The sequence below is a fragment of the Roseovarius sp. MBR-6 genome (genome assembly GCF_040547525.1).
Classification (GTDB): domain Bacteria; phylum Pseudomonadota; class Alphaproteobacteria; order Rhodobacterales; family Rhodobacteraceae; genus Roseovarius.
This window is the reverse complement of sequence record NZ_JBEPPW010000002.1, coordinates 56,529-443,749: the sequence shown is the minus strand read 5'-3', so window position 1 is coordinate 443,749 and position 387,221 is coordinate 56,529. Positions and strand designations below refer to the sequence as shown.

Genomic DNA, 387,221 nt, shown 5'->3' with positions numbered 1-387,221 from the left:
CGTCCATACTCCCCTTATTTTACTGCCCCATCCGGCAAAGGCCGACCTCTTCGGGGCTTATCCGGAAACACTTCGGAATAGAGTGTCACACAACAATGGCTGCGATTACCGCCAGCCCCGCCGCCTCGGTCGCGGTGACATAGCCGCCGAAAATACCGCCAAGGATAATCACCGGCAGGGTGAAGGCGGGCAGCGCGTCGATGAAGGTCTCGCGCAGGCGGGGGATGTTGAACGCCTCTTCCGTGGGCAGGTTGTAGCGGCGGGCAAAGATATAGGCCACGAACATCAGTCCCGCAGCCCCCAGAAGCCCCGGCACCACGCCCGCGACGAAAAGCTGCTCGACCGAGGTATTGGCCGACGCGGCATAAAGGATCATCGGGATCGACGGCGGAATGATGATCGCCAATGAGGCCGAGGACGAGGTGACCGCCGCCGACAATTCCTTGGAATAGCCGCGTTTCTTCATCTGCGGAATGAGGATTGACCCCATGGCGGCGACATCTGCCACCGCCGAGCCCGAAATTTCGGCGAAAAACAGCGACACGCCGATATTGACCATGGCAAGGCCACCGCGCACGAAACCGATGATCGCCGAGACGAAATTGATCAGCCGGTCGGTGATGCCGCCCGCGTTCATGATCGCCCCCGCCAGCACGAACATCGGAATGGCGATGAGCGAGAACTTGGTCGCGCCACCATACATGTCGAGCGCGATGGTCACGAGGCTGCCCGCCCCTTCGGTCACCAGCAGGCCCAGCACGCCCGCGAGGGCGAGGGCGATGGCAATCGGCACATTGATGCAGATCATCGCCACGAGGGCCGCGAAAATCGCCAGCATCAGCATCACGCGCGCTCCTTGTTCTTGGCCAGTTCGGTCTCGACCTCTTCCTCGATCTCGGCATGTTCCAGCGACACCCCGCGCGCGGTCTTGGACCAGTAATCGGGCAGGCTGAGCAATTGGCAGATGATGAAGAGGATGGCCCCGATGGGGATCACCGATTGGGTGAATTGCACCGGCACCCATGTCAGAGAGGTGAGCGTGTCACCCGCCAGCACCTCCAGGACCTGAAACCCGGCCCGCGCCATCAACAGGAAAAACAGCAGCACCAGCGCCTCGCCCACCAGAACCGCGATCATCCTGAACCGTTTGGGGATGGCCAAAAGCACCGAGTCGAACCCGATATGCCGCCGGTGCAGCGCCGCAAGCGCCGAGCCGTAATAGGTGATCCACGCCAGCATGATCGCGGCCACCTCGTCATACCACGAAAAGCTTTGCCCCATCAGGCGGGCGATCACGGCAATGATCACGATGGCCGTGAGGCCGACCATCAAAAGCACCGTGATCCACTCCAGTAGCGTGCTTGCGATCCGGTTCGTTCGGTGAAGAAGAGCGTTCATTCGGGCCAGTCTTGCGCTGCATGGCTCCCCCCTGGCACGCGCGTGCCGGGAGAAGTCCATCTTTGGGGACAGGTAAACATCCGGCGACCCCGCTTAGGGCCACCGGATCGGCATTCAGCTTGCGTTGCCCAGACCTAGCACCGTGTCGATCAGTTCCTGCCCGCCCTCGACCTCGGCGGCGAAGGCGTCATAGACCGGCTTGGACGCGGCGATGAAGGCGTCCTTGTCGGCCTCGTTCACCTCGACCCCGGCGGCCTTGATCACCTCGAGCAGGTCGGTCTCCATCTGCGCCGCCGTCTCGTAGGTAAAGGTCTGCGTGTCAGCAGCGCAGTCCGACAGCACGGCCTTCACATCGTCCGGCTGTCCGTCAAACGCTCTCTTGGAGGTCAGGATATACGCCGGCGTATAGACATGCCCGGTGATCGAGAGATATTTCTGAACCTCCTGGAACTTGGCCGAGGCGATCTGGGCATAGGGGTTCTCCTGCCCGTCGATGACCCCTGTCTGGAGCGCGGTGAACACGTCCGAGAAGGACATCGGCGTCGGGTTGGCCCCGTATTGCTGGAACATCTTCACCCGCCATTCCCCATTGGGCGTGCGCAGCTTGATCCCCTTGAGATCCTCGGGCGTGTTGATCGGCCGTGTGTTGTTGGTGATGTGGCGAAAGCCGTTCTCGGCCAGCCCGACGATGTGATAGCCGTTGTCCTGCGCGGCGCTCTGGAAGGTGTCCATCATCGCGTCCTGCACCCGGCGCATATGGTCACGATCCTTGATGATATAGGGCATCTCGAAGATACCGAACACGGCATCAACCGAGGACATCACCGATGAAGGCAGCGCAAAATCCACCTGCCCCAGCTTGAGCTTCTGCAACAGTTCCTTGTCAGTGCCCAGCTGCGACGAACCGAAGGTCTGCACCTCGACCTTGCCGCCGGATTTCTCGGCCACGCAGGCGGCGAAATGGTTGGCCGTCGCCTCGAAAAGCGAGCCCGGCGCCCCGACATGGCCGAATTTCAGCGTTGTATCGGCGGCGGTCGCGGGCAGGGCCGCGAAACTTGCCACCACGGTTGCAATCAGTGTCTTTTTCATTGTCTTCCTCCCTTGGTTTCGTTTTGCCACACGGCTCCCCCCGGTGCGGCGGTCGTTCTGCGTCCGGTCAGGCGGCGGCGCGGGCGCTGTCGAATTTCCGGCCCAGCACCGCCATCGCCGCCTGAACGCCGCCCGCGCGATGCGGCACGCCTGCATCGCGCAGGCCCATTTCCACACCGGCCAGCGTGCCGATGAGCATCAGATCGTTGAAATCGCCCAGATGGCCGATCCGGAACACCCGGTCCGCCACTTTCGACAGGCCATTGCCAAGCGACATGTCGTAGTTGCGCAAGGTGACGGAGCGGAAATTGTCGGCGGAATGCCCCTCGGGCATCATCACGGCCGTCAGCACAGGCGAGCGATCCGAGGGCTTGTTGCACAGCACCTCCAGCCCCCATGCCTCGACCGCCGCGCGCGCCGCAGCGCCGTGCCGCTTGTGACGGGCAAAGACGGCATCAAGCCCCTCTTCCTCCAGCATGTCGATGGCCGCGTTGAGCCCGTAAAGCAGGTTGGTCGCGGGCGTGTAGGGGAAATAGCCGGTGTCATTCGGCCCGGCCATTTCCGCCCAGCTCCAGTAGGAGCGTTTGAGCGCGGCGTTTTCCGACGCCTTCATCGCCTTGTCGCTGACCGCGTTGAACGACAGGCCCGGCGGCAGCATCAGCCCCTTTTGCGAGCCGGAGACGGTCACATCCACGCCCCACTCGTCATGGCGATAGTCGATCGAGGCCAGCGAGGAAATCGTATCGACCATCAGAAGCGCCGGGTGGCCCGCCGCATCCATCGCGCGGCGCACGGCGGCCACGTCGGTGACAGAGCCGGTCGAGGTCTCGTTGTGCACGACGCAGACGGCCTTGATCTCGTGGCTGCGGTCCTCGCGCAACCGTGTCTCGATGGCACCTGCATCGGCCCCGCTGCGCCAGTCGCCGTCGATGAAGACCGGGTTCAGCCCCAGTTTTCCCGCCAGCTTTTGCCACAGCATCGCAAAATGCCCGGTTTCATACATCAGCACCGTGTCGCCGGGCGAGAGCGTGTTGACCAGCGCCGCCTCCCACGCACCGGTGCCCGAGGACGGGTAGATCACCACGCGCGCCTCTGTCCTGAAAATGCGCTTCATCCCCTCCAGCGCCTTGCGCCCGACATCGGCGAAGGCGGGGCCGCGATGATCCATCGTCGGATAATCCATCGCCCGCAGGATACGGTCGGGCACGTTGGACGGCCCCGGAATTTGCAGAAAGTGACGGCCAGCAGGCATAGGTTTTCCCCCCGAAAAATCACGGCGCTGTCGCGCAACGCAACCGGACATGGCAGGCCCGGACGAGCGTTAATTTTGTTGAATTGAATTCTGAATTCAATATTCTGTCAAGACACTATCTCAAGTCATCACCGGATCGGGGGATCATGCTGGACAGCGCCATTCAGGACCGCCTCCGCCGCGAGGTGCGCGGCGAAACGCATTTCGATGCCTTTTCGCGCGGCCGCTATGCCACCGACGCCTCGATCTATCAGATCATGCCCGCAGGCGTGATCGTGCCGCGCGCGGCCAGCGATATCGCCGCCGCCATTGACGCCGCACGCGAGGGCGGGTTGCCGCTGACGATGCGCGGCGGCGGCACCTCGCAATGTGGGCAGACGGTGAATTCGGGGCTGATCGTCGATTGCTCGAAATACCTTACCCGGATTCTGGAACTCGATGTGGCGGGGCGTCGCGCGGTGGTGGAACCGGGGATCGTTCTGGATGATCTGAACCGCGCGCTCAGGCCGCATGGCCTTTGGTTTCCGGTTGATGTCTCCACCGCCTCGCGCGCGACCATAGGCGGCATGGTGGGCAACAATTCCTGCGGTTCGCGCTCGCTGCGCTATGGCACGACGCGCGATAATGTGGAGCGGATCGAGGGGTTTCTCGCTGACGGAACCCCCTTCGATTTCGGCCCCGGATCGGGCAACCGCGTGCCCGAGGCGCTCTTGCGCCAGATGCTCGATCTGGGCGCGCGCGAGGCCGAAGAAATCGCCGCGCGCTTCCCGAAAGTGCAGCGCCGGGTGGGCGGCTACAATATCGATGCGCTGGTGCCCGGTGCGGCCCCCATCAACCTTGCCCATCTGCTGATCGGCTCCGAGGGCACGCTGGCCACGTCAACTGCCATCGAGATCAGGCTTTCGCCCCTGCCATCGAAAACCCGCGTCCTTGGCGTCTGCCATTTCCCCACGTTCCGCGCCGCGATGGAGGCGGCGAAACCGCTGGTGGCGCTTGGGCCGACGTCCGTGGAGTTGGTCGACTCGACGATGATCGACCTTGCCCGCGCGATACCCATCTATGCCAAGACGCTGGAGCAATTCGTGCGCGGCGCGCCTGCCGCGATGCTGCTGGTGGAATTCGCCGACAGCCCGCCCGAGAACGCCGAGAACATGGCGCACCTCAACGATACCATGGCGGATCTCGGCTATGGTTTCGGGCGCGGCGGCACCCATGAGGGCGGCGTGGTCGAGGTCTGGGATATGGCCCTTGCCGCCGAGATTGGCGAGTTGCGCAAGGCGGGCCTCAACATCATGATGTCGATGAAGGAGGCGGGCAAGCCCGTGTCCTTTGTCGAGGATTGTGCCGTGCCGCTTGATCATCTGGCGGATTACACCGACCGGCTGACAGAGGTATTCCATCGCCACGGCACCACCGGCACATGGTATGCCCATGCCTCCGAGGGCTGTTTGCATGTGCGCCCGGTCCTCAACCTCAAGCTGGAGCAGGACGTGCGCAAGATGCGCGAGATTGCCGAGGCGGCCTTTGCCATGGTGCGCGAATATAAAGGGTCGCATTCCGGCGAGCATGGCGACGGCATCGTGCGCTCGGAATTTCACGGCGCGATGTTCGGGCCGCGCATCCTGCGCGCGTTTGAAGAGGTCAAGGCGGCCTTCGATCCCGACGCCCGCCTCAACCCCGGCAAGATCGTCCATGCGCCGAAAATGGATGACCGGACACTGATGCGCTATCCGCCGGGCTATGATTTCGCGGACCTGAAGACCGGGCATGACTGGTCGGAGTGGACCGGCGCGGGCGGCGGGTTTCAGGGCGCGGTGGAGATGTGCAACAACAACGGTGCCTGCCGCAAGCTGGCGGGCGGCGCGATGTGCCCCAGCTACCGCGTGACCCGCGACGAGCGCGACGTGACGCGGGGCCGGGCCAACACGCTGCGGCTGGCGCTATCGGGGCGCTTGGGCAAGGATGCGCTTTTCTCCGACGAGATGGCCGAGACGATGAAGCTGTGTGTCGGCTGCAAGGCGTGCAAGCGCGAATGCCCGACCGGCGTGGACATGGCGAAGATGAAGACCGAGGTGCTTTATCAGCGCGGGCAAAAGCTGGGCTTCGGCCTGCGCGCGCGGCTGATTGCCGAGATGCCGCGCTATGCGCGCGTGGCCGTGGCGCTGCGTTGGCTCTTCGTGCTGCGCAACCGGGTGCCGATGCTTGCGGCGCTGAGCGAGCGGCTGACCGGGCTGGCCGCCGCGCGCTCCCTGCCTCTGTTTCGGGGGGATTTCTTCAAGGATGCGGAGATCAAGCGCGCCCGGTCCACGGCCAAGGCGGGCAAGGTCATTCTCTTCACCGACACGTTCAACCGCTGGATGGAGCCGGAGATCCCCCGCGCCGCACTGCGCGTGCTGGTGCGCGCGGGTTACGAGGTGATCGCCGCCCATGCCCCCGGTCGCCCGCTTTGTTGTGGCCGCACCTATCTGGCGGCGGGGATGATCGGGCAGGCCCGCGCCGAGGCGCAGCGCACGCTTGACGCCCTCCTGCCGCATGTCCGCGCGGGCGTGCCGGTGGTGGGACTGGAGCCGTCGTGCCTCCTGACGCTGCGCGACGAGTTTCTCACGCTTTTGCCGGGCGAGGACGCCCGGCTACTGTCCCAAAACGCCTATCTCTTCGAGGAATTCGTCACCCGCGAGGCACAGGCCGGGCGGCTGGATCTGCCGCTGGCCGATCTGGGCCAGACCGCCCATGTCCACGGCCATTGCCATCAGAAGGCGGCAGGGGTGATGGGCGATATGGGCGCGGCGCTGGCGTTGATCCCCGGCCTTGACCCCAAGACCATCGAGAGCAGTTGTTGCGGCATGGCGGGGGCCTTTGGCTATCAGGCGGAAACCATGGACGTATCGCTGAAAATGGGCGAATTGTCGCTTCTGCCCGCCGTGCGCGCCGCCGCGCCCGATGATATCGTGATCGCCAACGGCACCTCCTGCCGGCACCAGATCGCCGATGGCACCGGGCGGCGCGCCAATCATATCGCGGAAATCTTCGACCGGGCGTCGGAAATTCTGTAAGGGAGGGCCGCAACGATGGATAACCACGGCCCGGAGGCCCCGATGACCGCCCTCAAACCCGATCCGATCGGCCGCACGGCACTGGCCGTCGAGATCACCAACCGCCTGCGCCAGATGATCCTCGAGGGCCAGTTGCGTCCCGGTGAGAAAATCAACGAAAAGGCGCTGACCGAGCAGTTCGGCGTCTCGCGCACGCCGCTGCGCGAGGCGCTCAAGGTGCTGGCCGCCGAGGGGCTTCTGGACCTGATCCCGCATCGTGGCGCCGTCATCACCCGCCAAAGCGAAGCCGAACTGGCCGAGGTCTTTCGTGTGCTTGCCGCGCTCGAGGGGCTGGCGGGCGAACTGGCCGCCGAAAATGCGGATGACGCCGCTCTGAGCGCGATTTCCGCGCTCACGCGCGATCTGCGCGCGACCTATGACAAGGCCGACCGCCCGACCTATTTCCGGATCAATCAGGCGATCCACAAGGCGGTCCTTTCGGCGGCGGGCAATGACACGCTTTTGCGCGCGCATGAGTTGCTTGCCTTCCGCGTTCAGCGCGCTCGCTATCAGGCCAACCTGACACCGGAGCGCTGGCGCGCCGCCGTTGAGGAACACGAGGACATCGCGGCCGCGCTGCTGGCGCGTAACGCCGAGCGCGCGGGTCGGCTGATGAAGCAGCATCTGCTGCGGAAATTCGACGCCATCCGCGCCAAGGGCTGACAGGCAAGAGCTGTCCGCGACCGTATCGCATCTTTCCGCACGGCGGGATGTGTCGTAGACCGCGCCACATGGCCAGGATACACCCCGCATGAAACACAGCCCCGTCCCCCTGTCGCGCGATCTCGTGCTGATCGGCGGGGGCCATGCGCATGCGCTCGTGCTGCGGATGTGGGGCATGGACCCGCTGCCCGGCGCGCGGCTGACGGTGATCGACCCCAACCCGGTTGCCCCCTATACCGGCATGTTGCCGGGGTTGGTGGCGGGGCATTACCGGCGCGAGGAACTGGAGATTGATCTGGTGCGGCTGGCGCGGTTTGCCGGCGCGCGGCTGATTGTCGGAGCGGTCACAGGGATTGATGCGATCACGGGCCGGGTGACGGTCGCGGGGCGCGGCGAGATCGGCTATGACGTGGCCTCGGTCGATGTGGGGATCCACTCGGGGATGCCACGGGTGCCGGGGTTTTCCGAGCATGGGATTGCCGCCAAGCCGCTTGGCCCCTTTGCCGGGGCGTGGGAGGCGTTTCTGGGCCGGGTGGCCCAAGGGGCCGCCCCGCAGGCGGCGGTGATCGGCGGCGGCATTGCCGGGATCGAACTTGCGATGGCGATGGCCTTTCGGTTGACGGGTGTCACGGGGCAGGCAGAGGTCACGCTTCTTGAACGGGAGGCGGTGATTGCGCCGGATGCACCGGTGATCCGACCGCGCCTGATGCGCGCCTGTGCGGCGGCGGGGGTGCGGATCGTGACGGGCGTCGCGGTGTCGGAGGTGACGGCCACGGGCGTGGCCCTCGGCGATGGCCAGGTGATTGCGGCAGGGTTTGTCGCGGGGGCGGCAGGGGCGCGCGCCCATGGCTGGCTGGCCGGGACGGGATTGCCGGTCACGGCGGACGGGTTCTTGCGCGTGGGTGCCGATTTGCGGGTCGAGGGGCAGGAGGCGCTCTTTGCCGCGGGCGATTGCGCGCATCTGACCCATGCGCCGCGCCCCAAGGCCGGGGTTTACGCGGTGCGCGCCGCCCCGGTGTTGCGCGACAATCTGCGCGCGGTGCTGAGCGGCGGCAGGATGCGGGCGTTTCATCCGCAGCGCGATTATCTCAAGCTCATCTCATTGGGGGAAAAGTCCGCCTTGGCCGAGAAGATGGGCCTGGCCTTTGGCGGGCCTTTGCTCTGGCGACTGAAGGATCGGATCGACCGCAAGTTCATGGCGCAATTCAGGGAAATGCCCGCTATGGCCTCTGTCGAGGGGCCGCGCGTGCGGGCCTTGGGCGGTATGGGACCCGAGCCGCTTTGCGGCGGGTGCGGGGCCAAGGTGGCACCGGGCGTATTGGCAACGGTGCTCGCAGCAGAGCCGCCCGACACGCGCCCCGACGTGCTGACCGGGCCGGGCGACGATGCGGCGGTCATCACGGTGGGGGGCGTGCGACAGGTGCTGACCACGGATCACCTGCGCGGCTTTACCGAGGATCCCGGCGTGATGGCCCGGATCGCCGCGCTGCACGCGCTTGGCGATATCTGGGCGATGGGGGCCAAGCCGCAGGTGGCGCTTGTGTCCGTCACGTTGCCGCGCATGTCCGAGGCGTTGCAGGCGCGCAGCATGACCGAAATCATGGCGCAGGCGGGGGACGCCCTGCGCGCGGCGGGGGCCGGGATCGTGGGCGGGCATTCCACCATGGGCGCAGAGGCAAGCATCGGCTTCACGCTGACCGGACTTCTGGAGCGCGACGCTGTCACGATGGCGGGCGCACGGCCCGGTGACGCGCTGATCCTGACGCGGCCCATCGGGTCCGGCGTGCTTCTGGCCGCCGAAATGCGCGGTCAGGCATCCGGGCGCGATATCGCGGCCCTGCTCGGGATCCTGCAGGTGCCGCAGGGGGATGCGGCGGAGATTCTGGCCGGCGCGCGGGCGATGACGGATGTGACCGGCTTTGGCCTTGCCGGGCACCTGATGGCGATCTGCCGCGCCTCTGGCGTCGGGGCCGAGGTCGATCTGGCGGCGGTGCCGGTCTATCCGGGGGCCCTGGCGCTGGCGGAGGCGGGCGTGCGGTCCACCATCTGGGCGGCGAACATGGCCGCCGCACCCGTCGAGGGTGGCACAGGCGCGGCACGCGATCTGTTGCACGATCCGCAGACGGCAGGCGGGCTGCTTGCCGCAGTCGAGGCCGCAGAAGCGGATGCGATCCTTGCGCAACTGCACAAGGCCGGTCACGACGCCGCGCGCATCGGCCACGTCACGGCAGGGTCTGTCGCTATTTCATGCCGCCCCTGAGGCAGGGCACGGATCACCCGCCCCGGATCAATTCGTCCTCGTCATCCTGTGCCGACAGCCCGAGCGCATCGAGCCCGTTTTCAAGATGGTCCGACAGGTGCGGCGTGCCGATGAGGTAATCGGCGCAAGGCGTCGTCGCCTCCTCATAGGCGGTGCGCTTGGCCTCTTCGATCTCTTCGGCCTCGAAGCTGCCGCGCCCGATCCACATGACGGCGACAAGGCTGGCCTGTTCCTCTTCGGTCAAGCGGTCGATGAAGGCGCGCAACTCCCCCTCGGCGCGGTCAAGCTCTCGCGCCATAAGGACGACATGCGCAATCTTGTGAACGGTGATATCAAGCATGGCGGGCCTCCCTTGGCGCATGGTGCCACAGCTTTGACCGCGCGCCGAGACCCTTTCCTTGATCTCACGCAAATAATCGGTAATAGGCCCAATCCGGCAGGAAACGCGAGAGCCGGAAGACATAGGAAAAGAGGCGCGGGAAGCTGCGCTGAAAGGCATTCTCGTCGCACATCAGTTCGAACATGTGCTGCGCGGCCTGCTCAGGCGTCATCAGGAAGGGCATCGCAAAGGCGTTCTTGTCGGTGAGCCGCGTCTTGATGAAGCCGGGATTGGCCAGTTGCACGCGCACGCCCGTGCGCCACAGATCGGCGCGCAGGCTCTCGGCAAGGCTCATCACCCCGGCCTTGGACGCGGCATAGCCCATCGCCCCCGGCAGCCCGCGGAACCCGGCAAGCGAGCCGGTCAGCACGATATGGCCTGCGTCGCGCGCCACCATGGCAGGCAGCACCGCGCCGATCACCCGCGCGGCCCCGGTGAAATTCACATCCGCCATGGCGACGAACTGCTCGGCGTCCAGCCCCTGCGCGGGCATCGGCCAGTAAACCCCGGCGAGGAACACCACCCCGTCGATCTGTCCAAGGCTGGTCGCCGCCTGCGATACGGCGGCGCTGTCCTGCACATCGACGGGCAGCCCCTGCGCACGTCCCGGCAGGGCGGCGGCCACCTCGGCACAGCGCGCGGCGTTGCGCCCCGAGACGATCACCTCGGCCCCGGCGGCGCTGATACGCTCTGCCAGCGCCGCGCCCAGCCCCTCGGTCGCGCCCACCAGCCAGTAGCGCTTGCCGCCCCAGCCGCTCATGGCTCCACCCGGCGCATGGTGGCGACAAGCTCGGCCACCTTGATCCCGAACTTGCGGAACTGGCTGCGGTTGACGATCACACCGCCGGGGGTCAGATACATCCAGTCGGTGACCGAGAGCACATGCCCCCCCGCCTCGCGCGGCAGGCGGATCCGGTAATCGAGCCGCGCAGCCGCCCCGGATTGCTGGCCGGTGCCGAGGCCCACCAGATCCTCGGCCTCGGCGCGGATCGAGCCGTCATTGCCAAGCGTCAACTGCCATTCACGGTCCTGCTTGCGCCCGCTGTCATAGCGGAAATGCTCGCGCATCACGCCACGATTGCCCTGCCATTCGGCCTCGAAATCCGCATCGAACCGCGAGGCGACCCGGCCAAGCGGGCCATAGATCACGCCTTCACACTTGATCGGGCCGCGCAGGTGTTCGCGCAGGTCGAGCCGGGGTCCGGCCCCGGCATAATCCTCGGGGCGTTGCGCGGCGAACCCGGCGAGGCGCGCGCGCAGCAGCACAAGCCCCAGCATCACCAGCGCACCAAAGAGCATCCACAGGACAGCCTCCATCTTCATCGCCTCCTTTCATCCAGATCCATGCGCGCCAAAAGTGCGACCGCACCAAGTTTGAGCAGGCAGGGCACCCCGCCATAGAGCATCGCCAGCAATCGCAAGGCCGCCTCGTCATTCTGTGTGCCGGCCCGAAACCCGCCCGCCTCGAGCGTGGGCAGCACCGCCACTGCTGCCAGCGCCAGCGTGAATTTCGACACGAAGGCCCAGAGGCTGAACCCTTCGGCCGCGCCGGGGGCCACCTCGGCCATGCGCCGCGCGAAAAGCGCGGGCAAAAGCGTCATGTCCGCCCCCGTCGCCGCCCCCGAGATCACGCAGATGAGCGCAAAGGCCAGCGTGTCCCCCTCCCCGAGCGTCACCGCCCAGCCAAACGCCGCGATGGACAGGAGCATGGCGGCAAGCAGCATCCGCTTCGCGCCATAGCGCTCGGCCAGCGCGCCCCAGAGCGGGGCAGCCAGCGCCGCGCAGAGGAAGAAGAGGAGCAGATAGGCCCCCTCCCACCCCGGCGCGTCAAGGCGGCTCTCGACGAAGAAGAGAAACAGCGTCGAGGTGATCGCCACGGGCGCGGCATTCACGAGCGCGATCAGCAACAGCCTGCGCGCCAGGGCGTCGCGCAAGACCGGCCCAAAGCCCGTGGCAGCAACGCGCACGCCCTGCCACTCGCCCGCCATGGCGAGCCAGGCGACAAGGGCCAGCGCCGCAAAGGCAACCGCAAAGCCCACATAACCGCCAAGCGCCAGCGGGGCGACCGCCGCCGCACAGATGCCCAGAAGCGCGCCGGTCTCCCGCCAGCGGGCAAGGCGCAGATACCCCGCCTCGGGCAGGCGATCCGCCGCCGCGACGCCTTCGGCGTAAAAGCAGATGGTCAGGAAACTGAAGGCGGTGAACACGACCGACAGCATCAGCGCGAACCACCAGAGCGGCGCAATCGGCGGGGTGACGGCGAACAGTCCCAGCATCCCCCCCGCGATAAGAACCACCGCCACGCTGACGGCCATCCCGCGCACCGCGCTCAGCCGCGCGGCAAGCCAGCCAAGGGCCGGATCCTGCACCACGTCGATGAGGCGCAGCACGAAAAGCGCCGTGCCCAGCGCCGCGAGCGACACACCATGCGCATCGGCATACACCTTGGGCGCGTGGATATAGAGCGGCAAGCCCGCCGCTGCGAGCATCGCGGCAAAAAGCGCCCAGGACGGCAGGCGCGGGGCCGTCGTCGCGCCAAGGGCAATGGTGCTCATCGGCTGGCCTCATCCTTGGGCGGCGCGGGGCGCGAGCGAAACCGCGCGCCCTTCCACCAGAGCCGCAGCGCCTGCCAATGAATGAGCGCCAGCACCCGGCGCGATCCGAACGGGCGGCGCAGCGCCGCCCCCAGTATCCCCCGCAGGCGCAAGGGTGCTACCGGCCCGGTCAGCGTCGCCACCACCCCGCCATTGCCCGCCGTCAGGTCGATCCAGATGCCGATGCGGTCCGCGCGCAGATCAAAGCGAAACTCATACTGCCCCTCCACCGGCTGAAACGGCGAGACGTGAAAGCATTTTCGCGCGTGGAGCCGGTCCGTGGCGGTGATCGGCGCGTGATCGTCTCGGTGGCACAGATAGGAATGACGGTCGCCATAGGTATTGGTCACTTCGGCGATGATCACGGGCACCGCGCCTGCCTCATCGCGGCAGATCCAGAACGAGACCGGGTTGAACACATGGCCCAGCACGCGCGGCTGCGCCAGCAACTCGATCCGTGCGGGCGCGGGCAGGCCATGGGCGGCCAGCACCTCGCGCACCCAGAGCGCGCCCCTCCCCTTACCCGGTTCGCCGCCGTGATCCCTGTCATGCAGCGATATGAGCCCGGCACGGTTGCGCCCGAAGAGACGCAGGCCGCGCGGTGCCGCGGCCTCAGCGTCGAGCAGCAGGTAATCCACGCCGTAGCGAAAGGCGTTCTCGACCGCGCCCTTGCGCCCGTGCCAGGTCTGACCGGCGATATGGGCCACCTCGTTCATTCGGCGGCCACAGACCGCGTGTCGCGCGCAAGGATCGCGTCGGCCACCTCAAGCCCGCTCCACAGGCCGTCCTCGTGAAACCCGTGCCGCAGCCACGCGCCGCAAAACCACGTGCGCCGCCGCCCGTTGCCCGCGCGCACGCGCTCCTGCGCCGCCATCGCCGCCAGATCGTAGACCGGGTGGCGGAGCGTGACCTGGTCGTAGATCAGTTCCTCGCGGATCGGGCGGGTGGTGTTAAGGGTCACGAAATGCGGATCGCTTTCCGGGATCGGCTGAAGGCTGTTCATCCAGTAGGTGAGGTCGATCTGGCCCGCGCGCTTGACGCGCGCCTCGGTGTAGTTCCACGACGACCAGACGGCGCGGCGGCGCGGCATGAGCGAGGCATCGGCGTGGAGCGTGATGTCATTGGGCTGATAGGCGATGGCCCCCAGATCGGCGCGCTCGGTCTCGTCGGCGTCCGACAGCATCCTCAGGCTGTCATCGGAATGGGCGGCGAGGATCACCTCGTCGAAACGCTCCCACGCGCCACCCTCGGCGCGCACCTCTACCGCGTCAGCGCGGCGGAGGATGCCCGCGACCGGTGCGCCGAGGCGAAACGCCACGCCCGCGCGGCGCATCGACGCCTCAAGCCGCGCGACATGGGCGCGCGAGCCGCCCTCCACGGTGAACCACTGATGCTGCTCGTCATAGCCAAGAAGCCCGTGATTCTTGAAGAACTGCACCAGCGCGCGCGCCGGGAAATCGAGGATCCTCTCCACCGGCGTGGACCAGATCGCCCCGGAGAACGGCGCGAGGTAATAGTCGCGAAACCAGCGGCCAAGGCGCATCTTCCGGATCAATCCGCCGATGCTCAGCCCCGCCTCCTCCGACGCGGCAAGGGCACCTGCGTTGAAGCGGAAGATATCGCGCAGCATCAACAAGTGCCGGGGGTCGAGCGCGCGCGCGGGTTGCGCAAAGTAAGAGCGTGCGCCTTGCAGGCCATACTCGAACGCGCCATCCCGGAACGATGCGCCGAAACTCATGTTGCTGGGCACCACCGGCACGCCGAGCCGCTCGAACATCGCGGTCAGATTGGGATAGGTGGCGTAGTTGAACACGATGAACCCGGTATCGACCGGCTGATCGCCGCGCTTGCCCGCCATCACCGTGCGCGCATGCCCGCCAAGACGCGGCTCGGCCTCGAAAAGCGTGACATGATGACGCCCGGCCAACCGTTCGGCGGCGCCCATGCCGCTGATACCGGCACCGATCACGGCAATCTTTCTGGGGGTCATGGGCGGGAACCTGCTGATGTTGTTGTTGCGATCATTACGCGGAAGGTGCGTTTGCGGATTAGAATGATCACCCCTGCGCGCAAAGTGATCCGGGGGCATTTTGTCCACGTAACAGGATTATGTTGATGAATGCCACATCGGCGCAAGCCGCACCTGTGCCCTCGCTCGCCACGGCGGCGCGTGTTAAGCCTCGGTGCATGAAGAAGAGAGTGACGGAAACCGACGTGGCATCGACGGACGCGAACAACCAGAACGAGGATTGGGTGGCGTGCATGGCCCTCATACGCGACGCGGGTGACGAGGCGGCCTTTGCCCGCCTGTTTTCGCATTTCGCGCCGCGCGTGAAAGGGTTCCTGATGCGCTCTGGGGCCGATGCTGCGCTGGCCGAGGAAGTGGCGCAAGACGTGATGGCGACGCTCTGGCGCAAGGCGCACCTGTTCGATCCCGCGCGCGCCTCGGTGGCGACGTGGATCTTCACCATTGCACGCAACCGCCGCATCGACGTGCTGCGCCGCGCCAGGCGTCCCGAGCCCGAAGACCTGTCCTGGGGGCCCGAACCCGAGCCCGATCAGGCCGATGTGCTGGCCCTGCAACAGGAAAGCGAACAGCTTGGCCGTGCGCTGGCCACCCTGCCCGAGAAACAGCGCGTGCTGATCGAAAAGGCCTATTTCAGCGATCTCAGCCATTCCGAGATTGCCGAACAGACCGGCCTGCCGCTCGGCACGATCAAATCCCGAATCAGACTGGCGCTCGACAGGCTGCGCCACGCAATGAAGTGAAGTCCCCATGACCCAGATCAAGCATCACCTTACCGACGCGCTCCTGATGGCCTATTCCGCCGGGTCCCTCCCCGAGGCGTTCAGCCTGACCGTGGCCACGCATATTTCCATGTGCGACGAATGTCGCGCGCGGCTAGGGGCCTTTGACACCGTTGGTGGTTCGCTGCTGGAGGAAGTGGCGACCCCGATGGCCGAGGACAGCCTTGCCGCTACCATGGCGCGTATCCGGGCGGGTGCCGGGACGGAGCGCGAGCGCCCCGCGCCGAGAAAGTCCGGCCTGCTGCCCGCGCCGCTGCGCGATTACGTGGGCGGCGATCTCCAATCGGTGCGCTGGCGACCCATCGGCATGGGCGTCAAACAGGCGATCCTGCCCACGGCGAAAGACGCCACCGCGCGGCTTCTCTACATTCCCGCCGGGGCTGCGGTGCCCGATCACGGCCACCGGGGCACCGAACTGACGCTGGTGCTTCGGGGCGCGTTCGTTGACGAGACCGCGCGCTTTGGCCCCGGCGATATCGAGGTGGCGAATGAAGCGATGGATCACATGCCGGTGGCCGATATCGGGGACGATTGCATCTGCCTTGCGGCGACCGATGCGCCGCTGCGGTTCCGCGCGCTGATGCCGCGGCTTGCACAACCTTTCCTGCGGATTTGAGGGGCGGGCACGCCCGTCTGGTCATGACCGGCGGCACTGCGAGATTGTTGTCGGCGTTCTGAAGCGCGACCGGAAACCGCGCCATGCGATCATGTCCATGGCACAACCGATTGACCCGGAGACAGTCGGCGGTCTCAACCGGTCGGCGCAGCCAAGACGGTGCCATCGTAGTTGGCATGTCATGAAAGCCTGTTAGTCTATCCAAGGCGCAGCGGTTTCGTCTGCTTCATGATCGGGGGTGCCGGATGGCGGAATTGCGGGCTGACGGGGCGGTGATCCACCCCGATTGCGAGATCACCGATTGCGAGTTTGGCGCCTTCACCGAGATCGGGCGCGGCAGCCGTCTCGCGCATGTGGCGATGGGGGATTATTCCTATTGCGACCGGGTCTGTGACCTGGCCAATGCCGAGATCGGCAAATTCGCCAATATCGCCAGTTTCGTGCGCGTGGGGGCGACGGATCATCCACTTGACCGCGCTTCGCTGCATCATTTCCTCTACCGCTCGGCGAGTTACTGGGAGGATGCGCCAGACGATACCGACTGGTTCGCTCGACGGCGCACCCGCGTGGCGCGGATCGGGCATGACACCTGGATCGGGCACAACGCGCAGGTCAAACCCGAGGTGACGGTGGGCCATGGCGCGGTGATCGCGGCGGGGTCGGTGGTGACGCACGACGTGGCCCCTTACATGATCGTGGCAGGCGTGCCCGCGCGACCCTTGCGCGCGCGGCTGTCCCCCGATCTGGCGGAACGGATGATGGCGCTGGCATGGTGGGACTGGGATCATGCGCGGCTGCGTGCGAGCCTTGACGACTTCCGCGCGCTGTCGGCGGCCGAGTTCATCGAGAAACATGCATGAAAAAGGGACGGCCCGAAGGCCGCCCCGGCTGATTCTAAAAACACACTTGTAATTGGGACTGGCAATGCCCGTCTGATAGGCCGGTTCTGTAACGGGCAGGTGACGCGGCCGTGATTATTCCGCGTCGAGGGTGAAGGTGATCCGCTCTCCGGCGAACCACGCGCGACCGTATTCGACCGGCACGCCATCCCCATCCACGTTGATCGTCGTGGTGCGCAGGATCGGCGCGCCGGGAGCGATCTGAAGGTGGCGCGCCTGACTTTGTGTGGCGAGTTTCGCAGTCAGGCGGGTCGAGGCGCGGGTATAGTCCGGCAGGCCGCACTCGACGAGGGCAGCGGTGATCGAGCGGTGCCGCCTCAGCGCCTCGGGCAGGCTGGGAAAACGATCAGCCGGAAAGAGACTCTGGAAGAGCGAGAGCGGCATCCCGTCGGCCAGCGAAAGCCCGTCACAGACATGAACCGGCGCGCCGGGGGAAAGGTGCAGCGCCTCGGCCTCGGTCGGTGCGACGCTGCGGGTCTCGATAGCTAGGATTTCGCGGGCGGGCGCACGACCGGCTGCGCGCAGGTTCTGGTGAAAGCGCACGCGCTTGCCCAAGGGGTAATCGGTCGGACGATGCGCGACAAAGGCCCCGGCCCCGCGCCGCGTATGGATCGTCCCTGCCTCGGCCAGCGCCCCGAGCGCGCGGCGCACGGTGTGGCGGTTGACGGCAAAGCGCGCGGCAAGCGCAGCCTCGGTCGGCAGTTTGTCGCCGGGGCGATAGCGCCCGGCGGCGATGTCGCCGCGCAGGCTGTCGTGAATGGTGCGCCAGAGCGGATCGGGGGTCATGTCACAGAAGTTTCACCTTGGGATGGCTTGTCGGACAGGATCGGGTCGGGTATTGATTTGTCTAGTTGTATAGTAACTCCGACAAATCGACAAGGTGTCTACGTGACCAAAAACCTGGACCGGGCCGGATGGATGGGATTGCTGGCGCGCGCGCGGGCCGGGGATGTCGCGCGGCTGGTGGCGGGTATCGGCGACCTGCCCGATCACCACTGGCTGCGCCCGCCCGAAACCGGCACCGTGATGATGCGCGGCCGCACCGGGGCCACGGGCGCACCGTTCAACCTTGGAGAAATGACAGTAACGCGCTGTGCGTTGCAGTTGGGGTGCGGCACGACAGGACACGGCCATGTGCAGGGGCGCGACAAGGGGCATGCGCGCGACGCCGCACTGGTCGATGCGCTGATGCAGGGCGCGCGTGCCGAAGATGTCCGCGCCGGGGTGCTTGCCCCGCTGGCCGAGGCCGAGGCGGCACGACGTGCCGCGCGCGCCCGCAAGGCGGCGGCGACGAAGGTGGAATTCTTCACCATGGTGCGGGGAGAGGATTGATGCAGGCAGCGGCACTGTCAGGCGGGTTTTCCGACCCCTCGACCGATGGGGCGCGGGCCTTCCGCGCGGTGATGCAGGCGATGGCGCGGCCCGGTCGCATCGAGCGCCTGGCGGGTGCCGCACCGCCCGCGCCGATGTCCGTGGCGGCGGGGGTGGTGGCGCTCACGCTGTGCGATCCCGATACGCCGGTCTGTCTGGCGGGGGCGCTCGACTGCGCCGCCGTGCGCGGCTGGCTCGCGTTCCATACCGGTGCGCCGGTGGTCGGGCGGCAGGCGGCGGTCTTTGCCTTTGGCGAGTGGCAGGCGCTGATGCCGCTCGACGGCTATGCCATGGGCACGTCGGAATACCCCGACCGCTCGGCCACCCTCATCGTCGAGCTGGCGCGGCTGGAGGCGGCGGGCGCACAGCTTTCCGGGCCGGGGATCGACGGGGTGTCGGCGCTGTCCCTGCCCGAGGTTGCGGCATTTCAGGCGAATGCAGCGCGCTTTCCTCTGGGGCTCGATTTCATCTTTTGTTGTGGCGAGCGGCTGGCCGCGCTGCCGCGCAGCACGCGCGTGGAGGCAGGCTGATGTATGTTGCGGTCAAGGGCGGTGAGCGGGCCATCGAGGCGGCGCATGACTGGCTGGCCGAAGAGCGGCGCGGTGCGCAAGACGTGCCCGAGCTGAGCGTGGCGCAGATCCGCGAGCAGATGGCGCTGGCGGTCAACCGGGTGATGGCCGAGGGCTCGCTTTATGATCCGGACCTGGCGGCGCTGGCGATCAAGCAGGCGCGCGGCGATCTGATCGAGGCGGTGTTTCTGATCCGGGCCTATCGCACCACGCTGCCGCGCTTCGGTGCGTCCCGACCGGTGGACACGGGCGCGATGCGCTGCGAGCGGCGCATTTCGGCAACCTTCAAGGATGCGCCGGGCGGGCAGGTGCTTGGCCCCACGTTTGACTACACGCACCGGCTGCTGGATTTCGCGCTGGCCGCCGAGGGCACGGAACCGCTGCCTGCGCCCGAGGCCCCGGCGCGGGCGGGCGATGTGCAGCATGTGGCGGGATTTCTCGGGCGCGAGGGGCTTATCCAGGGCGAGCCGCCCGTCGAGGATGTGCCGCCCGACCTGACCCGACAACCCATGGACCTGCCCGCCAACCGAGCTCTGCGCTTGCAGGCGCTGGCGCGGGGCGACGAGGGGTTCCTCCTGGGTCTCGCCTATTCGACGCAGCGCGGCTATGCGCGCAGCCACGCCTTTGTGGCTGAGTTGCGCATCGGCGCGGTGGCGGTCGAGATGGAGATCCCCGAGCTTGGCTTCGCCATCGAGCTGGGTGAGGTGGTGCTGACCGAATGCGAGACCGTCAACCAGTTCACCGGCTCGAAATCCGAGCCGCCGCAATTCACCCGTGGATATGGCCTTGTCTTCGGGCAGACCGAGCGCAAGGCGATTGCCATGGCGCTGGTGGATCGCGCGCTACGCTGGAAAGAGCTTGGCGAAGAGGATGAGGGCGCGCCCGCGCAGGACGAGGAATTCGTGCTGATGCATTGCGACAATATCCAGGCCACCGGGTTTCTCGAACATATCAAGCTGCCGCATTACGTCGATTTCCAGAGCGAGCTTGAATTGATCCGCAAACTGCGCCGCGAGGCCGGTGACGGACGGGAGGCAGAATGAGTATTTGTGGAAGGATGAAGCCGGGGGCGGTGGTTGTTTTTGACATCGGCAACGTGCTGATCCGCTGGGATCCAAGGGCGGCGTTTCGTCATGCAGTCGGCAGCGACGCCGAAATCGACGCGCTGTTCGACGCGGTGGGGTTTTACGACTGGAATTATGCCAATGACCGGGGGCGCGCCCGTATGGATGCGGTGGCCGCGATTGCCGCGCGCTGGCCGCAACATGCCGGGGTGATGGCGGGCTATTTCGACCGGTTTGGCGAGACCATCCGCACACCTATCAACGGGACATGGGAAATCATCGCGGCACTGCGCGCGCGGGGGGTGCGCCTCTGGGCACTGACGAATTTCTCGGCCGATACATGGCCCGAGGCGCTGCGGCTGCATCCTCAGCTCGGCGCGGTATTCGAGGGGATCGTGGTGTCGGGCCATGAGGGCATGGTGAAGCCCGAGCGGGCGATTTTCGATCTTCTGTGCGCGCGGGCGGGCGTGAGGCCGGAGGCGTGTTTTTTTACCGATGACAGTGCGGAGAACGTGGCGGGGGCGCGGGCGGCGGGCTGGCAGGCGCATCTCTTCGATGGGCCGGACGGGTTGCGCGCGGCATTGCGCGAAAGGGGATTGCTGTGAGCGACTACAATTTCGCCTATCTCGACGAGCAGACCAAGCGGATGATCCGGCGCGCGATCCTCAAGGCGCTGGCGATCCCCGGCTATCAGGTTCCGTTCGCCAGCCGCGAGATGCCGATGCCCTATGGCTGGGGCACGGGTGGCGTGCAGGTGACGGCGGCGTGCCTCACCCCCGAGGACCGGCTCAAGGTGATCGACCAGGGGGCGGATGACACCACGAATGCGGTTTCCATCCGCAAGTTCTTCGAGCGCACGGCAGGCGTGGCCGTGACCGAGGAGACGGCGCGCGCGAGCCTTATCCAGACCCGCCATCGCATCCCCGAGGCGCCGCTCACCGAGGATCAGGTCCTGGTCTACCAGGTGCCGATCCCTGAGCCGCTGCGATTTCTGGAACCGCGCGAGACCGAGACGCGCAAGATGCACAGCCTCGAAGAATACGGCCTCATGCATGTCAAGCTTTACGAGGATATCAGCCGCCACGGCGCGATCTCGACAGCCTACGCCTATCCGGTGAAGGTCGAGGGGCGCTATGTGATGGATCCGTCGCCGATTCCGAAATTCGACAATCCCAAACTCTCGGACTGCCCGGCGATTCAGCTTTTCGGGGCCGGGCGCGAGCAGCGGATCTATGCGCTGCCGCCTTATACGAAAGTTGTCAGCCTCGATTTCGAGGATCATCCGTTCGAGGCGAGCAAAGCAGATGCGCCCTGCGCGCTCTGCGCGTCCGAGACGAGCTATCTCGACGAGGTGATCGTCGATGATGCCGGCGGGCGGATGTTTGTCTGTTCCGACACCGATCATTGCCGGGCGCGGCGTGCGGCGGGGCATATCGGGGCCGAGGGTGCGCCCTTTGAGGAGGCTGGCGCATGACCCCGCTCTTGCAGGTGCGCGAGGTGGCGAAGTTCTACGGGTCCCGCCGGGGCTGCGAGGGGGTGAGTTTCGATCTCTGGCCCGGGGAGGTGATGGGGATCGTGGGCGAGAGCGGATCGGGCAAATCGACGCTGCTGGCGTGTCTCTCGGGGCAGATGGAACCGGACCGGGGCGCGGTGATCTATGACACGCGCGACCGCGGACCGGTGGACACGCGCGCGATGTCGGAGCCCGAGCGGCGGATGCTGATGCGCACCGACTGGGCGCTGGTGCATCAGAACCCGCGCGACGGGCTGCGCATGGGGGTCTCGGCGGGGGGCAATGTGGGCGAGCGGCTGATGGCCGTGGGGGCGCGGCATTATGGCGATATCCGCGAACGGGCGATCGACTGGATGGGCCGGGTCGAGATTTCCGCCGACCGGGTCGATGACCGCCCCACGGCCTTTTCCGGCGGGATGCAGCAGCGGCTTCAGATCGCGCGCAATCTTGTGACCGGTCCGCGCCTTGTGTTCATGGACGAGCCGACCGGCGGCCTTGATGTCAGCGTGCAGGCGCGGCTTCTCGATCTCTTGCGCGGGCTGGTGCGCGAGATGGGGCTTTCGGCCGTCATCGTCACCCATGACCTGGCAGTGGTGCGGCTTCTGGCGGACCGGCTCATGGTGATGAAGGATGGCCGCGTGATCGAGGCCGGGCTGACCGATCAGGTGCTCGACGATCCGCAGCACGGGTATACGCAGCTTCTCGTCAGTTCGGTCTTGCAGGTATAAGCATGGTGGCATTGACAAAAGGAGAGCACCGATGATCACTGCCTATGCGCGCGAGGGCGAGGGGCTACGCGCTCTTGACAATGGCGATGCGACCGCGCCGATCTGGATCGACCTTTATCAGCCCGATGCGGACGAGCTTGCGCTTGTCTCCGGGCGCAGCGGGGTTGACCTGCCGACGCGCGCCGATCAGGAGGAGATCGAGCAATCCTCGCGGCTCTATCTCGAAGACGGGGTGCCGGTGATGACGGCGCTTTTGCCGTCGCAGGCGGGCAGCGAGGCGATGCAGGTGGGGCCGGTTACCTTCGTGCTGCGGCCCGCGCAGTTGATCACCATCCGCCACCATGCGCCGCGCCCGTTCACGACCTTCCCCGGTCGCGCCGACAAGGCCTCGCTCGGCTGTGCCAGTGCCGAGGCGGTGCTGGTGGGGCTCTTGGAAGAGATCATCGACCGGCTGGCGGATATCACCGAACAGACCGGGCGCGAGATCGACACCATCTCGCGCCGCCTGTTCGGAGCCAAGAAGCTGAGCACCGAGGATCACCGTGCGGCGCTCCGTGAAATCGGGGCAACTGATACCCGCGTGATGCAGCTCCGAGAGAGCCTGATGACGCTGGAGCGCTTGCTGGGCTTTCTCGCACCGGTCTTTGACAAGCTGCGCTCGGGCAAGGTGCTGCGGGCGATGCTCAAGACCCATTACCGCGACGCGCACACGATCGCGGAACACGCAAGCTATCTGCAACAGAAGACGGCACTTTTGCTCGATGCCACGCTGGGGATGATCAATATCGAGCAGAACGCGATCATCAAGATTTTCTCGGTCGTGGCGGTAGCGTTCCTGCCGCCGACGCTGGTGGCGTCGAGTTATGGCATGAACTTTGTCCATATGCCCGAACTGGAATGGACCCTCGGCTATCCGATGGCTTTGGGGCTGATGGTGCTCTCGGCGGCGGTGCCCTTGTGGTTTTTCCGCAGGCGTGGATGGCTCTGAAAGGAAACGGGATGATTGCGGTCGAGGCGGCAGACAAGAGTTTCACGCTGCACAATCAGGGCGGCGCGGTCATCAAAGTGATGGCGGGCGCGCATCTGCGGGTGGAGCCTGGTGAATGCGTGGCGCTGACCGGAGCCTCGGGCGCTGGCAAATCGACGCTGATACGGATGATCTACGGAAATTACCGCGCGAATGCCGGGCGGATCATGGTGGGCGCGGTCGATGTGGCGCAGGCGGCCCCGCGCGAGATCATCGCGCTGCGCCGCGAGGTTCTGGGATATGTGAGCCAGTTCCTGCGTGTGGTGCCGCGTGTGCCGACACTGGAGGTGGTGGCCGAACCGCTGCTTGTTCTGGGCGTGGCGCGGGCCGAGGCGCTGGACCGCGCAGAGGCGTTGCTTGTGCGGCTCAACATCCCCGCGCGCCTCTGGTCACTGAGCCCCACGACCTTTTCGGGTGGCGAGCAACAGCGGGTGAACATCGCGCGCGGCTTTGCCCATGACTACCCGGCGCTGCTGCTCGACGAACCGACGGCGAGCCTCGATGCGGAAAACCGTGAGGCGGTCATGTGCCTGATCGAGGAGGCCAAGGCGCGCGGCGCGGCGATCCTCGGGATATTCCACGACGAGGGGGCGCGGGCGCGGGTCTGCGACCGCGAAGTGGATGTGTCGGGCTTCGCGGCCGGTGCGGCGGCATGACCCGTGGCCGGTTCATCGCCGTGGTCGGGCACTCGGGCGTGGGCAAGGACACGCTGATGCGCGCCATGGCCGAGGCGCGGCCCGCCCTGCGGCGGGTGCGCCGGGTGATCACGCGCCCCGCCGACCCGGATGGCGAGGGGCACGAGGCCGTGAGCGAACCGGAATTCGACGCGCGGCTCAGGGATGGCGGTTTTGCGCTGCACTGGCGGGCGCACGGGCTGCAGTATGGCGTGCCGGTCGGGGTCTGCATGGACCTGGCGCAGGGGCGTGACCTTCTGGTCAACCTCTCGCGCACGGTGCTGGCCGAGGCGCAGGCGCGATTTCAGCCCTTCCTTGTCCTGCATCTGACCGCAGATCCGGGTGTTCTGGCGGCGCGGCATGCGGGGCGCGGGCGCGAGACGGACGAAGATATCGCCGAGCGCCTCGGCGGCGCGGCGCAAGAGCTGCCCGAGGGGGTGGGGCCGGTGGTGACGCTCGACGCCGGCGCGCCGGTCGAGAGGCTGGCCCGCGCCGCGCTCAAGGCGCTTCATGCGGTCAGGGTGTGACGGTGGATCAGGTGAAACCGCCCCTCCCGATCCTCGCCCATGAGCGACAGCGCATCGATCACGAAGGGGCGCAGCAGGAGCGGTGTGAGGATGGGCGCAAGCGTGGCCTGCACGACATCGAGCATGTCGGGCGGCAGGGTGCCGGTGAGAGTGATGTGAAAGCGGAAGGCGTCCATGACATAAGGATAGCCCCAGTCGCGCAGGTTGGCCTCAAGGTCCGGCGAGAGCCCCTTGCCGCGACGGCGCGCAAACTCAGCCTCGGGCAGGGGCGCGCGGTATGGCTCGAACGCGCGCACCGTGTCGGCGGCGAGCGTGTTGAGCGCGCGGTCATCCCCCACGGGCCGCAACGCGAGGAACCGGCCAAGCCGCGCAAGTTCGAGCGTATCGAGCGCGACCGGGGCGCGGCCCGCGCAAAAGGTGCCGAGCGCCTCGGCGAGGGCCTCTTCGCTCTGGCCGGGGGCGAGGCGAAAGGGCGGCTTCATCGTCGCGTGCAGCCCGTATTTGCGCGGTGTGGCGGTGATCTCGGCCAGCGGCAGGTCCATCGCGGGATGGGCGCAAGGCGCACCGTGCACCGGGTCCCAGCCCAGCCAGGACGCGCCGAACGCGGCGAGCGGCCCCGGCGCGGGTGTGAAATAAATGGCGTAGCGGGTGAAGGGCATCGGGCATTTCTCCACGATCGCGGAAAGGCATGAGAGCGACATGACAGAAGAGACCATTCTCGCCAATGCGGAAATCGTCCTGCCCGGTGAGGTGCGGCGCGGATCGGTCGTGCTGCGCGAGGGGCGCATCGCCGATCTGGCCGATGGCGCAGGCGTGCCGAACGGGGCGATGGATTGCGCGGGCGATCTGGTCATGCCGGGTCTGGTCGAGCTTCATACCGACAATCTGGAGCGTCATATCCAGCCGCGCCCCTCGGTCCACTGGCCCCATGATGCGGCGATCCTTGCCCATGACGCAGAGCTTGCGAGCGTCGGGATCACGACGGTCTTTGACGCGATGCGCGTGGGGTCGGTGCCGTCGGGCATCGGCAAATATGCCGAATACGCGCGCCGGCTGGCGAGCGAGCTTCTGGCGCTGCGCGCCGCCGACGCGCTCCGGATCAGCCATTTCCTGCACCTGCGCGCCGAGGTCTGTTCCGAGACGCTCGAGGCCGAGATGGCCGCCTTTGGCCCCGAGGACCGTGTGGGTCTTGTCAGCCTGATGGACCACACGCCGGGACAGCGGCAGTTCCGCGACATTTCCAAGCTCGAGACCTATGTGAAGGGCAAGCACGGCCTTGACGATGCGCAGTTTGCAGCCCATGTGGCGCACCTTCAGGCGCTGCGCGAAGCGCATGGCGAGCGGCACGAGGCGGCGGCGGTGGCGCAGGCACGCCGCTATGGCGCGGTGCTGGCCAGCCATGACGACACCACCGCCGAACAGGTGGCGGTCTCGCATCGGTATGGCGTCGGTATCGCGGAGTTCCCGACGACGGTGGAGGCCGCGCGCGCCTGTCACGCGGCGGGGATCAAGGTGATCATGGGTGCCCCGAACCTGATCCGGGGCGGGTCGCATTCCGGGAATGTGGCGGCGGGGGAATTGGCCGATCTTGGTCTCCTGCACATTCTGTCATCCGATTACGTGCCCTCGGCGCTCCTGTTTGCGGCGGTGCGGCTGGGACGGCACTGGGGCGACATGGCGCGCGGCATCGCCACCGTGACCGAAGCCCCGGCGCGCGCCGTGGGGCTCTCGGACCGGGGCAGCATCGCGCCGGGCGCGCGCGCGGACGTGATCCGCGTGACGCTCCGGGGCGAGACCCCGGCGGTGCGCGGGGTCTGGTCGCAGGGGCGGCGGGTGGCCTGAGCGGGGGCTTTGACAAGGCCACGGCCGGGGCGCATAACCGGCGGCGAACCAGACCCGGAGGCCCCATGACCACGCCGCTTTTCGATCTTGCCGCCCCGCCGCTCGTCCCCGTCGAGGGGGATGCGCGGGGCTATCCGGTGCGCCGCATCTTCTGCGTCGGGCGCAACTATGCTGCCCATGCCGCCGAGATGGGCAACGAGGTGGACCGAGAGGCACCGTTCTATTTCACCAAGACGCCCCATGCGCTTTGCCTCAGCGGCGCAAACATCCCCTATCCGCTCGAGACGCGCGACTGTCATCACGAGATGGAATTCGTCGTGGCCCTCGGTGCGCCTGCCTTTCGGGTGACCGAGGCCGAGGCCATGGCGGCGGTCTGGGGCTATGGCTGCGGCATCGACCTCACGCGGCGCGATCTTCAGGGGCAGGCCAAGGACAAGCGGCGGCCATGGGATCTGGGCAAGGATTTCGAGGATTCGGCGATCATCGGCGCGCTGACCCCCAAGGCGGCCTTTGGCGACATCGGCGAACAGATGATCCGCCTTGACGTGGATGGCCGCGTGGCGCAGGAGGCGCGGCTGTCGGATATGGTCTGGTCGGTGCCCGAGATCATCGTGCATCTTTCACGCTTCTATCATCTGGGGGCGGGCGATCTGATCTATACCGGCACGCCTGCGGGTGTGGGACCGGTGGCACCCGGAAATGTGCTGCGGGGCGAGATCGACGGGCTTGCGCCGCTCACCATCACCATCGGCGCTGCGGAATAACGCAAGACGACCGCGCGCGATCCATCGGCGCGTGACCACGATCCACGGTGTCTTTCGGACACCCACCTCAAGAGAGCGGGTGCCACGGGAGCACCCGGTCTCTGTTAATGGCCCTTTAACCTCTTTGTGCCACGCTTGCCGACAGGAAAGATGCGGAGAGGCGGCATGGCGGGTCTGACGACACTCGATTTCGCGATCCTTGCGGGGACAGCCCTGGTCCTTTCGCTTTTGGTTGTGTGGCTTTCGGGGTTTCTCGTAGCGCGGCCCTCGCCCGTCCCCGGAACCGATACCATGCGTCACTTTCTGTTCCGCGATGGCGCGCTGATCGACACGGATGTGTCGGATTTCGTGATGCCTGACGCCGCTGAGCCACAGGAAAGCGACTGGTCCCGATTCCGCCGCTGGCTCGCCCCCCGCTTTTCCCTGCCCGAAACGGTCGGGGAAGACATGACCCTGACCGCGGATAGCGCGCGCCTCAAGCTCACCCCGCAACGCGCAACGCTCCGTGTGACGCTCGCCGACACCAACATTTGCGCCGCCGCGCGCCAGGACCTCCTCGCGCGGCTGGCAGCGGATGATTGTCACCGCAGCGCACTCCGGACGGCACCACTGCCGGTCTGGCTGCGCGATCCCTCGGGCCGGGTTTTGTGGCAGAACAGGGCCGCAGAGATCATCCCCGAACCGGATCTGAACCGCCTTCTTGCCACGACGCAACCGGGCCGCGTGGCGCTCGATGACCCGCCGCGCTGGTATGACATCTCCTGTGTGCAGCATGAACAGGGGCAGATCATCTATGCCAACGACGTCACCGCCAGCGTGCGTGCCGAACAATCGCAGCGTGAATTCGTTCAGACCCTCGCCAGGACCTTCGCCGATTTGCCGACCGGACTTGCCACCTTCGACCGAAGCCGCGCGCTCGCGATGTTCAACCCGGCGCTTACGGACCTGACCGGCCTCGATCCCGTATTTCTCAGCAACCGCCCCGAGATCTTCGATTTCTTCGACAGGCTGCGCGACCGGCAGGTCATGCCGGAACCTCGGAGCTATGCCACCTGGCGAGCGCAGATCACGGCGATGATCCATGCCGCCGATGTCGGCCAGTATCAGGAGGTCTGGAGCCTTGTGAACGGGCGCACCTACCGCGTCACCGGGCGGCCCCATCCGAACGGGGCGGTGGCCTTCCTGTTTGCCGACATCTCCGACGAGGTCGCCAGCACCCGCGATCAGCGCGCCGCGCTCGATCTGCGTCAGGCCGCGCTCGATCGCGTCGACGAGGGGATCGCCGTGCTCGACCGGGACGGCGCGCTGCTCTTTTGCAACCGGCGCTTCGCCCTTCTCCTGCGCCTCATGCCAGAGGCGCGCGCGGGCCTTGCCCTGCCCGATTTGCTCGCCGCCTGCCGCACCCGATTTCCGCGCCCCGCGCTCTGGGACGGGATCGAGGCCAGATTGCGCAACGATGCCATCACCGCCTTCGGCGAAACCGCGGCACTCGAGCGTGGCGCAGTCCTTGCCGTGGGGCTCTCGCCGCTGGGTCACGGGCAAGCCATGCTCTCGCTCCGCCACCTGCGGGCGCAAAGCGACGCGACCGCGCTCAGCGCCTGAGCCCGCATCCGGCTTGCAGGCACCGGCGGGGCGTGTAGTCTCGCGCCATGACCAGCCGAACCCTCTATCTTGCCAGCCCCGCCGAAACCTGCGCGCTGGCCCAGCGCCTCGCGCCCCGCCTTGGCCCCGGCGATGTCCTGCTGCTGTCGGGCGGTGTCGGCGCGGGGAAAACCCATTTTGCCCGCTGCCTGATCCAGAGCCTCTTGCCCTCCCCCGAGGATGTGCCCTCGCCCACCTATACGCTGGTCCAGACCTATCCCGGACCCCATGCCGGGATCTGGCACGCCGATCTCTACCGGCTCACCCAACCGGGTGAGCTGGTCGAGCTTGGCCTGACCGAAGCATTCGAAACGGACATCTGTCTTGTCGAATGGCCTGACCGCCTTGGCGATCTTGCGCCCGGGAGCGCGCTCTTGCTCGACCTTGCCCCCGGGGACGCCGACGAAGCCCGCCGCCTCACCCTGCGCTGGTCCGATCCGCGCTGGACCTCCCGCCTCGAAGGGATTGCCGATGCCTGAGCGCAGTGTCGAAATCACCGCCTTTCTCACCTCCGTCGGCTGGGCTGCGGCCGAGGCGCGTCCCCTTGCCGGCGACGCCTCGAATCGACGCTACCTTCGCCTCACCGCCCCCGGCGGCGCATGCGCGGTGCTGATGGATGCGCCCCGCTATCGCGGCGAGGACGTGCGCCCGTTCCTGCACATCGCGCGGCATCTTTCGGGCCTTGGCCTCTCCGCCCCCACGATCCTTGCCGAGGACGTGCAGGCCGGCCTTCTGCTGCTCGAAGATCTCGGCGACGCGCTCTTCGCCCGCCTGCTCGAACAGACCCCCGGGATGGAGGCCCCGCTCTACGAGGCCGCCACCGATCTTCTCGTGGCCCTGCACCGCCATGCCCCGCCCGCCGGTCTTGCCAGTTACACGCCCGCGCTCATGGCCGAGCTCGCCTGCCTCGCGCTCGACTGGTATCGCCCCGGCGCAACCGGCACAACAGGCATCAGAAGAGATCAATTTTACGCCGAAACAGAGACTGTTTTGGCCAAGCTCCCCGCGCTCGACACGGTGCTGATCCAGCGCGATTATCACGCCGAAAACCTGCTCTGGTTGCCCGAGCGTGACGGCATCGCCCGCGTCGGTCTGCTCGATTTTCAGGACGCGATGCGTGGCCATCCGGCCTATGACCTCGTCTCGGTGTTGCAAGACGCCCGCCGCGACGTGAGCCGCCCCTTGGCCGAGGCGATGATCGCCCGCTACATCGCCGGAACCGCGCAGGACACCGAGAGCTTCTCCACCGCCTATGCCTGCCTCGGTGCCCAGCGCAACCTGCGGATACTCGGCGTTTTCGCCCGGCTTTGTCTGCGCGACGGCAAGGCGCATTATGTCGATCTCATTCCCCGGGTGTGGGCACATCTTGCCCAGGACCTGCGCCATCCCGCGCTTGCGCCCGTCGCTGCTCTGGTCGCGTCGGAATTGCCGGTCCCAACGCCCGAAATCCTTGCCCGCCTCAAATCCCGGTGCGCGGCATGACCCTGCCGGTGATGCTCTTCGCCGCCGGGTTCGGCACCCGCATGGGCGCGCTCACCGCCACCCGCCCCAAACCGCTGGTCGAGGTGGCAGGCCGCGCCCTTATCGTCCATGCGCTCGATCTGGTGGACGCTTATGCCCCACCGCGCACCTTGGTCAATCTCCACTACCTGCCCGAGCAGATCCGCGCCCATCTCGCCGGACGCGACCTGCTCTTTTCGCACGAGACCCCCGAAATCCTTGAAACCGGCGGCGGTCTGCGCGCTGCGCTGCCACTCCTCGGCCCCGGCCCGGTCGTGACCATGAACACCGATGCGATCTGGCGCGGCCCGAACCCGCTCACCTTCCTCGCGCCGCTCTGGGATCCTGCGCGCATGGACGCGCTCCTTCTCTGCATTCCGCCCCAAAACGCCATCGGCCACAGCGGCGCGGGCGATTTCACGATGGCGGAGGATGGTATGCTTTCGCGCGGGCCGGGTCTTGTCTATTCCGGCGTCCAGATCATCGCGCCCGATCCGCTCCATACCGTCCCCGAGACGCGGTTTTCGCTTAATCGCGTCTGGGACCGGATCGCTGAAAATGGCCGTCTCTTCGGCGTCGGCTATCCCGGTCGTTGGTGCGATGTGGGCCGCCCCGAGGGACTCGCGCTGGCCGAAATGATGTTGGATTTGGGCAATGTTCGAGACTGAGTCGACCCCTCACGTCTTCGCGCTCGCCCCTGGCGTCGATTTCCCGCGCGCGCTCATCTACGGGCTGCGCGCACGGCTGCGAGATGCCCCGCCCGAGGCGCTGGCCCGCGTTCAGATCATCGTCAACACCCGCCGCATGGCCCGCCGCCTGCGCGAGATCTTCGACGAGGGGCCGCCCTGCCTCTTGCCGCGCATCGGCCTTGTCACCGATCTCGGCGAAAGATGGGATCTGGCGCATCTCCCGCCCCCCGCCCCGCGTCTGCGGCGACGGCTGGAACTGGTGCAACTCGTGACTGCGCTCATCGACCACCAGCCTGATCTCGCCCCCCGCAGCGCCGCATTCGATCTCGCCGACAGCCTTGCCACGCTGATGGACGAGATGCATGGCGAAGGTGTTGCACCCCAAGCCATCGACGCGCTCGACATCACCGACCAATCCGGCCATTGGGCGCGGATAAAATCGTTTTTGGGCATTGTCAGACCCTATTTTGATGCCTCTGCCACCGCGCCCGACCCCGAGACACGGCAGCGGATGGTGATCGAGCGGCTCATCGAACGCTGGCGGAGCGCCCCGCCGCAACACCCGGTGATCGTTGCGGGATCCACCGGCTCGCGCGGAACGACACAGCTTCTGATGCAGGCAGTGGCGCGGCTGCCGCAAGGGGCCGTTGTCCTGCCCGGTTTCGATTTCGACGCGCCCGCCGCCGTCTGGGAGGCGCTCGCGGATCCCGACACCTCCGAGGATCACCCGCAATTCCGCTTTGCGCGCTTCGCCAGGGGTGCGGGTATCGCCCCGACCGCGATCCGCCGCTGGGCCGACGCGGCGCCGCCAAATGCCGCGCGCAACCGCCTCTTGTCGCTGGCGCTCCGCCCTGCCCCGGTCACCGATCAATGGTTGCGCGACGGCCCCGCGCTCTCGGATATTCCCGCCGCGATGGAGGGCGTCACCCTGATCGAGGCGCAAAGCACCCGTCAAGAGGCGCTCGCCATCGCAATGCGCCTCCGCGAGGCCGCCGAGACGGGCACGACTGCGGCTCTGATCACGCCGGACAGGACGCTTGGGCGTCAGGTTGCCGCCGCGCTCGACCGTTGGCGCATCCGCCCCGATGACAGCGCCGGTCAGCCCCTGCACCTTTCGCCACCCGGTCGCCTTCTGCGTCATGTCGCCGAGATATTCGCCAACCGGCTCAGCGCCGAGGCGCTTCTGACCCTGCTCAAGCACCCCCTCACCCATCAGGGCGACGGGCGCGGCCCGCATCACCACCTCACCGCGCGGCTGGAATTGCACCTGCGCCGCCACGGCCCGCCTTACCCCGATGCCGAGAGCCTGCGCGCCTGGGGCGAGACCCGGACCGAGCCGCTTGCCGCCGACTGGGTGCGGTGGCTCTGCACCTGTTTCACCGGGCGCAACACTCCGGGCGACCGCCCGCTGGTCGAGCGCGTGACCGAGCATCTCCTGCTCGCCGAACATATCGCGCGCGGCTGCCGGGCCGAAGGCAGTGGCACGCTTTGGGAGCGCGAGGCAGGCGAAGAGGCCCGCGCCGCGATGGACGAGCTCATCGCCGAGGCACCTTCTGGTGGCCCGATTTCGGCAGTCGACTATGCGCATCTCTTCCACGCCCTCCTGCGACAGCGCGAGGTGCGCGACCCGCTCGAGCCGCATCCCCAAATCCGCATCTGGGGCACGCTCGAAGCGCGCGTTCAAGGCTGCGACCTGCTCATTCTGGGCGGTCTCAACGAGGGCACCTGGCCCGAAAGCGCCGCGCCGGACCCCTGGCTCAATCGCGCATTGCGCACACAGGCAGGACTTTTGCTGCCCGAGCGGCGTATCGGCCTTCAGGCGCACGATTTTCAGCAGGCCATCGCAGCGCGCGAAGTCTGGCTCACGCGCTCCGTGCGCTCTTCGGATGCGCAAACCGTCGTCTCCCGCTGGCTCAACCGGCTTCAGAATCTGCTGGCCGGTCTGCCGGATCAGGCTGGAACAGAGACGCTTTCAACCATGCGCGCCCGGGGTCAGGCCTGGCTTGCCCGCGCCGCCCAACTCGAGGAATCGGGTGCGGTGCCCCGCGCTCCACGGCCCGCGCCCTGTCCACCCGTAGCACTACGGCCCGACCGTCTCTCGGTCACGGAGATCAAGAGGCTGGTCCGAGATCCTTATGCGATCTATGCAAAACATGTTCTTGGCCTCAAGCCTCTCAATCCTTTGATGAGATTACCCGACGCGATGATGCGCGGAACCGTGCTCCATACCATCCTGGAGCGGTTCATCTCCGAGACGCGCAACGATCCTGTGCGCCTGAGCGCCGAGGCTCTTTTGCAGGTAACAAAGACTGTTCTGGCTGAAATGGTGCCTTGGGGAGAGGCGCGGGCGCTCTGGCTCGCGCGTATCGAACGGGTGGCGGAGTGGTTTGTCGAAGGTGAGACCGCGCGCCGCCGCGACGCGCGGCCCGCTGCTGTCGAAAGGCGCGGCACGCTCGCTTTGCAAACCCCGCTCTTTACCCTGACCGCCACAGCCGACCGCATCGACCTTGATCCGCACGGGCGCGCGCTGATCTACGACTACAAGACCGGCGCGCCGCCCTCCAAAAAGGAGCAGACTCATTTCGACAAGCAACTCCTGCTCGAGGCGGCCATAGCCGAGCGCGGCGGCTTTGACGACCTCGGCCCCCTGCCCGTGCTGCGCGCCGCCTATATCGGGATGGGAAGCACCCCCGGCATCGTCGAGGCACCGCTCGATGAGATACAAACCGCTCAGACCATCGCCGAACTGACCGAGCTGATCGCTGCCTATATGGAGCGGGACAAGGGCTACGTCTCCCGCCGCGCCCCGCGCAACGAAAAGGAGAGTGGCGATTTCGATCAGCTTGCACGCTTCGGCGAATGGGACATCACCGATCCTCCCAAACCCGAGTGGGTCGGCCCATGACCGACGCTGCCACCCTCGCCCAACTCGCCGCCGCGCGTCCCGATCAGTCCACGTGGTTATCGGCCAATGCCGGCTCGGGCAAGACGCGTGTGCTCACCGACCGGGTGGCGCGGCTTCTGCTCGACGGGGTCAGCCCGCAGCATATCCTCTGCCTCACCTATACCAAGGCCGCCGCCAGCGAGATGCAAAACCGGCTTTTCGCGCGTCTCGGCGATTGGGCGATGAAGCCGGATGAAGCCCTGACCGACGCTCTGCGCAAGCTCGGCCATCAGGGAACGGCGGATGCCAGCGACCTGCGCCGTGCTCGGCGTCTCTTTGCACAGTCGATCGAGACGCCGGGCGGGCTCCGGATCCAGACGATCCACTCTTTCTGCGCCAGCCTCTTGCGCCGTTTTCCGCTCGAGGCGGGTGTCACGCCGCAATTTACCGAGATGGATGACCAGACCGCGCGCCTGCTGCGCGCCGAAATCGTGGAGGAGATCGCCGCCGGACCCGACGCTGCGCTATTTTACGATGTCGCCAGGCACTATTCCGGCGAGACTCTCGATAAATTCACCCTTGAGATCCTCCGCCATCAGGTCGGCTTTGCCCAGATCAAGGACCCCGCCGCGCTCTGTGCGTTGTTCGGCCAGCCCCCGGATCTGAGCCGCGAAAGCCTCGCGGCGCAGGTTTTTCTCGGGTCCGAGCGCGCCTTGCTCGAGCAGCTTTTGCCGGGCCTGCGCGCAGGCTCTTCCAACGATGTGAAGGCGGCGGACAAGCTTGCGCGCATTGCCACGTTCGATTTCACCGCCTTGCCGATACTTGAGGATGTATTCCTGACCGGCAAGGCCGCAAAATCACCTTTTTCCGCGAAGATCGGATCGTTTCCGACCAAGGCAACGCAACAGTCCTTCGCCGCGATCATGCCGCAGATCGAGCAATGGATGGCCCGCGTCGAGACCGCCCGTGACACCCGTCTCGCGCTGCTCGCCATCGAGCGCAGCACCGCGCTGCACGCCTTTGGCGCGGTTTTCATCAGAGACTATTCCCGCGCAAAACAGCGTCGCGGCCTGCTCGATTTCGATGATCTGATCCTGCGTGCCCGCGACCTGCTGACCGATCCCGCCGTCGCCGCCTGGGTGCTTTACCGGCTCGATGGCGGCATCGACCATATCCTTGTGGACGAGGCACAGGATACCAGCCCCGCGCAATGGCAGGTCATCGAGCGTCTGGCGCAGGAATTCACCAGCGGGCAGGGCGCGCGCGGCGACACGCGGCGCACGATCTTTGTCGTGGGCGACGGCAAGCAGTCGATCTATTCCTTCCAAGGGGCCGACCCGCGAGAGTTCGACCGGATGCAGCGCGATTTCGCCGCGCGCCTTGCGGAGACCGATACCCCGCTTCAGAGCCGCGTTCTTGCCCACTCCTTTCGCTCCGCCCCGGCGATCCTCGCTACCGTCGATGCCACCTTTGACGGTGCCGAAGAAAGCGGCTTTCTGCCGGATCAGAGCCACATCGCGTTTTTCGACTCCCTCCCCGGACGGGTCGATCTCTGGCCGGTCGTGCCCAAGCCCGACAAAGAGGACCCCCCGCCCTGGCACCTGCCCGTCGATATCCGGCACGAGAGCGACCCGGCAGTGATCCTCGCAGGTCATATCGCCGCGCATATCCGCGCGCTGATCAACGGGCGTGCGCCGCTGCCGGTGCGCGACGCTCCGGGTTCCTTTCGCCCCATCACGGCAGGCGATGTGCTCATCCTGGTGCGCCGCCGCTCCGCGCTGTTTCATGAGATCATCCGCGCCTGCAAGGCCGAGGGCCTGCCCATCGCCGGGGCCGACCGGCTCAAGGTCGGCGGCGAACTTGCCGTGCGCGACATCGCCGCGCTGCTCTCGTTTCTGGCGACGCCCGAAGATGACCTGTCGCTCGCCACGGCGCTGCGCTCGCCACTCTTCGGCTGGTCCGAGAATGACCTTTTCACCCTTGCCCAGGGCCGTGGCCCCCGGACCCTCTGGGAGGTGCTGCGCGAGCGCGACGAGCACCCCGAAACCCGCGCGATCCTTGACGATATGCGCCGTCAGGTCGATTTCCTCCGCCCGTTCGAGCTGATCGAGCGCCTGCTGACGCGCCACGACGGCCGCCGCCGCCTGCTCGCGCGTCTCGGTGCCGAGGCCGAAGACGGGATCGACGCGCTGCTCACTCAGGCGCTTGCCTATGAACAACGCACCGTGGACAGCCTGACCGGCTTTCTCGTCTGGATGGAAACCGACGATCTCGAAATCAAGCGCCAGATGGACAGCGCCGGGAATCGCATCCGTGTCATGACCGTGCACGGGGCCAAGGGGCTTGAATCCCCGGTGGTGATCCTGCCTGAAACCGGTGCCTGGAAACCGCCCGACGCGCCCGAGATCGTCGCACATGACGGGATTCCGCTCTGGCGCGGCAAGACCGACCTCATGCCGCCGCCCATCTCCAGCGCCGTGGCGGCAGGCCGCGCCGCGCAGATGGCCGAACGCGACAGACTGCTTTACGTCGCCATGACGCGGGCAGAGACGTGGCTCATCGTCGCCGCCGCCGGTGATCCGGGAAGGGATGGGCTTGCCTGGCACGATCGGGTGCGGCGCGGAATGGAGGCGGTCGGCGCAACGGAGCAGATGCTGCCTACTGGCCCCGGATTGAGGGTTCAAACCGGTGTTTGGGCTGAAACGGTGTCTGAAGTTACGCAACGCGACTTGCCATCACAACCGCCCCTTGCACCGCTCTTTCAGACCCACGCGCCCTCTCTCGACCCGCCCAAGCCCCGGAGCCCCTCCGATCTTGGAGGGGTCAAGGCGCTGCCGGGTGAGCGCGGCCTTGACGAGACCGCTGCCAAGCGGCGCGGGCGTCAGATCCACCTCCTGCTGGAGCTTTTGCCGGACCTGCCGCGCGCCGATTGGCCCGAGCAGGCCGCGCTGATCTTTGCATCGGGTCCCGACGCAGCCGGACCCGAGGAAACAACCCTCCTGCTGGCCGAGGCACAAAGGGTGCTCGACAAACCCGCCCTCGAACCGCTGTTCGGCGCAGACGCCCTCGCCGAGGTGCCGATTACCGCGCCTTGGGGCGAAAATCGGCTGCACGGTGTCATCGACCGGCTGGTCGTCGCCCCCGACCATATCCTCGCGGTCGATTTCAAGACCAATGCCGAGGTGCCCGAAAGCCCGGAGGACACGCCGGAGGCGCTTTTGCGCCAGATGGGGGCCTATGCCCATGCGCTCGCCCTCGTCTATCCCGGCCGTCGCATCGAAACGGCCCTCCTCTGGACGCGCACGGCCACGCTCATGCGCCTGCCACACGCTCTTGTGAGCCCGGCGCTTGCCCGCGCCACCGGTCCTTGACGCTGACGCCCGCGCTCCATAGGTTCGCGGCAAGTGTCCGATCATAGGAGAGAGCCAATGGCCACCGTCGCCGTAACCGATGCCACCTTCGATGCCGAGGTGAAGAATTCCGACATACCCGTCGTGGTGGATTTCTGGGCCGAGTGGTGTGGGCCCTGCAAACAGATCGGTCCCGCCCTTGAGGAACTGTCGACCGAGCTTGCGGGCCGCGTCAAGGTCGTCAAGGTCGATGTCGATTCCAACCCCAATTCCGCCGTTGCCATGGGCGTGCGCGGTATCCCCGCGCTCTTCATCTTCAAGGATGGCGAGGTGGTTTCCAACCGCGCCGGCGCCGCCCCCAAGGCCGCGCTGCAAAGCTGGATCGAAGACAGCATCTGAGCCACCGCTTAACGCATGTCAGGGGTCGCGCATGTCGCGGCCCCTTTTCTTTTGTCTGCCAATCGGCATGATCGCGCCATGACCCTGACCAATTCCGATATCGCAGACCTGACCGCCCTGCGGCATGAGCTGCACCGCCACCCCGAGATTTCGGGCGAGGAGGCCATGACCGCGCAGCGCATCGAGGTGGCGCTTGCCCCGCTTGCGCCCGATAGTCTCGTCACCGGGCTTGGTGGGCACGGGCTTGCCGCTGTCTTTGACGGATCCGCCCCTGGCCCCACTGTGCTTTTCCGTTGTGAGCTTGACGCGCTGCCCATCGAAGAGCAAAGCGCGCTGCCGCACCGCTCCACCGTTCCCGGCAAGGGCCATCTCTGCGGTCATGACGGACATATGGCGATCCTCATGGGCCTTGCCCGCATGCTGTCGCGCCAGCGTCCCGCGCGGGGCCGGGCCGTCCTCCTTTTTCAGCCCGCCGAGGAGACCGGCGCCGGTGCTGCATCAGTCCTTGCCGATCCGAAATTCGAGACCATTTCACCCGATTACGCGTTTTCCTTGCATAATATGCCCGGCTTGCCATTGGGCCATGTCGGCCTTGCGCCCGGTCCGGTCAACTGCGCCTCGCGTGGCATGGCCATGATACTGACCGGGAAATCCGCCCATGCCTCCGAGCCGGAAAACGGTGCCTCCCCGATGGCCGCCTTGTCCCGTCTCATGCCGGCGCTGACCGCGCTCAGCCATGGCACGACCGCGCGCCCGGATTATACCCTCGCCACAGTGACCCATGCCCAAATGGGCGCGCCCGCCTTCGGCATCGCACCGGGCGAGGCCAGGCTTTACGTCACCCTGCGCACGCTCACCGATGACCGCATGGCCGCGCTATGTGAGGCCGCCGAAACGCTCCTGGAGGAAACGGCACAGGCCCACAACCTCGGTGTCACGCACAGCTATCAAGACATCTTCGCCCATTGTGAGAACCACCCGGATGCGACCCTGATCCTGCGGAATGCGCTCGATGCGCTGGCCATATCCCACGACACGCGCGGCCTGCCCATGCGCGCGTCAGAGGATTTCGGGCGCTTTGGCCATGCCGCCTGCGCCGCCATGCTGTTTCTCGGCGCGGGCGAGGATCACGCCGCGCTGCACAATCCCGATTACGACTTTCCCGACGACCTCATTCCCATCGGCAGCCGCATTTTCGCGCAGATCGCGCGCGACCTTCTGGGTTGACCGCGCCCTTGCACCCCGCGCGCACCCCTTCCATATAGGCCAAGGCAAAACGGAGACCCCCATGAGCGATTTTCCCGGCTGGCACGGCACCACCATCATCGGCGTCAGGCGCGGCGGTGAGGTGGTGATCGCGGGCGATGGTCAGGTGAGCCTTGGCCAGACCGTGATCAAGGGCACGGCCCGCAAGGTGCGCCGCCTCAGCCCCGGCGGTCATCCGGTTGTCGCGGGCTTTGCCGGCTCGACGGCGGACGCCTTCACCCTGCTCGAGCGGCTCGAGGCCAAGCTCGAAGCGACGCCGGGGCAGTTGCAGCGCGCCTGCGTCGATCTGGCCAAGGACTGGCGCACCGACAAATACCTGCAAAAACTCGAGGCGATGCTGATCGTCACCGACGGCGCGCAGCTTTACGTCATCACCGGCGCGGGCGATGTTCTGGAACCCGAACATGACATCGCCGCCATCGGATCGGGCGGCAATTTCGCCCTCGCCGCCGCGCGTGGCCTTGCGGAGAACCCAACCCTCACCGCCGAAGACATCGCCCGCCGCGCCATGGCCATCGCCGCCGATATCTGCGTCTACACAAATGGCAACCTGACGGTCGAGCGTATTCAACCCTGACCGGAGATCTTGGCCTCCATATAGGCGCGCAACACGGCGTTCATCCGCGTCTGATAGCCTTTGCCTTGGCTGCGGAAAAACTCGACAATATCGGGATCGAGGCGCAGCGAGATGAGCTTCTTTGGCATCGGCTCAACCAGACGCGCCTTGGACCAGTCAACTTCGAACTCTTGTTCCCCCTCATAAGGCGGGGAGTTCTTCAAGGCCTCCCAGTCCGTTTCGCCCTTAAGCTCGCGGGCCTCCTCCAGTGTGTAACGTCTGATATCGCTCTTGCTCATCCTTTCGTGCCCTTCTCGCCGTGATCAGGCGGACAGTATCGCCTCGCATTGTAAAGACGATGGCAATCAGCGTGTTCGCCAATGGCCCGATGGCGATGAAGCGGTCCTCTACGTCGCTTTTTGCAGTTAAAATCATAGGGTTTGCCAAAAGGACTTGTATGGCATCGGCAAAGTCGATCCCGTGCTTCCTTTTCGTCGCCACTCGCTTGGCTTCGTCCCATTCGAAATTCATGTCCGGCTCCGTTTGCGAGAATATTACCACTGCCTGCCATGATAGCCTTCTCGCCTCGCCGGTATCAGATGAAGAATTTCACATGAAAGATACACTTTGTAGCTACAATTTTCAACCCCTTCAAATCCCCCCCCACACTGCGTATCTCTGCCGCAAACCGGTAAAGGATTCCTCAATGACCGACCTGACCCCGCGCGAGATCGTCTCGGAGCTTGACCGCTACATCATCGGCCAGAAGGACGCCAAGCGCGCGGTCGCCGTCGCCCTGCGCAACCGCTGGCGGCGCAAGCAACTGCCCGAGGGCCTGCGCGATGAGGTTTATCCCAAGAACATCCTGATGATCGGCCCCACCGGCGTCGGCAAGACCGAGATCTCCCGCCGCCTCGCCAAGCTTGCCCGCGCCCCCTTCCTCAAGGTCGAAGCGACCAAGTTCACCGAGGTGGGCTATGTCGGCCGCGACGTCGAGCAGATCATCCGCGATCTCGTCGATACCGCCATCGCGCAGACCCGCGAGCACATGCGCGAGGACGTCAAGGCCCGCGCCCACAAGGCCGCCGAGGATCGTGTCATCGCCGCCATCGCCGGAGAGGACGCCCGCGACGGCACGCGCGAGATGTTCCGCAAGAAGCTCCGCGCCGGAGAGCTTGACGCAACCGTGATCGAGGTCTCGCTGGCCGATACCTCCAACCCCCTCGGAATGATGGACATTCCCGGCCAGCCCGGCGGCCAGATGGGCGCGCTCAACCTCGGCGACATCTTCGGCAAGGCGTTCGGTCAGCGCCGCACCACCAAGCGCCTCACCGTCGCCGAGAGCTATGACCTGCTGATCAGCGAGGAGGCTGACAAGCTGCTCGACGACGAAACCGTGACCCGCACCGCCGTTGAGGCGGTCGAACAGAACGGCATCGTCTTTCTCGACGAGATTGACAAGGTCTGCGCCCGCGCCGAGACGCGCGGCGGCGACGTCAGCCGCGAGGGCGTGCAGCGCGACCTCTTGCCGCTGATCGAGGGCACCACCGTTTCCACCAAGCACGGCCCCGTGCGCACCGATCACATCCTCTTCATCGCGTCCGGTGCCTTCCACATCGCCAAACCCTCGGACCTCCTGCCCGAACTGCAAGGCCGCCTGCCCATCCGGGTGGAGTTGCGCGCCCTCACCGAGGCCGATTTCGTCCGCATCCTGACCGAGACCGACAACGCCCTCACCCTGCAATACACCGCGCTGATGGGCACCGAGGAGGTCACGGTCAGCTTCACCGAGGACGGCATCGCCGCGCTCGCCCATATCGCGGCGGAGGTCAACCGGTCGGTCGAGAACATCGGCGCGCGGCGGCTTTATACGGTGATGGAACGGGTGTTCGAGGAACTCAGCTTCACCGCCCCCGACCGCTCGGGCGAGAGCGTGGTGGTGGATGCGGCGTTTGTGGAGAAGAATTTGGGCGAGTTGATGCGGTCGGCGGATTTGTCGAGGTATGTTTTGTAGAGGGGGGAAGCTGCACACAGGTGCCAAGTATTCTTCCCCGATGGTACACTTCTGCGCCCCCTAAAGCCGATGCTCATGTTGTATTAGTGAGCAAAGAACGGTCATCGTCCGCTTGCTGACGAAGCGCAAAGCCGCTATTCCTTTAAGAAGTTTAAAAGAGACGTGCACATGAGCATCGCGATCTATTGTGACGAATCTTGCCATCTAGAGCATGATGAAAGCACAGCCATGGGCTTGGGCTCAATTTGGACGAACCGCAGTTCTGTTCGCCTACTTTCAGCACAACTTCGTGATATCAAGCGGAGACATAACGCGAACGGGGAATTGAAATGGACCAAAGTGTCGACCTCTCGGATTGATTTCTATCAAGAGGTTGTTGATTGGTTTTTTGACAATGACGCCATCCATTTTCGGGCGCTGATCGTGCCAGACAAAAGACTTTTGGATCACGACACTTTCAATGCTGGAAGTCATGATGCATTTTATTACAAGATGTTTTTCTCCCTGCTTAATAAGATTATTTCACCTGTCGAACAGAACGAGATTTACATTGACATCAAGGATACAAGGAGCAAATTTAAGGTTCAGAAACTTAAAGAGGTCCTGTGCAATGATCGTTATGACTTCACGGGTGAAAGGATCTCCAAGATTCAGCACGCTCGGTCGCACGAGCTGGAGCTTATGCAGCTCACTGACTTGTTTTTGGGAGCGCTTGTTTATGCTCAACGTGGGCTAGATTCAAGCCTTGCAAAGATGGCTATCTGCAAACGCATTGAAGCCAAGCTTAAACGGTCTTTGCTAGTTTCAACACCTCTGAGCAACCAGAAGTTCAACATTTTCGTCTGGCGTCCGAGGGTGAACTGATGCCTTTGCCGCCAATGATAGACACCGATGGAAACTGGGAAGACGTTGTTAGTAGACTCGATTCGGAGTTTACTAAAGTTTTTCGATGCAATCCGCGCAGACAGTTCGAAGGAAAGCCTATTGTTTACAACTCATCGATCAAGGACGGTGACATAGAGGAGGGCGTTTGGCACGTGATATCCAAAGGCAACCCGAGGCTATTTGATCCTGAGCGTGCGCGCCGCCTATCGTGGATCCAATCCATGTTGGAAGGAACGGCTCAAAGTCTTAGCCGTTGGCGCTATGTCGAGGGCGACGGTACGGTGAAAATCTACCTTTGGCTTGAATTCGAAAGATACGTGGTCATTCTCGCCGAAAAAAAGCATGTCGTCGTTCTAGTTACAGCCTTCTATGTCTCACAGGCTTGGACCATCAGAGACTTGGACAAAAAACGGAGCAAAGGTTACGTATTTTAATGCAAAAGCCGCCCAACCATGAGATTAAGCGGCTTTCGAGCTCCTTCTGCCATGGGCAGATGAACAACCTATAGATAGATGATTAAGTGGATTTGTCAAGGGCGAATCGAATTCTGGCAAACAAAACTGCTTTAAAGTCAAGTGTTTTCTATATGGTGTGGCACTCTACTCGATCAATGCTAGCGCTGGTGCTGGCGTGTCGCATGCCGAGCACCCGTGTTAGATTGGATAACGCTCCCCACCCCCCCGTCATTCCCCCAAAGGCAGGACTCTCCCCCACGCAGCACCCACCCCAGGAGATCCCCGCTTTCGCGGGGATGACGGTGTGTTTGTGGCGGCGTCCCGCCCCCGCCGACCGCGCCGTTACCCCGCGCCTCGCCGGTAGCCCGCCCCGCGCGGCATCCGGCACCGGCGCGATATCGACACGCTACCGGCAGGAAACCGGCGCGATCCCGGCCGGGGGTTTGCCGTGGTGACAGGGTCCTGATCCCCCGGGTCCGGGCGGGTGGGTGGAAACCGCTTTTCTCTCCCCCGGTTTCGCGCGACTTAAGGACATGTCGATTCTCGCCTTTCTCCGGGACAATGCGCGCTGGCTGACGGTCGGTGTCTTGCTCACGTTTCTGTCGAGTTTCGGGCAGACCTATTTCATCTCGGTCTTTGCCGGGGAAATCCGGGCGGGGTTCGGGCTCAGTCACGGGGAATGGGGCGGAATATACACGCTTGGCACCACCGCCTCGGCGCTGCTGATGGTCTGGGCCGGGGGGTTGACCGATCTCTTCCGTGTGCGCGTGCTGGCCCCCATCGTTCTGGTCGGCATGGTGCTGGCCTGTCTGGCGATGGCGCTCAACCCGGTGTGGTGGCTCCTGCCGGTGATCGTCTTCGCGCTGCGCTTTGCCGGGCAGGGGATGATGAGCCACCTTGCCGTCGTCGCCATGGCGCGCTGGTTCGTCGCCACCCGCGGCAAGGCCCTGTCGGTGGCGACGCTGGGCAATGCGATCGGAGAATCGTTGCTGCCCATCGTGTTCGTGGCGCTGCTGGTCACGTATGACTGGCGGACGCTGTGGGTTGTGGCGGGGGTCGCGGCCTTCATCGGCATCCCGCTGCTTCTTTTGCTCCTCCGAAAGGAACGCACGCCGCAAAGCTGGGCACAGACAAGCCAGTCGCTCGGGATGCGCGGGCGGCACTGGACGCGCGGGGAAACGCTGCGGCATTTCCTGTTCTGGTTCATGGTGCCCGCATTGCTGGGGCCGTCCGCCTTCAACACCGCGTTTTTCTTTCACCAGGTCCATATCGCCGAGGTGAAGGCCGTGGCGCATCTGGACCTCGTCGCCATGTTCCCGCTCTACACGCTGGTCGGCATCGGCGCGATGGTGCTGGCCGGGTTCCTGATCGACCGGCTTGGCACGTCGCGGGTGCTGCCGTTCATCCAGCTTCCGATGATCGGGGCCTTCCTTGTGTTTTCGGTCTCGGACGGGCCCCTTCTGCTGCTCGCCGGCTTTGTCCTGCTGGCGCTCACCACCGGGGCCAACAGCGTGGTGCCCAATGCCTTCTGGGCCGAGTTCTATGGCAGCGCCAATATGGGCTCGATCAAGGCGATGGCGGCGGCGATCATGGTGCTCGGCTCGGCCATCGGTCCCGGGATTACCGGGCTCGCGATTGATCTCGGGATCGGGATCGAGACGCAATTTGTGATGATCGCAGCCTATTTCGCCTTTTCGAGCCTGATGATGACAATCGGCGTGCTCCGCGCCCGACCAGAGCTATCGCTGCCGCTTTAGATAGACGTAATAGGCCCCGCCCCCGCCATGCCGCAGATGCGCCTCGGTTATCTGGAGCACGAGTGGCCCGAGCGGTGCCATGCGCAACCAATGCGGCACATTATGGCGCAACACGCCCTGGCGCACGGGGATCGGGCCACCATCGTCGCGGTGCTTGCCCTTTCCTGTGACGACCAGAACCAGCCTCCGGCCCTGACCATGCGCGCGCAGGATGAAGCCGGTAAGCGCGCCATGTGCCTGATCCAGCGTCATGCCGTGCAGGTCGATCTTGACCTCGGGCGTCAGCTTGCCGCGCCGCAACCGCTCGAACGCCTTGCGATCCATCGCGACGGGTGGGGTTTTGCTTCGGTCGGTGAGACCGGGCAGCATATCGAGACCGGGCGCGCCGGGGCGCGCGACCGGCCCAGGACGGAACGGCGCGATTGGTTGCGACGCCGGGTCCTCGCGTGGCGCGGGTTTGGAGAGGAGCGGCATCGCGGGCCGCTGCGGCTTGAGTGGCACGGTGCGGCGCGCGACCTCCTGCCAGAGCGCCTCTTCCTCGGGGCGCAGGTGGCGCTTGCGGGTCACTGGCCGGTCTCCATCAGCATCGCGTAGGCGCGCTGGATCGGCATGAGAACGACCATGCGCCCCGGATCACGCAAGCGCCCCGCCGCGCGCCCGGCATCCGCGCCGGTGCCGAAAAAGATATCCGCCCTCTGCGGCCCCTTGATCGCCGAGCCGGTATCCTGCGCCACCATCAACCGGCGGATCGGCCCGTGCCCCTCCTTTTCGATCCAGACCGGCGCTCCGAGCGGCACATGGGCCGGATCAACCGCGATCGTGCGCCCTGCCGTCACCGAACGGTTCATCGCACCAAGCGGGCCGCGGTCCGGCGGGACCTGGTCCACGCGCCGGAAAAACACATAGGATGGGTTGTGATGGAGCAACGCTTCGCCGGCCTCCGGGTTACGCCGCACCCAGTTCTTGATCACCTCGGCCGAGACCTGATGCGCCTCGTAGACACCAAGGCGCACCAGTTCGCTGCCAATGGAGCGATAGGGATGGCCGTTCGCGCCGCCATACCCGACGCGGATCACCCCGCCATCCGGCAGCCGGATGCGGCCTGACCCCTGAATCTGGAGGAAAAACAGCTCGACCGGGTCATCGACCCAGGCGATTTCCAATCCGCGGCCCGACATCACATCGCCGGACAGGATCTCGCGCCGTGACAGCCAAGGGCTGACCTCGCGCGCTTCGGGCGGCATCCGGTAGACCGGGTAGCGGTAGCGCCCGCCGGGTTGCAGCGCGCCGCGCAGCTCCGGCTCGAAATATCCCGTGAAAAGCGCCGGGCTTCCGTCCGAAATCATCACCGGACGAAAGAACAGTTCGAAAAACGTCCGTGCGTCCGGTCCGGTCTGCGCGAGGGCGCAAAGCGATTGCCAGTCCGGATCCTTCATATCGGCACAGGTTTCGTTGAAAACCGTGAGCGCGCGCGCGTGGTCATCCTCCGCCCAACCGCGCAGGTCGGAAAAATCCAGGATCTCGTGTCGAAACTCAGACGCGCCCGCCATGGCCGACCATAGCGTCAAAATCAGGGGAAACGCGTGCCGCGCTCCGGTCATTCGCCCGTGGCAACAAGCCGCCAGTTCGGATCGTCCGCACCCATGATGCGCTCATAAGTCCACAGATCCTTCTGCCTCTTGCTGCGCCCGGGTTCGCCTTCGACAATCTCGCCATTGGCATCGCGCACCACCGAAACAAGCTCGGCGACATAACGCACGTCAATCTCTGCACGGCGGCTTGCCGGATCGAACCTTGCGTCATTGAGCGCAAGGTCACGAATGCCGATGAATTCCGACTCGATCTTCAGCCCCTGCTGCTCACGCGAATCGACGACCTGGGCAAAGGCCTCATAGACCTCGGGCGACAGAAACGGCGTCACCTCGTCGAGCGTGCCACGCTCGAAAGCCATGAGGATCATCTCATAGGCCCCCCGCGCACCCTGAAGGAAATCGGTCACGCCGAAATCCTGTTCGATCCGCTTCATCTCTGCGAGCGCGGCAGCAGCGTCTGAATCCTCGGGCACATGATCGGTGATGTCGTGATCGGGACCGCCCTCGATCACCTCGAAGCCGCGACGCTCCACCGGCTTTTCAAGCGGACGCGTGGCGGGTTTTCGCTCAAAACCTTCCCGCGTGCCGAGAACTCTCTTGAGCCGGACAATCAGGAAAATGGCGATACCGGCGAGAACCAGTAATTGCAGGATCGGCGAATTCATGAGCACCTCGTGTCGTGCGGGGCATGGCAGGCTCTGTCACTTGCCCCTATGTAGGGGAGGGACGTGGCCAAGTCCACCACAAGCCACGCAAATCCAAGGAGGCCGTCCATGTGGCTCTTGCTGGCATTCATCGCCGTGCCGCTGATCGAGATCGCACTCTTCATTCAGGTTGGCGGGGTTATCGGCCTTTGGCCGACTTTGGCCATCGTGATCCTGACTGCCCTTGCGGGCACAGCTCTTTTGCGGCGACAGGGATTTCAGGAAATGAACCGGCTGCGCGCGGCCCTTGGCGGCGATGGCGATCCGTCGGAGCCGCTGGTTCACGGGGCAATGATCCTCTTCGCAGGTGCGCTCTTGCTCACGCCGGGATTTTTTACCGACGCCGTCGGCTTTGCCCTGCTGCTGCCGCCGGTGCGCGCCTGGCTGTTCGCGCAAATCCGCAGACGCATCGTGGTGCATGACATGAACCGGCCCAGGCCCCGGCCCGATATCATCGAGGGCGAGTATGAAGCCGTCGAGCCGGACAGAAATGACCCCTCGGGCTGGACCAGGCATTGAGGCGCGGCCGCTCCCCTGCTAAGCAATCGCGGACTTCATTTCGATCAGGAGAGCCAGATGGCCGAACACGAGAACGGAGCCGCGCCGGAAACCGCCGGAGCCACAGAACAGCAGCCGCAACCGCAACTCAAGATGCAGATTCTCACGCAATTCGTGCGCGATCTGTCATTCGAGAACGTGCTTGCCCAACGCGGCACCGGCGGCGAGGTGCAACCCGACGTGCAGGTGACCGTCAATCTTGACGCCAAGAAGCGGGCCGTCGAGCATCAATACGAGGTCGCCTGCAAACTCAATATCACCTCGCGCAACAAGGGGAGCGAAGATGCGCTCTTCGTGTTCGAGATGGACTATGTCGGCGTTTTCCACATCGAAGGCGTGCCCGACGATCAGCTTCACCCGTTCCTGTTGATCGAGTGTCCGCGCCAGATCTTCCCCTTCATGCGCCGCGTCGTGAGCGATGTGACGCGTGACGGTGGCTTTCCACCTCTCAACCTCGACAATATCGATTTCGTGCAGCTTTACCGCCATGAGATCGCGCGCCGTCAGGCCGCGGCCCCCGCGGCCCAGGCCTGATCACCGCGACCAGAGCGCCGCGTCGCCCATCCGCGCCACAAAGGCGTCATGGGCGGCGCGTTCCTCGGCGGTGAGGCGCGGCGCGAGCGGGCGCGGTCTTGGACCGGGGCGCCAGTCCGTGTGGGGCTTGCCGCCCGATGAGGTGGCGGCCATCGGCCGTGCCGCCAGCGCGAAATCCGGCTGCCGCCCGCCAATCAGTTCAAGATAGACCTCGGCCAGGATCTGTGAATCGAGCAGCGCCCCGTGCAGCGTGCGCCCGGAATTGTCGATGGCAAAGCGGCGGCACAGGGCATCGAGCGAGGCAGGCGCGCCGGGAAACTTTTGCCGCGCCATGCTCAACGTGTCGATAGCCCGCTCGAGTGGCAGACCGGACAGGCCCGCCCATCCAAGTTCTGCATTGAGAAATTTCATGTCGAAGGCGGCATTGTGGATCACCAGCCTGGCATCGCCGACGAAATCCAGAAACGCCTGTCCCACCGATGCAAACAGCGGCTTGTCCCGCAGCGTCACCTCGCCCTCGCGCGGAGCGCGCGACACCGTCAGCAAATCGGGCCCGATTCCGTGCACGCCAAAGGCATCCTCGGGCATGTCGCGCGCCGGATTGACATATTGGTGAAAGGTGCGCCCGGTCGGCATGTGGTTGTAAAGCTCAAGCGCGCCGATCTCGACGATCCGATGACCTTCGGACGGCTCGAACCCGGTGGTTTCCGTATCCAGAACGATTTCACGCATGGGCGATCCGCCTCCTGATATCCGCCATCACCGTCCGCACCTGAGCGCGCGCATGGTCCGGCGTGTCGGTTTCGATCACGTAATCCGCACGGGCGCGTTTTTCGCTATCGGGCATCTGTCGGGCCAGAATGGTCTCGAATTCCGCGTCGCTCATCGTGCCGCGCGCCAGAACGCGGGCGCGCTGCGTCTCGGGCGGGGCGCTCACCACCACAACGGCGTCAAACCCGGTCGCACCCGTCTCAAAAAGCAGCGGGATATCAAGAACGGTCACATCCGCCGTTTGAGCCGCGAGGAACGCGGCCCGGTCCTCGGCCACCAGCGGATGAACGATGGCCTCGATCCGCCTGAGCGCCGCCGGATCGCGCGCGATGATCTCCTTGAGACGGGCGCGCTGCACCTCTCCGCGCTCGACTGCACCGGGAAAAGCGCGCGCCATGGGGGCCACCGCCGCGCCGCCGCGGGAATAGAGACGATGCACCGCCGCATCCGCATCCCAAAGCGCACACCCTTCTTCGACGAATAACTGCGCCGTCGTCGATTTTCCCATCCCGATGGATCCGGTCAATCCCAACCGAAATGTCATCTGAGCGCCGCTGCCCGCGTCGCCGCATCAACCTCGGGCCGCGCGCCGAACCAGCGCTCGAACCCCGGCACGGCCTGATGCAGAAGCATCCCCAGTCCATCGACCGTGACGCACCCCATTGCTTCGGCCACCTCCAGCAGCCGGGTCTTGAGCGGGGCATAAACCAGGTCCGTCACCAGGGCACCCTTTTGCAGCCCGTCCAGCGGCACACGCAGCGCCGGTTTGCCCACCATGCCGAGTGATGTGGTGTTCACCACCGTCGCGGCATGTTCGAGCATATTGCCTGCCTGCACCCAATCCACCACCCGCAGCTTGCGCCCGAATTCCTGTTGCAACGCCTCGGCCCGGAGCCTTGTGCGGTTGGAGATCAGGATTTCTGGTGCCCCGGCATCACGCAGCGCGACCACGACCGCGCGTGCGGCTCCGCCAGCCCCCAGCACGGCTGCGGGTCCTGCGGTCACATCCCAGCCGGGCGCGCCCTGCCTGAGGTTTTCGATAAATCCATATCCATCGGTGTTGTCTGCGTGGATCGTCCCATCACGAAAGCTGAGCGTGTTCGCAGCGCCGATGATCGTCGCGCGATCACTGACATGATCAGCCAGCCTCAGAACGCGCTCCTTGTAGGGCACGGTGACGTTCACACCCACGAACCCAAGCTTGGGAAGGCTCCGCAACGCCTCTTCGAGATCGGTCTCGGCGACCTCCATCGGAATGTAGAAACCTCGTATTCCAAGACTCTTCAGCCAATGTCCATGAACTTGCGGGGAGCGCGAATGGGAAATCGGCGATCCGATCACACCGGCCAGCGGAATTGCGTCATGGCTCATTGCGGCAAATCTCCTCGCAGCGTCAGGAAGGCCAGCACATCGAGCAATGGCAGGCCCAATACCGTGAAATAATCGCCTTCGATGCGGGAAAACAAGCGCACTCCTTCAGATTCGAGTTTGTAGGCGCCGACACACCCGGCAATGTCGGGCCAGTTCCGGGCAAGATAATCGTCCAGCCACGCATCGCTGAACGCTCGAACCGTCAGGCGCACCCGCCCGACATGCCGCCAGATCGGCACACCGTCCTGGCAAATCACGACCGCCGACAAGAGATCGTGTGTTCGTCCACGGAGTCTCTGGAGTTGTGCCCGAGCCTCCTCGATGGTGGCGGGCTTTGACAGGATTTCACCCCCAAGATCAAGCACCTGATCGCAGCCGAGCACAAGCTGCGTCCTCTCTTTGAGGCTGACCTTGGTCGCCTTCATTTCTGCCAGCGCATCCGCGATATCGCGCGGTGACATATTCTCGGACAACAAAGCATCCCGCAGACTTGATTCGTCGATCCGGGCGGGACTCACCGTGATGGACAGGCCCGCATTTTCCAGAAGAGTCCGCCTTATGGGTGATGCTGAGGCCAGAACAAGTGGGTGAGCCATGTGGATAACTCCATAACAAGTTTCTTGAACCGGGCGAGATCAAGGCCGCGCCGCATCGCCCTCCCGGACTTCGCCGGGTTCCACGGCGCAACATCTTGGTTTTTCCCCGTGTGGACAAGGATGAAACTTGACTGCGCATAAACCTGACGATGGTGATTTATCAACAGGGTAAAAGATGATCTGAGGATCATTATTATATTTAAGTATCTGATTTTTAACACTCGTTTTACGATCCTTGCTCTTATACCGACATCGGGCAGTATTATTCACTGATTTATCCATATGTGGACGATATCGGGCAAAACCGCGTAATCCACAGATCGGGCCTGCCCTACATCATCATCATATTTTCTATATTTCTTTATTATTTTAAGGAAACACGGGTCCTCCCATAATGGTTGACGCGTTCAAACGAGACGCCTAAGAGTGGGTCAGGTGCCGTCCGGTGCCCTGTGTCCCCTTGATCAATCCGTTATAGCCCTTTGCACGGGCTGAACCTCTTGAGGTCTCTCATGTCCGAAGACTGCGTCTACCTGTCCGATCTCAAGGCGCTTACCGCCAAGGATCTCCTGTCCATCGCCGAGGAACTTGAGATCGAAAACGCCTCGACCATGCGCAAGGGCGAGATGATGTTTTCCATCCTCAAGGAACGGGCCGAGGATGGCTGGCTTGTCTTTGGTGACGGTGTTCTGGAGGTCCTTCAGGACGGGTTCGGGTTTCTGCGGTCGATCGAGGCGAATTACCTGCCCGGCCCGGACGATATCTATGTCTCACCAGAGATGATCCGGCAGTATTCCTTGCGGACGGGCGACACGATCAAGGGCGAGATGCGTCAGCCGGACGATACCGAGCGGTATTTTGCCCTGACCTCGGTCACGGAGATCAATTTTGAGGAGCCTGAGCGCGCTCGTCACAAGATCGCCTTCGAGAACCTGACGCCGCTCTATCCCGATGAGAGGCTCAAGATGGAGGTCGAAGACCCGACCATCAAGGACCGCTCGGCACGGGTGATCGACCTTGTTGCGCCCATCGGCAAGGGCCAGCGGTCTTTGATCGTGGCCCCGCCGCGCACAGGTAAAACGGTTCTTCTGCAAAACATCGCACATAGTATCGAAGTGAACCACCCGGAGTGTTTTCTTATCGTTCTTCTGATCGACGAGCGCCCGGAAGAGGTCACCGACATGAAGCGGTCGGTGAAGGGAGAGGTGATCAGCTCGACCTTCGACGAGCCTGCAACGCGCCATGTCGCCGTATCCGAAATGGTGATCGAGAAGGCCAAACGCCTTGTCGAGCACAAGCGTGATGTGGTGATTCTTCTGGATTCGATTACCCGCCTCGGCCGTGCGTTCAACACCGTTGTTCCGTCGTCGGGCAAGGTGCTGACGGGTGGCGTCGATGCCAATGCGCTTCAGCGTCCCAAGCGGTTTTTCGGCGCCGCGCGCAATATCGAAGAGGGCGGTTCGCTCACGATCATCGCCACGGCGCTCATCGATACCGGAAGCCGTATGGACGAAGTCATCTTCGAAGAGTTCAAGGGCACGGGCAATTCGGAAGTCGTTCTTGATCGCAAGATCGCGGATAAGCGCGTGTTCCCTGCCATCGACATTCTGAAATCCGGGACGCGCAAGGAAGACCTGCTCATCGACAAGCTTGATCTGCAAAAGACCTTTGTGCTTCGGCGTATCCTCAACCCGATGGGAACGACCGACGCTGTCGAGTTCCTCTTGTCCAAGCTCAAGCAAACCAAGTCCAACTCCGAATTCTTCGATTCGATGAACACCTGATCCAGGCGGTTTCGATGGAGACGATCTTTGCGTTGTCGACCGCCCCCGGCAAGGCGGGCGTTGCTGTTATCCGTGTCTCCGGTCCAGAGGCTGCGACGGTCTGTCAGGCACTGTGCGGGGCCCTTCCCGTAGCGAGGCGCGCGGAACTCAGGGTCTTGCGGGATCGCTCGGGGGATCGGATCGACGACGCTCTTGTGGTGTTCTTCCCGGACGGGGCAAGTTTTACAGGTGAGCCCGTTGTCGAGTTCCAGACGCATGGCAGCCCCGCCGTTGTTGCGGCGATCCTGCGTGAACTGAGCTGCTTTTCCGCGCTTCGTCCGGCAGTGCCGGGTGAATTCACGCGTCGTGCTCTTCAAAATGGTCGCCTGGACCTTACGCAGGTTGAGGCCCTGGCCGATCTTCTGGAGGCCGAGACGGAGGCCCAGAGGCGTCAGGCGTTACGGGGTTTCACGGGCGAGCTTGCCCGGGAGTGCGAGATTTGGCGCAGATCGCTTCTGCGGGCCGCTGCACTTCTCGAGGTCACGATAGATTTTGCTGATGAGGAGGTGCCGGTTGACGTCGCACCCGAGGTCAGGTCCTTGTTATCGGACGTGACCCAGCGCCTTGATCATCAGATCAAGGGTGTTTGCGTTGCGGAACGCGTCCGCTCCGGCTTTGAGGTGGCTATTGTAGGCGCGCCCAATGTCGGAAAATCGACGCTGCTCAACCGGTTGGCGGGCCGGGAGGCGGCAATTACGTCGGAATTCGCCGGAACGACGCGTGATGTGATCGAGGTTCGGATGGACCTGGGCGGGCTACCGGTGACGGTGCTGGACACGGCGGGGCTTCGAGAAACGACTGATGCGGTCGAGTCCATCGGCATCGGTCGTGCCCGCGAGAGGGCAACAGCGGCTGATGTGCGGGTTTTCCTTGTTGAGGGCATGGAACGCTTTGACGATCTTGCGCAGCACGGTGATATATATCTTGGCGCAAAGGTGGATCGGAGCGGTGGTCCCAACGGTATATCCGGGCTGACGGGGGAGGGTGTCGACGCCCTCATCGCCCAGCTGACCGACATTTTGCAGAGCCGTGTCTTGTCAGTTGGTATGGCCACGCGCGTGCGTCATGGGGCCGCCATGCGTCAGGCCATCGAGGCGCTCGGGCGTGCGCAAGGTCACCTTGATCTTGGCGAGTCGTCGACAGATCTTGCTGCTGCGGATGTCCATACCGCTATTCGCGCTCTCGATTCTCTGGTAGGACGCATCGACGTAGAGGCTGTCCTGGGTGAAATATTCGCCAGCTTCTGCCTTGGCAAGTGAGGGATGTTTCACGTGAAACAATTCGACGTTGTGGTGATCGGCGGTGGCCACGCGGGCGCGGATGCGGCGCATGGCTCTGCGCGAATGGGTGCGATGACGGCGCTCGTTACGCTTGCCCGTGGGGCCATTGGTGTCATGTCCTGCAATCCGGCGATTGGCGGCCTTGGCAAGGGCCACCTTGTGCGCGAGATCGACGCGATGGATGGCGTCATGGCGCGTGTTGCCGACCGGGCCGGGATTCAGTTCCGGCTTCTCAACCGCCGCAAGGGTCCGGCCGTTCAAGGCCCGCGCGCGCAAGCAGATCGCAAGATATACCGCGAAACGATGCAGGCGGAGCTTGATTCGACGCCCAATCTGACCATCATCGAAGGCGAGGCCGCCGATTTCATGATGGCTGGCGATAGCGTTCAGGGGGTCATCCTCGCGGACGGGACCGAGCTCTCCGCGCGCGCGGTGATCTTGACGACCGGAACGTTCCTGCGCGGCGTCATTCATATCGGGGACGTTTCCCGTCCCGGTGGGCGCATGGGTGATCCGCCAAGTATCCGCCTTGCGCAGAGGATCGACAGCTTCGGCTTGCCGCTTGGTCGCCTCAAAACCGGGACGCCACCGCGCCTTGACGGGAAGAGCATAAATTGGGAGGGGCTGGAAAGTCAGCCACCGGACGACGATCCGGTCATGTTCTCTTTCATGTCCCGCGTTCCGTTTGCGCGGCAGGTTTCCTGCGGCATCACGCACACCAATCAGCGAACGCATGACATCATCCGGGACAACCTCTCGCGGTCCGCGATGTATGGCGGCCAAATAGAGGGGGTCGGCCCCCGTTATTGTCCGTCCATAGAGGACAAGATCGTGCGATTTGCCGAAAAGACGTCTCATCAGATTTTCCTGGAACCTGAGAGCCTGTCGGATTCGGTGATCTATCCGAACGGCATTTCAACCTCCTTGCCGCTGGACGTGCAAGAGAACTACGTGCGCTCGATCTCCGGGCTGGAAAGTGCGGTCATCCTTCAACCGGGTTACGCGATCGAGTATGACTATGTCGATCCGCGCGCGCTCGATAGCGGTCTTGCGGTGAGGAGTGTTCCGGGCCTTTTTCTGGCGGGCCAGATCAATGGCACAACCGGATATGAAGAGGCTGCCGCCCAAGGGCTGGTTGCGGGCCTCAATGCGGCGCGCTTCGCGCAGGAAAAGGCATCTATCCACTTCAGCCGCACCGAGAGCTACATCGGGGTGATGATAGACGACCTTACCACCCGAGGCGTCTCCGAGCCTTATCGCATGTTCACCTCGCGGGCGGAGTTCCGGCTTTCGCTTCGGGCCGATAATGCCGATCAACGGCTTACACCGATGGGACTGTCCGCAGGCTGCATCGGCGAGGCCCGCCAGCGCGCATTCGAGGATAAGATGGAGCGCCTCCACGCGGGCCGCACTCTGCTGGAAAAGGAAACCTATACCCCGCGCGATCTTGGGCGCGCCGGTATCGAGGTCAATCTGGACGGCGCTCGGCGCAGCGGCATGGAGGTGCTCTCGTTTCCCATGGTTGAGGTTGCCGATCTTGTTCGGGTCAATCCGGCCTTTGCGGATATCGACGCCGACACGACGGCACAACTCAAACGGGATGCGACCTACGTCAATTACATTGCGCGTCAGGCGCGCGACGTGGAAATGTTGCGCCGGGATGAAGCTGTGGCGATTCCGCAGACCTTTGATTATGATGCCATCGACGGATTGTCCAACGAACTGAAGGCGAAACTTACGGCTGTCCGCCCGGACACCCTCGCACAGGCGTCTCGGATCGAGGGGATGACCCCTGCCGCCTTGTCGCTTGTCCTTATAAAGCTGCGACAGCCCGCGCGGTCGCGCAGCGCATGATGTCCGGGAATGTTTCACGTGAAACAGCGGAGCGGCTCGACATTTACAGCGCGCTCCTCGAAAAATGGAATCCGCGCATAAACCTTGTCTCGCGGGCCTCCCTGGCCGAGCACCGAACCCGCCATTTTGACGATTCGGCACAACTTTATGATCTTGCGGCGCATCCCGTCGGGCATTGGGCCGATCTCGGGAGCGGTGGCGGCTTTCCTGGTCTCATCATCGCGATTCTCGGGCAGGGAGGGGGATCGCCGTCTCGCGTCACCCTTGTTGAATCCGATGCCCGCAAAGCGACCTTTCTCAACACCGTGATACGCGAAACCGGCGTCAACGCGACAGTGATAACCGGGAGGATAGAGACGATCCCGCCACTTGATGCCGATGTCCTCTCGGCGCGTGCCCTGGCAGACCTGAGCACACTTCTTGGTTTTGCGTCTCGCCACATGCGCGCGAATGGTGCCGCGCTCTTTCCCAAGGGTGTGAGCTGGCAGCAAGAACTCGCTGCGGCGCAAACGGCGTGGCAATTCTCTCACCGGGTTGTTAAAAGCAAGACTGAAACCGGCCCTGTTATCCTGCATGTCAGAGGTATTTCCCGTGTCTGATCCACTCCGTCTCACCGGTCCACGAATCATCGCGGTCGCCAATCAGAAAGGCGGCGTGGGCAAGACCACGACGACGATCAACCTGGGGGCCGCGCTCGCCGAAAGTGGTTCGCGCGTTCTCATTGTCGATCTCGATCCGCAGGGAAATGCATCGACCGGTCTCGGTGTCGCGGCAGACTCCCGCACCTACACCACCTATGATTTCCTCCTCGACGAAGCCCCGTTCGTCGATATCGTGCAACAGACCGCGCATGAGGGGCTTTTGATCATTCCGGCAACGGTCGATCTCTCCTCGGCCGATATCGAGCTTCTTGCCAACGAAAAGCGAAGCTTTCTTCTCCATGACGCGCTGCGTCAGCCCGCGATGGACGGGCTTTTGCTCGATTACATTCTGATCGACTGCCCGCCGTCGCTCAACCTCCTGACGGTCAACGCGATGGTTGCGTCTCATTCCGTGCTGATCCCGCTCCAGAGCGAGTTTTTCGCGCTCGAAGGCCTGTCGCAGCTCATGCTTACCATTCGGGAAGTGCGTCAGTCCGCCAATCCTGATTTGCGGATCGAGGGCGTGTTGCTGACCATGGTGGATGCACGCAACAACCTGTCGGCCCAAGTTGAGAACGACGCGCGTGAGAACCTGGGCGATCTTGTGTTCCAGACCCGAATCCCGCGTAATGTGCGGGTAAGCGAGGCACCATCCTATGCTTTGCCGGTGCTGAACTACGATCCCGCGTCAAAGGGGGCGCAGGCCTATCGTGAGCTTGCCCGCGAAATCGTGCAGAAACACGCGCGGGTTGCCGCATGAACAGGGAGTCGGGGTTATGACAATGAAAACCAAGCAGGGACGAGGTCTTGGGCGCGGTCTGTCGGCGTTGATGGCTGATGTGAAAGACAGTGCGCCCACGCCCGACGCAGAGCGCCGTGCGCCCGACATGATGGTGCCGGTGGAAAAGGTCCATCCGAACCCCGACCAGCCGCGCCGCCATTTCGATGCCGGGGCGCTGGAGGATCTGGCCCGTTCGATCACCGAAAAGGGCATCATTCAGCCCCTCATAGTCCGAATCAGCCCGCGCGAGGCGGGATGCTACGAGATCGTCGCCGGTGAGCGCCGTTGGCGGGCCGCACAGATGGCGCAACTGCATGAAGTTCCGGTGCTTGTCCGCGACTTCACGGATACGGAGGTGCTGGAGGTTGCCATAATCGAGAATATCCAGCGCGCCGATCTCAACCCCGTCGAAGAGGCCGCCGGATATAGCCAGCTGATGACGAAATTCGGTCACACCCAGGAAAAACTGGCCGAAGTGCTGGGCAAGAGCCGCAGCCACATCGCCAACGCCGTGCGTCTGCTGAACCTGCCGGACGAGGTGCAGGGCTATCTCAGGGATGGCCGTCTCTCTGCTGGTCACGCGCGCGCCCTTATCACAGCACCTGACGCCGTGGCGCTGGCACGCGGCGTTATTCAGAAAGGGCTATCGGTGCGTCAGACCGAGAAGCTGGCCAAGGTGGTGCCGGGGGAAAAGGCAGGCAAGAGGGAACCGGGCTCAAAGGGAAAAATGGAGAAGGACGCCGATACAAAGGCCCTTGAATCCGATCTTTCCGCCGCGCTCTCGATGAGCGTCAGCATAGACCATCAGCCGGGCAACGAGCACGGCGCGCTGACCATCCGCTATCAATCGCTTGACGATCTCGACCGGTTGATGGCGCTTCTCAGCGCCTGAGTCAGGGCATCAGGTCAAAGATAACGGAATTCAGCACCGCACGCCCGGCCTCTGTGGCGCAAAGCCGGTCGTTCTCGACCCGGACCATGCCGATCTCGGTCAGATGCCTCAAGGCGTCCGCATCAAGCGGGGTGCCTGACAGACGTTCGAATCGGGCCATGTCGATCCCTTCGGAGAGGCGCAAACCCATCAAAAGGAACTCCGTCGCCTGCTCCTGTGCGGGGAGGCTCTCACGCAGCGACTCCCCGGATCCGCGCTCGACGTGCGCAAGCCATTCCCCCGGCATCCGGCTCGCCTCGGTCGCGTGGCGCACCCCGTCAATCGTCATCCGCCCATGCGCGCCGGGGCCGATCCCCGCATAATCGCCATAGCGCCAATAAATCAGGTTGTGCCGCGATTCCGCGCCCGGTTTTGCATGGTTAGAGACCTCATAAGCGTGAAGGCCCGCTGCTTCGCAGATCTCTTGCGTTGCATGATACATATCTGCGGCCAGGCCCTCTTCGGGCAATCCATGAAGCTTGCCCGCAGCGAACCGATCACCAAAGGCAGTGCCGCCCTCTATGGTCAATTGATACAAGGAAAGGTGGTCAATCGCCAGATCGAGCGCGCGACCGAGTTCCGCCTGCCAGTCCCCGAGCGTCTGATCCTGTCGCGCATAAATCAGGTCAAAACTTGTTCTTTGAAAGTATTTCTGAGCGATCTCATACGCTTGAACCGCCTCTGCCGCCGAATGAAGTCGTCCGAGCCGCTTCAGGTCAGTATCATTGAGGGCCTGAACGCCAAGAGAGACACGGTTCACGCCAGCCTCTGCATACCCGGCGAAGCGCGTCGCCTCTACCGAGGTCGGATTGGCCTCAAGGGTGATCTCCAGATCGTTTGCCGACGGCCACGCCGCGCGGGCCGTTGCGATGATCGCGGCGACGGTTTCGGGCGGCATGAGGCTTGGGGTGCCTCCACCAAAGAAGATCGAGTTGAGCACACGATGTGGCACCAATTCAGCCTGACGCGCGATTTCACGCAGGAAGGCCGCGCGCCAGCGACCGTGATCCACCGAGGCCGAGACGTGACTGTTGAAGTCGCAATAGGGACACTTTGCCTGGCAGAACGGCCAATGCACATAAAGCCCAAAGCCGCCGTCCTGCCAGTCCTCAGCCAAAGCAACCTGCAACGAATTTGCGGAAGGCCTCGGCGCGGTGGCTGATCCGGTTCTTTTCCCAGCGGTTCATTTCGGCAAAGGTCACATCATGGCCGTCGGGCTGAAAAATCGGATCGTAGCCATGACCCTCGGTGCCGCGCATGGGCCAAACCACCCACCCCTCAACGGTCCCCTCGAACACCTCATCATGTCCATCGGGCCAGGCGAGCACCAAAGTGCAGCAAAACCGCGCAGTCCAGGGCTGTCGCGCCTTGCGTGCCACAAGCATGTCATGGACCCTTGTCATCGCCATGGCAAAGTCACGACCAGTCTCTGTTTCGGCCCAATCCGCCGTATAGACTCCCGGCGCACCGTCAAGCGCGTCGATCACGATACCGGAATCGTCGGCGAGGGCAGGCAGGCCCGTGGCCTGCGCGGCCGCGTGGGCCTTGATCCTGGCGTTTCCGACAAAACTCGTCTCGGTCTCTTGCGGCTCGGGGAGGTTTCGGTCCGCCGCGCCGGTCACCCGCACGCCGTAGGGCTGAAGAAGATGCGCGATTTCTTCGAGCTTGCCGGCGTTATGGGTTGCCACCAGAAGCGTATCGCCCGTAAATTTACGCACCGACTGCCTCGCGCTGTTTGGTGACAAGGTCGCCCACACCCTTTTCGGCGAGATCGAGCAGGGCGTTCATCTGATCCCGGCTATAGGTCGCGCCCTCGGCGCTCATCTGCACCTCGATAAGCCGACCGGTCCCGGTCATGATGAAATTACCGTCAACGCCTGCCGCGCTGTCTTCCGGATAATCCAGATCAAGCACCGGCTGACCCGCGTAAATCCCGCAGGAGATCGCGGCCACCGGATCCACCATCGGATCGCTGATCACATCCCCCGCCTTCATGAGCTTGCCCACGGCCAGCCGAAGCGCCACCCAGCCTCCGGTGATCGAGGCGCAGCGTGTGCCGCCATCGGCCTGAATCACGTCGCAATCAACGGTTATCTGCCGCTCGCCAAGCGCGACCCGGTCCACCCCTGCGCGCAGGGCGCGGCCGATCAGGCGCTGAATCTCCACCGTGCGCCCGCCCTGCTTGCCCATAGCGGCCTCGCGCCGCATCCGGCTGTTCGTCGAGCGGGGTAGCATCCCGTATTCGGCTGTCACCCAGCCAAGCCCGCTGCCTTTGACGAATGGCGGCACGCGATCTTCTATCGTCGCCGTGCAGAGCACATGGGTATCGCCCATCTTGATCAGGCAAGAGCCTTCGGCGTGTTTCAGAACCCCGGTTTCGATTGAAACCGCCCGCATCTCGCTTAAATCTCTACCCGAAGGCCGCATCTCTGTCCCCTTGTGCTGACAGGGCGGGGATATATGGGGGCGGGCCCCGATGGCAAGCCCGATTGACCTTTGGCCAAAGGCGTCTTTAATGCTCGATTGACCAAGAGGCCCGTGTGAATGTCTGACGCCAGCACGATTCTAGATCAGCTCAACGACCGCTCGCGCGAGGTGTTTCGCCGCGTGGTCGAGGGATATCTCGCCACCGGCGGACCGGTCGGGTCGCGCACGCTCACCCGAGACTTCAGCGAAAACATCAGTGCCGCGACGATTCGCAACGTGATGCAGGATCTCGAATATCTCGGCCTGCTCGGTAGCCCGCATGTCAGTGCCGGGCGGGTGCCGACGCAGAACGGCCTCAGGATGTTTGTCGATGGCCTGCTCGAGGTGGGCGGTCTCGAGGATACCGACCGGGCGCTTATAGATGCGACCGTTGCCAGCAATTCCACCGATGTGACCGGCTTGCTCGATCGCATCGGGTCCGCCCTGTCGGGCGTGACCCAGAGCGCCTCGCTTGTTCTTGCGCCCAAGCATGAGGCACCGATCAAACATATCGAATTCGTGAGCCTGGGCCATGATCGCGCGCTTGTGGTGCTGGTCTTCGCCGATGGCCATGTCGAGAACCGGCTTTTTACCCCGCCTCCGGGCCAGACCCCCAGCTCCATGCGGGAGGCGGCGAATTTTCTGAATTCTCTGGTCGAGGGGCGGACCCTATCAGACATGCAGCTCCGTATTGCACAGGAGATCGCCGCGCGCCGTCAGGAGATCGACCAGCTTGCCCATGCCCTTGTCGAAAGCGGGCTTGCCGTCTGGCAGGACGAGGGCGACCGGCACGAGCGGTTGATCGTGCGGGGCCGCGCGAACCTTCTCGATAGTGGCGTGGACGAGGCCGACCTTGAGCGCATACGCATCCTCTTCGACGACCTTGAGCGCAAGCGCGACATTGCCGAATTTCTCGAGCGCGCCGATGAGGGTGACGGTGTGCGCATTTTTATTGGCTCGGAGAACAAACTTTTCTCACTTTCGGGTTCCTCTTTGGTGGTCTCTCCATATATGAACGCAGACCGTAAGATCATTGGCGCGGTGGGCGTAATCGGCCCCACGCGCCTCAACTATGGGCGCATCGTGCCGATTGTGGATTACACGGCGCAGCTTGTGGGCAGGCTGATCTCCGACCGGAGTGAGAGGTGAAAGATGGCAGAACCGAAAGAAGACAGCTTTCTTGACGATATCGAGGAGGCTGCCGCCGAGGAGCAGGCGCTTGGCGAGGCCGATGCAGGCGATGGGATGTCCGAGGTGGAGGCGCTGCGCGCCGAGCGCGACGCATTTCAGGATCGTTTCATGCGCGCTCTTGCCGATGCGGAGAATGCGCGCAAGCGTTCGGAAAAGGATCGCCGCGAGGCAGAGCAATATGGCGGGTCACGGCTTGCCCGCGACATGCTGCCTGTTCATGACAGCCTCAAGCGCGCGCTTGAAACCATCACCGACGACCAACGCGCGGCGTCTGCCGCGTTGGTCGAGGGGATCGAATTGACGCTGCGCGAGCTCGGGAACGTTTTTTCCAAGCACGGCATCACCGTGATCGACCCGCAGCCGGGCGACCGTTTCGATCCGCGCCATCATGAGGCGATGTTCGAGGCCCCTGTTCCGGGCACCTCTGCGGGTGAGATCATCCAGGTTTCGGCGCAAGGCTTCATGCTGCATGACCGAATCCTGCGGCCTGCGCAGGTGGGCGTGTCGTCCAATCGTGGATAGGGCGACCAGGCGGGGCTATCGGGCCCCGTCCAGCATCGCCTTCAATTCGTAGATGAGGTCGAGTGCCGCGCGCGGGCTGAGCGTGTCGGGCATCACCTCCGCCAGCCGCTGTTCAATCCCCGATTCGGGGCGCGTGACGGGCGGAGGGGCTGCCGCGGCAAAGAGCGGCAGGTCGTCGATCAGCGCCTTGCGCGCGGCGCCCCCCTCACGTTCGCCCTTCTCGAGCGCTTCGAGCACCACGCGGGCGCGGGCAACCACCGCTTCGGGCAACCCCGCCAGCCGCGCCACCTGAACGCCATAGCTGCGATCCGCCGCGCCGCGCCGGACCTCGTGCAGAAAGATCACCTCGCCATCATGCTCCTTGACGCTCACCGTGGCATTGGCCACACGGTCCAGCCGGTCGCTCAGCCCTGTCAGCTCGTGGTAATGGGTGGCAAAAAGCGCGCGGCAGCCGTTCACGTCATGGAGATGCTCCAGTGTCGCCCACGCGATTGAAAGGCCGTCATAGGTCGCCGTGCCGCGCCCGATTTCGTCAAGGATGACCAGCGCGCGCGCATCCGCCTGATTGAGGATCGCCGCCGTCTCGACCATTTCCACCATGAAGGTCGAGCGTCCGCGCGCAAGGTCGTCCGAGGCCCCGACACGGCTGAAAAGCTGGCTGACCAGGCCGATATGGGCTGACAGCGCGGGCACATGGCTTCCCATCTGGGCCAGAAGCGCAATCAGCGCGTTCTGGCGCAGAAAGGTGGACTTGCCGGCCATGTTCGGCCCGGTCAGAAGCCAGATATCGCTCTCATTGCCAAGATCGCAGTCATTGGCGATGAAAGGCGCGCCCCCTTGCGCGCGCAGGCTGCGTTCCACGACCGGATGGCGTCCGCCCTCGATCCTCAGCGCGCGGCTTTCGTCCACTTTCGGCGCGCACCAATTTTCGGCCACCGACAGATCGGCAAGCGCTGTTACAAGGTCGACCTCGGCCAGCCCGCGCGCCGCCTGTGAAATCTCTGCCGATTTATCCAGAACAGCCGCTTTCAGGCCGTCATAGAGCCGCTTTTCAATCTCGATCGCGCGCCCGCCTGCGTTGAGGATCCGGCTTTCCATCTCGGTCAGGCGCGGCGTGGTGAAGCGAAGCTGATTGGCCGTGGTCTGCCGATGCCTGAAGCTCTCGCTCAGCGGCGGCGCGAGCATCCGCTCGGCGTGGGTCGCGGTGACTTCGATGAAGTAACCCAGCACGTTGTTGTGCTTGATCTTGAGCGAGGCGATTCCGGTTTCCTCGATATATTCGCCCTGCATCGCCGCGATGACGCCGCGCCCCTCGTCGCGCAATTGCCGCGCCTCGTCGAGATCGGCGTCAAAGCCGGGCGCGATAAAGCCGCCATCCCGCACCAGAAGCGGCGGCTCCGCCACCAGCGCCCGATCGAGCAGATCGCAGAGGGGGTCATGCCCGCGCAACCCCTCTGCCGCATCGCGCAAAAGGTCCGGAAGGTCCAGACCCTCCATCCGTGCCGCAATCTCGGACGCCTGTCGAAGCCCGCTGCGGAGCGCTGCCAGGTCACGCGGCCCGCCCCGATCCAGAGCCAGCCGCGACAGCGCACGATCAAGGTCCGGCACGCGCCGCAACCGCTCGCGCAGGTCGCTCCGTAATCGAGACTGTTCCGCCGCAAAATCAACGGCTGCGAGCCGCGTCTGCACCACCTCGAGCACAAGGCTCGGGCTCGAAAGCCGTCGCTCCAGAAGGCGCCCGCCTCCCGCTGTCATCGTCCGGTCGATGGTTGCCAGAAGCGAGCCCGCGCGCCGCCCGTCAAGCGCGTGGGTCAGTTCCAGATTGCGCCGCGTCGCCGCGTCGATCTGCATCACACGACTTGCCTGCTCGCGCACCGGTGCCTGCAAGAGCGGCAGTTTGCCCTTCTGCGTGATCGTGAGCCATTCAACGATGGCCCCCATCGCGGCCAGTTCGGGGCGGGTGAAGGCACCGAAAGCCTCAAGCGTGCTGACCCGGAAGAGCGCGCAAAGCCGCTGCTCGGCGCCCGTGCTGTCAAAGGCCGCTGCGCCAAGCGCGGTGATCGACGCCCCGATTTCAGTGACTGTATCGGCCAAACCAGCCTCATCTGCCTCGGATACCACCACCTCGCGTGGCATCAGGCGCGCCAGCTCCGGTCCCAGCCGGGCAGGGGAAAGCGCCATGACGTGAAAGGCCCCCGTGGAAATGTCCACCCAGGCCAGAGCACCCTCGCCCCGCACCTGCCCAAACCCTGCCAGATAGTTGTGCCGCCGTGCGTCAAGCAGGCTTTCCTCGGTCAGGGTTCCCGGTGTCACGAGGCGGACAACCTCGCGCCGCACCACGGATTTCGAGCCGCGCTTCTTTGCCTCTGCCGGGTCTTCCATCTGTTCGCAGACGGCGACGCGGAACCCTTTGCGGATCAGCGTCAGAAGATAGCCTTCGGCGGCATGAACGGGCACCCCGCACATGGCGATATCATCGCCGAGATGCTTGCCCCGCTTTGTCAGCGCGATATCGAGCGCCTCGGCCGCCGCCACCGCGTCCGCGAAGAACAACTCGTAGAAATCGCCCATCCGGTAGAACAGGAGCGCATCGGGATAGTCTGCCTTGATCTCCAGATATTGCGCCATCATCGGCGTGATGGTCGGTCCGGTCTCGCTCAATGTTGCTCCCCCATTTTTCTGGCGCGGACCTTACGCACCGCTCCGTTCCGGCGAAAGCCCCCTCACGCCTTTCGGTTGAGGCGGGGCGCGTCCGTCGCTATGCAGGTTCAGCCCCTGTTTGTGAAAGACCGCCCCATGACAAACCCCAAATACACCCGCGAAGAGGCGCTTGCCTTTCATCTCGAGCCGATGCCCGGCAAGTTCGAGATCCAGGCCACTGTTCCGATGAACACGCAGCGCGACCTCAGTCTTGCCTATTCCCCCGGTGTGGCGGTCCCCTGCGAGGAGATCGCGGCCAACCCGGAGCTGGCCTATGACTATACCAACAAGGGCAATCTTGTCGCGGTCATCTCCAACGGCACCGCCGTTCTTGGCCTTGGCAATCTTGGTGCGCTGGGCAGTAAACCGGTGATGGAGGGCAAGGCGGTTCTCTTCAAGCGGTTCGCGGATGTGAATTCCATCGACATCGAGCTTGATACCGAGGACTCGGATGAATTCATCAACGCCGTGCGCCTCATGGGGCCAACCTTTGGCGGCATCAATCTTGAGGATATCAAGGCACCGGAATGTTTCATCATCGAGCAGCGGCTCAAGGAGGTGATGGATATTCCCGTGTTCCACGATGATCAGCACGGCACGGCGGTGATCTGCGCGGCGGGCCTCATCAATGCGCTGCACCTCTCGGGCAAGAAGATCGAGGAGGTGCGCATCGTGCTCAACGGCGCGGGGGCGGCGGGGATCGCCTGTCTGGAGTTGCTGAAATCCATGGGCGCGCGGCATGACAATTGCCTGATGTGCGACACCAAGGGCGTGATTTACCAAGGCCGCACCGAGGGCATGAACCAGTGGAAATCCGCTCATGCCGCCGCCACAGACCTGCGCAGGCTGGAAGAGGCGATGAAGGGGGCGGACGTGTTCCTCGGCGTTTCCGTCAAGGGGGCTGTGACGCCCGAGATGGTCGCCTCCATGGCCGATAACCCGGTCATCTTCGCCATGGCAAACCCCGATCCCGAGATCACCCCCGAAGAGGCCCACGCCGTGCGCCCCGATGCGATCGTGGCCACCGGGCGCTCGGATTATCCCAACCAGGTCAACAACGTGCTGGGCTTTCCCTATCTCTTTCGCGGCGCGCTCGACGTGCATGCGCGCGCGATCAACGACGAGATGAAGATCGCCTGTGCCGAGGCGCTGGCGCGGCTCGCGCGCGAGGACGTGCCTGACGAAGTGGCAATGGCCTATGGCCGCAAACTGAGCTTTGGCCGCGACTACATCATCCCCACGCCCTTTGATCCGCGCCTCATCCATACCATTCCGCCTGCCGTGGCGCGCGCGGGCATGGCGACGGGGGCCGCCCGCCGTCCCATCGTCGACATGGAGAGCTACGAGCAGTCGCTCAAGTCGCGCATGGATCCGACGGCGAGCATCCTGCGCGGCATCAACGCCCGCGCCCGACGCGCTCAGGCGCGGATGATCTTTGCCGAGGGCGATGATGTGCGTGTGCTGCGCGCGGCCGTGCAATATCAGCGCTCCGGGCTGGGCAAGGCCCTTGTCGTCGGGCGCGACGAGGATGTGAAGGCGAAGCTTGACGCCGCAGGCATGGGCGATGCCGTGCGCGAGCTGGAGGTGGTCAACGCCGCCAAGACCGACCGGCTCGAGGACTACAAGGCGTTTCTTTACGCCCGGTTGCAACGCAAGGGATTTGACCGCCATGACATCCATCGCCTCGCCGCGCGTGACCGGCATGTGTTTGCCGCGCTCATGCTGGCGCACGGCCACGGCGACGGGCTGGTGACCGGGGCCACCCGAAAATCCGCCCATGTGCTCAACCTCATCAACCACGTTTTCGATGCCGATGCCGAGCATGGCGCAGCCGGTGTTACGGCGGTCTTGCACAAGGGGCGGATCGTGTTGATCGCCGACACGCTGGTCCATGAGTGGCCCGACGAGGAGGATCTGGCCACCATCGCGATGCGCGGCGCGGATGTGGCGCGCCATCTGGGGTTGGAGCCGCGTGTCGCCTTTGTCAGCTTCTCGACATTCGGCTATCCCAAATCCGAGCGGGCCGAGAAAATGCACCGTGCGCCAAAGGTTCTGGAACGGCGCGGCGTCGATTTCGAGTTCGAGGGCGACATGACCGTAGATGTGGCCCTCAACCCCGCTGCGCAGGCCGGTTATCCGTTCCAGCGCCTCTCGGGTCCCGCCAATATCCTTGTCGTGCCCGCCCGCCATTCCGCCTCGATCTCGGTCAAGCTGATGCAGGAGATGGCAGGCGCGACCGTCATAGGCCCGATCCTGACCGGGGTTGATGCCTCGATCCAGATCTGTTCGTCGAACTTCACCGCCAGCGATATCCTCAACATGGCGATCCTCGCCGCCTGCAAGGTCGGCTGACCGATGCATCCGTGGCGGCGTCGAAGATGAGTATTTCCGGAACAGTGAAGCCGGGGCGCGTCTGGTGCCTGGGGTCGATCAACGCGGACCATATCTATCGCCTGCCTCGGCTGCCCACACCGGGCGAGACCTTGCCTGCCACCGGCTATCGGCGGATGCTGGGCGGGAAGGGCGCGAACCAGTCCATCGCGGCCGCCCGCGCCGGGGCCGAGGTGCGCCATCTGGGTGCTGTTGGCCGGGACGGCGCGTGGATGCTGGCGGCGCTGGCCGATTGCGGGGTCGATGTAAGCAATGTCGTCCGGATGGACGGATCTTCGGGGCATGCGCTCGTGATGGTCGATGATGCGGGAGAGAATGCCATCGTGCTTCACCCCGGCAGCAATCGTGCGCTGGATCTGCCAGCGGTCGCGGCGGCGCTTTCGGGACTGGTGCCGGGTGATTGGCTGCTCTTGCAGAACGAAACCAACCTTTCGGCAGAAGCCGCCCGCCTGGCGCGGGATGCGGGCGCGCAGGTCGCTTATTCCGCCGCGCCGTTCGAGGTCGAGGCCGTGAGAGGCGTTTTGCCGTATGTCACGTTGCTTATCCTCAATGCCGTCGAGGCGGCGCAGCTGGAGGCCGCGCTCGGACCGGTGGAGGCCCCGTATGTTCTGGTGACAAAAGGGGCCGAAGGCGCGGTCTGGTCTGACCGGAAAAGCGGCGAAACGGTCTCTGTTCCGGCGCACGCCGTCCCTGTTCGGGATACAACGGGTGCCGGGGACTGTTTCTCGGGATACGTGGTGGCCATGCTCGCCACGGGCAGTTCGGTCGATACCGCGCTCCGCCTCGCCAGTGCCGCCGCCGCGCTTCAGGTCACGCGCGATGGCGCATCAGAGGCGATCCCGGCCTTGCCCGAGGTTCTGGCCTTTCTCGCTCAAGAGTGACCGGCAAAAGGCGCAGCCTTGCCCCAAAGCGCCTTCACTCGCGCATCGCGTCCGCACGCTTCGCGGTAGAGTTTGTAGGCGGTCGCCTTTGGGCGCGGCCCGAAGCGCGTCAGCACGATATCGCGACTTTTGTAGTAATCCTGATGATAGGAGTCAGCGGGCCAGAAAGCACCGAGAGGCAGGACCGGCGTGACGATGCCCTTGCCAAGATCCTGCGCCGCCTTCGTGATGGCCGCCTCGGCGAGTGTCTTTTCCGGTTGATCAGAGACGAATATGGCCGTTCTGTAGCTCTCTCCTCGATCACAGAATTGGCCACCTGCGTCGGTCGGATCGACCGACCGCAGGAACATGTCCAGAAGAGCCTCGCGTGTGACCGTGCCCGGATCGAAGGTGATCCGCACCGCCTCGAGATGCCCGGTGCCGCCGCGTGTCACCTGCTTGTAGGTTGGATTGGTTGCCGTGCCACCGGTGAACCCCGATTCGGCCTCGATGACGCCGCGCACCTTTTCGAAATCGGCCTCGACGCACCAGAAACACCCCCCCGCGACCACCAGGGTCGCGCGCTCCGCCGCCTCGGCGGCTCTGCCCTGAAGGCAGAGCGCGGCCGCGATCAAAAGCGCCAGCATCGCTGCTTTTACGTCCCGAAGTCTGATGACCATGACCTAGCCCTCCTTGTTGGGACCAGCATGCGGCGAGAGTCCCTCACACCCAAGCGACAAATCCGTGACTTCACGCCCTGTTGAGTGCGGTTTCAACCTTGGTCCCGCGCTGTGCGGTGAGCGCGCAAAACCTGCTTTCAGGCGCACATCCTGCCGGGGTGAACATGCCCGCGCGCTTGCGCATGCGCGCCATGCGCGCTAACTCGCCCATGACAGAACGGGGTGACGGATATGAGCGATCTGCGCGAGACCTATCTGAAAGCGATTGCCGGGGCGGGTGACGAGGCCACGCTCGAGGCGCTGCGCGTGCAGGCGCTTGGCAAGAAGGGCGAGATCAGCCTTGCCATGCGGGAACTGGGCCGGATGACACCAGAGGAACGGCAGGAGGCGGGACCGCGCCTCAACGCCCTCAAGGACGAGATCAACTCGGCGCTGGCGGCGAAAAAGCAGGCCTTGGCCGATGCGGGGCTGGATGAGCGGTTGCGGGGCGAATGGCTCGATGTGACGCTGCCCGCACGGCCGCGCAGGCAGGGCACGATCCATCCGGTGTCTCAGGTGACCGAAGAGGTCACGGCGATCTTTGCCGATATGGGTTTTGCCGTGGCCGAAGGCCCGCAGATCGAAAGTGACTGGTATAATTTCGACGCGCTGAACATTCCCGGCCACCATCCGGCGCGCGCCGAGATGGACACGTTTTACACGCATCGCGCCGACGGCGACGACCGCCCGCCACATGTGCTGCGCACCCACACGAGCCCGGTGCAGATCCGCACCATGCAGGCCGAGGGCGCGCCGATCCGGGTGATCGCGCCGGGGCGCGTCTATCGCGCGGATTACGACCAGACCCACACACCGATGTTCCATCAGGTCGAGGGGCTGGCGATTGACCGCGATATTTCCATGGCCAACCTGAAATGGGTTCTGGAGGAGTTCGTGAAGGCGTTCTTCGAGGTGGACGCCGTCGACCTGCGCTTTCGCGCCTCGCATTTTCCGTTCACCGAACCCTCGGCAGAGGTGGATATCCGGTGTTCCTGGGAAGGCGGCACGCTCAAGGTGGGCGAGGGCGACGACTGGCTGGAAATTCTCGGGAGCGGCATGGTGCATCCCAAGGTTCTGGAAGCGGGAAATATCAATCCCAATGAGTGGCAGGGCTTTGCCTTCGGCATGGGGATCGACCGCATCGCGATGCTGAAATACGGCATCCCCGATCTGCGGGCGTTTTTCGATTCGGACCTGCGCTGGCTGCGGCATTACGGCTTTGCGGCGCTGGACGTTCCGACGTTGCATGGTGGGTTGAGCAGGTAAACCCGGCATCCGAAGGGTGCGCGCTACCCTTCCTGCGGACCATCGACGCGGGCCGACGGACCGGCTAGGGTGACGCCAAAGGAGCCATGCCATGCCGTTGATCCAGCTTGTCTATGCCTCGCGGCCCTTCGGGTTCGATGAGGCCACGCTCTCGGCGATCCTGATGGATGCCCGCCGCGCCAATGCGCGCGACGACATCACCGGGGCGCTGATCGTGCGGCATGATCTTTTCCTGCAACTTCTGGAAGGGCCGCGTGACAAGGTTGCGGCGGCCTATCAGCGGATCCGCCGCGACGACCGGCATGTCGAGGTGACGCGGTTGGTGGAGCGGGCCATCGAGGCGCGCATGTTTCCCGGATGGGCGATGCGCGACGATCCGGCGCAAAGCTGGGTCTGGAGCATCGAGGCGGTCAATGACGGGGCTATCGAGCGAACCGATCAGGCCGAGGTGCTCGGGTTCTTTCAGCGCCTCGCGGATCAGGGTGTGGTGCCGCCGCGCGGGGCGTGAGGCACCCGCTCAGGGCTTTGGCCGGTCATCCCAGTCATTCGACAGGATGCGCCGCGCGTCGCCCTCGGGATCGTCATACTGGTTCGAGCGCACCGTGTAGACAAAGGCCACAAGGCCCACGCCCCCGAGGATCAGGGAAATCGGGATCAGATAGGCGAGAATGTTCATCGGCTACCTCAGTCGCAGGGCATTGAGGGATACCGTAATCGAACTGAGCGACATCGCCAAGGCGGCGATCAGCGGCGAGCAGAGACCCGCCACCGCCAGCGGCACGGCGACGATGTTGTAGACCGTGGCGATGCGGAAATTCTCGCGGATGCGTCGGGTGGCGGATTTGGCGGTTTCGCAGGCCGCACCGATGGGCGTGAGATCATTGCCCAGAAGCACGATGTCCGACGCCACCCGCGCGGCATCCAGCGCCGAGGCGGGCGAGATCGAGACATGGGCGGCGGCCAATGCGGCGGTATCGTTGAGGCCGTCACCCACCATCAGCACATGCGCGCCCTTGTCCGTCAGGGTGGCCACGCGCGCGGCCTTGTCGGCGGGCAGCGCCTCGGCCAGCCACTCGGCGATTCCCAGCCGTTCGGCCAGCGCCTTGACCGCGGGCGTGGTGTCGCCCGACATGAGGATAACGCGCTTGCCCTGTTTCACCAGCGTTGTCACGGCCTCCTCCGCGCCGGGGCGCAGGGCATCGGCAAAGGTAAAGGCCACCGGCGGGGCCTTGCCCATCTTGAGATAGGTCGCGGTCTCGGCGCGGGGTGTCGCACTCACCCAGCTTGCCCGGCCAAGGCGGACCTCTTGCCCGTCGATCATGCCTTTGGTGCCGTATCCCGGCACCTCGGTGATATCCGTGACTTGCGTCGCCGCAAGCCCTGCGTCGCGCGCCGCGCGGGTGATCGCCTGCGCCAGCGGATGCGCCGATGCCTGCGACAGTGCCAGCGCCAGTTCCAGGGCGTCGCGCGGCAGTGACGCGCCATTGGTCAGGCGCGGCGTGCCGGTGGTGAGGGTGCCGGTCTTGTCGAATACCACCGTATCCACCTGCGCCAGCCGTTCCAGCGCGGTCTCGTGCTTGATCAGCATTCCGCGCCGAAAAAGCCGCCCCGAGGCCGCCGTCGTGACGGCAGGCACGGCAAGGCCAAGCGCGCAGGGGCAGGTGATGATGAGCACGGCTGCGGCGATGTTGAGCGCGGTGCGCAGGTCCCATGTATAGAGATACCAGCCGACAAAGCTCAGCCCCGAGAGGATATGCACGCCGGGCGCATAGAGCTTGGCGGCCTTGTCGGCCAGCGAGGTATAGCGCGAGCGACCCGATTCCGCGATGGCCACCAGATCGGCCATGCGATGGAGCGAGGTCTCGGCCCCCACCGCCGTGGCGCGGATGGTGAGCGGCCCGGTGAGGTTCACCTCGCCCGCGCTCACCGCCTGTCCCTCACCCGCAAAAACCGGCAGCGTCTCGCCGGTCAGGAGAGAGCGGTCAAGCTCGGACGTGCCGCTGACGATCTCGCCGTCCACCGGCATCCGACCGCCCGGGCGCACGAGGATCAGATCGCCCACGGCGAGGTCCGCGATTCCCACCACCTCTTCCACACCGTCCCTCAGCCGTGTCGCCCGCGGCACCTCGAGCGCGGTCAGTTCCTCGGCGGCGGAGCGGGCAATGGCGCGGGTGCGGTGATCGAGATAGCGCCCCGCAAGCAGGAAAAACGTAAGCGCGATGGCCGCATCGAAATAGGCGTGTTCGCCGGAAAGCGAGGTTTCCCAAAGCGAGGTGACCACCGCCAGCAGAATGGCCAGCGTGATCGGCACATCCATGTTGAGCCGACCGTGCCGCAGCGCGGACCAGGCATTGCGAAAGAACGGCACCCCGGAAAAGGCGATCGCCGGGAGCGCGATGGCGGCGGAAATCCAGTGAAACAGGTCGCGCGTCGCGGCCTCGGCTCCGGACCAGACCGAGACCGACAAGAGCATGACATTCATGCTGGCAAAGCCCGCCACTGCCAGCCGCATCAGAAGCTCGCGGCCCGCGCGGTCGGTTGCCGTGGCGCTCAACGTGCCCGCATCGAGCTCATGCGCCTCATAGCCCAGCCCCTCGACCAGCGCGCGCATCTCCTCGGCGGTCACCTCGGGCGCGGCGTCGATGCTGGCGCGCTTGAGCGTCAGGTTGACGCGCGCCGAACGCACCTGCGGATGCGCATCAAGCGCGCTCTCGATCTTCGAGATGCAGGCCCCGCAATGGATCGTCGGCAGCGACAGGGCAATCCGCGCATCGGGCAGAGCGCGCGCCGCCAGCGTCTCGGCTGCGGGCGCGGCGGCGCAGGCGGGGCAGGCCGACGGGGTGGGGCGCAGCGTAGCTGTCATGGTCTATTCCGTCACCAGAACGACGCGCTGTTGAAACGCGGTGCCGTCCGGCGCCTCGGCCACCATGCGGATATTCCAGTTGCCGGGGGCAAGCGTGACCGGGGCGACATAGCCGCGCCCGTCAAAGTGGAACTCGGGCCGCTGATCCTCGGCCACATGGGTGGCACGGCCCACCGTTGCGTCAAGGGACGCCACGCGCACCGGCTGCCCCTCGGCATCGGAGATTGTCAGTCGCAGCACGCCGCCGCCATGGGTCGCGCGGACCTCCCAGCCAAGCGCCTCCTGCGCCGCCTTGCGCTCGTTGAACTCCTGGCTGGCGACGTAGGAATTTTTCACCTCGAGCCCCGGAAAGGTGCTGACCGCCGAATACGCAAGAACAAGGTTCACCGCGATGATCGTCCCGAATGCGCCCGCGAAGATCAGGAAAACATGCCGCCCGGTCAATTGCCGCTCTGCCATCACTCTCCCTTTCCGTTGAACACCGTGTCGCGTGAGGCGCGTGTGCCGCTCTCGCCATCCTCGAGCCAGATGCGCACCTCGCTGCGTGCATCGCGCGCCGGGGCCGATCCCGGCGGCGCGGCAAGATACAGCCGTTGCAGGCGCATCTCGTCGGCGGGAACGCTGACCACATTGCCCTCCACCCCTTCCAGCGACAGGGTGATCGCCGGATCGCCCTTGACGCTCAGAACGAATTCGCGCTCCTCGTGCTGCATGTTGCGGATACGCACCTCGTAGGTGTTGCGGATCGTGCCGTCCGAAAGCGTCACGTAAAGCGGGTTGCGCACTGCCGCCACCGTCAGGTCGATATCCGACCGGATGAAGAGCGCAAAGATCAGGCCGATGCCGACCGCCGACCAGAGCACGGTATAAAGGATCGTGCGCGGGCGCAGGATATGCTGCCAGACGGGTTTGGGCGCCTTGCCCTCGCGTTCGCGCAGCTCGTCGGTCAGCGCCATGTAGTCGATCAGGCCGCGCGGTTTGCCGATCTTTGCCATGATATCGTCGCAGGCGTCGATGCACAGCGCACAGGTGATGCACTCCATCTGCTGCCCATCCCGAATGTCGATGCCCATGGGGCAGACATTGACGCAGGCCATGCAGTCGATGCAGTCGCCCATCTCTGCCCCGGCGCGCACCTCGTCGGAGTTCTTGCGCGGCTCGCCCCGCCAGCTCCGGTAGCCGACGGTGAGGCTGTCCTCGTCCAGCATCGCTGCCTGAATGCGCGGCCAGGGACAGGCATAGATGCAGATCTGCTCGCGCGCGAAGCCGCCAAAAAAGAAGGTCGTGCCGGTCAGAACGGCGATGGTGGTATAGGCGACAGGATGCGCGTTGAGCGCGAAGAGATCGCGCATGAGCGTCGGCGCATCGGTAAAGTAGAACACCCAGGCCCCGCCCGTGGCCACGGCGATCAGAAGCCACGTGATCCACTTGGTGATCCTGAGCCGAAACTTGCGAAAATCCCATTTCTTCTGGCGATGAAGCCGCAAGCGTGCGTTGCGGTCGCCCTCGATCCACCGCTCGACAAGGATGAACAGATCCGTCCAGACGGTCTGAGGGCAGGCATAGCCGCACCAGACCCGGCCCAGTGCCGACGTGAAGAGAAACAGCCCCAGGCCCGCCATCACCAGCAGACCGGCCACGAAATAGAATTCGTGCGGCCAGATCTCGATCCAGAAGAAAAAGAATCGACGGCTTGCCAGGTCAAGCAGCACCGCCTGATCCGGCAGGCTCTCGCCCCGGTCCCAGCGAATCCAGGGGGTGATGTAGTAGATGCCCAGCGTGATCGCCATGATCACCCATTTCAGGTTGCGGAACGGCCCCGAGACGCGGCGCGGAAAGATCGGCTCCTGCGCGGCATAAAGGGATTGCGGGGCATTGGGCTGGGTCTCGGACACTGGATCACTCCGATAAGATCGGTTTCAGGTTCGTCTTTTCGCAGACGACTTCGGCCATTGCTTTGACCTGCGTCAATCTTGTGGGAATTTCTGCGCGGGGGAAGCGTGGCGCGTTGCCGCGCGGGGGATAACGACACCGGCCCTTCCTGGAAACGCGCGAACAGGACGGAAGGACCGGTGCCTTGCCCCGGTCCCACCCGAAGGCGGGGCCGGGGGGGTCAGAGGCGGGGCTACTCGCCGCCGCCAAGCTGGTGGACATAGACCGCGACGGCGCGCAGCTGCGCCTCGCTCAGATCGGCCCCGCCCATTGCGGGCATGATGCCGAAGCGCGAATAGGTGACCGTCTCGCGGAGCGTGTCGTAATCCCCGCCATAGAGCCAGATCGCATCGGCCAGATTGGGCGCGCCCTGGGTGATGTCGCCCTCACCCGCCTCGCCGTGACAGGCGGCGCAATTGTCGAGAAAGATCGTCTCGCCCGCTGCGGCGGCCTGGGCATCCTGCGGCTCGCCCGAGAGTGACATGACGTAATTCACCACCTGGCCGATCTCGGCGCTTTCCAGCAAGTCGCCAAAGGCCGGCATCTGCGACCAGCGCGCATCCGGGTCCGTCTCGTTGCGGATCCCGTGGGCGATGGTCAGGTGGATATCCTCGAGCGTTCCGCCCCAGAGCCAGTCATTGTCCAGAAGGCTGGGATAGCCTCCCGCCTGCACGCCCGCCGCCCCGGCACCGTGGCACTGGGCGCAATAGGTGCGGAAGACCGCGCCGCCTGCTGCGACAGCATAGGCGTTGAGGTCGGGGTCGCCGGGAACATCGTTGAGATCGGCCGCGATCAGACGCGCGTTGATCTCCGAATTGGCCTCACGCGCCGCCGCGATCTCGGCGGCGACGTTGGCGCGGGTGGACCAGCCCTTGTAGCCCGCCGTTGCCTGGTTCACCAGCGGCCAGGCGGGATAGGCGATCACATACCAGATCCCCCAGACGATGCAGGCGTAGAACACCCACAGCCACCAGCGCGGCAACGGATTGTCGAATTCCTGGATACCGTCCCATTCGTGGCCGGTGGTATCCGGTTCCTGTTTGTCGATCGGCTTCTTGGCCATGTCTTACGCCTCCTTGGCGTCGGCATCCCGCTTGGGGGCCGGTTTGTCTTCGTGCCGGAAGGGGATGCTCGCCGGGTTCTCGTAGGTCTTGCTGGCACCCGGGCGGAACACCCAGAGCACGACACCCACGAAAAAGGTGAACAGCACCAGCAACATCCAGCTATCGGCGAACTGACGCAGCAGCGAATAGGTTTCCATTGCGCTCCCTCCTCAGCGGCTGGCCACGGGCGTGAAGGTCGAGAAATCGACCAGCGTGCCCAGCATCTGCATGTAGGCAATCAGCGCATCGGTCTCCGATATGCCCGGCTGCCCGTCAAAATTGCGCACCTGCGCCTTGGGATAGCGCGCCATCAGCCCGTCGGTATCGGCGTCCGGGTCGGCCTGCGCCCGGAAATCCGCCACCGCGTTCTCGATCATCTCGTCGCTATAAGGCACACCCACCAGACGATGCGTCTTCATCAGGTCGGCGATATGCGCACCGTCGATCAGACGGTTTTCGAGAAAGCCGTATTTCGGCATGACCGATTCGGGCACCATGGATTGCGGGTTGCGCAGGTGCTTGACATGCCAGTCATCCGAATAGCGGCCGCCGACGCGGGCGAGATCGGGCCCCGTCCGCTTCGATCCCCACTGGAACGGGTGGTCGTATTTCGACTCTGCCGCCAGTGAATAGTGGCCATAGCGTTCCACCTCGTCGCGCATCGGGCGGATCATCTGGCTGTGGCAGACGTAACAGCCCTCGCGGATATATATGTCCCGTCCCTCGAGCTCGAGCGGTGCGTAGGGGCGCACCCCTTCCACGTCCTCGATGGTGTTTTCGAGCCAGAACAGCGGTGCGATCTGCACGATGCCGCCGATGGTGACCACGAGGAAGGCGAAGATCGCCAGAAGCGTGACGTTCTTCTCAAGGATTGCGTGTTTGTCCAGAATTGCCATCTCTCCGGCCCTCCTTATTCAGCCGGGACTGTGCCGTTCGTGGCTTCGACAGCCGGCGAACGTTTCACAGTCATCCAGAGGTTGTAGCACATGATCAACGCCCCGGTGAGGAACATGACCCCGCCCAGACCGCGCACCACATACATCGGGAACTTGGCCCCAACGGTGTCGGCGAAGGAGTTGACGAGGAAGCCATTTGCATCCACCTCGCGCCACATCAGCCCTTCCATGATCCCCGTCACCCACATCGACGCGGCGTAGAGCACGATCCCGATGGTGGCGAGCCAGAAGTGCCAGCTCACGAGGCTCAGGCTATAGAGCCGCTCGCGGTTCCACAGGCGCGGTACAAGGAAGTAGAGCGCACCGAAGGTGATCATGCCGTTCCAGCCAAGCGCACCGGAATGCACGTGCCCGATGGTCCAGTCGGTGTAATGCGACAGCGAGTTGACCGCGCGAATGGACATCATCGGCCCCTCGAAGGTCGACATACCGTAGAACCCGATGGAGATTACCATCATGCGGATCACCGGATCGGTGCGCAGCTTGTCCCAAGCGCCCGAAAGCGTCATCAGACCGTTGATCATCCCACCCCAGGACGGCATCCAGAGAATGATCGAGAACACCATGCCCAGGGTCGAGGCCCAGTCGGGCAGCGCCGTATAATGCAGGTGGTGAGGACCGGCCCAGATGTAGATGAAGATCAGCGCCCAGAAGTGGATGATCGACAGCTTGTAGCTGTAAACCGGACGTTCGGCCTGCTTCGGCACGAAGTAATACATCATGCCAAGGAAACCGGCGGTCAGGAAGAAGCCGACGGCGTTGTGGCCATACCACCATTGCGTCATCGCGTCCTGAACGCCCGAAAAGACCTGCACCGATTTGGAGCCGAAGATGCTGACCGGGATGCTGAGGTTGTTGACCACATGCAGCATCGCCACGGTGATGATGAACGACAGGAAAAACCAGTTGGCGACATAGATATGCGGCTCGCGGCGTTTCACCAGCGTGCCGACGAAGACCGCGAGATAGGCCAGCCAGACAACCGTCAGCCACAGATCCACATACCATTCCGGTTCGGCATATTCCTTGGACTGCGTCGCGCCGAGCAAGTAGCCCGTCGCCGCCAGCACGATCACAAGCTGATAACCCCAGAACACGAACCACGCCAGATTTCCGCCCCAGAGCCGCGCCGCACTCGTGCGCTGCACCACGTAGAACGAGGTCGCGATCAGGGCGTTGCCGCCAAAGGCGAAGATCACCGCCGAGGTATGCAAGGGACGCAACCGCCCGAAATTCGCGTATCCCTGCGCCCATTCGAAATTGAGGCCCGGAAAGGCAAGCTGAAAGGCGATGAACGTGCCCGCGAGAAAGCCCACCACACCCCAGAGCGCGGTGGCGACCACCCCGGCGCGGATCACGCCATCCATGTATTCGCCAGACAGATCCGCCTTGGTCTCCGGCTCGTCGGTGTGCCGGAGCACCCACAGAAACAGCCCGCCAGCCACCAGCGCGATTGTCAGCGCATTGACCAGATAGGCCAGATCGCGCGCGTAATTGGCAGCGACCAGCGCGAAAAGCGTGATCACCCCAAGCACGATCAGCTTGATATAATTCGTCATGTTGCGTCCCTTCGTCTTCACCCGTCCGAGTCGGCCTGACCCGCGCAGGCGCGTTTGACAGTGCCCGTAATGCTAGGATCGGAGTCAACAAACCTTGATCTGTGTCAAAGCCCTGCACGGTCTGGATTGATCCGGGTCAAGGCGGCGCGCAGGCTCCGCTCCTATGCTGGTCCCAGCGTAACACCAACCGGGATATCCGCCATGACATATAACAGTCTTTTCACGGTCCTTACTGACGCAGCCCTTGTCGAAGAAACCCTGACCCATGCCATCGCTGCCGCAGAGGCGCATGACGCGCATCTTGACGTGCTCTGCCTTGGCGTGGATCGCAGCCAGACCGGCTATTACTACGCGGGCGCAAGCGCCATCGTGCTTCAGGAAACCATCGCCCGCGCGCAGGAAGAGTCCGAGGAGGTCGAGGCGCTGGCCCGCAAGCGGCTCGATGCGACAACGATTCGCTGGTCGCTTGATGCCGGGGTAAGCCAACTGGCCGATCTCGGGCGGCACGTCTCGACACGGGCACGCTTTTCGGATCTGGTCATTCTGCCGCAGCCCTATGGTGACGGGCGCGGGGCCGAACTGGAACCGGTGACCGAATCGGCCCTCTTCGAAGGTCACACGCCGGTGCTCATTGCCCCGACCGGGGCCGCGCCCGTTCCGCATCCGAAACGCATCCTGCTCGGCTGGAACGAGAGCAGCGAAGCGCTTGGTGCGACCCGCGCCGCCCTGCCGCTTCTCTGCGCCGCCGAGAGCGTGCATGTCGTGGTGATCGACCCGCCCACCCATGGCCCGAACCGCTCCGATCCTGGCGGTCTTCTGTCGCAATATCTTGCGCGGCACGGGGTCAAGGTGGAAATCGACGTGCTGTCCAAGACGCTGCCGCGCGTGTCCGACGTGCTCTTGCGCCATGTCACCGACATGGATGCCGATATGGTGGTGATGGGGGCCTATGGCCATTCGCGCTTCCGCGAGGCGATCTTTGGCGGCGCGACACGCTACATGCTGGAACGGGCCACCGTGCCGGTCTTCATGGCGCATTGAGCGGGCGGGCCGTGGCCTTGTGCACAGGGTCTGCGCCCCGGCGCGGAATTGCCGGGCGGGGCGGCGAGGCGCATTCTGGGGGCATGACAACCTCACAGGAGCAAGCCCCATGACCGTCCCCGTCCACCCCGCCACCCGCATCGGCCACGTCCATCTCAAGGTGGCCGATCTTGAGCGCGCCATCGGGTTCTATTCCGGTGTGCTGGGTTTCGAGCTCACGCAATATTATTCCGGCGGGCGCGCCGCGTTTCTGTCGGCGGGCGGCTATCATCACCATATCGGCCTCAACACATGGGAGAGCCTTGGCGCCACCCCGCCGCCGCCGGGCCATACCGGGCTCTATCACACGGCGTTTCTTTATCCTGACCGGGCCGCGCTTGGCGATGCGCTGCGGCGCGTGCTTGAGGCGGGCATCGCGCTTGACGGGGCCGCCGATCACGGGGTGAGCGAGGCGGTCTATCTGCGCGACCCCGATGGCAACGGGGTCGAGCTTTACCGCGACAAGCCCGAAGCGGACTGGCCGCGTGACGGCGAGGGACGTCTTGCCATGGTGAATGCGCGGCTTGATCTTGACGCGCTTCTGGCCGAGGCACCGGCGCGCGCCTGACCCCTCTGGACGCAGCCGTGCGCGCGGCCTAACCTCTGGGCAAAAGGGAGGGCACCGCATGGCCACAGGGACCAATATCCGCACCTATTTCGACGGCCGCTGGCACGATGGCGACCTTGCGGTGATGAAGGCCGCCGATCACGCCATGTGGCTTGGCACCTCGGTCTTTGACGGGGCGCGCTTTGTCGACGGGATCGCGCCCGACCTCGACCGCCATTGCGCCCGCGTCAACGCCTCGGCGCGCGCGCTGATGATCACCCCGACGCTGAGCGCGGGCGAGATGGAGGAGATCGTCTGGGACGGGCTTTCGGCCTATCCCAAGGGGGCCGCGATCTATATCCGTCCGATGTATTGGGCGCTCGACGGCGGATATCTGGGCGTCTTGCCCAAGGAAGGGGCCACTGGCTTTGCCATCAGCCTCGAAGAGATCCCGATGCCGCCGCCGGGCACCGCCACGACGCTCTGTCGCACGCGGTTCCGCCGCCCCGTGCTCGAGGATGCGGTGGTCAATGCCAAGGCGGGCTGTCTTTATCCCAACAACGCGCGGATGTTGAAAGAGGCGCGAGACCGCGGCTTCGGCAACGCGCTGGTGGCCGATGCGCTTGGCAACGTGGCCGAGACGGCGACCGCCAATGTCTTTGCCGTCAGGGATGGAGAGGTGTTCACGCCCATCCCCAACGGCACTTTCCTTGCGGGCATCACGCGCGCGCGTCACATCGACAACATGCGCAGCAACGGCATGGCGGTGCATGAAACGGTCATGACCTTCGCCGATTTCGAGGATGCGGACGAGGTGTTCCTGTCGGGCAACCTGATGAAGGTCACGCCCGTCTCGGCCTTCGAAGAGACGCAGTATCAACCGGGGCCGGTCACGGAACGGGTGCGCGATATGTATTGGGACTGGGCGCATTCGTCGCAGGGGTGATCCGCGTGCGGTGCTGCGGCGTATCCCACTCAATTAACAGGAGGGTCCAATGCGCCTTGTCGCCACCATTTTTGCCGTGCTTCTCGCCCTGCCCGCCGCCGCGCTCGATCTTGCCACGCCGTTCGGCAATATCGACGGCGGCGAGATCCGACTGAGCGATTGGAAAGGGCGGCCCGTGCTCGTGGTCAATACCGCCTCGCGCTGCGGTTTTACCCCGCAATATGACGGGCTTCAGGCGCTCTATGACCGGTATCGCGACTCGGGGCTGATCGTGCTTGCCGTGCCGTCGAACGATTTCCGGCAGGAACTGGCCAGTGAGGCCGAGGTCAAGGAATTCTGCGAGGTGAATTTCGGCCTCGATCTCCCGATGACCACGATCACCTCCGTCAAGGGACCGCAGGCGCACCCTTTCTATGCCACGCTTGCGGCCGAGACGGGATTTGCGCCGGCGTGGAACTTCAACAAGGTGCTCATCGACCCCGACGGCAGCGTCGCGGGCACCTGGGGTTCGATGATCAAGCCGCAATCCGGCGCGATCACCGGGAAGATCGAAGCGATGTTGCGCTGATCCTTACCAGTCCATCACCACCTTGCCGGAATGGCCCGAGATCATCGCGGCAAATCCCGCCTCGAAATCGTCGATCCCGATGCGGTGGGTGATCAACCCGCTCACATCCAGCCCCGATTGCACCAGCGCGATCATCTTGTACCAGGTTTCGAACATCTCGCGGCCATAGATGCCCTTGATGTGCAGCATCTTGAAAATCACCGCGTTCCAGTCCACGGCAAACTCGGTCGGGGCGATCCCCAGAAGTGCTACCTTGCCGCCATTGTTCATACGCGCAATCATCTGCTGCATCGCCGCCGAGGCACCCGACATCTCCAGCCCGACGTCAAACCCTTCGGTCATGCCGATCTCGTCCATCACGTCGCGCAACTGCTCGTTGGCCACATCGACCACATGCTGCACCCCCATCCGCCGCGCCAGATCAAGGCGATAAGGGTTGATATCGGTGATGACTACCTTGCGCGCGCCGACCTTCTGCGCCACCAGCGCGCCCATGATGCCGATGGGCCCCGCGCCCGTCACCAGCACGTCCTCGCCCACCAGATCAAAGCTGAGCGCGGTGTGCACGGCATTGCCGAACGGATCGAAAATCGCCGCGATCTCGTCGGGGATGTCCTCGGGGATCGGCACCACGTTCATCTCGGGGATGCAGAGATATTCCGCGAAAGAGCCGGGCCGGTTCACGCCAACACCGCGCGTGTTGCGGCACAGATGCCCCCGCCCCGCGCGGCAATTCCGGCAGGTGCCGCAGACGATATGCCCCTCGCCACTGACGCGCTGCCCGATCCGGTATTTCACCGCCGCAGACCCGGTATCGACGATCTCGCCCACGAATTCATGGCCCACCACCATCGGCACCGGCACTGTCTTGGCGCTGAACTCGTCCCATTTCCAGATATGCACATCGGTGCCGCAAATGGCCGATTTCTTCACCTTGATCAGCACATCGGACGGGCCAACCTCGGGCACCGGCACGTATTCCATCCACAGCCCCGGCTCGGGCCGCGCCTTGACCAGCGCCTTCATCTCGTTCTGCATCAGATCACTCCCAACTCCCGGCCCACGGCCTCGAACGCCCCAATCGCCCGGTCCAGCATGTCGCGGCTGAGCGCCGCGCTCATCTGCGTGCGGATGCGGTCCTGCCCCTTGGGCACCACCGGGAACGAAAACGCCGTCACGTAAACGCCCCGCTCCTCCAGCCGGGCCGCCATCTCCTGCGCCAGCTTCGGGTCGCGCAGCATCACCGGGATGATCGCGTGCTCACCCGGCAGCAAATCGAACCCCAGCGCCCCCATGCGATCCCGGAAATACGCCGCATTCTCCCACAGCCGCGCCCGCCGCGCCTCGCCATCCTCCAGCAGATCGAACACCTTGAGCGAGGCGCCCGCAATCACTGGTGCGAGCGTGTTGGAAAACAGGTAAGGCCGCGAGCGTTGCCGCAGCCAGTCCACAACCTTGCCGCTCGCCGCCGTATACCCGCCCGACGCGCCGCCCAGCGCCTTGCCCAGCGTGCCGGTCAGGATATCCACCCGCTCCATCACCCCAAACCGCTCCGGCGTGCCGCGTCCCGTGGCTCCGACAAACCCGGTGGCGTGGCAATCATCCACCATCACCAGCGCATCATACCGCGCCGCCAGATCACATATCTCATCGAGAGGCGCGTAAAACCCGTCCATCGAAAACACGCCATCGGTGGCAATCAACCGATGCCTCGCGCCCGCCGCCTCGCGCAGACACCGCTCCAGATCGGCCATGTCGCGATTGGCATAGCGCCAGCGCTGCGCCTTGCACAGCCGCACCCCGTCGATGATGCTGGCATGGTTGAGCGCATCCGAGATGATCGCATCCTCCGGCCCCAGCAGCGTCTCGAAGAGACCGGTATTGGCATCGAATGCCGCCGCATAAAGGATCGCATCCTCCTTGCCCAGAAACCCGGCGATCCGCGCCTCCAACTCTTTATGCTCTTCCTGCGTCCCGCAAATAAACCGCACCGAGGCCATGCCGAACCCGTAGCGATCCAGCGCCCCATGCGCCGCCGCTATAACCTCGGGATGATCGGCCAACCCGAGGTAATTATTGGCACACAGGTTCACCACCTCGCGCCCATCCGCCAGCCACACCTCGCCCGCCTGCATCGAGGCAATCACCCGCTCCACCTTGTAAAGCCCATCCTCGCGCAAGCCCTCCAGCCGCCCCGCCATATCCGCGTCAAACCGATCCGCCGCACCCATGATCCGCTCCTTCATCTTGCCCCAAATATCCCGGGGGCGTCGCCGCAACGCGGCGACGGGGGCAGCGCCCCCCTCTTCTCAGACCGCCACGCGCGGGCGTCCGCTTGCCTCTACCACGATTTCGGCCTCGAGGAACACCCGCCGCGCCTCGACCACGGCCTCCTTCACCTCACGCCGTGCGCTCACATGGATATCGACTGCGCCTGCCGCAACCGCCGCTTCGCGCGCCCCGGCGGCAAGCGCTGTCTCAAGTGCGGCCATGGCCGCCTCCGACCCGGCGAAATCCTCCGGCCCGCCCTCAAGATGCACGCGGAATTTCCCCTCGGCGGGCGAGGTCACGATGCCTGCGCGCCGGATCGTCACGCGCCCCACCACAGCGCCGATGGCATTGGCCACCCCGGCATGATCCGGCACGATCATCTCGCATCCGAGCCGCTGCCCCACGGCCGGATAATAGCTCGCCGCCGAGGCCCCCAGCCCGATCACCGGCACGTTCAAACCGCTCTCGATCCGCACCAGCCCACGATGCCGCCCAAGGCCCCGCTGCATGAGCACATGCGTCGCCAGATCGGCGGGCGGCAGGTCGAAATCCGTCTCTTCCTCGGCAAAAGCAGTCTCCAACACGGCCGAACTGGTCTGATGTGTCAGCCGCTCGACGATCATCCGCGCCAATGGCTCTGCCCCATTGGCCAGCCGCTCGCCCGCCCCGGTCCGCTTGCGCGCCACCAGCGTCAGCGCCATGCGCGCGGCGTCCGCGTCCCACGCATCGGCCTTGCCCAGAACATGCGCCGCATCCGAAGGGGTGATGCCGCCCAGCTGCACCAGTCCCCGTCGCACCAGGCGACCGAGCGCGGCATGGTCCATCCGGCTTCCCAAAACCCCGCCCAATGGTTTCACCGCTTCCCCGATCCGCGCCAGCAGCGCCGCCTCACGCTCCGTCAGCCCGCCGGTCTCCACCCCCGGCACCGCCCGCAAGAACCGCGCGTCCATCTCGCCGGGCGTCGGCGCCCGCGCCTGTTCCTCAAGCGCGCGATGCACCGCCTCTCGCGCTTCCATGGCCATCAGGCTGACCGGCACCACCCGACGCGGCCCGAGGCTCACGCCTCCGCCCAACCCTTCGGTCACATGAACCTCGCTGTCACCGCCCAGACCAAAGGTGCGCATCGCCACGGCCTCGACCATGGTGCGCCACGGCCCGACCTTGGCCCCTTGCGCATCGATCGCGGGTCGTCCGTCGCGCAGCACGGCCACATCCGTCGTCGTGCCGCCGATATCCGAGACAAGCGCCCGGTCCGCCCCGGTCAGCCAGCGCGCGCCGACGAGACTTGCCGCAGGTCCGCTGAGGATCGTCTCGATGGGCCGCTCGCGCGCCTGATCCGCCGAAATCAGCGCCCCGTCGCCACGCACCACCATCAGGGGCGCATGGACCCCCAACTCACGCAGCCGCGTCTCCGCCCGGTCGATGAGCCGCGCGATCATCCCGATGAGCCGCGCATTGAGAAGCGCCGTCAGCGCCCGTTTCGGCCCGTTGAGCTTCGCCGAGAGGTGATGCGACAGGCTCACCGGCCGTCCCGTCACCGCGCGGATCACCTCCGCCGCGCGCAATTCATGGGCCGGGTTGCGCGTGGCAAAGAGCGCGGCCACCGCATACGCCTCGGCGCCCGTGCCTGCCTCCAGCCAGTCGCGTAACCGTGCCTCGTCGAGCGCCACCGCCTCGCCGCCCGCATGGCTGTGCCCGCCCGCAAGCACCAGCGCCGGATCGCCCGCCAGCGCCTCCGAGAGGCCGTGCGTCTGCAAATCCGCCTCGCGGAACCCGATATAGACCAGCCCCGCGCGCCCGCCCTGCCCCTCGACCAGCGCATTGGTGGCGAGGGTGGTGGAAAGCGACGCAAGCCCGATTTCCCCCGCCGCCGCACCGCTCTGACGCAGCACCGCCTCGACCGCGTGCCCGATGCCCACCGCCAGATCGTGCCGCGTGGTCAGCGCCTTTGCGCTCGCTATCACCTCGGATTCGTTGCGGATCAGCACCGCATCGGTATAGGTCCCGCCCGTATCCACCCCAAGCAAAAGCGTCACTGTTCCAGCCTTTCCAATGCCCAGCGCGCCGCATCCGCGACGGCCGCATCGTCATTCCCCAGATGCGCCCGCGCCACGGCGCAAAGCCGCGCATCGCCCGAATTGCCGATGGCATAAAGCACATTGCGCAGAAACCGCAGCCAGCCGATCCGCTTGATCGGGCTGCCCGAGAACCGCGCACGAAACCCGGCCTCACCCAAGCCAGCCAACTCCTCCAGCGGCGGCGCGACAAGATCGGCGCGCGCGTGATACTTTGCCTCCCGCGCCTCGACCGCGAACTTGTTCCACGGGCACACTGCCAGACAATCGTCGCAGCCATAGATGCGGTTTCCCAGCAAGGGCCGCAACGCGACATCGACGGGGCCTTTGTGCTCGATCGTCAGATAGGAAATGCAGCGCCGCGCATCGAGTTGATAGGGTGCCGGAAAGGCCTCTGTCGGACAGATATCCAGACAGGCCCGGCACGAGCCGCAATGATCCATTTCCGCCGGATCAGTCTCTATCTCCAGCGTCGTGAACACCGAGCCGATGAAGAACCAGTTGCCGAGATCCCGGCTCACGAGGTTGGTATGCTTGCCTTGCCAGCCAAGCCCCGCCGCCTGCGCCAGCGGTTTTTCGGGCACCGGCGCGGTATCGACGAACACCTTCACCTCGCCGCCCGCCTCGGTCATCAGCCAGCGCGCCAGCCGCTTCAACCGTTTCTTCACCGTGTCGTGATAGTCGCGGCCCCGCGCATAGACCGAGATGTTGCCACAGTCCCGCCGCGCCACCCCCGCCAGCGGATCGCCCTCGGGCGTATAGCTCTCGCCCAGCACGATCACCGTGCGCGCCTCGGGCCACAGAACCTGCGGCGCACCGCGCCAATGGCTGCGCTCTGCAAGCCATCCCATCTGTCCATGATATCCCTTCTCCAGAAACGCCGCCAGACGTCCGGGCACCTCGGGCACGTCCCACGGCCGACCCAACCGACAGGCATCAAATCCCTCGGCTCTCGCCTGCGCAACCAGTCTCTTTTTCAGGTCATCCTTCATCGTTCCGGCAAATACTCCGGGGGAGTCGCCGCTCGCGGCGACGGGGGCAGCGCCCCCGCTCTAGAAATCCAGATCGGCATAATGCGCGGGCGGCGGAAAGCCGGGCACCTGATCGGCAAGGATTCCCCGGAACGCGGGGCGGGACTTGATCTTGGCATACCAGTCCTTGACCACATCCGAGCGGTGCCAGTCCACATCCGAGATGTAATCCAGCGACGACAGATGCGCGGCCGCCGCAAAGTCCGCCAGCGTCATCACGTCGCCCGCCAGCCAGCGACGGTGATCCAGCAGCCAGGCAAGGTAATCGAGGTGGAACTTGATCGCCCGCGCCCCGTCCTTGACGTTGCGGCTGTCGGGAAAGCCCTTTTTCATCATCTTCTTGTTCACCCGCTCATAAAGCAGCTTCGAGGTGACCTCGGCGTGAAACTTGTCGTCGAACCAACCCACCAGGCGCCGCACCTCATAGCGTGCCTCCGCGCCTTTCGGCATGAGCGGCGGGGTCGGGTGCTTTTCCTCGATGTATTCGCAGATCGCGGCACTTTCGGACATGGTCAGCCCGTCCATGCGCAGCACCGGAACCTTGCCCGCCGGGTTGCGGCGCAGGAAATCGGCGTCCTGTTCCCAATAGCGCTCTTCCACCAGTTCGCATTCGATCCGCTTCTCGGCAAGCACCAGCCGCACCTTGCGGCAAAAGGGCGAGAGCGGGACGTGATAGAGACGGGCCATCGGCAAACCTGCGGTAACACGGGGATCGACCCTCAATGCCTTCTTCGGGCGCGGGATTCAATCCTCGAAACAGGCGGCGCGCCCGTCGCGGGCTATGGTGGCCGCCCCATCCATGATGCGCGCGGCGCGACGGCGCAGGGCCTCCGTGGGGCGGCTTGCCGAGCGGCCCTTGGGATCGGGCAGCACGGCGGCAAGGCGCGCCGCCTGCGCCGGGCTCAGGTCGGCGGCGCTCAGTCCGAAATAATGCTGCGCGGCCGCTTCGACGCCGAAAACACCTTCGTCGAACTCTGCCACGTTGAGGTAGACCTCGAGCACGCGCCGCTTGGGCCAGGCCGTTTCCATCACGGGGGTGATCATCGCCTCGAGCGCCTTGCGGCCCCAGTTGCGCCCATGCCAGAGCCACACGTTCTTGACCACCTGCTGACTGAGCGTAGAGGCACCGCGGCCCGATCCTTCGGCGATGGCCGTGCGAATCGCCCCCATGTCAAAGCCCCAGTGCAGGCAGAAATTCGCATCCTCCGCCGCCACGACAGAGCGCGCCATCACCGGCGCGATCCGCGCCATCGAAACCCAGTCCTGCGAAACCCCGCCAAGGCGCCGCCCTTCCTGCCAGATATAGACCGTGGTGGGCGGGTTCACCCAGCGATAGCCGAGGATCAGGGTTGCCAGCAGAACGACGGCGGCCAGCACCGCCCGCAGCGCCCATCGCCACAGGAATTTCAGCGGCCTGACCCTCCCTGCCTTGACCGATTTTTTTCGCGTCCGTGCCATGATCCAGCTATAGCCGTCAATTCGCGGGGGCAAAACACCCCGTTTAAGAGCGGCAAATTTGCGACATCGCGCCGCAAGGACAGGCTGTCACCTTCAAATCCCCGCCGCCCCGCGCCATGTTGTCACGACCATCGAAAGGGATAGTCATGCGCGACACAACGCTCACCGCCGAGACCGACCGTCCGGTCAAACCCGCCATGTGGCGGGGGTTTCGCGGCAAGTGTCCCAATTGCGGCTCGGGTCCGATCCTGCGCAACTATCTGACCGTGCGCGATCACTGCCCGGTCTGTCAGGAAGATCTCAGTCATCACCGCGCCGACGATGGTCCGGCCTATCTGACGATTCTCTTCGTCGGGCACCTGATGGCCCCACTCCTGATGATCGTGTTCGAGACATGGCGGCCCGAACCGCTTGTGCTCTTCACCATTTTCGCCATTGGCACCATCGCGCTCTCGCTCTACCTTTTGCCCCGGCTGAAGGGGGCCATTGTCGGGCTGCAATGGGCCAAGCGGATGCATGGGTTCGGGACCGGCGACTAGCCCCTCCAAACACGCGGGGCAAACATGGATCAGACAACGGACAAGGTGCCGGTGCGCGACGCGGCCACGGTGATCGTGCTCCGAGAGCGCGCGGGCGTGCCGCATGTGCTCATGGGTCAGCGCGGCGCGGGCGCGGCCTTCATGCCCAACAAGGTCGTGTTTCCCGGTGGTGCGGTCGATGCGGGCGATGCGGCCATTCCGCTTGCCCGACCGCTGCCCGATCTTTGTGCGAACAGGCTGTGTGAGGCAGCGCCGGGCAACCTTGCGCAGGCCCTTGCCGCCGCCGCGATCCGCGAGTTGTGGGAAGAGACCGGGCTTGCGCTCGGTCTTCCCGGCACATGGCCCGGCGCGGTGCCGCCGGATTGGCAGGGCTTTGCGGCCCGTGGCCTTGTGCCGCGCGCGGACGCGCTGCAATTCGTGTTTCGCGCCATCACCCCGCCGGGCCGTCCGCGTCGCTTCGATGCGCGCTTTTTCCTTGTTCATGCCGAGGCGCTGGCGGGCGATGCCGACGATTTCTCGGCCGCCTGCGAAGAGTTGAGCCACCTGCAATGGATTCCCCTCCCCGAGGCGCGGCATTTCGACCTGCCCTTCATCACCGAGGTCGTTCTGGCCGAGGTGGCTGCGCGCGCCCATGACCGCACCCCGCCCGCCTCGGTGCCGTTCTTTCGCAACGATGACGAGGAAAGCCTGTTCCTGCGCCTCAACGGAGTGCCACCACGGCCATCACTGAAAGGGTGACAAGGGCGATGCCCCAGCCCTCGCGCGCGCTCAGCCGTTCGCCGAAGAACAGCCATGAGACGATGAGCGAAAAGATCACCTCGACCTGCCCCACGGCAAAGACCAAAGCCGCGTTTTGTAGCGTGAAGGCGGTGAACCAGCACAGGCTCCCGCCCATCCCCGCGAGCCCCATCCAGACCGCCGTGCGCCAGGCCGCAACAACGCGCGCAACCTGACCCGGCTCGCGCCAGCCGAGCCAGAGCGCCAGCGCCACAGCCTGCATCACCGTGACCACCGCCAGAGAGAGCGCCGCACGCAGGAAAGGGTCCGCGCTCGCGATCTCCAGCGTGGCCCCGCGATAGCCGACGGCGGAAATGGCAAAGAACGCCCCGGACGCAAGGCCAAGCAATGCCGCACGCGCACCGATGCGCCGCCACCACCGCCCCTCACGGCCCGGCGTCTGCGACAGAAGCAGCACGCCGACGAGGCCGAGAAGGATAGCGCCCACTGCCGCGATGTTCACCCGGTCGCCCAGCACGATCAGGCCGACGATGGCGGTCTGCACCACCTCGGTCTTCTTGAAGGCGATGCCGACGGCGAAATTACGCTCGGCGAAAAGCGCGACCACGGCCCATGTAGCCAGGATTTGCGACAGCCCGCCCGCCACGGCATAGGCCCAGAAGCGCGGCGTATAACCCGGCCACTCCACACCCATGGCCAGGAGGTATCCGACCGCCAGCGCCACCACGAAAGGTGCCGAATAGAAAAACCGCGCCAGCGTCGCGCCGCCCGCACTCAGTGCGCCCATGCTGAGCTTTTTTTGCAGCATGAAGCGCAGCGTCTGAAACGCCGCAGCGGCAATCGAAAGGACAATCCATGGCTCCATGGCCCGTCATGCCCCGGATGGCCGGGATTGGCCAGTGGCCTCGCTCAGGATCGCCCGTCGCCGTTCCAGAGCGGGTGCGGCACCGGGTCCTTGGCGCGCAGGAAATGGGCGCGGATCACCTCGGCATAGGAGCGGTAGCGATAGCCGCCATTGCGCGAGAGGTAATGCGCGCGCCGCGCGGCGTAGAGCGCGGGCAGCCGATACCATGGCACATCGGGGTGCATGTGATGGACCACATGCAGGTTGTTGTTGAGAAACAAGAGCGCCAACGGCCCGCGATCCTCGATGATCACGGTGCGGCCGCTTGCGCGCACATGCGCGCGATGCTCGAGGAACGTGCGGATCTTAAGCAGGCCAAGCCCCAGCCAGACCGAGACCAGATAGGCCCAGAGTGGCATCGGCGCGAGCGCGACCCAACCCAGCACCAGCGCCACCGCCGGGACATGCCACAGCCACGCGCGCAGCGCGTCCCGGTCGCCCGCTTGGATTGCCAGCCAATCGGCGCGCAGGAACGCCACCTGCGCCACGAACGGGCCCAGCACCATCCGCCCCAGCAACGTATTGTTCGCCCAAAGCACGGCGCGCGCCCAGCGCGGCAATCGTGCCCAGCGCGCCGGATCGAGATAGTTCGATTCCGGGTCGTCATAGGGATCGGTCAGGATCTCCTCGCGGTGATGCGCGAGGTGCGTGTCGCGGAACCGTCCGTAGGGGATCAAGAGGCAGAGCGATGGGAACACCAGCGCCTCGTTCCAGAGGCGCGACCGGACCGGATGGCCGTGCAGCGCCTCATGGCAAAGCGAGGAATGCTGCGCGATGGCCAGCCCCGTCAGGACAATTCCCAAGGGCAGCCAGAGCGCCGCCGCCCAGACCGTGCCCAGCGCCCAGACCGCGTAGGTCAGTGCCAGAAGCACAAGGGTGGGCCATTCCACCCGCGTATCGGCCATGTCTGGGAAGTGCGTCCGCATCCGCGTTTCCATCTTTCCTTCATGTCGATGAGCCTGAGGAAAAGTGATTGAGATTCGGTTGATCCGGAATTGCGGGAATGGTTAACTTTTGCCTGCAATCATGATTTAATTCACCACATGTTCCATAATATCGACAAACGCGCCCGCGCGGACCTCTTCCGCACCCGCCTGACCGAGGCGATGCGCCTGCGCGCGACCAATCAGAGTGCGCTTGCCCGCGCCATCGGGGTGGACCGCTCGACCGTCTCGCAACTTCTCACGGGGGCGGGCGCGCGTCTGCCAAATGCGCAGGTCGTGGCGGAATGCGCCCGCGCGCTCGGGGTCTCGGCGGATTGGTTGCTGGGGCTGACCGCGCGCCCCGAGACCGCCGCCGATCTGCTGGCCAATTCGCTCTCGCTGACCGAGGCGCCCCGCGCGCTGGTGGATGAACAGATCTTCGCATGGCACAAGGAAGCGGCCGGCTACAAGATCCGCCATGTGCCCGCCGCGCTACCCGACATGCTCAAGACCCGCGCCATGCTGCAATGGGAATACGCGCCCTCCCTCGGGCGCTCTGCCGATCAGGCGATCGGTGCGTCGGAGGATCGCATGGCCTGGATGCGCGGCGCGCGCTCGGATTACGAGATTGCCCTGCCGCTCCACGAGATCGAGAGTTTCGCGCGCGGCGAGGGCTATTACCGTGACCTGCCCGCCGAGATTCGCCGCGACCAGCTTGACCACCTGATCACGGTCGCGCGCGAGTTCTATCCGCGCCTGCGGCTCTATCTTTTCGACGCGCACAGGCTCTATTCCGCCCCGATCACGATCTTCGGTCCGCTTCTGGCCGTGCTCTATATCGGGCGCAACTATCTGGTGTTCCGCGACAGCGCGCGGGTCGAGGCGCTCTCGCTTCATTTCGATACTCTGGTGCGCGAGGCGGAGATTTCCGCGCGCGCCCTGCCCGATCATCTCGCGGCGCTGACCGCCTCACCGCGTTGAAGGCGCACCGGGATCTCGCGCGCCAGCCGCAAGAGATGTGACATATACGGCTTGTCGGCATCCTCGTCGCGGATCGCGGCATAAAGGCGTTTGGTCTTGCCCTCTGCCGTCAGCGGGCGGGTGACGTAATCCGAGCTTGTGCGCAATTCCCGCACCACCCAGTCGGGCAAGACCGCCACTCCGCGCCCCGACGCCACCAGAAGCAGGATCACCGCCGTCAACTCCACCTGCCGGATGCCGCGCGGCTCGACCTTGGCAGGCGTCAGCAACTCGGTGAACACGTCAAGGCGCGAGCGGTCCACCGGGTAGGTGATCAGCACCTCGTCGCGGAAATCCGCTGCCTCGACAAAAGGCTTCGCCGCCAGCGGATGCTGGGCGGAGGCCACGAACACCGGCTCGTAATCGAATAGCGGCCTGAAGCTTATGCCCGGAAGATCCTCGGGATCCGAGGACACCACCAGATCCACCTCCTCTTTCTGCAAGGCGGGCAGCGCGTCAAAAGCAAGGCCGGGGCGGATATCGACATCGACATCGCCCCAGGTCTTTCGGAACCGTTCCAGCACCGGAAAGAGCCACTCGAAACAGGCGTGACATTCGATGGCGATATGAAGCCGGCCGACGCTGCCCTCGCGCAACCCTTCGAACTCCTGCTCCAGCGCCTCGATTTCGGGCAGGATCTTCTCGGCGAGGCGCAGCAGGCGATGACCGGCGGCCGAAAGGCGCAAGGGCTTGGACCGCCTCACGAAAAGCTCGACCCCGGTCTGCTCCTCAAGCCCCTTGATCTGATGGCTGAGCGCCGATTGGGTGATGTGCAGGATATCCGCAGCCCGCGCCAATCCGCCCGCCTGGTGGATGGCGCGGATCGTCCGGAGGTGGCGAAACTCGATGTGCATTATTAGCGATCCTCATTCTCACCATGAATTATATGAAGTTGTCTCACAGGGGCGCGGCTGCAACAAGAGGCTCAACAGGCTCCGTTCCAGAGGATCACCGATCATGAAAACGCCGCGCGTCTCTTTCGAGTTCTTCCCGCCCAAATCGCTCGAGGCGTCGTTCCGCCTTTGGGAGACAATCCACACGCTCAGCCCCCTTGGCCCGCGCTTCGTCTCGGTCACCTACGGCGCTGGCGGCACCACGCGGGAATTGACGCGCGAGGCGGTGAGCACGCTGCACAATGCCACCGGGCTCAACGTGGCGGCGCATCTGACCTGCGTGAACGCAAGCCGCAGCGAGACGCTTGAAATCGCCGAGCAGTTTCATGCCGCCGGCGTGCGCGAGATCGTGGCGCTGCGCGGCGACGCGCCGAAGGGGTCGGACGGGTTCACCCCCCACCCGCAAGGCTTTGCCGATAGCTGCGAGTTGATCGCGGCGCTGGCGGAGACCGGCAAATTCACCATCCGCGTCGGAGCCTACCCCGAGAAACATCCCGAAGCGGCGGATCAAAAGGCCGACATCGACTGGCTCAAGCGCAAGATCGACGCGGGTGCGTCAGAGGCGATCACGCAGTTCTTTTTCGAGGCCGAAACATTTTTCCGCTTCCGCGATGCCTGTGCCGCAGCGGGGATCAACGCCCCGATCATCCCCGGTGTCCTGCCGATCGAAAACTGGGAAGGGGCGCGCAAATTCGCGCTCTCCTGCGGCACGACCGTGCCCGTCTGGCTCGATGACGCGTTTGACAAGGCCCTGCGCGACAATCGGCATGACCTGCTGGCGACCGCGCTTTGCACCGAATTGTGCAGCGACCTGATCGAGGGTGGGGTGGAGGATCTGCATTTCTACACGCTCAACCGCCCCGATCTCACGCGCGATGTCTGTCACGCCCTTGGCGTGACGCCCAAGGTAACGCTGCGCGACGTGGCCTGAACACGTTCCCTGCGCGCGGCTTCCCGGTCGCGCCATCTGCCCCGGCCCTGTGGCCGGGGCTTTTTGGTGCATGTGCTCCGACTTCGAGAGCCTCTTGCAAAAGGTCGGGCGACCCTCCCTCTTTACATCCCCCGCCGCCTCCCGTCATCTACCGCTCATGACCGTCTCCGTTCAGCGCGCGAACCTGACCGGCGCCGCCTATGCCCTGGCGGCGATGGCGTGCTTTTCCGTGAACGATGTGGGAATCAAGTTCCTGTCGGGCGGGTATGCGCTGCATCAGGTGGTGTTCATCCGGGCGCTGGTGGCGCTGACGGTGTTTACCGTGTTTGTGATGCCGTTCGCAGGCGGTCTGACGGTCCTGCGGACACGCCGCCCGGTGATCCATCTGGTGCGCGGGCTCTGCGTGGTCACGGCAAACATGTGCCTCTTTCTGGGGCTGGCGGCGCTGCCGCTCGCCGATGCCACGGCGATCTTCTTCGTCTCGCCGCTCATCATCACGGTGTTCTCGGTGATCTTTCTGGGCGAGACCGTGGGCGTGCGGCGCTGGGCGGCCATTGCCGTCGGGTTCTTCGGCGTTCTGGTGATCGTCAAGCCGGGCACGGCGGCGTTTCAGGCGGCGTCGCTTCTGCCGGTCGCGGCGGCATTCTTCTATGCCACGCTGCATGTGCTCACCCGCAAGATCGGCGGCACCGAGAGCGCGCCGACCATGGCCTTTTACATTCAACTCACCTTTCTCGTGGCCAGCGTTCTCATTGGCCTCGGGCTGGGCGACGGGCGCTTTGCCGGGTCGGGGCATCCCTCGCTCGAATTTCTCTTTCGCGCCTGGGACTGGCCCGCCGCGCAGGATTATCCCGTCCTGATCCTGCTCGGGATCACCGGGTTGTTTGGTGGGCTTTTCATCAGCCAGGCCTATCGCCTCTCCGAGGCCGCCTTTGCCGCGCCGTTCGAATATGTCGCCATGCCCATGGCGATTCTCTGGGGCGTCACCGTCTTTGGCACCTGGCCCGATGCCACCGCCTGGATCGGGATTGCGCTGATCATCGGATCGGGGCTCTATCTGCTCTGGCGCGAGACGGTCCGCGAAGAGCCACTGGCCGCCAGGGCCCCCAAATACCGCCGCTGAGACAAGGAGAGGCTGCATGACCCCCACCTTCATCCCCTTTGAGGCGGGCGAGCGACATCTCGACTGGCTGGGCCTTTGTGCCGCGTTTCAGACGGGGCACGCGCGCCCCAAGGCCGAGATTGCCGACACATTCCTGTATCGGGGTAAGGATACGCTGCTCAATCGCGCCGCCTGGATCGACGGGCTGGGCATCGCGGTCAAATCGGCGACGATCTTTCCGGGCAATGCCGGGGCCGATCTACCCACGATCAACGGCGGGGTGAGCCTTTATGACGATACCACCGGACGGCTCGAGGCGATTGTCGATTTTCACCTTGTCACCAAGTGGAAGACCGCGGGCGACAGTCTTTACGCCGCGACCCGGCTGGCGCGGGCCGATAGCCGCGAAATCCTCATCGTCGGCGCGGGCACGGTCGCGCGTTCGCTCTGGCAGGCCTATCGCGCCGCCTTTCCCGAGGCGCGGTTCACTGTCTGGAACCGCACCCGCGCCAATGCCGAGGCGCTTGCCGCCACGTGTCCCGGCATGGCCGTGGCCGGAGATCTGGAAATGGCGGTGCGCGAAGCCGATATCGTCACCTCGGCCACGATGACCACAGAGCCGATCCTCAAGGGCGACTGGCTGCGCCCCGGTCAGCATATCGACCTGATCGGCGCCTATCGCCCCGACATGCGCGAGGCCGATGACGAGGCCCTCAAGCGCGCACGCATCTTTGTCGACAGTTTCGACACCACGGTGGGCCATATCGGCGAGCTGAAAATTCCGCTTGAGGCGGGCACCATCGCGCGCACGGATCTGGTGGCGGATTACTATGACGAGGCGCGGTTCCACCGCCAGAGCGACGACGAGATCACGCTTTTCAAGAATGGCGGCGGGGCGCATCTTGACCTGATGACAAGCCGCTACATCCTCGATGCGTGGCGGGCGGCCTCGTGATCTGGGGGCTTGTTGCCCTCGTCGCGCTGCTGGGCGCGCCGCTCTTGCGCGAGGCGCTCAGGCCCCGGATGAATGCGGCGGCGCGGGCCGAGGCCCCCGGCGATTTCGCCACGCTCTCGCGCGGGCGGACGCATTACCGTTGGTTCGGGCCGGCGCATGGCGCGGTCACGGTCTGCGTGCACGGGCTGACCACGCCCTCTTTCGTCTGGGACGGGCTGGCACCGGGACTGGCCGGGGCAGGGCGGCGCGTGTTGGTCTATGACCTTTACGGGCGGGGCTTTTCGGATCGGCCCGAGGGCGCGCAGGATGCCGCGTTTTTCATCACGCAATTGCGCGAGTTGCTGGCCGATCAGGGGGTGGCGGGGCCGGTCACGCTGATCGGCTATTCCATGGGCGGGGCGATTGCCACGGAGTTTTCCGCCAGACATCCCGAGCGGGTGCAAACCCTCATCCTCATCGCGCCTGCCGGCCTGGGCCACGATCTCGGGCCGGTGGCGCGGATCGTCGCGCGGGGGGGGCCGTTTGCGCTCTGGCTCATGCTTGCCGCCTTTCCCCGCAGCTTTCAAAGAGGGTGCGAGGCCGAGCGCGCGCTGCCCTCTTCGGTTCCGGGGATCGTGGACCTCCAACAGGCGCAACTGCGCTGGCGCGGGTTTGTGCCTGCCGTCGCGCGCTCTCTGTCGGGCATTCTCGCGCCGGACCTCTCACCGGTTCACGCCCGCATCGCGCAGAACGGCCCGCCCGTTCATGCGATCTGGGGGGCGGCGGATACGGTCATTCCCATCGCCTGCAAGGACAGGCTTGCCGCCCTCAACCCCGCCGCGCGTCAGAGCGTCATCGCGGGGGCGGGGCACGGGCTGACCTATACCCATACGGCGCAGGTGCTCGCCGCCTGTCTCGATGGTGACCGAGGCCCCGCCGCTTGACAAGCAACCGCGCGCAAGCGATGGACCGCGCCATGATATCCACATTTCTTCAGGTCGCCATCGGCGGCGCAATCGGGTCTTGTCTGCGCTATGGCGTGGGGCTGGCGGCGCTGCGCCTTGCCGGTCCCGGCTTTCCCATGGGCGTGCTTGCGGTCAATATCGTTGGCTCTTTCCTGATGGGGGCCTTTGCCATTCTCTCGCTTGAGCGCGGGCTGGCGCATCTCAACCCCCTGATCATGGCGGGGCTTCTGGGCGGATTCACCACCTTCTCGGCGTTTTCGCTCGAGGCGGTCACGCTTTGGGAGCGCGGCGCGATGGGGCAGGCGGCTATTTATGTGGGGCTGTCGGTCGGATTGTCCATCGGGGCGCTGATCCTGGGCGCGGCACTGGCACGGGGGGGCCTGGTATGAGCGGTGTTCAGATTATCCGGGTGGCGGAGGGCGACGGCGACCAGCGGCTTGACCGCTGGCTGCGGCGGATGTTTCCGCATGTGGCGCAGGCGCGCATCGAGAAAATGTGCCGCAAGGGCGATTTGCGCGTCGATGGGGCGCGCGCCAAGGCAAGCACGCGCGTCGAGGCGGGCCAGGAGGTGCGCATTCCGCCGCTGCCCGTTCCGGGATCGGCCCCGACCATGGTGAAAACCCACATATCCGAGGCCGATACCGCGATGATCCGGTCCTGCGTGATCTGGCGCGACGATCATGTGATCGCGCTCAACAAGCCGCCGGGCCTGCCGGTGCAGGGCGGCAGCGGGCAGGCGCGGCATGTGGATGGCCTTGCCGAGGCGCTGCGTTTCGGGCTGGAGGAGAAGCCGCGCCTTGTCCACCGCCTTGACAAGGACACATCGGGCGTCCTGCTTCTGGCGCGCACTCGCGAGGCGGCCAAGGGCCTTACGGCGGCGTTCCGGCATCGTAACACGCGCAAGATCTACTGGGCCGCCGTGGCCGGTGTGCCAAGCCCGCGCATGGGCACGGTGCGTTATGGCCTTGTCAAGGCACCCGGCCACGGCGCGAAGGGCGAGGGTGAAAAGATGATTTGCGTGCATCCCGGCAGGGTCACGGACACGCCCGGTGCCAAGGCCGCCACCACCGATTACGCGGTGATCGAGGCCGCAGGCGGGCGCACCGCCTGGATGGCGCTTGTCCCGGTGACGGGGCGGACGCATCAGTTGCGCGCGCATATGGCCGAGATCGGGCATCCCGTTATCGGGGACGGTAAATATGGCGGATCGGGGCAGGAAAACCTCGGCGATGGCTGGGGCGCGCAACTTGGCGGCGATGTGAGCCGCAAGCTCCACCTGCACGCGCGCTCTCTGAAGATCGAGCATCCGGTGACCCGCGCCATTCTGAGCCTGACCGCGCCCCTGCCCGAACACATGCGCCGGACCTGGGACCTGTTCCAATGGCGCGACCGGGATGCGCCCGAGGACCCGTTCGAGGATCTGGCATGAGCCGCCCCTTGCGTCTTGTGATCTTTGACGTGGATGGCACGCTGGTGGACAGTCAGGGCGACATTCTGGCCGCGATGCGCGCGGGGTTTACCGGGGTGGGAGAGCGCGCGCCGGCAAAGGCGGCGATTCTCGGGATTGTGGGGCTGTCGCTTGATGTGGCGGTGGCGCGTCTGGCGCCACATTTGCCCGCAGACACGCGGGCGCGGATCGTGGCGGATTACAAGGCTGCCTATATGGGCCTGCGCGCCGAGGCCGGGGTCACGCAATCCTCGCCGCTTTATCCCCATGCCCGCGCGACGCTGGAGGCGCTGCACGCTGTGCCCGAGACGCTGCTTGGCGTGGCCACAGGTAAATCCGCGCGCGGCCTCGACAAGCTTTTGGACGGGCATGATCTGCGGCCTTATTTCGTGACCCGGCAAGTGGCCGACCACCACCCGTCCAAGCCGCACCCCTCGATGATCCGCGCAGCCCTTGCCGAAACCGGGGTCGCGCCGGAAAACGCGGTGATGGTGGGAGATACGAGTTTCGACATGGAGATGGCACAGGCCGCCGGGATCACCGGGATCGGCGTAAGCTGGGGCTATCACCGCCCCGAGGCGCTGGGCGCGGCGGCGCGGATCGTGGAGGATTTCCGCGATCTGGCCGGGGTGCTCGAGGAGGTTTGGGGCGGCGTGAGATGAGCGAATGGGCGGCGAAACGGTTCTGGAAAGAGGCGCGCGCGGTCGAGGGCGCGCCGGGATATGCGGTCGAACTTGACGGCAGACCCGTGCGCACGCCCGCCAAGGCCGCGCTTGTCGTGCCGACGCGCGCATTGGCCCAAGGCATCGCCGACGAATGGGCGGCGCAAGAGGACGTGATCCGACCTGCCACCATGCCCATGACGCGCGCGGCTAATGTCACCATCGACCGGGTAGCGCAGGAGCGCGATGCGGTGGCCGCAATGCTGGCAGAGTATGGCGGCAGCGATCTGTTGTGCTATCGCGCCGATGGTCCCGAAGCGCTTGCAGAGCGTCAGGCCAAAGCGTGGGACGCGCTTCTGGAATGGACCGAATCGGTCTTTTCCGTCCGCTTGCGGGTTACACGGGGGGTCATGCCGGTCCAACAGGAGGCTGAGGCGCTCAATCGGCTGCATGACGAGGTAAAACTGCTTGATAATTGGGCATTAACCGCATTTCACGATCTGGTCTGCCTGAGCGGCTCGCTTGTCATCGGGCTTGCCGCGCTGCGTGGCTACGCGCCGACGGAAACCCTCTGGCATGTCTCGCGTATCGACGAAATCTGGCAAGAAGAGCTGTGGGGGTGCGATCAAGAGGCGCAAAAGATGGCTCAAGGGAAACAAAGTGACTTCCTTAACGCTATGCGCTTTCATGATCTTTCGCGCGCGCCGGGTGACGGAGCGTAAGCCTTTCGAAACCGGCACCGCCACGCGATTTCCTGAACAAAGACTTGACGTTTCAGCCTGAATCCACACAAACTTACTGGCACTGAACCGGGGAATTCCCTTTGCAGTGCTACACTGGCCCCTGCAAGGGCCAACAAAACCGCCTTCTGAAAGGCGGACAATCAGGAAGAGGTAAACATGAACAAAACCGTATTTTGGGGCGCACTGACTGTCGCCGGCCTTGCGGCTGGCGCATCGGCAGCGGCCACGCTGGATGATGTCAAGGCCCGTGGCAAGCTCAACTGCGGCGTGACCACCGGCCTTGTCGGCTTTGCCGCGCCCGACGCGAATGGCGTCTGGGAAGGCTTTGACGTTGCTGTATGCCGCGCGATCGCCGCTGGCGTTCTGGGCGATGCCAACGCCGTCGAATTCGTGCCGACCACCGGCAAGACGCGCTTTACCGCGCTCTCCTCGGGCGAGATTGATGTTCTGGCCCGCAACACCACCTGGACCTTCTCGCGCGATACCGACCTCAAGTTCGATTTCGTCGGCGTGAACTACTACGACGGCCAGGGCTTTCTCGTTCCCAAGGCGCTGGGCGTCAGCTCGGCCAAGGAACTCGACGGCGCGACGGTCTGCATTCAGACCGGCACCACCACCGAGCTGAACCTTGCGGATTTCTTCCGCGCCAACAACATCAGCTACGAGCCGGTGCCGATCGAGACCAACGCCGAAGGTCAGCAGCAGTATCTGGCCGGTGCGTGCGACAGCTACACCACCGATGCGTCGGGTCTGGCATCCACCCGGGCGGCGTTCGAGAACCCGGCCGATCACGTGATCCTTCCCGAAATCATCTCGAAAGAGCCGCTCGGCCCGCTCGTGCGCCATGGCGACAACGACTGGGGTGACATCGTGCGCTGGACGCTCAACGCACTGATCGCGGCCGAGGAATACGGCGTGACCAGCGCGAACGTGGCCGAACTGGCCTCGGCTCCGGGCAGCAACCCGGAAATCAACCGTCTGCTCGGCACCGAGGGTGACCTTGGCGCGATGATCGGTCTCGACAACGAGTGGGCCCGTCGCGCGATTGCCGCCGTGGGCAACTATGGCGAGGTGTTCGAGAAGAACATCGGCGAGAAAACCCCGATCGGCCTGTCGCGTGGTCTGAACGCGCAGTGGACCGATGGCGGCCTGCTCTACTCGCCGCCGTTCCGGTAAGACTGACTGACAAGGGGGCGCGGGGAAACCTGCGCCCTTCTCGCCTGTGACAAACGATAAGCGTCCCCCGTGCAGCAAAGCACGAAAAATCAACGGGGCGAAAAACAGGGAACTTCCCAGATGACAACGATCAGCGACCCGCCAAAGGCGTCGTTCCAGCTCTCGATGCTGATCTACGACACCCGGTTCCGATCCTACACATTCCAGTTCATCGCGCTCATCCTGCTGATGCTTTTCATCGGCTATCTGGGCGCGAACCTGATGAAAAACCTCTCGGATCAGGGGCAGAACATCTCGTTCGGTTTTCTGAACTCGCCGTCGAATTACGACATCAATCAGCGGCCGATCGAATATGACAGCCAGTCGTCCCACATGCGGGCCGCGATCGTAGGGGTCTTGAACACATTGATCGTGGCCTTTCTGGGCTGCCTGACCGCGACGGTGTTCGGCGTGGTCGCGGGCGTGCTCCGGCTCTCGCCCAACTGGCTCGTGCGCAAGCTGATGGCGGTCTATGTCGAGGCGTTCCGCAACGTGCCGGTGCTGATCTGGATCCTCATCATCTTCACCGTGATGACGGCGGTGCTGCCGTCGCCAAGCGCGTTCCGGGGCGACAATGCGACCGCGTCGATGCTGTTTGACGCCGTGGCCTTTACCAATCGCGGGGTCTATGTGCCCTCGCCGATCTGGGAGCCGGGGTCGATGGTGGTTGTGCTGACCTTTCTCGCCTCGATCTTCGGCATGTTCTATTACCGCCGCTACGCGACCAAGCTTCTATACGACACCGGCAAGCTGCTGCCGATGGGCTGGCCGTCGCTGGTCATCCTCTTCGTGCCGTCGGTCCTGATTTATTTCGTGATGGGACAGCCGATCAGCCTCGATTATCCGGCGCTCAGTGGCTTCAACTTTGGCGGTGGCCTGCATATCCGCGGTTCGCTCATCGCGCTGTGGTTCGCGCTGGCGATCTACACGGGTGCCTTCATTGCCGAGAACGTGCGCGCGGGCATTCAGGCGGTCAGCAAGGGCCAGACAGAGGCGGCGGCGTCGCTCGGGATGCGGCCCAACCGGATCATGAACCTCGTGATCCTGCCGCAGGCGCTTCGGGTGATCATCCCGCCGCTCATCTCGCAATACCTGAACCTCACCAAGAACTCGTCGCTGGCGATTGCCGTGGGCTACATGGACGTGACCGGCACGCTTGGGGGAATCACGCTCAACCAGACCGGCCGCGCCATCGAATGCGTTCTTCTGCTGATGCTGTTCTATCTCACGATCTCGCTCAGCATTTCGGCGGTGATGAACGTCTACAACAAGTCCATAATGCTGAAGGAGCGCTGAGCCATGTCAAATGACAAACTCGCCTTTGTGCGCTCTCACATGCTGCCCGAAGCGCCGCCGCCGGCGGCCGAGACGGGCGCAATAAAATGGCTGCGGGAGAACCTGTTCTCCTCGGTCGGCAACTCGGTCCTGACGCTGGTTTCGGCCTATGTCGTGGTCATGATCGTGATCTCGGCGGCACCTTGGTTCGTCAACGGCATCTGGGACAGCCCGAGCCTCTCGGCCTGCCGCGAGATGCTCGACGGGCGAACGGGGGCGTGCTTTGCGGTGCTGACCGAACGGTGGAACCAGCTTCTCTTCGGGTTCAAATATCCGCCCGAGCTTTACTGGCGGCCGACGCTGGCCTTCGTCTTGCTGTTCATCGCCGTCGCACCGGTTCTGTTCCTGAAATACCTGCCGCGTCAGATGCTGGTCTTTACCGGGCTTTACCCGTTCATCGCCTATTGGCTGATCTGGGGCGGGACGGTGCTGGTGCCGATAGCGGCCCTCGTGGGCGTCCTGGCGGGCGCTTTGGTCTATCGCCGGATGCTAACGGTCAGTGCCGGTGTCGCGGTGCTGGCGGGCTTTGTCGCGGCAATGGTGGTCTGGTGGGCAGCGGGCTTTGTCACCACGCCGATGGAGGGGGTCATGGCGCTCGAGCCGGTCGCGTCGCGCGACATGGGCGGGTTCATGATCAACCTGATGCTGGGGGTGATCTGCGTGTCGCTGTCACTGCCGATCGGGATCCTGCTGGCGCTCGGGCGGCAATCTTCGATGCCGATCATCAAGTGGATCTGCGTCGTGTTCATCGAGTTCATTCGCGGCGTGCCGCTGATCACGCTCCTGTTCGTGGCCAACGTGGTGCTGGCCTACTTCCTGCCACCCGGCACGACGTTCGACCTTATCCTGCGGGTGATCATCATGATCACGATGTTCTCTTCGGCCTATATCGCCGAGGTGATCCGGGGTGGCCTCGCGGCGCTGCCGCGCGGACAGTATGAGGCGGCGGACAGTCTTGGCCTTGATTACGCACAGGCGATGCAGTTCATCATCCTGCCGCAGGCGCTCAAGATCTCGATCCCCGGCATCGTCAACGTGGCTGTGGGCCTCTTCAAGGATACCACGCTCGTCTCGATCATCTCGATGTTCGACATCGTCGGCATGATCCGGGGGCCGATCCTTGCCTCGACCGAATGGAACGGGGTCTATTGGGAGCTGTTCGGCTTTGCCTGCCTGCTGTTCTTCATCGTGTGCTACGGCATTTCGCAATATTCGCAATGGCTGGAGCGTCAGCTTCAGACCGATCACCGGTAAGGAGGGCCCTCATCATGGCCGCAGAAACACAAATGCAGGTCTCCGATCAGGTCGCGGTCGAGATCACCAAGATGAACAAATGGTATGGCGCCTTCCACGTGCTGCGCGATATCGACCTGACCGTCTATCAGGGCGAGCGGATCGTCATCGCGGGGCCCTCGGGTTCGGGGAAATCGACGCTCATCCGCTGCATCAACGCGCTGGAAGAGCATCAGAAAGGCTCGATCACCGTGGATGGCACGGTGCTGTCAAACGACATCAAGAACATCGACCGGATCCGGTCGGAGGTGGGCATGGTGTTCCAGCACTTCAACCTTTTCCCGCATCTCACCATTCTGGAGAATTGCACGCTGGCCCCGATCTGGGTGCGCAAGACGCCCAAGCGCGAAGCCGAGGAAATTGCCATGCATTTTCTCGAAAAGGTGAAGATCCCGGAACAGGCCGACAAATACCCAGGCCAGCTTTCGGGCGGTCAGCAACAGCGGGTGGCGATTGCCCGGTCGCTCTGCATGAGGCCGCGGATCATGCTCTTTGACGAGCCGACATCGGCGCTCGATCCCGAGATGATCTCGGAGGTGCTCGACACCATGATCGAGCTTGCCGAAGAAGGCATGACCATGCTCTGCGTGACGCATGAGATGGGTTTTGCGCGCAAGGTGGCGAACCGGGTGATCTTTATGGATCAGGGGCAGATCGTGGAGCAGAACGAACCCGAAGAGTTCTTCAACAACCCGCAATCGGAACGCACCAAGCTTTTCCTGAGCCAGATTCTGGGTCACTGACACCGCGACAGACCGCAATACCGCCCGCGCCCGGCACCTGTCGGCGCGGGCTTTTTCGTGGCGGAAAACCCGGCTAGAACATGCGCGAAACCGCGCCGGAGACCCGCCCCATGTTCACCACCACCCTGATTGCGCCCGTGGGCGCGCTGTCGCCCGCGCTGGCCGAGGCGCTGCGCAATGCCTGGGGCGGCGGCGATCTGCGCTGGCTTGCGCCTGATGAGGCGGCAGAGTTCGACATGGCAGAGGTTCCCGGCAATCGCTGGGACATCTGGGAAGAATTGCAGCGCGCGCGCGTCGATCTGGTCGTGCAACCCGCTGAAGGGCGCGCCAAGCGGATGTTGCTGGCCGACATGGACAGCACCATGATCCGCGAGGAATGTATTGACGAGCTGGCCGAGGTGGCGGGCGTGGGCGCGCATGTGCGCGCGATCACGGCGCGGGCGATGAATGGCGAGCTTGATTTCGAGGGGGCGCTGATCGAGCGCGTGGCCCTCCTGCGCGATCTGCCCGAGACGGTCATCGGCGAGGTTCTGGCGCAGCGCATCACCCTCATGCCGGGCGGCCCCGCCCTGATTGCCACGATGAAGGCGCACGGGGCCTATTGCGCGCTGGTCTCGGGCGGGTTCACCGCGTTCACGCAGGCCATCGCGGCGCGGCTCGGCTTTGACGAAAACCGCGCCAACATGCTCCTGGCCCAGGGCGGGCGGCTCATTGGCGATGTGGCGCGCCCCATCCTTGGACGCGATGCCAAGGTGCGCGCGCTGGACGAGATCACGGCGCGGCTGGGGATCACGGCGGGCGATGTGATCGCGGTCGGCGACGGGGCCAACGATCTGGGGATGCTGGCGCGCGCGGGCGCGGGCGTGGCGCTCCATGCCAAGCCGAGTGTCGCGGCAGAATGCGATATCCGCATCAACCACGGTGACCTGACGGCGCTGCTCTACCTTCAGGGCTATTCCCGAGAGGTGTTCGTTAACCCGGCTTGTCCTTGAACGTCGCGGTCGTTTCAGGCATCGTGTGATCAGCCGCGACAACAAATCCTGGGGGGATCTGTTGTAAAGGGCACATGAATGGCTGAGGTCGAGCTTTTCCTCACCGGCGATCAGATTGGCACGTTTTCAAGCGTATCGACGAGCGGGAACAGCAACGGGATGAAGGTGACCCTGCAAGGGGTCCAGACGCTTGGCAGTGCAACGGATGTGTTCCGCATCGTGGTGCGGCAGGTGAATAACGGAGACACGCTGTTTTCCAACGGGCAGTTCGTGGATGTTTACGTCTGGCCCGACACCGACCCGCCGTCGCCGCCGCTTTTCTCAAGCCTCAACCCGCAACATGATCAGTTTCAGGGGCGGGCCTCGTCGGGCAACCATCAGATCATCACCAACCCGGCGAATATCGTCATCGACGTGACCGGGATCACGCCGGGAACGCTGCAATACGGGCCGGGGATCAACCCGCCCCGTGATCAGCAGCTTTCATTTGAAACCTTCCCGCCCGATCCGCCGGTCTTTCCCTGTTATGCCGCTGGCACGCTGATCGAGACCGATACTGGCCCTCTGGCCATCGAGGCGATCCGGCCCGGCGATCTTGTGCGCACGCTCGATCACGGGCTGCAACCGGTTGTCTGGAGCGGACGTCGCACCGTGCCGGGGCGCGGTGCCATGGCCCCGGTCGAGATCACGGCGGGCGCGCTTGGCAACTGGCGCGATCTGGTGGTCTCGCCGCAGCACCGGATGCTGATCGAGGGCTGGCGCGCCGAGGTCCATTTCGGGCAGACGCAGGTTCTGGCCGCGGCGCTGCATCTGGTCAACGGGCGCACCATCCGGCAGGTGCCCCGATCACGGATAACCTACGTTCACCTTGCCTTCGAGGCGCATGAGGTGATCTTTGCCGAAGGTATCCCGAGCGAGAGCCTGCATCTGGGCGCGATGGCAACCGGAACGCTCGACGCCGCGCAGCGTGCCGAGATCGACGCGCTGTTTCCCGAACTGGCGGGGACGGAAGAGACAGGAAGCACGGCGCGGCGCTGTCTGCGACGATGGGAAAGCGCGCTTGTCGCCTGACGGGATACCGGGGCGCCATCGCGCCCCGGCGGCAAGGGTCAGCCCTCGCTTGGCGGCAGGATGCCTTCGGATTGCGCGGCGCTCACCTCCTCGGGGCTGAGCGCACCGTCGGCGTTGCTGTCTGCGCTCAGGAAGGCATCGGCCGACAGGCCGGGCAGAGCCTCCTGAAACTCTGCCATCGAGACATAGCCATCGCTATCGCCGTCAAGCGTGTCGAAATCGGCGGCAAGAGCGGCCATGGGCAGGGTGAGGGCGATCATGGTCGCGGTCAGGGTGCGTTTCATGGTCATGACGTTTTCTCCTTCGGTTGCGGGGGCTGTTGCGCCCCCGTGCGGAGAGACTGTCCCGGACCGTATGCCGTGTCTCGGGGATGGGGCGGAGAGGCGGGATTGACGCGGAAGAACGCCGGAATACACGTCTTGGTTGAGCGTTCTTCCGCCGCCAAAACAGCCTTGGCCACGGACCGCCGAGCGCGACGGTGTCTTTGGGCAGGGCAGCGCCGGAAAAGCGCCGGCGACCGCGATCGGTCAATCCCTGCCGATGGGACGTTCAGGCCAGGGCGGTGGCGGGACGAATCGCACCGGTCTCGATCCCGCGCCAGTTGGTGATGGGCGCATTGCGGAACTTGCGCGCGGACGGATGATCGGGGTCGAGCACACCAAGCCGCACGAGAATCGAGGCAATGGCGCATTCCGCGCCGCGCGTCCCGCCGTCGATGATCTTGAGCGCGACGCCCATCTTGCGCTCGGGCAGGATGGCGATGAAGAACGCCTCGGCCCCGGTCTTGAGAGCGACCGGCTCGGAACAGGCGCGCATCAACTCGGTGCAGGCGCGCCCCTCGCCCGCGACAAGATCGGGATGGGCCACCATCGCCTGCCAAAGCCTGCGGGCGGCGCGCTCCTCGACCGTGTCCTCGGAGGCCGCCGCATACCATGCCATCGCGCGCGCCATGGCCTGCAATGTGGTGGCCGGATTGGGGGCGGAACAGCCGTCGATGCCATAATAGGGCGAGGTCTCACCGGTTGTCATCTCGAACGCCTCCATCACCGCGCGCTGCACAGGGTGGCCGGGGTCAACATAGTCTGGCCCGCCGCCAAGATGCCGGTTGAGGGTCAGAAACCCCGCATGCTTGCCCGAACAGTTGTTGTGAACCTGACAGGGCGCGGTGTCCGAGCAAAGCAGGGCCTTGTGTGCCGCCGGGTCGGAGGGCATATGCGCGCCGCAGCGGAAATCCGCATCGGCAAGGCCAAGCCCATCGAGCCAGCGGGTGACACGATCGGTATGGATCGCGGCCCCGCTATGCGAGGCGCAGGCCAGAGCGAGTTGCTCGGTGCCGAGCCCGTGCGCATCCGCCGCGCCCGAGGTCAGGAGCGGCAGCGCCTGGATCATCTTGGCCGAGGACCGCGGCAGCACCACCTCTTGCGCGTTGCCCCAGGCCTCGACGATACCGCCCGAGGCGTCACAGATCACCGCGTGTCCCAGATGCACGCTCTCGGGCTGCGGGCCGCGCCAGATTTCGGTGAGGGGGACAGCTTGGGTCATGTGCGGGCTCCGGGGCGAGCGGGGGCAGGCCGGGCGGGCGAAAATCCGCCAATTCCACCTTTCACTTCTCGCCTGTTTCAGGATAATGTTGCATCGTCGAGTAGGAACAGGTCGCATAAAACAACGATCCCGTAAAGGGCGACGCGCGACCGAAGATATTGAGGCACGGACGGCTTGGAGGCTGGACAATGATAGCACGGATTGCGGCAGGACTCGCTCTGGCCGGAGCGATAGCGACGGGCGTGGCAGCGCAAGGCACAAGCACGAACCAGGTGGCCACCAGCACGGCATGGAGCGTGTTCGAGGAATCCGACCCGCGCGAATGCTGGGCGGTCTCGGCCCCGACAGAGACGGTCAATACCCGTGACGGGCGTGTGGTCGCGGTGCGGCGGGGCGATATCCTGCTGATGACCTTCTTTCGCCCCGGTGCGGGTGTGCAGGGGCAGGTGACCTTTACCGGCGGCTATCCCTTCGCCCCCGGCTCGACCGTGAACATGCGCGTCGGCGACGAGGGATACGAGCTTTTCACCGAGGGGGAATGGGCCTGGCCCGCCAGCGCCGAGGATGACGCGAAAATCCTTGCCGCGATGAAACGCGGGGTCGATGCGGTGCTGACCGCGCGCTCGGCGCGCGGCACTCAGACCAAGGATACGTTCTCGCTCCTTGGCTATACGGCAGCGGTGGACGAGGCCGAAAAGCGCTGCAAGTAAGCGCTTATCGCAGCACCTTTCCTTCGGGCCAGTTCATCCGCGTGTTCAGCGTGATGGTGCGCCGTTCCCCTCCGGGCAGTTCAAAACGCCAGCCGAGCACGCCGCGCCTGTCCTCGACATCCTTTTCGTCGGGCGGCGGTGAGGCTTCCCATGTGATGCGCAGGTCGGTCTGCTCGGAGACCGGCACGCGGTCAAGCAGATGGACCGGCCAGGCGGTGCCGGTCAGGTTCTCGACCGCGATCTCCACCTCCTCGCGCGCCTCCGTGGCGCGGGTGATGAGGCCACGGTCGCCCTCAATGCGCTCCCGGACCACGCGCGACAGGCGCAGCCCCTCGATCGGGCCAAAGGACAGATCCGCCTCGTCGCCCCCCGCCACCAGCGGCAACCAGCGTTGCCCGGTATAGCGCCCGTCGAGATAGAACCGCGCCTCGGGCGTGGGCAACAGCACCTCCTCGGCCGGGATCGTGACGCGCGCCAGAAGAAACGCCGTCTCGTCCAGCAGCGGAACGGCGCGGGCCGTGATCCCGGCCTCTGCGTCGAGAGGCGGCAGCATCAGGCGGACGCGATCAGCCCCGGTGGCCACATTGACCGGCGCGGGATAGGCATAGCTTACGGCCAACCCGTCGAACTCCGGCTGTGCCATGTCGGCGGCTCCCTCAAGCATGGGCGCGGACATCATCACCACGCCGTCGGCCTTCATGCGCGGCATCGGGGCGATCTCTTCGGGATCGACAAGGCGCGGGATCCACGGCCAGACATCTCCCGGCGCGCCCTGTTCCGAGGGGCGGCGGGTCGAAAGTGTCATCTCCACGTCGCGCCAGTTCTCGCCGGTATGCTGATGCACGAAGGCCCCGCGCTCGATGCGCAGCGCACCGGTCTCGCGGGCAAGGTGCAGATCATAGAGCGGCTGCCAGCCCGCGTCGGGGATGGTGTAGGTCACGTGAAGCATCCCCTCGGTCGCGGTCTCGGCGGTGACGCTGACGGCGAGCATGGCGCGCGCCTGTGTCTCGGGCACAAGCGCCTTGAGCGCCTGCTCGGCGCGGGCCAGCTCCTGCATCAGATCCGCGAGGCCGCGCTCGGCGGCCTCGGCCCGGCGGGTGGCCTCGGTGCTCTCGCGGCGTGCGGCAAGCGTTTCGGCACCGATCATGCCCGCCAGATCGCGCAACGCGTCGGGGCCGAGGGCTGCCAGCCCGTCGCCCTGCCCGATGCCGTCGAGAAAGGCGATGCGCGCGCTCGCCGCCTCGGCCTCGAGGCGGATGTCGGCGATACCGGCGCGGGCGTCGCGCAGTGCGTCTTGCAGGCGCTCCACCTCGGTTTTCGCAGCCATGTAGGCCTCGCTCTCGGTCTCGGGGCGGGGCGGGACATAATCGCTGCGCGTGCTGACGCCGCCCATCCGCGCACCGCCAATCGTGACGCGGATCGCTGCAAGCGGCGTGCTCCGGGGCAGGTCGGCGAGGATCAGGTCATGCGCGCCTTTGGGCATGGCAAAAGGCACCTCGCGGGTGACGCTGGCACCTTGCGGATAGAGGGTGACGGCGCTTACCCGGCTGGTGAGGGGGATGTCCTCGGCCAACGCGGCAAAGGGCAGGCAGGCAAGGCAGAAGATGAGGGCACGCATGGGGAGGCTCCTGAAAATCGCACGATGGCACTCTCGGGCGGGAGGCGGCCATGCGCAAGCGGGCGCGACCCGCTTGCGCGAATTAACGCCGTTTTTACCCGATTCGGGATGTGATGGGGTGATGGAACGGGTCGAGATGAAAATGCCGCAGGAGTTGCTGCACGCTGCCGCAAGGCTAGCGAAGGAGCGCGATGTGACCGTCGGGCAAATGATACGCGACCTCCTGGCGCGCGAAATCTCGCGGGCATGCAATGCGAGGCCGCCCATCCGGGCGGATGAGCGGCTCGTCGCGCCCTTGCGTGCGCGCCTCGCGGGGGATTTGGCGGGCGCGCGGAACTGGCGGGAACTGCAAGCGCGGCTGATGGCAAAAGGCTACGCGCTGCGCGCCGCGGGTGGCGGTCTGGCGCTGCATGACTGGCCGGATGATCGGCGGCTGTGCAAGGCGTCAGAGCTTGGCTTCAGCTACAGCCGCCTGATGCGTCGGTTCAAAGCGCCCTTTCCCGGCCACCCTCATGGTTGGCTGGCCGAGCGGATGCTCTCGGAAACGCAATCGGGCGCACCGCAGGGCGCGCCCGACGAGGACATGATCATCGAGGAGGATCAGCCTTTCTTCAATACCCGCTGACCCAGCGTCTCGGCGATCTGCACCGCGTTGAGGGCCGCGCCCTTGCGCAGGTTGTCGGAGACGCACCAGAGGTTCAACCCGTTGTCGATGGTGCTGTCCTGCCGGATACGACTGATGAAGGTGGCGTAATCGCCCACACATTCGATGGGCGTGACGTAACCGCCCGGCTCGCGCTTGTCGATCACCATGACGCCGGGCGCCTCGCGCAGGATGTCGCGCGCCTCGTCCTCGTCGAGGAACTCCTCGAACTCGATGTTGATCGCCTCGGAATGGCCGACAAAGACCGGCACGCGCACGCAGGTCGCCGTCACCTTGATTTTCGGATCGATGATCTTCTTGGTCTCGACCACCATCTTCCACTCTTCCTTGGTCGAGCCGTCCTCCATGAAGACGTCGATCTGGGGAATGACGTTGAAGGCGATCTGCTTGGGGTAGACCTTCGCCTGGTAATTGTCGGTCGGATTGTAGACGGATTTCGTCTGGTCCCAAAGTTCGTCTATCGCCGCCTTGCCCGAGCCCGAGACCGATTGATAGGTCGAGACCACCACGCGCTTGATCCGGGCGCGGTCATGCAGCGGCTTGAGCGCCACCACCATCTGCGCGGTGGAGCAGTTGGGATTGGCGATGATGTTTTTCTTGGCATAGCCCAGAACCGCCTCGGGGTTCACCTCTGGCACGACAAGCGGCACGTCCGCGTCGTAGCGGTAGAGCGACGAGTTGTCGATCACGATACAGCCCGTCTTGGCCGCCTTGGGGGCGTAGATCTTGGTCGCGTCCGAGCCGATGGCGAAAAGCGCAATATCCCATCCGGTGAAATCGAACGTATCCAGATCCTTGGTCTTGAGAGTTCGGTCGCCAAAGCTCACCTCGGTGCCAAGCGACCGGCGCGACGCCAGCACGGCGATCTCATCGACCGGAAACTGGCGCTCGGCCAGGATGTTGAGCATTTCGCGGCCCACATTGCCCGTGGCGCCCGCGACGACGACCTTGTAACCCATGATGTTGCCTCCAGTGCGGGGTTGCGGGGGCGTCATACAGGCAAGCGGCGCGGGATAAAAGCGGTTTGCTCAGTCGAGGCTGTCGCGGCTGAAGCGATGGAGTGCGAGACCAGGCGCCAGCACGCCCGAGAAAAGCGCGACACGGTGAAAGCCGGACAGAAAGTTTGCGGCGAAACCCCTTGAGCATGCGCGTCGGTTCTGGGCCTGTCAGCCCGTGCCGCTCAGTCCTTTTCCCGTGCCTTGTCAAGCGTGCCCCGGGTGATGGCAATGATCGTTATCAGCGTCAGCGCCCAGAAAAACCAGGTGATCGGCCCGCGCAGAAGGATATCGGGTGTGCCCCCGGACATCAGCATCGACTGGCGGAAGTTGTCCTCGAGCAGAGGGCCAAGGATGAAGGCAATGAGAAAGGGCGCCGCAGGGATATGATACCGCGACATCAGGAAACCGACCCAGCCCATCACGAACATCACGCCCACGTCAAAGATGCTGTTGTTGACCGCGAACACCCCGTAGATGCACAGCACCAGCACAATCGGCATGAGAATGCGCTTGGGGATGTCCGCCACGGGCTTGAAGCCGCGAATGGCCAGGCTGCCCACGATGAACAGCAGGCCCGAGGACAGGATCAACCCGATGAACAGCCCATAGATGATATCCACATTCATCACGAACATCATCGGTCCGGGTTGCAGCCCGTGGACCATGAACGCCCCGATGATGATCGCGGTGATCACGTCACCGGGGACGCCAAGCGCCAGAAGCGGGATGAGGGTGGCACCCGCCACGCCATTGTTGCCCGCCTCCGAGGCGGCGACGCCCTCAATCTCTCCCTTGCCGAAATTTGCCTTGTTGGGCGACGTGCGCCGCGCCTCGGAATAGGACAGAAACGCCGCTGGAGCAGCCCCGATGCCGGGGATGGATCCGAGAAAGACGCCAATGAAGCTGCCACGCAAGATGGACCGGAAGCAGCGGCGATAATCGGCGACTGTCACCCATTTGCTGCCAAGAGTCCGGACCTTGCCCACATGGCCCGTCGGGTTCCAGACCGTGTTTATCACCTCTGGAATGGCAAACAGGCCGATCAGAACGGCGATGAAATTCAACCCGCCCATCAGGTTCGGGTTGCCGAAGGTAAAGCGGTTCGTGCCATAGACCAGGTCAAGCCCGATCGTGGCCAACAGCAGCCCCAGAAGCGCCGAGAGCGCGCCGCGCAGCAGGCTTTCGCCCGAGACGCCCGCGATGATGGTCAGCGAGAACAGGATCAGTGCAAAGAATTCCGGCGGGCCGAAGCTGAGCGCGAAGGAGGCAAGCCAGCCAGCCAAGAGGATCAATGACAGGTTCGAGATCACATCCGCGGTGCAGGACGCCCAGAGCGCCATGCCCAGAGCGCGCCCGGCCTCGCCGCGCTCGGCCATCGGGTGACCGTCCAGGATGGTCGCCGATGAGGCGGGCGTGCCCGGTGTCTTGATCAGGATGGCCGGGATCGAACCGCCGAAGATACCGCCCTTGTAGACACCCAGAAGCAGAAGGATGCCGTTGACCGGTTGCATCGGAAAGGTGAAGGGAAGCGCCAACGCCACCGCCATCGTCGCCGAAATCCCCGGTATCGCACCGCCAATCACGCCGATCACGATGCCGATGGCAAGCGCGAGAAAGGCGTCGACATTGCCGACCAGCGCAAAGCCCGCCATCACGTTGTCGATCATGCTCATGGCAGCCTCACATAATCGCCTTGCGGAATGGCGATGCCGGCGACATGGGCGAAAAAGCCATAGAGCAGGACCGGGACCGCGACGGCGCAGACCAGCGCGGTCTTCGGGTGGCGCGTCCGGGCCAGAAAGGCGAGGGCGAGAAACGCCGGGATCGACACCCAGACCATGCCGAGGCGCGGCAGCAACCAGAATGTCGCAATCATCAGCCCGGCCAGACCCGTCAATCGGAGCAGGCCCGCGCGGGGGGCGTCGATGGGCGTGTTGGCGGGGCCGCGGTCATGCGGCGTGCTGCGGCTGACCACAAGCAGGCCAAGCCCCACAAGCCCGGTCAGCCCGGCGACGATACTGGGCCAGAACCGGGGCGACAGCACGATGTTGCGCATATTGCTGGGCGAGGAAATCCAGTGGGGAATGGCGTAGAGGATCAGGAAGAGGCAAGCGAGGCACGCACCGATGCCCAGTTGGAATTGTATTGCGCGTTTGCTCACCCTGACCCTCCCCGGCCGCCGTCGCGATCAAGCATGTTGCGGACCCTGTCAGCCCTCGATCCGCATCCCCAGTTTATCGACCAACGCGCGGAAGGTCTCGTATTGCCGTTGGATAAAGGCGCCCGCGTCCTCGGGGCTCATGACCTCGATCACCGAACCGCGCGCTGTCATCTGTTCGACGAAGGTCTCGTTTCCGGCAGCCTCCGCGATCCATTCGCCCCATTTTGCGGCGATGTCGTCGGGCAGATCATCTGGCCCGGCAATGCCGGTCCAACCCACAAGCTGCGTCAGGTCGGGCCTGCCCAGAGACCTGGCCGAGGGCACATCAAAGCCCGGCACCGGCTCGTCTGTGGTGACCATCAGCGGCTTGAGCTGGCCATTGGCCACGAAGCTCGCCAAGGCCGACGTATTGGTGCAAATAAACGTCACCGTTCCGTTGAGCACCGCGGTCGCCGCCTCGCCGCCGCCTTTTTGCGGAATATGCGTGGCCTTTTCCAGCGGGTCCGAGACGCCGAACTCGTCAAGCACGAATACCGCCGCCAGATGCAGCATGGAACCGACGCCGGACGAACTGTAGCTGGTGCCCTCGCTTTCGGTCAGCGCCACCAGCTCTTCCATGCTCTCGATCCCGGAATCGGGGCGCACCGCACAGGCGACGGGGTTGATTTCATAGACGGTGACAAAGCGGAAATCGTCGAGCGTATAAGGCAGCGTTTCCTTCATCGCAGGGTTGACGGTATGCGAGCCGACGCGGGCGAACAGCATGGTGTAGCCGTCGGGCTTGGCGTTTTGCACCGCAACCGAGCCGGTCGCCCCGCCAGCCCCGGTGATGTTGGACATCACAAGCGGCCGGCCCACGGCCTTGCCCAGAGGCTCGGCGATGCTGCGGGCGGAAATGTCGGTGGCCCCGCCGGCGCTGTAGGGAATGACCATGTTGATGGGACGTTCGGGATATTCGGCGAAGGCCGCCGTCGCGCCAAGACTGGCTCCGAGGGCAAGCGCGCTCGCTAGTGCTTTGGCAGTCATGTTCCTCTCCTGTGCTTTGTTGATCTTGTGTTGCGGAGCGTAACGTTCGCCGATCATCGTGCAATGCCGAAAACGGCCGCCGCAGAGATCAGCCCTGTCGTTTTGCTCCCCTTTAGGGGAAAACTTATCCCTCCCTCCCCTGTGACCGCACGCCGTAGCCCGACACGGTCCGATGCGGCGCGGGTTCGGTCGCGCATCTTGCGAACGGTTGCGAGCCACATGGATTATGTATTAACCTTAAGAGATGCTTAACCTAAGTGATATTATTTTACATAAATTGACGTAAAATCTTACAAAAGGAGTATCGGCATGTCTATCCGGCGTCTGCGGACCCTGATTGCGGTGGAGGATCACACCACGTTCAGCGCGGCAGCGGATGCGGTGTTCGTGACCCATGCGGCCGTCAGCCAGCAAATGCGCAGCCTTGAGGAGGAATGGGGCGTGGCCCTGTTCGACCGCTCGCGGCGCACCCCCGAACTCACCCCGGCGGGCCGGGCCTTTGTTGCGCGCGCGCGTGAGATCGTGCGCGCCTATGACGGGATCGTGCCGTCGGTTCTGGGTGACGAGGGGTTTCAGGGCGAGATTTCGCTCGGGGCTGTGCCGATGACGCTGACCGGTCTCACGCCGCTGTCGGTGCGCCTTCTGAAGGACAGCTACCCGGATCTGCATGTGCGGATCTTTCCCGGCATGACCACGCCGCTTGTCTCCGAGGTGGATCGCGGTGCGCTGGATGCGGCGATCCTGTCGCGGCAGGGCCCGATGCTGCCGGATATGGAATATGCCGATGTGGCCGCGGAACCGATGCATCTGCTGGCCCCCGAGACCGCCGAGAGCGCTGATCCGCTGGACTTGCTGGCGCACTATCCGTTCATCCGGTTCAGCCGTGACGCGGTGGTGGGCAGCCTGATCGACAGTTGGTTGCGCGAGAGCGGCATCAAGGTGTCGGTCACCATGGAACTGGAAGGGCTGGAGGCGATCGCCAGCATGGTGTTGGCCGGGTTGGGCGTGTCGATCGTGCCCGCGCGCTGCGTGCGCGGCTTCAACCCGTTGCCGCTCAAACGCCTGCCGCTGCCTGATGGCGCGCCGGTGCGGGTTCTGAGCCTTGCGTGGCGGCGCGACAATCCGCGCGTGCGGGTCATTCAGGAGATCCACAAGGCCCTGCTTGGCGCGGTGGCGATCGGCGTATTCACCCCGGCCACGAAAGCGGCGGCGCGATGACCCCCGAGGTCGTGGCGTATGTGATTGCCGGTGCCGTGGCGGGCGGCCTGATCAACGGGCTTGCCGGGTTCGGCACGGCGCTTTTCGCGCTCGGGTTTTTCCTGATCGTGATGCCGCCCGTGCAGGCGGTGGCGATTGTGGTGGCGCTTTCGGTGGTGACCGGGTTGCAGGGGATATGGGTGGTGCGCCATGCGATCACGGCGCGGCCCGCGCGGCTCATGCGGTTTCTGATGCCCGCCCTTGCCGGCATCCCGCTGGGGGTGGTCATCCTCGGCATGATCGACGCGCGCACGCTCAAACTGGTGATTGCGGGGATGTTGCTGCTTTATGGCGGCTATTTCTCGCTGCGCGCGCGTCTGCCCCGGTTCGAGCGCCCGACACCGGTTCTGGATATGCTCGTGGGGTTCGCGGGCGGTGTTCTGGGCGGCGCGGCCGCGCTCTCGGGGGCGCTGCCGATGATGTGGTGCGCCCTGCGCCCCTGGCCCAGACACGAAACGCGCGCGGTGCTGCAACCGTTCAATGTGGCCGTTCTGGCGGTGACGATGGTGCTGCTGGCGTTCCGGGGCGCGTATACACGCGAAACACTGGCCTATCTGGCGATTGCCTTGCCGGCGTCCCTGCTGGCCGCACAGATCGGCATTGCGGTGTTTCGCCGCCTGACGGATGCCGCCTTTCGCCGCCTGCTGATCGTGATGACATTCGTGTCAGGTGCCGTGCTTTTGCTGCGGGACCTGTTTTAGCCGATCACCTCGTCAGAGCGGTCATCCGTCTCGCCATAGCGTTTGAGCGTCGCGGGGCGCGTGCCCTCGTAGACCCGTGCGAGGTTCTGCGCGATCTTGGCGTTCTCGCGCTCGAAGAGGCAATTTCCCTCAAGATCAGAGGCCACGATGAACGGTCCCATCCTGTTGCAGCGAATGACCCACATCGCCTGCGCCAGACCCAGTTCCTCTTGCCAATGCACCGCCTCGACCTTTTCGATGCCTCGGCCCAAAAGCGCACCGGTGCCATAGCCCACGGTCGAGAGGTAAATCGCGCCATTGGGCACGAAATAGGCTTTGTAATCCCTGGACGACATACCGCCCTTGCCGATGATCAGCCTGGCGCCGGTCTTGGCCATCCATTCCGGCAACCATTTGGCAAACCGGAAAGAGGCGGTGGCCGTGACAGCCCCCATGTTGAAAGACCCATCGGGGCGAATGGCAGCGGCGGGAGAGCAATGGAAATTCGCGGCACTCTGGCTGGGCAATTCCAGCGGGATATTCGCCTTTTCCTCCAGTGCGCGCATGTAGACGCCTTCGCGCGCCGTATAGAGCAACCCGTCGAGATAGACGATATCGCCAAGGCGCAGTTCGGCCAGTGCCTCTGGCGTGGGCGTGGTGCTCAGGCGGATTTCGCGGGGTTTGGTCATTCGGCGGCCTCCTGCGCGCCGCCCGGCCACTCGACGGTTTCACGGCGCTGATAGGGGGTGAACCAGTCGGGGTCGGTGCGGTATGCGACGCGTCCATCAGGATAGAGGCGCGCCACGGCCCGACGGGACGACAGGCAAAAGGCATGCACCGACATCTGCATGCCCCCGGTATGGCAATAGCCCACCTCGATGTTGCAATTGATCACCATGTTCTTGCCGACAAACCCCATGGCCCCCATGCCGATGGAGTTGCCCAGATCCTTGAACTCCCTCTCCAGCGCCGCAATTTTCGGGTCCGGGTTCTCGCTGCCCACGACGCGCAGGCAGGCGGCGCGCTTGCCCAGCACCATACAGGTATCCTTGGAGCCCCCGAGGCCGATGCCGATGATCGCCGGCTGACAGGCCAGCCCACGCTTGCCAAAGGCGACAAGGCTGTCGAGGTAAAACCGCTTGATCCCCTCGATCCCGTCGCTTGGGAACAGCATCCGGTAATCGGTGCCGAAAAGCCCGCCCTTGTGCACGGTGATGAGGTCGATCCACTCGCCCTCCGGCTCGAACCCGTATTCGATTTCGGGCGCGCCGATGCCGACATTGTTGTTGTGATCGGTGCGCCAGAGCGGATGCACGCGGTTGGGGCGCAGGGGCACATCATAGGTCGCCTTGGCCGTCGCCCGCCGCAGCGCGGATTCGAGCGCGACCGGCCCGCCTTCTATCCGGGCCTCGTTGCCCATTTTCACATACCAGCGCGGACAGCCGGTATCGCCGCACATCGCGCGCCGGTCCTCCTTGGCCGCCTTGTAATTCTCCAGCATGGCCTGAAGGACAAAGGACGACAGATCGCCATCCTCGGTCTCGGCCGCAGCCTCAAGGCCCAAAAGGTAATCCTCGGGAATTTCTATGGCCGCCTTGTCCATCAAGGTTTCGGCGGTGCTCTGGATGAGGTCGATCGGGATCATTGCGCTCTCTGCTCCTCAGTATTTCGATCGTCTGCCCAACCCAGAAAAGAGCGCCAATCGACATAATCCGCAAGCGCGTCAAAGTTATGCGTATCAATCACGCGACCCTTGCGAAGTTCTTTTTTGCATGCCGCTATATATGTCCTTATCGCCTTAATAATTTCCTCGTTAGTTTCCTCACCCCATAGCTGTTCTTCAGGCGCTAGCTTGAAAGTTTGCCATGTAAAAAGCTTCTTTCTTGTTAATCCTACTCGACTCTTCTCAGCGGAAAAAAATTCACCGCGGATTTGAGAGCCGAGAAAGTGTAGCTTTAAGTAACCAATGATCTCATTGAAACTCCAAGGGCCGTATTTCTCGTAAAAACGCTGTTCACGCCATTCGCGATTGCGCCGCAACATTTCCTCCGAAGGATCGAGACGCCTCATACACATTTCCACGCGCTTTGATATTTCGATATCTCGGCGTCGATAATACCCCTTTTCACTGATACGATAGACGGGCAAATCACAAAAATACTTCATCATTGCGCGGCCACCAGTGTTTCGGGCTCCTTCTCGGGAAGGATCGTCTCGCCGGGGCGGATGATGGTGAATTGCACCGGGTCACGGCGCACGGTCGGATCGCGGCCCGTCTGCGTGATCACGGTATAATAGGACGCATCGAGATCGCCCTCGTCGGGGAAATCCTCGCGGTAATGCGCGCCGCGTGAGTTTTCGCGGGCAAGGGCTGCGAGCGTGATCGCCTCGGATACATCGCAGAGCGAGCGCAGGTTGAGCCAATCGTGCCATGTGAGATTGAAGGCCAGATTATCGCCCGCGACGCCGACATCCATCAGCGCATCGGAAATCTCGGCAACGCGGCTCAAGCCACGCTCCATTCCCGTGGCGGTGCGCAGGACGCCGACATCCTCCCACATCGCTTCTTGCAGGGCGGTGCGCAGGGGATGGACCGGCGCGGGCGGGCGCGTGAGGGGATGCAGGGCGCGGTCAATTTCGGCCTGCAACACCTCTGGGCAGGGATCGCGCAGCGCGCCCATGGCGCGGATATCCGCGCCCATCACATCGCCCGCCACCCCGCCATAGACGGTGGAATTGGCCACGCCATTGCCGCCCAGACGGTTGGAGCCATGCGCGCCGCCTGCATCCTCTCCGGCCACGTAAAGCCCCTCCATCGCCGTGCGGGTTTCGGGGTCGACCACCACGCCGCCCATGAAATAATGCGCGGTCGGCACCACCTCCACCAGACCACCGGCCAGATCAAAGCCGCTATCGGCGCAGCGCTTGACCATGCCGGGGAACCTGGCGCGCACGTTGTCGGGGCCAAGATGGGCCATGGAGATAAAGACGCCACCATTCGCAGACGTGTTGTTCTTGCGCATCTCGGAATAGATGGCGCGGCTGACCACGTCGCGGGTGGCGCGTTCGCCTTTCGGGTCATAGTCGAACATGAAGCGGTTTTCCGCGCCGTTCAGAAGCTGACCGCCTGCGCCGCGCAAGCCCTCTTCCAGCACGGTGCCGGTCATGCGGGTGTGGTCCCCTGCCAAGAGGCCCGTGGGATGGAACTGCACCATCTCCATATCGCGCAATTCCAGCCCCGCGCGCAGCGCCATGGCAAGACCATCCATCGTCTTGTCACCCGAGGGCGTGTTGTATTTATACATGGTCGGGCCGCCACCCGTCGCCATCAGCACCGTCTTGGCGCGCACCAGCCGGAACCCGCCCGTGCGCATGTCGATGAAGAGCACGCCCGCGAGCGCGCTGCCGTCGCGGGTGGGAATGAGGCCAATGGCGCGGTGTTCCTGTAGCTTGTCGACGGGCCGCGCCAGAACCTGCTCCATCAACCGGCTGATGATCTCGATGCCCGTGAGGTCGCCCTTGTGCACGGTGCGGTCGGCGGTTTGCCCGGCGAACGCCTTTTGGTGCAGGCTGCCATCGGGGTTGCGGTCAAAGAAACAACCGATTTCATTCTCAAGCTCGTGGATGCGCACCACCGCCTGTTCGCAGAGCTTCCACGCCATATCCTGATTGGGCAGCCACTTGCCGCCCCGGATTGTATCCATGAAGTGCCGCTCGACCGTGTCGCCGTTCCCCAATGCGACGTTGTAGCCACCCTGCACCATGCGCGTGCAACCGCATTTCCCAATAAGGCCCTTGACGGCAATGGTGATCCGCGTGCCCGCAGGTGCCGACTGCTGCGCATGGAGCGCCGCGAACAGCCCAGCGCCGCCGGTGCCGATGATCAGAATATCCGTGTCGTGCCGGTCGATATGGGTCATCAGATCGCCCTCAGGAAAAACGTGCCAGAGAGAAAGAGCGCCACGCCCACCGCCCCCGCCGCCAATGTTTTCTGACGGTCAGACCATGGCAGGAATTCGAGCGCCATGAGGCGCAGGCCGCCGAACATATGGACGGCAAGCAGAAAGACGAGGCCGAATTCGGCAATCTTCACCAGCGGGTTTTCGGCAAAGGCAAGAAAGCCATCAAGCCGCGCAGGTGCAGTGATCGCTTGCGACAAGAGCCAGAAATGCACAGGCAGAAAGAGTGCAAGCGCCAGACCCGAGAGGCGGTGCAGCACAAACGCTAGCCAGAGAGGGTGCGACCGGGGCGGCTGTTTCATGGCAGTGTCACTGCGAAAACGGCGCTGAGACCAAGGGCGAGAAGGGCCGCACAAATGCCCCATGTCAGCACGCTTAGGGCGACGCCGCGCAGGCGCAGCCATTCATGTGCGATGACACGCACCCCGATGGCGGCATGGATGGAGACCGCAATAACAAAGGTGCCGTAAAACAGGAACCACAGGAGACTGCCTTGGGTGCGGCCAAGGATTTCCGCCGTGCTGAGCCCGCCCTGAATGGCGTAGATCATCACCGCGATATGTCCAAGGACCAAGGGTGCCATCACCAGCGCGCTCAGGCGTTGCGCCATGTAGAGCCGCAGATCAAGCATCGCGTTTCCCCCGCAAGGCCGCCTTGACCGTTTCCCGCTTTAACCCCGCAATCGCGCGCATCGGGTTCAAACCGTTGGGGCAATACTGCGCGCAACTGCCCATCGAGTGACAGTTATGACAACCGCCCTTGCCCGAGACCGCCGCCAGAATACCCGGCCGGTCTGCATCACGACTGTCGTTGAGCAGGGTCCAGGCGCGTTGCAATGCGGCGGGTCCCAGATAATCGGGGTTGCCTGCCACCGTGTCACAGGCGGCGTAGCAGATGCCGCAGTTGATACATTCGATGCCAAGATTGGCCTCGGCCCGGTCTGGCGCGTCCGGCTTGATCGGGTCAAACTCTTCCAGCCGTCCGCGTGTCGGATGATGCCGCGCCTCGGCGGCGACCCATTTGCCAAAGAACGGGTCCATGTCCGTCGCCAGATCCTTGATCACCGGAAGGTTGCGCAGGGGCGCGATGTCGAGCCGCCCATCGCCCGCAACGCGGCTGACGTGGGTGCGGCACGTCCAGCGCGGCACGCCGTTGACCATCATGGCGCAAGAGCCGCACATGCCCACGCGGCAGGCAAAGCGATAGCTGAGCGTCGGATCGGCCATCTGCTGGATCCACGTCACCACGTCCAGAACGGTCTGGTTGTCGCGGGCGGGCACCTGAAAGCGGTCATGATGAACATGATCCGCCGTGCCGCGCTGGACGGTGACGTCCAACATGTCGTGATCTGTGCTCACGGGCGGGCCCCTTGGCTGCTGCGCTGACTACAGGACCGAGTGTAATTATCAGGCCAGCTAACCAAAAGGAATAAAATCTAATGGTTATTGTAAGCCAGGATTTCCATACTCATGGCAAAACACGAAAGCCATTCCCTGGCTCCGGCAGGCGGTCGGCATCGTTGCGACGCCGATGCACAGAAGGTCGCGACACCTCCGACGCGCAGTGCCCTCAGCCCGCCGCGCGAGCGATCAGCACATCGACATGCGCCGCCGCGCTCTCGGCCAGCGCGTCGAGGTCATAGCCGCCCTCGAGGCAGCTCACCAATCGCCCGCCGCAATGCGCATCCGCGAGGTCACAGAGCCGCTCGGTAACCCAGGCGAAATCCTCGGTCTCGAGCCGCAATTCCGCCAGCGGATCGGCCCGGTGCGCGTCGAAACCTGCCGAGACCAGGATCAGATCGGGCCGGAAGGCCGCAACGCGGGGAAAGACCTTCTCCTGATAGGTGCGGCGAAACCCTTCCGAGCCGGTGCCGGGGGCGAGGGGCACGTTGAGGATGGTGTCGTGCGGTCCGGTCTCGTCGGCGGTGCCGGTTCCGGGCCAGAGCGGGAATTGATGCGACGAGACGAAGAGCGCGCGAGGCTCATCCTCGAGCAGGTCCTGCGTGCCGTTGCCGTGATGCACGTCGAAATCCACCACCGCCACGCGCGCAAGTCCGTGATGGACCAGCGCATGTTTCGCGGCGACCGCGACATTGCCGAAAAGGCAGAATCCCATCGGTGTTTCGCGCTCGGCATGATGCCCCGGCGGGCGGGCGGCGACAAAGGCGTTGCGCACCTCGCCCGAGAGCACCAGATCAACCGCGCGCACGGCACCCCCGGCGGCGCGATGCGCCCCGGCGAGGCTTCCGGGCGACATCCAGGTATCGGCGTCAAGCTGCACGCGTCCCTCGGCGGGGGCGGCGGCGCGGATGCTCTCGACATAGGATTTCGGGTGCACGCGCAAGAGGTCATCCTCGGCCACCAAAGGCGCGTTCACGCGGCGCAGGTCCTTGCCCTCGAGTGCGGTCAACACGCTTGTGAGCCGCGCCACCTGTTCGGGATGGCCCGGCGGCGTGAGGTGGTCGAGACAATCGTCATGGGTGATCAGGGCTGTGGTCATGGCACTCCTCCATCCTGGCAGGAAAAGACCCGGATTCCGGTCGGTTGTCCAGAGCGGGCTTGTCGGGGTGGGGGGCGCGTGCCACTCTTGGCAGATGGAAAGCGACGCCGTTACGCTCACGCAGGAGATCGCGCTCGGGCTCTGGGCGCAGGGCGAAACGTTCCTGCGTAGCCTGCTGCGGCCGTGGAACGCCTATCAGGTGGGCATCGCGCTGGCGCTGTTTGCGGTGGCGCATCTGCTGGATCGGTGGCTTGGTCCCGTCTGTCATGCCTGGATGCGGGCGCGTGAAGGCTGGCCGAAAAGGCGGATGCGGCTTTTGGTGATGCTGCACCGCCGGTTGCGGCTGATATTCTTCGTGTCACTGATCTGGCCGACCGTCTGGATCATGCGCGCGATGACCTGGCCGAGCCGGTCCTTTCTGCTCGCCGTTGCCGCCGAACTGGCGCTGGCCTGGCTGGTCATCGCCATCGTGACGCGGCTGATCGGCAACGGATTCCTGCGCGCGGCGGTGCGCTATGCCGGCTGGACCTGGGTCACGCTTGTCATTCTCAACCTGACCGACGAGGCGCGGACGCTGCTGGAAGGCTGGGCGATCGAGATCGGCGACACGCGGCTGTCGCTCTGGATCGTGGTGCAGGCGGTGATCGTGATCGGCGCGCTTTTCGCCATGGCGCGGTTCGTTTCGACCACAAGCGCGGCACGCATCCGCCGCAATGCCGATATTTCGCCGTCGATGCAGGTGCTGGCGGTCAAGCTGCTTCAGGTGCTGCTTTATGGCGCGGCGTTTTTCATCGGGTTGCGCGCCGTCGGGTTCGATCTTACCGGGCTAGCCGTGCTCTCGGGGGCCATTGGCGTGGGTCTTGGTTTTGGTCTGCAAAAAGTGGTGTCCAATCTCGTTTCTGGCGTCATCATCCTGTTGGACAAGTCGATCAAGCCGGGCGACGTGATCAGCCTTGGAGAGACATTCGGCTGGATCAACAGCCTTGGCGCGCGCTATGTCTCGATCACCACGCGAGACGGGCGCGAATACCTTATCCCGAACGAGGACCTGATCACCGGGCAGGTGGTCAACTGGTCTCATTCCAATGATTTCGTGCGGCTCGATATTTTTTTCGGCACTGCTTATGGCGACGATCCGCACAAAGTGCGCAAGATCGCAGTCGCGGCGGCGGGCGCTGTCGGTCGCGTGCTGACCGACCCGCCCGCTGTCTGTCACATCGTGGGCTTTGGCGACAGCAGTGTGGATTATATTCTGCGTTTCTGGATTCGGGACCCCACTCAGGGGCTCACGAATATTCGCGGCAATGTCTATCTGGCGCTCTGGGATGCGTTTCAGGCGGAGGGCATCTCGTTTCCCTTTCCTCAGCGCGAGGTTCGGATGCTGGACCAAACCGGCGCAAATGGGTAAAATTCACGCACTTCTCCGCGTTTTGCGGATCCCAAGCACGGGCGTTCATTGAAAAGTCACGCTTCTCTTGCTACGTTTGAAACACAATCGGCATCGCGGCATCGCGGTGCGCAACCAAGGAGGACAATGTCCTGTCTCTCATGTCTCATGCGGCCCCTGCCGCAGATATGGCGGCGGTCCATATGACGGCCGCACACCTCTCGGATAGCGAAGCGCAGCTTGCGGCGATCCTCAAATCCCTCGACGATGACAAGGCCGAAGATATCGTGCAGATTGATCTGCGCGGCAAATCGGCGATGGGCGATTACATGGTGATCTGCTCGGGGCGGTCCTCACGGCAGGTTTCGGCCATCGCCGAAAAGCTTGTGGACCGGCTCAAGCAGGAGCACGGCGTTCCATCCCGGATCGAAGGCAAGGAAACCGGCGATTGGGTGCTGATCGACACGGGCGATGTCATCGTCCACGTGTTCCGCCCAGAGGTGCGCGAGTTCTACCAGCTCGAAAAGATGTGGTTGCCCTCCGGGCAGGCCGCCACCGCCCGCATCTGAATGCGCCTGCGCATCTGCGCGGTCGGCCGGTTGCGCACCGGACCGGAACGCGCGTTGATCGACGATTATCTTGAACGGTTCGACCGGACCGGGCGCGCGCTCGGCCTCGGCCCAGTGAGCGTGCAGGAGGTCGAGGACAGGCGCGGTGGCGGCAGGACCGCCGAGGCGGCGCTGCTGGAGCGGGCAATCCCGCAAGGGGCGGCCGTCCTGGCGCTGGACGAGCGGGGCCGGATGATGCGCTCGCCCGAATTTGCCGATAGCCTCGCGCAGTGGCGCAATGCCGGGCGGAGCGATGTCGCGGTGCTCATCGGCGGGGCGGACGGTCTCTTGCCAGAGTTGCGGGCGCGGGCGGATATGGTGCTGTCGTTCGGGCCGATGGTCTGGCCGCATATGCTCGTGCGGGTCATGCTGGCCGAACAGCTTTACCGCGCCGCTTCGATCCTCGCGGGCAGTCCCTATCACCGCGAATGATGCGCCTTAACCCTCCAGCTTGCTGCGCAATTCGCGCAGCACCGGAAGGCTCGCGCGGACGCGGTCCTCGCCCAGCTCACGGATCAGGTCAGAGACCATGGGTGTGATCGCGGAAATGGCGGCATCGCGCGCCTGACGACCAGAGGGGCTGATCGAGATCATCTTGCGGCGCGCATCCTCCCAATCGGGGCGGATATGGATGTAGCCGGCCCATTCCAGTTTGGAGAGCGTGTTGGTCATCGCGCCGCGGGTCACGTGAAAGCTTTTGGCAAGCTGCGCCGGGCTGCGCTCGTCACCGAGGCGGGCGAGGTGGTTGAGCACCGAGAAATGCGAGATTTCCATGCCCTTTGGCAACACACGGCTGAGTCGCGAGCGAATCAGCTGCTCGTTGGTCAGGATCTCGCTGAACAGCGCGACCGCAAGGGAATTGCTGGTTGTCTCATCCATTCAGGGGCCGTCGAACTCCCGGTCGTGGCGCAGGGAAGGCACGCGTTTGCGTGCTTGTGCCACTTCCGAGAGGTCGAGATCAACCATGACGATGCCCGATGCGGTGCCGCCATCGGCCAGAACCTCGCCCCAGGGGGCCACGGCAAGGCTGTGGCCATGGGTGCGGCGGGTCTTGCCCTGTTGTGCGCTATGGGTGCCCGTCTGTGCGGGTGCCAGAACGAAACACCCCGTCTCGATGGCCCGCGCACGCAGCAGGCTCTCCCAATGGGCGGCCCCGGTGACGTGTGAAAAGGCGGCGGGCACGGTGATAATCGACGCGCCTGCTTGCGCGAGGCGGCGATAGAGATGGGGAAAGCGGATGTCGTAGCAGATCGTGAGGCCGACCTTGCCCCAAGGGGTCTCTGCGATTGCCGCGCGCGTGCCGGGGCGGAAGCCGTCCGATTCGCGGTAAGTCTCCTCCGGGGAGACGTCCACATCGAACATGTGGATCTTGTCGTAACGGACGCGAATGGCACCTGTGTCGTCGATCAGAAAAGACCGGTTGGCAAAGCGACCGTCAGGATCGTCGGTCTTGAGCGCAAGCGAACCGATCAGGAGCCAGACATCAAGGCGTGCTGCCTCTTCGCGCAATCCGGCCAGAACAGGGTCGCTTTCCTCGGGGCTGAGCACCGCGTTCTGATGGCTGCGGCTGGCGGAAACACAATTGCTCACCTCTGGTGTCAGGATGAATTCCGCCCCCCCTGCGCGCGCCTCGGCCATGAGGGCGCGAAGGGTGGACAGGTTCTCGGCCGGGTCGTCGCCAGAGGTGAGTTGCAAGAGCGCCGCGCGCATCTCCTCAACCCTTCAGCAGCGCGTCAAGCTTGCCCGCCTGTTCCAGCGCATAGAGGTCATCGCAGCCACCGACATGGGTCTTGCCGACAAAGATCTGCGGAACGGTGTGGCGGCCGTTTGCGCGCTTCATCATCTCGGACTTGCGTGCCGGCTGCGCGAGCACGTTGATTTCGGAGAAATTCACGCCCTTCTGTTTCAGAAGGCGCTTGGCGGAATGACAAAAGCCGCAAAGCGGCGAGGTGTAGATTTCGACGGGTTGCATGGGTGCGCCTCTTCGGTCCTGTTCGGGGCGAATCTAAGCCTCCTTTCCCGCGCGCGCCAGTGCGAGAATGCACACCTCTTCCGCTCCGCCCGCGTAAGCTGCTTGCGTTGCCGCCGAGAGCGTCGCGCCGGAGGTCATCACGTCATCGACAAGGATCACATGCGCGCCGCGCAGCGTGGCGTTGTGGCGGGGATTGTCCCGGATCGCCCCGTCGAGTGTGGCATGGCGCGCGGAGCGGTCGAGACCCTTCAGGCTTTGGGTATGGCGGGAGCGAACCAGCAGATCGGGCACGAGCATCAGCCCGGTTTCGCGCGCCAGAGCCTGTGCCAGAAGGGCGGATTGGTTGAACCGCCGGGTCACCAGCCGCAGCCAGTGCAACGGCACCGGCGCAAGGATCGTGCCGGGGGCGAGAAGCGGCGCGGCGGCGCGCGCCAGCCATTTGCCCGCCGGGCGCGCCACGTCGTGCCGGTCGCCATGCTTTAGCGCGAGCACCAGCCGCCGACCGTTTGCCTCATAGCGCAGCGCGGCGCGCCCGCGCGCCCAGGGTCGCGCGATGCTCAGGCAGTCGTCGCAATGCACGACACCCTTGCTCTCACCCGGCAGCGGCGTGCCGCAAAGATCGCAGGCCAGCCCGGTGATGAACGGCGTATCGCGCCAGCACGCCCCGCAGAGGCCGAAATCATCGGCCACGGGCACCCCGCAAAGCGTGCAGCGCGGCGGATAGACAAGCCGGACCGCCATTTGTAAAGCCGGGTGCGCCACACTATCCTCCCTGACATGAGCCAGACCATGCTGACCGACCGCCCCGCCCTGTTGCGTCACCGCGCGCGCGCCGCCTGCGCGCCCGCGCTGTTCCTGCAAGATCTGGCCGCCGATGAAATCGAGGATCGGCTGGCAATGGTTAACAAATCCTTTACGGCACCCGGCATTGTCAGCGGGTGGCCCGATTTCTGGCAGGCGCGCTTTCCCGCGGCTGTCGTGGTGCCCGATGACGAGGTGATCGGGCTTGCGCCCGGCGCGCATGATCTGGTCATTCACGCGCTTTGTCTGCATTGGGCGAACGATCCGGTGGGGCAGTTGGTGCAGGCCCGGCGCGCGCTGCGGCCCGATGGGCTGTTGCTGGCGGTGCTGTTTGGCGGCGGCAGTTTGCAGGAGTTGCGCGCGGCGCTGGCCCAGGCCGAGGCGGATGTGGCGGGCGGGCTGTCGCCCCGCGTCCTGCCGATGGGGGAAATCCGGGATCTGGGGGCGCTGTTGCAACGGGCGGGGCTGGCGCTGCCGGTGGCGGACCGGTTGCTGCTCGACCTGCGCTATCGCGATCCATTGGCGCTGATGCGCGAGTTGCGTGCCATGGGCGAGACCAATGCGATGGCCGCACGCCCGCGCGGGCTGCTGCGTCGTCAGGTGCTGGCGCGCGCCTGCGAGGTCTATGCCCAGAGCTTTGGCCACAAGGATGGCGGCATACGTGCAACTGCCGAGATGGTCTTTCTCACCGGTTGGTCCCCGGACCCGACCCAGCCACAGCCGCTGCGCCCCGGTTCCGCTGCCGCACGGCTGGCCGACGCGCTCGGGGCACGCGAAACCCGGCTTGAAGATTGACCTTTGGCCCCCAGCCGTTATGTCACCCCTGACCCGAGACCGAAGGACCGCCGCCATGCTCGACGCCAGACCCGATGCCACGCGCCCAGGCCATGCCCCCGCCGGGCACCCCAGCGTACCACGTGCGAAAACGGGCGTTCTTCTGGCCAATCTCGGCACGCCGGACCATTACAGCTATTGGCCGATGCGGCGCTATCTCAACGAATTTCTCTCGGACAGGCGGGTGATCGACTATTCCCCCTGGAAATGGCAGCCGCTCTTGCAGCTCATCATCCTGAGCAAGCGGCCCTTTACCTCGGGTGCGGCCTACAAATCCATCTGGAACGAGGACAAGGGCGAAAGCCCGTTGATGACGATCACGCGCGACCAGACCGAGAAGCTTTCCGCCGCGCTGCACGAGCGATATGGCGATCAGGTCATGGTCGATTTCTGCATGCGCTACGGCAATCCGTCCACGAAATCCAAAGTGCGCGCACTGACCGAGGCAGGTTGCACGCGCATCCTCTTCTTTCCGCTCTATCCGCATTACGCAGGGGCCACATCGGCCACCGCGAATGACCAGTTCTTTCGCGCATTGATGGCCGAGACCTGGCAGCCCGTGGCGCGCGTGGCAGAGCCCTATTTCGAGCATCCGCTTTATATCGAGGCGCTCGCGCAATCGGTGGAACGCGCCTATGCAGCGGTTGAGACACGGCCCGAAATCCTTGTCGTGTCCTATCACGGGATGCCGAAACGCTATCTGATGCAGGGCGACCCCTATCATTGCCAGTGCCAGAAGACGACGCGCCTGCTGCGCGAGAGGCTGGGCTGGGAGGAGGCCGAGATCACCACCACGTTCCAGTCCGTCTTCGGCCCCGAAGAGTGGCTAAAGCCCTATACCGTCGATGAGGTGGCACGGTTGGCCAGCGAGGAGGGCAAGAAACGAATCGCCGTCATCGCCCCCGCCTTTTCCGCCGATTGCATCGAGACGCTGGAAGAGATCAACGAGGAAATCCGCGAAAGCTTTGAGGAGGCGGGCGGGGAAGCGTTCACCTACATCCCCTGCCTCAATGACGACGATGCGCATATCGCGGCGCTCTCGTCCATTGTCGAGACCAATCTGAAAGGCTGGATCGATTGAGGTGTGGCGCTTCGGTCAACGAAAAAAGGCAGCGAATTCTCGCTGCCTTTTCAACACCAATCGTGACACGGATCAGTCTGCGGCGATAGCCGCAGCCACGATCGCGAGAATCAACAGCGGAACCCAAACGGCCGCAGCCGACGAGCTTGCGTTGGTTTCTTCGACGATCACCGGCGCTTCGATGACCGGCTCGGCCAGGGTGCCGGCAAAACCGGCGGTTGCAGCAACAGACAGGGCGGCGGCGAGAGCGAGTTTCTTCATGATATCCTCCAGATTTTACCATCGCGGCGTGGCAGATAGCAGCGACAGCTCCAATGCTTACCTCGTGGCTCTGGAATAATCAGCAAAATCCGGGAAATGCAAACGCAACTTTGCGTTTGCGCCTCAGGTGCCCCCTCATTCTTGTCAAATTAGCAACACCTGTGTGCCAACCTTGGCCATCGCGAACAGTTCCTGAATGTGCTCGTTGTAGAGACCGATGCAGCCATTCGACGACCGGCGACCGATCTTGCGCGTGTCATGCGTGCCGTGGATCCGGTAATAGGTCCAGCTCAGGTAGAGCGCGTGGGTGCCCAACGGATTGTCCGGCCCCGGCGGCACATAGGCCGGCCATTCCGGGTTGCGCTGAAGCATGGAGGGCGTGGGCCGCCAGCTTGGCCCCTCAACCTTGCGCACGACCGAGGTGCGACCGCGGCGCGTCAGATCTTCGGACAGCGGCACGGAGGAGGGGTAGAGCTTGTAGGTCTGGCCATCCTCGCCCCAGTAATGCACGGCGCGCGAATCGATATCCGCCAGAATCGCGCCATTCCTGAGATTTGAAAAATAGGGTCGCCAGTCCCGTGTCTGGAAGGCCGAAATGTTGCGGCGCACGCTTTGGGTCACGTCGCGTTCGACTTCGACCGTCCCGGTGCCATCCACGCTCTGAGCGAGGGCGGGCGCACCGATCAAGGCTGCGCCCCCCGCCAGAAAGGCACGGCGATTCCACTTGTCCCGGAAAATGGGGGGCATTGTTGTGTCTCCAGTTTTTCCTGCCACGATTGCGCGCAATATATGGCCTTGGGGTCGCAATCGCAATTCAAACGCATGTTATTTGGCGAAGTTTCGCAGATGCCGGTTTGAACAACCCGGCCCGCCGCGATAAAGCGGTTGAAACAACTCAACGGGTGGCTTGGTCTCATGGCGCGTCTTTTCATACTTTGTGTGTCGGCTCTTCTGGCTCTGGCGGCCTGTGCCGCTCCGCCTCCGTCGTCACCGCAGCTTGGTGCCGATGGCAAGCCGCTGCCACGCGTTTACACGATCAGACCGGGCGACACGCGGACGATCCAGTTCCGGATGCTCGATTCGGTGAATTCCCTGCGTCAGGCCGCCGGGGCCGCGCCTCTCACGCTCGATGACCGTCTGACTGCCGCCGCCGCAACCCATGCGCGCGACATGTCGGTGCAGAACCGGCCATGGCATTTCGGCTCTGACGGATCGTCACCCGTGGATCGGGTCCGGCGCGTCGGCTTTACGGGGCAACTTGTCGGCGAGACGATCTCGGAAACCTACGAGACAGAGCTCGAGACGCTTGCCGCATGGATGGAAGAGGAGGTCACGCGCCGCGTGATCCTGTCGCCCGATGCGCGACAGATGGGCTTTGCCTGGCATCAGGACCCGAGCGGCAAGATCTGGTGGACGATGACGCTCGGCAGTTGATCAGGCGTTGATCGTGATCGGCGTGCCGGTGCGCACCATGGCATAGACATCCTCCATTTCGCGATTCGTCACCGCGATGCAGCCAGCCGTCCAGTCCGGTTTGAGAAAGCCCAACAGGTTCGGCTCGCCATGGATGAAGATATCGCCACCGGGAGATTTCCCATGGGCGCGGGCAAAAGCGATATCCTGCTCGTTCGGATAGGAAACACCGAGCGACAGGTGAAAGGCGCTGTCGGGGTTGCGCCGGTCGATATGATACTCGCCCTCCGGCGTCTTGCCGTCACCTTCGAACGCCTTGTGGCCCACCGGTGCGAATCCAAGATCGACATCGTAACGTTTGAGAACCCGCCGGTTGTGATAGAGAAACATCTCGCGTTCGCCCTTGTTGACCACAAGGCGCGTCACCTCGGGGCCGCGATAGGTCCTGAATTTCGATTTCTCCGCACAGCCCGCAAGGGCCGCCGCCCCTGCAAGAAGCGCAAAACGCCGTGTGATCTTCATTGGTCTGTCCGCTCGTTGCCTGCCCGATTTTTGCGGTCAGAATAGCGCAACATCGCCCCTCGGGATAGCCGGATTTCGCTGCATAACGCGGTTTTCAGGCTGAGTCCGGGCACCAATACCCCATGCGTCGACCGGCGGCCCAGATCGATCAGATGACGCCGGGCACCCGCCCGCGAAGAGGCCCATTCGTGAAAAAGGGCCTCTTTCCAGAGGTGCCCTTATCAGCCCTTCGACCGCCGGTTCCGTGCCGCGATGAGCTTGAGCCGCAGCGCGTTGAGCTGGATGAACCCTGCCGCGTCCTTCTGGTCGTAGGCCCCGGCATCCTCTTCAAAGGTCACATGCGCCTCGGAATAAAGGCTGTGATCCGACCAGCGACCAACACACGCCACATGCCCCTTGTAGAGCTTCAGTCGCACGGTGCCGCAAACATGATGTTGCGAATGGTCGATCGCCGCCTGCAACATTTCGCGTTCCGGGCTGAACCAGAATCCGTTATAGATCAGTTCCGCATAGCGCGGCATGAGCGAATCCTTGAGATGTCCCGATCCGCTGTCGAGCGTGATCTGCTCGATACCGCGATGTGCCTCCAACAGGACCGTGCCGCCCGGCGTTTCGTAGATGCCGCGGGATTTCATGCCGACAAACCGGTTCTCGACAAAATCGAGCCGCCCGATCCCGTGTCGCCCACCAATGTCGTTGAGCACCGTCAGTATGGTGGCGGGGCTCATTGCCGTGCCGTTTATCGCTGTGGCGTCGCCCTTCTCGAAGGTCACCTCGATGAATTCAGGGCTGTCCGGCGCGGACTCCGGGCTGACTGTGCGTTGGTAAACATAGTCGGGCGCGGCTTTTGACGGATCCTCCAGAACCTTGCCTTCGGACGAGGTATGCAGAAGGTTCGCATCCACCGAGAACGGCGCTTCGCCGCGTTTGTCCTTGGCGATCGGGATCTGGTTTTTCTCTGCAAAATCAATAAGCCTCGAGCGGCTTGTAAGATCCCAGAGCCGCCAGGGCGCGATCACCGTGATCTCGGGGTTGAGCGCATAGGCCGCCAATTCGAACCGCACCTGATCGTTGCCCTTGCCGGTCGCGCCGTGCGCAACGGCATCCGCCCCCGTCTCGGCGGCGATCTCCACAAGTCGCTTTGAAATCAGCGGTCTGGCAATGGAGGTGCCAAGCAGATACTGTCCCTCATAGAGCGCATTGGCACGGAACATCGGGAACACGAAGTCGCGCACGAACTCCTCGCGAAGATCCTCGATATAGATATTTTCAGGTTTTATACCAAGGAGTTGCGCCTTTTCCCGAGCCGGTGCCAGCTCTTCGCCCTGACCCAGATCGGCGGTAAAGGTCACCACCTCGCACCCATACTCGGTTTGCAGCCATTTGAGGATGATCGAGGTATCAAGGCCCCCCGAATAGGCGAGCACGACTTTTTTCGGTGCGGTCATAACGCGGTCCTTTCGCGGATTTTCCGCGCCGTTACCCGGTTTCCGTCTTGTTCGCAAGCAGCGCCCCTTGCCAGTTGGCCTTGTTTGCGGCAGGGAATCGTGGATGTCTGATTTTCGCCATAACGCCCGCGCGGCCGAGGCTGCCATGCGCAGCGTGTTCGAGCCGACACCGTTGCAGCGCAACGATCACCTGTCCGAGCTTTACAGAGCCGAGATTTTTCTCAAGCGGGAAGATCTGAGCCCCGTGCGATCCTACAAGTTGCGCGGCGCGTTCAACGCCATGCGAAAAGTGATTGACGCGCGTCCCGACGCTACGCGATTCGTTTGCGCCAGCGCCGGAAATCACGCGCAGGGCGTGGCCTTCATGTGTCGGTATTTCGGAGTGAGCGGCGTCATCTTCATGCCGGTGACGACCCCCCAACAGAAAATCGGAAAAACCGAAAAATTCGGCGGTGACGCAATCAGGATACGGCTCACCGGGGATTATTTCGACGACACGCTGGCGGCTGCGCAGGCCTATTGTGCCGAGGTGGGGGCACATTTCCTGTCGCCCTTTGACGACGAGGATGTGATCGAGGGGCAGGCGAGTGTCGCAGTGGAGATCGAGGCTCAGCTTGACGGTGTTCCCGACCATCTCATCCTGCCCGTCGGGGGCGGGGGTCTTGCCTCGGGCGTCCGGAGCTATTTCGGGCAGAGCCTGGCGCTTACCCTCGTGGAGCCAGCGGGCGGTGCCTGCCTTGGCGCGGCGATAGCGGCGGGCCGCCCTGTCAGACTGTCGCATGTGAACACCTTTGCCGATGGCGCGGCGGTGGCGCAGATCGGTGCGCGGACCTTTGCGCGGCTCCGCAACACACCAGCAGACCAGGTCCGGACCGTCGACGAGGACCGTCTTTGCACCAGCATTCTCGAAATGCTCAATATCGAAGGGATCGTGCTGGAACCTGCAGGCGCTCTCTCGATCGATGCGCTCAAGGACATGCGCGAGGCGATCCGAGGGAAACGGGTGATTTGTGTGACGTCCGGCGGCAATTTCGATTTCGAGCGGTTGCCGGAAGTCAAGGAAAGAGCGCAGCGATTCTCGGGCCTCAAGAAATATTTCATCCTGCGCATGCCGCAGCGACCCGGTGCCCTGCGCGACTTCCTGGCTGTACTCGGGCCCGACGACGATATCGCCCGGTTCGAGTATCTCAAGAAATCGGCGCGCAACTTCGGTTCGGTTCTGATCGGAATCGAAACGCTGCAGCCGGAGAACTTTGCCACATTTTTTCAAAAGCTCGACAATACGGGCTTTCAATACCGCGATATCACGCATGACGAGGTGCTGGCCGAGTTTCTGATATAGGCTTTGCATCAGCGCTCCGGTTTTCCGCTGTCATGCGGCGATCGCCTTGCCGATATTCGCGAAGAATTCGGCCCGTGATCTGACATAACAGGTGCGAATCTCCTCTGTTTGCGCCGTGCGTTGCCCGCGCTCAACCGATTGGCAAAGCTCGGCAAAGGTCGCGAACCCCAGATTGAGTGCACTTCCGGCAAGAAAGTGAAGCTGCTCGCTACGCGCCGCCAGGTCCATGCCGTCGCGCATGTCGTCGATACCGGTTTCAACCTCCTCAAGAAAAAGATCGATCACCTCCTCAAAGGCCTCCGGACCGATTTCGTGCCGCAACTCTCGAACGCGATTCCAGTTGATCATGACCCTCTCTCCTTGCTGCATCGATTCTGCGCCGTGTTCGTTCAGATCGGGTTAACGTCAGACCGAAAAAGCGCAGAATTTGAAACTTCACGTATTCTTAGGAGTTTATACGCCAATGTCGATTCGCGGCAGGGTAAGGGTGTTCAAGTGCGGCTGGCAACACGGACGGAGGCGAGGCAGGAAAACGACAACAAGATGCCGTTGCGCATACTCGTCGTTGACGACAGCAGGCTTCAGCGGCGCATTGTCGGCACCCATCTCCGACAGTGGGGCTTCATCGTGCAGGAGGCAGAAAGCGGCGATGAGGCGCTTGTTTCGTGTCGGCGCGCACCGCCGGACATCATCCTGAGCGACTGGATCATGCCGGGCATGAGCGGTATCGATTTCTGTCGCGTTTTTCGGGCGATGGCTCGCCCGAATTACGGATATTTCATCCTCTTGACGTCAAAAAGCAGCAAGGAGGAGATAGCGGTCGGTCTCGATGCCGGGGCTGACGATTTCCTCACCAAGCCGGTCAATCCGGCGGAACTGCGTGCGCGTCTGACGGCCGGTCATCGCATTCTCGAGATGGAGCGAGAGCTGACCGAAAAGAACCGGCTGATCAAGAGCACGCTGGACGAATTGCAGGCGCTTTACGACTCGCTCGACAGCGATCTGCTCGAGGCCAGGAAGCTTCAACAGTCGCTGCTGAGCGAACGCTATCGGGATTTCGGCGTGGCGGACCTTTCGCTCGCCCTTCATTCGGCGGGGCATGTCGGCGGCGACCTGGTGGGCACATATCCGATTTCGGAGCGACGAATCGGTCTTTATGGAATCGATGTGTCCGGTCACGGGGTCAGCTCCGCCCTCATGACGGCGCGGTTGGCGAGCTATCTGTCAGCGACGGTGCCCGAGCAGAACCTCGCGCTTGAGCAAATCGCACCGGGGCGGTTCGCCGCCCGCGCTCCGGGGGACACTCTGGCGCGGCTCAATCACATCATCATGGCCGACCTCGACACGGATCACTATTTCACGATTGCCCTTGCGGATGTGGACCTTGTGAGCGGGCGCGTTCTTTTGGCGCAGGCTGGTCATCCTCATCCGGTCGTGCAGCGTCACGATGGCAAGGTCGAGTTTGTCGGGCGGGGGGGTCTTCCGGTCGGGCTGATCGGCGATGCCAGCTTCGATGAGGTGAGCTTTACCCTGTCGCCCGGTGATCGGCTGCTCATTTACTCCGACGGGTTGACCGAATGTGCGGCCCCCGACGGCACCCTGCTCGATGAGGGCGGACTGGCGCAGTTGATGACCGATCTGCGGCAGACGCACGGCCCGGCCTTTCTCGAATCGCTGATGTGGAAGCTTGCGGATCATGCACAGGATGGGGATTTCACGGATGACGTTTCGGCTATCCTTCTGGAATTCAAGGATTGCCCAGGGTTCGACTGACAAAATGCCGATCCCCGATATTGCCAAGACGCACCACGGCATCCCGCGGTGACAGCCATTCCGCGCGATGGCCTGCTTCGGTGGGTGTGCCAAGACGCCGGGCGGGAAAGGCGCGATAGATGACGCAGAGCTTTTCCGCCCAGAGATCGTATTCCGGCATGTAGGTGAAACGCCGGAACGCTCCGAGGCGCTGCGGCCGTGCAATGCGCCATCCCGTTTCCTCGATCACCTCTCGATAGAGAGCCTGCAAGGGTGTCTCGCCCGGATCCACGCCGCCGCCGGGAAGCTGATATTCAGGCACCGGCGCGATCTGATGCGTCACCAGCACGCGGCCGTCGCGCACCAGCACCGCGTAAACACCGTGCCGCAGCCGATAGCGGACATCGCGTTTCGGCACCTCGCCAAATCGTCGGATCATGCCAGTCTCCTGTCCCTTGCCTTGTCGCGACCACATGGACGCGATATGCGGGAGCCCGTCACGAAAGGAAAGCCCATGAGCCTTGGACAGCGAATCGCCTGGGATGACACGGTGCTGCCGTTTCAGCTTGACCATGCCGACATCAGGGGCCGCGTTGCGCGGCTCGATGGTGTGCTGGACGCGATCCTCGCGCAGCATCACTACCCGGCCCCGGTAGAGGCGCTGGTTGCCGAAATGGCGCTTCTGACGGCGCTGATCGGCCAGACGGTCAAACTGCGCTGGAAACTGTCGCTTCAGGTCCAGACCAGGGGCGCGGTGCGCATGATCGCCACCGATTATTTCGCCCCCGAATCAGAGGGCGAACCGGCAAGGATGCGTGCCTATGCCGGGTTCGACGCGGACCGTTTGCGCCATGCGCGCCCTTTCGATCAACTGGGCGACGGCTATTTCGCCGTTCTCATAGATCAGGGGAAGGGCACGACCCCCTATCAGGGGATCACGCCGCTGGCCGGGGACGCGCTTCACCGCTGCGCCGAGGCGTATTTCGCTCAGTCAGAGCAGATCCCGACCAGGTTCGCGCTCAGTTTCGGCAAATCCACCCTGCCCGGCGAGGCCCCGCGTTGGCGCGCCGGTGGCGTGATGCTCCAGCACATGCCCAAGGCATCGCCCTTTGCTGTGGATGGCGGCTCGGGTGCGGGCGGCCTCCTCGAGGCGCGCGACCTGGTCGATGGTGACGACGCCGAGAACTGGGGGCGCGCCAATCTCCTGCTCGACACGGTCGAAGACCTCGAGATGATCGGGCCGTCGGTCTCGCCAACGGATCTTCTGGTTCGGCTTTTCCACGAGGAAGGGCCGCGCGTTTTCGAGATGCAGCCGGTCCGCTTCGGCTGCACCTGCTCCGAGGCGCGCGTGCGCAACAGCCTGTCGATCTATTCGGCGCGCGACATCGCGCGGATGACCACCGAGGACGGCATCGTGACAGCCGATTGCCAGTTTTGCGGCGCGCATTATGCGCTCGATCCGGCCACGCTCGGGTTTGATGCGGCAGGGGGATCGGGTGAGCAGGGCTGATCCGCTTGCGCCGATCCTCGCCGCGCTCGAGGACGGGCTTGGCGGCACCTCGGATTATGATCTCAACCCCGAGGTTGCGCTTCCTCCGGGGCGAACGCTTCGGTCCGCGGGTGTTCTCGTGCCCGTCCTCGGCGAGGGACCGGAGGCGCGGGTGATCCTCACCAAACGCTCCTCCGTGCTCCGGCATCATCCCGGCCAGATCGCCTTTCCCGGCGGCAAGCAGGACGCGGGGGACCCGGATATCCGGGCCACGGCCCTGCGCGAGGCGCATGAGGAGATCGGGCTCGATCCCGGCAACGTCGAGATCCTCTGTCACCTGCCCCGTCACGAGACGGTCACGGGGTTTGACGTGACACCGGTGCTGGCGCGTCTCCGCGCGCCGTTCGTGCCGGTTCCGGATCGCGGCGAGGTGGCCGAGGTGTTTGACGTGCCGCTGGCGCATCTGATGGATTTGGGCATGTACAGGGTCGAAAAACGGCGTTGGAAGGGGGATTGGCGCCGGTATTATGCGGTGCCGTTCGGCCCCTATTACATCTGGGGCGCGACGGCGCGCATCCTGCGGATGATGGCCGTGATGGCGGGACGGTCATGAAGATCACGGATGACTGGATCACCCGCCCCGAGACGCGTGCGGTCTGTCATGCGCTCACGGACGCGGGGCATCAGGCGCTGTTCGTCGGCGGCTGTGTGCGCAATGCGCTTCTGGGCGCGCCCGTCAGCGATATCGACATTGCCACCGACGCGCGACCCGAAGACGTGGTGACACTCGCACAACGTGCGGGACTGAGGCCCGTTCCGACCGGCATAGACCATGGCACCATCACGGTTGTATCCGGCGGTGTTCCGCATGAGATAACCAGCTTTCGCGCCGATATAGAGACGGATGGACGCCGCGCGCGCGTCGTGTTCGGGGGCGATGTCGCCGCCGACGCGCGGCGGCGCGATTTCACCATGAATGCGCTTTATGCCCGCCCCGATGGCACGGTGATCGATCCCCTGGGCGGGCTGGCGGACCTCACCGCGCGCCGGGTGCGGTTCATCGAGAACCCGGAGCGTCGGATCCAGGAGGATTATCTCCGCATCCTGCGATTCTTTCGCTTTCACGCCTGGTATGGCGATCCGGAGGCCGGACTGGACCCCGAGGGCTACGCGGCCTGTGCTGGCTTGCAGGACGGGCTTGGCGGGCTATCGCGTGAACGCATCGGGGCAGAGATGCGCAAGCTTCTGGCCGCCCCCGACCCCGCGCCCGCGCTGGCCGCGATGCAGGCTGCGGGGATCTTGCAGAGCGTTCTGCCGGGGGCGGAGGCGGCGGCAATGGCGTTGCTGGTGCATCTGGAATCAGGGACTGATATCGCCCGAAATCCCCTGCGGCGGCTTGCCCTTCTGGGCGGAGAGGAGGTGGCCGAACGCCTGCGATTGTCGCGGGCCGAGGCGCGCAGGCTTGACGTGCTGCGCCGCGGGCTTGCCGAGGACATGCCCGCCGCTGAACTTGGCTACCGTCACGGGCCGGATGCGGGCGCGGATATCCTGCTTTTGCGCGCCGCGCTCACCGGCACCGCCCCCGATCAAAAGGCATGGCAGGACCTCCGGACAGGGGCCGAAGCCGTTTTCCCGGTCAAACCCGCCGACCTCTTGCCTGCCCTCAGCGGCCCCGCCCTTGGCGACCGTCTGCGCGCGCTCGAGACGCGCTGGATCGCCTCGGGCTTTACCCTCGGGCGTGAGGATCTTTTATGAGCGCCCCGGCATCACGACTTCGCCGGGAGGCCATGTGTCGCTCGACCGGGGCAGGTCACACTGGAAGAAGGCGGGAAATGCGCACCGAACCCATCTATCTGGAGACGGACCGTTTCGGGGTGGATCAGGCACTCCATTGACGAGGCTAGTTGCGTGATCCGGGTCCTGTGGATTGGCGCGCCCGCTCTTCTCGCATCAGGTCTTCCAGCGCGGTGAGGCGCATCAGCACCTCGTCGCGGTAGCTGTCGGTCTTTGCGGTGTCCTCGGCGTGGTGGGCATCCTGCATGGAATTGACGATGAGACCCACAAGAAGGTTCACCACTGCGAATGTGGTGACCATGATGAAGGGGACAAAGAAGGCCCAGGCCTGAGGATAGATTTCCATCACGGGGCGCACGATCCCCATGGACCAGGATTCCAGCGTCATGATCTGAAAGAGCGAATAGGCGCTGCGCCCCAGATCGCCGAACCAGTCGGGAAAGGCCGCACCGAAGAGCTTCGTCGCCATGACAGAGCCGATGTAGAAGATCATCCCCATCAGCAGAAAGACCGATCCCATCCCCGGCAGCGCGCTCACCAGCCCCTCGACCACGCGGCGCAGCGAGGGTGCCACCGAGACCACCCGCAACAGTCGCAGGATGCGCAGCGCGCGCAGCACGGCAAGGCCCTGCGTGGCGGGAAGAAGCGAAATGCCGACGATCACGAAATCGAAGATGTTCCAGCCGCGTTTGAAAAACCCGACAATCCCGCGCGCATAGAGCTTGGCCGCAATCTCGACCACGAAGACCGAAAGACAGAACCGGTCAAGCGCGATGATGAGCGGCCCGGCCCGCTCCATGATCGGCGCAGAGGTCTCCATTCCCAGAATCACCGCATTGAAGAGGATGATCGCCAGGATCGTGTTCTGAAAAAGCGTCGTGTCGAGAAACGCGCCGACGCGGCTGCGAAATGTCATGTCCTGCCCGTTCTGACCATGGTGCGACCGCGTTTCATATGGGCGTGGATGTCGTGGTCCGCAAGCGGCGATTCAGCCCTGCGCCCGCGCCAGCATCCGCCCCAGCATCCGCCCGCCGAGGATGTGCAGGTGGAAATGCGGCACCTCCTGCACGCCGGCCTCTCCGGCGTTGGAGATGGCGCGAAAGCCGCCGCCGCCTGCGCCGGGGGTCACGCCCGTGAGGCGGCAGATTTCGGCGACGGCGCGGTTGAAATCGACGATCTCGGCCTCGCTCGCCTCGGCGGCGAAATGCGCGTAATCCACATACGGCCCCTTGGGGATCACCAGGACATGCACCGGTGCCTGTGGCTGGATATCCTCGAAGGCCAGCGTGTGTTCGGTCTCCAGCACGGTCTTGTTGGGGATCTCGCCGCGCAGGATTTTGGCGAAGATGTTCTGGTCGTCATAGCTCTGGGGCATGGTCAGTCCTCAATCGGCGAACAGGTGCTTGGTTTGCGCGATTTCCTGCGCCTTTTCGGGCGGAATATCAAGGAAGCGCGCCAGAAGGTCGGGATATTGCCCGCGCCCGTCACTCTCGCGCAGGATCAGGTGATTCTCGAACTCGGCATCGCGGATACGGTCGCATTCATGGGTGATATCGCCCCGGATCGTGGGCAGAAGCCGCGCAAGCGTGTCTTGCGGGGTCTGGTCGCCTGCCAGCCCGACACGCTTGGCGTGGCCGATGAGATAGTCGTCGGTGAAGGTGCACTGAACCTCGAGCAACTTGGTCTTGGCACGGTCGCGGCAGAAATCTTCGAGCAGGTCCATGTTGCCGGGGTCCATGCAGACGATCAGCCGGTCGGTTTCGTAATAGTCATACAACATCCGCATCAGCGCGCGGCGATGGCGGGTGCGCTTGGACAGCGTGGCCTGAAGCCCGCCGAGATCGGGCAAGGCGGTTGATTCCTCGTTGAAGAGGTATTCGATGGCGGGCAGGTTGGTCACCTGACGGATGCGCGCCAGAAGACGCTTGGCCACATGCCATTTCTTGCACACCACGATCATCAGTTCGCGCTCGCGCCCCAGCGTGCTCTCGGCCTCCCAGAAGCGGCGGGCAAAGCGGCGCCCCTCGCGGCCGCGCGCGGTGAGAAACTTGAACAGGCTGCGCCCCTCGTTCGAGATGTTGAACGTGACATCCGTGTTATTGTAGAGCGCGCCAAGGCGGCGCTTGAGTTCCAGTGCCTCGGGGCTGATCTTGCGCGCAAAAAGGTAATCCTGATTGAGCAGCATGTCGTAGTGATCGTTGTAAAAGGTCACCGGCATCCCGTAATCGGTGAACATAAGGAAGGTAAGTGTGCGCGTCTCGATCTCGGCATCGGGCACGAGATGGCGCACGAGCGTCTGAAAAAAGGTCTCGTCGGGGATCCATGTGGTGCGGAAAAACCGCATCACATCACGACGTTTCCGGGTGAAATCGACAATCCATTCCACGGTGCGGCGGCGCAGGCACCACCATTGGCTGCCGATCTGGATCTGGATGTCATGGGGGATGTCCCGCGTCAGCCGGAGGCGCTTCTGTAGCTCGAAAGACGTATAGAAGCGCCATTTCTGGGTGCGCTCGTTGAAGAAGTGGCGGTAGATGAGCCGCTCTTCCTTCATGCCGGTCTTGATCCAGTCGCTGTCGAAATAATCGAAGCTCTCGACGTAGTCGACATCGCGGTTGTCCAGAAATTCATGCGCGAAGCGGGCCGATTTGATCGGCGCGCAATCGCCCGAGAGCATGTAGAAATGCGTGGCGCGCGGAAAGGCGTCAAGCGCCGCCTCCACCGCGTAAAGCGTCGCCTGAACAAGCGACCATTCTCCCCAGCCACACTTGATTCTCTTTCTGGCGAAGGCCACGTTCGGATTGTCGGCGAGTGCATCGCGGATGGCGGCAAAGGCATCGGGTCTGGCGCGCGCGTCGAAATGGATGGAGATGTAATCGCCCGCCTCGGTCAGCATCCGCGCCTGACGGATGATGGCCTCAGGGTCTTTGTGGCAGAGCAGAATGAAGGCGATTTTGGCCATATCGGAAACGGTTTGCCTGCTTACTTGGTGATTGTTTACATCCTTAACCGTCAAGGAAGCCTAAATAAACACGCTTTCTTTGATTATTTGAACGGGTTAGACAGGGTGAAAGCTGCGAAAAGTGGCGGCAAGGGTCGGAGGCAGGCAGATGGGCTTTCCCGGAACATGGATGACCGAGAGCGAGAGCGTGGTCTACCGCGTCGTGCCGAAATGCGCCTGCTCGACCATCGGCCAGATCATGTATTACTCGGATCACGGCCAGTTCTTCGACGGCGACATTCATGATGCGACGACAGGCCTGCACAAATGGGCGATCGAGGACAGCCAGAAGATCATCTCGGCCAATGTGCGCACGCATACGAGCTATGCCTTTACCTGCGTGCGCAACCCCTACACGCGGATTCTCTCGTCGTTCTTCGACAAGATCTGCGGCATCCAGCGCAACGGCAAGCGCTATCGCGGCAAGCTGGTGCCGACGATCATCCAGAAATATGGCATCGAGGTCGGCGGCGAGGACGGCAAGGAAGAGTTCGACCAGATCAGGAGCTTTCGCCGCTTCCTGCTGTTTGCCCGTGACACGATCCGGTGGAAACGGCCGATGGAGCCGGATATCCACTGGTCGGCGATGTCGGGTCATGTCTCGACATTCATCGTCAATGGCGGGCGCTACGACAAGATTTTCTGGACCGAAAACTTCAACGAAGGCATGGCCGAGGTGCTCAAGGGGATCAAAACCCGGCACAAGGTTGACCTCAAGAAAATCCCCCGCTTCAACGAGTCCGAGGGCCACGGGCCGAAACGCGCCCATCCCGTCGAGGATTATTTCGACGATCTCTCGATGCATCTGGTCTACGAGATCTACAAGCGCGATTTCGAGATCTTCAAATACGATTTCGAAAACCCCGCCAACAAGATGCCTGTCGGCGAAATCGACCTCCAGGAGGTGCATGCGAAGCTGGGAGAGTAAGCCCGGTCTTGCATTTCCCTGCGACTCGTCTAAAAGGCGCGCCAGACATGCGCGTGATGCCCGCTTCTCAGGCAAGAGCTGACGCCCCGATATGGGGGCGGGATTGGGTATACGCGCGACACGCATACACAGAACCCAGAAAGGCTCGACACCCATGGCCAATACGCCCCAATCCGAAAAACGCGCCCGTCAGAGCGAAAAACGCTTTGCCGTGAACAAGGCGCGTCGTTCGCGCATCCGCACCTTCCTGCGCAAGGTTGAAGAGGCGATCGCCTCTGGCGACAAGGAAGCCGCTGCAACCGCGCTGCGTCTCGCTCAGCCCGAACTCATGCGCGGCGTGACAAAGGGCGTGTTCCACAAGAACACCGCGTCGCGCAAGATGTCGCGTTTGGCATCGCGGGTGAAGGCGCTCGGCTGACATCTCGGCCAACCTCTTGAATCAAAAGGCACCGCCCGCGCGCGGTGCCTTTTTTCATTGTCGCATCACTGCGCAAGCGAGAGATTCTTTTCTGTCCCGCCCTCTGTCAAGCGCATTGATGAGTTGTCGGAGCGCGCCCAAGGTTGCTAATTTCGAGCACGCGATTCACGCTTGGGGGGACAGGCCGCCGCGCAACGGAACCTTTGTCACGGGGACCTTGCGTAACATCGGGCATTAAAGCCCTGGTCTTGTCTAAATGAATTTCAGGGAAGGGACTCTTGCGGCCTGTGGGACGGGCTGTCATTGAGTGCTTTTTTCTGGAATGCTTGTGAAGGTCAGGTGGGTTTCCGTTGGCACCATGCCAGCGGACTACCTTTGCTTTGCCCCCTTTCCGTGAGCCGCCCAAACGGGACAAGGTGCATGTGACCGATGGTTGCGTGTGCCTCAACAGAGCAGCGGAATGGCAGAGATGACTTTGGAACAATGGGGCGAATTGAAGCGTCAAATATGTCAATCGGTGGGGCAAAACAACTTTCGCAACTGGATCGAGCCGCTTGAGTTTGCGACTGTCGACGACGGGGTTGCGACCTTCGCGGTGCCGACGACATTTCTCGGCAATTACGTGTCACAACATTACGGCGATCTTATCCTCTACCAGATCACGCGGGTTGATCCCAAGGTGCGCAAGCTCGATTTTCGGGTGGCCGCAAATTCGGTGGCGCGCCCCCGGCAGGCGGATCCGGCACCAAGCCCGGTGCGCAGCGATTCCCCCTTCAACTCTGCGCCGCTCGATGATCGTTTTCGCTTCGAGAGTTTCGTCGTGGGCAAGCCCAACCATCTCGCCCATGCCGCCGCGCGCCGTGTGGCCGAGGGTGGCGAGACCACGTTCAACCCGCTCTTCCTTTATGGTGGCGTTGGCCTCGGCAAGACCCATCTCATGCATGCCATTGCCTGGGAACTGACCGAGAAACAGCCCGGAACAAACGTCCTCTATCTGTCTGCGGAACAGTTCATGTATCGTTTCATCCAGGCGCTGCGTGATCGCAAGATCATGGATTTCAAGCAGATGTTCCGCTCTGTCGATGTGCTGATGGTGGATGACGTGCAGTTCATTGCCGGCAAGGACAGCACGCAGGAGGAGTTCTTTCACACCTTCAACGCGCTTGTCGACCAGAACAAGCAGATCGTGATTTCTGCGGATTGCGCGCCGGGCGACATCGCCAAGCTGGAAGACCGGATCAAGTCGCGGCTGCAATGCGGTCTCGTGGTCGATCTGCACCCGACCGATTATGAATTGCGGCTTGGCATTCTTCAGACACGGTTGGAGCGCCATCGCGAGCAATACCCCGATCTTGTGATGGAACCGGGCGTTCTGGAATTCCTCGCGCACAGGATCAACACAAATGTGCGTGTGCTTGAGGGGGCTTTGACGCGGCTTTTCGCCTTCGCTTCGCTGGTGGGCAAGCCGATCACGCAGGATCTGACGCAGGATTGCCTTGCCGACATGTTGCGCAGTTTCGAGCGCAAGGTCTCGATCGAGGAGATCAAGCGCAAGGTGGCCGATCACTATAATATCCGCCTGTCCGACATGGTCGGCCCGAAGCGCACGCGCTGCTATGCGCGTCCACGTCAGGTGGCGATGTATCTGTGCAAGCAACTCACCTCGCGCTCGCTGCCCGAAATCGGACGCAGCTTTGGCGGGCGGGATCATACCACCGTCATGCACGGGGTGCGCCGCATCGGCGAGTTGCGCGGCAAGGATGCCGAGATTGCCGACGATCTGGAACTGTTGCGCCGCGCCCTCGAAGGCTGAGCCGCGCGCCAGCCCTTGACGCCCCTTGCCATCCGGCTGAAAAGTCCAGAAAACACTTGAGCGGCGAGGGGAATTGGCTAACGTGCCCCTCCCGGCGCAAGACCGGCACCTGACAGGAGCGAGGGCATGAAATTCAGCATCGAACGGGGCACGCTGCTCAAGGCGGTCGCGCAGGCGCAATCGGTGGTCGAGCGGCGCAACACCATCCCGATCCTCGCCAACGTGCTGATCGAGGCCGAAGGCGACCGGGTGCAGTTCCGGGCCACCGATCTCGACATAGAGATTGTGGACAAGGCCCCGGCACAGGTGGAGCGCGCGGGCGCGACCACCGTTTCGGCCGTCCTGCTGCACGAAATCGTGCGCAAGCTACCCGATGGCGCGCTGGTCTCGATCTCCGAGGACAGCGCCTCGGGGCGGCTCACAGTGCAGGCGGGGCGCTCTAATTTCAATCTCGCCACCCTGCCCAGGGAAGATTTTCCGGTGATGGCGTCGTCGGAATACGCCTCGAATTTCTCGGCCCCTGCACCGGTGCTGCGGCGGCTCTTCGACAAGTCGAAATTCGCCATTTCGACCGAAGAGACACGCTATTACCTCAACGGCGTCTACATGCATGTGTCGGAGGCGGATGGCGGAAAGGTCCTGCGCTGCGTGGCCACCGATGGCCACCGTCTTGCCCGGATCGACGCCGAGTTGCCGGAAGGGGCGGCTGACATGCCGGGCGTGATCGTGCCGCGCAAGACGGTCGGCGAATTGCGCAAGCTTCTCGACGATGACGACATGAAGGTGGCCGTGTCGGTCTCGGAAACCAAGGTGCGCTTTGCCACCCCCGATATCACGCTGACCTCCAAGGTGATCGACGGCACGTTCCCCGACTACACCCGCGTGATTCCGCAGGGCAACACCAAGCGGCTGGAAGTGGACGCCGCCGAGTTCGCGCAGGCCGTGGACCGGGTGGCGACGGTAAGCTCCGAGCGTTCGCGCGCGGTGAAGCTCTCGCTTGACGAGGATCGTCTGGTGCTTTCGGTCAATGCCCCCGACAGCGGCGTGGCAGAGGAGGAACTGGCCGTGGCCTATGGCGACGAGCGGCTGGAAATCGGCTTCAACGCCAAATACCTGCTGGAAATCGCCAGCCAGGTGGACCGGGAGAATGCGGTGTTCTTCTTCAACTCTTCGGGCGATCCCACCCTGATGCGAGAGGGTAATGACACCACGGCGGTCTATGTCGTCATGCCGATGCGGGTGTAACCTCTGTCGGATGCCTCCGGCGGGAGTATTTTACGAACGATGAAGGGGCCGAGAATGCCCGGCCTTTCCGTGACAGAACTGAGCCTCTCGCATTTCCGCTCGCACAAATCCGCGCGGCTGGTGCTTGATGCGCGGCCCGTGGCCATCCATGGCCCCAACGGTGCGGGCAAGACCAACCTGATCGAGGCGGTGTCGCTCCTGTCGCCCGGTCGCGGTCTGAGGCGCGCGGCGGCGCAGGAGATGGCGCGGCGGCCCGAGGCGCTCGGCTGGAAGGTTGCCGGCGTCCTGCACTCCGTGACCAGTGCCCACGAGGTCGAGATCGTGTCCGAGGGAGGCGCGGCGCGACAGGTGCGGATCGACGGCAAGGCCGCAAGCCAGCTTGCGCTTGGCCGCATCGCGCGGGTGCTCTGGCTGATCCCGGCGATGGACCGGCTCTGGATCGAGGGGGCCGAGGGGCGCAGGCGGTTTCTCGACCGCATGACCATGAGTTTTCTGCCTGCCCATGCCGAGGCCACGCTGGCCTATGAGAAGGCCATGCGCGAGCGCAACCGCCTGCTCAAGGATCAGGTGCGCGATGGGCACTGGTATCTCGCGCTGGAGCGGCAGATGGCCGGGAGCGGCGCGGAAATCCACGCCAACCGGCAGCACGCGCTCGCGCTCATCATGGGGGCGCAGATGCGGGCCGAGACGGCCTTTCCCACCGCCGAACTGGAACTGACCCAGACCGAGGGCGAGATGCCGCAGGGGGCGGACGACCTGCGCGAGGCGCTGGCCGAGAGCCGGTTTCGCGATCTGGCCGCCGGGCGCACGCTGGTGGGGCCGCACCGGGCCGACCTTTACGGTGTCTATGCTGCCAAAGGTGTGCCCGCGGCGGAGTGTTCGACGGGCGAGCAGAAGGCGCTGCTGGTGTCGCTCATCCTTGCCAATGCCCGTGCGCTGGCCCGCGATTTCGGCGCGCCGCCGATCCTGCTGCTGGATGAGGTGGCTGCCCATCTTGACACCTCCCGTCGCGCCGCGCTCTATGACGAGATCTGCGCTTTGGGCGCGCAGGCCTGGATGACCGGCACGGGGCCGGAGCTGTTTGCCGAACTTGGCGCGCGTGCGCAGAACGTCGAAGTGACCGAGAGCGGCGGTCTGAGCCGTGTTGTCAGGGAAAATCAATGACGGTGACAGCCTATCAACTGGCGCTCTACGCCGCTGCCATGGCGGGTCTCTGGGCCGTGCCCGGCCCGGTCTGGGTGGCGCTTACCGCGCGCGCTCTCTCGGGCGGCATGGCGGGGGCCTGGCCGCTGGCGGTGGGCGTGGCGCTGGGCGATCTGATCTGGCCGCTCTGCGCGATCCTCGGCCTTGCCTGGGTGCTGTCGGTTTATGGCGATGCGCTGGGCTTGCTGCGCTGGATCGCGGCGGGGGTGTTCATCGTGATGGGCGTGCTTTTGCTCCGCGCCCCGGCGCGCGTGCCCGGTGCCGACAGCCGCATGACGCGTCCCGGTATCTGGGCCGGATTTTCCGTCGGCATGGCGGCGGTTATCGGCAATCCCAAGGCGATCATCTTCTACATGGGGTTCCTGCCGGGTTTCTTCGACCTCTCGCGCGTGACCGTGCCCGACATCGCCGCAATCCTTGCGGTATCGGCCATCGTGCCGATGCTTGGCAACCTCGGGCTGGCGTTCTTTCTCGACCGCGCGCGGCACCTGTTGCGGAGTCCCAAGGCCATCCGAAGGATGAACGTGGCCTCTGGCGGTCTGCTCATTCTCGTGGGGCTGGTCATCCCCTTCACCTGAGTGCGAAACACACGCAAAATATGGGGGAGGGCCGTGACATTCCCCCCCAGAATTCGTATAAGTTTCACAAATATCCAGAGGAAAATCCGCATGTCCGAACCCGCCCGCGTACCAGAGGAATATGGTGCCGATTCCATCAAGGTTCTCAAGGGGTTGGAGGCTGTCCGCAAGCGCCCCGGCATGTATATCGGGGATACCGATGACGGCTCTGGCCTGCATCACATGGTCTACGAGGTCGTGGATAACGGCATCGACGAGGCATTGGCCGGTCACGCCGATGCGGTCAACGTCACCATCCACGCCGATTCGTCGGTGTCGGTCAGTGACAATGGCCGCGGCATTCCGGTGGATATCCACGAGGGAGAGGGCGTCTCGGCGGCCGAGGTCATCATGACCCAGCTCCATGCGGGCGGCAAATTCGACAGCAATTCCTACAAGGTTTCGGGCGGGTTGCACGGGGTTGGCGTCTCGGTCGTGAACGCGCTGTCGGAATGGCTGGAATTGCGCATCTGGCGGAACGGCAAGGAGCATTACGCCCGCTTCGAGGGTGGCTTTACCGTGGAGTCGCTGCGCGTGGTGGGCGAGGCGCAGGGCCGCAAGGGCACCGAGGTGCGCTTTCTTGCGTCGCTCGAGACCTTTTCAAACCTTGAATACAGCTTCGAGACGCTGGAAAAACGCCTGCGCGAGCTGGCCTTTCTCAACTCGGGTGTGCGTATCATCCTGCGCGACGAGCGCCCCACCGAGCCGCTCACCTCGGAACTGTTCTACGAGGGCGGCGTCAAGGAATTCGTCAAATACCTTGACCGCCACAAATCCCCCGCCATGCCGGAACCGATCTTCATCACCGGCGAGCGCGACGAGATCGGCATCGAGGTGGCGATGTGGTGGAACGACAGCTACCACGAGACGGTGCTGCCCTTTACCAACAACATCCCGCAGCGCGACGGCGGCACGCATCTGGCCGGGTTTCGCGGCGCGCTCACGCGCACCATCAACAACTATGCCCAGACCACCGGCATCGCGAAAAAGGAAAAGGTGAGCTTTACCGGCGATGACGCGCGCGAGGGGCTGACCTGCGTGCTTTCGGTCAAGGTGCCCGATCCGAAATTCTCCAGCCAGACCAAAGACAAGCTGGTCAGCTCCGAGGTGCGTCCGGCGGTCGAGGGGCTGGTGAACGAAAAGCTGGCCGAATGGTTCGAGGAAAACCCGGCCATCGCCAAGATCGTCGTGAGCAAGATCATCGAGGCGGCCCACGCCCGCGAGGCGGCGCGCAAGGCGCGTGACCTCACGCGCCGCAAGAACCCGATGGACGTGAATTTCCTTGCCGGCAAGCTCAAGGATTGCTCAAGCAAGGACCCGTCCAAGACCGAGCTTTTCATCGTCGAGGGTGATTCGGCGGGTGGCTCTGCCCAGACCGGGCGCGACCGGGGCACACAGGCGATCCTGCCGCTCAAAGGCAAGATCCTCAATGTCGAGCGGGCGCGCTTTGACCGGATGCTGTCGAGCCAGGAGATCGGCAATCTCGTGATGGCGCTTGGCACCGGGATCGGGCGGGACGAGTTCGACATCTCGAAACTGCGCTATCACAAGATCGTTCTGATGACCGATGCCGATGTCGACGGCGCGCATATCCGCACGCTGCTGCTCACGTTTTTCTACAGGCAGATGCCCGAATTGATCGAGGGCGGATACCTCTATATCGCGCAGCCGCCACTCTTCAAGGTCGCGCGCGGCAAGTCCGAGGTCTATCTCAAGGACAAGCCGGCGCTGGAGGATTACCTCATTGCACAGGGCACGACCGACGCTGCGCTGCGGCTTGGCTCGGGCGAGGAGATCGCCGGACCGGATCTTGTCCGCGTGGTCGAAGAGGCGCGTCAGGCGCGGCGCATCCTCGAGGCCTTTCCGACGCATTTTCCCCGCCACATTCTCGAACAGGCGGCGATTGCCGAGGCGTTCCTGCCGGGGCGTGTCGATGGTGATCTGCAGGGCGTGGCCGATGCGGTGGCGGCAAGGCTCGATCTCATCTCGAACGAATACGAACGCGGCTGGCAGGGCCGCCCGACACAGGATCACGGGTTACGCCTGAGCCGCATGGTGCGCGGTGTCGAAGAGGCGCGCGTGCTTGACGGCCCGGTCCTGCGCGGCGGCGAGGCGCGGCGCATGGCGCAGATGACCGAAACGCTGCGCGAGGTCTATGCAGAGCCCGCCACGCTTGTGCGCAAGGACCGGAGTCAGCCGATTTACGGCCCGCTCGACCTCTTCGATGCGATCCTGAAAGAGGGTGAAAAGGGGCTGACGCTGCAACGCTACAAGGGTTTGGGCGAGATGAACCCCGGCCAGCTCTGGGAGACGACGCTTGACCCGGACGCGCGCACGCTCTTGCAGGTCAAGATTGACGATGTGGCCGAGGCCGACGACCTTTTCACCAAATTGATGGGCGATGTGGTGGAGCCGCGCCGCGAATTCATTCAGGACAATGCGCTCAACGTCGCCAATCTCGACTTTTGAGGCACGCTCGGCAAAACGCTTGATCCCTGCTGAATTCTGCCGCACCGTGTCACGGCACGCGCACCCGGAGCATGGGCGCGCGAAAGACAACGAACTTTGGGAGGAGTTCACATGCTTCATTTCAGCCGCCTGGCCGGTGCCGTCACTGCTGCGTTTTTCGTGGTCTCGCCCGCCCTGGCAGAAACCACGCTGCGCATAACGCTGCAACTGCCCATGACCAGCCATCTTGGCCAGAACCTCTTGGTGTTCAAGGAAGAGGTCGAGGCCAAGTCCGACATGAAGATCGAGATCTTCGACAGCGCGCAGCTTTATCGCGATGCCGAAGTGCCCGAGGCCGTGGGCTCTGGGGAGATCGAGATGGGCGTGGCCTCGCTCACCCGATACGTGGGCGAGATACCGGCGGTCGATATCTTCTACATGCCGTTCGTGCTGAACACCGAGGACAAGGTGCGGGCCGCCGTCGCCCCCGGCTCGACCGTGCGTCAGCCGATTGACGACGCCATCCGCGAGACCGGCGCGCATGTGCTCTGGTGGCAGGCCTATGGCGGCAACGTTCTTCTGAGCAAGGGTGCGCCGCTCAAGGGCCCCGAGGACATGAAAGGCCAGAAGGCGCGCGTGTTCGGCAAGTGGCTCGGGGAATGGGTCAAGGAACTGGGCGGCGCGCCGACCCTGATTTCCGGATCGGAGCAATTCCTCGCCTATCAGCGCGGCACGGTCGATATCGGCATGACCGGGCTGTCCGGGGTCGTGTCGCGCAAGCTCTGGGAGGTGATGGACACGATCACCATCGTGAACAATGCCGATATCGAGTTTCTCGTGATCATCAACGAGGATATCTGGGACGGGCTGACCGAGGCGCAGCGCGAGGTCCTGACAACGGCTGCGCGCAATGCCGAAACGGCAGTGCGGGACTACATGACCGAGTTCGAGGTCAACGCCGTGGAACAGGCCAAGGCCAACGGCATGGCGGTGCATTTCCCGACCGACGAGGAGATTGCCGCCTGGCGTGCCGCCTCTGCCCCGGTGATCGAGACCTGGCTCAAGGAAGCCGGGCCGCTTGGCCAGCAACTGCTTGACGCCGCAAGCCAGTTCTGAGCGCGATGCAGGCGATTGCCTCTCTTGTGGACCGGGCCTCCGACGGATTGGCCCGGCTCTGCGGCTGGGCCTATTTCCTCGTGGGCCTGATGCTCGGCTATGAGGTGGTGGCGCGGTATTTCTTCACTGCGCCGACGATCTGGGCCGAGGAACTGTCGCGGCTGACCTTCGTCTTTGCGACGCTTCTGGCGGCGCCTGCCCTTCTGCGGCACAACCAGCATATCCGCGTGACCGCTCTGACCGCGCTGATGGGGGAGGGGGCGCAGCGTTTGATGCGGCTTATGGCATTGGCGGTGGTGATCCTGTTCTGCGTATTGCTGGTCTGGCACGGGATGGATGCGCCGCTCAATTCCTATGCGCGCGGGCGGACCTCCGGCTCGATGCTCGATATCCCGGCATGGTGGGCGCAATCGGCGGTGCCGCTTACCTTCGCGCTTGTGGGGCTTCAGGCCGCGCTCGAATTCCTGCGCTGCGCCATGGGTGCGCCGCTGCCCTCTGACGCCCCCCACCCGGAATAGCGCCCGTGCTCACAGTCATTCTCATTCTCGCCGCGCTCTTCGCGCTTCTGCTGATCGGGGTTCCGGTGGCCTTTGCCCTTGGCGGGCTTGGCATGGCGCTGCTCATCATCGGGGATTTCGCGCCCCGCATGGCGAGCACGGCGCTGCTGTCGTCACTCGACAGTTTCATCCTGATCGCCGTGCCGCTCTTTCTGCTGATGTCCAACGTGCTGTTGCGCGGTGGCGTGGGGCGCGACCTCTTCGCCGCCGTGCAGGCATGGGTGGGGCACTGGCCGGGGGGCCTTGCCGTGGCGACGGTGCTGTCCTGCGGTCTCTTTGCCGCCATTTCCGGCTCGTCGGTTGCCACGGCGGGGACCATCGGTGCCGTCGCCATTCCGGAGATGACAAAGCGCGGCTATCCGCGCAGCTTCGTCTTTGGCCTGCTGGCGGCGGGGGGAACGCTCGGCATTCTCATTCCGCCCTCGATCATCCTCATCGTTTACGGGGTGATCACCGAAACCTCGATCCTGGGGCTGTTTCTGGCCGGAATCGGGCCGGGGCTTTTGCTGATGACGCTCTTCATCCTCTATTCCATGCTTTATGCGCGGCTCTCGCCCCGGTATCAGACCATGCCCCGTGCCGGGTGGGAGGAGCGGCGCAGCACGGGCCTGCGCGCCCTGCCGACGATGGGGCTGGCGATGGTTGTGATCGTGGGGATTTATGCGGGCTGGTTCACGCCGACCGAGGCCTCGGCCATCGGTTTCATCGGGGCGCTTTTCCTGACTTTCGTCGTGTTGCGCTCGATCGACCTCGAGGGGCTTCGGCTGGCCGTGATGGACAGTATGCGCGCCTCGGCCGCGATCCTTCTGATCGTGGCGGGAGCCAAGGTTTTCGGCAAGGCCATCGCGCTCTGGCGCATTCCGCAGGATGTGTCGGGCTTCATTACCGCGAATGTCGATACGGTGGGCCTTTTCATCGTGGCGATCGGCTGCACCCTGTTGCTCATGGGCCTTTTCATGGAGGCGCTGTCGATGATGCTCATCATGATGCCGGTGCTGGCGGGCGCGGTCGCGGCCCTCGGGATTGATCCGATCTGGTTCGGCATCTTCTTCGTGCTGATGGTGGAATGCGCGCTGATCACGCCGCCCGTGGGCCTCAACCTCTATGTCATTCAGGCCATCGGGCGCGCCACGCTGGGTGAGGTGGCGCGTGGTGCGGCACCCTTCGTCGCGCTCATGCTCCTGACCGTGTTCATCATCTACTGGGTCGAGGATATCGTTCTATGGCTTCCAAGGGTTCTCTGAGTGCCGCCGCGCGGTTGCGCGCGCGGCTGGAGACCGGCAAATTGCTGGTCACACCATCCTGCGGCGATGCGCTCTCGGCGCGGCTGATCGAGCAGGCGGGGTTCGACGCCATGTTCATGTCGGGTTTCGCGGTGTCGGCGCACCGGATCGGCGCGCCCGACGCGGGGCTGATCTCCTATGGCGAGATGCGCGATGCGGTGCGCGATATCTGCGCCGCAACGTCGATCCCGGTGCTGGCCGATGGCGATACCGGCTATGGCAACGCGATGAACGTCCGCCGCACCGTGGCGGGCTATGCGCGCGCGGGTGCTGCGGCGGTGATGATCGAGGATCAGCTTGCGCCCAAACGCTGCGGCCACACGCGCGGCAAGCTGGTGGTGGACCGTGCCGAGGCGGTGGACCGTATCCGCGCCGCCGCCGATGCGCGAAACGAGGCCGAAAGCGACATCCTGATCATCGCGCGCACCGATGCGCGCCATACCCACGGGCTTGACGAGGCGCTGTGGCGCGCCGAGGCGTTTCACAAGGCGGGGGCCGACATTCTCTTTGTCGAGGCCCCCCGCGACGAGGCCGAGATGCGCCGCATCTGCGCCGACCTGCCCGGTTGGAAGATGGCCAACATGGTCGAGGGCGGGGATACGCCGGTGCTGACGCCGACCGTTCTGGCCGAGATCGGCTATCACCACGCGGCCTTTCCGCTGACCCTGATGTCGGCGGCGATGCGCGCCATGTGCGAGGCGCTGGAGGCGTTCAAGGCGGGTCACCTGCCCGAGAGGCTCATGCCCTTTGGCGAATTGCGCTTACGGGTGGGGTTTGATGCGTATTACGAGAGCGAGGCCCGCTATGCGGGCCGTCGCGATCTCGATTAACGCTGCGCCGCCCCACCGGTCGGTCCGGCGGGGCGCGACGCCCGGTATCAGTAATAGCCATAACGGTTGAGGCAGGCGTCACGGTAGATCGTGCCGTGATGCCCCCCTACGCGCACCGCGCAGGCCGAGGGCAGCGCGGCATGGCTGTAATCGTATCGGTGCAGGCAGCGCCCCGAATAACCGGAGCGATGGCCGTTATAGACGCGGCAATCGGCGGGCAGATTCACGCGCCGGTCATGGCCGCCGCGATAGTCGTCGCCACGATAGTTGCTCCCGCGCGAGACGTGATGCCCGCCCCGGCTGCGATGGCTGTCATTGGCGATGGCCGCTCCGACAAGCCCGCCAAGCACAAGCCCGCCGAAGAGATATCCCGCTTCATTGCTGGCGGCGGCAGGGGTGGTGGTGGCGACCCCGAGGGCGAGCGCGGCAGCACTCAGGGTCGCGGTGAAACGGGGAAACAGGGTCATGGTCGGCACCCTCCCGGATCACTTGCCGTCATGGCGGTAGCGGCCTCCGGTATAGCCGTAGCCACGATTGCCGTAATAGGGGCGATAGGCATTGCCGCGATGCGACCGATATCCGTCATTGCGGTGGCTGCGATACCCATAGGCGTTGCCGCGAGGGGGCCGGGGCGCATAGTAACCTTGCCCGCGACTGTGACGCGGCGCGTAGTAGCCTTGGTCACGCTGGTGGCCCCGCGAGACATGGCCACGATTGTGGTTCTTGTTGCGATCCGAGGCGAGCGTGGCCCCGACGATGGCGAGCGCCGCAACACCGGCGACGATGGCCGCCGTTTCACCGCGATCACGGGCCTGGGCGGGGGCGGAAAAGCCGGTCGCGGCCAGTGCGGCGGCGGCGACGAGGGCGATGAGTTTGCGTGTCATGTGTTGTCCTTTCGGGTTGCGAGCAGTCTCCTGAGCAGCGCCTGTCCGATCCGTGCCGGCGCTGTCCCGATCAAGCTGGGTGCCGCCGCCAAGACAGGCAATATCGCCCCCATGATATCGGATAACGCCGCAATTCGGGGTCATATCGTGTCACGGGATATTGAATAGCCGTGGGCCATCGCGCATCTTGCAGCCATGACACGCATCCTTCGCCCCCTCGCCCTGGTTCTGGCTCTCGCGCTCAGCGCACAGGCAGCCCATGCCGCCTGTCAGGTCGAATACAAGGCCAAGCGCGACAAGCCGTTCGAGCTTTTCTATAACGTGACCACGGTCAACGCGCCCTGTTCGGCGGCTGAGGGGGCCTTGCGCGCGCAACTGGCGCGGCAGGGGTTGACCCTGCTCAAGATCATGTCGAAAAAGGAAAAATAGGCGTGGCTATAACGGAGGGTGAGCGGTGCGCGGTCTGACAGCCACAGCCGCCGAAATGCGCCGTTCCGGCAATCGCCTCGTGGTGATCGGCGTCATCTCGATTGTCGCGATCCTCGGCCTTGCTGCGGTGTTCCTGTTCCTGACCCTGCCTGACGGCAACGCCTTCAACGCGCGGGTGGAGCGGATATTCATCGAGAACGACGCGCTGACCGGCGAAGGCGAGATCAAGCTTCTGGAAATCCTCGCGCTTTCGGGCACGGCGTTCTCTGAAACACTTGTCAGTTACCGGATGGTCATGTTCGTGCTGCTGATCTTCGCCACGGCGCTTCTGGTCGCCTCGTTGGTGTTTCTGGTGATGCTGGTGGCACTCAACCGCCGTATGGCGCAGATCGAGCGCGCGGGTATTCAGGTTGCCTCATTGCACATCAGCCGCGAGGAAAAGACCGTCTATCTCAACGACATGGCCTTTCGGCTGACCGAGGCCGCCATCGAGACGCTGAGCGTTCTGGCCGAGGCACGGCTTGACGACGATGTGCTGAGCGGGGCCGAAATCGAGGCGATGATATCGGGACGCCGCCCCGAGGATTGCGAAGAGGCCGCAGGCGCCACGCGCATCAAGCGGTTGCGCGACGCGCTCGGCAATCAGCTTGTCACCGAATTGCTGGTCAAGAACATCGCCCGGCGCGGCTATGTGCTGGCGGTCGACAAGGGCACGATCCGGGTGGAATAGGCCCTTAGCAATTGCATGAGACGTGCTTTCGCCTACTCTCCGCAGACGCAGGAGATGAATCGGGGAGAAGATCATGGGCTGGATGAAGGACGAAACCGGGCTGGAGAAATGCGCGGCCAACCATGTTGCCCTCACGCCGCTGTCGCATCTGCGGCGCGCGGCGCATGTCTATCCCGACCGGCTTGCCATTGCCTATCACGGCCACCGCAAGACCTATGCCGAGTATCACGCGCGGGTCTCGCAACTGGCCTCGGCGCTGGTGGGTATCGGCATTCAGCCGGGCGATGTGGTGGCCACGATCCTGCCCAACATCCCCGCGCATTGCGAGGCGCATTTCGGGGTGCCCGCTGCTGGCGCGGTGCTCAATGCCATCAATACGCGGCTCGAGGCCGACACCATCGCCTATATCCTCGACCATGGCGAGGCGCGCGTGGTGCTCTGCGATACTCAATTCCTGCCCGTGCTCGATGCCGCGCTCGGGCTGATGGAGAACCCCCCGCCCGCGATCATCGAGGTTCCCGATGACGAGGCGGGCGTTCACGCCCATTCCGAGTATATGATCTACGAGGATTTCCTTGCCACCGGAGATCCCGAATTCGACTGGATCCTGCCCGAGGATGAGTGGGAGAGCCTTGCGCTCAACTATACCTCCGGCACCACGGGGCGGCCCAAGGGCGTGGTCTATCACCATCGTGGCGCCTATCTGATGACCATGGGCACCGTGGTCAGCTGGGAATTGCCGCGCTATCCCAAATACCTCACCATCGTTCCGCTCTTTCACTGCAACAACTGGAACCATGTCTGGCTGATGCCGGTTGTGGGCGGCACTGTCGTGTGCTGCCGCGACATCACGGCGCGCGCGATCTATGACGCCATCGCCGATGAGGGGGTGACGCATTTCGGCGGCGCGCCCATCGTGCTCAACATGATCGTCAATGCGCGCGACGAGGACCGCCGCGCCTTCGATCACATTGTCGATGTGTTCACCGCAGGGGCCCCGCCCCCCGCCGCCACCCTCGCCGCGATCGAGCCCCTGGGTTTCAAGGTCACACAAGTCTACGGCCTGACCGAAACCTATGGCCATGTCACCGAATGCCTGTGGAACGCCGAGTGGGATGCGCTGCCCGATGACGACCGCTATGCCATCAAGGCGCGGACCGGCATCCTCATGCCGATGATGGAAGAGATCACCGCGCTCGACCCCGAGACGATGGAGCAGATCCCGATGGACGGGGAAACCCTTGGCGAGATCATGATCCGGGGCAATTCGGTGATGAAAGGCTATCTCAAAAACCCGACGGCCACCCAGGAGGCGTTTCGCGGCGGCTGGTTCCATTCCGGCGATATCGCGTTTCAGCATCCCGACGGCTATCTCAAGATCGCCGACCGCGCCAAGGACATCATCATCTCGGGCGGCGAGAATATTTCCTCGGTCGAGGTGGAGGGCGTGCTGATGCGTCACCCAGCCGTTCTGCTCTGTGCCGTGGTGGCCAAACCGGATGAGAAATGGGGCGAGGTGCCCTGCGCCTTTGTCGAGTTGAAGGACGGGGCCGAGGCAACCGAGGCCGAGATCATCGCCTTTGCCCGCGAACGCCTTGCCGGGTTCAAGACGCCCAAGGCGGTGGTGTTTCAGGACCTGCCCAAGACCTCGACCGGCAAGATCCAGAAATTCGAACTTCGTCAGACCGCGCGGGACATGTGACCGCGCGGGCGGCCGCCATGCCTATCCGCCGCAGATCCCCTGAAGCCGGATCCAGTCGGCATCGCTCAGCACGGCCGGCGGGGTCGTGCCCGTCGGGTAGGGGTCGGCCTCGATCAGGCCGAGAACCGTCTCGCCGGTCATGTCGCGCGCATAGGCATAGGGGGCGGCAGGCACCTGCCAGCGGGCAAATCCTTCGAGCAGCACCGCATCCGGCAGGGGCGCGGGCGCCGATTTCAGCAGGTTTTCAGCATAGGCGGCAAGACTTGCGTCGCTGATCTGCCCGGTTGCCATCAGGCGCAGCACTTCCCGAAACCCCGCCTCCGACAACAGGCGGTCAAGCGGGTCGCGCCTCTCGGCGCGCAGATGTGCGGCGATGATATGGCCTGCCACCACATCCGCCGTGTCATGATCTTCAACCAGCGGGGCACGGATAAGGATCGTCCCGCCGGGCAGGCGCAGCGCATCCGCCACACCGCTTCGCACCACCGCAAGCCGTGCGCGCCCGTTGCGGGGCGGCAGGCGGCGTTCCAGAGCGGCAAGCGCCGCCGCACCGCCCTGCGCACGGCAGGGGGGACCGGTGACGCTCTGAATATGACCCATCAAGGCCTGCCCGATCTCGGCGCGTTTGACCGCTGGCACCACGCGAAGCGCATGCTCCCGCGCCGCACCGGGGAGCCAAAGCCCCACCACGAGCATGACCGTCACGAGGCTTGCCAGCACACCGTAAAGCCGCAAACGTCCGGGGCGGGGCCGCTGCCGGTCGATGGCGGCGCGCAGTTTCTCGATGGCGGTGATCATCTCGGCTTCGTCGCCGGCAAGTTCCAGCACCTCGTCGGGATCGCCGTCCGGATGGTAGAGCGCGGGCAGCGTGCCGGGATTGGCGCGGGCAATGGCGGCCAGCGACCAGTGCGCCTTGACCCGGTCGCGCATGTCGGTGATGGTCAGCGTTGCCTCGCCCACGGACACGACCACGTCGATGCGCTGCGCCTCGGCGTCAGCCCGCCAGAGACCTGATGCCTCGAGCCGCTGATATTTGCTGAGTGCCGTTTTTGCCATGGGCTGCCCTGCCTCGTTGCCCGTGACGATAGCACGGTTGCGCGCGGGGCGGCAATCGCTCGACGCGGGGCGGCAGCGCGGCTAGAAAGGGCGCAGAAAAGGAGCGCCACCATGAAGATCGCCACTGCCGCCTATCCGCTCGATGTTCTGGGCACTTGGGCCGATTATACCGCGAAACTCTCCGCCTGGGTGGCGGATGCCGCAGCACAAGGCGCGGATCTGGCGGTGTTTCCCGAATATGGCGCGATGGAACTGGCCACGCTTCAGGGGCCGGAGGTGGCGGCGGATCTGGAGCGCTCGCTGCATGCGGTCTCCTCGGTGATGGGCGATGTGGGCGATCTCCATGCCGAGCTTGCCACGCGCCACCGCCTGCACATTCTCGGGGCCTCGGCCCCGGTCTTTGATGCGGCCATCGGGCCGCGCCCCGTCAACCGCGCCACGCTCTATGCGCCCTCGGGGGCGCGTGCCCATCAGGACAAGCAGATCATGACCCGCTTCGAGCGCGAGGAATGGTTTGTCGCCCCCGGCGGGCCGCTGCGCCTGTTCGACACCGCGCTTGGCACCATCGGCATCCTGATCTGCTATGACAGCGAATTCCCGCTTCTGGGACGCGCACTTGCCGAGGCGGACCTCCTGCTTGTGCCGTCCTGCACCGAGGCGCTGACGGGCTATTGGCGGGTGCGCATCGGGGCGATGGCCCGCGCGCTTGAGGCGCAGTGCATAAGCGTCATGGCCTCGACCGTGGGTGAGGCCCACTGGTCGCCTGCCGTCGATACCAATACCGGCATGGGCGGCATATTCGGGCCGCCCGATACCGGCTTTCCGCCCACGGGCGTTCTGGCCGAGGGCGTGCTCAACCGCCCCGGCTGGACCGTGGCGGAGGTGGACCTTGGCCGCGTCGCCCATGTGCGCGCCGATGGGGTCGTGCTCAATCGCCGCCACTGGGCCGATCAACAGGGTCGTGACGGTGCGGCCATAGTTGAGCGCTTGCGCTGATTAGACCTTGAAAATCGCGGGGAAGAGGCGCATTTACTGGCGCGGTCCGCAATCATGGCGGGCTGCGATTGCAAGGAGAGACCATGGCCAAGGAAGACACGCTCGAATTTCCCGGTGTCGTCAAGGAACTCCTGCCGAACGCGACATTCAGGGTCGAGCTTGAGAACGGCCATGAGATCATCGCACATACGGCAGGAAAAATGCGCAAGAACCGGATCCGCGTTCTGGCGGGCGACAAGGTTCAGGTGGAAATGACCCCCTACGATCTGACCAAGGGCCGGATCAACTATCGCTTCAAGTAAGCGCGGACTCATGCAACTGATCCTCGGTTCGGGCAGCCCGCGCCGCCGCGATTTGCTGGCGCAATTGGGCGTGATCCCGGACGCGATCCGCCCGCCCGAGATCGACGAGACCCCGCGCAAGGCCGAATTGCCCCGCCCCTATTGCGCGCGCATGGCGCGTGAAAAGGCGCAGGCCACGGAGGCGGGGCCGGATGACATCGTGCTCGCTGCCGATACCACCGTCGCCATGGGCCGCCGTATCCTCGGCAAGCCCGAGAGCGCGGGCGAGGCGGCGCAGTTTCTTCATGCCCTGTCGGGGCGCCGTCACCGCGTCATCACCGCCGTTGCCATTCGACGGGGCGCGCGCCTGTGGGAGCGCGACGTGCTGAGTGCCGTGAAGCTCAAGCGCCTCTCTGACGAGGAAATCAACGCCTATCTTGCCTCTGGCGAATGGCAGGGCAAGGCAGGCGGTTACGGTATTCAGGGCCTTGCCGGGGCGTTCGTGCCATGGATTTCGGGCTCTTTCACAGGTATTGTCGGCCTGCCGCTTGCCGAGACGGCGGGCCTTCTGACTGCCGCAGGCTATCCGCTCTGGAAGGACCGGTCATGACCACCATAGCCCTCGATCATCTGAATGGCCGCGAGGCGGCGGCGCTGCTGATTGGCGGCAGGCTGGATGATCTCCTGATCGACAGTGACACGCCGCGCCCCGGCACGATCTATCGCGCCATCGCCGACCGCCCGGTGAAGGGGCAGGGCGGCATGTTCCTGCGCACGCCCGACGGCTCGGCCTTTCTGCGGCAGGTCAAGGGCCTCGCCCCCGGTCAGGCGCTTCTGGTGCAGATCACCGGCCATGCCGAACCGGGCAAGGCGATCCCGGTCACGGCGCGCGTGCTCTTCAAGAGCCGCTATGCCATCGTCACCCCCGACGCGCCCGGCCTCAACATCTCGCGCGCCATCAAGGACGAGGAAGAGCGTCTGCGCCTGCACGAGATCGCCCATGACGAGATGGGGGAGGGGGCCATGGGCCTCATTCTGCGCTCGGCCTGCGAGGGGGCGGCCGATGAGGCCATCGCCGAGGATATCCGCGCCATGCGCGATCTGGCGCAGGCGGTTCTGGCCGATGCGGGCGGGCGTGAGCCGGAAAAACTGGTCGAGGGCGACGGTCCGCACGCGCTTGCGTGGCGCGACTGGCCGGAGCCGAATGAGCTGGCCGAGGCGCAGGGCAGTTTCGCCGCGCATGGGGTGCTCGATGCGCTGGACGCACTGCGGGGACCGGAGGTGCGACTCTCCGGCGGGGCCTTGGCCTATATCGAGCCGACGCGCGCGCTGGTGGCGGTGGATGTGAACACCGGCCCCGATACGAGCCCCGCCGCCGGGCTCAAGGCCAATATCGCGCTGGCGCGCGAATTGCCCCGGCAATTGCGCCTGCGCGGCCTTGGCGGGCAAGTCGTGCTCGATCTTGCGCCCATGCCCAAGAAGGACCGGCGCGTGTTCGAGGACGCGCTGCGCGCCGCCTTTCGCCGTGACGACATCGAGACGGTTCTCGCGGGCTGGACGCCGCTCGGCCACTACGAGTTGCAGCGCAAGCGCGCGCGCGTGCCGCTGACGGAGGTGATCGGTTAAGCCTCCGATCTGCGGAAGATTTACGCATTTGCGCGGGTTCGCAGCCGGAAAACGACACCGGTCGCAAACGCGACAGACAGGCGTGCGCGATTCGGCTTTCCTCGGTTTCGAGGAGAGCATGATGGACCCACGCAGCAAGATCGCACTTGTGATCCGCACCATCGGGGCGGAGCGTGGGCGTGCCGCGCGAGGGCGACCCCGGCGCGCCTGATTGCGTTGCCCTTTCCTCGTCTATCACAGGATTTTCCAGAAAATGACAGCCCCTGCCCCGCGCCGCACCGGCGGCCGCGCCGCTCGGCGCGAAGCCCGTGCCAATCCGCTTGCCGACATCCTGCGCCCGGTGCGCCCCGGCCTTGAGGGCGGGCTTTATCGCCCGCTATCCCCGGCGCAGATGGACCGCATTCATGCTGCCGTGCTCGACGCGCTTGAACAGATCGGCCTTGCCGACGCGCCCCCCTCCGGGGTGGCTTACCTGACCGGCGCGGGCGCCGTGCAGGGCGATGACGGGCGCATCCGCTTTCCCCGCGCGCTGATCGAGGACACGATCGCGCGCGCCAACCGTGAGATCACCCTTTTCGGGCGTGATCCCGGCCATGACATGACCCTGTCGGGGTCCCGCGTGCATTACGGCACGGCGGGGGCCGCGGTGCATCTGGTGGACGTGGCCACCGGAAGCTACCGCGAAAGCACCGTGCAGGACCTGCACGACGCTGCGCGCATTGCCGATACGCTCGACAATATCCATTTCGTGCAGCGGCCCATGGTCTGCCGCGACATTCCCGACAACCGCGAGATGGACCTCAACACGCTCTATGCGTGCTGCGCGGGCACCACCAAGCATGTCGGCACCTCCTTCACCGAGGTGGGCTTTGTCGCCGACGCCTTCGAGATGCTGCACCTGATCGCAGGTGGCGAGGACAAGTGGCGCGAGCGGCCTTTCGTCAGCAATTCCAACTGTTTCGTTGTGCCGCCGATGAAGTTTGCCACGGAATCCTGTCTGGTGATGGAGGCCTGTATCGCGGGCGGGATGCCCATCCTGCTGCTTTCGGCGGGTCAGGCGGGTGCCACCGCCCCCGCCCCCATCGCGGGCGCCATCGTTCAGGCCACGGCGGAATGTCTCGCGGGGCTGGTCTATGTCAACGCGGTCAAGCCCGGCCATCCGGCGATCTTCGGCACCTGGCCCTTTGTCAGCGACCTGCGCACCGGCGCGATGTCGGGCGGATCGGGCGAGCAGGCGCTGCTGACGGCGGGTTGCGCGCAGATGCACCACTATTACGGGCTGCCCGGCGGCGCGGCGGCGGGGATCGCCGATGCCAAGCTGCCCGACATGCAGGCCGGGTGGGAACAGGCCACGTCGAATGTCATGGCGGGGCTGTCGGGGCTCAACATGGTCTATGAGGCCGCAGGGATGCACGCCTCGTTGCTGGGCTTCTGCCTCGAATCGCTCATTCTGGGCGACGATCTGATCGGGCAGGCGCTCCGATGCGCGCGCGGAATCGAGGTGGACGAGGACACGCTCAGCCTCGACGTGATCCGCGCCGCCTGCATCGGGGGCCCTGGCCATTATCTCGGCGCGCCGCAGACGCTGGCGCGGATGCAGAGCGATTACCTCTACCCTGTCTGCGCCAATCGCGCCTCGCCCAAGGAATGGGTCGAACAGGGTCAGCCCGACCTGATCGCCACCGCCACGGCGAAAAAAGAGCGCATCCTTGCCACCCGTGCGCCCGCCCGGTTTGACCCGGACACCGATGCGGCGATCCGCGCGCGGTTCAGGATCCATCTGGGGGCATGACCGCCGTTTGCCGCGCCCTGTGAACCGGGGCGCGGCAGAGCGCCAACGTGGCTATTCCTGCGCGGCGGCGTAGGCGGCTTCGCGGTCGGCATAGTCGCGCGGTTCGCGCGGCGGTCGGCCGATCACCTCTTTCAGGTCGTCCAGCTCGATGAAGTTGTCGGCCTGACGGCGCAGCTCGTCCGAGATCATCGGCGGCTGGCTGCGGATTGTGGAGACCACGGAGACGCGCACGCCTTGCCGCTGAAGGCTCTCGACAAGCGGCTTGAAATCGCCATCGCCGGAGAAGAGCACGATATGATCCACGCGCGGGGCAAGCTCCATCGCGTCGACCGCAAGCTCGATATCCATGTTGCCCTTGACCTTGCGGCGGCCCTGGCTGTCGGTGTATTCCTTGGCGGGTTTGGTCACCATGGTGTAGCCGTTGTAGTGCAGCCAGTCCACGAGCGGGCGGATGGGCGAATACTCTTCATTGTCCAGCAGCGCTGTATAGTAGAACGCGCGCAACAGCTTGCCCCGGCGCATGAACTCGCTGCGCAGAAGCTTGTAGTCGATGTCGAAGCCGAGAGCCTTGCCAGCGGCGTAGAGATTTGAGCCGTCGATAAACAATGCCAGACGGTCGTCCTTGTAAAACATCGGAAATGTCCTTTCAAATAGGTCTGCCTCGCCTTGGGTGCATGAGTGGTGTGAGTGGGTCGCACCGAAAGGCTGGGTGCCAGAGGTAAGATGATGGCAAATTTCATGCAAGACCATGAATGGTCACAAAAGGATAGGTTGCACGGCATGGCCGATCAACTCTGCTTGATAGCGCTCGGTGGAAATCTGCCGTCGGGGGTGGGTGAGCCCGAGGAGACGCTTTGTGCCGCGTTGCGGCATCTGGAGGCGGGGGGCGCGATTGTCGGGGCGGTGAGCGGATTTTACAGCACACCGGCATTTCCGCCCGGATCGGGACCCGGGTTTGTCAACGCCGCCACCGCGATGCGGGTGGACGGGACGCCCGAGGCGGTGCTGGCGCTTTTGCACGCGACCGAGGCCGCCTTTGGACGCGACCGCGAGACACGGTGGGGACCGCGCACGCTCGATCTCGATCTTCTTGCCATCGGCGACCGGGTTTTGCCCGACGCGGCCACCCATGCGAAGTGGCGGGCACTCGATGTCACGGAACAACAGGCGCGCGCGCCCGAGCGGCTGATCCTGCCGCATCCGCGGCTGGAGGATCGCGCCTTCGTCCTCGTGCCGCTGGCGGATATCGCGCCGGACTGGCGGCATCCCGTGTCCGGGCGCACGGTGCGCGAGATGCTGGCGGCGCTGCCCGAGAGCGCGCGCAAAGAGGTGGTGCGCCGCGCGATTCCGCGCTTGTAAATCCCCTGCCAAGGCCCTAAGTGGAGGGCTTCCGATCCAAAGCCCGTAAACTGCCCGGAGGTCGCATGGCCCGCGTAACCACAGAAGACTGCGTCGACAAGGTGCCGAACCGCTTTGAACTGGTGATGCTGGCCGCTCATCGGGCGCGAGAGATTGCCGCCGGTGCCGCGCTGACCGTGGACCGCGACAATGACAAGAACCCGGTTGTGGCCCTGCGGGAGATCGCGGACGAGACACAATCGGCGGATGACCTGCGCGAACGTCTGATCGAATCCAATCAGACCCAGATCGAGGTGGACGAGCCCGAGGATGATTCCATGGCGCTTCTGATGGGGTCCGAGCCGGATCGCCCGGAAGCCGATGACATGTCCGAGGAAAAGCTTCTGCGTGCCCTCATGGAAGCGCAAGGTCAGGGCTGAGGCCCCGGCCCGTTCAGCGCAAGGCGGGGCGCCTCTGACCGATGATCGCCGTTGACGACCTCATCACTCTGGTGCGCCATTACAATCCGAAAACGGACGAGTCCCTTATTCGCGCCGCCTACGCGTTCGGCAGTGCCATGCACGAAGGCCAGATGCGCCATTCCGGCGAGCCGTATTTCACCCATCCCGTCGCGGTGGCCGCGATTCTGACCGAGCAGCGGCTGGACGATGCCACCATCGTGACCGCGCTCTTGCATGACACGGTGGAGGACACCAAGGCCTCCTATGCCATGGTCGAGGAGAAGTTCGGCCATGACATCGCCGAACTTGTCGATGGCGTGACCAAGCTCACCAATCTGCAACTCGGCAGTTCCGAGACCAAGCAGGCCGAGAATTTCCGCAAGCTCTTCATGGCGATGTCGCGCGATCTGCGGGTGATTCTCGTCAAGCTGGCGGACCGGCTGCACAACATGCGCACGATCAAGGCGATGCGCCCCGAGAAGCAGGCGCAGAAGGCGCGCGAGACGATGGATATCTATGCACCGCTGGCCGGGCGCATGGGGATGCAGTGGATGCGCGAAGAGCTGGAGGATCTGGCCTTTCGCGTGCTCAACCCTGAGGCGCGGGCCAGCATCATCCGCCGCTTCATCACCCTGCAGCGCGAAACCGGGGATGTGGTCGAGCGGATCACCAGCGACATGCGCGCCGAGCTTGACCGGGCAGGGCTGGAGGCCGAGGTGTTCGGGCGCGCCAAGAAGCCCTATTCGATCTGGCGCAAGATGCAGGAAAAGGAGATGGGATTTTCCCGTCTCTCCGACATCTACGGCTTTCGCATCATCACCCGGTCAGAGGCCGATTGCTACGCCGCGCTGGGCGTGATCCATCAGCGCTGGCGCGCGGTGCCGGGGCGGTTCAAGGATTATATCAGCCAGCCGAAATCGAACGGCTATCGCTCGATCCACACCACGGTTTCGGGGCGTGACGGCAAGCGGGTCGAGGTGCAGATCCGCACCCGCGCCATGCATGACGTGGCCGAGACGGGCGTGGCGGCGCATTGGTCCTACCGCGACGGGGTGCGCTCCGAGAACCCCTTTGCCGTCGATCCGGCGCGCTGGATTTCGTCGATGAGCGAGCAGTTCGACGCCGAGGAGGATCACGAAGATTTTCTCGAGGCGGTCAAGCTCGAGATGTATGCCGATCAGGTCTTCTGCTTCACACCCAAGGGCGATGTGGTCAAGCTGCCGCGCGGGGCGACGCCGATTGACTTCGCCTATGCCATCCACACGCGGATCGGCCATGCCTGCGTGGGTGCCAAGGTGGACGGGATGCGCGTGCCGCTGTGGACGCGGATCAAGAACGGGCAGTCGGTCGAGGTCATCGTCGCCGACGGGCAGACGCCGCAGGCCACATGGCTTGATATCGCCACCACCGGCAAGGCGCGTTCGGCCATTCGCCGCGCGCTGCGCGAACTGGATCGTGACCGCTATATCAAGCTGGGGCGCGAGCTGGCGCGCTCGGCTTTCGAGCATGTCGGCAAGAAGGCCACCGACAAGGCGCTGGAGACGGCCGCGCGCACGTTGCGGCTGCGCAGCGCCGATGAGGTTCGCGCGCGCCTTGGCAGTGCCGAATTGACCGCGCAGCAAGTCTTGCGCGCGGTCTATCCCGATCTGACCCCGAGCGAGGGGGCCGAGGTGGCCCGCGAGCGGGCGGTGATCGGTCTTGGCGCGGATCAGGGCTTTGACCGGGCGCGCTGTTGCCAGCCCCTGCCGGGCGAGCGCATCGTCGGCATTACTTTTCGCGGTCAGGGCGTGGTGATCCATGCCATCGACTGCGAAACATTGTCGCGCTACGACAGCCAACCCGAGCGCTGGCTGGACCTGAACTGGCACACGGGCAAGCATCCGGCGGCCTATGATGTCACGCTCGATCTGACCATCGGCAACGATGCCGGTGTTCTGGGGCGTATTTGCACCTTGATCGGTGAGCAGAAGGCCAATATCTCCGACCTGACGTTCGTGGATCGGAAACCAGATTTTTACCGTCTTCTGATTGATGTCGAATTGCGCGATGCCGAGCATCTGCACAGCGTGCTTTCTGCGCTTGACGCCGAAGCGGACGTGGCAGCCGTGGAACGCTATCGTGACCCATCCCGTTCCGGGGACAAGCGCGAGGAAGCCTGAGCCGTGATTTTCCGGCGTCGAGACAAGCGGCCATGGTGGCGCATCGTCGCCGAGATTGTCTGGCCGCGTGGCGGCTGGGGGCGGGCGTTCACCTATGTCAAGCACCGCCTGCACCGGCTTCCTGACCCGCCCGACCGGATCGCGCGGGGTATCTTCGCCGGTGTTTTCACCACCTTCACGCCGTTTTACGGGCTGCATTTCGTGGTGGCGGGCATGATCGCCTGGATCATGCGCGGCAATATTCCCGCCGCCCTTCTGGGCACGTTCTTTGGCAATCCGCTGACCTATCTGCCGATCGGCGTCGTGTCGCTTCAAACCGGCCATGCCATTCTCGGGCGCCCGACGCTCCATGAGGACGAGATCAGCCGCTCGCTGGGGGGCAAGTTTCTCGATGCGGGGCAGGACCTCAAGAACAACTTTCTGGCGCTCTTCACCGACCGGGTGCCGGATTGGCACGGGCTGGGGATCTTCTATCACGAGGTGTTCCTGCCCTACCTGATTGGCGGGATCGTTCCGGGGGTCATTGTCGGGCTGGCCGCCTATTACATCAGCCTGCCGGTGATCGCCGCCTATCAGAAGCGCCGCAAGGGCGTTGTTGCCGCGAAATGGCAGGCGCTCAAGGAAAAGCGGGCAAAGGAAAAGCTGGAAGGTGAGGCTGACGAGCGCGGCAAAGCGGACTAGGTTGAACGACGAATCGTGAGAGAAGGACCACCCTCATGTCGGCAGCGGGAAAATTGCGCCTTGGCGTGAATATCGACCATGTAGCGACGGTGCGCAACGCACGTGGCGGGGCCTATCCTGACCCGTTGCGCGCCGCGAAACTGGCCGAGGAGGCGGGGGCCGACGGTATTACCGCGCATCTGCGCGAGGATCGGCGGCATATCTCGGATGCCGATATCGACGGATTGATGGAGGTGCTGACGGTGCCGCTCAATTTCGAGATGGCCGCGACCGAGGAGATGCAGCGCATCGCGCTGCGTCACAAGCCCCACGCCGTCTGCCTTGTGCCGGAAAAGCGCGAGGAGCGCACCACCGAGGGCGGGCTGGAGGTGGCGCGCGAGGAAAACCGGCTGGCGCATTACATCGCGCCCTTGCGCGAGGCGGGCTGCCGGGTGTCGATCTTCATCGCCGCCGACCGCAGGCAGATCGAGGCTGCGCACCGCATCGGCGCGGAGGTGATCGAGTTGCACACCGGTGCCTATTGCGACGCCCATGCCGAGGGCGATTTCGCCACCCGTGACCGAGAGTTGGAGTCCTTGCGCGAGATGTCGGCCTTTGCCCATGCGCTCGGGCTCGAGGTCCACGCCGGACATGGGTTGACCTATGATACCGTAAAGCCCGTCGCCGCCTTTCCCGAGGTCCGCGAGCTCAATATCGGGCATTTCCTCATCGGCGAGGCGATCTTTCGCGGGTTGCAGCCCGCGATTGCCGAGATGCGCCGCCTCATGGATGAGGCGCGGGCCTGATCACGTCAACAAACTGCCCAAGACTCGGCGGATTTCCCGGTATAGTCTCCGTGTGACGAAACAGGGAGATATCTGATGGCGGTCCTGCACCTTGATCCCGACACGCTGGCCTTTGACGCCGCACAGGCGAAAGAGGCCGGGCGCGCGGCCGCGGCGACGTATCAGGCCCGCGAGCCCTATCCCTACGGTGCCTTCGACGATTTTCTGCCGCCAGAGGTGCTTGATCGGGTGGTCGCGGACCTGCGGCAGTTGCCCGAGGCCGAGATGATGTTCGACCGGCCGCAGGAGAAGCTCAAGGCAAGCTATCTGCCCGAACGGCTGCCGACCTATACGCGCAACCTCTTTTACGCGCTCAACTCCCGCCCGTTCCTGCGCTTTCTGGAGGAGATGACCGGCATCGACGGGCTGATCCCCGATCCCTATTTCTCGGGCGGGGGGGTGCACGTGGTGGCCAATGGCGGCCATCTCGATATCCACGCGGATTTCAACCACAACGGAAAGCTGAACCTTGAACGTCGTCTCAACGTCCTGATCTACCTCAATAAAGACTGGAAAAAGGACTATGGCGGGTCCTTCGAGATCTGGAACAAGGACATGACCGCGCAGGTCGAGAGTTTTGTGCCGCTCTTCAACCGCATGTGCTGTTTCAATACCGGGTCGGACACCTGGCATGGCAACCCCGAGACGGTCAATCATCCCGATGGCACGCCGCGCATGTCGCTGGCGCTCTATTACTACACCGCCACATGGACCGCGACGCGGGTGTCGCATACCACCCTTTTCAAGCCGCGCCCCGGCACCCGTGATCAGGCAGACCGGCAGGTGCAACGCGCGCAGATGCTGCAAGAGGTGCTGCCACCCTTCCTCTTCCGGCGCGTGATCCACCGGTTGCAGCGGTTTGGCTTCTGAGGGGCGGCTTGACCAGATGGACGCAGCCGCTTGACTGGCACGATGGTCATGATCTTGCAAAGCGATACGGGGGTTGGATTTCGTGACTAGACCGTTTTGCGGGGCGCTCTTACGGGCCACGGGCACACTTGCGCCGGTCCTTTTGCGGTGATGGCGGAACGGAACCGGGCAAGCCTGATCGGGCTGCTGCTGGGGGGCCTTCTCGCGGTCCTTGCGCTCTGGCAGCTTGAGGCGCAGCGCGCGGGGCTGGAAATCACGACTTTGAGCGTTGATGAGACGCCGGTGACGCGCAGCGCAGAGCCGGGGGCCGATGGGCCGGTCGTCGTGGTCGCGCACGGCTTTGCCGGGTCGCGGCAGATGATGCAGGCCTATAGCCTTGATCTGGCGCGGGCGGGCTACCGGGTCTGGGCCTTCGATTTCGAGGGGCACGGGCGGCACCCGCGCCCCATGTCGGGCGATGTGGAGCGCATCGACGGCACGACGCGCCTGCTGGTCGAACAGACGCGCGCCGTGGTGTCGGCGGCCGTGGCGGCGGAAGGCTGGCAGGGGGAGGTCGCGCTCCTGGGGCATTCCATGGCCACCGATATCATCATCCGCACCGCAATCGAGGATCCCCGCATCGGCCCGGTGGTGGCAATCTCGGCCTTTTCCAAGGCGGTGACAGCGCGGGTACCTGAAAACCTGCTGCTGATCTCCGGCGCGTGGGAGCCGGGGCTGCGCGGCTTTGCCCGCGATGCGGTGGCCATGGTGGAGCCGGGGCTGGGCGAGGGCGAGACGGCGCGCGCGGGCGATGTGATCCGCCGGGCGGTCGTAGCACCCTGGGCCGAGCATGTGGCGGTGCTTCATAGCCGCAAGGGCCGGGCCGAGGCGATTGACTGGCTTGATGCCGCATACGACCGTGCGAGTGATGTGACCGTGCGCGTGACGGGGCCTTGGTTCCTGGCGCTGATGGTCGCCATCGTAGCGCTGGCGGCACCGCTTTCGCGCCTCTTGCCGGAGCGTGCTCCGCCGGTGCCGGGGGCGCTTTCCCTGCGGCGGTTTGCGCTGGCCGTGGGGTTGCCCGCGCTCCTTGCGCCGCTTCTGGCGGTGCAGGTCGAGACCCGGCTTCTGCCGGTGCTGGTGGCGGATTACCTCGCGCTGCATCTGGCGATTTACGGCCTTTGCCAACTGGCCTTGCTGTGGTGGTGCGGGCGACGGCCCGAGGCGCTGCGACCGCTCGCGGTGCTGGCGCTTCTGGTCTGGGGTCTGGGCGTGTTCGGCTTTGCGCTGGATCGCTATGGCGCGAATTTCTGGCCGACGCCTGAGCGGCTCGTGATCATCGCGGCGCTCAGCCTTGGGGCGCTGCCCTTCATGCTGGGGGATGCGCTGCTTGCGCAAGGTGCGGCCCTTTGGCAGAGAATCGCGGCGCGCGCGGGCTTTCTCGGCTCTCTCGCGCTTGCCGTGCTGCTCGATACCGAACGGCTGTTCTTTCTCGCCATGATCGCGCCGGTAATCCTGCTCTTCTTCCTGATTTTCGGACTGATGGGCCGGTGGGTCGCGGCGCGGGCGGGGGCGGCGTCGGCCGGGGTCGCGCTGGGGCTGATCCTGGCCTGGGCGCTGGGCGTGAGCTTTCCGCTGTTCACGCCGGGGTAAGGAGCGGGCAGCGTGACGCGCCCGCCCCCCCCTCTATCAGTCGTTTTTCTTTGACTCTTCGGCTGCGGCCTTCATCCGCGCCACGAGGTCGGCCTTGACCGGGCGTTGGCCAAAGGGGTTGGCCTTGCCGCCCTTGGCGTTTTGCTCGGCGTGGCGGGGGGCACCCTTGGCGTTTTTGGGATTGGCTTTTGCGATCTTCATGGTCTGTTGTCCTTGTGGTCTCTATCCTGTAGCCAAGGTGTCGGCTATGCCTGTCGCGCCGCCTGTCCGTTTGGACCGGTGGGCACCAGTGCATATCTACAGGATAATGACGCTGGACACAGCCCCTTTGGACCCCGCCCCATGATCCTTGGAATCGGCACCGATCTGGCGAATATCGAGCGGATCGCGGGCGTTCTGGAGCGCTATGGCGACCGGTTCCGCAACCGAGTTTTCACCGAGGTGGAGCAGGCCAAGGCCGAGCGCCGCGCCGATGTGGCGGGCACCTATGCGAAACGCTGGGCGGCCAAGGAGGCGTGTTCCAAGGCGCTGGGCACGGGCCTGCGCATGGGGATCGCGTGGAAGGACATGGCGGTGTCGAATCTGTCCACCGGCCAGCCGGTCATGCAGGTCACGGGCTGGGCCGCCGAGCGGCTGGCGGCGATGACGCCCGAGGGTCATGAGGCGATCATCCATGTCACGCTCACCGACGATCACCCCTGGGCGCAGGCCTTCGTGGTGATCGAGGCGCGGCCCAGGAACGCGCAGGGCTAGTCCGGCAGCCCTGTGCGGCGCAGGGCGTCACGAAACCGCTCCATCTCGGCCGTGTCCTTGAGCGGACTCAGGTCGAGATCGGCCACTCGTGCCCCCGGCAGACAGGCGAGGCAGCGCCCTTCCATGCCTCGCGGCTTGACACCCTGCCACGCGCGCCGCATGAAGCGGGCGCAACCGCGCAGAGGCAGGGACAGTCATGGCATCGGATTCCAGCAAAGGGTCTTCCATCTGGGAGACCGTCAAGACCGTGTTCTGGGCGCTGGTGATCGCGGGGATCTTCCGCACGATGTTCTTTCAGCCGTTCTGGATCCCTTCGGGCTCGATGAAGGACACGCTGCTGATCGGCGATTTTCTCTTCGTCAACAAGATGGCCTATGGCTATTCCTATGCCTCCTGCCCGTCGATCCGGTTCGGGGGCCTCAACATCGATGCGCAGGATATCTGCGGCTGGCTTGATGGTGACAATACGCGCATCCTGGGCTCCGAGCCTGATCGTGGCGACATCATCGTTTTCCGGCATCCCGTGGACGGCACCGATTTCATCAAGCGCGTGATCGGTATGCCGGGGGACCGGGTGCAGATGCGCGATGGCGTGCTCCACATCAACGATCAGCCGGTCGAGCGCGCGCCCGCCGGACAGTTCGTCGAGGAATTCGCGCCGCAGGGGCCGATGCGTATTCGCCCGCGCTGCGAGAATGGCGCTGTGGGGCTTGGGGCCGATTGCCTCAAGTCGCGCTGGCGCGAAACGCTGCCCGAGGGGCGTTCCTACATGACCCTTGATATCGGCCCCCAGCGGTCTGACAATACCGGCGTGTTCACGGTGCCGGAGGGGCATTATTTCTTCATGGGCGACAACCGCGACAATTCTACCGATTCGCGCTTTCCGCAGGCGGTGGGGGGCGTCGGTTTCGTGCCCTATGAAAACCTCATCGGGCGCGCGAACCGGGTCATATTCTCGTCTGCCGGGGCCTCGATGCTGGCCTTCTGGACATGGCGGGGGGACAGGTTCTTCGAGAGGCTTGAGTGAAGCTTTCTGCCGAATTGCATGCGTTTCAGGCCCGGCTCGGGCATGATTTCGAGCAGCCCGAGCTTCTGGTCGAGGCGCTTACCCATTCCTCGATGTCCTCGCCCTCGCGCAGCGACAACCAGCGGCTTGAATTCCTCGGTGACCGTGTGCTCGGCCTCGTGATGGCCGAGGCGCTTCTGGAGCAGGACCGCGCCGCCGCCGAAGGCCTGCTTGCACCGCGCTTCAACGCGCTGGTGCGCAAGGAGGCCTGCGCCGAGGTGGCCCGAGAGCTTGATCTTGGCGCGGTGCTCAAGCTGGGGCGCTCGGAGATGCTCTCGGGCGGGCGGCGCAAGCAGGCGCTTCTGGGCGACGCGATGGAGGCGGTGATCGCCGCTGTCTATCTTGATGGCGGGTTTGCGGCGGCGCGCGCCATGGTGCTGCGGCTCTGGGGTGGGCGCATCGCCGCCGTCGAGACCGATGCCCGCGACGCCAAGACAAGCCTTCAGGAATGGGCGCAGGCGCGCGGTCTGGCCCCGCCGGATTACGTGGAGACCGCCCGTTCCGGCCCCGATCATGCGCCGGTATTCACCATCGTGGCGCGACTTGCCTCCGGCGAGAGTGCCGAGGCAACGGCGGGCTCCAAACGGCAGGCAGAGCAGGCCGCCGCGCGCGCGCTTCTCGACCGGCTGGACAACCATTAACCTGTTGCTAACCTGTTGCGTGCAAGATGCGGGCGCGCCGCTCAATCGGACCTGCGCACCTCTTGCACCCAGGCGGTGATGGTGGCGCGGGCCTCGGGGGGCATCGGAAACGCATTGGGGGGCGGCATGGCGTGGCTTCGGCCGGCCTGAAGGTAGATCTGATCGGCGTGACGGGCCACATCGGCCTCTGTTTCGAGATAGACGCCGCGCGGGGCCCAGTGCATCCCGTCCCAGGAGGGCTCTCGCGCATGGCACATGGAACAATTGCCCACCACCGCGAAATAGGCCTCCTCGAAGCCGGGGGCCGCGGCGTATCTTGCCTCATGCGGTGTGAGCGCGCGCGCCTCGGCTTCGTCAAGGCTCTCGGTGCCCGAGAAGGTCGAAAGCCACGCGATCAGCACCATGATCAGCACGGTGACGGCCCAGGTCCAATGCGGCCCCGTCCCGGTGCGGTGAAGCGTGTTGAAATAGTGCCGGATGGTGACGCCGGTGAGAAAGATCAGCGATGCGATGATCCAGGCATATTCCGTGGCGAAGGCCAGCGGGTAGTGGTTCGACAGCATCAGGAACACGACCGGCAGCGTCAGGTAGTTGTTATGGGTCGAGCGCAGCTTGGCGATCTGGCCGTATTTGGCGTCCGGCGTGCGGCCCGCCTTGAGATCGGCCACGACGATGCGCTGGTTGGGCATGATCTGAAAGAACACGTTGGCGGTCATGATCGTCGCCGTGAAGGCTCCCAGATGCAAAAGCGCGGCGCGACCGGTGAAGATCTGGTGATAGCCCCAGGACATCGCCACGAGGATGACGAAGAGCAGCAGCATGAGCACCGTGGGCCGCGCCCCGAGCGGTGATTTGCACAGCGCATCATAGGCCAGCCAGCCAATCGTCAGAGAACCCCCGGAAATGGCGATCCCCTGCCATAGCGTGAGGTCCGCCTTGGTGGGATCGAGCAGGTAGAGCGCGCCCCCGACCCAGTAGAGCATCATCAGAAGTGCCGCCCCCGAAAGCCATGTCGCGTAGCTCTGCCATTTGTGCCAGGTCAGGTGCTCGGGCATCCGCGACGGGGCCACGAGATATTTGACGGTGTGGTAAAACCCGCCGCCATGCACCTCCCATTCCTCGCCATAGGCACCTTCGGGCAGGGCGGGGTTGGGTTTCAGCATCAAATCGAGCGCGATGAAATAGAACGACGCCCCGATCCACGCCATCGCCGTTATCACATGCAGCCAGCGCACCGAAAAGGCGATCCAGTCCCAAAGAATTGCAAGGTCATACATGGCCACCCTCCCGAATGTCGAACTCTTCGACACTCTAGGCGAGATCGAATTCATCTGGTATTGCTGGAAAAACCCAAGCAGTCTCAAAAAATCACGAAGAATGTCCTATCTCGACAATATCCGCACCTTTGTCCGTGTCTACGAGCTGGGCAGCATGTCCGCCGCCGGGCGCGACCTGCGGATTTCGCCGGCGGTCACGTCGTCGCGGATTTCGCAGCTTGAGGAGCATCTCGGCGTGCGCCTGTTTCAGCGCACCACGCGCAGTCTGACACCCACCGAACAGGGACAGTCCTTCTATCGCGGGGCGAGCGGGATACTTGAGGCCGTCGAGACCGCCGAGGCGCAGATCGTCACCATGACCGAAAATCTGCGGGGCACGCTTTACGTCGCCGCGCCGCTTGGTGTCGGGCGTCGCTTGATCGCGCCCAAGGTGCCGGAGTTTCTGGACGCGTATCCGGAGGTGAACGTGCGGCTGCGGTTGACCGACCGTCGGGTGGACCTGACCACAGAGGGGCTCGATCTGGCGTTCTTTCTCGGTCAACCGGAGGACAGCACCCTGCGGATCCGCAAGATCGCCGATGTGGCGCGTATCCTCTGCGCCTCGCCCGACTATGTGGCACGGCGCGGCATGCCCGAGAGCGGCGATGACCTGATCGCCCAGGGGCATGACTGCCTCAACCTGCGCTTTCCCGGCGCGACCGAGTTTCAGTGGCTGCTATCGACATCGGAGGGGCCGAAACGGTTTCGCGTGGCCGGGCGCTGTGAATGCGATGATGGCGACGTGCTGACCGATTGGGCGCTGGCGGGGCAGGGTGTGGCGCTTAAACCAGTGTTCGAGATTGCCGAGCATCTGCGCGCGGGCACCCTTGTGCCGGTCGCCACCCGCACCCCGCCAGAGCCGATTCAAATGGCGTGCCTCTTTACGCATCGCCGCTGGCAAGACCCGAAAACGCGGCGTTTCATGGATTTCATGGTCGAGAGGATCAGCGCCGCGATCAAGGCGACCGAAGCGGTGCGGCCAGGCGGAACCCAGAAAGTTTGAAACTTTCTGGACCGGACTCTTTTAAAGAGTCCGGGTCCTATCGCGAAACCGTTCCCTATGAACCGCGATAGGTCGCATAGCCAAACGGCGACAGCAGCAACGGCACATGGTAATGCGACGCCTCTGACATGCCAAAGCGGATCGGGATCACATCAAGAAAGCGCGGGGTTTCGGGCGGCGTGCCGCAGGCATCGAGATAGGCCCCGGCGTGGAACACAAGTTCGTAGACACCGGTGGCAAAGTCCGCAGCAGGCAGGATATGCCCATCGGTGCGCCCGTCCGCATTGGTCGTGAGCGTCCTGAGATGGGTGCGCCGCTCGTCCTCGATCCGGTAAAGCTCGATCCGCAGCCCTTCGGCGGGGCAGCCCCGCGCGGTGTCGAGCACATGTGTTGTCAGGTATCCGGTCATTGTCGTGCCTCCCGTGGCCTTTCGCCTTTCTAGCCCGGTTCGCACCCGTCCGGCAAATCCGCTCTGACGAAAGACAGCTTCGCATCTTTTTTGAAAAACACGTCGGATTTTTCGGTTTATGCATGGGGTGGAACAGGAGGATCAAGGCGTGACACGTTATCCCCGAGACATGACCGGCCATGGCGCAACCCCGCCCGTGGCCAACTGGCCCGATGGCGCGAAGATCGCCGTCCAGATCGTGCTCAACTACGAGGAGGGCGGCGAGAACAATATCCTTCACGGCGATGCCGCATCCGAGGCGTTTTTATCCGAGATCACCGGCGCCGCCCCCTGGCCGGGGCAACGGCACTGGAACATGGAATCGATCTATGAATATGGCAGCCGCGCCGGGTTCTGGCGGGTGCATCGGCTGCTCGCGGGTCTGCCAGTGACGGTCTACGGTGTTGCCACGGCGCTCGCGCGGGCGCCCGAACAACTGGCCGCGATGAAGGCGGCGGGCTGGGAGATTGCCAGCCACGGGCTGAAATGGATTGAACACAAGGACATGCCGCCCGAGGAGGAGCGCGCGCAGATCCGCGAGGCGATCCGCCTGCACACCGAGGTCGTCGGCACGCCGCCGCGCGGCTGGTATACGGGCCGCTGCTCGATGAACACGGTTCAACTGGCCACTGAGGAGGGCGATTTTGCCTATATCGCCGACAGCTATGCCGACGATCTGCCCTATTGGTTGCGCGCAGGTGGCAAGGATCAGTTGATCGTGCCCTATACGCTGGATTGCAACGACATGCGCTTTGCCATTCAGGCAGGTTTCACCCATGGCGCGCAGTTCGAGAGCTATCTGAAGGACACATTCGACATGCTCTATGCCGAGGGGCAGGCGGGCGCGCCGAAAATGCTCTCGATCGGGCTGCATTGCCGCCTTGCCGGACGTCCGGGCCGGGCCATGGCGCTCAGGCGGGCGCTCGATCACATGCGCGCGCAGGACGGTGTGTGGTTCGCCACCCGGCTGCAGATTGCCGAACATTGGGCGCGCGAACATCCGCCCGTGCCACGCCTGCGCCCGTCGGAAATGGACCGGGCCGCGTTTGTCGCCGCTTTCGGGGGCGTGTTCGAGCATAGTCCGTGGATCGCCGAGGCGGCCTTTGATGGTGAGCTTGGGCCGACCCATGACACCGCGGCAGGCGTGCATCTGGCACTGGCCCGCGTGTTTCGCACCGCGCCGGAGGACCGCCGCCTTGGCGTGCTGACCGCGCATCCCGATCTGGCGGGCAAGCTGGCGGCGGCGGGGCGGCTGACGCAGGAAAGCACGATGGAACAGGCGGGCGCGGGGCTCGACATGCTGACCGATGATGAGCGGGCGACATTCACCGCGCTGAATGACGCCTATACCGCGACATTCGGTTTTCCCTTCATCATCGCCGTGCGCGACCATGACAAGCCCGCGATCCTTGCCGCCTTTCAGCGCCGCCTCGACAATGACCGCGCCACCGAGTTCGCCGCGGCCTGCCGTCAGGTGGAACGCATCGCCGAATTGCGCCTGCAAGAGATCTTCGCGCAATGACCGGGGTCGTGAAAATCCGGCCCCTGACGGCAGAGGCCTTCGCTCCTTTCGGCGATGTGCTTGATACCAGCGGCGCGCCGGACCGCCTGATCAATGCGGGGCTCTGCGGGCGTTATCACGACCGCGCAAAGCTCGATTTCGCGGATGGCCGCGCCGGGATCAGCCTGTTCTTGGCAGAGCCGCGCCGCCTGCCCCTGCGGCTCGATCTGGTCGAGCGGCACCCCGAGGGCAGTCAGGCATTCCTGCCCATGACCCAAGCGCCCTTTCTTGTCGTCGTCGCCTCCGATATGGGCGGCAGACCGGGGCAGCCGCTGGCATTCCTGACCGCGCCGGGCCAGGGCGTGAACTATCATCGCGGGGTCTGGCACGGGGTGCTTGCCCCGCTGAGCGCGCCGGGCCTGTTCGCCGTGATCGACCGTATCGGCGCGGGCGCGAACCTCGAGGAACACCACTTCGAGCACGAGATCATCGTGACAGATTAGCCTCCGGGCGCGTCGCATTCCGCAACGGACCACCACACATCATCGGATCAGACCATGACCAACAGCTACTATGCCCCGCAGGGCGGCCACCCCGGACAGGATCAGCTTTTGACCGACCGCGCCGTGTTCACCGAGGCCTATGCGGTGATCCCCAAAGGCACGATGCGCGATATCGTGACCAGCTTTCTGCCCTTCTGGGAGGGAACTCGGCTCTGGGTGATCGCGCGGCCGATGAGCGGCTTTGCCGAGACCTTCTCGCATTACATCATGGAGGTGCAGCCCGGCGGCGGCTCTGACCGCCCCGAAAGCGAGGCCCGCGCCCAAGCCGTGCTTTTCGTGGTCGAGGGCGAGGCCACGTTGACCATCGCAGGCGCGGCGCATGTGCTCGCCGCCGGCGGCTATGCCTATCTGCCCCCCGAAAGCGGCTGGACCCTGCACAATCACGGCACCGCGCCGCTGCGGTTTCACTGGATCCGCAAGGCTTACGCGCCGGTCGAGGGGCTGGACGCACCCGCGCCTCTGGTCCTGAACGAAATCGACATCGCCCCCACGTCGATGCCGGGAACCGAAGGGAAATGGGCCACCACCCGCTTTGTCGATCCTGCCGACCTGCGCCATGACATGCATGTGACCATCGTCACGCTGGCGCCGGGCGCGGTGATCCCGTTCATGGAGACCCATGTGATGGAACACGGGCTTTACGTCCTTGAAGGCAAGGCGGTTTATCGCCTCAACCGGGACTGGGTCGAGGTCGAGGCCGGCGATTACATGTGGCTGCGCGCGTTCTGCCCGCAGGCCTGCTATGCCGGCGGGCCGGGGCGGTTCCGCTATCTGCTTTACAAGGATGTGAACCGGCACATGCCGCTTTACCCATCGGGGACCGGCCGCCGCTGAGCCGGGTCAGGCAAAGAAACGTTTGCAGTGCCGTGCGATATGCTCGACGAACAGGCGCACCTTGGGGTCCTGCAATTTCTTGTGCGGATAGAGACAGCCGAAGATCGTCGGCATGGGCGGGGTGTCGGGCAGCACCTCGACCAGCCGCCCGCTGGCAAGATGCTCGCGCACGTCAAAGCGGGGCTTGTTGACAATGCCGCGCCCCATCAGCGTCCAATCGGTCAGCACGTCGCCATCATCGGCGTCAAACCGGCCTGTTACGTCGAGCTTGCGCGGCCCCATGGCGGTGCGCAGCGTCCAGAAATATTCCGGCGAGCGCGGATAGCGCAGCAGCAGGCAGTTATGGCCGCGCAAGAGGTCATCGGGCGTGCGCGGCACGCCCGCGCGTGACAGATAATCCGGCGCGGCACAGAGCACGCGGTTGCAATCGGCGAATTTGCGCAGTTTCAGGGTCGAATCGCCCGGGTCGCCGACAAAGAATGCCACGTCCTGACCATCGGCCAGAATGTCGATCCGGCGATCCGAGAGCCGCATCCGCACCTCGGTTTCGGGATAGCGGTCGGTGAAATCGGGCACCAGCGGCGCCACGATCCGGCGCCCCACACCCAGCGGCGCGGTGATGCGCACAGCCCCGCGCGGCACCTCCGAAAAGCTGGCCACGCGCGCCTCGGCATGGTCGAGCGCAAGCAGAACGGCGCGCGCCTCCTCGTAGAACACGGTGCCCACCTCTGTCGGGGTCATGGAGCGGGTGGTGCGATTGAAAAGCCGCACACCAAGGCGTTTTTCCAGTTCCTTCAGCCGCTTGCTCGCCACCGCCGGGGTCAGTCGCAGGTCGCGGCCCCCCGATGTGATGCTGCCAAGCTCCATCACCCGGACAAAGACCCGCAGGCTTTCGATATAGGACATGCTGCCCTCCCTTGCACCAGCCTGCCGTGTGCTGCCGAATTTTTCAACGATTTGTTGAAAGTGTTTGCCGCTTGCGGTTATTTTCAGGCCCAATCATCGCCTGTATGGTTTCCTTGTTCATCGGCGGCATGGCCCGCCGGACGGGAGGGCACCATGACACATCGCAGCACCATCCGCTTTATCCTCAACGGGCGCGACATCTGCCTGCCCGAGGTGGGGGCAAGCCAGACCCTGCTTGATTTCCTGCGCCTTGATCAGCGCCTTACCGGCACCAAGGAGGGCTGTGCCGAGGGCGATTGCGGGGCCTGCACCGTTCTGGTGGGGCGGCTTGGGCCGCAGGGCCTGAGCTATGCGCCGGTCAATGCCTGTATCCGGTTTCTGGCCTCGGTCGATGGCTGTCATGTGGTCACGGTCGAGCATCTGGCCGGGCGCGACGGGCGCCTGCACCCTGTGCAACAGGCGATGGTTGATCACCACGGCAGCCAATGCGGCTTTTGCACGCCCGGTTTCGTCATGTCGCTCTATGCGCTCTGGATGCAGGTGCCCGAGCCAACCGAAGCGCAGGTGGACACCGCGCTGCAAGGCAACCTGTGCCGTTGCACCGGCTATGCGCCGATCATCCGCGCCGCGCAGGCGATCAGCCGCCACGGCACCCCCGCCGCCGATCATCTGAGCACCGAGCGCGCGGCGATCACCGAACGGCTGACCGCGCTCAAGGACCCCCGCCGCGTTGTGACCGGGCCCGAGGATAACCGCACCATCCTGCCCGCCAGTGTTGATGATCTGGCCGCCTGCCTGCTCGATCATCCGAACGCGACCATCGTCGCCGGGGCGACCGATGTGGGGCTTTGGGTGACGAAATTCCTGCGCCCGATTGGGCCTGCGATCTTTACCGGCCATCTCGATGAGATGAAAACCGTCGTGCAGGACGGCAACAGCCTGCGGATCGGTGCGGGGGCCAGCTATAGCGAGTGTCAGACGATGCTGTCGCGGCATCTGCCTCACCTTGACGCCTATTGGGACCGGATCGGCGGCTGGCAGGTGCGCAATATGGGCACGGTCGGCGGCAATATCGCCAACGGCTCGCCCATTGGCGACACGCCGCCCGTGCTCATCGCGCTTGGGGCTGAGATCACCCTGCGCCGGGGCGACGCGCACCGCACCCTGCCGCTGGAGGCGTTCTTTATCGACTACGGCAAGCAGGACCGCGAACCGGGCGAGTTTGTCGAAAGCATCCGCGTGCCCCTGCCCCGCCCCGATGACCGCAATGCCGCCTACAAGATCTCCAAGCGGCGCGACGAGGATATTTCCTCGGTTGCGGTCGGCATCCACATGCGCGTGACCGGGGGCATCATCGGCAACGCGCGCATCGCCTTTGGTGGCATGGCCGCGACCCCCAAACGTGCGAGGGCGGCCGAGGCGGCCCTGAATGGGCAGCCCTGGACGCGCGAGAGTTTCGAGGCCGCAGCCCGCGCGCTGACCGGGGATTTCACGCCGCTGAGCGACTGGCGCGCCTCATCCGCCTACCGGATGCAGGCCGCGCAGAACCTTCTGCGCCGGTTCCACATGGAACACGATGTCGCCACGGCGACCCCTGTGCGCCTTGAAGCCTTCTGAGCGAGACAAGGAGACGAGACCATGAAAGACGCCGTTTCCATTACCGGCTTGGCCCATACCGACCGCATCCACGACAGCGCGGCCAAGCATGTCACCGGCCGCGCCGATTACACCGACGATGTCGCCCTGCCCGAAGGCGCGCTGCATGCCTATCTTGGGCTGTCGGACGTGGCCCATGCGCGGATCACCGGGATGGACCTTTCGCAAGTCCTTGCCGCGCCCGGCGTGGTCGGCGTGCTGACTGCCAAGGATATCCCCGGTGTGAACGATATCAGCCCTACGGGTTTGCATGACGAGCCGGTCTTTCCGACCGAGACCATCCAGTTTTATGGCCAGCCGCTCTTTGCCGTCATCGCCGAAACCCGCGATCAGGCGCGCCGCGCGGCGGAATTGGCCAAGGTGCGCTATGATCCGCTACCCCACGCGCTTGATCCCATAACGGCGCGTGAAGCGGGCTATCCCTATGTCACCGCGCCGCTGACGCTCAAGCGCGGCGATGTCGCCCCCGCGCAGGCCGAGGCCCCGCACCGCATCAAGGGGCGGATGCAGGTCGGCGGGCAGGATCACATGTATCTCGAAGGCCAGATCGCCTTTGCCATCCCCGGCGAGGATGACGAGGTGAGCGTGCATTGCTCGACGCAGCACCCGTCGGAGGCGCAGCACATGGTCGCCCATGTGCTTGGCGTGCCCTCGAACGCGGTGGTGGTGAACGTGCGCCGGATGGGCGGCGGGTTCGGCGGCAAGGAAAGCCAGATGAACCTGTTTTGCGTGGTCGCTGCGCTCGCGGCCAAGAAATGGGGCCGCGCCGTCAAGATCCGCCCTGACCGCGATCAGGACATGACCGCGACCGGCAAGCGGCATGATTTCGTGATCGATTATGACGTGGCCTTTGATACCGAGGGGCGGATTCTGGCGGTTGAGGGCGATTTCGCGGCGCGCTGCGGCTTCTCGGCGGACCTGTCGGGGCCGGTCACCGACCGGGCGCTGTTTCACGCCGACAATGCCTATTTCTATCCCGCTGTGCGGCTGCAAAGCCATCCGATGAAGACCAACACCGTCTCTAACACCGCGTTTCGCGGGTTTGGCGGCCCGCAAGGCGTGATCGCCGCCGAGCGGATGATCGAGGAGATCGCCTATGCCCTCGGGCGCGATCCGCTGGATATCCGCAAGGCGAATTTCTACGGGCCGCCGGGGCGCGACGTGACGCCCTATCACCAAGAGGTCGAGGATAATATTCTCGGGCGGCTTGTGGGCGAGTTGGAGGAAAGCGCCGACTATCGCCAGCGGCGGGCAGAGATCATCGAATTCAACGAAACCTCGCCGGTGCTGAGGAAGGGCATCGCGCTGACCCCCGTCAAGTTCGGCATTTCCTTCACCGCGACATGGTTCAATCAGGCGGGTGCCCTGGTGCATGTCTATAACGACGGCTCGATCCATCTGAACCACGGTGGCACCGAAATGGGGCAGGGCCTCAACACCAAGGTGGCGCAGGTGGTGGCCGAGGCGTTCCAGGTCGATTTCGAGCGGATCAGGATCACCAGAACCACCACCGAGAAGGTGCCCAACACCTCCGCCACGGCGGCCTCATCGGGGTCTGACCTCAACGGCATGGCGGCGCTTGATGCGGTGAACCAGATCAAGGCGCGGCTTGTCGCTTTTGCTGCCGAGAAATGGGGCGTGGCCCCCGATGCGGTTCTGTTCCGGCCCAATCAGGTGCATGTGGGTGCCGAGGTGCTGAGTTTCGATGAGTTCATTCGCGCGGCCTATATGGCGCGGGTGCAATTGTCAGCCGCCGGGTTTTACAAGACGCCGAAAATCCACTGGGACCGCGCCAAGGGGCAGGGCCGCCCGTTTTACTACTTCGCTTATGGCGCGGCCTGTTCCGAGGTAACGATCGACACCCTGACCGGCGAATACCGGGTCGATCGCACCGATATTCTGCATGACGTGGGCCGCTCGCTCAACCCCGCGCTCGACCGTGGGCAGGTGGAAGGCGCGTTCATTCAGGGCATGGGGTGGCTCACGACCGAGGAACTCTGGTGGGACAAGGGCGGGCGTTTGCGCACGCATGCGCCCTCGACCTACAAGATCCCGCTCGCCTCGGACCGCCCGCGCGTGTTCAACGTGGCCTTGGCCGACTGGTCCGAGAACCGCGAATTGACGATCAAACGCTCCAAGGCCGTGGGAGAGCCGCCCTTCATGCTGGGCATTTCGGTGTTCGAGGCGCTGTCGATGGCGGTGGCGTCGGTGGCCGATTACCGCGAATGCCCGCGCCTTGATGCACCCGCCACGCCCGAGCGCGTGCTGATGGCGGTCACCCGCCTGCAAGCGGGGCGCTGAGCCATGGCGCTTTCCACCCCCTCGCTGCGCGCGTTTTTCGCGTCAGAGCCGTCGGTGATCCGGGTGGCGTTGACGCGCGTGCGCGGCTCCTCGCCGCGGGATGCGGGCACCGAGATGTTCGTGGGCGCGGGCGCGCTCTGGGGCACGATCGGCGGCGGGCAGTTGGAATATATCGCCATTGATGCGGCCCGCGCGATGCTGCGCGACGGCGTGCTGGCGCGCACGCTCGATCTGCCGCTTGGTCCCGAAATCGGGCAATGCTGCGGCGGGCGGGTGGAACTGTCATTGACGCGGCTGCGCGCCTCTGATCGGCGAGACGCCGAGACGCGCGCGGCACAGAACGACGCGGCGCTGCCGCATGTCCATGTCATGGGGGCGGGTCATGTCGGGCGCGCGCTGGCCGATCTGTTTCAGCATCTGCCGGTGCGCTGCATCCTGATCGACACCCGCCCCTACGAATTGGCGCTATGCACGGCGGCGGTGGAGCGGCGCGTGAGCGTGCTGCCCGAGGCCGAGATCATGGCCGCCCCGCCGCGCAGCGCCTTCGTCATCCTGACCCATGATCACGGGCTTGATTTCCTGCTGACCGCGGCCGCCCTCGACCGGGGCGATGCGGCCTATGTCGGCATGATTGGCTCTGCCAGCAAACGCGCCAAGTTCCGCGCCTGGGCCAAACGGCACGCGGGCGCGCAGACTATCGACACTCTCACATGCCCCATCGGGGCAAGCGGTAGCCGCGACAAGCGGCCCGGCGTCATCGCCGCCTTCGTGGTGGCCGAGGTGATGGCCGAATTGACCTCTGAAACTGCCGCAATCGCCCCGCATGGGGCACAGGACGCGCCCCTGTCGGGGCACGGGAACGACCGGGAGGGGAAATCGGCCTGACATCCGTCACGCCGGGCCGGTTCTGTCAGAGGAGGAGACCGTCATGGACGGGAGGAGTTACACCTACACGCTGTTCACACGCAGCGATTTCAGCGCCTTTTGGGCGCTCTTTACCGACAACCTTGTCAACCTGCTGATCCTGTCGGGGATCTGTCAATTCGTGTTCCAGATGCCCGCCGAGATCGTCTTTGGCCGGATCGTTCCGGGGGCGGCCATCGCCATTCTGGCCGGTGTCGCGGTCTATACCTATCTGGCGAAATGGGCCGCCCAGAAACAGGGCCGCGACGTGACCGCGCTGCCTTACGGCATCTCGACACCGGTGATGTTTGTCTATCTTTTCGGGGTGATCGGGCCGATCTACTGGGCGACGCAAGACCCGCTTCTGGCGTGGCAGGTGGGGATCGGCGCGGGCTTTATCGGCGGGATCGTTGCCGCCCTCGGGGCGATTGTCGGCCCGTTCCTCAAGCGGATCACACCGCGCGCCGGGATGCTGGGCACGCTCTGCGGGATCGCGCTGGTGTTCATCGGCTCGGTGCCGCTGGCGGAGATTTTCGAGAACCCGGTGATCGGCTTTGCCGCGCTTCTCTTTATCCTCTGGGGGCTGATCGGGCGGTTTCGGCTGCCGGGCAACGTGCCTGCGGGGCTGGTGGCCATCGGCGTGGGCACGGTGATCGGGGTGTTCCTTGGCCAATCGCGCATCGACCTGAGCGGCGTGGGGTTTTACCCGCCGGTGCCTTATTTCGGCGATCTGGTGGTCGGTGTGCAGTATCTTTTCGCCAATCCCGAGCTTTTCCTCGTGCTGATCCCGGTGCAGATCTACAATTTCATCGAGACGATGAACAATGTCGAATCCGCGGAAGCCGCCGGTGACAGCTATCCGGTGGGCCTGTGCCAAGTCACCGACGGGGCGGGCACGATGCTGGGCGCGGTGTTCGGCTCGCCCTTTCCGACCACGGTCTATATCGGCCATCCCGCCTACAAGCGGCTGGATGCCCATGCCGGGTATATCATCGGCGTGGCCGTGGTGATCGGGGCGGCGGCCTTCTTTGGCTTTCTGTCCTTTCTGGCCGGGCTGATCCCGCTTGCCGCTGCTGCGCCGGTGCTGGTCTTTGTCTCGGTCAGCCTCATCACCAACACCGCCTGGGCGGTCAAACCGATGCACATGGCCGCCGTATCCTTCGCGATCCTGCCGCATATCTCGGGGTTTTTGATGGTGAAATGGGGCTCGCTCATGAACGCCTTGCGCGCCTCGGGCGTCGAGGGACTGCCCGCGCTTGGCGACGATGCGTTGACGGCGGCGCTGCTGCGCGAGGGGGCACATTTCGAGGGGCATCTGGCGCTGAGCCAGGGGGCGATCATCACCGGGTTGATCTGGGGCGCGATCGTGGCCGATGTGATCGACGGGCGGTTTCGCATGGCCGGGGGCTTTGCCATCGCGGCGGCGGTGCTGTCGTCGGTGGGGGTGATCCATTCCTTCACCTTGCAGATGCCGCAGTTTGACGGGATCACCATCGGCTATCTCATCATCGGCGCGTTCCTGACGATCTATCCGGCGTTTGCCCCGAAAGAGGACCTGCTGCATCGCATCATCGTCCCGGACGAGCCCGACATGATCGACGACGACACCCCCGCCAGACAGGCGTGAACCGGAGCGGGCGGCCGACGCGCCGCCCCTTCCCCCAATGACGGATTTGAGACCTATAATGACACAAACCCTGCTTCGCGGTCGCCTTCTGACCTTTCATCGCGCGCCTGAAAGCGGCGAGGATACCGGCGCCTATACCTATATCGAGGATGGCGGCCTTTTGATCCGCGGCGGCCTGATCCGCGAGATCGGGCCATTCGCCGATCTTCGCGCAAAGGCGGGCGATGTGCCGGTGACCGATCACCGCCCGCATCTGATCATGGCCGGGTTCATCGACACGCATATCCATTTCCCGCAGGTGCAGGTGATCGCGTCATGGGGCGCGCAGCTTCTGGATTGGCTGAACACTTACACATTCCCCGAGGAAACCCGCTTTGCCTCGGAGGCGCACAGCGCGGCGATGGCGCGGGCCTTCTTCGACCAGATCATCGTCCATGGCACGACCACTGCCGTCGCCTTCTGCTCGGTGCACAAGACATCGGTCGAGGCCTATTTCGCCGAGGCCACGCGGCGCAACATGCGGATGCTGGGCGGCAAGGTGCTGATGGACCGCAACGCGCCCGAGGGGCTGCGCGACACGCCCCAGAGCGGCTATGACGACAGCACCGCGCTGATCGCCGACTGGCACGGCAAGGGGCGCAACGGCTATGTCATCTCGCCGCGCTTTGCTATCACCTCGACGCCCGAACAGATGGAAATGGCGCAGGTGCTGGCGCGCGAGAACCCAAGTTGTCACATCCAGACGCATCTATCCGAGAACAAGGATGAAATCGCCTATACCGCGCAGCTTTATCCAATGGCGCGCGACTATCTTGATGTCTATGAAACCTACGGGTTGCTTGGGCCAAAGGCGCTGCTTGGCCATGCCATCCACCTGTCAGAGCGCGAGATCGCAGCGCTGGCCGAAACCGGCGCGCATCCGGTTTTCTGCCCCACCTCGAACCTCTTTCTGGGCAGTGGCCTCTTTGACGAGGCCGGGTTGCGCGCGCGTGGGATATTGTCTGGCATCGCCACCGATGTCGGCGGCGGCACCAGCTATTCCATGCTCCAGACGCTCAACGAGGGCTACAAGGTGCTGCAATTGCGCGGCCAGTCGCTGCATCCGTTGCAGGCCTTCGACTGGATCACGCGGGGCAATGCCGCTGTGCTTGGGCTTGAGGACCGGATCGGCACGCTGGAGGCGGGAACCGAGGCGGATATTGTCGTGCTGAACGCGCAGGCCACCCCGGCCATGGCCCTGCGCATGGTGCGTGCGACCACGCTGGCCGAGGAGCTCTTCGTGTTGCAGATCATGGGCGATGACCGCGCGATTGACGAAGTCTACATTGGCGGACTGCCCGTCAAATCCTCGATCCTCTGAGGCCGAAACGCAAACGCCGCCCCGATGGGGCGGCGCAGCATCGGCAACCGGAGGGGTGATCAGAACCCGAGACCGGCGTATTTGTTCTTGAACTTCGACACGCGGCCACCGGCATCGGTGAGGCGGGTGCCGCCACCGGTCCAGGCGGGGTGCACCGAGGGGTCGATATCGAGCGAGAGCGTGTCGCCCTCCTTGCCCCAGGTCGAGCGCATCTGCACGATGGTGCCGTCGGTCATCTTGACGTCGATGACGTGGTAATCGGGGTGGATGTCCTTTTTCATCGTGCCGGTCCTTATGCGGATTTGCCCGAGAGGGGCTTGTAATTGGCGTCCTCGGAGATCCGGGCGGATTTGCCGCGACGCGCGCGCAGGTAGTAGAGCTTGGCCCGGCGGACGCGGCCCCGGCGCACAACCTCGATACTGTCGATATTGGTCGAATAGAGCGGGAACATCCGTTCCACGCCTTCGCCAAACGAAATCTTGCGGACGGTGAACGATCCGGCGATCCCCTTGCCGTTCTTGCGGCTGATGCAGACGCCTTCGAAATTCTGCACGCGGCTGCGGGTGCCCTCGGTCACCTTGTAGCCGACGCGGATCGTGTCGCCGGCCTTGAAATCGGGAATGGTCTTCCCGAGCGAGGCGATCTGTTCCGCCTCCAACTGAGCGATAATGTCCATCGCTTCTCTCCTGATTTGCCTGCGGTTATGCCCGCAAAGATGTCTCGCGTCCTCAGAGCTCTTGGTCTTCTTCCGGGTCCGCAGATGCGCCCGCCAGAGATCAGGTCGTCCTTGTCTGTCACACTGTTTTCCGTGGCTGCCGCGTAGGGCCGAAGAAAGCTGCGGGAGATGCCAGAAGAAAACGGCCCGGAGCCGCCAAAGCGATTCCAGACCACCGGGGTATAGGCGGGAACGGTCGGGCGATCAAGCCTTGGCGTCAGAATTCCACGCCGGCCTGTGCCTTGATGTTCTGCTCGCGGAACGGGTGCTTGATCTCTTTCATCTCGCTGACCAGATCGGCGATGTCGATCACCGCGGGCTTGGCGTCGCGCCCGGTCAGGACGACATGGGTCATCGGTGGCTTTTCCTCGGCCAGAAACGTCACCACATCGTTGATGTCGAGATAGTCATAACGCAGTGCGATGTTGATCTCGTCCAGAAGCACCATGCGGTTTTTCTCGTCCCGGATCAGTTCCTTGGCCTTGTCCCAGGCCGCTTGCGCCATGACGGTGTCGCGTTCGCGGTCCTGCGTCTCCCAGGTGAAACCCTCGCCCATCACGTGAAACGCGCAGATATCGGCGAACCGCTCCTTGAGCAGGTCACGCTCGCCGCTCGGCATCGACCCCTTGATGAACTGCACCACCGCGCAGGGAAAGCCGTGACCGATGCAGCGAAGGATCATCCCGAAGCCGGAACTGCTCTTGCCCTTGCCGTTGCCGGTATGGACGATGATGAGGCCCTTCTCGCCGGTCTTGTGCTCCATGAGCTTGTCACGGGCAGCCTTGATCCGCTTCATCTTTTCGGTATGGGCCTTGGGGTCTTTGGTCATCTCGGGCTCCTGCCTTGGCGCGTTGCGGATCACCTAGCCCGTTTGCACCGCGCGCCGCAAGATCAGCCGCCCTTGCCGCGCTCAAGATGCGCCTGCCAGAGGTCGGGGCGGCGGTCCCGCGTGATGCGCTCGGACATCTCGCGCCGCCACGCCGCCACCTTGCCGTGATCGCCCGAGGTCAGCACCTCGGGGATGGTCAGCCCGCGCCATTCGGGCGGGCGGGTGTAGTGCGGATGCTCCAGCAGGCCGTCGGCAAAGCTCTCTTCCTCGGTAGAGGTCTCGTTGCCGAGCACACCGGGCAAAAGCCGCACGCACGCGTCGATTATCGCCTGTGCCGCAATCTCGCCGCCGGTCATGACGAAATCGCCAAGGCTGATTTCCTCGATGCCGTAATGCGCGATCACCCGTTCATCCAGCCCCTCGAACCGGCCACAGATCAGCGTGACACCGGGACCGGCGGCCAGAGATTGTGCGCGCGCCTGCGAAAACGGCGCGCCGCGCGGGCTGAGATAGACCAGCGGCCAGTCGGGCGGGGTGGCGGCCATCGCCTCGTCAATCGCGCGGCCCATCACATCGGCGCGCAGCACCATGCCCGCGCCGCCGCCTGCGGGTGTGTCATCGACATTGCGGTGTCGCCCCTCGCCAAAGGCGCGCAGGTCGATTGTCCGGAGCGACCATAGCCCGTCGCGCAGGGCGCGCCCCGTCAGGCTCTCGCCAAGCACGCCGGGAAAGGCCTGTGGCAGAAGGGTGATGATGCGCGCGCCCCAGACACCGGGGCGCGGTGCCGCCTCTGCCATCAGGTCGCGCGGTGCAAGCGAGGGGCGGATGCTCTTGCTGCCATGGGAACGGGGCGTGTCGGCCATGGTCTAGAAGAGCCCATCGGGCGGGTCGGCCACGATCCGGCCAGAGGCGAGATCAACCGTCGGCACCGCCTCGCGGGTGAAGGGCAACAGCACGGTCGAGGTGACGCCCGGCCCCTCGATTTCCAGCAGGTCCGCCGCGCCGTGATTGAGCACCGCCTTGACGCGGCCAAGGGCTGCGCCGCCGGTATCGAACACCTCGAGCCCGATCAGATCGGCATGGTAGAACTCGTCATCGGGCAGGGCGGGCAGGCGCGCGCGCGGCACATGCAGGCGGATGCCGCGCAGGGCGTCGGCCTGTTCCTTGGTGGCGATGCCCGACAGCCGCGCGGTAAGCGCGCCCGAGGTCTGCCCCGTCAGCGTGATCTCGAAGCTGCGTTTGCCATCCTCAGAGCTGAGCGGGCCATAGGCGGCGATGTCCTCTGGCGTCGCGGTGAACGTCTTGAGCCGGACCTCTCCCTTGACGCCGAAGGCCCCGGCAATCGCGCCCAGACAAACCGTATCGCTCATCACTATGTCCTTTCGCAGGGGGTCATCGGCTTTCCATCGGCACATGATGACGACGCTGCTCCCACCCGGCAAGCTCCAGTTCCGGCGCGGCGCTTTCCTCTTCGGGCCAGCCGATGCAGAGATAGGCCACAAGTGCCCAGGTGTCCGGAACCTCGAGGTCCTGACACAGGCGCGCGGGATCGAGGATCGACACCCAGCCAAGGCCGAGGCCGCGCGCCCGGGCATAAAGCCAGAATTGGGTGATGGCGGCCACCACGGAATATCGCCGCATCTCGGGCATGGTGGCGGCCCCGAGGCCCGCGCCCTTGTCGGTCGCCTCGTCGCAGAAAACCGCAAGCTGGACCGGGGCCTCGCGCATCCCCGTCAGCTTCAGCCCGCTGTAAACGCGGGCTTTTTCGCCGTCATATCCGTCAAGCGCGTGCGCATTTGCCGTCTCGAAATTGGCCAGGGCGGCGGCGCGGGCGGCGGGGCTTGAGACCTGCACGATGCGCCACGGCTCGCTGAGCCCGACCGAGGGCGCAAGAGCAAAGGTCGCGAGGCACTCTTGCAAGAGCGCCTCGTCCACAGGATCAGGGCGAAAGCGGCGCACGTCGCGCCGCCAGCGCATGAGATCGCGCAGGCCGGTCTGGAAGTCCTCGGAAAACTGCGACATTCCAGCGCCTTACCTTGTGCTCACTCGGCGGCGGCCTCTTCGGCGGCGGCGGCGGCAGCGGCGGCCTTCTCGGCCTTGGCGGCGGCGCGTTCCTGGGCTTTCTTGCCCGGCTCGGCCTTTTTCAGGTTGGCGCGCTGCTTCGTCTCGATGACGCCTGCGGCTTCGAGCATCCGGCTGATGCGGTCGGTCGGCTGTGCGCCCTGCGCCAGCCAGTGCTGGATGCGCTCGATATCCATCTTCACGCGATCCTCGCTATCCTTGGGCAGCAGCGGGTTGTAGGTGCCCAGCTTCTCGATGAAGCGGCCATCGCGCGGCATACGGCTGTCGGCCGCGACGATGCGGTAGAAGGGGCGCTTTTTCGAGCCACCACGGGCAAGGCGGATTTTCATGGCCATTTGATAGTCTCCTTTAATGGCGGGGGTTTGGTGGGGTTGAACCCCACCCTACGATTGGTGCTTTCGGTGATGACGGATCACCTCGGCGATGATGAAGTTGAGGAATTCGCGGGCGAATTCCGGGTCGAGATCGGCGGATTTCGCCAGTTCTTCGAGCCGTTCGATCTGTTGCGCCTCGCGCGCGGGATCGGACGGGGGAAGGTCGTGTTCGGCCTTGAGCTTGCCCACGGCCTGGGTGTGCTTGAACCGTTCGGCCAGGGTAAAGACGAGGATCGCGTCGAGCCGGTCGATGCTCTTGCGGTGCTCGGCCAGAAGCCGGGCGGCGCGGATGATGGCGTCATCGGTCATGCGTAAGCCTCCACCGAGCCGTCGTCGTCAGGGCCGGGATGGCGATAGAGGAAATCGCGGCCCATGTGGATATTGTCGTATTCCCGCTCGAACCACGCACCGAGCCGTTCGGCGAGCGCGATGGAGCGGGTGTTGCCGGGCACGATGTTGGAGGTGAGGGTGGTCAGGCCCAGATCCTCATAGGCCCATTGCCGGGCGCGCAGCGCTGCCTCATGGGCGATGCCCTGCCCCTCGAACCCCTCGAACACGACCCAGCCCAGTTCCGGCTCGGGCCAGCCTTCGGGGTTCCAGATACCGGTGATGCCCGCAGGCTGCCCGCTGGCCTTGTCCTCAATCGTGAAATAGCCGTAGCCGTGGATATGCCAGTGGCCGACGTTGAGCGCGAACCAGCGCCACGCATCGCCCCGGTTCGGGGACGCACCAAAGCCCTCGGCGCGCTCGCGGTCGAGGAGGAAGGCGATCATCGGCTCGATGTCGCGCACCTCAGGCCCGCGCAAGACAAGGCGGGGCGTTTCCAATACGGGCGCTTGGACGAGGGTCATGCGGCCCCCCGCAAATCATGGCGGATCACCACATCGCCGGGATCGATGCCGGGCAAGCTTGGGTCAATCACGCCGTTCAGACGCAGCCCCAATGCCACCGACCGTGCATTGGCCGGGTCTATGATACTGGTGACATGCGGCCAGTCGGTGGTGGCGCGCAACCAATCGAGCACGGCGGCTGCGGCCTCAAAAGCAATGCCTTGGCCTTCGGCCTCAGGCACGACGAACCAGCCGAGTTCCGGAGCGGGATACTCCGCGGATTGATAGATGCCCACATCGCCCAGATAGGTGCCGGTGGCGCGGTCATCTATGCCAAAAGGCCCATAGCCACGCAGTCCCCAAAGCGCCACGTCTGACGCCCAAATACGATAAGCCTGCGCGCGGTCGAACGGTCCGCCTTCGTGCGCAGCACGGGGGCTGGTGTAATAGTCGGCCCAAGCCTCGAAATCCGACAGGCGCGGGGCCCGCAGGATCAGACGCTCGGTGGTGAGGGTGGGCGCGCTGGACATTATTTCTTCTTGCCAAGGCCCGAGAGGCCGGGGGGGAGCGACAGGCCACCACCGCCCAAGCCGCCCAGACCGCCCGGCAGCTTGCCGCCCATGGCGCGGGCGGCCTCTTCCATCGCGCGTGGGTCGTTCATGTCGGGCATCCCGCCCTTGCCGAACATGCCCTTCATCGCCTGCTTGAGCATCCCGCCCTTGTTGCGGCCGAGTTTCTTCATCATGTCGGCCATCTGGCGGTGCATTTTCAGAAGCTTGTTCAACTCGGACACATCCTGACCCGCGCCTGCCGCGATCCGCTTCTTGCGGCTGGCCTGCAGGAGGGCGGGGTTGGCGCGTTCCTTTTTCGTCATCGACTGGATGAGAGCGATCTGGCGTGTGATCACCTTGTCGTCAAAGCCTGCCTCCTGCACCTGTTTGGCCATCTTGCCCATGCCGGGCATCATGCCCATGAGCCCTTCCATGCCGCCCATCTTCTGCATCTGCTCGAGCTGCCCCTTCAGGTCGTTCATGTTGAACTGACCCTTCTGCATCCGGCGCATCATCTTCTCGGCCTGCTCGGCCTCGATGGTCTCCTGCGCCTTTTCCACCAGCGCGACGATGTCGCCCATGCCGAGGATGCGACCGGCGATGCGCTCTGGCTCGAAGGTCTCAAGCGCGTCGAGCTTTTCGCCCAAGCCCACGAAGCGGATGGGCTTGCCGGTGATGGCGCGCATCGAGAGGGCCGCACCGCCGCGCCCGTCGCCGTCCATCCGGGTGAGGACGACGCCGGTCACGCCGATCTTGTCGTCAAATTCGGTGGCGACGTTCACCGCATCCTGACCGGTGAGGCCATCGACCACGAGCAGCGTCTCGCGCGGGTTGGCCACGTCGCGCACGGCGGCGGCCTGTGCGATCAGCTCGGCGTCGATATGCAGCCGGCCGGCGGTGTCGAGCATGTAGACGTCGTAGCCGCCAAGCGCGGCCTGCGTCTTGGCGCGTCTGGCGATGGCGACGGGGTCCTCGCCCTTGACGATGGGCAGGGTATCGACGCCGATCTGGCGGCCCAGAATGGCAAGCTGTTCCATCGCGGCGGGGCGGTTGGTGTCGAGCGAGGCCATCAGAACGCGCTTGCCCTCGCGGTCCTTGAGCCGCTTGGCGAGCTTGGCGGTGGTGGTGGTCTTGCCCGAACCTTGCAGGCCGACCATGAGAATGGGCGCGGGCGGGTTGTCGATCTTGAGCGCGCCGGGGTCGCCCTCGCCGCGCAGGGTGGCGATGAGCGCGTCATGGACGATCTTGACGACCTGCTGGCCGGGGGTGACGGATTTGGTGACGGCCTGACCGGTGGCCTCGGTCTCCACCCGCTTGATGAAGTCGCGTGCGACGGGAAGCGAGACATCGGCCTCGAGCAGGGCCACGCGGACCTCGCGCAGGGCGGTTTTGACATCCTCTTCGGAGAGCGAGCCCTGCCGCGTGAGACGGTCGAGAACGCCGGAGAGGCGGTCGGACAGGTTTTCGAACATTGCCGGGCCTCCTTTGCCGGTTACCGCCATGCCGCGCCGGGGTGACGCCTCAAAACATAAACGCCCCCACGGGCGCAACGCGCTGGTGGGGGGCGATCCCGGCACCGGGCCGGGACCGGAAGCGTCTGGCCTCCGGGAACTTGGGCTGGCGTTTACGCGTGCAGGCGGGACGAGTCAAGCACCGGAGGTGGGGGCAGTAGTGCGATGCCGGTCCAGCCAGAGGTTGATGGCGCGCACCACCGCGCCCGAAGCGGGGCTGCTGTCATAGATCTCGGTGATCGGGCGCAGCACCTCGCCGCCCGCCCCGTCGGAGAGCACGAGCGAGGGGCGATACATCCGGCGGCGCACGCGGGAGGGGTCGCTACCGGTGTCGCCGCCCGAGAGCGTGGTCTCGCCTGAGGCGCGCAGCACGTCCGCCAAAGGCAGCACCTCCTCGCGGTGGCGCAGGATGGTGCGGGAGCGTAGCGTCGCGGTGCCCGCGCGTGCGTCGAGAATGATTTGCAGGCGCTCGACGAAGACACAGATCGCGGCAAAGCACATGCCGCCCCCGATGCCTGCCATGACGAAGGCACCGATCAGCGTCCGGGAACTGACCAGAAGTCCGACGCCGACAAAGAGCAGCAGGCCGAGCGAGAGCATCACCGCGAATAACCACGGCATGTCTTCGGCGATCAGTAGACCGGGGGTATCGTGCGTGATCTTCATCCGCCATGTCTCGCTCTTGGCCTCGCGGTCGTCTGACATTCCGAGGCTGGGGGCATCGTGCCCGATTGCAACTCTTTCGTCACCACCTCATAGTTGGGCGGGTGAAATTGCGGGCAGGGCGGGCATGGCCATGGACAACTGGGACGAGGTGCGCACCGCCTTTCACGTGGCGCGGGTGGGCACGGTCAGCGGCGCGGCGGAGGTGCTGGGCGTGCATCACGCCACGGTCATCCGCCATATCGACGCGCTTGAAGAGCGGCTTGGCGTGCGGCTTTTTCAGCGCCATGCGCGCGGCTACACGCCCACCGAGGCGGGCGACGACCTGTTGCGCGTGGCACAGGCGACGGACGACCAGTTTCATCAACTGGCGGGCCGGCTGCGCGGCCAGGGCAACGAGGTGGGCGGCGAACTGGTCGTGACCTCGATCAGCGGGCTGAGCCATCTGCTTGCCCCGGCGCTCGCGGATTTCCAGGCCGGGTATCCCGAATTGATCGTGCGCTACCTGACCGGGGACCGCCTGTTCCGGCTGGAATATGGCGAAGCGCATGTGGCGGTGCGCGCAGGCACCGCCCCCGATCAGCCCGACAACGTGGTGCAACCGTTCTTTCGTCAGGAATTCGCGCTCTATGCCGCCGGGAACTATGTCGCGCGCCATGGTGTGCCCGAGGGCGAGGGCGATCTGGCGCGCCATCGCTTTGTCGGCGCGGACGATCCCAAGACGCGCGCGCCCTTCCACCGCTGGCTCAACGAGACGGTGCCGCCCGAGGCGATCGTGTTCCGCGCAGGCGACGTGCATTCGCAGCGCAACGCCATTCTTGCCGGGGCCGGGATCGGATTCGTCGCGGTGACGCAGGCGCGCGATCATCCCGATCTGCTACAGGTCATGGCACCGCGTGCCGACTGGGCCGCGCCGCTCTGGCTGGTGACACACATGGATCTGCACCGCACGACCAAGGTGCAGGCCTTCCTGCGCTTTCTCAAGGAGCGCGCGCAGGACTGGCAGAGCTGATCAGAGAAAGCCGGCCGCACCGAGATCGGCGCGCAGCCGGTGCAGTTCTGGCGGCAGGGCGCTTTCGCGGGTGTCGGGCGCGGTGGTGGCAAGCGCGGCACTGGTCCAGGGCGTGATCCCGGCGAACCCCCCGATCTGTCGCTTGATGGCATCAAAAACCGGCTGACGTGTGCGCCGCTGAATGAGACCGATACGCGCCTCCGGATGGGCCACGAAAGGCGCGAGATGAAAGGCCGAGCCGTCCGGGCCGAGCAGCACGCGCGCGGCGCGGTAAGCGGCGATCTGCTCGGGGATGGAATGCCGCTCGGGATAGAAGATCGTGAACCCCGCGCGCGAGAGCCATTTTTCGATCTGCCGTTCATACGGCACCTGCTGGGCCGGGTTCTTGAGGCGGCGGCGCGAGATATAGAGCCGTTCGGGACCATCCGGCGCGATGGCCGACAGATGGCGGCGCATATAGGCGCGCGCCTCGGGCGTGCCATGGGTCCAGTCCAGGTGGCCAAAGCCCTGCGACGGGACGATCAGGGTCTCGACCTCGGTGGGTTCCATCACAAGATGCACCGGCAGGCCCTGTCCGAGCAGGTCCAGAAGCGGTCCCAGACGGCGGCGCAGCACGGCGGCGATGTCGCGCCCCGCCATGGGCAAGAGCAGGATGCCGTCCGGCCGTGCCCCGAGATGGTCGAGCGCCCAGAGCCGCGGCGTGGCCTCGAGCAGGAAATGCCCGAAATGATGCCGTCCGACCCCGGCAAAGAGCCAGCGACCGGCAAGCCGCGCGGGCGTGGCCTCCGGTGGGGCGGGATCGGGGGTAAAGCGGCTTCCCGAAAGAAGCGTGCGCGCCATGGGAAGGGGTGCCCCTCCCTCGTCCAGCACGCCGCAGGCGTGGCTGCCCGGGTGCATCGGCATCACCACTGCGCGCGCCACCGTCTCGATCTGCGCCGGGGCGAGATGACGTGCGTCAGGCGTCATCCGGCAGTTCCCGCGCCAGAAACCGCTCGAACGCGTCGAGATTGACCGCCTCGAACTGACCGAACCCCTGCATCCAGATCGAGGCATCGCGCAGCGCGTCGGGCTCCAGCTTGCACCAGACCACGCGCCCGCGCCGCTCCTGTGTGATGAGGCCCGCACGGCCGAGGATCCCAAGATGCTTGGAAATCGCGGCAAGGCTCATCGCGAACGGCTCGGCCACGTCCGTCACCGCCATGTCGTCCTCGAGCAGCATGGCAAGGATCGCCCGTCGCGTCGGATCGGCGAGGGCGGCAAAGACGGTATCGAGAGCCTGCGCCTTGGACATGCGGGTATAAGCCCGAGGCGCACGGGCGGCGTCAACGCCTTAATGCAAGCGGGTTTGATTCAGGGCAAGGCGCTGGCAGGGTAGGGCGGCTAGGGTCCGCAGACGATCCAAGGAAACAGGAAAGGAAAGAACATGTTCTCGAACATCATGGTTCCCGTCGATCTCGTCCACAAGGACAGGCTGGCCAAGGCGCTCGCGGTGGCGGGCGACATGGCAAAGCGCCACGGCGCAAAGATCACTGTGGTCAGCGTCGGCGGCGAATTGCCGGGCGCGCTTGGCCATACGCCGGGCGAGTTTGCCACCACGGTCAAGGCTTTTGCCGAGGAGTTGCGCGCCACGCACGGGGCCGAGGTCGAGGCGCGGCCCATCATCAGCCACGATCCGGCGGTCGAGACCACGGCGGCGCTGATGCAGGCCATCGACGAGACCGGTGCCGATCTGGTGATCATGGCAAGCCATGTGCCGGGGTTCCTCGAGCACATCTTCAGCTCGCATGGCGGCTATATCGCGCAGCACGCGCCGGTCTCGGTCTTCGTGGTGCGCTGAAACTCAACCGCATGGTTGAATATCCCGCAACCGCCCCCAAGGCCCGCCGGGGTGGTTGCGGCAGAATGACCGCCCCGCTTCATCGTTCCAAAAATACTCGATAAAACAAATATTTAATAGGGAGTGACGCCGCCATTTCGCGCGCTTGACTCGCGCAGCCTGCCGCCATAGCAAGACGTCAACTTCCCAAGGGGGTTGCGCGTGACCGATCCGGATCGTGACGAGCGTCTGAAAGACATCGAAACGCGGATTGCCAAGCTGCGCGGCAAGGATGCGCCGCGTCCCCACCGGGAGGAGCATTATTCGCAGGCGCAGCACGCGTGGCGGATGGTGATCGAGCTTGTGGCCGGTCTCATGATCGGCTTCGGCATGGGATACGGGCTTGACCTGCTGTTTGGCACGCTGCCGGTTTTCCTTGTCGTGTTCACTTTGCTGGGTCTCGCGGCGGGCATCAAGACGATGATGCGCTCTGCCGCCGAGATGCAGGAGACGAAAACGCCCGATACGGGCGGGGATGAGAGGGCGAAGGATGGCGACTGAAGCGCATGGGGCCGCAGAGCCCGGTCTGGTGTTCCACCCGATGGATCAGTTCATGGTCAAGCCGCTCTTCGGCGAGGGTGCGGTCGGCATCTTCACGCTGACCAACGTGACGCTGTGGATGGCGCTGACCGTGGCGGCGATCTTTGCGCTGCTGGTCCTGGGCACGGCGGGCCGCGCCACGATCCCGAGCCGGACGCAATCCATCGCCGAGCTGGCCTATGATTTCGTGCGCAAGATGGTCGAGGATGTGGCGGGCAAGGACGGGCTGGTGTTCTTTCCCTACATCATGACGCTGTTTCTCTTCATCCTCTTCGCGAACATGCTGGGCCTTCTGCCGATGGCCTTCACCACCACCTCGCACATCGCGGTAACGGCGGTGCTGGCGATGCTGGTGTTCCTCACCGTGACCATTGTCGGTTTCGTGCGTCACGGTGCGGGGTTCCTGAGCCTCTTCTGGGTCAGTTCGGCGCCTCTGCCGCTGCGCCCCGTGCTGGCGCTGATCGAGGTGATTTCCTATTTCGTGCGCCCCGTGAGCCATTCCATCCGTCTTGCCGGCAACATGATGGCCGGGCACGCGGTGGTGAAGGTGTTTGCGGCTTTTGCCCCGATGATCATCCTCTCCACCGGCATCGGCCTCCTGGTCACGCCGCTGTCGATCCTGGCGATTGCCACGATCTATGCGCTGGAACTGCTGGTGGCCTTTATTCAGGCCTACGTGTTCACGATCCTGACCTGCGTTTACCTCAAGGATGCGCTGCATCCTCATCACTGAGTTACGGTGGGCATCGCCCACTCCACGAGCCACGAACCACTGCCAATTCCAACGTAAGGAGACATGACTATGGAAGGCGATATCGTTCAAATGGGTGCATATATCGGCGCTGGCCTGGCCTGCATGGGCATGGGCGGGGCAGCGATCGGTGTGGGCAATGTTGCCGGCAACTTCCTTGCTGGCGCGCTGCGCAACCCCTCGGCCGCTGGCGGCCAGACCGCGACGCTCTTCATCGGCATCGCATTCGCCGAAGCGCTGGGGATTTTCTCGTTCCTCGTCGCGCTCCTGCTGATGTTCGCCGTCTGATCCTTACGGGTATCTGATCCTTACGGTCGGGGGGCGGCAGTTGCGCGCCTCCCGGTGTATTCGGACCTTTCCCGAGGGAGACTGACATGGCGAGCGAAGCAAAAGCGGCCGAGAGCGCGACGGGTCTTCCGCAGCTCGATTTCTCGACATTCGGAAACCAGATCTTCTGGCTTCTGGTGGCGTTGGTCGTGATCTATTTCATCCTGTCGCGCGTGGCCCTGCCGCGCATCGCCGCCGTTCTGGCCGAGCGTCAGGGGACCATCACCAACGATCTGGCTGCCGCCGAGGACCTCAAGGCCAAGGCGGTCGAGGCGGAAGAGGCCTACAAGAAGGCGCTGGCCGATGCCCGCGCCGAGGCGCAGAAAATTGTTGCCGAGACCAAGGCGGCCATCAAGGCCGACCTGGACAAGGCCAACGAGAAGGCCGATCAGGAGATCGCCGCCCGCACCGCCGAGGGCGAGAAGGCGCTGGCCGAGATCCGCGATGGCGCGCTTGATGCCGTCCGGGACGTGGCCAAGGATGTCGCCGCCGAGCTGGTCTCGGTCATGGGTGGCAAGGCAGACGGGCGCAGCGTGACTGCGGCTGTCAACGCCCGGATGAAAGGATGAGCCCGATGCGCAAGCTGAGTGTCACACTGGCCGCGACACTGGCCGCTACCCCGGCGCTTGCCGCCGGTGGCCCGTTCTTTTCTCTGGGCAACACCGATTTCGTGGTGTTGCTGGCCTTTCTCATCTTCGTGGGCGTGCTCGTCTATCTCAAGGTGCCGGGGCTTCTGGGCCGCAAGCTTGATGAGCGGGCCGCGGGAATCAAGGCCGATCTCGATGAGGCGCGGTGCCTGCGCGAGGAGGCGCAGACCCTTTTGGCGCAATACGAGCGTCAGCAGAAGGACGTGCAGGCACAGGCCGACCGGATCGTGAAACAGGCCAAGGCCGAGGCCGAAGAGGCCGCCGTGCAGGCCAAGGCCGAGATCAAGGCCTCCATCGCCCGCCGCCTTCAGGCTGCCGAAGACCAGATCGCCAGCGCCGAGGCCCGCGCCGTGCGCGATGTGCGCAACGAGGCGATCATCGTGGCCACCGCCGCTGCGCGCGATGTGATCGCCAAGCAGATGACCGCCGCCGAGGCCGACAGCCTGATCGATGCGGGTATCAAGGAGGTCGAGGCCAAGCTCCACTGAGCCGCCGCGCCAGACATGATTTCGCAAGGCCGTGTTCCGAAAGGGGCGCGGCCTTGTTGCATCCGAGGGGTCGATTGAGGGTTTCACATTGCCCCCCGGCTGCGATATGTCAGCCAAGGGCAGGAAAAGGAGCCGATTGGCATGGCATTCGACTACGACCTTTTCGTGATTGGCGGCGGCTCTGGCGGGGTGCGCGCGGCGCGCGTGGCCGCGCAGGGCGGCGCGAAGGTCGCTTTGGCCGAGGAGAGCCGCTATGGCGGCACCTGCGTGATCCGGGGCTGCGTGCCGAAAAAGCTGATGGTCTTTGCGTCCGAATTTCCCGACGCCATCGCCGAGGCGCGCGCCTATGGTTGGGAGGTGACGCAAGGGGCGTTCGACTGGAGCGCGTTCCGAACCAAGCTCCACGCCGAGCTGGACCGGCTGGAAGGCGTCTATCGCGGCATCCTGCGCAACAATGGCGTCGAGACCTTCGACATGCGCGCGCGGCTCGCTGATCCGCACACGGTCGAGTTGGCGGACGGCACGCGGCTGAGCGCGCGGCACATTCTGATTGCCACCGGCGGCCATCCGGTCAAGCCCGATCTGCCGGGGGCCGAGCACGCGATGGTGAGCGACGATCTGTTTCTGATGGAGCGGCTGCCGAAATCCATGCTGATCATCGGCGGCGGCTATATCGCCTGCGAGTTTGCCTGCATCCTCAACGGGCTGGGCGTTGCGGTCACGCAATTCTATCGCGGCGCGCAGGTGTTGCGCGGCTTTGACGAGGAGGCGCGCGGGCTTGTCTCGGACGAGATGATCCAGTCCGGGGTCAACCTGCATCTGGGCACGAATATCGCCGAGATGGAGCCGGTTGACGGCGGCTACCGTGTCTGCGGGACCAACGGGCAGGAAGCGGTCTTTGAGCAGGTGCTCTTTGCCACGGGCCGTGCGCCCAACACGCGCGATCTGGGGCTGGAGGCGGCGGGTGTCACGGTGGGGCGCAAGGGCGAGATCGTGGTCGATGACTATAGCCAGACCAGCGTGCCCTCGATCTATGCCATCGGCGACGTGACCGACCGGGTCAACCTGACGCCGGTGGCGATCCGCGAGGGCATGGCCTTTGTCGAGACGGTGTTTGGCGGCAACCCGACTCCGGTTGATCACGACCTGATCCCGACGGCGATCTTTACCCAGCCCGAGATGGGCACCGTGGGCCTCTCGGAGGAAGAGGCGCGCGAGCGTGGACCGGTGGAAATCTACGCCACCTCGTTCAAGCCGATGCGCGAGAGCTTTGCCGGGCGCGCCACGCGGGTGTTGATGAAGCTGGTGGTCTGCGCCGAGACGCGCCGCGTGCTGGGATGTCATATCGTCGCCCCCGGCGCGGGCGAGATGATCCAGTTGGCCGGAATTGCGGTCAAGATGGGCGCGACCAAAGAGGATTTCGACCGCACCGTCGCGGTGCATCCGACCATGTCGGAAGAGATCGTGACGATGAAAACACCGGTGCGACAGCTTGATTTCTCGGGCGTCCTGCACAGGTTAGACACAAGCCCGTGAAACGGCAGATACAACAAGGGAAGATGTTCATGGCTGGAAACAATGGTGGCCCGTGGGGCGGTGGAGGCGGCAATCGCGGTGGCGATGACGACCGGCGCCCGCCCGGTGGCGGCAGGCGACCGCCCGAAGGCGGCTCGCAACTCCCCGAGATCGAAGATCTGGTGCGCAAGGGTCAGGACCAGTTGCGCGTGCTGATGGGCGGGCGCGGCGGCGGCGGCCGGGGCGGCGCAGGCGGCGGCGGAGAGGGACCGAAATTCGGCAAGGGCACGATTGGCCTTGCGGCGCTTGGCGCGGTCGCGCTTTGGGTGTTTTCCAGCCTCTACACCGTCAAGCCGGAAGAGCAATCCGTCGAGTTGTTTCTTGGCAAATACTACAAGACCGGCAATCCGGGTCTGAACTTTGCCCCGTGGCCGGTCGTCTCGGCCGAGATCGTGAACGTAACCTCGGAACGCACCGAGGATATCGGACGGCGGGTCGGCGGGCGCGAAGAGGGGCTGATGCTGACCACCGATGCCAATATCGTCGATATCGACTTTCAGGTCGTCTGGAACATTTCCGACCCGTCCAAGGTTCTGTTCAATATCCGCGACCCGCAGCTGACGGTGCAGGCGGTGTCCGAATCGGTCATGCGCGAGATCATCGCCGCGTCGAACCTGTCGCCGATCCTCAACCGGGATCGCGGAATCATCGCCGATACGGCGATGGCCAACATTCAGGAAACGATGGACGAGTATAATAGCGGCATTCAGATTGTTCGCCTCAACCTCGACAGAGCCGATCCGCCCGGCGAGGTGATCGACAGCTTCCGCGAAGTGCAGGCCGCCGAGCAGGAGCGCGACCGTCTGCAACGTCAGGCCGATGCCTATGCCAACCGTGTGCTGGCCGAGGCGCGTGGTCAGGCCGCGCAGATCCTCGAGGACTCCGAGGGCTACCGTGCCCGCGTGGTCAACGAGGCACAGGGTGATGCGAGCCGCTTTACGTCGGTTCTCACGGAATATTCCAAGGCACCCGAGGTCACGCGCCGCCGTCTTTATATCGAAACGATGGAGCGGGTTCTGGGTGGAATCGACAAGACGATTCTGGACAATGCGGTTCTGGGTGGCGATGGCGGCACTGGCGGCAGCGGCATCGTGCCATATCTGCCGCTCAATGAGCTGCGTCGCAGCAATCCGAATGCAGGGGGGAATTGATCATGGGTAAGGGTAAATTCATCCTTCCGTTTTTTGTCGTCGCGATTTTCCTCGGGCTGTCGTCCATCTTCGTCGTGGACGAGCGCGAAAAGGCGCTGGTGCTGCAATTTGGCCAGATCAAGTCCGTGAAGGAAGAGCCGGGGCTGAACTTCAAGATCCCGTTCATTCAGGAAGTCGTGCGCTATGACGCCCGTATCCTGTCGCTCGATACCGACACGATCGAGGTGACGCCCTCGGATGACCGCCGTCTGGTGGTCGATGCCTTCGCGCGCTACCGGATTCGTGACGTGGTCCAGTTCCGTCAGGCGGTCGGCGTCGGCGGTATCCGCATGGCCGAAGACCGGCTGTCGTCGATCCTCAATGCGCAGATCCGCGAAGTGCTGGGTGCCGATCAGGTGACGTCGGACACGATTCTGTCAGAGGAACGGCGCAGCCTGATGCTGCGCATTCGGCAGCAGGCGCAGCGCAGCGCGGAGGGTCTTGGTCTTGACGTGGTCGATGTGCGCCTGAAGCAGACCAACCTGCCCGATCAGAACCTTGAAGCCACTTTCGCGCGGATGCGCGCCGAGCGTGAACGCGAAGCCGCAGACGAGATCGCGCGTGGTAACGAGGCCGCGCAGCGGGTGCGCGCCCTGGCTGACCGGACCGTGACCGAGACGCTGTCGGATGCCGAACGGCAGGCGCAGGTGATCCGGGGCGAGGCCGATGCAGAGCGCAACGCGGTGTTTGCCGAAGCCTTTGGCGCGGACCCGGAGTTCTTTGCCTTCTACCGCTCGATGGAAGCCTACGAAAAATCGCTCGGGGGTGAAAACTCGATGCTGGTGATGACCCCGGACGGCGAGTTTTTCGATTACTTCCGGTCGGGCAGCGGCACCGAATGATCGAAACGGCGCTTCTGGCCCTCGGGCTGGTGCTGCTTGTGGAGGGGCTGGTCTATGCGCTGGCCCCTTCGCTTGTAGAGCAGATGCTTGTGGCGCTGGCGGCGATCCCACCCGAGGCGCGGCGGCTTCTGGGTCTGTTGGCGCTGGTGACGGGGTTGGCGCTCATCTGGGTCGCCAAGGCGCTTGGCGCTTGATTTTCGCGTGTCATGAGGATCACATAGGGGTGACACGATGGCAGGGGCTTTGCGATTGACCCGTGCGACCCTACATTCCCTCATGCACGCTGAGTCAGACCGGCGAGAGCCGGAATTGATCAAAGGAGAGTTCGGAGTGAGCAAATCTGTAATTAGCGCAACACGACCGATGCAGGGTCCGATGCGCGCCCTGTGGCTGCTGGCATTGAGCATCGGGCTCTTGATCGCTCAGGCGATGATCGCGCAGGCGCGCCCTGAAAGTTTCGCCGATCTGGCGCAGAAGGTCAGCCCCTCGGTGGTCAATATTACCACCTCGACGATGGTCGAGGGCGATGCCGGTGCAAGCCCGTTGGTGCCCGAAGGCTCGCCCTTCGAGGATTTCTTCGAGCGGTTCCGCGACCAGATGGAGGAGGGCAACCGGCCACGGCGGTCCTCGGCGCTTGGGTCGGGCTTTGTCATTTCCGAGGACGGTTTCGTGGTCACGAACAACCACGTGATCGAGGGCGCGGACGAGATCAACATCGAGTTCTTCTCGGGCAAGACCTTGCCCGCCAAGGTCATCGGCACGGACCCCAAGACCGACATCGCGGTCTTGAAGGTCGAGAGCGACACGCCGTTGCCCTACGTGACGTTCGGCGACAGCGACACCGCGCGTGTGGGCGATTGGGTGCTCGCCATGGGCAACCCGCTGGGGCAGGGCTTTTCGCTCTCCGCCGGGATTGTCTCGGCGCGCAATCGCGCGCTGTCGGGAACCTATGACGATTACATCCAGACCGATGCGGCGATCAATCGGGGCAATTCGGGTGGGCCGCTCTTCAACCTCGATGGCGAGGTCGTGGGCGTCAACACCGCGATCCTGAGCCCCACGGGCGGATCCATCGGGATCGGGTTTTCCATGGCCGCGAACGTGGTCAAGCAGGTGGTCGCGCAGTTGCAGGAATTCGGCGAGACGCGGCGTGGCTGGCTGGGTGTGCGCATTCAGGACGTGACCCCGGACGTGGCCGAGGCCATGGGGCTGGAAAAGGCCGCAGGCGCCCTTGTGACCGATGTGCCCGAGGGGCCGGCGGCGGAGGCCGGGATGCTCTCGGGCGACGTGATCACGTCCTTTGACGGGCGTGACGTGGCCGACACCCGCAGCCTTGTGCGGCAGGTGGGCAATACCGAGGTGGGCAAGACCGTGCGCGTGATCGTGTTCCGCGAGGGCAAGACGCAGACGCTGCGGGTGACGCTTGGCCGTCGTGAGGAAGCCGAAGGCGCGATCCCGGTGGTGCAGCCCGGCGGCGCGCCGGAGGCACCCGAGGAGAAATCCGTCTTTGGGGTGACGCTCCAACCGCTCGATGACGAGGTGCGCGGGCAGCTTGAGCTTGACAGCAGCGTGACCGGGCTGGTCGTGACGGGCGTCGACGAGGCATCCGAAGCCTTCGAGAAGGGCCTGCGCGCGGGTGACGTGATCACCGAAGCGGGCCAGCAGAAGGTGGCAAGCATCGCCGACATGGATGCCCGCATCGCCGAGGCGCGCGAGGCGGGGCGGCGGTCCCTCCTGCTGTTGGTGCGGCGGGGGGGCGATCCGCGCTTTGTGGCGCTCGGGATCGAGGACTAGGCGCAACCGCGTCCAGTCTTGTGAAAGGCCCTCCGTTCGGGGGCCTTTTGCGTTCCGGGGGCATGATGTCGGGTGAGCCGATCCGCTATGCGATCGAAAACGGCACCAGCGCCGCATCCTTGCGCAGATAGAGCGGGTGCCTGGCCGAGCCGTCCTTGTTGAGGCCGAAGCACCGTAGCGGGCGGCCTGTTGCGGCCAGGGCGAGTGTGGCCGCGCGCACGATCCCGCCATAGCGCGCGTGCAGCTTGCCATAGGCCATGACGATCAACTCGGCCTCTTCGGCCATGGCGAGGAGCGCGGGGATATTGGCCGGGCTGCACGCGAGGTCCGGCGCGGGCAGGTCGCGCGGCGAGGTCGCGCGCCAGTCCAGCACATTGCCCTTGAGATAGCGGGTAAAGCCCCAGTCGCGCGCAAAGCTCAATTCGCGGTGACAGGTGGGATCAGAGACCTCGGCGCTGGCCACCGAGGGGTTCATGCCCACAAAGAGCACGGCGCGGGGCTGCACGCCTTCGTGTGTCCAGTCGCGGGTCAGAGCCTGCCGGTAGCGCCCGCAAGGCGAGAAGGTCGCACCGCCGATCACCCCGTCGGGCAGGCGCAGCCGCACCTTGCCGCCGGGGTCGTGCCGGTCCTCGGGGGCGCTCATCGGTTGAAGACGCGCACGGGGTGCAATTCGCCCGCCTTGTAGTGTCCCACCGCAAGCGCGCGACCGTCGAGCGCGGCCCAGCATTCCTCGCCATAGTCAACATCGCTGGCGATCACCATGCCGGGATTGCCGTTGCGCAGCCGCGCCGCGCCTTCGGGCGTGGCGGTGACCATGGGCAGATCCGAAAGCCCCTCCTCCAGCGGACGAATATAGGTGTCCAGATCGCCGGTGCGGGCCAGTGCCTCGATCGTCTCGAGGCTCACCCCGTCCTCGGCGTCGAACGGCCCGGACCAGAGACGGCGCAGCGTGACCACATGGCCGAAACAGCCGAGCGCCTCGCCAAGATCGCGGGCGATGGAGCGGACATATCCGCCCTTGCCGCAGACCATGTCGAGCACGGCCGTATCATCATCGGGCCGGTCCACAAGCAGCAGTTCCTCGACCCAGAGCGGTCGGGCCGCGACCTCGAATTCCTCGCCGTCGCGGGCGCGCTTGTAGGCGCGTTCACCGTCGATCTTGACGGCGGAAAAGCGCGGCGGAACCTGCATGATCTCGCCCACGAAGGCCCCGAGTGCGGCCTTGATCGCGTCATCGCTGGGGCGCGCGTCGCTTGTCGCCATCACCTCGCCCTCGGCATCGTCGGTATTGGTCGCCTGCCCGAACCGCACGGTAAAGCGATAGGCCTTGAGCGCGTCGGTGATATAGGGGACGGTCTTGGTCGCCTCGCCAAGCGCGATAGCCAGAACGCCGGTCGCCTCCGGGTCGAGCGTGCCGGCATGGCCCGCCTTGCGCGCCTCAAGCGCCCACTTGACCTTGTTGACGACGGCGGTGGAGGTGAGGCCCGCAGGCTTGTCCACCACCAGCCATCCCGAAAGGTCGCGCCCCTTTGGCTTTCGTGCCATGTCCGGTCCCTTGTTGTCTTCAGATCAGGGTCGAGCGCCTAGTCCAGTGCAGTCCCGCCGTCAACCACCACGCCCACCATCGGCCCGAGCGGAAACCCGAGATCGGAGCGCGCAAGCCCCGGCGCGTGGAGCCGTGACACCTTGCCATCGAGATAGAGCGCCTGTGGCGCGCCGAGGTGGTCGCGGAAAACGCGGGCGAAGCGGTGGAAATTCACCGGCGCGTCGGAGATGAGAAACCACACGCGCCGCCCGTCAGCCGAGGTGCCGACACCGTTGCGGATATGGCGGCTGTCGCTCTCCTCGAGGAAGCGGGGGTGGAGCGCGCCGTCGATCACCAGCATCGGCCCCGATTGCGTGGCAAAGCGGCAGGTGGGGGCCTCACGCGCGAAGCGGCGCGTTTCAATGACATGGGCGGTGGTGCCGGTCACGCAGAACACGCCGTTGGGCAACATCCCGAAGTTGCCCGGCCCTGCGGAGGTGACGAGGGGCGCTATCTCCTGTCCTGCCTCGACATGAAGGCCGACGGGGCGTCTGTCGGCGTGATACATGCCGCCGTTCATGGCGAAGGCAAGGCGCTTGCCCTCGGGTTTCAGCTGCCGGTCGATATTGGCGAAACTGCCAAGCGGCGTATCGCGCGTCGGGTCATTGAGAAAGAGGCGGATATCGTCGCGCGCGGCATCGGCCCCGCAGAGCGTATAGCCTGCACCCTCAAAGGTGATGGCGCGGCAGAAGGCGGCGGCGGGGAGGGGGGCGAGCAGAACAAGCGCGGCCAGAAGCGCAGAGGCAAGCGCGCGCGGTCCTGTCCCGCCTGTGCCCGTCATGCTCCGGCTTGACCGGAGCATCTCCGGCCACAGCCCGACCCACGAGATTGCCCGGTCAAGCCGGACAATGACGCGCGCTTGCCGCAGGCCGGGGCCTTTACCCCTCCACATCCCGGCGCACCTTGTCCTCTGCGAAAAGCCGCCGCGTCTCGTCCATCTGGTCAAACGTCTCATCGAGGCGAAAGCGCAGATCGGGGGTGAATTTCAGCCCCGCCTTGCGCCCGATGATGCGGCGCAATTCGGATTTGTTGCGCGCCAGCAGCGTGACCGCGTCCTCCGCCCCCCGCCCGCCAAGCGGCATGACAAAGGCGGTGGCGATCTTGAGATCGGGCGAACAGCGCACTTCGCCCACGGTGATCGACAGGCGGTTCAACTCGGGATCGTGGATATCGCCCCGCATCAGCACCTCCGACAGGGTGCGGCGGATCAGCTCTCCGACGCGCAACTGCCGTTGCGAGGGGCCGGGGCCGTCATGTGTCTGGTGTCGTGCCATGAGGCGCATCTAATCCCTGGAACACGCCATGCCAAGCGGGCAAGGCTCAATCGCCGAGATCGGTGAAAAGATTCTCGCTTTCGACAAAGTCGATCCGGTCCTCGGACACGGTGCCGTCGTTGATGTCGCGCGTCTCGACCCGCCCGTCGCCGAAGCCGAGGATCACAACGTCGCATATATCGAGGAACAGGCCGTTCTCGACCACCCCGGGCATCTGGTTGAGCGCCATGGCAAGCTGATGCGGGTTGCCGATGCGGGCAAGATGCAGGTCGACGATGTAATTTCCCTCATCGGTGATGAAGGGCCGGTCGCCGTTCATGCGCAGCGTGGCGTCGCGGCCCAGCACGTCCATGTTGATCAAGAGTTCCTCGACCAGCGATTTCGTTGTCTGCCAGCCGAATGGGATGATCTCGACCGGGAGCGGAAAGGCGCCGAGTGTCTCGACCTCCTTGCCGATATCGGCGATCACGATCATCTGGTCGCTGGCGGTGGCGACGATCTTTTCCTGCAATAGCGCGCCGCCGCCGCCCTTGATCAGGTTGAGATTGACGTCGAACTCGTCCGCGCCGTCGATCGTCACATCAAGCCATTTCGCCTCGTCGAGGCTGATCACCTCGATGCCGACCTCGCGGGCCAGTTCAGCGGTGCGGGTGGAGGTGGGCACACCCTTGATCCTGAGACCGTCCTCGCGCACCAGCTCTCCCAGACAGCGCACCATCCACGCAGCGGTGGAGCCGGTGCCGAGACCCACGCGCATCCCGTCCTCGATATAATCGACCGAGCGTTTGGCGGCGACGAACTTGGCCTTGTCGATGGGGGACAATTCTCCGGTCATGGGACATCTCCGCGTGGTTTTGCCCGGTCTTATAGGCGTGATGGCCGCGCGGCGCGAGGGGCAATCGCGCTCAGACGGTCATGTGACGCGCGCGCGCCGCGCGCTCGATGGCCGCTGCGTGCAGCCGGTCGATGTTCAACTCGTAGCGCATTTCCTCGAGCAGGCGCAATTCGCGGTCGTTGAGCGTGCCGTCGGCGGCAGCGACATCACAGGCAAGCGCATAGGCGGTCTCGTAGAGGCGTTCAGGCAGGTTGGCGCGGACAAGACCGAAGAGCGCGTCAAGTCCGTCCTCGACCGAAAACAGGTCAAAGACCGTTTGCGACATGACCCGCAGCCGGTCGAGATCGTAATTGGCAAAAACCGGCAGGTTGTTGATCTGGCTCTCGATCTTGACAAGCTCGGCGGTGCGCATGTCCTCGTCCGAGGCCGAGACGGCAATCATCACCGCCACGAGGCAATCCTCGGGGCTGAGCGGATGGGGGACGGGATCGGACATGGGATGCCTTTCAGGGGTGATGTTGCGGCGCAGAATATTGACTGTCTTGCGTCCCGGCAATAGGTAGCGCGAAGCCGCGCGGTCCTGTCCCCGCACGGAAAATCTGGAGTTTGAGCAATGTCCGATCTGCGCGACGCCGCGATGCAATCGAAAGCCTGGCCATTCGAGGAAGCGCGCCGGGTGCTCAAACGCTATGAGAACGCCCCGCCCGAAAAGGGCCATGTGCTTTTCGAGACGGGCTATGGCCCCTCTGGCCTGCCGCATATCGGCACGTTCGGCGAGGTGCTGCGCACCACGATGATCCGCCGCGCCTTCGAGGCGATCAGCGATATTCCGACGCGGATGATCTGTTTTTCCGACGATCTTGACGGGATGCGCAAGGTGCCGGGCAACGTGCCAAATCAGGACGCCTTGCGCGAACACCTGCAAAAACCGCTGACAAGCGTGCCCGACCCGTTCGGCACCCATGACAGCTTTGGCGCGCACAACAACGCCATGCTGCGGCGGTTTCTCGATACGTTCGGCTTCGAGTATGAGTTCATTTCCGCCACCGAGTTCTACCGCTCGGGGCAGTTCGACGAGGTGCTGCGCCGCGCCGCCGAACGCTATGACGCGATCATGGCGATCATGCTGAAATCCCTGCGCGAGGAGCGGCGGCAGACCTATTCGATCTTCCTGCCGATCCACCCCGAGACGGGCCGCGTCCTGTACGTGCCGATGAAGCATGTCGATGGCGTGAAGGGCGAGATCACCTTTGACGACGAGACGGGGCGCGAATGGACGCTGCCGGTGACGGGCGGGCATGTGAAACTGCAATGGAAGCCGGATTTCGGTGCGCGCTGGGCCGCGCTTGGCGTCGATTTCGAGATGTATGGCAAGGACCACTCCACCAACACGCCCATTTATGACGGCATCTGCCGGGCGCTTGGGGAACGCGCGCCGGAGCATTTCACCTATGAGCTGTTCCTCGACGAGACCGGGCAGAAGATTTCCAAGTCGAGCGGCAACGGGATCTCGATCGACGAATGGCTGCGCTATGCCGCGACGGAATCCCTGAGCTATTTCATGTATCAAAAGCCCAAGACGGCCAAGCGGCTCTATTTCGACGTTATTCCCAAGGCGCTGGACGAATACCACCAGCAATTGCGCGCCTATGCCGGGCAGGACATCACGCAGCGCCTCAACAATCCGGTGCATCACATCCACAACGGCGACGTGCCCGAGAGCCGTATGGTCGTGCCCTTCTCGATGCTCCTGAACCTCGCCTCGGTCTCTGCCGCGCAGGACAAGGCCACGCTCTGGGGCTTTATCCGCCGCTATGCGCCCGAGGCCAGCCCCGAGACGCATCCCGATCTTGACGCGGCGGCGGGCGGTGCGGTGCGCTATTACGAGGATTTCGTGGCGCCGCACAAGGTTTATCGCGCGCCCACCGATCTGGAGCGCGAGGCGCTCATCGATCTGCGCGACCGGCTTGCCGCGCATGAGGGCGCGCGCGACGACGAGACGCTGCAAGGCATCGTCTACGACGTCGGACGCGACCGGTTCGAGCCATTGCGCGACTGGTTCACCGCGCTTTACGAGGTGCTGCTCGGGGCTTCTCAGGGGCCACGGTTCGGCGGGTTCATCGCCCTTTACGGCGTGGAAGAGACCGTGGCGCTCATCAACCGGGCGCTGGCGGGCGAGATGGCTTGACGCGGATCATTGCGCGCGCGCCGGGGGCTTGGTAGCCTCCGGTGCAAAAGAGCATGAGGCCCGCGATGCAGTATCCCCTTGTCACCCTGATGACCGCCCTTGGCCTTGCCGCCTGCGTTCAGGCGGTCTCGATGCCCGAGCCTGCGGAGGGCGCGGCGCTCTTTGCCGCGAACTGCGCGCAATGCCACGGCGCGGGCGGCCGGGGCGACGGGCCATGGGCCAAGGGGATGGTCCCTCCGCCTTCTGACCTGACGCGGCTTGGCAACGGGGCGTTCCCGCGCGCGCGGGTCCTCTCGGTGATCGACGGCTATGACCGCACCGGCCTGCCGGGGCAGGAGATGCCGGAATTCGGCCTGCTCTTGCGCGGGGATACGGTGCCGGTGGATGTGGGCGACGGGGTGCTCACGCCGACGCCGCGCCCGCTGGCCGCGCTTCTGGCCTATCTGGAGAGCATTCAGGAGGGGTAGGGCGCCGACCGCTGCGGCCAGCGCCCCTTTGCCTCAGAGGCTTGCGTCGAGTGCGGCGAGGATCGCGTCGCCCATCTCGACAGTGGAGACCGGCGTGCCGCCGTCCGGCCCCATCAGATCACCGGTGCGCACGCCGTCTGCCAGCACCTTTTCCACAGCCGCTTCCACGCGCGCGGCCTCGTCGCCCAGATCGAAGGAATAGCGCAGCGCCATGGCAAAGCTGAGGATGCAGGCAATGGGGTTGGCTTTGCCTTGCCCTGCGATGTCGGGGGCGGAGCCATGCACCGGCTCGTAAAGCGCCTTGGGCCGGCCATTGGCCATCGGTGCCCCGAGCGAGGCCGAGGGCAGCATCCCCAGAGAGCCCGTCAGCATCGCCGCAAGGTCCGACAGCAGATCGCCAAAGAGGTTGTCGGTCACGATCACGTCGAATTGTTTGGGCCAGCGGGTCAGCTGCATCGCGCCCGCGTCGGCATACATGTGGCTGAGCTCCACATCGGGATACTCGGCCTGATGCACCTCGGTCACCACCTCGCGCCAGAGCACGCCGGATTCCATCACATTGGCCTTCTCCATCGAACAGACCTTGTTCGAGCGTTTGCGCGCCAACTCGAAGGCCGAGCGCGCGACGCGGGCGATCTCGGATTCGGTATAGCGTTGCGTGTTGATGCCGACGCGCTCGTTGCCCTCGCGGATCACGCCGCGCGGCTCTCCGAAGTAGACGCCGCTCGTCAGTTCGCGCACGATCATGATGTCGAGACCGGCCACCACGTCGCGCTTGAGCGAGGAGAAATCGGCGAGCGCATCAAAGCATTGCGCAGGCCGCAGGTTGGCATAGAGGTCCATTTCCTTGCGCAGGCGCAGAAGGCCGCGCTCGGGCTTCACGCTGAAATCGAGGCTGTCATATTGCGGCCCGCCAACGGCCCCGAGCAGCACCGCGTCCACCTCCTGCGCGCGGGCCATGGTGTCGTCGTGCAGCGGCGTGCCGTGCTTGTCATAGGCACAACCGCCGACCAGATCCTCGCTCACGTCAAAGGCGATGCCGCGTTTGGCACCGAACCAGTCGATGATGCGGCGCACCTCGGCCATGACTTCGGGGCCGATTCCGTCACCGGGCAGGATGAGAAGCGAGGGGTTGGGCATGGGGTCTGTCCTCTTGGGTGTTTGATTGTCCGATGGCCTATCCCCCGCGCGCGGCGGGGTCAAGAATGGGTGCGCTCAGTCGATCGTGAGGTCCACCCAGACAAGGCGGTGAGGGCCGGTCGGATCGTCCTCGGGCGTAGGGTGCAGGCCCGCATCGGTGACGGTGAGATCCGCCGAGGGCAAGAGGTAGCTCACGCGCAAGGGGCCGGTCTGCGGCCACCGGGCTGTGGCGAGGTCCGGCAACGGGTCCTGCACACGCGGATCACGCAGAAGCGCGCGGATCGCCTCGTGCCGTCCCTCGCCGCGCGCGGGGTCAAGATTGGCCACGCCCGCGATCACGAAAGGCGGTTCCGGCGCGGGACCGAACCGGCCGTCGAGGATGTGCTGCCAGAGACGGATTTCGTCGGCATTGCGCCGCCCGTTGCGGTCCTCCGGCCCGTCAAAGACCGGCGGCGCGGCGTGAAAGGCAAGGATCGTCAGCCGCCCCTCGGGCAGCGTGACCGACACTTCCCAATGCCCGACCGACGAGAGCCTCTGCACGGCTTGCGTCTCCTCAGACGGGAAAGGCCGCCCATCCACCTCCGGCAAGAGCGCGCCGGGAAGGTCGCGCCAGAGAAGCGCGCTCCAGTCGCGCGCGGCCCCCGTGTCGATGGGGTGGCGCGACAGAAGCGCCATGCCTCCCTGACCGGAAAACGCGCCATAGCCCTGGGCATCCCCGGGACCCCCGCGCCGCCCGTCGCCATCCATGTCAAGCCCGGTGGGCCAGCCGCTGTTGGGCTGCGGCGCAAAGACATGGGGATAGACCGGCCCCGCCCGCGCAATCCGGTCGCGCAGGGCGGTGAGCGCCATCAGATCGCGGTCATGGTCCACGCCTTGCAGCAGCAGGATATCCGGCGCGACCTTGGCCAGAATATCCGCGAGCGCGGCCATGCGCGGGTCCGCGTCGCTCCGGATGTCGCGCAGCAGAAGGCCGGGGCCGGGCCGGGCAAGGGCCACGTTCCACGTGGCCACCCGGACGCTTCCGGCGTGCAGCGGCGCAGAGATCAGCACAAGGATCAGCAGCCAAAGCGCGCTCAGACGCCTTGCGTGGTGCCCGGCCCCTTCGCGGTATAGGTGCGTTTGCGTTTGTCTTCGATCATGGCCGCGATCCGGCTCATGGCGATGCCGCGCATCAGCAGGCTTGCGGGAAGAAAGGCCCATGCCGTTGTTGTCCAGATCAGGGTGTGCGGATCGGTTATGGTTACCGGGTCGAGAATCGAGGACGCCAGCGTAACCATGGCAGGTATGATGAAAGGCAGCAAGAAACCCAGAACCATGTTGAGGCCCGCATCCCGCCCGATCCGGTGCACCACGTCACCGCCCCCCGTGGGATCGAAGAGCGGCATGTTCACCCAGACATTGAAGCCGCTCCCGCGGTTTGGCCAGCCGTGAAACCGCACCAGCGTCAGGAAAATCAGGACCATCACCAGAGAGGCCATGTAGGAGACGCCCGCAGCGCGCCGCACCTGTGCGAAGAGGGCCGGGTCGGCGTCAGGCGGCAACATCACGACCATCAGGCCGACCGGCGAATACGGGAAATCCACTGCCGCCCCAAGGCCGTCCGCGAGGCTTGTCAGCAGGATCGTCGCCTTGGTCGGGGCCACCTCTCCGCGGATGATGAGCGACAGCGTTATGAGGATCGCAGCGAGCGTTAAGAACCTGAGCCGGTTGTAGGGCGGGGCGAAGCGGAACTCGACGATCGACGGGTAGCGGGAATTATACTCGATGAAGGTCAGAACCGAGGCCAGGACGGCGAATATCATGACCATCTGCGCCGTGTCAGACTTGGTGAATGGCAACAGGAGCGCGGGCACCATCACCAGCACGGCGACAAGGATCGCACGAGAAATTGCTGCCGGGGTTTGCGCGCCCACTGCCCGTTCCTTCTGATACCGGTCGGGTGCGATGCGGTGCCGCCCCCTTGTCCCGTCATTATTCCGCCAATTATGGCGGTCTGCCTCAATCCTGCCCAATTTTTGCCCTCTTTCACCTCACAACGCAATAACCCGGTAAGGAGAACGCAAGATATCGGGCAATTTCATGGCGTAGTTGGTGCAGCAATGCATCAACCTTCGGGTAAAACCCCGGCATAACCTCATGAAATAGCGTATTTTGTGGCTGTCGCGCGGTGTGCCACAAGAGCGGAGGGCGCAGGCCGCGCCCTCCGGTTGACATTACACCCAGGGCCGCGCCTGTGCCGCCTGTGTCTCGAACGCCTCGATCGCGGCGGCCTTCTCCAGCGTCAGGCCGATATCGTCGAGCCCTTCGAGCAGGCAGTGCTTCTTGAACGCGTCCACCTCGAAGGAAAACACCTCGCCGTCGGAGGTCGAGACGGCCTGCGCCTCCAGATCGACCTCGATGCGCGCATTGGCGCCCTTCTCGGCCTCGCGCATCAGCACATCCACCTGCTCTTGCGGCAGGGCAATCGGCAGGATGCCGTTCTTGAAGCAGTTGTTGTAGAAGATATCGGCAAAGCTCGGCGCGATGATGCAGCGGATGCCGAAATCGAGGATCGCCCAGGGGGCGTGCTCGCGGCTCGACCCACAGCCGAAATTGTCGCCCGCGACAAGAATCTGCGCCTCGCGATATTGCGGCTTGTTCAGCACGAAATCGGGGATCTCGTTGCCATCATCGTCATAGCGCATCTCGTCAAAGAGATTGACCCCCAACCCCGAGCGCTTGATCGTCTTGAGGAACTGCTTGGGGATGATCATGTCGGTATCGACATTGATCAGCGGCAGGGGTGCTGCGATGCCGCTGAGTTTGGTGAATTTTTCCATTACATCATCTCCCGAACATCGGTCAATTTGCCGGTCACCGCCGCCGCCGCCGCCATGGCCGGCGACATCAGATGTGTGCGCCCGCCGCGGCCCTGGCGGCCCTCGAAATTGCGGTTCGATGTGGCCGCGCAGCGCTCGCCGGGCGAAAGTTGATCGGGGTTCATCGCCAGGCACATGGAGCACCCCGCAAGCCGCCATTCAAAGCCGGCCTCGATGAAGATATCCGCCAGCCCCTCTTCCTCGGCCTGCGCGCGCACAAGGCCCGAGCCGGGCACGACCATCGCCCGTTTCACGGCGATCTTCTTGCCCTTGAGGATTTCGGCGGCGGCGCGCAGATCCTCGATCCGGCCATTGGTGCAGGAGCCGATAAAGACCGTGTCGATCTCGACCTCCGAGAGTTTCTGGCCGGGCTTGAGGCCCATGTAGTCCAGCGACCGGCGCGCCGCCTCGACCTTGCCGCCCTTGAAATCCGAAGGATCAGGCACGCTGGCAGTGATCGGCAGCACGTCCTCGGGGCTGGTGCCCCAGGTCACGACGGGGGCAATGTCCTCGGCCCGCAGCGTCACAACCTTGTCCCAATGCGCGTCATCGTCGGAATAGAGCGTCTTCCACCAGGTGAGCGCCGCCTCCCACTGCGCGCCCTTGGGCGCGTGGGGCCGGCCCTTGCAGTATTCAAACGTCTTTTCATCCGGCGCGATCAGCCCTGCGCGCGCGCCGCCCTCGATCGCCATGTTGCAGACCGTCATGCGGCCCTCCATGCTCAGATCCCGAATGGCCTCGCCGCAATATTCGATGACATGGCCGGTGCCGCCCGCCGTGCCGGTCGCGCCGATCACCGAAAGCGTGATATCCTTGGCGGTCACGCCGGGGCGCAGCTTGCCGGTGATCTCGACCTTCATATTCTTGGCGCGGCGCTGAATGAGCGTCTGCGTGGCCAGCACATGCTCGACCTCAGATGTGCCGATGCCATGCGCGAGCGCGCCGAAGGCCCCATGCGTCGCCGTATGACTATCGCCGCAGACCACGGTCATGCCGGGCAGGGTCCAGCCCTGTTCGGGGCCGACAATATGCACGATCCCCTGTCGCACATCCGACACGGGGTAATAATGAATCCCGAAATCGCGCGCGTTGGTGTCCAGTGCCTCGACCTGGATGCGGCTGTCCTCGGTCATGGTGGCGGCATTGGCGCGGTCAAGCGTGGTGGGCACGTTGTGATCGGGCACGGCAATGGTCTTGTCGGGGGCATGGACCTTGCGGCCTGCCATCCGCAGCCCTTCAAAGGCTTGCGGGCTTGTCACCTCGTGCACAAGGTGGCGGTCGATATAGAGAAGGCAGGTGCCGTCCTCGGCCTCGTGGGCCACGTGGGCATCCCAGATCTTGTCATAGAGTGTCTTGGGGGACATGCGTCCTCTCCCGTTGCTGAATGGCTGCGGTCGGATGGGTGAACGGCGCGCGCCCTCAGAGACGCGCGCGCACGGAGCGTTGCGCCCCGAAGAACCGCCATGGCAGGCGCGCGCGATCATCCATGTCGAAAACCCGTGTCATCCCTTGCAAATACCGCGCGGGCGTGGCGCTCGCAAGGGGCTTGGCGGCGGCTCCCCGCGCCCGTTTTCTTCTGGCCCGAAATATCCCGGGGGAGTCGCCGCTTGCGGCGACGGGGGCAGCGCCCCCGATTCCCTCAGGCCGCCTCGTGTCGCAGGATCGCCGCCTCCGAGCCGTTCAGGCACCGCCGCGCGTGCCCGCCGTAAAGGTGCGGCTCCGCCTCCAGATTGGGGTTGAGCGCCAGAAGCCGCGTGCGGTCCGCCTCGGTCAGGGTCGAGAGCGCGGCACTTGCAGGGTGAAAGCTTTCGGTCTCGACGCCGTTGGCCCAGATCACCTGATGGCTGGGCAGCAGAAGGTGAATATAGGTCACCTCGCGCGAGCCGAGATCGACAGTGATCGTGTCGTTGTTGATCAGGTCGCGCGCCATCACCAGAACTTCGGGCGTGTTGAAGAGCGCGCGCGCCACGTCGCCGCGCACCAGCACCCGGTGTTCGGGGCTGACCAGAAGCGTGGCATCTGGCCGGTCAAGGCCAAGCGCCCCGGCGTTGAGCCGGATGGGCCGCAGGCGCGGCATGGCGAAAAGCCGCGCGCCGGTCATGCGGCGGCTGCCGATCCAGTGGATTTCCTGCGCACCGCTGTCGCGGGTCTGCACCCGGTCGCCTTCGCGTAATTCCTCGATGAGGCGCGGCCCCTCGGGCGTCTCGATCCGCGTGCCGGGGGTAAAGCAGATCACGCCGCCGCTTGCCGGGCTGGTGGCCGTGCCGCGCAGCGCATCAAGGCTGTGATGGACCACCCACATCTCGGTTTCGCGGGGCGGGATGTCGTCGAGAAACATCAGGAGCGGCGGCGCGCCGGGTCCCGTCTCGATCACCGTGACGGTATAGCTGCGCAACCCGTCGGTGACGACGAAGCCCGCATCCATGAGCGGCTCGTCCACCTCGATACGATCCAGATCCCGCCGGTCGCTGAGCGCCGCGCCCACCAGCCGCCTGACCATTTTTGCCGCGCGCTTGCGCTGCGCGGCATCCCCCTCCGCCATGTCCAGCCGCAAGAGATCCGGAGGGCCGTCCACGCGCACCACCTCTCCCCGCCAGGACCAGGTGATCCCGACAGACAGTGCCTCGGGCGGTGCTGCGCCCTGACCATCCAGTTCCGTTTGCGACCAGGAGATGACGAACGTGCCACGAAAGCCCGTTCCCATGCTCTGATGCCTGCCTCAGTTCTTTTTTTATTACCCGAACGCTAGCAAAACCGATTCGGTCTGCAAAGCCCTGAACGGGAAATTATTTCAAAAACGCAGTCTGAATTGCAAAGATCCCACAACCTGCCCCTCGCGCTGCTCCTCGAATTCCTCGCTGAGCCAGGTCAGGCCGTAGAAGATCGACGCGCCATTGCGTGCCTCCCAATGAAGGCCGCCGCGCACGCGCGCGCGGTAATCCTCGGCGGTCACGGTCGCGCTGCCGGGAAAGAATTCGCTATCCTCGACCCAGGCGATATCGGCCCCGAGGATGAAGGCCGCGCCCGGCACATCCTGACGCACGGCGCGGTAGCGCTGGCCGGTCACCGGTTCGCGCACCAGCAATTCGCCGCTCGTGAGACTGCCAAAGCTGAGATCGGCACCGGCCCGCACCAGCGTTTCCACGCCGACGCGGGCCTCGGCGAAGGGGCGCAGGCGCGCCCCGCCAAGATCAAAGCTGCGGCCCGCTTCGAGCACGGCCGTGGGATACACGCCGTCATCGACCTGGCCACGCTTTGCTGTGCCGCTGATCTCGTCGCCGCCGACGAAATCATGCAGCCAGTCCTGAAAATCGTCGAGGCCCGTTTGCGGGCCGACCACGACCAGATCCGCGCCGATCGCATATTCCATCTGTGCGTGTGTGAGGTGGGTATGCAGCCCGAGGCTGAGCGCGCCGGCAAAGGGGCGGTCCACCGGCGCGGGGGACGAGAGATCGTCGGGCGCGATGATCTCGCCGTTGAAGCGCAGTTCGAGCAATTCGCCAAAGCGGGACGGGGCCTGCCCTTCCCATCCGGGCGCATAGATGCGGCTCGACGCGACCGATCCGGTGCGCCAGCGATCATCGCCATCGCCGATGAGATCATTGGTGAAGATGAGGCCATAACCGATGCGCGACCGGCCCTCGGCCCCGGCCATACCGGCAAGGGCCACACTCATGCCCAGGGCAAAAGCAAAAAGACGCGTCATCGCGCGCTCCTTTCTTGTGCCCCCCCGGGCAAGTTTTCAATAACAGGAGCATGGGGTGATTTGCCAGCAAAACCTTGGTGGTTTCGGGGCATTCTTCTCAGAGCGCGCGCATCCAGAATTGCAGGGCGTGCGGGGTCTCGGTAGTCTGCCCTACCTCTTTCCAGCGGAACCGCGCGATGGCACCCGGCACGGGCGCATAGCCCCGCGCGCGCCAGAACGGATCGAGCGGGCGATAGCCGTCGGGGCGCGCGGGATGGTCAGGCGGACGGATCACCCCGCAAAAGGCTGCGTGGCTGCGGCCCATGGCGCGGGCGTGGCCCTCGCGCAGATCAAAAAAGCGATGGCCGATGCCGCGACCGCGATAGCCGGGCAAAAGCACGCTCTCGGCGCAGTAGAAAATATGATCGAGCGGCACGCCGCAGTCTGCCATCGCCGCGCCGAAATCGGCGGCGTGATCCTCCATCGGGGTGCCGGTGGCGGCCCCGACCAGCCGCGCGCCGTCGAACGCGCCCACGAGGATTGCGTCGGGGCTGTCGCGGTAGACCTGAAGATAGCGCTCTTCATAGGCCGCATCGCCGTCATAAAGATAGGGAAAGGCGCGGAACACCTCGATGCGCAGACGCGCCACATCGGGCAGGGCGGCGGCAAGCGCGGGTCCGGTCAGCCGCTCGACCCGGATCATGCCGAGACCTGGGCCATCCAGTCCGCGAGGTTGTAATAGGTCACGACCCGCGTGATGCGCCCGTCCGTCAATGAGAAGAACGACCCGGCAGGCAGCCGATAGCTCTGACCGTTGGCCTCCGGCAGGCCCTCGTCGGTCTTGAGATAGGTGCCGTTGACGATGTATTCGGCCGCCGCGCGGGTGCCGCCCTCGGCCTCGAAAATCACCATGTCGGTCAGCGTCTCGCGGTAGCAGAGGCTCATATGCTCGCAAAAGGCGCGGAACGCGTCCTTGCCGATCCGCACCTGCCCCTCATTGACATGGTGGTGCACATCGTCGCTCAGGCAGGCAAGCATCCCGGCCGTATCGCCCCGGTTGAAGGCGTTGAAATAGGTGCGGATGGTGTCGGTCATGTTTCCTCCACAGGTGGGCCCCAACGGGCGGTCAGGTGGCCGATGATCTGGTCGCGGGTCTGGCGATACGCATCGAGCCGCGCCTCGCGCGTCTGCGCAAGGCCGGTGGGGTCCATGATCGGCCAGTAAACGACATCGAGGTGATAGAACCGCGTCAGTTCGAGCGCGCGGCGCTGGCTGGCGGGGCTGAGCGAGACGATGAGATCGAAGGACGAAAGGTCATCGCCCCACTCCTCCATCTCGTCAAAACTGCGCGTGCGGTGGCGGTCAAGCTCGACCCCGATCTCGCGGCAGACGGCGATGGAAAAGCCGTCAATCTCCATGTCACTCTTGACGCCCGCCGACTGAACATAGGTATCGGTGCCGTAGAATTTCTTCATGATGCCCTCGGCCATGGGCGAGCGCACCGCGTTGTGATCGCAGCAAAAGAGCACCGATTGCGGCAGCGGCTCCGGCATGTGCTCAGCCCCCGAAATGCAGCACGCAAATGAGGGTAAAGAGACGGCGCGCGGTGTCGGTATCGACCTCGGCCTTGCCTTCGAGGCGTTCCTCGAGGACGCGCGCGCCTTCGTTATGGATGCCGCGCCGCGCCATGTCGATGGTCTCGATCTGGCTGGGCGGCATGTTCTTGACCGCGTCGAAATAGCTTTCGCAGATCGCCCAGTAATCCTTGACCACCTGCCGGAAGGGCGACAGCGAGAGGTGAAATTCGGCCGCCGGTTCATCGTTCTCGGTGCGGATGTCGAACACAAGGCGCTTTTCGCGGATCGCAAGGCCCACGCGATAGGGACCGGTCGGCACCTCACGCCCGTCGCGGGCGGGCAGGGCAAAGCTGTTGTGCTCGATCAGGTCATACATCGCCACCTTGCGTTCCTGCTCGATCTCGGGCGTGGGCGGCGGCAGGTTGGCGTCGTCAAGTTCGATATGGCAGATGCGGCTCATGGGCAGGTTCATCCGGGCTGTTTGCGCCTGTCCCTAGCCCAGCCGCGCGCTGCGGGCAATCGGGCGAGGTGAAATGCGCAGAGGCGTCACCCTTGTGCCACGCCCTGCCTCGCGATCGTCCTGTCAATGACGCAATTTTTGTCCGATGAGGCATATTGTTGCCTTGATCGAATGGCATATTGTCCTCAGATCGAGGATAATGAGCAAAGCGTTTGTAACGCACACGCGGTAATCAGGACCAACCATGCTGGAGTTTGAAAATGTCAGCAAGTCCTTCTGGACCGGCAGCCAGCACAAGGTGATCCTTGAGGACGTGTCGTTTCGCGTCGAGCTTGGGCGCAGCCTCGGTATCCTCGCGCCAAACGGCACCGGCAAGACCACCCTCATCAACATGATGGCCGGGCTGGAAAAGCCCGACGAGGGCGTGATCCGGCGCTCTTGCCGGATTTCCTTTCCGCTGGGGTTCATGGGCGGTGTCGTGACGCGCCTCACGGCCAAGGAAAACGCGCGCTATATCGCACGGCTCTACGGGCTTGACCCGGATTATATCGAATCCTACTGCCGCTGGCTCTGCGGGTTGGGCGAGTATTTCGACCAGCCGCTTGGCACCTATTCTTCGGGCATGCGCGCGCGGTTCAGCTTTGCCTTGATGCTGGCGCTTGATTTCGACATGTATCTGATCGACGAGGGGATGCCCGGATCGACCGATGTGGAGTTCAACCGCAAGGCTGGCGAGATCCTGCGCGAGCGGCTTGAGACCACGACGATCATCATTGTGTCGCACGACCCGAGGGTCCTTGAGAAATTCGCAAGCTCGGCGGCTGTGTTGACGGCCGGTAAACTCTATATGTTCGATACCTTGGAAGAGGCGAAAGAGCTTTATGACTACGAAACCCAAGGTTAGCAAATTCCGCATAAGACGCAGCCCGGTTCAGGGCAGCGCCGCGATCGAGGCCGAGGCACCGCAGGCCGAGGTTGCACGCGACGGACAAATCGACGCCGTGCGCGCAGCCGCGCCCGGCTCGGACATAGACGAGATCCGCCGCGAGGGGCTGACCGGACGAGACTTGCGCATGGCCCGGCGCGTGGCGCAGAAGCACGGGCTGGCCCCCACCTCGGATTTCGACGCGGTGCGGCTTTTGCGGGCGCGCGGGATCGACCCGTTCCAACGGTCCGGTATGCTGGAGCTTGTGGCGGGTGGCGGTGCCGACAGAAGAGCCAAGGACGAGACGCATATCCAGTTGCCGCAGACAGTGCCCGTGCCGCGCAACACCCTGCCCGCGCGGGATGTGAACCCCGCCGACCGGCGCGCATCCGAGATCGTTGCCATCCAGCGCGATATTTCCCGCCGTCGCCGCCGCAAGCTGGTGCTGCTGTTCTCGCGGCTGATGGCCTTCGTGATCGTGCCCACCTTCCTTGCCGGGTATTATTTCAGCACCATGGCGACGCCGATGTATGCCTCCAACTCGGCCTTTCTGATCCTGTCGGCCGATGGTGGCGGCGGGGGCGGACGGGGTGGTCTCGGGGGCCTCATCCCCAGCCAGTTCGCCACCGGGCAGGACGCCATCGCAACGCAGGAATATCTTGAATCCAAGGATGCCATGCTGCGCCTCGACGAAGAGCGGGGCTTTCGCGCGCATTTCTCGGACCCTGCGATCGATCCGATCCAGCGGCTCGACCCGGAGGCCAGCAACGAGGCTGTCTACAAGCTTTATCGCCGCCATGTGAAGATCGGTTATGACCCCACCGAGGGGGTCATGCGCATGGAGGTGATCGCCGCGGATCCCGAGACCAGCCTGCAATTCAACCAGCGACTCATCGCTTATGCCGAGGAGCGGGTCGACGAGCTTAGCCGGGACAAGCGCAACGACGCGGTCAAGATCGCCGCCGAGAGCCTCGAGAACGCCAAGGCCGAGCGGCGCGCGGCGCAAGAGCGCCTCGTGGCGTTGCAGGAGGGCACGATCCTCGATCCCGAGGGCGAGATCGCGGGCATCCGCAGCCTCATCAATTCGGTCGAGTTGCAGTTGCAGGAAAAGGAACTGACGCTCAACATCCAGATGAACAACGCGCGCCCCAATGCCGCGCGCGTCGAGGCGCTGCAATCGGAAATCACCGTGCTGCGCGCCGAGCTTGAGCGGCAGAAGCGGCGGTTGACCGAGGCCAGTCTGGGCGACAGCTCGCTTGCCTCGAAGACAGCCGCGATCCAGATGGCTCAGGCCGATCTGGCAACCGCCGACATGGTGCTGCAATCGGCGCTTGAATCCATGCGCATGTCAGAGACCGAGGCCAACAAGCAGGTCCGCTACCTGACGGTGAGCGCGCGGCCCATCCTGCCCGAAGAGGCGAGCTATCCCAAGGTGTTCGAAAACACCGTTCTGGCCTTTCTGATCTTTTCTGGTATCTACCTGCTCGTGTCCCTGACCGCCTCCATCCTCAGAGAACAGGTAACCTCTTGACCATGCACGAGATCGACATTTCGGGCCTCCGCGTCGGCAACGCGCTCCCGCTCACCCTCATCGCCGGACCCTGCCAGCTTGAGTCGGCGGATCACGCCCAGATGATCGCGGGCACCTTGCAAGAGGCCTGTGCCGCCCATGGTGCGGGGCTTGTTTTCAAGGGCTCGTTCGACAAGGCGAACCGCACCTCGCTCTCGGGCAAGCGCGGGCTTGGGCTCGACGAGGGGCTGAAGGTGCTGCAATCGGTCAAGGATGCGCTTGGGGTTCCGGTGCTGACCGACATTCACACCGCCGATCAATGCGCGCCGGTGGCCGAGGTGGCCGATGTCCTGCAAATCCCCGCCTTTCTCTGTCGCCAGACCGATCTTCTGATCGCGGCGGGCGAGACGGGGGCTGTGATCAACGTCAAGAAGGGCCAGTTTCTTGCCCCCTGGGACATGCCCAATGTCATCTCCAAGATCGAGAGCACCGGCAACCGCCGCATACTCTTGACCGAGCGCGGCACCTCGTTCGGCTACAACACCCTCGTGGCCGACATGCGGTCGCTGCCGCAGATGGCCGCGACGGGGTATCCGGTGGTGATGGACGCCACCCACTCGGTGCAGCAACCCGGTGGCAAGGGCGGCAGCAGCGGCGGGCAGCGCGAATTCGCCCCCGTGATGGCGCGCGCCGCCGTGGCGCTTGGCGTGGCGGCGGTGTTCATCGAGACGCATGAGGATCCCGACAATGCCCCCTCGGACGGGCCGAACATGATCCCCTTGGCGCAAATGCCCGCGCTGATCGACACGCTGATGCAGTTTGACCGTCTGGCCAAGGCCCATCCGATCATTCTCTGACCCGAAAGATTTTTTATGACCAAACCGCTTTCGACCGTCAGCCCCAACACCTGGGAATTCCTGCGCGACGCGATGATCGAGCCGACCGGGTTCCGCGAATACGATGCGCGCTGGAAATATCCCGATGCGATCAACCTGCCGGGGATCACCGCGCTTGGCCTTGGCCTCGGCACGCAGATCCGCGCGCGCGGCATCGAACCGGTGATCGCGGTCGGCAACGACTACCGCGACTATTCGCTGTCGATCAAGAATGCGCTGATCCTCGGGCTGATGCAGGCCGGTATCCACGTCAAGGATATCGGCCCCGCGCTGTCGCCGATGGCCTATTTCGCGCAATTCCACCTCGATGTGCCCGCCGTCGCCATGGTCACGGCCTCGCACAACCCCAATGGCTGGACCGGCGTCAAGATGGGGTTCGAGCGGCCCCTGACCCATGGCCCCGACGAGATGGCAGAACTGCGCGACATCGTGCTGGAGGGGCGCGGGCAGGCGCATCCGGGCGGGGCCTATGAGTTTGTCCCCGGCGTGCGCGAAGCCTATCTCGATGACCTCGTGGGCGATTTCCGCATGACCCGCAAGCTGCGCGTGGTCTGCGCCACCGGCAACGGCACGGCCTCGGCCTTCGCGCCGGAGCTGTTCGAGCGGATCGGCGTCGAGGTGATCCCCTCGCACAACCGGCTCGATTACACCTTCCCGCATTACAACCCCAACCCCGAAGCGATGGAAATGCTGCACGACATGGCCGCGACCGTGCGCGCCACGGGGGCGGATTTCGCGCTTGGCTTTGACGGTGACGGCGACCGCTGCGGCGTGGTCGATGACGAGGGCGAGGAGATTTTCGCCGACAAGGTGGGCGTCATCATGGCGCGCGACCTCTCGAAGCTCTACCCCGGCGCGACCTTTGTCGCCGATGTGAAATCCACAGGGCTTTTCGCCTCTGACCCCGAGTTGAAGAAAAACGGCGTCAAGGCAGATTACTGGAAGACCGGCCACAGCCACATGAAGCGCCGCGTCAAGGAATTGGGCGCGCTGGCGGGGTTCGAGAAATCGGGGCATTACTTCCTCGCCCATCCCATCGGGCGCGGCTATGATTGCGGGCTGCGCGTGGCGGTGGAGCTTTGCAAGCTGATGGACCGCAACCCCGCTATGTCGATGTCCGACCTGCGCCGCGCGCTGCCGCAGACCTGGGGCACGCCGACGATGTCGCCCTGGTGCGCCGATACCGAGAAATATCAGGTGCTGGAGCGGATCGTGGCGCGGCTGGTGGCGAAAAGGGACGCGGGCGAGCCGCTTGCCGGGCGGACCATCAAGGAGGTGGTGACGGTCAATGGCGCGCGCGTCATTCTCGACAACGGGTCATGGGGCCTTGTGCGGGCGTCGTCGAACACGCCCAATCTCGTGGTGGTCTGCGAAAGCAGCGAAAGCGAGGCCGAGATGCGCGCGATCTTCGCCGATCTCGACGCGGTCATCCGCACCGAGCCGGGCGTGGGCGATTACGACCAGACGATCTGAGCAAGAGGTGGCCGGGGCGGCATTTGGCCTGAAGCGGACATTCGAGATGATGTGCCGAGCCGCGCGAGCGCCCGCCCGAGGGGGCGGTCGGGCGCTCGCGCGGCGGCGTGCAAGCACGCCTTGTCCCGCGCGGGGGCAAGATGGCAACGGCAGCAACAGGCCAAATACGCCCTTTGGCCCCCCCTCAACCGTTCTCGCGCAATATCCCCCCCGCGAGGTAGAGCGATCCGCAGATCAGGATGCGCGCGCGCGGGCTATGCGCCGCAATCTGCCGCACGGCGGCAAGGGCGCTTTCAGCGGTCTGCGCCTCCATCGCGACAGCCCGGGCGGCTTGGGCCGTCGCTTCGGCGGGCAGGGTTGCGGCCTCGCCGGGGATGGAGACGGCGGTGAGGCTCAGGGCCTGTGCCGCCAGCGGCGCGAGATAGCCTGCGATATCCTTGGTGTTGAGCATCCCGCAGACAAGATGGGTGGGCCGGGGCGGCAGGCTGGCCAGATGCTGCGCCAGTGCCAGACCGGCTGCGGGGTTGTGGCCCCCGTCCAGCCAGATTTCAGCCTCGGGGGCGGCCTCGGGGATCGGACCCCGGAGCAGGCGCTGCATCCGCGCGGGCCAATGGGCGCGCGTGACCGCGCCCTCAAGCGCCGCCTCGCCGCACCCGAGCGCCCGCAGCGCGGCAATGGCGGCCCCGGCATTGTCCACCTGATGCGCGCCGGGCAGGTTCGGAAGCGGCAGATCGCAAAGCCCGCTCTCGTCCTGAAAGACCAGCCGCCCGCGTTCCTGCCAGACATGCCAGTGCTGGCCTTGCGCGATGAGCGGCGCACCAAGCCGCGCGGCCTCTGCCTCGATCACGGCCATCGCCGCGTCTTCTTGCGGGCCGACAACGCAGGGAACGCCGCGCTTGATGATCCCGGCCTTTTCGCCTGCGATTTTCGCCAGCGTATCGCCAAGATAGCCCTCATGGTCCATCGACACCGGCGTGATGATCGTGAGCGCGGGGCGCGCGATCACGTTGGTCGCGTCAAGCCGCCCCCCAAGCCCGACCTCGAGCAGGGTATAATCGGCGGGCACGCGCGCCATCGCCAGAAGGGCCGCGCAGGTGGTGATCTCGAAATAGGTGATGGGCGCGCCGCCATTGGCGGCATAGCATTCGTCAAGCAGCGCGGTCAGGTGATCCTCGGCAATGAGCGCGCCCGCCAGCCGGATACGCTCGTGAAAGCGGGCCAGATGCGGCGAGGTATAGGCGTGCACGCGCGCGCCCCCGGCCTCCAGCCCCGCGCGGATCATCGCCTGCGTGCTTCCCTTGCCATTGGTGCCCGCGATATGGATCACGGGGGGCAAGGCGTCCTGCGGATTGCCGAGCACATGCAGAAGCCGCCAGACCCGGTCAAGCGTGAGGTCGATGATCTTGGGGTGCAGCGCCATCATTCGCGCAAGGATGACGTCCGATCCGGGCGCGGTCATTTCCCGGGCGCGTCCCGCGTTGCGCCCGCGTCGGGCGCGGGCAGGTCGCCCTTGACCGCAGGCGGCAGGCCCATGAGCATCCGTGTGATGGTGACAAGTTCCTCGCGCAGCGCCGTCCGCGGCGTCACCCGGTCAAGCATCCCGTGCTCCAGAAGGTATTCGGCGCGCTGAAACCCCTCGGGCAGCTTCTCGCGGATGGTCTGTTCGATCACGCGCGGTCCGGCAAAGCAGATGAGCGCGCCGGGTTCGGCAATCTGAACGTCGCCCAGCATCGCGTAGGACGCGGTGACGCCGCCGGTGGTGGGATGGGTGAGCACCACGATATAGGGCAGCCCTGCCTCGCGCAGCATCTGCACCGCGACGGTGGTGCGCGGCATCTGCATCAGGCTCAGGATCCCCTCCTGCATCCGCGCGCCGCCGGCGGCCGAAAACAGGATCAGCGGGCGCTTGAGCCGCACGGCAGTCTCGGCGGCAGCGATGATCGCATTGCCCACATACATGCCCATGGAGCCTGCCATGAAGCTGAAATCCTGCGCCGCGGCGACGATGGGTGTGCGCCCCATCTCGCCAGTGGCGACAAGCATCGCCTCTTTCTCGCCGGTTTCCTTCTGTGCGGCGCGCAGCCGGTCGGGATATTTCTTCTGGTCGCGGAAATGCAGCGGATCGGGGGTGGGCGCGGGCACCTCGATTTCCGAGAACACGCCCCCGTCGAACAGCGCCTCGAACCGCACACGGGGCGAGATCGCCATATGGTGACCGCATTGGGTGCAGACGTTGAGATTGCCCGACAACTCCCGGTGAAACAGCATCGTGCCGCAATCGTCGCATTTGGACCAGAGGTTTTCGGGAATCTCGCGGCGCGAGAAGATCGAGTTGATGCGCGGGCGCACGTAGTTGGTGATCCAGTTCATCGCGGGCCGGTCCCTGTCGCTTGGTCGTTGGGTGTCACTTAAGCGGGGCGCGCTGCAAATGCAATCAGCCGCGCAGGGCAAGCCGTATCGCCAGCCAGCCGCAAAACAGGATCAGCAGATCGGCGGGCATCATCGCCATGAGCGCCGCGCTGTCGCTCAACTCGAACGGATAGGCATAGAGCGCCAGCCCGTCGAATTGCCCCGTGGGCGCAGCAAAAAGGATCGCCGCGAAATTGTTGAGGAAATGCAGCGCCGTGGCTGGGCCGAGCGTGCCGAAGCGCGCGGTCAGATCGGCGGCGGCAAGGCCGAAAAGCGTGGCCCATCCCGCCACCGCCCAGGCCATGTCGTCATGGGTGGCAAAATCCAGATGCAGCATGCCGAAGCCGAGCGAGGGCAGGCCCATCCAGACCAGCGGCGAGGAAAAGCGCGCGGCCAACTGGCTCTGGAGATAGCCGCGAAACAGCACCTCCTCGGCGAGGACCTGGATGAAAAGCGCGCCAAGTGCCAGCGGAAGGAATGCAAGCCATGTGCCGGTGGCGAGGTTGCGCACCGGGGCAAAGGTATCCGGCAGCGGCAGAATCAACAGCACCGCATAGAGCAGTGCCACCGCGACCGATGCGCGTTTGAATTGCGACAGGGCGCGCGGCAGAGGGCCGATCATGGTGAGAAACCCGCGCCTGTGCACCGCCCGAACGCTCACCGTGAGCGCGGCGATGAGCAGCGCGAAGGTCAGAAGGTTGATGAGCACCCCCGCGGGCGTCGTCGCCGCGGCGATCCCCGGCGCGACCGCGGCCCAGCCTTCGGGGCCGAACAGCACCGGCAAGACCTGGGAATAGCCGAGGCTGAGCGCGAGAAACACCGCCACGGTCATCAGGCTGCCCGCCGCGAGGCGGCGCAGCGAGGCCGTCGCGCGGGCCGGGGCAACAAGGGTCTCATGGGCGGCATATCGCATGGCCGCGACGCTAGCTGCCTGTGCCCGCGCATGCAATCGGCTTGCCCCGCGCGGCCCACTGTCCTAGACCGATTTCAACATTTTACGGGAGGCCCCTCATGACCAGGATCGACAAAGCCAGACTGCCCAGCCGTTACGTCACCGAAGGCCCGGAGCGTGCCCCGCACCGGTCCTATTACTATGCCATGGGCATGACCGAGGAAGAGATCCATCAGCCACTTGTCGGTGTTGCGACCTGCTGGAACGAGGCGGCACCCTGCAACATCGCGCTCAACCGTCAGGCGCAGGCGGTCAAGATGGGCGTCAAGGAGGCGCATGGCACCCCGCGCGAGTTCACCACCATCACCGTGACAGACGGCATTGCCATGGGGCATGAGGGAATGCGCTCGTCGCTGGCCAGCCGCGAGGCGATTGCCGACTCGGTTGAACTGACGATGCGCGGGCATTGCTATGACGCGCTTGTCGGGCTGGCGGGCTGTGACAAGTCCCTGCCGGGAATGATGATGGCGATGGTGCGTTTGAACGTGCCGTCGGTCTTTATTTATGGCGGCTCGATCCTGCCGGGCAAGGCGCCGCAGATCGCCGAGATCCCCGAGGAATTCCGCGCCCGTGACCTGACCGTGCAGGACATGTTCGAGGCCGTGGGCTGGAACCAGAACGGGACCATGTCCGACAAGGCGCTCGATGCGCTGGAGCGCGTGGCCTGTCCCTCTGCGGGGGCCTGCGGCGGGCAGTTCACCGCCAATACCATGGCCTGTGTCTCCGAGGCGATTGGTCTGGCGCTGATGAACTCGTCGGGCATGCCCGCCCCTTACGAGAGCCGCGACCAGTTTGCCGAGGCCTCTGGCCATGCGGTCATGAACCTTCTGGAGAAGAACATCCGCGCCCGCGACGTGGTCACGCTCAAGAGCCTTCAGAACGCCGCGCGCGTCGTGGCCTGCACCGGCGGCTCCACCAATGCCGGGCTGCACCTGCCGGCGATTGCCCATGAGGCGGGGATCGATTTCTTCCTCGAGGATGTCTGCGATATTTTCCGCGAGACGCCCTATTTCGTCGATCTCAAGCCGGGCGGGGCCCATGTGGCCAAGGATCTCTACGACGCGGGCGGCATCCCGGTGGTGATGAAGGAATTGCGCAAGGCGGGTCTTATCCACGAGGACTGCATGACCGCGAGCGGCCGCGCCATCGGCGAAGAGCTGGACCGCATCGAGCGCGAGGCCGATGGCAAGGTCATCTATCCCATCGAGACGCCGATCACCAGGACCGGCGGCGTCGTCGGCCTCAAGGGCAACCTTGCGCCCGACGGGGCCATCGTCAAGGTGGCGGGCATCGCGCCCGAGCATCAGGTCTTTACCGGCCCCGCCCGTGTGTTCGAATGCGAAGAGGATGCGTTCGAGGCGGTGAAGGCGCGGCAATACGCGGAGGGCGAGGTCATCGTCATCCGCAATGAAGGCCCCGCAGGCGGCCCCGGAATGCGCGAGATGCTGTCGACCACGGCGGCGCTGTCGGGGCAGGGCATGGGCAAGAAGGTCGCGCTGATCACCGACGGGCGGTTCTCGGGGGCGACGCGCGGTTTCTGCGTCGGCCATGTCGGGCCGGAAGCGGCGCAGGGCGGGCCGATCGCGCTCATTCGGTCCGGCGATATCATCACCATCGACGCGGTGAACGGCACGCTGTCGGTGGATCTCAGCGACGCGGAACTGGCCACGCGCCGCGAGGCGTGGGCGGGTCCGCGTGAGACGCTGTATGAGGCGGGCGCCTTGTGGAAATACGCGCAGCTTGTCGGCCCGACCTACAAGGGCGCGGTCACCCATCCGGGGGCCAAGGCCGAGCGGCATGTCTATATGGACCTCTGAGGTCAGGGCGGCGCTGGCACTTTTGCTGCTGGCAGGGTGCCTTGCCCCCATCGAGGAGGGTCCGAAACCGGCGATCCGGCAGGTGGCGCTTGATGGCGGGGCGGTCATCCTGAGCGCGCCACGCGGGTATTGCGTGGACCCGGACAGTATGCGGCGCTCGTCGGGGCGCGTGGCGCTTGTCGCGTCCTGCGAGCGTCTGACAGGCGCGCCGGGTATCGCCGTGGCCCCGGCGGTGATGACGGTTTCGGTCGTGCCGCAAGGGGATGCGCCCGCGCCGTCGCCCGAAGGGCTTGCCCGCGCCGTGGCCCCCGCGCGCACCGGCGTCGGCGGCACGGAGGCGGGGCTGGCCTATGTGCAGGTGATGAGCGGAGGCGAGGCGGTGCTGCCGGGGGGCGATCCGCGTCATTGGCGGGGCGCACGCAGGGTGGCGGGGCATCTGGCGGGGCTGGCCGTCTATGCGCCCGAAGGCAGTCCGCTTGCAGGCCCCGACGGGCGCCGCTTGCTGCGGGAACTGGCCGGGGGCCTGCGCGCGGGCACGGGTGCGCCCGTCAATCGCGCGGGCGGAGCACCCACCGGATTGTTTCCTGTTTCGAATTAATGCTATGGCAAGGCAGGTGATGGTAACGTGCCGGTCTCCGCGCGCGCGGATCTGGCCAAGGATGCGCTCTGCATGAAACTACTCGATCTGGCCCTGCATCGCCGGATGATGCGCAACTGGCGCAAGGCGGCGCTCAATGCCCCGGCGATGAAGCTGAGCGAGTTGCGGCACTTGCGTGCGCAGGGACGCAAACTCAACCATTATCTTGGCGAGGCGCTGGCCGTGGCCGAAAACCGGTTGGCGCTGCCGGTCGTTGGCTCGTCGGCCTTTCCGCGCCCCCATGGCACCGATTGGGCCTGGCGCCCCGAGATCTGGCGGCTGCCGCTTCCCGCACCGGGCATGGCGTCGGTGCCGTCAAAGGCCATGTTCGGGCGCGAGGTGACATTGTTTCACGATTGCGCCCGGTCCGAATTGTCGCTTCGGCAGGTACGCAACAGCCGCGAGGCCGATCTTGCGCCCTATGGGGTCAGGATGGATGTGTTCGCTTTCGACGGCTCGTTCCTGTCGCTGGTCATCGACCTGCCGCGCGAGGCCACCGAGGGGCTGACCCGGCGGCACCTCATCCGCCTCGATACCATCGTGGAGCTTGAGAAGCCGCTGGAGATATTTGCGCGGCTGAACGTGCGTCACGGGCCAAACACCGAACAGATCGTCCGCGAATTGCCGCTCAACGAAGAGGAGATCATGGTCGAGTTCGATCTGGCCTATTCCAACATCAACGAGAAGCGGATCGAGCGGGGCTGGATTGATCTGATCTTCGAGAATCCGCAGATGAGCCAGGTGATCCTGCGCGACGTGACCTTGAGCCGCCGCCCGCGCGCGGCACTCTGAAAGGGGATGGGATGAGCGAGTTGAAACTGGTCAAGACCCGGCTTTTCGAGGGTGTATGGGAGGGGGTGCTGTCGGGCGAGGCCGAGGGCGCGCCCGAGATCGAGGTTACGCATCTGCAAGAGCCGGTCGCCGGTGTGGAGGTGATCGCACGCCCCGAGGGTGATTGGGTGGTGCGCGTGCCGGTGCCGGCAGAGAAAATCTCGGACGGGGTGCAAACCTTCGTCATCCGCGACCGCCGCAGCGGCGACACGCTCGACAGCTTCACCCTGCTGGCGGGCGATGCGCTCAGCTTTGATATCCGCGCGGAAATGGCGCTGCTGCGCGAGGAACTGGACCTGCTCAAACGCGCGTTCCGGCGGCATTGTCTCGATACGATGTGAGGGCGGGCGCCGGAATTTTCAAAATTCCGATCAAGAAAGTTTTCAACTTTCTTGGCGCTGCCTCCCGCCGGGGCCTTTCCTCAAAACAGGCTTCCCTGTCCCTTTGGCGGTTCTTTCGCGCGGGCCAGGGGCTTGGGCTGAACAGCCGGTTTCTCCCCGAGCGCCAACACCCCATCGACGAACTCGATGTCCAGCGCCTCTGCCGCTTCTGCCGCCCTGCGCGTCGTCACCAGCGTCCCGCCCGTGCGCACCACCGCATAGCCACGCGCCAGCGTGGCGCGATAGCCCAGCGTCTCGCGCAGCCGGTCGAGCGCCGATAGCCGGTCGCGGCGCGTGGCCAGATCGCGCTCTGCCGCCTCGGCAAAGCGCAGCGAGAGCCGGTCTATGTCGCGCCGCTTCTGCGCGATCTCGCGCCCGAGCGCATGGGTATTGAGCCGCGCCGCCGTCGCCGTCAGCCGCCGCCGCTCCCCCTCCACCGCGCGCCGCAAGAGCGCAGGCCGCAGCGCGCCGGCACTCTCTGACAGCCGCAAGCGCCGGATCTGGACCGAGCGCGTCAGCGCGGCCGGAAGCCGCTCGCCCCAGGCATCGAGCCGTTGTCGCGCGCCGTCGAGCAGGGTTTCGGGGCGCGGCAGGGCGCGGGCCAGATCGCGCAGCCGCTGGCCGCGCAGCGCGATGGCCTGCCCCTGCGCGTGTGCCAGCCGCGCGCCCTGCCCCTCGAGCCAGCCCAGCAGGTCAAGCCGCACCGGCACGGCCAGTTCCGCCGCCGCCGTTGGGGTCGGCGCGCGCTTGTCGGCGGCATGGTCGATGAGCGTGGTGTCGGTTTCGTGACCCACCGCCGAAATCAGCGGAATCGCGCTTTCAGCGGCGGCGCGCACGACGATTTCCTCGTTGAACCCCCACAGATCCTCGACCGAGCCACCGCCGCGCGCCACGATGAGAAGGTCGGGACGCGGCAGCGTGCCGCCCGGCCCGAGCGCGTTGAAGCCGCGGATTGCGCGCGCCACTTCCGCCGCGCAACTCTGCCCCTGCACCGCCACAGGCCACACCAGCACCTTGCGCGGAAACCGTTCGCGCAACCGGTGCAGGATGTCGCGGATCACCGCGCCCGAGGGCGAGGTCACCACCCCGATCACGTCCGGCAGATAGGGCAGCGGCTTCTTGCGCGCCGCATCAAAGAGCCCCTCGGCGGCGAGCTGCGCCTTGCGCTTTTCCAGCATCGCCATGAGCGCGCCCGCGCCTGCTGGCACCATGTCCTCGATGATGATCTGATAGCGCGACTGGCCCGGAAAGGTCGTGAGCCGCCCGGTGACGATCACCTCCATCCCCTCTTCCGGCTGCACCGCAAGGCGCGTGGCCACGCCTTTCCAGACGATCCCCGACAGCACGGCACGATCATCCTTGAGGTCGAGATAGACATGGCCCGAGCGGGGCCGAGAGATGCGCCCCAATTCGCCGCGCACCCGCACGCGGGCAAATTCGCCCTCGATCACGCGCTTGACCGCGCCGGAAATCTCCGAAACCGACAGCGCCGGTGCGTTGCCGCCCGTGGCCTCGTCGTCGATCAGATCGGACATGCGCGCGTCTCCGTCTTGTGTCCCCTGGCCCCTGACCCTAGAACGCGCGCGAGCCGGGGCCAAGGGAGTGCGTGCCATGAACATCCTCATTCTGGGCGGGGGGGGGCGCGAACACAGCCTCGCCTGGGCCGTGTTGCAGAACCCGAAATGCGACCGGCTGATCGTCGCGCCGGGCAATGCCGGGATCGCGCAGATCGCCGAATGTGCTGCACTCGACATCCTCGATGGCGGTGCCGTGGCGGGCTTCTGCGAGGAAGAGGCGATAGATTTCGTGATCGTCGGGCCGGAGGCCCCGCTTGCGGCGGGCGTGGCGGACCGGTTGCGCGAGGCGGGCATCGCGGTTTTCGGCCCCTCGCGGGAGGCCGCGCGGCTCGAGGCGTCCAAGAGTTTCACCAAGGCGATTTGCGACGCGGCGGGCGCCCCGACGGCGGCCTATGCCCATTTCACCGACGCGCAGGCGGCGCGGGACCATGTGCGCGCACAGGGCGCACCGATCGTGGTCAAGGCCGACGGGCTGGCCGCCGGCAAGGGCGTGATCGTGGCAGAGACCGAAAAGCAGGCGCTGGACGCGATTGACGACATGTTCGGCGGCGGCTTCGGCGCGGCGGGCACGCAGGTGGTGATCGAGGAGTTCATGACCGGCGAGGAGGCGTCTTTCTTCGTCCTTTGCGATGGCGAGACGGCCCTGCCCATCGGCACGGCGCAGGACCACAAGCGTGTGGGCGAGGGCGATACCGGCCCCAATACGGGTGGCATGGGGGCTTATTCCCCGGCCCCGGTGATGACGCAGGCGGTCACGCAGCGCGCGCTTGACGAGATCGTGCGCCCGGTTCTCTCGGAGATGGTGCGGCGCGGCACGCCCTATAGCGGCGTGCTTTTCGTCGGGCTGATGATCGAGGGGGGGACACCCCGTCTGGTGGAATTCAACGTGCGTTTCGGCGATCCGGAGTGTCAGGCGCTGATGATGCGGCTGGGCGGTCAGGCGCTTGACCTGTTGCAAGCCACCGCCGAGGGGCAGCTTGGCGAGATGACGGTCAACTGGGCCGAGGATCATGCGATCTGCGTGGTGATGGCGGCGACGGGCTATCCGGGCGATTACCGGAAGGGCAGCATCCTTGGCGGGATCGAGGAGTGCCCCGAGGACAGTTTCCATCAGGTGTTCCACGCGGGCACCGCACGGCGCGACGGGCGGTTCGTGGCCAATGGCGGGCGGGTTCTGGGGGTGACGGCGCGCGGCGCGTCGCTCCGCGAGGCGGCTGACCGCGCCTATGGCATGGTGGACCGGATCGACTGGCCCGATGGCTTCTGCCGTCGTGATATCGGCTGGCGCGCGCTCTGAACGCCGTGCTCAGGCGGGATGCCCTGCGGCGCATTGCCCCCCGTCACGCGCGCTCCGGATCATGCAAGACCCACCCGCGCGCGGATAGCCGGATCGCGCAGCGAAATTTCCTGCCCGAGAAACGCATCCGCCTGCCGCCCGCACATCCACAAAAGCGCCTTCGCGGGCCAGTCGGCCGGAATGTGGTCGGACCAGTCCAACTGGCTGATGGCATTGACGCCGCTGGCCTTGATCTCGCGCTGCATGTCGGTGGCGACCGTTCCGGGCGAGAGGCCCATGACGCGCAGGCCTGCGGGCCGCGCCTCGAGATCGGCGCTGCGGGTGAGCATCGCCGCGCCCGCCTTGGAGGCGCAATAGGCGCTCCAGCCGTCGAGCGCGTTATGGGCCGCCCCCGAACTCACCGTCAGGATCGTGCCCGATCCGCGCGCGATCATCCCCGGCAGGGCGGCGCGCATCCCGTTGAACACGCCCTTGAGGTTGACGTCGATGGTGTGGCCCCATGCCTCGGGATCGGCCTCGGAGAGCGCGGCGATGGGGGCGATCACACCGGCGTTGTTGATCAGCACGTCAAGCTGGCCAAAGGCCGTGTGACAGGCCTCGACCGCCGCCGCCATTTCCCAGAACCGGCTGACGTCGCAGGGGATGGCAATGGCGCTTGGCCCGATCTCGCCTGCAAGCTCTGCGATGGCCTCTCCATTGCGCGCGACAAGCGCCACATTTGCGCCTGCCGCCGCAAAGACGCGGGCCGCTTCGGCCCCGATTCCCTTGCTCGCGCCGGTGATCAGAACGCATTTCCCGGTCATGTTCACGCTGCATCCTCCCCTTGTCCGATCCAGTCCTAACCGGCAAGATCGGCAAATTCCAGCCGTGTCATGCCTTGACCGCGCCACATGCAGGCCCGAAGTTGGAGCAGAGATTTTATCTGAAAGGTTTCGCAATGCGCCGTCTGTCCACGTCCGCCTCCGCCCTCGTCCTTGGCCTTCTGGCCGGGGGTGCCCATGCCGATGTCACTGCCGAGGACATCTGGCGCGACTGGCAAACCTATCTGACGGGGTTCGGCTACGAGGTGACGGGCACACCGCAGCGTAGCGCCGGGCGCATGATCATTCCCGATCTTGGTCTGGCGCAGGATATTCCCGAAGAGGGCGGGCGCATGGAGATCCGCATGGGCCGGATCGAGCTTGCCGAGCGCGGCGATGGCACCGTGGCGGTGATCTACCCCGGGACCATGCCCATGGCGATTGCCTTCATGCCCGACGGGGAAGAGGCGATCACGGCGGTCCTGACGCTTGCCCATAAGGGGCTTGAGATCACGGCCTCGGGCACGCCCGAGGCGCTGCGCTATGTCTATGTTGCCGATGAGCTGAGCCTTGCACTGGGTGAGGTGACCATCGGGGGCAAGCCGCAGGACTCGCTTGAGGGCCTGTTGGGCCTCACCGGAATTGCAGGGACGAGCGTGATGCAGCCCGACGGCACGGCGCGGCAGTTGGTGCAGGATATGACCTCGGGCCCGGTGCGGTATGCGCTGCGCTTCGATCTGCCCGAAGAGGGCAATGCGTTCGACTACTCGGGCAATGCCGAGACAATGAGCTATGACACGCGGATGCGCCTGCCCGACGGGATCGACATGGCGCGGATGGGGGAGGCGCTCAACAGCGGGCTCGAAATCGAGGGCCGGATGCGGCTTGGCGCGGGCGAGGGGCGATACCTCGTGACCGAGGCGGGCGAGACAACCCGCGCGACCTCGCAAAGCGCGCGCACCACGCTTGATTTCGCGCTGTCCGCCGAGGGTGTGACCTATGGCGGCGAGGTCGCGGAGATGCAGACCGAGATGGAGGTGCCGATGCTGCCGATGCCGCTGTCCTATGAGGCCGCGCGCATGGCGGGCAAGTTCAGCATGCCGATGACCCCCGGCGAGACCCCGAGCGATTTCGGTCTGCTCTTTGACTTGAGCGCGATCAAACTCTCCGAGTCGATCTGGGCGCTGTTCGATCCCGGTTCCAGCCTGCCGCGCGATCCGATGGATGTCCTGATCGACCTGTCGGGCAAGGGGCGGCTGACGGTCGATCTTTTTGACCCCGAAAAGATGGCCGCGCTCGAGGCCTCTGGCGAGGCCCCCGGCGAGATCGAGCGGCTTGATCTCAACCGCCTGCTGATCTCGGCGGCGGGGGCCAAGCTGACCGGGTCGGGCGGTGTGGATATCGACAGCGCCGACGGGATGGAGATGCCGCCCGCCGAGGGTGCGGTCGATCTGCGGCTCGAGGGGGGCAATGCGCTGCTCGAGCGTCTCGTGGCCATGGGTCTCGTGTCGCAGGATCAGGCGCTGATGGTGGGGATGATGGCGGGTATGTTCGCGCAGGCCACCGAGGGCGAGGACACGCTCACCTCGCGGGTTGAGGTCAAGAAGGATGGCTCTTTGACGGTGAACGGGCAGAAGCTGCGCTGACGCCTTGCGCGCGGGGGCGGTGCGGTCTACCTGCACTGCGATATGCAGGAGGGGCCGATGCCGCAACCGCTTGAAGACCTGACCGCCGCCTTGATCGCCGCCGCGCGCCGCGCCGGGGCAGAGGACGCCGATGCCATGGCCGTGCGGGGCCGGTCGGTGATGGTGGACATGCGCGGCGGCACGCTGGAGCAGGCCGAGCGCGCCGAGGGGGTGGATATCGGGCTGCGCGTGCTGATCGGCGGGCGTCAGGCCAGTGTCTCGGCCTCAGACACCGCGCCCGACACCATCGCCACCCTTGCCGAAAGGGCCGTCGCCATGGCGCGCGAGGCCCCCGGGGACCCCTATGCCGGTCTGGCCGATCCGTCGCAATTGGCGCGGGGTTGGGATATGGCGGCGCTGGAACTCTGTGACCCCGCGCCCGAGCCTGCCCCCGAGACCCTGATGGCCATGGCCGAAACGGCAGAGGCGGCGGCGCTCTCGGTCGCGGGCGTGCAGCAGGTGCAATCGGCCTCGGCCTCCTATTCGCTGCGGGAGGTGCATCTGGCGGCGACGAACGGGTTTTCGGGGGGCTATGCGCGCTCTGACACGGGGATGTCCTGCGTGGCGATTGCCGGGACCGGGACGGGGATGGAGCGCGATTACGACGGCGATTCCCGCGTCTATGCCGCCGATCTGCGCGCGCCCGGGGAGATCGGGCAGCGCGCGGGCGCGCGGGCCGTGGAACGCCTTGGCGCACGCAAGCCGCCAACGGGGACATATCCGGTGCTCTACGACGAGCGGGTGGCCGCGTCTCTGATCGGGCATCTTCTGGCGGCGGCCTCGGGCAGCGCGGTGGCGCGCGGCGCCTCGTGGCTGCGCGATAGCCTGGACAAGGCGGTGCTTCCTGAAACGCTCGACCTGCATGAGGATCCGCACCGTCCGCGCGCCACCGGATCGCGCCCCTTCGACGCCGAGGGGCTGCCGACAGCAAAGCGCCTCATCGTGGAGCGCGGCGTTCTGCGCAGCTATACGCTCGATCTGGCGAATGCGCGCAAGCTGGGGATGACCCCCACGGCAAATGCCGCCCGGTCGGTCGGGGGCACGCCCTCTCCTTCGGTCTGGAATGTGGCGCTGACGCAAGGCGACAAGAGCCGCGCCGATCTTGTCCGTGAGATGGGCACGGGCCTTTTGGTCACGTCGCTCATCGGGTCCACGATCAACCCCAACACCGGCGATTATTCACGCGGGGCGGCGGGGTTCTGGATCGAGGGCGGCGAGATTGCCTGGCCCGTCAATGAATGCACCATTGCGGGCAGCCTGCCCGACATGCTGCGCCGGATCATCCCGGCCAATGACGCGCGCCCGCATCTGAGCCGGGTGGTGCCGTCGCTGCTGGTCGAGGGGCTGATGCTTGCCGGGGAGTGACCTTGCCCTTCTGATCGCCGCGGCGCGCGAGGCGGGAGAGGTGGCGCGCGCCGCCCTCGCGCGCCCGCTTGATGTCATCGACAAGGCGGATGGCGCGGGGCCGGTGACGGCGGTCGATCTGGCCGTCAACGCCCATCTGGCGACGCGGTTGCGGGGCGCGCGGCCCGGTTACGGCTGGCTCTCGGAGGAGACCGAGGACGATGCCGCGCGGCTGGGGGCCGAGCGGGTGTTCATCGTCGATCCCATAGACGGCACGCGCAGCCTGATCGAGGGGACAGACCTCTGGGCGCATGCGCTTGCCGTGGTCGAGCGCGGCGTGGTGCGCGCCGCCGTCATCTACCTGCCGATGCGCGACAAGCTTTATGCCGCCGCCGCGGGGCAGGGGGCCACGCTCAACGGTGTGCCCATTCGGGCGGGCGCGCGCCGCGCGCTTGTGGGGGCGACGGTTCTGGCGGCCAGCCCGGCGCTTGACCCCGAACACTGGCGCGATGGCCGCGTGCCGCTGATGCGGCGCGGCTTTCGCCCCTCGCTGGCCTATCGTCTCAGCCTCGTGGCCGAAGGACGCTATGACGCGATGCTGACGCTGCGCCAGACATGGGAATGGGACGTGGCGGCGGGCGATCTGATCCTGCGCGAGGCGGGGGCGTTGACCTCGGACCGGCGCGGCGGTCTTTTGCGTTTCAACAACCCGCATCCGCAGGTGGCGGGCGTGATCGCCGCCAACCCGGTGCTGCATGGCGCGATGCGCGCGGCACTTGCCGACTGAAATCCGCCTTGCGGCGGCGCGTGATCCGCGTCTAAGTCAGGGCGCATTCTGATCAAAAGGCGGATCATGGCCCGTTCCGACAATCTGACCGGCGCGCTCCTGATGATGGGGTCGATGGCGGCGTTCACCTTCAACGATGCGATGATCAAGGGGCTGGCGGGCAGTCTGCCGGTGTTTCAGGTGATGTTCCTGCGCGGCATCCTCACCACGCTGATGGTGGGGGCGGTGGCGTGGTGGATGGGCGCGCTCTCGCGCCGCCTGCCGCGCGCGGATTGGGGGCCGGTCTTCTGGCGCATGGTGGGCGAGATCGGTTCGGCCTATTTCTTTGTCACAGCACTCTTTCACATGCCGATCGCCAATATCAGCGCGATCATGCAGGCGCTGCCCCTGACGATCACGCTCGCTGCCGCGCTCTTCTTCCGCGAACCGGTGGGATGGCGGCGGATGGCGGCAATCCTCGTCGGCTTTGTCGGCGTCATGCTGATCGTGCGGCCGGGCACCGAGGGGTTTACCATCTACTCGGTCTACGGTCTGGCGGCGGTGGCCTTCGTCACGCTGCGCGATCTGGCGACGCGGCGGCTGTCGCGCGACGTGCCGTCGATGCTGGTCACGCTGATCACCTCGGCCTCGATCATGACGGCCTTCGGCGTGGCGAGCCTGACCGAGCCATGGGTGCCGGTGGACGGGCGCTCTGCGCTTCTGATCCTCGGTGCCTCGGTCATGATCATCGGCGGTTATCTCTGTTCCATCATGGTGATGCGGGTGGGCGAGATCAGCTTTGTCGCGCCGTTCCGCTACACCAGCCTGATCTGGGCGCTGATCCTCGGCTGGGTGGTGTTCGGCGACTGGCCGCAGACCATCACGCTCGTGGGCGCGGCGATTGTCGTGGCGTCGGGCCTGTTCACCCTCTACCGCGAGGCGCAGGTCAACCGGCGCGCACGGATGGCGCGGCAAAGAGAGCTTTCACTCGGTCCTCGTCCACGTTGAAGTCGCGCAAGAGGCGGGCGCGCGTGGCCTCGTCGATGGGGCGCAGGCCCTTGGGCGTCTGCGCCTCGCCGGTATCGTTGTCACCGTGATGGGCGCGCAGATACATCGGCGGGGCGGGGTTGATGAGCGTGGGCATCTCGTGATGCAGCTTGTGATGGCCGAAATTCATCACCGTGCGCGGATCACCGGGACGAAACAGCATGGCAAGCCCGCAGGCCCAGAAATGGCTGATCACCTCTTCGGCCTCGATCCCCTGTGCCGAGAGGCGCACCGAATAGCCGCGATTGTAGTCAAAGGCCACATACCGCCACTTGCGCCGCATCTTCGCCGTGGCGCGACCGAACCAGCGTAGCCCCTGCACAAAGCCAAGCCCGACTGCATCATCATCATCCAGCCGGAATTGCAGCGACTCGACCGTGTCCTCGCCCAGTTCCTCCTTGATCGCGGCCTGCATGGCCACGCGGTGCCGCATCGGCGGGCAGGGCAGAATCCTCACTTGCGGAACGGTGGCGGTGATGTCGTGCAAACGGTCGCGCCATTGCGGCGGCATGGTCTCGCCGGTGACGATCAGGAATGTGAAATCGCCATCGCTCTGCGCGGCGATGGAGGGCAGGGTCAGCGCCTCGAAATGGCGAAAGCGCAGCGTCATCCGTGCGGGATCGTAGAGATAGGTCTCGCGCTCTTCAACGCTCTCGTGCATACGTTTGAACCCGCCGAGGGCGGGGTAGGAAAAGCGGCAGATTCCGATCACGCGCATGGCTCGGGCCTCGGGCTGTGCGGGCCGACCTTCGCACCGGCAGCGGCTGTTGACAAGGCGCGCGACTCTGCCTATACGCGCCCCATCCATGGCCGGGGTCCGCCTCGCGCCTGATCCAGAACTTGAGTGGTCAAGATCCGGGCAATCTGCCCCGATCCTCTGGAAACCCGCCGCGTCGCACCTGAAATCAGGGGTGCGGGTGCGGCATTTGCGTATTGCGGACGCGCGATTCGCGATTGATGAACCGCAGGGCTGGTCCTGCTGACACATGTGTTGAGAGACGGGGAAAGAACCGGAATGCCAACGATCCAACAGCTGATCCGCAAGCCGCGGCAGCCGAAAGTCCGCACCACGAAGTCGCAGCACCTTCAGGGCTGTCCGCAGAAGCGTGGCGTTTGCACGCGCGTCTATACCACGACGCCGAAAAAGCCGAACTCGGCCATGCGCAAGGTTGCCAAGGTGCGCCTGACCAATGGCTTCGAGGTCATCAGCTATATCCCCGGCGAGAGCCACAACCTTCAGGAGCACTCGGTGGTCCTGATCCGTGGCGGCCGTGTGAAAGACCTTCCCGGCGTGCGTTATCACATCCTGCGCGGTGTGCTCGATACGCAGGGCGTCAAGAACCGCAAGCAGCGCCGCTCCAAATACGGTGCCAAGCGTCCCAAGTGATGCCGTCGGGCGTCATCCCCGCATGGGCGGGGGACGCATTGGTTTGAGGTCCGAGGGCATGGCCCGAGGATGACAAGAGGAAAGAGAAACAGATGTCCCGTCGTCACGCCGCAGAAAAACGCGAAGTTCTCCCCGACGCCAAGTATGGCGACCGGGTTCTGACGAAATTCATGAACAACCTGATGGTCGACGGCAAGAAATCCGTCGCCGAGACCATCGTCTACAACGCGCTCGAGCGCGTGGAGAGCAAGATCAAGCGCGCGCCCGTCGAGGTGTTCCATGAGGCGCTCGACAACATCAAGCCCTCTGTCGAGGTTCGCTCGCGCCGTGTTGGCGGGGCCACCTATCAGGTGCCCGTCGAGGTGCGTGTCGAACGCCGCGAAGCGCTGGCGATCCGCTGGCTGATCAACGCCAGCCGCGCCCGTAATGAGAAGACCATGGAAGAGCGTCTCGCAGGCGAGTTGCTCGATGCTGTTCAGAGCCGCGGATCGGCCGTGAAGAAACGCGAAGACACCCACAAGATGGCCGACGCCAACAAAGCGTTCAGCCACTACCGCTGGTAACCCGAGAGAGGCACTTTCATCATGGCACGCGATTATCCGCTTGAGCGCTACCGCAACTTCGGGATCATGGCCCATATCGACGCGGGCAAGACCACGACGACCGAGCGCATCCTGTTCTACACCGGCAAGTCCCACAAGATCGGCGAAGTCCATGACGGCGCCGCCACGATGGACTGGATGGAGCAGGAGCAGGAGCGCGGCATCACCATCACCTCGGCCGCGACCACGACCTTCTGGCAGCGTCAGGAAGACCCCAGCGTCGATGGGATTTCGGACACCAAGTTCCGCTTCAATATCATCGACACCCCCGGCCACGTCGATTTCACCATCGAGGTGGAGCGGTCGCTTGCCGTTCTCGACGGCGCGATCTGTCTGCTGGACGGCAATGCCGGTGTCGAGCCGCAAACCGAAACGGTGTGGCGTCAGGCCGACCGCTACAAGGTGCCTCGTCTGGTGTTCGTCAACAAGATGGACAAGATCGGCGCGGATTTCTTCAACTGCGTCAAGATGATCAAGGACCGCACCGGGGCCATTCCCGCGCCCGTCGCCCTGCCTATCGGGGCCGAGGACAAGCTTGAGGGCATCATCGACCTGATCAAGATGGAAGAATGGGTCTGGATCGGCGAGGATCTGGGCGCGTCCTGGGTGCGTCAACCGATCCGTGACGATCTCAAGGATCTGGCCGACGAGTGGCGCGCCAACCTCATTGAGGTTGCCGTCGAGATGGATGACGCCGCGATGGAAGCCTATCTCGAAGGCGAGGAGCCCGACGAGGCGACGCTGCGGTCGCTCATCCGCAAGGGCACGCTGTCGCTCAGCTTCGTGCCGGTGCTGGCCGGGTCCGCGTTCAAGAACAAGGGCGTTCAGCCGCTCCTGAACGCGGTGATCGACTTTCTGCCCTCGCCGCTCGACGTGCCGCCCTATATGGGCTTTGCCCCCGATGACGAGACCGAGACCCGCAACATCGCCCGCCATGCGGACGATTCCGAGCCGTTCTCTGCTCTGGCCTTCAAGATCATGAACGACCCGTTCGTGGGCTCGCTCACCTTCACGCGCATCTATTCGGGCGTGATGAAGAAGGGCGACGCCATGCTCAATGCCACCAAGGGCAAGAAAGAGCGTGTCGGCCGGATGATGATGATGCACGCGATCAACCGCGAAGAGATCGACGAGGCCTTCGCCGGCGACATCATCGCGCTTGCCGGTCTCAAGGAGACGACGACCGGTGACACGTTGTGCGACACGGCCAAGCCGGTCGTGCTCGAAACCATGACCTTCCCCGAGCCGGTGATCGAGATCGCGGTCGAGCCCAAGACCAAGAACGATCAGGAAAAGATGTCCGCAGCCCTTGCGCGCCTGGCCGCCGAGGACCCGTCCTTCCGTGTCGAGACCGATATCGAATCGGGCCAGACCATCATGAAGGGCATGGGCGAATTGCACCTCGACATTCTCGTCGACCGCATGAAGCGCGAGTTCAAGGTCGAGGCCAATATCGGTGCGCCGCAGGTGGCTTACCGCGAGACCATCAGCCACGAGGTCGAGCATACGTACACCCACAAGAAACAGTCGGGCGGGTCGGGTCAGTTCGCCGAGGTCAAGCTTGTCATCACGCCCACAGAGCCGGGCGAAGGGTTCTCCTTCGAGAGCCGGATCGTCGGCGGGTCCGTGCCCAAGGAATACATTCCCGGCGTCGAAAAGGGCATCCGCTCGGTCATGGACAGCGGCCCGCTCGCGGGCTTCCCGGTGATCGACTTCAAGGTGGCGCTGATCGACGGCAAGTTCCACGACGTTGACTCTTCGGTCATGGCGTTCGAGATCGCCGGCCGGATGGGGATGCGCGAGGGCCTTCGCAAGGCCGGGGCCAAGCTGCTCGAGCCGATCATGAAGGTGGAGGTGGTGACGCCCGAGGAATATACCGGCGGCATCATCGGCGATCTCACCTCGCGGCGCGGGCAGGTTTCGGGGCAGGACACGCGCGGCAATGCCATCGCGATCAATGCCAACGTGCCGCTCGCCAACATGTTCGGCTATATCAACACGCTGCGCTCGATGTCCTCGGGACGCGCCCAGTTCACGATGCAGTTCTCGCATTACGAGCCGGTGCCGCAGAACATCTCGGACGAGATCCAGAAGAAATTCGCATAACGGGATGGCGGGGCAACCCCGCCCTACCCAAACCGTAGGGTGGGCCACGGCCCACCATCCGCAAAGAAAAAGGAGCCAAGACCATGGCAAAGGAAAAGTTTGCACGTAACAAGCCGCATGTGAACATCGGCACGATCGGCCACGTTGACCACGGCAAGACGACGCTGACGGCGGCGATCACGAAGTATTTCGGCGAGTTTCGTGCCTATGACCAGATCGACGGCGCGCCCGAGGAGAAGGCCCGCGGGATCACGATCTCGACGGCGCATGTGGAGTATGAGACCGAGGCGCGCCACTACGCCCATGTGGACTGCCCGGGCCACGCCGACTACGTGAAGAACATGATCACCGGTGCGGCGCAGATGGACGGCGCGATCCTGGTGGTGAACGCGGCCGACGGCCCGATGCCGCAGACGCGCGAGCACATCCTTCTGGGCCGTCAGGTGGGCATTCCCTACATGGTGGTCTATCTCAACAAGGTCGATCAGGTCGATGACGAGGAGCTGCTGGAGCTGGTGGAGATGGAGGTGCGCGAGCTGCTGACCTCCTACGACTATCCCGGCGACGACATCCCGATCGTCAAGGGCTCGGCGCTGGCGGCGATGGAAGGGCGCGACCCGGAGATCGGCGAGAATTCGATCCGCGCGCTGATGGAGGCCGTGGACAGCTATATCCCGACGCCCGCGCGCGCCGTGGACCAGCCGTTCCTGATGCCGATCGAGGACGTGTTCTCGATCTCGGGCCGTGGCACCGTGGTGACGGGGCGCGTCGAGCGGGGCGTGGTGAATGTGGGCGACGAGCTCGAGATCGTGGGCATCCGCGACACGCGCAAGACGACCTGCACCGGCGTCGAGATGTTCCGCAAGCTTCTGGATCGCGGTGAGGCGGGCGACAATATCGGCGCGCTGCTGCGCGGGATCGACCGTGAGGGCGTGGAGCGCGGGCAGGTCCTGTGCAAGCCCGGCTCGGTGAAGCCGCACACCAAGTTCGAGGCCGAGGCCTATATCCTGACCAAGGAAGAGGGTGGCCGTCACACGCCGTTCTTCGCCAACTACCGCCCGCAATTCTACTTCCGCACGACGGATGTGACCGGCACGGTGGAACTGCCCGAAGGCACGGAAATGGTGATGCCCGGCGACAACCTGAAATTCACGGTTGAACTCATTGCCCCCATCGCCATGGAAGACGGCCTGCGCTTCGCCATCCGCGAAGGCGGCCGCACCGTCGGTGCAGGCGTCGTGTCGAAAATCCTCGTGTAACAACCTTCAGGGTTCGACGAGGGAGGCCGGGTGGTCCGGCCTTCCTCCTATCAACTCCAACGCCGCGAAAGGCTATCTCAATGCAAGGCCAGAATATTCGCATCCGGCTCAAGGCGTTCGACTACCGCGTTCTGGATGCCAGCACGCAGGAAATCGTCAACACCGCCAAACGGACCGGCGCGCAGGTGCGCGGACCGATCCCGCTGCCGAACAAGATCGAGAAATACACCGTTCTGCGTAGCCCCCACGTGAACAAGAAATCCCGCGACCAGTTCGAGATCCGCACCCACAAGCGGCTTCTCGACATCGTCGATCCCACCCCGCAGACCGTGGACGCGCTGATGAAGCTCGACCTCGCGGCCGGCGTGGACGTGCAGATTTCGGTTTGAGGAGGGCAAGATGATGTTGCGCTCTGGTGTGATCGCGAAAAAAGTCGGGATGACCCGGCTTTTCATGGAAGACGGCAAGCAGATCCCTGTGACCGTCCTTCAATTGGACAAGCTTCAGGTGGTGGCACAGCGCACCCCTGAGAAAGACGGCTATTCGGCCGTGCAACTCGGTGCCGGAACCGCCAAGGCCAAGCGCACGACGCAGCCCATGCGCGGCCATTTCGCGGCGGCCAAGGTCGAGCCCAAGCGCAAGATCGCGGAATTCCGCGTGGCGCCGGAGAACCTCATCGCCGTCGGCGAGGAGATCACCGCCGATCATTACTTCGCGGGGCAGTTCGTCGATGTGTCGGGCACGTCGATCGGCAAGGGCTTTGCCGGTGCGATGAAGCGCCACAACTTCGGCGGTCTGCGGGCCAGCCACGGTGTGTCGATCAGCCACCGCAGCCACGGCTCCACGGGTCAGTGTCAGGACCCCGGCAAGGTCTTCAAAGGCAAGAAGATGGCCGGTCACATGGGGGCGGCGCGTGTCACCACGCAGAACCTCCAGGTTGTCCGCACGGATGCCGACCGCGGCCTGATCATGGTCAAGGGCGCGGTGCCCGGCTCCAAGGGCGGATGGGTCACGATCAAGGATGCGGTCAAGAAACCGTTCCCCGAGAACGCGATTCTGCCTGCGGCGCTGAAATCCGCTGCTGAAGAGGCTGCACGCGCCGCCGAGGAGGCTGCCGCTCTGGCCGCCGCCGAGGCCGAAGCCGAAGCCAAGCGTCTGGCCGAGGAAGCCGCCGCGACCGAGGAGGCCGCCCTCAAGGAGGCCGAGGCCGCAATCGAGGCCCAGAAGAAGGAAGGCGAGGAATGAAACTCGACGTGATCACACTGGACGGCGGAAAGGCCGGCTCGGTCGATCTGGGCGAAGACATCTTCGGCCTGGAGCCGCGTGCCGATATCCTGCACCGCGTCGTCCGCTGGCAGCGTAACAAGGCGCAGGCCGGCACGCACAAGGTCAAGACCCGGTCCGAGACCAGCTATTCGACCAAGAAGATCTATCGCCAGAAGGGCACCGGTGGCGCACGCCACGGCGACCGCAACGCGCCGATCTTCCGCAAGGGCGGCATCTACAAGGGCCCGACTCCGCGCAGCCATGCGCATGAGTTGCCCAAGAAGGTGCGCGCGCTTGGCCTCAAGCACGCACTGTCGGCCAAGGCCCGCGCAGGCGAGCTTGTGGTGATCGACATGGCCTCAGGCGATGGCAAGACCAAGACCCTTGCCAAGCAGATCAAGGATCTGGGCTGGAAGCGCGCGCTGATCATCGACGGTGCCGCGGTCAATGCCGAATTCGCTCGTGCGGCGGCCAATATCGAGGGGCTCGATGTGCTGCCCACGATGGGCGCGAATGTCTATGACATCCTCAAGCGTGACACGCTCGTGCTCACGAAGGCGGGTGTCGAAGCACTGGAGGCTCGGTTGAAATGAGCGCGAAACCCGAACATTACGACGTGATCCGCAAGCCGGTCATCACCGAAAAGGCGACCATGGTTTCCGAAAACGGGGCTGTTGTCTTCGAGGTCGACATCGCGGCCAACAAGCCGCAGATCAAGGAAGCGGTGGAATCGCTCTTTGGCGTCAAGGTGAAGGCGGTCAACACCACCATCACCAAGGGCAAGTCCAAGCGCTTCCGGGGCATGCTTGGTCGCCGCAAGGACGTCAAGAAAGCCTATGTGACGCTCGAAGAGGGCAACACGATCGACGTGACCACCGGTCTCTGACGGTCGGATTGAAATGACAGGGGGCCCTCGCTTTTGCGGGGGTCCTTTGTTTTGGGGGGATCAGCCGCGGGCAACCTCACCCGCATGCGCCACCGCCATGTCGCCCTGCGCGCGCACTTCCCAATCCACTCCGGTCGCGCGAACCCGAAACACCGCTGTCGCCATCGTGTTCTCGTCGTCGGGATCGTCGGGCGCGGTGCGAAAGACGGGCAGGCCGGGGCCGCCCGTATCGCGCAGGATGGCAAGCGGGTTCAGGATGCCTTGGGCCAGAAGGGCCGTGCCGCGCGCCTGCCGGTCGGCAGAGGAGCGGGTGATGCTCTGCCCCTCGGGGCCAAGGTGCAGGTGGAGGGCGTGATTGGCATGGACCTGCGGTTCGCGCACCTCCACCACCGAAACCGCGCCACCACCATATTCCACGCTCAGGAGGCGTGCATCGCCCGCCTGCGCAAAGGCCATGTGGAACCCGCCGCTGTCATTGTTGGCTTTGAAATGCGCGGCCGCCTCGTCAAGGGAGTGACACCCAAGCGCCGCGCGTCCCAGTGCCATGCGCGGCACCCCGGCCACGACGCCGCGCAGCCGGATATTGTTGACCGCCTGCACCAGCCCGGCTTCGGTCATGGCGAAGGTATGGCCGGGGATAGAGCCGGGATAGCAGAACGAGGTAAAGCCGGGTGCGCCCACCGGCGTCACGTCGGCAAGGAAGACGTGGCCGTGAAACCCCGGTAGCCCGTCCTCGTTATGGGCAATCACCGGCTCCGGACCCGGCAACAGCACCGTGGTGCAGCCATCGGGCGCGTTCGAGACGAGATCGCCGCGACAGTTCCACGCGAGCACCTCCGCGAAGGGCAGGGCAAGGCCCTCGGCCAGCCCCTCAAGCTCCGCCCATATTGCCGGAAACCGCGTGCGCAGCCCGTCCCCCATGCGCGCCACCGCCGCGCGGTGGTCTGGCGCGGTGACGGCCTGCCAATAGGGCGCGCCGATCAGCACCTGATGCACCGCCGCGCGCCCCGCCTCGCCCAGGGCACGCCCCACCTCGCGCGGGGTGCCGCGCGCGGTGATGCGGCCCAACTCGGGCGCGCCGCTCATGCCATCACCGCCTCGGCCAGTCGCATCGCCCCCTGACGCACCGGGTCGGTGGCGGGCAGGCCGGTCTCGTCCTCGACGGCGCGCAACGCGGCCTCGGCCTCGGCCACGCTCAGCCGCGCGGTGTTGAGCGCGATGCCCACCACCCGCGCGGGCGTGAGAGCGCCCGCCGCGCGCGCCACCGCCTCGTTGAGGGCGATCACCTCGCGCAAGGGCGGCACGCGCACCTCGTCCAATGTATCGAGCGCTGTCATCCCCGCCCGGTGGCACAGGATCATCCGGTTGCAGCAACTGCCGCGCATCAGCGGCAAAGTTGCCGTGCTGCCCGGATGCAAAAGCGAGCCTTGCCCCTCGATCACCACCACCTCATGCGCGGCGGCCTCCATCACCATCCGCTCGACCATGCCGCCCGCGTGATCGACGCGCACCGCATCGAGCGGAATGCCGCGCCCGGTGATGGCGATGCCGGTCTGCCCGGTGGCCAGAAACGCGGCGTCGCGCCCCATTTCCTGCAAGCTGCGGGTCAGCTCCAGCCCCGCCGTCATCTTGCCGATGGCCATGTCGGTGCCGACCATCAGCACGCGGATATTGTCGAGCTTTGCCGCGCGGGCCATGGCGATCGGGGGCATGTCGCCCTGCGGCACGCGCAGGTCCCAGACCCATTGGCCCGGTTTCAGATCGGGGCCGAGAACCGGCTCCAGCCGGTCATGCATCCCGTTGACGACGCTGAGGCCATCGGCCACCGCCTGCCGCAGGATCGCCATCCATTCGGGCGGCACGCGGCCCCCCGACGGCGCGGTGCCCAGAACCAGCACCTCCGCGCCAAGCGCCTCGGCCTCCTCCAGCGTGGCCACCACCGGCACGTCGCTGTCGAGCGGGCAGAGATCACGCACGCGGCGGCCCGCCTGCGTGCTGTCGATCACCGCCGCCACCGGGTTGCGGCCATAGCGCAGGATGCCCTCGGCCATCTTGGCGTTGAGCTGGCCCATCGTGGCCTCGGCATAAAGCGCAATGGGTCGGGACGCATCAAGCATGGTTCAAGGCTCCTCCATGGCCGGGGCGGTCCTCGGGCAGGGTGACGCCATCCACGAAAGGCGCGCCCTTGGCCGGGTCCGGGTCGAGATTGAGATGGGAATCGAGGTCGATATAATCGAAGAGCGCCGAGAGCGAGGCCCCGGCGGCGATGGCGACCGAGCTTTCGCCCATGCAGCCGATCATCGTCTTGAGGCCAAGCGCGCGCGCCGTGGCGACGATGCGCAGCGCCTCGGTGATCCCGCCGCATTTCATCAGCTTGAGGTTCACCCCGTCCACGGCATCGGCATAGGCCGGAATATCCGACGCAAAGCGGCAGGATTCATCGACAAAGACCGGCAGCGCGCGATCCTTGAAAAGCGCGGCAAGCTGATCCTCGGCCCCGCGCACCAGCGGTTGTTCGACATATTCCACCCCGCGCGCGGCGAGCCACCCCATCATGTGACGCGCATCGGTCAGCGACCAGCCGCCATTGGCATCGACCCGAAGCGCGGCACCGCTCCCCTCTGCGGCCTCCAGCACGGCGGCAAACATGGCCTTGTCGGCCTCGATCCCCTCGGGGCTGCCCAGCTTGATCTTGAGCGCGCGCGCGCCGCGCGCGAGCAGAAGCGGCACCCGCTCGCGCACCACCTCGGGCGGGTTGATCCCCACCGTGACCGAGGACACGACGCCGCGCCGGGGCAGGCCCAGCAGGCGGTAGAGCGGCATCCCCGCCTCCTTGGCGCGCAGGTCCCAGAGCGCCATGTCGAGGGCCGCGAGCGCACAAGGCGCCACGCCAGCCGCCTGCGCGGCCTCCCATGTCTCGTGGATCGAGCCGGGCAGGCCGTGCGCGCAGAACGCCTCAAGCTGCGCCTGCCCCTCGGCCACGGTCGCGGCCCCTTCCGAGGCACCGGGGGCCATTTCGCCCCAGCCGGTCAGCGCCCCCTCGGTGATCGAAACAAAGAGGTTCTCGCCCCCCGTGATCTCGCCGCGCGAGATGCGCAGGGGAAAGCGCTTTTTCAGGTAAATCGTGCGATAGTCGATGATCATGCCGCACCTTCCGTGATGCCGGTGAGAAAACTCGTGAGGTTACGCCCGAGCGCGTCCGAGACATAGCCGCCCTCCTGCACCAGCAGAAGCGGCAGGTGAAGCCCTGCAATCGCGGCGGCGATGGCGCGGAAACCGGGGGTGGTGACGCGCAGGCCCTGAAACGGGTCATCCTCATGCGCGTCAAGGCCGAGCGCCACCACCACCGCATCCGCGCCGAAATCCGCGATGCGCTCCAGCGCGGTCGCCAGCGCCGTCATATAGCCCGCATCATCGGTGCCGCGCGGCAGCGGCAGATTGAGGTTCGCGCCCAACCCCGCGCCCGTCCCGCGTTCCTGCGCATGGCCCCAGAAGAACGGGTAGAACCGCGCAGGATCAGCATGGATCGAGACGGTCAGCACATCACCGCGTGCATAAAAGATGCCCTGCGTGCCGTTGCCGTGATGCACATCGACATCGAGGATGGCGGGGCGCAGGCCGCGCGCGCGCAAGTGTTCGGCGGCAATCGCGGCGTTGTTGAGAAAGCAGAACCCCCCCGCCAGATCGCCGAAGGCATGATGCCCCGGCGGACGGCAGAGCGCATAGGCCGCGCGCGCGCCGCCCGCCAGTGCCGCCGCGCCGGAAAGCGCGGTTTGCGCCGACCAATAGGCGGCCTCCCATGTCCCGGCCCCGATCGGACAGGCGGTATCGGCCTGATGATAGCCCGCCTGCCCCACCGCCGAGCGCGGATAGCTGTCGGAGCGGCCCGCGGGGTGGACATTGGGGATCACCTCGGGCCCCGCCCCCTCGATCCGCTGCCAGCGGGTGTGGATGGAGCGCAGGAAGGTGAGGTATTCGGCGCTGTGAATGGCGGCGATCGGGCCTTGCCCGTGATCCTCTGGCGCATGGATGCGCAGCCCTGCCGCCTCGGCGCCTTCGCGCAGGATATCGACGCGGGCGGGCACCTCGGGGTTGGGCAGGATGGCACCATTGGCCATGAAGTGACGCGGGTCATGGGCGGATTGGCGGGGGTCGAGAAACGCTTTCATGATTGCTCCATCAATCGGGTGAGGGCGTCGCCGGAGAGCAGCGCGTTGCGATCCGCCGCGCGGAGGACAAAGCCCAACCGGTCATAGAAAGCGCGCGCGCCCGTGTTGCCCTCATAGACAGTGAGGCGCAGCGCAACCGCCTGCCAGTGCGCCGCCCCTTCCTGTGCCGCAGCGGCCAGCAGGCGGCGGCCAAGCCCGGTGCCGCGTGCGGTCTCGCTCACCCACAGGTCCGACACGAAGGTGACCGTGCCGCCGAGCGAGGTGCTGAGATTGGGTTGCGCCAAAACGGCCCCTTGCGCGCCCGCCAGCAGGGCAAAGGCACGGGGGGAGGGGCCGAAAAGCGCCGCCTCAAGCGTCGCCGCCTCCATGCGAAAGGGATCATCGAGGTCGCGCGCGAGCGATTGCAAGGCGTGCATGAGCGCGGGCATGTCCTCGAGGTTTGCCACCCGGACCACGTCAGAACCGGACATGATCCGCTCCTTTCAGCCCCAGCATCGCGCGCGCCTCGTCAGGTGTCGCCACCTCGCGCCCCAGCCCTTCGACAAGGTCGCGCACCATCTCCACCTGCTCGGCATTGGAGCGCGCCAGTTGCCCGCGCGCGATCATCAAACTGTCCTCCAGACCGACGCGCACATGCCCGCCCATATCCGCCGCCATTTCCGCCATGGGCATCTGGTATCGTCCGGCGGCCAGCACCGAAAAGAGGTAATCCTCGCCAAAGTAATGATCCGCCAGGGATTTCATGTGGATCAGGTTCTCGGGCAGGGCGGCCATGCCGCCCAGAACGCCGAACACGAACTGAATGAAGACCGGCGCGCGCACGAGGCCACGATCCATGAAATGGCGCAGCATGGTCAGGTGGCCGGTATCGTAGCACTCGAACTCGAACCGCGCGCCGCGCTCCTCGCCCATGAGGCGCAAGACCGCCGCGATATCGCGCGGCGTGTTCTTGAACACCAGATCGTCGGAGCCTTCCAGAAACGGCCGTTCCCAGTCGAAACGCCAGTCGGTGATCCGCTCCGCCATGGGATAAAGCGCGAAATTCATCGTGCCCATGTTGAGCGAGCACATTTCCGGCTCTGCCGCCAGCGGCCCCTCAAGGCGCTCGTCAAGGCTCATCACCGCGCTGCCGCCCGTGGTCAGGTTGACGATGGCTGTACTGCGCCGCGCAATCTCGGGCAGGAACTCCATGTAATGCGCGGCGCGCGCCGAGGGGCGGCCCGTCTCGGGGTCGCGGGCGTGCAGGTGCAGGATCGCCGCCCCCGCCTTGGCCGCCGCGACCGCCTGATCGGCGATGTCCTCTGCCCGAAACGGCAGGTAGGGCGACATCGAGGGCGTGTGGATCGAGCCGGTCACGGCGCAGGTCAGGATGATCCTGGACATGTTACAGCCCGCACTCGGCGGTGAAACGGTCAAGCGCGCGGGTGAGTTTCTCCATGATCTCGTCCACCTGCGCGGGCGTCACGATCATCGGCGGCGCGACGAGGAAATGATCGCCCTCATGCCCGCCCCGCGAGCGCCGGGAATAGATGATCAGCCCCTCGTCATAGGCCGCCTCCACCAGCCGGTCATAGGCATCCAGATGCTTGGGCAGGGGCGCGCGGGTTTGGCGGTCCGCGACCAGTTCGAACGCCTGCAAAAGCCCAATGCCGCGCACGTCGCCGACGATCTCGTAGCGTTGCATCAGCGCCTCCAGCCGGGACCGCAACAGATCGCCCATGGCCATGGCGTTCGCCATCATGCCCTGGCGCTCGATCTCGTCGATGACCGCCAGCCCCGCCGCGCAGGCCAGCGGGTTGCCGGCATAGGTGAACCCGTGCGGATAGCTGCCGTGGTCAAGCACCGCCTCCACGATGCTGTCACGCGCGATCAGCGCGCCAAGCGGCATGTAGCCCGCGCCGAACCCCTTGGAAATCGTGATCATGTCGGGCACCACGCCCCAGTGATCGCCCGAGAACCAGCGCCCCGTGCGCCCGCCGCCCGAAATCACCTCGTCATGGATCAAGAGCACGCCGTGCCGATCGCAAATCTCGCGGATGCGCCGCATATATCCCGCAGGCGGCATCAGCGCCCCGGTCGAGGCCCCGCCGATCGGCTCGACAATGAAGGCGAGCACCGTCTCGGGGCCTTCGCGCAGGATCTGCGCCTCCAGCATGTCGGCGTAATGCTCGCCCGTCGCGGGGTCATCGAGCGGCAGGCCGTCAAGCCAGGCGCGCGGCGCGGGGATTTTCGGCATCGCGGCCATCATCGGCGCATAGGGCGCGGTCATCGGCGCATAGCCCGTGACCGAGAGCGCCCCAAGCGTGCAGCCGTGATAGGACGGAAAGCGCGAGATCACCTTCCACCGCTGCGCCTCGCCCATGGCAAGCGCATGGCTGCGCGCGAGTTTCAGCGCCGATTCCACCGCTTCCGATCCGCCCGAGACGAAGAACACCCGCCCGAGCCCCTCGGGCGCGATCCCCGCCAGCCGCTCGGCCAGTGCCTCGGCCGGCTCGGTCTCGAAATGCAGCCGGTAGCCGAAGGTTGCCACCTCCATCTGCGCGCGCATCGCTTCGAGCACCGCCGGGTTCGAGTGGCCGATATTGCACACCATCGCCCCCGACGAGCCGTCAAGCCAACGCCGCCCGTCCACCGCGTCGATATAGACGCCTTCCGCGCGCGCAAGGCGCGGCCGCCTGCGCCGGGAGCCGTAGAAAAGCCGCGATGTGTCCTGCATCATGCCACCCAGAAGGCCTTTTCCAGATCGGTGAAATCCGACGACGGCCCCTCGTATTTGTTGCGCCCAAGCTCCAGCACATAGACATAATCCGCGATCTTGAGCGCCTGACGGATTTCCTGATCCACCAGCAGGATCGTCAGCCCCTCGTCGCGCAGATCGGTCAGCATGTCATAGACCTCCTGCGCCAGCAGCTTTGACAGCCCCGCCGTCGGCTCATCGACCAGAAGCATTTTCGGCTCGGCCATCAGCGTGCGCCCGATCTCGACCATACGTTGCTGGTCGCCCGACAATTCGCCGGTGGCCTGCTTGCGCTTGTCACGCAGCGCCGGGAAGCGCGCGTAATTGGCCTCGATCTTGCGGCGGATCTGCGCGCGGTCGCGCCGGAACGTCCAGCCGCCAAGCTCGAGATTTTCCTCCACCGTCATGTCCTTGAACACGCCCGGTTGCTGCGGGATATAGGCCAGCCCCTCGTTGATGCGGCGATGGGTGGGGACGTCGATGATGTTCTTGCCCTCAAGCAGCACCTCGCCCTGAAACGGCCGCAGAAAGCCGAACGCGGCCTTGAGTGCCGTGGATTTGCCCACGCCATTCGCGCCCAGAATGGTGGTGATCTGCCCGCGCCGCGCGGTCAGGTGCAGGTCCGACAGGATGTTGAGATCGCGGTAGTAGCCTACCGACAGGTCGCGCAGTTCGAGAACGGCCTCGCTCATGCGGCATCCTCCTCGTCGTCGCGGCCCAGATAGGCCTCGATCACGGCGGGGTCGTTCTTGACGTCATCGGGTTTGCCATCGGCAATCAGCTCGCCGAAATTCAAGACGATCAGCCGCTCTGACAGGGCAAAGATCGCGTCCATCTGGTGCGAGATGAGGATGATCGCCTTGCCCTCGGCCTTCATCCGCCGGATATAGGCATAGATCACCTCCATCAGCTTGGGATGCACGCCCGCGAACGGTTCATCGAGGATGATCACATCGGGGTCGAGCATCAAAAGCCGCCCCAGTTCCAGCAGCTTCTGCTGCCCGCCCGAGAGCGCGCGCGCATACTCGTTGCGCAGGTGGTCGATGGTGAGAAACTCCAGCACCTCGGTCGCCCGCTCGGTCAGCGCGCGCCCCTGGCTCATATGGCCGAGCGCCAGCGCGGGCACATAGAGGTTTTCCAGCACCGTCATGCGCCGGAAACTGCGCGTCACCTGGAACGTGCGCCCCAGCCCCGCGCGCGCCACCTCGTAGGGCTGCAACTGGTCGATGCGCTGCCCGTTGAGATAGACCGTGCCCGAGGAGGGCGTGATCGCGCCGTCGAGAATGTTCGTGAGCGTCGTCTTGCCCGCGCCATTGGGGCCAAGCACACCGATCAGTTCCGGCCCGTTCACCTCCAGATTGACGCCCTTGAGGACGTGCAGCCCGCCAAAGCTCTTGTGCAGGTTGGTGACCTTGAGATGGATCATGGCTGCGCCTCCCCTGCGCGGCGTTTGGCGATGGTTTCCTCGGCCACGCCCGCGCGGGCGAAATAGTCAATGAGCGGCGCGATAAGGCCGTTGCGGAAAAACCGCAGCACCACCATGAGCAGCACCCCGAAGAACACCAGCCGCCATGTGGTCATGTCCACCGTCACCCCGCCGATGGAAAAGCTTGTGCGCATCAGCTCGAGCATGACCTGAAGAAAGATCGCCCCAAGCGCGGCGGCGACGAAGTTTTCCACCCCGCCGATCACGGCCATCGCCACGACAAGTGACATTTGCAGCAGGAACAGCATGTTGGGCGTGACGATCTGGATGTAATGCGCCTGCACCGCACCTGCCGCCGCGGCCATGGCGGTGGTGATGGTAAAGACAAACACCTTGTAGCGCGTGGTGTTGACGCCCAATGCGGCGGCGGCATCGGCATCCTCGCGCAGCGCCCGCACGAAGAGGCCAAAGCGCGAGCGGGCGAGCCATGTCAGGATCAGAAGGCACAACAGCAGCAGGCCGAACATGGCATAATAGGGCGGTATCTTGTCGGTGCGGGTGAACTCGGTGCCAAGGATCGTGACCCCGTCATCGAAGAGCGCCGGAAGCACCATCCCCGCCTGACCGCGCGTGATGTCGATCTCCGCCGAGATCACCGCCTTGATGATTTCCGAGAAGCCCAGCGTGAAAAGCGCGAGATAGGCCGCGCGCAGCCGCAGCACCAGAAGCCCCACCAGCAGCCCCGAAAGTCCGCCTGCCACCGTGCCCAGCACGATCCCCAGAAGCACCGGCATCCGCCAGACCCGCACGCTGTCGCCCCATTCGGTGATCGCTTGTTGCAGGCAATCCTGCGTCAGCGTGGTCGAGGTGACGCCGATGGCGTTCTTGATCACCAGCCAGTTGCCGAAGAACGCAAACTCGGTGCAGGTGCCGGTGGGCGCGGCGGTGATGTAGAAATAATGGCTGAAAAGCGCCGCGCCATAGGCCCCGATCCCCATGAAGGCCATGTGACCAAAGCTGAACTGTCCGGCATAGCCCGCCAGCATCGACCAGCTTGACGCGAGGATCGCGTAGAAAAAGCCGGTGATGAGGACATGCATGACATAGTCGTAATTGCCGCCCGTATAGACCAGCGGGAAGGCCGCGAAGAAAAGCACGAGGCCAAGACCGGCGATATTGGGAACCTGTCGCATCTCAGCCTCCCTGTCCGTGCATACCCGACGAGAACCGCCGCCCGAATAGCCCCGTAGGCCGCAAGAGCAGCGTCAGCGTCAGCACGATCATGCCGTAAGCCGGGATGTAGGACGCGGCTTTTTGCGCGTCGGGGATGCAGCCCGTTCCCGCCGCCTCCACCAGTCCCACCATGATGCCGCCGACAAAGGCACCGGGCAGCGAGCCGAGGCCCCCCAGAACCACGATCACGAAAGAGCGCATCGCCGGAATGGCCCCCACCTGCGGCAGCCAGGAAAACGCCTGCACCAAGAGCGCGCCCGCCAGTGCGGCGATCATGCCGCCAAGGGCAAAGGCCAGCATGTTCATGCGGTTCGGGTCGATGCCCGCGATGGCGGCGGCCTCGCGGTCCTGACTGACCGCGCGCAGCGCCTTGCCGGTCCATGTCCGGTGCAGCAGGTATAAAAGCGCCAGCAGCACGAGAATACAGGTCACGGCGGCGGTGAAGCGCGGATTGGAGATCGAAACCGTATCGAACAGCGTCAGATTGCCCCGGCTGGTCTCGATCACCGGCGTCTCGGCCCCGGCGGGCCACTCGAAGCGCGGGAAATCGATGAACCGTTGCACCTTGACCGGGCTTGCCCCGTGCACCGCCTGCACGAAATATTGCAGGGTAAAGGCCAGCCCGAAGGTGGCGAGGATGCCGTATTCCACCGGACGGTCGATCTTGCCACTATACATCGGCGTGAGCATCGCGCGCTCGAAGAGCGCACCGATGCAGAAGGCGATGAAACAGGCCCCGAGCACGCCCATGAGCGGCCCCGCATCGGGAAACCACACGACAGTGATGTAGTAAACGAGCATCCCGCCGATCATGTAGAACTCGCCATGGGCAAAGCTGACCACGCCAAGGATCGAGAAAATCAGCGTCAGGCCAAGCGCCATGAACCCGTAGATGATGCCGATGATGATGCCGTTGGTGATCTGGCTGGCGCGGAAGGCACCGTTGGCGACGCAGTTGTTTTCCGGATCGGCGAAGGAAAACGCCGCCGCGATCAGCGCCACCGCCAGCAGTGCCAGTGCCGTGGTGAGCTTTGCGCTGAGCGCGGGCGTGCGCAGCCACAAAAGGCCCACGCCCACGGGGCCAAGGGCCGCGCCCGCCATTGCGCCCGCAAACGGCACGTTGGTCGTGTCGAGATCGCGCGCGAGATAGCGACGACGCAAGAGCACCGCGCCCAGCACGCCCCAGCCGATCATCCACAGGATGACGGTCCAGAAAATTTCGGGTGTCTGCACGGATCAATCCTCCGTTGGCACGGTCGGCGCTTCAAGCGGAACGGTCGGGCCGGGAGGGCGTCCCGGCCCGGACCCGCTTACCGGTTGACCCAGATCGGCTCTGCGGTCTTGTAGGCCTCGGGATAGACGATCGCCGCCTCGGTCGAGGCCTGCCCCTCTTTCTGGAACTGGATGATGGTGATGGCCGGATCGGGCCACTGGTGCCACCATTCATCGCCCTTGCCGTCGGCGGACGGATCACGCTTCAACCCGTAGTCGAAATAGATCCGCCCCAGCGTGCCCTCGTGGCTGATGCTCTCCAGCGCGGTGACGATGGCATCGCCATCGGTGCTGCCCGCCTCCTCGATCGCCTGTGCCAGAACGGCGATGGAATCGTAGGCCTCCATCGCGTAGCTTTCCACGTCCGACTTGCCGGTCTTGGCCTTGTAGGCGGCGGCAAAGGCGCGGCCCTTGTCGGTGAACTGGCTTTCCGGCACGCCGATGCGCTGGACAAAGGCGTATTGCCCATCCGGCACGTTGGTCCAGTAGGTGCCCGATTCAAGTGCGTCCTGCCCGGTCTGGAACGGCAGGTCCATCGGCCCTATCCCTGCATCCGCCGCCTGCTGGGTAAAGTTGAAGGCCGCCTCGCCGGTCACCAGCGTGATGATCATGTCAGGGTTTTCCGCCTTGATCCGCTCGACGATGCCCGCGTAATCCTGCGTGCCGATATCGACCGAAAAGATCGTCGCGGCGACGCCGTTGGCCTCAAGCCCCTTGGCCGTCTCCTGGCTGGCGGGGATGCCGTAATCGGTGTTCTCGGTCAGGATCGCCACTTTCTTGACGTCCGGCAGGGTCAGCGCGAACTGCCAGTTGACGTTCGATGTCCAGGAGGACAGCGGCGCGATGCGGAAGATGTATTTGTGCTTGTCGCCGGTGATGGTGTCGTTCCACGTCTCGGCAAAGACCACCGGCACGCCGCGCGCATCGGCCACTTCCTTGGCCGCAACGCCCACCGAACTGTGATAGCCGCCACCGATGGCGACAACGTTGTCCTGGGTGATCAGGCGTTCGGTCACGGCGGTGGCGCGCTCGGGCAGGCCCTCGCTATCGGCAAGCACCACCTCGATGGGGCAGCCAAGCACGCCGCCCGCCGCATTGATATCGGCCTGCGCGAGCATCATGGCGTCACGCATCGCCTCGCCGCCGACCACGGTGCCCGGGGCCGAAAGCGGCGCGAGCGCGCCGATCTTGATCGGGCAGTCCTGCGCCAAGGCCGCGCCCGTGGACAGCGCAAGCGTCGCCGCTGACAGCATGAGGCCGCGCCGTGTCAGAATGCTGGTCATCTCAAGTCTCCCTGTCTGGTCCGGTGTTGGTCCCGGAATTGGGGCGCATCACGCGCCTGTGACGTCACGTTGCGGCAGTTGCCGAGGCCCTGTCTTTCGTTTATCCGTCATTTTCATCTGAAAACAGACATAAGGATGCGTTCGGGTGGACCCGTGCAGCAAGGCGAAGCCGGACGTGCCGCAATTCGAGGCACTGACGCCGCGCACCGAGACGGCTCTTTCGGTGGGTATCCTGCTCTGGCCCAGCTTTCCGATGATGTCGCTCGCGGGGCTGGTCGAGAGCCTGCGTCATGCTGGCGATCACGGCGACGATTCGCAGCCGCGCTATGCGCGCTGGCAGATCGTCGGCGCGCCGGGGTCTGCGATACGGTCAAGTTGCGGGATTCCGGTGCCCGCGACCTCGGATTACGTCCATCCCGGCCGGTTCGATCATCTCTTTGTCATCGGCGGCCTCTTGCGCGACATGGAGAGCGCGCCGCCGCGCCACCGCGATTACCTGCGCGCCGCGCGGAGGGCAGGCGTGCCGTTGGTGGGGGTCTGCACCGGCAGTTTCGTGCTGGCGCGGGAGGGGTTTCTCGATGGCCGTCCGGTCTGTGTGCATCCCTATCACCGGGGAGATTTCGAGGCCGCCTTTCCCGGCCACCGCTTTGTCACCAACCGCGATTTCGCGGCGGCGGGCGATGTCACGACGGTGCTGGGAGGCGTGTCGATCCTGCCGCTGATGAAACGGCTGATCGGCGCGCATCTGGGTCCCGATCGCGCCGCCAAGGTCGAGCATCAGATGACCTTGCCCACGCCCGAGGCCCCGCCGGTGATGATGCCGCCCGAGGGGGCCGAGCGGGGCGCGATCACCGATCCGCGCATCCAGCGCGCGCTCGTGATCCTCGACGCCGAGGCGAGCCGGACCCCCTCCATCGCCGCACTGGCGCGCACGCTTGGCCTGAGCGAACGGCACTTCCTGCGGCTCTTCAAGGCGCAGGTGGGCATGGCCCCGAAGGCGTATCTGCTGGAAACCAAGCTGCGCGCGGCGGTCTGGATGCTGCGCAACACCGCGCGCTCGATCACCTCGGTGGCCTATGCCGCAGGCTTTGCCAGCGGCGCGAACCTTGCCGATCATTGCCGCAGGCGGCTTGGGAGAACGCCCGGTGCGATCCGGCGGGGGCTGGGGTAGATGCGTCCGGCGTGTCCCGTGCCTGCCTTTCGTCCGGTCGTCATGATCGCCGCCCGGCCTTGCAATCGAACGGGCCTGCACAGGCGACACGTTTCAGAGAAGGGGCGGGGGCGGACATGACGAGATCGAGGGATCACGGCGGCAATCTTGACGCGGCGCGGCGGCGTTTTGGCGGGGCCATGACCGAGTGGCTGGACCTCTCGACGGGGATAAACCCGGTGCCCTACCCGATGCCCTGCCTGCCCGAACGCGCATGGACCGCCTTGCCGACGCGGGACGACATGGCGGCGCTCAGCGCCGTGGCGGCGGCCTGTTACGGGACGCAGGCCGAGGTGGTGCCGCTGGCGGGCGCACAGGGCGCAATTCAGGCGGTGCCGTATCTTGGGGCGCGCGGTGCCGCGCGGGTGCTGGGGCCAACCTATAACGAACATGCCGCTGCCCTTCGCGCGGCGGGTTGGACGGTCGAGGACGTGGACGCGCCCGAGGCGCTGGCCGGGGCCGACCTGGCGGTGGTGGTCAATCCCAACAATCCTTGCGGGCGGCGGCACGCGCCCGCCGCGCTTCTGGCGCTGGCGGATCAGGTGGGTCTCCTGTTGGTGGACGAGAGCTTTGCCGACCCGGAGCCGGACCTGTCGCTGGCCCCCTTGCTCGATGGCGTGGGAAATGTGGTGGTGCTGCGATCCTTCGGCAAGTTCTACGGGCTGGCAGGGCTACGGCTGGGTTTTGCGCTGTGTGACGGGGCGCTGGCTGGCAGGCTGCGCGAGATGGCGGGGCCGTGGCCCGTTTCCGGCCCGGCGATTGCGGCGGGGCGGGTGGCGCTCGCCGATACCGGCTGGCAGGCGACCACGTGCGCGCGACTGACACGCGATGCGGCGCGGCTCGATGCGATGGCGGTGGCGGCGGGATGGCGGCTCATCGGCGGCACGGTGCTTTTTCGCAGCTACCATGTGGCGGATGCAGCGGCGGCGCAGGAGAGCCTTGCCCACGCCCGGATATGGAGCCGGATTTTCCCGTGGTCGCCGACATGGATCCGGCTTGGTCTGCCGGGGACGCAGGGGGGCTGGGCGCGGCTGGACGCGGCGCTCAGCGCAGCGCGCCCCTGAGCGCGCGCACGCGGTCGGCATTGTCGCGGGCGAGCCGACCGTCAGCGTGCCAGAGGCTGTTTTCGAACCCCACGCGCAGCTTGCCGCCCGCCGTATGCGCGGCCAGAAGGCAAGCGGTTTCTGACCGGCCAAAGGCGCACACCGCCCAATCGGCGGGGGCCTCGCGGGTGCGCAGGCGGTCGAGGAAGGGGGCGAGGTCGCGCGCGTCGCTTTCCTGTCCGGCGCTGTAACGGCCCAGCACGAAGATGAGTTGCAGATCGGGCGCTGTCAGAAGGTCGGGCGGCAGGAGCCGCGCGAGCAACTCGAAATCGGCGGCATCGTAAAGGATATGCTGCACGGCAATGCCACGCGCGGCGCAGGCGGCGTAAAAGCCCGGTGCCTCCTCGGTTTCGGCGGCCATTTCGCGCAGGGCGACCGAGACGAGATCGGCCCCCGCCTCAAGCGCCACGGCGCGCTGATGCGGGGGCGCATAGAGGCCCGCGGCCTCGGTCGTGATCTGGAGCGTCATGGCGGGGACGGTTTGGCGCAATTCGTCCAGCGCTTCCCGATAGGCCCCGGCGTCAAGCAGGTGCCGCCCCGCGCCGTCCCGCAAATGCAGGTGCAGCCCGTCCGCGCCCGCGTCAAGACAGGCTTGGGCCGTCTCGACGATCTCGGGCAGGGTGACGGGCAGGGCGGGATGATCGGCCTTGCTTCGCCGCGCGCCGGTCGGGGCGACCATCAGCCGGGGCAGCGGCGTCATGGCAGGACTTTGCGCAGCGCGGTGCCGAGTTTGCCGACCAACTCCTCGATCTGGGCGTCGTCGATGATGAAGGGCGGCGCAAGCAGGACGTGATCGCCGTGCCGCCCGTCGATGGTGCCGCCCATCGGATAGCAGATCAGCCCGGCGTCAAAAGCGGCGGCCTTCAGCGTCTTGTTGATCGCACGTTCGGGGGCAAAGGGCGTCTTGGTGGCGCGGTCCTCGACGATCTCGAGCCCGCGGAACATGCCGCGCCCGCGAATGTCGCCGATATGGGGATGTTGGCCAAAGGCCTCGTTAAGGGCCGCGTTCAGCCGCTCGCCCATTTTTGCCGCGCGCGCGGTCATGCCGCCTGTCGTGAGCTTTTCCACCACCACATCGGCGGCGGCGCAGGCGATGGGATGGCCGATATAAGTATGGCCATGCTGGAAAAATCCCGTGCCCCCTTCGATGACGGCATAGATCGCGCCCGAACACAGCATCGCGCCGATAGGCTGATAGCCCGCGCCGAGGCCCTTGGCGATGGTGACGATATCGGGGCGCACGCCGTCCTCTTCGCAGGCGAAAAGCGTGCCGGTGCGCCCCATCCCGCACATCACCTCGTCGAGGATCAGCAATATGCCGTGACGGTCGCAGATCTCGCGGATGCGCTTGAAATAGCCCGGCGCGGGCGGCACCGCGCCAAGGGTCGCGCCGACGACCGGTTCGGCCACGAAGGCGATGACGGTTTCGGGGCCGAGGTGGCGCAGTTCGGCCTCAAGCTCATCGGCGACGCGCAGCCCGTAATCCTCGGGCGTCTCACCGTCCTGCCGCCCGCGATAGGCGTAGCAGGGCGATATATGGGAGGTTTCCACCATCAGCGGCGCAAACGGCTCTCGCCGCCACAGGTTGCCCCCCGTTCCGAGCGCGCCGAGCGTGTTGCCGTGATAGCTCTGCTTGCGGGCGATGAAACGGGTGCGGCTGGCCTCGCCCTTCTCCAGAAAATACTGGCGCGCGAGTTTCAGCGCGGCCTCCACCGCCTCGGACCCGCCCGAGACGAAATAGACCCGTTCGATCCCCTCGGGCGCGTGGGCAATCAGCCGGTCGGCCAACCGCTCGGCAGGCTCGGAGGTGAAGAACCCGGTATGGGCAAAGGCGATGCGGTCGGCCTGATCCTTGATCGCCTGCGTCACCTCCGCGTCGGAATGGCCAAGACAGGAGACCGCCGCCCCGCCCGAGCCGTCGAGATAGCGCTTGCCGGTCGCGTCGATGATATAGGCCCCCTCGCCGCGCGTGGCGACGGGCGGGCGGGCGCGGCTGTGGCGGGGAAAGACATGGGTCATGGCGGCATCCTTTGATGGGTGGCGCTAGTGAAACAAATGAATCAAGTGTTGACAATAGATGAAACGAATGGAACGACTTGTTTCAATGAATATCCGGGGGGACCATTCGGCGGCGTCGTTCGAGGAGCGTATTGCCCGCAATTTCGACCGCCTCAGCGACAAGCTGCGGCAGGCGGCGGAATATGTGGCGGCGCATCCGGTGGACATCGCCACGCGGTCGCTGCGGGCGGTGGCGCAGGAGAGCGGGCTTGCGCCCGCCACCTTCTCGCGGCTGGCGCGCGCGCTCGGATACGACAGTTTCGAGGCCCTGCGCGAGGCGATGCGCGCCAAGATCGGGCGGCGTGTCAACAGCTTTGCGGAGCGCGCCGAGCGGCTTCAATCGGCGCATGAGGCGGAACAGACCGGGTTTTTCGAAGCTCATATCAGCGCCTGCCAGAGCAATCTCCAGACCTTGGTGCGCGATGTGGATTTGTCCCTGCTCGAGCGCACGGTCGAGCGGCTTCACGCGGCGCGCAACGTGGTTCTGTTCGGGGCGCTTGGCTCGACCGGGGTTGTGGAATACCTGTCCTACATGGCGAATTTCTGCGCGGGCAACTGGTCGATGGCGGGGCGCATGGGGGCCTCTCTCGGGGCCACGCTGACCGGGCTGGACGGGCGTGACGCGCTGGTGATCGTGACCAAGCCGCCCTATGCTGGCCGCGCCATCGAGGCCGCGCATATGGGCGCCGCGCAGGGTGCCTTTGTGGTGGTCATCACCGACAGCCCGGCCTGTCCCGCGCTTGGGCAGGCATCGGCGGGGTTCGTGCTGCCCACCGACAGCCCACATTTCTATTCGTCCTACGTGACCACCCTGGCCTTCTCGGAGGTGCTGGTGGGAATGCTGGTCGGGCGCGCAGGCAGCGCGGCCCGGACCCGCATCGCGCAGGTCGAACAGAGCAGCCGCCGTCTCGGAGAGGTCTGGGACGGCTAAATCTACCGTAACGACATCAATCAAAGGGAGACTATGATGTTCAACAGGTTCAAGTTCACGATGACCGGCGCGGCGCTTGTCGCATTGATGGCCCCGGCTGCCATGGCCGAGGAGTTCATCACCATCGGCACCGGCGGCGTTACCGGGGTCTATTACCCTACCGGCGGCGCGATCTGCCGGCTGGTCAACAAGGACCGCAAGACGCACGGCATCCGCTGCTCGGTCGAATCGACCGGCGGTTCGGTCTACAACCTCAAGACCATCCGCGCGGGCGAACTGGAATTCGGCGTCGTGCAATCGGACTGGCAGCACCATTCCTTCCACGGCACCTCGGACAATTTCGCCGCCGATGGTCCGTTCGAGGAGCTGCGCGCGGTGTTCTCGATCCATCCCGAACCGTTCACCGTGGTGGCCCGCGCCGACAGCGGCATCAAGACCTTTGACGACCTCAAGGGCAAGCGGGTGAACCTCGGCAATCCCGGTTCCGGCGCGCGCGGCACTTTCGAGGTGGTGATGGAAAAGATGGGCTGGAGCGCGAGCGATTTCGCACTGGCCGCCGAACTGCGCCCCGCCGAACAGAGCCAGGCGCTTTGCGACAACCAGATCGACGCGATGGTGTTCACCGTGGGCCACCCCTCGGGCACGATTCAGGAGGCCACCACCGCCTGTGACAGCGTTCTGGTGAACGTGACGGGCCCGGCCATCGACGCGCTCATCTCCGAGAACGCCTATTACCGCAGTGCCACCGTGCCCGGCGGCATGTATCGCGGCACCGACGAGGACGTGGCCACCTTCGGCGTGGGCGCGACTTTTGTCACCTCTGCCAATGTCTCGGACGAGGCGGTCTATACGGTGGTCGCGGCGGTGTTCGACAATTTCGACGATTTCCGCGGGCTGCACCCGGCCTTCGCCAATCTTGATCCCAAGGAAATGGCGAGCGCCGGCCTGTCGGCGCCGCTGCATCCCGGTGCGGCGAAATACTTCAAGGAAAAGGGCCTGATCGACTGATCGGCCAATGACCCCGGCAGGGGCGGTGCGCCGCCCCTGCCGTTTGCGTTTGGGAAAATGACCCCAATCGCCTAACGTTGACAGACTGCGGACCAAACGCGGCGCGACAGGGAGATGTGACGATGACCAGCGAGACAAATGGCAAAGGCCCGCTGAGCGAGGCCGAACTACAGGAACTGGTCTCTTCCAGCGATGGCGGCGCGCGCAATCCGGCGGGTTCGGTGGGACTTTTCCTCGCGGCCATGGCTGTGATCTGGTCGCTGTTCCAGATCGCGCTCGCGTCGCCCATAGCCAATTCCCTGCTGCCCGGTTCGGTTCTGAACAATTCGCGGCAATTCCATCTGGCCTTCGCCATCTTCCTTGCGTTCATGGCCTACCCGATGTTTCGCAGCAGTCCGCGGTCCTACATCCCGGCTTATGACTGGGTGCTGGCGCTGATCGGCACGTTCGTCGCGCTTTACGGATATTTTTTCTACGACAAGATCGTGCGCAGTGGCGGGTTGGCCGATGACACCGACAAATGGGTGGCGCTGGTTGGCCTTCTGATCCTGTTTGAAGGCGCGCGGCGCGCGCTCGGGCCGGCCATGGCGCTCATCGCCACGATTTTCCTTGCCTACGTGTTCTTCGGCGCGTCCGAATGGGTGCCCGAGGTGATCCGCTGGAAGGGGGCAAGCCTGCAAAAGGCGATGAGCCACATGTGGATCACCGGCGAGGGGGTGTTCGGCATCGCGCTGGGCGTCTCGACGCGGTTCGTCTTTCTCTTCGTGCTGTTCGGCGCGCTCCTCGACAAGGCGGGGGCGGGGAATTACTTCATCAAGATGGCATTCGGCGCGCTCGGCCACCTGCGAGGCGGTCCGGCCAAGGCCGCCGTTGTCGGCTCTGCCGCGACCGGCCTCATCTCGGGGTCGTCCATCGCCAACGTGGTCACCACCGGCACCTTCACCATTCCGCTGATGAAGCGGGTGGGCTTCACCTCCGAAAAGGCGGGCGCGGTCGAGGTGGCAAGCTCTGTCAACGGGCAGATCATGCCGCCGGTGATGGGGGCCGCTGCCTTTCTGATGGTGGAATATGTGGGGATTTCCTATGTCGAGGTGATCACCCACGCCTTTCTACCCGCCACGATCAGCTATATCGCGCTGGTCTATATCGTGCACCTGGAGGCGGTGAAGCAGAACATGCCGACGATCGGCGACCGGGTGGTGAGCCTTGGGCGCACGATCGGGGGGATGTTCGCGTTTTTCGTGGGCTTTGCGGCGCTGTGCTACGGGGTGCAATTCCCGATCGGTTGGGTCGTGGCGGCGGTGCCCGAGGGGTCGGCGCTGATCCTGTCGGGACTGTTGGTCCTGTCCTATCTCGCGCTTTTGTGGCTGGCGTCGGGGGTGCCGGATCTCGAGCCTGACGATCCCAACGCCGAGGAGGTGAAGCTGCCCGATGTGGGCGAGATCTACAAGGCAGGGCTTTACTATCTGCTGCCTATCGTGGTGCTGGTCTATTTCCTCATGATCGAGCAGAAATCGCCCGGTCTCTCGGCATTCTGGGCCTCGGCGCTGCTGTTTGTGATCCTGCTCACGCAACGACCGCTCAAGACGCTTTTCCGGGGCGAGAGCGAGATGGCCAACGCGTTTCGCGCCGGTGTCATGGACCTTGTGACGGGCCTCATCGCAGGCGCGCGCAACATGATCGGGATCGGCCTTGCCACGGCGACGGCGGGCGTGATCGTGGGCACGGTGACGCTGACCGGTGTCGGGCAGGTGATGGCCGATCTGGTGGAATTCCTCTCGGGCGGCAATCTCGTGCTCATGCTGATCATGGTAGGGCTCTTGAGCCTTGTTCTGGGCATGGGCCTGCCGACCACGGCCAACTATATCGTTGTCTCCTCGCTCATGGCGGGGGTGGTGGTGCAGCTTGGCGCGCAATCGGGGCTGATCGTGCCGCTGATTGCCGTGCATCTTTTCGTGTTCTATTTCGGGATCATGGCGGATGTGACGCCGCCGGTGGGGCTGGCGAGTTTCGCGGCCTCGGCGGTGTCGGGGGGCGACGCGATCAAGACCGGCTTTACCGCGTTCTTCTACAGCCTGCGCACGGTGGCGCTTCCCTTCGTGTTCATCTTCAACACCAACCTGCTCTTGATCGACGTGACGGTGACGCAGGGCATCATCACATTCATCGTGGCGACCATCGCGATCCTGGTCTTTACCGCCGGGACGATGGGATGGTTCCTGACCAAGAACCGCATTTACGAAAGCGCCGCGCTGGTGCTTGTGGCCTTTGCGCTGTTCCGTCCCGATTACTTCATGAACCGGATCCAGCCCCCTTTCGAGATCGTGGAGCCTGCGCGGCTTGAGCAGGCGCTCGATGCTGCCCATGCAGGTCAGGATTTGCGAATGGTGGTGGCGGGTCCGGATTTCATGAGCGGAAAACCGAAAGAGACGACGCTGGTCCTTTCGGTGACAAGCGATGCCGATGGCGCGACCCTGTTGCAGGAGTTCGGGCTGGTGCTTGTCCCCGAAGGCGACCGGGTGCTGCTGGAAGAGCCGTCGTTCAGTTCGCCCTTTGCCGAGACGATGCAGGGATATGATTTCTATGGTGACGAGCCGGTGATCATCGCCTCGGTCAAGGCACCGGTCGATCAGTGGCCGCAGGAGCTGATGTTCATTCCGGCCCTGGTGCTGCTGGCGCTTATCGCGCTGTTGCAACGCGCGCGGTTGGGCCGGGAAGAGACGGAATTCAAGAAAGGAGCCACGGCATGAGCGGTCCTGTCCTTTGTGCCCTCGACGTCAGCAACCCGCATCGGGATGACGAGGTTCTGCGCCGCGCGGCGCAGATTGCCGCGCTTGACGGCGCACAGCTTGATGTGATCACCGTGGTGCCCGATTACGGCATGAGCGTGGTGGGCAGCTTCTTTGGCAGCGGCCATCACGACACGCTGGAGGCCGAGGCCAAGCGGCTTTTGAACGCGCTTGTGATCGAAGTCCTGGGAGAAGAGGCCAACAAGACCGTGCGCCACCTCGTGAGCACCGGCAACGCCTATGACGAGATCCTGCGCGCGGCCAAGGTTGATGGGGCGGCGCTCATCGTCATTGGCGCGCACAAGCCCGATTTCAGCGATTATCTGCTTGGCCCCAATGCGGCGCGCGTGGTGCGGCACGCCAAATGCTCGGTGATGGTCGTGCGGTAGCGACGCGCACCTCAGATCGCCGAGGAATGGCCCTCGGCGTTCATCTCGTAGGCGTCGAGCTTGCGGGCGATCATCCGGGTGAGCGGGCGCGCGTCGAGTGGGATGGCGAGGCCGTTCTCGTCGAGCCGCAGATGTCCGGCAAAGGCGCGGTCAACCTCCGAGAGCATCGTGTGAAGCGCCTTTGGGGTGATGGCGAAATCGCGGGTGATCTCGGCGGCCTCCACGCGGAAATCGCACATAAGCGCCTCAATGAGCCGCGCGCGCAGCCGGTCGTCCTCGGAAAAGGCATGGCCCCGGGTGGTGGAAAACCGCCCTTCTCGGATCGCTGCGGTATGCGCGCCGGTGGCGGGTGCGTTCTGCGCATAGCCTTGCGGAAAGCGCGAGATGGACGAGGCACCAAGCCCGATCAGCACATCGGCGGTGTCGTCGGTATAGCCCTGGAAATTCCGCCGCAGCCGTCCGGCGCGCTGCGCCACGCTCAGACCGTCGGAAGGGGTGGCAAAATGGTCGATCCCGATCTCGTCATAGCCGTCCCAGAGAAACAGCCGCCGCGCGGTCTCGAAGAGGGCAAGCCGCTCTTGCGGGGTGGGCAGGGCATCGGACGGAATCAACTGCTGCCGCTTGGCCATCCACGGCACATGCGCATAGCCATAGAGCGCCACGCGGTCCGGGCTGAGCGACAGAAGCTTTTGCACGCTTTCGGTGATGCGCGCGCGGCTCTGATGCGGCAGGCCGTAAAGGATATCGGCGTTGAGGCTCTGGATACCGCGTGCGCGGATCTCTTCTGCCGCCTGCCGGGTGATGTCATAGTCCTGGATCCGGCCGATGGTTTTCTGGATCTCGTCGTCGAAATCCTGCACCCCGATCGAGGCGCGGTTCATCCCCGCCGCCGCCAGCGCATCGAGGCGCGGCCCGTCAATCTCTCCGGGATCGATCTCGACCGAGAATTCGGTCGTCTCGGTAAAGGGCGCGATCTCGTGAATCGCCCCGGCAAGATCGGTCATCATCGCAGGCGACAGAAGCGTGGGCGTGCCGCCGCCCCAATGCAGCCGCGACAGGCGCACGCCCGCCGGCAGGGTGCGGCCCAGCATGGCGATCTCGGTCTTGAGTGTCTCCAGATAGGCCAACACGGGCGCGTCCGATTGCGTGCCCTGCGTCCGGCAGGCGCAAAACCAGCATAGCCTGCGGCAGAAGGGGACATGCACGTAGAGCGAGATTTGCGCGCCCTCCGGTATCGCCCTGATCCAGTTGACAAAATGGGCCTCCCCGACCGCCCGGTTGAAATGCGGGGCCGTCGGGTAGCTTGTGTAGCGCGGCACCTTGGCATCAAAAAGACCCAGACTGCCCAGTTTGGTTTGCGTATCCATGCGCCAAGGATTACGTTTGAAACACCTGAAGTCCTTGACCCAGATCAATTGCGGGAGCCTGACAGTGGCAACGCTTGGAAAAATTGCGGACACGCACGCGCTGGAATGCGCGGATTGCCCGATCCGGCACCGGGCCGTCTGTGCGCGCTGCGAACCGGACGAGCTCGACCGGCTCGACGCGATCAAGTATTACCGCAGCTTCGAGGCCGGGCAGACGGTGATCTGGTCGGGCGACGCGATGGATTTCGTGGCCTCGGTGGTTTCGGGCATCGCCACGCTGACGCAGACCATGGAGGACGGGCGCACGCAGATGGTGGGCCTGTTGCTGCCCAGCGATTTCGTGGGCCGTCCGGGGCGGTCGCGCGCCGCCTATGACGTGGTGGCCACGACCGATATCGTCATGTGCTGTTTCCGCCGCAAGCCGTTCGAGGAAATGATGGTGCGCACGCCCCATATCGCGCAGCGCCTCCTTGAGATGACGCTTGACGAGCTCGATGCCGCACGCGAGTGGATGCTGGTTCTGGGCCGCAAGACGGCTCGGGAAAAGATCGCCTCGCTGCTGGCGATCATCGGGCGGCGCGATGCCGCGCTGCATCTGGGCGGCAAGCGTGGCCCGCTCACCTTCGATTTGCCGCTCACCCGAGAGGCGATGGCCGATTACCTTGGTCTCACGCTCGAGACGGTCAGCAGGCAGGTCTCCGCGCTGAAAAGGGACGGGGTGATCGTTCTCGAGGGGAAACGCCGCGTCACCGTGCCCGACATGAACCGCCTGCTGGAAGAGGCGGGCGACGACAGCGATGGCGGGATGCTGTCCTGAACGCCGCAATCTGACAGGTTTGTGATCTGCGTTCCTGCGCGGGGCTGTTTTTCTGGCGTAACGCTGGCGTTACAGTCCGCCAGGATCAGGAAGCGGAGAGGGACCATGGCGAAATCCACCAAGCGCCGCGTGCGCAAATCGGCAGATCAACCCGCAGCAGACAGTCCCCTGTCGCGCCGCGCGCTCCTGTCACGGGCGGGATATGGCGCGGCCGGGGTTCTTGTGCTTGGCGGGGCCGGGCTTTGGGGTGTGCGCCATGTGCAGGCGGTGCAGGCCGAGCATGATCTGGACCGGGTAGGGCAGGGCGTTCCCGCCATCGTGCAGGTCCACGATCCGCAATGCCCGATCTGCAACGCGCTTCAGGCAGAGGCGCGCAAGGCACTGAGCGGGATGGGCGAGGGGCAGGAGGTGCTTTACCTCGTCGCCAATATCCGCACCCCCGAGGGCACCGGCTTTGCCGCCCAATACGGTGTGCCGCATGTGACGCTGCTGCTGTTCGACGGTGCCGGCAACGTGCAGGAGACGCTGCGCGGCCCGCACGAGGCCGGGGCGCTGCGCGCGGCCTTTGCAAGGCTTGCGCGCCACGGCTGAGCGCGCTCAGAGCGCCGTCTTGCGGCTCTCCTCGAGATAGATTTCCCGCAACCGGCTTGCCACCGGCCCCGGCGTCCCGGCCCCGAGCGTCACACCGTCGATCTCCACCACCGGCAGGACAAAGGCACTGGCGGAGGTCACAAAGGCCTCGTCCGCCGTCTTTGCCTCGTCGATGGTAAAGGGCCGCTCCTCGACCTGCATTTGCGCCTCTTCGGCAAAACGCAGCACGGCGGCGCGGGTGATGCCGTGCAGGATGTCGTTGGAAAGCTGCCGGGTGATGATCCGCCCGCCCTTGACGATATAGGCGTTGTTGCTTGTTCCTTCCGTCACATGGCCGTCCTCGATCATCCATGCGTCATCGGCGCCGGCCTTTCGGGCCATCATCTTGCCCATGGAGGGATAAAGAAGCTGCACCGTCTTGATGTCGCGCCGACCCCAGCGGATATCCTCGATGCCGATCACCTTGATGCCGCGCCGGGCCACCGGATTATCGGCCAGCCCCGGCTTCGACTGGGTGAAGAGCACCAGCGTGGGCTCGGTCGTCTCGGGGTCGGGGAAGACGAAATCGCGGTCGCCATCGCTGCCGCGCGTGACCTGAAGATAGATCAGCCCGTCGGTGATGTCGTTGCGGCGCACCAGCTCGCGGTGGATCTCCAGAAGATCGTCGAACGCCGCCGGTTTTTTCATGTCGAGCTCACGCAAGGAGCGTTCCAGCCGCGCGACATGGCCGGGAAAATCGATCAGCTTGCCGCCCAGAACACTGGTCACCTCATAGACGCCATCGGCCATCAGGAACCCGCGATCAAAGATCGACACGGTCGCTTCGGTCTCGGGCAGGTAGTCTCCGTTCACATAGACGGTGCGCATGGTCTTATCCCCAAAGGGCCGCCTCGGGCGGGTGCACCCCGGCGGCGTCATATCTCAAAGCGTGGTCCCGGTCTTCGGCCAGAAGCAGCGGGCCGTCAAGGTCCGTCACCATCGCGCCCTGTGCCACAAGCGTCGCGGGGGCCATGGCCAGCGAGCTGCCCACCATGCAGCCCACCATCACGCCAAAGCCCTGTGCGCGCGCCGCCGCGCGCAAGCTGAGCGCTTCGGTCAGCCCGCCGGTCTTGTCGAGCTTGATGTTGACCACGTCATATTTGCCCATGAGGCCGGGCAGACTCGCCCGGTCATGGCACGATTCGTCGGCACAAAGCGGCACCGGGCGGGCGAGGCCGACAAGCGCGTCATCCTCGCCCGCGGGCAGCGGCTGTTCCACCAGCGCCACGCCAAGGCGCACCAGATGCGGGGCCAGATCGGCATAGACCGCAGCACTCCAGCCCTCGTTTGCATCGATGATGATCCGCGATTGCGGCGCGCCGCGCCGCACCGCCTCCAGCCGGGCCATGTCGTCGGGCGTGCCCAGCTTGATCTTGAGAAGCGGGCGATGCGCATGTTTCGCCGCCTGCGCCTGCATCGCCTCCGCGCTGTCGAGCGAGAGCGTATAGGCCGTGATCTCCGGCCCCGGCACGGGCAGCCCGGCCAGGTCCCAGACACGTTGCCCGGTCTGTTTGGCCGCGAGATCCCATAGCGCGCAATCCACCGCGTTGCGCGCCGCGCCGGGTGGCAGCAGGTCCTGGAGGGTGGCGCGGTCAACCCCATCGGGCAAGCCCTCGATCTGCGCCGCCACACTGTCCGGCGTCTCGCCGTAGCGGGCATAGGGCACGCATTCGCCGCGCCCCGTTGCGCCCCCCTCAGAGACCGTTACCGTCAGCACCTGCGCCTCGGTCCGCGAGCCGCGACTGATGGTAAAGACCTGCGCCAGCCGAAAGCTCTCGCGCGTTACCGTGATCTGCACGCCGCCCCCCGTTTCACTGTTCCAGAAATACTCACTCTCAGATCGCCGCCAGCGCCGCCACCAGTTTCTGCGCGCCAAAGCGGTAGGGGTCGGTGGCGGGCAGGCCCATCTCGGCCTCCACCCCGTCAAGACAGGCGCGCGCCTCCGCCTCTGTCATATGCTGCGTGTTGATCGAGACGCCCACCACCTGACAGGCCGGGTTGGCGATCCGCGCCAGCGGCAGGGCGGTGTCGCGCAACTCTGCCAGCGAGCGCAGCGCATAGCCCGGCAGGCCGCGCATATGCGCCCGTGTCGGCTCGTGGCACAGGATCAGCGCATCGGGCTGCCCGCCATGGATGAGCGCCAGCGTCACCCCCGAATAGGAGACGTGAAAGAGGCTGCCCTGTCCTTCGATCAGGTCCCAGTGATCGGGATCGTTGTCCGGCGTCAGCCATTCGATCGACCCGGCCATGAAATCGGCCACCACCGCGTCGAGCGGCACGCCGTCGCCGGTGATCAGGATACCGGTCTGCCCGGTGGCGCGGAACGTGGCCTTCAGGCCCGCCGCGCGCATTTCGCGCTCCATCGCCATGGCGGTATACATCTTGCCGACCGAGCAATCGGTGCCCACGGCAAGGCAGCGCTTGCCGGTGCGTTTCTCGCCGTTGGCGATGGGATAGGCCACCTCCGGCACCCGCACGTCATGCAGCGCGCGGCCCGTCGCCTCGGCCACGGCGCTCAGGTCAGGCTCGTCGCGCAAGAGATTGTGCAGCCCCGAGGCAAGGTCGAACCCCTCTTCCAGCGCCGTGACCAGCACCTTTTTCCAGGCCGGGCTGATGACGCCGCCGCGATTGGCCACGCCCACCACAACGGTCTTGACCCCGGCCGCCTTTGCCTCTGCCAGCGTCATGTCGGGCAGGCCGAGGTCGGCCCCGCAGCCCGGCAGGCGGACCTGTCCAAGGGCGTTCTCGGGCCGCCAGTCGCGGATGCCGATGGCCACCTTGGCGGCGAGCATGTCCGGCGCATCGCCGAGGAAGAGAAGATAGGGCGTTTCGATCATGGCGGGGGCTTTCCTGTCCTGCGTTCGTGGCAAGGATGACTCAGAGTTTGCGCCATGTCCTGCCTGATTCAGGCGCGGGCGCTGGATTTGCGCATGATTCTTCGTGTAATTGGCCATTTGATCGAATATTGTGCGAACCGTCCGGGGGCCGGTTGCCGCAGTGCGGCAGATGCGGCTTGCGAAACGGGGTGCGATTGCATACCCAATCCGCGATGACATGTCCCAACCCGAAGGAACCCCCGAGATGAGCTTTCGCCTGCAACCGCCCGCGCCCGCCCGCCCCAACCGCTGCCAATTGTTCGGACCCGGCTCCAACCCCAAACTGTTCGAGAAAATGGCGGCTTCCGAGGCGGATGTGATCAATATCGACCTCGAGGATTCGGTCGCGCCCAGTGACAAGGAGATTGCGCGCAAGAACACCATCGAGGCGATCAATACGGTCGATTGGGGCAACAAGTATCTCTCGGTCCGCATCAACAGCCTCGATTCCCCGTTCTGGTATCGCGATGTGGTGGATCTTCTGGAACAGGCGGGCGATCGGCTCGACCAGATCATGATCCCCAAGGTCGGCTGCGGCGCGGATATCTACGCCGTTGATGCGCTCGTCACCGCCATCGAGGCCGCCAAGGGCCGCGCCAGGCGGATCAGTTTCGAGGTGATCATCGAATCCGCCGCCGGGATCGCCCATGTCGAGGAGATCGCCGCCGCCTCGCCCCGGCTTCAGGCCATGAGCCTTGGGGCGGCCGATTTCGCCGCCTCCATGGGGATGCAGACCACCGGCATCGGCGGCACGCAGGAGGATTACTACATGCTGCGCGAGGGGCAGCGGTATTGGTCCGATCCCTGGCATTGGGCGCAGACCGCCATTGTCGCGGCGTGCCGCACGCATGGTCTCTTGCCGGTCGATGGTCCGTTCGGCGATTTCTCGGATGATGAGGGCTTTCGCGCGCAGGCGCGGCGCTCGGCCACGCTCGGGATGGTGGGCAAATGGGCCATTCACCCCAGGCAGATCGCGCTTGCCAACGAGGTGTTCACCCCCTCCGAGGCCGCCGTGCAGGAGGCCCGCGAGATCCTGACCGCGATGGAAGAGGCCAAGGCGCGCGGCGAGGGGGCCACCACCTACAAGGGCCGTCTGGTCGATATCGCGTCGATCAAACAGGCCGAGGTGGTCGTGAAACAGGCCGAGATGATCGCCGCGCGCTGACCCACGCCACAAGGCCCCCCGTGTCGCGCGGGTTCCCCCTCCCACGCCCGTCATCCTCCGGCTCGACCGGAGGATCCCCGTGTGGCCGGGGACCCTCGGATCAAGTCCGAGGGTGACGGTTTTATCATGGTCCCCGTCATCCTCCGGCTCGACCGGAGGATCCCCGTGTGGCCGGGGACCCTCGGATCAAGTCCGAGGGTGACGGTTTTATCATGCTCCCCGTCATCCTCCGGCTCGACCGGAGGATCTCGTGCGGCCGGAGACCCTCGGATCAAGTCCGAGGGTGACGGGGAGTGGCGGACCCTCGGATCAAGCCCGAGAGGGTGACCGGGGAAGGGTGTCGCGTCACAGGTCGAGCGCGCCTTGCGCCCGCGTGTCCTGCTCGCGCGCGGCCTTCTTGTAGGGGCTGCCGTGGCGCAGGGGGGTGTTGACGGCGCGGGGGCCGTTGGCCATCGCCTCTTCCACGGTGATGATTTGCAGGCGGGGGACGGGATCGAACCCCTCCACCTGAAACGTGCCGGCACCACGCGCCCAGTCGAGCATCGGGTTGGTGGGCGGGGTCAGCGTCAGGAAGATGCCGATCTGCGCCTTTTGCTCGGTCACGGTGGCGTCAAGGTCCTTGACCATGGCCACGCCCACGTTTTTCCCGCCCTTCACGCTGACGATCGCCACATGTTCCTTGGCGGGGCCAAAGCGAAAGAGGCCGTCAATGCCGCCATCGGCCCCCTTCCTGCCGCCGCCCTGCGGATAGGCCTTGATCAGGCCACAGGCCCATTTCTCGAATTCCTTCTTGGTCTTGTCATCATCGTCAAAGAATTTCTGCGCCCCGCCGATATCCTGCGGCACGCCATGGACGGTGAATTGGGCCTGCCCCTCGAAAGCGTCGAAAAGCCGGGTCTCGATCAGGTTGATGGCCAGATGGGTGATGTCGATGCCGATCCATTGGCGGCCCAGCTTTTGCGCCGCGTGCACGGTGGTGCCGCAACCGCAAAACGGATCGAGCACCACATCGCCCTCGTTGGACGAGGCATTGAGGATGCGTTCGAGCAGCGCGACGGGTTTTTGGGTGGGATAGCCAAGGCGTTCTTGGGACGCACCTTGAAGCGGTTTAATGTCTGTCCAAACGTCACCAACTGGAATCCCTTCCTGTTCGTCAAGATAGCGTTTGTAGCGCGGGACGTTTCCGGGCTTAGTTTGGATAACCAAACCCGCCTCGTATGCTTCCTGCATACGCTCTCTTGTCCACCTCCAGACACGAGTGACGCCTAAAAATTCATACGTCAGATTAGGGCGGTCTGTATTCGGGTTAAGCAAGGAAGTCAGTTGATAGCGCCGCCCATCCTCATCAATGTCCGAGTATTGCTTGTTTACGCGCTCTTCGTCGTAAGCGGCATACACAGGGTTCCAAAGTGCCGCATCTGAGTTTTTAGAAACTTTTAGTATGAGGTCGTGACTTGTTGCAAACCTCTTGAATGCGTGGCCTTTCGGTTGAGCACGTAACCAAACAATCTCATTCCGAAAGTTCTTCGCCCCGAACACCGCATCCAGCAGGATCTTGAGGTAATGGCTCGCCGTCGGGTCGCAATGCAGGTAGAGCGATCCGGTGGGGCGCAGCACCCGGTGCAGTTCCACCAGCCGCACGGCCATCATCGCCAGATAGGCGGTCATCGGGTTCTTGCCCAGAAACCCCACCATGGCGTCGAGCATCTTCGCCGCCTCCTGATAAGGGCTGTCGCGCAGCTCAATGAGCGCCTGCCCCGACACCATGTCATCCCAGTGCCATGTGTCGTCAAACGCCGCGATCTGCGCGCCCGAGACCTGACCGCTTTCGTCCTTGAAGAGGTGCGAATAGGTGGCGTTGGAGTTGAACGGCGGGTCGAGATAGATCAGGTCCACCGATCCGTCCGCGATATGCTCGCGCAGCACCGTCAGGTTGTCGCCGTAATAAAGGTGATTGCCCATGCTGCCCGTTCCCTGCCCGCTTTGCCCCGCCAGTCTGGCGCGATCCGGTTAAGGCCGAGTTTATGCGCGGCGGCGGGCGGCTGTCCATGGGCCTGCGGCCCCGTCATCCCGCGCGCCCGTCATCCCGCGCGCCCGTCATCCTCTGGCTTGACCGGAGGATCTGCTGCGGCCGGAGACCCTCGGGTCGAGCCCGAGGGTGACGGGAGAGAGGGAGACCCTCGGGTCAAGCCCGAGGGTGACGGGAGAAAGGGAGACCCTCGGGTCAAGCCCGAGGGTGACGGGGAGTGGGAGACCCTCGGGTCAAGCCAGAGGGTGACGGGAGGGTGGGAGACCACCGGGTCAGGCCCGAGGGTGACGGGAGAGTGGGAGACCCTCGGGTCAAGCCCGAGGGTGACGGGAGAGTGGGAGACCCTCGGGTCAAGCCCGAGGGTGACGGGGGAGAGGGGGGCCCTCGCCGCGCCCATTTCGCCGCAGTGCAGCATTGACAGGTGACAATCCCGCACGCGGCCCCTATAAGGCGCGCAAATCGCACCCATCACACAGGACAGACCCCATGAGCACCCTCGTTTTCGGCCACAAATCCCCCGACACGGATTCCACCGGCTCGCCCATTCTCTGGGCCTGGTATCTCAACGAGGTCAAAGGCCAGAGCGCCGAGGCCGTGCTTCTGGGAGAGCCGAACACCGAGGCCGCGTTCCTGCTGACCAAATGGGACCTGCCCAAGCCGCGCCTCATTGCGGATGTCGAGGACGGTCAGGCCTGCGTCGTGGTCGATACCAACAACCCGGCCGAATTGCCCGCCAATATCAATGGCGCGGATGTGCAGGCGATCATCGACCATCACAAGCTCGTCGGCGGGCTGGAGACGAAAGGCCCGATCGACATCACCATCCGCCCGCTGGCCTGCACCGCCACCATCATGCTCGACCTGATGGGCGGTGATGCCGCGCAAATGCCCGACTGGGCCAAGGCCACGGCGCTGACCTGCATCCTGTCGGATACGCTCGAATTCCGCTCGCCCACCACCACCGCGCATGACCGCGCCGTGGCCGAGAAACTGGCCGCCGATCTGGGCATTTCCATCCCCGATTACGCCGCCGAGATGTTCGCCGCCAAATCCGACGTCTCGGCCTTTTCCGATGCCGAGCTTCTGCGGATGGATTCCAAGGAATATGAGGTCGGCGGCAAGAAATTCCGCGTCAGCGTTCTGGAAACCACCGCGCCGGCCATCGTGCTCGACCGCAAGGCCAGCCTGATGGACAGCATGACCGCTGTCGCCGCCGAAGATGGTGTCGATCAGGTGCTTCTGTTTGTGGTCGATATCCTCAACGAGGAGGCGACGCTTCTGGTGCCGAACGATCTGGTCAAGGCTGTGGCCGAGAAAAGCTTTGGCGCGTCCGTGTCGGGCGATGCCGTGGTGCTGCCCGGGATCATGTCCCGCAAGAAGCAGATCATTCCCAATCTCGCGCTCTGAGGTCGGACCAATCCACGAAAAAAGGCCCGCGGGGACACCGTCCGCGGGCCTTGTCGTGTCCGGCGGGGATGCTCAGCCCCGTCCGGCTTCGATCACGTCCTCGACCGTGCGCAGCCCGGTGCGGGGGGCCTGCACCAGCACCGCCATGTTGCCCGGCTTGTGCTCGTTGCGCATCATCTTGGTGTGCGCCTGCGGGATATCGTTCCAGGCGAACACTTCGGACATACAAGGGTCCAGCCGCCGCTCGACCATGAGCTTGTTGGCCGCCGCCGCCTGTTTGAGATGGGCGAAATGGCTGCCCTGAAGGCGCTTCTGGTGCATCCACATGTAACGCACGTCGAAGGTGCAGTTGAACCCGGACGTGCCCGCGCAGATCACCACCATGCCGCCCTTCTTGCAGACCAGCGACGAGACCGGGAAGGTCGCCTCGCCCGGATGCTCGAACACCATGTCGACGCTCACGCCCTTGCCGGTGATGTCCCAGATCGCCTTGCCGAACCTGCGCGCCTCTTTCAGCCAGTCGTTGTATTCGGGCGTGTTCACCTTGGGCAACTGGCCCCAGCAGTTGAATTCCTTGCGGTTGATGACGCCCTTGGCCCCCTGATCCATCACGAACTGCCGCTTGCTCTCGTCCGAGATGACGCCGATCGCGTTGGCCCCGGCGGTATTGGCAAGCTGAATGGCATAAGAGCCGAGGCCCCCCGACGCGCCCCAGACAAGCACGTTCTGCCCCGGCTTGAGGTCATGCGGCGCGTGACCAAAGAGCATCCGGTAGGCGGTGGCGAGCGTCAGGGTGTAGCACGCGCTTTCCTCCCAGGTCAGGTGGCGGGGGCGCTGCATGAGCTGTTGCGCCTGCACGCGGGTGAACTGAGCGAACGATCCGTCCGGCGTCTCGTAGCCCCAGATCCGCTGCGTGGGCGAGAACATCGGATCGCCGCCGTTGCATTCCTCATCATCGCCATCATCCTGGTTGCAATGGATCACCACCTCGTCGCCCACCTTCCAGCGGTTGACCTTCTCGCCCACCTTCCAGACGATGCCCGACGCATCCGAGCCTGCGATGTGATAGGGCGCGCCGTGGCCGTCAAACGGGCTGATGGGTTGGCCCAGACCGGCCCAGACGCCGTTGTAATTGACGCCCGCCGCCATCACCAGAACCAGCACCTCGTGGCTGTCGATCTCCCATGTATCGACCACCTCCTGCTGGAACGAGGTTTCCGGCTCGCCATGCCGCTCGCGGCGAATGGCCCAGGCATACATCTGCTTGGGCACATGACCGAGCGGTGGCATTTCACCGATTTCATAGAGGTCCTTTTCAGGCGCGTCATAGGGGGCAATGCGGGTATTGCTGTCCAAGGCCATGCTCCGTCTCCTGTTCAATATGCCGCGATGCAGAATCGCGGCGGTCTGATCACCGGGATACTGGCGCTTTGGTAATATTGCAATAGCTATGCGGTCAAGTTTTGTAATTTTATGACCCAGCAGATGCAGAAAAATCAGTCGGTCCTCGCCGCATCTGCAAAAAGGTGGGCGATGGATCGGGCGTAATAGGCCACCATCTCCTCTTGCCCCGCGACAACCCGGATCTGCCCCCCGTCGACATCCACCATGCCCCGTTTGCGCAGCACCTGTAATCCGAACCGCGCCGCATATCCCAGGTCGTCGCGCGGCAGGTGGATATGCGCCTCGGGCACCGCCGCAAGCATCACGGCGACGCGCGCCTCCAGTGCCTCGCGGTCCAGAGCGCCCCCCGCCTCGGTCACCGCCCGCGCCACCAGCGGCACCGGCAGCACGGGCACCACCGCGCCGATCCGCGCCGAGAGCGCGCGCGCCAGTCCGCGCACCTCGCTCATCGGTTCGCTTCGCTGAAATTCCCGCAGCGAGAGCGGCGCGCCGAAACTCACCGCCGCATAGCCATGCCGGTGATAGCGCCCGCGTAACCGCAACCAGACCTGACCCATGATGAACCGCAAAATAACCGAGATACGCGCCGGAAACCGCCGCCCGCCCGCCTGCCTTGCCGCCACCAGCAGCCGGTCTTCGAACACCCTGTCGTAATTGATCGCAACCGGCACAAAGACCACATCGCGCCCGCCGGGGCTGCGCTCTTCGACGATATATTTGAGAAGGCCAAGCTTGAGCGGTTGCAAGCCGCCGTCAAGGCTGAGGCCGCCCTCGGGAAACATCGCCTGCGTGACCCCGCCATCCGTGGCCATCCCGACATAGCGCGCCAGCACCCGGCGGTAGAGATCCCCGCGCGAGCGGCGGCGGATGAAATAGGCCCCCATCGCCCGGATCATGCGGCTGAGCGGCCAGACCCGCGCCCATTCCCCCACCGCATAGGAGAGCGCCGAGCGTTCCGCCGCCAGCCACGTCACCAGAACATAATCCATGTTGGAGCGGTGGTTCATGACGAAAACCACCGTCGCCTCGGGGTCGATTCTGCGAAACGACGCCTCGTCGAAATGCCCGAGCCGGACGCGGTAGAGCGATTGGCTCAAGATCTTCGCCACGCGGATGGCAAAACCGAAATAGAGGCTTGCGCTGAAACTCGGGACGATCTCGCGGGCGTAGCGGCGGGCGCGCTCGAAGGCGACGCTCTCGGGAATGGCCTCGGCGCGGGCGTGTTCGGCCACGGCGCGCAACACGGCCGGATCGTAGATCAGCCGCTGGATCATGTCGTATCGCTGCGCAAGCTTGAACGGCTCGATGGGCCGCTCCAGCCGCTCATTGAGCTTGGCCACCGCCCGCTCCAGCCTGCGGCGAAAGAACCAGCGCACCGAGGGAAAGAGGAAATGCGAGGCAAAGGTGACGGCGGCGAACCCCACCAGCACGATCAAGGCCCAGAGAGGCATTTCCACGACACGTCCCATGCGCGTCACTCAAGCAGGGTTCGGGCGCTTGGTAAATGATCATTGAACGCACACGGCGACGCGGGTGCCCAACCCATGGCCGGTGTCACAGCAGCGCCCCGCCCGTGACGTGGCGCAGGTCGTTACCCTGACACGCCCGCCGATGCCCCCGCCTCACTCCGCCGCGACGCGGATGACCGGCTCCATCCGGGCGAGCGCTTCGGCAGAGAGATGGCATTTCACCTGATGGCCCGGCGCCAACTCTCGCACGGGGGGCACCTCGCGCTCGCACAGTCCCCCCGGCACCTCCGGTTTCCACCGGCAGCGGGTCTGGAACGGGCAACCGGGCGGCGGGTTCATGGCCGAGGGCACGTCGCCCTCCAGCACGATATGGGTCTTCTTTACCCGCGTGTCCGCAATGGGCACCGCCGACAGGAGCGCCTCGGTATAGGGGTGATAGGGCGGCGCAAAAACCTGATCGGTGGTGCCCAGTTCGACCACATGGCCCAGATACATCACCATCACCCGGTCGCTCAGATAGCGCACGATGCTCAGGTCATGGGAGATGAACAGCAATGTCGTCTTCTGTTTGCGCTGGATCTCCATCAAGAGATCGGTGACCGCCGCCTGCACACTCACATCCAGCGCCGACACGGGCTCATCCGCCACCACGATCCGCGCGCCGCCGGCAAAGGCGCGCGCGATCCCCACCCGCTGTTTCTGACCGCCCGAGAGCTGGCGCGGCATCCGCCCGGCAAATTCGCGGGGCAGTTTCACCAGATCCAGAAGGCGCAGCATCTCGTCGCGCCGCGCCTCATCCGTGGCCCCAATGCCGAATACCTCCAGCGCGCGGATGATCTGGCGGCCCACGCTCATCGACGGGTTGAGCGTGTCGAACGGGTTCTGGAACACCATCTGGATATCGGCGACCGTTTGCGTGTCGCGCTGCTCGATGGGGGTCTGTTCTATGTTGCGGTTGTCGAGCAGGATTGCGCCATCCGTCGCCGTCTCCAGCCCCATGAGCAGCTTGGCCAGCGTGGATTTTCCGCAACCCGATTCGCCCACGATCGCCAGCGTCTCGCTCTCCCGGGCCTCGAAACTCAGGCTTTCATTGGCCTTGACCACCCTTGTCGCGCCACCACCGCCAAAGAGCGCATTGGCCGCAACCTCATAGTATTTCCGCAGGTTCTCGATCCGCAGCACGACCTTGCCGGGCGGGGTGGCCGCGACCGTGCCGGTCTTTTCCGGTGGCGCGCTCCAGTCGATTTCGGCCACGCGCAGGCAGCGGGTGAAATGCCGGTCGTCCCCCTCGATCCGGGCCATGGCAATGTCGCTTGCATCGCACTGGCCTGCGCGGAAGTAATCGCAGCGCGGTCCGAAATTGCAGCCCTCGGGCCGCTCATGCGGCAGTGGAAAATTGCCCGGAATGGCCTTCAATGGTTGTGCGTTCTTGTCCGTCCCCGGCAGCGGAATGGACCGGAACAGAGCCTGCGTATAGGGGTGCTGCATCGCGTCGAAGACATCGCGCACGCTGCCCGTCTCCACCGCCTCGCCGGAATACATCACGCAGATACGGTCGCAGGTCTCCAGCACGAGGCCAAGATTGTGCGAGATGAACAGCATCGAGGTGCCGTATTTGCGGCCGAGATCCTTGACCAGATCGACCACCGCCGCCTCGACCGTCACATCGAGTGCGGTGGTCGGCTCATCGAGAATGAGCAGCGAGGGCTTGGACATCAGCGCCATGGCGATGACGATGCGCTGTTGCTGCCCGCCCGAAAGCTGATGGGGATAGCTCTCGAGGATGCGCTCGGGATCGGGAAGCTTGACATCGCCCACCACCTCCAGCGCGCGCGCGCGCGCCTCGGTCGCGGAAATGCCCTCGTGGATCATCGGCACTTCCATGAGTTGCCGGCCCACCCGCATCGCCGGATTGAGCGACGCCATCGGCTCCTGATAGATCATGGCGATCTCGCGTCCCCGGATGGCGCGCAATTCCGCCGCGCTCATCGTGCCCAGATCGCGCCCCTTGAAGCGCACCGTGCCGCCGACAATGCGCCCGTTCACCCCCAGATCGCGCATCACCCCCAGCGCCACGGTGGATTTTCCGCAGCCCGATTCGCCCACCAGCCCCACCGCCTCGCCGGGATGCACGGTCACGGAAAAATCCATCACCGCCGGGATTTCGTGCAACCGGGTGAAGAACGAGATCGACAGGTTCTCGATCTCGAGGATCGGTCCGTCATGCTCGACCATGCCTGTCTCCTTCACTGTTCCACAAATACTCAATCCCGCAGGCTCTCCTCGCGCAGACCGTCGGCCAGCAGGTTCAGCCCCAGCACGAGGCTGAGAAGGGCTATGGCGGGCGGCAGGGCGGGATGCAGATACATCGACAGAAGCTTGCGCCCCTCGTTGATCGTGCTGCCCCAATCCGGGCTCTCGGGGCTGAGGCCGAGACCGAAGAAACCGAGCGTGCCCAGAAGGATCGTCGTATAGCCGATGCGCAGGCAGAAATCCACGATCAGCGGCCCGCGCACATTGGGCAGGATCTCCCACAGCATGATATACCACGTCCCCTCGCCCCGCGTCTGCGCGGCGGCGACGTAATCACGTGTCTTGATGTCCATGGTCAGCCCCCGCACGATGCGGAACACCGTCGGTGCGTTGACAAAGACCACGGCGACGAACACCACCAGCAGGTTGGGCGGAAAGCTTACCAGGCCGAGCGGATCGGCGTCCCAGGCAATGCCGGCATAAAGCCATGTGCCCACAACCAGCGTCACGCCCACATAAAGATTGCGCGTCGCGGGCTGGGTATGAAAGCGGGAATTCCACAGCAGAACGAGAAAGATGATGGGAAAGACAAAGAGCACGGCGGCCATATAGACCGGAATCCCGGTCTGGATGATTTCGGGCGTGACCAGCAGGTAGAAGAGCAGGATCACCGGAAAGGCAAGGATGAGATTCGCCAGAAACGACAGGACCGTATCCAGCCGCCCGCCGTGATACCCGGCAGGCAGGCCAAGCGTGATCCCCACCATGAAGGCGAAAAGGCTGGCGAAAGGCGCGATCCTGATCACCTCCCAGGCCCCCACCACCATGCGGCTGAACACGTCGCGCCCGAGATTGTCGCCGCCCAGCAGGTAATAGGGATAGGCATTCGGGTCAGGCGTGCCCATCATCTGCGTGAAGGGCGTGCCCGGTCCCTTGTTCTTCATCGAGGCCGACTGGTCGAGCACGTCATGGGTGAGGACCAGATCGAACGCGCCCGCGAAGATCCCGGTATAGGTCCAGAACATGACAAGGCCGAAACCGGCCATGCCGATGGGGCTGTCAAAGAGCTTGCCATAGAGCCCCAGCCGCCGCTTGAACGTGATCGACAGGGCAAAGGTGGCGACAAGCGCGATCCAGACGGGCAAAAGCTGCGTAGCGATGCGCAGGATGATCTCGCCCCAGCTCAACATCTCCATGGCAGCCTCCTGCTTGGTCCGGCCTGCCCGGCCACCGTTTTCGCCGTCATGCCCTGGCTTGACCAGGGCATCTCTTGCGGCGATGCGCGGCGCGCACGAGGGTGCCCGGTCAAGCCGGGCAATGACGGGCTTTGTGGGGGAAACCGAGCGCTCATGTCACGCTGATCCGGGGATTGAGATAGACGTAACCGATATCGGAAATGAGCTGCGTCACCAGCACCACCACGACCGACACGACCGACACAGCCAGCAGCAATTCGATGTCGTTGTTGCTTGCCGCCTGCACCAGCGTCCAGCCGAAGCCCTTGTAGTTGAACAGCGTCTCGACGATCACCACCCCGTTCAAAAGCCAGGGAAATTGCAGCATGATCACCGTGAAGGGCGCAATGAGCGCGTTGCGCAGCGCGTGTTTCAGCACGATATTGGGGAAACTCACCCCCTTGAGCCGCGCGGTGCGGATATATTGCGCGGTCATCACCTCGGCCATGGAGGCGCGGGTCATGCGCGCGATATAGCCCATGCCGTAAAGCGCGATGGTCAGCACCGGCAGAAAGAAATTCTCGAATGTCGGATTGTCCACGGCACCCGTTGCCGTGCCCTTGAACCATTGCAGCCCGACGGCGGAGCTTGCGAAAACGGCGATGAAGAGCACCCCCGAGACATATTCCGGCGTCGCCGTGGTGGTGATGGCAAAGGTCGAGAGTGTGCGGTCGGTGCGCGAGCCTTCGCGCATCCCCGCCAGCACGCCCAGCATCAGCGCCGAGGGCACCATCAGCACCATCACCCAGAGCATGAGCCAAGCCGTGAGCGCCAGCTTTTCGCCGGTGATCACGCCCACATCCTTGCGGAACACGGTCGAATAACCCCAGTCACCCTGAAGGATACCGCAAAAGCGCGCCGCCTCCTCGGGGGGCTGCCCCGGTTCGATGCAGCGCCCGCGCGTCACGCCCTCCTCCTCGATCACCCAGCCGGGCCAGACCCCGATCCATCGCCCGTATTTCACCAGCATCGGATCAAGATAGCCGTTGCGTCCGAGGTAGCTTTCGACTTCCGCATCGGTCATGCGGAAATTGCCCTGCGTCTTGGCCAGCTTTTCGAGGTTGGGATAGAGGTTGGTGAGGAAAAAGACGATGAAGGTCAGGCAAATCGCCGTCAGAACCATGACGCCGACGCGGCGCAGGATGAACGTGACCATTTCTCGCCCCCTGTTGGCGTTTTCCAGCCACGCTAGGCGAGAGGGGCGGCCCGGTCCAGCAAGATTTGCGACATGACCCGTCCGAAAACGACCCCCGGCCCCTTGGCGGGCCGGGGGCAGCGGCTCAGACGAGCGATTGGGGATCGACGGTTTCAATCCCCAGCGCGTCGCCCACGGCGGCGTAGGTGAGTTGGCCCGCGTGAACGTTGAGACCATTGAGCAGATGAGGGTCCTCGGCACAGGCGCGTTTCCAGCCTTTGTTGGCCAGCGCCAGCATGAACGGCATGGTGGCATTGCCCAGCGCCAGCGTCGAAGTGCGGGCGACCGCCCCCGGCATGTTGGCCACGCAGTAATGCATGATCCCGTCCACCTCGTAGATCGGGTCCTGATGCGTGGTCGCCTTCGAGGTCTCGAAACAGCCGCCCTGATCAATCGCCACATCGACCAGCACCGCGCCGGGCTTCATGCTGGCGAACTGGTCGCGGCGCACCAGCTTGGGCGCGGCGGCACCGGGAATCAGCACGGCGCCGATCACCATATCGGCCTGCGGCAGCAACTCTGCCAGCAGACCGGCAGAGGAATAGCCGGTCTTGAAACTACCGCCGAACACATCGTCGAGATAGCGCAGGCGCGGCAGCGAGCGGTCGAGCACGGTCACATCCGCGCCCATGCCCGCCGCGATCTTGGCCGCATGGGTGCCGACAACGCCGCCGCCGATCACGATCACGCGCGCAGGCCCCACGCCCGGCACGCCGCCCATCAGCACGCCGCGCCCGCCATTGGCCTTTTGCAGCGTCCACGCCCCCACCTGCGGGGCCAGACGCCCCGCCACCTCGGACATGGGGGCGAGAAGCGGCAGGCCACCCGCGCGATCCGTCACCGTCTCATAGGCAATCGCGGTGCAGCCCGAAGCCAGCAGGTCGCGCGTCTGCGCCTCGTCGGGCGCGAGATGCAGGTAGGTAAAGAGCAATTGCCCCTCGCGCAGCATCTTGCGCTCGGCAGCCTGCGGCTCCTTGACCTTGACGATCATGTCGGCATCCGCGAACACCTCCTCTGCGGTGGCGATGATGCGCGCGCCCGCCGCCTGATAGGCGGCATCGTCGAAGCCCGCACCAAGCCCTGCGCCGGTCTCGACAATGACTTCATGGCCTGCGCTCACCGCCTCCTGCGCGGCGATGGGCGTGACGCCCACGCGGAATTCCTGCGGTTTGATCTCTTTCGGGCAGCCGATCTTCATCTGGGTCTCCTCCCATGTCCATTGCGGACAGGGTGCCGCAGATCGCGCGCAAGGTGGTTGATATTTCTCTCGCCAGACGACGATTGTTGTGAATTAAATCCTGTTTAAGCCGTCATTCTTCGAAAGGTCTTGCGCGCATGTCCCTCGACCCAACCGACCGCCGTATCCTTCAGGTGCTTCAGCGCCGCGGGCGCATCTCCAATGCGGACCTTGCCGAAGAGGTCAATCTCTCGGCTTCGGCCTGTCATCGGCGGGTGCAGCGGCTGGAAACCGAAGGCTATATCAAGGGCTATGTCGCCCTGCTCGACGCGCGCAAGCTGCGCGTGCCCGCGGTGATCTTTGTCGAGATCACGCTGACCACGCAGGCCGAAGAGGTGCTCGAGGCCTTCGAGAAGGCCGTCGCGCGCGTGCCCGACGTGCTGGAATGCCACCTGACGGCGGGGGCGGCGGATTATGTGCTCAAGGTCGTGGCCGAGGATACCGAGGATTTCGCGCGCATCCACCGCCAACACCTCGCGCGACTGCCCGGCGTGGCCAAGATGCAGTCGAGTTTCGCGCTTCGCACGGTGTTTTCCACCACCGCCTTGCCGATTGACGCATGAAAAACCCGCTCCGGTGACGGAGCGGGCCAGGTGTCTGTTGCCGTGAGTGGTATTTCACTACTTGAATATGTCGGGGATGCCGAGGATCGTCCACCTATTCGGGCGCATAGGCTGGCTCATGTCATGCCCTGCCCGGATGCGCGATTGTGTTCCAATCAATGTTGCCAAATGCGCGACTTTGTTCTTATTGTTGTTACAGTGCCTGTCTACGCCTCTTTTCGCCGCAACCATGCCTGATCGGCGATCAGTAGAAATAGAATGTCTTGCCACCACAACACTCGAAAGGGACCGGAGCATGAACAAACATCTTCTTGGAGCGTGCCTTGCCGCCACCACGGCGCTTGCGCCCGCCGGGGCCAGGGCCGAGATCACCATCGACTGGTGGCACGCCATGGGTGGGGAACTGGGTGAAATCCTCGAAAGCATCGCGGCAGGTTTCAACGAGACCCAGTCCGAGTATCGCGTCGTGCCAAGCTTTCGCGGGACCTATACCGAGACGATGACCGGTGCCATCGCCGCGTTCCGCGCGGGCGAGCAGCCCCATATCGTGCAGGTGTTCGAGGTTGGCACCGGCACCATGATGGCCGCCGGGGGCGCGATCTATCCGATCCATCAGCTCATGGCCGACAAGGGCGTGCCGTTCGATCCGTCGGCCTATCTGCCGGCGGTGGTGGGCTATTACACCGATCCGAACGGGAACATGCTGTCCTTCCCGTTCAACAGCTCGACCCCGATCATGTATTACAACAAGGACGCTTTCGCGGCGGCCGGGCTTGACCCCGAAGCGCCGCCGCGCACCTGGGCCGAGATGGAATCGGCCTCGGTGAAGATTGTCGAATCGGGGGCGGCACCTTGCGGGTTCACCACCTCCTGGCCAAGCTGGGTCATGCTGGAGAATTTCAGCGCCTGGCACAACATCCCGCTTGGCACCAAGGAAAACGGCTTTGGCGGGTTTGACACCGAATTCGTCTTCGACAACGACGCCGTCGCCCGTCACTGGGACAACCTCAAGGCATGGCAGGATGCGGGCGCGTTCCGCTGGGGCGGCCCCGGCTCCGGCCCCGATGCCTTCCCGGCCTTTTATGCGGGCGAATGCGCGATGGTGTTCGGTTCCTCGGCCAGCCGCGCGGGCGTGCTGCGCAATGCCGAATTCAACGTCGGCTACGGGATGCAGCCCTATTATGACGATGTGGCGGGCGCGCCGCAGAACTCGATCATCGGCGGCGCAACGCTGTGGGTGCTCACGGGCAAGCCCGACGCGGACTATGACGGCGTCGCGCGGTTCTTCGAATACCTGTCGCAGCCCGAGGTTCAGGCGTCGTGGCACCAGCAGACCGGCTATCTTCCGATCACGCAGGCGGCCTTCGATCTGACGCGCGAGCAGGGCTATTATGACGCCAACCCCGGTGCCGATATCTCGATCCGGCAGATGACGCTCAACGCGCCGACGGAAAACTCCAAGGGGCTGCGGTTCGGCAGCTTCGTGCAGATCCGCGACATCATCTCGGAGGAGATGGAGGCGCTGATGGCCGGTTCCAAGACCGGCGCGCAGGCTAGCGCGGACGCGGTGCGCCGCGGCAATGACCTCTTGCGCCAGTTCGAAGCGCAGGCGCGCTGAACCGAACGACCCTGCCGCGCCCCCGGATCCGGTCCGGGGGCGCGGTCCTTTCGCTCAACGGGGCGCGCGCCGATGCAGACCAAACGCATGACCTTCCCGACTTCGTGGCTGCCCTATGCGCTGCTGGCACCGCAGGTCATCGTCACGCTGATTTTCTTCATCTGGCCCGCCAGCCAGGCGCTTTATCAATCCTTTCTGCGGCAGGATATTTTCGGTCTGCGCACGGAATTCGTCTGGTTCGACAATTTCGAGCGGCTGCTCGCCGATCCGCTCTATCTCAACTCGCTCAAGGTCACGGCGGTGTTCAGCGTCGGCACCACGTTTCTGTCGATGTCGCTGGCGCTTCTCTTCGCGGTGATGGTCAACCGCATGATCCGCTCGCGTGATGGCTATACCACGTTCCTTGTCTGGCCCTACGCGGTTGCCCCGGCCATCGCGGGGGTGCTGTGGTGGTTCATCTTCAATCCCGCCATCGGGATTGCGCCCTATGTCTTGCAGGGTCTCGGCTATGACTGGAATCACCGTTCCAGCAGCACCGATGCGATGCTGCTTGTCATCATCGCCGCCGCGTGGAAGCAGATCAGCTACAATTTCCTGTTCTTCCTGGCCGGGCTTCAATCCATTCCCCAATCGCTGCTGGAGGCGGCGGCGATCGACGGGGCAAGCCGCACCAAGCGGTTCTGGACCATCGTGTTCCCGCTTCTGTCGCCGGTCACGTTCTTTCTGATGGTCGTCAACGTGGTCTATGCCATGTTCGACACGTTCGGCGTGATCCATGCCACCACCGAGGGGGGGCCGGCGCAGGCCACCAACATCCTTGTCTACAAGGTCTATCGCGACGGGTTCGTGAACCTCAATCTTGGCTCTTCCGCCGCGCAATCGGTGATCCTCATGGCCATCGTCGTGGTGCTCACCGTCATCCAGTTCCGCTTTATCGAGCGGCGTGTGAATTACTGAAAGGGGGCTGCGATGGTCGACAACAACCGCCTTGGCGATCTGCTCGCCCATCTTGTCCTCATCCTCGGGGTCGCCGTGGTGGTGTTTCCCGTCTATGTGGCGGTCATCGCCTCGACCCATCCGCCCGGCACGTTTGTGCGCGGGGTCATGCCGCTCTTGCCCGGTCCCAACGCGCTTGAGAATTACAAGACCGTGATCCTGGAAGGGCGCTCGCGCGCGGGCACACCGCCCATCGGCGGGATGCTGTGGAACAGCTTTGTCATGGCCATGGCGATCACCATCGGCAAGCTGTCGATCTCGCTCCTGTCGGCCTTTGCCATTGTCTATTTCCGCTTTCCGTTCCGCATCTTCTTTTTCTGGGTGATTTTCCTGACGCTGATGCTGCCGGTCGAGGTGCGCATCGTGCCGACCTTTCAGGTGGTGGCCGATCTTGGGATGCTCAACAGTTTCGCGGGGCTGTCGATCCCGCTCATTGCCAGCGCCACGGCGACGTTTCTCTTCCGGCAGTTCTTCATGACCGTGCCGGAGGAATTGATGGAGGCCGCCCGCGTCGACGGGGCGGGACCGATGAAATTCTTTCGTGATATCCTCGTGCCGCTGTCGATCACCAATATCGCGGCGCTGTTCGTGATCATGTTCATCTATGGCTGGAACCAGTATCTGTGGCCGCTGCTGATCACCACGGACCCGGCCTATTACACCATCGTCATGGGGATTCAGCGCATGGTGACAGGCGGGGACAGCGAACCGCTCTGGCATCTGGTGATGGCGACGGTGGTGCTTGCCGCGCTGCCGCCCATCCTTGTCATCCTCTTCATGCAGCGCCTCTTCGTGAAGGGGCTGACCGAGACGGAGAAATAACGCATGGCCTCGATTACCATGGAAAACCTCGGCAAGGTCTATGCGGGCGATGTGCGCGCCGTGACCGGGGTAAGCCTCGATATCGCCGATGGCGAGATGATCGTGCTGGTCGGACCCTCCGGCTGTGGCAAGTCCACGCTTCTGCGCATGGTCGCGGGGCTGGAGACGATCACCGAGGGCACGTTGCGCATCGGCGACCGCGTGGTCAACCGGCTGGAACCGGCAGAGCGCGATATCGCCATGGTGTTCCAGAACTACGCGCTTTATCCGCATATGACCGTTTACAACAATCTGGCCTACGGCCTGAAAAACCGGCGCATGGCGCGCGCCGAGATCGAGCGCCGCGTGACCGCAGCGGCCGAGATGTTGCAGATCGGCGCGTTTCTCGACCGCAAGCCGCGGCAGCTTTCGGGCGGGCAGCGGCAGCGCGTGGCCATGGGGCGCGCGCTGGTGCGCGAGCCTGCGGCGTTTCTGTTCGACGAGCCGCTGTCGAACCTCGATGCCAAGCTCCGGGTTCAGATGCGGGTGGAAATCCGCCAGTTGCAGAAGCGGCTTGCCACCACATCGCTCTATGTGACCCATGACCAGTTGGAGGCGCTGACGCTGGCCGACCGGCTGGTGGTGCTCAATGGCGGGCGGATCGAGCAGACCGGCACCCCGATGGAGGTCTATGCGCGGCCCGCCACCACCTTTGTCGCGGGCTTCATCGGCTCTCCGGCGATGAACATGCTGCCTGCGGACTGGCTGCGCGGTGTCGTGGCGGCGGATGCGCTCGCGCATCTGCCGGCCGGGGCCGACCTGATCGGGTTGCGCCCCGAGGACATGTCGCTCGCCCCCCCGACCAACGGGGGCCTCACGCTTGAGGCGCGGCTGATGCTGCTGGAACCGGCGGGCGCGGAAAGCCACCTGCATGTGCGTTTCGACGGGCTGGACGACATGTTCGTCGTACGCCTGCCGCATGTGCCCGCCGTCGAGGAAGGGTCGCGGCTGGCCTTCAGCCTTGCGCGCGAGGCGCTGCACCCGTTCGACGCGACAACCGGCCTGCGGCTCTGACCGGCGCTTACTCCGCCCTGTGTCCGGGCAGCGGCGGCAGGGCCGGTTCGGTCTCGGGGGCCAGCTCCTCGAAATCGAAATTGTCCAGACGCCGCGCGCGCCTGCCCGCCTTGTCAGCGGAAATCTTGATGTCCGAGATGTCCTTGGCCGCCTGATGGAAATGCCGGTCGAGGTTTTCGACGCGGTTGCCCAGCCGGTCCACATCGGCAAAGAGAAGCCCCAGTTCCCGCCGGATCGCGCCCGCCTGTTCGCGCATCCGGGCATCCTTGAGGATCGCGCGCATGGTGTTGAGCGTGGCCATGCAGGTGGTGGGCGACACGATCCAGACCCGCGCGGCGAACCCGTCGCGCACCACCTCGGGGAAATTGGCGTGCAGTTCCGCATAGACCGACTCGGAGGGCAGGAACATCAGCGCGCCATCGGCGGTTTCGCCCTCGAGGATGTATTTCTCGGAAATGTCCTTGATATGCTTGCGCACGGAGGTGCGCAGAAAACGGGCGGCCGCGACCAGTTCGGTTTCGGTCTTGGCACGGCGCAGGGCCTCATAGGCCTCCAGCGGGAACTTGCTGTCGATGGCAATCGGCCCCGGCGGGTTGGGCAGGTGAATGAGGCAATCGGCGCGGCGACCGTTCGAGAGCGTCGCCTGAAGCGTGTAGCTGTCCGAAGGCAGCGCCTTGGTCACGATATCGGTAAGCTGTATCTCGCCAAAGGCCCCGCGCGTCTGCTTGTTGCTGAGGATGTCCTGCAATGACAGCACATCGCCCGAGAGCTTGGTGATATTGTCCTGCGCCTTGTCGATGGTTTGCAGGCGCTGCTGCAATTCGCCCAAGGATTGCGCGGTGCGGCGGGCCGAGCCTTGCAGGTTCTCGGTCATCTGGCCCGCCACCTCGGCAAGGCGTTTTTCCATCAGTTGCAGCATGTGCGATTGGCTGGCCGCCTGCGCCTCGGCAACATGGGTCAGCCCGCCGGCAAGCTGATGCTGCCCGTCCGAGAGCCCCTGCACACGCGCGCCAAGCTGGATCATCTGCTGCGCCAGCGGCTCGGCCAGACGGGCCGAGCGGTTGGCGGCGCGCAAGGCGGCGATGAGCAGGACGAGAAAGAGCAGGAGCGCGCCCGCCCCGATCAGCCCCGCAAGCGTTGCCGGGTCGGCGGTGTCAAAGGCATAGGGACCGATCTGGATCATGTGCGCCCGAAAAGCCGTTCAATATCCGACAGGCGCAATTCCACATAGGTGGGGCGGCCGTGGTTGCACTGGCCGGATTTCGGCGTGCGCTCCATCTCGCGCAGAAGCGCGTTCATTTCCTCGCCCGACATGCGGCGGCCCGAGCGGACCGAGCCGTGACAGGCCATGCGCGACAGCACCGCGTCGATGCGCGCGCGCAGCGTGCCGCTATCTCCTGCGTCGCGCAGCTCATCGAGGATATCTCGCAGGAGTGCCGAGGCATTGAGCGGGCCAAGAAGCGCCGGGGTCTCGCGCACGGCAAGGCTGCCCGACCCGAAGGGCTCGATCACAAGGCCGAGCGTGGCGAGATCCGTGGCGTGCTCCATCAGCCAGGCGCAATCGCTCTCGGGCAGGTCGACGATTTCGGGGATGAGCAGCGCCTGCGCCGCGATGCCGCTTTCGGCCTGCGCCTTGAGGCGCTCGTAGACCAGCCGCTCATGGGCGGCGTGCTGATCGACGATCACCATGCCGCTTTCGGTCTGGGCGATGATGTAATTCTCGTGGATCTGCGCGCGCGCGCCGCCAAGGGGCAGGGCGGTGGCGGGGGTCTCTTCGCCCCCTTGCGGGGCCTCTTCGACCCGTCCGCTCCAGCTATCGGCCATTTCGGCAAAGCCGGGGGCCTGCGCCTGATAGGCAATGTTGCGCGCCTGCGGCGAGGGGCGGTCCATCTGGTAGGGTTGCGCGTGACCCGGCGTGCGGAACGCCCCCAGCGTGGCCCCCGCCACGGTCGAGGAGGCGCGGTGCCCCGCCTCGGCCAGCGCGTGGCGCAAGCCCGACACGATGAGGCCGCGCGCAAGGCCGGGATCGCGAAACCGGACCTCGGATTTGGCCGGGTGGACGTTCACATCGACAAGATGGGGATCACAGTCGATGAAGAGCGCCGCCGCCGGGTGACGGTCCCGCGCGAGCACGTCCTGATAGGCCGCACGCAGCGCGCCCGCCAGCATCCGGTCGCGCACCGGGCGGCCATTGACGAAAAGATACTGCGCCACCGCCGCGCCGCGCGAATAGGTCGGCAGGGCAGCATAGCCCGACAGGCGCAGCCCCTCGCGGGTGGCGTCGATGCAGAGCGCATTGTCGGTGAACTCGCGCCCCATGATCCGCGCAAGACGGTCCGAGAGCGCATCGAAGAGATCGCCCGTCTCGGCCTCGGCGCGGAACATCACGCGCCCTTCGCCGCCGCCCGACACGTCGCGCAGCGTGACCGCCACGCGGGGGGCTGCCATGGCAAGGCGCTTGACGGTATCGGCAATCGCCTGCGTCTCGGCGCGGTCCGAGCGCAGGAACTTCAGCCGCGCGGGCGTGGCGTAGAAGAGATCGCGCAGCGTGACGGTGGTGCCGGGGCCGCGCGCGGCGGGCCTCACCGCGCCCATCTGCCCGCCCGCGACGGTGATTTCTGCCGCCTCGTGACCGTCGGCGCGCGACGTGATCGTGAGCCGCCCCACGGCCCCCAATGACGGCAGCGCCTCGCCGCGAAAGCCGAAGGAATGGATATCGAGCAGGTCAGAGCCGTCGATCTTGGAGGTCGCGTGGCGGGCCAGCGCGAGCGGCAGATCCTCGGGCGCGATACCGCAGCCATCATCGGTGATGCGGATGAGCGTCTTGCCACCATCGGCCACCGCCACCTCGATCCGGGTCGCCCCGGCGTCGAGCGCGTTTTCCACCAGCTCCTTGACCGCAGAGGCCGGACGCTCGACCACTTCGCCTGCCGCGATGCGGTTGATCGCGGCCTCGTCAAGTTGCCGGATGCGCGGGGGGGCAACGCTTATCTTGGGGGCGGGTGTGTTCATGTCACAAGACTTAGCATGAAGCCGCGCGATTCTGAAAGCGTCCCGGCCAAGAAAAACCCCGGGCGCGGACGCCCGGGGCAAGCTCTCTGAGGGGTGATCGGGAGGAGGAGAGAGGGATCAGCCCTTGGAGAATTCGGGGTAAGCCTCCATGCCCAGTTCCGCCATGTCGAGGCCGTTGATCTCTTCTTCCTCGCCCACGCGGATGCCCATGGTCGCCTTTAGGATGAGCCAGACCACCAGCGAGGCGACGAAGACAAATCCGCCGATCGCCGCGATGCCGAGGATCTGCGTGCCAAAGCTCGCATCGCCATTGTAGAACGGCACCGCCAGCGTGCCCCAGATGCCCGCAATGAGGTGCACCGGGATCGCGCCCACGACGTCGTCGATCTTCATGCGGTCGAGCATCGGCACGGTGATGACGACGATCACGCCACCGATGGCCCCGATCCACAGTGCCCCGAAGAGCGAGGGCGCCAGCGGTTCGGCAGTGATCGACACCAGACCCGCCAGCGCGCCGTTGAGCACCATCGTGAGGTCGGGCTTTTTATACATCACCTGCGTGAGGATGAGCGCGGTCACGGCACCGGCGGCGGCGGCCATGTTGGTATTGGCGAAGATGCGGCTGACATCCGTCACGTCACCGACCGTGCCCATGGCCAGCTGTGAGCCGCCGTTGAAGCCGAACCAGCCCAGCCACAGGATGAACGTGCCGAGCGTCGCCAGTGCAAGGTTCGAGCCGGGGATCGGGATGACGCGGCCCTCTTTGGAATACTTGCCGATGCGCGGCCCGAGGATGAGCGCGCCCGCTAGCGCCGCGAACCCGCCTGCGGCATGAACGAGGGTGGAGCCCGCGAAATCGGCGAAACCCGCCTCCGACAGCCAGCCGCCGCCCCACTGCCACGATGCTTCGATGGGATAGAGCACGCCGGTCAGCACCACGACGAAGATGAGGAACGGCCACAGCTTGATGCGCTCCGCCAGCGTGCCCGACACGATCGAGGCGGTGGTGGCGCAGAACATCAACTGAAAGAAGAAGTCCGAACCGACAGAGGCATAATCAAGCGAGGCCGCCGCCGCCTCGAGCCCCACCGGCTCCAGCGCGGTGATCGAGAACCACGGCCCCATCCAGCCCGCGATCCACCAGCCATCGCCGGGATACATCAGGTTGAACCCGATCAGCCAATACATGATCGCGGCGATGGAAAAGAGCGCGATATTCTTGGTGAGCTGCATGGTCACGTTCTTGGAGCGCACGAGGCCTGCCTCGAGCATGGCAAAGCCGGCCGCCATCCAGAACACCAGAAACCCGCCGATGAGAAACAGCAGCGTGGTAAAGATATAGGGGTTGATGTCGGGCGCGGCCTCGACCGCCTCCGCCGCCTCCTGCGCCAGCCCAAGGCCGGGCAGGAGCGCCACCAACGCGGCGATGCCTAGTGTCTTTTTCAGGGTCATTTTCTTGTCCTTTCCCTCGCGCAACTCAGAGCGCGTCGTCATTGGTTTCGCCCGTGCGCACGCGCAGGGCTTCCTGGAGATCGAGCACGAAGATCTTGCCGTCGCCGATCTTGCCGGTGCGCGCGGCTCGGGCGATGGTCTCGACCACCTGATCGGCGAGGCCGTCGGTCACGGCCACCTCGAGCTTGATCTTGGGCACGAAGTTCACGGCGTATTCGGCCCCGCGATAAATCTCGGTATGGCCCGACTGTGCGCCAAAGCCCTTGATCTCGGTGACCATCATGCCGCGCACACCGATGCCGGTGAGCGCCTCGCGAACCTCCTCGAGCTTGAATGGTTTGATCGTTGCGATGATGAGTTTCACGTCTTCCCCTTTCCCTTGGGCGCGCGTGATCCGTGCGCTTTGCAGGTGCAGCAAAATCGGTGTGGGGCGTTTGGGGAAGGGAAAGCCGGGGGGCACGGGCGCGATTTCCCGCCTTGATGCGCAAAATATAGGCATATCAGATGATGTGATTGAAATTTGTGCAACAGTGGAACGCAGCGGCGCGATACCGGGTCTCTACATCCGGCGCAGGGCGCGGTAGAGTAGGGCTTCAACGACAGGGCCGGGCAGGGCAATGGGCACGACAGGACGACGCAAACCGCCACTCGTGGCGCCGAAACGCACAAGGGCCGCCAAGCCCGCCCCGCGCAAGACGCCCGCCCGCAAGCCGCGCCGCGCGGCGCGGTCGCGCAACCCGGTCGTGCGGTTTATTGCGGCGATCCTGCGCTTCGTCTGGCGGATCGTCTGGGGCATCGGCTGGCGGGTGACGGCGGTGCTCTTTCTCGTCGTGGGCATGGCCGTGGCCTATCTCTACACAGGTCTGCCGGAATATCAGGCGCTCATTGACGGGCGCGCGCGCGGCTCGGTCACGATCCTCGACCGCGAGGGCGAAGTCTTTGCCTGGCGCGGCGACCAGTTCGGCGGGGTGGTGACGGCGGATACGGTCAGTCCGCACCTCAAGAACGCCGTCATTGCCACCGAGGATCGCCGCTTTTACCTGCATCCGGGCATCGACCCCATCGGCATCGCCAGCGCCATCCGCATCAACCTGCGCGAGGGGCGCGGGCCGCTCGAGGGCAATGGCGGCTCGACCATCACGCAGCAGACCGCGAAACTCTTGTGTTTCGGTCAGAACTATGACGCCGAGAAATGGGAGAGCGAGGCCGCCTATGTGTCGTATTGTCGGCAAAGCTCACTGCTGCGCAAGGGGCGTGAGGCGCTTTATGCACTGGCGATGGAGGCGAAATATTCCAAGGATCAGATCCTCACGATCTATCTCAACCGCGCCTATCTGGGCGGCGGGGCCTACGGGGCCGAGGCGGCCGCGCAGCGTTATTTCGGCAAATCATCGGCCAATCTCTCGCCCGCCGAAGGGGCGATGATCGCGGGGCTTCTGACCGCGCCCTCCACACTTGCGCCGACCGCCAATCTGGAACGCTCGCAGAACCGCGCGCGGGTGGTGGTGCGGCTGATGCAGGATCAGGGCTATCTGGGCGATACCGACGCCGCCGTGGCGCTGGCCAATCCGGCACAACTGTCCGAGGCGGCAGAGCGGCGCGCGGGCGGGTATTTCGCCGACTGGATCATGGCCTCGGGACCGGAATTCCTGACCCGCGACACCACCGAGGATGTGGTGATCCGCACCACGCTTGACCAACGGCTTCAGCGCGCGGCGGAAGAGGCGCTGCGCGCGGTTTTCGACGAGAAGGTGTCAGAGGGTTCCAAGGCGCAGGCGGCCATCGTGGTGATGAGCGCCGATGGTGCTGTGCGCGCGATGGTGGGCGGGCGCGACACCACCGTGATCGGGGCCTTCAACCGCGCCACGCAGGCGCGGCGGCAGACCGGCTCGGCCTTCAAGCCCTTCGTCTTCGCCACGGCACTTGAACTCGGTTACAGCTACGATTCGGAGGTGGTGGACGAACCTTATTGCCTGAATATCCCTGGCTCCGGCCGTTGGTGCCCGGAGAATTATACCCGCGATTTCAAGGGCCGGGTGACCCTGACGCAGGCACTGGCGCAATCCATCAATATTCCGGCGGTCAAGATATCGGAAAGCGTCGGGCGCGATCTGGTGCGCAAGGTTGCCTCGGATTTCGGCATCGACAGCGATCTGGCCGCCGGGCCCGCGCTGGCGCTCGGAGCTTCGGAAAGCACGCTGATCGAGATGACCGGGGCCTATGCGGGCATTCTCAACGGCGGCTCCTCGGTCACGCCCTATGGCCTGACCGAGTTGCGCCTGATGGGCGAGGACGCGCCGCTGATGACCCGGCAGAGCGGCATCGGCGAGCGGGTGATCCGCGAGGAGGCGGCGCGCGAACTGATCTACATGATGACCAAGGTGATCGAGACCGGCACCGGCGCGCGCGCGCGCCTGCCGGGGCGCGAGGCGGCGGGCAAGACCGGCACCACGCAGGCGGCGCGCGATGCGTGGTTCCTGGGCTTCACCGCCGATTACGTGGCGGGCGTCTGGATGGGGTATGATGACAACACGCCGCTCAAGGGCGTGACCGGCGGTGGCCTGCCGGCGGAAATCTGGCGCGAGACGATGCTGCGCGTGCATGAGGGGCTGGAGCCGCGCCCCCTGCCGATGCTGCGCCCTGCCCCCCGGCCTGCGCCCGCGCCCGCGCCTGTCCCGCAGCACCGCGCGCCGGTGACAAGCGGCAACCCCATCGAGAACATCCTGCGCAGCATCTTCGGCAATTGAAAACGGCACCCGAAGGGGTGCCGTTTCGCGGAATTTCCGGGGCGGTCAGCCTGCGCGCTTGATGTCCTCGATCAGCGCATTGATATCGCCGTTGCGCCGGTCGAGCATGGCACCGATCTCTGTGCGTTCGCTCAGCCGCAGGCTGATCCCCTCGATGATCATGTCGAAGAACAGGTCCTTGCCCGAGCGGTCGGAGACCAGAAAATTTACCTCGAAAGGCGATTCGCCGCGCAGATAGGCTATCGACTTGACCTCGTGCCAGGACTTGACCTGCCGCACGCCTTGCACCTCGATGCGCCCGCCGATGAACTCGTTGAAGCGCTTGCCGTATTTGCGCGCGACATAGCCGCGGAACGCCTCGGTATAGGCGCGCAACTGCGATGCGGAGGCACGATTGGCGTCAGCCCCAAGGGTCGAGCGGGCGATGATGTTGACATCGGCGTAGCGCGAGAAGATGCGCTCGAAGTCCGAGACCATCCGAGACAGGGGCTTGCCCGTGGAAATCACGCCGTTGATATCGGAAACGACCTGATCGATGAGGGCGCGCGCGCGCGCCTCGGTCAGGGCTAAAGCAGGCAGCGCTACGCCGCTCAGGCCAAGCGCGGCGGTGCCGGTCAGAAGCAGGCGGCGACGGGTAAAATCATTCATCATACGGGTCCTCTACTAGGGCGGATGCTGGCGCACCGCCCGCTCCGTCATAGGGATCAGTATAGGTATCGTCGTCGGTGCCGCCAAGTTTGAACCGGCGATTTTGCAGGAAGATCGACCGCGACAGCGCGTAACTATCCGCGCTTTCATAGAGAATCTGATCGATCGTATCAGAGAATTTATCGCGCCGTGACAGGCCCGAGGCAACGCCTGCCGCGGTGCCGGCGAGGCTCTCGGGAGAGTCGATCACATACGTGAGCGGGTTGGTGAAGAGATCGACGAACATTCCGTAGGTGTCGCGCGTGGTCGACGGGCCAATCACGGGCAGTTCGATAAAGGCCCCTTCACGCGCGCCCCAGACATGCAGCGTCTGGCCGAAATCCGTGTTGGAGGGCGCCGCCATCCCCATCTCGCTTGCCGGATCGAAGAAGCCGCCAAGCCCGACAGTGGTGTTGACGACAAAGCGCGCCGTGTCCTGGAAGGCCGCGCGCATGTTGAGTTGCAGCACGTTGTTCACGACATCGGCGGGCAACGAAAGGTTCTCGGCGAAGCGGATGACCACCGTCTCGATATCGTCGGGCACTGCCGTGGCGTAGGCATGCGCCACGGGCCGCAAAAGCGAGCGGTCGAACCCGCGGTTGAACTCGTGCATGCGCCGGTTCTCGGCCTCATGAGGGTCGAACACGTCGCGGCTGGCCGCGTCAGGCGTCGCACAGGCCGCCACAAGCACGAGGCAAAGCATCGAGACCATCCCGGCAAAACGGCGCTGGAGAGGGAATGTCATTGTCGGCAAGGTCATATCCACAGGCTCTGAGTCATCATTGGCGTTACATATCCGAATCCTGGTTCAAACCCAGTATTGATATCACATCCTTCACATTCCTGTGGCAGAATGGCGACAGGCAACGTATGGACGGATCACAAAAATTCGTGTTCAAACTGTCATTGCCCGAGACTAGAACAAGATGAGCAGAAATGCGACTTGAGAAAACGAGGATCGAGGCCGGGCGTGCGGAATTGCGCGGCGTGCGTCGCCAGAGCCGCGGGCTTTACTGGTTCGTCGGTATTTTCAGCGTCTTCGCCAACCTGCTGATGCTGACCGGACCGATCTACATGTTGCAGGTCTATGACCGCGTGCTCTCCAGCCGGTCGGTGGAGACGCTGATCGCGCTCTCGATCCTTGTTGTGTTCCTTTACACGGTCATGGGTGTGCTCGATTTCGCGCGCGGGCGGATCATGGCGCGGGTTGGCGCGCGGTTTCAGGCGGCGCTTGACCGGCGGGTCTTTGATGCGGTGATCCGCAAGTCGGCCCTGACCCCCGATCCGCGCACGGCAAGCGGGCTGCGTGATCTGGAATCGGTGCAGCGCCTGATGAGTGCGCCGGTGCTGCTGGCGCTTTTCGATATGCCCTGGGCCCCGGTCTTCATCGCCGCGATCTGGGTGTTTCATCCCTGGCTCGGGATGCTTGCCATTCTTGGCGGGGCGCTGCTGATCCTGGTGACGATGGTCAATCAGGCCGTCACGCGCCACCCGTCGCAACGCGCGGGCATGGCCGGGATGCAGTCCGAAGCCGAATCGGACCGGCTCCGGCTCGAGGCCGAGATGGTGCAGGCAATGGGGATGCGCGACGCCGCTTTTGACCGCTGGCAGAAGATCCGCGATGTGGGATTGCGCGAACAGGTCCGCGCCGCCGATCTGGGCGGCACCTTCACGAGCGGGTCCAAGGCGTTCCGGCTGCTTTTGCAATCGGCGATGCTGGGGGTGGGGGCGTTTCTGGTGCTGCGCGGCGAGCTGACACCGGGCGCCATGATCGCGGGCTCGATCCTTCTGGGGCGCGCACTTGCCCCCATCGAGATGGCCATCGGTCAATGGCCGATGGTGCAACGCGCCATGCAGGGATGGGACAATCTGGCCGAGTTGCTGGGCGAGGTCCCGCCCGAGGCCCCGCGCACCGCGCTGCCGCGGCCCAAGGCGGCTCTGGAGGTCAAACAGATCACCGTGCTGCCGCCGGGCGAGAGCGTGCCGGTGCTGCGCGGCGTGAGTTTCATGGTCGCGCCCGGTCAGGCGCTTGGCATCATCGGCCCGTCGGGGGCGGGCAAATCGACGCTGGCGCGCGCGCTCACCGGCGTCTGGCGGCCTGCGGCGGGGTCCATCCGGCTTGACGGGGCGGCGCTCGATCAGTACGCGCCATCGGTTCTGGGCGGGCTGATCGGCTATCTGCCTCAGCGGGTTCAGCTTTTCGACGGCACCATCGCCGAGAACATCGCCCGGCTTGCGTCCGCGCCCGACGATGCCGAGGTGGTCAAGGCCGCCAAACGCGCCGATGCCCACGAGATGATCCTCAAGCTGCCCGATGGCTATGACACCCGCGTGAGTGCCGCGAGCGGGCGGCTCTCGGGCGGCGAGATGCAGCGCATCGGGCTGGCGCGGGCGATGTATGGCGATCCGGTGATCCTCGTGCTCGACGAGCCGAACGCCAATCTCGACAATGCCGGCAGCGAGGCGGTCAACCGCGCGATTCGCGGTTTCAAATCCTCGGGGCGCGCCGTTGTCGTGGTGGCGCATCGCCCGGCGGTGATCCGCGAATGTGACCTGCTCCTGATGCTGGAACAGGGTCAGGCCCGCGCCTTTGGTCCGCGCGATGAGGTGCTGAAAAGCGTGGTCAAGAACCACGAGACGCTGGCCGAGGCCGAGGGCGCACGCGCGCAGGGGGGAATGCAATGAGTGCGCCCGCAGCCTGGTCGGCGCGTGGCCCGCTGGTGGCAGGGCTCATCGGCCTTGTCGTTCTGCTTGGCGGGTTCGGCACCTGGGCCGGGCTGACGCAGATTTCCGGCGCGGTCATCGCCTCGGGGCGCATCGAGGTGGATCAGAACCGGCAGGTGGTGCAGCATCCCGATGGCGGCGTGGTGGCCGAGATCGTGGTCAAGGAAGGCGACCGGATCGCGGAGGGGCAACCCCTCTTGCGGCTCGACCCGGCGGAACTTGCGTCGCGGCTTGCCATTGTCGAAACGCAGGTGGCCGAACTGATGTCGCGTCGTGCGCGCCTTGAGGCCGAGCGCGACGGGCGCGACACGCTCCGCTTCGATCCGTTGCTTCTGGAGTTGACGGCTGTCAACGAGGACGCGGCCGCGCTCGTGCGCGGCCAGGAGATGCTCATGGCCGCCCGCGCCGAGACCATCGCCGCGCGCATCGAGCAGCTTGGCAAGCGGCGCGAGCAGACCGTCGATCAGATCGCCGGGATCGAGGCGCAGAAGGTGGCGCTTGACCGGCAGTCGGATTTGATCGCCCGCGAGCTTGCCGATCAGCAAACGCTGCTGGATCGCGGATTGGCGCAGGCGTCGCGGGTGCTGGCGCTGCAACGCGAGGCGGCGCGGCTTGACGGGACCATGGGCGAGCTGACCTCGCAAAAGGCGCAGGCCGAGGGGCGTATCACCGAACTTGATCTTGAAATCCTCCGGCTGAGCACCGACCGGCGCGAGGAGGCGATCACCACCTTGCGGGATTTGCAGGTGCGCGAGCTTGAACTGCGCGAACAGCGCCGTGCGCTGCTCGACCAGATGGAGCGGCTGGAGATCACCGCGCCGGTATCGGGCATTGTCTACGATCTTCAGGTCTTTGCCCGCCGCTCGGTGATCCGCCCCGCCGAACCGCTGCTCTACATCATCCCGCAGGATCGCCCGCTCGTCATCAACGCGCAGGTGGACACGATCCACATCGACAAGCTCACTCTCGGCCAGGAGGTGACGCTGCGGTTTTCCGCGCTGGATCAGCGCACCACGCCGGAGCTTTTTGGCGAGGTGGTGCAGATCTCCGCTGACGCCTTCGAGGATCAGGCGACGCGCGTGCCCTATTACCGGGCCGAGATCGTCCTCAGGGAGGGCCAGATGGAGCGGCTGCCCGAGGGCGTGACGCTGGTGCCGGGGATGCCGGTGGAGGCGTTCATCCGCACCGAGGACCGCACGCCGATTGCCTATCTGGTCAAGCCCTTCACCGATTATCTTGCCAAGGCGTTCCGCGAGTGAGGGGGCTTTTCATTGCCCGCGCGCGCCGCTAGCGTGCGCGCGGACCGCGACAGGAGACAGCGACATGAGCCAGTTTGAATCGAGACTTGCCGAGATGGGCGTGACCTTGCCGGAGGCCCCGGCACCCGCCGCCAATTACGTGCCTTTCGTTCAGGTGGGAGACATGCTCTATGTCTCGGGTCAGGTCGCCAAGGATGGCGACACGCTGATGACCGGCAAGCTTGGTGCCGACATGGACGTGGCGGGCGGCGCGGCGGCGGCGCGGGCCTGCGCGATTGCGCTTCTGGCACAGGTCAAGGCGGCCTGCGGCGGTGATCTGGACCGGCTGGTGCGGGTCGTGCGGCTCACGGGCTTTGTCAACTCGACCGCCGATTTCACCCAGCAACCGGCGGTGATCAACGGCGCGTCGGATTTTCTGGGCGAGGCGCTGGGCGACGCGGGCAAGCACGCGCGCGCCGCCGTCTCCGCCGCCTCGCTGCCCTTTGGCGTGGCGGTCGAGATCGACGGGATCTTCCAGATCAAATGAGCGCCCTGCCCGAAGCGTTCAGACGCTTGCCGATTGCGCATCGCGCGCTCCACGATGTGACGGCGGGCCGGCCCGAGAACTCGCGCGCGGCGATCCGCGCGGCGATTGCGGCGGGCTATGGCATCGAGATCGACCTGCAAACGAGCCGCGATGGGCGCGCCATGGTGTTTCACGACTACGATCTCGGGCGGCTCACGCCCGAGACGGGGCCGGTGCGTGCGCGCGATGCGGCAGAGCTGGCGCAAATCCCGCTAAAGGGCGGCGATGAGGGCATCCCTGACCTGCCCGAGGTGCTGGCGCTGGTGGCGGGCCGCGTGCCGCTCCTGATCGAGTTGAAGGACCAGCACGGCCAGATGGGTGTGACCGATGGTGTGCTCGAAGCGGCCACCGCAGAGGCGCTCGTCGGTTACAAGGGGCTGGTCGCGCTCATGTCGTTCAACCCCGAGATGGTGGTAGCGATGGCCGATCTTGCACCAGAGCGGGCGCGCGGCATCGTCACCTGCGCCTATACGCCCGAGGACTGGCCGCTTCTGCGCGAAGAGACCCGCGCGCGGCTGCGCAGCATTCCCGATTACGACCGGGCGGGTGCCAGCTTTGTCAGCCATGACGTAACCGACCTTGCCAATCCGCGCCTTGCCGAATTGCGCGCGCAGGGGGCCGCGATCCTGTGCTGGACCGTGCGCAGCCGCGAGACGGAGGCGCGCGCGCGACAGGTGGCGGACAATATCACGTTCGAGCGGTATCTGGCGGACATCCCCGCTTGATCCACAGCGCCCGCGCGCCAGATAGGACAGTCGGCATGACCGACACCGCGATCACCATAACGCTCCATGACCGCATCGCCGAGATCGGCGCGGCCGACTGGGACGCGTGCGCCTGCCCCGAGGCGGCGGGCGGTGCGCGGCCAGAGGATCCGTTCACCACCTACCGGTTCCTCTCGGCGCTGGAGGATAGCGGCTCGGTCGGGCGCGGCACAGGCTGGCAACCGCAATACATGCGCGCCGAGGCAGGCGGCACGGTGATCGCCGTCGCCCCGCTCTATGTCAAATCCCACAGTCAGGGCGAATATATCTTCGATCATAGCTGGGCCCATGCCTATGAACGCGCGGGCGGGCGCTATTACCCCAAGCTGCAAGGTGCGGTGCCCTTCACGCCGGTGACGGGGCGGCGGCTTCTGGCGCGTCCGGGGTTCGAGGCGGCGGGGCGCGCGGCACTCCTGCAAGGGGCGCGGGACGTGGCGGAGCGGCACGGGGTCTCCTCGGTCCACCTGACCTTCTGCACGGGTGAAGAGGTGGCGGCGGGCGAGGTGGCGGGCTATCTCGCGCGCCGCACACAGCAATATCACTGGCAAAATCGCGGCTATGGCAGTTTCGACGCGTTCCTTGCCGATCTCTCGTCGCGCAAGCGCAAGGCCATCCGCAAGGAGCGCGCCCGCGCCAACGCCTTCGGAGGCGAGATCGTGGCGCTGACCGGCGATGCCATCCGCCCCGAACACTGGCAGGCGGTCTGGGCCTTCTATCAGGACACCGGCGCGCGCAAATGGGGCACGCCCTATCTGCGCCGCGCCTTCTTCGATCTGGCGCATGAGCGGCTCCGGGGGGATATTCTGCTTTTGCTCGCGCTACGCGGCGGCCGCCCCGTGGCGGGTGCGATGAACCTGATCGGCGCCTCGGCGCTTTATGGCCGTTACTGGGGCTGCATCGAGGATCACCCCTGCCTTCACTTCGAGTTGTGCTATTACCGCGCCATCGCGTTTGCCATTGAAACCGGGCTGCAAAGGGTCGAGGCTGGGGCGCAGGGCGAGCACAAGCTGGCACGCGGCTACCTGCCCCGGCCCGTCCATTCGCTGCACTGGCTGCGCGATCCGGGCTTTGCCGAGGCGGTGGCGCAGTATCTCGACGCCGAGCGCGCCGCCGTTGACGAGGAAATCGACATATTGACCGGGTATGGTCCGTTTCGCAGGACCGTCATGGAGGATCACGAATGACCGAGAAACTCAGCGATACCGCGCGCAAGACCACGCTTCAACCGCTTCTGGAAAACGGCTGGGCCATGGTCGAGGGGCGCGACGCGATCACCAAGACCTATCACTTCGCCGATTTCGTCGAGGCCATGGGCTTCATGACGCGCGCGGCACTCTGGGCCGAGAAGTGGAACCACCATCCCGAATGGTTCAACGTCTACAAGACGGTGGAGGTGACGCTTGCCACCCATGACGTGGGGGGCTTGAGCGCGCTTGACGTGAAGCTTGCGCGCAAGATGGACGGGCTCGCGGGCTGAGCCGCCGGATTTGAGTATTTGCGGAACGATGAAGGACGGTGAAAGGGCCCGGATGCGCGTGATCTTCATGGGGACGCCGGATTTTTCGGTGCCGGTGCTCGATGCGCTGGTGGCGGCGGGGCATGAGGTGGCGGCGGTTTACTGCCAGCCGCCGCGTCCGGCCGGCCGTGGCAAGAAGGATCGCCCCGGCCCGGTGCAGGCGCGCGCCGAGGCGCTCGGCTTGCCGGTGCGCCACCCGGTCAGCCTGAAGGACGCCGGGGCGCAGGCGGACTTTGCCGCGCTTGGGGCCGATGTGGCGGTGGTGGTGGCCTACGGGCTCATTCTGCCGCAGGCGGTCCTCGACGCGCCGCGCGCGGGCTGTCTCAACATCCACGCCTCGCTCTTGCCGCGCTGGCGGGGGGCCGCGCCGATCCACCGTGCGATCATGGCGGGCGATGCCGAGACGGGCGTTTGCATCATGCAGATGGAGGCGGGGCTCGATACCGGGCCGGTTCTGCTGCGCGAGGCGGTGAAGATCGGAGCGCAGGAGACGACCGGGCAATTGCACGACCGGCTGTCGATACTGGGGGCGCGGCTCATCACTGAGGCGCTGGCACGGCTGCCGGACCTGGTGCCGGAGCCGCAACCCGAGGAGGGCACCACCTATGCCGCGAAGATCGACAAGGCCGAGGCGCGGATCGACTGGACACGCCCCGCCGCGGAGGTGGACCGGCGCATCCGGGGCCTGGCGCCTTTTCCCGGCGCATGGTTCGAAATCGCGGGCGAGCGGGTCAAGGTTCTGGCCTCTTGTCCGGGGCAGGGGCAGGGTGCGCCGGGAGAGGTGCTGGATGCGGCCCCCACCGTGGCCTGTGGCATCGGCGCGGTACGGCTTTTGCGCTTGCAACGGGCGGGGCGCGCGGCGCAGGATGCGCCCGAGTTCCTGCGCGGCATGATGCTCGCGCCGGGCACGCGGTTGGGGTAAGGCGATGTTCCTGCAACTTTTCGGTACGGTGGTGATCGCGGGCATCGTCGGCTACGTGAGCGAAAAGAGCGGGTTCACCCGCAATGGCTATCTGCCGTCGATCATCATCTGCGTGGGTGGCGCGTTCCTGTTCTACTTCGTCCGGATCATGTTCGGCATCCGCTTCGGTGCGCCGGGGGTGGATGCGATCCTGTCGTCGGTCGGCGCGCTGATCATCGTGCCGACCCATTGGCGAAACCGGAGGTAACGGGCATGGGCATCATCGGGCTTCTGATCGTGGGTGTCGCGGCGGGGTTTCTTGCCACGCGGCTCATGCGGGTGGAGATGGGGGTGGTCCCGACCGTTCTTTTGGGCATCGCAGGCGCGCTCATCGGTGCGGTGGTGATCCGCATGGTGCTGATGATCACCGGACTTCTGGGCGGGCTGATCGGCGCGGTGCTGGGGGCGATGTTGCTGGTTTACCTGTGGAAACTGGTCGGCGAGCGGCGCTAGGGGTGCCGTCGGGTGCGCGGTGGCGTCAACGCCGGGTCCCTCGCGCAGGGCGCGCGACAGGGACTTGCGTCAGGCGCGCGATCGGTCAGGTCATGCCGAGGGCCTGCTTGTACATTTCGAGCACCGCCTCTTCCTCGGCAATGTCGTCCTTGTCGCGCTTGCGCAGCGCGATGACCTTGCGCATCACCTTGGTGTCGTAACCGCGCCCCTTGGCCTCGGCCATCACCTCCTTTTGCTGGTCGGCGATGTCTTTTTTCTCGGCCTCCAGCCGCTCGAACCGCTCGATGAACTGGCGCAGTTCTTCGGCGGTCACGCTGTAGCTGGTGTCTGATGTCATGTCGTTCATGGGGGCCTCCGCTCGGGTCAGGAGGTAGACCTAGCCGCGCCGCGCCGCGCGCGCAAGGCTCAAGCGGCGCTTGCGCGGCGGGTCGCTTTGGCCTAGGCGACGGGCGGCGCAAGTGGAAGGAGAGCCGTCATGGAAATGCTGGTCTGGGCCGGGGCGCTCGTGTCGCTGGCCGGTCTTGCAGGGTTGGTCTGGTGCATCCTCAAGGTCTGGCGCGCGCGTCGGGCGGGGCTTTCGGATGCGGACCTGCGCGCGGCGGTGCGGGCGGTGGTGCCGCTCAACATGGGGGCGCTGTTCTTGTCGGTGATCGGGCTGATGATGGTGGTCCTCGGGATCATGCTGGGCTGATGTCCGCAGCCCTGCGCCCGAAATAACCCAGCCCCTCCTTGATCCGGGTGAGCAGCGCCGGGTGTGGTGACCAGAGCGGGGCAGAGAGCGGCGCGAGCGCCTTCATGTCCTTGAGCAGCGCCATCAGCCCGCGCGCATCCGCCTGACAGAGCGGGCCGCCCGCCTCTCGCGACTGGCCGAGCGCGTGCACGGCGAGCACGTCGAGATCGCCCGGACGCAGCACCGCGCCAGAAGTGATCAGCCGTTCGGCGGCGTTGACCAGCGCGGCGTGGAGCGCGTGTTCGGGCGACACCCCGCCGGGGAGCGGCGCTGTGCGGTCGCTGCGGGGCGCGCGCGGCCCCTCGGGCGGATGGTCGTAGAAGCCGCGCCCGGAGGCGCGCCCGACCGCGCCGCGCGCCAGCCGTTCGGCCAGCGGGCCATCGGTGCCGGGGGCAGGCAGGCCGAGACGCGGCGCAAGCGCAGCAAGGCGCGCCTGCACGGCGGCGAGACCCTCGTGATCCATCAAGAGGCACGGCCCCCGGGCAAAGCCGAGTGCGGTTGCGCCTGCATCCACCTCGGCCACGCCGACCCCGGCGCGCAGGAGCGCCAGCGCGGCCAGATCGAGCGCGCCCTGCAGAACATGGCCGATGCCCGGTCCTGCCGCAGGCAGCGTGGCGCGCACAAATCCGATCTGCGCCAGCGTAAGCAGCCGTGCCAGACCGGCCACATCCGCCGCCGGAACACCCGGCGCGACGCCCAGTTCGGCAAACGGCGTCCTGTCCGAGTAGCGCAGCCACAACCCGTTCGCCGCGAACCCTGTGCCGGTATCGAGCCGCAGCCGCGCGGCTCTGGCCGGGGCGGGTGCGCCGACCTCGATCCAGAGATCGGCCCAGCCGTCGCCCGGACCCTCATCGGGCACGCGGCGAAGCTCGCAGCCCGCCGCGCCAAGCCGGTCGCCAAGCGCGCTCGGAACCGGGCCGGTCAGGGCAATCCGGCGGATCATGCGCGGGTTCGCCAGGCGCGCCTCGGGCAGGGCGCGCGCGCGTGCCTCGGCCACATGGACATGGCGCATGGCGCGCGCGCTGCGGCTTTGGGCGCGTTCCTCGAACAGCACCTCCTCGAACGCCAGGCCCTGCGGCAACGGCAGGAGTTGCGCCGCCTCGATCGCCCGCAGGATGTCGGCGGCGGCCGCGTCAACGGTGCGCAGGTGCTGGCGCACGGTGGTAATGGCCTTGTGATAGCCCGCCGGATCGGAGAGCCCGCGCGGCGCGGACGGATGGGCCATTCCCTGCGCGATACGTCTGGCGAGGGTTACGGCCGCCCCTTCGGCATCGGCGGTCACGATGCTCTCGAACATCGGGCGCAGCCGGGCATCGGTCGCGCGCACCGAGCGACCGGAGAGCATGAGTTCAAGGGCCGCCTGTGCGCCGACAAGGCGCGGCAGGCGTTGCGTCGCGCCCGCGCCGGGCATCATGCCAAGACTGATTTCCGGCAGGGCAAGGCGCGCGGCCTCATGGGCAACGCGGGCATCGGCGGCCAGCGCCAGCGACAGCCCCGCGCCGAGCGCATTGCCATGGAGGGCGGCAATCACGGGCAGGGGGCACGCGGCCACCGCGCGGCAGAGCTCCGAAGGGGATGGGGCCACCGGGGGCGCATCATATTCGGAAAGATCGACCCCCGAGGAAAACCCCTCGCCTGCGCCCGCGATCACGATGGCCAGAGCAGCACCGGAGGCCGAGGTGTCGGCCAGCGCGGTGATCAGCTCGGCGCGCAGCTCCGGTGCAAGCGCGTTGGCCAAAGGCCGATTGAGGCGCAGCACCACCACGCCGTCGCGTTCCTCGCGGTCGATATATCCATTCACCCCGGTTCCGTCCGTGACTTGGCCCCTTGTCAATTACTACGGCTTATCGGTGCGGGCGCAAGTCTGGCGGTTCGGGCGCGGTCAGACAGGCATATTGTCGAACTCGGCCTCGATGGCCTCGCTCAGCAAAGTCTCGTGCAGGGTTTTGATGCGCGCTGGCACAGCGTGGCCTTCATTGCGCAGGCTGGCAATCACGCTGCGCACTTGCGGCTCAAGCGTGTAGCGGGTGTCGGGCGCGGCGGCCCGGACGAGGGTCTGGAGACGGTCAAGCTCCGCTGTAAGATAGGTCATGGCAGTCCTCCCAAGCAGGCCTCAACTATAGCGTGTTATGGCCTCGCGCGAAACGGATATCGCATCCGCGCGACGGAATTGTGAACAGCGTCACGAAATTTGGGCAGCGCAACGCTGACAAAGCGGGGTTTCGGGCAGAATATCGAGCCGCGCGGTCGATATCTCCTCGGCGCACCGGGTGCAGGTGCCGTAACTGCCCGTGCGTATCCGGTCGAGCGCCGCGCGGATGCGCGCGATCTCCGCCTCGCCCGCCTGTCCGAGATGTTCCAGAACCTCGTCGCCCTCGCGTTCGATGGCGTCGTCGTCCCAGTCGCTGTCGCGGGGGGCGTCAAGCTCGGCCTCGATGGCGTGGAGGCGCGCGTCCAGTTGGTGCAGGCGGCGCAGAAGGGCGTCGCGGTAGATGGTGGTATGAAGCATGGCGGTCCTCCCTTTGCGCGTCAGACTCGCATGTTTGCGGATTTTCGGCCTTGACCCATGTCAACCGGGGCTCTCGGCGAGCGGTTGGGGCGCATCCTGCCCCGGTGCGGATTGCGTCACCGGCCCCGAGAGCCGCAGGGCGCGCCAGCCCTCGCGCTGGCCAAGTCGTCCCTCGGCCACCCCGTGCCCGCCCGGGGCCACAAGCTGCGCGGAGCCCAGGCTGTCACGGGGCAGGCTGAGCCGGTCCCCCGGCTTGAGCGTCATGGCCCTGCGCAGCGGCAGGTTGAGCCGGGCAAGCACCACTTCGAGCACGGCCGGGGCCGCAAGCGCGATGGTGGCCAGATCCGATGTGGTCTCCGCGCGGCGGGGTGTCGCCATGTTCCCCGCGCGCGCCGGCGGCGCAGCAAGGGCCGGGGGAAGAAGCAGGTCGAGCCGCCCGTTCCGGGTGCCCTGTTCAAGGTCGACGGTGATGCGAAAGAGGTCAAATTCGGGTGCGGGAAGAAGCAGCGCCAGCGCGCGCCCGTCATCGACCCGGTCGCCATAGCGAAAGCCGCTCGGCGGTTGGGGCGGGTGGCCCGCCGCCATTTCCGCGTCGAAGCCCGCAAGCACGGCGTCGATGAGCGGGGCGACCATGGCCGCGTCGGTGCGGGTGGCGGGGCGCGGGCGCACCGAGCCCGGCAGAACCTGCCCGATCGTCTGCACTTCGATCACCCCGGCCATGAGCGCCAGATCGAGCCGCAAGGCCCCGCGCGCGCCGCCCGTCCCGTCGAGGAGCATGAAGAGCCCCTCCGCCCCCAGTGCGCGCTCTATCTCGCCCGCCTCGATCCGGCGCTGTTCGACGGTGGCCACGGTCAGCGCGAGGCCGAACAGCGTATCGGCCGCGCGCGCCAGCGACAGGCGCAAGGCCTTCACCGGCGACATCACGCGCGGATCGCTGGATTCGCGCGTGGCGCGGGTCTTGCGTCGGAGAACCGATGCCTGTTGCAGGACCGTCATGGGCGGGGCCGTCCACATTCTGTGTCGATCCCCATCACCCTAGCGGCCAGGCCTTACCATTTCGTTTACACGGCTTCTTGCGCGGCCACGCGGTCGGTCATGAGCGGCAGGGTCACGCGAAAGGCCGCGCCCTTCTGACCCGGCAGGTAGGAAACCTCGCCGCCGAGCCGCTCCATGATCTCGCGGCAAATGGCAAGGCCGAGCCCCGCGCCGCTTGCGCGGGTCTGGCCGATGCGCGAGAATTTCTCGAAGATCACGGCGTGTTTGTCGGTGGGGATGCCGCTGCCATTGTCGACGAAATCCACCACAAGCTGACCGTCCGAGACCGTGACCCGAATATTGAGGATCGCGGGCCTGGCATCGCAATACTTGCGCGCATTGCTGATGAGGTTGATGAACACCTGCGCCAGCCGGTCGAGATCGGTGGTCAGGTCAACCTGTTCGTTCGCGCGCACCCGCCGGATGCGGAACCCGTCCCCATCGCCGCCCGCCGCGCGCACGGACCGGTCCAGCAGCGCCTCGAGCGTGCCGGTCTGGATATTGAGTTCCACCTGCCCGTTCTCCAGCACACTGAGGTCCAGCAGGTCGTCGAGCAGCCGCGTCAGGCGCACGGTCTCGTCATGGATGATGGTGGCGTATTTGCTTTGCTCGTCGGGGCTGAGATCCTCGGTGTCGCGCAGGATTTCGGAAAACGCCCGGATCGAGGTCATCGGCGTGCGCAGCTCATGGCTGATCTGGCTGAGGAAGCCGTCCTTTTGCACCGAGATCTGCGTGAGCGTCTCGTTGGCCTGCCGCAACTGGCGTGCGGTGCGGGCGAGTTCCTGCGACTTGGCCTCAAGCTGGCTGGAATATTCCATGATCTGCGCGGTTTCATCGGCCACCGCCATCAGGTCCTCGACCGAGACAGCCGCCCCGCCCACGATCTGCCCGATCATCGCATGGGCGGTCGCCGCGCCCACCGATCCCGCCAGCGCGCGCTCCAGTTCCTGAAGGAAATCGGGGCTTGGTTCGGGCAGGTAGCCCACCACGCCCTGTCGTCCGGCAGCGGCCGCAAAAAGCGCCTGCGCCTCGCGCGCGCCCATGATGCGCTGCGCCATGATCAGCAGGTCCTCGCTCTGGGCCATGCCGCCGGACCAGCCACCCGGCGCACTTGGATGGTCAAAGGAATTGACGAACTGCGCCCCTTGCAGCCGTTCGAGCGGTTGCGGAAAACTCAGGAGCGACCCCAGGATGAAGGCCGAGACATTGAGCAGCAGCGACCACATCAGCGCGTGGATCACCGGGTCCATGCCCTCGGCACCGAAAAGCGCGCGCGGGCGCAGCCAGCCTTGCCCCCAAAGCCCGTGGTCGAACACCGTCTGCGGCAGAATCGCGGACGGTCCGAAGCTGGGCAGGAACAGGCAGTAAAGCCAGACCGCCGCGCCAAGGACCAGCCCCGCCAGCGCGCCCGTGCGTGTAGCGCCGCGCCAGAACAGCCCGCCCATCAGCGCGGGCAGGAACTGCGCCACGCCGACAAAGGCGATGAGACCGATCGCCGCCAGCGCCGTGCCGCCCCCCGACATCCGGAAATAGACATAGCCCAGAAACAGCACGCCCCCGATGCTGAGCCGCCGCGCCATCAGCGCCACGGTGCGCACATCGCCCGAGACAACCGCCGCCATGCCCGAGTAATGCAGCCAGAGCGGCATCACCACATGGTTGGAAACCATCGTCGAGAGGGCGATGGCCGCCACGATCACCATGGACGTGGCGCTGGAAAACCCGCCGAGGAACGACAGGATCGCCAGCCCGTCGCGGCCCTCCATCAGCGGCAGGGTCAGCACGAAGAGGTCCGGGTTGGCCCCTGCGGGCATCATGTCGAGCCCCACCACCGCGATCGGCACCACGAAGAGGCTCATCAGCATGAGATAGGCCGGGAACGCCCAGGCGGCGGTGCGCAGGTGCTCGTCCGCCTCGTTCTCGACCACCAGCACCTGAAACATGCGCGGCAGCGTCAGAAAGGCCATGGCCGACAGCATCGTGAGGCCGACCCAGCGGCTCCCCGAAACCTCGAAACGGGCAATGGCGGAGGTCTCGATCCGGTCAAGCGTCGGCCCGATGCCGCCCGAGAGCCCCCAGACCACGAACACGCCGACCGCGAGCAGGGCAAAGAGCTTGACCACCGCCTCGAGCGCGATGGCCATGACCACGCCGTGGTGACGCTCGTTGGCATCGAGATTGCGCGTGCCGAAGAGAATCGTGAAGAGCGCCAGCCCCCCCGCGACCCAGAGCGCGGTGGATTGCATGTCCGGCAGCGTGCCTGCCTCCGGGTCTGTCCCGGCAAAGGCGGCAAACGACAGCGTGACCGATTGCAGTTGCAGCGCGATATAGGGCGTGGTGGCCACAACCGCGAGCACCGTCACCAGCACCGCAAGCAGGTTCGACTTGCCATAGCGCGAGGAAATCAGATCGGCGATGGAGGTGATGCGCTGGCTGCGGCCCACCCGCACCAGCCGCCTCAGCGTCCACCACCAGCCGACCATGACGAGGGTGGGACCGAGATAGATCGTGACGAACTCAAGCCCCGAGCGCGCTGCAAAGCCGACCGCACCATAGAATGTCCAGGCGGTGCAGTAGATCGAGAGCGACAACGTATAGACCACCGAGGAGCGTAGCCAGCTTCCCCGCCCCATCATCGCCGCACGATCCGCCGCGAAGGCGACCGTGAAGAGCAGCACCACATAGAGCAGGCAGACCAGGATCAGCAGGTTGAGAACGGTCATGCTCCACCTGGTCCCTGGTGCTCGTTGCGCGTGTCGTCACGGTCATTCTCGTCAAGGCGCAGATGACGCGAGATGATCGCGGAGGTGAGGATGAGAATCACCCACAGGCCGAAGATATAAACCAGGGATTGCACCGTGCTGTCGGAGGCCGGCGACCCCTTCCACAGCAGCGGCAGGCAGAAAAGCACCCCGCCGATGAGCGGCAGTATCCGCGCCGCATCCGCCACGCGCCGCCGCCGATAGCTGCGCCGGGCAAGAAAGAGCGGGGTGCGCTCGGGGCTCACGTCTGTGCCAGCGCGCGCACGGCGGCGAGCATATCGGCATTGGAAAAGGGCTTGGTCATGTAACGGCTCGCGCCCGCGCGCTCGGCCAGTTCGCGGTCACGGGTCTGGCCGCGCGCTGTCAGCATCAAGACGGGTGTGGCGGCGAAATCCGAATCCTCGCGGATTTCGCCCAGGATGTCATAGCCGCTCTTGCCCGGCAGCATGACGTCGAGAATGATCAGATCGGGCGCGCGGCGGCGCACCGCCTCCATGGCGTCATGGCCATTGGCATGGGTCTTAACCTCCCAGCCGTCGCGCGACAGGATGAAACTGATCGCCTCGATGATATTGGGCTCGTCCTCGATCAGCAGAACCTTCTTGCCCATGCACCGGCCTCCCCTCCGTTGCAGGTGCGTATCGCACCCGCGCTCACTATTCTCCATTCCCGCCCGCCCTGTCAAAAGCCCTCTGACAGGATCGACGGTTCGCGCCGCGCGTCGCAGTCCCTGAGCGGGCAGATGCGGCAGCTGACGCCGATGCTGCGCACCGCGCCACCCGCCTCGCCCGGATCGGGGCGCAACAGCATATGCGCCCGCATGGTCGCGGGGCGGTCAAAGCTGCCCGGCCCCGAGGGTGCCGCGACCGCCAGCGCCAGCACCGTCTCGGCCCCGCGTCCGGCCTGCCGCACCCGCATTCGCAGGGGGGCCATGGGCTGTGCCATTGCCTGATACAGCGGCCAGAGCGCGCAGGCCCCGGTCAACCGGGGGATGGCAAATCCATTGACCGGCTTGCGAAAAATCATCGTGCCCGAGGCATCGCAGATCACAAGGCCGATCGGCCCCGCCACCTCTTCGGGCAGCGCGGCAAGGCGGCGGAAGATGCGCGCAAGCCCTGCACCGGTTGCCTCGGCCAGACGGTCCGGCTCGGTCCCGTGCCGCGAGATCTGCGCTTCCAGCACGGGCAAGGGCAGGGCGCGCGCGTCCTCCAGATACCGCAAGAGAACGGTCTCCAGCAGCGTTTGCGCGGGTGCCGAGAGGCCCTTTTGCGCCTTGGCCGCAACCAGCCGCGCCACATCCTCGGGCTGCGCCTCGGGGGCTTCAAGCTCGGAAAAGTGATAGCCCCGCCCCGCGAGCACCGCGTGCATCTCGTCTTGCGGCGAGGTGAGATCGGCGTCGCGGTTGGGGGCGGCCTCCAGATAGCGCACCAGTGATTGCGCGCCCTCGGTCAGCCGCCCGGCATCCTCGTTGATGTTGCGATGGAAGCGCCCCTGCCATTCGGGTTCCAGTGCCTCGGTCTCGACCAGGATCGACGAGGTGGCGCGGATGGCCGTGACCGCCGAAATCACCTCGTGGAGCGAATCAGCCAGAAATGGATCATGCGCGAGCCGGTCGGTCAGCGTGTCGATCGTGCGCTCCAGGGTCTCGGTCCGACGATGCAGATCGACCACAAGCCCGGCCCAGCCCGGAAAGCGACCGACGAATTCCTCGATCCGGTCGCGCTCTGCTGTCTCGCTGTCGCTTGCGGCTTCGCGCAGCGCGCCCACCACCGCCGCTTCGGCCCCTTCGGTCAGGCGTGACGGCTCCACCTTCAGCGCCTCGGCCAGCTTCAGGAGGGTCTTGCCGCCGATTCGGCGGCGGTTGTGCTCGATAAGGTTGAGGTAGGATGGCGATATTCCCGCATGCCGTGCCAGATCGCTCTGGCGCATGCCGCTCAGCAACCGCCTTTCGCGGATCCGGGTGCCGATCATGAGCCGTTCTGGCATTCGGGGGTGTCGCTTTCCATGAGGCAGAGCGGGGTGCAATTTTTTTACAATGATGCCGTGTGGTTTGTCTAATCATTTACAGGCCAACATGCGCACGCTTTCACGTGACGGCAGGCTCGTTATTGACGAGGCCATCTTCATGCCCCAACCTCTGACCGGGTGAGAACCGCAAAGAACCCGGCAATGCCCCGAAATCACGTCGCTACGGGCGACGCAATCACCCAACGGACAGGACAGGCAGGCCATGACGCGCAGCGCCGCAATCGACACCGTTTCGGCCTATTTCGACAACAACGGCTTTCAGACCGAACTTGCCGATCTGGTCGGCTTTGAAACCGAGAGCCAGACCCCCGATCAGGCCCCCGAGCTTGCCCGCTATCTGGCCGAGGCCATGACGCCCCGGCTTGCTGCCATGGGCTTTCGCTGTGTGATCCATCCCAACCCGGTCGCCAATGCCGGTCCCTTCCTGATTGCCGAGCGGCACGAGGGCGATGACCTGCCCACCATCCTGAGCTATGGCCATGGAGACGTGATCCGCGCCCAGACCGATCAATGGCGCGCGGGCCTCCACCCGTTCAGGCTCGTCGAAGAGGGCGACCGGCTCTACGGGCGCGGCACCGCCGACAACAAGGGCCAGCACCTGATCAATATCGCCGCCCTCGATGCGGTGCTTCAAACCCGTGGCGCGCTTGGCTTCAACTGCCGGATCGTGATCGAAACCGGCGAGGAAACCGGCTCTCCGGGGCTTGCCGAGTTCTTCACCGCGCATCACGACAAGCTGCGCGCCGATGTGCTGATCGCCTCTGACGGGCCGCGCCTTCAACCTGAGACGCCGACCATGTTCATGGGCTCGCGCGGCGGTGTCACCTTTGACCTGAGCGTAGAGTTGCGCGAGGGGGCGCATCATTCGGGCAACTGGGGCGGCCTTCTCAGTGATCCGGCGATGATTCTGGCGCAGGCGCTCTCGGTCATCACCGATGCCCGTGGCCAGATCAGGATTCCCGAATGGCGCCCCGACAGCCTGACCGACGATGTGCGCACCGCCCTGCATGGCCTGCCGATCGAGGGCGGCGACGGCCCCGCCATCAACCCCGATTGGGGTGAAAAGACCCTGACCCCGGTGGAGCGGGCCTATGGCTGGAACAGCTTTGCCATCCTTGCCATGACAAGCGGCGTGCCCGAGGCCCCGGTCAATGCGATTTCCGCCCTTGCCCGCGCCACCTGTCAGTTGCGCTATGTGGTCGGCACCACGCCCGAGGACATTCTGCCCGCCCTGCGGCGCCATCTGGACGCGCATGGCTTTGACGCGGTGCGCATCACGCCGCATGACCGGGGGTTCTTCCGCGCCACGCGGCTTGACCCCGGCCACCCTTGGGTCAAGTTCGTCGCCGCCTCTCTGGAGCGGACATCCGGGCAGGCACCGCATATCCTGCCCAATCTCGCCGGGTCGTTGCCGAATGACTGTTTCGCCGATATTCTCGGCCTGCCGACCGTCTGGGTGCCGCATTCCTATCGCGGCTGCTCGCAACATGCCCCGGATGAGCATGTTCTCAAACCCGTCTGCCGCGATGCGCTGCGCCTCATGGCCGGGCTGTTCTGGGATATCGGAGAGGGCGGCACGCCGACGGGCCAGGGCGGCTGAGCGTCACCGGATATGTGCACACAGGGCCGGTATTCGCGCCAGACCATGCCCGACTGGACGGACCTGCGCGCCCGCGCACATCCCTGTTGCACCCATGGCCGCTTGCAGCCGCGCGCGCACTGTCTAGGTTGTCGCGCAAATGCAAGGACATGCCATGCCCGCCATCGTCGAGGTGATCAACCTCCGCAAGACCTACAAGGACGGGTTCACCGCGCTCTGCGGTGTCGACCTGACGATTGCCGAGGGTGAGATTCTCGCCCTGCTCGGCCCGAATGGCGCGGGCAAGACCACGCTCATCTCGGCGCTCTGCGGGATCACCATCCCCACGGGCGGCACGGCGCGCATAGGCGGGCATGACGTGACCTCCGATTACCGCGCCGCGCGGCGTCTGGTCGGGCTGGTGCCGCAGGAGGTGGCGCTGGAACCCTTCGAGAAGGTCATCAACACCGTGCGATTCTCGCGCGGTCTGTTCGGCAAGGGGCGCGATGAGGCCCTGATCGAGCGCATCCTGCGCCAGCTCTCGCTCTGGGACAAGCGCGACGCCCGCATCCGCGAACTCTCGGGCGGCATGAAACGCCGCGTGCTCATCGCCAAGGCGCTCTGCCACGAGCCGCGCGTGCTCTTCCTCGACGAGCCGACGGCGGGTGTCGATGTCGAGTTGCGCCGTGACATGTGGGAGGTGGTGCGCGGGCTCAAGGCGCAGGGCGTCACCATCATCCTGACCACCCATTACATCGAGGAGGCAGAGGCCATCGCCGACCGCGTCGCGGTCATCAACAAGGGCGAAATCCTGCTGGTCGAGAACAAGGCCGACCTGATGCGCAGGATGGGCCGCAAGACCCTGCGCATCGACCTTGCCACGCCGGTCGCAGAGGTGCCCGCGGCGCTGGCGGACTATGATCTTGAGCGGATAGATGACGGGCATGTGTTGCTTTACCATTACGACACGCGCGGCGAGGGCACCGGCATCACCCGCCTGTTGCAGGCGCTGGCGCGCGAGGGTCTGAGCCTGCGCGATATCGAGACCCGTCAAAGCAGCCTCGAGGAGATCTTCGTGGGCCTTGTGCAGGAGGATGCGGCATGAACCTGCACGCCATCGCTGCCATCTATGTCTACGAGATGAAGCGGTTTTTCCGCACCATCTTTGAATCGCTGCTGTCGCCGGTCATTTCCACCACGCTCTATTTCGTGGTCTTCGGCGCGGCCATCGGCGGGCGCATCGACGAGGTGGAAGGGGTGAGCTATGGCGCCTTCATCGTGCCGGGGCTGATCATGCTGAGCGTGATGACACAGGCCATCTCCAACGCCTCTTTCGGCATCTATTTCCCGAAATTCATCGGCACGATTTACGAATTGCTGTCTGCCCCGATCAATTTCTTCGAAATCGTCATCGGCTATGTCGGGGCGGCGGCGACGAAATCGCTGCTCATCGGTGGGGTGATCCTGCTCACCGCCGGGTTCTTTGTCGATCTCGAGATCCGGCACCCGGTGATGATGCTGGCCTTTCTGGTGATGATCTGCATCAGCTTTGCGCTTTTCGGCTTCATCATCGGCATCTGGTCCGAGAATTTCCAGCAGTTGCAATTGATCCCGCTTCTGGTGATCACGCCGCTGGTGTTCTTGGGCGGCGCGTTCTACTCGGTCTCGATGCTGCCCTCGGCCTGGCAGGTGGTGACGCTGTTCAACCCGGTGGTTTACCTCATCTCGGGCTTTCGCTGGTCGTTCTTCGGGGTGGCCGATGTGGCCGTGGGCTGGAGCCTGATGGCCATCGCGGTTTTCTTCGCGCTTTGCCTTGCCGTGGTGTGGTGGATTTTCCGCACCGGCTATCGGATCAAGGCCTGAGAGCCGGCCATGCCCAGACCCTCACCGGCGTCTTGATGCTGTCGGGCCGGATCAGCGCAACCTTGTGCAGGATGCGGGCCTCCTCGTTGGCATCGGGGGCCGGGTCGGGATCGCCGAAGGCGGACCAGGCCGCTACCATGGCCTGCCATGTGAGCGCGCCCGTCTCGTCCATCGACGGCAACGCTGGACAGCGAGACGCAGGTTGATGTGAAGGCGCGGGTCGATCACCGTGACGTCGCCGGTCTCGGGGTCGCCCGGATCGATGCGGTGAAGGCCCGAGGTGACATCAAGGGTGAGATTCGAGGCCGTCAGCGCCCCCGGCGGCGCGCCGACATGCGGTCATCGACAGATCGACAACGATTTTCATGCCACCACCATCGCGCCGATGCCCCCGGCCGTTGTGCCCGTGGCCCAGACCCGCCTGACGCCGACAGGCGTGATCGTCAGTCAGTCAGCGACATTGAGCGAGGCGTGCCAGAGAAGGCGCGGACACTTGGCAGACACCCAAGTGTGAAAATTTTCGGACAGCCCTGATTCACCCTTTCCGCACCGGGAGAAAATCGGTATAAGCGTTCCGTAACCTCAGAGGGAATTAAAAAGTCATGACCAAATTCGGGACCATCATACTCGCAACCATTTTCGGCGTGACGTCGGCTGTTTCGGTGGCGGCACAGGCGCCCGTTGTTCGTCAGGGCAATGAAACCGCCCTTCAAATGGCGAACCGGATCGGTGCCTGTGCGGATGGCAGTTCGATCGTGAGCGCCAACTATGCCGACAACGGAACGCTGCTTCAGGTGCGCTGCGCAGGTGCGGGTGGCGATCTTTCCGGCGGCCTCGGCACTGGCGGCGCTGTCGCTCTCGGTGTGGTCGGCATTGCCATCGTTGCGGCGGCAGCGTCTGGCGGCAGCAGCGGCAGCAGCACGAGCGGCACCAACTGATCCAGCATAATAGGGTTGGCGGCACCGTAATGCGGGTCGCCAGCCTTTGACCATTTCGGACTGTAAGTGTGCGGCCAGCAATGCTGCACATCTACGTTTGTGCGTTAACCAAGGGCCGTTTTCAAATCTGGTCGGTCGTTCATAGAGCGACTTGGCGGTCATGGAAGCGGTTGCGAAAATGAGCGGTTTTCTCTCGATTCGCGTGATCTCGCTATTCCCGACATCTTCCAGTACGATAACAGGACCCCGCAGGCCCGTATCGCTCAGTCGGTCAATCTGTGTGCCGCTGCTGTGCAACGCCGGATCAAGCGGATGGAAGCGGCCGCGGTGATTTCCACCAATGTCGCGGGGGTCAATCCGGTGACGGTGGATCACGGGATCACAGTCTTTGTTGAAATCGAGATGGAAAGCGAGCGCGCCGGGCAGATCGAGGCCGCCAAGCGCCTGTTCGCCACCGTGCCCGAGGTGCAGCAATGCCATCACGTCACTGGCAACACGGATTTCATCCTGCTTGTGGTGGTCCGCACCATGGCCGATTACGCGACTTTGACGCGGCGGCTTTTCTTCGGCAACAACACCGTCAAGCGTTTTCGCAGTTCTCTGTCGATGACCGGTCTTGATCAGCTTGAGCCCGAGATGACCCTCTGGCGGCACGTTTTGCACGCTTCCCGGTGCCTTCATGTCCGCCGAGGACAATTTCGAGATCGTGCTGCGGGGCATGGGGGGCATGCCGCGCGCCCCGACCAGAGCCGCGAGACGCTTGTCGCGGCCGGTGACATGGTGATGGCCCTGCAAACCCTCGTCGCGCGCCGTCTTGACCCGACCGATGCCGCCACCGTGTCGGTCACCGACGGCACGCGCAACGCGCTGCCCGGCATGGCGCGGATCCTTGGCGATGCGCGCAGCTTTGTGCCCGAAGTCTCGGCCATGATCGAAAGCCATCTGCGCCGCATCGCCCGAAGCACGGCGGCACCGGCCATGGGGTCGGAGGATTTCGCGCGTTTTCTCGATCATGTGCCGGGATGTTTCGTTTTTCTCGGCAACGGCGCGGCGTCAAAGCCGCGGCACAATCCCGGCTATGATTTCGATGACCGGGGCCTGATTCACGGCGCGCGGTTTCATGCCGCGATGGCGCGCCACCGGCTGCCGCCCGCCTGACCGTCAGAACGCCTTGAAGGTCAGCGTGGTCTCGGTCCGTTCGATCCCCTCGATATCCAGCAGGTTGTCGTTGATGAACTTGCCGATATCCTCGCCCTCGGGGATGTAGAGCTTGAGCAAGAGGTCGAAGGGCCCGGAGGTCGAATAAAGCTCGGAATGGATCTCGCGCAGCGCGATGGCCTCGGCCACGCGGTAGGACTGGCCGGGCTTGCAGCGGATATTGATGAAGACGCAGCGCATTTCGGCTCTCCCGGTCTGAGGTCACTGGCCGGAGTATTTCCGCAACGCGCGCGATTGTCCATGACCTCAGGCCGGGGTGAGGATGGGCCGCAAAAGCGCCAGCGGATGCGCGCGCAAGGACAGGCGCAACGCCGCGTAATCCTCGATCATCTCTTCGCCAAGGCTCATCTTGGGCAGGTTTGCCGCAGGCTCGTCGATCCCCTCGCCGTCAAGGTCGCGCGCGAAAAGCGGCAGCGGATCGGGGCTGCGGATCGCGCGCGCCTGCCAGAGCGCATCGCGCCGCGTGAGCCCGCAGGCGGCAAAGGCATCGGCCTCGGCCAGCCGCGCGATGAGCGCGGGCGCCAGCCCCGCGCGCCGCCACAGATCCTCGGGGCCAAGATAGCCGTTGCCGCGCGCCGCCGCGATCCAGTCAACCTCGGCGCGCGCCAGCCCCCGCACCTGCCGCAACCCCAGCCGCAGCGCCAGCCCGCCGCGCCCGTCCGGCTCTGGCGTGTTGTCCCAGCACGAGGCGTTGACGCAGACGGGCCGCACCGTCACGCCATGTTCGCGCGCATCGCGCACGATCTGCGCGGGCGCGTAAAACCCCATCGGTTGCGAATTCAGGAGCGCACAGACGAATATTGCCGGGTGATGGCACTTGATCCAGGCGCTGGCGTAAACGAGCAGGGCAAAGCTTGCTGCGTGGCTCTCGGGAAAGCCGTAGCTGCCGAAGCCCTCGATCTGTGAAAAACAGCGCTCGGCAAACGCCATGTCATAGCCGTTCTGCGCCATGCCGCGCAGGAACCGCGTGCGAAACTCGCTGACATTTCCGTGCTTCTTGAAGGTGGCCAGCGACCGGCGCAGGCGGTCGGCCTCCTCGGGGGTGAACCCCGCGCCGATGATGGCGATCTGCATCGCCTGTTCCTGAAAGAGCGGCACGCCCAGCGTCTTGCCCAGGACCCGGCCCAGCTCGTCCGAGGGGAAATTCACCGGCTCCTCACCATTCCGCCTGCGGATATAGGGATGGACCATGTCGCCCTGAATGGGCCCCGGCCGGATGATCGCCACCTGAATCACCAGATCGTAGAAGGTGCGCGGCCGCATCCGGGGCAGGAAATTCATCTGCGCGCGGCTTTCGACCTGGAACACGCCCAGACTGTCGGCGCGCCCCAGCATCGCGTAAACGCGCGCATCCTCGGGCGGCAGGGTGGCGAGGCTGTAGCGTTGCCCGCGATACTCGGCCAGCAGGTCGAACGCGCGGCGGATGCAGGTCAGCATCCCCAGCGCCAGCACATCGACCTTGAGGATGCCAAGCGTGTCGATATCGTCCTTGTCCCAGCAGATCACCGTGCGCTCTTCCATCGCCGCGTTCTCGATCGGCACCAGCTCGTCCAGCCGGTCGGCGGCGATCACGAAACCGCCGACATGCTGGCTCAGGTGGCGCGGAAAGCCGATGATCTCGTCCACCAGATCGAGCGTCAGGGCAAGGCGGCGGTCGCGCGGGTCAAGCCCAAGCTCGACCAGCCGCGCCGTATCGGGCCGCCGCCCGCCGCCCCATATCTGCGAGGAGATTGCCGCCAGCAGGTCCTCGGGCAGGCCCATGGCGCGGCCCACCTCGCGGATGGCGCGCTTGGCGCGGTAATGGATCACCGTGGCGCAAAGCCCGGCGCGGTGCCGCCCGTAGCGCGCGTAAATCCACTGGATCACCTCCTCGCGGCGCTCATGCTCGAAATCCACGTCGATATCGGGCGGCTCGTCGCGGGCCTCGGATACGAACCGCTCGAACACCATGGTGCCGATCTCGGGGGAAACGCTGGTCACGCCCAAGCAATAGCACACCACCGAATTGGCCGCCGATCCGCGCCCCTGACACAGGATGCCGCGCGACCGGGCAAAACCCACCACCTCGTTGACGGTCAGGAAATAGGGCTCATACCGCAACTTGGCGATGAGGGCCAATTCGTGCTCCATCATCGCGCGCACGCGGTCGGGCGCGCCCTGCGGATAGCGCCAGCCAAGCCCCTCTTCCGCCAGCCGCCGCAGCCGCGCGGTGGGGGTCTCACCCCCTTCGGCCTCGCTGGGATAGTCGTGGCGGAGCGCGTCGAGCGAGAAGGTGAGACGGTTGGCCAGCGCGGCGGCGCGGTCCACCGCGCCCTCGTGCCCCTTGAAAAGGCGGCGCATTTCCGCCCCTGAGCGCAGCCGCCTTTCGGCATTGGGCAGGGCGTGACGGCCCAGCCGCTCCACCGTCACCCCCAGCCGGATCGCGCTCAGCACATCCGCCAGACGACGACGGTGGGCGCGGTGCATCAGGGGACTGGCAGCGGCCACCGTGGGCAGGCCCAGCCGCGCCGCGACCCGCGCCAGCCGGTCAAACCGCGCCGCATCACGCCCGTCGTAATGCGGGCGCATGAGCAGGTGCAGCCGTGCGCCAAACCGCGCCCCCAGCCGCCGCGCCTGATCCTGCCAGCCGGATGCGCTCTCGGGATGCAACAGCAGATGCAGCCCTGCCGCCCCTTCCAGCACATCGCCGAGGCTCAATTCACAGCCCCCCTTGGCCGCGCGCCGCCGCCCCAGCGTCAAGAGCCGGCAAAGCCGCGCCCAGCCCGCACGGTCCTCGGGCAGCGTGGTGAGCGTCAACCCATCGCGCAGCACCAGCCTTGCGGCGGGGATGAGGCGGGGCGTGTTGGCCCAATCGGGTGCGGTGGGGCAGGGCGCAGGCGGGCCGGTCACCCCCTCCCGCGCCTCCCACGCCTGCCGTTCGCGCACCTGCCGCGCGATCTCGCGCGCGCGGGCATGGGCACGCACGATGCCCGCCACGGAATTCACATCGGCAATCGCCACTCCCGCAAGGCCAAGGGAGGCGGCACGCTCGATATACTCCTCGGGATGGGCGGCCCCGGTGAGGAAGGTGAAATTCGAGGTGGCGCAAAGCTCGGTGAACATCGGAATCGATTCGGTCAGGCAGCGATGGAGTCAGTATGTTCACTTTTTGTTCAGATGTGGAGTCGGGCACTTCCTCACGACAGAGGATGAACAAGAAAGTTGAAAACTTTCTTGAACGGAATTTTTTGAAAATTCCGTTTGCCAACGACGCCGAAGCCGGGACGCGCCGCTACTTTCAGCGCCCGTGGCTTTGGTCATAGCCGTTGCGCGCCGGGCCTTGCCAGCCGTCCAGCGCCCCGGCCCGGGGTGCGAACACCTCTACCTTGAGCGGAAAGCACGCCGCCGCATCGCTGGTATGCTCCGAGGAACAATCGCCACCGGGACAGGCGCTCAGCGCGCCCAGAAGGTCGATCTCGGCGAAAAACTCCAGATAGTCGCCGGGGCGAACGGGGCTGGCCTTCATGAAATACTGTCCGGTGTCGCGGGTAAAGCCGGTGCACATGAAGACGTTGAGCACGTCATGCACATGCGCTTCCGCCTCTGCCATCGGCACGCCCAATTCATCCGCCAGCGCGCGCGTCAGGTTCGAGTGGCAGCAATGGTGATACTGCACCCCCGAGAGAAGATTGCCGGTATAGGGATCGCAGCGCGTGCCGATCACATCATGGACCGAGCCGCCATGCTCGTCGATGCCATACCAGCCCAGCGTATCCTCGATGATCGTGGCCATGGGGCGCAGATGGGGGAAGGAGGACCAGAGCCGTTCGCCGGTGGTGACATGGGTGCCATGCAGCGCCCGTGTCTTGCCGGAATAGAACCGCTCCGACAGGTCATGTGCATTCCACAGGTTGAGATCGCCCACCTGAGGGCCGTCAACGCTCTTGATCCGAAAGAACTGCCCCGCCGCCACGCGAAAGCAGGCGGCCTCGCGCGGCGGCGCGATTGCCTCTGCGATCTTCTCCGCCCCCTCGCGCGCGGCACGGTAAAGCGCAAGATCGGGCCGTGGCAGGGTTTCGTTCGGGTAGCAGATCACCGGCGGGATCGCGCGGCGGGCTTCGGCATCGGCGGGGGCTTGGGTCATGGGGTTATCGGCTCCGGTGTGGGGCATGACAAACCCTGGGCGCGTCCCCGTCGCTTGTAAAGACCTCTGCGCCACAGGCCACGCAGTGCCAGCGCACCCGCAGATCGCAGCCGCTCAACCGGTATTCCCGCCAGCGACAGCCGCGCGTGGCGCGGTTGGAAAATATCGCCACAAGGACAAAGGCGACGATCAGCCCGATGACGATCAGCATCCGTTACGCTTTCGCCATCGCCTCGACCATCGCGCCGAATTTCGAGTAGCTGTCCGTCTGGTCCTCGGGGCGCGAGCCTGCCGCCGGATGCCCTTCGGGCGCATCGGCATAGTCGAAATTCACCCCCGTGCCCTCGATGATCCGGTTCATCATGTTGAACAGCGCGCAGACCTGCACCGCCTCATAGAGCGCGGCCTCGGACCAGCCCGCGTCATAGACCGCCTGCGCGTCCCGCTGCACCAGCTTGCTCGGCAGGGTGTTGAGCTTGGCCGCATAGGCCAGGATCGGACGCAGTTTGTCGTCCACCGGCGCCGTATCGAAATCCGCGATCAACGCGTCGATCAGATCGCCGTCGATCCCGAACACCTCGGCATAGGCCCGATGCGCCCCCGCGCAAAAGGCGCAGGCGTTGAGCGCCGAGACATAGGTGGCGATAAGCTCGCGCTCGCCCAGGCTCAATTCCCCCTCGCTGCGCAAGAGGCCGTCGGTATAGTCCATCAGGGGCCGCACATTCTGCGGAAAGCGCGCATAAAGGTCCTTGAGATGCGCGGGGTCGGGCAGGCTTGGCAAAAGCGGCATGTCGGGTCTCCTTTGGACGTGATTGACCACTGTCATACCCAAGCGGGCGCGGGATTTACAGAAGCGGGCGGGATGTTCTCACCCTTGTGATCGCGCGTGCCTGTCGGCTTGCACATGCCTGACAAATCGCTCTCGGACACCATGACGGACGATGCGACACTACTACTGACCGTTTCACACCGCGTCGTCCCGCCTGCGCCGCACACCCCACCCCCGGCGGTTTGACGCCTGTGGGTTTGAAACATTCCCTTTCGCCCGCGCAGCGCCGCCCCTATAACGACAGGCGCTCCGGACCGTGAGTCGCGGGGCTCATCGCGTTCATGGACGACAGGGCACAGGCGCATATGTCTATATTCGATAGGATTCCGAGCCTCTTCTCCTCGGACATGGCGATTGATCTCGGCACCGCCAACACCCTTGTCTATGTCAAAGGGCGCGGCATCGTGCTGTCGGAGCCTTCGGTCGTGGCCTATCACATCAAGGACGGCGTGCGCAAAGTGCTGGCCGTGGGCGAGGATGCCAAGCTCATGCTGGGCCGCACACCGGGCAGCATCGAGGCCATCCGCCCCATGCGCGAAGGCGTCATCGCCGATTTCGACACGGCCGAAGCGATGATCAAGCATTTCATCCGCAAGGTGCACAAGCGTTCGACCTTCTCCAAGCCCAAGATCATCGTCTGCGTGCCGCATGGTGCGACCCCGGTGGAGAAGCGGGCCATCCGGCAATCGGTGCTTTCGGCGGGCGCGCGGCGCGCGGGTCTCATCGCGGAACCCATTGCCGCCGCCATCGGCGCGGGCATGCCGATCACCGATCCCACCGGCAACATGGTGGTCGATATCGGCGGCGGCACGACCGAGGTGGCGGTGCTGTCGCTTGGCGATATCGTTTATGCGCGTTCGGTCCGCGTGGGCGGCGACCGGATGGACGAGGCGATCATCAACTATCTGCGCCGCCAGCAGAACCTGCTTGTGGGCGATTCCACCGCCGAGCGCATCAAGACCACCATCGGCACCGCGCGGATGCCCGATGACGGGCGCGGCACGTCGATCCGCGTGCGCGGGCGCGACCTTTTGAACGGCGTGCCGAAAGAAATCGAGGTCAGCCAGGCGCAGATCGCCGAGGCGCTGGCCGAACCGGTGCAGCAGATCACCGAAGCGGTGATGACCGCGCTCGAGGCGACGCCGCCCGATCTTGCCGCCGATATCGTTGATCGTGGCGTCATGCTCACCGGGGGCGGCGCGCTTCTGGGAGATCTCGATCTTGCGCTGCGCGAGCAGACCGGGCTTGCGGTGTCGATCGCCGAGGACAGCCTCAATTGCGTGGCACTCGGCACCGGCAAGGCGCTCGAATTCGAGAGCCGCCTGCGCCACGCGATTGACTATGACAGCTGAGACGCCCACCTTTTGCTTCGAAGGGGGAGCCATTGGCCAGCGACCGGGGACAGAGCGAGGATTTTAGCGGCCCGCTGAAGCGCCTGCTTCTGGCGGTGCTGATCCTGTGTCTTGTCGCAATCTTCCTCATCTGGCGCATCGACAGCCCGCGGGTCGAACGCTTCCGCGCGCAGGTGGTGGACAGGGTGGTGCCGCAGATGGATTGGGCGATGGCACCTGTTACCGGGGCGGTCAAGGTGCTGCGCGATTTTCAGTCCTACCAGCGCATGTATCAGCAAAATCAGGACCTGCGCCGCGAATTGCAACAGATGAAGGCGTGGAAAGAGGCGGCGCTCCAGCTTGAGCAGGAAAACGCGCGGCTGCTTGACCTGAACAACGTGCAACTGGATCCGCGCCTGACCTATGTCACCGGCGTCGTGATGGCCGATAGCGGCTCTCCGTTCCGGCAATCGGTGCTGATCAACGTGGGCGCGCGCGACGGCATCATGGAAGGCTGGGCGGCGATGGACGGGCTGGGCCTTGTCGGTCGCATCTCGGGACTGGGGCAAAGCACGGCCCGCGTCATTCTGCTCACCGACACCTCAAGCCGCATTCCCGTGACGGTGCAGCCCTCTGGTCAGCGGGCGCTTCTCATCGGCGACAATTCCCTTGCGCCGCTGCTGGATTTCGTCGAGGCCCCCGATCAGGTCCGCCCCGGCGACCGGGTGCTGACCTCGGGCGATGGCGGGGTGTTTCCGGCGGGCCTTGTGGCGGGGCAGGTCTTTGCCGATCCGGGCGGGCGGATGCGCCTGCGCATCGCCGCCGATTATGAACGACTGGAATTCCTGCGGGTTCTGCGCAGCTTTGCCCGGGAGCGGATCGAGGATCCGGGCCACCTTATCGCGCCGCCTCAGGACCCCACGCCCGATGCGACGGCGGAGGCGACCAATGGTTGAGACGGCAGCCCTTCACCTCTGGCTCATGCGCGCGATCTATGTCGGGATCGCCGGGGCGCTTGTCTTTCTGCACCTTCTGCCACTGGACACGCGGCCGCCGGGATGGGCGGGGCCGGACCTTTTCATCGCGCTTACCTTCGCCTGGGCGGTGCGGCGTCCCGATTATGTTCCGCCTCTGCTGGTGGCGGGGCTGGCGCTCATGATGGACCTGCTTTTCCACCGGCCACCGGGTCTCTGGGCGGCGTTCACGCTGATCGGCACCGAGGCGCTCCGTCGCCGCGCACCGGGCCTGCGCGACCGCACCTTCGCGGCCGACTGGGCGGCGGTGGTCGGCGTTCTGGTGGCCGTCACACTTGGGTATCGGTTTGTGCTCACGGTGTTTGTGGTCGATCAGCCCCCGCTCGGCCTCAGCCTGATGCAACTGCTCTCGACGCTGATTGCCTATCCGCTGGTGGCGCTGGCCTCGCATGCTCTGCTGGGTGTGCGCAAACCCGCGCCCGGCGACATGGCAACGGCGCGGCGCCTGCCATGAGACGCCCTACCCGAGATACCGCCGAGAGCCATCGCCGGATCACCCGGCGCGGCCTTGTGGTGAGCGGGGTGCAACTGGCCGTGCTCGGCACGCTGCTCTTTCGAATGCGCCATCTTCAGGTGGATCAGGCCGACGAATTCCGCCTTCTGGCCGATGAGAACCGCATCAACCTCCAGCTTCTCGCGCCCGCGCGCGGGCGCATTTTTGACCGCGAGGGGCGCGTCATCGCCGAGAATGTGCCGGCCTACCGCATCACCGTCACCCGTGAACAGGCGGGCGACGTGGAGGAGGTGCTGGCCCGTCTTTCCCGTCTCGTGGCGCTCGATCCCGGCGAGCTTGAAAAAGCCCGCCGCGATCTGCGCGAATTGCGCGGTGACACGCCGGTGACGGTGGCCGACCGGGTGGATTGGGAGGCGATCAGCCGCGTCGCTGTCAACGCCCCCGCGCTGCCGGGCGTGACGCCCGAGGTGGGGCTGTCGCGTCGCTACCCGCTGGGCGAGGTCTATGCCCATACGATCGGCTATGTCGGCGCGGTGAGCGCGCGCGATATCGAGCGGCTCGATGCGCCCGAGGCGCTGTTGCGCCTGCCGCGCTTCCAGATCGGCAAGCTCGGGCTGGAGGCGCAGCAGGAAGAGCTGCTGCGCGGCAGCGCGGGCGCCCGCCGGGTTGAGGTCAATGCCGCCGGTCGCATCATGCGCGAGCTTGACCGGCAGGAGGGGCGCCCCGGTGCCGATATCCAGGTCACGCTCGACAACGCGCTGCAAGCTTATACGCAGGCGCGCCTTGCCAATGAAAGCGCGGCGGCGGTGATGGTGGACTGTGACAGCGGCGATATCGTCGTGAGTGCTTCCAGCCCGAGCTACGATCCCAACCTTTTCGTGCGCGGCATCTCGTCTGCCAATTACCGCGCCCTGCTGGAGGACCCGTTGCGCCCCCTGCCCAACAAGGCGGTGCAGGGCATCTATCCGCCCGGCTCGACCTTCAAGATGGTCACGGCCCTCGCCGCGCTCGATGCAGGCCTCATAGACTTCAACGAAACCGTTTATTGCCCCGGTCACCGGGAGGTCAGCGGACGGCGCTTTCACTGTTGGAAGCGGGGCGGTCATGGCAACGTGAACCTTCACGTTTCGCTGCGCGACAGTTGCGATGTCTATTATTACGAGCTTGCCCTGCGCGCCGGGATCGAGCGCATTTCCGCCATGGCGGAACGGCTGGGCGTGGGGGTCCAGTTCGATCTGCCCATGACCAGCGTCGCCAAGGGGCTTGCCCCGTCGCGCGAATGGAAACTGGCCAATCGCGATCAGCCCTGGGTCGTTGGTGACAGCGTCAACGCCTCGATCGGTCAGGGCTTCGTGCTGGCCTCGCCGCTGCAACTGGCGGTGATGACGGCGCGGCTGGCGACCTCGCGCAGCGTCATGCCCCGGCTCATCAAGACAATCGACGGGGTCGAACAGCCCTCGGGCCATGGCGAGCCTTTGGGACTGAACGAAAACCACCTGCGCGAGATCCGCCGCGCCATGTTCGCCGTCAGCAACGACAATCGCGGCACCGCCTTTCGCAGTCGCATCGCCGAGGACACGCTGCGACTTGCGGGCAAGACCGGGACCAGCCAGGTGCGCAACATCTCGACCGGGGAGCGCGCGACCGGCGTCATCAGCAACAGCAACCTGCCCCGCGAACAGCGCGACCACGCGCTGTTCGTGAGCTACGCGCCCTTTGACGCCCCGCGCTACGCCGTGGCCGTGGTGGTCGAGCATGGCGGTGGCGGGTCCACGGCCGCAGCCCCCATTGCCCGCGACATGACGCTCCAGGCGCTCTATCGGGGCGATCCACCGCTCGAGGCCTATCCTGCGGCCGACCGCCCACGCATCCGCACCCAGCAGGAAGAGCTGCGCCGCCTGATGGCGCGCCCTGCCCAAGACCCGAGCGACCGCGCATGAGCTACCTGGAATATTCCGTCAAGTCGGCCCCCGCGGGGCCGCGCAAGATCCTCTATCTCAACTGGCCTCTGGCCCTCCTGCTCGTGACCGTCGCCTCGGTGGGCTTTCTCATGCTCTACTCGGTGGCGGGCGGAACCCTCTCGACCTGGGCCGAGCCGCAGATGAAGCGCTTTGCCCTCGGTTTTGCCGTGATGATTGCGGTCGCGCTTGTGCCGATCTGGTTCTGGCGCAACATGTCGCTGCTGGCTTATCTCATATCGCTGGCGCTGCTCATTGCGGTGGCCCTTGTCGGCGTCGAGGGCAAGGGCGCGCAACGCTGGATCGACCTTGGCTTCATGCGCCTGCAACCATCCGAACTGATGAAGATTACCCTGGTCATGATGCTCGCGGCCTATTACGACTGGCTGCCGGTCTCGCGCGTGTCACGGCCGTTCTGGGTGCTGCTGCCGCTTGCCATCATCCTGACCCCCGTCGCCATGGTGGTGCGCCAGCCCGATCTTGGAACCTCGATCCTCCTGATCGTGGGCGGAGGCGCGATGATGTTTCTCGCGGGTGTCCACTGGGCCTATTTCGCCACTGTCATCGCGCTCGGGGCGGGGGCGATCTTTGCGGTTTTCACCAGCCGGGGCACCGATTGGCAGCTTCTGGAGAATTACCAGTATCGCCGTATCGACACCTTCCTCAACCCCGACACCGACCCGCTTGGCGCGGGCTATCACATCACCCAGTCCAAGATTGCCCTCGGTTCGGGCGGCTGGACGGGGCGCGGTTTCATGCAGGGCACGCAATCGCGGCTCAACTTCCTGCCGGAGAAGCACACCGATTTCATCTTCGTGACGCTGGCCGAGGAATTCGGCTTTGTCGGCGCGGTCTCGCTTCTGGCGCTTTACGCACTGATCATCCTGTTCTGCATCGCCACTGCGCTCAGCAACCGCGACCGGTTTTCCTCGCTGCTGACGCTTGGTGTTGCGGTCACGTTCTTTTTGTTCTTCGCCGTCAACATGGCGATGGTGATGGGGTTGATGCCAGTCGTCGGCGTGCCGCTGCCGCTGGTCAGCTATGGCGGCTCGGCGATGCTGGTGCTCATGCTGGGATTCGGCCTTGTCCAGAGCGCGCATGTCCACAAACCGAGGTAAGCCATGACTGCCAACGTCCTCTTTGCCGCCGGCGCGGAACAATGGGCCATTTACAGAGTGCCCCTGCTCGACGCGCTCGACCGTCTGGGCGTCGCGGCCCGCGTTGCGACCGACTTTCCCGCCGATGAGGTGGATTACATCGTCTATGCGCCGGGCAGTGCGGTGCAGGACTTCACGCCTTTCACCCGCGCGCGCGCCGTGCTCAATCTCTGGGCCGGGGTGGAAAAGATCGTCGGCAACCCGACGCTGCATCTTCCGCTGGCGCGCATGGTCGATCACGGTCTGACCCAGGGCATGGTGGAATACGTGTCCGGCCATGTGCTGCGCCATCATCTGGGGATGGATGCCCATATCCTGCGTCAGGACGGTGTGTGGCGGCCCGATGCCCCGCCGCTGGCCCGCGACCGCCGGGTAAGTGTGCTTGGTCTCGGCGCGCTTGGGGCGGCCTGCGCGCGGATGCTTGTCGCGCTCGGTTTCCCCGTCACCGGCTGGAGTCGACGGCCCAGGGAAATTGCCGGTCTGCGCTGTCTTTCGGGCGAGGACGGGCTGCATCGGACGCTGGCAGAGGCCGATATCCTCGTGTTGTTGCTTCCGCTCACGCCCGAGACCGAGAACCTGCTCGATGCCGCGCGTCTTGCGCTTTTGCCGCGTGGCGCGGTCATCGTTAACCCCGGTCGCGGCCCGCTCATCGACGATGACGCGCTTCTCGCGGCGCTTGACAGCGGTGCGCTCGGTCATGCCACGCTCGACGTGTTCCGCGTCGAACCCTTGCCGCCGGCGCATCCCTTCTGGGCGCATCCGCGCGTGACGGTGACACCCCACATCGCCTCCGAAACGCGCCCCGACTCGGCGGCTGAGGTCATCGCCGAGAACATCCGCCGCGGCGAAGCGGGCGAGGCGTTCCTGTATCTGGTGGACCCCGAGGCAGGCTATTGAACGCGCGTCATCCTCGGGGCTGACGCGGCTCTTGTGTCTAGCGCAAGCGCGGCGGTCGCCCGGGATCAGACCCCGGCGCGGCCGGGACAGCCGCCGCCGCTTGAGGGACATCGAACCGCAAGCCACAGCCCGCCATCCGCGCCAGAACCGGATCGTCCGCGCCGAAAAAGCCCACGTCAAGCGCCGCCGCCTCCAGCCCCGAGAAGGCCAGCACCTCCGAGACCGCCCGCGCCAGTGCGCCCTCCGATCCCGGCACGGCACCGACAAAGCCCAGCAAATGCCCCTGTGCACCGCCCTCGTAACGGGCGGCCACCAGCCAGGCACCCTCGGCCAGCCCGGCCATGCTCGCCAGCCGCGCGTCGAGCGCGCGCAGCAGTGCCTCGGGCAGGCCCTTGGGCACGCGGAATTCGACCGGACGCGCGGCAACCTCCTCGGGCATCTCCGGCAGCATTTCCGTCAGCCAGTCCACCGCCTCGGCGGGCAACAGGATCGCCGAGGGCGCAACCCCGAGGTTGAGGCCAAGCCCCACGCCCTGTCCGCTCAGCATCCCCGCAAGCGCGCGGCCCGAGACCACGGCATAGGGCGCGGCCCCTTCGGCAAAGGCCGCCAGCCGCGCCTCACCATCAAAGGCCAGCACGCACGGCTCTCCCTCAGGCTCGAATATCGCCGGGTCGATCCGGTCGTCTGTCGCCTCGCGCGCCAGCAGCAGGCACAGCTCGCTGGCCGCCAGCACCTCGTAGAAATGCCGTCGCGCGCCCTCATCCTCGGGCGCGGCCATCATCCGCGCATGGGCCTTGTCAATCGGGGTCACGTCTGCCCTCCAGCACCTGCCTCACCTCGGACCGCAGCGCCGGGAGCACCTCGGCCTCGAACCACGGGTTTTTCCTGAGCCAGGCGGTATTGCGCCAAGACGGGTGCGGCAAGGCGAAAATCCCCTTGCCGTGATCTCGCCAGCGCCGCACCGTCTCGGTCACGCCCGCCTTTGACCTCAGATGATAGCGATGCGCATGGCCGCCCACCAGCACCGTCAGGCGCACGGCACGCAGATGGGCCATGACGCGGGCGTGCCATGTCCGGCCGCAGACGGGCGGCGGCGGCAGGTCGGCCCCCTTGGCGTCATAGCCCGGAAAGCAAAAGGCCATGGGCACGATTGCCACCCGCTCGCGGTCATGGAACTCTGCCGCGCTCAGCCCGAGCCAAGCGCGCAACCGCGCGCCCGAGGGATCGTCGAACGGCTTGCCGGAGGTGTGAACCCGAAGGCCCGGCGCCTGCCCCGCGATCAGGATCTGCGCATGGGGCCGGAACCAGACCACCGGGCGTGGCGCATGGGCGGTGGCCGTGGCAGCGAAGCGGTCGGCGCAGAGGCGGCAGGCGCGGATCTCGTCACCAAGGCCGCCCGCGTCAGGCAAGCGCAACCCCCGCCGCGCGCATCGCCCTCTCTGCCGCGGCGAGCGAGCCGTCAAGGTCGATCGCGCGGGTAAGATCGCGCTGCACGGTGACGTCATATCCCAGCCGCGCGGCGTCGAGGGCCGAATAACACACGCAGAAATCGAGCGCGAGGCCGACAAGCGTCAGGGTCGTGACCCCGCGTTCCTGCAAGTAGCCGTGCAGCCCCGTCGGCGTGGTCCGGTCATTCTCGAAGAACGCGGAATAGCTGTCGATACGGGGATTGCCGCCCTTCCTGATGATCAAATTCGCCCGGTCGGTCACGAGTGCTGGATGAAAGGCCGCGCCCGCACTGCCCTGCACGCAGTGATCCGGCCAGAGAACCTGTGTGCCGTAAGCCATCTCCACCGTCTCGAACGGGGCCTTGCCCGGATGCGCGGTGGCGAAGGAGGAATGGCCCGCGGGGTGCCAGTCCTGCGTCAGGACAACTTCGGTGTAATCCTCCATCAGGGCGTTGACGCCGGGCACGACCTCATCGCCCTGCGGCACGGCGAGCGCGCCGCCGGGGCAGAAATCGGCCTGAATGTCGATCACGAGCAGTGCATGGGTCATGGCCCGCATGGGTAAGCGCGCCGCGCCCATGCGTCAATCCCGGCTCTTGCCGTGCGGGCGCGGCTTGCGTAAATCCGCCCCATGTATCGCATCGCTGCCCTCTATCACTTCACCCGTTTCGATGACCCGGCCGCCCTGCGCGCGCCGCTGCTTGCCCTGAGCGAGGATGCAGGCGTGTGCGGCACGCTCTTGCTGGCGCGCGAGGGGATCAACGGCACGATCGCGGGGCCGCATGATGGCATTTCCCGCGTGCTTGACCATCTCCGCACGCTGCCGGGATGCGCCACGCTCGACTGGAAGGAAAGCACCAGCGAGGCCGCCCCTTTCGGGCGCATGAAAGTCCGCCTCAAGCGCGAGATCGTCACCATGGGCGTGCCCGATGTGGATCCGCGCGCCGGGGTCGGGCACTATGTCGCGCCCTCCGAGTGGAACGCGCTGATCGAAAGCCCCGATGTCGCGGTGATCGACACGCGCAACGCCTACGAGGTGGCCATCGGCACGTTTCGCGGTGCGGTCGACCCCGGCACCAAGAGCTTTCGCGACTTTCCCGCCTGGTGGGAGGCCAACAAGGCGCGCTTTCACAACAAGCGCGTGGCGATGTTCTGCACCGGCGGGATCCGCTGCGAAAAATCGACGAACTACCTGCTCGGTCAGGGGGTCGAAGAGGTCTATCATCTCAAGGGCGGGATCCTCAAATACCTCGAGGAGGTGCCCGAGGCGGACAGCCTCTGGCACGGAGACTGTTTCGTGTTTGATGGGCGGGTGTCGGTCGGGCACGGGCTGCGGCGGGGGCCGCACCTTCTTTGCCATGCCTGCCGCCGCCCGATCCTGCCCGAGGACCGCGCGCACCCGGACTATGAGGCGGGGGTGGCCTGTCATCAATGTGCGCAAGAGACAACAGAGGCCGACAAGGCCCGTTTCCGCGAGCGGCAGCGGCAATTGCGCTTGGCCGCCGAACGTGGTGAGCGTCATATCCGCTGGATCGCCGAGGGCTGAGCCAGGTCAGGTCACCTCGAACAGCTTGTCGCGCGATGTCTGGCCACGCACCAGCACCAGCCGCGATTTCGCCACCCCGAGCGCTTTGGCCAGCAGCGCCTGCACCGCAGCATTGGCCTTGCCATCCTCTGGCACCACGGTCACGTAGGCGCGCAACGTATCGCCCTCGACCGTCAGTCGCGTGCGCGCGGCCCGGGGCGTCACCCGCACCGCGATGCGGATTCCGGGCGCGGCGAGGTTGGAGAGATCGGGAATATCCAAGGCCAGCCACCCTTCGAGGACTGCTGTCCATGCCAACAGCCCGGACTTTACATCCGATAACGGCGCGCACCATCCAAAGCAAGCGATCCACGACCGAAACAGGGCGCGGCCTGGCAAGGCAAGGGCTAGTCATCCTCGGCCCCGGCCTCATCGGGACGGATAAGGGCAATGTCTCCCGCCGCTTCAAGCCGGCGCACGGCGTTGACCACCTCGGTTTGCGCGGCCTCGGCGTCGCGCGGTCGCACGCGGTCACGCTCGGCGATTTCCTCACGCAGGGCGTCGGCCATGCGTTTGGACATGTTCGCCAGCAGGAAGTCGGCGACCGGGGCCAGATCCCCGGCCTGCGCCCCCGCGAGCGCGGTGACGAGCGTGGACTGATCCACCTCGCGCAGGATGCGCGGCACGTCGGTGGGTTTGACCCGTTCGGGCAGGTGCACGAAGGTAAAGATCGCGCGCCGCACCAGTGCCGCGAAATCCTGATCGGTCTCTTCCAGCCCCTCGAGCACCTCGTCGCGGATCGCCGCCGCCGAATAGTTCAGAATCGCGCCGACCCGGGCCACCGCGCCCTCGGCAAAGGCGGTCTCGGGCACGTCCTGCAACTGCGCGGCAAGCGCGAGGCCGATCCGGTCCACCGCCTCGGGGCTGACCGCGCCGGTCTGCGAGATCGCATAGGTGATGCGGCGCGCCACCGGTCCCGGCAATAGCCCGAGCAACTCGGCCGCGCGCGCCACCTCGAGCTTGGAGAGCATCACGGCAGCGACCTCCGCGCTCTCACCCTCGATCACCGGCACGAGCGCCGCAAGATCGGTGCGGCGCACCAGTTCCCACGGGTCGCCGTATTGGCGCACGCCCGCCTCCTTGCGCAGGCGTGCGGCGGTCTGCGCGCTGATCCGGCCATCGAGCGCCGAAATCGCGCCCGCCACGCCGCGCGGAAAGGTGAGGCCCATCCCCTCAAGCTCGCGCGCGAATTCGGCGACCACCTCCGCAAGGGTGCTGCGGTCGACATAGCGCATGGACCCCATCTGCGTGGTCAGCCGCGCCTGCAACCCCTCCGGCAACTCCTTCAGCGGCACGTCCGCCCCCTCGTTCACGAGAAAGCGCACGATGATCGCGGCCTTTTGCGCGCGGCTGAGATGCGCCGCCGCCCCTTGCCGCGCCGGGGCCTCGATCCGTGCCGGTGGTGCGCCCATGATGCCCTGTGTCCTTCGTCCGAAGATCACCTTAGACCGGCATCCCTGAACAAAGCCTTAACCCGGCCCCGGTTTCTTCTGGCCTCAAATATCCCGGGGGGTTCGGGGGGCTGGCCCCCCGGTCTCAGCCCTCTTGTTCGGCGAGCCACCGCTCGGCATCGAGCGCGGCCATGCAGCCCATCCCGGCGCTGGTCACCGCCTGACGATAGACATGATCGGTGAGATCGCCCGCCGCGAAAAGCCCCGGCACAGAGGTGCGGGTGCTGCCCGGTGCCACCTTGACGTAATCGCCGTGATGCATCTCGACCTTGCCCTTGACCAGTTCGCTGGCAGGGGCGTGGCCGATGGCGATGAACACGCCCTTGCAGGGGATTTCGGTGATGGCATCGGTCTCGACATGACGCACCCGCACGCCCTCGACGCCTTTGGGGTTGTCGGTGCCGGTGACCTCTTCGAGCGTGTGAAACCAGAGCGTCTCGATCTTGGGGTTCTTGAACAGCCGATCCTGCAATATCTTCTCGGCGCGCAATTCGTCGCGGCGGTGAATGAGCGTCACCTTGGAGGCGAAATTGGTCAGGAAGAGCGCCTCTTCCACCGCCGTGTTGCCGCCGCCGATCACGACGATCTCCTGCCCCCGATAGAAGAACCCGTCGCAGGTCGCGCAGGCCGAGACGCCAAAGCCCTTGAACGCCTCTTCGCTCTCCAGTCCCAGCCATTTGGCGCGCGCCCCGGTGGCGAGGATCACGGCATCGGCGGTATAGGTCGCGCCGCTGTCGCCCTTTGCCACGAAGGGGCGGCTTTCCACATCCAGATCGGTGATGATGTCGCCGACGATCTCGCAGCCCATGGCCCGCGCATGGGCCTCCATCCGCACCATCAGGTCGGGGCCCTGAACCTCGGTATCGCCGGGCCAGTTCTCGACCTCGGTGGTGGTGGTGAGCTGCCCGCCCGGCTCGATCCCCTGCACAAGGACGGGCGAGAGCATGGCGCGCGCGGCATAGACCCCGGCGGTATAGCCGGCAGGGCCGGAACCGATGATGAGGCAGCGGGTATGGCGGGTATCGGACATGGGGGGCCTTTCCTTGGGCGGCGGTTCGGGCGGAGATATAGCGGCGGCGCGGGCGGCATGAAACCCCCGGCCGCAGCGGGCTGATGGAAACTATCTTGCGCATGGGTGAAACATTATTGCGCATTGGCGGGCTGCTGCTATAACATCCGCGAAATCAGCAAGGGGAAAACCTATGGCGGGTGCCCGTCTCGATCCGATCGACCGCAAGATCCTGGCCGAGTTGCAGGCCGATGGCCGGATGACCAATGTCGAACTGGCCCGGCGCGTCGGCATCTCCGCGCCGCCCTGTCTGCGGCGGGTGCGCGCGCTCGAGGAACAGGGGTTCATCCGGGGCTATCACGCCGATATCGACCCGCGCGAACTGGGCTTCGAGGTGCAGGTCTTTGCCATGGTGGGCTTGCAGAGCCAGGCCGAGGCGGATCTCTCGGCCTTCGAGGCGCGGTGCCGCGCCTGGCCCTTGGTGCGTGAGTGTCACATGCTCAACGGTGAGGTGGATTTCATCCTGAAATGCGTGGCACCGGACCTTTCGACCTTCCAGCGCTTCCTGACCGAAGAGTTGACGGCGGCCGACAACGTGGCGAGCGTCAAGACGTCTTTGGTGATTCGCGGCGCCAAGGACGAGCCGGGCGTGCCGTTCGACATCCTCGAGGCGCGGCTCGATCAGCCCGCCTGAGCGGCGCGCTCAGACCAGATCGGCCAGTTCGGGCGCATCGAGCGGCAGGCGCATATGCGCGAGCGGGCCAAAATCCTGAGGTGCGGCGACGTGGGGAAAGGCGCTCATCACGTGCCGGAGCGTGGCGGGCTCAAGCGACCGCTCGAAACCCGCGCCGGGATGAAAACTCTCGGTCTCTATGCCGTTCACGGTGATCACGGCGTGCCGCCGCAAGGCGATGTGATAGAGCGTCACCGGCTGTCGTGGTGTCAGGCGAAACGCGGTCATCCCGTCGGCGAGGGCATGGACCGGGGTGAGCACCCGCTCGGCCCCGATCCGCGCGCGCAGGCTGCGCGGGCGCGCCATCAGGCGTGCGCCGGGTCCCATCATCAGATCGGCAAAGGGCCGTCCGATCCCGTAGGCATCCGCCATGATCCGGGTCAGCTGCCCCGGCGTGTCGCTCTCGGGGTGCAGGGTGGTGCTGCCGATCCAGAGCACCGGCAGCGCGCCCTGACCTGCGGTGGAGACGCTATCGCCGGGCAGAATGTCCTCAATGGCCGTCGGCCCGCGTGGCGTCTCGATCAGCGCGCCGCGCGCAAAGCCGCCATGCGCCGCATCGAGCAGGGGCAGCGCGGGCAGGGGGCGTTCGGTCTCGCTGACCGTGCCCCCCAGATCGAGCCAGAGACAGTGGTAGCGGCGCGTCGGCAGGTCGTCGGAGCGAAGGGGCAAGGTGCGCGCAGAAGGCGCACCAAGGCGGGGTATCGTCATGCTCAGTCCCTCAATTCAGGCAGCCCGATGCCGCAGCGCCCCCGCAGCCGCGATCACCCGACAAAATTCGATTTCCCCTTCATGACGGGCAATCTGGGCAAATCTGGTCCCGTGCCGCAGAATTTCCGTGTCACTGTCTCCGCAGACCAATCAAAGCGGTGAAGAAATGCAGGATTGTCCGTCAGTCGTCATGCGTTGACGCCCATGCAAAAAGCCGCCCCGAGAGGCGGCTTTCGCAGGTCGCTGACAGAGGATCCCGCAGGATCAGTTCTGTGCGTAATATTCGATGACGAGATTCGGTTCCATCATCACCGGATAGGGCACATCCGAGAGGCCCGGCTGGCGCACGAAGGTGGCGACCATCTTGGAATGATCGACCTCGACGTAATCGGGCACGTCGCGCTCGGCCAGTTGCACGGCCTCAAGCAGCACCGCCATCTGTTTCGACTTGTCGCGCACCTCGATCACGTCCCCCTCTTTCACGCGGTAGGAGGGGATGTTGACGCGCTGACCGTTCACCGTCACATGGCCGTGGTTCACGAACTGGCGCGCCGCGAACATGGTCGGCACGAACTTGGCGCGATAGACCACGGCATCGAGGCGGCGCTCCAGCAGGCCCACCAGATTTTCACCGGTATCGCCCTTGCGGCGCTCGGCCTCGGCAAAGATGCGGCGGAACTGCTTTTCGGTCAGGTCGCCATAATAGCCCTTGAGCTTCTGCTTGGCGCGAAGCTGAAGGCCGAAATCGGAAATCTTGGCCTTGCGGCGCTGGCCGTGCTGGCCGGGGCCGTATTCCCGCTTGTTGACAGGCGATTTCGGCCGGCCCCAGATGTTTTCGCCCATGCGGCGGTCGATTTTATACTTGGCAGACGTGCGTTTGGTCACGGCTGGTCTCCTTCTGATATGTCAAAAGGGCGTTGTCCTCTGGATTGCTCCCGACAGGCATCCCCTTGCGGGGGCCACCAACACCAATGAAGCCGCGCTTATATATGTCCGCCCTGTGGTGTCAACCGTCCCTTGCGCGCGGGCGACGGCGCGTGTTCAGATGGGCGCGACACGGGATGGAGAGATGGCATGAATCTGGCAAGACTGGCGGCAGAGGCCGAGGCGCGTGGCACACCGGTGCGTGCAGGCTTGATCGGCGCGGGCAAGTTCGGCTCGATGTTTCTGGCGCAGGTGCCGACGATCAAGGGCCTCGCGGTCGCGGCCATCGCCGATCTGGACCCTGACCGCGCGCGCCGCGCCTGCCGCACCGTGGGCTGGGACGAAGGCCGGGTGGCGGCGACCGCCTTTCTTGATGACGGCGCAGCACTTGCCGCGCGCGACGATGTGGATGTGGTGATCGAGGCCACCGGCCATCCGCGCGCGGGCATCGCCCATGCGCGCGCCGCCATCGCGGCGGCCAAGCATGTGGTCATGGTCAACGTGGAGGCGGATGTGCTCGTGGGCCCCGCGCTTGCCGCCGAGGCACGGGCGGCGGGCGTGGTCTATTCGATGGCTTACGGCGATCAGCCCGCGCTCGTTTCGGAAATGGTCGACTGGGCGCGCGCCACCGGCTTTCACGTCACCGCCGCTGGCAAGGGCACCAAATACCTGCCCGCCTATCACGAAGTCACCCCCGACGACGTGTGGTCGCATTACGGGCTGACGGCGCAAGAGGCCGCAGAGGCGGGGATGAACCCGCAGATGTTCAACTCCTTTCTCGACGGCACCAAGAGCGCCATCGAGATGGTCGCCATCGCCAATGCCTGCTGTCTCGACGTGCCCGAGGCGGGCCTTGCCTTCCCGCCCTGCGGTGTCGATGACCTCGCCCATGTGCTGCGCCCGCGCGACCTTGGCGGTCAGCTTGCGGGGCGTGGCATGGTGGAAACGGTGTCATCGCTCGAACGCGACGGCCGGCCCGTGTTCCGCGATCTGCGATGGGGGGTCTACGTGGTGTTCGAGGCCCCGAACGATTACGCGGCGGCCTGTTTCCGGCAATACGGCTTGCCCACGGACAGCACCGGGCGCTTTGCCGCGATGCACAAGCCCTATCACCTGATCGGGCTGGAACTCTCGGTCTCGGTGCTGAGCGCGGCCCTGCGCGGCGAGTCCACGGGCCAGGCACGCGAGATGCGCGGCACCGTCGCAGCCGTGGCCAAGCGCGATCTCAAGATGGGCGAAATCCTTGATGGTGAAGGCGGCTACACGGCCTGGGGCAAGGCGCAACCGGTGGCGCGGGCGGGCGCGGCGCTTCCGATCGGGTTGGCACATGGGGTGGCGATGCGCCGCGACGTGGCGCGCGGCACTGTGCTGAGTTTTGACGACGTGGCGCTTGGGGTCGATCCGGTGGCCGATCTCTATCGCGGTTTGACCGCCACCTGAAACGGCAAAGCGCCGCCCCCGGCTCAGCCCTTCCCGATCCTCGGCTCGGTGCCCGCGCGCAGCCGCGCGATATTACCCCGGTGCCGCCACAGGATGAGCGCCGCCAGCGCGATGGCCAGCACCACAGCGCCGCCCTGCCCGAGGATCAGCATCCACACCGGGGCCGTCACCGCCGCCACCAATGCGGCCAGCGAGGAAATCCGCATGAGCACCGCCGTGGCGAGCCATGTCAGGCAAGCGGCCACCCCCACCGGCCACGCCAGCGCCAGAAGCAGGCCGAGGAATGTCGCCACGCCCTTGCCCCCGGCAAAGCGCAGCCAGACCGGGTAGCAATGGCCGAGGAAAGCCGCAAACCCCGCGATTTGCGCCGCATCCTCGCCCGCAACGGCACGCGCCAGAAGCACCGCCACCGCCCCCTTGCCACCATCAAGCAGCAGCGTGAGCGCGGCCGCCGTCTTGTTGCCGGTGCGCAGCACGTTGGTCGCGCCGATATTGCCCGATCCGATCTCGCGCAGATTGCCCAGCCCCATGAGCAGCGCCAGCACCATGCCGAAGGGGATAGAGCCAAGCAGATAACCGATCACCGCCCAGAGCAGGAGGGCCGAGGGGGTGCTTTCGATCAGGGGCATCAGGGGGCCTCGTAAACGCAGGTGCCAGCGACATAGGTTGCCATGACCTTACCTTGCAGGCGCGCGCCGTCAAACGGCGTGTTCTTGGATTTCGAGCGCAGTGCGAAGCGGTCGAGGATGAAGGGCTTGCCCGGATCGAAGCGCACCAGATCGGCGGGCGCGCCGAGGCCGAGCCGCCCCGAGGCAAGGCCGAGCCGCTTTGCCGGGTTCAGCGACAGGGCGCGCCAGAGCGTCGGCAGGTCGAGCGCCTCGGCATGATAGAGGCGCAGTGCTGCGGGCAGCAGCGTCTCGAGCGCCACCGCGCCGCTCGCCGCCTCCTCGAAAGGCAGGCGCTTGCTTTCCTCGTCCTGCGGGGTGTGCATGGAACTGATGATATCAATCAGCCCCTCGCGCAGCGCCTCGATCACGGCCTGACGGTCCTCTTCCGAGCGCAGGGGCGGCTTGACCTTGAAGAAGGTGCGGTAATCCGACACGTCCAACTCGTTCAGCGTGAGGTGATGGATGGATGTGCCCGCCGTGATATCAAGACCGTTGCGTTTGGCCCTTTGCAGGGCTGGCAGGGCACGCGCGGTGGTGATCTGATCGGCATGATAGCGCGCGCGCGTCATCTCCAGAAGGGCGATGTCCCGATCCAGCCCCATCCGTTCGGCCATGGGAGAGACGGCGGGCAGGCCGCGCAGACTGGCGAATTTGCCGGAGGTGGCCGCCGCGCCCGCGCTCAGGCCGGGGTCCTGTGGATGGCCGATCACCAGCGCGCCGAGGCTGCGCGCATAGGTCAGCGCGCGGCTCAGAACCTTGGTGTCGCGCACCACGTGGTCGCAATCGGTGAAGGCCACCGCGCCCGCATCCATCAGAAAGCCGATCTCGACCATCTCGCGCCCCTCGCGCCCCTTGGTGAGCGCGGCCATGGGCAGGACGGTGACGGGGGCGGCCTCGTTGGCGCGGCGGCGGGCGAATTCGAGCACTTCGGGGGTGTCGATGGCGGGCGTGGTGTCAGGCCGGGTGACCATGGTGGTGACCCCCCCCGCCGCCGCCGCGAGGCCCGCCGAGCGATAGCTCTCCTTGTGCCGCTCGCCCGGCTCGCAGACCTTGACGCCGATATCGACGATACCGGGCGCGAGACACTGCCCGCCGCAGTCGATTGCGGTCTCGGCCTGCGGCATGTCTTGGCCGGTGCCGCGCGCGGCGATCACGCCCTTTTGGACCAGGAGCCAGCCGAGGGTATCCGTCCCCGCCTCGGGGTCGATCAGGCGGGCATTGGTGAAAAGGGTGGTGGTCATTCTCCGTCCTCGGCAGATATGCGCCTTAAGAGACGCGCGACATGGGGTCGGAACGTGTCATGCAGACGAATGGCGTGACGAACAAGCCATTCGTGCTGCCCTGACCAGTCGGCCTCACTACCAACCTCTGCATCAAGCGCATGACATATTCTGGCGTCCTGCTTGTCCGGCAAGGCTTGCCAGTCGAGCGCGGTCCCGAATGTCTGTTCGATCACATCCTTGTTGGCTTGCAGGGCCGCGAAATCCCGCTTTGCCCATTTTCCGGTCAGATAGATTTCGACGCGCACCCAGTTGTCCCGCGTATTCATGGCCATTCCGAGGAGCACGCCGGTCTTGCCGATCCCGTGGACAAGCCATGATTGCGCTGGGGCCGAGACCGGGCGCAGCGGGCCGCCCTTCTGGGCGACAAGTGCCTGAACCCCTTGCCAGTATCGTTGTTGCAGCGCGCGCGTCGGTGTCAGCGCCTCTTCGACCGAGCGTTTGGCCGAGGCTGTGCTCCGCGACCAGTCATTCGGCTTGCTCACCACGTTGAACTTGGGCGCGGCGGGGCTGTCGCCGATGCGCCACAACTCCACCTCCAGCGCGAAGAAGCGCACCTCGCTATCGGTGATCTCGTTGAGCCAGTCCATCGCCGCGCGGTGCTCGTCGGCCACCCGCGCGGCGATCCAGACGATGGTGACGGCATCAAGCCCCGCCGCATAGGTCATCAACTGCCCCAGATGCGTGTGATCGGTGCGCTCCAACTGGTTCTCGACCAACACCCAGCGATCCGAGAGCGTATCCTTGCAAAGGATATCGGCGCGGAACGGCCCGACATTCTGCTCCACCGCCTCAAGTTCCAGATCAATACCCAAGGTCTCACCAAGCAGCGCAAGATTATCCTCGCGCGCCAGCCAAGGCGTGAAATCCTGCGCCTCCGATTGCCAGATGTCGCGCAACTCGACCCTGCGCAGCCTGCCCAGTTCGCTCATCCCGCCAGCCAAACCATCACCACGGTCAGCGCCACCAGCACCAGAAGCGCCAGCATCGCGATCTTGCCGGACATGCGCGGGTCTTTCGGTTCCTGCATCATTCCCTCCCCATCGCCGCGCGAATCCGCGCCTCGGTTGCGGCGCGATCGGCCTGATACTTGATCAGATGCTTGTCGCCCGAGGCGGTCACCACCTGCACGGCACTGCCCAGACCGCGCACGGTCTTGATATCCGACAGACGCACCGCGCGGGTTTGCGGGCCCAGGAGCCGCCGGTCGGTCAGATCCCAGCGTGCCTTCAATTCATCCGAGGCCACGTAAAAGCCGCGCACCGCAATCGCCGCAAGCCCCCCCAAAGCGCCGGTCCAGACATGCGGATTGCCGATTGCCCAGAGCACCGCCATGCCAAGCGCCATCGCCCCCGCCGCCAGCCAGGCATGATCGCGCCAATAGGTCGCGCGGTCGGGATGAAAACTCCGGGTCACGCGCTCGCCGTCCTCAAGCGCGGTGGTGGGCGTCATGGCATGGATCAGACCCTCGCTCATGCGCCCTCCGCCAGCCAGAGCACCAGCGCCGCAAGCACCGCGAGCCCGAGGAAGAACACCAAAGCCGCCAGGCGGGCGGCCCGTCCTGGCCTTGCGTCGCCCTTGGTGCCAGTCACGCCCGCCGCCCCGCCCGCAGGCAACGGCGCGAATCGCACCGGCGCGCGCGCTTCCTCGAACCGCCCCACAAGGCGCAGCGCCGCCCCCACCGAGAGCCGCAGCGCGCGGCCCTGAAAGGCGCGCGACGGCAGCAAGAGGACGCGCCCGCTCAGCCCGTCAAGCTGTGCGCGCATCGGCCCGATCTCGGCCTCGCCGATCCCGTGCCCCTCGGCGAGGTAAGCCGAGAGCGTCATATCCTGCAAATCCGCCATGTCGAAAAGCTCGATCTCGTCACGGGCCAGCCCGTCGGCCCCGAGTGCCGAAACCACCTCTTGTTCGGACAACGCCTTGTCCATCACCGCGAAGACCCGCAGCACATGCGCTTCCTGCGCCGGGATATCGAGCGTGACGCTCACGCCGCGCGCCGCGCGCGCAGGCCCTGCGCCAGAAGGTCCATGGCCGCCATGCGCACCGCGACACCCATCTCCACCTGGTCCTGGATCACCGAGCGGTTGATGTCGTCGGCGATCTCGCCGTCGATCTCGACACCCCGGTTCATCGGGCCGGGATGCATCACGATGGCGTCCGGTTTCGCAATCGCCAGCTTCTCGGCATCGAGACCGTAGCGATGGTAATATTCCCGCTCGCTGGGGATGAACCCGCCATCCATCCGCTCTTTCTGAAGGCGCAGCATCATCACCACATCGACCCCCTCAAGGCCTGCGCGCATGTCGTCGAAGACCTCGACGCCGAACTCGGCGATCCCGGCAGGCATCAGCGTCGGCGGCCCGATCAGGCGCACCCGGTTCTCCATCTTGCCCAAAAGCAGGATGTTCGACCGCGCTACCCGGCTATGGGCGATATCGCCGCAAATGGCGATGCTCAGCCGGTGCAGCCGCCCCTTGGCGCGCCGGATCGTCAGCGCATCAAGCAGCGCCTGCGTGGGATGCTCGTGCCGGCCGTCGCCTGCGTTGAGAACCGCGCAGCGCACCTTTTGCGCCAGGAGATCGACCGCGCCGGAATGGGGATGACGCACCACAAGCAGATCGGGATGCATCGCGTTGAGCGTGAGCGCCGTGTCAATGAGCGTCTCGCCTTTCTTGAGGGAACTGGCCTGCATCGCCATGTTCATCACATCCGCACCCAGCCGCTTGCCCGCCAACTCGAAACTGGCCTGGGTGCGGGTCGAGGCCTCGAAGAACATGTTGATCTGCGTCAGCCCCCTGAGCGCGTCGCCATGCTTGGCCGCGCTGCGGTTGAGCGTGACATAGTCCTCGGCCAGATCGAGAATGGCGGTGATGTCGCCGGGCGCGAGCGGCTCGATCCCGAGAAGATGCGCGTGGGCAAAGGTCATGCCGCCTCCTTGCGAATTCCCTCGCTTATAGAAACGCGCGCCCGCATCGGCAAGCCACGGCCCGGCTTCACTGTTCCACAAATACTCAAGCCCCGCGTGCCGGATGCGCGGCGGCGTGGCCCCTTTCGCCCGCCCGCGCCCCGGGGTAGCTTTCGGGTCATGGAATCGACCCTGACCCCGGAGGCGGCGCTGGCGAGCCTCGCCTGGCAGATCGAGCTTGGCGCGACCGAGGCGATCGGGGACGTGCCGCTCAACCGTTACGACCTGCCCGAAAAGTCCGCGAAACCGCCGACGAGGACGGCCGGTGCATCCTCCGCGCCCGCGCCACAGGCGACTGACCCCGTCGCCGAGGCCGAAGCCACCGCCCGCGCCGCGCCCACGCTCGACGCGCTGCGCGCTGCCATGGCCGCCTGGCCGCATTGCCCCTTGCGGCAGGGCGCGCGCAGCCTTGTCTTTGCCGATGGCCGCCCCGGTGCGCGGGTGATGATCCTGGGCGAGGCACCGGGGCGCGAAGAGGATATCGCGGGCCGCCCCTTCGTGGGGCGCGCCGGTCAGTTGCTCGACCGGATGCTTGCGGCCATCGGGCTTGACCGGCATGCCGAGGACCCGGCGCGCGCCGTCTACATCACCAATGTCCTGCCCTGGCGGCCACCGCAGAACCGCGACCCGCAGCCCGAGGAAATCGCCATGATGCGCCCTTTCGTGGCACGCCATGTCGCCCTGGCCGCGCCCGATCTGCTCATCCTCATGGGCAACATAAGCTGCGAGGCAGGGCTGAACCGACGCGGCATCACCCGTCTGCGCGGGCAGTGGGCCGAGGCGTTCGGCCGACCCGCCCTGCCGATGTTCCACCCCGCCTACCTTCTGCGCAATCCGGCGGCCAAGCGCGAGGCATGGGCCGATCTGATTCTTCTCAAATCGCTTCTGGGCAAGGCGGCGGAATGATTGTCGATCCGTTCACGCTCTTGGCCTTTCTGCCTGCCGGTCTGGCGCTCAACCTCACGCCGGGGGCGGACATGATGTTCTGCCTCGGTCTCGGCCTGCGGGCGGGCCCGCGCCCGGCCCTCGCCGCAAGCGCGGGCATATCCGCGGGGGGCATGGCGCATGTCACGCTGGCGGGACTGGGCCTTGCCGCCATGATCGCGGCGTTTCCGCTGGCGCTCGACGTTATCCGCTGGCTGGGCGTGGCCTATCTTCTGTGGCTGGCCCGGGGCGCACTTCGGCAGGGACCGATCCGGGCGCAGGCCCGCACGATGGGCGCGGCCCGCGCGTTCCGAGAGGGTATGGTGGTCAACCTGCTCAACCCGAAGGTCATTCTTTTCGTGCTCGCCTTCGTGCCGCAATTCGTCGATCCCGCGCGCGCGATGCTGCCGCAATTCCTTGTTTTCGGGCTCATTCTGGCGGCAGGCGGGTTTGTCATCAACGGCCTCGTCGGCGTCTTTGCCGGTGGGCTGGGCCGCCACCTTGCCACCTCGCCGCGCCTCGCGCGGGCCCTGGGGATCGCATCGGCCACGATTTTTACCGCTTTGGCCATCCGTTTGGCCGTCATGCAAAGGACCTGACCCCATGTCGCGTATCGACGAGACCAAGGATTTCATTCCGGTGCGTATCGCACTGCTCACGGTGTCGGACACGCGCGACCTGACGCAGGATCGCTCCGGCGACGTGCTGGCCGAGCGGATCGAGGCGGCGGGGCATCTGCTGGTGGACCGCATGATCGTGCGCGACGAGCGTGACCAGATCGCCGCGCATCTGCGCGACTGGATCGCCGATCCGGGGGTCGATGTGGTGATCTCGACCGGTGGCACCGGCCTCACGGGGCGCGATGTGACCGTCGAGGCGCACCGCGATGTCTACGAGAAGGAGATCGACGCCTTCGGCACGGTCTTTACCATGGTCTCGATGGGCAAGATCGGCACTTCGGCGGTGCAGAGCCGCGCGACGGGCGGTGTGGCGGGCGGCACCTATCTCTTTGCCCTGCCCGGAAGCCCCGGTGCCTGCAAGGATGCCTGGGACGAGATCCTCCGCCTTCAACTCGATTACCGCCACCTGCCCTGCAACTTCGTCGAGATCATGCCCCGTCTCGACGAGCATCGGCGCCGGAAATAGCGCGCGCGCCCGTATTACAGGGGCGTGACTTGGTTTTCGCCCCGTCGCGGTTACATTGTCGAGGGTGCCGCATCCCGGCACCATGTCTCTAGGGTCCGCGTCATGCGCTTTCTTCGTCAGGGGCTTCTCGGTCTCTTTCTGCTCTCGGTCACACTCGGGCTTCTGGCCTATGCGGGCCAGACCCTGCGCCTTGCCGTCGAAGAGCGCGCAGGCCGCGAGGCGCGCGTGCCCGAGCGGCGCGAGCGGGTCTTTGCCGTGCGCGTGATCCGGCCCGAGGCCGAGACCGTGACGCCCACCCTGACCGCCTTCGGCCGGATCGAGAGCCGCCGCACGCTGGAAATCCGGGCGCAGGCGGGGGGTGTCATCACCGAGCTTGCGCCGGGCTTCGTCGAGGGCGGAACGGTCACGGCGGGGCAGGTTCTGGCGCGCATCGACCCCGCCGATGCCGGGGCGGCGCTGGCGCGCACGCGCACCGATCTGGCCGATGCCCGCGCAGAGGAGCGCGAGGCGGTGCGGGCGCTGGACCTGGCGCATGACGAACTGGCCGCACGGCAGGAACAGGCCGAGATCCAGACCCGCGCGCTGGCGCGGCAACGCGATCTGGAATCGCGCGGCGTGGGCACGCTGACGGCCATCGAGGCCGCCGAATACAACCTCGTTCAGGCGCGGCAGGCAGTGTTGGCCGGTCGGCAGGCGCTGGCGCTGGCCGAGGCGCGCATCGATCAGGCCGCCACCGCCACCGCCCGCGCAGAGCTTGCCCTGTCGGAGGCCGAGCGGCGGCTGGCCGAGACACGCATCACCGCCGGATTTTCGGGCACGCTGAGCGAGGTGAGCGTGGTCGCGGGCCGCCTTGTCTCGGCCAATGAACAGCTTGCGCTTCTGGTGGACGGGCGCGCGCTCGACGTGGCGTTTCGCGTCTCCAACGCGCAATATGCCGAGTTGATCGACAAGAGCGGCGCGCTGCGTCCCGCCCCCGTCACCGTCACGCTCGAGAGCGGCGCGGCGCGGATCACAGCCACAGGGCGCGTCGCGCGCGAGGCCGCAGCGCTGGCCGAGGGCGAAAGCGGGCGCATGATCTTTGCCACGCTCGATGACGCGCCCGCGATGAAGCCGGGCGATTTCGTGACCGTCACCGTGAAAGAGCCACCGCTTGGGGATGTCGCGCGCCTGCCTGCCTCGGCGCTTGGCCCCGATGGCGCTGTGCTGGCGCTCGGTGCCGATGACCGGCTGGAACGGGTGCCGGTGACGCTGTTGCGGCGTCAGGGCAATGACGTGCTTGTGCGCGCCGGGGACGTCGCGGGCCGCGAGATCGTGACCGAGCGCAGCCCTGCCCTCGGTGCGGGTCTCAAGGTGCGCCGCCTCACGTCCGAGGCCGCCACGTCAGGGGCGGAAGAGGGCGCGGCCAGCAGCGCCGCGCGCCGCGAGCCCCGGATGGGGGGATAGCCGGGTGGCGGGCATCCTGTCGTATTTCACGCGCCACCGCACGGCGGCCAACCTGCTTCTGGTGGTGCTGGTGGCGCTTGGCCTTCTGTCCCTGCCCAAGATGCGGGCGCAATTCTTTCCCGATGTGGTGGTCGACAATGTCACCGTCTCGATCACCTGGGAGGGGGCGAGCGCCGAGGACGTGGACAGCGCCATCGTCCAGCTTGCCGAGCCCGCGCTCTTGTCGGTCGAGGGGGTGACGCGGGCGCGCAGCACCTCGCGCGAGCAAAGCGCCAGCATCGTGCTCGAGTTCGAGCCGGGCTGGGACATCGGCCGCGCCGCCGACGAGGTTCAGGCCGCGCTCGACCAGATCACCACATTGCCCGAGGAGGCCGAGGAACCGGTGGTGCGGCGCGGAGCCTGGCTTGACCGGGTGACGGATGTGGTCATCACCGGGCCGATGGAGGCACAGCAACTGGCGCGCATCGCCGATGAATTCGTGGCCCGTCTTTTCGCCGTTGGCGTCACCCGCGCCACCATTCAGGGTGTCGCCGCGCCCGAAACGCTGGTCGAGGTGCCCGCCCGCGCGCTCATCGCCCATGACGTGACCATGGCCCAGATCGCCGCGGCCATCGCCGCGCGCGTCGATGCCGACCCGGCGGGCGATGTGACCGGTGCCAATGCGCGGCTGCGCACCGGCACCGCCACGCGCGGCGCGCCCGAGATCGCCGCCATTCCGCTGCGCCTCAACCCCGACGGCAGCGCGCTGACCATCGGCGATGTGGCCTCGGTGCGCGGCGGCGCGGTGGACCGGGGGCTGGCCTATTTCGTGGGCGACCGCCCCGCCATCACCGTGCAGATCAGCCGCTCGGCGCAAGGCGATGCGCTGCGCATTCAGGCACAGGTCGAGGAGGTCGCCGCCGAGATGCTGCGCGCCCTGCCCGAAGGGGTGGAGATCGGCCTCGTGCGCACCCGCGCCGAGGCGATTTCGGGCCGTATCGCCATGCTGCTCGACAATGCCGCCATGGGTCTGGCGCTTGTCGTCGGGCTGCTCTTTCTCTTTCTCAACGCGCGCACCGCCTTCTGGGTGGCGGCGGGGATTCCGGTGGCGATGCTGGCCGCGCTGGCGATCATGTATGCCGCCGGTCTCACGCTCAACATGATCTCGCTGTTCGCGCTGATCATCACGCTGGGGATCGTCGTGGATGATGCCATCGTGGTGGGCGAACATGCCGATGCGCGCCACCGCAAGCTGGGCGAGCCGCCGATGGTCGCCGCCGAACGCGCCGCGGGGCGCATGGCGCTGCCGGTCTTTTCGGCCACGCTGACCACGCTGATTGCGTTTTTCGGGCTGGCGGTGATCGGCGGGCAGTTCGGAAGCCTGATCTATGACATTCCCTTCACGGTCATCGCCGTGCTGGCGGCCAGCCTTGTGGAATGTTTCCTGATCCTGCCCAACCACATGGCCCATGCCCTTGCGCATTCCGCCAGGGAGCATTGGTATGACTGGCCAAGCCGCGTGGTCAATCGCGGCTTCGGAGCCTTTCGCGACCGGGCCTTTCGCCCGCTCATGGCGCTGGTGATCCGCGCGCGCTATGCGGTCATTGCCGGGGCGATCCTGCTTCTGGCGCTGCAAGTGGGGGCGTTCCTGCGCGGCGATGTGACCTGGCGGTTCTTCAACGCGCCCGAACAGGGCAGCGTGACGGGTAATTTTGCCATGGTGCCGGGGGCCACGCGTGCGGATGCGGTGGCGCAGATGCGCGCGCTGCAAGAGGCGGTGCTGGCGCTCGGGGCGGCGTATGAGGCCGAACACGGTCTCAACCCCGTCGAGCATGTCATGGCGCAGGTGGGTGGGGCCGCGGGGCGCGGCATGGCCGGGACCGACACCCGCGACGCCGATCTGGTGGGGGGTATATCCATTGAGCTGATCGACCCCGATCTTCGCCCCTATTCCAGCTTTGCCTTCGTCGCCGACCTTCAGGATCGTGTGCCGCGCCTGCCGCTCACCGAAGAGCTGAGCTTTCGCGGCGCGCGCTCGGGCCCCGGCGGCGACGCGCTCGACATCGCCCTTTACGGGGCCGAGGCGGAGGTGCTCAAATCCGCTGCCGAGGCACTCAAGACCCGGCTCGCGCGCTACCCCGAGGTCTCGGCGCTGGAGGACAACCTGGCCTGGGACAAGGCCGAACTGGTGCTGGAACTCACCCCTCACGGGCAGGCGCTCGGGTTCAGCATCGACGAGTTGGGCCGCACCCTGCGCAACCGCGTGAACGGCATCGAGGCCGCCACCTACCCGGACGGGCCGCGCTCTGCCGCGATCCGGGTGGAACTGCCCGAGGCGGACCTCTCGGCGGATTTCCTCGACACGATGCAATTGCGCAGCACCAGCGGTTATTACGTGCCGCTTGCCGATATCGTCCATGTCACCACGCGCACCGGCTTTGCCACCGTTCGGCGCGAGAACGGGCTGCGCCATGTCAACGTGACCGGCGACATCTCCGAGGACGACCCCGAGCGCGCCGCCGAGATCATGCGCGTGCTCGAGGCCGAGATCCTGCCCGAGATCGCGGGCACCTATCAGGTGGAATACCGCATTGGGGGGCTCTCGGAGCAGGAAAACGAGTTCCTGTCGGACGCACGGCTTGGCCTGATGCTGACGCTTCTGGGCATCTATCTCGTGCTGTCGCTGGTCTTTGCAAGCTGGACGCGGCCCATGGTGGTGATGGCGGTCATCCCCTTCGGCCTTGTGGGCGCGATCTGGGGGCATATCCAGTGGGATGTGCCGCTGTCGATGTTCTCGGTGGTGGGGCTTCTGGGGATGACCGGCATCATCATCAACGATTCCATCGTGCTTGTGACCTCGATCGACGACCATGCGAAGGGCCGTGGCCTGATCCCCGCCATCATCGAGGGGGCGGCGGACCGGCTGCGCCCCGTTCTGCTGACCACGCTGACCACGGTGCTGGGGCTGGCGCCGCTTCTCTTCGAGCGCTCGACACAGGCGCAATTCCTCAAGCCGACGGTGATCACGCTTGTTTACGGTCTGGGCTTCGGCATGGTGCTGGTGTTGCTGGTGGTGCCGGCACTTCTGGCCATCGGGCGCGATCTGGCGCGGCCATGGGCGGCGCTGCGCCGGGGCTGGCGGGTGCCGGGGGCGGCTTTGGTGCTGCGCGGGGCGGCGGCGGGGCTGGCGCTGTGGTTCGCCGTCACGCTTGGCCCGGTTCTGCTCACGGGTGGCTTGCCCGAGGCGCTCGCAGTCTTGCCGCTCTCGCCGCTGGCGGGGGCGCTGGCCCTCTTCGTCACCGGTGCGGCGGTGCTGCTGGCGCTCCTCGCGGCGGGCATCGCGCTTCTCCCCGGATCGGTCTTGCGCCGGTCCTGATCCGGCGCTACCCCTCGATCATGCGGATCCTGCGCGACCACAGCTTTGCCACAGGCACCGATCGGGGTGCCTCGGTTGCCATCGGCAATTTCGACGGGGTGCATATTGGCCACCGCTCGGTGATCGAGCTTGCGCGCAAGGCGGGCGCGGCCGTTGGCGCGCCGCTCGGCATCCTGACCTTCGAGCCGCACCCGCGCGAGTATTTCGCCCCCGACGCGCCGCCCTTCCGGCTGATGAGCGCCGAGGCGCGCGCGCACCGGCTGGAAAAGCTGGGGGTCGAGTGGCTCTATGAGTTGAGCTTCAACGCCGCCATGGCGGCGCTCTCTCCCCGCGCCTTCGCGCAGGAGGTGCTGGCCGACGGGCTTGGCATTGCCCATGCGGTCGTGGGCGCGGATTTCTGCTTTGGCAAGGGGCGGGCGGGCAATGCCGCGATGCTGCGCGATTTCGGCGCGGAAATGGGCTTTGGCGTGACCGTCGCCACGCTGCTGGAGGGCGAGGGCGGGCAGGTCTCCTCGACCGCGATCCGGGCCGCACTCGGAGAAGGCCGCCCGCGCGACGCCGCCGCCATGCTGGGTCACTGGCACCGCATCGAAGGGCCGGTGGTGGGCGGCGAACGGCGCGGGCGCACGCTTGGCTATCCCACTGCCAACATGTCCATCGCCGGTCTGCACCCGCCCAAATTCGGCGTCTATGCGGTGCTTGCCGATGTGCTCGACGGGCCGCACAAGGGGCAGTATCACGGCGCGGCCTCGCTTGGCGTGCGGCCGATGTTCAAGGGCGAGGCGGCCAATCTGGAGACATTTCTTTTCGATTTCTCGGGCGATCTCTATGGCGCGCATCTCTCGGTGGGCCTTGTCGACTATCTGCGCGCTGAGGAGACATTCCCGAGCCTGGAGGCGTTCATCGCGCAGATGGATGCCGATTGCGCCCGCGCTCGCAGCATATTGGCCACGATATGAGCGATCCCATCGACCGCAGCGGCCTCCGGCCCCGCTACTGGGAGACGGTGCCGCTTGCCCGCATGACGCAGGCGGAATGGGAGGCGCTTTGCGACGGATGCGGCAAATGCTGCATGAACAAGCTTGAGGATGACGAGACCGGCGAGGTTGCATTCACCCGCGTCGCCTGCCGCCTCTTCGACGATACCACCTGCCGCTGCGGGCAATATCCGATCCGCCATCAGTTCGTGCCGGAATGTATCTCATTGAAGCCCCACACCATCGAGCGCCACGCCTATTGGCTGCCCGAGACCTGCGCCTACAAACTGCTCCATCAGGGCAGGCGGCTTTATGACTGGCACCCGCTGATTTCGGGCACCGCGCAGAGCGTGCATGATGCGGGCGTGTCGATGCAGCACCGCACCCTGCCCGAACACGAAGTCCCCGAAGAGGACTGGGAAGACCACATCATCGAGGAGCCAATCCCATGAATTTCGCCTCCGACAATGCAGGCCCCGCCCTGCCGCAGGTCATGGATGCCATGATCGCCGCCAATGAAGGCTTCATGCCCTCTTACGGCGAGGACGCGCTGATGGACCGGGTCCGCGACCGGCTGCGCGAGCTGTTCGAGGCCCCCAGGGCCAGCGTCTACCTTGTCGGCACCGGCACGGCGGCCAACGCGCTTGGCCTTGCCACGCTGTCGCAGCCCTGGCAGACGGTGTTCTGCACGCCGCTCGCGCATATCCATGTGGACGAGTGCAACGCTCCCGAATTCTTTACCGGCGGCGCGAAGCTCAGCCTTGTGGGCGCGGCCGACAAGATGACGCCCGCCGAGTTGCAGGCCGCCATCGCCGCCTGGCCCGCCGGTGACGTGCACGCGCCGCAATACGGGCCGCTTGCGCTCACGCAGGCGACGGAACGCGGGCGGCTTTATAGCTGCGCCGAGATCGCCGCCCTTTGCGACGTGGCGCGCGCGCACGCGATGCCCACCCATCTTGATGGCGCGCGCTTTGCCAATGCCATCGCCGCGCTCGGCTGCACCCCTGCCGAGATGAGCTGGCGCGCGGGGATCGACGCGGTCAGCTTTGGCGGCACCAAGAACGGCTGTCTGGGGGTCGAGGCGGTGATCTTCTTCTCGCCCGAGAACGCCTGGGAGTTCGAGCTGCGCCGCAAACGCTCGGCGCATCTCTTCTCCAAGCACCGGTTCCTGTCGGCGCAGATGCTGGGCTTTCTCGAAGGCGACACCTGGCTGGACGCCGCCCGCACCGCCAATGCCCGCGCCGCCTATCTGGCCGAGGGGCTGCGCGGGGTGGCCGAGGTCGATTTCGCCTATGAGCCGGAGGTCAACATGATCTTTGCCCGCCTGCCGCGCGCCACCCACCGGCGGCTGCGCGCAGCGGGGGCCACCTATGCGCTCTATGAAGGGCCGCTCGACGAGGGCCCCGGCGACACGCCGCTTCTCGCGCGATTCGTCTGCGACTGGTCGATCACCGAAGAGACCATCGACCGGTTTCTGGCGCTTCTGCGCGGCTGAAAGAGCTCAGGCCGCGCCGTATTCCGCATCGGTGACATGGGCGAGCCAGTCCGCCGTGCGCCCGTCCTCGGCCTCCTGGATCGCCAGATGGCACATCATCCGGTCAGGTGCCGCGCCGTGCCAGTGCTCTTCGCCGGGCGGAATCCAGACCGTGTCGCCCGCGCGGATCACCTCCACCGGACCGCCCCGCGTGCCGATCAGCCCGAAGCCCGAGACGACATGCAGCGTCTGGCCCAGAGGATGCGTGTGCCAGGCGGTGCGCGCGCCCGGCTCGAACGTGACCCGCAGCGCCCGCACCCGTGCGGGGGCGGGGGGCGCGCTCACCACCTCCTGCCAGACCCTGCCCGTGAAATAGGCCGGTTCGGCAAGGCGGCTGGCGACGCTTTCGGTCCTGATGATTTCCATGGCTCTCTCCACTGTGGATATGTGGCGATCCTAGAGCGCGGGCGCGCCGATGCAATGCGCGTATTTCACGCCCGAATCCCTTGACGCCCCCCGGCTTTGCGCCTAAAGACCGCTGACGGAATTCGGGGCGCTGCCTGTGGCGGTGCCCGTTTGTGTTAAGAAGGGCCTGCACGCGCCCTCACCCCAGGACGAGGATGACCCCATGTCGCGCCGCTGCGAACTGACCGGAAAAGGCCCGATGACGGGCAACAACTCCAGCCATGCCAACAACAAGACACGTCGTCGGTATCTGCCGAACCTCAACGATGTGACGCTGCAATCCGAGACCCTGAATCGCGGTATCAAACTGCGGATCTCGGCCCATGCCCTGCGCAGCGTCGATCATCGCGGCGGGCTCGACGCCTTCCTTGCCAAGGCCAAGGACGACGAACTGTCGGCCTCCGCGCTGAAGGTCAAGAAAGAGATTGCCAAGGCGCAGGCCGCCACCGCCTGATCGCGCCCGGCACGTCATGACACAGCCCTGCCGCGCTGCGGCGGGGCTGTTTCGTTTTGTCGCTTGGCAGTGCGCCACGCGCGGGCCTATACCTGTCGCGATGATCCGCTTGCGCCCCCTCACGGCCCTCGGCCTCTGCCTCTTTCTGGCGCTGACCAGTGTCACGCTGGCCGTGGCGCGGGGCACGCCGCTGCCCGTGGGCGAGGTCGTGCTCTGCACCGGGGAGGGCACCCGCACCGTCCTCGTCGATGCCCAGGGTGCGCCCGTGGCCCCGCCGCATATCTGCCCCGAGTGCCTTCTGGCCTTTCACGCCACCACCCCGCGCGATCCGCTGCCCGCGCCGCACCCGGCCGTGACCTTCGCGCGCTATCCGTTTGCCGGGGCGGCCCATGTGATCCCGTTGCTCCCGCCCCCGTTGCGCGCGCGCGCGCCGCCCCGACAGGCCTGATCCTCTTCTCTCATCATCAGACCCAAAGGAGCGACATCATGTCCCTGAAACTCAGTCTTGCCGCCACGCTCGGCCTTGCCCTTGCCACGCCTGCCCTTGCGCAGGAAATCCACATCCTTGACACCTATGCCCGCGCCGCCAGCCCGATGGCCAAGACCGGCGCGGCCTTCATGCTGATCGAGAATATCGGCGATGCCGGTGACCGGCTGATCGGCGCGAAATCCCCCGTCGCGAAAATGGCCCAACTCCATACGCATCGTGAGGACGGGGGCGTGATGAAAATGGTTCATGTCGAAGAGGGCTTCGATCTGCCCGCCGGGGAAACCCTGGTGCTGCAACGCGGCGGGAGCCATGTGATGTTCATGGGGCTGACCGAGAGCTTCGAGCAGGGCAAGGAAATTCCGCTCACCCTGATCTTCGAGAAATCCGGCGAGATCACCGTCGATGTTCCCGTGGACCTCACGCGCAAGGCCGAAGGGCACGGGCACGGCAACTAACCGTCGGACAGGAGCCCGGCAACCCAGCCGGGCACCTCTCTTGACGCAGGGCCCTGCCGCCGCGTGTGGAAATCGCCCGCGACGGCGGATGGCTCCGGATTGATCTCGATGCACTGCGCCCCCGCGCGCGCCGCCTCCTGCGCGAAACCGGCGGCGGGCCAGACCTGACCCGAGGTGCCGATGGCCGCGAAGAGCGACGCCTGTGACAGGTGGCCCAGGACCTCCTCCATCCGGTAGGGGATTTCGCCGAACCAGACCACATCGGGGCGGCAGGCGTGCGCGCCGCAGTCCGGGCAGGCGTCGCTCGTGGACATGGCCAGCGGGGCCTGCCAGCGATGGCCGCAGACGGCACAGAGCGCACGGGAAAGCTCGCCGTGCATGTGGATCACGTCGCGGTTGCCTGCCGCCTCGTGCAACCCGTCCACGTTCTGCGTGATGATCAGGACCTTGGCGCGCGCTTCGGCCTGCAACCGGGCAAGCGCCAGATGCGCCTCGTTGGGCCGCGCCTGCGCCGCCTGCGCACGGCGTGCATTGTAGAACCGGTGCACGAGAGCAGGGTTGCGGGCAAAGGCCTCGGGCGTGGCCACGTCCTCGATCCGGTGCTGCGCCCAGATCCCGCCCGCATCGCGGAAGGTGCCAAGCCCGCTCTCGGCGGAAATGCCCGCGCCGGTGAGAATGACGATCTTTTCCATCGTGCCCTCCTGCCCTATCTGTGGCAAAGCGGAGGCCCCATGACCACCCGGATTCTGTTCGTCTGTCTTGGCAATATCTGCCGCTCGCCCGCCGCCGAGGGGGTGTTTCGCGCGCTTGCCCCCTGGACCGTCACCGACAGCGCGGGCACCTCGGGCTGGCACGAGGGGGAGCCGCCTTACGGCGCGATGCAGGAAGCCCTGCGCGCTCGGGGGATCGACATCTCGGACCTGCGCGCGCGACGCGTGCGGGCCGAGGATTTCGAGCGGTTCGACCTGATCCTTGCCATGGATGCCGAGACGCACGCCGACACCGAGGCGCTGCGCCCTGCGGGCAACACCACGCCCTTGCGCCTGTTCAACGCTTACGCGCCGGATTGGGGCGCGGATCATGTGCCCGATCCCTATTACACGCGCGATTTCGAGGGCGTGCTCGACCTGATCGAAGCGTGTGCGCGCGGGCTTCTGGCCGATGTCCGGTGCTGACCGGGCGAGACCAGGAAAATTCGGGAATTATCCTGGTCTCGCCTTGGGGCAGGGGGGTGACTTCGGATTTCCCGAAACCCCGCTTCACGGCTTGCAAAAACCCCGTCACGATCGCGGCAAGGTGCTTGCCGCGCGGCCTGTGTCCTTCCATCCATAGGAGAGAGGAGCCTGTGCCATGCCCGTCACCTATCTCAAGGCCGCCACCCACACCCCGCCCGAGACCCCGGCGGACATCGCCGACACGGTGCGCATCATGCTGGCGCGGCTGCGGGTGGGGGGCGCGCAGGTGGCGCTGGAATATGCCCGGGTCCTTGACGGCTGGCAGGGGGCTGTCACCGTCAGCCGCGCCGAGATCGAGGCGGCAAGCGCGCGGGTGCCGCAGGCCCTGCGGGAGGATATTGCCTGGGCGCATGACAACATCCGCCGCTTCGCCGAGGCACAGCGCGCCACCGCGCGCGACATGGAGATCGAGCTGCGCCCCGGCCTGATCGCAGGCCAGAAACAGATCCCCGTGCAGGCGGCGGGGTGTTACGTGCCGGGCGGGCGCTATAGCCACATCGCCTCGGCGCTCATGTCCATCGCCACGGCGCGCGCGGCGGGCGTGCCCGACATCACCGCCTGTTCGCCGCCCTCGGGCGGGGCGGGCATCCCCGATGCGCTGCTTTACACGATGCACCTTGCCGGCGCGTCGCGCATCCTGTGCATGGGCGGGGTGCAGGGCATTGCCGCCATGGCCTTTGGTCTTTTCGGTGCGCCGCGCGCCGATATCCTTGTCGGTCCCGGCAATGCCTACGTGGCCGAGGCCAAGCGGCAGCTTTTCGGCCCCGTCGGCATCGACATAGTGGCGGGGCCCACCGACAGCCTGATCCTTGCAGATGACAGCGCCGATCCCGGGACCGTCGCCGCCGATCTTGTGGGGCAGGCGGAGCACGGGGCCAATTCGCCGGTCTGGCTCGCCACCACGCATCGCCCGCTTGCCGAAGCGGTGATCGCCCGCGTGCCCGCCCTCATCGCCAGCCTGCCCGACCCCAACCGCAGCGCGGCGCAGGCGGCCTGGCGTGATCTGGCGGAGGTGGTGCTCTGCGATACGCCCGAGGAGATGGCCGCCCATGCCGATGCCCGCGCGCCCGAGCACCTGCATGTGCAGGCCGAGGGTCTCGATTGGTGGCTTGGCCGCCTGACGGCCTATGGCTCGCTCTTTCTCGGTGAGGCGACCACTGTGGCCTTCGGCGACAAGGCGGCGGGGCCGAACCATGTCTTGCCCACCTCGGGGGCGGCGCGCTACACAGGGGGGCTGTCGGTGCACAAGTTCCTGAAAACCGTCACCTGGCAGAAGGTCGCGCCTCAGGCGCTTGACCAAATCGCCGGTGTGACGGCGCGGCTGAGCCGTGCCGAGGGGATGGAGGGGCACGCGCGCAGCGCAGATATCCGCATGGGCGCGGGCCGTCGTGCCCTCTCCTCAACGGGCTAGGACACGCGCATGAAGACAGTCGGGATTCTTGGCGGCATGGGACCCGAGGCCACCATCCTGCTGATGCAAAAGGTGCTGGCTGCGGTGCCCGCGCACGACGACGCGGATCACGTGCCGCTTCTTGTCCATCAGAACCCGCAGGTGCCGAGCCGCATCAAGGCGCTGATCGAGGGCGGCGGAGACGATCCCGGCCCGACGCTTGCCCGGATGGCACGCGATCTGGCCGCAGGCGGCGCAAAGGCCCTCGCCATGCCCTGCAACACGGCCCACCATTATGCGCCCGCGATCCGCGCCGCGTCCGACCTGCCCTTTCTCGACATGCTGGATCTGACCGCCGCGCATCTGACGCAGAGCGGCGCGCGGCGCGTGGGGATGCTGGCCTCGCCCGCAACGCGGCTGGCGGGGGTGTTCGACGCGCCTTTCGCCACCCGTGGTCTGACACCCGTCTTTCTCGATGACGACGCGGCGCTTCTGGGAATTATCCGCGCCGTCAAGGGCGGCACGCCGCTCGGCCCTTTGCGCCCCCGTCTCCGGGCCGAGGCCGAGGCGCTTTTGTCACAGGGGGCCGATCACCTGCTCATCGCCTGCACCGAATTGTCGCTGATGACCGATGCGCTGCCCGAGGGGGTTTCGAGGACCGACAGCCTCGATTGCCTGACATCCGCAATTGTGGATTTTGCCCAAGGCTGAGGCCGGTCTATTCCGCCGCGCGGCCCGCGACCTTTTCGAGATGCAATCGCAGATGCTCGGCCTCGTAGCGGGCTTCGCGCAGTCCCTCCATGGTGGCCGACAATTCCGCCTCCGCCTGGCTGAGCTGATTGGTCAGTTCGGCCTCGCGCTGTTGCAGATAGGTGATGGCCTGATCGCGGGTTTCCTCGGCCTCGTGCAGTTCCTGCGCCAGCCGCTCCAACTCTCCCACATCCGACGCCTGCACCCGCACGAAGCGATGCACCAGCCAGTTCGCGAACCAGCCCATGCAGAACGCCACGAAAAGCACGATGGCCGTGGCGATGATGAATTCAGTTCTGTTCATCCGCGGATGGGTCCTGACTGTCCGTGCCGACTGCGCCTTCTTCCCCCGTATCCTCGAGGCTTTCAAGCCCTGTCTGCACCTCGGCCACGGGCTCGGGGCGAATCACCCGAAATTCGATCCGACGATTGGTCTCGCGCCCCTCTTCGGTGTCGTTATCGGCAATCGGGCGGCTCTCGCCATAGCCTTTCGCGTCGATCATGGATGTCAACACGCGGCGCAGGCGCAATTCATCGAGCACCGCGCGCGCGCGCTCGAGGCTCAATTGTCCGTTCATTTCCTCGCGGCCCTGGCTGTCGGTATGGCCGCCGATTTCCATGCGGATCTCGCCACAGGCCTTGAGGATGTCGGCGATGGCATCGAGGATCACGGCCCCTGCGCTGTCGATCCTGGCCGAGCCCGGCTCGAAGCCGATCTTCTGCGCGCTCTGCACCTCGGCGACCTGCGTCTCGCATTCCTCTGGGGTGGGCAGGCTTGCCAATGGATCAAGTTTTTTCTGATAGGTCACGTCGATGGAAAATTTCTCGGTTCCGTCAAGGCGGTCGGCCAGCAGCTGCGCAATCTCGGATCCGGCGGATTTGCGCCCGGTCTTGCCCGTTATGTCCAGCCGCTCGGGGGTGACGGTCACGGCGCCGTTCTCGAGGTGGCTAAGCGCCTCAAGCGCCAGAAGCACCCGCATCGGCCAATCGCGTGGCAACCCCTCGGCCACCCGCGCCGTCGTGTGCACGGCACCGGAGGAAAACCGGGCGCGCGCAAAACTCGTGACCGTCTCGCGCATCCGTTCGCTGTCCACGCGCCCGCGCAACAGCACCTGCCCTTCGGGCGAGAGCGTGGCGATGAATTCGGGTGCCAGCGGCGCGCTTGCGTCCGGCAGCGGCGGCAGCGTGGCATCGAGCGCGAACACCTCGGGCAAGGCCACCTCGAGCGCGCCCACCACATCATCAAAGAGGACCTGATCGGTCCCCGCCTCGGCCAGCAGCGCAATATCGGCATCGGTGAAGGTTACACTGCCCGCGCCCAGCTTTGCCAGTGCGGCAATCGCCTCTTCGGCGGCGCGCGCCCATTGCGGTGTCGGCACGCCCATGCCCACGACACATTCCGCGCGCGCGCTCAGCCCGACGCGCCCGGCCGCGCGCAGGATGCGGTCGCGCGCCTCGTCGGTATCGGCAGAGCACGCATCGAAGCGCGCGCCGCGCTCGTCGATCACAAAGCGCAGGGTAAAAGGCGTGATCACCGGGCGGGGGGCGGAGATGTCGAGCGCAAGCACGACATTCTCGGGGGGGCGGCGGGCCAGATCGATCTCGACCCGGTTCTTCTCGGCGGCGCTGTCCACCATTGCGGTGATCTCGACGCGCTCGGCGGTCACGGAAATCTTGCTCCGCGGCAAAAGCCCGAGCGAGCGCACGGCATAGCGCAGCGCGGGCCGCCATGTGGCGGGCGCGGGATAATCGGCGGCATCGAGCAGATCGGCCACCGGCGCGCCATTGGTCGCCTCGGCAATATCTTCCATGAACTTTTGCCGGTCGAGGGTCGCAGGCACGAGACCGATCAGGGAAATTCCCCGCTCGTTGCGCAGGATCTCGATGGCAAATTGTGGCGTGGCGAGCACCTCGCCCTCTGCCACCACGGTCTGATCGAGCACGCGCGCCGCGTCCACCACCGACCCCGCCACCGAGAGCGCGGCAAAGCGCGCGGCCTCGCTTGGCGCGGTGCCGGCCAAAAATACCTGAAGCCCGTCGGTGCCGACCTCGGCCCAGTGCATGCCGCGCGCGTCGAGCGCGTCGCGCACCGCGCTGCGGGAGCCGTCCTCGATCGCGCTCACGGCAAAGCCTGCGGCCACGACACAGAGCACGCCCGCCCCGAGAAACGTCCCGCCGATGGTCAAGAGGGTGGAGAGGCGCATGAGCAGCGGCCTTGGTCGTTGAAACACGCCCCGTCTTAGGCGCGCGTCCGGCCAAGCGCAATCAGACCAGAAGCGCACCGGCGAAAAACAGCACAGGCAGAAGCCCTGCATCGCGGTTGGAGCGGAAAAGATGCAGGAGGCGCGCGGTATCGTCGAGCCTGAGCCTGCGCAACTGCCAGTGCATGTGCCATCCCATCGCCCAGACCCCGCCAAGCGCAAGCATGAGCGCCACGGGGTTCGGCGGGCCTGCCAGAATGATCGCCACCGCCATGAGCGCCACCGTCGCCACCAGAAACCGCCGCAGCCAGCGCGGAGAATTCTCGCCAAAAAGCCGTGCCGTGGATTTCACCCCGATGAGCGCGTCATCCTCGGCATCCTGATGGGCATAGATCGTGTCATAGAAAAGCGTCCAGGCGATCCCGGCGAGATAGAGCACCACCGATGGCACCTCCAGCCGCCCCGAATGCGCGGTCCAAGCCAGTAGCGCGCCCCAGTTGAACGCAAGGCCAAGAAATACCTGCGGCCACCACGTAAACCGCTTGGCGAAGGGATAGACCGCCACCGGCAAAAGCGCGAGCACGCCAAGCGCAATCGCCGCCGTGTTGAACGTGAGCAGGATCAGGAACGCCACCAGCGCCTGCGCCCCCATCCAAAGAAGCGCGCCGCGCACGCGCACCTGTCCCGAAGGGATGGGCCGCAGGGCGGTGCGCGCCACAGAGCCGTCGATGTCGCGGTCGGTGATGTCGTTCCAGGTGCAGCCCGCCCCGCGCATCAGCACCGCGCCGATGCCGCAGCCCGCGAATATCCACGCGTCATGCCAGCCCGCGCGCCCGTCTGCCAGCATCGCCAGCAACAGCCCCCACCAGCACGGCAACAGCAACAGCCACGTGCCGATAGGCCGGTCGGCGCGGCTGAGCCGGAGGTAGGGGCGCGTGGCCTCGGGGGCGCAGCGGTCCACCCAGTTGCCCGCATAGGCATCGGCGACGGCCTTTGTCGCCTCTGGTGTCCGGTTTCCCTCGCTCATATGCTGGCCTCATGACAGGGGACAAGATCAGGCTTTATCTAGAGCACCCGCTGGGGGAAGGGCAAACCCTTCCTCTGAGCCAGCCGCAGGCGCATTACCTCTTCGGGGTGATGCGGCTGGGGCCGGGGGACGGAGTGCGCGTGTTCAACGGGCGCGACGGCGAATGGCGCGCGGTGGTGGCCGAGGCAGGCAAGCGGGCCGGGCTGTTGCGCTGCGAGGCGCAGACTGCACCGCAGCGCAACCCGCCCGACCTGTGGCTGATCTTTGCCCCGATCAAGAAAGCGCGCACCGATTTCATCGTCGAGAAAGCCGCGGAGATGGGGGCCGCGCGCATCTTGCCGGTGCAGACCGATTTCACCAATTCCGAGCGTATCCGGCAGGACCGGCTTCAGGCCCACGCCGTCGAGGCCGCCGAGCAATGTGGCGGCACTTTCGTGCCCGAGGTGGCCGATCTCACGCGCCTTGACCGGCTGCTTGTGGACTGGCCCGAGGACCGGCACCTGATGTTTTGTGACGAGGCGCTTGTGGGCACCGCGCCCGCCTTGCCCGGTGGCACCGGCGGTGCGTGGGCCGTGCTGATCGGCCCCGAAGGTGGATTTTCCGGGGCCGAGCGCGCGCGCCTCCACGCCTTGCCGCAGGCCCATGCCATCAGCCTGGGGCCGCGCATCCTGCGCGCCGATACCGCCGCCGTTGCCGCGCTCACGCTCTGGCAACTGAGTTGCGGGGACTGGGGATGAGCCTTGTGCGCCCCGGCGCGTCCCATACCCTGCGCCGCTGGCGCGAGGTGCTGGTGGCGCTTGGTCTGGCCGCGCTTGGCCTGTGGTGGGCGCTCACCGGCTTTGGCCTCCTGGCATGGCTGGGCTGGGCGTTGCTGGCCGCGGCCGCCGCGCTTGGCCTCGCCGGGGTGCAGCGGGTGCGGTTTCGCCGCGGTGCGGGCGGGCCGGGGGTGGTGGTGGTGGATGAGGGGCTGATTGCCTATCTCGGCCCTGTCACCGGCGGCGCAGTGGCACTGTCGGAGATCACCGCGCTGGGCCTCGATCCCGAGGGGCCGCATTGGGTGCTCAGCCAACCGGGTCAGCCCGCATTGCGTATTCCGCTCGATGCCGAAGGGGCGGAGGCGCTTTTCGATGCCTTCGCCGCGCTTCCCGGCCTGCGCACCGAGCATATGCTGGCGCGGATGCGCCGCCCCGGCCCCGCGCCCGAGACGCTCTGGCAGCGGCACATGCGTTCGACATCCTACCCAAGGCTGCATTGACACCCGCGCGGAATACCGCCAACTCTGGCCCCCGACAAAAACGCACGCCGTTCAGGAGACCCGAGCATGTCCATTCCCCAATCCGGCGGCGGGCCGATCGAGCATCAAAGCCAGCTTGCCGAGTATCTGGCGAGCGGGTGCAAACCCAAATCCGACTGGCGCATCGGCACCGAGCACGAGAAATTCGGCTATTGCAAGGACACGCTGCGGCCTCTGCCCTATGAGGGGCCGCGCTCGATCCTTGCCGTGCTGGAGGGGCTGCGCGACGGGCATGGCTGGACCCCGGTCGAGGAGGGGGGCCACCTCATCGGGCTGGAAAAGGACGGCGCGAACGTGAGCCTCGAGCCGGGCGGGCAACTCGAACTGAGCGGCGCGCCGCTGGAAACCATCCATCAGACCTGCGACGAGGTGAACGAGCATCTGCGCGACGTCAAGGACATCGCCGACAAGGTGGGGGTGGGCTTTATCGGCCTTGGGGCAGCCCCGATCTGGATGCATGACGACATGCCGCTCATGCCCAAGGGCCGTTACAAGCTGATGGACAGCTATATGCAAAAGGTCGGCACCATGGGCCGCAGCATGATGCGCCGCACCTGCACCGTGCAGGTCAATCTCGATTTCTCATCCGAGGCGGACATGGTGCAGAAATTCCGCGTGGCGCTGGCGCTGCAACCCGTGGCCACCGCGCTTTTCGCCAATTCACCTTTTTTCGAGGGCAAGCCTAACGGGCACAAATCCTGGCGCGCGCGTGTCTGGCGTGACCTCGATGCGGCGCGCACGGGGATGCTGCCCTTTGTCTTTGACGAGGGCTTCGGGTTTGAGGCCTATGCAGAGTATGCGCTCGATGTGCCGATGTATTTCGTCTACCGCGACGGGCGGTATATCGACGCTTTGGGGCAAAGCTTCCGCGATTTCCTGCGCGGCGAGTTGCCCGCCCTGCCGGGTGAGAAACCCACGCTCAGCGATTGGGCCGATCACCTCACCACCATTTTCCCCGAGGCGCGGATCAAGAAATTCATGGAGATGCGCGGTGCCGATGGCGGCCCGTGGCGCAGGCTTTGTGCGCTGCCTGCCTTCTGGGTCGGGCTGATGTATGACCAATCCACGCTCGATGCCGCCTGGGACCTGTGCAAATCGTGGGATGCCGAGACCCGCGACAACCTGCGCGTCGCGGCCAGCGTGGACGGGCTTCAGGCGAAGGTGGGGGGCATCGACATGCACAGCCTCGCGCGCGAGGTGTTGGACTTGTCCCATGCCGGGCTCAAGGCGCGGGCGCGGCCCGGTGGCGGCGGCATGATCCCCGACGAGACCCATTTTCTCGATGCGCTGCGCGAGAGTGTCGAGAGCGGCCGCACCCCCGCCGATGACCTTCTCGCCCGCTATCACGGCGACTGGCAAGGCGATCTGAGCCGCATCTATGCCGATTACAGTTACTGAGCGCGACTCGCGGCCGCGCGGCGCAATGCCGCAACTGCAAAATGGCCGATTCAGGGAAAATCTTGCGTGAAAGTCACTAATCTGTAGCATTTCAATCCGTTCGGCTTGCGAAACGGTCGATTCCGGGAAAATCGTGAGGCGAATCCCTGTTAGTTTTGAATACCGGGCCTTGAAGACCCGGGTGACGAAACAAACGAGGGAGACCCCAGAATGTCCGATAAATTCGTCGTCGGCTACGACGGCAGCGTGTCGGCGCGGCGCGCGCTGGAATTCGCTGTCGAGCGGGCCCGCGCGCAGGGCGGCACGATCGTGATCGCGCATGTGCTTGAATGGTCGCCGTATTCCTTCCTGAGTGCCAGCGAGCTGGAAGAGCGCCACAAGCGCCGCCGCGAAGAGATGGCCCGCGCCGAGGAGATGCTCAACAAGACCGTGGTGGCCGAGCTGAAAGACGCCGGGATGCCGGTCGAGGTGGTGATCCGCTACGGCAGCACCGCCGAGTTGCTGGGCAAGATCGCCAGCGAAATGGGCGCGGTGCAGATCGTCGTCGGGCGCGAGGGGCAATCGGCGCTCGAGGCGCGGATCTTCGGTTCGGTCGCGGGTGCGCTTGTGCAGACATCGCCGGTGCCCTGCACCATCGTGCCATGACAACGAGACCAACAGGGACAAAAACAATGCAGCAAAAGAATATTTTCGCAGCGTTTGCCGCGCTTGCGGCGCTCTCCGCCGCTCCGGCGCGGGCGCAATCCATCGACGAGACGGTGAACCGGATCTTCGCCGATTCGACCGGCTGGTTCGTCAATCTCATCTTCTCCAACTTTCCCGGCACCACATTCCCGTGGATCGTGGCCTGGCTGGTGATCGGCGCGACGGTCTTTACCCTTTATTTCGGGTTCATCCAGTTCCGCGCGGTCGGCCATTCCATTTCGCTGGTCAAGGGCGACTATTCAGATCCCAATGACGCGGGCGAGGTGAGCCATTTCCAGGCGCTTGCCACCGCACTTTCCGGCACCGTTGGTCTTGGCAACATCGCCGGCGTGGCCGTTGCGGTCAGCATTGGCGGCCCGGGCGCGACCTTCTGGATGATCCTCGCCGGGCTCATGGGGATGGCGTCGAAGTTCACCGAATGCACATTGGGCGTGAAATACCGCAACGAATACCCCGATGGCCGCGTGTCGGGCGGACCGATGTATTACCTGTCGAAGGGGTTCACCGAGCGTGGGCTGCCGGGGGGCAAGATCCTTGCCGTGCTGTTCTCGATCTTCTGCATCCTGGGCGCGCTTGGCGGCGGCAACATGTTTCAGGCCAACCAGGCGCATCAGCAGATCTCGGGGATCCTCGGGGCCTATCCGGGCTGGATCACGGGCGTGATCTTTGCCGCCGTCGTGTTCGCGGTGATCGTCGGCGGGATCAAGTCCATCGCGCGGGTGACCGAAAAGGTCGTGCCGTTCATGGGCATCCTCTATGTCGGCACGGCGCTGATCATCATCGTGATGAACGCCGATCAGATCGGCTGGGCCTTCGGACAGATCTTTGCCGGGGCCTTTACCGGGCTTGGCGTCGCGGGCGGCATGGTCGGCGCGCTGATCCAGGGCTTCAAGCGCGCGGCCTTCTCGAACGAGGCGGGCGTGGGCTCTGCGGCCATCGCCCACGCGGCGGTGCGCACCAAGGAGCCGGTGACCGAGGGCCTGGTGTCGCTTCTGGAGCCGTTCATCGACACGGTGGTGATCTGCACGATGACGGCGCTCGTCATCATCATCACCGGGCAACTGGTGGCGGGACCGGATGGCAATTACCTGCTCAACGAGGCGGGCACCGCGATCCAGACCGTCGGCGGCACCTCGGGCGTGGGCCTCACCTCGGCGGCCTTCGGCAGCGCGATAAGCTGGTTTCCCTATGTTCTGGCCATTGCAGTGATCCTGTTCGCCTTCTCGACGATGATCAGCTGGTCCTATTACGGCCTCAAGGCCTGGACCTACCTCTTCGGCGAGGGACAGACCACGGAACTGGTGTTCAAGGTGATCTTCTGCATCTTCGTGGTGATCGGGGCCGCGGCCAATCTCGGGCCGGTGATCGACTTCTCGGATGCGGCGATCTTTGCCATGGCGGTGGTCAACATCATCGGGCTTTATTTCCTGATGCCGATCGTCAAGCGCGAGTTGAACAGCTACCTTTCGCGCCTGAAATCCGGCGAAATCAAGAAATACAACTGATCAGTGTGAAAATGACGAGGGCCGGGGATCATCCCCGGCCCTCGGCGTTTGTAACGGCGCGATCGGATCACGCAAGGCTGCGGGTGATTTCCTCGCGCTCGAAGATCTCGATCACGTCGCCCTCGCGCACATCGTCGTAATTCTCGAAGGCCATGCCGCATTCCTGACCGGATTGCACTTCGGCAACCTCGTCCTTGAAGCGCTTGAGCGTCTTGAGCGTGCCTTCGTGGATCACCACGTCGTCGCGCAGCAGGCGCACGCCCGCGCTGCGCCGCGCCACGCCTTCGGTAACCAGACAACCCGCGACCCGGCCCACGTTGGAGACCTTGAAGACCTCCTTGACCTTGGCATAGCCGATGAACTTCTCGCGGATCTCGTTGCCCAGAAGGCCGCTTGCCGCCGCTTTCACATCGTCCACCAGATCGTAGATCACCGAATAATAGCGGATCTCCACACCCTTCTGGTTGGCGCTGTTGCGCGCGGGCGCGTTGGCCCGGACGTTGAAGCCCAGAACCGGCGCGCCAGAGGCCTCGGCGAGGCCAATATCGGATTCGGTGATCGCACCGACGCCCGAATGGAGCACGCGCACGCGCACCTCCGCGTTGCCGATCTTCTCCATCGCCTGAACGATGGCCTCGGCAGAACCCTGCACGTCGGCCTTGACGAGAATCGGCAGTTCCTTGACGTTCTCGTCTTCCTTGGCCTTGGCCAGAAGCTGCTCGAGCGAGGTGCCCGCACCGGCGGTGGCGCGCTTTTCCTTGGCCTTCTCGTGGCGGTAATTGGCGATCTCGCGGGCCTGCGCCTCGGTCTCGACGACGTTGAGCACATCGCCTGCTTCGGGCGTGCCGTTGAGGCCCAGCACTTCGACCGGGGCCGAAGGGCCGGCTTCCTTGATACGCTCGCCGCGGTCGTTGACCAGCGCGCGCACCTTGCCGTATTGCTCGCCCACGACGAAGATATCGCCCTGCTTGAGCGTGCCTTTCTGAACCAGAACGGTGGCGACAGGGCCACGGCCCACGTCAAGCTGCGCCTCGATCACGGCACCTTCGGCGGCGCGATCCGGGTTGGCCTTCAACTCGAGGATCTCGGACTGAAGCGCAATCGCCTCAAGCAACTCGTCAAGACCCTGCCCGGTCATGGCCGATACCTCGACATCCTGCACGTCGCCCGACATCTTCTCGACCACGACCTCGTGGCGCAGAAGATCCGAGCGCACCTTGTCGGGATCGGCGGCGGGCAGGTCGATCTTGTTGATCGCCACGATCATCGGGACGCCTGCGGCCTTGGCGTGGTTGATGGCCTCGATGGTCTGCGGCATCACCGCATCATCGGCGGCCACGACCAGCACGACGATATCCGTCACATGCGCGCCGCGTGCGCGCATCGAGGTAAAGGCGGCGTGGCCCGGCGTGTCGAGGAAGGTGAGCAGTGTGCCGCTGTCGGTGGTGACCTGATAGGCCCCGATATGCTGGGTGATGCCCCCGGCCTCGCCCGCGACGACCTTGGCATCGCGGATTGCATCGAGAAGCGAGGTCTTGCCGTGATCCACATGGCCCATGATGGTAATGACGGGCGAGCGCGGCTTGAGATCCTCGGGCTTGTCGTCGACCGCGTCGATCACGTCCTCGACATCCGAATCACTGACCCGCACGATGCGGTGGCCGAATTCCTCGATGATGAGTTCGGCGGTATCGGCGTCGATCGGTTCGTTCTGCGTCACCATCATGCCCATCTGCATGAGCGACTTGACCACGTCGCCGACGCGCTCGGCCATGCGGTTGGCAAGCTCGGAAACGACGATCACCTCGGGCAGTTGCACGTCGCGCACGACCTTTTCGCGCTCCTGCATCCCGCCCATGGCCTTTTGACGCGCACGCTCCTGCTTGCGCTTCATCGCGGCCATGGATTTGTGGCGACCGCCTTCGCCCGCAAGCGCCTGATTGAGCGTGAGCTTGCCGGTGCGGCGGCCATCGTCGCCTGCTGTCCGGCTCTTGTTGCGGCGATTGTCGCGGTCATCTTCTTCGCGGCGGCGCGGGGCAACCGGGGTCGGCCCCTTGGCCGGGCCGGGACGCTCTCCGGTATCGGGCGCGGGGGCGGGGGCGCTCTCGCGTGCCTTGGCCTCGGCGGCCTCGCGCACGCGGATCTCGTCTTCCTCGGCTTTCTGGCGCGCGCGGTCCTCGGCCTCGCGCTGCTCGCGCTCCTTGGCTTCGGCCTCTTCGCGGCGGCGCTGGCGGTCTTCCTCGCGGGCCTTTTCCTCCGCCTCGCGGCGGATGGCATCCTCGGCCTCGCGTGCCTTTGCGGCGGCGAGTGCCTTCATCCGGCGTTCAAGCTCGGCATCGGAAATCCCCGCAGGGCGCTTGGTGGCCCCGGAGGCGGCGACGGAGGGTGAGCTGCCCACGCCCACGGACGCGCCCGGCTTGGGCACGACCACGCGCTTGCGTTTGGTTTCCACCACGACGTTCTTGGTGCGTCCATGGCTGAAGCTTTGCTTCACGTTCCCCGCACGGGGACCGCCACGCACACCCAAGGGTTTCTTTCCGTCGTTGTCGCTCATTTGCTCTTACTTTCCTTTCCGGCGGGCAGTCCCGCCGTCCGAGACGCGCAGACCTTTCAGTCTTGCCGCCTCCTCTACAACACGTTGCGCCAAACCTCCATAGCCCAGCACGGCGTGGATCGTGGTTTGACGGCTGAAGGCCTGACCAAGCTCGTCGGCGGTCAGCCAGCCGATATAGGTGCCGCCTTCGGGCGTGCTCAGGCCCGATTTGCCGCGCTCCGAGCCATCGCTGGCCTGAAGCAGAACCCGCACCTCTTCGCGCGCGAGCCGGTCCTTGACCTTCTCATACCCGGCCACCGCGCCCCCGCCCTTGCGCGCAAGGCTGATGAGGTCGATCACCCGGCGCGCGATCAGCGCCTCGACCTGCGCGGCCAGCCCCTCGGGCACCGTCACCGGCTGTTTCGCGGCGCGCGCGAAAAGCCCCTTGGTCGCCGCGCGCTCGATGGCGGCGCGGTCCGGCACCACATAGATGCCACGCCCCGGCAGCTTGGCCGCGATGTCGGGCACCACCGCGCCATCAGGCCCGATCACGAAGCGCACGAGCGCCGATTTCGGGCGCACCTCGCCCGTGGCGATGCACTTGCGTTCGGGACCGTCCGCGCGATCCTTTGGGTGCCCGCCGCGACCCATGCCTGACCCCGGAGCCTGACGGATCAGGCCCCGGCCTCCTCTTCGCCGCCCTCGACCGCTTCGGTCTCGGGCAGAAGATCATCGGGGTCCACCCAGCCCAGCATCACGCGGGCGGTCATCACCATGTCCTGCGCCTCTTCCAGCGAGATGTCGAAGGGCTCCAGTATCCCGTCATCCTTGACGCGCGCGCCCTCTACCGTCGTCCAGCCGCCGGCCAGTTCCCAATCGGCGCAGGTGGCGAAATCCTCCAGCGTCTTGACGTCGTCCTTGGCCAGCGCCAGCACCATTTGGGGGGTCAGCCCCTCGAAGCCGATCAGGCTGTCCTCGACCCCAAGGGCACGCGCCTCCTCAAGCGCCGCCGCAGCCTGCGCCTCGATCACGTCGCGGGCGCGCGCCTGAAGCTCTCCGGCGGTGTCCTCGTCCACGCCGTCGATGACCAGAAGTTCGTCGACCTCCACATAAGCCACCTCTTCGAGATTGGTGAACCCCTCGGCCACCAGAAGCTGGGCAAAGAACTCATCCAGATCGAGCGTGTCCATGAACAGTTTGGTGCGCTCCTCGAATTCCTTCTGGCGACGCTCGCTGTCCTGCGCTTCGGTCACGATGTCGATGTCAAGCCCGGTCAGTTGGCTTGCCAGTCGCACGTTCTGCCCGCGCCGCCCGATGGCAAGCGAAAGCTGATCCTCGGGCACCACCACCTCGATGCGCTGCGCGTCCTCGTCGATCACGACCTTGGCCACCTCGGCGGGTTGCAGCGCGTTGACAAGGAACGTGGCCTGATCCTCGTTCCACGGGATGATGTCGATCTTTTCGCCCTGAAGCTCGTTCACGACGGCCTGAACGCGGCTGCCGCGCATCCCCACGCAGGCGCCGACCGGGTCGATCGAGCTGTCATAGCTGATCACGGCGATCTTGGCGCGGCTGCCGGGATCACGGGCGACAGCCTTGATCTCGATGATGTTGTCGTAGATCTCGGGCACTTCCATCTTGAACAATTCGGCCATGAATTGCGGATCGGTGCGCGACAGGAAGATCTGCGGGCCGCGCTGCTCGCGGCGCACATCCTTGACATAGGCGCGCAGACGTTCGCCGGGACGATAGGCCTCGCGGCCGATCTTTTCGTTGCGACGCAGAACCGCCTCGCCATAGCCCTGAAGCTCGACGATGATATTGCCGTATTCCTCGCGCTTGACCACGCCGTTGATGATGGTGCCTGCGCGATCCTTGAACGCCTCGTATTGGCGGTCGCGCTCGGCCTCGCGGACCTTTTGCAGGATCACCTGCTTGGCGCTCTGCGCGGCGATGCGGCCCATTTCCACCGGCGGCACGGCCTCGTGGAACGTGTCGCCCACCTGCGGCGTGCCCGCCTCAACGGGGTCGATGCGCACGCCGTCGCGCATCCAGAACTCATCGCGCCCCGGCGTTGCGGCGATGAAATAGGCCTTGGCCTGCTCAGGCGTGAATTCGGCCTGATAATTCTCCAGCGCGTCATCCGCAACCACGGTGCGCACGCGGGTAAAGGCGGCGCGGCCCGTCTTGCGGTCGATCTTTACATGGATGTCCATTTCCGAGCCGTAGCGGCTCTTGGCGGCGCGGGCGAGGCTCTCTTCCATGGCTTCGATCACGAGGCCGGGGTCGATCATCTTTTCGCGGGCCACCGCCTCGGCGGTCTGCAACAGCTCAAGCTGGTTGGCGGATGTGATTGCCATGGTCTCAGTCCTCCTCGGAACCGCTCTCGGTTTCTATCTCGTCATATTGCGTCTCGTCGATCACGCCTGCGGCCTTGCGCGCGCGCAGCATCTCGCGGATCAATTCATCCGTCAGGATCAGCTTGGCATCCGACAGCCAATCGAAATCGAGGCCGATGGTGCCTTCCTCGATATTGATCAGCACCTCGTTGCCCTCGACCCCCGCGAGCACGCCCTTGAAGCGTTTGCGCCCGTCGATCAGATCGGCGGTCTCAAGCCGCGCCTCATAGCCCTCGAAGGCCTCGAAATCCTTGAGGCGGGTCAGCGGCCGGTCGATGCCGGGGCTCGACACCTCAAGCGTGTAGGCGTCAAGGATGGGGTCCTCCACATCGAGGACGGCGCTGATGGCGGTGCTGAGCGCGGCGCAATCGTCCACCTCGATACCGCCCTCGGGCCGGTCGGCCATGATCTGAAGCAGATGGGTCTTGCCGCCCATGAGGCGCACGCGCACAAGCTCGAAGCCCATGTCCTCGATCACCGGGGTGATGATCTCGGCAAGCCTTCGGTCAATGGCGGCCTTTGCGATGAGGTCGTTTGTCATGTCGTCCAAGCACAAAAAAACGGGCGCGCGGCCCGTCCTGTTTCCCGGTGGAACCATCGGAGACCCCGAGGTGCCGCTGTTGAACGTTCATATAGGCCCCCGTTCCGGGCTTTGCAAGCGCCGATTTCACGCGGGCGCGCCCCAGCCGTCTGACTGCATTTCGCGCAACCGGCTGGCGGTGCGCTCGAACTCGAAAGAGCCTTCGCCCTCGATATAGAGAAACTCCGGGTCCGCCGCCGCCGAGCAAATCAGCCGCACGCGCGCCTCGTAAAGCGCGTCGATGAGGGTAACGAAACGTTTCGCCTCGTTGAAATTCGTTCGGCCCAGTTGGGGGATGTTCTCCAGGACCAGCAGGCGAACCGACTGTGCGAGCGCGAGATAATCGGCAGGGCCAAGCGGGCGGCCGCACAGATCATAGAACGCGGCGCGCGCAACACCGTTGTGAAAGGCGGGGATCTCCACTGCGCGCCCCTTGACGATGATCTCGTGGGGCACGGCCTGACCGCCGGTCATGTCCTGCCAGATGGTTTCGATCACGGCCCGATTCGCGGACGTGAGCGGGGTGAACCATGTCTGCGCGCCCGCCAGCCGATTCTGGCGGTAATCGGTGGCGCTGACCATTTCATGCACGACCATCCGATCTTTCAGCAGCGCGATGAAAGGCAGGAAAAGCTGCCGGTTCAACCCGTTTTTGTAAAGATCGTCGGGCACGCGGTTGGATGTGGTCACCACCACCACCCCGGCGGCGAAAAGCGCCTCGAAGAGCCGCCCCACGATCATCGCATCGGTGATGTCGGTAATCTGCATCTCGTCGAAGGCCAGCAGGCGAACGGATTTCGCCACTTCGGCCGCCACCGGGGCCAGCGCGTCGGCCTCGCCCCGCGCGCGCGCGGCGTGAAGGCCCGCGTGTATCTCCTGCATGAAGGCGTGGAAATGCACCCGCCGGTTGGGCACGTCCAGCGTATCGACAAAGAGATCCATCAGCATCGACTTGCCGCGCCCCACGCCGCCCCAGATGTAAAGTCCCTTGGGCGGGTCTGGCGCGCGGCGGAACCATCCCTTGGGCGGGGTCTCGGCAAGGGCGGCGCGGATGCGTTCGAACTCGGGCAGGAGGGCCTCTTGCGCCGGATCGGGCGTGAGCTTGCCCTCGGCGACAAGCCGGGCATAGAGATCGGGAAGCGTTTCCATGAGCGTTCGCATACCGCGATGCCTCTTGGGCGGCAATGCTCAGCCGCGTTCCGCGAGCCGCCGCATGACGCCCACAAGCTCGGCGCTGATCCCCGGCTCCGAGAGGGCGTGACCGGCGAGCGGCACCATCCGCAGATCGCAGGCAGGCCAGAGCGCGGCCAGCCGGTGCGCGGCGGCGGGCGGGCAGATCATGTCATAGCGTCCCTGCACGATGGTGCCGGGGATATGGGCGATGCGGCCCATGTTGGCATGGATATGCCCGTCCTGATCGAGAAAGCCGCGATTGAGGAAATAGTGATTCTCCAGCCGGGCGAAGGCACGCGCGTAATCGGCGGGACTGTCGCCGCCCACCCCGGTGGAATGGACGGTGGCCAGTGCGTTTTCCCACGCCGACCACGCCTTGGCATGGGTGATCTCCTGCGCCATGTCACCGGAAAAGAGCCGCTTGTGATAGGCGCCAATCATGTCGCCGCGCTCGACCTCGGGGATGAGGGTTATGAACCGCGCCCATGTCTCGGGCCAGAAGGCCGCAGCCCCCCCGCCATAGAACCACTGAAGCTCGGCCTCGGTCATGGTAAAGACGCCGCGCAGGATCAGGTGGCGCGCGCGGTCGGGATGGGTCTGGGCATAAATCAGCGCCAGCGTCGCGCCCCAGCTTCCGCCGAAGACGAACCAGCTTTCGAGCCCGAGCGCCTCGCGGATGCGCTCGATATCGGCCACCAGATGCCATGTCGTGTTGGCCTCGACGCTGGCATGGGGCTTGGATCGACCACAACCGCGTTGATCGAAAAGCACGATCCGATACACCTCGGGGTCGAAATAGCGCCGCATCGCCGGGCTTGATCCGCCCCCCGGCCCGCCATGCAGCACCACCACCGGCAGGCCGTCGCGCCGCCCCGACTGTTCGACATAGATCGAATGGCCGTCGCCCACATCGAGCATCCGCCGCTCGAAGGGCTCGACGGGGGGGTGCAGATATTGCACTGCGCTTTTATGGCCCGAGACTTTGTCCATGGATGTCCTATATATCGCCCGTCACCAATTGAGCCACAGGGAGACCGGAATGCAAGTCGCGCAGAGCACAATCGATCCCGCCGAGGTCGCCAAATTCGAGGCGATGGCCGCAGAATGGTGGGACCCGAACGGCAAGTTCAAGCCGCTGCACATGCTCAACCCTTGCAGGCTCGACTATATCACATCGCAGATCGCCGCCGAGTTCGACCGCGACCTCGGCACCGCGCGGCCCTTTGACGGGCTGCGCCTGCTCGATATCGGCTGCGGCGGTGGCCTGCTGAGCGAGCCGATGGCGCGGCTTGGCGCGACGGTGGTGGGTGCCGATGCCGCGCCGCGCAACATCCCCGTGGCGCAACTCCATGCCGAACAATCGGGCCTTGCCATCGACTACCGCCACACCACCGCCGAGGACATGGCCGCAGCGGGTGAGCGGTTCGACGTGGTGCTCAACATGGAGGTGGTCGAGCATGTCGCCGACCCGCTGACCTATCTGCGCGCCTGCCACGATCTTCTCAAGCCCGGCGGGCTGCATGTCTGCTCGACGATCAACCGCAATCCGAAAAGCTTTGCCATGGCCATTGTCGGTGCGGAATATGTCATGCGCTGGCTGCCCAAGGGGACGCATGACTGGTCGAAATTCATCACGCCGGACGAGCTTTACGGGCTTCTCGCCAAGGCCGGTCTCGACCCGGTGGACCGCAAGGGGTTCGTCTTCAACCCGATCACCTGGCAATGGCGCCTGTCCGCGCGCGACATGAGCGTGAATTATGTCACCGCCAGCCTGCGGGCGGCCTGAGCCGCCCGTCAGGCGTGCGCCCTACTTCTTGAGCGCGTCGCGGATTTCCATGAGGATATCAAGCTCGCTCGGGCCGGGGTCTTCTGCCGGGGCCGCTTCCTTGGGCTTGGACGCCACGTCCTTCGCACGGTTGACCAGCTTGACCAGGATGAACACCACCCAGGCGATGATGAGGAAATTGATCACCGCCATGATGAAGCGGCCATAGGCAAAGACGGCGGCACCCGCCTCTTCGGCGGCGGTGATGGAGGCATAATCGCCCGAGCCGAGAACGATATAAAGGCCCGAGAAATCAATGCCGCCAAGAAACAGGCTGATGATCGGGTTGATGAGATCGGACACCATCGAGCCGACAATCGCGGTGAACGCCGCGCCGATGATGATGCCCACGGCCATGTCCATGACATTGCCCTTGGCGATGAATGCCTTGAATTCCTGAATCATGTCCGTCCCTCTTGTGACACTGATACCGG

Annotated in this window: 402 protein-coding genes and 1 pseudogene; 214 read left to right on the top strand and 189 right to left on the bottom strand. The window is 65.2% G+C overall.

All coding sequences use genetic code 11. The features are described 5' to 3' along the window. Positions 1-85: 85 nt before the first annotated feature. From ABIE57_RS04570 to ABIE57_RS04555, 4 genes are all read right to left on the bottom strand, one after another. Complete coding sequence (locus tag ABIE57_RS04570; protein WP_454283717.1) at positions 86-844, bottom strand: TRAP transporter large permease subunit; 759 nt, start codon at positions 842-844, stop codon at positions 86-88. Beyond that, complete coding sequence (locus tag ABIE57_RS04565; RefSeq protein ID WP_354537815.1) at positions 844-1,398, bottom strand: TRAP transporter small permease; 555 nt, start codon at positions 1,396-1,398, stop codon at positions 844-846. Before ABIE57_RS04565 ends, ABIE57_RS04570 begins: the two co-directional genes overlap by 1 nt. A 114-nt stretch (positions 1,399-1,512) precedes the next feature. After that, positions 1,513-2,487: a TRAP transporter substrate-binding protein gene (locus tag ABIE57_RS04560; RefSeq protein ID WP_354537814.1), complete on the bottom strand. Its 975-nt coding sequence runs from the start codon at positions 2,485-2,487 to the stop codon at positions 1,513-1,515. A 67-nt stretch (positions 2,488-2,554) separates the two neighbouring features. Further along, positions 2,555-3,739, bottom strand: coding sequence for a pyridoxal-phosphate-dependent aminotransferase family protein (locus tag ABIE57_RS04555; RefSeq protein ID WP_354537813.1), 1,185 nt, complete (start codon positions 3,737-3,739; stop codon positions 2,555-2,557). A 146-nt stretch (positions 3,740-3,885) separates the two neighbouring features. On the opposite strand from ABIE57_RS04555, the gene ABIE57_RS04550 reads away from it, so the two are divergent. From ABIE57_RS04550 to selD, 3 genes are all read left to right on the top strand, one after another. Next, complete coding sequence (locus ABIE57_RS04550) at positions 3,886-6,792, top strand: FAD-binding and (Fe-S)-binding domain-containing protein (RefSeq protein ID WP_354537812.1); 2,907 nt, start codon at positions 3,886-3,888, stop codon at positions 6,790-6,792. A gap of 42 nt (positions 6,793-6,834) precedes the next feature. Next, a complete protein-coding gene (locus tag ABIE57_RS04545) occupies positions 6,835-7,494 on the top strand; it encodes a GntR family transcriptional regulator (RefSeq protein ID WP_354537811.1) in 660 nt (219 codons plus the stop codon). An 88-nt stretch (positions 7,495-7,582) separates the two neighbouring features. Next, a complete protein-coding gene (gene selD / locus ABIE57_RS04540) occupies positions 7,583-9,754 on the top strand; it encodes a selenide, water dikinase SelD (protein WP_354537810.1) in 2,172 nt (723 codons plus the stop codon). Between the two features lie 13 nt (positions 9,755-9,767). On the opposite strand, the gene ABIE57_RS04535 is transcribed toward selD, so the two are convergent. The 6 genes from ABIE57_RS04535 to ABIE57_RS04510 all read right to left on the bottom strand — a co-directional run bounded on the left by ABIE57_RS04535 (position 9,768) and on the right by ABIE57_RS04510 (position 14,717). Continuing rightward, entirely contained in the window at positions 9,768-10,094 is a 327-nt protein-coding gene (locus ABIE57_RS04535; RefSeq protein WP_354537809.1) for a DUF3775 domain-containing protein, read from the bottom strand. Positions 10,095-10,158: 64 nt separating this feature from the next. Continuing rightward, on the bottom strand, positions 10,159-10,893 hold the full coding sequence (locus ABIE57_RS04530) for an SDR family NAD(P)-dependent oxidoreductase (RefSeq protein ID WP_354537808.1): 735 nt from the start codon (positions 10,891-10,893) through the stop codon (positions 10,159-10,161). Then, a complete protein-coding gene (locus ABIE57_RS04525) occupies positions 10,890-11,450 on the bottom strand; it encodes a DUF3833 domain-containing protein (RefSeq protein WP_354537807.1) in 561 nt (186 codons plus the stop codon). Before ABIE57_RS04525 ends, ABIE57_RS04530 begins: the two co-directional genes overlap by 4 nt. 2 nt (positions 11,451-11,452) lie before the next feature. Then, positions 11,453-12,688, bottom strand: a complete 1,236-nt coding sequence (locus tag ABIE57_RS04520) for an MFS transporter (RefSeq protein ID WP_354537806.1) — start codon at positions 12,686-12,688, stop codon at positions 11,453-11,455. After that, positions 12,685-13,443: a DUF1365 domain-containing protein gene (locus ABIE57_RS04515; RefSeq protein ID WP_354537805.1), complete on the bottom strand. Its 759-nt coding sequence runs from the start codon at positions 13,441-13,443 to the stop codon at positions 12,685-12,687. Before ABIE57_RS04515 ends, ABIE57_RS04520 begins: the two co-directional genes overlap by 4 nt. Further along, positions 13,440-14,717, bottom strand: a complete 1,278-nt coding sequence (locus ABIE57_RS04510) for an NAD(P)/FAD-dependent oxidoreductase (protein WP_354537804.1) — start codon at positions 14,715-14,717, stop codon at positions 13,440-13,442. The genes ABIE57_RS04515 and ABIE57_RS04510 overlap by 4 nt, the downstream gene beginning before the upstream one ends. Before the next feature lie 197 nt (positions 14,718-14,914). On the opposite strand from ABIE57_RS04510, the gene ABIE57_RS04505 reads away from it, so the two are divergent. The 3 genes from ABIE57_RS04505 to ABIE57_RS04495 all read left to right on the top strand — a co-directional run bounded on the left by ABIE57_RS04505 (position 14,915) and on the right by ABIE57_RS04495 (position 17,011). After that, positions 14,915-15,496 (top strand): sigma-70 family RNA polymerase sigma factor, encoded by a 582-nt coding sequence (locus ABIE57_RS04505; protein WP_354537803.1) that lies wholly within the window; start codon positions 14,915-14,917, stop codon positions 15,494-15,496. 7 nt (positions 15,497-15,503) lie between these two features. Further along, positions 15,504-16,151 (top strand): ChrR family anti-sigma-E factor, encoded by a 648-nt coding sequence (locus tag ABIE57_RS04500; RefSeq protein ID WP_354537802.1) that lies wholly within the window; start codon positions 15,504-15,506, stop codon positions 16,149-16,151. Between the two features lie 245 nt (positions 16,152-16,396). Next, complete coding sequence (locus ABIE57_RS04495; protein WP_354537801.1) at positions 16,397-17,011, top strand: LbetaH domain-containing protein; 615 nt, start codon at positions 16,397-16,399, stop codon at positions 17,009-17,011. A 114-nt stretch (positions 17,012-17,125) separates the two neighbouring features. Here ABIE57_RS04495 and phnF read toward each other — a convergent pair whose 3' ends face one another. Continuing rightward, positions 17,126-17,836, bottom strand: coding sequence for a phosphonate metabolism transcriptional regulator PhnF (gene phnF / locus ABIE57_RS04490; RefSeq protein ID WP_354537800.1), 711 nt, complete (start codon positions 17,834-17,836; stop codon positions 17,126-17,128). A 102-nt stretch (positions 17,837-17,938) separates the two neighbouring features. Here phnF and phnG point away from each other — a divergent pair, with 102 nt between their 5' ends. The 9 genes from phnG to phnN are packed head-to-tail and all read left to right on the top strand — an operon-like array spanning position 17,939 to position 24,523. Next, positions 17,939-18,382: a phosphonate C-P lyase system protein PhnG gene (gene phnG / locus ABIE57_RS04485; RefSeq protein ID WP_354537799.1), complete on the top strand. Its 444-nt coding sequence runs from the start codon at positions 17,939-17,941 to the stop codon at positions 18,380-18,382. Beyond that, complete coding sequence (gene phnH, locus ABIE57_RS04480) at positions 18,382-18,951, top strand: phosphonate C-P lyase system protein PhnH (RefSeq protein WP_354537798.1); 570 nt, start codon at positions 18,382-18,384, stop codon at positions 18,949-18,951. The genes phnG and phnH overlap by 1 nt, the downstream gene beginning before the upstream one ends. Then, positions 18,951-20,033, top strand: a complete 1,083-nt coding sequence (locus ABIE57_RS04475; RefSeq protein ID WP_354537797.1) for a carbon-phosphorus lyase complex subunit — start codon at positions 18,951-18,953, stop codon at positions 20,031-20,033. Before phnH ends, ABIE57_RS04475 begins: the two co-directional genes overlap by 1 nt. Next, positions 20,030-20,659, top strand: coding sequence for an HAD family hydrolase (locus tag ABIE57_RS04470; protein ID WP_354537796.1), 630 nt, complete (start codon positions 20,030-20,032; stop codon positions 20,657-20,659). Before ABIE57_RS04475 ends, ABIE57_RS04470 begins: the two co-directional genes overlap by 4 nt. Further along, a complete protein-coding gene (locus tag ABIE57_RS04465; RefSeq protein WP_354537795.1) occupies positions 20,656-21,528 on the top strand; it encodes an alpha-D-ribose 1-methylphosphonate 5-phosphate C-P-lyase PhnJ in 873 nt (290 codons plus the stop codon). The genes ABIE57_RS04470 and ABIE57_RS04465 overlap by 4 nt, the downstream gene beginning before the upstream one ends. Then, on the top strand, positions 21,525-22,295 hold the full coding sequence (phnK, locus tag ABIE57_RS04460) for a phosphonate C-P lyase system protein PhnK (protein WP_354537794.1): 771 nt from the start codon (positions 21,525-21,527) through the stop codon (positions 22,293-22,295). The genes ABIE57_RS04465 and phnK overlap by 4 nt, the downstream gene beginning before the upstream one ends. A gap of 31 nt (positions 22,296-22,326) precedes the next feature. Then, a complete protein-coding gene (locus ABIE57_RS04455; protein ID WP_354537793.1) occupies positions 22,327-23,283 on the top strand; it encodes a magnesium transporter CorA family protein in 957 nt (318 codons plus the stop codon). Between the two features lie 11 nt (positions 23,284-23,294). Next, positions 23,295-23,978 (top strand): phosphonate C-P lyase system protein PhnL, encoded by a 684-nt coding sequence (gene phnL, locus ABIE57_RS04450; RefSeq protein WP_354537792.1) that lies wholly within the window; start codon positions 23,295-23,297, stop codon positions 23,976-23,978. Then, complete coding sequence (phnN, locus tag ABIE57_RS04445) at positions 23,975-24,523, top strand: phosphonate metabolism protein/1,5-bisphosphokinase (PRPP-forming) PhnN (protein WP_354537791.1); 549 nt, start codon at positions 23,975-23,977, stop codon at positions 24,521-24,523. The genes phnL and phnN overlap by 4 nt, the downstream gene beginning before the upstream one ends. On the opposite strand, the gene ABIE57_RS04440 is transcribed toward phnN, so the two are convergent. Further along, positions 24,505-25,182 carry a DUF1045 domain-containing protein gene (locus ABIE57_RS04440; protein WP_354537828.1) on the bottom strand — a complete coding sequence of 226 codons (678 nt, stop codon included), beginning with the start codon at positions 25,180-25,182 and terminating at the stop codon, positions 24,505-24,507. The two genes, phnN and ABIE57_RS04440, sit on opposite strands and share 19 nt — an antisense overlap. Positions 25,183-25,222: 40 nt before the next feature. Between ABIE57_RS04440 and ABIE57_RS04435 the strand changes: the two genes are divergently transcribed. The 11 genes from ABIE57_RS04435 to hslV all read left to right on the top strand — a co-directional run bounded on the left by ABIE57_RS04435 (position 25,223) and on the right by hslV (position 39,435). After that, complete coding sequence (locus ABIE57_RS04435; protein WP_354537790.1) at positions 25,223-26,365, top strand: alpha-D-ribose 1-methylphosphonate 5-triphosphate diphosphatase; 1,143 nt, start codon at positions 25,223-25,225, stop codon at positions 26,363-26,365. Positions 26,366-26,430: 65 nt separating this feature from the next. Beyond that, complete coding sequence (locus tag ABIE57_RS04430; RefSeq protein WP_354537789.1) at positions 26,431-27,129, top strand: fumarylacetoacetate hydrolase family protein; 699 nt, start codon at positions 26,431-26,433, stop codon at positions 27,127-27,129. Between the two features lie 165 nt (positions 27,130-27,294). Continuing rightward, complete coding sequence (locus ABIE57_RS04425; RefSeq protein WP_354537788.1) at positions 27,295-28,731, top strand: PAS-domain containing protein; 1,437 nt, start codon at positions 27,295-27,297, stop codon at positions 28,729-28,731. Positions 28,732-28,778: 47 nt separating this feature from the next. After that, positions 28,779-29,249, top strand: a complete 471-nt coding sequence (tsaE, locus tag ABIE57_RS04420) for a tRNA (adenosine(37)-N6)-threonylcarbamoyltransferase complex ATPase subunit type 1 TsaE (protein ID WP_354537787.1) — start codon at positions 28,779-28,781, stop codon at positions 29,247-29,249. Next, positions 29,242-30,252, top strand: a complete 1,011-nt coding sequence (locus tag ABIE57_RS04415; RefSeq protein WP_354537786.1) for an aminoglycoside phosphotransferase family protein — start codon at positions 29,242-29,244, stop codon at positions 30,250-30,252. Before tsaE ends, ABIE57_RS04415 begins: the two co-directional genes overlap by 8 nt. Further along, positions 30,249-30,938, top strand: a complete 690-nt coding sequence (locus ABIE57_RS04410; protein ID WP_354537785.1) for a nucleotidyltransferase family protein — start codon at positions 30,249-30,251, stop codon at positions 30,936-30,938. Before ABIE57_RS04415 ends, ABIE57_RS04410 begins: the two co-directional genes overlap by 4 nt. After that, positions 30,925-33,864: a double-strand break repair protein AddB gene (addB, locus tag ABIE57_RS04405; protein WP_354537784.1), complete on the top strand. Its 2,940-nt coding sequence runs from the start codon at positions 30,925-30,927 to the stop codon at positions 33,862-33,864. The genes ABIE57_RS04410 and addB overlap by 14 nt, the downstream gene beginning before the upstream one ends. After that, positions 33,861-37,214, top strand: coding sequence for a double-strand break repair helicase AddA (addA, locus tag ABIE57_RS04400; protein ID WP_354537783.1), 3,354 nt, complete (start codon positions 33,861-33,863; stop codon positions 37,212-37,214). Before addB ends, addA begins: the two co-directional genes overlap by 4 nt. 57 nt (positions 37,215-37,271) lie before the next feature. After that, positions 37,272-37,592, top strand: coding sequence for a thioredoxin (trxA, locus tag ABIE57_RS04395; RefSeq protein WP_354537782.1), 321 nt, complete (start codon positions 37,272-37,274; stop codon positions 37,590-37,592). 78 nt (positions 37,593-37,670) lie between these two features. After that, positions 37,671-38,819 (top strand): amidohydrolase, encoded by a 1,149-nt coding sequence (locus ABIE57_RS04390; protein WP_354537781.1) that lies wholly within the window; start codon positions 37,671-37,673, stop codon positions 38,817-38,819. Between the two features lie 61 nt (positions 38,820-38,880). Further along, on the top strand, positions 38,881-39,435 hold the full coding sequence (gene hslV, locus ABIE57_RS04385) for an ATP-dependent protease subunit HslV (protein ID WP_354537780.1): 555 nt from the start codon (positions 38,881-38,883) through the stop codon (positions 39,433-39,435). Here the strand turns inward: hslV and ABIE57_RS04380 are convergent. Together ABIE57_RS04380 and ABIE57_RS04375 are read right to left on the bottom strand one after the other, a co-directional pair. Further along, positions 39,426-39,713, bottom strand: a complete 288-nt coding sequence (locus ABIE57_RS04380; protein ID WP_354537779.1) for a BrnA antitoxin family protein — start codon at positions 39,711-39,713, stop codon at positions 39,426-39,428. The two genes, hslV and ABIE57_RS04380, sit on opposite strands and share 10 nt — an antisense overlap. Continuing rightward, on the bottom strand, positions 39,661-39,945 hold the full coding sequence (locus tag ABIE57_RS04375) for a BrnT family toxin (RefSeq protein WP_354537778.1): 285 nt from the start codon (positions 39,943-39,945) through the stop codon (positions 39,661-39,663). The genes ABIE57_RS04380 and ABIE57_RS04375 overlap by 53 nt, the downstream gene beginning before the upstream one ends. Before the next feature lie 175 nt (positions 39,946-40,120). On the opposite strand from ABIE57_RS04375, the gene hslU reads away from it, so the two are divergent. The 4 genes from hslU (at position 40,121) to ABIE57_RS04355 (ending at position 44,525) form a co-directional block, all read left to right on the top strand. Continuing rightward, a complete protein-coding gene (gene hslU / locus ABIE57_RS04370; protein ID WP_354537777.1) occupies positions 40,121-41,428 on the top strand; it encodes an ATP-dependent protease ATPase subunit HslU in 1,308 nt (435 codons plus the stop codon). A gap of 168 nt (positions 41,429-41,596) precedes the next feature. After that, on the top strand, positions 41,597-42,292 hold the full coding sequence (locus ABIE57_RS04365; protein WP_354537776.1) for a DUF3800 domain-containing protein: 696 nt from the start codon (positions 41,597-41,599) through the stop codon (positions 42,290-42,292). A gap of 14 nt (positions 42,293-42,306) precedes the next feature. Then, the gene (locus ABIE57_RS04360; RefSeq protein ID WP_354537775.1) at positions 42,307-42,747 is read left to right on the top strand and encodes a hypothetical protein; all 441 of its coding nucleotides are present in this window, start codon (positions 42,307-42,309) and stop codon (positions 42,745-42,747) included. A 554-nt stretch (positions 42,748-43,301) separates the two neighbouring features. Continuing rightward, entirely contained in the window at positions 43,302-44,525 is a 1,224-nt protein-coding gene (locus tag ABIE57_RS04355) for an MFS transporter (protein ID WP_354537774.1), read from the top strand. Here the strand turns inward: ABIE57_RS04355 and ABIE57_RS04350 are convergent. The 3 genes from ABIE57_RS04350 to ABIE57_RS04340 are packed head-to-tail and all read right to left on the bottom strand — an operon-like array spanning position 44,508 to position 46,782. Continuing rightward, a complete protein-coding gene (locus ABIE57_RS04350) occupies positions 44,508-45,092 on the bottom strand; it encodes a Smr/MutS family protein (RefSeq protein ID WP_354537773.1) in 585 nt (194 codons plus the stop codon). The two genes, ABIE57_RS04355 and ABIE57_RS04350, sit on opposite strands and share 18 nt — an antisense overlap. Then, positions 45,089-46,075: a murein transglycosylase A gene (gene mltA, locus ABIE57_RS04345; RefSeq protein WP_354537772.1), complete on the bottom strand. Its 987-nt coding sequence runs from the start codon at positions 46,073-46,075 to the stop codon at positions 45,089-45,091. Before mltA ends, ABIE57_RS04350 begins: the two co-directional genes overlap by 4 nt. Before the next feature lie 47 nt (positions 46,076-46,122). Next, positions 46,123-46,782, bottom strand: coding sequence for a Tim44/TimA family putative adaptor protein (locus ABIE57_RS04340; RefSeq protein ID WP_354537771.1), 660 nt, complete (start codon positions 46,780-46,782; stop codon positions 46,123-46,125). Positions 46,783-46,890: 108 nt separating this feature from the next. On the opposite strand from ABIE57_RS04340, the gene ABIE57_RS04335 reads away from it, so the two are divergent. Both ABIE57_RS04335 and secB read left to right on the top strand, forming a co-directional pair. Further along, the gene (locus ABIE57_RS04335; RefSeq protein WP_354537770.1) at positions 46,891-47,340 is read left to right on the top strand and encodes an FxsA family protein; all 450 of its coding nucleotides are present in this window, start codon (positions 46,891-46,893) and stop codon (positions 47,338-47,340) included. Positions 47,341-47,397: 57 nt separating this feature from the next. Beyond that, positions 47,398-47,913, top strand: a complete 516-nt coding sequence (gene secB / locus ABIE57_RS04330; protein ID WP_354537769.1) for a protein-export chaperone SecB — start codon at positions 47,398-47,400, stop codon at positions 47,911-47,913. On the opposite strand, the gene dnaQ is transcribed toward secB, so the two are convergent. Genes dnaQ through ABIE57_RS04310 form a run of 4 tightly spaced genes read right to left on the bottom strand, consistent with a single transcriptional unit; the run spans position 47,914 to position 50,651 of the window. Then, positions 47,914-48,645: a DNA polymerase III subunit epsilon gene (gene dnaQ, locus ABIE57_RS04325; protein ID WP_354537768.1), complete on the bottom strand. Its 732-nt coding sequence runs from the start codon at positions 48,643-48,645 to the stop codon at positions 47,914-47,916. It abuts the gene before it with no gap. Beyond that, the gene (gene coaE / locus ABIE57_RS04320) at positions 48,638-49,228 is read right to left on the bottom strand and encodes a dephospho-CoA kinase (RefSeq protein ID WP_354537767.1); all 591 of its coding nucleotides are present in this window, start codon (positions 49,226-49,228) and stop codon (positions 48,638-48,640) included. Before coaE ends, dnaQ begins: the two co-directional genes overlap by 8 nt. Further along, complete coding sequence (locus ABIE57_RS04315; RefSeq protein WP_354537766.1) at positions 49,225-50,055, bottom strand: shikimate dehydrogenase; 831 nt, start codon at positions 50,053-50,055, stop codon at positions 49,225-49,227. The genes coaE and ABIE57_RS04315 overlap by 4 nt, the downstream gene beginning before the upstream one ends. Further along, the gene (locus ABIE57_RS04310; RefSeq protein ID WP_354537765.1) at positions 50,052-50,651 is read right to left on the bottom strand and encodes a Maf family protein; all 600 of its coding nucleotides are present in this window, start codon (positions 50,649-50,651) and stop codon (positions 50,052-50,054) included. Before ABIE57_RS04310 ends, ABIE57_RS04315 begins: the two co-directional genes overlap by 4 nt. 512 nt (positions 50,652-51,163) lie before the next feature. Between ABIE57_RS04310 and rho the strand changes: the two genes are divergently transcribed. The 6 genes from rho to ABIE57_RS04280 all read left to right on the top strand — a co-directional run bounded on the left by rho (position 51,164) and on the right by ABIE57_RS04280 (position 57,922). Continuing rightward, positions 51,164-52,435, top strand: coding sequence for a transcription termination factor Rho (gene rho, locus ABIE57_RS04305; protein ID WP_354537764.1), 1,272 nt, complete (start codon positions 51,164-51,166; stop codon positions 52,433-52,435). 14 nt (positions 52,436-52,449) lie between these two features. Next, positions 52,450-53,733, top strand: coding sequence for a tRNA uridine-5-carboxymethylaminomethyl(34) synthesis GTPase MnmE (gene mnmE, locus ABIE57_RS04300; protein WP_354537763.1), 1,284 nt, complete (start codon positions 52,450-52,452; stop codon positions 53,731-53,733). 3 nt (positions 53,734-53,736) lie between these two features. Next, positions 53,737-55,608 carry a tRNA uridine-5-carboxymethylaminomethyl(34) synthesis enzyme MnmG gene (mnmG, locus tag ABIE57_RS04295; RefSeq protein ID WP_354537762.1) on the top strand — a complete coding sequence of 624 codons (1,872 nt, stop codon included), beginning with the start codon at positions 53,737-53,739 and terminating at the stop codon, positions 55,606-55,608. Next, a complete protein-coding gene (gene rsmG, locus ABIE57_RS04290) occupies positions 55,605-56,207 on the top strand; it encodes a 16S rRNA (guanine(527)-N(7))-methyltransferase RsmG (RefSeq protein WP_354537761.1) in 603 nt (200 codons plus the stop codon). Before mnmG ends, rsmG begins: the two co-directional genes overlap by 4 nt. Continuing rightward, on the top strand, positions 56,200-57,009 hold the full coding sequence (locus ABIE57_RS04285; RefSeq protein WP_354537760.1) for a ParA family protein: 810 nt from the start codon (positions 56,200-56,202) through the stop codon (positions 57,007-57,009). Before rsmG ends, ABIE57_RS04285 begins: the two co-directional genes overlap by 8 nt. Positions 57,010-57,079: 70 nt before the next feature. After that, a complete protein-coding gene (locus ABIE57_RS04280; protein ID WP_454283716.1) occupies positions 57,080-57,922 on the top strand; it encodes a ParB/RepB/Spo0J family partition protein in 843 nt (280 codons plus the stop codon). A gap of 1 nt (position 57,923) precedes the next feature. Here the strand turns inward: ABIE57_RS04280 and hemW are convergent, their stop codons facing one another. From hemW to rph, 3 genes are read right to left on the bottom strand one after another with little or no spacing between them, the layout of a single operon-like run. Then, positions 57,924-59,078, bottom strand: a complete 1,155-nt coding sequence (gene hemW, locus ABIE57_RS04275) for a radical SAM family heme chaperone HemW (RefSeq protein ID WP_354537758.1) — start codon at positions 59,076-59,078, stop codon at positions 57,924-57,926. Further along, positions 59,071-59,679: an RdgB/HAM1 family non-canonical purine NTP pyrophosphatase gene (gene rdgB, locus ABIE57_RS04270; protein ID WP_354537757.1), complete on the bottom strand. Its 609-nt coding sequence runs from the start codon at positions 59,677-59,679 to the stop codon at positions 59,071-59,073. Before rdgB ends, hemW begins: the two co-directional genes overlap by 8 nt. Next, positions 59,672-60,388: a ribonuclease PH gene (rph, locus tag ABIE57_RS04265; RefSeq protein WP_354537756.1), complete on the bottom strand. Its 717-nt coding sequence runs from the start codon at positions 60,386-60,388 to the stop codon at positions 59,672-59,674. Before rph ends, rdgB begins: the two co-directional genes overlap by 8 nt. A gap of 117 nt (positions 60,389-60,505) precedes the next feature. Between rph and hrcA the strand changes: the two genes are divergently transcribed. Continuing rightward, complete coding sequence (gene hrcA, locus ABIE57_RS04260) at positions 60,506-61,576, top strand: heat-inducible transcriptional repressor HrcA (RefSeq protein ID WP_354537755.1); 1,071 nt, start codon at positions 60,506-60,508, stop codon at positions 61,574-61,576. A 3-nt stretch (positions 61,577-61,579) separates the two neighbouring features. After that, positions 61,580-62,140: a nucleotide exchange factor GrpE gene (locus ABIE57_RS04255; protein ID WP_354537754.1), complete on the top strand. Its 561-nt coding sequence runs from the start codon at positions 61,580-61,582 to the stop codon at positions 62,138-62,140. A gap of 15 nt (positions 62,141-62,155) precedes the next feature. Here the strand turns inward: ABIE57_RS04255 and mutS are convergent, their stop codons facing one another. Next, positions 62,156-64,771 carry a DNA mismatch repair protein MutS gene (mutS, locus tag ABIE57_RS04250; protein ID WP_354537827.1) on the bottom strand — a complete coding sequence of 872 codons (2,616 nt, stop codon included), beginning with the start codon at positions 64,769-64,771 and terminating at the stop codon, positions 62,156-62,158. A 165-nt stretch (positions 64,772-64,936) separates the two neighbouring features. Between mutS and ABIE57_RS04245 the strand changes: the two genes are divergently transcribed. Beyond that, a complete protein-coding gene (locus ABIE57_RS04245) occupies positions 64,937-67,192 on the top strand; it encodes an NADP-dependent malic enzyme (protein ID WP_354537753.1) in 2,256 nt (751 codons plus the stop codon). A gap of 26 nt (positions 67,193-67,218) precedes the next feature. After that, positions 67,219-68,112 (top strand): ribokinase, encoded by an 894-nt coding sequence (locus ABIE57_RS04240; protein WP_354537752.1) that lies wholly within the window; start codon positions 67,219-67,221, stop codon positions 68,110-68,112. Here the strand turns inward: ABIE57_RS04240 and msrA are convergent. Then, a complete protein-coding gene (msrA, locus tag ABIE57_RS04235; protein WP_354537751.1) occupies positions 68,103-68,771 on the bottom strand; it encodes a peptide-methionine (S)-S-oxide reductase MsrA in 669 nt (222 codons plus the stop codon). The two genes, ABIE57_RS04240 and msrA, sit on opposite strands and share 10 nt — an antisense overlap. 231 nt (positions 68,772-69,002) lie before the next feature. Here msrA and pheS point away from each other — a divergent pair, with 231 nt between their 5' ends. Then, positions 69,003-70,076 (top strand): phenylalanine--tRNA ligase subunit alpha, encoded by a 1,074-nt coding sequence (pheS, locus tag ABIE57_RS04230; RefSeq protein WP_354537750.1) that lies wholly within the window; start codon positions 69,003-69,005, stop codon positions 70,074-70,076. Positions 70,077-70,167: 91 nt separating this feature from the next. Then, positions 70,168-70,584 (top strand): BLUF domain-containing protein, encoded by a 417-nt coding sequence (locus ABIE57_RS04225; protein WP_354537749.1) that lies wholly within the window; start codon positions 70,168-70,170, stop codon positions 70,582-70,584. 9 nt (positions 70,585-70,593) lie between these two features. Here the strand turns inward: ABIE57_RS04225 and ccoS are convergent, their stop codons facing one another. The 8 genes from ccoS to ccoN all read right to left on the bottom strand — a co-directional run bounded on the left by ccoS (position 70,594) and on the right by ccoN (position 78,489). Further along, on the bottom strand, positions 70,594-70,752 hold the full coding sequence (ccoS, locus tag ABIE57_RS04220; protein WP_354537748.1) for a cbb3-type cytochrome oxidase assembly protein CcoS: 159 nt from the start codon (positions 70,750-70,752) through the stop codon (positions 70,594-70,596). A gap of 3 nt (positions 70,753-70,755) precedes the next feature. Then, entirely contained in the window at positions 70,756-72,939 is a 2,184-nt protein-coding gene (locus ABIE57_RS04215; RefSeq protein ID WP_354537747.1) for a heavy metal translocating P-type ATPase, read from the bottom strand. Between the two features lie 3 nt (positions 72,940-72,942). Continuing rightward, positions 72,943-73,398 (bottom strand): FixH family protein, encoded by a 456-nt coding sequence (locus ABIE57_RS04210; protein ID WP_354537746.1) that lies wholly within the window; start codon positions 73,396-73,398, stop codon positions 72,943-72,945. Next, positions 73,398-74,834, bottom strand: a complete 1,437-nt coding sequence (ccoG, locus tag ABIE57_RS04205) for a cytochrome c oxidase accessory protein CcoG (protein WP_354537745.1) — start codon at positions 74,832-74,834, stop codon at positions 73,398-73,400. The genes ABIE57_RS04210 and ccoG overlap by 1 nt, the downstream gene beginning before the upstream one ends. A gap of 230 nt (positions 74,835-75,064) precedes the next feature. Then, complete coding sequence (ccoP, locus tag ABIE57_RS04200; protein WP_354537744.1) at positions 75,065-75,934, bottom strand: cytochrome-c oxidase, cbb3-type subunit III; 870 nt, start codon at positions 75,932-75,934, stop codon at positions 75,065-75,067. Positions 75,935-75,937: 3 nt separating this feature from the next. Continuing rightward, positions 75,938-76,132: a cbb3-type cytochrome c oxidase subunit 3 gene (locus ABIE57_RS04195; protein WP_354537743.1), complete on the bottom strand. Its 195-nt coding sequence runs from the start codon at positions 76,130-76,132 to the stop codon at positions 75,938-75,940. A 12-nt stretch (positions 76,133-76,144) separates the two neighbouring features. Continuing rightward, a complete protein-coding gene (gene ccoO / locus ABIE57_RS04190; protein ID WP_354537742.1) occupies positions 76,145-76,870 on the bottom strand; it encodes a cytochrome-c oxidase, cbb3-type subunit II in 726 nt (241 codons plus the stop codon). Positions 76,871-76,884: 14 nt separating this feature from the next. Then, complete coding sequence (gene ccoN, locus ABIE57_RS04185; RefSeq protein WP_354537741.1) at positions 76,885-78,489, bottom strand: cytochrome-c oxidase, cbb3-type subunit I; 1,605 nt, start codon at positions 78,487-78,489, stop codon at positions 76,885-76,887. A gap of 201 nt (positions 78,490-78,690) precedes the next feature. On the opposite strand from ccoN, the gene ABIE57_RS04180 reads away from it, so the two are divergent. The 4 genes from ABIE57_RS04180 (at position 78,691) to ABIE57_RS04165 (ending at position 81,630) form a co-directional block, all read left to right on the top strand. Next, the gene (locus ABIE57_RS04180) at positions 78,691-79,530 is read left to right on the top strand and encodes a universal stress protein (RefSeq protein WP_354537740.1); all 840 of its coding nucleotides are present in this window, start codon (positions 78,691-78,693) and stop codon (positions 79,528-79,530) included. Positions 79,531-79,639: 109 nt separating this feature from the next. Further along, positions 79,640-80,137: a VOC family protein gene (locus ABIE57_RS04175; RefSeq protein WP_354537739.1), complete on the top strand. Its 498-nt coding sequence runs from the start codon at positions 79,640-79,642 to the stop codon at positions 80,135-80,137. A 58-nt stretch (positions 80,138-80,195) separates the two neighbouring features. Next, the gene (locus tag ABIE57_RS04170; RefSeq protein WP_354537738.1) at positions 80,196-81,062 is read left to right on the top strand and encodes a branched-chain amino acid aminotransferase; all 867 of its coding nucleotides are present in this window, start codon (positions 80,196-80,198) and stop codon (positions 81,060-81,062) included. A gap of 49 nt (positions 81,063-81,111) precedes the next feature. Continuing rightward, the gene (locus ABIE57_RS04165) at positions 81,112-81,630 is read left to right on the top strand and encodes a glutathione peroxidase (RefSeq protein ID WP_354537737.1); all 519 of its coding nucleotides are present in this window, start codon (positions 81,112-81,114) and stop codon (positions 81,628-81,630) included. A 3-nt stretch (positions 81,631-81,633) separates the two neighbouring features. Here ABIE57_RS04165 and tdh read toward each other — a convergent pair whose 3' ends face one another. From tdh to mtgA, 6 genes are all read right to left on the bottom strand, one after another. Next, positions 81,634-82,656, bottom strand: a complete 1,023-nt coding sequence (tdh, locus tag ABIE57_RS04160; RefSeq protein WP_354537826.1) for an L-threonine 3-dehydrogenase — start codon at positions 82,654-82,656, stop codon at positions 81,634-81,636. A gap of 11 nt (positions 82,657-82,667) precedes the next feature. Continuing rightward, positions 82,668-83,861 (bottom strand): glycine C-acetyltransferase, encoded by a 1,194-nt coding sequence (kbl, locus tag ABIE57_RS04155; protein ID WP_354537736.1) that lies wholly within the window; start codon positions 83,859-83,861, stop codon positions 82,668-82,670. A 78-nt stretch (positions 83,862-83,939) separates the two neighbouring features. Beyond that, the gene (locus tag ABIE57_RS04150) at positions 83,940-85,937 is read right to left on the bottom strand and encodes a hydantoinase/oxoprolinase N-terminal domain-containing protein (RefSeq protein ID WP_354537735.1); all 1,998 of its coding nucleotides are present in this window, start codon (positions 85,935-85,937) and stop codon (positions 83,940-83,942) included. Then, positions 85,934-86,968 carry a tRNA epoxyqueuosine(34) reductase QueG gene (gene queG, locus ABIE57_RS04145; protein ID WP_354537734.1) on the bottom strand — a complete coding sequence of 345 codons (1,035 nt, stop codon included), beginning with the start codon at positions 86,966-86,968 and terminating at the stop codon, positions 85,934-85,936. The genes ABIE57_RS04150 and queG overlap by 4 nt, the downstream gene beginning before the upstream one ends. 60 nt (positions 86,969-87,028) lie before the next feature. Then, positions 87,029-87,694, bottom strand: a complete 666-nt coding sequence (fzlA, locus tag ABIE57_RS04140) for an FtsZ-binding protein FzlA (RefSeq protein ID WP_354537733.1) — start codon at positions 87,692-87,694, stop codon at positions 87,029-87,031. Positions 87,695-87,751: 57 nt separating this feature from the next. Beyond that, complete coding sequence (mtgA, locus tag ABIE57_RS04135; protein WP_354537732.1) at positions 87,752-88,465, bottom strand: monofunctional biosynthetic peptidoglycan transglycosylase; 714 nt, start codon at positions 88,463-88,465, stop codon at positions 87,752-87,754. Between the two features lie 146 nt (positions 88,466-88,611). Between mtgA and ABIE57_RS04130 the strand changes: the two genes are divergently transcribed. Both ABIE57_RS04130 and ABIE57_RS04125 read left to right on the top strand, forming a co-directional pair. Then, the gene (locus ABIE57_RS04130; RefSeq protein WP_354537731.1) at positions 88,612-89,004 is read left to right on the top strand and encodes a DUF983 domain-containing protein; all 393 of its coding nucleotides are present in this window, start codon (positions 88,612-88,614) and stop codon (positions 89,002-89,004) included. 24 nt (positions 89,005-89,028) lie between these two features. Then, a complete protein-coding gene (locus ABIE57_RS04125; RefSeq protein ID WP_354537730.1) occupies positions 89,029-89,742 on the top strand; it encodes an NUDIX hydrolase in 714 nt (237 codons plus the stop codon). Here the strand turns inward: ABIE57_RS04125 and ABIE57_RS04120 are convergent. Beyond that, the gene (locus ABIE57_RS04120) at positions 89,705-90,607 is read right to left on the bottom strand and encodes an EamA family transporter (protein WP_354537729.1); all 903 of its coding nucleotides are present in this window, start codon (positions 90,605-90,607) and stop codon (positions 89,705-89,707) included. The two genes, ABIE57_RS04125 and ABIE57_RS04120, sit on opposite strands and share 38 nt — an antisense overlap. A gap of 44 nt (positions 90,608-90,651) precedes the next feature. Beyond that, the gene (locus ABIE57_RS04115; RefSeq protein WP_354537728.1) at positions 90,652-91,572 is read right to left on the bottom strand and encodes a fatty acid desaturase; all 921 of its coding nucleotides are present in this window, start codon (positions 91,570-91,572) and stop codon (positions 90,652-90,654) included. Positions 91,573-91,689: 117 nt separating this feature from the next. On the opposite strand from ABIE57_RS04115, the gene ABIE57_RS04110 reads away from it, so the two are divergent. Next, positions 91,690-92,550 carry a helix-turn-helix domain-containing protein gene (locus ABIE57_RS04110; protein WP_354537727.1) on the top strand — a complete coding sequence of 287 codons (861 nt, stop codon included), beginning with the start codon at positions 91,690-91,692 and terminating at the stop codon, positions 92,548-92,550. On the opposite strand, the gene ABIE57_RS04105 is transcribed toward ABIE57_RS04110, so the two are convergent. Further along, positions 92,517-93,443: a LysR family transcriptional regulator gene (locus tag ABIE57_RS04105; protein WP_354537726.1), complete on the bottom strand. Its 927-nt coding sequence runs from the start codon at positions 93,441-93,443 to the stop codon at positions 92,517-92,519. The two genes, ABIE57_RS04110 and ABIE57_RS04105, sit on opposite strands and share 34 nt — an antisense overlap. A gap of 103 nt (positions 93,444-93,546) precedes the next feature. Here ABIE57_RS04105 and metF point away from each other — a divergent pair, with 103 nt between their 5' ends. From metF to ABIE57_RS04035, 14 genes are all read left to right on the top strand, one after another. Continuing rightward, a complete protein-coding gene (metF, locus tag ABIE57_RS04100) occupies positions 93,547-94,413 on the top strand; it encodes a methylenetetrahydrofolate reductase [NAD(P)H] (protein ID WP_354537725.1) in 867 nt (288 codons plus the stop codon). A gap of 157 nt (positions 94,414-94,570) precedes the next feature. Continuing rightward, entirely contained in the window at positions 94,571-95,536 is a 966-nt protein-coding gene (locus tag ABIE57_RS04095) for a DMT family transporter (protein ID WP_354537724.1), read from the top strand. A 16-nt stretch (positions 95,537-95,552) separates the two neighbouring features. Continuing rightward, positions 95,553-96,470: an ornithine cyclodeaminase family protein gene (locus ABIE57_RS04090; RefSeq protein ID WP_354537723.1), complete on the top strand. Its 918-nt coding sequence runs from the start codon at positions 95,553-95,555 to the stop codon at positions 96,468-96,470. Next, the gene (locus ABIE57_RS04085) at positions 96,452-97,393 is read left to right on the top strand and encodes an alpha/beta fold hydrolase (protein WP_354537722.1); all 942 of its coding nucleotides are present in this window, start codon (positions 96,452-96,454) and stop codon (positions 97,391-97,393) included. The genes ABIE57_RS04090 and ABIE57_RS04085 overlap by 19 nt, the downstream gene beginning before the upstream one ends. A gap of 32 nt (positions 97,394-97,425) precedes the next feature. After that, positions 97,426-97,803 carry a fluoride efflux transporter CrcB gene (crcB, locus tag ABIE57_RS04080; protein WP_354537721.1) on the top strand — a complete coding sequence of 126 codons (378 nt, stop codon included), beginning with the start codon at positions 97,426-97,428 and terminating at the stop codon, positions 97,801-97,803. After that, positions 97,800-98,843, top strand: a complete 1,044-nt coding sequence (locus ABIE57_RS04075) for an RluA family pseudouridine synthase (protein ID WP_354537720.1) — start codon at positions 97,800-97,802, stop codon at positions 98,841-98,843. The genes crcB and ABIE57_RS04075 overlap by 4 nt, the downstream gene beginning before the upstream one ends. Next, positions 98,840-99,523, top strand: coding sequence for an HAD-IA family hydrolase (locus ABIE57_RS04070; RefSeq protein WP_354537719.1), 684 nt, complete (start codon positions 98,840-98,842; stop codon positions 99,521-99,523). Before ABIE57_RS04075 ends, ABIE57_RS04070 begins: the two co-directional genes overlap by 4 nt. After that, positions 99,520-100,245: an ATP12 family chaperone protein gene (locus ABIE57_RS04065; RefSeq protein ID WP_354537718.1), complete on the top strand. Its 726-nt coding sequence runs from the start codon at positions 99,520-99,522 to the stop codon at positions 100,243-100,245. Before ABIE57_RS04070 ends, ABIE57_RS04065 begins: the two co-directional genes overlap by 4 nt. A 177-nt stretch (positions 100,246-100,422) precedes the next feature. Next, positions 100,423-101,442 carry an amino acid ABC transporter substrate-binding protein gene (locus ABIE57_RS04060; protein ID WP_354537717.1) on the top strand — a complete coding sequence of 340 codons (1,020 nt, stop codon included), beginning with the start codon at positions 100,423-100,425 and terminating at the stop codon, positions 101,440-101,442. Positions 101,443-101,562: 120 nt separating this feature from the next. Continuing rightward, a complete protein-coding gene (locus ABIE57_RS04055) occupies positions 101,563-102,777 on the top strand; it encodes an amino acid ABC transporter permease (protein WP_354537716.1) in 1,215 nt (404 codons plus the stop codon). A gap of 3 nt (positions 102,778-102,780) precedes the next feature. Continuing rightward, positions 102,781-104,070, top strand: coding sequence for an amino acid ABC transporter permease (locus tag ABIE57_RS04050; protein WP_354537715.1), 1,290 nt, complete (start codon positions 102,781-102,783; stop codon positions 104,068-104,070). 14 nt (positions 104,071-104,084) lie between these two features. After that, positions 104,085-104,852 (top strand): amino acid ABC transporter ATP-binding protein, encoded by a 768-nt coding sequence (locus tag ABIE57_RS04045; protein WP_354537714.1) that lies wholly within the window; start codon positions 104,085-104,087, stop codon positions 104,850-104,852. Between the two features lie 110 nt (positions 104,853-104,962). Further along, on the top strand, positions 104,963-105,844 hold the full coding sequence (gene serB / locus ABIE57_RS04040; RefSeq protein ID WP_354537713.1) for a phosphoserine phosphatase SerB: 882 nt from the start codon (positions 104,963-104,965) through the stop codon (positions 105,842-105,844). A gap of 78 nt (positions 105,845-105,922) precedes the next feature. Further along, the gene (locus tag ABIE57_RS04035; protein ID WP_354537712.1) at positions 105,923-106,915 is read left to right on the top strand and encodes a Hint domain-containing protein; all 993 of its coding nucleotides are present in this window, start codon (positions 105,923-105,925) and stop codon (positions 106,913-106,915) included. A 38-nt stretch (positions 106,916-106,953) separates the two neighbouring features. On the opposite strand, the gene ABIE57_RS04030 is transcribed toward ABIE57_RS04035, so the two are convergent. Both ABIE57_RS04030 and ABIE57_RS04025 read right to left on the bottom strand, forming a co-directional pair. Next, positions 106,954-107,205, bottom strand: coding sequence for an EF-hand domain-containing protein (locus tag ABIE57_RS04030; RefSeq protein ID WP_354537711.1), 252 nt, complete (start codon positions 107,203-107,205; stop codon positions 106,954-106,956). Positions 107,206-107,464: 259 nt separating this feature from the next. Beyond that, the gene (locus tag ABIE57_RS04025; RefSeq protein WP_354537710.1) at positions 107,465-108,457 is read right to left on the bottom strand and encodes an asparaginase; all 993 of its coding nucleotides are present in this window, start codon (positions 108,455-108,457) and stop codon (positions 107,465-107,467) included. 188 nt (positions 108,458-108,645) lie between these two features. Between ABIE57_RS04025 and ABIE57_RS04020 the strand changes: the two genes are divergently transcribed. Next, a complete protein-coding gene (locus tag ABIE57_RS04020; RefSeq protein WP_354537709.1) occupies positions 108,646-109,167 on the top strand; it encodes an invasion associated locus B family protein in 522 nt (173 codons plus the stop codon). A 4-nt stretch (positions 109,168-109,171) separates the two neighbouring features. Here the strand turns inward: ABIE57_RS04020 and ABIE57_RS04015 are convergent, their stop codons facing one another. Then, positions 109,172-110,785, bottom strand: a complete 1,614-nt coding sequence (locus tag ABIE57_RS04015) for a DUF4139 domain-containing protein (RefSeq protein ID WP_354537708.1) — start codon at positions 110,783-110,785, stop codon at positions 109,172-109,174. A gap of 121 nt (positions 110,786-110,906) precedes the next feature. Here ABIE57_RS04015 and ABIE57_RS04010 point away from each other — a divergent pair, with 121 nt between their 5' ends. After that, the gene (locus ABIE57_RS04010) at positions 110,907-111,410 is read left to right on the top strand and encodes a hypothetical protein (protein WP_354537707.1); all 504 of its coding nucleotides are present in this window, start codon (positions 110,907-110,909) and stop codon (positions 111,408-111,410) included. Here ABIE57_RS04010 and ABIE57_RS04005 read toward each other — a convergent pair. The 4 genes from ABIE57_RS04005 to ABIE57_RS03990 all read right to left on the bottom strand — a co-directional run bounded on the left by ABIE57_RS04005 (position 111,386) and on the right by ABIE57_RS03990 (position 115,634). Beyond that, positions 111,386-112,408 carry an aspartate-semialdehyde dehydrogenase gene (locus ABIE57_RS04005; RefSeq protein ID WP_354537706.1) on the bottom strand — a complete coding sequence of 341 codons (1,023 nt, stop codon included), beginning with the start codon at positions 112,406-112,408 and terminating at the stop codon, positions 111,386-111,388. The two genes, ABIE57_RS04010 and ABIE57_RS04005, sit on opposite strands and share 25 nt — an antisense overlap. Positions 112,409-112,629: 221 nt before the next feature. After that, entirely contained in the window at positions 112,630-114,120 is a 1,491-nt protein-coding gene (locus ABIE57_RS04000; RefSeq protein WP_354537705.1) for a tripartite tricarboxylate transporter permease, read from the bottom strand. Next, positions 114,117-114,608 carry a tripartite tricarboxylate transporter TctB family protein gene (locus ABIE57_RS03995; protein WP_354537704.1) on the bottom strand — a complete coding sequence of 164 codons (492 nt, stop codon included), beginning with the start codon at positions 114,606-114,608 and terminating at the stop codon, positions 114,117-114,119. Before ABIE57_RS03995 ends, ABIE57_RS04000 begins: the two co-directional genes overlap by 4 nt. 48 nt (positions 114,609-114,656) lie before the next feature. After that, a complete protein-coding gene (locus tag ABIE57_RS03990; RefSeq protein WP_354537703.1) occupies positions 114,657-115,634 on the bottom strand; it encodes a Bug family tripartite tricarboxylate transporter substrate binding protein in 978 nt (325 codons plus the stop codon). A gap of 309 nt (positions 115,635-115,943) precedes the next feature. Here ABIE57_RS03990 and ABIE57_RS03985 point away from each other — a divergent pair, with 309 nt between their 5' ends. Beyond that, positions 115,944-116,852, top strand: coding sequence for a LysR family transcriptional regulator (locus tag ABIE57_RS03985; RefSeq protein ID WP_354537702.1), 909 nt, complete (start codon positions 115,944-115,946; stop codon positions 116,850-116,852). After that, entirely contained in the window at positions 116,849-117,592 is a 744-nt protein-coding gene (locus ABIE57_RS03980) for a sulfite exporter TauE/SafE family protein (RefSeq protein ID WP_354537701.1), read from the top strand. Before ABIE57_RS03985 ends, ABIE57_RS03980 begins: the two co-directional genes overlap by 4 nt. Here ABIE57_RS03980 and ABIE57_RS03975 read toward each other — a convergent pair. From ABIE57_RS03975 to ABIE57_RS03940, 8 genes are all read right to left on the bottom strand, one after another. Next, the gene (locus ABIE57_RS03975; RefSeq protein WP_354537700.1) at positions 117,589-118,260 is read right to left on the bottom strand and encodes a fumarate hydratase C-terminal domain-containing protein; all 672 of its coding nucleotides are present in this window, start codon (positions 118,258-118,260) and stop codon (positions 117,589-117,591) included. The genes ABIE57_RS03980 and ABIE57_RS03975 overlap by 4 nt on opposite strands. After that, a complete protein-coding gene (locus ABIE57_RS03970) occupies positions 118,257-119,216 on the bottom strand; it encodes a fumarate hydratase (protein WP_354537699.1) in 960 nt (319 codons plus the stop codon). Before ABIE57_RS03970 ends, ABIE57_RS03975 begins: the two co-directional genes overlap by 4 nt. Continuing rightward, positions 119,213-119,740 carry a hypothetical protein gene (locus ABIE57_RS03965; RefSeq protein WP_354537698.1) on the bottom strand — a complete coding sequence of 176 codons (528 nt, stop codon included), beginning with the start codon at positions 119,738-119,740 and terminating at the stop codon, positions 119,213-119,215. The genes ABIE57_RS03970 and ABIE57_RS03965 overlap by 4 nt, the downstream gene beginning before the upstream one ends. Further along, a complete protein-coding gene (locus ABIE57_RS03960; RefSeq protein ID WP_354537697.1) occupies positions 119,737-121,491 on the bottom strand; it encodes an L-aspartate oxidase in 1,755 nt (584 codons plus the stop codon). The genes ABIE57_RS03965 and ABIE57_RS03960 overlap by 4 nt, the downstream gene beginning before the upstream one ends. After that, positions 121,491-121,832 (bottom strand): succinate dehydrogenase, cytochrome b556 subunit, encoded by a 342-nt coding sequence (gene sdhC, locus ABIE57_RS03955; RefSeq protein ID WP_354537696.1) that lies wholly within the window; start codon positions 121,830-121,832, stop codon positions 121,491-121,493. The genes ABIE57_RS03960 and sdhC overlap by 1 nt, the downstream gene beginning before the upstream one ends. Further along, positions 121,829-122,161, bottom strand: a complete 333-nt coding sequence (locus ABIE57_RS03950; protein ID WP_354537695.1) for a succinate dehydrogenase — start codon at positions 122,159-122,161, stop codon at positions 121,829-121,831. Before ABIE57_RS03950 ends, sdhC begins: the two co-directional genes overlap by 4 nt. Then, positions 122,154-122,870 (bottom strand): succinate dehydrogenase/fumarate reductase iron-sulfur subunit, encoded by a 717-nt coding sequence (locus ABIE57_RS03945; RefSeq protein WP_354537825.1) that lies wholly within the window; start codon positions 122,868-122,870, stop codon positions 122,154-122,156. The genes ABIE57_RS03950 and ABIE57_RS03945 overlap by 8 nt, the downstream gene beginning before the upstream one ends. A gap of 229 nt (positions 122,871-123,099) precedes the next feature. Next, positions 123,100-124,029: a histone deacetylase family protein gene (locus ABIE57_RS03940; protein ID WP_354537694.1), complete on the bottom strand. Its 930-nt coding sequence runs from the start codon at positions 124,027-124,029 to the stop codon at positions 123,100-123,102. A gap of 94 nt (positions 124,030-124,123) precedes the next feature. Here ABIE57_RS03940 and ABIE57_RS03935 point away from each other — a divergent pair, with 94 nt between their 5' ends. The 3 genes from ABIE57_RS03935 to rlmH all read left to right on the top strand — a co-directional run bounded on the left by ABIE57_RS03935 (position 124,124) and on the right by rlmH (position 126,456). Next, positions 124,124-125,437, top strand: coding sequence for a mechanosensitive ion channel family protein (locus ABIE57_RS03935; RefSeq protein ID WP_354537693.1), 1,314 nt, complete (start codon positions 124,124-124,126; stop codon positions 125,435-125,437). A gap of 182 nt (positions 125,438-125,619) precedes the next feature. Next, positions 125,620-125,985, top strand: a complete 366-nt coding sequence (gene rsfS, locus ABIE57_RS03930) for a ribosome silencing factor (RefSeq protein WP_354537692.1) — start codon at positions 125,620-125,622, stop codon at positions 125,983-125,985. Continuing rightward, positions 125,986-126,456: a 23S rRNA (pseudouridine(1915)-N(3))-methyltransferase RlmH gene (gene rlmH / locus ABIE57_RS03925; protein ID WP_354537691.1), complete on the top strand. Its 471-nt coding sequence runs from the start codon at positions 125,986-125,988 to the stop codon at positions 126,454-126,456. It abuts the gene before it with no gap. Positions 126,457-126,462: 6 nt separating this feature from the next. Here the strand turns inward: rlmH and ABIE57_RS03920 are convergent, their stop codons facing one another. From ABIE57_RS03920 to ABIE57_RS03905, 4 genes are read right to left on the bottom strand one after another with little or no spacing between them, the layout of a single operon-like run. After that, positions 126,463-126,903 (bottom strand): MarR family winged helix-turn-helix transcriptional regulator, encoded by a 441-nt coding sequence (locus ABIE57_RS03920; RefSeq protein ID WP_354537690.1) that lies wholly within the window; start codon positions 126,901-126,903, stop codon positions 126,463-126,465. After that, entirely contained in the window at positions 126,904-127,734 is an 831-nt protein-coding gene (locus ABIE57_RS03915; RefSeq protein WP_354537689.1) for a carbon-nitrogen hydrolase family protein, read from the bottom strand. A gap of 4 nt (positions 127,735-127,738) precedes the next feature. After that, positions 127,739-127,996, bottom strand: a complete 258-nt coding sequence (gene grxC, locus ABIE57_RS03910; RefSeq protein ID WP_354537688.1) for a glutaredoxin 3 — start codon at positions 127,994-127,996, stop codon at positions 127,739-127,741. Between the two features lie 33 nt (positions 127,997-128,029). Beyond that, positions 128,030-128,737 (bottom strand): ComF family protein, encoded by a 708-nt coding sequence (locus ABIE57_RS03905; protein ID WP_354537687.1) that lies wholly within the window; start codon positions 128,735-128,737, stop codon positions 128,030-128,032. A gap of 36 nt (positions 128,738-128,773) precedes the next feature. Between ABIE57_RS03905 and ABIE57_RS03900 the strand changes: the two genes are divergently transcribed. Together ABIE57_RS03900 and hemH are read left to right on the top strand one after the other, a co-directional pair. Next, positions 128,774-129,592 carry a methyltransferase domain-containing protein gene (locus ABIE57_RS03900; protein WP_354537686.1) on the top strand — a complete coding sequence of 273 codons (819 nt, stop codon included), beginning with the start codon at positions 128,774-128,776 and terminating at the stop codon, positions 129,590-129,592. Positions 129,593-129,647: 55 nt separating this feature from the next. Continuing rightward, positions 129,648-130,712 (top strand): ferrochelatase, encoded by a 1,065-nt coding sequence (hemH, locus tag ABIE57_RS03895; protein WP_354537685.1) that lies wholly within the window; start codon positions 129,648-129,650, stop codon positions 130,710-130,712. A 72-nt stretch (positions 130,713-130,784) separates the two neighbouring features. Here the strand turns inward: hemH and ABIE57_RS03890 are convergent, their stop codons facing one another. Together ABIE57_RS03890 and ABIE57_RS03885 are read right to left on the bottom strand one after the other, a co-directional pair. Next, positions 130,785-130,973 (bottom strand): hypothetical protein, encoded by a 189-nt coding sequence (locus ABIE57_RS03890; protein WP_354537684.1) that lies wholly within the window; start codon positions 130,971-130,973, stop codon positions 130,785-130,787. Positions 130,974-131,117: 144 nt separating this feature from the next. After that, positions 131,118-131,720: a L,D-transpeptidase gene (locus ABIE57_RS03885; protein WP_354537683.1), complete on the bottom strand. Its 603-nt coding sequence runs from the start codon at positions 131,718-131,720 to the stop codon at positions 131,118-131,120. A gap of 168 nt (positions 131,721-131,888) precedes the next feature. Between ABIE57_RS03885 and dalA the strand changes: the two genes are divergently transcribed. Further along, the gene (gene dalA, locus ABIE57_RS03880; protein WP_354537682.1) at positions 131,889-132,407 is read left to right on the top strand and encodes a divisome-associated lipoprotein DalA; all 519 of its coding nucleotides are present in this window, start codon (positions 131,889-131,891) and stop codon (positions 132,405-132,407) included. Here the strand turns inward: dalA and ABIE57_RS03875 are convergent, their stop codons facing one another. Beyond that, the gene (locus ABIE57_RS03875; protein ID WP_354537681.1) at positions 132,408-132,908 is read right to left on the bottom strand and encodes a L,D-transpeptidase family protein; all 501 of its coding nucleotides are present in this window, start codon (positions 132,906-132,908) and stop codon (positions 132,408-132,410) included. It abuts the gene before it with no gap. Between the two features lie 221 nt (positions 132,909-133,129). Further along, positions 133,130-134,356, bottom strand: a complete 1,227-nt coding sequence (locus tag ABIE57_RS03870; RefSeq protein ID WP_354537680.1) for an argininosuccinate synthase — start codon at positions 134,354-134,356, stop codon at positions 133,130-133,132. A 103-nt stretch (positions 134,357-134,459) separates the two neighbouring features. Here ABIE57_RS03870 and ilvA point away from each other — a divergent pair, with 103 nt between their 5' ends. Beyond that, positions 134,460-135,698 (top strand): threonine ammonia-lyase IlvA, encoded by a 1,239-nt coding sequence (gene ilvA, locus ABIE57_RS03865; RefSeq protein WP_354537679.1) that lies wholly within the window; start codon positions 134,460-134,462, stop codon positions 135,696-135,698. A gap of 30 nt (positions 135,699-135,728) precedes the next feature. On the opposite strand, the gene ABIE57_RS03860 is transcribed toward ilvA, so the two are convergent. Continuing rightward, on the bottom strand, positions 135,729-136,046 hold the full coding sequence (locus ABIE57_RS03860; protein WP_354537678.1) for an Hpt domain-containing protein: 318 nt from the start codon (positions 136,044-136,046) through the stop codon (positions 135,729-135,731). On the opposite strand from ABIE57_RS03860, the gene ABIE57_RS03855 reads away from it, so the two are divergent. After that, positions 136,011-137,471, top strand: a complete 1,461-nt coding sequence (locus ABIE57_RS03855; protein WP_354537677.1) for a PP2C family protein-serine/threonine phosphatase — start codon at positions 136,011-136,013, stop codon at positions 137,469-137,471. The two genes, ABIE57_RS03860 and ABIE57_RS03855, sit on opposite strands and share 36 nt — an antisense overlap. On the opposite strand, the gene ABIE57_RS03850 is transcribed toward ABIE57_RS03855, so the two are convergent. Further along, entirely contained in the window at positions 137,446-137,889 is a 444-nt protein-coding gene (locus ABIE57_RS03850) for an NUDIX hydrolase (RefSeq protein ID WP_354537676.1), read from the bottom strand. The two genes, ABIE57_RS03855 and ABIE57_RS03850, sit on opposite strands and share 26 nt — an antisense overlap. A gap of 75 nt (positions 137,890-137,964) precedes the next feature. On the opposite strand from ABIE57_RS03850, the gene hslO reads away from it, so the two are divergent. Genes hslO through ABIE57_RS03835 form a run of 3 tightly spaced genes read left to right on the top strand, consistent with a single transcriptional unit; the run spans position 137,965 to position 140,694 of the window. Continuing rightward, the gene (gene hslO / locus ABIE57_RS03845) at positions 137,965-138,960 is read left to right on the top strand and encodes an Hsp33 family molecular chaperone HslO (protein ID WP_354537675.1); all 996 of its coding nucleotides are present in this window, start codon (positions 137,965-137,967) and stop codon (positions 138,958-138,960) included. Beyond that, positions 138,947-139,552 (top strand): CoA pyrophosphatase, encoded by a 606-nt coding sequence (locus ABIE57_RS03840; RefSeq protein ID WP_354537674.1) that lies wholly within the window; start codon positions 138,947-138,949, stop codon positions 139,550-139,552. The genes hslO and ABIE57_RS03840 overlap by 14 nt, the downstream gene beginning before the upstream one ends. Continuing rightward, a complete protein-coding gene (locus ABIE57_RS03835; protein WP_354537673.1) occupies positions 139,549-140,694 on the top strand; it encodes a CCA tRNA nucleotidyltransferase in 1,146 nt (381 codons plus the stop codon). The genes ABIE57_RS03840 and ABIE57_RS03835 overlap by 4 nt, the downstream gene beginning before the upstream one ends. A gap of 145 nt (positions 140,695-140,839) precedes the next feature. Here ABIE57_RS03835 and ABIE57_RS03830 read toward each other — a convergent pair whose 3' ends face one another. The 3 genes from ABIE57_RS03830 to ABIE57_RS03820 all read right to left on the bottom strand — a co-directional run bounded on the left by ABIE57_RS03830 (position 140,840) and on the right by ABIE57_RS03820 (position 143,695). Continuing rightward, positions 140,840-141,649 carry an ion transporter gene (locus ABIE57_RS03830; RefSeq protein ID WP_354537672.1) on the bottom strand — a complete coding sequence of 270 codons (810 nt, stop codon included), beginning with the start codon at positions 141,647-141,649 and terminating at the stop codon, positions 140,840-140,842. Positions 141,650-141,721: 72 nt separating this feature from the next. After that, entirely contained in the window at positions 141,722-142,108 is a 387-nt protein-coding gene (locus tag ABIE57_RS03825; RefSeq protein ID WP_354537671.1) for an HIT domain-containing protein, read from the bottom strand. A 9-nt stretch (positions 142,109-142,117) separates the two neighbouring features. Next, positions 142,118-143,695 carry a DUF5928 domain-containing protein gene (locus tag ABIE57_RS03820; RefSeq protein ID WP_354537670.1) on the bottom strand — a complete coding sequence of 526 codons (1,578 nt, stop codon included), beginning with the start codon at positions 143,693-143,695 and terminating at the stop codon, positions 142,118-142,120. Positions 143,696-143,843: 148 nt separating this feature from the next. On the opposite strand from ABIE57_RS03820, the gene ABIE57_RS03815 reads away from it, so the two are divergent. The 11 genes from ABIE57_RS03815 to ABIE57_RS03765 all read left to right on the top strand — a co-directional run bounded on the left by ABIE57_RS03815 (position 143,844) and on the right by ABIE57_RS03765 (position 156,192). Continuing rightward, on the top strand, positions 143,844-144,662 hold the full coding sequence (locus ABIE57_RS03815; RefSeq protein ID WP_354537669.1) for a sulfotransferase family protein: 819 nt from the start codon (positions 143,844-143,846) through the stop codon (positions 144,660-144,662). A gap of 154 nt (positions 144,663-144,816) precedes the next feature. Further along, positions 144,817-145,080 carry a 30S ribosomal protein S20 gene (gene rpsT, locus ABIE57_RS03810; RefSeq protein WP_354537824.1) on the top strand — a complete coding sequence of 88 codons (264 nt, stop codon included), beginning with the start codon at positions 144,817-144,819 and terminating at the stop codon, positions 145,078-145,080. 469 nt (positions 145,081-145,549) lie between these two features. Continuing rightward, positions 145,550-146,893, top strand: coding sequence for a chromosomal replication initiator protein DnaA (gene dnaA / locus ABIE57_RS03805; protein ID WP_354537823.1), 1,344 nt, complete (start codon positions 145,550-145,552; stop codon positions 146,891-146,893). A gap of 126 nt (positions 146,894-147,019) precedes the next feature. Next, positions 147,020-148,138, top strand: a complete 1,119-nt coding sequence (gene dnaN, locus ABIE57_RS03800; protein WP_354537668.1) for a DNA polymerase III subunit beta — start codon at positions 147,020-147,022, stop codon at positions 148,136-148,138. 54 nt (positions 148,139-148,192) lie between these two features. After that, entirely contained in the window at positions 148,193-149,302 is a 1,110-nt protein-coding gene (gene recF, locus ABIE57_RS03795; protein ID WP_354537667.1) for a DNA replication/repair protein RecF, read from the top strand. Beyond that, positions 149,299-149,919 carry a LysE family translocator gene (locus ABIE57_RS03790; RefSeq protein ID WP_354537666.1) on the top strand — a complete coding sequence of 207 codons (621 nt, stop codon included), beginning with the start codon at positions 149,299-149,301 and terminating at the stop codon, positions 149,917-149,919. Before recF ends, ABIE57_RS03790 begins: the two co-directional genes overlap by 4 nt. 90 nt (positions 149,920-150,009) lie before the next feature. Beyond that, positions 150,010-152,427 (top strand): DNA topoisomerase (ATP-hydrolyzing) subunit B, encoded by a 2,418-nt coding sequence (gyrB, locus tag ABIE57_RS03785; protein ID WP_354537665.1) that lies wholly within the window; start codon positions 150,010-150,012, stop codon positions 152,425-152,427. Positions 152,428-152,538: 111 nt separating this feature from the next. After that, a complete protein-coding gene (locus tag ABIE57_RS03780; protein ID WP_354537664.1) occupies positions 152,539-153,522 on the top strand; it encodes a TRAP transporter substrate-binding protein in 984 nt (327 codons plus the stop codon). 5 nt (positions 153,523-153,527) lie between these two features. Then, positions 153,528-154,040: a TRAP transporter small permease subunit gene (locus ABIE57_RS03775; RefSeq protein WP_354537663.1), complete on the top strand. Its 513-nt coding sequence runs from the start codon at positions 153,528-153,530 to the stop codon at positions 154,038-154,040. Positions 154,041-154,045: 5 nt separating this feature from the next. Next, entirely contained in the window at positions 154,046-155,323 is a 1,278-nt protein-coding gene (locus ABIE57_RS03770; protein WP_354537662.1) for a TRAP transporter large permease, read from the top strand. Further along, complete coding sequence (locus ABIE57_RS03765) at positions 155,302-156,192, top strand: isocitrate lyase/PEP mutase family protein (RefSeq protein ID WP_354537661.1); 891 nt, start codon at positions 155,302-155,304, stop codon at positions 156,190-156,192. Before ABIE57_RS03770 ends, ABIE57_RS03765 begins: the two co-directional genes overlap by 22 nt. Before the next feature lie 47 nt (positions 156,193-156,239). Here the strand turns inward: ABIE57_RS03765 and ABIE57_RS03760 are convergent, their stop codons facing one another. Both ABIE57_RS03760 and ABIE57_RS03755 read right to left on the bottom strand, forming a co-directional pair. Beyond that, positions 156,240-156,659, bottom strand: coding sequence for a hypothetical protein (locus ABIE57_RS03760; RefSeq protein ID WP_354537660.1), 420 nt, complete (start codon positions 156,657-156,659; stop codon positions 156,240-156,242). An 18-nt stretch (positions 156,660-156,677) separates the two neighbouring features. Next, positions 156,678-157,076, bottom strand: coding sequence for a hypothetical protein (locus ABIE57_RS03755; protein ID WP_354537659.1), 399 nt, complete (start codon positions 157,074-157,076; stop codon positions 156,678-156,680). Between the two features lie 195 nt (positions 157,077-157,271). On the opposite strand from ABIE57_RS03755, the gene ABIE57_RS03750 reads away from it, so the two are divergent. The 3 genes from ABIE57_RS03750 (at position 157,272) to ABIE57_RS03740 (ending at position 159,937) form a co-directional block, all read left to right on the top strand. Further along, positions 157,272-157,505, top strand: coding sequence for a hypothetical protein (locus ABIE57_RS03750; protein ID WP_354537658.1), 234 nt, complete (start codon positions 157,272-157,274; stop codon positions 157,503-157,505). A 55-nt stretch (positions 157,506-157,560) separates the two neighbouring features. Then, positions 157,561-158,235: a winged helix-turn-helix domain-containing protein gene (locus ABIE57_RS03745; protein WP_454282729.1), complete on the top strand. Its 675-nt coding sequence runs from the start codon at positions 157,561-157,563 to the stop codon at positions 158,233-158,235. A 73-nt stretch (positions 158,236-158,308) separates the two neighbouring features. Beyond that, positions 158,309-159,937, top strand: coding sequence for an AMP-binding protein (locus tag ABIE57_RS03740; RefSeq protein WP_354537656.1), 1,629 nt, complete (start codon positions 158,309-158,311; stop codon positions 159,935-159,937). Positions 159,938-159,958: 21 nt separating this feature from the next. On the opposite strand, the gene ABIE57_RS03735 is transcribed toward ABIE57_RS03740, so the two are convergent. Then, positions 159,959-160,993 carry a M48 family metalloprotease gene (locus ABIE57_RS03735; protein WP_354537655.1) on the bottom strand — a complete coding sequence of 345 codons (1,035 nt, stop codon included), beginning with the start codon at positions 160,991-160,993 and terminating at the stop codon, positions 159,959-159,961. 111 nt (positions 160,994-161,104) lie between these two features. On the opposite strand from ABIE57_RS03735, the gene ABIE57_RS03730 reads away from it, so the two are divergent. From ABIE57_RS03730 to ABIE57_RS03710, 5 genes are all read left to right on the top strand, one after another. Then, the gene (locus ABIE57_RS03730) at positions 161,105-161,989 is read left to right on the top strand and encodes a carbon-nitrogen hydrolase family protein (protein ID WP_354537654.1); all 885 of its coding nucleotides are present in this window, start codon (positions 161,105-161,107) and stop codon (positions 161,987-161,989) included. Between the two features lie 83 nt (positions 161,990-162,072). Beyond that, on the top strand, positions 162,073-162,291 hold the full coding sequence (gene infA, locus ABIE57_RS03725) for a translation initiation factor IF-1 (RefSeq protein ID WP_005978431.1): 219 nt from the start codon (positions 162,073-162,075) through the stop codon (positions 162,289-162,291). A 10-nt stretch (positions 162,292-162,301) separates the two neighbouring features. Further along, entirely contained in the window at positions 162,302-162,880 is a 579-nt protein-coding gene (locus tag ABIE57_RS03720; RefSeq protein WP_354537653.1) for a Maf family protein, read from the top strand. Beyond that, complete coding sequence (locus tag ABIE57_RS03715) at positions 162,877-163,896, top strand: ribonuclease E/G (protein WP_354537652.1); 1,020 nt, start codon at positions 162,877-162,879, stop codon at positions 163,894-163,896. The genes ABIE57_RS03720 and ABIE57_RS03715 overlap by 4 nt, the downstream gene beginning before the upstream one ends. 253 nt (positions 163,897-164,149) lie before the next feature. Further along, entirely contained in the window at positions 164,150-165,688 is a 1,539-nt protein-coding gene (locus ABIE57_RS03710; protein ID WP_354537651.1) for a trimethylamine methyltransferase family protein, read from the top strand. Positions 165,689-165,739: 51 nt separating this feature from the next. On the opposite strand, the gene ABIE57_RS03705 is transcribed toward ABIE57_RS03710, so the two are convergent. Continuing rightward, the gene (locus tag ABIE57_RS03705; protein ID WP_354537650.1) at positions 165,740-166,321 is read right to left on the bottom strand and encodes a LabA-like NYN domain-containing protein; all 582 of its coding nucleotides are present in this window, start codon (positions 166,319-166,321) and stop codon (positions 165,740-165,742) included. A 147-nt stretch (positions 166,322-166,468) separates the two neighbouring features. Here ABIE57_RS03705 and folK point away from each other — a divergent pair, with 147 nt between their 5' ends. The 7 genes from folK (at position 166,469) to ABIE57_RS03670 (ending at position 173,653) form a co-directional block, all read left to right on the top strand. After that, positions 166,469-167,047, top strand: coding sequence for a 2-amino-4-hydroxy-6-hydroxymethyldihydropteridine diphosphokinase (gene folK / locus ABIE57_RS03700; protein ID WP_354537649.1), 579 nt, complete (start codon positions 166,469-166,471; stop codon positions 167,045-167,047). Between the two features lie 65 nt (positions 167,048-167,112). Further along, positions 167,113-167,466, top strand: a complete 354-nt coding sequence (gene rpoZ / locus ABIE57_RS03695; RefSeq protein WP_354537648.1) for a DNA-directed RNA polymerase subunit omega — start codon at positions 167,113-167,115, stop codon at positions 167,464-167,466. Between the two features lie 41 nt (positions 167,467-167,507). Beyond that, the gene (locus ABIE57_RS03690; RefSeq protein WP_354537647.1) at positions 167,508-169,646 is read left to right on the top strand and encodes a RelA/SpoT family protein; all 2,139 of its coding nucleotides are present in this window, start codon (positions 167,508-167,510) and stop codon (positions 169,644-169,646) included. Positions 169,647-169,649: 3 nt separating this feature from the next. Next, on the top strand, positions 169,650-170,327 hold the full coding sequence (locus ABIE57_RS03685) for a DUF2062 domain-containing protein (RefSeq protein WP_354537646.1): 678 nt from the start codon (positions 169,650-169,652) through the stop codon (positions 170,325-170,327). Between the two features lie 35 nt (positions 170,328-170,362). After that, positions 170,363-171,112, top strand: a complete 750-nt coding sequence (locus ABIE57_RS03680) for a pyridoxine 5'-phosphate synthase (protein ID WP_354537645.1) — start codon at positions 170,363-170,365, stop codon at positions 171,110-171,112. Positions 171,113-171,187: 75 nt separating this feature from the next. Continuing rightward, positions 171,188-172,021 (top strand): 2OG-Fe(II) oxygenase, encoded by an 834-nt coding sequence (locus ABIE57_RS03675; protein ID WP_354537644.1) that lies wholly within the window; start codon positions 171,188-171,190, stop codon positions 172,019-172,021. 150 nt (positions 172,022-172,171) lie between these two features. Then, a complete protein-coding gene (locus ABIE57_RS03670; RefSeq protein ID WP_354537643.1) occupies positions 172,172-173,653 on the top strand; it encodes an alpha/beta fold hydrolase in 1,482 nt (493 codons plus the stop codon). A 36-nt stretch (positions 173,654-173,689) separates the two neighbouring features. Here the strand turns inward: ABIE57_RS03670 and ABIE57_RS03665 are convergent, their stop codons facing one another. Next, positions 173,690-173,854, bottom strand: a complete 165-nt coding sequence (locus ABIE57_RS03665) for a hypothetical protein (RefSeq protein WP_354537642.1) — start codon at positions 173,852-173,854, stop codon at positions 173,690-173,692. A 141-nt stretch (positions 173,855-173,995) separates the two neighbouring features. Here ABIE57_RS03665 and acpS point away from each other — a divergent pair, with 141 nt between their 5' ends. Further along, on the top strand, positions 173,996-174,406 hold the full coding sequence (gene acpS / locus ABIE57_RS03660; protein WP_354537641.1) for a holo-ACP synthase: 411 nt from the start codon (positions 173,996-173,998) through the stop codon (positions 174,404-174,406). Here acpS and ABIE57_RS03655 read toward each other — a convergent pair. After that, entirely contained in the window at positions 174,403-174,531 is a 129-nt protein-coding gene (locus ABIE57_RS03655; protein WP_354537640.1) for a hypothetical protein, read from the bottom strand. The two genes, acpS and ABIE57_RS03655, sit on opposite strands and share 4 nt — an antisense overlap. Positions 174,532-174,602: 71 nt before the next feature. Between ABIE57_RS03655 and lepB the strand changes: the two genes are divergently transcribed. Then, positions 174,603-175,433 (top strand): signal peptidase I, encoded by an 831-nt coding sequence (gene lepB / locus ABIE57_RS03650; RefSeq protein WP_354537639.1) that lies wholly within the window; start codon positions 174,603-174,605, stop codon positions 175,431-175,433. Continuing rightward, positions 175,430-176,113: a ribonuclease III gene (rnc, locus tag ABIE57_RS03645; RefSeq protein WP_354537638.1), complete on the top strand. Its 684-nt coding sequence runs from the start codon at positions 175,430-175,432 to the stop codon at positions 176,111-176,113. Before lepB ends, rnc begins: the two co-directional genes overlap by 4 nt. A 41-nt stretch (positions 176,114-176,154) precedes the next feature. On the opposite strand, the gene ABIE57_RS03640 is transcribed toward rnc, so the two are convergent. Beyond that, a complete protein-coding gene (locus ABIE57_RS03640) occupies positions 176,155-177,390 on the bottom strand; it encodes a urate hydroxylase PuuD (protein ID WP_354537637.1) in 1,236 nt (411 codons plus the stop codon). Positions 177,391-177,490: 100 nt separating this feature from the next. Between ABIE57_RS03640 and ABIE57_RS03635 the strand changes: the two genes are divergently transcribed. Next, positions 177,491-178,432, top strand: coding sequence for a LysR family transcriptional regulator (locus ABIE57_RS03635; RefSeq protein WP_354537636.1), 942 nt, complete (start codon positions 177,491-177,493; stop codon positions 178,430-178,432). A 55-nt stretch (positions 178,433-178,487) separates the two neighbouring features. Here ABIE57_RS03635 and uraH read toward each other — a convergent pair whose 3' ends face one another. Beyond that, positions 178,488-178,841 (bottom strand): hydroxyisourate hydrolase, encoded by a 354-nt coding sequence (gene uraH / locus ABIE57_RS03630; RefSeq protein WP_354537635.1) that lies wholly within the window; start codon positions 178,839-178,841, stop codon positions 178,488-178,490. A gap of 148 nt (positions 178,842-178,989) precedes the next feature. Here uraH and puuE point away from each other — a divergent pair, with 148 nt between their 5' ends. Genes puuE through ABIE57_RS03615 form a run of 3 tightly spaced genes read left to right on the top strand, consistent with a single transcriptional unit; the run spans position 178,990 to position 181,778 of the window. After that, on the top strand, positions 178,990-180,402 hold the full coding sequence (gene puuE / locus ABIE57_RS03625; RefSeq protein WP_354537634.1) for an allantoinase PuuE: 1,413 nt from the start codon (positions 178,990-178,992) through the stop codon (positions 180,400-180,402). Continuing rightward, on the top strand, positions 180,399-180,884 hold the full coding sequence (locus tag ABIE57_RS03620; RefSeq protein WP_354537633.1) for an ureidoglycolate lyase: 486 nt from the start codon (positions 180,399-180,401) through the stop codon (positions 180,882-180,884). The genes puuE and ABIE57_RS03620 overlap by 4 nt, the downstream gene beginning before the upstream one ends. 54 nt (positions 180,885-180,938) lie before the next feature. Continuing rightward, positions 180,939-181,778: a bifunctional allantoicase/(S)-ureidoglycine aminohydrolase gene (locus ABIE57_RS03615; protein WP_354537632.1), complete on the top strand. Its 840-nt coding sequence runs from the start codon at positions 180,939-180,941 to the stop codon at positions 181,776-181,778. 6 nt (positions 181,779-181,784) lie between these two features. Here ABIE57_RS03615 and ABIE57_RS03610 read toward each other — a convergent pair whose 3' ends face one another. After that, positions 181,785-182,684 carry a LysR family transcriptional regulator gene (locus ABIE57_RS03610; protein ID WP_354537631.1) on the bottom strand — a complete coding sequence of 300 codons (900 nt, stop codon included), beginning with the start codon at positions 182,682-182,684 and terminating at the stop codon, positions 181,785-181,787. A 153-nt stretch (positions 182,685-182,837) separates the two neighbouring features. Between ABIE57_RS03610 and xdhA the strand changes: the two genes are divergently transcribed. From xdhA to guaD, 5 genes are read left to right on the top strand one after another with little or no spacing between them, the layout of a single operon-like run. Continuing rightward, on the top strand, positions 182,838-184,301 hold the full coding sequence (gene xdhA, locus ABIE57_RS03605) for a xanthine dehydrogenase small subunit (RefSeq protein ID WP_354537630.1): 1,464 nt from the start codon (positions 182,838-182,840) through the stop codon (positions 184,299-184,301). 21 nt (positions 184,302-184,322) lie between these two features. After that, a complete protein-coding gene (gene xdhB, locus ABIE57_RS03600) occupies positions 184,323-186,641 on the top strand; it encodes a xanthine dehydrogenase molybdopterin binding subunit (RefSeq protein WP_354537629.1) in 2,319 nt (772 codons plus the stop codon). A gap of 3 nt (positions 186,642-186,644) precedes the next feature. Continuing rightward, positions 186,645-187,526: a xanthine dehydrogenase accessory protein XdhC gene (gene xdhC, locus ABIE57_RS03595; RefSeq protein ID WP_354537628.1), complete on the top strand. Its 882-nt coding sequence runs from the start codon at positions 186,645-186,647 to the stop codon at positions 187,524-187,526. A 43-nt stretch (positions 187,527-187,569) separates the two neighbouring features. Continuing rightward, the gene (locus ABIE57_RS03590; RefSeq protein ID WP_354537627.1) at positions 187,570-189,171 is read left to right on the top strand and encodes a xanthine/uracil/vitamin C permease; all 1,602 of its coding nucleotides are present in this window, start codon (positions 187,570-187,572) and stop codon (positions 189,169-189,171) included. A gap of 58 nt (positions 189,172-189,229) precedes the next feature. Beyond that, entirely contained in the window at positions 189,230-190,531 is a 1,302-nt protein-coding gene (gene guaD, locus ABIE57_RS03585) for a guanine deaminase (RefSeq protein ID WP_354537626.1), read from the top strand. A 59-nt stretch (positions 190,532-190,590) separates the two neighbouring features. Here the strand turns inward: guaD and rpmE are convergent, their stop codons facing one another. The 12 genes from rpmE to ABIE57_RS03525 form a co-directional block, all read right to left on the bottom strand. Further along, positions 190,591-190,812: a 50S ribosomal protein L31 gene (rpmE, locus tag ABIE57_RS03580; protein ID WP_210878371.1), complete on the bottom strand. Its 222-nt coding sequence runs from the start codon at positions 190,810-190,812 to the stop codon at positions 190,591-190,593. An 11-nt stretch (positions 190,813-190,823) separates the two neighbouring features. Continuing rightward, positions 190,824-191,207 carry a 50S ribosomal protein L19 gene (rplS, locus tag ABIE57_RS03575; protein ID WP_354537625.1) on the bottom strand — a complete coding sequence of 128 codons (384 nt, stop codon included), beginning with the start codon at positions 191,205-191,207 and terminating at the stop codon, positions 190,824-190,826. A gap of 256 nt (positions 191,208-191,463) precedes the next feature. Beyond that, complete coding sequence (cobO, locus tag ABIE57_RS03570) at positions 191,464-192,075, bottom strand: cob(I)yrinic acid a,c-diamide adenosyltransferase (RefSeq protein WP_354537624.1); 612 nt, start codon at positions 192,073-192,075, stop codon at positions 191,464-191,466. Between the two features lie 62 nt (positions 192,076-192,137). Beyond that, a complete protein-coding gene (gene trmD, locus ABIE57_RS03565; RefSeq protein WP_354537623.1) occupies positions 192,138-192,938 on the bottom strand; it encodes a tRNA (guanosine(37)-N1)-methyltransferase TrmD in 801 nt (266 codons plus the stop codon). 3 nt (positions 192,939-192,941) lie between these two features. Then, positions 192,942-193,445 carry a ribosome maturation factor RimM gene (rimM, locus tag ABIE57_RS03560; protein ID WP_354537622.1) on the bottom strand — a complete coding sequence of 168 codons (504 nt, stop codon included), beginning with the start codon at positions 193,443-193,445 and terminating at the stop codon, positions 192,942-192,944. 22 nt (positions 193,446-193,467) lie between these two features. Continuing rightward, positions 193,468-194,097, bottom strand: a complete 630-nt coding sequence (bluB, locus tag ABIE57_RS03555) for a 5,6-dimethylbenzimidazole synthase (protein ID WP_354537621.1) — start codon at positions 194,095-194,097, stop codon at positions 193,468-193,470. Between the two features lie 20 nt (positions 194,098-194,117). Further along, positions 194,118-194,492 (bottom strand): 30S ribosomal protein S16, encoded by a 375-nt coding sequence (gene rpsP / locus ABIE57_RS03550; RefSeq protein WP_354537620.1) that lies wholly within the window; start codon positions 194,490-194,492, stop codon positions 194,118-194,120. Between the two features lie 48 nt (positions 194,493-194,540). Beyond that, positions 194,541-194,840, bottom strand: a complete 300-nt coding sequence (locus ABIE57_RS03545; RefSeq protein ID WP_354537619.1) for a chorismate mutase — start codon at positions 194,838-194,840, stop codon at positions 194,541-194,543. Next, complete coding sequence (locus tag ABIE57_RS03540; RefSeq protein ID WP_354537618.1) at positions 194,837-195,382, bottom strand: GNAT family N-acetyltransferase; 546 nt, start codon at positions 195,380-195,382, stop codon at positions 194,837-194,839. The genes ABIE57_RS03545 and ABIE57_RS03540 overlap by 4 nt, the downstream gene beginning before the upstream one ends. Continuing rightward, positions 195,379-195,891, bottom strand: coding sequence for a GNAT family N-acetyltransferase (locus ABIE57_RS03535; RefSeq protein ID WP_354537617.1), 513 nt, complete (start codon positions 195,889-195,891; stop codon positions 195,379-195,381). Before ABIE57_RS03535 ends, ABIE57_RS03540 begins: the two co-directional genes overlap by 4 nt. Next, entirely contained in the window at positions 195,891-197,384 is a 1,494-nt protein-coding gene (gene ffh, locus ABIE57_RS03530; protein ID WP_354537616.1) for a signal recognition particle protein, read from the bottom strand. Before ffh ends, ABIE57_RS03535 begins: the two co-directional genes overlap by 1 nt. A 174-nt stretch (positions 197,385-197,558) precedes the next feature. Then, complete coding sequence (locus tag ABIE57_RS03525) at positions 197,559-198,128, bottom strand: hypothetical protein (RefSeq protein ID WP_354537615.1); 570 nt, start codon at positions 198,126-198,128, stop codon at positions 197,559-197,561. A 91-nt stretch (positions 198,129-198,219) separates the two neighbouring features. Between ABIE57_RS03525 and ABIE57_RS03520 the strand changes: the two genes are divergently transcribed. Beyond that, positions 198,220-199,098, top strand: a complete 879-nt coding sequence (locus ABIE57_RS03520) for a LysR family transcriptional regulator (RefSeq protein ID WP_354537822.1) — start codon at positions 198,220-198,222, stop codon at positions 199,096-199,098. On the opposite strand, the gene ABIE57_RS03515 is transcribed toward ABIE57_RS03520, so the two are convergent. Then, positions 199,099-200,064, bottom strand: a complete 966-nt coding sequence (locus ABIE57_RS03515; RefSeq protein WP_354537614.1) for a glycosyltransferase family 61 protein — start codon at positions 200,062-200,064, stop codon at positions 199,099-199,101. Beyond that, positions 200,054-200,389, bottom strand: a complete 336-nt coding sequence (locus tag ABIE57_RS03510; RefSeq protein WP_354537613.1) for an ArsR/SmtB family transcription factor — start codon at positions 200,387-200,389, stop codon at positions 200,054-200,056. Before ABIE57_RS03510 ends, ABIE57_RS03515 begins: the two co-directional genes overlap by 11 nt. 132 nt (positions 200,390-200,521) lie before the next feature. Between ABIE57_RS03510 and ABIE57_RS03505 the strand changes: the two genes are divergently transcribed. The 11 genes from ABIE57_RS03505 (at position 200,522) to ABIE57_RS03455 (ending at position 209,128) form a co-directional block, all read left to right on the top strand. Further along, the gene (locus tag ABIE57_RS03505) at positions 200,522-200,935 is read left to right on the top strand and encodes a universal stress protein (protein ID WP_354537612.1); all 414 of its coding nucleotides are present in this window, start codon (positions 200,522-200,524) and stop codon (positions 200,933-200,935) included. A 201-nt stretch (positions 200,936-201,136) separates the two neighbouring features. Beyond that, positions 201,137-201,475 carry an AtpZ/AtpI family protein gene (locus ABIE57_RS03500; RefSeq protein ID WP_354537611.1) on the top strand — a complete coding sequence of 113 codons (339 nt, stop codon included), beginning with the start codon at positions 201,137-201,139 and terminating at the stop codon, positions 201,473-201,475. Continuing rightward, on the top strand, positions 201,465-202,247 hold the full coding sequence (locus ABIE57_RS03495; RefSeq protein ID WP_354537610.1) for a F0F1 ATP synthase subunit A: 783 nt from the start codon (positions 201,465-201,467) through the stop codon (positions 202,245-202,247). Before ABIE57_RS03500 ends, ABIE57_RS03495 begins: the two co-directional genes overlap by 11 nt. Before the next feature lie 69 nt (positions 202,248-202,316). Beyond that, positions 202,317-202,553, top strand: a complete 237-nt coding sequence (locus tag ABIE57_RS03490) for a F0F1 ATP synthase subunit C (RefSeq protein ID WP_354537609.1) — start codon at positions 202,317-202,319, stop codon at positions 202,551-202,553. Positions 202,554-202,639: 86 nt separating this feature from the next. Next, positions 202,640-203,161 carry a F0F1 ATP synthase subunit B' gene (locus ABIE57_RS03485; RefSeq protein WP_354537608.1) on the top strand — a complete coding sequence of 174 codons (522 nt, stop codon included), beginning with the start codon at positions 202,640-202,642 and terminating at the stop codon, positions 203,159-203,161. Then, on the top strand, positions 203,158-203,727 hold the full coding sequence (locus ABIE57_RS03480; protein ID WP_454283714.1) for a F0F1 ATP synthase subunit B: 570 nt from the start codon (positions 203,158-203,160) through the stop codon (positions 203,725-203,727). The genes ABIE57_RS03485 and ABIE57_RS03480 overlap by 4 nt, the downstream gene beginning before the upstream one ends. A 141-nt stretch (positions 203,728-203,868) precedes the next feature. Continuing rightward, entirely contained in the window at positions 203,869-205,263 is a 1,395-nt protein-coding gene (gor, locus tag ABIE57_RS03475; RefSeq protein WP_354537606.1) for a glutathione-disulfide reductase, read from the top strand. A 29-nt stretch (positions 205,264-205,292) separates the two neighbouring features. Next, on the top strand, positions 205,293-206,453 hold the full coding sequence (gene hflK / locus ABIE57_RS03470) for an FtsH protease activity modulator HflK (RefSeq protein ID WP_354537605.1): 1,161 nt from the start codon (positions 205,293-205,295) through the stop codon (positions 206,451-206,453). Between the two features lie 2 nt (positions 206,454-206,455). Next, on the top strand, positions 206,456-207,334 hold the full coding sequence (hflC, locus tag ABIE57_RS03465) for a protease modulator HflC (RefSeq protein ID WP_354537604.1): 879 nt from the start codon (positions 206,456-206,458) through the stop codon (positions 207,332-207,334). Next, positions 207,331-207,528 (top strand): DUF2065 family protein, encoded by a 198-nt coding sequence (locus ABIE57_RS03460; protein WP_354537603.1) that lies wholly within the window; start codon positions 207,331-207,333, stop codon positions 207,526-207,528. The genes hflC and ABIE57_RS03460 overlap by 4 nt, the downstream gene beginning before the upstream one ends. Before the next feature lie 181 nt (positions 207,529-207,709). Then, positions 207,710-209,128 (top strand): Do family serine endopeptidase, encoded by a 1,419-nt coding sequence (locus ABIE57_RS03455; protein WP_354537602.1) that lies wholly within the window; start codon positions 207,710-207,712, stop codon positions 209,126-209,128. Positions 209,129-209,213: 85 nt separating this feature from the next. Here ABIE57_RS03455 and ABIE57_RS03450 read toward each other — a convergent pair whose 3' ends face one another. From ABIE57_RS03450 to ABIE57_RS03425, 6 genes are all read right to left on the bottom strand, one after another. Then, the gene (locus tag ABIE57_RS03450) at positions 209,214-209,771 is read right to left on the bottom strand and encodes a DUF1643 domain-containing protein (protein WP_354537601.1); all 558 of its coding nucleotides are present in this window, start codon (positions 209,769-209,771) and stop codon (positions 209,214-209,216) included. Continuing rightward, positions 209,768-210,673, bottom strand: coding sequence for a tRNA pseudouridine(55) synthase TruB (gene truB / locus ABIE57_RS03445; protein WP_354537600.1), 906 nt, complete (start codon positions 210,671-210,673; stop codon positions 209,768-209,770). The genes ABIE57_RS03450 and truB overlap by 4 nt, the downstream gene beginning before the upstream one ends. A gap of 38 nt (positions 210,674-210,711) precedes the next feature. Next, positions 210,712-211,494: a phosphodiester glycosidase family protein gene (locus ABIE57_RS03440; RefSeq protein ID WP_354537599.1), complete on the bottom strand. Its 783-nt coding sequence runs from the start codon at positions 211,492-211,494 to the stop codon at positions 210,712-210,714. Positions 211,495-211,591: 97 nt separating this feature from the next. Next, positions 211,592-211,987 (bottom strand): 30S ribosome-binding factor RbfA, encoded by a 396-nt coding sequence (gene rbfA, locus ABIE57_RS03435; RefSeq protein ID WP_354537598.1) that lies wholly within the window; start codon positions 211,985-211,987, stop codon positions 211,592-211,594. A 46-nt stretch (positions 211,988-212,033) separates the two neighbouring features. Beyond that, on the bottom strand, positions 212,034-212,822 hold the full coding sequence (gene rpiA / locus ABIE57_RS03430) for a ribose-5-phosphate isomerase RpiA (protein ID WP_354537597.1): 789 nt from the start codon (positions 212,820-212,822) through the stop codon (positions 212,034-212,036). Positions 212,823-212,892: 70 nt separating this feature from the next. After that, entirely contained in the window at positions 212,893-213,318 is a 426-nt protein-coding gene (locus ABIE57_RS03425; protein ID WP_354537596.1) for a tellurite resistance TerB family protein, read from the bottom strand. 117 nt (positions 213,319-213,435) lie between these two features. Between ABIE57_RS03425 and ABIE57_RS03420 the strand changes: the two genes are divergently transcribed. Beyond that, the gene (locus tag ABIE57_RS03420; RefSeq protein WP_354537595.1) at positions 213,436-215,010 is read left to right on the top strand and encodes a lysine--tRNA ligase; all 1,575 of its coding nucleotides are present in this window, start codon (positions 213,436-213,438) and stop codon (positions 215,008-215,010) included. Between the two features lie 65 nt (positions 215,011-215,075). Further along, positions 215,076-215,477, top strand: coding sequence for a c-type cytochrome (locus ABIE57_RS03415; RefSeq protein WP_354537594.1), 402 nt, complete (start codon positions 215,076-215,078; stop codon positions 215,475-215,477). Between the two features lie 33 nt (positions 215,478-215,510). On the opposite strand, the gene leuB is transcribed toward ABIE57_RS03415, so the two are convergent. The 11 genes from leuB to ABIE57_RS03360 form a co-directional block, all read right to left on the bottom strand. Then, complete coding sequence (leuB, locus tag ABIE57_RS03410) at positions 215,511-216,617, bottom strand: 3-isopropylmalate dehydrogenase (RefSeq protein WP_354537593.1); 1,107 nt, start codon at positions 216,615-216,617, stop codon at positions 215,511-215,513. A 75-nt stretch (positions 216,618-216,692) separates the two neighbouring features. After that, positions 216,693-217,628 carry an endonuclease/exonuclease/phosphatase family protein gene (locus ABIE57_RS03405; RefSeq protein WP_354537592.1) on the bottom strand — a complete coding sequence of 312 codons (936 nt, stop codon included), beginning with the start codon at positions 217,626-217,628 and terminating at the stop codon, positions 216,693-216,695. 62 nt (positions 217,629-217,690) lie between these two features. After that, positions 217,691-218,530 carry a hypothetical protein gene (locus tag ABIE57_RS03400; RefSeq protein ID WP_354537591.1) on the bottom strand — a complete coding sequence of 280 codons (840 nt, stop codon included), beginning with the start codon at positions 218,528-218,530 and terminating at the stop codon, positions 217,691-217,693. Between the two features lie 300 nt (positions 218,531-218,830). Then, the gene (gene leuD / locus ABIE57_RS03395; RefSeq protein ID WP_354537590.1) at positions 218,831-219,436 is read right to left on the bottom strand and encodes a 3-isopropylmalate dehydratase small subunit; all 606 of its coding nucleotides are present in this window, start codon (positions 219,434-219,436) and stop codon (positions 218,831-218,833) included. Further along, a complete protein-coding gene (leuC, locus tag ABIE57_RS03390) occupies positions 219,436-220,839 on the bottom strand; it encodes a 3-isopropylmalate dehydratase large subunit (protein WP_354537589.1) in 1,404 nt (467 codons plus the stop codon). Before leuC ends, leuD begins: the two co-directional genes overlap by 1 nt. A 275-nt stretch (positions 220,840-221,114) precedes the next feature. Next, the gene (locus ABIE57_RS03385; RefSeq protein ID WP_354537588.1) at positions 221,115-222,179 is read right to left on the bottom strand and encodes a Hint domain-containing protein; all 1,065 of its coding nucleotides are present in this window, start codon (positions 222,177-222,179) and stop codon (positions 221,115-221,117) included. Between the two features lie 87 nt (positions 222,180-222,266). Beyond that, entirely contained in the window at positions 222,267-223,181 is a 915-nt protein-coding gene (locus ABIE57_RS03380; RefSeq protein WP_354537587.1) for a lipid A-modifier LpxR family protein, read from the bottom strand. A 97-nt stretch (positions 223,182-223,278) separates the two neighbouring features. Then, positions 223,279-223,863: a GNAT family N-acetyltransferase gene (locus ABIE57_RS03375; protein ID WP_354537586.1), complete on the bottom strand. Its 585-nt coding sequence runs from the start codon at positions 223,861-223,863 to the stop codon at positions 223,279-223,281. Further along, positions 223,860-224,255 (bottom strand): ketosteroid isomerase-related protein, encoded by a 396-nt coding sequence (locus tag ABIE57_RS03370; protein ID WP_354537585.1) that lies wholly within the window; start codon positions 224,253-224,255, stop codon positions 223,860-223,862. Before ABIE57_RS03370 ends, ABIE57_RS03375 begins: the two co-directional genes overlap by 4 nt. Then, entirely contained in the window at positions 224,252-224,713 is a 462-nt protein-coding gene (locus ABIE57_RS03365) for an arsenate-mycothiol transferase ArsC (protein ID WP_354537584.1), read from the bottom strand. Before ABIE57_RS03365 ends, ABIE57_RS03370 begins: the two co-directional genes overlap by 4 nt. A 4-nt stretch (positions 224,714-224,717) precedes the next feature. Beyond that, positions 224,718-225,197, bottom strand: coding sequence for a UPF0262 family protein (locus ABIE57_RS03360; protein ID WP_354537583.1), 480 nt, complete (start codon positions 225,195-225,197; stop codon positions 224,718-224,720). Between the two features lie 244 nt (positions 225,198-225,441). On the opposite strand from ABIE57_RS03360, the gene ABIE57_RS03355 reads away from it, so the two are divergent. Genes ABIE57_RS03355 through ABIE57_RS03340 form a run of 4 tightly spaced genes read left to right on the top strand, consistent with a single transcriptional unit; the run spans position 225,442 to position 230,001 of the window. After that, positions 225,442-226,101 carry an ABC transporter ATP-binding protein gene (locus ABIE57_RS03355; RefSeq protein ID WP_354537582.1) on the top strand — a complete coding sequence of 220 codons (660 nt, stop codon included), beginning with the start codon at positions 225,442-225,444 and terminating at the stop codon, positions 226,099-226,101. After that, positions 226,079-227,653: a KpsE/RkpR family capsule polysaccharide export protein gene (locus ABIE57_RS03350; RefSeq protein WP_354537581.1), complete on the top strand. Its 1,575-nt coding sequence runs from the start codon at positions 226,079-226,081 to the stop codon at positions 227,651-227,653. The genes ABIE57_RS03355 and ABIE57_RS03350 overlap by 23 nt, the downstream gene beginning before the upstream one ends. A gap of 2 nt (positions 227,654-227,655) precedes the next feature. After that, positions 227,656-228,489, top strand: coding sequence for a 3-deoxy-8-phosphooctulonate synthase (gene kdsA, locus ABIE57_RS03345; protein WP_354537821.1), 834 nt, complete (start codon positions 227,656-227,658; stop codon positions 228,487-228,489). A gap of 15 nt (positions 228,490-228,504) precedes the next feature. Next, positions 228,505-230,001: a phosphomannomutase/phosphoglucomutase gene (locus ABIE57_RS03340; RefSeq protein ID WP_354537580.1), complete on the top strand. Its 1,497-nt coding sequence runs from the start codon at positions 228,505-228,507 to the stop codon at positions 229,999-230,001. Positions 230,002-230,185: 184 nt separating this feature from the next. On the opposite strand, the gene ABIE57_RS03335 is transcribed toward ABIE57_RS03340, so the two are convergent. The 3 genes from ABIE57_RS03335 to ABIE57_RS03325 form a co-directional block, all read right to left on the bottom strand. Then, positions 230,186-231,460 (bottom strand): bifunctional folylpolyglutamate synthase/dihydrofolate synthase, encoded by a 1,275-nt coding sequence (locus ABIE57_RS03335; protein WP_354537579.1) that lies wholly within the window; start codon positions 231,458-231,460, stop codon positions 230,186-230,188. Continuing rightward, complete coding sequence (gene accD / locus ABIE57_RS03330) at positions 231,457-232,371, bottom strand: acetyl-CoA carboxylase, carboxyltransferase subunit beta (protein ID WP_354537578.1); 915 nt, start codon at positions 232,369-232,371, stop codon at positions 231,457-231,459. Before accD ends, ABIE57_RS03335 begins: the two co-directional genes overlap by 4 nt. A gap of 64 nt (positions 232,372-232,435) precedes the next feature. Next, on the bottom strand, positions 232,436-233,323 hold the full coding sequence (locus ABIE57_RS03325) for a CPBP family intramembrane glutamic endopeptidase (RefSeq protein WP_354537577.1): 888 nt from the start codon (positions 233,321-233,323) through the stop codon (positions 232,436-232,438). Between the two features lie 98 nt (positions 233,324-233,421). Here ABIE57_RS03325 and ilvD point away from each other — a divergent pair, with 98 nt between their 5' ends. From ilvD to ABIE57_RS03305, 4 genes are all read left to right on the top strand, one after another. Beyond that, a complete protein-coding gene (ilvD, locus tag ABIE57_RS03320; protein WP_354537576.1) occupies positions 233,422-235,179 on the top strand; it encodes a dihydroxy-acid dehydratase in 1,758 nt (585 codons plus the stop codon). Beyond that, positions 235,160-235,777, top strand: a complete 618-nt coding sequence (locus ABIE57_RS03315) for a hypothetical protein (protein ID WP_354537575.1) — start codon at positions 235,160-235,162, stop codon at positions 235,775-235,777. The genes ilvD and ABIE57_RS03315 overlap by 20 nt, the downstream gene beginning before the upstream one ends. 72 nt (positions 235,778-235,849) lie before the next feature. After that, positions 235,850-236,608: a DUF6478 family protein gene (locus ABIE57_RS03310; RefSeq protein WP_354537820.1), complete on the top strand. Its 759-nt coding sequence runs from the start codon at positions 235,850-235,852 to the stop codon at positions 236,606-236,608. 11 nt (positions 236,609-236,619) lie between these two features. Further along, positions 236,620-236,988, top strand: coding sequence for a hypothetical protein (locus ABIE57_RS03305; RefSeq protein ID WP_354537574.1), 369 nt, complete (start codon positions 236,620-236,622; stop codon positions 236,986-236,988). 80 nt (positions 236,989-237,068) lie between these two features. Here the strand turns inward: ABIE57_RS03305 and xseA are convergent, their stop codons facing one another. Next, the gene (gene xseA, locus ABIE57_RS03300; RefSeq protein WP_354537573.1) at positions 237,069-238,562 is read right to left on the bottom strand and encodes an exodeoxyribonuclease VII large subunit; all 1,494 of its coding nucleotides are present in this window, start codon (positions 238,560-238,562) and stop codon (positions 237,069-237,071) included. 76 nt (positions 238,563-238,638) lie between these two features. On the opposite strand from xseA, the gene purD reads away from it, so the two are divergent. Continuing rightward, positions 238,639-239,901, top strand: coding sequence for a phosphoribosylamine--glycine ligase (gene purD, locus ABIE57_RS03295; RefSeq protein ID WP_354537572.1), 1,263 nt, complete (start codon positions 238,639-238,641; stop codon positions 239,899-239,901). Positions 239,902-239,960: 59 nt separating this feature from the next. On the opposite strand, the gene ABIE57_RS03290 is transcribed toward purD, so the two are convergent. Continuing rightward, entirely contained in the window at positions 239,961-240,710 is a 750-nt protein-coding gene (locus tag ABIE57_RS03290; RefSeq protein ID WP_354537571.1) for an SDR family oxidoreductase, read from the bottom strand. A 128-nt stretch (positions 240,711-240,838) separates the two neighbouring features. Here ABIE57_RS03290 and ABIE57_RS03285 point away from each other — a divergent pair, with 128 nt between their 5' ends. The 4 genes from ABIE57_RS03285 (at position 240,839) to ABIE57_RS03270 (ending at position 245,504) form a co-directional block, all read left to right on the top strand. Then, on the top strand, positions 240,839-242,347 hold the full coding sequence (locus ABIE57_RS03285) for a DUF2125 domain-containing protein (protein ID WP_354537570.1): 1,509 nt from the start codon (positions 240,839-240,841) through the stop codon (positions 242,345-242,347). 57 nt (positions 242,348-242,404) lie between these two features. Beyond that, the gene (locus ABIE57_RS03280) at positions 242,405-243,751 is read left to right on the top strand and encodes a TldD/PmbA family protein (RefSeq protein ID WP_354537569.1); all 1,347 of its coding nucleotides are present in this window, start codon (positions 242,405-242,407) and stop codon (positions 243,749-243,751) included. Continuing rightward, a complete protein-coding gene (locus ABIE57_RS03275) occupies positions 243,738-244,517 on the top strand; it encodes an inositol monophosphatase family protein (protein ID WP_354537568.1) in 780 nt (259 codons plus the stop codon). The genes ABIE57_RS03280 and ABIE57_RS03275 overlap by 14 nt, the downstream gene beginning before the upstream one ends. A 66-nt stretch (positions 244,518-244,583) precedes the next feature. After that, positions 244,584-245,504 carry a DMT family transporter gene (locus tag ABIE57_RS03270; protein WP_354537567.1) on the top strand — a complete coding sequence of 307 codons (921 nt, stop codon included), beginning with the start codon at positions 244,584-244,586 and terminating at the stop codon, positions 245,502-245,504. Here the strand turns inward: ABIE57_RS03270 and ABIE57_RS03265 are convergent. Next, the gene (locus ABIE57_RS03265; protein WP_354537566.1) at positions 245,443-246,261 is read right to left on the bottom strand and encodes a glycosyltransferase; all 819 of its coding nucleotides are present in this window, start codon (positions 246,259-246,261) and stop codon (positions 245,443-245,445) included. The genes ABIE57_RS03270 and ABIE57_RS03265 overlap by 62 nt on opposite strands. A gap of 297 nt (positions 246,262-246,558) precedes the next feature. Between ABIE57_RS03265 and rpsL the strand changes: the two genes are divergently transcribed. The 8 genes from rpsL to ABIE57_RS03225 all read left to right on the top strand — a co-directional run bounded on the left by rpsL (position 246,559) and on the right by ABIE57_RS03225 (position 253,049). Then, positions 246,559-246,930: a 30S ribosomal protein S12 gene (gene rpsL / locus ABIE57_RS03260; RefSeq protein ID WP_210879839.1), complete on the top strand. Its 372-nt coding sequence runs from the start codon at positions 246,559-246,561 to the stop codon at positions 246,928-246,930. 92 nt (positions 246,931-247,022) lie between these two features. Next, on the top strand, positions 247,023-247,493 hold the full coding sequence (rpsG, locus tag ABIE57_RS03255) for a 30S ribosomal protein S7 (RefSeq protein ID WP_354537565.1): 471 nt from the start codon (positions 247,023-247,025) through the stop codon (positions 247,491-247,493). Positions 247,494-247,514: 21 nt separating this feature from the next. Continuing rightward, positions 247,515-249,638, top strand: a complete 2,124-nt coding sequence (gene fusA, locus ABIE57_RS03250; RefSeq protein WP_354537564.1) for an elongation factor G — start codon at positions 247,515-247,517, stop codon at positions 249,636-249,638. Between the two features lie 83 nt (positions 249,639-249,721). Then, positions 249,722-250,897, top strand: coding sequence for an elongation factor Tu (gene tuf / locus ABIE57_RS03245; RefSeq protein ID WP_354537563.1), 1,176 nt, complete (start codon positions 249,722-249,724; stop codon positions 250,895-250,897). Between the two features lie 80 nt (positions 250,898-250,977). After that, positions 250,978-251,286 (top strand): 30S ribosomal protein S10, encoded by a 309-nt coding sequence (gene rpsJ, locus ABIE57_RS03240; protein WP_354537562.1) that lies wholly within the window; start codon positions 250,978-250,980, stop codon positions 251,284-251,286. Positions 251,287-251,299: 13 nt separating this feature from the next. Further along, on the top strand, positions 251,300-252,142 hold the full coding sequence (gene rplC / locus ABIE57_RS03235; RefSeq protein ID WP_354537819.1) for a 50S ribosomal protein L3: 843 nt from the start codon (positions 251,300-251,302) through the stop codon (positions 252,140-252,142). Continuing rightward, positions 252,139-252,756 carry a 50S ribosomal protein L4 gene (gene rplD, locus ABIE57_RS03230; protein WP_354537561.1) on the top strand — a complete coding sequence of 206 codons (618 nt, stop codon included), beginning with the start codon at positions 252,139-252,141 and terminating at the stop codon, positions 252,754-252,756. The genes rplC and rplD overlap by 4 nt, the downstream gene beginning before the upstream one ends. Next, positions 252,753-253,049 (top strand): 50S ribosomal protein L23, encoded by a 297-nt coding sequence (locus tag ABIE57_RS03225; RefSeq protein ID WP_354537560.1) that lies wholly within the window; start codon positions 252,753-252,755, stop codon positions 253,047-253,049. The genes rplD and ABIE57_RS03225 overlap by 4 nt, the downstream gene beginning before the upstream one ends. Positions 253,050-253,109: 60 nt before the next feature. Here the strand turns inward: ABIE57_RS03225 and ABIE57_RS03220 are convergent, their stop codons facing one another. The 12 genes from ABIE57_RS03220 to ABIE57_RS03165 all read right to left on the bottom strand — a co-directional run bounded on the left by ABIE57_RS03220 (position 253,110) and on the right by ABIE57_RS03165 (position 265,169). After that, complete coding sequence (locus tag ABIE57_RS03220; RefSeq protein ID WP_354537559.1) at positions 253,110-254,135, bottom strand: C45 family autoproteolytic acyltransferase/hydrolase; 1,026 nt, start codon at positions 254,133-254,135, stop codon at positions 253,110-253,112. Continuing rightward, positions 254,132-255,166, bottom strand: a complete 1,035-nt coding sequence (locus tag ABIE57_RS03215; RefSeq protein WP_354537558.1) for an N-acetyltransferase DgcN family protein — start codon at positions 255,164-255,166, stop codon at positions 254,132-254,134. Before ABIE57_RS03215 ends, ABIE57_RS03220 begins: the two co-directional genes overlap by 4 nt. Further along, the gene (locus ABIE57_RS03210; RefSeq protein WP_354537557.1) at positions 255,159-256,193 is read right to left on the bottom strand and encodes a dipeptide epimerase; all 1,035 of its coding nucleotides are present in this window, start codon (positions 256,191-256,193) and stop codon (positions 255,159-255,161) included. The genes ABIE57_RS03215 and ABIE57_RS03210 overlap by 8 nt, the downstream gene beginning before the upstream one ends. Next, entirely contained in the window at positions 256,190-257,218 is a 1,029-nt protein-coding gene (locus ABIE57_RS03205) for a histone deacetylase family protein (RefSeq protein ID WP_354537556.1), read from the bottom strand. Before ABIE57_RS03205 ends, ABIE57_RS03210 begins: the two co-directional genes overlap by 4 nt. Beyond that, complete coding sequence (locus ABIE57_RS03200; RefSeq protein ID WP_354537555.1) at positions 257,215-257,688, bottom strand: GNAT family N-acetyltransferase; 474 nt, start codon at positions 257,686-257,688, stop codon at positions 257,215-257,217. The genes ABIE57_RS03205 and ABIE57_RS03200 overlap by 4 nt, the downstream gene beginning before the upstream one ends. Then, entirely contained in the window at positions 257,675-258,601 is a 927-nt protein-coding gene (kce, locus tag ABIE57_RS03195) for a 3,5-dioxohexanoate:acetyl-CoA acetone transferase (RefSeq protein WP_354537554.1), read from the bottom strand. The genes ABIE57_RS03200 and kce overlap by 14 nt, the downstream gene beginning before the upstream one ends. A 1-nt stretch (position 258,602) precedes the next feature. Next, positions 258,603-259,937: an aminotransferase family protein gene (locus tag ABIE57_RS03190; protein ID WP_354537553.1), complete on the bottom strand. Its 1,335-nt coding sequence runs from the start codon at positions 259,935-259,937 to the stop codon at positions 258,603-258,605. Further along, entirely contained in the window at positions 259,934-260,647 is a 714-nt protein-coding gene (locus tag ABIE57_RS03185) for an ABC transporter ATP-binding protein (RefSeq protein ID WP_354537552.1), read from the bottom strand. Before ABIE57_RS03185 ends, ABIE57_RS03190 begins: the two co-directional genes overlap by 4 nt. Then, positions 260,644-261,381, bottom strand: coding sequence for an ABC transporter ATP-binding protein (locus ABIE57_RS03180; protein WP_354537551.1), 738 nt, complete (start codon positions 261,379-261,381; stop codon positions 260,644-260,646). Before ABIE57_RS03180 ends, ABIE57_RS03185 begins: the two co-directional genes overlap by 4 nt. After that, positions 261,378-262,574 carry a branched-chain amino acid ABC transporter permease gene (locus tag ABIE57_RS03175; RefSeq protein ID WP_354537550.1) on the bottom strand — a complete coding sequence of 399 codons (1,197 nt, stop codon included), beginning with the start codon at positions 262,572-262,574 and terminating at the stop codon, positions 261,378-261,380. The genes ABIE57_RS03180 and ABIE57_RS03175 overlap by 4 nt, the downstream gene beginning before the upstream one ends. A 1-nt stretch (position 262,575) precedes the next feature. Beyond that, positions 262,576-263,847, bottom strand: a complete 1,272-nt coding sequence (locus tag ABIE57_RS03170; protein ID WP_354537549.1) for a branched-chain amino acid ABC transporter permease — start codon at positions 263,845-263,847, stop codon at positions 262,576-262,578. Between the two features lie 77 nt (positions 263,848-263,924). Then, positions 263,925-265,169 (bottom strand): ABC transporter substrate-binding protein, encoded by a 1,245-nt coding sequence (locus ABIE57_RS03165; RefSeq protein WP_354537548.1) that lies wholly within the window; start codon positions 265,167-265,169, stop codon positions 263,925-263,927. Positions 265,170-265,314: 145 nt separating this feature from the next. On the opposite strand from ABIE57_RS03165, the gene ABIE57_RS03160 reads away from it, so the two are divergent. Then, positions 265,315-266,340, top strand: coding sequence for a GlxA family transcriptional regulator (locus ABIE57_RS03160; protein ID WP_354537547.1), 1,026 nt, complete (start codon positions 265,315-265,317; stop codon positions 266,338-266,340). A gap of 116 nt (positions 266,341-266,456) precedes the next feature. Then, on the top strand, positions 266,457-267,443 hold the full coding sequence (gene cobD / locus ABIE57_RS03155; protein WP_354537546.1) for a threonine-phosphate decarboxylase CobD: 987 nt from the start codon (positions 266,457-266,459) through the stop codon (positions 267,441-267,443). On the opposite strand, the gene ABIE57_RS03150 is transcribed toward cobD, so the two are convergent. Continuing rightward, positions 267,424-268,182 carry a beta-keto acid cleavage family enzyme gene (locus tag ABIE57_RS03150; RefSeq protein ID WP_354537545.1) on the bottom strand — a complete coding sequence of 253 codons (759 nt, stop codon included), beginning with the start codon at positions 268,180-268,182 and terminating at the stop codon, positions 267,424-267,426. The genes cobD and ABIE57_RS03150 overlap by 20 nt on opposite strands. After that, complete coding sequence (locus tag ABIE57_RS03145; protein WP_354537544.1) at positions 268,179-269,501, bottom strand: aspartate aminotransferase family protein; 1,323 nt, start codon at positions 269,499-269,501, stop codon at positions 268,179-268,181. Before ABIE57_RS03145 ends, ABIE57_RS03150 begins: the two co-directional genes overlap by 4 nt. Positions 269,502-269,586: 85 nt before the next feature. Here ABIE57_RS03145 and ABIE57_RS03140 point away from each other — a divergent pair, with 85 nt between their 5' ends. From ABIE57_RS03140 to ABIE57_RS03125, 4 genes are all read left to right on the top strand, one after another. Further along, a complete protein-coding gene (locus ABIE57_RS03140) occupies positions 269,587-270,471 on the top strand; it encodes a MurR/RpiR family transcriptional regulator (RefSeq protein ID WP_354537543.1) in 885 nt (294 codons plus the stop codon). A 36-nt stretch (positions 270,472-270,507) separates the two neighbouring features. Beyond that, entirely contained in the window at positions 270,508-271,479 is a 972-nt protein-coding gene (locus tag ABIE57_RS03135) for a TAXI family TRAP transporter solute-binding subunit (RefSeq protein WP_354537542.1), read from the top strand. A gap of 122 nt (positions 271,480-271,601) precedes the next feature. Next, positions 271,602-274,229: a TRAP transporter permease gene (locus ABIE57_RS03130; RefSeq protein ID WP_354537541.1), complete on the top strand. Its 2,628-nt coding sequence runs from the start codon at positions 271,602-271,604 to the stop codon at positions 274,227-274,229. Continuing rightward, the gene (locus ABIE57_RS03125) at positions 274,226-274,657 is read left to right on the top strand and encodes a universal stress protein (RefSeq protein ID WP_354537540.1); all 432 of its coding nucleotides are present in this window, start codon (positions 274,226-274,228) and stop codon (positions 274,655-274,657) included. Before ABIE57_RS03130 ends, ABIE57_RS03125 begins: the two co-directional genes overlap by 4 nt. An 11-nt stretch (positions 274,658-274,668) precedes the next feature. Here the strand turns inward: ABIE57_RS03125 and hemN are convergent, their stop codons facing one another. After that, positions 274,669-276,024 carry an oxygen-independent coproporphyrinogen III oxidase gene (gene hemN, locus ABIE57_RS03120; protein ID WP_354537539.1) on the bottom strand — a complete coding sequence of 452 codons (1,356 nt, stop codon included), beginning with the start codon at positions 276,022-276,024 and terminating at the stop codon, positions 274,669-274,671. Positions 276,025-276,106: 82 nt separating this feature from the next. Between hemN and fnrL the strand changes: the two genes are divergently transcribed. Both fnrL and ABIE57_RS03110 read left to right on the top strand, forming a co-directional pair. Next, complete coding sequence (gene fnrL, locus ABIE57_RS03115; protein ID WP_354537818.1) at positions 276,107-276,841, top strand: transcriptional regulator FnrL; 735 nt, start codon at positions 276,107-276,109, stop codon at positions 276,839-276,841. A gap of 105 nt (positions 276,842-276,946) precedes the next feature. Next, positions 276,947-277,432 (top strand): hypothetical protein, encoded by a 486-nt coding sequence (locus ABIE57_RS03110; RefSeq protein ID WP_354537538.1) that lies wholly within the window; start codon positions 276,947-276,949, stop codon positions 277,430-277,432. Positions 277,433-277,438: 6 nt separating this feature from the next. Here the strand turns inward: ABIE57_RS03110 and ABIE57_RS03105 are convergent, their stop codons facing one another. From ABIE57_RS03105 to dgcN, 3 genes are read right to left on the bottom strand one after another with little or no spacing between them, the layout of a single operon-like run. Next, a complete protein-coding gene (locus ABIE57_RS03105) occupies positions 277,439-278,299 on the bottom strand; it encodes a D-amino-acid transaminase (protein WP_354537537.1) in 861 nt (286 codons plus the stop codon). Positions 278,300-278,303: 4 nt separating this feature from the next. Next, a complete protein-coding gene (dgcA, locus tag ABIE57_RS03100; RefSeq protein ID WP_354537536.1) occupies positions 278,304-279,269 on the bottom strand; it encodes an N-acetyl-D-Glu racemase DgcA in 966 nt (321 codons plus the stop codon). A 37-nt stretch (positions 279,270-279,306) separates the two neighbouring features. Further along, positions 279,307-280,308, bottom strand: a complete 1,002-nt coding sequence (gene dgcN, locus ABIE57_RS03095; protein WP_354537535.1) for an N-acetyltransferase DgcN — start codon at positions 280,306-280,308, stop codon at positions 279,307-279,309. 244 nt (positions 280,309-280,552) lie between these two features. Here dgcN and ABIE57_RS03090 point away from each other — a divergent pair, with 244 nt between their 5' ends. Next, positions 280,553-281,512 carry an L-malyl-CoA/beta-methylmalyl-CoA lyase gene (locus tag ABIE57_RS03090; protein ID WP_354537817.1) on the top strand — a complete coding sequence of 320 codons (960 nt, stop codon included), beginning with the start codon at positions 280,553-280,555 and terminating at the stop codon, positions 281,510-281,512. A gap of 345 nt (positions 281,513-281,857) precedes the next feature. Here the strand turns inward: ABIE57_RS03090 and ABIE57_RS03085 are convergent, their stop codons facing one another. Further along, entirely contained in the window at positions 281,858-283,408 is a 1,551-nt protein-coding gene (locus ABIE57_RS03085; RefSeq protein ID WP_354537534.1) for a site-specific DNA-methyltransferase, read from the bottom strand. 619 nt (positions 283,409-284,027) lie between these two features. On the opposite strand from ABIE57_RS03085, the gene ABIE57_RS03080 reads away from it, so the two are divergent. Next, positions 284,028-284,948, top strand: a complete 921-nt coding sequence (locus ABIE57_RS03080) for a manganese-dependent inorganic pyrophosphatase (protein WP_354537533.1) — start codon at positions 284,028-284,030, stop codon at positions 284,946-284,948. Positions 284,949-285,020: 72 nt separating this feature from the next. On the opposite strand, the gene ccrA is transcribed toward ABIE57_RS03080, so the two are convergent. From ccrA to ald, 6 genes are all read right to left on the bottom strand, one after another. Further along, positions 285,021-286,310 carry a crotonyl-CoA carboxylase/reductase gene (ccrA, locus tag ABIE57_RS03075; protein ID WP_354537532.1) on the bottom strand — a complete coding sequence of 430 codons (1,290 nt, stop codon included), beginning with the start codon at positions 286,308-286,310 and terminating at the stop codon, positions 285,021-285,023. Between the two features lie 134 nt (positions 286,311-286,444). Beyond that, entirely contained in the window at positions 286,445-287,821 is a 1,377-nt protein-coding gene (locus ABIE57_RS03070) for a 1-acyl-sn-glycerol-3-phosphate acyltransferase (RefSeq protein WP_354537531.1), read from the bottom strand. A gap of 153 nt (positions 287,822-287,974) precedes the next feature. After that, entirely contained in the window at positions 287,975-290,056 is a 2,082-nt protein-coding gene (locus tag ABIE57_RS03065; RefSeq protein ID WP_354537530.1) for a dipeptide ABC transporter ATP-binding protein, read from the bottom strand. 29 nt (positions 290,057-290,085) lie between these two features. Continuing rightward, a complete protein-coding gene (locus tag ABIE57_RS03060) occupies positions 290,086-291,270 on the bottom strand; it encodes an ABC transporter permease (RefSeq protein ID WP_354537529.1) in 1,185 nt (394 codons plus the stop codon). A gap of 151 nt (positions 291,271-291,421) precedes the next feature. Further along, the gene (locus ABIE57_RS03055; protein ID WP_354537528.1) at positions 291,422-292,465 is read right to left on the bottom strand and encodes an ABC transporter permease; all 1,044 of its coding nucleotides are present in this window, start codon (positions 292,463-292,465) and stop codon (positions 291,422-291,424) included. Between the two features lie 124 nt (positions 292,466-292,589). Then, positions 292,590-293,702, bottom strand: a complete 1,113-nt coding sequence (gene ald / locus ABIE57_RS03050) for an alanine dehydrogenase (RefSeq protein ID WP_354537527.1) — start codon at positions 293,700-293,702, stop codon at positions 292,590-292,592. Positions 293,703-293,839: 137 nt separating this feature from the next. Between ald and ABIE57_RS03045 the strand changes: the two genes are divergently transcribed. From ABIE57_RS03045 to ABIE57_RS03025, 5 genes are all read left to right on the top strand, one after another. Beyond that, positions 293,840-294,304, top strand: a complete 465-nt coding sequence (locus ABIE57_RS03045) for an Lrp/AsnC family transcriptional regulator (protein WP_354537526.1) — start codon at positions 293,840-293,842, stop codon at positions 294,302-294,304. Positions 294,305-294,599: 295 nt separating this feature from the next. Continuing rightward, a complete protein-coding gene (ugpB, locus tag ABIE57_RS03040) occupies positions 294,600-295,922 on the top strand; it encodes a sn-glycerol-3-phosphate ABC transporter substrate-binding protein UgpB (RefSeq protein WP_354537525.1) in 1,323 nt (440 codons plus the stop codon). A 72-nt stretch (positions 295,923-295,994) separates the two neighbouring features. Then, on the top strand, positions 295,995-296,879 hold the full coding sequence (gene ugpA / locus ABIE57_RS03035) for a sn-glycerol-3-phosphate ABC transporter permease UgpA (RefSeq protein ID WP_354537524.1): 885 nt from the start codon (positions 295,995-295,997) through the stop codon (positions 296,877-296,879). A gap of 12 nt (positions 296,880-296,891) precedes the next feature. Beyond that, positions 296,892-297,740: a sn-glycerol-3-phosphate ABC transporter permease UgpE gene (gene ugpE, locus ABIE57_RS03030; protein ID WP_354537523.1), complete on the top strand. Its 849-nt coding sequence runs from the start codon at positions 296,892-296,894 to the stop codon at positions 297,738-297,740. 3 nt (positions 297,741-297,743) lie between these two features. After that, positions 297,744-298,793 (top strand): sn-glycerol-3-phosphate import ATP-binding protein UgpC, encoded by a 1,050-nt coding sequence (locus ABIE57_RS03025; protein WP_354537522.1) that lies wholly within the window; start codon positions 297,744-297,746, stop codon positions 298,791-298,793. 7 nt (positions 298,794-298,800) lie between these two features. On the opposite strand, the gene ABIE57_RS03020 is transcribed toward ABIE57_RS03025, so the two are convergent. From ABIE57_RS03020 to ABIE57_RS03005, 4 genes are all read right to left on the bottom strand, one after another. Beyond that, positions 298,801-299,976 (bottom strand): DNA recombination protein RmuC, encoded by a 1,176-nt coding sequence (locus ABIE57_RS03020; RefSeq protein WP_354537521.1) that lies wholly within the window; start codon positions 299,974-299,976, stop codon positions 298,801-298,803. Next, the gene (gene mutL / locus ABIE57_RS03015; protein ID WP_354537520.1) at positions 299,973-301,805 is read right to left on the bottom strand and encodes a DNA mismatch repair endonuclease MutL; all 1,833 of its coding nucleotides are present in this window, start codon (positions 301,803-301,805) and stop codon (positions 299,973-299,975) included. Before mutL ends, ABIE57_RS03020 begins: the two co-directional genes overlap by 4 nt. A gap of 117 nt (positions 301,806-301,922) precedes the next feature. Continuing rightward, entirely contained in the window at positions 301,923-303,257 is a 1,335-nt protein-coding gene (locus ABIE57_RS03010) for an ammonium transporter AmtB (RefSeq protein WP_354537519.1), read from the bottom strand. A 25-nt stretch (positions 303,258-303,282) separates the two neighbouring features. Beyond that, positions 303,283-303,621: a P-II family nitrogen regulator gene (locus ABIE57_RS03005; RefSeq protein WP_354537518.1), complete on the bottom strand. Its 339-nt coding sequence runs from the start codon at positions 303,619-303,621 to the stop codon at positions 303,283-303,285. Between the two features lie 253 nt (positions 303,622-303,874). Here ABIE57_RS03005 and ABIE57_RS03000 point away from each other — a divergent pair, with 253 nt between their 5' ends. Then, on the top strand, positions 303,875-306,004 hold the full coding sequence (locus tag ABIE57_RS03000) for a transglycosylase domain-containing protein (RefSeq protein WP_354537517.1): 2,130 nt from the start codon (positions 303,875-303,877) through the stop codon (positions 306,002-306,004). A gap of 45 nt (positions 306,005-306,049) precedes the next feature. Here the strand turns inward: ABIE57_RS03000 and ABIE57_RS02995 are convergent, their stop codons facing one another. After that, a complete protein-coding gene (locus tag ABIE57_RS02995; RefSeq protein WP_354537516.1) occupies positions 306,050-306,655 on the bottom strand; it encodes an MlaC/ttg2D family ABC transporter substrate-binding protein in 606 nt (201 codons plus the stop codon). Then, a complete protein-coding gene (locus tag ABIE57_RS02990) occupies positions 306,645-307,436 on the bottom strand; it encodes an MlaA family lipoprotein (protein WP_354537515.1) in 792 nt (263 codons plus the stop codon). Before ABIE57_RS02990 ends, ABIE57_RS02995 begins: the two co-directional genes overlap by 11 nt. A 191-nt stretch (positions 307,437-307,627) precedes the next feature. On the opposite strand from ABIE57_RS02990, the gene ABIE57_RS02985 reads away from it, so the two are divergent. From ABIE57_RS02985 to ABIE57_RS02945, 9 genes are all read left to right on the top strand, one after another. Next, positions 307,628-309,376 (top strand): type I secretion system permease/ATPase, encoded by a 1,749-nt coding sequence (locus ABIE57_RS02985; RefSeq protein ID WP_354537514.1) that lies wholly within the window; start codon positions 307,628-307,630, stop codon positions 309,374-309,376. Continuing rightward, positions 309,373-310,674 (top strand): HlyD family type I secretion periplasmic adaptor subunit, encoded by a 1,302-nt coding sequence (locus ABIE57_RS02980; RefSeq protein WP_354537513.1) that lies wholly within the window; start codon positions 309,373-309,375, stop codon positions 310,672-310,674. Before ABIE57_RS02985 ends, ABIE57_RS02980 begins: the two co-directional genes overlap by 4 nt. A gap of 64 nt (positions 310,675-310,738) precedes the next feature. Then, the gene (locus tag ABIE57_RS02975; protein WP_354537512.1) at positions 310,739-311,200 is read left to right on the top strand and encodes a RidA family protein; all 462 of its coding nucleotides are present in this window, start codon (positions 310,739-310,741) and stop codon (positions 311,198-311,200) included. After that, positions 311,197-311,964: a glycerophosphodiester phosphodiesterase family protein gene (locus tag ABIE57_RS02970; protein ID WP_354537511.1), complete on the top strand. Its 768-nt coding sequence runs from the start codon at positions 311,197-311,199 to the stop codon at positions 311,962-311,964. The genes ABIE57_RS02975 and ABIE57_RS02970 overlap by 4 nt, the downstream gene beginning before the upstream one ends. A 35-nt stretch (positions 311,965-311,999) precedes the next feature. Continuing rightward, positions 312,000-313,187: a GNAT family N-acetyltransferase gene (locus ABIE57_RS02965; protein WP_354537510.1), complete on the top strand. Its 1,188-nt coding sequence runs from the start codon at positions 312,000-312,002 to the stop codon at positions 313,185-313,187. Then, positions 313,184-313,480 (top strand): 4a-hydroxytetrahydrobiopterin dehydratase, encoded by a 297-nt coding sequence (locus ABIE57_RS02960; RefSeq protein ID WP_354537509.1) that lies wholly within the window; start codon positions 313,184-313,186, stop codon positions 313,478-313,480. Before ABIE57_RS02965 ends, ABIE57_RS02960 begins: the two co-directional genes overlap by 4 nt. Positions 313,481-313,532: 52 nt before the next feature. After that, positions 313,533-314,441, top strand: a complete 909-nt coding sequence (gene fmt, locus ABIE57_RS02955; RefSeq protein ID WP_354537508.1) for a methionyl-tRNA formyltransferase — start codon at positions 313,533-313,535, stop codon at positions 314,439-314,441. 4 nt (positions 314,442-314,445) lie between these two features. Beyond that, positions 314,446-314,688 (top strand): hypothetical protein, encoded by a 243-nt coding sequence (locus tag ABIE57_RS02950; RefSeq protein ID WP_354537507.1) that lies wholly within the window; start codon positions 314,446-314,448, stop codon positions 314,686-314,688. A 5-nt stretch (positions 314,689-314,693) separates the two neighbouring features. Further along, positions 314,694-314,933, top strand: coding sequence for a GlsB/YeaQ/YmgE family stress response membrane protein (locus ABIE57_RS02945; protein ID WP_354537506.1), 240 nt, complete (start codon positions 314,694-314,696; stop codon positions 314,931-314,933). 85 nt (positions 314,934-315,018) lie between these two features. Here the strand turns inward: ABIE57_RS02945 and ABIE57_RS02940 are convergent, their stop codons facing one another. Beyond that, entirely contained in the window at positions 315,019-315,279 is a 261-nt protein-coding gene (locus ABIE57_RS02940; RefSeq protein WP_354537505.1) for a DUF2312 domain-containing protein, read from the bottom strand. 129 nt (positions 315,280-315,408) lie between these two features. Between ABIE57_RS02940 and ABIE57_RS02935 the strand changes: the two genes are divergently transcribed. Next, positions 315,409-315,624: a hypothetical protein gene (locus ABIE57_RS02935; RefSeq protein WP_354537504.1), complete on the top strand. Its 216-nt coding sequence runs from the start codon at positions 315,409-315,411 to the stop codon at positions 315,622-315,624. Here ABIE57_RS02935 and ABIE57_RS02930 read toward each other — a convergent pair. The 8 genes from ABIE57_RS02930 to ABIE57_RS02895 form a co-directional block, all read right to left on the bottom strand. After that, a complete protein-coding gene (locus tag ABIE57_RS02930) occupies positions 315,611-317,464 on the bottom strand; it encodes an enoyl-CoA hydratase-related protein (protein ID WP_354537503.1) in 1,854 nt (617 codons plus the stop codon). The two genes, ABIE57_RS02935 and ABIE57_RS02930, sit on opposite strands and share 14 nt — an antisense overlap. Positions 317,465-317,545: 81 nt before the next feature. Continuing rightward, on the bottom strand, positions 317,546-317,755 hold the full coding sequence (locus ABIE57_RS02925; protein WP_354537502.1) for a hypothetical protein: 210 nt from the start codon (positions 317,753-317,755) through the stop codon (positions 317,546-317,548). 90 nt (positions 317,756-317,845) lie between these two features. Then, positions 317,846-318,172, bottom strand: coding sequence for a TraR/DksA family transcriptional regulator (locus ABIE57_RS02920; protein ID WP_354537501.1), 327 nt, complete (start codon positions 318,170-318,172; stop codon positions 317,846-317,848). A gap of 60 nt (positions 318,173-318,232) precedes the next feature. Further along, positions 318,233-319,168, bottom strand: coding sequence for a FliM/FliN family flagellar motor C-terminal domain-containing protein (locus ABIE57_RS02915; protein WP_354537500.1), 936 nt, complete (start codon positions 319,166-319,168; stop codon positions 318,233-318,235). A gap of 65 nt (positions 319,169-319,233) precedes the next feature. Then, the gene (locus ABIE57_RS02910; RefSeq protein ID WP_354537499.1) at positions 319,234-321,930 is read right to left on the bottom strand and encodes an ATP-binding protein; all 2,697 of its coding nucleotides are present in this window, start codon (positions 321,928-321,930) and stop codon (positions 319,234-319,236) included. Further along, the gene (locus tag ABIE57_RS02905; RefSeq protein WP_354537498.1) at positions 321,927-322,214 is read right to left on the bottom strand and encodes a hypothetical protein; all 288 of its coding nucleotides are present in this window, start codon (positions 322,212-322,214) and stop codon (positions 321,927-321,929) included. The genes ABIE57_RS02910 and ABIE57_RS02905 overlap by 4 nt, the downstream gene beginning before the upstream one ends. After that, entirely contained in the window at positions 322,211-322,579 is a 369-nt protein-coding gene (locus ABIE57_RS02900; protein WP_354537497.1) for a response regulator transcription factor, read from the bottom strand. Before ABIE57_RS02900 ends, ABIE57_RS02905 begins: the two co-directional genes overlap by 4 nt. A 71-nt stretch (positions 322,580-322,650) precedes the next feature. Continuing rightward, positions 322,651-323,940, bottom strand: a complete 1,290-nt coding sequence (locus ABIE57_RS02895; RefSeq protein ID WP_454283712.1) for a helix-turn-helix domain-containing protein — start codon at positions 323,938-323,940, stop codon at positions 322,651-322,653. A 259-nt stretch (positions 323,941-324,199) separates the two neighbouring features. Between ABIE57_RS02895 and ABIE57_RS02890 the strand changes: the two genes are divergently transcribed. The 3 genes from ABIE57_RS02890 to ABIE57_RS02880 all read left to right on the top strand — a co-directional run bounded on the left by ABIE57_RS02890 (position 324,200) and on the right by ABIE57_RS02880 (position 327,439). Further along, positions 324,200-325,597, top strand: a complete 1,398-nt coding sequence (locus ABIE57_RS02890) for a M20 family metallopeptidase (RefSeq protein WP_354537495.1) — start codon at positions 324,200-324,202, stop codon at positions 325,595-325,597. A 154-nt stretch (positions 325,598-325,751) separates the two neighbouring features. Continuing rightward, entirely contained in the window at positions 325,752-326,681 is a 930-nt protein-coding gene (locus ABIE57_RS02885) for an ABC transporter ATP-binding protein (RefSeq protein WP_354537494.1), read from the top strand. Then, positions 326,678-327,439, top strand: a complete 762-nt coding sequence (locus ABIE57_RS02880) for an ABC transporter permease (protein ID WP_354537493.1) — start codon at positions 326,678-326,680, stop codon at positions 327,437-327,439. Before ABIE57_RS02885 ends, ABIE57_RS02880 begins: the two co-directional genes overlap by 4 nt. Here ABIE57_RS02880 and ABIE57_RS02875 read toward each other — a convergent pair. Next, positions 327,429-327,611: a hypothetical protein gene (locus ABIE57_RS02875; RefSeq protein WP_354537492.1), complete on the bottom strand. Its 183-nt coding sequence runs from the start codon at positions 327,609-327,611 to the stop codon at positions 327,429-327,431. The genes ABIE57_RS02880 and ABIE57_RS02875 overlap by 11 nt on opposite strands. Before the next feature lie 430 nt (positions 327,612-328,041). Between ABIE57_RS02875 and ABIE57_RS02870 the strand changes: the two genes are divergently transcribed. The 3 genes and pseudogenes from ABIE57_RS02870 (at position 328,042) to ABIE57_RS02860 (ending at position 329,535) form a co-directional block, all read left to right on the top strand. Then, complete coding sequence (locus tag ABIE57_RS02870) at positions 328,042-328,377, top strand: hypothetical protein (RefSeq protein ID WP_354537491.1); 336 nt, start codon at positions 328,042-328,044, stop codon at positions 328,375-328,377. A 141-nt stretch (positions 328,378-328,518) separates the two neighbouring features. Continuing rightward, positions 328,519-328,689 (top strand): annotated as a pseudogene (locus ABIE57_RS02865) (AsnC family transcriptional regulator); the annotation flags it as partial. Further along, positions 328,690-329,535: a M20/M25/M40 family metallo-hydrolase gene (locus tag ABIE57_RS02860; protein WP_354537490.1), complete on the top strand. Its 846-nt coding sequence runs from the start codon at positions 328,690-328,692 to the stop codon at positions 329,533-329,535. A 3-nt stretch (positions 329,536-329,538) separates the two neighbouring features. Here ABIE57_RS02860 and ABIE57_RS02855 read toward each other — a convergent pair whose 3' ends face one another. From ABIE57_RS02855 to ABIE57_RS02835, 5 genes are all read right to left on the bottom strand, one after another. Then, positions 329,539-329,775, bottom strand: a complete 237-nt coding sequence (locus ABIE57_RS02855; RefSeq protein WP_354537489.1) for an Lrp/AsnC ligand binding domain-containing protein — start codon at positions 329,773-329,775, stop codon at positions 329,539-329,541. 66 nt (positions 329,776-329,841) lie between these two features. Beyond that, positions 329,842-332,697, bottom strand: a complete 2,856-nt coding sequence (locus ABIE57_RS02850; protein WP_354537488.1) for an error-prone DNA polymerase — start codon at positions 332,695-332,697, stop codon at positions 329,842-329,844. A 175-nt stretch (positions 332,698-332,872) separates the two neighbouring features. Next, positions 332,873-333,718, bottom strand: a complete 846-nt coding sequence (locus ABIE57_RS02845; RefSeq protein ID WP_354537487.1) for an urea carboxylase-associated family protein — start codon at positions 333,716-333,718, stop codon at positions 332,873-332,875. 4 nt (positions 333,719-333,722) lie between these two features. Next, on the bottom strand, positions 333,723-333,929 hold the full coding sequence (locus ABIE57_RS02840) for a hypothetical protein (RefSeq protein WP_354537486.1): 207 nt from the start codon (positions 333,927-333,929) through the stop codon (positions 333,723-333,725). A gap of 3 nt (positions 333,930-333,932) precedes the next feature. Continuing rightward, positions 333,933-334,508 carry a carboxymuconolactone decarboxylase family protein gene (locus ABIE57_RS02835; protein WP_354537485.1) on the bottom strand — a complete coding sequence of 192 codons (576 nt, stop codon included), beginning with the start codon at positions 334,506-334,508 and terminating at the stop codon, positions 333,933-333,935. A 344-nt stretch (positions 334,509-334,852) separates the two neighbouring features. Between ABIE57_RS02835 and ABIE57_RS02830 the strand changes: the two genes are divergently transcribed. Genes ABIE57_RS02830 through ABIE57_RS02805 form a run of 6 tightly spaced genes read left to right on the top strand, consistent with a single transcriptional unit; the run spans position 334,853 to position 341,378 of the window. Beyond that, a complete protein-coding gene (locus ABIE57_RS02830) occupies positions 334,853-335,899 on the top strand; it encodes a rod shape-determining protein (protein ID WP_354537484.1) in 1,047 nt (348 codons plus the stop codon). Positions 335,900-335,931: 32 nt separating this feature from the next. After that, complete coding sequence (gene mreC / locus ABIE57_RS02825; RefSeq protein ID WP_354537483.1) at positions 335,932-336,834, top strand: rod shape-determining protein MreC; 903 nt, start codon at positions 335,932-335,934, stop codon at positions 336,832-336,834. Beyond that, positions 336,827-337,366: a rod shape-determining protein MreD gene (locus ABIE57_RS02820; protein WP_354537482.1), complete on the top strand. Its 540-nt coding sequence runs from the start codon at positions 336,827-336,829 to the stop codon at positions 337,364-337,366. Before mreC ends, ABIE57_RS02820 begins: the two co-directional genes overlap by 8 nt. Then, positions 337,363-339,306 carry a penicillin-binding protein 2 gene (gene mrdA, locus ABIE57_RS02815; protein WP_354537481.1) on the top strand — a complete coding sequence of 648 codons (1,944 nt, stop codon included), beginning with the start codon at positions 337,363-337,365 and terminating at the stop codon, positions 339,304-339,306. Before ABIE57_RS02820 ends, mrdA begins: the two co-directional genes overlap by 4 nt. Beyond that, positions 339,303-340,442, top strand: coding sequence for a rod shape-determining protein RodA (rodA, locus tag ABIE57_RS02810; RefSeq protein ID WP_354537480.1), 1,140 nt, complete (start codon positions 339,303-339,305; stop codon positions 340,440-340,442). Before mrdA ends, rodA begins: the two co-directional genes overlap by 4 nt. Before the next feature lie 3 nt (positions 340,443-340,445). Next, on the top strand, positions 340,446-341,378 hold the full coding sequence (locus ABIE57_RS02805) for a 2-hydroxyacid dehydrogenase (RefSeq protein WP_354537479.1): 933 nt from the start codon (positions 340,446-340,448) through the stop codon (positions 341,376-341,378). A gap of 37 nt (positions 341,379-341,415) precedes the next feature. Here ABIE57_RS02805 and ABIE57_RS02800 read toward each other — a convergent pair whose 3' ends face one another. Genes ABIE57_RS02800 through pncA form a run of 3 tightly spaced genes read right to left on the bottom strand, consistent with a single transcriptional unit; the run spans position 341,416 to position 343,376 of the window. Continuing rightward, entirely contained in the window at positions 341,416-342,159 is a 744-nt protein-coding gene (locus ABIE57_RS02800; protein ID WP_354537816.1) for an SseB family protein, read from the bottom strand. Positions 342,160-342,175: 16 nt separating this feature from the next. Next, positions 342,176-342,787, bottom strand: coding sequence for a uracil-DNA glycosylase family protein (locus ABIE57_RS02795; RefSeq protein ID WP_354537478.1), 612 nt, complete (start codon positions 342,785-342,787; stop codon positions 342,176-342,178). Beyond that, positions 342,780-343,376, bottom strand: a complete 597-nt coding sequence (gene pncA, locus ABIE57_RS02790) for a bifunctional nicotinamidase/pyrazinamidase (RefSeq protein ID WP_354537477.1) — start codon at positions 343,374-343,376, stop codon at positions 342,780-342,782. Before pncA ends, ABIE57_RS02795 begins: the two co-directional genes overlap by 8 nt. 81 nt (positions 343,377-343,457) lie before the next feature. On the opposite strand from pncA, the gene trhO reads away from it, so the two are divergent. Beyond that, complete coding sequence (gene trhO, locus ABIE57_RS02785; protein ID WP_354537476.1) at positions 343,458-344,372, top strand: oxygen-dependent tRNA uridine(34) hydroxylase TrhO; 915 nt, start codon at positions 343,458-343,460, stop codon at positions 344,370-344,372. Positions 344,373-344,378: 6 nt separating this feature from the next. Here the strand turns inward: trhO and ABIE57_RS02780 are convergent, their stop codons facing one another. The 3 genes from ABIE57_RS02780 to trxB form a co-directional block, all read right to left on the bottom strand. Further along, entirely contained in the window at positions 344,379-344,633 is a 255-nt protein-coding gene (locus ABIE57_RS02780; protein WP_354537475.1) for a DUF167 domain-containing protein, read from the bottom strand. A gap of 125 nt (positions 344,634-344,758) precedes the next feature. After that, entirely contained in the window at positions 344,759-345,823 is a 1,065-nt protein-coding gene (locus ABIE57_RS02775) for a flagellar motor switch protein FliG (RefSeq protein ID WP_354537474.1), read from the bottom strand. Positions 345,824-345,947: 124 nt separating this feature from the next. Further along, the gene (gene trxB / locus ABIE57_RS02770) at positions 345,948-346,892 is read right to left on the bottom strand and encodes a thioredoxin-disulfide reductase (protein ID WP_354537473.1); all 945 of its coding nucleotides are present in this window, start codon (positions 346,890-346,892) and stop codon (positions 345,948-345,950) included. A 172-nt stretch (positions 346,893-347,064) separates the two neighbouring features. On the opposite strand from trxB, the gene ABIE57_RS02765 reads away from it, so the two are divergent. Continuing rightward, positions 347,065-347,565 (top strand): Lrp/AsnC family transcriptional regulator, encoded by a 501-nt coding sequence (locus ABIE57_RS02765; protein WP_354537472.1) that lies wholly within the window; start codon positions 347,065-347,067, stop codon positions 347,563-347,565. Positions 347,566-347,574: 9 nt separating this feature from the next. Here ABIE57_RS02765 and ABIE57_RS02760 read toward each other — a convergent pair whose 3' ends face one another. Together ABIE57_RS02760 and rpsD are read right to left on the bottom strand one after the other, a co-directional pair. Further along, on the bottom strand, positions 347,575-348,312 hold the full coding sequence (locus ABIE57_RS02760; RefSeq protein WP_354537471.1) for a Hint domain-containing protein: 738 nt from the start codon (positions 348,310-348,312) through the stop codon (positions 347,575-347,577). 264 nt (positions 348,313-348,576) lie between these two features. Further along, the gene (rpsD, locus tag ABIE57_RS02755; protein ID WP_354537470.1) at positions 348,577-349,197 is read right to left on the bottom strand and encodes a 30S ribosomal protein S4; all 621 of its coding nucleotides are present in this window, start codon (positions 349,195-349,197) and stop codon (positions 348,577-348,579) included. 189 nt (positions 349,198-349,386) lie between these two features. Between rpsD and ABIE57_RS02750 the strand changes: the two genes are divergently transcribed. Continuing rightward, positions 349,387-350,676, top strand: coding sequence for an NAD(P)H-dependent oxidoreductase (locus ABIE57_RS02750; protein WP_354537469.1), 1,290 nt, complete (start codon positions 349,387-349,389; stop codon positions 350,674-350,676). A 23-nt stretch (positions 350,677-350,699) separates the two neighbouring features. Here the strand turns inward: ABIE57_RS02750 and plsY are convergent, their stop codons facing one another. The 6 genes from plsY to ABIE57_RS02720 all read right to left on the bottom strand — a co-directional run bounded on the left by plsY (position 350,700) and on the right by ABIE57_RS02720 (position 355,550). Next, positions 350,700-351,305 carry a glycerol-3-phosphate 1-O-acyltransferase PlsY gene (gene plsY, locus ABIE57_RS02745; RefSeq protein ID WP_354537468.1) on the bottom strand — a complete coding sequence of 202 codons (606 nt, stop codon included), beginning with the start codon at positions 351,303-351,305 and terminating at the stop codon, positions 350,700-350,702. Then, a complete protein-coding gene (gene pyrC, locus ABIE57_RS02740; RefSeq protein ID WP_354537467.1) occupies positions 351,305-352,585 on the bottom strand; it encodes a dihydroorotase in 1,281 nt (426 codons plus the stop codon). The genes plsY and pyrC overlap by 1 nt, the downstream gene beginning before the upstream one ends. Continuing rightward, a complete protein-coding gene (locus tag ABIE57_RS02735; protein WP_354537466.1) occupies positions 352,582-353,556 on the bottom strand; it encodes a DUF4268 domain-containing protein in 975 nt (324 codons plus the stop codon). The genes pyrC and ABIE57_RS02735 overlap by 4 nt, the downstream gene beginning before the upstream one ends. Before the next feature lie 97 nt (positions 353,557-353,653). After that, a complete protein-coding gene (locus ABIE57_RS02730) occupies positions 353,654-354,100 on the bottom strand; it encodes a hypothetical protein (RefSeq protein ID WP_354537465.1) in 447 nt (148 codons plus the stop codon). After that, entirely contained in the window at positions 354,097-354,612 is a 516-nt protein-coding gene (locus ABIE57_RS02725; protein WP_354537464.1) for a hypothetical protein, read from the bottom strand. Before ABIE57_RS02725 ends, ABIE57_RS02730 begins: the two co-directional genes overlap by 4 nt. After that, complete coding sequence (locus ABIE57_RS02720; RefSeq protein ID WP_354537463.1) at positions 354,609-355,550, bottom strand: aspartate carbamoyltransferase catalytic subunit; 942 nt, start codon at positions 355,548-355,550, stop codon at positions 354,609-354,611. The genes ABIE57_RS02725 and ABIE57_RS02720 overlap by 4 nt, the downstream gene beginning before the upstream one ends. A gap of 159 nt (positions 355,551-355,709) precedes the next feature. Here ABIE57_RS02720 and ABIE57_RS02715 point away from each other — a divergent pair, with 159 nt between their 5' ends. The 8 genes from ABIE57_RS02715 to ABIE57_RS02680 all read left to right on the top strand — a co-directional run bounded on the left by ABIE57_RS02715 (position 355,710) and on the right by ABIE57_RS02680 (position 364,929). Next, positions 355,710-356,495 (top strand): uracil-DNA glycosylase, encoded by a 786-nt coding sequence (locus tag ABIE57_RS02715; protein ID WP_354537462.1) that lies wholly within the window; start codon positions 355,710-355,712, stop codon positions 356,493-356,495. Beyond that, positions 356,492-357,112, top strand: a complete 621-nt coding sequence (locus ABIE57_RS02710) for a LysE family translocator (protein ID WP_354537461.1) — start codon at positions 356,492-356,494, stop codon at positions 357,110-357,112. The genes ABIE57_RS02715 and ABIE57_RS02710 overlap by 4 nt, the downstream gene beginning before the upstream one ends. 4 nt (positions 357,113-357,116) lie before the next feature. Further along, entirely contained in the window at positions 357,117-357,659 is a 543-nt protein-coding gene (gene moaB / locus ABIE57_RS02705) for a molybdenum cofactor biosynthesis protein B (protein ID WP_354537460.1), read from the top strand. A gap of 102 nt (positions 357,660-357,761) precedes the next feature. Then, complete coding sequence (locus ABIE57_RS02700; protein WP_354537459.1) at positions 357,762-359,102, top strand: efflux RND transporter periplasmic adaptor subunit; 1,341 nt, start codon at positions 357,762-357,764, stop codon at positions 359,100-359,102. A gap of 4 nt (positions 359,103-359,106) precedes the next feature. Next, positions 359,107-362,457 carry an efflux RND transporter permease subunit gene (locus tag ABIE57_RS02695; RefSeq protein ID WP_354537458.1) on the top strand — a complete coding sequence of 1,117 codons (3,351 nt, stop codon included), beginning with the start codon at positions 359,107-359,109 and terminating at the stop codon, positions 362,455-362,457. 20 nt (positions 362,458-362,477) lie between these two features. Next, the gene (locus ABIE57_RS02690) at positions 362,478-363,416 is read left to right on the top strand and encodes a bifunctional riboflavin kinase/FAD synthetase (protein WP_354537457.1); all 939 of its coding nucleotides are present in this window, start codon (positions 362,478-362,480) and stop codon (positions 363,414-363,416) included. After that, a complete protein-coding gene (locus ABIE57_RS02685) occupies positions 363,413-363,886 on the top strand; it encodes a YcgN family cysteine cluster protein (RefSeq protein WP_354537456.1) in 474 nt (157 codons plus the stop codon). Before ABIE57_RS02690 ends, ABIE57_RS02685 begins: the two co-directional genes overlap by 4 nt. Then, on the top strand, positions 363,883-364,929 hold the full coding sequence (locus ABIE57_RS02680) for a threonine aldolase family protein (protein ID WP_354537455.1): 1,047 nt from the start codon (positions 363,883-363,885) through the stop codon (positions 364,927-364,929). Before ABIE57_RS02685 ends, ABIE57_RS02680 begins: the two co-directional genes overlap by 4 nt. A gap of 6 nt (positions 364,930-364,935) precedes the next feature. Here the strand turns inward: ABIE57_RS02680 and ABIE57_RS02675 are convergent, their stop codons facing one another. After that, positions 364,936-365,334 (bottom strand): (R)-mandelonitrile lyase, encoded by a 399-nt coding sequence (locus ABIE57_RS02675; RefSeq protein WP_354537454.1) that lies wholly within the window; start codon positions 365,332-365,334, stop codon positions 364,936-364,938. Positions 365,335-365,536: 202 nt separating this feature from the next. Here ABIE57_RS02675 and rpmB point away from each other — a divergent pair, with 202 nt between their 5' ends. The 3 genes from rpmB to ABIE57_RS02660 are packed head-to-tail and all read left to right on the top strand — an operon-like array spanning position 365,537 to position 366,772. Continuing rightward, entirely contained in the window at positions 365,537-365,827 is a 291-nt protein-coding gene (gene rpmB / locus ABIE57_RS02670) for a 50S ribosomal protein L28 (protein ID WP_354537453.1), read from the top strand. Between the two features lie 16 nt (positions 365,828-365,843). Continuing rightward, positions 365,844-366,275: a hypothetical protein gene (locus ABIE57_RS02665; protein WP_354537452.1), complete on the top strand. Its 432-nt coding sequence runs from the start codon at positions 365,844-365,846 to the stop codon at positions 366,273-366,275. 38 nt (positions 366,276-366,313) lie between these two features. After that, positions 366,314-366,772: a copper chaperone PCu(A)C gene (locus tag ABIE57_RS02660; protein WP_354537451.1), complete on the top strand. Its 459-nt coding sequence runs from the start codon at positions 366,314-366,316 to the stop codon at positions 366,770-366,772. On the opposite strand, the gene ABIE57_RS02655 is transcribed toward ABIE57_RS02660, so the two are convergent. After that, positions 366,769-367,464 (bottom strand): NAD-dependent deacylase, encoded by a 696-nt coding sequence (locus tag ABIE57_RS02655; RefSeq protein ID WP_354537450.1) that lies wholly within the window; start codon positions 367,462-367,464, stop codon positions 366,769-366,771. The two genes, ABIE57_RS02660 and ABIE57_RS02655, sit on opposite strands and share 4 nt — an antisense overlap. Before the next feature lie 39 nt (positions 367,465-367,503). On the opposite strand from ABIE57_RS02655, the gene ABIE57_RS02650 reads away from it, so the two are divergent. The 3 genes from ABIE57_RS02650 to cuyB all read left to right on the top strand — a co-directional run bounded on the left by ABIE57_RS02650 (position 367,504) and on the right by cuyB (position 370,108). Continuing rightward, complete coding sequence (locus tag ABIE57_RS02650; protein ID WP_354537449.1) at positions 367,504-367,947, top strand: low molecular weight protein-tyrosine-phosphatase; 444 nt, start codon at positions 367,504-367,506, stop codon at positions 367,945-367,947. A gap of 175 nt (positions 367,948-368,122) precedes the next feature. After that, positions 368,123-369,418 (top strand): histidinol dehydrogenase, encoded by a 1,296-nt coding sequence (hisD, locus tag ABIE57_RS02645; protein ID WP_354537448.1) that lies wholly within the window; start codon positions 368,123-368,125, stop codon positions 369,416-369,418. A gap of 9 nt (positions 369,419-369,427) precedes the next feature. Beyond that, entirely contained in the window at positions 369,428-370,108 is a 681-nt protein-coding gene (cuyB, locus tag ABIE57_RS02640) for a cysteate racemase (protein WP_354537447.1), read from the top strand. A gap of 7 nt (positions 370,109-370,115) precedes the next feature. On the opposite strand, the gene ABIE57_RS02635 is transcribed toward cuyB, so the two are convergent. From ABIE57_RS02635 to ubiA, 3 genes are all read right to left on the bottom strand, one after another. Further along, positions 370,116-370,451, bottom strand: a complete 336-nt coding sequence (locus ABIE57_RS02635; protein WP_354537446.1) for a hypothetical protein — start codon at positions 370,449-370,451, stop codon at positions 370,116-370,118. Beyond that, on the bottom strand, positions 370,438-372,351 hold the full coding sequence (locus ABIE57_RS02630; protein WP_354537445.1) for an OmpA family protein: 1,914 nt from the start codon (positions 372,349-372,351) through the stop codon (positions 370,438-370,440). The genes ABIE57_RS02635 and ABIE57_RS02630 overlap by 14 nt, the downstream gene beginning before the upstream one ends. A 61-nt stretch (positions 372,352-372,412) precedes the next feature. Then, on the bottom strand, positions 372,413-373,375 hold the full coding sequence (gene ubiA / locus ABIE57_RS02625; RefSeq protein ID WP_354537444.1) for a 4-hydroxybenzoate octaprenyltransferase: 963 nt from the start codon (positions 373,373-373,375) through the stop codon (positions 372,413-372,415). An 11-nt stretch (positions 373,376-373,386) separates the two neighbouring features. Here ubiA and ABIE57_RS02620 point away from each other — a divergent pair, with 11 nt between their 5' ends. The 5 genes from ABIE57_RS02620 (at position 373,387) to ABIE57_RS02600 (ending at position 378,277) form a co-directional block, all read left to right on the top strand. Then, the gene (locus ABIE57_RS02620; RefSeq protein ID WP_354537443.1) at positions 373,387-374,112 is read left to right on the top strand and encodes a 16S rRNA (uracil(1498)-N(3))-methyltransferase; all 726 of its coding nucleotides are present in this window, start codon (positions 373,387-373,389) and stop codon (positions 374,110-374,112) included. Then, entirely contained in the window at positions 374,109-374,630 is a 522-nt protein-coding gene (locus tag ABIE57_RS02615; RefSeq protein ID WP_354537442.1) for a hypothetical protein, read from the top strand. Before ABIE57_RS02620 ends, ABIE57_RS02615 begins: the two co-directional genes overlap by 4 nt. Before the next feature lie 66 nt (positions 374,631-374,696). Continuing rightward, positions 374,697-376,067, top strand: coding sequence for a glutamate--cysteine ligase (locus tag ABIE57_RS02610; protein WP_354537441.1), 1,371 nt, complete (start codon positions 374,697-374,699; stop codon positions 376,065-376,067). A 210-nt stretch (positions 376,068-376,277) separates the two neighbouring features. Then, positions 376,278-376,712 carry a universal stress protein gene (locus ABIE57_RS02605; RefSeq protein ID WP_354537440.1) on the top strand — a complete coding sequence of 145 codons (435 nt, stop codon included), beginning with the start codon at positions 376,278-376,280 and terminating at the stop codon, positions 376,710-376,712. Between the two features lie 26 nt (positions 376,713-376,738). Next, positions 376,739-378,277 carry an alanine/glycine:cation symporter family protein gene (locus ABIE57_RS02600; RefSeq protein WP_354537439.1) on the top strand — a complete coding sequence of 513 codons (1,539 nt, stop codon included), beginning with the start codon at positions 376,739-376,741 and terminating at the stop codon, positions 378,275-378,277. Between the two features lie 67 nt (positions 378,278-378,344). Here ABIE57_RS02600 and infB read toward each other — a convergent pair whose 3' ends face one another. From infB to pip, 6 genes are all read right to left on the bottom strand, one after another. Further along, positions 378,345-380,831 (bottom strand): translation initiation factor IF-2, encoded by a 2,487-nt coding sequence (infB, locus tag ABIE57_RS02595; protein WP_354537438.1) that lies wholly within the window; start codon positions 380,829-380,831, stop codon positions 378,345-378,347. Positions 380,832-380,837: 6 nt separating this feature from the next. Further along, positions 380,838-381,461 (bottom strand): RNA-binding protein, encoded by a 624-nt coding sequence (locus tag ABIE57_RS02590; RefSeq protein WP_354537437.1) that lies wholly within the window; start codon positions 381,459-381,461, stop codon positions 380,838-380,840. Positions 381,462-381,484: 23 nt separating this feature from the next. Next, positions 381,485-383,170, bottom strand: a complete 1,686-nt coding sequence (gene nusA / locus ABIE57_RS02585; RefSeq protein ID WP_354537436.1) for a transcription termination factor NusA — start codon at positions 383,168-383,170, stop codon at positions 381,485-381,487. A 4-nt stretch (positions 383,171-383,174) separates the two neighbouring features. Beyond that, the gene (gene rimP / locus ABIE57_RS02580; protein WP_354537435.1) at positions 383,175-383,750 is read right to left on the bottom strand and encodes a ribosome maturation factor RimP; all 576 of its coding nucleotides are present in this window, start codon (positions 383,748-383,750) and stop codon (positions 383,175-383,177) included. Between the two features lie 126 nt (positions 383,751-383,876). Beyond that, a complete protein-coding gene (gene zapE / locus ABIE57_RS02575; protein ID WP_354537434.1) occupies positions 383,877-384,938 on the bottom strand; it encodes a cell division protein ZapE in 1,062 nt (353 codons plus the stop codon). A gap of 39 nt (positions 384,939-384,977) precedes the next feature. Further along, the gene (pip, locus tag ABIE57_RS02570; protein ID WP_354537433.1) at positions 384,978-385,952 is read right to left on the bottom strand and encodes a prolyl aminopeptidase; all 975 of its coding nucleotides are present in this window, start codon (positions 385,950-385,952) and stop codon (positions 384,978-384,980) included. Between the two features lie 49 nt (positions 385,953-386,001). On the opposite strand from pip, the gene ubiG reads away from it, so the two are divergent. Further along, a complete protein-coding gene (gene ubiG / locus ABIE57_RS02565; RefSeq protein ID WP_354537432.1) occupies positions 386,002-386,748 on the top strand; it encodes a bifunctional 2-polyprenyl-6-hydroxyphenol methylase/3-demethylubiquinol 3-O-methyltransferase UbiG in 747 nt (248 codons plus the stop codon). A gap of 21 nt (positions 386,749-386,769) precedes the next feature. Here ubiG and mscL read toward each other — a convergent pair whose 3' ends face one another. Then, positions 386,770-387,192, bottom strand: coding sequence for a large conductance mechanosensitive channel protein MscL (gene mscL, locus ABIE57_RS02560; RefSeq protein ID WP_354537431.1), 423 nt, complete (start codon positions 387,190-387,192; stop codon positions 386,770-386,772). Positions 387,193-387,221: the final 29 nt, after the last annotated feature.

Coding starts and splice junctions, on each gene's coding strand:
- ABIE57_RS04570 (WP_454283717.1), bottom strand. CDS start 844: ATGCTGATGCTGGCGATTTTCGCGGCCCTCGTGGCGATGATCTGCATC.
- ABIE57_RS04565 (WP_354537815.1), bottom strand. CDS start 1,398: ATGAACGCTCTTCTTCACCGAACGAACCGGATCGCAAGCACGCTACTG.
- ABIE57_RS04560 (WP_354537814.1), bottom strand. CDS start 2,487: ATGAAAAAGACACTGATTGCAACCGTGGTGGCAAGTTTCGCGGCCCTG.
- ABIE57_RS04555 (WP_354537813.1), bottom strand. CDS start 3,739: ATGCCTGCTGGCCGTCACTTTCTGCAAATTCCGGGGCCGTCCAACGTG.
- ABIE57_RS04550 (WP_354537812.1), top strand. CDS start 3,886: ATGCTGGACAGCGCCATTCAGGACCGCCTCCGCCGCGAGGTGCGCGGC.
- ABIE57_RS04545 (WP_354537811.1), top strand. CDS start 6,835: ATGACCGCCCTCAAACCCGATCCGATCGGCCGCACGGCACTGGCCGTC.
- selD (WP_354537810.1), top strand. CDS start 7,583: ATGAAACACAGCCCCGTCCCCCTGTCGCGCGATCTCGTGCTGATCGGC.
- ABIE57_RS04535 (WP_354537809.1), bottom strand. CDS start 10,094: ATGCTTGATATCACCGTTCACAAGATTGCGCATGTCGTCCTTATGGCG.
- ABIE57_RS04530 (WP_354537808.1), bottom strand. CDS start 10,893: ATGAGCGGCTGGGGCGGCAAGCGCTACTGGCTGGTGGGCGCGACCGAG.
- ABIE57_RS04525 (WP_354537807.1), bottom strand. CDS start 11,450: ATGGAGGCTGTCCTGTGGATGCTCTTTGGTGCGCTGGTGATGCTGGGG.
- ABIE57_RS04520 (WP_354537806.1), bottom strand. CDS start 12,688: ATGAGCACCATTGCCCTTGGCGCGACGACGGCCCCGCGCCTGCCGTCC.
- ABIE57_RS04515 (WP_354537805.1), bottom strand. CDS start 13,443: ATGAACGAGGTGGCCCATATCGCCGGTCAGACCTGGCACGGGCGCAAG.
- ABIE57_RS04510 (WP_354537804.1), bottom strand. CDS start 14,717: ATGACCCCCAGAAAGATTGCCGTGATCGGTGCCGGTATCAGCGGCATG.
- ABIE57_RS04505 (WP_354537803.1), top strand. CDS start 14,915: ATGAAGAAGAGAGTGACGGAAACCGACGTGGCATCGACGGACGCGAAC.
- ABIE57_RS04500 (WP_354537802.1), top strand. CDS start 15,504: ATGACCCAGATCAAGCATCACCTTACCGACGCGCTCCTGATGGCCTAT.
- ABIE57_RS04495 (WP_354537801.1), top strand. CDS start 16,397: ATGGCGGAATTGCGGGCTGACGGGGCGGTGATCCACCCCGATTGCGAG.
- phnF (WP_354537800.1), bottom strand. CDS start 17,836: ATGACCCCCGATCCGCTCTGGCGCACCATTCACGACAGCCTGCGCGGC.
- phnH (WP_354537798.1), top strand. CDS start 18,382: ATGCAGGCAGCGGCACTGTCAGGCGGGTTTTCCGACCCCTCGACCGAT.
- ABIE57_RS04475 (WP_354537797.1), top strand. CDS start 18,951: ATGTATGTTGCGGTCAAGGGCGGTGAGCGGGCCATCGAGGCGGCGCAT.
- ABIE57_RS04470 (WP_354537796.1), top strand. CDS start 20,030: ATGAGTATTTGTGGAAGGATGAAGCCGGGGGCGGTGGTTGTTTTTGAC.
- phnK (WP_354537794.1), top strand. CDS start 21,525: ATGACCCCGCTCTTGCAGGTGCGCGAGGTGGCGAAGTTCTACGGGTCC.
- ABIE57_RS04455 (WP_354537793.1), top strand. CDS start 22,327: ATGATCACTGCCTATGCGCGCGAGGGCGAGGGGCTACGCGCTCTTGAC.
- phnL (WP_354537792.1), top strand. CDS start 23,295: ATGATTGCGGTCGAGGCGGCAGACAAGAGTTTCACGCTGCACAATCAG.
- phnN (WP_354537791.1), top strand. CDS start 23,975: ATGACCCGTGGCCGGTTCATCGCCGTGGTCGGGCACTCGGGCGTGGGC.
- ABIE57_RS04440 (WP_354537828.1), bottom strand. CDS start 25,182: ATGCCCTTCACCCGCTACGCCATTTATTTCACACCCGCGCCGGGGCCG.
- ABIE57_RS04435 (WP_354537790.1), top strand. CDS start 25,223: ATGACAGAAGAGACCATTCTCGCCAATGCGGAAATCGTCCTGCCCGGT.
- ABIE57_RS04430 (WP_354537789.1), top strand. CDS start 26,431: ATGACCACGCCGCTTTTCGATCTTGCCGCCCCGCCGCTCGTCCCCGTC.
- ABIE57_RS04425 (WP_354537788.1), top strand. CDS start 27,295: ATGGCGGGTCTGACGACACTCGATTTCGCGATCCTTGCGGGGACAGCC.
- tsaE (WP_354537787.1), top strand. CDS start 28,779: ATGACCAGCCGAACCCTCTATCTTGCCAGCCCCGCCGAAACCTGCGCG.
- ABIE57_RS04415 (WP_354537786.1), top strand. CDS start 29,242: ATGCCTGAGCGCAGTGTCGAAATCACCGCCTTTCTCACCTCCGTCGGC.
- ABIE57_RS04410 (WP_354537785.1), top strand. CDS start 30,249: ATGACCCTGCCGGTGATGCTCTTCGCCGCCGGGTTCGGCACCCGCATG.
- addB (WP_354537784.1), top strand. CDS start 30,925: ATGTTCGAGACTGAGTCGACCCCTCACGTCTTCGCGCTCGCCCCTGGC.
- addA (WP_354537783.1), top strand. CDS start 33,861: ATGACCGACGCTGCCACCCTCGCCCAACTCGCCGCCGCGCGTCCCGAT.
- trxA (WP_354537782.1), top strand. CDS start 37,272: ATGGCCACCGTCGCCGTAACCGATGCCACCTTCGATGCCGAGGTGAAG.
- ABIE57_RS04390 (WP_354537781.1), top strand. CDS start 37,671: ATGACCCTGACCAATTCCGATATCGCAGACCTGACCGCCCTGCGGCAT.
- hslV (WP_354537780.1), top strand. CDS start 38,881: ATGAGCGATTTTCCCGGCTGGCACGGCACCACCATCATCGGCGTCAGG.
- ABIE57_RS04380 (WP_354537779.1), bottom strand. CDS start 39,713: ATGAGCAAGAGCGATATCAGACGTTACACACTGGAGGAGGCCCGCGAG.
- ABIE57_RS04375 (WP_354537778.1), bottom strand. CDS start 39,945: ATGAATTTCGAATGGGACGAAGCCAAGCGAGTGGCGACGAAAAGGAAG.
- hslU (WP_354537777.1), top strand. CDS start 40,121: ATGACCGACCTGACCCCGCGCGAGATCGTCTCGGAGCTTGACCGCTAC.
- ABIE57_RS04365 (WP_354537776.1), top strand. CDS start 41,597: ATGAGCATCGCGATCTATTGTGACGAATCTTGCCATCTAGAGCATGAT.
- ABIE57_RS04360 (WP_354537775.1), top strand. CDS start 42,307: ATGATAGACACCGATGGAAACTGGGAAGACGTTGTTAGTAGACTCGAT.
- ABIE57_RS04355 (WP_354537774.1), top strand. CDS start 43,302: ATGTCGATTCTCGCCTTTCTCCGGGACAATGCGCGCTGGCTGACGGTC.
- mltA (WP_354537772.1), bottom strand. CDS start 46,075: ATGGCGGGCGCGTCTGAGTTTCGACACGAGATCCTGGATTTTTCCGAC.
- ABIE57_RS04340 (WP_354537771.1), bottom strand. CDS start 46,782: ATGAATTCGCCGATCCTGCAATTACTGGTTCTCGCCGGTATCGCCATT.
- ABIE57_RS04335 (WP_354537770.1), top strand. CDS start 46,891: ATGTGGCTCTTGCTGGCATTCATCGCCGTGCCGCTGATCGAGATCGCA.
- secB (WP_354537769.1), top strand. CDS start 47,398: ATGGCCGAACACGAGAACGGAGCCGCGCCGGAAACCGCCGGAGCCACA.
- dnaQ (WP_354537768.1), bottom strand. CDS start 48,645: ATGCGTGAAATCGTTCTGGATACGGAAACCACCGGGTTCGAGCCGTCC.
- coaE (WP_354537767.1), bottom strand. CDS start 49,228: ATGACATTTCGGTTGGGATTGACCGGATCCATCGGGATGGGAAAATCG.
- ABIE57_RS04315 (WP_354537766.1), bottom strand. CDS start 50,055: ATGAGCCATGACGCAATTCCGCTGGCCGGTGTGATCGGATCGCCGATT.
- ABIE57_RS04310 (WP_354537765.1), bottom strand. CDS start 50,651: ATGGCTCACCCACTTGTTCTGGCCTCAGCATCACCCATAAGGCGGACT.
- rho (WP_354537764.1), top strand. CDS start 51,164: ATGTCCGAAGACTGCGTCTACCTGTCCGATCTCAAGGCGCTTACCGCC.
- mnmE (WP_354537763.1), top strand. CDS start 52,450: ATGGAGACGATCTTTGCGTTGTCGACCGCCCCCGGCAAGGCGGGCGTT.
- mnmG (WP_354537762.1), top strand. CDS start 53,737: ATGTTTCACGTGAAACAATTCGACGTTGTGGTGATCGGCGGTGGCCAC.
- rsmG (WP_354537761.1), top strand. CDS start 55,605: ATGATGTCCGGGAATGTTTCACGTGAAACAGCGGAGCGGCTCGACATT.
- ABIE57_RS04280 (WP_454283716.1), top strand. CDS start 57,080: ATGGCTGATGTGAAAGACAGTGCGCCCACGCCCGACGCAGAGCGCCGT.
- rph (WP_354537756.1), bottom strand. CDS start 60,388: ATGCGGCCTTCGGGTAGAGATTTAAGCGAGATGCGGGCGGTTTCAATC.
- hrcA (WP_354537755.1), top strand. CDS start 60,506: ATGTCTGACGCCAGCACGATTCTAGATCAGCTCAACGACCGCTCGCGC.
- ABIE57_RS04255 (WP_354537754.1), top strand. CDS start 61,580: ATGGCAGAACCGAAAGAAGACAGCTTTCTTGACGATATCGAGGAGGCT.
- mutS (WP_354537827.1), bottom strand. CDS start 64,771: ATGATGGCGCAATATCTGGAGATCAAGGCAGACTATCCCGATGCGCTC.
- ABIE57_RS04245 (WP_354537753.1), top strand. CDS start 64,937: ATGACAAACCCCAAATACACCCGCGAAGAGGCGCTTGCCTTTCATCTC.
- ABIE57_RS04240 (WP_354537752.1), top strand. CDS start 67,219: ATGAGTATTTCCGGAACAGTGAAGCCGGGGCGCGTCTGGTGCCTGGGG.
- msrA (WP_354537751.1), bottom strand. CDS start 68,771: ATGGTCATCAGACTTCGGGACGTAAAAGCAGCGATGCTGGCGCTTTTG.
- pheS (WP_354537750.1), top strand. CDS start 69,003: ATGAGCGATCTGCGCGAGACCTATCTGAAAGCGATTGCCGGGGCGGGT.
- ABIE57_RS04225 (WP_354537749.1), top strand. CDS start 70,168: ATGCCGTTGATCCAGCTTGTCTATGCCTCGCGGCCCTTCGGGTTCGAT.
- ccoS (WP_354537748.1), bottom strand. CDS start 70,752: ATGAACATTCTCGCCTATCTGATCCCGATTTCCCTGATCCTCGGGGGC.
- ABIE57_RS04215 (WP_354537747.1), bottom strand. CDS start 72,939: ATGACAGCTACGCTGCGCCCCACCCCGTCGGCCTGCCCCGCCTGCGCC.
- ABIE57_RS04210 (WP_354537746.1), bottom strand. CDS start 73,398: ATGGCAGAGCGGCAATTGACCGGGCGGCATGTTTTCCTGATCTTCGCG.
- ccoP (WP_354537744.1), bottom strand. CDS start 75,934: ATGGCCAAGAAGCCGATCGACAAACAGGAACCGGATACCACCGGCCAC.
- ABIE57_RS04195 (WP_354537743.1), bottom strand. CDS start 76,132: ATGGAAACCTATTCGCTGCTGCGTCAGTTCGCCGATAGCTGGATGTTG.
- ccoO (WP_354537742.1), bottom strand. CDS start 76,870: ATGGCAATTCTGGACAAACACGCAATCCTTGAGAAGAACGTCACGCTT.
- ccoN (WP_354537741.1), bottom strand. CDS start 78,489: ATGACGAATTATATCAAGCTGATCGTGCTTGGGGTGATCACGCTTTTC.
- ABIE57_RS04180 (WP_354537740.1), top strand. CDS start 78,691: ATGACATATAACAGTCTTTTCACGGTCCTTACTGACGCAGCCCTTGTC.
- ABIE57_RS04175 (WP_354537739.1), top strand. CDS start 79,640: ATGACCGTCCCCGTCCACCCCGCCACCCGCATCGGCCACGTCCATCTC.
- ABIE57_RS04170 (WP_354537738.1), top strand. CDS start 80,196: ATGGCCACAGGGACCAATATCCGCACCTATTTCGACGGCCGCTGGCAC.
- ABIE57_RS04165 (WP_354537737.1), top strand. CDS start 81,112: ATGCGCCTTGTCGCCACCATTTTTGCCGTGCTTCTCGCCCTGCCCGCC.
- tdh (WP_354537826.1), bottom strand. CDS start 82,656: ATGAAGGCGCTGGTCAAGGCGCGGCCCGAGCCGGGGCTGTGGATGGAA.
- kbl (WP_354537736.1), bottom strand. CDS start 83,861: ATGGGTGCGGCGGATCGGTTTGACGCGGATATGGCGGGGCGGCTGGAG.
- queG (WP_354537734.1), bottom strand. CDS start 86,968: ATGAAGGATGACCTGAAAAAGAGACTGGTTGCGCAGGCGAGAGCCGAG.
- fzlA (WP_354537733.1), bottom strand. CDS start 87,694: ATGGCCCGTCTCTATCACGTCCCGCTCTCGCCCTTTTGCCGCAAGGTG.
- mtgA (WP_354537732.1), bottom strand. CDS start 88,465: ATGGCACGGACGCGAAAAAAATCGGTCAAGGCAGGGAGGGTCAGGCCG.
- ABIE57_RS04130 (WP_354537731.1), top strand. CDS start 88,612: ATGCGCGACACAACGCTCACCGCCGAGACCGACCGTCCGGTCAAACCC.
- ABIE57_RS04125 (WP_354537730.1), top strand. CDS start 89,029: ATGGATCAGACAACGGACAAGGTGCCGGTGCGCGACGCGGCCACGGTG.
- ABIE57_RS04120 (WP_354537729.1), bottom strand. CDS start 90,607: ATGGAGCCATGGATTGTCCTTTCGATTGCCGCTGCGGCGTTTCAGACG.
- ABIE57_RS04115 (WP_354537728.1), bottom strand. CDS start 91,572: ATGCGGACGCACTTCCCAGACATGGCCGATACGCGGGTGGAATGGCCC.
- ABIE57_RS04110 (WP_354537727.1), top strand. CDS start 91,690: ATGTTCCATAATATCGACAAACGCGCCCGCGCGGACCTCTTCCGCACC.
- ABIE57_RS04105 (WP_354537726.1), bottom strand. CDS start 93,443: ATGCACATCGAGTTTCGCCACCTCCGGACGATCCGCGCCATCCACCAG.
- metF (WP_354537725.1), top strand. CDS start 93,547: ATGAAAACGCCGCGCGTCTCTTTCGAGTTCTTCCCGCCCAAATCGCTC.
- ABIE57_RS04095 (WP_354537724.1), top strand. CDS start 94,571: ATGACCGTCTCCGTTCAGCGCGCGAACCTGACCGGCGCCGCCTATGCC.
- ABIE57_RS04090 (WP_354537723.1), top strand. CDS start 95,553: ATGACCCCCACCTTCATCCCCTTTGAGGCGGGCGAGCGACATCTCGAC.
- crcB (WP_354537721.1), top strand. CDS start 97,426: ATGATATCCACATTTCTTCAGGTCGCCATCGGCGGCGCAATCGGGTCT.
- ABIE57_RS04075 (WP_354537720.1), top strand. CDS start 97,800: ATGAGCGGTGTTCAGATTATCCGGGTGGCGGAGGGCGACGGCGACCAG.
- ABIE57_RS04070 (WP_354537719.1), top strand. CDS start 98,840: ATGAGCCGCCCCTTGCGTCTTGTGATCTTTGACGTGGATGGCACGCTG.
- ABIE57_RS04065 (WP_354537718.1), top strand. CDS start 99,520: ATGAGCGAATGGGCGGCGAAACGGTTCTGGAAAGAGGCGCGCGCGGTC.
- ABIE57_RS04060 (WP_354537717.1), top strand. CDS start 100,423: ATGAACAAAACCGTATTTTGGGGCGCACTGACTGTCGCCGGCCTTGCG.
- ABIE57_RS04055 (WP_354537716.1), top strand. CDS start 101,563: ATGACAACGATCAGCGACCCGCCAAAGGCGTCGTTCCAGCTCTCGATG.
- ABIE57_RS04050 (WP_354537715.1), top strand. CDS start 102,781: ATGTCAAATGACAAACTCGCCTTTGTGCGCTCTCACATGCTGCCCGAA.
- ABIE57_RS04045 (WP_354537714.1), top strand. CDS start 104,085: ATGGCCGCAGAAACACAAATGCAGGTCTCCGATCAGGTCGCGGTCGAG.
- serB (WP_354537713.1), top strand. CDS start 104,963: ATGTTCACCACCACCCTGATTGCGCCCGTGGGCGCGCTGTCGCCCGCG.
- ABIE57_RS04035 (WP_354537712.1), top strand. CDS start 105,923: ATGGCTGAGGTCGAGCTTTTCCTCACCGGCGATCAGATTGGCACGTTT.
- ABIE57_RS04030 (WP_354537711.1), bottom strand. CDS start 107,205: ATGACCATGAAACGCACCCTGACCGCGACCATGATCGCCCTCACCCTG.
- ABIE57_RS04025 (WP_354537710.1), bottom strand. CDS start 108,457: ATGACCCAAGCTGTCCCCCTCACCGAAATCTGGCGCGGCCCGCAGCCC.
- ABIE57_RS04020 (WP_354537709.1), top strand. CDS start 108,646: ATGATAGCACGGATTGCGGCAGGACTCGCTCTGGCCGGAGCGATAGCG.
- ABIE57_RS04015 (WP_354537708.1), bottom strand. CDS start 110,785: ATGCGTGCCCTCATCTTCTGCCTTGCCTGCCTGCCCTTTGCCGCGTTG.
- ABIE57_RS04010 (WP_354537707.1), top strand. CDS start 110,907: ATGGAACGGGTCGAGATGAAAATGCCGCAGGAGTTGCTGCACGCTGCC.
- ABIE57_RS04005 (WP_354537706.1), bottom strand. CDS start 112,408: ATGGGTTACAAGGTCGTCGTCGCGGGCGCCACGGGCAATGTGGGCCGC.
- ABIE57_RS04000 (WP_354537705.1), bottom strand. CDS start 114,120: ATGAGCATGATCGACAACGTGATGGCGGGCTTTGCGCTGGTCGGCAAT.
- ABIE57_RS03990 (WP_354537703.1), bottom strand. CDS start 115,634: ATGACTGCCAAAGCACTAGCGAGCGCGCTTGCCCTCGGAGCCAGTCTT.
- ABIE57_RS03985 (WP_354537702.1), top strand. CDS start 115,944: ATGTCTATCCGGCGTCTGCGGACCCTGATTGCGGTGGAGGATCACACC.
- ABIE57_RS03980 (WP_354537701.1), top strand. CDS start 116,849: ATGACCCCCGAGGTCGTGGCGTATGTGATTGCCGGTGCCGTGGCGGGC.
- ABIE57_RS03975 (WP_354537700.1), bottom strand. CDS start 118,260: ATGACCAAACCCCGCGAAATCCGCCTGAGCACCACGCCCACGCCAGAG.
- ABIE57_RS03970 (WP_354537699.1), bottom strand. CDS start 119,216: ATGATCCCGATCGACCTCATCCAGAGCACCGCCGAAACCTTGATGGAC.
- ABIE57_RS03965 (WP_354537698.1), bottom strand. CDS start 119,740: ATGATGAAGTATTTTTGTGATTTGCCCGTCTATCGTATCAGTGAAAAG.
- ABIE57_RS03960 (WP_354537697.1), bottom strand. CDS start 121,491: ATGACCCATATCGACCGGCACGACACGGATATTCTGATCATCGGCACC.
- sdhC (WP_354537696.1), bottom strand. CDS start 121,832: ATGAAACAGCCGCCCCGGTCGCACCCTCTCTGGCTAGCGTTTGTGCTG.
- ABIE57_RS03950 (WP_354537695.1), bottom strand. CDS start 122,161: ATGCTTGATCTGCGGCTCTACATGGCGCAACGCCTGAGCGCGCTGGTG.
- ABIE57_RS03945 (WP_354537825.1), bottom strand. CDS start 122,870: ATGTTGGACGTCACCGTCCAGCGCGGCACGGCGGATCATGTTCATCAT.
- ABIE57_RS03940 (WP_354537694.1), bottom strand. CDS start 124,029: ATGACCACAGCCCTGATCACCCATGACGATTGTCTCGACCACCTCACG.
- ABIE57_RS03935 (WP_354537693.1), top strand. CDS start 124,124: ATGGAAAGCGACGCCGTTACGCTCACGCAGGAGATCGCGCTCGGGCTC.
- rsfS (WP_354537692.1), top strand. CDS start 125,620: ATGACGGCCGCACACCTCTCGGATAGCGAAGCGCAGCTTGCGGCGATC.
- rlmH (WP_354537691.1), top strand. CDS start 125,986: ATGCGCCTGCGCATCTGCGCGGTCGGCCGGTTGCGCACCGGACCGGAA.
- ABIE57_RS03920 (WP_354537690.1), bottom strand. CDS start 126,903: ATGGATGAGACAACCAGCAATTCCCTTGCGGTCGCGCTGTTCAGCGAG.
- ABIE57_RS03915 (WP_354537689.1), bottom strand. CDS start 127,734: ATGCGCGCGGCGCTCTTGCAACTCACCTCTGGCGACGACCCGGCCGAG.
- grxC (WP_354537688.1), bottom strand. CDS start 127,996: ATGCAACCCGTCGAAATCTACACCTCGCCGCTTTGCGGCTTTTGTCAT.
- ABIE57_RS03905 (WP_354537687.1), bottom strand. CDS start 128,737: ATGGCGGTCCGGCTTGTCTATCCGCCGCGCTGCACGCTTTGCGGGGTG.
- ABIE57_RS03900 (WP_354537686.1), top strand. CDS start 128,774: ATGAGCCAGACCATGCTGACCGACCGCCCCGCCCTGTTGCGTCACCGC.
- hemH (WP_354537685.1), top strand. CDS start 129,648: ATGCTCGACGCCAGACCCGATGCCACGCGCCCAGGCCATGCCCCCGCC.
- ABIE57_RS03890 (WP_354537684.1), bottom strand. CDS start 130,973: ATGAAGAAACTCGCTCTCGCCGCCGCCCTGTCTGTTGCTGCAACCGCC.
- ABIE57_RS03885 (WP_354537683.1), bottom strand. CDS start 131,720: ATGCCCCCCATTTTCCGGGACAAGTGGAATCGCCGTGCCTTTCTGGCG.
- dalA (WP_354537682.1), top strand. CDS start 131,889: ATGGCGCGTCTTTTCATACTTTGTGTGTCGGCTCTTCTGGCTCTGGCG.
- ABIE57_RS03875 (WP_354537681.1), bottom strand. CDS start 132,908: ATGAAGATCACACGGCGTTTTGCGCTTCTTGCAGGGGCGGCGGCCCTT.
- ABIE57_RS03870 (WP_354537680.1), bottom strand. CDS start 134,356: ATGACCGCACCGAAAAAAGTCGTGCTCGCCTATTCGGGGGGCCTTGAT.
- ilvA (WP_354537679.1), top strand. CDS start 134,460: ATGTCTGATTTTCGCCATAACGCCCGCGCGGCCGAGGCTGCCATGCGC.
- ABIE57_RS03860 (WP_354537678.1), bottom strand. CDS start 136,046: ATGATCAACTGGAATCGCGTTCGAGAGTTGCGGCACGAAATCGGTCCG.
- ABIE57_RS03850 (WP_354537676.1), bottom strand. CDS start 137,889: ATGATCCGACGATTTGGCGAGGTGCCGAAACGCGATGTCCGCTATCGG.
- hslO (WP_354537675.1), top strand. CDS start 137,965: ATGAGCCTTGGACAGCGAATCGCCTGGGATGACACGGTGCTGCCGTTT.
- ABIE57_RS03835 (WP_354537673.1), top strand. CDS start 139,549: ATGAAGATCACGGATGACTGGATCACCCGCCCCGAGACGCGTGCGGTC.
- ABIE57_RS03830 (WP_354537672.1), bottom strand. CDS start 141,649: ATGACATTTCGCAGCCGCGTCGGCGCGTTTCTCGACACGACGCTTTTT.
- ABIE57_RS03825 (WP_354537671.1), bottom strand. CDS start 142,108: ATGCCCCAGAGCTATGACGACCAGAACATCTTCGCCAAAATCCTGCGC.
- ABIE57_RS03820 (WP_354537670.1), bottom strand. CDS start 143,695: ATGGCCAAAATCGCCTTCATTCTGCTCTGCCACAAAGACCCTGAGGCC.
- ABIE57_RS03815 (WP_354537669.1), top strand. CDS start 143,844: ATGGGCTTTCCCGGAACATGGATGACCGAGAGCGAGAGCGTGGTCTAC.
- rpsT (WP_354537824.1), top strand. CDS start 144,817: ATGGCCAATACGCCCCAATCCGAAAAACGCGCCCGTCAGAGCGAAAAA.
- dnaA (WP_354537823.1), top strand. CDS start 145,550: ATGACTTTGGAACAATGGGGCGAATTGAAGCGTCAAATATGTCAATCG.
- dnaN (WP_354537668.1), top strand. CDS start 147,020: ATGAAATTCAGCATCGAACGGGGCACGCTGCTCAAGGCGGTCGCGCAG.
- recF (WP_354537667.1), top strand. CDS start 148,193: ATGCCCGGCCTTTCCGTGACAGAACTGAGCCTCTCGCATTTCCGCTCG.
- ABIE57_RS03790 (WP_354537666.1), top strand. CDS start 149,299: ATGACGGTGACAGCCTATCAACTGGCGCTCTACGCCGCTGCCATGGCG.
- gyrB (WP_354537665.1), top strand. CDS start 150,010: ATGTCCGAACCCGCCCGCGTACCAGAGGAATATGGTGCCGATTCCATC.
- ABIE57_RS03780 (WP_354537664.1), top strand. CDS start 152,539: ATGCTTCATTTCAGCCGCCTGGCCGGTGCCGTCACTGCTGCGTTTTTC.
- ABIE57_RS03775 (WP_354537663.1), top strand. CDS start 153,528: ATGCAGGCGATTGCCTCTCTTGTGGACCGGGCCTCCGACGGATTGGCC.
- ABIE57_RS03765 (WP_354537661.1), top strand. CDS start 155,302: ATGGCTTCCAAGGGTTCTCTGAGTGCCGCCGCGCGGTTGCGCGCGCGG.
- ABIE57_RS03760 (WP_354537660.1), bottom strand. CDS start 156,659: ATGACCCTGTTTCCCCGTTTCACCGCGACCCTGAGTGCTGCCGCGCTC.
- ABIE57_RS03755 (WP_354537659.1), bottom strand. CDS start 157,076: ATGACACGCAAACTCATCGCCCTCGTCGCCGCCGCCGCACTGGCCGCG.
- ABIE57_RS03750 (WP_354537658.1), top strand. CDS start 157,272: ATGACACGCATCCTTCGCCCCCTCGCCCTGGTTCTGGCTCTCGCGCTC.
- ABIE57_RS03745 (WP_454282729.1), top strand. CDS start 157,561: ATGCGCCGTTCCGGCAATCGCCTCGTGGTGATCGGCGTCATCTCGATT.
- ABIE57_RS03740 (WP_354537656.1), top strand. CDS start 158,309: ATGGGCTGGATGAAGGACGAAACCGGGCTGGAGAAATGCGCGGCCAAC.
- ABIE57_RS03735 (WP_354537655.1), bottom strand. CDS start 160,993: ATGGCAAAAACGGCACTCAGCAAATATCAGCGGCTCGAGGCATCAGGT.
- ABIE57_RS03730 (WP_354537654.1), top strand. CDS start 161,105: ATGAAGATCGCCACTGCCGCCTATCCGCTCGATGTTCTGGGCACTTGG.
- infA (WP_005978431.1), top strand. CDS start 162,073: ATGGCCAAGGAAGACACGCTCGAATTTCCCGGTGTCGTCAAGGAACTC.
- ABIE57_RS03720 (WP_354537653.1), top strand. CDS start 162,302: ATGCAACTGATCCTCGGTTCGGGCAGCCCGCGCCGCCGCGATTTGCTG.
- ABIE57_RS03715 (WP_354537652.1), top strand. CDS start 162,877: ATGACCACCATAGCCCTCGATCATCTGAATGGCCGCGAGGCGGCGGCG.
- ABIE57_RS03710 (WP_354537651.1), top strand. CDS start 164,150: ATGACAGCCCCTGCCCCGCGCCGCACCGGCGGCCGCGCCGCTCGGCGC.
- ABIE57_RS03705 (WP_354537650.1), bottom strand. CDS start 166,321: ATGTTTTACAAGGACGACCGTCTGGCATTGTTTATCGACGGCTCAAAT.
- folK (WP_354537649.1), top strand. CDS start 166,469: ATGGCCGATCAACTCTGCTTGATAGCGCTCGGTGGAAATCTGCCGTCG.
- rpoZ (WP_354537648.1), top strand. CDS start 167,113: ATGGCCCGCGTAACCACAGAAGACTGCGTCGACAAGGTGCCGAACCGC.
- ABIE57_RS03690 (WP_354537647.1), top strand. CDS start 167,508: ATGATCGCCGTTGACGACCTCATCACTCTGGTGCGCCATTACAATCCG.
- ABIE57_RS03680 (WP_354537645.1), top strand. CDS start 170,363: ATGTCGGCAGCGGGAAAATTGCGCCTTGGCGTGAATATCGACCATGTA.
- ABIE57_RS03675 (WP_354537644.1), top strand. CDS start 171,188: ATGGCGGTCCTGCACCTTGATCCCGACACGCTGGCCTTTGACGCCGCA.
- ABIE57_RS03670 (WP_354537643.1), top strand. CDS start 172,172: ATGGCGGAACGGAACCGGGCAAGCCTGATCGGGCTGCTGCTGGGGGGC.
- ABIE57_RS03665 (WP_354537642.1), bottom strand. CDS start 173,854: ATGAAGATCGCAAAAGCCAATCCCAAAAACGCCAAGGGTGCCCCCCGC.
- acpS (WP_354537641.1), top strand. CDS start 173,996: ATGATCCTTGGAATCGGCACCGATCTGGCGAATATCGAGCGGATCGCG.
- ABIE57_RS03655 (WP_354537640.1), bottom strand. CDS start 174,531: ATGGAAGGGCGCTGCCTCGCCTGTCTGCCGGGGGCACGAGTGGCCGAT.
- lepB (WP_354537639.1), top strand. CDS start 174,603: ATGGCATCGGATTCCAGCAAAGGGTCTTCCATCTGGGAGACCGTCAAG.
- ABIE57_RS03640 (WP_354537637.1), bottom strand. CDS start 177,390: ATGTATGACCTTGCAATTCTTTGGGACTGGATCGCCTTTTCGGTGCGC.
- ABIE57_RS03635 (WP_354537636.1), top strand. CDS start 177,491: ATGTCCTATCTCGACAATATCCGCACCTTTGTCCGTGTCTACGAGCTG.
- uraH (WP_354537635.1), bottom strand. CDS start 178,841: ATGACCGGATACCTGACAACACATGTGCTCGACACCGCGCGGGGCTGC.
- ABIE57_RS03620 (WP_354537633.1), top strand. CDS start 180,399: ATGACCGGGGTCGTGAAAATCCGGCCCCTGACGGCAGAGGCCTTCGCT.
- ABIE57_RS03615 (WP_354537632.1), top strand. CDS start 180,939: ATGACCAACAGCTACTATGCCCCGCAGGGCGGCCACCCCGGACAGGAT.
- ABIE57_RS03610 (WP_354537631.1), bottom strand. CDS start 182,684: ATGTCCTATATCGAAAGCCTGCGGGTCTTTGTCCGGGTGATGGAGCTT.
- xdhA (WP_354537630.1), top strand. CDS start 182,838: ATGACACATCGCAGCACCATCCGCTTTATCCTCAACGGGCGCGACATC.
- xdhB (WP_354537629.1), top strand. CDS start 184,323: ATGAAAGACGCCGTTTCCATTACCGGCTTGGCCCATACCGACCGCATC.
- xdhC (WP_354537628.1), top strand. CDS start 186,645: ATGGCGCTTTCCACCCCCTCGCTGCGCGCGTTTTTCGCGTCAGAGCCG.
- ABIE57_RS03590 (WP_354537627.1), top strand. CDS start 187,570: ATGGACGGGAGGAGTTACACCTACACGCTGTTCACACGCAGCGATTTC.
- guaD (WP_354537626.1), top strand. CDS start 189,230: ATGACACAAACCCTGCTTCGCGGTCGCCTTCTGACCTTTCATCGCGCG.
- rpmE (WP_210878371.1), bottom strand. CDS start 190,812: ATGAAAAAGGACATCCACCCCGATTACCACGTCATCGACGTCAAGATG.
- rplS (WP_354537625.1), bottom strand. CDS start 191,207: ATGGACATTATCGCTCAGTTGGAGGCGGAACAGATCGCCTCGCTCGGG.
- cobO (WP_354537624.1), bottom strand. CDS start 192,075: ATGACCAAAGACCCCAAGGCCCATACCGAAAAGATGAAGCGGATCAAG.
- trmD (WP_354537623.1), bottom strand. CDS start 192,938: ATGGCCGACACGCCCCGTTCCCATGGCAGCAAGAGCATCCGCCCCTCG.
- rimM (WP_354537622.1), bottom strand. CDS start 193,445: ATGAGCGATACGGTTTGTCTGGGCGCGATTGCCGGGGCCTTCGGCGTC.
- bluB (WP_354537621.1), bottom strand. CDS start 194,097: ATGTCGCAGTTTTCCGAGGACTTCCAGACCGGCCTGCGCGATCTCATG.
- rpsP (WP_354537620.1), bottom strand. CDS start 194,492: ATGGCCATGAAAATCCGCCTTGCCCGTGGTGGCTCGAAAAAGCGCCCC.
- ABIE57_RS03545 (WP_354537619.1), bottom strand. CDS start 194,840: ATGACCGATGACGCCATCATCCGCGCCGCCCGGCTTCTGGCCGAGCAC.
- ABIE57_RS03540 (WP_354537618.1), bottom strand. CDS start 195,382: ATGACCCTCGTCCAAGCGCCCGTATTGGAAACGCCCCGCCTTGTCTTG.
- ABIE57_RS03535 (WP_354537617.1), bottom strand. CDS start 195,891: ATGTCCAGCGCGCCCACCCTCACCACCGAGCGTCTGATCCTGCGGGCC.
- ffh (WP_354537616.1), bottom strand. CDS start 197,384: ATGTTCGAAAACCTGTCCGACCGCCTCTCCGGCGTTCTCGACCGTCTC.
- ABIE57_RS03525 (WP_354537615.1), bottom strand. CDS start 198,128: ATGTCAGACGACCGCGAGGCCAAGAGCGAGACATGGCGGATGAAGATC.
- ABIE57_RS03520 (WP_354537822.1), top strand. CDS start 198,220: ATGGACAACTGGGACGAGGTGCGCACCGCCTTTCACGTGGCGCGGGTG.
- ABIE57_RS03515 (WP_354537614.1), bottom strand. CDS start 200,064: ATGACGCCTGACGCACGTCATCTCGCCCCGGCGCAGATCGAGACGGTG.
- ABIE57_RS03510 (WP_354537613.1), bottom strand. CDS start 200,389: ATGTCCAAGGCGCAGGCTCTCGATACCGTCTTTGCCGCCCTCGCCGAT.
- ABIE57_RS03505 (WP_354537612.1), top strand. CDS start 200,522: ATGTTCTCGAACATCATGGTTCCCGTCGATCTCGTCCACAAGGACAGG.
- ABIE57_RS03495 (WP_354537610.1), top strand. CDS start 201,465: ATGGCGACTGAAGCGCATGGGGCCGCAGAGCCCGGTCTGGTGTTCCAC.
- ABIE57_RS03490 (WP_354537609.1), top strand. CDS start 202,317: ATGGAAGGCGATATCGTTCAAATGGGTGCATATATCGGCGCTGGCCTG.
- ABIE57_RS03485 (WP_354537608.1), top strand. CDS start 202,640: ATGGCGAGCGAAGCAAAAGCGGCCGAGAGCGCGACGGGTCTTCCGCAG.
- ABIE57_RS03480 (WP_454283714.1), top strand. CDS start 203,158: ATGAGCCCGATGCGCAAGCTGAGTGTCACACTGGCCGCGACACTGGCC.
- gor (WP_354537606.1), top strand. CDS start 203,869: ATGGCATTCGACTACGACCTTTTCGTGATTGGCGGCGGCTCTGGCGGG.
- hflK (WP_354537605.1), top strand. CDS start 205,293: ATGGCTGGAAACAATGGTGGCCCGTGGGGCGGTGGAGGCGGCAATCGC.
- hflC (WP_354537604.1), top strand. CDS start 206,456: ATGGGTAAGGGTAAATTCATCCTTCCGTTTTTTGTCGTCGCGATTTTC.
- ABIE57_RS03460 (WP_354537603.1), top strand. CDS start 207,331: ATGATCGAAACGGCGCTTCTGGCCCTCGGGCTGGTGCTGCTTGTGGAG.
- ABIE57_RS03455 (WP_354537602.1), top strand. CDS start 207,710: ATGCGCGCCCTGTGGCTGCTGGCATTGAGCATCGGGCTCTTGATCGCT.
- ABIE57_RS03450 (WP_354537601.1), bottom strand. CDS start 209,771: ATGAGCGCCCCCGAGGACCGGCACGACCCCGGCGGCAAGGTGCGGCTG.
- truB (WP_354537600.1), bottom strand. CDS start 210,673: ATGGCACGAAAGCCAAAGGGGCGCGACCTTTCGGGATGGCTGGTGGTG.
- ABIE57_RS03440 (WP_354537599.1), bottom strand. CDS start 211,494: ATGACGGGCACAGGCGGGACAGGACCGCGCGCGCTTGCCTCTGCGCTT.
- rbfA (WP_354537598.1), bottom strand. CDS start 211,987: ATGGCACGACACCAGACACATGACGGCCCCGGCCCCTCGCAACGGCAG.
- rpiA (WP_354537597.1), bottom strand. CDS start 212,822: ATGACCGGAGAATTGTCCCCCATCGACAAGGCCAAGTTCGTCGCCGCC.
- ABIE57_RS03425 (WP_354537596.1), bottom strand. CDS start 213,318: ATGTCCGATCCCGTCCCCCATCCGCTCAGCCCCGAGGATTGCCTCGTG.
- ABIE57_RS03420 (WP_354537595.1), top strand. CDS start 213,436: ATGTCCGATCTGCGCGACGCCGCGATGCAATCGAAAGCCTGGCCATTC.
- ABIE57_RS03415 (WP_354537594.1), top strand. CDS start 215,076: ATGCAGTATCCCCTTGTCACCCTGATGACCGCCCTTGGCCTTGCCGCC.
- leuB (WP_354537593.1), bottom strand. CDS start 216,617: ATGCCCAACCCCTCGCTTCTCATCCTGCCCGGTGACGGAATCGGCCCC.
- leuD (WP_354537590.1), bottom strand. CDS start 219,436: ATGGAAAAATTCACCAAACTCAGCGGCATCGCAGCACCCCTGCCGCTG.
- leuC (WP_354537589.1), bottom strand. CDS start 220,839: ATGTCCCCCAAGACACTCTATGACAAGATCTGGGATGCCCACGTGGCC.
- ABIE57_RS03385 (WP_354537588.1), bottom strand. CDS start 222,179: ATGGGAACGGGCTTTCGTGGCACGTTCGTCATCTCCTGGTCGCAAACG.
- ABIE57_RS03380 (WP_354537587.1), bottom strand. CDS start 223,181: ATGACGCGTCTTTTTGCTTTTGCCCTGGGCATGAGTGTGGCCCTTGCC.
- ABIE57_RS03375 (WP_354537586.1), bottom strand. CDS start 223,863: ATGATCCGGGTCGAGCGGCTGACCGGACCCGCGCTTGCCGCCGCCCTG.
- ABIE57_RS03370 (WP_354537585.1), bottom strand. CDS start 224,255: ATGACCGACACCATCCGCACCTATTTCAACGCCTTCAACCGGGGCGAT.
- ABIE57_RS03365 (WP_354537584.1), bottom strand. CDS start 224,713: ATGCCGGAGCCGCTGCCGCAATCGGTGCTCTTTTGCTGCGATCACAAC.
- ABIE57_RS03360 (WP_354537583.1), bottom strand. CDS start 225,197: ATGAGCCGCATCTGCCATATCGAACTTGACGACGCCAACCTGCCGCCG.
- ABIE57_RS03355 (WP_354537582.1), top strand. CDS start 225,442: ATGCTGGAGTTTGAAAATGTCAGCAAGTCCTTCTGGACCGGCAGCCAG.
- ABIE57_RS03350 (WP_354537581.1), top strand. CDS start 226,079: ATGACTACGAAACCCAAGGTTAGCAAATTCCGCATAAGACGCAGCCCG.
- kdsA (WP_354537821.1), top strand. CDS start 227,656: ATGCACGAGATCGACATTTCGGGCCTCCGCGTCGGCAACGCGCTCCCG.
- ABIE57_RS03340 (WP_354537580.1), top strand. CDS start 228,505: ATGACCAAACCGCTTTCGACCGTCAGCCCCAACACCTGGGAATTCCTG.
- ABIE57_RS03335 (WP_354537579.1), bottom strand. CDS start 231,460: ATGACCGCGCCCGGATCGGACGTCATCCTTGCGCGAATGATGGCGCTG.
- accD (WP_354537578.1), bottom strand. CDS start 232,371: ATGAACTGGATCACCAACTACGTGCGCCCGCGCATCAACTCGATCTTC.
- ABIE57_RS03325 (WP_354537577.1), bottom strand. CDS start 233,323: ATGCGATATGCCGCCCATGAGACCCTTGTTGCCCCGGCCCGCGCGACG.
- ilvD (WP_354537576.1), top strand. CDS start 233,422: ATGACCAGGATCGACAAAGCCAGACTGCCCAGCCGTTACGTCACCGAA.
- ABIE57_RS03315 (WP_354537575.1), top strand. CDS start 235,160: ATGTCTATATGGACCTCTGAGGTCAGGGCGGCGCTGGCACTTTTGCTG.
- ABIE57_RS03310 (WP_354537820.1), top strand. CDS start 235,850: ATGAAACTACTCGATCTGGCCCTGCATCGCCGGATGATGCGCAACTGG.
- ABIE57_RS03305 (WP_354537574.1), top strand. CDS start 236,620: ATGAGCGAGTTGAAACTGGTCAAGACCCGGCTTTTCGAGGGTGTATGG.
- xseA (WP_354537573.1), bottom strand. CDS start 238,562: ATGTCCGATCTGATCGACGACGAGGCCACGGGCGGCAACGCACCGGCG.
- purD (WP_354537572.1), top strand. CDS start 238,639: ATGAACATCCTCATTCTGGGCGGGGGGGGGCGCGAACACAGCCTCGCC.
- ABIE57_RS03285 (WP_354537570.1), top strand. CDS start 240,839: ATGCGCCGTCTGTCCACGTCCGCCTCCGCCCTCGTCCTTGGCCTTCTG.
- ABIE57_RS03280 (WP_354537569.1), top strand. CDS start 242,405: ATGCCGCAACCGCTTGAAGACCTGACCGCCGCCTTGATCGCCGCCGCG.
- ABIE57_RS03270 (WP_354537567.1), top strand. CDS start 244,584: ATGGCCCGTTCCGACAATCTGACCGGCGCGCTCCTGATGATGGGGTCG.
- ABIE57_RS03265 (WP_354537566.1), bottom strand. CDS start 246,261: ATGCGCGTGATCGGAATCTGCCGCTTTTCCTACCCCGCCCTCGGCGGG.
- rpsL (WP_210879839.1), top strand. CDS start 246,559: ATGCCAACGATCCAACAGCTGATCCGCAAGCCGCGGCAGCCGAAAGTC.
- rpsG (WP_354537565.1), top strand. CDS start 247,023: ATGTCCCGTCGTCACGCCGCAGAAAAACGCGAAGTTCTCCCCGACGCC.
- fusA (WP_354537564.1), top strand. CDS start 247,515: ATGGCACGCGATTATCCGCTTGAGCGCTACCGCAACTTCGGGATCATG.
- tuf (WP_354537563.1), top strand. CDS start 249,722: ATGGCAAAGGAAAAGTTTGCACGTAACAAGCCGCATGTGAACATCGGC.
- rpsJ (WP_354537562.1), top strand. CDS start 250,978: ATGCAAGGCCAGAATATTCGCATCCGGCTCAAGGCGTTCGACTACCGC.
- rplC (WP_354537819.1), top strand. CDS start 251,300: ATGTTGCGCTCTGGTGTGATCGCGAAAAAAGTCGGGATGACCCGGCTT.
- rplD (WP_354537561.1), top strand. CDS start 252,139: ATGAAACTCGACGTGATCACACTGGACGGCGGAAAGGCCGGCTCGGTC.
- ABIE57_RS03225 (WP_354537560.1), top strand. CDS start 252,753: ATGAGCGCGAAACCCGAACATTACGACGTGATCCGCAAGCCGGTCATC.
- ABIE57_RS03220 (WP_354537559.1), bottom strand. CDS start 254,135: ATGAGCGGCGCGCCCGAGTTGGGCCGCATCACCGCGCGCGGCACCCCG.
- ABIE57_RS03215 (WP_354537558.1), bottom strand. CDS start 255,166: ATGCTTGATGCGTCCCGACCCATTGCGCTTTATGCCGAGGCCACGATG.
- ABIE57_RS03210 (WP_354537557.1), bottom strand. CDS start 256,193: ATGATCATCGACTATCGCACGATTTACCTGAAAAAGCGCTTTCCCCTG.
- ABIE57_RS03205 (WP_354537556.1), bottom strand. CDS start 257,218: ATGAAAGCGTTTCTCGACCCCCGCCAATCCGCCCATGACCCGCGTCAC.
- ABIE57_RS03200 (WP_354537555.1), bottom strand. CDS start 257,688: ATGTCCGGTTCTGACGTGGTCCGGGTGGCAAACCTCGAGGACATGCCC.
- kce (WP_354537554.1), bottom strand. CDS start 258,601: ATGTCCAGGATCATCCTGACCTGCGCCGTGACCGGCTCGATCCACACG.
- ABIE57_RS03190 (WP_354537553.1), bottom strand. CDS start 259,937: ATGATGCAGGACACATCGCGGCTTTTCTACGGCTCCCGGCGCAGGCGG.
- ABIE57_RS03185 (WP_354537552.1), bottom strand. CDS start 260,647: ATGAGCGAGGCCGTTCTCGAACTGCGCGACCTGTCGGTAGGCTACTAC.
- ABIE57_RS03180 (WP_354537551.1), bottom strand. CDS start 261,381: ATGATCCATCTCAAGGTCACCAACCTGCACAAGAGCTTTGGCGGGCTG.
- ABIE57_RS03175 (WP_354537550.1), bottom strand. CDS start 262,574: ATGCGACAGGTTCCCAATATCGCCGGTCTTGGCCTCGTGCTTTTCTTC.
- ABIE57_RS03165 (WP_354537548.1), bottom strand. CDS start 265,169: ATGACCAGCATTCTGACACGGCGCGGCCTCATGCTGTCAGCGGCGACG.
- cobD (WP_354537546.1), top strand. CDS start 266,457: ATGACGAGATCGAGGGATCACGGCGGCAATCTTGACGCGGCGCGGCGG.
- ABIE57_RS03150 (WP_354537545.1), bottom strand. CDS start 268,182: ATGACGCCGCTGCCCCGGCTGATGGTCGCCCCGACCGGCGCGCGGCGA.
- ABIE57_RS03145 (WP_354537544.1), bottom strand. CDS start 269,501: ATGACCCATGTCTTTCCCCGCCACAGCCGCGCCCGCCCGCCCGTCGCC.
- ABIE57_RS03140 (WP_354537543.1), top strand. CDS start 269,587: ATGAATATCCGGGGGGACCATTCGGCGGCGTCGTTCGAGGAGCGTATT.
- ABIE57_RS03135 (WP_354537542.1), top strand. CDS start 270,508: ATGTTCAACAGGTTCAAGTTCACGATGACCGGCGCGGCGCTTGTCGCA.
- ABIE57_RS03130 (WP_354537541.1), top strand. CDS start 271,602: ATGACCAGCGAGACAAATGGCAAAGGCCCGCTGAGCGAGGCCGAACTA.
- ABIE57_RS03125 (WP_354537540.1), top strand. CDS start 274,226: ATGAGCGGTCCTGTCCTTTGTGCCCTCGACGTCAGCAACCCGCATCGG.
- hemN (WP_354537539.1), bottom strand. CDS start 276,024: ATGGATACGCAAACCAAACTGGGCAGTCTGGGTCTTTTTGATGCCAAG.
- ABIE57_RS03110 (WP_354537538.1), top strand. CDS start 276,947: ATGGCGAAATCCACCAAGCGCCGCGTGCGCAAATCGGCAGATCAACCC.
- ABIE57_RS03105 (WP_354537537.1), bottom strand. CDS start 278,299: ATGCGCACCGTCTATGTGAACGGAGACTACCTGCCCGAGACCGAAGCG.
- dgcN (WP_354537535.1), bottom strand. CDS start 280,308: ATGATCGAAACGCCCTATCTTCTCTTCCTCGGCGATGCGCCGGACATG.
- ABIE57_RS03090 (WP_354537817.1), top strand. CDS start 280,553: ATGAGCTTTCGCCTGCAACCGCCCGCGCCCGCCCGCCCCAACCGCTGC.
- ABIE57_RS03080 (WP_354537533.1), top strand. CDS start 284,028: ATGAGCACCCTCGTTTTCGGCCACAAATCCCCCGACACGGATTCCACC.
- ccrA (WP_354537532.1), bottom strand. CDS start 286,310: ATGGCCTTGGACAGCAATACCCGCATTGCCCCCTATGACGCGCCTGAA.
- ABIE57_RS03070 (WP_354537531.1), bottom strand. CDS start 287,821: ATGGGACGTGTCGTGGAAATGCCTCTCTGGGCCTTGATCGTGCTGGTG.
- ABIE57_RS03065 (WP_354537530.1), bottom strand. CDS start 290,056: ATGGTCGAGCATGACGGACCGATCCTCGAGATCGAGAACCTGTCGATC.
- ABIE57_RS03060 (WP_354537529.1), bottom strand. CDS start 291,270: ATGGAGATGTTGAGCTGGGGCGAGATCATCCTGCGCATCGCTACGCAG.
- ABIE57_RS03055 (WP_354537528.1), bottom strand. CDS start 292,465: ATGGTCACGTTCATCCTGCGCCGCGTCGGCGTCATGGTTCTGACGGCG.
- ald (WP_354537527.1), bottom strand. CDS start 293,702: ATGAAGATCGGCTGCCCGAAAGAGATCAAACCGCAGGAATTCCGCGTG.
- ABIE57_RS03045 (WP_354537526.1), top strand. CDS start 293,840: ATGTCCCTCGACCCAACCGACCGCCGTATCCTTCAGGTGCTTCAGCGC.
- ugpB (WP_354537525.1), top strand. CDS start 294,600: ATGAACAAACATCTTCTTGGAGCGTGCCTTGCCGCCACCACGGCGCTT.
- ugpA (WP_354537524.1), top strand. CDS start 295,995: ATGCAGACCAAACGCATGACCTTCCCGACTTCGTGGCTGCCCTATGCG.
- ugpE (WP_354537523.1), top strand. CDS start 296,892: ATGGTCGACAACAACCGCCTTGGCGATCTGCTCGCCCATCTTGTCCTC.
- ABIE57_RS03025 (WP_354537522.1), top strand. CDS start 297,744: ATGGCCTCGATTACCATGGAAAACCTCGGCAAGGTCTATGCGGGCGAT.
- ABIE57_RS03020 (WP_354537521.1), bottom strand. CDS start 299,976: ATGATCCAGATCGGTCCCTATGCCTTTGACACCGCCGACCCGGCAACG.
- mutL (WP_354537520.1), bottom strand. CDS start 301,805: ATGAACACACCCGCCCCCAAGATAAGCGTTGCCCCCCCGCGCATCCGG.
- ABIE57_RS03010 (WP_354537519.1), bottom strand. CDS start 303,257: ATGACCCTGAAAAAGACACTAGGCATCGCCGCGTTGGTGGCGCTCCTG.
- ABIE57_RS03000 (WP_354537517.1), top strand. CDS start 303,875: ATGGGCACGACAGGACGACGCAAACCGCCACTCGTGGCGCCGAAACGC.
- ABIE57_RS02995 (WP_354537516.1), bottom strand. CDS start 306,655: ATGATGAATGATTTTACCCGTCGCCGCCTGCTTCTGACCGGCACCGCC.
- ABIE57_RS02990 (WP_354537515.1), bottom strand. CDS start 307,436: ATGACATTCCCTCTCCAGCGCCGTTTTGCCGGGATGGTCTCGATGCTT.
- ABIE57_RS02985 (WP_354537514.1), top strand. CDS start 307,628: ATGCGACTTGAGAAAACGAGGATCGAGGCCGGGCGTGCGGAATTGCGC.
- ABIE57_RS02980 (WP_354537513.1), top strand. CDS start 309,373: ATGAGTGCGCCCGCAGCCTGGTCGGCGCGTGGCCCGCTGGTGGCAGGG.
- ABIE57_RS02975 (WP_354537512.1), top strand. CDS start 310,739: ATGAGCCAGTTTGAATCGAGACTTGCCGAGATGGGCGTGACCTTGCCG.
- ABIE57_RS02970 (WP_354537511.1), top strand. CDS start 311,197: ATGAGCGCCCTGCCCGAAGCGTTCAGACGCTTGCCGATTGCGCATCGC.
- ABIE57_RS02965 (WP_354537510.1), top strand. CDS start 312,000: ATGACCGACACCGCGATCACCATAACGCTCCATGACCGCATCGCCGAG.
- ABIE57_RS02960 (WP_354537509.1), top strand. CDS start 313,184: ATGACCGAGAAACTCAGCGATACCGCGCGCAAGACCACGCTTCAACCG.
- fmt (WP_354537508.1), top strand. CDS start 313,533: ATGCGCGTGATCTTCATGGGGACGCCGGATTTTTCGGTGCCGGTGCTC.
- ABIE57_RS02950 (WP_354537507.1), top strand. CDS start 314,446: ATGTTCCTGCAACTTTTCGGTACGGTGGTGATCGCGGGCATCGTCGGC.
- ABIE57_RS02945 (WP_354537506.1), top strand. CDS start 314,694: ATGGGCATCATCGGGCTTCTGATCGTGGGTGTCGCGGCGGGGTTTCTT.
- ABIE57_RS02940 (WP_354537505.1), bottom strand. CDS start 315,279: ATGAACGACATGACATCAGACACCAGCTACAGCGTGACCGCCGAAGAA.
- ABIE57_RS02935 (WP_354537504.1), top strand. CDS start 315,409: ATGGAAATGCTGGTCTGGGCCGGGGCGCTCGTGTCGCTGGCCGGTCTT.
- ABIE57_RS02925 (WP_354537502.1), bottom strand. CDS start 317,755: ATGACCTATCTTACAGCGGAGCTTGACCGTCTCCAGACCCTCGTCCGG.
- ABIE57_RS02920 (WP_354537501.1), bottom strand. CDS start 318,172: ATGCTTCATACCACCATCTACCGCGACGCCCTTCTGCGCCGCCTGCAC.
- ABIE57_RS02915 (WP_354537500.1), bottom strand. CDS start 319,168: ATGACGGTCCTGCAACAGGCATCGGTTCTCCGACGCAAGACCCGCGCC.
- ABIE57_RS02910 (WP_354537499.1), bottom strand. CDS start 321,930: ATGACCGTTCTCAACCTGCTGATCCTGGTCTGCCTGCTCTATGTGGTG.
- ABIE57_RS02900 (WP_354537497.1), bottom strand. CDS start 322,579: ATGGGCAAGAAGGTTCTGCTGATCGAGGACGAGCCCAATATCATCGAG.
- ABIE57_RS02895 (WP_454283712.1), bottom strand. CDS start 323,940: ATGATCGGCACCCGGATCCGCGAAAGGCGGTTGCTGAGCGGCATGCGC.
- ABIE57_RS02890 (WP_354537495.1), top strand. CDS start 324,200: ATGACGCGCAGCGCCGCAATCGACACCGTTTCGGCCTATTTCGACAAC.
- ABIE57_RS02885 (WP_354537494.1), top strand. CDS start 325,752: ATGCCCGCCATCGTCGAGGTGATCAACCTCCGCAAGACCTACAAGGAC.
- ABIE57_RS02880 (WP_354537493.1), top strand. CDS start 326,678: ATGAACCTGCACGCCATCGCTGCCATCTATGTCTACGAGATGAAGCGG.
- ABIE57_RS02875 (WP_354537492.1), bottom strand. CDS start 327,611: ATGGACGAGACGGGCGCGCTCACATGGCAGGCCATGGTAGCGGCCTGG.
- ABIE57_RS02870 (WP_354537491.1), top strand. CDS start 328,042: ATGACCAAATTCGGGACCATCATACTCGCAACCATTTTCGGCGTGACG.
- ABIE57_RS02860 (WP_354537490.1), top strand. CDS start 328,690: ATGGAAGCGGCCGCGGTGATTTCCACCAATGTCGCGGGGGTCAATCCG.
- ABIE57_RS02855 (WP_354537489.1), bottom strand. CDS start 329,775: ATGCGCTGCGTCTTCATCAATATCCGCTGCAAGCCCGGCCAGTCCTAC.
- ABIE57_RS02850 (WP_354537488.1), bottom strand. CDS start 332,697: ATGTTCACCGAGCTTTGCGCCACCTCGAATTTCACCTTCCTCACCGGG.
- ABIE57_RS02845 (WP_354537487.1), bottom strand. CDS start 333,718: ATGACCCAAGCCCCCGCCGATGCCGAAGCCCGCCGCGCGATCCCGCCG.
- ABIE57_RS02840 (WP_354537486.1), bottom strand. CDS start 333,929: ATGCTGATCGTCATCGGGCTGATCGTCGCCTTTGTCCTTGTGGCGATA.
- ABIE57_RS02835 (WP_354537485.1), bottom strand. CDS start 334,508: ATGCCGCTTTTGCCAAGCCTGCCCGACCCCGCGCATCTCAAGGACCTT.
- ABIE57_RS02830 (WP_354537484.1), top strand. CDS start 334,853: ATGTCTATATTCGATAGGATTCCGAGCCTCTTCTCCTCGGACATGGCG.
- ABIE57_RS02820 (WP_354537482.1), top strand. CDS start 336,827: ATGGTTGAGACGGCAGCCCTTCACCTCTGGCTCATGCGCGCGATCTAT.
- mrdA (WP_354537481.1), top strand. CDS start 337,363: ATGAGACGCCCTACCCGAGATACCGCCGAGAGCCATCGCCGGATCACC.
- rodA (WP_354537480.1), top strand. CDS start 339,303: ATGAGCTACCTGGAATATTCCGTCAAGTCGGCCCCCGCGGGGCCGCGC.
- ABIE57_RS02805 (WP_354537479.1), top strand. CDS start 340,446: ATGACTGCCAACGTCCTCTTTGCCGCCGGCGCGGAACAATGGGCCATT.
- ABIE57_RS02800 (WP_354537816.1), bottom strand. CDS start 342,159: ATGATGGCCGCGCCCGAGGATGAGGGCGCGCGACGGCATTTCTACGAG.
- pncA (WP_354537477.1), bottom strand. CDS start 343,376: ATGACCCATGCACTGCTCGTGATCGACATTCAGGCCGATTTCTGCCCC.
- trhO (WP_354537476.1), top strand. CDS start 343,458: ATGTATCGCATCGCTGCCCTCTATCACTTCACCCGTTTCGATGACCCG.
- ABIE57_RS02775 (WP_354537474.1), bottom strand. CDS start 345,823: ATGGGCGCACCACCGGCACGGATCGAGGCCCCGGCGCGGCAAGGGGCG.
- trxB (WP_354537473.1), bottom strand. CDS start 346,892: ATGTCCGATACCCGCCATACCCGCTGCCTCATCATCGGTTCCGGCCCT.
- ABIE57_RS02765 (WP_354537472.1), top strand. CDS start 347,065: ATGGCGGGTGCCCGTCTCGATCCGATCGACCGCAAGATCCTGGCCGAG.
- ABIE57_RS02760 (WP_354537471.1), bottom strand. CDS start 348,312: ATGACGATACCCCGCCTTGGTGCGCCTTCTGCGCGCACCTTGCCCCTT.
- ABIE57_RS02750 (WP_354537469.1), top strand. CDS start 349,387: ATGAATCTGGCAAGACTGGCGGCAGAGGCCGAGGCGCGTGGCACACCG.
- plsY (WP_354537468.1), bottom strand. CDS start 351,305: ATGCCCCTGATCGAAAGCACCCCCTCGGCCCTCCTGCTCTGGGCGGTG.
- pyrC (WP_354537467.1), bottom strand. CDS start 352,585: ATGACCACCACCCTTTTCACCAATGCCCGCCTGATCGACCCCGAGGCG.
- ABIE57_RS02735 (WP_354537466.1), bottom strand. CDS start 353,556: ATGAGCGAACTGGGCAGGCTGCGCAGGGTCGAGTTGCGCGACATCTGG.
- ABIE57_RS02730 (WP_354537465.1), bottom strand. CDS start 354,100: ATGAGCGAGGGTCTGATCCATGCCATGACGCCCACCACCGCGCTTGAG.
- ABIE57_RS02720 (WP_354537463.1), bottom strand. CDS start 355,550: ATGACCTTTGCCCACGCGCATCTTCTCGGGATCGAGCCGCTCGCGCCC.
- ABIE57_RS02715 (WP_354537462.1), top strand. CDS start 355,710: ATGGAATCGACCCTGACCCCGGAGGCGGCGCTGGCGAGCCTCGCCTGG.
- ABIE57_RS02710 (WP_354537461.1), top strand. CDS start 356,492: ATGATTGTCGATCCGTTCACGCTCTTGGCCTTTCTGCCTGCCGGTCTG.
- moaB (WP_354537460.1), top strand. CDS start 357,117: ATGTCGCGTATCGACGAGACCAAGGATTTCATTCCGGTGCGTATCGCA.
- ABIE57_RS02700 (WP_354537459.1), top strand. CDS start 357,762: ATGCGCTTTCTTCGTCAGGGGCTTCTCGGTCTCTTTCTGCTCTCGGTC.
- ABIE57_RS02690 (WP_354537457.1), top strand. CDS start 362,478: ATGCGGATCCTGCGCGACCACAGCTTTGCCACAGGCACCGATCGGGGT.
- ABIE57_RS02685 (WP_354537456.1), top strand. CDS start 363,413: ATGAGCGATCCCATCGACCGCAGCGGCCTCCGGCCCCGCTACTGGGAG.
- ABIE57_RS02680 (WP_354537455.1), top strand. CDS start 363,883: ATGAATTTCGCCTCCGACAATGCAGGCCCCGCCCTGCCGCAGGTCATG.
- ABIE57_RS02675 (WP_354537454.1), bottom strand. CDS start 365,334: ATGGAAATCATCAGGACCGAAAGCGTCGCCAGCCGCCTTGCCGAACCG.
- rpmB (WP_354537453.1), top strand. CDS start 365,537: ATGTCGCGCCGCTGCGAACTGACCGGAAAAGGCCCGATGACGGGCAAC.
- ABIE57_RS02665 (WP_354537452.1), top strand. CDS start 365,844: ATGACACAGCCCTGCCGCGCTGCGGCGGGGCTGTTTCGTTTTGTCGCT.
- ABIE57_RS02660 (WP_354537451.1), top strand. CDS start 366,314: ATGTCCCTGAAACTCAGTCTTGCCGCCACGCTCGGCCTTGCCCTTGCC.
- ABIE57_RS02655 (WP_354537450.1), bottom strand. CDS start 367,464: ATGGAAAAGATCGTCATTCTCACCGGCGCGGGCATTTCCGCCGAGAGC.
- ABIE57_RS02650 (WP_354537449.1), top strand. CDS start 367,504: ATGACCACCCGGATTCTGTTCGTCTGTCTTGGCAATATCTGCCGCTCG.
- hisD (WP_354537448.1), top strand. CDS start 368,123: ATGCCCGTCACCTATCTCAAGGCCGCCACCCACACCCCGCCCGAGACC.
- cuyB (WP_354537447.1), top strand. CDS start 369,428: ATGAAGACAGTCGGGATTCTTGGCGGCATGGGACCCGAGGCCACCATC.
- ABIE57_RS02635 (WP_354537446.1), bottom strand. CDS start 370,451: ATGAACAGAACTGAATTCATCATCGCCACGGCCATCGTGCTTTTCGTG.
- ABIE57_RS02630 (WP_354537445.1), bottom strand. CDS start 372,351: ATGCGCCTCTCCACCCTCTTGACCATCGGCGGGACGTTTCTCGGGGCG.
- ubiA (WP_354537444.1), bottom strand. CDS start 373,375: ATGAGCGAGGGAAACCGGACACCAGAGGCGACAAAGGCCGTCGCCGAT.
- ABIE57_RS02620 (WP_354537443.1), top strand. CDS start 373,387: ATGACAGGGGACAAGATCAGGCTTTATCTAGAGCACCCGCTGGGGGAA.
- ABIE57_RS02615 (WP_354537442.1), top strand. CDS start 374,109: ATGAGCCTTGTGCGCCCCGGCGCGTCCCATACCCTGCGCCGCTGGCGC.
- ABIE57_RS02610 (WP_354537441.1), top strand. CDS start 374,697: ATGTCCATTCCCCAATCCGGCGGCGGGCCGATCGAGCATCAAAGCCAG.
- ABIE57_RS02605 (WP_354537440.1), top strand. CDS start 376,278: ATGTCCGATAAATTCGTCGTCGGCTACGACGGCAGCGTGTCGGCGCGG.
- ABIE57_RS02600 (WP_354537439.1), top strand. CDS start 376,739: ATGCAGCAAAAGAATATTTTCGCAGCGTTTGCCGCGCTTGCGGCGCTC.
- infB (WP_354537438.1), bottom strand. CDS start 380,831: ATGAGCGACAACGACGGAAAGAAACCCTTGGGTGTGCGTGGCGGTCCC.
- ABIE57_RS02590 (WP_354537437.1), bottom strand. CDS start 381,461: ATGGGTCGCGGCGGGCACCCAAAGGATCGCGCGGACGGTCCCGAACGC.
- nusA (WP_354537436.1), bottom strand. CDS start 383,170: ATGGCAATCACATCCGCCAACCAGCTTGAGCTGTTGCAGACCGCCGAG.
- rimP (WP_354537435.1), bottom strand. CDS start 383,750: ATGACAAACGACCTCATCGCAAAGGCCGCCATTGACCGAAGGCTTGCC.
- zapE (WP_354537434.1), bottom strand. CDS start 384,938: ATGGAAACGCTTCCCGATCTCTATGCCCGGCTTGTCGCCGAGGGCAAG.
- pip (WP_354537433.1), bottom strand. CDS start 385,952: ATGGACAAAGTCTCGGGCCATAAAAGCGCAGTGCAATATCTGCACCCC.
- ubiG (WP_354537432.1), top strand. CDS start 386,002: ATGCAAGTCGCGCAGAGCACAATCGATCCCGCCGAGGTCGCCAAATTC.
- mscL (WP_354537431.1), bottom strand. CDS start 387,192: ATGATTCAGGAATTCAAGGCATTCATCGCCAAGGGCAATGTCATGGAC.